Annotated in this window: 367 protein-coding genes, 6 tRNA genes, 27 pseudogenes and 2 other annotated features (1 of these 402 running past the window's edge); of the genes and pseudogenes, 144 read left to right on the top strand and 256 right to left on the bottom strand. The window is 64.0% G+C overall.

Going from position 1 to position 461,373, the window contains the following annotated elements:
• Positions 1-114: 114 nt before the first annotated feature.
• Positions 115-1,248, bottom strand: a complete 1,134-nt coding sequence (locus OKW28_RS25710) for a porin (RefSeq protein WP_429449936.1) — start codon at positions 1,246-1,248, stop codon at positions 115-117.
• Positions 1,249-1,604: 356 nt separating this feature from the next.
• Between OKW28_RS25710 and OKW28_RS25715 the strand changes: the two genes are divergently transcribed.
• The 5 genes from OKW28_RS25715 to OKW28_RS25735 all read left to right on the top strand — a co-directional run bounded on the left by OKW28_RS25715 (position 1,605) and on the right by OKW28_RS25735 (position 3,950).
• On the top strand, positions 1,605-2,000 hold the full coding sequence (locus OKW28_RS25715) for a potassium-transporting ATPase subunit C (protein ID WP_429449938.1): 396 nt from the start codon (positions 1,605-1,607) through the stop codon (positions 1,998-2,000).
• 21 nt (positions 2,001-2,021) lie between these two features.
• Positions 2,022-2,720 (top strand): response regulator, encoded by a 699-nt coding sequence (locus OKW28_RS25720; RefSeq protein WP_429449940.1) that lies wholly within the window; start codon positions 2,022-2,024, stop codon positions 2,718-2,720.
• On the top strand, positions 2,717-3,052 hold the full coding sequence (locus OKW28_RS25725; protein WP_429449942.1) for a hypothetical protein: 336 nt from the start codon (positions 2,717-2,719) through the stop codon (positions 3,050-3,052). Before OKW28_RS25720 ends, OKW28_RS25725 begins: the two co-directional genes overlap by 4 nt.
• Before the next feature lie 5 nt (positions 3,053-3,057).
• Positions 3,058-3,402, top strand: a complete 345-nt coding sequence (locus tag OKW28_RS25730; protein ID WP_429454456.1) for a hypothetical protein — start codon at positions 3,058-3,060, stop codon at positions 3,400-3,402.
• A 140-nt stretch (positions 3,403-3,542) separates the two neighbouring features.
• Positions 3,543-3,950, top strand: coding sequence for a universal stress protein (locus OKW28_RS25735; protein ID WP_429449944.1), 408 nt, complete (start codon positions 3,543-3,545; stop codon positions 3,948-3,950).
• 1 nt (position 3,951) lies between these two features.
• Here the strand turns inward: OKW28_RS25735 and OKW28_RS25740 are convergent, their stop codons facing one another.
• The 3 genes from OKW28_RS25740 to OKW28_RS25750 all read right to left on the bottom strand — a co-directional run bounded on the left by OKW28_RS25740 (position 3,952) and on the right by OKW28_RS25750 (position 7,918).
• Positions 3,952-5,925: an APC family permease gene (locus OKW28_RS25740; protein WP_429449946.1), complete on the bottom strand. Its 1,974-nt coding sequence runs from the start codon at positions 5,923-5,925 to the stop codon at positions 3,952-3,954.
• Positions 5,922-6,299, bottom strand: coding sequence for a response regulator (locus OKW28_RS25745; RefSeq protein ID WP_429449948.1), 378 nt, complete (start codon positions 6,297-6,299; stop codon positions 5,922-5,924). Before OKW28_RS25745 ends, OKW28_RS25740 begins: the two co-directional genes overlap by 4 nt.
• 1,103 nt (positions 6,300-7,402) lie before the next feature.
• A complete protein-coding gene (locus OKW28_RS25750; protein ID WP_429449951.1) occupies positions 7,403-7,918 on the bottom strand; it encodes a hypothetical protein in 516 nt (171 codons plus the stop codon).
• Between the two features lie 620 nt (positions 7,919-8,538).
• Here OKW28_RS25750 and OKW28_RS25755 point away from each other — a divergent pair.
• The gene (locus OKW28_RS25755; protein WP_429449953.1) at positions 8,539-9,264 is read left to right on the top strand and encodes a response regulator; all 726 of its coding nucleotides are present in this window, start codon (positions 8,539-8,541) and stop codon (positions 9,262-9,264) included.
• Between the two features lie 361 nt (positions 9,265-9,625).
• Here the strand turns inward: OKW28_RS25755 and OKW28_RS25760 are convergent, their stop codons facing one another.
• From OKW28_RS25760 to OKW28_RS25785, 6 genes are all read right to left on the bottom strand, one after another.
• Positions 9,626-9,832: a DUF6494 family protein gene (locus OKW28_RS25760; protein WP_116120373.1), complete on the bottom strand. Its 207-nt coding sequence runs from the start codon at positions 9,830-9,832 to the stop codon at positions 9,626-9,628.
• Positions 9,833-10,034: 202 nt separating this feature from the next.
• A complete protein-coding gene (locus OKW28_RS25765; RefSeq protein ID WP_429449956.1) occupies positions 10,035-10,268 on the bottom strand; it encodes a hypothetical protein in 234 nt (77 codons plus the stop codon).
• A 587-nt stretch (positions 10,269-10,855) separates the two neighbouring features.
• Entirely contained in the window at positions 10,856-11,584 is a 729-nt protein-coding gene (locus OKW28_RS25770; RefSeq protein WP_429449958.1) for a PAS domain-containing protein, read from the bottom strand.
• 760 nt (positions 11,585-12,344) lie between these two features.
• Positions 12,345-12,779 carry a phosphate-starvation-inducible protein PsiE gene (locus tag OKW28_RS25775; RefSeq protein WP_429449960.1) on the bottom strand — a complete coding sequence of 145 codons (435 nt, stop codon included), beginning with the start codon at positions 12,777-12,779 and terminating at the stop codon, positions 12,345-12,347.
• 710 nt (positions 12,780-13,489) lie between these two features.
• Complete coding sequence (locus tag OKW28_RS25780; RefSeq protein ID WP_429443705.1) at positions 13,490-14,869, bottom strand: IS4 family transposase; 1,380 nt, start codon at positions 14,867-14,869, stop codon at positions 13,490-13,492.
• A gap of 139 nt (positions 14,870-15,008) precedes the next feature.
• Positions 15,009-16,246 (bottom strand): IS3 family transposase gene (locus OKW28_RS25785; protein WP_429449962.1). Its coding sequence is split into 2 segments (ribosomal slippage): positions 15,009-15,943 and positions 15,943-16,246, totalling 1,239 coding nucleotides; the frame shifts between segments, so codons are not numbered across the junction.
• Positions 15,840-15,956, bottom strand: a sequence feature (AL1L pseudoknot). It overlaps the preceding gene by 117 nt.
• Before the next feature lie 150 nt (positions 16,247-16,396).
• On the opposite strand from OKW28_RS25785, the gene OKW28_RS25790 reads away from it, so the two are divergent.
• Positions 16,397-17,776, top strand: coding sequence for an IS4 family transposase (locus OKW28_RS25790; RefSeq protein ID WP_429443705.1), 1,380 nt, complete (start codon positions 16,397-16,399; stop codon positions 17,774-17,776).
• A gap of 104 nt (positions 17,777-17,880) precedes the next feature.
• On the opposite strand, the gene OKW28_RS25795 is transcribed toward OKW28_RS25790, so the two are convergent.
• Positions 17,881-19,347, bottom strand: a complete 1,467-nt coding sequence (locus OKW28_RS25795) for a hypothetical protein (protein ID WP_429449964.1) — start codon at positions 19,345-19,347, stop codon at positions 17,881-17,883.
• 932 nt (positions 19,348-20,279) lie between these two features.
• Positions 20,280-21,455: pseudogene (locus OKW28_RS25800) on the bottom strand (IS3 family transposase).
• Between the two features lie 294 nt (positions 21,456-21,749).
• On the opposite strand from OKW28_RS25800, the gene OKW28_RS25805 reads away from it, so the two are divergent.
• A complete protein-coding gene (locus OKW28_RS25805) occupies positions 21,750-22,385 on the top strand; it encodes a GNAT family N-acetyltransferase (protein WP_429449967.1) in 636 nt (211 codons plus the stop codon).
• A 289-nt stretch (positions 22,386-22,674) separates the two neighbouring features.
• A complete protein-coding gene (locus OKW28_RS25810) occupies positions 22,675-23,223 on the top strand; it encodes a transglycosylase SLT domain-containing protein (RefSeq protein WP_429449969.1) in 549 nt (182 codons plus the stop codon).
• Positions 23,224-23,425: 202 nt separating this feature from the next.
• On the opposite strand, the gene OKW28_RS25815 is transcribed toward OKW28_RS25810, so the two are convergent.
• The 4 genes from OKW28_RS25815 to OKW28_RS25830 form a co-directional block, all read right to left on the bottom strand.
• On the bottom strand, positions 23,426-24,454 hold the full coding sequence (locus tag OKW28_RS25815; protein WP_429449971.1) for an alpha/beta hydrolase: 1,029 nt from the start codon (positions 24,452-24,454) through the stop codon (positions 23,426-23,428).
• A 50-nt stretch (positions 24,455-24,504) separates the two neighbouring features.
• Positions 24,505-24,930 (bottom strand): organic hydroperoxide resistance protein, encoded by a 426-nt coding sequence (locus OKW28_RS25820; RefSeq protein ID WP_429449973.1) that lies wholly within the window; start codon positions 24,928-24,930, stop codon positions 24,505-24,507.
• A gap of 292 nt (positions 24,931-25,222) precedes the next feature.
• Positions 25,223-25,798, bottom strand: coding sequence for a TetR/AcrR family transcriptional regulator (locus tag OKW28_RS25825; RefSeq protein WP_429449975.1), 576 nt, complete (start codon positions 25,796-25,798; stop codon positions 25,223-25,225).
• A 157-nt stretch (positions 25,799-25,955) separates the two neighbouring features.
• Positions 25,956-27,176: a class I SAM-dependent methyltransferase gene (locus OKW28_RS25830; protein WP_429449977.1), complete on the bottom strand. Its 1,221-nt coding sequence runs from the start codon at positions 27,174-27,176 to the stop codon at positions 25,956-25,958.
• Between the two features lie 474 nt (positions 27,177-27,650).
• Here OKW28_RS25830 and OKW28_RS25835 point away from each other — a divergent pair, with 474 nt between their 5' ends.
• Positions 27,651-28,841 carry a D-alanyl-D-alanine carboxypeptidase family protein gene (locus OKW28_RS25835; protein ID WP_429449979.1) on the top strand — a complete coding sequence of 397 codons (1,191 nt, stop codon included), beginning with the start codon at positions 27,651-27,653 and terminating at the stop codon, positions 28,839-28,841.
• Positions 28,842-28,942: 101 nt separating this feature from the next.
• Here OKW28_RS25835 and moaD read toward each other — a convergent pair whose 3' ends face one another.
• From moaD to OKW28_RS25870, 7 genes and pseudogenes are all read right to left on the bottom strand, one after another.
• Complete coding sequence (gene moaD / locus OKW28_RS25840) at positions 28,943-29,200, bottom strand: molybdopterin converting factor subunit 1 (protein ID WP_429449981.1); 258 nt, start codon at positions 29,198-29,200, stop codon at positions 28,943-28,945.
• A 35-nt stretch (positions 29,201-29,235) separates the two neighbouring features.
• Positions 29,236-29,795: pseudogene (locus OKW28_RS25845) on the bottom strand (molybdenum cofactor biosynthesis protein MoaE).
• A 49-nt stretch (positions 29,796-29,844) separates the two neighbouring features.
• Positions 29,845-30,980, bottom strand: a pseudogene (moaA, locus tag OKW28_RS25850) (GTP 3',8-cyclase MoaA); the annotation flags it as partial.
• A 6-nt stretch (positions 30,981-30,986) separates the two neighbouring features.
• Positions 30,987-31,412, bottom strand: a complete 426-nt coding sequence (locus OKW28_RS25855) for a molybdopterin-binding protein (protein WP_429449983.1) — start codon at positions 31,410-31,412, stop codon at positions 30,987-30,989.
• A 43-nt stretch (positions 31,413-31,455) separates the two neighbouring features.
• Positions 31,456-32,442, bottom strand: coding sequence for a cytochrome d ubiquinol oxidase subunit II (gene cydB, locus OKW28_RS25860; RefSeq protein ID WP_429449985.1), 987 nt, complete (start codon positions 32,440-32,442; stop codon positions 31,456-31,458).
• A gap of 45 nt (positions 32,443-32,487) precedes the next feature.
• On the bottom strand, positions 32,488-33,882 hold the full coding sequence (locus OKW28_RS25865) for a cytochrome ubiquinol oxidase subunit I (RefSeq protein ID WP_429449986.1): 1,395 nt from the start codon (positions 33,880-33,882) through the stop codon (positions 32,488-32,490).
• Between the two features lie 59 nt (positions 33,883-33,941).
• Positions 33,942-36,269, bottom strand: a complete 2,328-nt coding sequence (locus tag OKW28_RS25870) for an FdhF/YdeP family oxidoreductase (RefSeq protein ID WP_429449988.1) — start codon at positions 36,267-36,269, stop codon at positions 33,942-33,944.
• A gap of 196 nt (positions 36,270-36,465) precedes the next feature.
• On the opposite strand from OKW28_RS25870, the gene OKW28_RS25875 reads away from it, so the two are divergent.
• Entirely contained in the window at positions 36,466-37,890 is a 1,425-nt protein-coding gene (locus OKW28_RS25875; protein WP_429449989.1) for a PLP-dependent aminotransferase family protein, read from the top strand.
• Between the two features lie 196 nt (positions 37,891-38,086).
• Here OKW28_RS25875 and OKW28_RS25880 read toward each other — a convergent pair whose 3' ends face one another.
• The 9 genes from OKW28_RS25880 to OKW28_RS25920 all read right to left on the bottom strand — a co-directional run bounded on the left by OKW28_RS25880 (position 38,087) and on the right by OKW28_RS25920 (position 48,633).
• The gene (locus OKW28_RS25880; protein ID WP_429449991.1) at positions 38,087-39,007 is read right to left on the bottom strand and encodes a bestrophin family protein; all 921 of its coding nucleotides are present in this window, start codon (positions 39,005-39,007) and stop codon (positions 38,087-38,089) included.
• A 284-nt stretch (positions 39,008-39,291) separates the two neighbouring features.
• A complete protein-coding gene (locus OKW28_RS25885) occupies positions 39,292-40,227 on the bottom strand; it encodes a sterol desaturase family protein (RefSeq protein WP_429449993.1) in 936 nt (311 codons plus the stop codon).
• 38 nt (positions 40,228-40,265) lie between these two features.
• On the bottom strand, positions 40,266-41,282 hold the full coding sequence (locus OKW28_RS25890; protein WP_429449995.1) for a YncE family protein: 1,017 nt from the start codon (positions 41,280-41,282) through the stop codon (positions 40,266-40,268).
• A 189-nt stretch (positions 41,283-41,471) separates the two neighbouring features.
• The gene (locus tag OKW28_RS25895; RefSeq protein WP_429454458.1) at positions 41,472-42,416 is read right to left on the bottom strand and encodes an NAD(P)-dependent oxidoreductase; all 945 of its coding nucleotides are present in this window, start codon (positions 42,414-42,416) and stop codon (positions 41,472-41,474) included.
• A 165-nt stretch (positions 42,417-42,581) separates the two neighbouring features.
• The gene (gene tnpC, locus OKW28_RS25900) at positions 42,582-44,135 is read right to left on the bottom strand and encodes an IS66 family transposase (protein ID WP_429444456.1); all 1,554 of its coding nucleotides are present in this window, start codon (positions 44,133-44,135) and stop codon (positions 42,582-42,584) included.
• 30 nt (positions 44,136-44,165) lie between these two features.
• Positions 44,166-44,510, bottom strand: coding sequence for an IS66 family insertion sequence element accessory protein TnpB (gene tnpB / locus OKW28_RS25905; RefSeq protein WP_429444458.1), 345 nt, complete (start codon positions 44,508-44,510; stop codon positions 44,166-44,168).
• Entirely contained in the window at positions 44,507-44,914 is a 408-nt protein-coding gene (gene tnpA, locus OKW28_RS25910; RefSeq protein WP_429444462.1) for an IS66-like element accessory protein TnpA, read from the bottom strand. Before tnpA ends, tnpB begins: the two co-directional genes overlap by 4 nt.
• Positions 44,915-45,483: 569 nt before the next feature.
• Positions 45,484-46,410, bottom strand: a complete 927-nt coding sequence (locus OKW28_RS25915) for a LysR substrate-binding domain-containing protein (protein ID WP_429449997.1) — start codon at positions 46,408-46,410, stop codon at positions 45,484-45,486.
• A gap of 264 nt (positions 46,411-46,674) precedes the next feature.
• Entirely contained in the window at positions 46,675-48,633 is a 1,959-nt protein-coding gene (locus OKW28_RS25920) for an FUSC family protein (RefSeq protein WP_429449999.1), read from the bottom strand.
• A 471-nt stretch (positions 48,634-49,104) separates the two neighbouring features.
• Here OKW28_RS25920 and OKW28_RS25925 point away from each other — a divergent pair, with 471 nt between their 5' ends.
• Entirely contained in the window at positions 49,105-50,049 is a 945-nt protein-coding gene (locus tag OKW28_RS25925; protein ID WP_429450001.1) for a cupin, read from the top strand.
• A 401-nt stretch (positions 50,050-50,450) separates the two neighbouring features.
• On the opposite strand, the gene OKW28_RS25930 is transcribed toward OKW28_RS25925, so the two are convergent.
• The 4 genes from OKW28_RS25930 to OKW28_RS25945 form a co-directional block, all read right to left on the bottom strand.
• Complete coding sequence (locus OKW28_RS25930; protein WP_429450005.1) at positions 50,451-52,097, bottom strand: peptidoglycan D,D-transpeptidase FtsI family protein; 1,647 nt, start codon at positions 52,095-52,097, stop codon at positions 50,451-50,453.
• A 297-nt stretch (positions 52,098-52,394) separates the two neighbouring features.
• Positions 52,395-53,114: a YoaK family protein gene (locus OKW28_RS25935; RefSeq protein ID WP_429450007.1), complete on the bottom strand. Its 720-nt coding sequence runs from the start codon at positions 53,112-53,114 to the stop codon at positions 52,395-52,397.
• 485 nt (positions 53,115-53,599) lie between these two features.
• Positions 53,600-54,334 (bottom strand): FadR/GntR family transcriptional regulator, encoded by a 735-nt coding sequence (locus OKW28_RS25940; RefSeq protein WP_429450009.1) that lies wholly within the window; start codon positions 54,332-54,334, stop codon positions 53,600-53,602.
• A 91-nt stretch (positions 54,335-54,425) separates the two neighbouring features.
• Complete coding sequence (locus OKW28_RS25945; protein WP_429450011.1) at positions 54,426-55,004, bottom strand: winged helix-turn-helix transcriptional regulator; 579 nt, start codon at positions 55,002-55,004, stop codon at positions 54,426-54,428.
• Positions 55,005-55,407: 403 nt separating this feature from the next.
• Between OKW28_RS25945 and OKW28_RS25950 the strand changes: the two are divergent.
• The 10 genes and pseudogenes from OKW28_RS25950 to pyk form a co-directional block, all read left to right on the top strand.
• A pseudogene (locus OKW28_RS25950) lies at positions 55,408-55,896 on the top strand (FAD-binding protein); the annotation flags it as partial.
• 53 nt (positions 55,897-55,949) lie between these two features.
• A pseudogene (locus OKW28_RS25955) lies at positions 55,950-57,088 on the top strand (IS3 family transposase); the annotation flags it as partial.
• A 181-nt stretch (positions 57,089-57,269) separates the two neighbouring features.
• Positions 57,270-58,283, top strand: a pseudogene (locus OKW28_RS25960) (FAD-linked oxidase C-terminal domain-containing protein); the annotation flags it as partial.
• Positions 58,283-59,347 (top strand): glycolate oxidase subunit GlcE, encoded by a 1,065-nt coding sequence (gene glcE, locus OKW28_RS25965; protein WP_429450013.1) that lies wholly within the window; start codon positions 58,283-58,285, stop codon positions 59,345-59,347. The pseudogene OKW28_RS25960 and the gene glcE, both read left to right, overlap by 1 nt.
• A 22-nt stretch (positions 59,348-59,369) precedes the next feature.
• Entirely contained in the window at positions 59,370-60,620 is a 1,251-nt protein-coding gene (gene glcF / locus OKW28_RS25970) for a glycolate oxidase subunit GlcF (RefSeq protein ID WP_429450014.1), read from the top strand.
• 295 nt (positions 60,621-60,915) lie between these two features.
• Positions 60,916-62,556, top strand: coding sequence for an L-lactate permease (locus OKW28_RS25975; RefSeq protein WP_429450015.1), 1,641 nt, complete (start codon positions 60,916-60,918; stop codon positions 62,554-62,556).
• A gap of 400 nt (positions 62,557-62,956) precedes the next feature.
• Positions 62,957-64,732: a glyoxylate carboligase gene (gene gcl / locus OKW28_RS25980; RefSeq protein ID WP_429450016.1), complete on the top strand. Its 1,776-nt coding sequence runs from the start codon at positions 62,957-62,959 to the stop codon at positions 64,730-64,732.
• 81 nt (positions 64,733-64,813) lie between these two features.
• Complete coding sequence (hyi, locus tag OKW28_RS25985; RefSeq protein WP_429450017.1) at positions 64,814-65,605, top strand: hydroxypyruvate isomerase; 792 nt, start codon at positions 64,814-64,816, stop codon at positions 65,603-65,605.
• Positions 65,606-65,618: 13 nt separating this feature from the next.
• On the top strand, positions 65,619-66,911 hold the full coding sequence (locus OKW28_RS25990) for a glycerate kinase type-2 family protein (RefSeq protein ID WP_429450018.1): 1,293 nt from the start codon (positions 65,619-65,621) through the stop codon (positions 66,909-66,911).
• A gap of 1 nt (position 66,912) precedes the next feature.
• Entirely contained in the window at positions 66,913-68,337 is a 1,425-nt protein-coding gene (gene pyk / locus OKW28_RS25995) for a pyruvate kinase (protein WP_429450020.1), read from the top strand.
• A 143-nt stretch (positions 68,338-68,480) separates the two neighbouring features.
• On the opposite strand, the gene OKW28_RS26000 is transcribed toward pyk, so the two are convergent.
• The gene (locus tag OKW28_RS26000) at positions 68,481-69,458 is read right to left on the bottom strand and encodes an IS5 family transposase (RefSeq protein ID WP_429449359.1); all 978 of its coding nucleotides are present in this window, start codon (positions 69,456-69,458) and stop codon (positions 68,481-68,483) included.
• Positions 69,459-69,776: 318 nt separating this feature from the next.
• Here OKW28_RS26000 and OKW28_RS26005 point away from each other — a divergent pair, with 318 nt between their 5' ends.
• Together OKW28_RS26005 and OKW28_RS26010 are read left to right on the top strand one after the other, a co-directional pair.
• Positions 69,777-70,454 (top strand): heavy metal response regulator transcription factor, encoded by a 678-nt coding sequence (locus tag OKW28_RS26005; protein WP_429447499.1) that lies wholly within the window; start codon positions 69,777-69,779, stop codon positions 70,452-70,454.
• A complete protein-coding gene (locus tag OKW28_RS26010; RefSeq protein ID WP_429447500.1) occupies positions 70,454-71,926 on the top strand; it encodes a heavy metal sensor histidine kinase in 1,473 nt (490 codons plus the stop codon). The genes OKW28_RS26005 and OKW28_RS26010 overlap by 1 nt, the downstream gene beginning before the upstream one ends.
• 14 nt (positions 71,927-71,940) lie before the next feature.
• Here OKW28_RS26010 and OKW28_RS26015 read toward each other — a convergent pair whose 3' ends face one another.
• Genes OKW28_RS26015 through OKW28_RS26025 form a run of 3 tightly spaced genes read right to left on the bottom strand, consistent with a single transcriptional unit; the run spans position 71,941 to position 77,971 of the window.
• Positions 71,941-73,398 carry an efflux transporter outer membrane subunit gene (locus tag OKW28_RS26015; RefSeq protein WP_429447501.1) on the bottom strand — a complete coding sequence of 486 codons (1,458 nt, stop codon included), beginning with the start codon at positions 73,396-73,398 and terminating at the stop codon, positions 71,941-71,943.
• A 27-nt stretch (positions 73,399-73,425) separates the two neighbouring features.
• Positions 73,426-74,712 carry an efflux RND transporter periplasmic adaptor subunit gene (locus OKW28_RS26020; RefSeq protein WP_429450022.1) on the bottom strand — a complete coding sequence of 429 codons (1,287 nt, stop codon included), beginning with the start codon at positions 74,710-74,712 and terminating at the stop codon, positions 73,426-73,428.
• A 19-nt stretch (positions 74,713-74,731) separates the two neighbouring features.
• Entirely contained in the window at positions 74,732-77,971 is a 3,240-nt protein-coding gene (locus tag OKW28_RS26025; protein WP_429450024.1) for an efflux RND transporter permease subunit, read from the bottom strand.
• Between the two features lie 303 nt (positions 77,972-78,274).
• Between OKW28_RS26025 and OKW28_RS26030 the strand changes: the two genes are divergently transcribed.
• A complete protein-coding gene (locus tag OKW28_RS26030; protein WP_429454459.1) occupies positions 78,275-78,562 on the top strand; it encodes a DUF4148 domain-containing protein in 288 nt (95 codons plus the stop codon).
• Positions 78,563-78,642: 80 nt separating this feature from the next.
• Here the strand turns inward: OKW28_RS26030 and OKW28_RS26035 are convergent, their stop codons facing one another.
• From OKW28_RS26035 to OKW28_RS26050, 4 genes are all read right to left on the bottom strand, one after another.
• Positions 78,643-79,788 carry a porin gene (locus OKW28_RS26035; protein WP_429450026.1) on the bottom strand — a complete coding sequence of 382 codons (1,146 nt, stop codon included), beginning with the start codon at positions 79,786-79,788 and terminating at the stop codon, positions 78,643-78,645.
• 102 nt (positions 79,789-79,890) lie between these two features.
• The gene (locus OKW28_RS26040) at positions 79,891-80,874 is read right to left on the bottom strand and encodes a LysR family transcriptional regulator (protein ID WP_429450028.1); all 984 of its coding nucleotides are present in this window, start codon (positions 80,872-80,874) and stop codon (positions 79,891-79,893) included.
• A 388-nt stretch (positions 80,875-81,262) separates the two neighbouring features.
• Positions 81,263-81,544 (bottom strand): DUF4148 domain-containing protein, encoded by a 282-nt coding sequence (locus tag OKW28_RS26045; protein ID WP_429450030.1) that lies wholly within the window; start codon positions 81,542-81,544, stop codon positions 81,263-81,265.
• 632 nt (positions 81,545-82,176) lie between these two features.
• On the bottom strand, positions 82,177-85,233 hold the full coding sequence (locus OKW28_RS26050; RefSeq protein WP_429450032.1) for an ATP-binding protein: 3,057 nt from the start codon (positions 85,231-85,233) through the stop codon (positions 82,177-82,179).
• A gap of 619 nt (positions 85,234-85,852) precedes the next feature.
• Here OKW28_RS26050 and OKW28_RS26055 point away from each other — a divergent pair.
• Positions 85,853-86,464: pseudogene (locus tag OKW28_RS26055) on the top strand (ESPR-type extended signal peptide-containing protein); the annotation flags it as partial.
• Positions 86,465-90,037 (top strand): YadA family autotransporter adhesin, encoded by a 3,573-nt coding sequence (locus OKW28_RS26060; protein WP_429454461.1) that lies wholly within the window; start codon positions 86,465-86,467, stop codon positions 90,035-90,037.
• Positions 90,038-90,319: 282 nt separating this feature from the next.
• Here the strand turns inward: OKW28_RS26060 and OKW28_RS26065 are convergent, their stop codons facing one another.
• Together OKW28_RS26065 and OKW28_RS26070 are read right to left on the bottom strand one after the other, a co-directional pair.
• A complete protein-coding gene (locus tag OKW28_RS26065; RefSeq protein WP_429450034.1) occupies positions 90,320-91,039 on the bottom strand; it encodes a response regulator in 720 nt (239 codons plus the stop codon).
• 178 nt (positions 91,040-91,217) lie between these two features.
• Positions 91,218-91,737: pseudogene (locus OKW28_RS26070) on the bottom strand (sulfotransferase family protein); the annotation flags it as partial.
• A 359-nt stretch (positions 91,738-92,096) separates the two neighbouring features.
• Here OKW28_RS26070 and OKW28_RS26075 point away from each other — a divergent pair.
• Together OKW28_RS26075 and OKW28_RS26080 are read left to right on the top strand one after the other, a co-directional pair.
• The gene (locus OKW28_RS26075) at positions 92,097-92,789 is read left to right on the top strand and encodes an NnrU family protein (RefSeq protein ID WP_429450036.1); all 693 of its coding nucleotides are present in this window, start codon (positions 92,097-92,099) and stop codon (positions 92,787-92,789) included.
• A gap of 153 nt (positions 92,790-92,942) precedes the next feature.
• Positions 92,943-93,530, top strand: a pseudogene (locus OKW28_RS26080) (SDR family NAD(P)-dependent oxidoreductase); the annotation flags it as partial.
• Between the two features lie 46 nt (positions 93,531-93,576).
• Here OKW28_RS26080 and OKW28_RS26085 read toward each other — a convergent pair.
• The 3 genes and pseudogenes from OKW28_RS26085 to OKW28_RS26095 form a co-directional block, all read right to left on the bottom strand.
• Positions 93,577-94,167: pseudogene (locus tag OKW28_RS26085) on the bottom strand (amine dehydrogenase large subunit); the annotation flags it as partial.
• An 88-nt stretch (positions 94,168-94,255) separates the two neighbouring features.
• Positions 94,256-95,131, bottom strand: coding sequence for a helix-turn-helix domain-containing protein (locus OKW28_RS26090; protein ID WP_429450037.1), 876 nt, complete (start codon positions 95,129-95,131; stop codon positions 94,256-94,258).
• 37 nt (positions 95,132-95,168) lie between these two features.
• Complete coding sequence (locus OKW28_RS26095; RefSeq protein ID WP_429450038.1) at positions 95,169-95,726, bottom strand: carboxymuconolactone decarboxylase family protein; 558 nt, start codon at positions 95,724-95,726, stop codon at positions 95,169-95,171.
• Positions 95,727-95,932: 206 nt separating this feature from the next.
• Between OKW28_RS26095 and OKW28_RS26100 the strand changes: the two genes are divergently transcribed.
• Complete coding sequence (locus OKW28_RS26100) at positions 95,933-96,949, top strand: alcohol dehydrogenase (RefSeq protein ID WP_429450039.1); 1,017 nt, start codon at positions 95,933-95,935, stop codon at positions 96,947-96,949.
• A 235-nt stretch (positions 96,950-97,184) separates the two neighbouring features.
• Here OKW28_RS26100 and katG read toward each other — a convergent pair whose 3' ends face one another.
• Complete coding sequence (gene katG / locus OKW28_RS26105; protein ID WP_429450041.1) at positions 97,185-99,443, bottom strand: catalase/peroxidase HPI; 2,259 nt, start codon at positions 99,441-99,443, stop codon at positions 97,185-97,187.
• 545 nt (positions 99,444-99,988) lie between these two features.
• Here katG and OKW28_RS26110 point away from each other — a divergent pair.
• From OKW28_RS26110 to OKW28_RS26130, 5 genes are all read left to right on the top strand, one after another.
• The gene (locus tag OKW28_RS26110; protein ID WP_429450042.1) at positions 99,989-101,233 is read left to right on the top strand and encodes a tyrosine-type recombinase/integrase; all 1,245 of its coding nucleotides are present in this window, start codon (positions 99,989-99,991) and stop codon (positions 101,231-101,233) included.
• A 224-nt stretch (positions 101,234-101,457) separates the two neighbouring features.
• Positions 101,458-102,036, top strand: coding sequence for a hypothetical protein (locus OKW28_RS26115; protein ID WP_429450043.1), 579 nt, complete (start codon positions 101,458-101,460; stop codon positions 102,034-102,036).
• 333 nt (positions 102,037-102,369) lie between these two features.
• Complete coding sequence (locus tag OKW28_RS26120) at positions 102,370-102,933, top strand: DUF2760 domain-containing protein (RefSeq protein ID WP_429450044.1); 564 nt, start codon at positions 102,370-102,372, stop codon at positions 102,931-102,933.
• Complete coding sequence (locus tag OKW28_RS26125) at positions 102,930-104,777, top strand: Hsp70 family protein (protein ID WP_429450045.1); 1,848 nt, start codon at positions 102,930-102,932, stop codon at positions 104,775-104,777. Before OKW28_RS26120 ends, OKW28_RS26125 begins: the two co-directional genes overlap by 4 nt.
• A gap of 5 nt (positions 104,778-104,782) precedes the next feature.
• Complete coding sequence (locus OKW28_RS26130; protein ID WP_429450047.1) at positions 104,783-107,650, top strand: Hsp70 family protein; 2,868 nt, start codon at positions 104,783-104,785, stop codon at positions 107,648-107,650.
• Between the two features lie 109 nt (positions 107,651-107,759).
• On the opposite strand, the gene OKW28_RS26135 is transcribed toward OKW28_RS26130, so the two are convergent.
• The 6 genes from OKW28_RS26135 to argG form a co-directional block, all read right to left on the bottom strand.
• Positions 107,760-109,886 carry a D-(-)-3-hydroxybutyrate oligomer hydrolase gene (locus OKW28_RS26135; protein ID WP_429450049.1) on the bottom strand — a complete coding sequence of 709 codons (2,127 nt, stop codon included), beginning with the start codon at positions 109,884-109,886 and terminating at the stop codon, positions 107,760-107,762.
• 197 nt (positions 109,887-110,083) lie between these two features.
• The gene (locus OKW28_RS26140; RefSeq protein ID WP_429450051.1) at positions 110,084-111,910 is read right to left on the bottom strand and encodes an FAD-binding protein; all 1,827 of its coding nucleotides are present in this window, start codon (positions 111,908-111,910) and stop codon (positions 110,084-110,086) included.
• 75 nt (positions 111,911-111,985) lie between these two features.
• On the bottom strand, positions 111,986-112,504 hold the full coding sequence (locus OKW28_RS26145) for a RidA family protein (RefSeq protein WP_429450052.1): 519 nt from the start codon (positions 112,502-112,504) through the stop codon (positions 111,986-111,988).
• Between the two features lie 116 nt (positions 112,505-112,620).
• Positions 112,621-114,156 (bottom strand): transglycosylase SLT domain-containing protein, encoded by a 1,536-nt coding sequence (locus OKW28_RS26150; protein ID WP_429450054.1) that lies wholly within the window; start codon positions 114,154-114,156, stop codon positions 112,621-112,623.
• Between the two features lie 157 nt (positions 114,157-114,313).
• Positions 114,314-115,345: a diguanylate cyclase gene (locus OKW28_RS26155; RefSeq protein WP_429450056.1), complete on the bottom strand. Its 1,032-nt coding sequence runs from the start codon at positions 115,343-115,345 to the stop codon at positions 114,314-114,316.
• A 179-nt stretch (positions 115,346-115,524) separates the two neighbouring features.
• Positions 115,525-116,859, bottom strand: coding sequence for an argininosuccinate synthase (gene argG, locus OKW28_RS26160; protein ID WP_429450058.1), 1,335 nt, complete (start codon positions 116,857-116,859; stop codon positions 115,525-115,527).
• Between the two features lie 301 nt (positions 116,860-117,160).
• On the opposite strand from argG, the gene OKW28_RS26165 reads away from it, so the two are divergent.
• Both OKW28_RS26165 and OKW28_RS26170 read left to right on the top strand, forming a co-directional pair.
• Positions 117,161-118,378, top strand: a complete 1,218-nt coding sequence (locus OKW28_RS26165) for an amidohydrolase family protein (RefSeq protein ID WP_429450060.1) — start codon at positions 117,161-117,163, stop codon at positions 118,376-118,378.
• Positions 118,379-118,423: 45 nt separating this feature from the next.
• The gene (locus OKW28_RS26170; RefSeq protein WP_429450062.1) at positions 118,424-119,353 is read left to right on the top strand and encodes a LysR substrate-binding domain-containing protein; all 930 of its coding nucleotides are present in this window, start codon (positions 118,424-118,426) and stop codon (positions 119,351-119,353) included.
• A gap of 4 nt (positions 119,354-119,357) precedes the next feature.
• On the opposite strand, the gene phnX is transcribed toward OKW28_RS26170, so the two are convergent.
• Positions 119,358-120,161, bottom strand: coding sequence for a phosphonoacetaldehyde hydrolase (phnX, locus tag OKW28_RS26175; RefSeq protein ID WP_429450064.1), 804 nt, complete (start codon positions 120,159-120,161; stop codon positions 119,358-119,360).
• A 48-nt stretch (positions 120,162-120,209) separates the two neighbouring features.
• Positions 120,210-121,460 (bottom strand): 2-aminoethylphosphonate--pyruvate transaminase, encoded by a 1,251-nt coding sequence (locus OKW28_RS26180; protein WP_429450066.1) that lies wholly within the window; start codon positions 121,458-121,460, stop codon positions 120,210-120,212.
• Between the two features lie 118 nt (positions 121,461-121,578).
• On the opposite strand from OKW28_RS26180, the gene OKW28_RS26185 reads away from it, so the two are divergent.
• A complete protein-coding gene (locus tag OKW28_RS26185; protein ID WP_429450069.1) occupies positions 121,579-122,478 on the top strand; it encodes a LysR substrate-binding domain-containing protein in 900 nt (299 codons plus the stop codon).
• 115 nt (positions 122,479-122,593) lie between these two features.
• On the opposite strand, the gene OKW28_RS26190 is transcribed toward OKW28_RS26185, so the two are convergent.
• Complete coding sequence (locus OKW28_RS26190) at positions 122,594-123,340, bottom strand: glucose 1-dehydrogenase (RefSeq protein ID WP_429450071.1); 747 nt, start codon at positions 123,338-123,340, stop codon at positions 122,594-122,596.
• A gap of 653 nt (positions 123,341-123,993) precedes the next feature.
• Here OKW28_RS26190 and OKW28_RS26195 point away from each other — a divergent pair.
• Together OKW28_RS26195 and OKW28_RS26200 are read left to right on the top strand one after the other, a co-directional pair.
• On the top strand, positions 123,994-124,155 hold the full coding sequence (locus tag OKW28_RS26195; protein WP_429450073.1) for a hypothetical protein: 162 nt from the start codon (positions 123,994-123,996) through the stop codon (positions 124,153-124,155).
• A 132-nt stretch (positions 124,156-124,287) separates the two neighbouring features.
• A complete protein-coding gene (locus OKW28_RS26200) occupies positions 124,288-125,175 on the top strand; it encodes a LysR family transcriptional regulator (protein ID WP_429293116.1) in 888 nt (295 codons plus the stop codon).
• A gap of 43 nt (positions 125,176-125,218) precedes the next feature.
• Here the strand turns inward: OKW28_RS26200 and OKW28_RS26205 are convergent, their stop codons facing one another.
• From OKW28_RS26205 to OKW28_RS26215, 3 genes are all read right to left on the bottom strand, one after another.
• Positions 125,219-125,590, bottom strand: a complete 372-nt coding sequence (locus tag OKW28_RS26205) for a copper resistance CopC family protein (protein ID WP_429450076.1) — start codon at positions 125,588-125,590, stop codon at positions 125,219-125,221.
• A 19-nt stretch (positions 125,591-125,609) separates the two neighbouring features.
• The gene (locus tag OKW28_RS26210) at positions 125,610-126,542 is read right to left on the bottom strand and encodes a hypothetical protein (protein WP_429450078.1); all 933 of its coding nucleotides are present in this window, start codon (positions 126,540-126,542) and stop codon (positions 125,610-125,612) included.
• A gap of 109 nt (positions 126,543-126,651) precedes the next feature.
• Positions 126,652-127,122, bottom strand: coding sequence for a DUF2946 domain-containing protein (locus OKW28_RS26215; protein WP_429450080.1), 471 nt, complete (start codon positions 127,120-127,122; stop codon positions 126,652-126,654).
• A gap of 209 nt (positions 127,123-127,331) precedes the next feature.
• On the opposite strand from OKW28_RS26215, the gene OKW28_RS26220 reads away from it, so the two are divergent.
• Positions 127,332-128,681 carry a TAXI family TRAP transporter solute-binding subunit gene (locus OKW28_RS26220; RefSeq protein WP_429450082.1) on the top strand — a complete coding sequence of 450 codons (1,350 nt, stop codon included), beginning with the start codon at positions 127,332-127,334 and terminating at the stop codon, positions 128,679-128,681.
• A gap of 27 nt (positions 128,682-128,708) precedes the next feature.
• Here the strand turns inward: OKW28_RS26220 and OKW28_RS26225 are convergent, their stop codons facing one another.
• The 3 genes from OKW28_RS26225 to OKW28_RS26235 all read right to left on the bottom strand — a co-directional run bounded on the left by OKW28_RS26225 (position 128,709) and on the right by OKW28_RS26235 (position 131,725).
• Positions 128,709-129,611 carry a ProQ/FinO family protein gene (locus OKW28_RS26225; protein ID WP_429450084.1) on the bottom strand — a complete coding sequence of 301 codons (903 nt, stop codon included), beginning with the start codon at positions 129,609-129,611 and terminating at the stop codon, positions 128,709-128,711.
• Between the two features lie 90 nt (positions 129,612-129,701).
• Positions 129,702-131,066: an ATP-binding protein gene (locus OKW28_RS26230; RefSeq protein WP_429450085.1), complete on the bottom strand. Its 1,365-nt coding sequence runs from the start codon at positions 131,064-131,066 to the stop codon at positions 129,702-129,704.
• Positions 131,063-131,725, bottom strand: coding sequence for a response regulator (locus tag OKW28_RS26235; RefSeq protein WP_429450087.1), 663 nt, complete (start codon positions 131,723-131,725; stop codon positions 131,063-131,065). The genes OKW28_RS26230 and OKW28_RS26235 overlap by 4 nt, the downstream gene beginning before the upstream one ends.
• A gap of 221 nt (positions 131,726-131,946) precedes the next feature.
• Here OKW28_RS26235 and OKW28_RS26240 point away from each other — a divergent pair, with 221 nt between their 5' ends.
• Genes OKW28_RS26240 through OKW28_RS26250 form a run of 3 tightly spaced genes read left to right on the top strand, consistent with a single transcriptional unit; the run spans position 131,947 to position 137,529 of the window.
• Positions 131,947-133,359 (top strand): TolC family protein, encoded by a 1,413-nt coding sequence (locus OKW28_RS26240; RefSeq protein ID WP_429450089.1) that lies wholly within the window; start codon positions 131,947-131,949, stop codon positions 133,357-133,359.
• Positions 133,349-134,473 (top strand): efflux RND transporter periplasmic adaptor subunit, encoded by a 1,125-nt coding sequence (locus OKW28_RS26245; RefSeq protein ID WP_429450091.1) that lies wholly within the window; start codon positions 133,349-133,351, stop codon positions 134,471-134,473. Before OKW28_RS26240 ends, OKW28_RS26245 begins: the two co-directional genes overlap by 11 nt.
• Complete coding sequence (locus OKW28_RS26250) at positions 134,470-137,529, top strand: efflux RND transporter permease subunit (protein WP_429450093.1); 3,060 nt, start codon at positions 134,470-134,472, stop codon at positions 137,527-137,529. The genes OKW28_RS26245 and OKW28_RS26250 overlap by 4 nt, the downstream gene beginning before the upstream one ends.
• A 38-nt stretch (positions 137,530-137,567) precedes the next feature.
• On the opposite strand, the gene hpnK is transcribed toward OKW28_RS26250, so the two are convergent.
• Genes hpnK through OKW28_RS26265 form a run of 3 tightly spaced genes read right to left on the bottom strand, consistent with a single transcriptional unit; the run spans position 137,568 to position 140,033 of the window.
• Positions 137,568-138,398: a hopanoid biosynthesis-associated protein HpnK gene (hpnK, locus tag OKW28_RS26255; RefSeq protein ID WP_429450095.1), complete on the bottom strand. Its 831-nt coding sequence runs from the start codon at positions 138,396-138,398 to the stop codon at positions 137,568-137,570.
• On the bottom strand, positions 138,398-139,663 hold the full coding sequence (gene hpnI, locus OKW28_RS26260) for a bacteriohopanetetrol glucosamine biosynthesis glycosyltransferase HpnI (protein WP_429450097.1): 1,266 nt from the start codon (positions 139,661-139,663) through the stop codon (positions 138,398-138,400). The genes hpnK and hpnI (OKW28_RS26260) overlap by 1 nt, the downstream gene beginning before the upstream one ends.
• A gap of 19 nt (positions 139,664-139,682) precedes the next feature.
• Positions 139,683-140,033: a hypothetical protein gene (locus tag OKW28_RS26265; RefSeq protein WP_184043340.1), complete on the bottom strand. Its 351-nt coding sequence runs from the start codon at positions 140,031-140,033 to the stop codon at positions 139,683-139,685.
• A gap of 378 nt (positions 140,034-140,411) precedes the next feature.
• Here OKW28_RS26265 and OKW28_RS26270 point away from each other — a divergent pair, with 378 nt between their 5' ends.
• Both OKW28_RS26270 and OKW28_RS26275 read left to right on the top strand, forming a co-directional pair.
• On the top strand, positions 140,412-141,071 hold the full coding sequence (locus OKW28_RS26270; protein ID WP_090805227.1) for a response regulator: 660 nt from the start codon (positions 140,412-140,414) through the stop codon (positions 141,069-141,071).
• Entirely contained in the window at positions 141,068-142,471 is a 1,404-nt protein-coding gene (locus OKW28_RS26275; RefSeq protein ID WP_429450099.1) for an ATP-binding protein, read from the top strand. Before OKW28_RS26270 ends, OKW28_RS26275 begins: the two co-directional genes overlap by 4 nt.
• Positions 142,472-142,488: 17 nt before the next feature.
• Here OKW28_RS26275 and OKW28_RS26280 read toward each other — a convergent pair whose 3' ends face one another.
• The 6 genes from OKW28_RS26280 to OKW28_RS26305 form a co-directional block, all read right to left on the bottom strand.
• Positions 142,489-143,550, bottom strand: a complete 1,062-nt coding sequence (locus OKW28_RS26280; RefSeq protein WP_429450101.1) for a lysylphosphatidylglycerol synthase domain-containing protein — start codon at positions 143,548-143,550, stop codon at positions 142,489-142,491.
• Entirely contained in the window at positions 143,547-143,705 is a 159-nt protein-coding gene (locus OKW28_RS26285; protein ID WP_429450103.1) for a hypothetical protein, read from the bottom strand. The genes OKW28_RS26280 and OKW28_RS26285 overlap by 4 nt, the downstream gene beginning before the upstream one ends.
• Positions 143,706-143,731: 26 nt before the next feature.
• A complete protein-coding gene (hpnI, locus tag OKW28_RS26290) occupies positions 143,732-144,892 on the bottom strand; it encodes a bacteriohopanetetrol glucosamine biosynthesis glycosyltransferase HpnI (RefSeq protein WP_090805232.1) in 1,161 nt (386 codons plus the stop codon).
• On the bottom strand, positions 144,889-146,310 hold the full coding sequence (gene hpnJ, locus OKW28_RS26295; protein WP_018417789.1) for a hopanoid biosynthesis associated radical SAM protein HpnJ: 1,422 nt from the start codon (positions 146,308-146,310) through the stop codon (positions 144,889-144,891). Before hpnJ ends, hpnI (OKW28_RS26290) begins: the two co-directional genes overlap by 4 nt.
• A gap of 380 nt (positions 146,311-146,690) precedes the next feature.
• A complete protein-coding gene (locus OKW28_RS26300) occupies positions 146,691-147,101 on the bottom strand; it encodes a hypothetical protein (RefSeq protein WP_429450105.1) in 411 nt (136 codons plus the stop codon).
• A 36-nt stretch (positions 147,102-147,137) separates the two neighbouring features.
• Complete coding sequence (locus tag OKW28_RS26305; RefSeq protein WP_007181784.1) at positions 147,138-147,341, bottom strand: cold-shock protein; 204 nt, start codon at positions 147,339-147,341, stop codon at positions 147,138-147,140.
• Positions 147,342-147,634: 293 nt separating this feature from the next.
• Between OKW28_RS26305 and OKW28_RS26310 the strand changes: the two genes are divergently transcribed.
• Positions 147,635-149,080 (top strand): NAD-dependent succinate-semialdehyde dehydrogenase, encoded by a 1,446-nt coding sequence (locus OKW28_RS26310; RefSeq protein ID WP_429450106.1) that lies wholly within the window; start codon positions 147,635-147,637, stop codon positions 149,078-149,080.
• Between the two features lie 121 nt (positions 149,081-149,201).
• The gene (locus OKW28_RS26315; protein ID WP_429450108.1) at positions 149,202-149,822 is read left to right on the top strand and encodes a GNAT family N-acetyltransferase; all 621 of its coding nucleotides are present in this window, start codon (positions 149,202-149,204) and stop codon (positions 149,820-149,822) included.
• Positions 149,823-149,853: 31 nt separating this feature from the next.
• Here the strand turns inward: OKW28_RS26315 and kdgT are convergent, their stop codons facing one another.
• Positions 149,854-150,876: a 2-keto-3-deoxygluconate transporter gene (gene kdgT / locus OKW28_RS26320; RefSeq protein WP_429450110.1), complete on the bottom strand. Its 1,023-nt coding sequence runs from the start codon at positions 150,874-150,876 to the stop codon at positions 149,854-149,856.
• 289 nt (positions 150,877-151,165) lie between these two features.
• On the opposite strand from kdgT, the gene kduI reads away from it, so the two are divergent.
• The 5 genes from kduI to OKW28_RS26345 all read left to right on the top strand — a co-directional run bounded on the left by kduI (position 151,166) and on the right by OKW28_RS26345 (position 155,275).
• Entirely contained in the window at positions 151,166-152,002 is an 837-nt protein-coding gene (kduI, locus tag OKW28_RS26325; protein ID WP_429450112.1) for a 5-dehydro-4-deoxy-D-glucuronate isomerase, read from the top strand.
• 6 nt (positions 152,003-152,008) lie between these two features.
• Entirely contained in the window at positions 152,009-152,779 is a 771-nt protein-coding gene (gene kduD / locus OKW28_RS26330) for a 2-dehydro-3-deoxy-D-gluconate 5-dehydrogenase KduD (protein ID WP_429450114.1), read from the top strand.
• Between the two features lie 99 nt (positions 152,780-152,878).
• The gene (kdgR, locus tag OKW28_RS26335) at positions 152,879-153,841 is read left to right on the top strand and encodes a DNA-binding transcriptional regulator KdgR (protein ID WP_429450116.1); all 963 of its coding nucleotides are present in this window, start codon (positions 152,879-152,881) and stop codon (positions 153,839-153,841) included.
• A 693-nt stretch (positions 153,842-154,534) separates the two neighbouring features.
• On the top strand, positions 154,535-154,951 hold the full coding sequence (locus OKW28_RS26340) for a PXPV repeat protein (protein WP_429450118.1): 417 nt from the start codon (positions 154,535-154,537) through the stop codon (positions 154,949-154,951).
• Between the two features lie 75 nt (positions 154,952-155,026).
• Positions 155,027-155,275 (top strand): hypothetical protein, encoded by a 249-nt coding sequence (locus OKW28_RS26345; RefSeq protein ID WP_026225344.1) that lies wholly within the window; start codon positions 155,027-155,029, stop codon positions 155,273-155,275.
• Between the two features lie 46 nt (positions 155,276-155,321).
• Here the strand turns inward: OKW28_RS26345 and OKW28_RS26350 are convergent, their stop codons facing one another.
• The 4 genes from OKW28_RS26350 to OKW28_RS26365 form a co-directional block, all read right to left on the bottom strand.
• Entirely contained in the window at positions 155,322-156,704 is a 1,383-nt protein-coding gene (locus OKW28_RS26350) for an MFS transporter (RefSeq protein WP_429450120.1), read from the bottom strand.
• A 171-nt stretch (positions 156,705-156,875) separates the two neighbouring features.
• Positions 156,876-157,214, bottom strand: a complete 339-nt coding sequence (locus OKW28_RS26355; RefSeq protein ID WP_429450122.1) for an NIPSNAP family protein — start codon at positions 157,212-157,214, stop codon at positions 156,876-156,878.
• Positions 157,211-158,989, bottom strand: a complete 1,779-nt coding sequence (locus OKW28_RS26360) for an FAD-dependent oxidoreductase (RefSeq protein ID WP_429450123.1) — start codon at positions 158,987-158,989, stop codon at positions 157,211-157,213. Before OKW28_RS26360 ends, OKW28_RS26355 begins: the two co-directional genes overlap by 4 nt.
• A 10-nt stretch (positions 158,990-158,999) precedes the next feature.
• Positions 159,000-159,899, bottom strand: a complete 900-nt coding sequence (locus tag OKW28_RS26365; protein ID WP_429450124.1) for an SDR family NAD(P)-dependent oxidoreductase — start codon at positions 159,897-159,899, stop codon at positions 159,000-159,002.
• Between the two features lie 179 nt (positions 159,900-160,078).
• Between OKW28_RS26365 and OKW28_RS26370 the strand changes: the two genes are divergently transcribed.
• The gene (locus OKW28_RS26370; protein WP_429450126.1) at positions 160,079-160,969 is read left to right on the top strand and encodes a helix-turn-helix domain-containing protein; all 891 of its coding nucleotides are present in this window, start codon (positions 160,079-160,081) and stop codon (positions 160,967-160,969) included.
• Positions 160,970-161,004: 35 nt separating this feature from the next.
• Here OKW28_RS26370 and OKW28_RS26375 read toward each other — a convergent pair whose 3' ends face one another.
• Positions 161,005-162,195, bottom strand: coding sequence for a 4-hydroxybenzoate 3-monooxygenase (locus OKW28_RS26375; protein ID WP_429450128.1), 1,191 nt, complete (start codon positions 162,193-162,195; stop codon positions 161,005-161,007).
• A 238-nt stretch (positions 162,196-162,433) separates the two neighbouring features.
• Positions 162,434-164,020: a threonine ammonia-lyase, biosynthetic gene (gene ilvA / locus OKW28_RS26380; protein ID WP_429450130.1), complete on the bottom strand. Its 1,587-nt coding sequence runs from the start codon at positions 164,018-164,020 to the stop codon at positions 162,434-162,436.
• Between the two features lie 101 nt (positions 164,021-164,121).
• Here ilvA and OKW28_RS26385 point away from each other — a divergent pair, with 101 nt between their 5' ends.
• On the top strand, positions 164,122-164,403 hold the full coding sequence (locus OKW28_RS26385; RefSeq protein ID WP_184022741.1) for a hypothetical protein: 282 nt from the start codon (positions 164,122-164,124) through the stop codon (positions 164,401-164,403).
• On the opposite strand, the gene OKW28_RS26390 is transcribed toward OKW28_RS26385, so the two are convergent.
• The 3 genes from OKW28_RS26390 to OKW28_RS26400 form a co-directional block, all read right to left on the bottom strand.
• Positions 164,375-165,640 (bottom strand): virulence factor family protein, encoded by a 1,266-nt coding sequence (locus tag OKW28_RS26390; RefSeq protein ID WP_429450131.1) that lies wholly within the window; start codon positions 165,638-165,640, stop codon positions 164,375-164,377. The two genes, OKW28_RS26385 and OKW28_RS26390, sit on opposite strands and share 29 nt — an antisense overlap.
• The gene (gene mprF, locus OKW28_RS26395; protein ID WP_429450133.1) at positions 165,637-168,228 is read right to left on the bottom strand and encodes a bifunctional lysylphosphatidylglycerol flippase/synthetase MprF; all 2,592 of its coding nucleotides are present in this window, start codon (positions 168,226-168,228) and stop codon (positions 165,637-165,639) included. Before mprF ends, OKW28_RS26390 begins: the two co-directional genes overlap by 4 nt.
• A 447-nt stretch (positions 168,229-168,675) precedes the next feature.
• Positions 168,676-168,819 (bottom strand): hypothetical protein, encoded by a 144-nt coding sequence (locus OKW28_RS26400; RefSeq protein WP_018417771.1) that lies wholly within the window; start codon positions 168,817-168,819, stop codon positions 168,676-168,678.
• Between the two features lie 230 nt (positions 168,820-169,049).
• Here OKW28_RS26400 and OKW28_RS26405 point away from each other — a divergent pair, with 230 nt between their 5' ends.
• A complete protein-coding gene (locus OKW28_RS26405; protein ID WP_429450135.1) occupies positions 169,050-170,453 on the top strand; it encodes an MFS transporter in 1,404 nt (467 codons plus the stop codon).
• A gap of 52 nt (positions 170,454-170,505) precedes the next feature.
• On the opposite strand, the gene OKW28_RS26410 is transcribed toward OKW28_RS26405, so the two are convergent.
• The 6 genes from OKW28_RS26410 to OKW28_RS26435 form a co-directional block, all read right to left on the bottom strand.
• Positions 170,506-171,000, bottom strand: coding sequence for a DUF421 domain-containing protein (locus tag OKW28_RS26410; protein WP_429450137.1), 495 nt, complete (start codon positions 170,998-171,000; stop codon positions 170,506-170,508).
• A gap of 89 nt (positions 171,001-171,089) precedes the next feature.
• On the bottom strand, positions 171,090-171,755 hold the full coding sequence (locus OKW28_RS26415) for a glycosyltransferase (protein ID WP_429293145.1): 666 nt from the start codon (positions 171,753-171,755) through the stop codon (positions 171,090-171,092).
• Complete coding sequence (locus tag OKW28_RS26420; protein ID WP_429450138.1) at positions 171,752-172,357, bottom strand: SAM-dependent methyltransferase; 606 nt, start codon at positions 172,355-172,357, stop codon at positions 171,752-171,754. The genes OKW28_RS26415 and OKW28_RS26420 overlap by 4 nt, the downstream gene beginning before the upstream one ends.
• 33 nt (positions 172,358-172,390) lie before the next feature.
• Positions 172,391-173,587 (bottom strand): acyl-CoA dehydrogenase, encoded by a 1,197-nt coding sequence (locus OKW28_RS26425; protein WP_429450140.1) that lies wholly within the window; start codon positions 173,585-173,587, stop codon positions 172,391-172,393.
• 117 nt (positions 173,588-173,704) lie between these two features.
• Complete coding sequence (locus OKW28_RS26430; protein WP_429450142.1) at positions 173,705-175,678, bottom strand: hybrid sensor histidine kinase/response regulator; 1,974 nt, start codon at positions 175,676-175,678, stop codon at positions 173,705-173,707.
• A gap of 499 nt (positions 175,679-176,177) precedes the next feature.
• Positions 176,178-177,236: an NAD(P)/FAD-dependent oxidoreductase gene (locus OKW28_RS26435; RefSeq protein WP_429450143.1), complete on the bottom strand. Its 1,059-nt coding sequence runs from the start codon at positions 177,234-177,236 to the stop codon at positions 176,178-176,180.
• A gap of 242 nt (positions 177,237-177,478) precedes the next feature.
• Here OKW28_RS26435 and OKW28_RS26440 point away from each other — a divergent pair, with 242 nt between their 5' ends.
• The gene (locus OKW28_RS26440) at positions 177,479-177,916 is read left to right on the top strand and encodes a carboxymuconolactone decarboxylase family protein (RefSeq protein ID WP_184022732.1); all 438 of its coding nucleotides are present in this window, start codon (positions 177,479-177,481) and stop codon (positions 177,914-177,916) included.
• A gap of 41 nt (positions 177,917-177,957) precedes the next feature.
• On the opposite strand, the gene OKW28_RS26445 is transcribed toward OKW28_RS26440, so the two are convergent.
• Entirely contained in the window at positions 177,958-178,818 is an 861-nt protein-coding gene (locus OKW28_RS26445) for a LysR family transcriptional regulator (protein WP_429450144.1), read from the bottom strand.
• A 151-nt stretch (positions 178,819-178,969) separates the two neighbouring features.
• Between OKW28_RS26445 and OKW28_RS26450 the strand changes: the two genes are divergently transcribed.
• The 5 genes and pseudogenes from OKW28_RS26450 to OKW28_RS26470 all read left to right on the top strand — a co-directional run bounded on the left by OKW28_RS26450 (position 178,970) and on the right by OKW28_RS26470 (position 183,412).
• On the top strand, positions 178,970-180,367 hold the full coding sequence (locus OKW28_RS26450; protein ID WP_429454463.1) for a DHA2 family efflux MFS transporter permease subunit: 1,398 nt from the start codon (positions 178,970-178,972) through the stop codon (positions 180,365-180,367).
• Between the two features lie 94 nt (positions 180,368-180,461).
• Positions 180,462-181,390, top strand: a pseudogene (locus tag OKW28_RS26455) (LysR family transcriptional regulator).
• Positions 181,391-181,467: 77 nt separating this feature from the next.
• Complete coding sequence (locus OKW28_RS26460; RefSeq protein ID WP_429450146.1) at positions 181,468-181,695, top strand: hypothetical protein; 228 nt, start codon at positions 181,468-181,470, stop codon at positions 181,693-181,695.
• Between the two features lie 225 nt (positions 181,696-181,920).
• The gene (locus OKW28_RS26465; RefSeq protein WP_429450148.1) at positions 181,921-183,036 is read left to right on the top strand and encodes a glycosyltransferase family 2 protein; all 1,116 of its coding nucleotides are present in this window, start codon (positions 181,921-181,923) and stop codon (positions 183,034-183,036) included.
• A gap of 154 nt (positions 183,037-183,190) precedes the next feature.
• Positions 183,191-183,412, top strand: coding sequence for a hypothetical protein (locus OKW28_RS26470; RefSeq protein WP_429450150.1), 222 nt, complete (start codon positions 183,191-183,193; stop codon positions 183,410-183,412).
• 135 nt (positions 183,413-183,547) lie between these two features.
• On the opposite strand, the gene OKW28_RS26475 is transcribed toward OKW28_RS26470, so the two are convergent.
• From OKW28_RS26475 to OKW28_RS26535, 13 genes are all read right to left on the bottom strand, one after another.
• On the bottom strand, positions 183,548-184,855 hold the full coding sequence (locus OKW28_RS26475) for an MFS family transporter (protein WP_187619489.1): 1,308 nt from the start codon (positions 184,853-184,855) through the stop codon (positions 183,548-183,550).
• A 256-nt stretch (positions 184,856-185,111) separates the two neighbouring features.
• Positions 185,112-186,689 carry a SpoVR family protein gene (locus OKW28_RS26480; RefSeq protein ID WP_429450151.1) on the bottom strand — a complete coding sequence of 526 codons (1,578 nt, stop codon included), beginning with the start codon at positions 186,687-186,689 and terminating at the stop codon, positions 185,112-185,114.
• A 178-nt stretch (positions 186,690-186,867) separates the two neighbouring features.
• Positions 186,868-188,139 carry a YeaH/YhbH family protein gene (locus tag OKW28_RS26485; RefSeq protein WP_429450153.1) on the bottom strand — a complete coding sequence of 424 codons (1,272 nt, stop codon included), beginning with the start codon at positions 188,137-188,139 and terminating at the stop codon, positions 186,868-186,870.
• A gap of 162 nt (positions 188,140-188,301) precedes the next feature.
• Positions 188,302-190,224, bottom strand: coding sequence for a PrkA family serine protein kinase (locus OKW28_RS26490; protein ID WP_429450155.1), 1,923 nt, complete (start codon positions 190,222-190,224; stop codon positions 188,302-188,304).
• Between the two features lie 584 nt (positions 190,225-190,808).
• Entirely contained in the window at positions 190,809-191,570 is a 762-nt protein-coding gene (locus OKW28_RS26495) for a 2-keto-4-pentenoate hydratase (RefSeq protein ID WP_090805819.1), read from the bottom strand.
• A gap of 362 nt (positions 191,571-191,932) precedes the next feature.
• Positions 191,933-193,723, bottom strand: coding sequence for a methyl-accepting chemotaxis protein (locus tag OKW28_RS26500; RefSeq protein ID WP_429450157.1), 1,791 nt, complete (start codon positions 193,721-193,723; stop codon positions 191,933-191,935).
• Between the two features lie 359 nt (positions 193,724-194,082).
• Positions 194,083-195,012, bottom strand: coding sequence for a ribokinase (rbsK, locus tag OKW28_RS26505; protein WP_429450159.1), 930 nt, complete (start codon positions 195,010-195,012; stop codon positions 194,083-194,085).
• Between the two features lie 86 nt (positions 195,013-195,098).
• Positions 195,099-196,142: a LacI family DNA-binding transcriptional regulator gene (locus OKW28_RS26510; protein WP_429450161.1), complete on the bottom strand. Its 1,044-nt coding sequence runs from the start codon at positions 196,140-196,142 to the stop codon at positions 195,099-195,101.
• A 145-nt stretch (positions 196,143-196,287) separates the two neighbouring features.
• On the bottom strand, positions 196,288-197,391 hold the full coding sequence (locus tag OKW28_RS26515) for an ABC transporter permease (RefSeq protein WP_429450162.1): 1,104 nt from the start codon (positions 197,389-197,391) through the stop codon (positions 196,288-196,290).
• The gene (locus tag OKW28_RS26520; protein WP_429450164.1) at positions 197,391-198,983 is read right to left on the bottom strand and encodes a sugar ABC transporter ATP-binding protein; all 1,593 of its coding nucleotides are present in this window, start codon (positions 198,981-198,983) and stop codon (positions 197,391-197,393) included. Before OKW28_RS26520 ends, OKW28_RS26515 begins: the two co-directional genes overlap by 1 nt.
• 355 nt (positions 198,984-199,338) lie before the next feature.
• Positions 199,339-200,313: a sugar ABC transporter substrate-binding protein gene (locus OKW28_RS26525; protein ID WP_429450165.1), complete on the bottom strand. Its 975-nt coding sequence runs from the start codon at positions 200,311-200,313 to the stop codon at positions 199,339-199,341.
• A gap of 315 nt (positions 200,314-200,628) precedes the next feature.
• Positions 200,629-201,606, bottom strand: a complete 978-nt coding sequence (gene corA, locus OKW28_RS26530; protein WP_429450167.1) for a magnesium/cobalt transporter CorA — start codon at positions 201,604-201,606, stop codon at positions 200,629-200,631.
• A gap of 178 nt (positions 201,607-201,784) precedes the next feature.
• Complete coding sequence (locus tag OKW28_RS26535; protein ID WP_429450169.1) at positions 201,785-202,225, bottom strand: hypothetical protein; 441 nt, start codon at positions 202,223-202,225, stop codon at positions 201,785-201,787.
• A gap of 339 nt (positions 202,226-202,564) precedes the next feature.
• Here OKW28_RS26535 and cydX point away from each other — a divergent pair, with 339 nt between their 5' ends.
• A complete protein-coding gene (cydX, locus tag OKW28_RS26540) occupies positions 202,565-202,711 on the top strand; it encodes a cytochrome bd-I oxidase subunit CydX (RefSeq protein ID WP_429450171.1) in 147 nt (48 codons plus the stop codon).
• Positions 202,708-203,289: an AAA family ATPase gene (locus tag OKW28_RS26545; RefSeq protein WP_187610530.1), complete on the top strand. Its 582-nt coding sequence runs from the start codon at positions 202,708-202,710 to the stop codon at positions 203,287-203,289. Before cydX ends, OKW28_RS26545 begins: the two co-directional genes overlap by 4 nt.
• Before the next feature lie 116 nt (positions 203,290-203,405).
• Here OKW28_RS26545 and OKW28_RS26550 read toward each other — a convergent pair whose 3' ends face one another.
• Both OKW28_RS26550 and OKW28_RS26555 read right to left on the bottom strand, forming a co-directional pair.
• Positions 203,406-204,503, bottom strand: a complete 1,098-nt coding sequence (locus OKW28_RS26550; protein ID WP_090805828.1) for a saccharopine dehydrogenase family protein — start codon at positions 204,501-204,503, stop codon at positions 203,406-203,408.
• Positions 204,504-204,760: 257 nt separating this feature from the next.
• Positions 204,761-205,219, bottom strand: coding sequence for an Lrp/AsnC family transcriptional regulator (locus tag OKW28_RS26555; protein ID WP_008922942.1), 459 nt, complete (start codon positions 205,217-205,219; stop codon positions 204,761-204,763).
• A gap of 339 nt (positions 205,220-205,558) precedes the next feature.
• On the opposite strand from OKW28_RS26555, the gene OKW28_RS26560 reads away from it, so the two are divergent.
• Positions 205,559-206,077, top strand: a complete 519-nt coding sequence (locus OKW28_RS26560; protein WP_184003867.1) for a Spy/CpxP family protein refolding chaperone — start codon at positions 205,559-205,561, stop codon at positions 206,075-206,077.
• Positions 206,078-206,342: 265 nt separating this feature from the next.
• On the top strand, positions 206,343-206,780 hold the full coding sequence (locus OKW28_RS26565; RefSeq protein WP_429450174.1) for a PGDYG domain-containing protein: 438 nt from the start codon (positions 206,343-206,345) through the stop codon (positions 206,778-206,780).
• A gap of 40 nt (positions 206,781-206,820) precedes the next feature.
• Here the strand turns inward: OKW28_RS26565 and OKW28_RS26570 are convergent, their stop codons facing one another.
• From OKW28_RS26570 to OKW28_RS26605, 8 genes and pseudogenes are all read right to left on the bottom strand, one after another.
• Complete coding sequence (locus tag OKW28_RS26570; RefSeq protein WP_429355671.1) at positions 206,821-207,186, bottom strand: DUF3022 domain-containing protein; 366 nt, start codon at positions 207,184-207,186, stop codon at positions 206,821-206,823.
• Between the two features lie 96 nt (positions 207,187-207,282).
• On the bottom strand, positions 207,283-208,182 hold the full coding sequence (locus OKW28_RS26575; protein ID WP_429450175.1) for a YhfC family intramembrane metalloprotease: 900 nt from the start codon (positions 208,180-208,182) through the stop codon (positions 207,283-207,285).
• An 83-nt stretch (positions 208,183-208,265) separates the two neighbouring features.
• Positions 208,266-209,360, bottom strand: coding sequence for a LacI family DNA-binding transcriptional regulator (locus OKW28_RS26580; RefSeq protein WP_429450177.1), 1,095 nt, complete (start codon positions 209,358-209,360; stop codon positions 208,266-208,268).
• Positions 209,361-209,414: 54 nt separating this feature from the next.
• A complete protein-coding gene (locus OKW28_RS26585) occupies positions 209,415-210,380 on the bottom strand; it encodes a 2-hydroxyacid dehydrogenase (protein ID WP_429450179.1) in 966 nt (321 codons plus the stop codon).
• Positions 210,380-211,670 (bottom strand): annotated as a pseudogene (locus tag OKW28_RS26590) (MFS transporter). Before OKW28_RS26590 ends, OKW28_RS26585 begins: the two are co-directional and overlap by 1 nt.
• Before the next feature lie 123 nt (positions 211,671-211,793).
• Positions 211,794-212,777, bottom strand: coding sequence for a sugar kinase (locus OKW28_RS26595; protein ID WP_429450181.1), 984 nt, complete (start codon positions 212,775-212,777; stop codon positions 211,794-211,796).
• Positions 212,778-212,920: 143 nt separating this feature from the next.
• A complete protein-coding gene (locus tag OKW28_RS26600; RefSeq protein WP_429450183.1) occupies positions 212,921-213,715 on the bottom strand; it encodes a sugar phosphate isomerase/epimerase family protein in 795 nt (264 codons plus the stop codon).
• A 235-nt stretch (positions 213,716-213,950) separates the two neighbouring features.
• Positions 213,951-214,844, bottom strand: coding sequence for a LysR family transcriptional regulator (locus tag OKW28_RS26605; RefSeq protein WP_429450185.1), 894 nt, complete (start codon positions 214,842-214,844; stop codon positions 213,951-213,953).
• Positions 214,845-214,976: 132 nt separating this feature from the next.
• Between OKW28_RS26605 and OKW28_RS26610 the strand changes: the two genes are divergently transcribed.
• The 6 genes from OKW28_RS26610 to OKW28_RS26635 all read left to right on the top strand — a co-directional run bounded on the left by OKW28_RS26610 (position 214,977) and on the right by OKW28_RS26635 (position 221,219).
• A complete protein-coding gene (locus OKW28_RS26610) occupies positions 214,977-216,056 on the top strand; it encodes a YeiH family protein (protein WP_429450187.1) in 1,080 nt (359 codons plus the stop codon).
• Positions 216,057-216,258: 202 nt separating this feature from the next.
• Positions 216,259-216,996, top strand: a complete 738-nt coding sequence (locus OKW28_RS26615; protein WP_429450189.1) for a glutathione S-transferase — start codon at positions 216,259-216,261, stop codon at positions 216,994-216,996.
• 112 nt (positions 216,997-217,108) lie between these two features.
• The gene (locus OKW28_RS26620; protein WP_429450191.1) at positions 217,109-218,842 is read left to right on the top strand and encodes a ClcB-like voltage-gated chloride channel protein; all 1,734 of its coding nucleotides are present in this window, start codon (positions 217,109-217,111) and stop codon (positions 218,840-218,842) included.
• Positions 218,843-218,983: 141 nt separating this feature from the next.
• On the top strand, positions 218,984-220,321 hold the full coding sequence (locus OKW28_RS26625) for a C45 family autoproteolytic acyltransferase/hydolase (protein ID WP_429450193.1): 1,338 nt from the start codon (positions 218,984-218,986) through the stop codon (positions 220,319-220,321).
• A gap of 216 nt (positions 220,322-220,537) precedes the next feature.
• Entirely contained in the window at positions 220,538-220,792 is a 255-nt protein-coding gene (locus OKW28_RS26630; protein WP_184003891.1) for a hypothetical protein, read from the top strand.
• A gap of 196 nt (positions 220,793-220,988) precedes the next feature.
• The gene (locus OKW28_RS26635; protein WP_184022698.1) at positions 220,989-221,219 is read left to right on the top strand and encodes a DUF2795 domain-containing protein; all 231 of its coding nucleotides are present in this window, start codon (positions 220,989-220,991) and stop codon (positions 221,217-221,219) included.
• Positions 221,220-221,250: 31 nt separating this feature from the next.
• Here OKW28_RS26635 and OKW28_RS26640 read toward each other — a convergent pair whose 3' ends face one another.
• Positions 221,251-222,315 (bottom strand): LysR family transcriptional regulator, encoded by a 1,065-nt coding sequence (locus OKW28_RS26640; RefSeq protein WP_429450195.1) that lies wholly within the window; start codon positions 222,313-222,315, stop codon positions 221,251-221,253.
• Positions 222,316-222,583: 268 nt separating this feature from the next.
• Here OKW28_RS26640 and OKW28_RS26645 point away from each other — a divergent pair, with 268 nt between their 5' ends.
• Complete coding sequence (locus OKW28_RS26645) at positions 222,584-222,796, top strand: hypothetical protein (protein WP_018417722.1); 213 nt, start codon at positions 222,584-222,586, stop codon at positions 222,794-222,796.
• Positions 222,797-222,881: 85 nt separating this feature from the next.
• On the opposite strand, the gene OKW28_RS26650 is transcribed toward OKW28_RS26645, so the two are convergent.
• Entirely contained in the window at positions 222,882-223,499 is a 618-nt protein-coding gene (locus OKW28_RS26650) for a TetR/AcrR family transcriptional regulator (RefSeq protein ID WP_429450197.1), read from the bottom strand.
• Positions 223,500-223,717: 218 nt separating this feature from the next.
• On the opposite strand from OKW28_RS26650, the gene OKW28_RS26655 reads away from it, so the two are divergent.
• The 5 genes from OKW28_RS26655 to OKW28_RS26675 all read left to right on the top strand — a co-directional run bounded on the left by OKW28_RS26655 (position 223,718) and on the right by OKW28_RS26675 (position 231,010).
• Entirely contained in the window at positions 223,718-224,866 is a 1,149-nt protein-coding gene (locus OKW28_RS26655; RefSeq protein ID WP_429450198.1) for an efflux RND transporter periplasmic adaptor subunit, read from the top strand.
• On the top strand, positions 224,863-227,991 hold the full coding sequence (locus OKW28_RS26660; protein ID WP_429450200.1) for an efflux RND transporter permease subunit: 3,129 nt from the start codon (positions 224,863-224,865) through the stop codon (positions 227,989-227,991). The genes OKW28_RS26655 and OKW28_RS26660 overlap by 4 nt, the downstream gene beginning before the upstream one ends.
• A 14-nt stretch (positions 227,992-228,005) precedes the next feature.
• Positions 228,006-229,571 (top strand): efflux transporter outer membrane subunit, encoded by a 1,566-nt coding sequence (locus tag OKW28_RS26665; protein ID WP_429450202.1) that lies wholly within the window; start codon positions 228,006-228,008, stop codon positions 229,569-229,571.
• 437 nt (positions 229,572-230,008) lie between these two features.
• Entirely contained in the window at positions 230,009-230,635 is a 627-nt protein-coding gene (locus OKW28_RS26670) for a hypothetical protein (RefSeq protein WP_429450204.1), read from the top strand.
• Positions 230,636-230,650: 15 nt separating this feature from the next.
• On the top strand, positions 230,651-231,010 hold the full coding sequence (locus OKW28_RS26675) for a hypothetical protein (RefSeq protein WP_429450206.1): 360 nt from the start codon (positions 230,651-230,653) through the stop codon (positions 231,008-231,010).
• An 81-nt stretch (positions 231,011-231,091) separates the two neighbouring features.
• Here the strand turns inward: OKW28_RS26675 and OKW28_RS26680 are convergent, their stop codons facing one another.
• Complete coding sequence (locus OKW28_RS26680) at positions 231,092-233,593, bottom strand: penicillin-binding protein 1A (RefSeq protein ID WP_429450208.1); 2,502 nt, start codon at positions 233,591-233,593, stop codon at positions 231,092-231,094.
• A gap of 555 nt (positions 233,594-234,148) precedes the next feature.
• On the opposite strand from OKW28_RS26680, the gene OKW28_RS26685 reads away from it, so the two are divergent.
• The 3 genes from OKW28_RS26685 (at position 234,149) to OKW28_RS26695 (ending at position 237,301) form a co-directional block, all read left to right on the top strand.
• Positions 234,149-234,814: a hypothetical protein gene (locus tag OKW28_RS26685; protein WP_429450210.1), complete on the top strand. Its 666-nt coding sequence runs from the start codon at positions 234,149-234,151 to the stop codon at positions 234,812-234,814.
• Between the two features lie 460 nt (positions 234,815-235,274).
• Entirely contained in the window at positions 235,275-235,955 is a 681-nt protein-coding gene (locus OKW28_RS26690; protein ID WP_429450212.1) for a PspA/IM30 family protein, read from the top strand.
• Positions 235,956-236,116: 161 nt separating this feature from the next.
• Positions 236,117-237,301 carry a tetratricopeptide repeat protein gene (locus OKW28_RS26695; protein WP_429450214.1) on the top strand — a complete coding sequence of 395 codons (1,185 nt, stop codon included), beginning with the start codon at positions 236,117-236,119 and terminating at the stop codon, positions 237,299-237,301.
• Between the two features lie 93 nt (positions 237,302-237,394).
• On the opposite strand, the gene OKW28_RS26700 is transcribed toward OKW28_RS26695, so the two are convergent.
• Complete coding sequence (locus OKW28_RS26700; RefSeq protein WP_429450216.1) at positions 237,395-238,063, bottom strand: TetR family transcriptional regulator; 669 nt, start codon at positions 238,061-238,063, stop codon at positions 237,395-237,397.
• A gap of 212 nt (positions 238,064-238,275) precedes the next feature.
• Between OKW28_RS26700 and OKW28_RS26705 the strand changes: the two genes are divergently transcribed.
• Positions 238,276-239,766 (top strand): flavin-containing monooxygenase, encoded by a 1,491-nt coding sequence (locus OKW28_RS26705; protein WP_429450218.1) that lies wholly within the window; start codon positions 238,276-238,278, stop codon positions 239,764-239,766.
• A 204-nt stretch (positions 239,767-239,970) separates the two neighbouring features.
• Here the strand turns inward: OKW28_RS26705 and OKW28_RS26710 are convergent, their stop codons facing one another.
• From OKW28_RS26710 to OKW28_RS26725, 4 genes are all read right to left on the bottom strand, one after another.
• Positions 239,971-240,789, bottom strand: a complete 819-nt coding sequence (locus tag OKW28_RS26710; RefSeq protein WP_018417711.1) for an ABC transporter permease subunit — start codon at positions 240,787-240,789, stop codon at positions 239,971-239,973.
• Positions 240,786-241,718 (bottom strand): ABC transporter permease subunit, encoded by a 933-nt coding sequence (locus OKW28_RS26715; RefSeq protein WP_429450220.1) that lies wholly within the window; start codon positions 241,716-241,718, stop codon positions 240,786-240,788. The genes OKW28_RS26710 and OKW28_RS26715 overlap by 4 nt, the downstream gene beginning before the upstream one ends.
• Positions 241,715-242,884, bottom strand: coding sequence for an ABC transporter ATP-binding protein (locus OKW28_RS26720; protein ID WP_429450222.1), 1,170 nt, complete (start codon positions 242,882-242,884; stop codon positions 241,715-241,717). The genes OKW28_RS26715 and OKW28_RS26720 overlap by 4 nt, the downstream gene beginning before the upstream one ends.
• A 90-nt stretch (positions 242,885-242,974) precedes the next feature.
• Positions 242,975-244,075 carry a polyamine ABC transporter substrate-binding protein gene (locus OKW28_RS26725; protein ID WP_429450224.1) on the bottom strand — a complete coding sequence of 367 codons (1,101 nt, stop codon included), beginning with the start codon at positions 244,073-244,075 and terminating at the stop codon, positions 242,975-242,977.
• 533 nt (positions 244,076-244,608) lie between these two features.
• Between OKW28_RS26725 and OKW28_RS26730 the strand changes: the two genes are divergently transcribed.
• Both OKW28_RS26730 and OKW28_RS26735 read left to right on the top strand, forming a co-directional pair.
• Positions 244,609-245,910, top strand: coding sequence for an Nramp family divalent metal transporter (locus tag OKW28_RS26730; protein ID WP_429450225.1), 1,302 nt, complete (start codon positions 244,609-244,611; stop codon positions 245,908-245,910).
• 123 nt (positions 245,911-246,033) lie between these two features.
• The gene (locus OKW28_RS26735) at positions 246,034-246,237 is read left to right on the top strand and encodes a DUF1289 domain-containing protein (RefSeq protein WP_429450227.1); all 204 of its coding nucleotides are present in this window, start codon (positions 246,034-246,036) and stop codon (positions 246,235-246,237) included.
• 108 nt (positions 246,238-246,345) lie between these two features.
• On the opposite strand, the gene OKW28_RS26740 is transcribed toward OKW28_RS26735, so the two are convergent.
• Positions 246,346-247,938: an ABC-F family ATPase gene (locus tag OKW28_RS26740; RefSeq protein WP_035470072.1), complete on the bottom strand. Its 1,593-nt coding sequence runs from the start codon at positions 247,936-247,938 to the stop codon at positions 246,346-246,348.
• Positions 247,939-247,999: 61 nt separating this feature from the next.
• Positions 248,000-248,747, bottom strand: a pseudogene (locus OKW28_RS26745) (NAD(P)-dependent oxidoreductase).
• Positions 248,748-249,044: 297 nt separating this feature from the next.
• On the opposite strand from OKW28_RS26745, the gene OKW28_RS26750 reads away from it, so the two are divergent.
• Positions 249,045-249,254 (top strand): dodecin, encoded by a 210-nt coding sequence (locus OKW28_RS26750; protein WP_429450229.1) that lies wholly within the window; start codon positions 249,045-249,047, stop codon positions 249,252-249,254.
• 109 nt (positions 249,255-249,363) lie between these two features.
• On the opposite strand, the gene OKW28_RS26755 is transcribed toward OKW28_RS26750, so the two are convergent.
• The 4 genes from OKW28_RS26755 to OKW28_RS26770 form a co-directional block, all read right to left on the bottom strand.
• Positions 249,364-250,458, bottom strand: a complete 1,095-nt coding sequence (locus OKW28_RS26755; protein WP_184003916.1) for a BMP family ABC transporter substrate-binding protein — start codon at positions 250,456-250,458, stop codon at positions 249,364-249,366.
• A gap of 63 nt (positions 250,459-250,521) precedes the next feature.
• Positions 250,522-251,451: an ABC transporter permease gene (locus OKW28_RS26760; protein ID WP_090800507.1), complete on the bottom strand. Its 930-nt coding sequence runs from the start codon at positions 251,449-251,451 to the stop codon at positions 250,522-250,524.
• Between the two features lie 39 nt (positions 251,452-251,490).
• Positions 251,491-252,597, bottom strand: a complete 1,107-nt coding sequence (locus tag OKW28_RS26765; RefSeq protein ID WP_429454465.1) for an ABC transporter permease — start codon at positions 252,595-252,597, stop codon at positions 251,491-251,493.
• A gap of 93 nt (positions 252,598-252,690) precedes the next feature.
• Positions 252,691-254,289, bottom strand: coding sequence for an ABC transporter ATP-binding protein (locus tag OKW28_RS26770; protein ID WP_429450231.1), 1,599 nt, complete (start codon positions 254,287-254,289; stop codon positions 252,691-252,693).
• A 281-nt stretch (positions 254,290-254,570) separates the two neighbouring features.
• Here OKW28_RS26770 and OKW28_RS26775 point away from each other — a divergent pair, with 281 nt between their 5' ends.
• A complete protein-coding gene (locus OKW28_RS26775) occupies positions 254,571-255,503 on the top strand; it encodes a LysR substrate-binding domain-containing protein (RefSeq protein ID WP_429450233.1) in 933 nt (310 codons plus the stop codon).
• Positions 255,504-255,598: 95 nt separating this feature from the next.
• On the opposite strand, the pseudogene OKW28_RS26780 reads toward OKW28_RS26775, so the two are convergent.
• Positions 255,599-257,078: pseudogene (locus tag OKW28_RS26780) on the bottom strand (8-oxoguanine deaminase).
• Between the two features lie 456 nt (positions 257,079-257,534).
• Between OKW28_RS26780 and uraH the strand changes: the two are divergent.
• From uraH to OKW28_RS26800, 4 genes are all read left to right on the top strand, one after another.
• A complete protein-coding gene (gene uraH, locus OKW28_RS26785) occupies positions 257,535-257,888 on the top strand; it encodes a hydroxyisourate hydrolase (RefSeq protein ID WP_429450235.1) in 354 nt (117 codons plus the stop codon).
• 169 nt (positions 257,889-258,057) lie between these two features.
• Positions 258,058-259,251 carry a urate hydroxylase PuuD gene (locus OKW28_RS26790; RefSeq protein WP_429450237.1) on the top strand — a complete coding sequence of 398 codons (1,194 nt, stop codon included), beginning with the start codon at positions 258,058-258,060 and terminating at the stop codon, positions 259,249-259,251.
• Between the two features lie 270 nt (positions 259,252-259,521).
• Positions 259,522-259,788 (top strand): helix-turn-helix domain-containing protein, encoded by a 267-nt coding sequence (locus tag OKW28_RS26795; protein WP_090800516.1) that lies wholly within the window; start codon positions 259,522-259,524, stop codon positions 259,786-259,788.
• Positions 259,785-261,131: a type II toxin-antitoxin system HipA family toxin gene (locus OKW28_RS26800; protein WP_429450239.1), complete on the top strand. Its 1,347-nt coding sequence runs from the start codon at positions 259,785-259,787 to the stop codon at positions 261,129-261,131. The genes OKW28_RS26795 and OKW28_RS26800 overlap by 4 nt, the downstream gene beginning before the upstream one ends.
• A gap of 95 nt (positions 261,132-261,226) precedes the next feature.
• Here the strand turns inward: OKW28_RS26800 and OKW28_RS26805 are convergent, their stop codons facing one another.
• The 12 genes and pseudogenes from OKW28_RS26805 to OKW28_RS26860 all read right to left on the bottom strand — a co-directional run bounded on the left by OKW28_RS26805 (position 261,227) and on the right by OKW28_RS26860 (position 272,148).
• Entirely contained in the window at positions 261,227-261,739 is a 513-nt protein-coding gene (locus tag OKW28_RS26805) for an ureidoglycolate lyase (protein WP_429450241.1), read from the bottom strand.
• Positions 261,736-262,676 (bottom strand): annotated as a pseudogene (gene alc / locus OKW28_RS26810) (allantoicase). Before alc ends, OKW28_RS26805 begins: the two are co-directional and overlap by 4 nt.
• A gap of 139 nt (positions 262,677-262,815) precedes the next feature.
• Positions 262,816-263,337 carry a 2-oxo-4-hydroxy-4-carboxy-5-ureidoimidazoline decarboxylase gene (gene uraD / locus OKW28_RS26815; RefSeq protein WP_429450243.1) on the bottom strand — a complete coding sequence of 174 codons (522 nt, stop codon included), beginning with the start codon at positions 263,335-263,337 and terminating at the stop codon, positions 262,816-262,818.
• Positions 263,334-264,284, bottom strand: a complete 951-nt coding sequence (gene puuE, locus OKW28_RS26820) for an allantoinase PuuE (protein ID WP_429450245.1) — start codon at positions 264,282-264,284, stop codon at positions 263,334-263,336. Before puuE ends, uraD begins: the two co-directional genes overlap by 4 nt.
• 194 nt (positions 264,285-264,478) lie before the next feature.
• On the bottom strand, positions 264,479-265,261 hold the full coding sequence (locus OKW28_RS26825) for an aspartate/glutamate racemase family protein (RefSeq protein ID WP_187618415.1): 783 nt from the start codon (positions 265,259-265,261) through the stop codon (positions 264,479-264,481).
• Positions 265,262-265,309: 48 nt separating this feature from the next.
• The gene (locus tag OKW28_RS26830) at positions 265,310-266,791 is read right to left on the bottom strand and encodes an NCS1 family nucleobase:cation symporter-1 (RefSeq protein ID WP_429450246.1); all 1,482 of its coding nucleotides are present in this window, start codon (positions 266,789-266,791) and stop codon (positions 265,310-265,312) included.
• Positions 266,792-267,158: 367 nt separating this feature from the next.
• Positions 267,159-267,872 (bottom strand): GntR family transcriptional regulator, encoded by a 714-nt coding sequence (locus OKW28_RS26835; RefSeq protein ID WP_184049203.1) that lies wholly within the window; start codon positions 267,870-267,872, stop codon positions 267,159-267,161.
• A 318-nt stretch (positions 267,873-268,190) separates the two neighbouring features.
• Positions 268,191-269,117: a muramoyltetrapeptide carboxypeptidase gene (ldcA, locus tag OKW28_RS26840; RefSeq protein ID WP_429450248.1), complete on the bottom strand. Its 927-nt coding sequence runs from the start codon at positions 269,115-269,117 to the stop codon at positions 268,191-268,193.
• Positions 269,118-269,143: 26 nt separating this feature from the next.
• Positions 269,144-269,872, bottom strand: a complete 729-nt coding sequence (tadA, locus tag OKW28_RS26845) for a tRNA adenosine(34) deaminase TadA (RefSeq protein ID WP_429450250.1) — start codon at positions 269,870-269,872, stop codon at positions 269,144-269,146.
• The gene (locus OKW28_RS26850) at positions 269,869-270,267 is read right to left on the bottom strand and encodes a DnaJ family domain-containing protein (protein WP_429450252.1); all 399 of its coding nucleotides are present in this window, start codon (positions 270,265-270,267) and stop codon (positions 269,869-269,871) included. Before OKW28_RS26850 ends, tadA begins: the two co-directional genes overlap by 4 nt.
• A gap of 507 nt (positions 270,268-270,774) precedes the next feature.
• A complete protein-coding gene (locus tag OKW28_RS26855; RefSeq protein WP_429450254.1) occupies positions 270,775-271,374 on the bottom strand; it encodes a 2'-5' RNA ligase family protein in 600 nt (199 codons plus the stop codon).
• A 120-nt stretch (positions 271,375-271,494) separates the two neighbouring features.
• Complete coding sequence (locus tag OKW28_RS26860) at positions 271,495-272,148, bottom strand: LysR substrate-binding domain-containing protein (protein WP_429450256.1); 654 nt, start codon at positions 272,146-272,148, stop codon at positions 271,495-271,497.
• A 9-nt stretch (positions 272,149-272,157) separates the two neighbouring features.
• Between OKW28_RS26860 and OKW28_RS26865 the strand changes: the two are divergent.
• The 5 genes and pseudogenes from OKW28_RS26865 to OKW28_RS26885 all read left to right on the top strand — a co-directional run.
• A pseudogene (locus OKW28_RS26865) lies at positions 272,158-272,448 on the top strand (IS30 family transposase); the annotation flags it as partial.
• Between the two features lie 535 nt (positions 272,449-272,983).
• On the top strand, positions 272,984-273,409 hold the full coding sequence (locus OKW28_RS26870; RefSeq protein WP_429450257.1) for a PRC-barrel domain-containing protein: 426 nt from the start codon (positions 272,984-272,986) through the stop codon (positions 273,407-273,409).
• A gap of 311 nt (positions 273,410-273,720) precedes the next feature.
• On the top strand, positions 273,721-274,566 hold the full coding sequence (locus tag OKW28_RS26875) for a hypothetical protein (RefSeq protein WP_429450258.1): 846 nt from the start codon (positions 273,721-273,723) through the stop codon (positions 274,564-274,566).
• A 611-nt stretch (positions 274,567-275,177) separates the two neighbouring features.
• Complete coding sequence (locus OKW28_RS26880) at positions 275,178-275,333, top strand: hypothetical protein (RefSeq protein WP_429450260.1); 156 nt, start codon at positions 275,178-275,180, stop codon at positions 275,331-275,333.
• Between the two features lie 70 nt (positions 275,334-275,403).
• Positions 275,404-276,447: pseudogene (locus OKW28_RS26885) on the top strand (IS256 family transposase); the annotation flags it as partial.
• Positions 276,448-276,475: 28 nt separating this feature from the next.
• Here the strand turns inward: OKW28_RS26885 and OKW28_RS26890 are convergent.
• Positions 276,476-276,985, bottom strand: a pseudogene (locus tag OKW28_RS26890) (transposase); the annotation flags it as partial.
• A gap of 169 nt (positions 276,986-277,154) precedes the next feature.
• Here OKW28_RS26890 and OKW28_RS26895 point away from each other — a divergent pair.
• Positions 277,155-278,534 carry an IS4 family transposase gene (locus OKW28_RS26895; RefSeq protein ID WP_429443705.1) on the top strand — a complete coding sequence of 460 codons (1,380 nt, stop codon included), beginning with the start codon at positions 277,155-277,157 and terminating at the stop codon, positions 278,532-278,534.
• Positions 278,535-278,593: 59 nt separating this feature from the next.
• On the opposite strand, the pseudogene OKW28_RS26900 reads toward OKW28_RS26895, so the two are convergent.
• Positions 278,594-278,752 (bottom strand): annotated as a pseudogene (locus tag OKW28_RS26900) (IS3 family transposase); the annotation flags it as partial.
• Between the two features lie 66 nt (positions 278,753-278,818).
• Between OKW28_RS26900 and OKW28_RS26905 the strand changes: the two are divergent.
• Positions 278,819-280,069, top strand: coding sequence for an IS256 family transposase (locus OKW28_RS26905; RefSeq protein ID WP_184073972.1), 1,251 nt, complete (start codon positions 278,819-278,821; stop codon positions 280,067-280,069).
• Positions 280,070-280,087: 18 nt separating this feature from the next.
• Here the strand turns inward: OKW28_RS26905 and OKW28_RS26910 are convergent.
• The 3 genes and pseudogenes from OKW28_RS26910 to OKW28_RS26920 form a co-directional block, all read right to left on the bottom strand.
• Positions 280,088-281,190 (bottom strand): annotated as a pseudogene (locus tag OKW28_RS26910) (IS3 family transposase); the annotation flags it as partial.
• Positions 280,784-280,900: a sequence feature (AL1L pseudoknot), on the bottom strand. It overlaps the preceding pseudogene by 117 nt.
• Positions 281,191-281,272: 82 nt before the next feature.
• On the bottom strand, positions 281,273-282,430 hold the full coding sequence (locus OKW28_RS26915) for a C1 family peptidase (protein ID WP_429450262.1): 1,158 nt from the start codon (positions 282,428-282,430) through the stop codon (positions 281,273-281,275).
• Positions 282,431-282,907: 477 nt separating this feature from the next.
• Positions 282,908-283,069: pseudogene (locus OKW28_RS26920) on the bottom strand (IS6 family transposase); the annotation flags it as partial.
• Between the two features lie 629 nt (positions 283,070-283,698).
• Between OKW28_RS26920 and OKW28_RS26925 the strand changes: the two are divergent.
• Positions 283,699-285,015: pseudogene (locus OKW28_RS26925) on the top strand (chromosome partitioning protein ParB); the annotation flags it as partial.
• 137 nt (positions 285,016-285,152) lie between these two features.
• On the opposite strand, the pseudogene OKW28_RS26930 reads toward OKW28_RS26925, so the two are convergent.
• The 4 genes and pseudogenes from OKW28_RS26930 to guaB form a co-directional block, all read right to left on the bottom strand.
• Positions 285,153-286,446 (bottom strand): annotated as a pseudogene (locus OKW28_RS26930) (tyrosine-type recombinase/integrase).
• Between the two features lie 222 nt (positions 286,447-286,668).
• The gene (gene guaA, locus OKW28_RS26935; protein ID WP_429450264.1) at positions 286,669-288,252 is read right to left on the bottom strand and encodes a glutamine-hydrolyzing GMP synthase; all 1,584 of its coding nucleotides are present in this window, start codon (positions 288,250-288,252) and stop codon (positions 286,669-286,671) included.
• 215 nt (positions 288,253-288,467) lie between these two features.
• Positions 288,468-289,211: a hypothetical protein gene (locus OKW28_RS26940; protein WP_429450266.1), complete on the bottom strand. Its 744-nt coding sequence runs from the start codon at positions 289,209-289,211 to the stop codon at positions 288,468-288,470.
• Between the two features lie 6 nt (positions 289,212-289,217).
• Positions 289,218-290,678, bottom strand: a complete 1,461-nt coding sequence (gene guaB / locus OKW28_RS26945) for an IMP dehydrogenase (RefSeq protein ID WP_429450268.1) — start codon at positions 290,676-290,678, stop codon at positions 289,218-289,220.
• Positions 290,679-290,995: 317 nt separating this feature from the next.
• On the opposite strand from guaB, the gene OKW28_RS26950 reads away from it, so the two are divergent.
• Positions 290,996-291,982 (top strand): DMT family transporter, encoded by a 987-nt coding sequence (locus tag OKW28_RS26950; RefSeq protein WP_429450270.1) that lies wholly within the window; start codon positions 290,996-290,998, stop codon positions 291,980-291,982.
• Positions 291,983-292,052: 70 nt separating this feature from the next.
• On the opposite strand, the gene OKW28_RS26955 is transcribed toward OKW28_RS26950, so the two are convergent.
• Together OKW28_RS26955 and OKW28_RS26960 are read right to left on the bottom strand one after the other, a co-directional pair.
• A complete protein-coding gene (locus OKW28_RS26955) occupies positions 292,053-292,385 on the bottom strand; it encodes an RnfH family protein (RefSeq protein WP_429450271.1) in 333 nt (110 codons plus the stop codon).
• On the bottom strand, positions 292,382-292,819 hold the full coding sequence (locus OKW28_RS26960) for a type II toxin-antitoxin system RatA family toxin (RefSeq protein WP_018417666.1): 438 nt from the start codon (positions 292,817-292,819) through the stop codon (positions 292,382-292,384). The genes OKW28_RS26955 and OKW28_RS26960 overlap by 4 nt, the downstream gene beginning before the upstream one ends.
• Positions 292,820-292,919: 100 nt before the next feature.
• On the opposite strand from OKW28_RS26960, the gene smpB reads away from it, so the two are divergent.
• Complete coding sequence (gene smpB / locus OKW28_RS26965) at positions 292,920-293,366, top strand: SsrA-binding protein SmpB (protein ID WP_013089686.1); 447 nt, start codon at positions 292,920-292,922, stop codon at positions 293,364-293,366.
• Positions 293,367-293,466: 100 nt separating this feature from the next.
• Here the strand turns inward: smpB and OKW28_RS26970 are convergent, their stop codons facing one another.
• The 3 genes from OKW28_RS26970 to ppsA all read right to left on the bottom strand — a co-directional run bounded on the left by OKW28_RS26970 (position 293,467) and on the right by ppsA (position 297,478).
• A complete protein-coding gene (locus OKW28_RS26970; RefSeq protein ID WP_184022647.1) occupies positions 293,467-294,414 on the bottom strand; it encodes an SPFH domain-containing protein in 948 nt (315 codons plus the stop codon).
• A gap of 87 nt (positions 294,415-294,501) precedes the next feature.
• The gene (locus tag OKW28_RS26975; protein WP_429450273.1) at positions 294,502-294,957 is read right to left on the bottom strand and encodes an NfeD family protein; all 456 of its coding nucleotides are present in this window, start codon (positions 294,955-294,957) and stop codon (positions 294,502-294,504) included.
• A 118-nt stretch (positions 294,958-295,075) separates the two neighbouring features.
• The gene (gene ppsA / locus OKW28_RS26980; RefSeq protein ID WP_429450275.1) at positions 295,076-297,478 is read right to left on the bottom strand and encodes a phosphoenolpyruvate synthase; all 2,403 of its coding nucleotides are present in this window, start codon (positions 297,476-297,478) and stop codon (positions 295,076-295,078) included.
• A 515-nt stretch (positions 297,479-297,993) separates the two neighbouring features.
• On the opposite strand from ppsA, the gene ppsR reads away from it, so the two are divergent.
• Complete coding sequence (gene ppsR / locus OKW28_RS26985; RefSeq protein WP_013089690.1) at positions 297,994-298,809, top strand: posphoenolpyruvate synthetase regulatory kinase/phosphorylase PpsR; 816 nt, start codon at positions 297,994-297,996, stop codon at positions 298,807-298,809.
• A 52-nt stretch (positions 298,810-298,861) separates the two neighbouring features.
• On the opposite strand, the gene OKW28_RS26990 is transcribed toward ppsR, so the two are convergent.
• The 16 genes and pseudogenes from OKW28_RS26990 to rpsB all read right to left on the bottom strand — a co-directional run bounded on the left by OKW28_RS26990 (position 298,862) and on the right by rpsB (position 315,121).
• Positions 298,862-299,656 carry a TrmH family RNA methyltransferase gene (locus OKW28_RS26990; RefSeq protein ID WP_429450277.1) on the bottom strand — a complete coding sequence of 265 codons (795 nt, stop codon included), beginning with the start codon at positions 299,654-299,656 and terminating at the stop codon, positions 298,862-298,864.
• Between the two features lie 94 nt (positions 299,657-299,750).
• Positions 299,751-300,500 carry a ribonuclease HII gene (gene rnhB / locus OKW28_RS26995; RefSeq protein WP_429450278.1) on the bottom strand — a complete coding sequence of 250 codons (750 nt, stop codon included), beginning with the start codon at positions 300,498-300,500 and terminating at the stop codon, positions 299,751-299,753.
• Entirely contained in the window at positions 300,497-301,666 is a 1,170-nt protein-coding gene (gene lpxB, locus OKW28_RS27000) for a lipid-A-disaccharide synthase (protein WP_429450280.1), read from the bottom strand. Before lpxB ends, rnhB begins: the two co-directional genes overlap by 4 nt.
• Positions 301,667-301,669: 3 nt before the next feature.
• Positions 301,670-302,458: an acyl-ACP--UDP-N-acetylglucosamine O-acyltransferase gene (lpxA, locus tag OKW28_RS27005; RefSeq protein WP_184056892.1), complete on the bottom strand. Its 789-nt coding sequence runs from the start codon at positions 302,456-302,458 to the stop codon at positions 301,670-301,672.
• Between the two features lie 102 nt (positions 302,459-302,560).
• Positions 302,561-303,025, bottom strand: coding sequence for a 3-hydroxyacyl-ACP dehydratase FabZ (fabZ, locus tag OKW28_RS27010; RefSeq protein ID WP_006048683.1), 465 nt, complete (start codon positions 303,023-303,025; stop codon positions 302,561-302,563).
• 185 nt (positions 303,026-303,210) lie between these two features.
• The gene (gene lpxD / locus OKW28_RS27015; RefSeq protein WP_429450281.1) at positions 303,211-304,323 is read right to left on the bottom strand and encodes a UDP-3-O-(3-hydroxymyristoyl)glucosamine N-acyltransferase; all 1,113 of its coding nucleotides are present in this window, start codon (positions 304,321-304,323) and stop codon (positions 303,211-303,213) included.
• A gap of 95 nt (positions 304,324-304,418) precedes the next feature.
• Positions 304,419-304,940, bottom strand: coding sequence for an OmpH family outer membrane protein (locus OKW28_RS27020; protein WP_026225318.1), 522 nt, complete (start codon positions 304,938-304,940; stop codon positions 304,419-304,421).
• An 89-nt stretch (positions 304,941-305,029) separates the two neighbouring features.
• Positions 305,030-307,334 (bottom strand): annotated as a pseudogene (gene bamA / locus OKW28_RS27025) (outer membrane protein assembly factor BamA).
• A gap of 67 nt (positions 307,335-307,401) precedes the next feature.
• On the bottom strand, positions 307,402-308,796 hold the full coding sequence (gene rseP, locus OKW28_RS27030) for an RIP metalloprotease RseP (RefSeq protein ID WP_429450282.1): 1,395 nt from the start codon (positions 308,794-308,796) through the stop codon (positions 307,402-307,404).
• A 7-nt stretch (positions 308,797-308,803) separates the two neighbouring features.
• Positions 308,804-310,009: a 1-deoxy-D-xylulose-5-phosphate reductoisomerase gene (locus OKW28_RS27035; protein WP_429450284.1), complete on the bottom strand. Its 1,206-nt coding sequence runs from the start codon at positions 310,007-310,009 to the stop codon at positions 308,804-308,806.
• Positions 310,010-310,019: 10 nt separating this feature from the next.
• Complete coding sequence (locus OKW28_RS27040) at positions 310,020-310,841, bottom strand: phosphatidate cytidylyltransferase (protein WP_429450286.1); 822 nt, start codon at positions 310,839-310,841, stop codon at positions 310,020-310,022.
• A complete protein-coding gene (uppS, locus tag OKW28_RS27045) occupies positions 310,835-311,614 on the bottom strand; it encodes a polyprenyl diphosphate synthase (RefSeq protein WP_184022637.1) in 780 nt (259 codons plus the stop codon). The genes OKW28_RS27040 and uppS overlap by 7 nt, the downstream gene beginning before the upstream one ends.
• A gap of 62 nt (positions 311,615-311,676) precedes the next feature.
• Positions 311,677-312,237 carry a ribosome recycling factor gene (frr, locus tag OKW28_RS27050; RefSeq protein WP_233801920.1) on the bottom strand — a complete coding sequence of 187 codons (561 nt, stop codon included), beginning with the start codon at positions 312,235-312,237 and terminating at the stop codon, positions 311,677-311,679.
• 97 nt (positions 312,238-312,334) lie between these two features.
• Positions 312,335-313,048: a UMP kinase gene (gene pyrH, locus OKW28_RS27055; protein WP_090800588.1), complete on the bottom strand. Its 714-nt coding sequence runs from the start codon at positions 313,046-313,048 to the stop codon at positions 312,335-312,337.
• Positions 313,049-313,270: 222 nt separating this feature from the next.
• Entirely contained in the window at positions 313,271-314,152 is an 882-nt protein-coding gene (gene tsf / locus OKW28_RS27060) for a translation elongation factor Ts (protein WP_429450288.1), read from the bottom strand.
• A 216-nt stretch (positions 314,153-314,368) separates the two neighbouring features.
• Positions 314,369-315,121, bottom strand: coding sequence for a 30S ribosomal protein S2 (rpsB, locus tag OKW28_RS27065; RefSeq protein ID WP_013089705.1), 753 nt, complete (start codon positions 315,119-315,121; stop codon positions 314,369-314,371).
• Between the two features lie 551 nt (positions 315,122-315,672).
• Between rpsB and map the strand changes: the two genes are divergently transcribed.
• From map to OKW28_RS27080, 3 genes are read left to right on the top strand one after another with little or no spacing between them, the layout of a single operon-like run.
• On the top strand, positions 315,673-316,482 hold the full coding sequence (gene map / locus OKW28_RS27070) for a type I methionyl aminopeptidase (RefSeq protein ID WP_429450290.1): 810 nt from the start codon (positions 315,673-315,675) through the stop codon (positions 316,480-316,482).
• Between the two features lie 29 nt (positions 316,483-316,511).
• Entirely contained in the window at positions 316,512-319,091 is a 2,580-nt protein-coding gene (locus OKW28_RS27075) for a [protein-PII] uridylyltransferase (protein ID WP_429450292.1), read from the top strand.
• Positions 319,092-319,097: 6 nt separating this feature from the next.
• Positions 319,098-321,242, top strand: a complete 2,145-nt coding sequence (locus tag OKW28_RS27080; RefSeq protein WP_429450294.1) for a pseudouridine synthase — start codon at positions 319,098-319,100, stop codon at positions 321,240-321,242.
• A 96-nt stretch (positions 321,243-321,338) separates the two neighbouring features.
• Here OKW28_RS27080 and def read toward each other — a convergent pair whose 3' ends face one another.
• From def to OKW28_RS27105, 5 genes are all read right to left on the bottom strand, one after another.
• Complete coding sequence (gene def, locus OKW28_RS27085) at positions 321,339-321,872, bottom strand: peptide deformylase (RefSeq protein ID WP_184066191.1); 534 nt, start codon at positions 321,870-321,872, stop codon at positions 321,339-321,341.
• Positions 321,872-323,935 (bottom strand): NAD-dependent DNA ligase LigA, encoded by a 2,064-nt coding sequence (gene ligA, locus OKW28_RS27090; RefSeq protein WP_429450296.1) that lies wholly within the window; start codon positions 323,933-323,935, stop codon positions 321,872-321,874. The genes def and ligA overlap by 1 nt, the downstream gene beginning before the upstream one ends.
• 166 nt (positions 323,936-324,101) lie before the next feature.
• A complete protein-coding gene (locus OKW28_RS27095) occupies positions 324,102-325,391 on the bottom strand; it encodes a cell division protein ZipA C-terminal FtsZ-binding domain-containing protein (protein WP_429450298.1) in 1,290 nt (429 codons plus the stop codon).
• 113 nt (positions 325,392-325,504) lie between these two features.
• Positions 325,505-329,023: a chromosome segregation protein SMC gene (gene smc / locus OKW28_RS27100; protein ID WP_429450300.1), complete on the bottom strand. Its 3,519-nt coding sequence runs from the start codon at positions 329,021-329,023 to the stop codon at positions 325,505-325,507.
• A 184-nt stretch (positions 329,024-329,207) separates the two neighbouring features.
• A complete protein-coding gene (locus tag OKW28_RS27105) occupies positions 329,208-330,281 on the bottom strand; it encodes a DMT family transporter (protein ID WP_429450301.1) in 1,074 nt (357 codons plus the stop codon).
• Positions 330,282-330,585: 304 nt separating this feature from the next.
• Between OKW28_RS27105 and dapC the strand changes: the two genes are divergently transcribed.
• From dapC to cls, 6 genes are all read left to right on the top strand, one after another.
• A complete protein-coding gene (gene dapC, locus OKW28_RS27110; RefSeq protein WP_429450302.1) occupies positions 330,586-331,806 on the top strand; it encodes a succinyldiaminopimelate transaminase in 1,221 nt (406 codons plus the stop codon).
• Positions 331,807-331,879: 73 nt separating this feature from the next.
• The gene (gene dapD, locus OKW28_RS27115; protein WP_429450304.1) at positions 331,880-332,707 is read left to right on the top strand and encodes a 2,3,4,5-tetrahydropyridine-2,6-dicarboxylate N-succinyltransferase; all 828 of its coding nucleotides are present in this window, start codon (positions 331,880-331,882) and stop codon (positions 332,705-332,707) included.
• The gene (locus tag OKW28_RS27120) at positions 332,707-333,072 is read left to right on the top strand and encodes an ArsC family reductase (protein ID WP_429450307.1); all 366 of its coding nucleotides are present in this window, start codon (positions 332,707-332,709) and stop codon (positions 333,070-333,072) included. The genes dapD and OKW28_RS27120 overlap by 1 nt, the downstream gene beginning before the upstream one ends.
• 142 nt (positions 333,073-333,214) lie before the next feature.
• Complete coding sequence (gene dapE / locus OKW28_RS27125) at positions 333,215-334,354, top strand: succinyl-diaminopimelate desuccinylase (protein ID WP_429450308.1); 1,140 nt, start codon at positions 333,215-333,217, stop codon at positions 334,352-334,354.
• Positions 334,355-334,368: 14 nt separating this feature from the next.
• Positions 334,369-335,253: a 50S ribosomal protein L3 N(5)-glutamine methyltransferase gene (prmB, locus tag OKW28_RS27130; RefSeq protein ID WP_429450309.1), complete on the top strand. Its 885-nt coding sequence runs from the start codon at positions 334,369-334,371 to the stop codon at positions 335,251-335,253.
• Between the two features lie 201 nt (positions 335,254-335,454).
• Complete coding sequence (cls, locus tag OKW28_RS27135) at positions 335,455-336,942, top strand: cardiolipin synthase (protein ID WP_429450311.1); 1,488 nt, start codon at positions 335,455-335,457, stop codon at positions 336,940-336,942.
• 10 nt (positions 336,943-336,952) lie between these two features.
• Here cls and OKW28_RS27140 read toward each other — a convergent pair whose 3' ends face one another.
• Positions 336,953-337,432 (bottom strand): glutathione peroxidase, encoded by a 480-nt coding sequence (locus tag OKW28_RS27140; protein ID WP_429450313.1) that lies wholly within the window; start codon positions 337,430-337,432, stop codon positions 336,953-336,955.
• A 166-nt stretch (positions 337,433-337,598) separates the two neighbouring features.
• Here OKW28_RS27140 and OKW28_RS27145 point away from each other — a divergent pair, with 166 nt between their 5' ends.
• Together OKW28_RS27145 and OKW28_RS27150 are read left to right on the top strand one after the other, a co-directional pair.
• On the top strand, positions 337,599-339,554 hold the full coding sequence (locus tag OKW28_RS27145; RefSeq protein WP_429450314.1) for an ATP-binding cassette domain-containing protein: 1,956 nt from the start codon (positions 337,599-337,601) through the stop codon (positions 339,552-339,554).
• 108 nt (positions 339,555-339,662) lie between these two features.
• Entirely contained in the window at positions 339,663-340,718 is a 1,056-nt protein-coding gene (locus OKW28_RS27150; protein ID WP_429450316.1) for a CaiB/BaiF CoA transferase family protein, read from the top strand.
• Between the two features lie 70 nt (positions 340,719-340,788).
• Here OKW28_RS27150 and OKW28_RS27155 read toward each other — a convergent pair.
• The 3 genes and pseudogenes from OKW28_RS27155 to alr form a co-directional block, all read right to left on the bottom strand.
• Positions 340,789-341,068, bottom strand: a pseudogene (locus OKW28_RS27155) (DUF2866 domain-containing protein).
• A 153-nt stretch (positions 341,069-341,221) separates the two neighbouring features.
• Complete coding sequence (gene radA / locus OKW28_RS27160; protein WP_184056927.1) at positions 341,222-342,598, bottom strand: DNA repair protein RadA; 1,377 nt, start codon at positions 342,596-342,598, stop codon at positions 341,222-341,224.
• A 3-nt stretch (positions 342,599-342,601) separates the two neighbouring features.
• On the bottom strand, positions 342,602-343,672 hold the full coding sequence (alr, locus tag OKW28_RS27165; protein ID WP_429450317.1) for an alanine racemase: 1,071 nt from the start codon (positions 343,670-343,672) through the stop codon (positions 342,602-342,604).
• Between the two features lie 218 nt (positions 343,673-343,890).
• Here alr and lplT (OKW28_RS27170) point away from each other — a divergent pair, with 218 nt between their 5' ends.
• The gene (gene lplT, locus OKW28_RS27170; protein ID WP_429450319.1) at positions 343,891-345,198 is read left to right on the top strand and encodes a lysophospholipid transporter LplT; all 1,308 of its coding nucleotides are present in this window, start codon (positions 343,891-343,893) and stop codon (positions 345,196-345,198) included.
• A gap of 60 nt (positions 345,199-345,258) precedes the next feature.
• A complete protein-coding gene (thiD, locus tag OKW28_RS27175; RefSeq protein WP_184056933.1) occupies positions 345,259-346,065 on the top strand; it encodes a bifunctional hydroxymethylpyrimidine kinase/phosphomethylpyrimidine kinase in 807 nt (268 codons plus the stop codon).
• 6 nt (positions 346,066-346,071) lie between these two features.
• On the opposite strand, the gene OKW28_RS27180 is transcribed toward thiD, so the two are convergent.
• From OKW28_RS27180 to tsaB, 4 genes are read right to left on the bottom strand one after another with little or no spacing between them, the layout of a single operon-like run.
• The gene (locus OKW28_RS27180; protein WP_429454467.1) at positions 346,072-347,097 is read right to left on the bottom strand and encodes a DUF1853 family protein; all 1,026 of its coding nucleotides are present in this window, start codon (positions 347,095-347,097) and stop codon (positions 346,072-346,074) included.
• 2 nt (positions 347,098-347,099) lie between these two features.
• Positions 347,100-348,083 (bottom strand): uracil-DNA glycosylase, encoded by a 984-nt coding sequence (locus OKW28_RS27185; RefSeq protein WP_429450321.1) that lies wholly within the window; start codon positions 348,081-348,083, stop codon positions 347,100-347,102.
• On the bottom strand, positions 348,070-348,564 hold the full coding sequence (rimI, locus tag OKW28_RS27190) for a ribosomal protein S18-alanine N-acetyltransferase (protein ID WP_018417621.1): 495 nt from the start codon (positions 348,562-348,564) through the stop codon (positions 348,070-348,072). The genes OKW28_RS27185 and rimI overlap by 14 nt, the downstream gene beginning before the upstream one ends.
• Complete coding sequence (gene tsaB / locus OKW28_RS27195; RefSeq protein ID WP_429450323.1) at positions 348,561-349,397, bottom strand: tRNA (adenosine(37)-N6)-threonylcarbamoyltransferase complex dimerization subunit type 1 TsaB; 837 nt, start codon at positions 349,395-349,397, stop codon at positions 348,561-348,563. Before tsaB ends, rimI begins: the two co-directional genes overlap by 4 nt.
• A gap of 167 nt (positions 349,398-349,564) precedes the next feature.
• Here tsaB and OKW28_RS27200 point away from each other — a divergent pair, with 167 nt between their 5' ends.
• Positions 349,565-349,834, top strand: coding sequence for an acyl-CoA-binding protein (locus tag OKW28_RS27200; RefSeq protein WP_429450324.1), 270 nt, complete (start codon positions 349,565-349,567; stop codon positions 349,832-349,834).
• A 167-nt stretch (positions 349,835-350,001) separates the two neighbouring features.
• Here the strand turns inward: OKW28_RS27200 and OKW28_RS27205 are convergent, their stop codons facing one another.
• A complete protein-coding gene (locus tag OKW28_RS27205) occupies positions 350,002-350,325 on the bottom strand; it encodes a hypothetical protein (protein WP_184049052.1) in 324 nt (107 codons plus the stop codon).
• Between the two features lie 8 nt (positions 350,326-350,333).
• Here OKW28_RS27205 and OKW28_RS27210 point away from each other — a divergent pair, with 8 nt between their 5' ends.
• Both OKW28_RS27210 and aceA read left to right on the top strand, forming a co-directional pair.
• Positions 350,334-351,929 (top strand): DEAD/DEAH box helicase, encoded by a 1,596-nt coding sequence (locus OKW28_RS27210; protein ID WP_429450325.1) that lies wholly within the window; start codon positions 350,334-350,336, stop codon positions 351,927-351,929.
• Positions 351,930-352,330: 401 nt separating this feature from the next.
• Complete coding sequence (gene aceA, locus OKW28_RS27215; RefSeq protein ID WP_187615533.1) at positions 352,331-353,635, top strand: isocitrate lyase; 1,305 nt, start codon at positions 352,331-352,333, stop codon at positions 353,633-353,635.
• A 270-nt stretch (positions 353,636-353,905) separates the two neighbouring features.
• On the opposite strand, the gene OKW28_RS27220 is transcribed toward aceA, so the two are convergent.
• Both OKW28_RS27220 and OKW28_RS27225 read right to left on the bottom strand, forming a co-directional pair.
• Complete coding sequence (locus OKW28_RS27220; protein WP_090800630.1) at positions 353,906-354,340, bottom strand: universal stress protein; 435 nt, start codon at positions 354,338-354,340, stop codon at positions 353,906-353,908.
• Between the two features lie 127 nt (positions 354,341-354,467).
• On the bottom strand, positions 354,468-355,370 hold the full coding sequence (locus OKW28_RS27225) for a LysR family transcriptional regulator (RefSeq protein ID WP_184004033.1): 903 nt from the start codon (positions 355,368-355,370) through the stop codon (positions 354,468-354,470).
• A gap of 151 nt (positions 355,371-355,521) precedes the next feature.
• On the opposite strand from OKW28_RS27225, the gene OKW28_RS27230 reads away from it, so the two are divergent.
• Positions 355,522-356,328 (top strand): haloacid dehalogenase type II, encoded by an 807-nt coding sequence (locus OKW28_RS27230; protein WP_429450326.1) that lies wholly within the window; start codon positions 355,522-355,524, stop codon positions 356,326-356,328.
• An 81-nt stretch (positions 356,329-356,409) separates the two neighbouring features.
• On the top strand, positions 356,410-358,002 hold the full coding sequence (gene aceB, locus OKW28_RS27235) for a malate synthase A (protein ID WP_429450328.1): 1,593 nt from the start codon (positions 356,410-356,412) through the stop codon (positions 358,000-358,002).
• A 128-nt stretch (positions 358,003-358,130) separates the two neighbouring features.
• Here the strand turns inward: aceB and OKW28_RS27240 are convergent, their stop codons facing one another.
• Positions 358,131-358,532 (bottom strand): gamma-glutamylcyclotransferase family protein, encoded by a 402-nt coding sequence (locus tag OKW28_RS27240; RefSeq protein ID WP_184066255.1) that lies wholly within the window; start codon positions 358,530-358,532, stop codon positions 358,131-358,133.
• 182 nt (positions 358,533-358,714) lie between these two features.
• Between OKW28_RS27240 and OKW28_RS27245 the strand changes: the two genes are divergently transcribed.
• Positions 358,715-359,614 carry an AraC family transcriptional regulator gene (locus OKW28_RS27245; RefSeq protein ID WP_429450331.1) on the top strand — a complete coding sequence of 300 codons (900 nt, stop codon included), beginning with the start codon at positions 358,715-358,717 and terminating at the stop codon, positions 359,612-359,614.
• A 47-nt stretch (positions 359,615-359,661) separates the two neighbouring features.
• Here OKW28_RS27245 and OKW28_RS27250 read toward each other — a convergent pair whose 3' ends face one another.
• The 8 genes and pseudogenes from OKW28_RS27250 to gltX form a co-directional block, all read right to left on the bottom strand.
• The gene (locus OKW28_RS27250; RefSeq protein ID WP_018417609.1) at positions 359,662-360,126 is read right to left on the bottom strand and encodes a GNAT family N-acetyltransferase; all 465 of its coding nucleotides are present in this window, start codon (positions 360,124-360,126) and stop codon (positions 359,662-359,664) included.
• A 122-nt stretch (positions 360,127-360,248) separates the two neighbouring features.
• Positions 360,249-361,036, bottom strand: a pseudogene (locus OKW28_RS27255) (reverse transcriptase domain-containing protein); the annotation flags it as partial.
• A gap of 443 nt (positions 361,037-361,479) precedes the next feature.
• Positions 361,480-361,556, bottom strand: a tRNA-Asp gene (locus OKW28_RS27260).
• 80 nt (positions 361,557-361,636) lie between these two features.
• Positions 361,637-361,712 (bottom strand) — tRNA-Glu (locus OKW28_RS27265).
• 61 nt (positions 361,713-361,773) lie between these two features.
• A tRNA-Asp gene (locus tag OKW28_RS27270) sits at positions 361,774-361,850 on the bottom strand.
• 90 nt (positions 361,851-361,940) lie between these two features.
• Positions 361,941-362,016: transfer RNA gene (locus OKW28_RS27275), tRNA-Glu, on the bottom strand.
• 187 nt (positions 362,017-362,203) lie between these two features.
• Positions 362,204-362,279 (bottom strand) — tRNA-Ala (locus OKW28_RS27280).
• A gap of 120 nt (positions 362,280-362,399) precedes the next feature.
• Positions 362,400-363,809, bottom strand: coding sequence for a glutamate--tRNA ligase (gltX, locus tag OKW28_RS27285; RefSeq protein WP_429450332.1), 1,410 nt, complete (start codon positions 363,807-363,809; stop codon positions 362,400-362,402).
• Positions 363,810-364,296: 487 nt separating this feature from the next.
• On the opposite strand from gltX, the gene OKW28_RS27290 reads away from it, so the two are divergent.
• Positions 364,297-365,244: a patatin-like phospholipase family protein gene (locus OKW28_RS27290; RefSeq protein ID WP_429450333.1), complete on the top strand. Its 948-nt coding sequence runs from the start codon at positions 364,297-364,299 to the stop codon at positions 365,242-365,244.
• A 113-nt stretch (positions 365,245-365,357) separates the two neighbouring features.
• Here OKW28_RS27290 and OKW28_RS27295 read toward each other — a convergent pair whose 3' ends face one another.
• The 6 genes from OKW28_RS27295 to OKW28_RS27320 form a co-directional block, all read right to left on the bottom strand.
• Entirely contained in the window at positions 365,358-366,023 is a 666-nt protein-coding gene (locus OKW28_RS27295) for a C40 family peptidase (protein WP_429450334.1), read from the bottom strand.
• A 135-nt stretch (positions 366,024-366,158) separates the two neighbouring features.
• A complete protein-coding gene (locus OKW28_RS27300; RefSeq protein ID WP_429450336.1) occupies positions 366,159-367,790 on the bottom strand; it encodes an ABC transporter ATP-binding protein in 1,632 nt (543 codons plus the stop codon).
• Complete coding sequence (locus OKW28_RS27305) at positions 367,787-368,893, bottom strand: ABC transporter permease (protein WP_429450337.1); 1,107 nt, start codon at positions 368,891-368,893, stop codon at positions 367,787-367,789. Before OKW28_RS27305 ends, OKW28_RS27300 begins: the two co-directional genes overlap by 4 nt.
• Positions 368,893-369,930, bottom strand: coding sequence for a microcin C ABC transporter permease YejB (locus tag OKW28_RS27310; protein WP_429450338.1), 1,038 nt, complete (start codon positions 369,928-369,930; stop codon positions 368,893-368,895). The genes OKW28_RS27305 and OKW28_RS27310 overlap by 1 nt, the downstream gene beginning before the upstream one ends.
• 49 nt (positions 369,931-369,979) lie before the next feature.
• Positions 369,980-371,896: an extracellular solute-binding protein gene (locus tag OKW28_RS27315; protein WP_429450339.1), complete on the bottom strand. Its 1,917-nt coding sequence runs from the start codon at positions 371,894-371,896 to the stop codon at positions 369,980-369,982.
• A 192-nt stretch (positions 371,897-372,088) separates the two neighbouring features.
• Positions 372,089-372,436 (bottom strand): hypothetical protein, encoded by a 348-nt coding sequence (locus OKW28_RS27320; protein WP_429450341.1) that lies wholly within the window; start codon positions 372,434-372,436, stop codon positions 372,089-372,091.
• A 465-nt stretch (positions 372,437-372,901) separates the two neighbouring features.
• Between OKW28_RS27320 and OKW28_RS27325 the strand changes: the two genes are divergently transcribed.
• The 3 genes from OKW28_RS27325 (at position 372,902) to OKW28_RS27335 (ending at position 377,895) form a co-directional block, all read left to right on the top strand.
• Positions 372,902-374,188, top strand: coding sequence for an MFS transporter (locus tag OKW28_RS27325; RefSeq protein ID WP_429450343.1), 1,287 nt, complete (start codon positions 372,902-372,904; stop codon positions 374,186-374,188).
• A 19-nt stretch (positions 374,189-374,207) separates the two neighbouring features.
• Positions 374,208-376,643, top strand: coding sequence for a TIM-barrel domain-containing protein (locus tag OKW28_RS27330; protein ID WP_429450344.1), 2,436 nt, complete (start codon positions 374,208-374,210; stop codon positions 376,641-376,643).
• Positions 376,644-376,704: 61 nt separating this feature from the next.
• The gene (locus OKW28_RS27335; protein WP_429450345.1) at positions 376,705-377,895 is read left to right on the top strand and encodes a porin; all 1,191 of its coding nucleotides are present in this window, start codon (positions 376,705-376,707) and stop codon (positions 377,893-377,895) included.
• A 275-nt stretch (positions 377,896-378,170) separates the two neighbouring features.
• On the opposite strand, the gene OKW28_RS27340 is transcribed toward OKW28_RS27335, so the two are convergent.
• From OKW28_RS27340 to cysS, 6 genes are all read right to left on the bottom strand, one after another.
• A tRNA-Ser gene (locus OKW28_RS27340) sits at positions 378,171-378,264 on the bottom strand.
• A gap of 182 nt (positions 378,265-378,446) precedes the next feature.
• Positions 378,447-379,697 carry an aspartate kinase gene (locus OKW28_RS27345; protein WP_090800687.1) on the bottom strand — a complete coding sequence of 417 codons (1,251 nt, stop codon included), beginning with the start codon at positions 379,695-379,697 and terminating at the stop codon, positions 378,447-378,449.
• A 415-nt stretch (positions 379,698-380,112) separates the two neighbouring features.
• Entirely contained in the window at positions 380,113-381,588 is a 1,476-nt protein-coding gene (tilS, locus tag OKW28_RS27350; RefSeq protein ID WP_429450346.1) for a tRNA lysidine(34) synthetase TilS, read from the bottom strand.
• 53 nt (positions 381,589-381,641) lie between these two features.
• A complete protein-coding gene (locus tag OKW28_RS27355) occupies positions 381,642-382,613 on the bottom strand; it encodes an acetyl-CoA carboxylase carboxyltransferase subunit alpha (protein ID WP_013089750.1) in 972 nt (323 codons plus the stop codon).
• Positions 382,614-382,741: 128 nt separating this feature from the next.
• The gene (locus OKW28_RS27360; protein ID WP_429450347.1) at positions 382,742-383,851 is read right to left on the bottom strand and encodes a DNA-3-methyladenine glycosylase family protein; all 1,110 of its coding nucleotides are present in this window, start codon (positions 383,849-383,851) and stop codon (positions 382,742-382,744) included.
• Between the two features lie 47 nt (positions 383,852-383,898).
• On the bottom strand, positions 383,899-385,296 hold the full coding sequence (cysS, locus tag OKW28_RS27365) for a cysteine--tRNA ligase (protein ID WP_429450348.1): 1,398 nt from the start codon (positions 385,294-385,296) through the stop codon (positions 383,899-383,901).
• A gap of 250 nt (positions 385,297-385,546) precedes the next feature.
• On the opposite strand from cysS, the gene OKW28_RS27370 reads away from it, so the two are divergent.
• The 4 genes from OKW28_RS27370 (at position 385,547) to OKW28_RS27385 (ending at position 388,452) form a co-directional block, all read left to right on the top strand.
• Positions 385,547-386,338: a tetratricopeptide repeat protein gene (locus OKW28_RS27370; RefSeq protein ID WP_184057269.1), complete on the top strand. Its 792-nt coding sequence runs from the start codon at positions 385,547-385,549 to the stop codon at positions 386,336-386,338.
• 50 nt (positions 386,339-386,388) lie between these two features.
• A complete protein-coding gene (locus OKW28_RS27375; protein WP_090800696.1) occupies positions 386,389-386,970 on the top strand; it encodes a peptidylprolyl isomerase in 582 nt (193 codons plus the stop codon).
• A 126-nt stretch (positions 386,971-387,096) separates the two neighbouring features.
• On the top strand, positions 387,097-387,591 hold the full coding sequence (locus tag OKW28_RS27380) for a peptidylprolyl isomerase (protein WP_090800697.1): 495 nt from the start codon (positions 387,097-387,099) through the stop codon (positions 387,589-387,591).
• Between the two features lie 63 nt (positions 387,592-387,654).
• Positions 387,655-388,452, top strand: a complete 798-nt coding sequence (locus OKW28_RS27385) for a UDP-2,3-diacylglucosamine diphosphatase (protein ID WP_429450349.1) — start codon at positions 387,655-387,657, stop codon at positions 388,450-388,452.
• 45 nt (positions 388,453-388,497) lie between these two features.
• Here OKW28_RS27385 and cysE read toward each other — a convergent pair whose 3' ends face one another.
• Complete coding sequence (gene cysE / locus OKW28_RS27390; RefSeq protein WP_429450350.1) at positions 388,498-389,334, bottom strand: serine O-acetyltransferase; 837 nt, start codon at positions 389,332-389,334, stop codon at positions 388,498-388,500.
• 257 nt (positions 389,335-389,591) lie between these two features.
• The gene (locus tag OKW28_RS27395; protein WP_429450351.1) at positions 389,592-390,422 is read right to left on the bottom strand and encodes an RNA methyltransferase; all 831 of its coding nucleotides are present in this window, start codon (positions 390,420-390,422) and stop codon (positions 389,592-389,594) included.
• A gap of 407 nt (positions 390,423-390,829) precedes the next feature.
• Between OKW28_RS27395 and OKW28_RS27400 the strand changes: the two genes are divergently transcribed.
• The 4 genes from OKW28_RS27400 to OKW28_RS27415 all read left to right on the top strand — a co-directional run bounded on the left by OKW28_RS27400 (position 390,830) and on the right by OKW28_RS27415 (position 397,456).
• Positions 390,830-391,633: an inositol monophosphatase family protein gene (locus tag OKW28_RS27400; RefSeq protein WP_429450353.1), complete on the top strand. Its 804-nt coding sequence runs from the start codon at positions 390,830-390,832 to the stop codon at positions 391,631-391,633.
• A gap of 214 nt (positions 391,634-391,847) precedes the next feature.
• Positions 391,848-393,146: a lysophospholipid transporter LplT gene (lplT, locus tag OKW28_RS27405; protein ID WP_429450354.1), complete on the top strand. Its 1,299-nt coding sequence runs from the start codon at positions 391,848-391,850 to the stop codon at positions 393,144-393,146.
• 208 nt (positions 393,147-393,354) lie between these two features.
• A complete protein-coding gene (mutS, locus tag OKW28_RS27410; RefSeq protein ID WP_429450355.1) occupies positions 393,355-396,042 on the top strand; it encodes a DNA mismatch repair protein MutS in 2,688 nt (895 codons plus the stop codon).
• Complete coding sequence (locus OKW28_RS27415) at positions 396,008-397,456, top strand: hypothetical protein (protein ID WP_429450356.1); 1,449 nt, start codon at positions 396,008-396,010, stop codon at positions 397,454-397,456. Before mutS ends, OKW28_RS27415 begins: the two co-directional genes overlap by 35 nt.
• On the opposite strand, the gene OKW28_RS27420 is transcribed toward OKW28_RS27415, so the two are convergent.
• On the bottom strand, positions 397,436-397,978 hold the full coding sequence (locus OKW28_RS27420; RefSeq protein WP_184048969.1) for an FKBP-type peptidyl-prolyl cis-trans isomerase: 543 nt from the start codon (positions 397,976-397,978) through the stop codon (positions 397,436-397,438). The two genes, OKW28_RS27415 and OKW28_RS27420, sit on opposite strands and share 21 nt — an antisense overlap.
• A gap of 32 nt (positions 397,979-398,010) precedes the next feature.
• On the opposite strand from OKW28_RS27420, the gene OKW28_RS27425 reads away from it, so the two are divergent.
• Together OKW28_RS27425 and OKW28_RS27430 are read left to right on the top strand one after the other, a co-directional pair.
• Positions 398,011-399,264: a JmjC domain-containing protein gene (locus OKW28_RS27425; protein ID WP_429450357.1), complete on the top strand. Its 1,254-nt coding sequence runs from the start codon at positions 398,011-398,013 to the stop codon at positions 399,262-399,264.
• 231 nt (positions 399,265-399,495) lie between these two features.
• Positions 399,496-399,747, top strand: a complete 252-nt coding sequence (locus OKW28_RS27430) for a hypothetical protein (protein ID WP_429450358.1) — start codon at positions 399,496-399,498, stop codon at positions 399,745-399,747.
• Positions 399,748-399,939: 192 nt separating this feature from the next.
• Here OKW28_RS27430 and OKW28_RS27435 read toward each other — a convergent pair whose 3' ends face one another.
• The 3 genes from OKW28_RS27435 to OKW28_RS27445 form a co-directional block, all read right to left on the bottom strand.
• Entirely contained in the window at positions 399,940-402,204 is a 2,265-nt protein-coding gene (locus OKW28_RS27435; RefSeq protein WP_429450360.1) for an ATP-dependent DNA helicase, read from the bottom strand.
• A 63-nt stretch (positions 402,205-402,267) separates the two neighbouring features.
• Positions 402,268-402,486: a DUF465 domain-containing protein gene (locus OKW28_RS27440; RefSeq protein WP_013089766.1), complete on the bottom strand. Its 219-nt coding sequence runs from the start codon at positions 402,484-402,486 to the stop codon at positions 402,268-402,270.
• A gap of 148 nt (positions 402,487-402,634) precedes the next feature.
• Entirely contained in the window at positions 402,635-403,627 is a 993-nt protein-coding gene (locus OKW28_RS27445) for a hypothetical protein (RefSeq protein WP_429454469.1), read from the bottom strand.
• Between the two features lie 274 nt (positions 403,628-403,901).
• Here OKW28_RS27445 and OKW28_RS27450 point away from each other — a divergent pair, with 274 nt between their 5' ends.
• A complete protein-coding gene (locus OKW28_RS27450) occupies positions 403,902-406,256 on the top strand; it encodes a Tex family protein (protein ID WP_429450361.1) in 2,355 nt (784 codons plus the stop codon).
• Positions 406,257-406,405: 149 nt separating this feature from the next.
• Here the strand turns inward: OKW28_RS27450 and OKW28_RS27455 are convergent, their stop codons facing one another.
• From OKW28_RS27455 to ndk, 17 genes and pseudogenes are all read right to left on the bottom strand, one after another.
• The gene (locus tag OKW28_RS27455; RefSeq protein WP_429450362.1) at positions 406,406-408,292 is read right to left on the bottom strand and encodes a potassium transporter Kup; all 1,887 of its coding nucleotides are present in this window, start codon (positions 408,290-408,292) and stop codon (positions 406,406-406,408) included.
• A 262-nt stretch (positions 408,293-408,554) separates the two neighbouring features.
• Positions 408,555-409,127 (bottom strand): phosphoribosyltransferase, encoded by a 573-nt coding sequence (locus OKW28_RS27460; RefSeq protein ID WP_429450363.1) that lies wholly within the window; start codon positions 409,125-409,127, stop codon positions 408,555-408,557.
• Between the two features lie 18 nt (positions 409,128-409,145).
• A complete protein-coding gene (locus OKW28_RS27465; RefSeq protein ID WP_429450364.1) occupies positions 409,146-410,492 on the bottom strand; it encodes an adenylosuccinate synthase in 1,347 nt (448 codons plus the stop codon).
• 221 nt (positions 410,493-410,713) lie between these two features.
• Positions 410,714-411,865 carry an ATP phosphoribosyltransferase regulatory subunit gene (locus tag OKW28_RS27470; RefSeq protein WP_429450365.1) on the bottom strand — a complete coding sequence of 384 codons (1,152 nt, stop codon included), beginning with the start codon at positions 411,863-411,865 and terminating at the stop codon, positions 410,714-410,716.
• Between the two features lie 217 nt (positions 411,866-412,082).
• A complete protein-coding gene (locus tag OKW28_RS27475) occupies positions 412,083-412,274 on the bottom strand; it encodes a DUF2065 domain-containing protein (protein ID WP_013089773.1) in 192 nt (63 codons plus the stop codon).
• Between the two features lie 43 nt (positions 412,275-412,317).
• Positions 412,318-413,224: pseudogene (gene hflC / locus OKW28_RS27480) on the bottom strand (protease modulator HflC).
• Between the two features lie 15 nt (positions 413,225-413,239).
• Positions 413,240-414,634 (bottom strand): FtsH protease activity modulator HflK, encoded by a 1,395-nt coding sequence (hflK, locus tag OKW28_RS27485; RefSeq protein WP_429450366.1) that lies wholly within the window; start codon positions 414,632-414,634, stop codon positions 413,240-413,242.
• A gap of 49 nt (positions 414,635-414,683) precedes the next feature.
• Positions 414,684-415,898, bottom strand: a complete 1,215-nt coding sequence (gene hflX, locus OKW28_RS27490) for a GTPase HflX (protein ID WP_429450367.1) — start codon at positions 415,896-415,898, stop codon at positions 414,684-414,686.
• Between the two features lie 30 nt (positions 415,899-415,928).
• Complete coding sequence (hfq, locus tag OKW28_RS27495) at positions 415,929-416,165, bottom strand: RNA chaperone Hfq (RefSeq protein ID WP_006051315.1); 237 nt, start codon at positions 416,163-416,165, stop codon at positions 415,929-415,931.
• Between the two features lie 175 nt (positions 416,166-416,340).
• Positions 416,341-417,678, bottom strand: coding sequence for a ribosome biogenesis GTPase Der (gene der, locus OKW28_RS27500; RefSeq protein ID WP_429450368.1), 1,338 nt, complete (start codon positions 417,676-417,678; stop codon positions 416,341-416,343).
• A 471-nt stretch (positions 417,679-418,149) separates the two neighbouring features.
• On the bottom strand, positions 418,150-419,295 hold the full coding sequence (gene bamB, locus OKW28_RS27505; RefSeq protein ID WP_429450369.1) for an outer membrane protein assembly factor BamB: 1,146 nt from the start codon (positions 419,293-419,295) through the stop codon (positions 418,150-418,152).
• A 79-nt stretch (positions 419,296-419,374) separates the two neighbouring features.
• A complete protein-coding gene (locus tag OKW28_RS27510; RefSeq protein WP_429450370.1) occupies positions 419,375-420,004 on the bottom strand; it encodes a YfgM family protein in 630 nt (209 codons plus the stop codon).
• Between the two features lie 66 nt (positions 420,005-420,070).
• Positions 420,071-421,411 (bottom strand): histidine--tRNA ligase, encoded by a 1,341-nt coding sequence (gene hisS / locus OKW28_RS27515; protein ID WP_429450371.1) that lies wholly within the window; start codon positions 421,409-421,411, stop codon positions 420,071-420,073.
• Between the two features lie 21 nt (positions 421,412-421,432).
• The gene (gene ispG, locus OKW28_RS27520; protein WP_184057297.1) at positions 421,433-422,749 is read right to left on the bottom strand and encodes a flavodoxin-dependent (E)-4-hydroxy-3-methylbut-2-enyl-diphosphate synthase; all 1,317 of its coding nucleotides are present in this window, start codon (positions 422,747-422,749) and stop codon (positions 421,433-421,435) included.
• A gap of 85 nt (positions 422,750-422,834) precedes the next feature.
• The gene (locus OKW28_RS27525) at positions 422,835-423,974 is read right to left on the bottom strand and encodes a helix-turn-helix domain-containing protein (RefSeq protein ID WP_429450373.1); all 1,140 of its coding nucleotides are present in this window, start codon (positions 423,972-423,974) and stop codon (positions 422,835-422,837) included.
• 212 nt (positions 423,975-424,186) lie between these two features.
• Positions 424,187-425,338: a 23S rRNA (adenine(2503)-C(2))-methyltransferase RlmN gene (gene rlmN, locus OKW28_RS27530; RefSeq protein ID WP_429450374.1), complete on the bottom strand. Its 1,152-nt coding sequence runs from the start codon at positions 425,336-425,338 to the stop codon at positions 424,187-424,189.
• 210 nt (positions 425,339-425,548) lie between these two features.
• Positions 425,549-425,974, bottom strand: a complete 426-nt coding sequence (gene ndk / locus OKW28_RS27535) for a nucleoside-diphosphate kinase (protein WP_429450375.1) — start codon at positions 425,972-425,974, stop codon at positions 425,549-425,551.
• Between the two features lie 268 nt (positions 425,975-426,242).
• On the opposite strand from ndk, the gene OKW28_RS27540 reads away from it, so the two are divergent.
• Positions 426,243-426,941 (top strand): Bax inhibitor-1/YccA family protein, encoded by a 699-nt coding sequence (locus OKW28_RS27540; RefSeq protein ID WP_018417558.1) that lies wholly within the window; start codon positions 426,243-426,245, stop codon positions 426,939-426,941.
• A gap of 145 nt (positions 426,942-427,086) precedes the next feature.
• Here OKW28_RS27540 and OKW28_RS27545 read toward each other — a convergent pair whose 3' ends face one another.
• The 10 genes from OKW28_RS27545 to OKW28_RS27590 all read right to left on the bottom strand — a co-directional run bounded on the left by OKW28_RS27545 (position 427,087) and on the right by OKW28_RS27590 (position 436,268).
• Positions 427,087-427,860, bottom strand: a complete 774-nt coding sequence (locus OKW28_RS27545) for an MBL fold metallo-hydrolase (protein ID WP_429450376.1) — start codon at positions 427,858-427,860, stop codon at positions 427,087-427,089.
• A 7-nt stretch (positions 427,861-427,867) separates the two neighbouring features.
• On the bottom strand, positions 427,868-429,007 hold the full coding sequence (gene bamC / locus OKW28_RS27550; protein ID WP_429450377.1) for an outer membrane protein assembly factor BamC: 1,140 nt from the start codon (positions 429,005-429,007) through the stop codon (positions 427,868-427,870).
• Positions 429,008-429,130: 123 nt separating this feature from the next.
• Positions 429,131-430,048 (bottom strand): 4-hydroxy-tetrahydrodipicolinate synthase, encoded by a 918-nt coding sequence (dapA, locus tag OKW28_RS27555; RefSeq protein ID WP_429450378.1) that lies wholly within the window; start codon positions 430,046-430,048, stop codon positions 429,131-429,133.
• 43 nt (positions 430,049-430,091) lie between these two features.
• The gene (locus tag OKW28_RS27560; protein WP_429450379.1) at positions 430,092-430,694 is read right to left on the bottom strand and encodes a methyltransferase domain-containing protein; all 603 of its coding nucleotides are present in this window, start codon (positions 430,692-430,694) and stop codon (positions 430,092-430,094) included.
• A 28-nt stretch (positions 430,695-430,722) separates the two neighbouring features.
• Positions 430,723-431,925 (bottom strand): tryptophan--tRNA ligase, encoded by a 1,203-nt coding sequence (locus OKW28_RS27565; protein WP_429450380.1) that lies wholly within the window; start codon positions 431,923-431,925, stop codon positions 430,723-430,725.
• A 6-nt stretch (positions 431,926-431,931) separates the two neighbouring features.
• Positions 431,932-432,594 carry a site-2 protease family protein gene (locus tag OKW28_RS27570; protein ID WP_429450381.1) on the bottom strand — a complete coding sequence of 221 codons (663 nt, stop codon included), beginning with the start codon at positions 432,592-432,594 and terminating at the stop codon, positions 431,932-431,934.
• Between the two features lie 56 nt (positions 432,595-432,650).
• Positions 432,651-433,286: an L-threonylcarbamoyladenylate synthase gene (locus OKW28_RS27575; protein ID WP_429450382.1), complete on the bottom strand. Its 636-nt coding sequence runs from the start codon at positions 433,284-433,286 to the stop codon at positions 432,651-432,653.
• Positions 433,287-433,399: 113 nt separating this feature from the next.
• The gene (locus OKW28_RS27580) at positions 433,400-434,230 is read right to left on the bottom strand and encodes a 3',5'-nucleoside bisphosphate phosphatase (RefSeq protein WP_429450383.1); all 831 of its coding nucleotides are present in this window, start codon (positions 434,228-434,230) and stop codon (positions 433,400-433,402) included.
• Between the two features lie 178 nt (positions 434,231-434,408).
• The gene (locus tag OKW28_RS27585) at positions 434,409-435,293 is read right to left on the bottom strand and encodes an alpha/beta fold hydrolase (RefSeq protein ID WP_429450384.1); all 885 of its coding nucleotides are present in this window, start codon (positions 435,291-435,293) and stop codon (positions 434,409-434,411) included.
• A gap of 69 nt (positions 435,294-435,362) precedes the next feature.
• The gene (locus OKW28_RS27590) at positions 435,363-436,268 is read right to left on the bottom strand and encodes a ferritin-like domain-containing protein (protein ID WP_429454471.1); all 906 of its coding nucleotides are present in this window, start codon (positions 436,266-436,268) and stop codon (positions 435,363-435,365) included.
• Positions 436,269-436,547: 279 nt separating this feature from the next.
• Here OKW28_RS27590 and OKW28_RS27595 point away from each other — a divergent pair, with 279 nt between their 5' ends.
• From OKW28_RS27595 to OKW28_RS27605, 3 genes are all read left to right on the top strand, one after another.
• The gene (locus OKW28_RS27595; protein WP_429450386.1) at positions 436,548-437,072 is read left to right on the top strand and encodes a gamma carbonic anhydrase family protein; all 525 of its coding nucleotides are present in this window, start codon (positions 436,548-436,550) and stop codon (positions 437,070-437,072) included.
• Positions 437,073-437,135: 63 nt separating this feature from the next.
• Entirely contained in the window at positions 437,136-438,086 is a 951-nt protein-coding gene (gene hslO, locus OKW28_RS27600) for an Hsp33 family molecular chaperone HslO (RefSeq protein WP_429450388.1), read from the top strand.
• Between the two features lie 198 nt (positions 438,087-438,284).
• Positions 438,285-438,647 carry a hypothetical protein gene (locus OKW28_RS27605; RefSeq protein ID WP_429450389.1) on the top strand — a complete coding sequence of 121 codons (363 nt, stop codon included), beginning with the start codon at positions 438,285-438,287 and terminating at the stop codon, positions 438,645-438,647.
• 95 nt (positions 438,648-438,742) lie between these two features.
• Here OKW28_RS27605 and ftsB read toward each other — a convergent pair whose 3' ends face one another.
• The 9 genes from ftsB to OKW28_RS27650 all read right to left on the bottom strand — a co-directional run bounded on the left by ftsB (position 438,743) and on the right by OKW28_RS27650 (position 449,956).
• Positions 438,743-439,180: a cell division protein FtsB gene (gene ftsB / locus OKW28_RS27610; RefSeq protein WP_090800763.1), complete on the bottom strand. Its 438-nt coding sequence runs from the start codon at positions 439,178-439,180 to the stop codon at positions 438,743-438,745.
• Between the two features lie 114 nt (positions 439,181-439,294).
• Positions 439,295-440,578 carry a phosphopyruvate hydratase gene (gene eno / locus OKW28_RS27615; RefSeq protein WP_429450391.1) on the bottom strand — a complete coding sequence of 428 codons (1,284 nt, stop codon included), beginning with the start codon at positions 440,576-440,578 and terminating at the stop codon, positions 439,295-439,297.
• 215 nt (positions 440,579-440,793) lie between these two features.
• Positions 440,794-441,648, bottom strand: coding sequence for a 3-deoxy-8-phosphooctulonate synthase (gene kdsA / locus OKW28_RS27620; protein ID WP_429450393.1), 855 nt, complete (start codon positions 441,646-441,648; stop codon positions 440,794-440,796).
• Positions 441,645-443,306, bottom strand: coding sequence for a CTP synthase (locus OKW28_RS27625; protein WP_184022401.1), 1,662 nt, complete (start codon positions 443,304-443,306; stop codon positions 441,645-441,647). Before OKW28_RS27625 ends, kdsA begins: the two co-directional genes overlap by 4 nt.
• A gap of 143 nt (positions 443,307-443,449) precedes the next feature.
• Positions 443,450-444,253, bottom strand: coding sequence for an alpha/beta fold hydrolase (locus OKW28_RS27630; RefSeq protein ID WP_429450394.1), 804 nt, complete (start codon positions 444,251-444,253; stop codon positions 443,450-443,452).
• A gap of 116 nt (positions 444,254-444,369) precedes the next feature.
• Complete coding sequence (locus tag OKW28_RS27635) at positions 444,370-447,006, bottom strand: DNA internalization-related competence protein ComEC/Rec2 (protein ID WP_429450395.1); 2,637 nt, start codon at positions 447,004-447,006, stop codon at positions 444,370-444,372.
• 115 nt (positions 447,007-447,121) lie between these two features.
• Positions 447,122-447,910, bottom strand: a complete 789-nt coding sequence (locus OKW28_RS27640; protein ID WP_429450396.1) for a TatD family hydrolase — start codon at positions 447,908-447,910, stop codon at positions 447,122-447,124.
• A 44-nt stretch (positions 447,911-447,954) separates the two neighbouring features.
• The gene (gene lolD / locus OKW28_RS27645) at positions 447,955-448,671 is read right to left on the bottom strand and encodes a lipoprotein-releasing ABC transporter ATP-binding protein LolD (protein WP_429450397.1); all 717 of its coding nucleotides are present in this window, start codon (positions 448,669-448,671) and stop codon (positions 447,955-447,957) included.
• Positions 448,672-448,702: 31 nt separating this feature from the next.
• Complete coding sequence (locus OKW28_RS27650) at positions 448,703-449,956, bottom strand: lipoprotein-releasing ABC transporter permease subunit (protein ID WP_429450398.1); 1,254 nt, start codon at positions 449,954-449,956, stop codon at positions 448,703-448,705.
• Between the two features lie 306 nt (positions 449,957-450,262).
• Between OKW28_RS27650 and OKW28_RS27655 the strand changes: the two genes are divergently transcribed.
• From OKW28_RS27655 to OKW28_RS27675, 5 genes are all read left to right on the top strand, one after another.
• Positions 450,263-451,372: a regulator gene (locus OKW28_RS27655; RefSeq protein ID WP_429450400.1), complete on the top strand. Its 1,110-nt coding sequence runs from the start codon at positions 450,263-450,265 to the stop codon at positions 451,370-451,372.
• Between the two features lie 16 nt (positions 451,373-451,388).
• Positions 451,389-453,095, top strand: coding sequence for a single-stranded-DNA-specific exonuclease RecJ (gene recJ, locus OKW28_RS27660; RefSeq protein WP_429450401.1), 1,707 nt, complete (start codon positions 451,389-451,391; stop codon positions 453,093-453,095).
• A 110-nt stretch (positions 453,096-453,205) separates the two neighbouring features.
• Positions 453,206-454,310, top strand: a protein-coding gene (gene prfB / locus OKW28_RS27665; RefSeq protein ID WP_113061858.1) for a peptide chain release factor 2 whose coding sequence is annotated in 2 segments (ribosomal slippage) — positions 453,206-453,286 and positions 453,288-454,310 — 1,104 coding nt in all. Because the reading frame shifts where the segments join, the coding sequence is not laid out codon by codon here.
• Between the two features lie 178 nt (positions 454,311-454,488).
• Positions 454,489-456,015 (top strand): lysine--tRNA ligase, encoded by a 1,527-nt coding sequence (lysS, locus tag OKW28_RS27670; protein ID WP_429450403.1) that lies wholly within the window; start codon positions 454,489-454,491, stop codon positions 456,013-456,015.
• 345 nt (positions 456,016-456,360) lie between these two features.
• Positions 456,361-457,059, top strand: a complete 699-nt coding sequence (locus tag OKW28_RS27675; protein WP_429450405.1) for a glycine zipper 2TM domain-containing protein — start codon at positions 456,361-456,363, stop codon at positions 457,057-457,059.
• Positions 457,060-457,156: 97 nt separating this feature from the next.
• Here OKW28_RS27675 and iscX read toward each other — a convergent pair whose 3' ends face one another.
• The 6 genes from iscX to iscU form a co-directional block, all read right to left on the bottom strand.
• The gene (gene iscX / locus OKW28_RS27680; RefSeq protein WP_027198111.1) at positions 457,157-457,354 is read right to left on the bottom strand and encodes a Fe-S cluster assembly protein IscX; all 198 of its coding nucleotides are present in this window, start codon (positions 457,352-457,354) and stop codon (positions 457,157-457,159) included.
• Between the two features lie 15 nt (positions 457,355-457,369).
• The gene (fdx, locus tag OKW28_RS27685) at positions 457,370-457,711 is read right to left on the bottom strand and encodes an ISC system 2Fe-2S type ferredoxin (protein ID WP_429450407.1); all 342 of its coding nucleotides are present in this window, start codon (positions 457,709-457,711) and stop codon (positions 457,370-457,372) included.
• A 186-nt stretch (positions 457,712-457,897) separates the two neighbouring features.
• Positions 457,898-459,769, bottom strand: a complete 1,872-nt coding sequence (gene hscA / locus OKW28_RS27690; protein WP_429450408.1) for a Fe-S protein assembly chaperone HscA — start codon at positions 459,767-459,769, stop codon at positions 457,898-457,900.
• A 152-nt stretch (positions 459,770-459,921) separates the two neighbouring features.
• Positions 459,922-460,449 (bottom strand): Fe-S protein assembly co-chaperone HscB, encoded by a 528-nt coding sequence (gene hscB / locus OKW28_RS27695; RefSeq protein WP_429450409.1) that lies wholly within the window; start codon positions 460,447-460,449, stop codon positions 459,922-459,924.
• Positions 460,450-460,586: 137 nt separating this feature from the next.
• On the bottom strand, positions 460,587-460,910 hold the full coding sequence (gene iscA / locus OKW28_RS27700; protein WP_184022376.1) for an iron-sulfur cluster assembly protein IscA: 324 nt from the start codon (positions 460,908-460,910) through the stop codon (positions 460,587-460,589).
• Between the two features lie 78 nt (positions 460,911-460,988).
• A protein-coding gene (gene iscU, locus OKW28_RS27705) for a Fe-S cluster assembly scaffold IscU (protein WP_429450411.1) crosses the window boundary here: on the bottom strand, positions 460,989-461,373 show its 3' portion. It continues 29 nt past the right edge of the window; the window shows 385 of its 414 coding nt (coding positions 30-414); the start codon falls outside the window, past its right edge — the gene reads right to left on this strand; its stop codon occupies positions 460,989-460,991.

The raw sequence follows: 461,373 nt of genomic DNA on the forward strand, positions 1-461,373 counted from the left end.
AAAAGCAAGGGCTTAAGCTCGGCCTCATCACTTGGCGAAGTTCAAATCGCTGACACGTCGCCGATTTACCCGCTTGTTCAGCTTTGCCCTAATCCTAACTAAACGCTGCGCCGACTAGAAGCGCGTCCGAATGCCCACAGTCGCGGCAACCTGATTGCCTGTCGAAGCCTGCGACAAGCCATTAATAAATGCACCCTCGAACGCAGAGCCGGCAGCCCCGTATGCGTGTTGGTAGACACCCTCGACGTAGACATCGGTGCGCTTGCTGAACGAGTAATCTGCCATCAGGGTCACTTGATGCCACTTCGGGTCCGCCGAACCGGTGGCGCCAGCAAAGGCGCCTTGAGTGAAGGTGTACGCGCCGGCGAGCGAGATCGCAGGGGTCACCGTATAGTGCACGTTAACTTCGTAGTTATCAAAGTGCAGGGTGTCGAATGATTGCAGGATCACTGAGTTCGCACCGGGTTGCGTATTGTCGAACAAGGTGTGCGTCCACAGCAGGCCGACCATCGCCGGTCCGATCGTGTAATTGCCGCCGACACCCATCACGCGCTGCCGCGCTGCGGGGAAGTTTACGAAGTCGTTGTTCGACACTGCCCCGGTACCGCTAGATGCACCGTTATTAAGCTGGAGGTAAGCAGCCGCCAGATTGATCGGACCGTTGTTGTACGTCACGCCAAAGCTATAGGCGCGATTGTTCGAAAAGCCGCCAGCCGCATTGCTCAAGCCGTACAGTGCCTCGGCCTGCAACCCTTGATACGTCGGGCTCACGTACTTGACCGAGTTGTTGATATAGAACGAATCGTCCACGTTGTCGTTATCGAACGGATGCGCTGCCAGGTTGTTTCCGTCCCCGTTGTTCGCCAGTGCGATCGGTCCGAGATTATCGACCACGGCGTCGTACTGCCGGCCGAGCGTCAGCGTTCCATAGTTGTCGCTCTGCACACCGACATAAGCCTGACGGCCGAACATTGTGCCCGAGTAGGTGGTCTTGCCGTTTTGAATGTTGAACCCGTTTTCGAGACGGAAGATTGCATGCAGACCGCCGCCGAGGTCTTCGCTGCCCCTCAGGCCCCATACTTCGTTCGACAGCATGCTGCTTTGTTCCTGCCATGCGCTGCTGCCACCTTGGTTATTCGTATAGACGATACCTGTATCGATCAATCCATATAGGGTGACGCTGCTTTGCGCATGGGCCGCGACGGCGCAGACAGACAAAGCTGCTGCCACGATGGTATTCTTTTTCACTTACATATACTCCATGAAATGCCCAACAAAGAGTCGGGAGGTGTGAGCACGATCTCGAAAAAATGCATGTTCAACGAAGGGCCTCTCGTAGTGGTGATGCGGGCCATCCATTGAATGGGGTTCGCTTCCGTACCGTCAGCCTGGCGATTTTATGGGGACTGCCATCGCGGTTCATCAAAAGAGTTGCTCCCTTTTCGCAAAGATTTTATAAACGATGATCGAAGGGAGCCGCTACACGAGCGGTTTCGTTCACCGGACCGCGGTGCTCGACGGTTCGTCCGTCGTCGTTCGTCGCCTTGGACGAACGGTAGAACGCGTGCTGTACAGACTCGCCGGGGGTGGACCCCGCCGCTGAAATGTCGTGGAAGCACTATGCGCTAGCGGTGCTGGTGTTCAACACACTCGGCGTGCTCGTGATGTATGCGTTCCTGCGGTTGCAGCAATGGCTGCCCGCAAACCCGCAAGGCTTCGGCCCCGTGACCCCCGAGGCTGCCTTCAACACGGCAATCAGCTTCGCGACCAACGCGAACTGGCAGGACTCGTCCGGCAGCGGGCTCGACCCCGAGATCAGCCCGGCGGCCTCCGCCTATCAGGCGGCACGTGTGGCGAAAGCCCGTGGCCTGCCGCTCGATCAGGTGACCGACCTTGTTGCCCGGAACACGTCGGGGCGGCAGTTCGGCATCTTCGGCGAGCCGCGCGGGAATGTGCTGAAGCTCAACCTCGCGCTGGAGGACCTCAAGCCGATGTATTAATCCTGGCTTGTCGTCGCCGTTATGAGCGATCCCACCGTTACCGTTGTTGTAATCGACGCTGACAAGTACATACGCCGTTTCATTCGTTCGCGCCTCGAAGCAGACGGCATGAGCGTATTCGAAGCGCACACCGGCGCGCAAGGCCTCGCGCAGGCGGCCACGCGGCTCGCGGATCTTGTCATCGTCGACCTCAGCTTGCCGGACATGGGCGGCACCGAGGTAATCCGTGAGTTGCGCGGCTGGTCTGCGATGCCGGTGATTGTCCTGTCGGCACGAAGCCGTGAGGAAGACAACGTCGCCGCGCTCGACGCCGGCGCCGACGACTACCTCGCCAAGCCGTTCGGGTTGCCCGAACCCGGCGCGCGGATTCGTGCGTATTTGCGCCGGCAGGCCGCTTGCGGGCGGGTCGGCGCGCCGCAGGTGCGATTCGGCCTCGTGACGGTCGATCTCGGCGAGCGGACGGTGGTGCGAGGCAGCCGCATCGTTCATCTCAGTCCCACTGAATACCGTCTTCTTTCCGCACTGCTGCGGCATCCGGGGCGGGTATTGACACATGAGCAACTGCTCGGCGAAGTGTGGGGACCGTTGCGCACCGATAACCACCACTACCTGCGGATCTACATGGGGACCTGCGTCACAAGCTCGAAAGCGATCCGGCGCGTCCCCGAGCACATCATCACGGAGTCGGGCGTGGGGTATCGGCTCGTCGGTGTGCAATGAGTTTCACACGATTTTTACGCGGCCTCCGGCAATCGTTTTGCGGTCTTTACGGCGACATCCGTATCGTTTGTGGCTGGCGTTTCGCCGCAAAAAATATGGGATTTGCTGGAGGTTGCATGGCATTCAAACAAACGAAGGGAAACGTCACCGTCGAGGCTTGTGTGTTCCCCGCTCCGGGCCAGATGTTCGAAGGCGCACTGCGCGTCACCACCGCCTGGCGCCACAAGCAGATTCATCAGGTCATCGGGCGTGGCTGTGGCCGGCCGATGGGCAGTTACGCGCAAGCATTGGCGCTGGCAGAAGCCGAAGCTCGCCGCATGCTCGGGATTTGAATGCCATGACACCTTCAAGACCAGCCATGATGTTCAGAGGGATGTGCAAGGTCGTTGCCATTGCCTTCGTCACCAACCAGGTGCTCACGACGATTTTTACGTACGTGGCGCAGGAGCTCGATACGGCGCTGCCTCATGAAACGATCTGGCTTTTCAGCTGCGTGACATGTGGACTGCTGACGCTCTGGCTGCAGTCAGATGCGCGGCGGGCGTTCGGCTTCGCGCGTGAGAAGGGCTTCGTCAAAAAGGGCGATGACGGCAAGCAGGATCTACAGATCGCGGAAGACTGTCCGAAACGGTGGCTTGTGATTTTGCATATCGAACTGAACCCTGCGGCAATGCAGGCGTAAGTGACTATCCGCGGCCTGGGCGGCAAATGTCCGGTGGCCGGCAAAAACTGTCCGATACTTTTACGCGACGTTAACGCGGCTTCAGATAAGCTCGAAGCACAAGGTTGCCAGGTAGCGGCCAGGAGTTCCCGATGATACGAATGCTGATCCCCGTCCTCGGCAAGAGCGGTGTGGCCGAGGCCGCACGTTTCGCGACATTTATGTTTCTGGAGCGTTGCGTCACCGAGGTCGAATTGCTGGAAGTCCTCGAACCCGTCGACCAGGGGCGCGCGGCAGCCTTCCACACCCGAAGCTCACTGGTGCGCCGGGAAGAGCAGGCAACGCTGAAGGCGATGCTCGACGCGCGCACGATTCTCGAGGAAGCCGGCGTGCCGTACCACTGGACACGGGTATTCGGCCACCACACGAAAGCGATCGCCGACTACGCAACCACGACCCGGCCCGACGTCATGGTGATCGACGCCAGCCACATGGGCTTCTTCCGACGCCTGGCCATGCTCGCGGCGTTGTTGACGCGGACGGTCACACCGGTGACGATGGTTCATTGAATCATCCGACGTTCATCGGCAGCAGCACCATCTGTTTGCCCTGCTGGTGCAGGCGCGTCTGAATCTCGACCGGTGTGTGATTGTGCAGCCACGCCGTCAGGACATTCACCCGTTTGAAAATCAGCTTGCTCGCGAAGCAGACGCTGTTCGGGAATTGCTCCATCGAGGCTTCTGCCAGTTTGAGGAACTCTTCGACAGGGTCGGTGCCGAACGCGATCCGGTATTCGGCGGCGATGCCATGCCGGCGACAGTGCGCAACGTAATACTCGAGAGACGCCGTAATCGTTTGCCGCAAACGCTCCAGGTGCTCGGAGCCTTCATAGCTTTGCGCGTCCACTTCGCCGACCGCGAGAAAGATCACATTCCTGAAGTGTTCCGGAAATAGCCGGTTCACCCATAGCAGCGCGTGCATGCTGGCACCGCGATGCTTGCCGACGAGCAGGATGGCGGTTGGCTGGGAAGCATCTGGCCTGAGTGACGCGGCCGCGTCGCCCGGATCGGGCGCAGCGCCGGTGAAGAGGGCGTCCTCCCTGGCAATCAGTGCGCGGGTTTCGCCGTAGTGCCGCTTGATGACAATGCATAGCGCGACCACCGCGCCGGTCACCAGTACCGTCAGCCAGCCGCCCGCCGTAAACTTCTCGATCAGCGTAATGACCAGCACGGTGCTGGTGACCGATAGCCCTAGCGCGGATAGCGCGAAGTGCTTCAGCCAGTTTTCCCCGTCACGCCGATGGCGCCACCAGTAAATGCACAAGCCCAGCAGGGAAAGGCTGAAGGTCAGGAAAACGTTGATGCTGTACAGCACTACCAGGATAGAAACGTCACCGCGCGTCCAGAGCAGGATCGCGAGGCTGGCGATACCCATCACGACGATGCCGTTCTGTCTGACAAGCCGGGTGGACAGGTCACGGAAATGGCGCGGCACCCATGAGTCGGACGCCATGTTCGACAGCACGGCAGGCCCGTCGAGGAAGCCGGTTTGCGCGCCGACCAGCAGCAGCCCTGCCTCGAAGGCCAGCACCGCGGCGAGTAGCGCATGCCGTGCAAACGCGGAGCCGAGCCCGAGATGCTCGATGACGCTGCCGAACACCACCGCATTGAGCGTCCGGCCTTCCACCGCCTGAGCATGCCACAACATGTACAGCAGGATGATGCCGCCTGCCGTGAAGGCCAGCGAGGTGGACATATAGAACATCGTCGTCTTGCCGTTCGGCACGCGCGGCTCGGCCAGCATGTTGACGTTGTTCGAGACGGCTTCGAGGCCCGTGTACGTACCGCCGCCGAGTGAGAACGCACGCATCAGCAGGGCCACCACCACCAGCGGGCCCACTACACGCGACATGCTGCGCGCTTCGCCGATGGCGCCCGGAACGACGTCGGCCAAATGATCGCCATGCACCGCTACGCCGTAAACGATGAGGCCAAGATGCAGCACGACAAAGCCGAGGAAGATCGGCAGCAGCACCAAGATCGATTCGCGCATCCCGCGGAAGTTGAGGCCCGTCATCAGGACGATCAGCGTGAGTTCGGTCGTGAGCTTGAAAGCCTGCGCGCCCACCGGCAGCAAGCTGAAAAACGCGTCGACGCCGCTCGCCAGCGACGTCGCAATGGTCAGCACATAGTCGACCAGCAGCGCGGCGCCGGAAACCAGGCCAGGGTGTGGGCCCAGCAAGGCGGTCGCCACCCGATAGCCGCCGCCCCCCGTTGGAAACAGCTGGATGACCTGGTTGTACCCGAGCGCAATGATGAAGACCGTCGCGGCGGTGGCCAGCGCGAGGAACAATGCAAGTGAGGTGTGCTGGCCCAGCGCCAGAAAAGCTTCTTCCGGCCCGTAGCATGACGATGAAAGGCCGTCGGCACCGAGCCCTACCCAAGCGAGAAGTGGCGTGACCGCGATGGCGTCGCGGGTCCGGGAATCGAGCGGGTCCAGCGGCTTGCCAACTATCCGACGCCAGATGTTGTCGAAGGTGTTCACGTCTCCGCCAGTAGGCGGTCCGAGTCCACACACAACCGACGTGCCGTATCCACAAAGACGTCCACCTGGCAGGGCTTTCGGAGAAAAACGGACCAGCTGATTTTGCTTGCCGCAGGTTGTTCGATAGAACTATGAATAATAATCGGCATACCTGCCAGCCGGCGTCGGCCCCTTATCTCGCGACACAGCTCGCCCCCATTCATCCGTGGCATCGTCCAGTCCGTGATAACGAGGGTGGGTAGTTGATGTTCGAGGCGTTCAAGCGCCCGTTTACCGTTCTCCGCGCAAAGCACGTGGAAGCCTTCCAGCTCAAGTATCAGTTGCCAGGCGGACCTGATATCCGGCTCATCATCGACCAACAATATTGAAAACATCACGTGGGCTCTCTGTAGGCCATTGAGGTGTGGAACGACTGCGCGAACTCAGGTGATATCTCGCCCACCTTAGTTCCCACCAAGTCGTTTCTCGGGAACTAAACACTCCTGCGCAAACTGAACAAGACGAACACCTGGACATCAGAGAGGCCGACTTAACGTCGAGTGCTATCGGTGAATTGCGGGACGTTGGGTGGAAACGTATGGACTACTATTGGATGCAAACTCTGCAAAAGTCGACGGTTCTCCGGTAGACGTTCCGGTTAAGCCATGGGACGAAGGTGTATTCGTCGTAAGCGTTCGCGCCAACGTAGATCCAGTTGTGCAAATGGTTGGACATGAAAGTCACCTCGAAATGAAGATTGGGGAGAAAGCGTTGCCGGCGCGTCAGTCGCGTGGCGGCAGTACGGCTGCTTCAAAAACGTGACATTGGTGCCGCTTGTCACGACCATTCCTGCGAGACGAGTAAAACGCACAAGCGAGAAAACAATGTTTTCGTTATGCAGTCGATGAACGAGACGGCTGGCACCAGGAGCGAGTCTGTGAGCTCAAGCGGGATGGCCGGACCGACTGCAAGCACGCTCATCGCGCACAGAAAACAAAAAACGGGCCGCGCGAACGGGGCGTCGCCTACGAGCGCAAGTCAAGACACGACCACGATCAGTCTTGTGCCTACCGTCGCGGCGAGTGCCGCGTCGCTGTCGGTTAATGCGAAGTCCAAAGATATCTTGATCAGTTCCCACCCGCAGACAGCAAGCGCCGGAAAACGCCCTGCGCTGCGTGAGCCTGGGAAGGAAGAACGTATGAGCGCAACATGCACACGTAGGACTTCAGCGACCCTTCCTGCTTGAACAGAAGAACAGCAGTCTCCGTCGCAACATGGCAAAGACAGGCTGCCTGAGATCCAGCACGACGATCTCCGAGCCACGTGCGGCTAGTCAGATCAGGCAGTCAGACGTAAACAGATAAACGGTTACTGGATGCAGACTCGACTCAGGTCGACCGTTCTCCGGTAAACGTTCCGGTTAAGCCAAGGGACAAACGTATATTCGTCGTATGCGTTTGCGCCGATGTAGATCCAGTGGTGCAAGGAGTTGGCCATGTCAGTCACCTTGGCTTGAAGTCTGGCGAAAACTGTTGTCTGCGCTTGCGATGCGCGGCGACAGCACGGGTAATGGGGACGCGTTCTTCCCGGCGCGGTGGCTGCGGCCATGGCTTCTCTCTGCGGAGATAAAGGCGCAGGTGAGAAAGAGCGCTTTGGTTGCGCAGTCGATGAAAGAGACCGCCGGTTGGAGCAGCGAGTCGTTGAACTGGAGGGCAACGGTCGGTGCGACCGCCAGTATGCTCATCGCGCAGAGAAAGCAGAAAAAGGGACGTGCAATTCGTGCTTCGAGCACGACCGCGAGCCCGGACACAATCACGATCAACCGTGTGCCTATCGTCGTGGCCAGCGCGGTGTCGCCGTCTGTCATTGCGAAGTCCAGAGCTGTCTCGATCTGTGCCCACCAGCAGACGACGAGCGCTGCAGTGATGACCGCGAGCCCGGGCGGCGCGCTGCTGCCGCTCGCGTTCGGGTCCGCATGCGGAACAAAGCGATGACCTGTTTGTTTGCTGATCATGGTTCAACCTTTGCACGGGCAGGCTGAGACGAGAATGCGTCTTTGCAAGCATTTACGAATTACTTGCTGTCGACGAGTGAACAGCTTGCAACGCATTGGTTCCGATAGTCGCGACAGGGGACCCGTCATAACTTCGAAGTAGTCACGCTTTCAAGCCGCACCGCCTATGGTTGCCAAGATAGGACGAAGATTGGTATCGAATCCATTCTGCGAGCGTTTCGACTTCTGCCAACCGTTGTATTCCGCAGCTATACGCCGGTATCGCCCTAGCCACCGTCGGGCTGGAGCAGAGGTGCCGCAGGCGCAGGTTTCTTTCCTAGTCGCTACCGACGCAAGGTGGCGTCATGCGGGCCGATGGCATTTCCACGACATGACTGCATGTTGATCAGCAACGGTGGGGTCTTGGGATTGAGGACAACGCTGCGGCCCCGGCATGGGGCGGCTACAACCTCGAACGGACATAGGCGGCGTTTTAAGGATAGCGCGCACGCCACGCCGCAATGCCGTGCCGAGCTTCGGGCTATTCATTCCGGAAGGGATAGCAGAACATACGCCGGTATAATGGACAGGTCGATGCTCGATGGTCTAGTTTGGACAGGGTAAGCTAAGGCAGACAACTCATGCCCTCAAGAAGTCCATCGAGCCAACAGCTGCCGACTCCCGTCATTGGGACGGTCTGGATCATCGACGACGATGAATCGTCGCGCCTCGCAATCGAAAGTCTTGTGCAGTCGATTGGCTATTCGACGCAGGTTTTTTCACTGGCGGCCGACTACCTGGCCGCCCGCACCTCTCATCTGCGCACCGAGAATGGAGTTCTGATTTCCGACATCCGCATACCCGGGATGTCAGGCCTGGAGTTGCTCGACCGTCTTGTCGTGCTGGGCGCGGCGCCGCCGACAATCTTCGTGAGCGCGGCTGTCGCGCTCCTCGACAAACCGGTGGACGCGGTAGCCTTGAAGAGGGAGCTCGCAATGAATGTCCGTCGTTTCCGTAACGGATGGCCGATGATCGCAATGTTGATACTGGCGTTGCTGATCTTCTTCGCCGATACCGTTGGCGACGTGGAAATAGCCTGGCAGCGCGCGACAAGTGGAATGCGCACCCGCGACGCATCACTGGGTATAGTGCAGGTCACACCGATGTTCGAGGAGCCGTCGCATGGTCGTGAATGCCTGTGCAAGTCGAATGGTCGTGAATGGAAAGGTCGTAGCGAACGCGAGGCAAGGTATGCGAGAATCTCGTTTGCTGGCCAGCAGCATCGAACGCGTTCCGGTTCTCCCCCAATGGGAAGCGATGAGCACATGATGACCTGTGCGGTTGACGTTCGTGTGCGTGAGCAGTGATTGCGTGAAAGTCCACGTGCATTGAATGGAACTGGGGTAAAGCCAAAATATATTTCTTGTTCCGCCACATTCCTCTGTATTCCGATCTATTCCATCCACACCGACAACTCCACGCAATGGGTGTTGACGGCACGTGAACACCTGCGCAAGATGCAATGAAGGTAGTGTGTCGCCGGGTAAAGCCGACGTTCGAATGCCCGAACGAGAGCATGGTCGAAGGGGCAGTAGATGGCCCGGTGCCTGCCATTGGCGACAGCGATCCGTCGCGGTTGACGTCGCCGAAGGCACCTTGGTCGAAAAACCGTCGCGAACCGGTGCCGATAGTCGTCGCGGCTGCCGTGCAGAAAACGTCATCTCGCACTTACTGGAGCGTGATTTCGCCATCAAACTCCACTTTCAGCTTGAGCCCTGCAACTTCCAGCGTTACTTTTGCGGGAAACGATTCCGTACCTGCGATGGTGCCGTCAGCAAGGGCCTTGGCGACCGCGTGCTCGATCTCGCGCTGCGAATTGACGCCAACCATTTTTAAGAACTTGCGTATGCTGAGGTTGAAGACTTCTTCATTCATTGACAGCTCCCATTTTCCGATGAAGGAGAGATTCCCGGCAGTGAAGTTAAGCCCAGCCGGCGGGCATCGACATGCTATTGAGAGCAACTGCCCCCGATGACAATGGCGACGATCTTGGCGCCGCCGAGGGTGGTGAGTTCGACTTCCGCATTCACTGCGCCATCGGCGAGGGACGTGATCTTGCCGCCACGTTACGCGGCTGCTACGCGGCCTGAGCTAGTTCAAAAGGTGAGCGCGGCAGGGATTCGCCATCCACGAATGCAGTGGCACTGCGCACGGCAAACGCGAAAGCGCATTCTTGACTCGCGAACTCTCCGAGATTCCCGAGTGAAGTAGCTTCACCGTCTTCCGCTAAGATCGATGCACGCGCTACAAAGGCTTTGCCATGCTTCGTGACGCAGGGCTGAATTGCTGCGCCGTGGTGATATAGAACCATGGCAACTCCTCTCATTGATGTTCGCGGAATCGGCGATGGCAGTTTAACGTCCCATCTTCGTCAAGGGAAAAACGTTACCTTTCCTCGCAGGACGCATAAATAATACATAAAGGCAAATTGGTTTGGCGGGGAGTCATTTTTAGCCCCGTTTGTGAAAGGGGTTCTGATGGCCAGCCGATTACCACGTGCCCCGCTGACCCTTCCCTACGGGTGGGTGGTTCCGCGTCGCGGCATGCCGGAGCCTTTGGCCCGAAGTGAACGTCATGCGCCACATCAGCTCTCATTTGGCAACGTCAAGAAGTCACGGGTTACGCATGCAACGCCTTGGCACGCAACACGTCATCATGATCCAGGGTCGACGCGCCCGGAACGTACCCTCGGGACTCGTTCGATCGAATCGTTCAACGCGATGATCGACAGTTACACCTGCAAGGAACTCAGCCGGTCGACACCACAGATGGGAGGTAACGAAGGGGGTGCAATGAGTGAATCGTTGATGGGAACTTTGATCGGCTCATTGGTGCTAGTAATTGCGGCGATTTCCATGGTAAGCCACTATCGTCGCGAACATCGTCGCGCTCAGTCCCTCAGGAATATTGACCACCACCAGTGATGCGGTTGGCAACGGCAATCCCGGCAATGAAGGTGTCGCGGACGACGAAGTGGAGGCTGTAAGCACATTCAACGAGCGGATCTGGCAGTGATGCTAACCCGCGTTTGGTTCCTCGCGGCGGGCCAGCCACTGGCTCACGGAAAGTCATATCAGTCCTTCGGTCCAACTCGGCCAGTCGCTGGTTGGCATCGCGTAGCGCTTCCTCGGCCCGTTTCTGGTCGTCGATATCGGTACAGGTCCCAAACCACTTGACGACCTGGCCGGAGGCATCGCGCAGAGGCAGCGCGCGGCCAAGAACCCAGTGGTAACTGCCGTCCGCACGCCGGAGGCGGTATTCGATCTCGTACGCCTCGCCTGTCTCGGTTGCCTGCTTCCAGCGCTCCCAGGCGCGCTGGCGGTCGTCGGGATGGAAGGCATGGTTCCAGCCGTGGCCGTAGCTCTCCTCCAAGGTCAGACCCGTGTAAGCGCACCATTTTTGATCGAAGTACACATGCCAGCCGTCGGGCCGCGTGGGCCAGAGGAGTTGGGGCAATGCCTCGGTCAGATCGCGATACTGTTGCTCGCTATCCTGCAAGGCCCGCACTGCCTCGTCGCGGGCGCAAATTGCCTCCGTGGCGGTCTTGCGAGCTTCCGCGCTCTCGCCGGACTTTGCCGCACTCCGCTTCGATTCGTTCCAGGCTCGCCAAGAGAGTGGCTTGTTCATGGTGCTGCGGTCCACCTCCTATCATTCGGCGGCCCTCCTTGCTTGATGCTTCGTTCTCCGCCTTAACTGGGCAGGTGCGCTCGAAAAGCAATCTACGAGACGGCAACTCCAGCAACGCTTACAGCAGCATGCATCTGGTCAGGATACACGTCGACCACTGCGGCGCAATAGGATCTCGGCCAGGGTTGGGGCCAGGCGCGCCACCGACGCGGCTCAGCGAAAAAGATACGCTCATGAAGTGAACGGAGAGGGTCACGATCAAAAGCGCCTGTCTGGAGCTACCTTCCGCCGCTACCTTCCGCCGAACGGTCGACCTTGGCCAACGCTGCGCGACCGTACGCAATGACCGAGAGCGTATCGGCAGCCGCGGAGGCACGGATGACCGTTGCGCCGCGAAAGCTGCCGTCTACATGATGAGGCGTCCAACGGCAGAAGTGGGTCTGCGACTTCAGCCGATCGCGTATCCATCCCAAAGTCGAAATTCATAAGCGTTCTTCGAAAACTGCGCGTCCAAAATGAAATGCCAGTCGCACCAACGACGGACTGGCTTTCTTCGCGCTCAAGTATCGGGCGTACTTCGCCCGCTCGATCCATATAACCGCGACGCCACTCCCGCGTCAGTCCCTCGCGCAGAGTAAGCGCAAAGTGGCCCTCTCTCCGGCACCCTTCACACCGCGACGCACCCGCGGGCGCGGACATGCATACCTCTGTGAAAACGACGCGGAGTTGTCCCGCGACTACCGACATCTCCAGTGCCCGCTTAACGCGCCTCCTCGTCAGGCCGTTCGTTGGTATCGCTTGGATACTTGGACTGTCCATAACGAATCAAGAGCACACCTAGAGCTATCAGCAAGATGGCGCCGGCCGAGGCGACAAGATGCAGCTCCGTATTCGCGCCAGCGCGCAGGATAACGTCGCGCGCGATCGAGACCATCGCTATGTAGAGCGGAAAACGCACCGGCAATTGCCCAGCCTTCAGGTATTGCCCGACCATGGCGAACACTTCGAGGTATAGAAACATGAGCAGCAGATCGGTCAGTGTAACGTCGCCGGAGTCCGCCATGTTCCAGATTAGGTGCCCCATCGCCAGGGCGGTCCCGATGCCGATGACCAGCAAGCCGACCAGTTCGGCCATCTCTATCACTTGCTCGAGCCGCCTCTTGATGCTGTGGTGCAGAGCGCCTTCATACTTCATGCACATTGCTCCTCGTGGGGTTGGAATGGTATTGCAACGTAGCGGCTCGTCGGCACCAGTGCACCGAGTGCTTGCCACGCCTGCAGCGGACGCAGTGTGACCGCGCAGGGCGTGCCGTTGAGAAAGAGGGATAGTGACCAGTGCCGATGGACGCAGCACAGATTGCGGGCTTCACGCGGATCAAACGGGCAGCGCCCATTTGCAGCTGTCTCCCGCTCTTTGGGAAACGACACCCGAGGCGAGGCTATGTAACGTAGCATATTGGCGTGGCGCACAGCTGCGTCACAGAGTCGCCACAGGTTTGGCATAGTAAATGGGGCAGAACCTGAGTAGGCCAACGCCCTTGCATGCGTCCGTCCCGCAGCGATTTCAGGCGACTCGCGCCGCGACGCGCCGCCGATGCAATCGCGGATTACGCAAACAGGTATGTCGCGCGACGCGGCATCGGATAACTATCCGCGAGATGGCTGCTCCAAGATCGGGGACTGAGTTTGACGAGCACGCCGGCTATGCGCTGAAATCGCGGTGACCTGACCAATTCCAAGCAACGTATCCGCTCAGGGTCAAGGACGGTCCGTCGCGATAGGCGGCGTTTAGCCCGTTTACTGGAGGTGTCTGTGGGACCGAGGTCGGCCACCAACGGACCTTCGCCCACGCTTTGAACCGCCCCGGGTTTCCCCTCAGGATTACCCACAAGTAATGTGATGGTGCTATTCGTTTTGCCTGAATATTCGGTACATCATCGTGATTTCGTGCAGGACAAGAAATCCACGCCAGATGACGGTAGGACCAGGTGGACGATCATGCTTTCGAGCGAGATATCCGCCGAGTCTGGCGATCCACAAGATGACCTGCGCGAGTGACGGCGGTTTATCAGGTATTTCGGTACTGCCATGCGTACGACAGTAGAGGGCTCGCCACTCGATTGGCTGCAGCAATACTTCGCATGGCAGGTTGCCATCAAGCCTGGCAAGCAACATGGAGTACAGGATCCTCCAGCTTACGACGGCGAACAATGCGGTGGCGCGGACGAATCGATCGAGATTGCCAAATTGGCGGGCTTCAATGCGACAGCCACTTTTAAGCACACGATGCCACGATTCAATCGTCCATCGGCGCGCATACCATGCAAGACGCTCGAGGGCCTCTGCGTGTGTTTGCGTAGGCACCGAAGTCAGTAGAAGCCATTCCAATGGCTCTGCTCCTTCGTCCAAGTTCGTTTCCTGTGCATGAATTGCAAACACTTCAATTTCGGGAAGCTTCTCGCGACGACGATTTTGCGGCGGACGAAGGCGTACGGGCATGCAGCGCACAACCAGCCGTGCGGTGCGTGCCTGGCGGTTTTCGCGTGCAGGCACCTGCAGTTGCGCCTCTCCAAGCACTGGCGAGGCCAGCACGGTTTCCCACAAATATCGATCGGGGTGAGCAACGCGTCGGTTCCACGACGCGCGCACCAACCAGTCGACACCGGCAGGCCGCTGCGCCAGGAACACGTCATAGACATCGCCTTCACGGTCGCTCACGCCGATGACATGCGTGCACGGACAGTGCGTCTTGAGTACGCCCAGTTGCTCGATGCCTTCGAGCCATTTCGCGCTCTCTTTCTGTTGTACGGTTCGTTGCCCACGCAGATGTTTCTTGCCCAACTCCTCGTGCCTGCGTATCCAGGTCTTCATCCCGATCACCCCGAGTGGCAGCCCCTCTGGCGTGAGCGCAAGCAGACTGTGTATCAGGAAACCACGCACATGTGGATCGGAGCCATATCCCAGACCTTCGGTTGCCCGCAGATGAGACAAATTGAACTCGGTGGTGTCCTGAACAGCAAGGACGACTGGCACCTGTTGCATACGACACAGCGTTTGACCGATGTGCCCACCCAGCACGCCATCGACATCCACGTGCGGGTTGTCGAAAAAACGATATGCCGCCTTCAGCTCCGAACCATTGAACGACTGCGGAAAAGAGCAATGTGGGCCCAACGAAAGCTTGCGTGCCAGCGTCACGAGCCGTCTGGTCAGGCGAGCGTCGCCGAGCTCGGCGGCGCCAAACTCTTCATTTGCCCAATCATCAAGGTCAGATGTGTCCGACAATGCCCGACATCACAGATCACGAACCGGATCAAAGTTAACATCGGTCGTCACCGTTTACAAGCCATCGCCCTTCAATCGCACAGTCGCGAGCGACTTATGGGTAATCCTGAGGGGTTTCCCGGAGGCTGTTTTGCTTGAGTCACGCCGCGATGGCGGACCCAGCGAGTTTTGAATAATAAGCGGCTTCTGCCTCAGCAGGTGGAATGTTGCCGATGGGGCCGAAGAGCCGACGATTGTTGAACCAGTCGACCCATTCGAGCGTCGCAATTTCAACGGCCTGCGGATTGCGCCATGGTCCGAGGCGATGGATCACCTCTGCCTTGTACAAGCCGTTGATCGTTTCCGCCAGTGCGTTATCGTAGGAGTCGCCCACGCTGCCCACTGACGGCTCAATGCCAGCCTCGACCAGCCGATCCGTATAGCGGATCGATACGTATTGCACGCCGCGGTCGCTGTGATGTATCAACCCGTCCTGCTGCGCCGGCTGTCGCTCGTACAAGGCCTGCTCCAGTGCGTCCAGAACGAAGTCCGTGCGCGCCGAGCTCGACACACGCCAGCCGACAATGCGTCGGGCGAACACGTCAATGATGAACGCGACATAGACGAAGCCCTGCCAGCTCGATACATAGGTAAAATCTGACACCCACAGCGCATTGGGCCGTTCGGCCGTGAATTGCCGGTTCACGAGATCCTTCGGGCACGGCGTCGAACCATCGCTCACTGTCGTGCGTACCGTCTTGCCCCGTACCACACCGCGCAGGCCCATCTGCTTCATCAGCCGCTCGACCGTGCAGCGCGCCGCGACAATGCCTTCCCGCTTCAATTGCGTCCAGACCTTGTCTGCGCCATACACCTGGAAATTTTCTTCCCACACGCGCCGGATCTCATCCTTGAGCATCCTGTCGCGCTGGGCCCGCGGCGGCACCAGGCCTGGATTGACGCGGCGGGCCACATGCGTGTAGTACGTCGACGGGGCAATTGGCAGCACCCTGCAGATCGGCTCGACCCCGTAGACGTGCCGGTGATCATCGATGAACGTGATCATCACTTCGGTCGGCGGTCGAGCTCCGCCTGTGCGAAATATGCTGACGCCTTGCGCAGGATTTCATTAACCTGGCGCAGCTCACGGTTCTCCCGCTCCAGTTCCTTGAGCCGATCCTGCTCCTGCGTGCTTGTGCCCGGGCGCAAACCCCGATCCCGCTCTTCCTTGCGCACCCAGCTACGCAGCGTTTCACCCGAGCAGCCAAATTTCGCTGCGATCGACGCGATCACTTTCCATTGCGATTCGCGGTCGCCCTGGTGTTCCAGCACCATTCGCACAGCCCGCTCACGAACTTCCGGCGAGTACCTTGGGGACTTCTTCTTGATGTTTTCCATAGCTCCATTTTCTCAAGAAGTGGGGCCTCCGGAAATCCCCTCAGGATTACCCATAAGTCGCTCGCGACTGTGCGATTGAAGGGCGATGGCTTGTAAACGGTGACGACCGATGTTAACTTTGATCCGGTTCGTGATCTGTGATGTCGGGCATTGTCGGACACATCTGACCTTGATGATTGGGCAAATGAAGAGTTTGGCGCCGCCGAGCTCGGCGACGCTCGCCTGACCAGACGGCTCGTGACGCTGGCACGCAAGCTTTCGTTGGGCCCACATTGCTCTTTTCCGCAGTCGTTCAATGGTTCGGAGCTGAAGGCGGCATATCGTTTTTTCGACAACCCGCACGTGGATGTCGATGGCGTGCTGGGTGGGCACATCGGTCAAACGCTGTGTCGTATGCAACAGGTGCCAGTCGTCCTTGCTGTTCAGGACACCACCGAGTTCAATTTGTCTCATCTGCGGGCAACCGAAGGTCTGGGATATGGCTCCGATCCACATGTGCGTGGTTTCCTGATACACAGTCTGCTTGCGCTCACGCCAGAGGGGCTGCCACTCGGGGTGATCGGGATGAAGACCTGGATACGCAGGCACGAGGAGTTGGGCAAGAAACATCTGCGTGGGCAACGAACCGTACAACAGAAAGAGAGCGCGAAATGGCTCGAAGGCATCGAGCAACTGGGCGTACTCAAGACGCACTGTCCGTGCACGCATGTCATCGGCGTGAGCGACCGTGAAGGCGATGTCTATGACGTGTTCCTGGCGCAGCGGCCTGCCGGTGTCGACTGGTTGGTGCGCGCGTCGTGGAACCGACGCGTTGCTCACCCCGATCGATATTTGTGGGAAACCGTGCTGGCCTCGCCAGTGCTTGGAGAGGCGCAACTGCAGGTGCCTGCACGCGAAAACCGCCAGGCACGCACCGCACGGCTGGTTGTGCGCTGCATGCCCGTACGCCTTCGTCCGCCGCAAAATCGTCGTCGCGAGAAGCTTCCCGAAATTGAAGTGTTTGCAATTCATGCACAGGAAACGAACTTGGACGAAGGAGCAGAGCCATTGGAATGGCTTCTACTGACTTCGGTGCCTACGCAAACACACGCAGAGGCCCTCGAGCGTCTTGCATGGTATGCGCGCCGATGGACGATTGAATCGTGGCATCGTGTGCTTAAAAGTGGCTGTCGCATTGAAGCCCGCCAATTTGGCAATCTCGATCGATTCGTCCGCGCCACCGCATTGTTCGCCGTCGTAAGCTGGAGGATCCTGTACTCCATGTTGCTTGCCAGGCTTGATGGCAACCTGCCATGCGAAGTATTGCTGCAGCCAATCGAGTGGCGAGCCCTCTACTGTCGTACGCATGGCAGTACCGAAATACCTGATAAACCGCCGTCACTCGCGCAGGTCATCTTGTGGATCGCCAGACTCGGCGGATATCTCGCTCGAAAGCATGATCGTCCACCTGGTCCTACCGTCATCTGGCGTGGATTTCTTGTCCTGCACGAAATCACGATGATGTACCGAATATTCAGGCAAAACGAATAGCACCATCACATTACTTGTGGGTAATCCTGAGGGAAATCCCGGGCCGGTTCAGTTTGAACGCCTCTTGCAACTCAGCAGACAGCCCGCCAGGTCGACGAGTTGCGTCAACGGTCGTCGCTATCGCGACCCGCAGACGCCGGCCGAGGCGGGTTGACGGTCATGGCGTCACCAGTCAGTACCCAGGCCCGCTGGCTGGGTGCGAACCGCGGTGCCAGCAAACCGTCATTGATTTCGCGCGTCACGGCAAAGCGACGGAACGAAGTCGCCGGTAAGAACAGGCGGGAATTGTCCGGGAACCCATCGCTGGCAGTATCCACGTCTCCCTCGCGTGCCGATATGACGCCGTCGCCATTGGTATCGACCCGTCTGACTTCGGCCACATAGGCGTCGTACAAGCGCTGCGGGAATGGCGTGCCCGGCTCGAACGATGCCACTCGCACATAGGTGTCCAGGTAAATTTCGTGGGCCAGCCCGCTCGGGATGAAGCGCTGACGGTATTCCCGCTGGTTATCGACGTCCGCGTCGAATCGGTCGGGGTCGCGCGGACCCGCACCACCCAGCGGAGCCGCATTGTTCGGATCGTCACCATAGTCGATCGGACTGTTCTTCACGCCTGCCGGTCCAGAGCCCGGAATCAGTGACGAGAGCGCGCCAAGTTTGCCCGCCTCAAAGGTACCGGGGATACCGCCGGTAAAAGGCAACTCGTAGAGTGGATGGATCCAGTTGGTCGTGTAATTGAATTCCCAGTAGCCGTGACAATCAGACTGCTGCATGCAGTTAATCGCCCCCATGCTTAGCTGGATCGGCACGATATTGGTCTGGCGGTCGGGGAAGTGATCAGAAGCGTCGGGGAAATGCGGTGCCCTGCCATCCATTGTGAATAGCCGGCCTGGCACGTTGTTGTGTGTGCCCATCGCATGCAAGGCGGCCGCGTCCGCGGTTGTCATGGTGCCGAACTCGGCGTGCCCGTCGGGTCGGGGTGGTGCGATATCCGGCACGTGCAAATCGTGGATCATCCAGCCCTCGTACCAACCGCTTTCGTTGTTAATCACAAACAGATATGAGAGGTCGGTAAATACATCGATAAAGGCGCGAACGTTGTTCGGATCAGTGGGCAGCCCAGGCTTCGGTTCGACCACAACGCGCACGGCACCGATGGTTGGCAAGCCGCAGTCGGCGCCACTTGCCGTCAGCATCGCCTTGTCGTTGATGCCGGGGAATCGTGCCGTGAACGGATTGGGTTCGAATCCTACTGTGGACAGCAGGTAATACTGGAACAACTGGCTCGGTTTGTCGGCCTCGGCATAGGCCTGAATCGGCAAATAGGTATGGGGCCGCTCGGCTATCCTTTGGAGGAGATCCTGCAGCGGATCCGGCAGGTGCGCGATGTCGCCGCGCTGACGCACCAGCGCGCCGTCAGCGGCACCGTTCGGATTCGGATGGCAAGGTGGTGGCGGCTGTTCCGCGCATGCCTGGCCTGCGGCCAACGCGCTGATGAAGGCGGCAGCGGACAGACTGGCAGCTCGAGAAGCCAGTGGTCTGAAGCTGCGGGGCTTGAATAGCGATTTCATGATTGCTCCTGAGGTTGACCCGCTTCGACGGACGGATCTGCAGTTAGGTATTGATGTGTGGCTTAACCTCCTTTGAAAGTTGAGTCGCGGGTTGTCCATGGCCGGGCAGCGGGTCGCCTGTCTCGACCATGACGCTGCCTCGCGGTGGGCAACCCGCGAGGCGATGTGACTGGGTGAAATCGGCAAATCGGATGCCGCGAGAGAAGTGTCGAGTAAACGGGTTGGAGGAAGAGATATTCCGGGCGCAGCTAAAGAATGCAGCGGCAGTCATGCCTGTCGGATCCATTGCGCGTACTAGCCGCAACATCCGGCTGTATTCGCGCACTACCTTAAGGCAGGCTGAAGGAGTCGCCCTTCGTCGTTGCCGCAGCAGCAAAGTTGCGTCAAGTTGCAGGCGTAACGGCATCGCCGTCGTTTGATCGCGCCACGCCGCCCTCGGAAGGCGGATGTCGTCCAATAGCGCATTTGCGCGCGCGGTGAAATCCGGACTTGCTTGTCCCGCGATTCATTTTCGTCGCACCGCCAGAGCGGACGCTCAACATGGGTTGTTACGGCCGTGCAACCAATGACCGCGATGGCCGTTCATGTCGCTCAGCGCGGGATGTCGGATGATCGCTGTTCCAGAGTAAGCTGCCGTTGAGGTGACGGAGCTTCGACCGGTTGAATCCGCCGTCGGGTGCCGCCGATCGCCGTCCTTTCCACTCCGCCGTAAAATAGCTTCGCATGTGACAGCGGAGAGTACAAGGCGCTATGAAAATCCGTACGCGGTTCGTCACCGCAATATTGGCGGTGCTCGTCGCCATCGCGGTGCTCTTTATCCCGTTGCCGCAGCGAATCGGGTTCGACACGCGCATCGTTTCGCTTGCGTCGATACAACGCCCTCCCACGGTCGTGTTCGATGAGGTCGGTCGGAATCCGTGGACGCCAACGGGTTAAGCAGCGATTTTACTCAAATGGAATCGCTGCGTGAAAGCGGCCGGCGACAGATAGTCCAGGCGTTCCTGTGTTCGCTGCCGGTTGTAAAAAATTTCGATGTATTCCGTGATTTCTTTGCGGGCCTGGTCGCGGGTCGAAAACTTGCGATGATAGACGAGTTCATCTTTCAATGAGCCCCAGAACGATTCAATGGGTGCGCTATCAAAACAATTTCCACGTCTACTCATTGATGCCTGCATGCCGAACTGTTTGAGGAGCTTCTGATAGGCGTGGGCGCAGTACTGGGCTGCCGCGATCCGTGTGCTGTATCAGACCGGCCGGTGGTCGGTGCGACGCGACAGCACGAAACAGCGCCTGCATTACCAGCTGTTTTGTCATGCGCTCGCTCATAGCATAGCCGACGATCTCTCCGCTATACAGATCCTTGAGGCCGGCCAGATACAGCCATCCCTCATCGGTCGCGATGTAGGTAATGTCACCGCACCAGGCTTGATTCGGAGCGCTTGCACTGAAGTCCTGGTCCAGAATATTGGGTGCGACTGGTAGGTCGTGCATCGAATTGGTCGTCGCTTTGAACTTGCGCTTTTGTTTGCAACGCAGACCAAGCTTTGCCCGCAATCGCTTGATGCGGTGAACGCCAATCTGGACGCCGTGGTTCGCCAGGTCCTTCTGTAGCCGTTCCGGGCCAAAGGTTTCTCGAGTACGCTCGTGAGCCGCACGCACCTGCGCTTCGAGCCGAGGCTCTTGCTGATCGTGCAACGACAGCGGCCGTTTGCGCCAGGCGTAGTAGCCACTGGTGGACACGCCAAGGAATCGACACATCGGCGGCACGGGGTACTGCTGTCGCATCTGCTCAATTACGCCGTACTTCATCGCGACTCCTTCGCGAAGTACGTTGCAAACTTTTTTAACAGATCGCGCTCCATCTTCACTTCTGCCAACTCTCGCCTGACCCGGCCCAGCTCCGCCTCGATCTCTGTCTGTGGTTTCTGAGTTTGCCCGACGTTCTCCAGCTTGCCGTCCTTTGCGGCACGAACCCAGTTCGCCAACGTCTTCATCGAAATCGACAATCGACGCGCCGCTTCGGACACGCTGACGCCGTCAGTCATTGCTAGCTTTACTGCTTCTTCACGAAATTCCTTCGTGTACACGGCTTTGGGGATTCGTTTCATCTATGCCTCCATTCCTTAATTTTACGGAATGTTGGCGTCCATTTTTTCAGCCTACCTCACCCAGATCGACGCTGCCGAACGCAGACCGACGACGCCGGCAAACATCCACCCAACCGGCCTGCACGCAATCACAAGCAAATGTAGGGCAGTTCTGGCCGGATGGCCAGCGGATCATGGGCGAGCGAAAGACGGATTTGACCGCTGTAAGCGGCGCTTTTTACAGCATTTTTTCTTGCGAGGCATACGCAGCAATACCTACACTTGGGGCTAGCTTGATGAGAGTCGGAGGGGGTCATGGTGAAGCACGGCGCAGCAGCGAAGAAATCGGTGGATGTCACTTATGTTGGTCGCGGCATGGGACGCATCGTTCTGCGTCGCTTCGATCCAGAGCGTGATTCATTTGATGAGTTAACCGCAATGTTGCATCGTGCTTTCGCCCGACTCGGTGCAATGGGGCTCAATTGCACCTGTACAGACCAACCGGTTTCGGTCACCAAGGCACGCGCGACACGCGGCGATTGCTATGTCGTGGTGTGTGACGGACGTCTGATCGGCACTGTGACGCTCCATGCGCCGGATCGCTATTCGCCGTGCGAACTGTATCGGAACGCAGACATCGCCAGCATGCGACAGTTCGGCGTCGATCCGGCGTGGCAGACGCGGGGTATCGGGACGCTGCTGCTGGCCTTTGCAGATCATTGGGCGGCGACGCGGGGTTATGCGGAACTGGCGCTAGACACGCCACAGCCCGCTACGCATCTGCTTGCGTTTTACCGCAGCCACGGCTTCCGTATCGCGGACTTCATGAGGTTCGACGGCAAACGCTACGACAGCGCAATCCTACGCAAGCCCGCGATTGCCGCACGCACCCTTGCGACCTGGTCGCGCCGGCTCGAACTGCCGCGCTATGCCGTAGCCTGTGTAGCATGACCCTGCGGAAGAACCTGACCCGATCGCTGAGCAGTTGATCACAACGGCGATGCATGAGAGGTGGCGCCCACTAGCGGCGTTGGCCAGAAGTGCGCCTTTCCAGACGGCTGCAACACGAAACATCAAAGTTGTGTAAAGGCGCGGTCATGGTGCGTCGGATTGATACAGCGTTTACGTTGCATGCTCGCCTCTTGTTTCTTTCGATACGGCGACCGACATAGACTTTGAACCAGTTGAACGACGATGAAGCGAGATGCGCCGGAGCGAAACGACAACGTTAAGGTTGACAGTGACTACAGTGATAGCGTGCATTGCGGTCGCGCTTTCGCCGGGCAATTCCGCACACGCGGCCGACGCATCGCCGGCTTCCGGTCCATTGGCTGCCGTCAGTGGCACGGCCGGCTCAGATCCGACTCCTTCATGGGCCGACATTGCATCGATGCTGCGCAGCCGGTTCCACGTTACGCGTAACGACTCGGATCAGATTGCTCAAGCCGTTCTGAGCGCAGCTAGCCGTTATGCGATTGCGCCCGTTCTCCTGCTCGCCATCATTGCGACAGAATCGGGATTCGACCGTCACGCGATCAGCGCGGCTGGTGCGAAAGGCCTCATGCAGGTTCTGCCGACCGCCCATCCGCAGGTGGTCGCGCTGAACAAGGACTTGTCCGACCCCGCCGAGAACGTGCGCGTCGGCTCTTCGATCCTTCGTGGTTATCTCGACGCGACGCAAGGCGATCTGAATCTGGCATTAATGCGCTACAGCGGTGGCAGCAAGGGCTACGCGCGTCGCGTCGCGCTCAGTATGCGGCAGTTCGCGATCGGTCTGCGCAGGGGGTGAGCCCCTTTCCCGCGCTGCTCGACCTGCATTTACACGATTTCCAGGCGGGGCGCCGGATTGTCTCCCTAGGCGTCAGAATGATCTGACACATGCGTAACGCGGCTTCGTTGTTCGCAGACCGTGGGCCGTAGCCGGTGGGTTGTCGTGCCAACCGCTGCGCGGTGGCACTTCGCTACCGCACCGCGATCGGGGTTATGTGCAATTACTGCAATCGCGTCTTCAACTCGTTCGCGAGCTGGCGAATCGCGGCTTTTGTCTCCGCATCTTCGGCGAGCGCGTTCAGCAAACCGAAGTCGTGGATGGTGCCGTCATAACGGGTCGTCGCGGCTTCGTTACCCGCTGCGTCGAGCTTGCGGCCGTAGGCTTCACCCTCGTCGCTCAGCACGTCGAACTGCGCAACCTGAATCAGCGCAGGCGGCAGGCCCTTCAACTGATCCACCGAGGCACGCAACGGCGACGCGTAGATCTCGTTACGCTGGGCCTGATCCGTCGTGTAGGCATCCCAGAACCATTTCATCATGGGGCGCGTCAGGAAGTGGCCCTCCGCATAGGCGTTGTAGGATCCATCATTGAAATTGTTATCCGTCACCGGCCACATCAAGCCCTGGAAGCGGATCGCCGGGCCCTGCTTGTTCTTCGCCATCAGGCTGACGACCGCGGCCATGTTGCCGCCCACGCTGTTGCCGACCACCGCGAGGCGGCTACCATCCACGCCGATTTCTCCGCCATGGGCGGCAACCCACTTCGTGGCGGCATAGGCCTGATTGATCGCGACCGGGTAATGCGCCTCCGGCGACGGCGTGTAGTTCACAAACACCGCCACTGCGCCGGATTGCACAACGAGGTCGCGCACCAGACGCTCGTGCGTCTGGAAATCGCCGAGAATCCAGCCGCCGCCGTGGAAGAACATGAACACCGGCAGGGTGCCCGTCGCCCCTTTAGGACGGACGACGGTCAACGGCACGGTGATGCCGTCCTGCTCGATGGTCTTGCTGGATACGTCGATTCCGGACAGATCGACCTTCACGCCGTTCTGCGCGTCGACCAGCACCTGACGCGCCTTCGCTGGCGGCAGTGTGTTGAGGGCGGGTCCCGTGCCGCTGTTCAGCGCCTGAAGGAACTGGCTTGTTACGTGGTCGGGCGTAGCGGGCGCAGCGGAGTTCGCCGCGACTGCACACGTAGTGCTGGCAGCAAGGGTGACGGCAACCAGCAGGGGCTTGAATGATTTCATGGCGGATGCTTTCTTAAGATCGGGTTAGAGGATGGTCGTAACGAATTGGATCAAACGAGGGTGAGCGTGACGTCGATGTTGCCGCGCGTAGCGTTGGAGTACGGGCAGACGATATGAGCATTCTCGACCAGGACCTGCGCCGCTGCGCGCTCCATGCCGGGCAGCGCGATCTTCAGTTCGACCTCGATGCCGAAGCCGTTCGGGAGGGCGCCGATGCCGACGCTGCCGTCAATCGAGACATCTGCCGGGATGGCGATCTTGTCGCGGGCAGCGACGAACTTCATCGCGCCGAGAAAGCACGCGCTGTAGCCGGCGGCGAACAGCTGTTCGGGATTGGCGCCTTCACCGCCTGCCCCGCCCAGTTCCCTCGGGGTGGTGAGCCTGAAGTCGAGCTTGCCTTCAGGGACGACGGCACGGCCGTCGCGACCGCCTGTGGCGTGGGCGTGAGCGCGATAGAGAACCTTTTCGAGTGACATGGTCAAGTCCCAATACAAAGATGTGGTAGAGGAAATAGTTGACTGTGGGCGTTACGCGCGGCCGCCATCGGTCAATGCGCGGGCGGCGATCACGCCGGATGGTACAAAAACGCCAATGAGTTTCATGTTCATGGTCGTTGATTCGCCGACATGCATCTACCACTAGATAGATAAATAGGCGAGGAGAGATATGATGTCCTCGCTTTCCGTCTAACCTAGTCTATCTATGCAAAGATAGATAGACGGCCAATTAAAGAGGTGAATCACCACCTCACCATACAGCTTTACTGCACTACCGCTTTACCGCACTTACTTTCAAGGTAGCCTCGATATCTTCGAGCCGGGCCCTCGTCTTAAACAACCGGCTTGCCAGTACACTGCCCTGATAAGCCGCGAAGAGGGCGCGCGCGGCACTTTCCGGTTTGCCGTTGACCGTCAGCGTACGCTCCTGCGCACCTTGCGCGAGCACTTTCGCCAGCCAGCTTTCGTTGGCCTTGAAAAAAGCCTGTATCGCATGCCGGATGTTGTCCGGCAGCGATTCGATGTCGGCCGCGAGCATGCCGCACAGACAAATCTGATTGCCGTCCCCCAGGGTCCTGCCAAACAACTTCGTGTACTTGCTGAGCTTCGCATCGGCCGGCAACGCAGCGTCGATTGCCTTGACGGTATTGAGTACTTCGCTGCTGTACTCATTGACCGCTTCAAGTACCAAATCGTCCTTCGACGGGAAGTAGTAGTGGATACTCGACGTCTTCACACCGACCAGTTCCGACAGGTCGCGGTAGCTAAAGCCGTTGTAACCGCGGAGCATAATCAGTGTGATCGCGTGGTCGAGAATCTGCTCGCGTACTGTTGATGTCGTGTCCATAGGCTTAACTTTATCTACTGATAGGTAGTTAGTCAAGTGGGATTTCCGACTGTGTTGTTTTCAGAGCTCGATGGGTCGGAAAGGCCACGTGCCCGCGCCTTGCGATCTCTTGCATGCTGACACCGCGCCGCCGCGTGTATCAATCCGGGCCAATGCGCTAGCGCGGCAGCGTCTGCTCGTACATGTATCGGCGCGACCACGGCAGCGTCGCCGCGCTGCGCCCGGCCTTGCGGCAGACGATCTGGTAGATCGAGACGTCGTCGTGCTCAAACGCGTAGGCGCAACCCGCCAGATAGACGCGCCAGATGCGGAACTTCACTTCATCGACGAGCTTTCTGGCCTGCTCGGCTTGCGCCTCGAAGTTCCCGCTCCAGGTGTTGAGCGTGCGGGCATAGTGTCGCCTCAGGTTCTCGATGTCGACCGCCTCCAGTCCGCCGCTCTGCAGCGCCTCGAGCGCGACACTGATGTTCGGTAGTTCGCCGTCCGGAAACATGTATCGGTCGATGAACCCGCTACCGCCGAGGCTGGTCTCGCGACTGTCCGCGCCGGTGGAGGTTATCCCATGGTTCATCGCGATGCCGTCGTCGGTGAGCAACGCGCGGATCCGAGAGAAATAGTCAGGCAGATTCCTGCAGCCGACGTGCTCGAACATGCCGACACTCGTGATGCGGTCGAACTGGCCTTCGACGTCGCGATAGTCCTGCAGGCGGATCTCGATGCGATCCTCGAGTCCGGCTGCTTTCACGCGCGCAGCGGCGAGATCGAACTGGCTCTGCGAAAGCGTGATACCTACACAGCGCGCGCCGAACTTCTGGGCCGCGCGCAGCACGAGCGCGCCCCAGCCGCAGCCGATGTCGAGCAGGCGCTGTCCGGGTTGCAACTGGATCTTGGTGAGGATGTGGTCGATCTTCTTGAGTTGGGCGGCGGCGAGGTCTTCGTCGCCGTTCTCGAAGTACGCGCACGAGTAGACCATGTTTTCGTCGAGCCACAGTTGGTAGAACTCGTTCGAGACATCGTAGTGATATTGGATTGCCCGCTTGTCGGACCGCCTCGTGTGACTCATGGCGCGCATGGCGCGCACAGCAGAGAGGGTGTTCGTCACAGTGCTACGGGCGAGCGCATAGCCGATGTCGATGATGTCCGTGAGTTTGCCTTCGATATCGATCTTGCCGTTCACGTAGGCCTCGCCGAGATTGTCGAGACTCGGATCGAGGAGCAACGGCAACGCGGATGCGCTCCTGACGTTCAGCGTGACATGAGGCTCGGCGAACGTCCCAAAATCGAAGTGCTCACCATTCCACAGCACAAGGCGCGCTGGAAGGTTTGACGTCGACCGTATTTCCTCCGACCAGTGGGCCAGTTTTTTTCCCCAAAGCATCAAAAATTCTCCTTTTTCCGTTGTAGCGATTTCTGCCTGGCTGCCGATCGGACACCGGGCGTGAAGAGGCGAGTCCGCGGGTGCCGCATGCGAGCCGGGCGCCGCCTGCCCATGCGACGCGAGCAGTCTGGACACTCGGCGCCCCGATCCGCTGCCCGTCCGATCGGCGGAGATCGAGGGAGCAGAAGCCGGCCCGTGTAGTCTAGGACGCGTGGTTTGGGGACCGCTATACCGGTTGCGCAAAGCAGATTTTCGAAGATGGTGAATTGTCGAGAGGCGGCGTCTGTGCGTCATGGCGGTGCCCAGCGCGCAAAACAGTATTCTGGAAAAGGGACTTCCGGGGCGCACGGGCTGCCCTTTACCGTACTTGTCCCGCAATCGGCCGGATGAAGAGGGATGCGCACCGCGCGGTTGCGTGCGCGCGTTGCTACTGCCTTAGCATATTCCAGCAACACTGAACGTCACAAGGAGCGTATGAGTCTGTGCAAGTCCCTCCGTGAGAGATATGTCCTCCTCGCGTCGCTTTGCTCGATCGCGCTGTTTTCGAATAGCGCACCGGCCCAGACCGCACCGCCCGCGGTCAAGGCGCGCGCCTGGGTCTTAATGGACTCGTCGAGCAATCAGATCCTCGCCTCGCAGGACGCCGAGGCGCGCATGGAGCCTGCGTCGCTCACGAAAATCATGACGGCGTATCTGGTCTTTCAGGCGCTGCAGGACAATAAAATCCGCATGGACGAAACGGTGTTGCCCAGCGATGCCGTTCGTTCCGTCGGCAAGGACGAATCGAGGATGTTCATCGAGGCGAGCAGGCCGGTGTCCGTTCACGATCTGCTCTACGGGTTGATTGTAGAGTCCGGCAACGATGCCGCGATTGCACTGGCGGAAATCGTGGGCGGCACGCAATCGCATTTCGTCGACATGATGAATGCCCAGGCCCAGGCGCTAGGGATGAGCCACACGCACTTTGCGGATGTCAACGGCATGCCTGAACCGAATCACTACACGACGGCAGGCGATCTGGCGATTCTCGCGATGCGCCTGATTCACGATTTTCCGCAGAACTATCCAATTTTTTCGGTCAGGACGTTCAGCTACGACAACATCCGACAGCTAAACCGTAATCGCTTGCTCTGGCTCGATCCGACTGTCGACGGTCTCAAGACCGGACATACCGATGCCGCCGGGTATTGCCTGATCGCCAGCGCCCTGCGGCCCGTACCTGGCGCCCCCGGTATGACGCGGCGTGTCATCAGTGTCGTGATGGGCGACCCGACAGCATCCGACCGTGTGCGCGACAGCCTGAAAATGCTCGACTTCGCCTACGATGCGTTCGAGGAAGTCGCGTTCTACAAGGCCGGTCAGGCGGTCGAGACGTCCCGCCTCTACGAGGGCACGTCGTTGAGCGTCAGGGTGGGCGTGGTGAAGGACCTGATGCTGACTGTGCCCGCCGGTCAGGATCGCGGCGTCAAGCCGAAGGTCTCAATCGTGTCACCGCTCGTCGCGCCGCTCGCCGTGGACCAGAAGGTGGGGAACGTCGAACTCGTCTCAACGGACGGCCGGGTTCTCGCACAGGCGCCGCTTGTCGCGCTCGACGCAGTTCCACAGGCCGGACTCCTTGCGCGAGCGTGGGACTTCATGCTGCTGCACCTCAATCGGCCCGGCTGACGGGATCGGGGCCCGGCTCGCGGCGTCCTGCGCCAGCATGCCAAGCGACGGCGTCCGTGCGCGGACGCCCGCCGGCGCGCGGCCTGCGTTGTCCGTCCTCGTCAGCCGCCGGTGACAGGCGGGAAAAACGCGACTTCGCTGTCCTGACGCACGACGAACGTGCCAGCGACCAACTCGTGGTTGACCGCGGTACGCACCGGGCGGCCCTCGCTCAGGGCGTCGGCTATCCGTGCGTTGCGCGAGGCGAGTCTCGCCCGGAGTGCGTCCACCGTCAGATGCGGCGCATCGATATCGACGATTTCGTGCTGGATGCCAATTCGTTCGCGAATGCTCGCGAAATACTTGATGGTGAGTTTCATCGTTGCATTCCTGTTGCGTGGGCGGTGGGGCAACGCTAAGTCAGCCCCCTCCGCATCATGGCCTGCTCGTCGCGCGTTCTGGCTTCGACCCACTCGGCAGAGCCGTCGCGGCGAACCTCTTTCTTCCAGAACGGCGTATGTACATTCAGAAAGTCCATCACGAACTCGCGCGCCTTCAACGCGGCCGCGCGATTCGGCGCGGCCACGACCACAACCACGACCACGACGGCATGACCGAGCGCGACGCGGCCGATCCGGTGAACGACCTTCACCGCATCCACCTTCCAGCGTGCAACGGCCTCTTCGACAATGCTCCATAGCGGCTGTTCCGTCATGCCGGGATAGCGTTCAAGCTCGAGTGCGACGACGTCGTCGAACTCGCCGCTGTTGCGCACGAGCCCGATGAAGCTGACCACCGCGCCCACGTTCGCGTTGCGCATATCGGCGCGAAGTTGGCCTGAACGTCGATCGGCTGGTGCTCTACCCGCACTCCGCACCCCGCGGCGATGCCCGCGCGCGGCGTCACGTCTTCGCCATGTTCGCGGGGCGCCGCGACATCGTGCAGGGCAGCCGGGGCGCGCGTGGGATGCGTCATGAAGTCTTCTTCTCCAGGGACGTTTTGTGAGGCGCGCTGCTGGCGGTCTGCCGCCGACCAGCGACATGCGGACCGTGGGCAAGACCTGCCCGAATCCGGCTTGCGCCGGATCGCGCACGGCTCCGGGTAACCGGTCGTCTCGCGCGCCAGCGCGCACGCACGGCCGCGGCCAGTTGCACTACCGGCACGGCGTCGCCGAGCCACGGCTTGAGGTGGGCCCCTGCGTAGCGAAGAGGGAGGGGTAGAGGTGGCCGTCGGCGGACACCCGTGCGCGCGAGCACGCACCCGCAGAACGGCTGCGAGATGCTCGCGATGAACCTGACTTCGCGGCGACCGTGCGTGTGCCGGTAGTTGACGGCAGTGGCCGCTTCCTGCCCGTCCTCGAGCGGGACGAGCGGGAATTCGGATTCAACGACGGCCCGGATTTCGCGTGCCGTGAGCACCGTCTCGTTCGACCAGGCGCTCGCGCCACCGACGTCCATGTATTCGATTAAGCGCACAGCGACATCCCTATTCCTGAAGGCGCACGCGCGGCAGAATCTCGCTGTCGTTGACGCCGCGCTCGATTACTGCATTCACCTTGACCGGGGCGAGTCCGACCGCGCAGGCAGGCCTGCTCGATGCCGTCGAGAATGCGCGACACGGATAGCGCGACGTCGCTCATGCGGCGGAACAAGGCGTCATCGACGGCGTCGAGGTTCACCGTGACGCGGCCGAGGCCTGCATCGCGAAGGGCGCGCGCCCGGGCCGCGACCAACGAGCCGTTCGTCGTCATCGCGATGCCCGTCGGCTTGCCGCTGACTGTCGTAAGACGTGCGAGCTGTTCAATGAGCGATTCGAGTCCGCGCCGCAGGAGCGGTTCGCCGCCGGTGATGCAAATCTTTTCGACGCCGAGCGACGAGAATGCTCCCGCGACTTTCTCCATCTGATCGAACGACAGACGCTCGGACGCGCGCAGGGACGGGTAATCGGCATCGAAGACGTCGCGCGGCATGCAGTAGGCGCAGCGAAAGTTGCACTGGTCGATGACGGAAAGACGCACACTGCGCAACGGGCGCGCAAGCGTGTCGAGAACGGCGTCGTGGCCGGTCTGCTCTGGGGTACGGCGGCGTCGGCGATGGGGGACTCGGCGATGGCGTTCACGATCTCTTCGAGAGTCCGTAGCTGGCGACAAGGGTAGGGCATCGGGCTTCACTGCACTGGCCTCCAAAGCCGGACGATGCCCGCGAACAAGTTGCGCTTAGGATAGTGCGCCAGCCTTCCGCCCCGAATGCACAGTCCGCGTCTGATTAAAGCAGTACGTTGCGCGAGCGCGGCCGGCTTGCCGGGCTTCATGCGCATGCCGCACAGAACGAAGGAAGCTCCGAGCGACGTCAACGCGCTGCGGGCCATGTCGCGCTCGCCGACTGACGCGCCGCCCGTCATCACGATCAGGTCGGACTGCGCACGAAATGCGCGTAGGGTCGCGTGGATTGCACGAGCGCGAGCCTCCTCGCGGCCGTGGTACGAGGTGCGCTGGTGGCTTCGTCGAGCGCTTCTGCGGACACTGGCGTGCCGAAGGGTCGCTTGCCGGTGACGCTTCGCCCGCGGCGACACTAAGAAAAATGCCTTGCGCACGGTGTCCGCGCGCAAGGCGGTGTTGACGGAGCGCGGTGGCCGCCTAGTGCTTCACCAGCATCACCTTGCCGCGGAACAGATAGTATTGGTAGAGATTGTAGCCGACCATGATCGGGAAGACGGTGCCGATGCCGAAGAGCATGAAAGTGAGCGTCGCGCTATCCGAGGCGGCGGCGGCAACGGTCAGCTGGCCCGGCACGATGTACGGGAACAGGCTGATGGCGAGCCCCGCGAACGAGATCACGAAGAGCAGCGTCGCCCCCACGAACGGGCCGTGTTCGCCACGCATGTGGATCGCGTAAAGCACATACAGGAACGCCAGCGCAGCGAGCACCGCAAGCGCGATCAGTAGATGGAAGACGCCCTGTTCCTGCCAGCGCGTCACGCCGACCGGGCTCAGCTTCAGCGTCGCGAACGAAACCACGAGGGCGGCGGCCACGGTCGTGAAGACGGAAACGATGGCGTAGCGGCGCGCCGAGCTCTCGAGTCCGCCCGTGGTCTTCTTCACGAGCCAGGTCGCGCCGAGCAGGCAATAGCCGGATACGACGCCGATCGCCGTGACCGCCACGAAGCCGAGGCTCGAGGCGCCCGGCACGAAGCCGGTAAGAATCCTGCCGAGCACGATGCCCTGCGAGACCGCGGCGAGCAGGCTGCCGATGCCGAAAACGCGGTCCCACACGGTCTTGCTCGAGTGGGCCGCGTGACGGAACTCGATGGCCGCGCCACGCATGACGAAGCTCGCGATCAGCACCATCACGGGGACGTAGAGATCAGAGAGGATCATCGCATAGGCTGCCGGAAAGGCGCCAAAGAGGGCGCCGCCGAGCACGACGAGCCAGGTTTCGTTGGCGTCCCAGACGTGGCCGATGGACTGGACCATGAGGTCGCGGTCGCTCTGGCGGCGCTGCAGCAGCGTAAGCACGCCCACGCCGAGGTCAAAGCCGTCCGTGACGACGTAGAGCACGAGCATCAGGCCGATGAGCCCGAACCATGCGTGATTCAATAGGTCCTGGGTTGATGCGGGGGTCATGATGACTTCCTGTAAGGTGAAAGCGAATTGGGGAGACGGCGCAGATCAATAGTCGACGGCGTGCGCAACGGCCTGGCGTGCGGGCCCGGCCGGCGGCATCAGGTCGAGATCGGGACCTTGACGCAGCCAGCGCCGGGCGAACACGAAGAACGACACGATCAGGATGACGAACAAGGCGCAGAACATGATCATGCTGCCCAAAACGGTGCCGGCCGGAATGGCGGAGGCGGCATGCTCGGTGCGCAGCAGACCGTAGACGAGCCACGGCTGGCGGCCCACCTCGCGCACGATCCAGCCGCATTCGACGGCAATGTATGGCAGCGGGATCGCCAGCACCCAGGCGAGCAGCAGCTTGCGCTGCGCAAGCAGCTTGTCGAGGTGGCGGCCCGACTTGCGCAATGCGTAGAGGGTCCAGAACGCGAGCACCATGAACAGGAAGCCGATCCCTGCCATGACGCGAAACGCGTAGTAAAGCAGCGGGATCATCGGCGGCTGATTCTGGACGGGAATGTCTTTCAGACCCGTGACCTGACCGTGCAGGCTGTGCGTGCCGAGAACGCTCAGCAGGCCGGGCACTTCAAGCGACCAGTCGTTGCGTTGTTTGGCGGCATCCGGCCACGCAAGGAGCGACCAGCTAGCACCGGTGCCGGGTGCGTTCGTTTCCCAGTGGCCCTCGATCGCGGCGCCCTTGGCCGGCTGCGTTTTGAAGACGTCGACGCCACTCGAATCGCCGAGCCAGATCTGCACGGGCGCGACGAATACCAACAGCAGGAGGGCCAGCTTGAACGAGCGGACAAAGAACGCCGGATCGCGACGCTTGATCAGGTAGTATGCCGAGATGCCGGCGATCACGACGAGGCCCGTTTCGAGTGCGGCGAACCACATGTGCGACGCGCCCCAAGGCATGTCCGGACTGAAGATCGCCTTGAGGTAGTCGGTGACGACGAGCTTGCCGTCCACCACGGTCACGCCGCTCGGCGTTTGCAGCCACGAGTTCGCGACCATGATCCAGAAAGCGGAGAGGGACGAGCCGAACGCGACCATCGCGGTGGCGAACAGGTGCACGCCTTTGGGCACGCGACCCCATCCGAGCATCATGATGCCGACGAAGCCCGCCTCCAGCATGAACGCCATGGCCCCCTCGAAGCCGAGGATATTGCCGAAGAACTGGCCGGTGTATTGGGAGAACGGTCCCCAGTTCGTGCCGAACTCCAATTCCAGGGGAATGCCGCTCACGACGCCGACGGCGAAGTTCAGCAGCAGCAGCTTGCTCCAGAACCGCGCGTGGCGGTACCAGACGACGTCGCTCGTCTTGACCCAAAGGATTTCGACGACGAGCAGAAAGGCGGACAGGCTGATCGTGAGGATCGGCCAGAGTATGTGGAAGATCGCGGTCAAGGCGAACTGACCGCGGGCCAGATTCAGGGCTTCGATAGACATGGTGATTACCAGGTGATTAGAGAACAGGGAAGCGCGCGACTCGACGCGACAGTGGGCAATCAGAACGCAGGCAGCACGGGCGGCTCGGATGAACGGTGCAGCAACACGGGAATCGACTTCGAGGTCGGGGTGTTGCAGACGTCGCCCACGCTCGACAGCGGAACGAGCGGATTCGTCTCCGGGTAGTACGCCCCGATGCAGCCGCGCGGAATGTCGTATTCGACGAGGCGGAAGTAGTCCGCACGGCGTTCGATGCCGTCATCCCAGACCGTGGTCATGTCGACCCAGTCGCCGTTCCTGAAACCGAGCAAGGCTACGTCGGTCGGGTTGATGAAAACGACGCGTCGCTGGCCGAAGACGCCGCGATAGCGATCGTCGAGCGCGTAGACCGTCGTGTTGTACTGGTCGTGAGAGCGCGTGGTCATCAGCGTCATCAGGCGTTCGCCGTGAATTGCCTTCGCACGGGCGATCGGCGTGTCCTGCTGCACGGCGTGCACGACGAAGTTCGCTTTGCCGGTCGAGGTCTTCCAGTCGCGCTCGCGCGAGGCGACGCGCAGATGGAAGCCGCCCGGGTGCTGGATGCGCTCGTTGTACCGGTCGAAGCCCTCGATGGCCTGCTCGATGGCGTCGCGGAGCTTCGCGTAGTCGCGGGCATACGCGAGCCAGTCCACCTTCTCGTCGCCGAGCGTGGCGTGCGCGATATTCGCGACGATTGCCGTCTCGGACATCAGGTTCGGCGAGGCGGGCTTGTTCATGCCATACGATATGTGCACCATGCTCATCGAGTCTTCGACCGTGACGCCCTGAGCGATGCCGCTTTGCACGTCGATCTCGGTGCGGCCGAGCGTCGGCAGGATCAGCGCATTGGCACCGTGCACAAGATGGCTGCGGTTGAGCTTGGTCGTGATGTGGACCGTGAGGTCGCAGGAACGCAGGCCGTCGAAGGTGCGACGCGTGTCCGGGGTCGCCATGGCGAAGTTGCCGCCCAGCCCCATGAACACCTTCACTTTGCCTTCGATCATGTGCTCGACCGTCTCGACGACGTCGAGACCATGCTCGCGCGGTGGATCGAAGTCGAACACCTTGCCCAGCCGGTCAAGGAAGGCCTGCGTGGGCTTGTCCTCGATGCCCACGGTCCGGTTGCCCTGCACGTTCGAGTGGCCGCGCACGGGACACAGGCCGGCGCCCTCACGGCCGATATTGCCGCGCATCATCAGCAGATTCGAGAGCATGTGCACGGTCTGCACCGAATGCTTGTGCTGCGTAATGCCCATGCCCCAGGTGGCGATCACACGCTTGCCGTTGGCATAGATGCGCGCGAGACCTTCGACGTCTTCGCGGGCGACGCCGGACTGCGCTTCGAGAAGCGGCCAGCTCTCGTTGCGCAGGTCGTCGGCGAACGCGCCGAAGCCGAGGGTGTGCTGGTTGATGAAGTCGAGATCGAGCACGCGTTCCGTGCGGTTTTCAAGCGCCTCGTCGTCGAGCTCGATGAGATGCTTGGCCACGCCCTTGATGAGCGCGAAGTCTCCGCCCAGTTTCGGCTGAATGAACGTCGAGGCGATCTTCGTGCTGCTGAAGGTCAGCATTTCGACCGGGTGCTGGGGGCTCGCGAAGCGTTCGAGACCGCGTTCGCGCAGCGGATTCACCGACACAATCGTGGCGCCGCGGCGCGACGCTTCACGCAGTTCGCCCAGCATGCGCGGATGGTTCGTGGCCGGGTTTTGCCCGAAGACGATAATGGTGTCCGCCAGTTCGAAGTCGTCGAGCGTGACCGTGCCCTTGCCTACACCCACCGTCGTCGGCAGACCGCGGCTGGTTGCTTCGTGGCACATATTCGAGCAGTCGGGGAAGTTGTTCGTGCCGTACATGCGCACGAACAGCTGGTAGAGGAACGCGGCCTCGTTGCTCGCGCGTCCCGACGTGTAGAACGCGGCTTCGTCCGGCGAATCCAGCTGGTTGAGATGCCTTGCAATGAGCGCGAAGGCGTCGTCCCAGGCTATGGGCCGGTAGCGGTCCGTGCGGGCGTCGTACACCATCGGGTCGGTGAGCCGGCCGTGCTGCTCGAGTTCGTAATCGGTTTGCTTCATGAGCGATTCGACCGTGTTCGCCTCGAAAGACGCCGGTGTGACGCGCTTGGTCGTGGCTTCGGCCGCGACGGCCTTCACGCCGTTCTCGCAGAATTCGAATGTCGACGCGTGCTGGCGATCGGGCCACGCGCAGCCGGGGCAATCGAAGCCGTCCGGCTGGTTCTGCTTGAACAGGGTACGATAGTTGCTGCCGGCAACGCGCTCCTTGATCAGATTGATGGCGACGTACTTCAGTGCGCCCCAGCCGGCGGCGGGGTGGTGATACGCCTCGATTTTGCCTTTTTGCTTTGCCTTGTCCATGCCCTTGGCTCCGTTGACTTCGCGCGGGCCCCGGTCTTTTTTCGACAGAGCCGCATACTGCGATTGATTGGCGTAAGCGTAAAAGCAAAGGCCGCGTTCACGAGTGCACAGAATCCCCCGACTTGCTAAAGTACAGTTCGCCGAGTGGCAGCACAGTCGAAGCGCTGTGCTGCGTGCGGCGTTCAGGGGAAGGACTGTGAACCTTTATGAAAGGCTCGCCGACGACATCGAAAATCTGATTCGTAAAGGCGTGTATCGGCCCGGCGACCGGGTGCCATCCGTTCGACAGGCGAGCCAGCAGCACCGCATCAGCATCACGACGGTGATTCGCGCGTATCTGTTGCTGGAAAGCCGGGGAATGCTGGAAAGCCGCCCCCAGTCAGGCTACTTTGTGAGCCTGCGCGCGCAAGAAGGCGACCGCTCCGCGCACGGGTTGTGCCCGACACGACCGATTGCCGTGTCTGCTTCCGTCGACGTGGGCCGGCTCGTGCTCTCGACGCTGCGCTCGATCAGTGTCGACCGCGCCGTGCCGCTCGGCTCGCCCTATCCCGATCCCGAGCTCTTTCCGTTCGAGAAGCTCAATCGCTATGCGTGGGCGGTCGGCCGCAACAAGGCGCTGTGGGGAGTGACGAACGGCTTGCCGCCCGGCAGCCCCGACCTCCTGCGGCAAATTGCCCGGCGCTACCTCGAGAACGGCATGACCGTCGATCCGAACGAGATCATCGTGACGGTAGGCGCAACGGAGGCCATCAATCTGTGCCTGCAGGCCGTCGCCAAGGCGGGCGACGTCGTTGCGGTCGAATCACCGACCTTCTACGCGATGCTCCACGCCATCGAGCGTTCGGGCATGAAGGCGATCGAGGTGGCGACGCACCCGGAGTACGGCATCGACATCGACGAGCTCGCGCGCATCATCGACTCGCAGCCGATTGCCGCCTGCATGGTGATGCCGAACTTCCAGAATCCGCTCGGTTTTCAGATGCCGGACGAGCGCAAGCGCGCGCTCGTGGAACTGCTTGCCGGCGCGGACGTTCCGATCATCGAAAACGGCGTCTGCAACGAGCTGTACTTCGGCAAATCGCATCCGAGCACGCTGAAGTCGTTTGACAAAAAAGGAATGGTGCTGCACTGCGCGTCATTTTCGAAGAGTCTCACGGCGGCTTACCGCATCGGCTGGGCGCTGCCCGGGCGCTATCGCGACCAGGTAGAGAAGCTGAAATTCCTGAACACGCTGACTACCCCGGTCATTCCACAACTGGCAATTGCGGAATATCTCGAGCGCGACGGCTATGAGCACCACTTGCGGCGCGTGCGCAGGAACTACGCGCAACAGGCCAGTCTGATGAGAGCGATGGTCACGCGCTTCTTTCCTGTCGGCACGCGCATATCGAGCCCGGCGGGAGGCTACGTGTTGTGGGTCGAGCTGCCTTCGAAGGTCGACTCGATGATGCTCTACAAGCTTTTGCTCGAAAAGCGCATTACGATCGGCCCCGGCTACATGTTCTCGGTATCGGACAGCTACCGGAATTTCATCCGCCTCAACTACAGCAGCCCCTGGTCGACCGAAATCGAGCAGGCTGTCATCACGGTCGGCAAGCTGGCGACGGCGTGCGCGCGCTGAGGCAGGCTGCCAGGCACGCTAAGGCCTCTGAAAGCGGCCGGTCTCGTCGGCTTTATCATCGCACCGGAGAAAAGGGGAGCGGGTTCGCCACACCGACCGAGCGGACATGGCCCATCGTTCGAAGCACACCACGGCGCGTGGCACGCTGGTTTCGCCATCAAAGGGCTAGACATGAGATGTTCTCCGCATCTGGACGTTAGCTAAGCTCGTAGCACGGGCCGGGCTGGATCGCGGGCGGCACTTCCTCGTCGCTCAGTTCGAGCACGGCGCGTTCGATGTTGCGCGTCATGGCATCGAGTGCCAGGCTGTTCGGCGCGAGGCCGAAGGGCTCCGCGATTTCGCTCGCGATGGCTTCCAGCGCGAGCAAGGTGTAGGACACGAATACGCAGATGAGCGGCGTGGCAAAGCCAATTGAGTCGATGAGACCGAAGGGGAGCAGGGCGCAGTACGCGTAGACGGTTCGATGGAGCAGAACGCCGTAGGCGAAGGGAATCGGCGTCGCGTGGATCCGCTCGCATCCGCCGACGGCCGCGCCGAGTTCGTCGAGCGGCCTGTCGAGCATCCAGAGGTGCATGTCGGCCAGCACGCCCGCGCGATTGAGCGCGGCGAGACGCTTACGCGCTTCGTCGAGCAGCAGCATTGGCGTGAAGAGGCGGCCGCGAAGCTCCGAGGCCTGTGCGGTGCCGAGCAGCTTCGCAAGGTCGGCTGACGGGTCCGAGTGACGGAGTTGATGCTTGAGCGCATAGGCGAATGCGATCAAGAGGCGAACGAAAGCGGCGTTGTCGAACAGGGCGCTGTCGCCGGGCACGTAGCGGCGGACCTGCGAGGTGAGCGTACGCGCGGCGATGAGCAGGGTGCCCCAAAGGCGGCGTGCTTCCCAATAGCGCTCATAGCTGGCGCTGTTGCGAAACGCGAGGAAGATCGTCAACGCGACACCGCACAGCGTGAAGGGCGTCGTATTCAACGGAATCTTTTCGCCGAAGATGCGGCCGTGCGTGCACATGGCCAGCACGCTCACGAGCGTCATGAGCGCCAGTTGCGGAAGGATTGCCTTAAGGACAGATCCGTGCCACACAAAGAGCATGCGAAACCAGTTGGGCGCCGGGCGGACGATCATGACGGAGATAACGTATGGGCAGTCAAAAGGGGCGTTTCACTCTCTGTGAGAGGGTGAATCACGGTGCAGGACGTGTTTGCCTGCTGCTCGCGGGTGCATAGCAGGAGATTAAATGCGATCGACTGCAGGCTTGAGATACATTTTGGCGGCTTCGTCAGGGGTACAGTTCCGACAGTTGTATGTGCCTGCAGAGGCATCCTGGCAATCGTCAGCGGTTCTTCAGCCTGGCGCTATTGGTATCGTTTTTCCATGGCAACACCTTATACGAGTGAAGGTGTTGCACTTCAACTTTGAGAACGCGCAGCCTTTGCCGCTTGTCGCCATTCTTCAAGGAAAAACTGGAAGCCGCCCAGTTGCTGCGCGAGGTAGCCGCCCGTGGCCATCGATTCCGGTGCGCGACGATCTCCGGTAGGCGGGTACTCGTCAGAAAAATTGGCTGTACGAAACACGATGTCCCAGATCGGAAACACAGCGCCGTAATTGCAGGAGTTTCGCCCCGCCGCCCGCAGGCCGTGATGCAGCCTGTGAAAGCGCGGCGAGACAATCAACCGGTCGCCGAGCCAGCCGAACGAAAGCTTGATATTCGCATGGCTCAGGCTTTCGATGAAGCGCATGATCAGGAACAGCAGCGGAAATTGCAGCGGGGGAATGCCGATCGCGAGACCAACGGCGCCGAACCAGACGCCGGCGACCAGTTCATCGAGCACATGGTTGCGGTCATCCGACCAGAAACTCATCTGCCGCTGCGCATGGTGCAATGCATGAAGTGCGTACGCGCTGCGAGATGAATGCGACAGGCGGTGACGCCAATAGTCGGTACAGTCGAGTATCAACGCATACGCAATGAAGGTGATGACCGGATGCCCGAGAAGCGGTGGTATAAGCCTCTCGAGCGTCGGCGGTATGTAGCCGTGCGCGATCACAAAACCGTACACCCATACCTGTACCTGATAAAACAGCAGGAAACTAAAGACAGGCAATACGCCGACCCGGTTTAAAATCGTATAGAACGCGTCGATCACCACGGCTTTCCGGTTTTCCCAGCGCTCGATCGGAAAGAACACTTCGAGCGGCCAGCACACTGCGTACGTGACGATCACCGCGAATAGGCCGTAGACGCCGACAAGCGCCCAGTCGAACGACAACTCCTCCCAGTCCATCCAGCCGAAGTGATACAGCACCGGCAGAATGAGATGCGTGTCGATTTCACCGGCCAGCATACTGAACCACCTGTCGAGAAATACAAGCATGATGCGCCCTACAGGTTTTCAGCTGTAACGAAACCAGGCCGGGTCATTTGAGTGCTGAGAAAGATGCCGTGCGGCGAGCGCCCCACGTCGATGGTTTCGTAGTTGCCACTGGCCGGATCGAGCACGGCGACCTGTTCACGGAAACGCAGCGTCACCCATAGCTTGCCGTCGGGTGCAACGCTGATATCGTCTGGCCCCCCAGCGTGAAGCGGATACGTGCGAAGCAGCTCAAGCGTGGCGGAGTCGAGCGCTGCCAGCGAGCCTCCGACACGGTTCGTGACGTAAAGCGTCCTGCGGTCCGGCGTGAGGAAGACATTGTGTGGACCGACACCGGTCTTGACCCGCCGCAGCACGTTACCCGTTACTGGGTCGACCTCCGCCACATGGTCGCTGCCCATCACGCAGACCAGCACCTTGCCGTTGTGCCAAAGCACGCCGGCGGGCGTTGAGCCGAGTTCCGACTTCCAGCGGATCGTCATATTCGTCAGGTCGAACGACACGAGCGTGCCAGACTCCTGCATCGAATTGAAGCTCCACCGCGAGTCCGGCGAGAAGCCCAGATGGCTTGGCATCTCGCCGGGCGAGAAGCGCTTGACCAGCGTCAGGTCATCGGACCGGTACACGTCGACGTAGTTGATCCGCAGTGCGTTGATGACGAGGTAACGTTGATCGGGTGTAAAGCCGAGCTGATAGGGATCGGCAATGACTTTGTGGCCAAGCGACGTGCCGTTGCGCGGGTCGACTATGAACAGCGCATTGCCGCTGGCGTCGGCGATATAGAGCTTGCTTCTATCCGGTGAAAGGGCCCAGTGGCTGGGCTCACGCATTGTCGGCAAGGTTCGGACAACTTTGCGCGACGCCATGTCGATCACCGAGACGCTGGCTTCGCCGGAGTTCATCACAATCGCGATAGAAGGGGAGGCCGCATTGGCGAGGCTCGAGCGAAGGGCGAGAAATGGCGACAGGCCGAGACCCAGCGGAACGGCGAAGCCACCGCCAAGCAGCGCGCGACGTGAAAGCTTCATGGAATAGGGCATTTCGGAATTAGATTGCGCAATGATGCTCAAAGCTCAACGAGTGCAAGGCCTTCCTTGCCGACTCCACAGAGGGGGAAAAAGCCAATCTCCAGGAATATCTGCCAGCCGCGTGCTGGGCGCTATTCCGAGTTCGGGCGAACCCGCCGCTTCGTCGAGCCCGACACTTAGCGATGCCGGTCAAATGCCTGCGCTAAATTCGGCGAGCTTGCCGAGCGCTGACCAGTCGAGATCTTCCCAACCGCGAGCGACAGCAGCTACCAGACGGTCACGAACGACGCTTGCAACTGGCATCGGCACTGAAAGCTGTTCCGCTTCCGCCAAAGCGAGACGCAGATCTTTGACCGCCAGCGGCAAAGTCATACCGGGCGGCGAATATCGTTGTTCGACGATCTTTCTTCCGTATGCCTTATGCACTTTTCCATCAAAGAGGGACTCCGTGAAGACGGAGAACGCGACCTTGGGGTCAACGCCTGCCTTATGCAGAAAGGCCAGCACTTCACCCATACTCTGCAACGTGGCCGCCGTCAGCGCATTGCCGGCGAGCTTGAACGTATTGGCTAACTCAGGGTTTTGCCCAACATTGAAAATGCGTTGACCTAGCCGATCAAGTAAAGGAAGCGATCGCTCCACATGCTCATCGGGGCCCGCAGCGAGAATGTACAGCTTCCGGGCGGCAGCGAGGTCTGGGTTCCCAAGGACGGGGGCTGCAACGTAGCCTTGCCCCAGACGGGAGTGCCGCTCCGACGCCCGGTGTGACGCGTCAGGGCTTATCGTGCTCATTGAAATGTGGATGGCATGCGTATCGAGCACATTGGCCAATGATATCGAGACCGAGTCGGTCGCTTCATCGTCAGGCACCATGCTAATGACGATTTCGCAGTGGGCGAGATCAATCCACTTCATTGCTGCCTTGGCCCCCGCTGCCTCTAGAGCGGCTACGTTTTTCCCACACTTGCTGAAGATGACCGTTTCATAGCCGTCGTCCAGCAGATTTCGGGCGAATGCAGATCCCATGCGCCCGAGACCTACGACGCCGACACGGGTTGGCTGTGGCGCTGTACCTGGCTGGCTGGTACTGCGGTCTAAAGCGCTTGCGTCTGAATTTCGTGTGGAGGTCGTCATCTTTTTCAATGAAGGTGTATCACCGGACACCGTTGCACGCGCGTAACTCGCCCGGTCTGTAAGCGCCTCGCGTCGGCCGTTCGTGATGTGTCGCGCGCATGTGGCACGCTATCGGTAACGCGTTGATCGATACCTCGCGGATACCGGCAGGAGACGTTGCGGCGATCAGGTTGTCGCTGACGGCGGAGTGGATTGCGTGGGCAACTTGCCGACCATGTTCCAGGGCAGCAGTTCGTCGATGCGACTGATTTTGTGGTCCGCGATGTGAGTCAGGATGTATTCCAGATATGCACGGGGGTTGATGTCATTCAGTTTGCACGAGCCGATCAGACCGTACATGGCAGCGGCCCGTTCGCCTCCACTGTCGGAGCCTGCAAACAGGAAGTTTTTCCTCCCCAGACTTACACAGCGCAGAGCGTTTTCGGCGAGAGCGTTGCTGATCTCAATACGACCGTCTTCGCAGTACAGAACGAGTGCGTTCCATTGATTGAGCGAGTAGCGTATCGCCTTGGCCAACTCGGATTTTGCCGACAGGGTCGCGATCTTGTCCGTCATCCACGCCTTGATGGTCGCGAGCACCGCGAGGCTTCTCTCCTGCCGTACGCGCAATCGTTCGGCGGCGGGCTCGCCCCGGATATCAGCCTCAATGTCGTAGAGTTCGCCGATCAGCTCGAGTACGTGCCTTGTCGACTCAGTCGGCGTGCGGACATGAACGTCGTATATGTACCGTCTCGCGTGATCCCAGCAAGCCGCCTCACGAATCTTGCCGCCTGCATACAGCTCGTCGAAACCACCGTAGGCGTCGGCCTGCAGGACGCCCTTGAATCCGGCCAGATGAGTCTGCGGATGTATCCCCTTTCGGTCGGGCGAGTAGGCAAACCAGACTGCGGCCGGGTCCGTCGAGCCCGAACGGCTGTCGTCGCGAACGTACACCCACAGGCGACCCGTGCGCGTCTTTTTGTTGCCCGGTGCAAGCACCGGGATCGGCGTGTCGTCCGCGTGCAGCTTGAACGTTGCCATCGTGTAGACGCGCAGCGCTTCGGTCAACGGCTCGCACAAAGCCTCGCACTGGCCGACCCAGCGCCCCATGCTGGCGGGGTCGAGCTTAACGCCGTCACGCGCGGCAATTGCCGACTGCCGGTACAGCGGTTGATGATCAGCGAACTTCGAAACGAGGATGTCAGCAAGCAGGCCCGGATGCGCGATGCTGCGCTCAATTGGCAAGCCCGGCATCGGCGGCTGCGAGATGTGATTGCAGCAGGTGCAGACCGCCTTGCGGCGGATCGTGCGAATCACCTTGAACATGGCGGCGACACGGGCAAGCTGCTCGGACACGTCCTCGCCGAGTGGCCGCATGGTGTTGCCGCAGTTCGGGCAGCTCGGATCGGGTTCGAGCACGCGCTCTTCACGCGGCAGATGGGGCGGCAACGCCTCCTTCGAGGCTGCTGCGCCGGCGGGCACACTTGTGCCCGATGTGCGGTCGCGGCGAACATCCGCGACACCGCGCCCACCGCTCAGCTCATCCAGTTCCGTTTCGAGCCGCTCGATCTGCCGGTCCAGCTGCTCGGACTTGCGGCCAAACTGCACCCGTTTGAGTTTGTCGATCTGGGCCTTGAGCTGTTCGATCTCGATATCGCGCTCGGCAAGCTGGGCACGAGCCTCCAGCAGCAAGGCCTTAAGCGCATCGACGTCATCCGGAAGACGGGCATCATCGGTCATGCGCCGGAGTTTACGCGTGCCCCGAAGCGTTTACAACACCGATAGCGCCGCGGTTCGACGCGGCTGCCGCCAGTCAATGCCCTCGAGTAGCATCGAGAGTTGTGCCTGTGTCAGATGGACCTTACCGCCGTCGGCCTGCGGCCAGACAAACCGCCCTCGCTCAAGCCGCTTCGCCAGGAGCCATAGCCCGTCCTCCGTGGCCCACAGGATTTTGATGAGGTCACCGCGCCTGCCCCGGAAGATGAAGACGTTCCCGTCGAACGGATTCTCCTCCAGTGCAGTTTGCACCTTCGCCGCCAGGCCCTGAAATCCGGAACGCATGTCGGTGACGCCAGCCGCAATCCAGATGCGGGTGCCCGCCGGCAGCCCGATCATCGGGACAGTTCTCGTACCAGTAACCGCAGCATATCAGGCGACACGTTGCCGCGGATGCGCAGGCGTGCACGGTCAAATTCGATCTCGCAGACGTTCTCCGACACAGCCTCGCGCATGGACATCGATGTCTCGGTTTCGGCGACAACGCTCACCGGAAGAAACGGTGCAACGTCAACCTCTGACTGCTGTTGCACATGCGCCGGATGTGGTGCTCCGAATACGCCTTGAAGATATTGGCGACGCCATCTGAACAGCAGGTTGGTGTTAATGTCGTTGCGACGCGCGACCAGCGATACGGAAGCTCCCGGTTCGAAGGTCTGTTCGACCAGCTGTCGCTTGAATTCGCGCGGAAAGTTCGGGCGCCTACCGGGCGCTTCGTTCTTGCCATCTACTATGTCGGCCACTTTGGTTCCCGCCAAAAAATTTGGTGGGAACCAAATTACCTCCATTTATGGCTGCTTAGAGAACGGCCGAGATGAGGCGCTTACCCCGGTCTCGGGGAGCGTGCGAAACAGCGGTGCTGCGTAGTCACGTGCAGAATAGCTGTCGCATGCATGGTGCGGAAGGACCTAATGGGGAACTCTGCTTTGCGCACAGGGGTATGCCGCAATGGCGTCTGCGCATCTGGCGATGCGTGCGCCGGGCATCGGGTGTCGCGTTTGTCCGGGCCCCAATGTGCTTGCAATGGATCGTTGGGGCGCCGCGGCGAAGAACTGCGCCCGTTTGCGGGGCAGTAACGGCTGTTTTGCCGGTGTTTTAGCGTTACCGTCCTTGCCATGGATGCCTCGCGCGCCGGTGCGACCCGCCGTGTCGGCATCTACAGCAGACGCGACTGTGACCGCTCGAAGTGGTCTGCACAGCGCGCCATTCGCTTTTGATGATAGGGCCGCCAGAATTCGCGGCGGTCATGCTGCTCGCGGAGATTGACCCGGGGCGGAGCCTGTCAACGCGCATGGGTCACGGCCGAGGCCGTTCAGCTTTCCCAGTAGCCTTCCTGACCGAATATCGCTGCGTAGAAGTCGAGAAACGCCCGTACCTTTGATGACACAGTCTTCTTGGGGGGATAGACGGCCCATACCGCAGGCCCCGCGCGCGTAGGCTGGGCTTCCCACTCAGGAAGGATCTGCACCAGCTTGCCTTTCCGGAAAGCGGGGCCGATGGCCCAGGTGGGTAGCAGGGCTATGCCGCGGCCGGCAATGGCGAGATCCAGTACCGCTTCGGTATCGTTGACACGCAAGCGGCTCTGGAGTCGCACAGATTCTTCTCGAGGGACCGTGCGATGCGTGCGGTTGACGAAAAACCATGTGTCGTCTGGCGCAAGCGGCATGCGTAGCGTCGTGTGGCTTGCAAGTTCCTCTGGAGACGCTGGGGTGCCGTGCTGTGCCAGATAGGCGGGGCTCGAACATACAATCCTTCGATGTACTGCCAGTTGCCGCGCCATCAATTGCGAATCCGGGAGAACACCAATTCTGATCGCGAGGTCGATGCCCGAATCAATGATGTTCAGGACGTCGTCGGTGACGACCGCATCGATATCGATTTTGGGGTAGCGATCCATGAAATCCGGCAGATGGCGTATCACATGTCTGCGCCCAAATGATGTCGGCATCGTAACGCGCAGGAGCCCGCGCGGGGACGTGTTGAGTGATGCTGTGATTTCGCGTGCTTCGTCCAGGCTCTTGATGACGATGAGCGCGTGTTCCCTGAAGACCCGTCCCCCTTCGGTGGTCACCAGGCCTCGCGTCGATCGATTGAAAAGCGCGATTCCCAGATCCCGTTCCAGTTCGTTGATATAGCGCGAAACGGTAGACGTCTTAATCCCAACTTTATCTGCCGCCTTGCTGAAACTTCCGAGCTCCGCCGCATGAAGAAAAGCGCGTATTGCAGAGAAGTAGTCCATGGTCCGCTTCCGGGATAGCTAGTCGAGGTTGTTGCCCAATACCTGCCGCACTCTCGAGTCACGCATGCAGCTCGGGCAATCGCCTGGGGGCTGAATATTCTACTGTACTGGGCGTGAGCTGATGGTACGAATGGCGACGCGCTCCGAACACATGGACGCGGGTTGCTGTTTTGGGCTCCACGCAAGGTTTGGTCGCGAGCTGCAATGGGAATGACAGGGCCTCGCACCCTTGTCGGCAAGGCAACCGAAGGGCTGGTGTATCCGCTAGGTTACCGGCTCGCCTTCGCGCTCTTTCACGACGATGGTGCGCCGCAGCGTCCACAGTTCCATTAACTGGCGCAGCAATTCATACTCGATGGGACGCAGCCGAATGTCACGTGGAATACTTGGTGGCGCGTCGGTGCTCGTGTGTGCCTGTGCGTGGATCTTGTCGATAGCGGTGCAGAGAAAATCACGGAACGGCGCACTTCCTCCCGCCGGAATTGGCGAGTCCCGGACAACGGCTGCCGTTCCCAGAATCCGCCGCAGCAGCGAGAGCGTCGCAACGGTCTTGCGTCGCTGAGGCGTGCGGCTTGGCCAACTGCGTCGATAAATCTCCTCGGCGTGTGTGCTTGCGAGGCCCGCGGCGCGCCGCAGTGCCTCGATCTCACCGTCGCATCGATGCGAAATTCCTGCCGCAGCGGCCAGATACGCGAGGTTGGTTTCGACCGCGCGCTCAACGGCGTCGCCGAGACTTTCGCCGCCTTTCGCTGACCAGACGATCCAGGTAGCGAGCACTGCGGCCAGACAGCCGAGCAGGTTGTTTCCGAGTCGGTCGAGTGCGTACATGAACTCGTTCGCCGGCTTGGCGAAATCGGCGACCAGCACGAACGATGGGGTAAGGAACACGACATACAAGCTATAGCTGACGCGCCGTAGTCCCATCGTAAGGCACACCAGCGGGAAGACGACCAACGAGATCGCAAGCGGGCTGTGGATAATAAGCCCGATCACCGCGGCGAGCGCGGCGCCAGCCGCACTTCCGGCCGCGCGTTCCAGGCTTCTGGACAGTGTCGTGCCGCTAGCGGGTTGCAGCACGAACAGTGTCGCCATGGTTGCCCAATAACCAAACGGAATGTGAAAGCTTCGCACGACGACGAACGCGGACGTCGTCGCCAGGCAAAGCCGCGCTGCGTGGCGCAGGCCGGGGGAACCAGGCCGCAGGTTCGCCCGCAGCGTTTTGAGCGCGTTGCGCGTGGTGCCGAGCGTGGCGCGCCACCAGTCCTGTTCCGTTGCTGCGGGCGGATAGCGCTGCGCGTTGACTGACAAAAGGCGGATGGAGAGCGAATGATCCATGGCCTGTTCGAGTCGCCGGGCGATTGTCGGCAGGCGCGCCCGCAGTTGATACGGGAACGGCGAAAGCGGCTTTTCAAGGACCAACGCGATGCGGGCAAGCACTTCTGCGAGCAGGCCGAGGCAGCGTGCGAGCCGTACTGCGCGGTCTTGCCCAGGCCGGCACGGAGCGTTTCCGGGAATCAACGCATTGTCGGCCGCCGTTGAGACGACGATCAGGCTGACTAGGATCTGGTCGGCGTCGTCGAGGGCGAGTTGCAGATCGCCGAACAACTGGCGTCCTTCTACGCGCGACTGGGGCAAACTGATCAGCGCTTTGCGTGCGGCTTCCAGCGACTGCCGGACCATTGCGCGAAATTCGGTCGCGTGCCGCGTCCAATCGGCGCGTGTGGCGGCGGGATCAGTGGCCAGCGAGGCAATATCGCGTGCCGAATCGGACAGATGCTGATACACGAGCCGGACGGCATAACGGCTTGGTCCGAACGGGTGAATGCGCCAGATGCTAAAGCTGAGGACGGTCGCCACGAGGCAACCGCTCAGGTAGATACCGAGTAGCGGGGCACCGCCGCTGATGCTGTGCATCGGACTATCCACCATGACGATGCAGGTGGTCGCCGTCACGAGCGCGAGCTGATAGGCGGCGGGCGACCAGATGGAGGCAAGCCCGGCGCAGAACGAGACGGCTAGCACCGCGGCGCAGGCCGCGAATGCGCCCGCGCCTGAGGCAAGCGCTGTCAGGCCGCCACACACGGTGGAGAGCACGGCGAATCCCATCATCGACGCGAAACGGCGGCGCGACGAACCAGCCGCATCGGCGAGGCACGTCCAGAACGCGCCGATCGCGGCCCAGGAGAAAAGAGGGTTATGCAAAATCTGTCCGACGAGCAGCATCGCGGTCGACGCGCTAGCTGCCCGGAGGCCCTCGGACAGGCTTGCTTCCTCGATGGCGAAAGAAACCATCCACGCGGGGCGCTGACGCGCGAGATTGCGAAAGAAGGCCTGGTTTCGATGCGGCAGGCGACGAAAGATAGAAAGGATCACGCGACGCTCCTCTTCACTGATGGCGACGCACACACGTCATGGCTAAGACCAGGCGAGCGTACCAGATGCCGCGGGTGTCAGGCCTAACGGAACGACAACGGCTACGTGTTCTCGGCCAACTGATGAGCGTTTATCGCGAGGTTTCAATTTTGCGGGAAGAACAGGGCCGAAGTTATCCCTTCTTTGCAAAGGTGATTTTTGGTGCGCGCGATTCTAGCCACGAGAATTTGCTCCTATAGTGACATCAACCTTTTGCGCAACGCCCTATCTCACGCGCATAAGTGTGCTGTTCTTCACTAGTCCACTTTCTGGAGGTGTTCCATGCTGGACAAAACCCTCGCTTCAACGCTTGAGCTCGATGATGAAGTGACTCAAGGCGCTCAATACTTCGAATACACTTCGTCGGCCAATCCGATCGGCGCGAAGCTGATTTCGCGAGTTCCGTATCGTTCTTTCCTGACCTCGCTTTACGACAGCGGTCCGACGCGTGTAGTGCCGCTTGACCTGTCTGCTGAACTGCGTTGCGAGGGCCCCGCTACCGGTCCTGGGCTGATCGCCAACTTCGTGCGTATTCTCGCAGGCGAGAAGGTTTCATTGAACCCGAACGCGACTTCGCAGGTTTTTTACGTTCTGGAAGGCTCGGGCGCCGTAGTACAGCCAAAGACTTCATTCCAGTTCGCCAAGGGGGATTTTTTTGCGCTTCCCGGTGGCGCAGAAGCAGTGCTGACGGCTGACTCGACCGCGCGGCTCTACTACGTCAACGATGCGCCGTTGCTCGCCTATCTGGGTGCGGACGTCGGGCAAGCGCGCTTTTCGCCGACGCTTTACCCCGCAGTCCGCGCCGAACAGGAACTACTGAAGGTCGCTGGAGCACCGGGCGCCGGTCAGCGCAGTCGCGTCAGCATTCTGCTTGGCAACGCGAAATTTCCGCAGACTCGCACGGTGACCCACACCATGTGGGCAATGTTTGGCGTTATTGCGCCGAACACGGTGCAAAAGCCACACCGCCACCAGTCGATCGCGCTCGACTTCATTTCGGAGTGCAAGCCCGGTTGCTATACGCTTGTCGGAACGGAACTGGATGAGCAGGGCAACATCGTCAACCCGGAGCGCGTCGACTGGGAACCAGGTATGGCTTTCGTCACGCCGCCGGGCTACTGGCACTCACACTTCAATGAGTCCGGGGAAAACGGCTACGTGATCCCAATCCAGGACGCGGGTCTTCAGACGTATCTGCGTTCGCTGGATATCCAGTTCGCACATTGAGTGGGCACCGGGTGCCTTGCTCCGGGTTGCGTGTGCGCGTCTTGACGGAACAAGGCGGTCAGCGTTTCATCGCAACAGACGCAGCGCACGCGGTCTCTGGATTCGAGGTGTCGCGGCACGCGATGTGCCGTTGGCAGAACTTGCTCACCGCAAAGCATCCGGAACAACCGACGACACGAGGGGGCTAACCAGCCCAAAGTCTGGCGGAGACCAAAAGTCTCCGCCTTTTTGCTGCCCCCGGGTTTCGTCGAGTAATCGCAAGGGCGTCCTTATGCCGTGAAGCCGGCCCCTCGTAATTCAAGATTCCACGGGTGAACTGGTCCATATCGTATGACCGTGGGATCCTCCGGCAACCGGCAGCTAAGCACCATCGTCGTACGCGAGCTTTTTCTCACGCCACGCTAGTTCAACAACGGCTCTGGATGGGCCGCTTCGGTCACGGGCTCGTCCGGCTGGACGTTGAGCACGCGCATCGCTGCCTGCGCAATCTCGGCGAATACAGGTCCTGAAACGTCACCGCCATAGTGCTTCGCGCCTTTGGGCTTGTCGATCGAAACAGCAATCACGAGCTTCGGGTTTCTGATCGGAATAACCCCCACGAACGATGCGCGGTAGGCGTTCCTCTCATATCCGTGGCGGGTGGCGGTATAGGCCGTTCCTGTCTTTCCCCCGACGCTGTATCCAGGGACTTCGGCCTGAAGAGCAGTACCGCCTTTCGCCACCACACTCTCCAGCATTACCCTGACTTCATCCGTTGTGTGCTCTGTGAAAATCTGCGTACCTTTGATGGACGCTTCGTCCGTCTTGTACAGCGAAAGCGGCACGAGCCTGCCGTTGTTCGCGAAGACCGTGTAGGCGTGCGCGAGCTGGATTAGCGATACGGACACGCCGTATCCGTAGGACATCGTCGCCTGCTCGATGCGATGCCACTTTCGCCACGGGCTCACGATGCCGACACCAGCGCCGGGGAAACCGAGGTCTGGAGCGTGCCCGAATCCGAGGGCAGTGTACATCTTCCACATTTCCTCGGGCTTCATCGTTAGGGCTATTTTCGTTGCGCCGATATTGCTTGACTTCTGGATCACCCCAGCAACAGTCAAAGTGCCGAAATTTGCGTCGTCCGTGATGGTGGCTCCGTCCAAGGAGAACGTTCGGTTCGTCTCCACGAGCGAATCAGGCGAAACCCGGCGCAGGTCGAGAGCTAGTGAGACCGTAAACGGTTTCAATATCGAACCCGGTTCGAATACGTCCGTCACCACACGGTTACGCAACGCAGGCCCTTGTAGCAAGGAACGATCGTTCGGGTCGTAGCTCGGATAATTTGCGAGAGCCAGAATCTCGCCGGTATGGCCATCGACGACAACTGCGGAGCCGGCCTGCGCGTTGCTACTGATGACGGCTGAGCGCAGCGCGTTGAAGGCGCTGTACTGGATACTGCCGTTGAGGGCAAGCTGGACGTCGACGCCAGGACGTGCAGCATTCACGTTCCCCAGATCTTCGACGACGCGTCCCACTCTATCGCGAATGACCAACTTGGTGCCGTCCACGGCTCCAAGCTTCGCGTCTTGGGCAAGCTCTACGCCGTCTTCGCCCTCACCCGTGATGCGGGTAAAGCCGACCAGTTGTGCGGTAACTTCCTCTTCAGGGTATAGACGCTTGTACTCCGTAGTCTGGTAGATTCCCGGGATGCCCAGAGACTTGATTTTGTCAGCCTCGCCAAGGGGTACCTGATGCTTCAGGTAGACGAATGTTTTGTCCCTGTCGAATTGTGCGGTGATCTGCTGCGCAGGCATGTCGAGTAGCCGCGACAGCATCGCAAGTTTGCCGGGTTCAAGGTCTTCGGGAATTTCCTTAGGATCGACCCAGATGGACTTCACGAGAACATTTGTAGCCAGCACCATCCCGTTCCTGTCTATTATCTTTCCGCGTTCAGCGCCAACGTCGATGATGTTTTCAACTCGCGAGGCGCCTTCCTTTTCATAGAACTTGCGATCGATAACCTGAATCCAGAAGGCACGGGCCGCGCAGGACCCAAACGCGATCGACATGAAAATCATCACTAGCGTCGACCGTCCGCGGGAAACGTTTGCCTTCACGAGTGGCGTTTGATTGAAAGTGACGTTTCGCGGCATCTAATAGCTAGTGAGTGTGATTTCCGAAGCGATCGACGATCCGCCGACACACCGGGAATTTCTTTGCTTGTGCTGTCGAAAGACGGGTTCGGCAAAGAAGGGAGCGGGTGTGCGGAGTCAGAAGAATAGAAAGTCCGGAACCTACGGGGTTGGACGCGACAATACGTTGCTCGAATTGGGCATGTGGTTGACGCTGCCACAGGCATTGCAAAACTACGCTGATACCTGCGGGCTGCGCGAAACGACGAGCGGCGGGATCGAGAGAAAAACGATCCCGAGCGCGGATATAAGTAGGTTCATTTTTCCGGCCACGCTATAGGAGATCACACCTGCGATGCCACCCACGCAAAATGCTGCCATCGTCAGCGCTTTGGCTTTCAGTTCGTGGAAGTGCTCAACCCGATCAGGCAGCTTATTCCTCTGAAGTGCATGAGCGAAGATAAGACCGAGTTTCACTCCGATATCGGTCGATGTGCCCGAAAAATGAGTAGTGCGCACCCGGAAATTGGAAACGACGGCGGCGGTTGCGTTCTGGCAACCCATGAGAAAACTCAGTCCGAAAACGAGCACCAGGCCGCTTGCAGTGTGAACCTTCACGTCTATAACTGCGAGAACCACAAGCGACACGGCTTCCGCCATGAAGATGATCGCGCACGCGTGCGCCCGGTTACCTGCACCGCGAAACTCGAGAAGAAGCGCAGAAAGCATCGCTCCCACAATGAAGAGCACGATGATCACGAGGAGTGAGAGCCCCGAACGCGGGTCGCCTGTGGCGATCCTGTCTGCCAATGACGTCACATTGCCAGTCATGTTGCCCGAGAAAATACCCGCGACACAAAAGCCCGTCGCATTGAGAAAGCCGGCGACTGCCGCGAGCGACCAGGCCAAACGCAGTTCGTGACGTGACGACAGGACGGTCTGGTCTAGAGGCATTTGCTGGAGATCCCTATTTCTGGCGTGGTGACGCATCGATCCGCGATGCTCGAAAGAGACCAGGTGTTTTCCGCCTTGGCTTGTGTTGATGTGCGTCAAGCATGACAGCGGACACGCAAAGGATACCGATGTGACTCACGTCACAAGAAGCTCTCTGCCGGGAAATCAGATTTGCGGGAAAGGGCTTACCTCGACGGCCCGCCTGTAGAAGTGCATGCAGGTCATTAGGCCATCAAACATGGCGGCGTGGGTTTTGTGACATGGCGCTTGGGGAGGCAGAACACGTTGCCGCTTCCATGCCCGTCGCCAGCGTCGTATGTGATAGGCGAGTTGCTGCAGTCGCATGTGGTTGGGAGGATCTCGACTGAACAGCGTTGGTACACTCGCCGAATTTGGCGCAGGTACTTAAGCTTTAGCATCCTTGCGAATTCTTCAGCGGATGCTTTTCGGCGGTCCTCGGGCCAGTGAGTCGGAAGACGCTCTTCCTAGCGGGAAGCGTTTTCCCGGATAAAGCCAAGATGGGTGACTAGCGCGTTGCGTGCGGCAATTGGGTCGTGACGCTCAATAGCATCGTAGATATGCCGATGCTGTTCCATCAGATGCGACAAGTCTGCGTCTCTTTTCTCGAATGTTGAGTAGGTTTCTTCAATCGATTTCTGTACGAGGTTGTACAGACCATGCATCACATGAACGAGGACGATGTTGTGAGTAGCCTCGGCAATTCGCAAATGGAAAGCGGCATCAAGCAGCGGCAGCGATGTTTGCCCAGCGTGCACGGCGTATGGGTTCTGCCTGGTAAACGCCGATTCGAGGGCGTTCAAGGCATCTTTGACCTGCCGGATATCGGATTTCGTCGCGCGTGTGGCTGCCAACTCGACTGTCACGGCTTCCAGTCCTTCACGCATTTCCAGAATATCTCCCGCCGCCTTGCGGTGGCGCGCTATCAAGTGCGCCAACGGGTCCGCGATGAGGGGCGAACTGGAGTTTGCGACGACATATCCGCCTCCCGTCCTGGATTGAATCAGTTTGCTACCTTCCAGTCGGAGCAATGCTTCTCGTAACGACGGGCGAGATACGTTCAAACGTTGCGCCAGGTCGCGCTCCGATGGTAGCGATTCTCCCGCTCGCAGTGTCCCGTCAACAATCAGTTGTTCGAGTTGATCGCAGACGGCGTCGGACAGGCGGAATCGGGGTGGTGGGGTGATTGGGGAAAAAGACATCTACGCCGGCTCCTTCGCGTCTCTAGATTTTTTGGTTCAACTTCCCGCCTGATTCATGCGGGAAGTTCTGGTCGTGAATGCGATCAACGCTTCAACTTTCGCCTGGTTTCATCGGATAACTGAACGTTGCTCTCGCTGCTACAAACGCCGACTCCCGGGCCGCAATCCAGCGACAAACCGGAACGATTTCACCGAGCAAATCGCGGCCGAGCTTGGTTGCTTCATATTCGACGCGTGGAGGAATCTGCGCGAATACAGTGCGCGTGACCAGTCCTTCCCTCTCTAACGTTCGTAAGGTTTGGGACAACATCTTTTGGCTTATACCGTCGACCTGCTCGAGAACCCTCGAGAATCGTAGTGGTTGGTCTGTTTCGGCGACTACCTGAAGTACTTTCAGTGGCCACTTCGAGGTAACGCGTTCAAGGACATCGCGCGCAAACGTGTCCCGCTCTGAAGTGGTCCCGGTATACGAGGTCTTCGGATGACGGTTCGGTTCAGTAACCATAAGGGTAGTATGGTCCAGTAAGGAGGTTTGATCACTCCGGGAACTGTAAAGGCAGTGTGGTCGTTCGTCAATGCTCCGGGTGCCGGACCAATCGATCCGTCGGGGGCCGCTACGGGCGATCGACGGGCGGGGGGACTTGGTTGGGGCGGTAAGGAAATCAAGCATTAGGTCCTAACGTCGGCCTCCGAGTCATCTCGAATTTTGATGGTCAAGTTCCTGGTTGTTTCCACGTAGTCATCCGTTGTGGCGGGCACCTGACTCGCAATTCGCCGTCTAGGGCGCTGGTTTCATTTCTGGCGCGACGTGCCGTTTTTAGGGTTTCCACGCGTTTCCACGGTCGGTGCACGCGACTACGATTCGTCTGGTCGGGTGGTCGACCAGTCGGCCAACAGACCAAAACAGAACCATAGGGTCGGAGCTCTGCGTGCGCTATGCGAGGGCTGCGATGTGAAGGAGACGAAATGTCACAGAAATTCCATCATCCGCTCGTCAGGCCGATTGAGCCTCCCGTCCACGCGCCGAGTACTTGCGCCACCTGTTGTCAAGCAATGACGGCGGGGTATGGGCAATGAGCTACCTCTACGACGAAGTGATCGACGGTGTTCTTCCGTCGCACGACAGGGACACGCTCGTAAGGGAGATCCGGACCCTGCTGCCGGACATGGAATTGCTGGACTCCAAAGAAAGCATGCGGCCCTTTGAATGCGACGGGCTTTCAGCGTATCGATGCGCGCCAATGCTTGTTGCTCTGCCCGACAAGATTGAGCAGGTCGAGCAATTGTTGAAGTACGCTGCCCGGCGCCGGATACCGATAGTTGCCCGGGGAGCAGGCACGGGACTTTCGGGAGGTGCGATGCCTCTTGAGAAAGGGATATTGCTCGTGATGGCCCGCTTCAACAAGATCATCGAATTCGACGTAGATGCTTGTACGGCGCGGGTGCAGCCGGGCGTCCGCAATCTCGCAATTTCACAAGCAGCGGCGCCGTACGGCCTTTACTATGCCCCTGACCCGTCGTCCCAGATCGCATGTTCGATTGGCGGCAATGTGGCCGAGAACTGAAGTTGACCCGCGAAAACGGACACCTATGCTTTTGATCAGGAGGTGTCGAAATGGGCAGGCATCGTACCCCATACCCTGTGGAATTCCGGGCTCACATGGTCGAGCTGGTTAAGGCCGGAAGAACGCCTGAGGATCTGGCGCGCGAGTTCGAGCCGACCGAACAGACGATCAACAACTGGGTCGCGCAGGCCGATCGCGATGCGGGTGTGCGTCACGACGGGCTGACCACGGCCGAGCGGCAGGAACTCACACGGTTGCGTCGCGAGAACCGGCAACTGAAGATGGAAAGGGACATTCTCTCGCAGGCCGCGGCCTGGTTCGCGAGGGAGACGGGAGCCGTTCCGCCGAAGGGCGGTACGGATTCATGAGAGCGAACCGGGCCAGGTGGCCCATTGCCACGATGGCACGGCTGCTCAGGGTCTCCGCGAGCGGCTACTACGCATGGCTGGTGCGTGAGCCATCGAAACGCTCGTGTAGCGATGCGCAACTGCTCGAGCGCATCCGCACGCTGCATGCGAATTCACGCGGCACATATGGGGCGCCACGTATCCATGCGCAGCTCGCGTGGGAAGGCGTGCATGTGGGATGCAAGCGGGTCGCACGTCTGATGCACCTGGCCGGCCTGCATGGTGCGAGCCGGCGGCGCTGGCCACACACCACGCGGCAACGCGCGGGGGCTCGGCGCGCTCCGGATCTGGTGCGTCGGCACTTCTGCGCGGAGGCGACAAACATGCTGTGGGTGGCGGACGCCACCTACATCCCGACTGGCGAGGGGTTTCTGTATCTGGCCGTAGTCCTCGACGTGTTCAGTCGCCGAATTGTAGGCTGGGCGATGTCAAGCCATCTGTACACCGAACTGATGCTGCGCGCACTCGATATGGCGTTGCTGCAGCGACGCCACGAGGGCGTAATTCTACATTCGGACCAGGGATGCCAATACACCTCTATTGCATTCGGACGGCGCTGCCGCGAAGCCGGTGTGCAACCGTCGATGGGGACGGCCGGCGACGCGTACGACAACGCGATGTGCGAATCGTTCTTCGGCACGCTTGAAGCGGAGCTACTCTCGCGAGAACTCTTTGCGACTCGTGAACAGGCCCGGCAACGCATCTTCTGGTTCCTGGAGGGCTGGTACAACGTACGCCGCTTACACAGCGGCATTGGCTATCGTTCGCCGCTTGAATTCGAAAACCTCAACGTTAAAAGGCAAACCGTATCGCCTTGCGGGTTGTCCACCGGCGGGCAGCGTCATGGTCGTGAGAGGCGACCCGCCGCCCGCCCGTGGACAACCCGCGACTCAACACTCAACGGAGGTTAGATCGCATCAAATCGCAGGCTGCAAATCCGTCCGTCGAACCGGGTCAACCTCAAACGCTGGCGGCGTGCACTGTCTCAAATACGGTCTGACCGTTCACAACATCCTGAAAGTTGAGATTTTGACTATTGAGGGTGAGCGTCTGACGTTGGGTTCCGCGGCCCTGGATAGCGCTGGATTTGATCTGTTGGCGCTCTTTACTGGCTCGGAAGGGATGCTCGGAATCGTGACCGAAGTTACGGTCAAGCTGCTTCCGAAGCCGCAAAGCGCGAAGGTGTTGCTCGCCAGTTTTGACGATGTCGAACGCGCCGGTGCCGCAGTGGCAAAGATTATCGGCGATGGAATTATTCCCGGGGGTCTTGAAATGATGGACAACCTCGCCATCCGGGCTGCCGAGGACTTTATCCGTGCTGGTTACCCGGTCGAGGCTGAAGCAGTCCTTCTATGCGAACTCGACGGATCTGAGTCGGACGTCGAGGAGGACGTGGAGCGCGTCGATGCGATCTTGCGTATGGCGGGCGCAACCGATGTGCGTCACGCGAAGGACGAAGCCGAGCGTCAGAAATTCTGGGCAGGACGAAAGAATGCGTTTCCCGCTGTCGGTCGAATCTCTTCAGATTATTACTGTATGGATGGCACGATTCCACGCCGGCAGTTGCCTCACGTTCTAAAAGGAATTGCTGACTTGTCCATCGAATATGGATTGCGCGTTGCGAACGTATTTCACGCGGGCGACGGCAATATGCATCCGCTCATTCTTTTTGACGCAAACGTCCCGGGCGAGATGGATAGAGCGGAAGCGATCGGTGCACGAATCCTTGAACTGTGCGTGAAAGTGGGCGGCAGCATTACGGGTGAGCACGGCGTAGGTCGCGAGAAGATCAATCAGATGTGCGCGCAATTCAACAGCGACGAATTGCTCGTATTCCACGCGGTGAAGGCGGCGTTTGACCCGAACGGCTTGCTGAACCCTGGCAAAAACATACCCACGCTGCACCGTTGTGCCGAGTTTGGATCAATGCACGTGCATCACGGACAACTTCCTTTCCCTGAACTGGAGCGCTTCTGATGCGCCGCGATATGAACCCCGACAACAGCGCGCAACTCATTGAGCAAGTGATGCAGGCCATCAGCACGCGGACACCACTTCGAATCCGCGGCGGTGACAGCAAATTGGCGTTGGGACGTGTAGTCGATGCAGAACCTCTCGATACACGCAAGCACAGAGACATCATCAGCTACGATCCGACCGAACTGGTGGTTACCGCTCGGGCTGGCACTCCTGTCGCTGAACTAAATGCCGTGCTGGATGCTGCCGGTCAAATGCTTCCATGCGAGCCGCCAGCGTTCGGGGGAGCTGCGACGGTTGGTGGGATGGTGGCGAGTGGTTTGTCTGGCCCGCGCCGTCCGTGGGCCGGGTCGGTGCGCGATTTCGTCTTGGGCTGTCGCGCGATCACTGGCAACGGCAAGCACCTGCGTTTTGGTGGCGAAGTGATGAAGAACGTCGCGGGCTATGACGTTTCACGTTTGCTCACGGGAAGCTACGGCTGCCTCGGGTTGATCACGGAAGTTTCGCTGAAAGTCCTGCCGAAGCCGCGCGCGACAGTTCATCTGGAACTTGAGACCGACGTCGCGAATGCACTGTCCAGGCTTGCCGAGTGGCGACGTTCGGGGCTGCCCATCGCCGGCGCGTGCTACACGTCGAACATGCTTCACCTTCGTATCGAAGGGGGCAATGGCTCCGTTCGTGCGGCACGCGAGCTCATTGGCGGTGAGGAGGCTGACGACACCTTCTGGACAGCGTTGCGCGAATTTCGTCTTCCATTCTTTGACGGGCGGGATCCGTTGTGGAGAATCTCGCTGCCTCCGACCGCTCCCGTTATCGATTTGCCGGGCGATACCTTACTGGATTGGGGGGGCGCTCAACGCTGGCTTACCACTTCAGCGCCAGCAGATGAACTGCGTCAGATCGCCCAAAGCCATGGTGGACATGCGACTGCCTTCCGTTCGCATGAGACAAATGAGCCGTTTCACCCGCTACCTGCGCCCCTGCTGCGGTACCACCGTCAGTTGAAGCAACGGCTGGATCCCCACGGGATCTTTAATCCGGGCCGCATCTACGCGGAAATCTGAGCGACTGCCAGCGAGTAATCCGATGCAAACGAATTTCAGCGAAGAAGCAAAGAAGCTCGAGCGCGCAGATGAAGCGGCGAGCATTCTCCGTTCTTGCGTACATTGCGGGTTCTGCAACGCAACCTGCCCGACCTATCAGTTGCTTGGTAACGAACTCGACGGTCCGCGCGGGCGCATATATTTGATCAAACAGGTACTCGAGGGGGAGCCTGTCACTGCACAAACGCAGCTTCATCTCGACCGATGCCTCAGTTGCCGAAACTGCGAAACCACGTGTCCGTCGGGAGTGCAGTACCACAAGCTTCTTGATATCGGCCGTGCGGAGGTCGAGCGTCGCGTTGCGCGGCCGACAACCGAAAGGTTGCTTCGCGCTGCTTTGCGCCATGTAGTACCTCGCGCAAGAGTGTTTGCTACTGCGCTCAAGGCGGGGCGGGCAATGCATCCGCTGTTGCCAGCTTCAGTGAAGCAGAAAATTCCGCCTCGCCATGTCGCAGCGAAACTTCGGCCACCAACTCAGCATCAGCGTCGTATGTTGATGCTCGAAGGCTGCGTTCAACCCTCGCTGTCGCCGAACACGAACGCAGCGGCTGCACGTGTGCTGGACAGACTTGGTATTAGCGTTTCCCCTGCTAAGGACGCTGGTTGCTGCGGCGCAACCGATTATCACCTCGGGGCTCACGCAGCTGGGCTTGAGCGTGCAAAACGGAATATCGATGCGTGGTGGCCCGCAATCGAAGCGGGCGCCGAAGCAATTGTAATATCGGCGAGTGGATGCGGTGCCTTCGTCAAAGAGTACGGTGAATTGCTGCAGCGCGATCCAGCGTACGCTCACAAGGCGGAGCGCGTCAGCGCGCTTGCCCGTGATCTTGCTCAAATTCTTGCGGCAGAGCCGTTGAACAAGTTAAGAGGTGGGGCAACCCAGCGCGTCGCGTTTCACTGCCCGTGTACCTTGCAGCACGCGCAGAAGCTGGGGGGGGCCGTTGAACATATTCTTCAGCAACTGGGCTTCGATCTCACAGCAGTCCCAGACGCTCACCTGTGCTGCGGCTCGGCCGGTACATATTCGATTACTCAGCCCGTATTGGCAGCCAAGCTTCGCGAGAACAAGCTCAACGCACTCGAGAGTGGTAAGCCGGATACGATCGTCACCGCCAACATCGGTTGCCAGACGCATCTGAGCGGTGCAAGCCGGACTCCAGTTCGCCACTGGATCGAACTCGTTGAGGAGTCGCTCCCGGAACGCGCGGGAGGGCGCATCGGACACGGAGTTTGAGCCGAAATTGCAATTGGCGTCGCAGTGTCAAAGGCGGGCGCCAACGCTCTTCAAGACTGCTCCACGCGCACACGGGCGAACCTCTGCGCCAGTATTCCGCTTGACATGTCCTCCGGATCTGAATTCAGACGGGGGAAGATACGCGATGCACGGCCTGAAAGAAGGTGTCGTTACCCATGCGATCGAGGTGGCTTCGTGTGTCGCGTCCACGTACTCCATGCGACGGCACTTTTCCGCCGTCGAACTGGTTCGCAAATGAATAGTTGTCCGAAAATGATCGGGAACAGGAGACAGAATGAATCCGGCCATTCCGTTGTCAGCAGGTGCGATTTATACGCAGCCGCTTACCCCCGTGAGCAACTCACTGCTTCTTTCGTTCGTGGTAGCTGCAATACCGATTGTCGTTGCACTTGTAATGCTTGGCATTCTGCGTCGCCCTGCGTGGCAGGCTTCCCTCGCGGGCCTGATCACTGGACTAGTTATCGCCGTAGCAATTTGGGGCATGCCTGCCGGTCTTGCTTTCAACTCGGTTGCTGCCGGCATGGCTCTCGCGCTGCTCCCGGTTATGTGGATCGTGTTCACCGCTCTACTGCTTTACAACATTGCGGTTAAGTCCGGGCGTTTTGACCAGTTTCGTCAGTGGATGCTAGATCACTTACCTGACGACAGACGCCTTGTCCTGCTTGTAGTCGCATTTTCATTCGGCTGTTTGCTTGAGGGTATTTCAGGATTCGGTACTCCGGTCGCGATTACCAGCGCGCTGCTCGTCGGACTCGGCTTTCCAACGCTTGAGGCTCTTACTTTCGCCCTGATATTCAATACGGCTCCGGTGGCATTTGGTGCGCTTGGGGTACCGATCACGGTGCTCGGCGCGGTGACATCGCTTCCCTCGGACACGCTTGCTGCCATGGTCGGTCGACAACTGCCGTTCTTCGCATTCCTCCTGCCGTTCTATGTCGTTGCAATGTATGGTGGAATCCGTTCAATCGGAAAGTTGTGGCCAGCCCTTGTCGTATCGGGTGGAAGTTTTGCTTTCACGCAATTCATAACCTCGAATTATTTGGGCTATCAACTCACCGACGTGCTCGCCTCGCTAACCTCGTTAATCGTGACGATCGCGTTTCTCAAGGTTTGGAAGCCAGAGCCGGACCCCGCGTTTGCAGTGATCCGGTCTGGGGAAATCGCGACCGGCAGCAAGCGAATCGGCTACGGTGGCTGGATGCCTTGGATCGTCGTCTCTGTAGTGGTCATCGTCTGGGTTCATGCGCAGATCGCTACAATCGGCGACCTCAAAGTTCAGTGGCCGGGCTTGCACAACGCCGTCTTTGTCACGCTTTATAACAAGCCTTACGCGGCGGTCTGGGATTTCCAGCCGATGGGTACCGGGACAGCCATTCTTCTGGCGGCAATCATCACTACCCTTTGGACTCGAACTGGTGTGGGTGACTTTTTCGGTTGCGTAGTCAAAACGTGGCGACAGACGCGGATTGCCATAGCAACCGTAATGATGATTGTAGGGCTGGCGTATCTGCTTAACTATTCGGGGATGAGCTACACGTTAGGCTTGGGCGTGGCGTCAACGGGGACATTTTTTCCCTTGGTATCAGCATCGCTCGGCTGGATAGCGGTGTTTCTCTCCGGAAGCGATACGTCGGGCAACGCGCTGTTTGGCAACTTGCAGGTCGTGGCAGCCCGACAATTGGGGCTTGATCCAGTCTTGATGGCGGCAACCAATTCGTCCGGCGGGGTGATGGGGAAGATGATTTCTCCGCAAAACATCGCGACTGGCGTTTCAACGACGGAATTGAAAGGGAAGGAAGGCATCGTTTTCGCACGGACCTTCTGGCATAGCGTATTTCTGACGTTCCTTCTTGGACTGCTCGTGATTCTGCAACAGCATGTGCTGTCGTGGATGATCCCGACTTTGCATCATTAACCTGATACCGCCCCGCCAGACGGCTTTCCGCCCGCCGCAGGAGTGGCTCGTTTGCGATGCGGCTGACCTGCGATGGGTACCGAACGGCATTGCCATACTTCGGGTATGCCGTTCTCTTCCTTTGCATCCGCTATCAAGCCAAAGGTTGGCGATTGTCAGGCCGGACGTCCGACTCTCGTAGCCACTGAGTCGTGAGCAATCGTAGACAGCCACTCCGAAACGTTTAAGCGCCATCGTCCGCTGAGGCGGCGTCTTCCTTGAATGCGCCACTAATCGTCGATCTATTCAATACATTTGATATCGACTTAGGTGATTCTTTCTGGTCTTATGCAAACTAAAACGCAGTAATAAAGTATCGATGAAGTGTAGTTCGTCCACGAAATAACTGAAGGATACGATCATGGCAAGGATGAGAGCCGTCGACGCCGCCGTTCTGGTGCTCGAAAAAGAAGGCATCGATACCGCGTTCGGCGTGCCGGGCGCCGCGATCAACCCGTTCTACTCGGCGATGCGCAAAGCCGGCGGCATCAGCCACGTGCTCGCGCGCCATGTGGAGGGCGCATCGCACATGGCCGAGGGCTACACGCGTGCGCAGCCGGGCAACATCGGCGTGTGCATCGGCACCTCGGGCCCCGCGGGCACCGACATGATCACCGGTTTGTACTCCGCGCAGGCCGACTCGATTCCTATTCTGGCTATCACAGGCCAGGCGCCGCGCGCGCGTCTGTACAAGGAAGACTTCCAGGCCGTCGATATCGAATCGATCGCCAAGCCCGTCACCAAGTGGGCCGTGACCGTGCGCGAGCCGGCGCTGGTGCCGCGCGTGTTCCAGCAGGCGTTCCATCTGATGCGCTCGGGCCGCCCGGGCCCGGTGCTGGTCGATCTGCCGATCGACGTGCAGCTCGCCGAAATCGAATTCGACATCGACACGTACGAGCCGCTGCCGGTCTACAAGCCGAAGGCGACCCGCAAGCAGATCGAAGCCGCGCTCACGCTGCTCAACGATGCGGACAAGCCGCTGATCGTGTCGGGCGGCGGCGTGCTGAACGCCGTGGCCGAAGACCTGCTCGTGAAGTTCGCCGAAACGCTCGGCGTGCCGGTGATCCCGACGCTGATGTCGTGGGGCGCGATTCCCGACGACCATCCGCTGATGGCCGGCATGGTCGGTCTGCAAACCTCGCACCGCTACGGCAACGCGACGATGCTCGCGTCCGACTTCGTGCTCGGCATCGGCAACCGCTGGGCCAACCGTCACACCGGCAGCGTCGATGTCTATACGAAGGGCCGCAAGTTCGTGCACGTCGATATCGAACCGACGCAGATCGGCCGCGTGTTCGGCCCGGATCTCGGCATCGTGTCGGACGCGAAGGCCGCGCTCGAACTGTTCGTCGAAGTCGCCAGCGAATGGAAGGCCGCGGGCAAGCTGAAGGATCGCGCCGCGTGGGTTGCCGATTGCCAGCAACGCAAGCGCACGATGCTGCGCAAGACGCACTTCGACAACGTGCCGATGAAGCCTCAGCGCGTCTACGAAGAGATGAACCAGGTGTTCGGCCGCGACACGTGCTACGTGAGCACGATCGGCCTGTCGCAGATCGCAGCCGCGCAATTCCTCCACGTGTACAAGGCGCGCAACTGGATCAACTGCGGTCAGGCCGGCCCGCTCGGCTGGACGATTCCGGCGGCGCTCGGCGTGCGCGCGGCCGACCCGCAACGGCCGATCGTCGCGCTGTCGGGCGACTACGACTTCCAGTTCATGATCGAGGAGCTCGCGGCCGGCGCGCAATTCAAGCTGCCGTACGTGCATGTCGTCGTGAACAACTCGTACCTCGGGCTGATTCGCCAGGCGCAGCGCGCGTTCGAGATGGACTACTGCGTGCAGCTCGGCTTCGAGAACATCAACTCGCCGGAGACGAACGGCTATGGCGTCGATCACGTCGCCGTCGCCGAAGGTCTCGGCTGCAAGGCGCTTCGCGTGTTCAAGCCCGAAGAGCTGAAGCCGGCGCTGCAAAAAGCGCAGTCGATGCTCGCCGAGTTCAACGTGCCGGTGATCGTCGAAGTGATTCTCGAGCGTGTGACCAATATCTCGATGGGCACCGAAATCGACGCGATCAACGAGTTTGAAGAGCTCGCCGTGACACGTGCCGATGCGCCGAGCGCCGTCAGCCTGTTGGATTGAGTTCGACGGGGCATCAGCCGGGCGAACCTTCCGTTCGCCCGGGATCCGCTATACAACTGACCGACCAGAGAGAAAGGGACCATGCCGAAATTTGCAGCCAACCTGACCATGCTGTTCAACGAAGTCCCGTTCCTCGAGCGCTTCGCCGCGGCGGCAAATGTGGGCTTCAATGCGGTGGAGTTTCTCTTTCCGTACCCGTACAAGATTGCCGAACTGAGCGACCGTTTGCAGCAGAACCGCCTCAAGCTTGTGCTGCATAACCTGCCCGCCGGCGACTGGGATGCCGGAGAACGCGGCATCGCGTCACTGCCGGATCGCGTGAGCGAGTTCCAGGATGGCGTCGGCCGCGCGATCGAATACGCGAAAGCGCTGAAGGTGCCGCAACTGAACTGTCTGGTCGGCATTCGGAAGGGCGTGGATGCGGACAAGGCGCGTTCGACGATTGTTGACAACCTGCGCTTCGCCGCCACGGCGCTGAAACGGGAGGGCATCAAGCTGCTCGTCGAGCCGTGCAACTCGTATGACATTCCAGGCTTCGCGTTGAACCGTTCGTCGGAAGCGTTGGACGTCATCCGCGCCACCGGCTCGGACAATCTGTTCCTGCAGTACGACATCTATCACATGCAGAGGACGGAAGGCGAGCTAGCGGCGACCATCAGGAAGAACCTGCCGTTGATCGCGCATATCCAACTCGCCGACAACCCGGGCCGCAACGAGCCCGGCACCGGCGAAATCAACTACCCGTTCCTGTTCGAATTCCTCGATTCGCTTGGCTATGGCGGCTACATTGGCTGCGAATACAAGCCGCACACGACGACTGCAGAAGGCCTGGGCTGGCTGAAAAGCATCGACCGATCGTCCTATGCCAAATGAGCCTCATACTGCAATGAAAAACGAGCCACGCGAGTTGCTTAACAAAATGTTTTCGGCTGCTGTGGAAGCTGCTCAGCCGTCGCGATGCATAGCGCCGTTTCTGCCACCGCCACCAATCGGCAGGACGATTGTGATTGGCGCGGGAAAGGCATCAGCTTCGATGGCCAGTGCGCTCGAGAAGATTTGGCCTGGTGAACTGACGGGCATGGTGGTAACGCGATATGGGTACGCGGTCCAATGCGGCCGGATCGAGATAGTCGAAGCAGCGCATCCAGTTCCCGATATTAACGGCTTGCGCGGAACCCGGACCATCCTCGACCTGGTAAGCGGCCTGACCGAAGACGATCTCGTAATTTGCCTTATGTCTGGAGGCGCGTCATCGCTGCTGTCTTTGCCGCTTGATCCATTAACCTTGGAAGAAAAAAAGGATATCAACCGTGCGTTGCTTAATTCGGGCGCAGCGATTAGCGAAATCAACTGCGTTCGTCGCCACCTCTCGTCTGTAAAGGGAGGGCGTCTTGCTGCCGCATGTCATCCGGCGCAACTATTGACGCTGTTGATCTCGGATGTGCCCGGTGACTCGCCGGTCGATATTGGATCCGGCCCAACTGTTGCTGACCCATCGACCTGCGCGGACGCGTTGAGCATTATCCGACGCTACGGCATTGCGATGCCACTGGCCGCCATGCAAATCCTGGAGAGCGGGGCGGGAGAATCGATAAAGCCGGGTAACCCCTCTTTGACGAGTTCTGCTTATCAGATAATCACCGCCCCACAGATTGCGCTTGAGGCTGCGGCGGAAGTTGCGAAGGCTGAAGGGATTCCTTGCTACATATTGAGCGACCGGATAGAAGGTGAGGCACGAGATGTCGGGAAGGTCATCGCGGGAATTGCTCTCCAGGTCGCCCGACGTAATCAGCCCTTTAAGGCGCCATGTATTTTGCTCTCCGGCGGCGAGACCACTGTGTCGGTGAAGGGCGACGGGCGTGGTGGACGAAATGTCGAATTCCTCTTGTCGCTTGCCATTGCCCTGGAAGGGGAAGATGGGGTGCATGCAATCGCCTGTGATACCGACGGTGTTGACGGTCGGGACGAGATAGCAGGGGCCTTTATCTCACCCAATACGTTAGACCGTGCCTGGAAGAGTGGGATGAACCCACAGGCGAGTCTTGATAACAACGACGGCCACACCTTTTTCGGAGGGCTTGGGGATTCGGTCATTTGTGGGCCGACGCTGACGAATGTGAATGACTTTCGCGCTGTTCTAGTACTTCCGAAAAGCGCTGACCATCAGCAGGAGAATTGAAATGAAGCGGTCTCGCAATGCAAAAATCGTCGCGACTCTTGGTCCGGCTAGCTCAGAAAGTGGAATGATCCAACGGCTATTCGATGCTGGCGTTGACGTATTCAGGCTGAATTTCAGCCACGGGAGCCACGAAGACCACTTGCAACGGCTTTCCGCCATCAGAAACCTCGAAAAGGAATCCGGCCGGCCGATCGGCGTCCTCCTGGATTTGCAGGGACCGAAGCTTCGGCTTGGAACATTTCAGGCCGGAGCGGTGGAGCTTTCGGTCGGCCAAAAGTTTCGGCTCGACCTGGATCCGACACCGGGCGATAGCGAACGCGCGCCTTTGCCGCACCCTGAAATTTTTGCCGCAATCGAAGCAGGCTCAGAGTTGTTGCTCGATGACGGCAAGGTGAAGCTGCGTGTAGAAGCGAAAGGTAGTGACTTCGCCGAAACCTCCGTCATCGTCGCAGGTCGGATCTCGGACAGGAAGGGTGTCAACGTTCCAGGCGCGATGCTGCCTATATCGCCGCTTACCCGCAAGGATCGTGAGGACCTTTCGTTCGGGCTCGAGAACGGGGTCGACTGGGTTGCACTCTCATTCGTGCAGCGCCCGGAAGACATTGACGAAGCCCGTGCCATCATCGGCGATCGGGCGTGGATCATGGCGAAGCTTGAGAAGCCGCTTGCGATTGACCATCTCGACGAAATCATTGAGCGTTGCGATGGGATTATGGTGGCACGGGGAGACCTTGGGGTCGAATTGCCTGCGGAACAGATCCCCGAATTGCAGCGGCGAATCGTCCGAAGCTGTCGGGAAGCCGGAAAGCCCGTCATCGTCGCAACGCAGATGCTCGAATCGATGACAAATTCGCCGGTTCCAACGCGAGCGGAAACCTCCGACGTGGCGGGCGCTATTTACATAGGTGCGGACGCTGTCATGCTTTCTGCAGAATCGGCTAGTGGAAGATTTCCGTTGGACGCGGTGTCTGTCATGAATCGGATCATTGAACGGGTGGAACGCGATCCCGAATATCGAACCGGAATCGATGCGTCACATACCAAGGCGCAGTCAACAACGGCAGACGCAATTTGTTGCGCCTTACGGCAAGTCGTTCGGATAATCGCGCCCGCAGTTACCGTGACGTACACATCGTCGGGATTCACGAGCCTTCGCGCGGCTAGAGAGCGGGTATCCACAGCGATTATAGCGATGACACCTTCGGTGTTGATCGCTCGCAGACTCGCCCTTGTTTGGGGTGTCCACGCGTTGCCGTTTAGAAACGCACACGACGTCGGCGAGATGATCGAACTCGCTTGCGAAGCGGCAGCGAGCGAAGGCTTTGCGCGTCAAGGTGATTCGGTGGTGATTGCAGCGGGATTGCCATTTGGGGAATCAGGGACGACCAATCTCCTGCAAATTGCTAAGCTCGATGCAATGGCGTGAGCGTTAAGGCAAAGCTGAACAAGCGGGTAAATCGGCGACGTGTCAGCGATTTGAACTTCGCCAAGTGATGAGGCCGAGCTTAAGCCCTTGCTTTTCGGCCCTCGCAGGCCTGTTGGGCGGGCACTTTGCCCGCCTTTCGCCCACTATGGGCGTACCGGTGCCATCAGTTTCTTGCGCGACAGGTAGACGTTCGCCAGTGCGAGCGCGACGAACGCCCGGTTGGCGTTCTTTGCCAGCCCTCGATAGCGCACCTTGGTAAATCCCCACAGGCGCTTCACAACCGCGAAGACGTGTTCGACTCGCGCCCGGATCTTCGACTTGTTGCGGTTCTTGCCGCGCTGCACCTCGTCGACTTCGCCGCCCGCACGGCGCGTGCGCTGATTGGTATAGTCGCGCGCCCTGGGCGCCTTGCTGTGGATCAGTGCCTTCTGGCTCGCATAGGCGCTGTCGCCGTAGACGCGCCGCTCCTGCCCGTGCAGCAATTGCGGCAGTGGATGCTTGTCATGCACATTGGCGGGCGTGAGCACCGCGCTGTGCGCCAGGCCGCTCTGGCTGTCCACACCGATGTGCAGCTTGGCGCCGAAATACCATTGGCGACCCTTGCGGGTCTGATGCATCTCGGGGTCGCGCGCCTTCTGCTCATTCTTCGTCGAGCTCGGCGCGCCGATGATCGTCGCGTCCACGATGGTGCCGCTTTTGAGCTTCATGCCGCTGGCCTGAAGGACCCGGCCGACTTCGGCAAACAATTGCTCGCCCAGTTTGTGCGTCTCCAGCAGGCGCCGGAATTTGAGCAGCGTCGTCGCATCGGGCACACCTTCGCAACCCAGGTCAATTCCGGCAAAGCGACGCAGGCTGGCGCTGTCGTAGAGGGCCTCTTCGCAAGCGAAGTCGGCCAGATTGAACCAGTGCTGCACGAAGTGGATCCGCAGCATGCGCTCCAGACCAATTGGCGGGCGGCCATTGCCGCGCTTCGGATAATGCGGCTCGATCACCGCGCACAACTGCGACCATGGCACGATCGCATTCATCGTGTCGAGAAACTCGTCGCGCCGCGTGCGTTTGCGGTGGGTCTCGAAACCCGCACCTTGATCGGCTGCCATCGCCAGCGTCTGCTGTTTCATCCTGTTCTGCCTTCCTCGTTTAATCCGATCTCTATAACGCTTGACGTGCCAGATTGGTGGACTTAATCAGTGTTGCCTTAAGTTGGGTAACGGGTCTATTTTAGTAGCGCACGCTTAAAAGTAATGTAGTCAGCCCGTTACCCTTGGCGGTTTCAATTAGGCATTCGCAGCGTCAACCGGTCAGCAAACTGCGGATGTCCATGTTCAACGGGACAGCAGGCATGGCCGGTGGCCGTGCGAACGCATATTACCGGATCGTAATCACCCGCCCGGGTGCTTGACGGTATCATTTGATGGTCAACGCAAGCGGAGCAACCGATGCGAATCCTGGTGATCGAGGACGAGCCAAAAACAGCGGCCTATCTGAAGAAAGGTCTGGAGGAATCCGGCTACGCGGTCGACGTCGCGAACGATGGCCCGCAAGGGCTGATCCTCGCGCAGGAAGAAGAATACGACGTGATCGTGCTCGACGTGATGCTGCCCGGCATGGACGGCTGGACCGTCGTCAGGACGTTGCGCAGCACGCGCGCCACGCCGGTGCTGTTCCTCACCGCGCGCGACGAGATCGACGACCGCGTGCGCGGCCTGGAGCTCGGCGCGGACGATTACCTCGTCAAACCTTTTGCGTTCGTCGAACTGCTGGCGCGCGTGCGGACGCTGGCGCGCCGCGGGCCGCCGCGCGAAAGCGAACTGATCAAGGTGGGCGACCTGGAGATGGATGTGTACCGCCGCCGCGTCAAGCGGGGCGGCACGCGCATCGATCTCACGCCACGTGAATTCTCGCTGCTGCAACTGCTCGCGCGCCGTCAGGGAGAAGTGCTGAGCCGCACGCAGATCGCGTCGTACGTGTGGGACATGAATTTCGACAGCGACACCAATGTGGTCGAGGTGGCGATTCGCCGGCTGCGCACCAAGATCGACGACAACTTTCCCATCAAGCTGATTCACACGGTGCGCGGCGTCGGCTATGTGCTCGAACTGAAGGACACTGCCTGATGCGCGTGCGCTCGCTTGCCGCGACGCTCGCGCTTGCCTTCGGCGCCACGACGCTGGCGGTTTTCGTGCTGGTCGGCAGCTTTCTGTATCTCGCGCTCGAAAAGCAGATCAAGGCGCAGGACAATCTCGACATCGTGCTTGCCGCGCGCCACGCACGGCGGCTTGCCGAGGAACTGGAGACGTCGAAGGGCATTCGCGAGCACAGCGACCGTTTGATCAGCATCGTGCTCGGTAACCAGGCCATGTCGATGGAAGTGTTCGATCCCGATGGCAACCGGGCAGTCGAACACAACGTCGCCGGGACTTTTGCCGTGCCCAATGTGGCGAGCGGCGCGGCGAGCGGCGCGGCGACGCTCGCCGCATTGCCGCCGCTCGCGCGCGTTGCGGCTTCGGCGCGTATCACCGAGGCCGATATCGGCGAGTGGACCGGCCGCAACGGCGCGCCGATTCGCGGCATTCTCACCGACGCGCGTCTACGCGACGGCGAAACGGCGAGCGTGCTGGTGGCGCGCAACATGAGCGACCGCTGGCTGCTGCTGGACCGTTACCGCGACAGGCTTCACCTGGCGGGCGTAGCCGGCGTGATGCTGGCGATGCTGCTCGGTTATCTGCTGATCCGCGCCGTGCTGCGGCCGTTGCGCGATATCGCGGCTAGCGCGAGCCTGGTCACGGTGAATCGCCTCAATACGCGGATCGCGGTGGCGCGTGTGCCGAGCGAACTCGAGACGCTGGTGGCGTCGCTGAACGCCATGCTCGAGCGCGTCGACCACGGGTTTCAGCGTCTGTCGCGTTTCACCGCCGACCTCGCGCACGACATGCGCACGCCGCTCAGCAACATGCGCGGCGCCGCCGAAGTGGCGCTCGCCCGGCCGCGTTCCGTCGATGAATACGAGTCGCTGCTCGCCTCGAATCTGGAAGAGTGCGACCGGCTGTCGAGAATGATCGAGAACGTGCTGTTTCTGGCGCGCGCGGAACATCCGCAGTTCGTCAGGCACATGCGTGAGTTCGATGCGGCGCGAGAGTTGAGCCATATCGCCGAGTACTTCGAAGGGATTGCCGAAGAGGCGCTCGTGCGTGTGCGTGTCAGCGGCACGGCGAGCTTGACGGCGGATCTCGAACTGTTTCGCCGCGCGGTGAGCAATCTGCTGGCCAATGCCATTCGTTATACGCCGCAAGGCGGCGAGATCGTGCTGGACGCGAGCGCATCGGCCGACGCGGTGCGCGTGACCGTGTCGAATGAAGGGCAGCCTATTGCCGCCGAACATCTCGATCGGATTTTCGACCGCTTCTATCGCATCGATCCGTCACGCAGTTCGCTGCCGTCATCGGGCTGGTCGCGAGGCTCGACGGGATCGACGGGGCTCGGGCTTGCGATCGTGCGCACGATCATGGAGTTGCACGGCGGCTCGGTGCATGCGCAGAGCGATGCACGGAGTACGCGCTTTGTGCTGAGGTTCCCGCGCGCCAGGTGAAGGCGTACAACCGGTTACACAGACCCCGCCGCGCTCTTGCTTTCGCCACCCCACGTCCCACCCAGCGCTTTCAGCAACAACACACTCGATTCCAACTGCCGCGCGGCAATCTGATCCGCGATTCGCTGGTTCGTCAGCGCAATCGTCTGCGCGGTCACCACGTCGAGGTAGCTGACCGCGCCCGCCTTGAAGCGGTTCGTCGTGAGCCGCAAGGAGAGATCCGCGGCCGTGGTGGCGCGCTGCTGACTGGCGGCTTCGTCGGCGAGGGAATGCAAGGCGGACAGGTTGTCCTCGACCTGCTGGAATGCCACCAGCACCGACTGACGATAGTCCGCGACCGCGCCGTCGTATTGCGCCGTGGCGCCCTGCAACCCGGCTTCGCGCCTGCCGCCGTCGAACAGCGTGCCGGCCAGTTGCGAACCGAGCGACCAGAACAGACTCGGCGCGCTCAGCCACGGCGCGAAAAACGTGCTTTCGAGGCCGGCGCTCGCGGACAGCACCAGATCCGGAAAAAACGCCGCGTGCGCCACGCCGATCTGTGCATTCGCGGACGCCACGCGCCGTTCGGCGGCGGCGATATCCGGGCGCCGCTCCAGCAGTTGCGACGGCAAGCCGACCGGAATCGCGGGCGGTGTGACAGCCGAGCCGTTCGGTGGCAGCGTGAAGCTCGAAGCCGGCTCGCCGGTCAGCGTGGCAATCGCGTGCTGCAGTTGTGCGCGCGTCACGTCGATGTCGGTGTCCTGCGTGCGCGTCGCTTCGAGTTGCGTCGTGGCCTGGGCGACCGCGGACGCATCGATCGCACCGTTTTTCAGTTGCTGCTGCAGCAGTTTCAACGCGGCCGCGTAGGCGCTCACGCTGTCGTCGAGCAGCTTCTTCTGCGTGTCGAGCGAGCGCAGGGAGAAATAGTCGGCGGCGAGATCCGCGCTCATCGACAGGCGCACGCCTTCGAGGTCGGCTGCGCTCGCCTGGGCGTCGGCCTGCGCGCCGTTCACGCTATCGCGCACGCGTCCGAACAGATCCGGCTCCCAGCTCGCCGACACGCCCGCCGAATAGTCCGGCACGGTCTTGCCCGCGAGCGATTTGCCTTCGACATTCTGTGAGGTCCGCGAGCGATCCTGCGCGACCCCAGCGGTAATCGTCGGGAAAAAGCCGGCGCGCTGATAGTCCACCATCGACCGCGCTTGCTGGACCTGCGCGACCGCCTTGCGCACGGTCTGGTTCGACACGTCGATACGCGCTTCGAGTTGATTCAGCACCGGATCGTTGAAGATCGTCCACCATGGGCCGCGCGGCGTGGCGTCAGCCGGTGCGGCCTGCGCCCAGCCGGGTGCGGTGCCCGCATAGTGCGCGGGAATCTCGGCGCTCGGGCGCTGATAGGAGGGCAAGGTCGAGCACGCGCTGAGCAGCGCGCCGATCATCGTGGCCACCAGCGTTCGGCGCAGCACCGGCCGTGAAAGAGACAGGGAAACCATCGGTGAATCCTTTCTGTGACAATGCGCCTAGCCAGGCATGGCCGGCGCGATCTGCACGATCTGGCCGGTGTTCAGCGAATCGCCGGGGTTGTCGATCACGCGGTCGGTGGCGGCGAGGCCTGTCGTGATTTCCACGTGCGTGCCGAAATCGCGGCCGATATGCACGGTCTTGAGCAGCGCCCGGCCGTTGCTATCGACCACGGCGACCGTCACGCCGTCCGGCCGGAACAGCAAGGCGCTGACCGGCAGGTCGAGCGCCGGCGTGGTCGATCGCAACTGCAGATGCACCTGCGTGTAAGCGCCGGGCATCAGCGCGCCATCCTTGTTATCGACGTCGATCTCGACGCGCAGCGTGCGGCTCGACGGATCGATCGAATCGGTGCTGCGCGCCACCTTCGCGGCGATACGACGGCCCGGATACTGCTGGGCGGTGAGATACACGCCGGTCGCCGGCGTGACGTAGGGCGCGTCGTTCTGCGGCACATCGACGAAGACGCGCAGCACGCCGGTCTGCTGGATGTGGAACAGCTCGCCCGACATGCCCGCGGCGCCCGGCGTGCCGCCCGCCGTGACCAGTGCGCCGACGTCGACGTTGCGCGCAGTGATCACGCCGTCGAACGGCGCGGTGATCTTCTCGTATGAGACAAGCTCGGCCAGATGCGCGACGTTCGCCTGCGTCGACGCGAGCATCGCGCGGCGCGCTTCCATGTCGCTGACCTTGGTGTCGACTTCCTGCTGCGCGACCGATTGTGTCTTCAGCATCTCCTGCCAGCGCTGCGCGGTGGTCTTCGCGTAGTCGAAATTGGCCTGCGCGGTGGCTTCGTCGGCACGGGCCTGGCGCAGTTGCGCGTCGAGATCGGGGGCTTCGATGGTCGCGAGCGTCTGACCGCTTTTCACCTGTGTACCGATGTCGGTGTTCCAGTGCGCGAGGTAGCCGCTCGTGCGCGCGTAGATCGATGCTTCCGCGAACGGCGTAACCGCGCCGGGCAGCAGCAGTTCGTGGACGGCCGGCGCGGCGCGCGGCGCGACGACCGACACGCTGAGCATGCTTTGCGCCTGCGTCTGTTGCGTCAGCGCGGCACTGGCGTGCAGACGCGGCACGACGCCGACGATCAGCAACGCCGCGGCAAGTCCGGTCAACGCAAGCGGCCAGAGGCGGCGGCGCGCGTTCATGCTGGCGGCCGCTGCCGGCGTGGCGCCGGCCTGCCGGGTTTCCCTGGCGCTATGCAAACGCGCGGTGTCGGCGGTCTCGGCGGTCCCGGCGGACGCTTTGGACCGCTCGCCAAGCTCGGGCGGAAGGGATGAATCGTTCATGGGCAAGGTCTCGTCGGAATCAATGAGTGCGGGCGGGAACGCCGGATTCTTGCGTGTCGGTGCGTGCCGCGCGGCGCTTGTCGAGCCATGCATGCACCATCCCGTAGACGACCGGGACGAACAGCAAGGTCGACACCGTGCCGAGCGCGAGGCCGCCGATCACGGCGCGTCCGAGCGGCGCGTTCTGTTCGCCGCCATCGCCGAGGCCGAGCGCCATCGGCAGCATCCCGATCAGCATGGCGAGCGCGGTCATCAGCACTGGACGGAAGCGGCTGAAACCGGCTTCGAGCGCGGCCCGCAGCGGCGGCTTGCCGCCGTGGTGAAATTCGCGCGCGGTGTTGATCACGAGAATGCTGTTGGCCGTGGCGATGCCGATGCACAGAATCGTCCCGGTGAGTGCCGGCACGCTCAGGCGAGTGCCGGTGCTGAACAGCATCCATGCGATGCCCGCGAGCGAGCCCGGCAAGCCGCTGATGATGATGAACGGGTCGAGCCACGACTGGAAATTGACGACCATCAGCAGGTAGACCAGGGCGATCGCAAACACGAGGCCACTCGCAAGACCGCTAAACGAGTCGTGCATTGCCTGCACCTGGCCGCGCATGACGATCGACGCGCCAGGCGGCAATTGCGGCCGGATCTGATCGACGAGCCGGGTCACGTCTGCTGCTACGCCGCCGAGGTCGCGTCCTTGCGCCGACGCGAAAATATCGAGCACCGGCTGCACGTTGTAGTGCGAGACGACGGCTTGCTGGGTGACGCGTGTCAGTGTGCTCAACGCGCCGAGCAGGTTTTGCGGCGCCGGACCGCCCGTGTTTGCGGCCGTGGTCATCACGCCGGACCCGGTGCCTCCGGTTTGCGCGACCGGAATATTGGCGAGTGCCTGCAACGAGTTGATGTCGTACTGCGGCATCATCGCCATCAGTGGATAGCTCACGCCGTTGTGCGGATCGAGCCAGAAATTCGGGGTGGTCTGCGAACTGCCGGACAGCGCGATCAGCAGGTTCTGCGACACGTCGCGTTGCAGCAGGCCGGCCTGAATCGCCCGCGTGCGGTCCACATTGACGTTGATCGCGGGGGCATCGCCGGGCTGCTGGATACGCGCATCGACGAGACCGCGCACGCCGCGCAGTTGCGCGAGCAGGCGGTTCGCCACGGCGCGGTTGGCGTCGAGCTTGTTGCCGACGATCTGGATATCGATCGGCGCGGGCAGCCCGAAGTTGAGAATCTGGCTGACGATGTCGGCGGGCAGAAAGGCGAACGTGACGCCGGGGAAATCCCTGGCGAGCGTCGTGCGCAGTCTCGCCACATATTGAGCGGTCGGTTTGTGCTTCGCCGCGAGGGTGATCATCACGTCGGCGTCTTCCGGGCCGATCGGGTCCGATGAGTCGTAGGTCAGATTGATCCCGCTCACCGGCACGCCGATATTGTCGAGCATCGCCGAGAGTTCCTGCTTCGGAATCATGCTGCGCACACGGGCTTCGACTTCGTCGGTGAGGCGCGCGGTGTCTTCGATACGCGTGCCGGTCGGCGCACGCAGATGCAGGCGGATCTCGCCAGTATCGACGGCGGGGAAGAAGTCGCGGCCCGCAAACGGCACCAGTGCGAGCGAGCCGATGCAAAACAGCAGGAAGATCGCGATGAACCGCCGCGGACTCGCTATCGCCGCGCCGAGCACGCCGCGATAGCGTTCGCGCAGCCGCTCGAAGCGATGTTCGAAGGCGGCCTGAAAGCGGATCAGGCGCGCAATCGGTCCATTGCCCGCCACCAGCGCGTTGCTGCGTGCGCGCATCAGGTACATCGCGAGCGTCGGCACCAGGGTGCGCGAGAAAAAGTACGACGCGATCATGGCGAACACCACCGCCTCGGCGAGCGGCACGAACAGATAGCGCGCCACGCCTGAGAGCAGAAACATCGGCACGAACACGATGCAGATCGACAGCGTCGATACGAACGTCGGCACGGCGATTTCGCCGGAACCGTTCAGGATCGCGTCGTGCAGCGGCTCGCCGTTCTCCAGATGATGCGTGATGTTTTCGATGGCGACCGTGGCGTCGTCGACGAGAATCCCGACGGCGAGCGCGAGGCCGCCAAGCGTCATGATGTTGATGGTCTGGCCAAGCGCGGACAGCGCGATCAGCGAGGTCAGCACCGCGAGCGGAATCGACACCGCGATGATCAGCGTGGCGCGCCAGCTGCCGAGAAAGAGCAGGATCATCAAGGCGGTGAGGGCGGCGGCGATCAGCGCTTCGCGCGCCACGCCCACGACGGCCGACTTCACGAACACCGATTGATCCGACAGTGCGGTGACGTGCAGCGCGCTCGGCAAGCCGGCCACGATATGCGGCAGCATCGCCTTGACCTGCTGGATGATGGTGAGCGTCGACGCGCTGCCGGACTTTTCGATGGTAAGAAGCGCGGCGCGTTTGCCGTCGCTGCGCACGATGTTGGTTTGCGGCGCGTAGCCATCGCGCACATGGGCGACGTCGCGCACATACACCACGCCGCCCGCCACTGTCTTGATGGGCAGATCGTTGAGCGCGGCTACGGTGTCCGTGCTGCCGTTCATCTGCACGTTGTATTCCTTCGTGCCGATCTTCGCGGTGCCGCCCGGCAGGATCAGGTTCTGCGCGTTGACGGCATTGACCACGTCGAGCGGCGCGAGGCCTTTGGCTTGCAATGCGCGCGGGTCGATATCGACCATGATCTGCCGGACCTTGCCGCCGAACGGCAGCGGCACCGACGCGCCTTGCACCGTCGCCAGTTGCGTGCGGATCTGGCTGTTGCCGAGGTCGTAGAGCTGCTGTTCGGAGAGCGTGTCGCTGGAGAGGCCGAGTTGCAGGATCGGCACCGTCGAGGCGTTATAGGTAATGATGTTGGGCGGCAGCGTGCCGGGCGGCAGCACGCGCAGGATCGATGCGGAGTTCGACGCTGCCTCGGCGATCGCGCGATTGATGTCCGCGCCCGGATGGAAGAAGATCTTCACCACCGAGACGCCGTTCAGCGATTGCGACTCGATATGCTCGATGTCGTCGACGTCCGAGCTCAGCGCGCGCTCGTAATTCGACGTGATGCGATTGGCCATGTCCTGGGCGGAAAAGCCGTTGTACGTCCAGACGATGCTGACCACCGGGATATCGATGTTCGGGAAGATATCGGTCGGCGTGCGCAGTATCGCAAGCGGGCCGACGATAAGGATCAGCACGGCGAGGACCACGAATGTGTACGGGCGGCGCAGGGCAAGCCTCACAATCCACATGACGAATTCCTGATAAATAGCAAATAGAGTTGCCCCACCCAAGGCTCGCGCAGTAAAACTGCTGCTTGAATTCAGGCCTAGTCTGGAGTATGTGTGGGCCGTGCTTACCGGTTCCGGTCAGCCACAATACAAGTCTGTCATCTGCCGGATAACCGGACGCGCTTCGGGAATGCAATCGACAGCCGCCGCACGCAGATAGCAAATCCGTAGTCGCGTGGTCAGAGAAAGGCCAGGTCGTGCGATCGGAATGGAAAGCATGGCTATGTCCACAATTCCAAACCTGATAGGAGAAGCACGATCAAGCTGCTTTCAAGCGTTGCAGTCGCACCCGCCGCAGTCAGCCTTACTTTTGGCTCGAGCGCTTCCGCCCAAACCGCCATTCCGGGAATGACGCGCGCCGAAGTACGCCAGCAACTGGTGCAGACACAGGCCGATGGGCTCTTGCCGGTACCGGAGAACAACTATCCGTTGCCAGCCACGAGAATTGGCCGCAACAAGGAGCTTTACGCAATCGGGTACCAGAACGACCCGGTTAGCGCGACGGCGTTCGCCTCTACGAGCCCGACGGATTGGGGCGTCACGTGTGACTGATGCAAAGGGAAGACCAACGCGCGCCCACGTATGGACTCTCGATGCGTGGGCGCGGGATGGCGCGATGAAGCGCGAACCGGTTAGAACTGGTGGCGAATGGCTACGCGCGTGATGACCTGATTTGCTGTCGTCGAAGGCGAATCTGCACCCGTGATAAACGCCGTGTTGAGCGGCGCCGCTGACGCACTGCCGCCCGCCAGGTGCTGATACATACCCTGCACGTACACGTCAGTACGCGGCGACAGGTTGTAGTCCGCCATCAGTCCAACCTGATGCCACGTCGGCTTCGAATCGCCGGCGGCGCTATTGAAGTGACCGATCGTGTAGTTATACATCGCTCCGACGAACGCATTCTTCAGGAACTGATACTTCGCGTTCAATTCAAAGTTGTCGAACTTCAGGCTGCTTGCCGTATTCGCGAAGTTGCCGACATAGACGGAGCCCGTCGCGTTATTAAGTGCCGTGTGGCTATATACGAAGCCGAGTATCGCAGAGCCGATCGTGTAGTTAATCCCGGCGCCCCACACCTGTTGGCGACTCGCGAAAAAATTCGTGTCGTCGGCTGCAAGCGACCCACCGGAGTTTCCGCCCGGGTTGTTGATCTGCATGTACGCCGCTGCGACTGAAACGTTGGCAGCGACGAATTGGGCGCCGAGACTATACGACCGGTTGTCAGCAAAGCCACCCGCCTGATTGCTAAAACCGTACAGACCGCCAAAAGAAAAGCCGCCGTAGACGTTACTGGTGTACTTCACGCTGTTGTTCAGTCGGAACGAATTGTCCGTGTTGTCGTTGTCGTACGGATGCGACAACAGATAGCCGCCCCAATTGCCGTTCGCCGTAAGCGGGGCGAGATAGTCGACGACTGAATCATACTGACGGCCCATTGTCAGGGTCCCGAGCTTCGTGTTGCTCAAACCGATGTACGCCTGCCGGCCGAACATGCGCGAACTCTGTCCAAGTGCGCCGGAGTTGACGTCGAAGCCATTTTCCAGCTGAAAGAGGGCCTTCGTGCCACCGCCCAGATCTTCGCTGCCTTTCACGCCCCATCGGCTGCCTTGTGCAAAGCCGCTTTCCATCTGCACAGCCGAACCTTGCTTGGTATTGTTCGTATAGTTCAGACCTTCGTCGATCAGGCCATACAGCGTGACGCTGCTTTGCGCCAGCGCGGCCATCGGGACGATCGTGCAACCGATCGCTGCGCCCGTAATGAGGAGTCGCTTCATGAGTGTAGATTCCTAAGGTTTGCTTGAGTACCTCGCCATGGTCTAGCTCGCGCGCCGGTGCGCGGAGCCGGGATCTGACGAAAGGTATTTGCACTTTAGGACCTACAAAATACCCGTCCACTGCAGTTCAGTATTGCTGAAATGGTGTTGTGCTGCTCCCACGGGAACGACAGTTTCGCGCTTGTCTTCAGGTGGATTCTGGCGATAACGTTCTACCACGAAATCGACAAAACTGCGGAGCGCCACCGCCATGTACGGTTGTCCGGAATAGAGCACCCACACTGTCCGCGCGTCGCCGCACAATTCGATGTTTTCGAACACTGGCTTTAATGAGCCGTCTGCCAGCTCACCTTGAATGAGCGAGCGCGAAAGCCGGGCGATGCCGAGGCCCGCCTGGACTGCGCGCTTTATGAGCAGTGGGTTTTGCATGCTCAGAATCGGCCGTACCACTACGCGCTGCGTGCCATGCTTGTCACGAAACTCCCAGTAACGACTCGGCGCGTCCGACGCGACCAGCACATCATGCGACGACAGCTCCTCGGGGGTGCGTGGCGGCCGCCGACGTGCGAAGTACACGGGGCTCCCGACAATTACGTCCCGCGTCTGTGCGAGCGGCCGGCAAACCAGCGACGAATCACGCAGGTAACGCTCGGCGCTGAAGCATACATCGAAGTCTGCCACCGTGACATCGGCCATGTTATCGAATACGGTCAGATGGAACTGCGTACGCTGCTCTTGCACCCGGTACGCCGCTAGTACTTCGGGCAGATCGGTCGAAGCATATAAAGAAGATGCCGCAATACGCAAAGATCCGGCGGGTTGGCCGGCAGCAGCTGCCATGCATTCGTCCATCGCCGCGAGCTGCCTGAGCAGTTCACCACAATGCTCCCGATACAACTGGCCGGCAGGCGTCAGCGACACCCGGCGAGTGGTCCGGTTGACAAGGCGCACGCTGAGATGTTGCTCGAGTACCGCCACGCTGCGAGTGACGACCGAATTCGAGATACCAAGCTGCTTCGCCGCCTCGGCGAAGTTCAGGCAGTCGGCAACCTTGGCGAAAATGCGAACGGAGGCTAATTGATTCATGGAATCGTTTCGCAGCGGTCGGGGGATTTTAGGCTAGCTCGCTCGCGAGCCGTTGGGTAGGAAAGAACAGATTGCCTGCGCATGAACGATGCGCCTCGCTTCACGGCGCGGCCCATTGACCTTACGCTACGTCACACGCATTTCTCCGCCGACAGACCGCGCGGTCTTCCGAAATCGCCGGCTTTGCCGATCCATGTGCGTCCGAGGCGGGCATTGCATGTTTCTTTGTATTCCTTACCCGAATCCTTCTTCACGAGGTCCATCACGTGCGTAGGCGACTTCAACGGGCGCAAGAAGAAAAGCGGAAAGGATTGCTATGTTCAATAAAGTCATCTTCGACTCCACGTTTGACATTCGCGCGCAGACGCAGACATTCCTGGCAGGCTTGTCACTGCACCGTTTCACTGGAAGATTGCGTTGGCGCCGCTGAAACAGGAGATACTTCTTCACCTTTGTGAGTGATCGCATACAGTGCCTTATTGCGTTCAATCGCAGCTTCGCTTGGCGGGTAGTCGTACTTCGGCGTAGGCACCAGACCATCCCGTTGCGCCTCGATGAGTTCCGCGCGAACGTCCGCCCGGGTCTTGCCAGTGGGCTGCGTCTGCGCCAAGGCACTCATCGCGATCGAACACGCAAGGGCGCCAATCGCTATATGTGTTGTCTTTTTCACAGTTTCCTCCGAAGTCTCTAAGAGTTTGCCAATCGGCCCGTTGATCGGATCCCATCAGGGCATGCCCGACGCAGTGCACCGATGAGCCCATTGTCGTCAATTGACGTTGCTCCCAGACTGACAGCCTGATTACGATTTTGATATCTTCTTCCGGTCTTTGGCGATATTGCGGCGTGGGATGATAGCTGCGGCCTCTGCCGCAACAAGGCGTTGAGGTAGGGGGCTGAGCAAGGTCCGCGCTTATGCACTGCAGAGGACACTGCTCAGATTCGGAAGTAACACCGAGGCTTTCAGATGTTTTTCGGTGGGAAAGACTGACGCTTTTAGATGACATTGGGTGGATCTACTGATTCGAGAGCCACGCAAATTTGGCAAAAACATTGGATACCGAAATATCCCGCCTTAACCCGGGATTTGCGTCAGTTTGCAGACGCCTTTAGGTGGAATCACTTATGGATATGTTGATAATACAACGTAAAACGCACCATATACTACACAATTCAATCCTGAACACGACATTAGTACTATAATGTCGTGTTCAGGATTGGCGTGCGGATTATTCAATCGTTAGGTCATTCACAAGCGTCTGTTCGTGACCGGACGCCTGCTGATTCAGCGCTGCAGAAAAAAACTCACGCCTCTGGCTGCGCGCTTATCACGCGCCGCGCGAGCGTCGAATAAGCGAGTGGTTCGAAACGATCGAGCCCATCCTTGACGGCAGGAATGTCGTTATTTCTGGCTTGCTGCTCCATCTGTGCACACGCATTCGCCACCGCGGTCTCCTGAATCATCGCGAAGGAGCCGCGTAGCGAATGAAGATGGGCCAGCACCGTTTTTATATCGACCCGTTCAATGGCGACATACAGCGCCTCGAGCGATTCCTTCAGTGCCTGGCTCATCGCAGCATGGATGGGCTCGGGCAATGGCCCATGCGAAATGTCGAGCCTGGCTGCGGTGTCACTTGCGGGGCGTTTGCCGGCCTCCTTGACCAGCCGCCTCACCGTCGCATCCATGGTGCCAAGCAGGACGGGTTTCAGCAGGACCTCGTCGATTCCGGCCTTCTTGCATCGCGAACGCTCTTCCGCACCCACTTGCGCAGTAATAGCGATGATCGGCACCGTCGCGCTTTGGTCGCGCAGACACCGCGCGAGCGCGTACCCGTCCATCCCTGGCATATTGATGTCGGTCATCACAAGATCATAGTGGCGCTCATTGAAGCGCCGCACTGCCGCCCCGCCACTATCGACGATATCGGCCTCGTATCCCAGCGTAGCAAGTTGCGCGGCGATCAATTCCCGATTTGCAAGCTGATCGTCGACCACAAGAATGTGAATGGCGCGTGTGTCGATCCCGGTGGACTCCCATTTGGCTTTGCTATCGTCTGGGGCGACGACCGGTGTGTCAGTACTCACCGGAATGGGTAACGTCACGACAAAGGTACTGCCGTCATTCAACTCACTCTTCACCTGGATCGTGCCATGCATCAATTCGGTCAGGCGCAGACAGAGGGCAAGTCCGAGTCCTGTTCCGCCATAGCGCCTGGCAATCGACGAATCGGCCTGGGTAAATGCATGAAATAGCGTCTCCTGCTGCTGGGGCGTCATGCCGATGCCGGTGTCGCTCACGCCAATCACGATGGGCGAATCGTCGGCCGTGTCGTCCTTGCGGTAAACCTCGAGCAGTACGTCGCCAGTAGCAGTGAATTTGATCGCATTACTGACCAGATTGACCGCGATCTGCCGGATTCTCGTTGGGTCACCCAGATAGCGCGGCGCGAGCGCATCGTCGATCACGCAGTCGAATTCGAGTCCCTTCGCATGCGCGACGGGTTCGAACATCGCACCCACTTGTCGAATGACATCACCGAGATCGAAACTGATCGACTCGAGCGTCATCTGGCCAGACTCGACCTTCGAAAAATCGAGAATGTCGTTGATGATCCCTAGCAGCGCAGTGGACGACGACGTGATGACCCCTACTCTCTCCTCCTGCGACGGTGACAACGGCGAGCGTCCGAGCAACTCGAGGTTGCCGAGAATGGCATTGAGCGGCGTACGTATTTCGTGGCTCATTATCGCGAGGAACGCAGATTTCGCCTCGTTGGCGGCGTCTGCTGCCGCACGCGCCTCGTCCAGCTTGCGCTCCGTGTTCTTCAGAGTCGTAATGTCGGAAAAACTGCAAAGCAGCACCTCTTTCCCACGATACCTGGTACGCACCATACTCACTAGCAGATCGTCCACGCGGCCGTCGGCAAGTCTGAGCGGCATCTCCAGATCGGACTGCCACGCGGGCGCGTCGGGGCTGCGGTCATAGAGACCGAGCAGGCGGGTGTGCAAGCCTGGTTCATCCGGATGCGTGTTCGCTTCGTAGGTACGCATCAGGTTGCTCTGCAACAGAATATCGCCCTGCTCGAAAGACAGCAGGGCGAATCCCGACGGTGCTGCAGCAACCATCGTGCGGTTCAGGGCTTCACTTTCGAATATTCGCTGCGAACGTTCGTAGTCGGGTTTGAACAGCTTGTGATCGAGCATCAACAGAAGCACCCACATGAAAGCCACGACCAGCAGCATCGCGGCAACGTAAACGGCGAGGCGTGCACCTATGTCACGCAAAATGGTGCGCCACGTGAATGCGTGAACGAGCGTCCAGCCGGAGTCCGTTACCTCCGCACTGGCCATGAACAATCCATTCCGGGAGCGATGGACTCCTCCGGCGGGTTGCATCCCTTGCGTACGGGAATTGAGAATCCGTTGTGTCAGCGCGGCGCCGGTACCCGGCTTGGCTGTGCTGAGGATCACATTGCCGGCGGAATCGAGCAGCAGCGATTGTTCATCGTAGCGCTTCTCCCCGGTAAGCATTTCGATCAGGGGGGCCACGTAGATCTTGCGGACAGCCACGAGGAATATCTTGCCGTCGCTAAAGGCCGGCATGACCAGCCGGATGGCGGGCTGTTCGCTAAAGGGATCGGTGGCTGGCGGAAACCATGTTGCACTCCTGTCCTCACCTAACCGCTTGACCACAGTTGGGTCGGTCAGGTCGCCGATATCCGGTGCAATGCGATCGAGAAGCTCGTGGACGTCTTGCGCGCCGCTCTGCTTGAGCAGATCGCCGGATGCCGGAGCAGGAACAATGCCGAGGAACCGCCGGTCAGGCGAATAGAAATAGCCTGACACGGCACTGGTCTGCACCTTGGCCCAAGGTCCGAGACGATAGTCAAAATCAACACCGAGCGCCAGATACGGCGCGAACTCCGATGCGTGCTGCGACGGACCCACATCGCCGAGCATCATCACCGGGTCGAAATTCCTGTGCCTCTGCAGAACGACTCGTCCATGCTGCGCGGCAAACTCGTCGATGAGGGTCGCGGGTGGAGGAGCCCGCGTGCCCCACGTCGACTCTTCATGCAGGATGGCGGCTCTCAGCGTTCTTTCCCGCTCCAGAAACTCCAGTTGCAGGCGAGTCTGCCGTAGAGCGAAATCGGTATAGCGATCGTCGATGTAGTCCGTGACCGCCGATTTCAGCACGACGCCGGTCAACAGCACCAGCACAAACGAGACAGCGACCCCTGCCCCCATGACGAGCGTCCGCTGATAGCGATTCAGTCTGCTCGGCTCATCAACGCGCGAATCGCCGGTGGGCGGATGAACCACGCGTTCATGCCCGCTGGAATCTATGCTCTTTGACGGCATGGCGGACCTGGATCAGGGACGCAAGGGATGGTTTCAGCATCATACGGCGATTCCGACCGGTTGCGTGTCTGGCGTCGATCGAGCCGCCTGCGGCGGGCAGTCTTTGCGGCTTGCGCCTGCCCTCGGATCGACTACTGGTGGTTGCCTGTTCGGCGATGCACGACTCAATCCCCTTCAGCGCGCAGTTGCACTCGTCGGCGCAAGCATGGGCGACGGACGTCGCTGGAGTGCCGCCGATACTCGATGAAACACAAAGGGCGCCTCTTTCTACTACCTGTCGCGCGGTCAAGATTTCTGACGTTGCCACGCCGTCCGCAATAACCGGCGGCACCGCCATCTCAAGCGCTGCAGCGCTCAAACACCGGCCAGCTCCGATTCGGACACGACCTATTTTCGCCCCATCTCAAAAATATAGACTGAACCCAGTTAGAGAGATTCAGCACAGGCCAGTCCCCGAGTGGCGCAGCAGAATCTGGCCGGTTCTTACGGCGGCCATGAGCTTGCGGGAACGTTATGCCTCCTTTTTGCAGCTGATATTGAACGGCAAAAAACGGCAACGGCAATTTGGCATTAGTTCGCATAACTCAATTCCTTTTCAAACTTTAAACGGAATCATGTAATGAACAAGTCCTATCGCACTATCTGGAATGAAGCCCTTGGGTCGTGGGTGGCAGCCTCCGAGAATGCTGTTGCGGGCGGCAAGCGTAACAAGGCAAAGGTTTGTGCAGTTGTAGCGACTGCGGTTGTGGCCGTAGCCTCGTGGGCGCCGGCAGCGCACGCACAGTACAACGCGGGCGGAGGTGTCGCCAAGGGATTACATTCGATTGCAATTGGCTCAGGGGCAAAGACTGATGGTACGAATGTCAACAGCATAGCTATGGGGTATAACGCTTTCGCAACTTCTGGTACGTCGGCAGGTGCATATAGTGCTACGGCTATCGGCACGAATGCGAACGCAGTCGGCGATGGTGCTGCGGCACTCGGTGATAACGCCAGGGCCATTGCGGACAAGGCGACTGCAATTGGTCGCGATGCAATCGCCAACGCGGTACAGTCAAGCGCAATCGGCGCAGGCGCCGCGGCGAGTGGGGAGGGCTCCACAGCAGTCGGCGCAGAATCCAATGCAAGCGGGGACGGGGCGACAGCACTCGGCCTTCAGGCGAGCGCATCGGCTAGGAACTCAGTCGCTTTGGGGTTTGGCGCACTTAGCACAGGCGACGCTGGCATTGCAATTGGTCAGCTAGCTACTTCGGAAGGGACTGCCTCCATGGCGATGGGTGCATACGCCAATTCGACAGGGAACTACTCAGTTGCGATGGGTCTGCTCGCTGATTCGGCAGGGGATAACTCAGTGGCACTGGGTCATGGCGCCTCTGCATCGGCGGCTAACTCGGTGGCCCTGGGTTCGGGTTCGACCACGACGGCCGACCTTAGCGCAGCAGCTTACAACCCGGGTACGACTGCACTGTCGGGCACGGCCAGCGGCGAAGTGTCGATGGGTTCGTCGGGCAGTGAACGTCGCGTGACGAACGTGGCGGCGGGTTCGGCTGCAACGGATGCAGTGAATGTTAGCCAGTTGCAATCGGAAGCGGCAAAGTCGAACAGCATTGGCGCCAGTGCGGCAGCAGCGCTCGGCGGTGATGCTGTCTATAACTCGACGACCGGCGCGATCAGCGCGCCGAGCTACAGTGTGGGTGGCACCACGGTCAGCAATATCGGTGATGCAATTACCAACATCGACAGCCGTACTACGCTGAACACGACGAACATCGCGACCAACACGACGGCGATCACCAGCATCGACGGCCGCGTGACCAACGTGGAAGGCTCGGTCACGAACCTGACGCAGCAACTGGACGGCGGCAGCGTCGGCCTGGTGCAGCAGGACGCGGCCAGCAAGGCCATCACGGTGGCCAGGGACCTGGACGGCACGACGGTGGACTTCGGTGGCACCGATGGCGTTCGCTCGCTGAGCGGCGTGAAGGCCGGTGCGCTGAGCGACACCAGCACCGAAGCGGTGAACGGTTCGCAGCTGCACGCGACCAACCAGAACGTGACGACCAACACGGCCAGCATTGCGGCCAACACGACGAACGTTGCGGCCAACACGACGGCGATCACCAGCATCGACGGCCGCGTGACCAACGTGGAAGGCTCGGTCACGAACCTGACGCAGCAACTGGACGGCGGCAGCGTCGGCCTGGTGCAGCAGGACGCGGCCAGCAAGGCCATCACGGTGGCCAGGGACCTGGACGGCACGACGGTGGACTTCGGTGGCACCGATGGCGTTCGCTCGCTGAGCGGCGTGAAGGCCGGTGTGCTGAGCGATACCAGCACCGAAGCGGTGAATGGTTCGCAGCTGCACGCGACCAACCAGAACGTGACGACCAACACGGCCAGCATTGCGGCCAACACGACGAACGTTGCGGCCAACACGACGGCGATCACCAGCATCGACGGCCGCGTGACCAACGTGGAAGGCTCGGTCACGAACCTGACGCAGCAACTGGACGGCGGCAGCGTCGGCCTGGTGCAGCAGGACGCGACCAGCAAGGCCATCACGGTGGCCAGGGACCTGGACGGCACAACGGTGGACTTCACCGGCGCGAATGGCGTGCGCACGCTGGGCGGCGTGAAGGCCGGTGCGCTGAGCGACACCAGCACCGAAGTGGTGAACGGTTCGCAGCTCTACGCGACCAACCAGGCAATCGCGAACGCGAGTCGCTACTTCAAGGCGGGCGGCCTGGAGGATGGCACGGACGATGCGATCGCGGCAGCCAAGTCGGTTGCGGTCGGTGCGGGCGCATCCGCCAATGTGGGCAGCGCAGCAACCGCTAGCTGGAATAATCCTCTTGTCTCGGGCAACGGCTCCAACACGGATATCAATGGTGTTGCTATCGGAGCTAACGCTCGTGCTTCGCTGGGCGGTATTGCACTTGGCGACACGGCCGTAAGCGATAGTTATTCTGGTGTAGCGCTGGGCGCATACACCGTAGCTGGCTCGCATGGAACCGCGGTCGGCGCAGGCGCGATGGCCCAGGGTACGGATAGTTCTGCGCTGGGGTACAACGCCCTTGCCACGGGAGGAAGTGCAGCGGCAATGGGTAACTTTTCGACTGCCTCGGGCGACAAATCCGCGGCACTTGGCGCGAAGGCGAATGCACAGGCGGCGAATTCGGTGGCGCTGGGTGCAGATTCGATCGCAGACCGCGACGATGCGGTGTCGGTTGGCAACGCGACGCTCAAACGCCAGATCACGAATGTGGCGGCCGGTACGCTGTCGGCTAGCAGCACGGACGCGATGAACGGCAGCCAGCTGTACGGCACGGCATCGAGCGTGGCCCAGGCACTGGGTGGCGGTTCGACCGTGAACGCGGACGGCACGATCAGCGCACCGAGCTACGCCGTGGGCGGCACGACGGTGCATAGCATCAGCGATGCTGTTACCAACATCGACGGCCGTACGACGCAGAACGCGAGTGACATCGCGCAGAACACCGCGAATATCACGAACGTGCAGAACCAACTGGCTGATGGCTCGGTGGGTCTGGTGCAGCAGGACGCGACCACCCGTGACATTACGGTTGCCAAGGACACCGACGGTACGGTGGTGAACATGGCGGGCACGGCGGGCGACCGCACAGTGACAGGCGTGGCCGCAGGCGCGGTGAACGCGTCGAGCGTGGATGCGGTGAACGGCAGCCAGCTGTATGGCACGGCGTCGAGCATGGCCCAGGCACTGGGTGGCGGCTCGACCGTGAACGCGGACGGCACGATCAGCGCACCGAGCTACAGCGTGGGCGGTACGACCCTGCATAGCGTAGGCGATGCCGTCACCAACCTGGATGACCGGGTCACGCAGAACACCACGGACATCACGAAGCTGCAGACCCAGGTGGGCGATGTCGGAACGCAACTGTCGGGCGCGGTGCAGTACGACCGTAACGTTGACGGTTCGGTGAACTTCGGTTCCGTGACGCTGGGTGGAGGCCTGGGCGCGGGTCCGGTGGTCCTGACCAATGTGGCCAACGGCACGAGCCAGTACGACGCGGTGAACTTCGGCCAGCTGTCGGCGTTGCAGGACCAGGTGACGGATCTCAACGGCCAGGTGAAGGATCTCGGTTCCCAGGTGTCGAACATCCAGCCGGTCACCCCGGATGTTTCGTCGTCGGACCGCAACAATGACGCAGTGGCTAACGCGGCGATGCCGGGTACCGGTGCGGGCAGCACGGTGGTCGGGGCAAACGCCAGCGCCGCAGCGGAGAACGCGGTGGCAGTGGGCACCAATGCGGCGGCGACCGGCGTCGACTCGACAGCGATCGGCACGGGCTCGCAGGCTGGCAATGCGAACTCGGTGGCGTTGGGTCAGGGCTCGGTGACGGACCGCGATAACTCGGTGTCGGTGGGTTCAGCGGGTCACGAACGCCAGATCACCAACGTCGCAGCGGGTACCGCAGACACGGATGCAGTCAATGTCGGTCAGATGAACAGCTCGGTCGCACAAGGCGTTCAGCAGGCCAACAACTACACCGATCAGCGTATCAACGCGACCAACCAGGCAGTCAACAATCTCGCCAGGAACGCCTACTCGGGAATCGCCGCCGCTACCGCGCTGACGATGATTCCAGAAGTCGATCAAGGCAAGAAACTGTCGTTCGGTATCGCGGCAGCGACTTACAACGGTTATCAGGCGATCGCACTGGGCGGTACTGCTCGTATCAAGGACAACATCAAAGTGAAAGCGGGTGTTGGGATGTCCGCGGGTGGCACGACTGCCGGGATTGGTGCCTCGTATCAGTGGTAAGCGGTTGGCGGGAAAGGGTGCGTGTGCCCTCTCCCGATTTTTCACGATCCCCAGACTTCTTTCGTGGGAACAAAGTGGCAGTTGAACTGCCCTTCTAGAACCTGCCTTGCCCACTTGCCGCACCCAAGGATAGAGTTGCAGTGAACGGGACTCTAGCAGTTAAGTCATTTCGGACAACCTGACGTCGGTTGCCAAGCGGTAACTCGCTTCAATTCCCCCCGCACAAAGAAGGTTGACGGTTTTTCGAGCAGCGCGATGAAAGCGCAGGGTCGCTTCCTGTGTTCATTCTGTGGAAGGAGGACTGTCCGGTGTTTTCTGCGCCGAAGTCACCATTCCATTATCCAACGCATATCGGAACAGATCGACTTCTCGCTCAATGCCGAGCTTTTCCATCGCTTTCATTTTCTGAGTACTGATGGTTTTCTTGCTGCGACTCAGCCGTTCGGCAATTTCGTTTACCGTCAGGCCCGATGCGAAAAGGCGCACAACTTCGGATTCGCGCTGACTCAGGACGTCCGAGGAGCCCCTGCCCCGGCGGTTCCAGTCAATCGACTGGACGATCTCGTTGATGGTCGGCGAATAATATTTGCCGCCATGATGGACGGCATGAACGGCGGGGATAAGGTGGGTGGCAGCGTCGGACTTGCTCACGATGCACATTACACCTTGCGTCACGAGCGCACGTATTACTGCCGGGTTGTCCAGCATCGTCAGCACAACGATCTTGATGTCAGGATACCGGCGCTTTATAAACGAAAACAGAGCAATTCCATCACCGTATTCGCCCGCAGGCATCGCGTAATCGGATACGACAACGTCACATTGCGCGTTCGTGAGAAGCGCGATCAGTTCAGTCGAGTTGCTGGCTTTCCCTACCAGTCGGATCGTGCTCACCTCTGCAAACTCGTGTTCGATACCGATCAGCATCATGGGGTGGTCATCAGCCAGTATGACCCGAATTTCGGAGGCGACCATATTGTCAATGTCATTGAAATAGGACATCACTATGATAGTCACCGTGAGCTATATGCGCTCGGCGGGTTTACCTTCACATAATGCGATCTCGCGCTTCGTTTCAGCGCAATACATGAGGCGTTTAACTCATCGCGTCGACGGATTGGCAGCCAGGTAAGTCGGGATGAACCTCCCCGAAACATCGAATGCGCTACGCGCAACCCTCTTAACCCGTTCTGTCCAGCGCCTCCAGCAATGGACCAAGATAAGCCTCATACGGCTTCCAGCGACCTGTCGAGCTTCCTATAGATCGGCTGACGCACCTGATTAAGACTGGCGGTGCGCACGACGCGACGGTTTTCATGGAAGCGCAGACAAGCGTCATCCCAGGGCAGGTCGAGAAAATTCACCAGACGTCGCGCCTCGCCTTCGAGGTCATCGACGACCGCTTCGTAATCGACCTCGATGAAGCGCCCGGCCGGTAGCGCGCTGCGCCAATGTGCCATGAGCCGCTCGTAGTAACGGGAATACTCGCCGAGTTCGGTCAGCTCGTAAGCGAACGGCTGATCGCCCGCAAACAGTTTCGTGTAGCAGGAAAGACAGGTGTCGACCGGGTTGCGCCGCGCGTGAATGATGCGCGCGCCCGGCAGGACCAGCGGAATCAGCCCGGCACGCAGGAAATTGGCCGGCATCTTGTCGACGAGACGCGAACGGCCCTGTGCAAGCGCCTCGACGCGCTCGAGATAGCACCAGCTGCGTTCCCGGAACATTGATTCAGTCGCAATCGTTTGGCGTCTCTAATACTCGGGGGCGTTGACGCTATGCAGACTACGAGCCTCGCCTCTCGACGTATGCGATTGTTCTGGTTGGCAAGACGGTTGTTCACTTCGACGCGCCGGGGATGGTTGGCGGCCCATTGCCCCGCTTGCGCAGTCGATGCGATGCCGAGTGTCCCGGCCATTGCGACGACGACACTGCCAATCAAGGTTTTGCGACGCGCGGCAATCGAAATCGCGAAGCGATCGCTGCATTCGTTGTGGCGCGCGAAGTAGTATTCTCGCAATGCACGCGGTCGACCGATCATCTGACTTGAGGAGCCGGGCCAATGGAAAGCATCGACATACTTGTCGTGGCGGCATTCGCTTTTGTCGCCAGCCACTTTCTCCTGTCCCATCCGCTGCGGGCGGGTATGGTCCGGGCAATCGGCGAACGGGGCGCCATGGGCGTCTATTCGCTGATTGCGATACTGACGTTCGGCTGGATGGTCATGGCTTACGACAGGACGCCCGTCTCCGATCCGCTATGGCCGGCAGGCGACGCGCTGTGGGCAGTTGTGACCATGCTCATGCTGATCGCGTCGATCCTTCTGATGGGCTCCCTGATCCGCAACCCGGCGTTGCCCACCGGCGGCCGACCCACCGCGTTTCCCGACGCGGCGCGCGGCGTGTACGCAGTGACCCGTCACCCAATGATGTGGTCGTTCGCGCTCTGGGGACTGTGCCATATCGCCGTGTTCCCGGTCACCCGGAACATCGTGCTTGCCGGGGCGATCATCATCCTCGCGCTGGTCGGTGCCGCGCTACAGGACCGCAAGAAACGGCGGCTGCAACCCGATCTGTGGCCCGCATGGGAATCGAAGACGAGCTATCTGCCGTTCGCGGCGATCGCCGCCGGCCGCGCGCGGCTGGGCGGGTTCGGCATGCACGCGCTGGTGGGCGGCGTCGTTTTCTGGCTCGTCGCGACCTGGGCGCATATCCCGCTCTCCGGTTGGCCCGCGGGCATCTGGCGCTGGCTCTAGCCGGCAGATTCCACGAGATCTGTTCTCGTGGCGCAAGACTCTTTGTCCACGGTGTGTGTTCGAATTCGCGGCGGATGCGCCTACAGTGCCCTCCATCGGGTCCATCGATTCGAACGGCCAGCAGGCCAGATCAATCACACTGTGAGACAAACCATGAGCACTTCCAAAGTCGTCATCGTCACTGGCGCATCGCAAGGCATCGGCGCTGAAACCGTCAAAGCCTTCCGCGCGCAGGGTCATCGCGTCGTCGCCACGGCTCGTTCCATCGCACCGGCCGTCGAGGCCGACTATGTCGCTGTGGCCGGCGACATCGGCAACGCCGCTACCGCCCGCCGCGTCGTCGACGCTGCCATCGAGCACTTCGGACGCGTCGATACGCTCGTCAACAACGCGGGCATCTTCATCGCGAAGCCGTTCACGCAGTATACCGCCGAAGACTACGCGGCAATCCTGAGCGTCAACCTGAACGGCTTCTTTTACATTACCCAGTACGCGATCGACGCGATGCAGAAGCACGGCAGCGGTCACGTGGTCAGCATTACCACGACGCTCGCCGAAAAGGCGAACAGCAAGGTTCCGTCGGTGCTCGCGTCGTTGACGAAGGGCGGCCTGAATGCCGCGACGCGTTCGCTCGCCATCGAATACGCGCGCGCCGGTATCCGCGCCAACGCGGTGTCGCCCGGCATCATCAAGTCGCCGATGCATCCCGCCGAATCACACGCGACGCTCGCCGGGATGCATCTTTGGCGACATCGATGAATGCGTCGGATAACTTACGGCTTTTCTACTTGCCGTTCGCGCCGAGCACGACGGTCAACGCCTTGCCGCTTTCGCACAGCGACGTGAAGCGGTCGTTACCCGACGGATAGGCGAGCACGCAGCCGTCCGTGTCGATTTCGGCCGTGACCTGATGCGTGGCCGTGTTGACCTCGGTGACCGCTGTCGCGGGCGTGATGTTCGACACGTAGAGCCACCTGCCCTCTTTGGACATCGAAGTGTTGTACGGCGACGGCACGCTTTGCGCGTGCTTCGGCGGAATCGCGACTTCGCCGGTGATCTGCAGTGTCGTGTTGTCGGTCGTTTCGACGTCGTCGGTACGCCCGCCGTACGAGCCGCGCGCGAAGTAAGTCGTCGCGACGTAGCTCGTCTTGTGGTCGGGGCTGATCGCGAGACCCGGCGCGAAGCCGGCATCGATCTGGCCGAGCAGGCGGTTGCTATCGGCGTCAATCACGTACGTGCGCGCGTCCGTCATCGAACGGAAGTTCACGTCCATGACGTACACCTGATGCGGGCTTTACGCCGGCATCTTCGCGATCGTCAGGTCTTCTGCTTGTTCGACTGCGAGTACCTGAGTCGATATCGCGACGCTGCTCGCCATCAGCAGCGCCCATCTCCGTTTTCTTTGCAAGGCGAATCACCGCGAAGTGATGCCGCGGCAGCTCGCCGTTGAAACGCGGGTCGGCGCATCACGGCATACGGTTTGCCGATATTGGAGGTTGCGGGGACGCATGCGCCGCGAGCAGCTGCTGATGGCGTGCTTCGGTGGCGTCGTCGGCGGGGAACATGCATTCGATGCGCAACTCCTGCGCGGCCACGTTTTGCGGTGTGCCCACGGTCGTGACCATCGAGAAATAGCGCAGCACCACGCCCTCGCTGATGAAGCCGAGCGGAACCATCGGCAGCGTCGCGGGTGTCGTGGACGAGCCATGATGCGTCTTCCAGTCGCGCGGCACGTCGGGATACGCAAGCAGTTCATCGAGTAGACGCTTCGTGTTGGCGCCGATTACATGACCGACCGACTCGCGATACACGCGTTGCAACAGACTTCGCGCGACCTCCTCCCACTCGGCGACGAACGGACGCATGCCATGTGGATCGAAGATCAGATGCAGCATGTTGCGCGGGCCTTCGCGCGCGGTCATGTCGATGAAGCAGTTGAAGAAGCGCGGGGCCGCGTCGTTGGTCATCAGCACGTTCCAGTCGCGGTCCATCACGAGCGCCGGAAACGGCTCATGCTGACGCACGACCCGTTCGAGCGCGCGAACCACGCCGTGCATTTCCTGCGCATTCCACGGTGCTTCCGAATAGATCGGTGCATAACCCGCCGCAAGCAGCAGCGCATTGCGCTCGCGCAGCGGCACGTCGAGGGTCTGCGCAAGCGTCAGCAGCGTGTCGCGGCCCGGCACGCTGCGCCCGCTTTCGATGAAGCTGATCTGCCGCTGCGAGATGCCGGCCTCGAGCGACAGATCGAGCTGACTCACGCCACGCACGTCACGCCAATAGCGCAACAGACTGCCGAGATCGCCAGGCTGCACTTTCGGATCGTGACTCGTGACGTTCATGGTGTTGCCCTCCTGTTGATGCCTGAACGGGATCGCTTCAGCGCGCGGGCGCGTGCCACGCGAATTCGGCGAACTGCGTTTCGAGCGGCGGCTCGGTCACGCTGCCGGTGTAGTTCGTGATCGTCGACGCGGCGACCACCGCAACCACCTCGAGAATCTGCTCCGCGCTGAAACCTGCCGCGAGAAAGCGTTGCCGGTCCTCATCGGCGAGGCGGCCGCGTTTTTCGATCAGCGTGCGCGCGAGCGTCGACAGCGCCGCGAGCCTCGTGTCGTCGGGCACGCCGCCGTGGCGGATCGCCTCGACATCGGCGCGACGCAGGCCCGCGTTCATGCCGAGCGCGCTATGAAACGCAACCGCCCATTCGCTCGCGTTCGTCACCGCGTTGGTGAGCAGCAGCGTCTGGATCTCCGGTTCCGTCAGACTGCTCGCATGCACGCGCTCGAACAGGCCGATGAAGCCGTTGATCAGCACCGGCGAAGCCGCCATCTTGGCCGCGATGTTCGGAATCAGGCCGAACGCCTGCTGCAGTTTGCGGAGCACGGGTTTCGATTGCTCGGGAGCGGACTCGATCGTGTGAACGGGATAGCTGGACATGGTATCTCCTTGACGTGTGCGCCATCGGAGCGACGGCGCGGTAGTCGAAGAGTAGAGGCAGCCGCGCGGCTCGCCAATTACATCGGATGTCATCGCCATCAACCATGCGGCGGCGGCTTCTTTCTGGCGAGCCGCCTGGACGCGGACTATCATTTTGGAGTTTGTTCCCCTCTTGTCCCGTTCGTCACTGGAAAGGAGAGAACATCATGCCCAAGATGAAAGCAGTCGAAGTGAAGCAGGCCGGCGGCCCGCTCGAACTGGTCGAACGCGAAGTGCCCGAGGCGGGCGCGGGCCATGTGCGTATCAGGATTCAGGCTTGCGGCATCTGCCATAGCGATGCGATGACCAAGGAAGGCCTGTGGCCGGGCCTGGCCTATCCGCGTGTGCCCGGTCACGAGATCGCGGGCGTGATCGACTCTGTCGGTGCGGGTGTCGAGGGCTGGCAGGTCGGGCAGCGTGTCGGGGTCGGCTGGCACGGCGGGCATTGCGGCAAATGCGAACACTGCCGCCAGGGCGACTTCGTGCTGTGCAAGTTCGCCCTCATCCCCGGCATCAGCTACGACGGCGGCTACGCCGAATACATGGTGGCCCCGGTCGAAGCCCTGGCGCGCATTCCCGACGATCTGTCCGACGTCGATGCCGCGCCGCTGCTCTGCGCGGGCATCACGACGTTCAACGCGATACGCAATAGCGGCGCGCGCGCCGGTGACGTGGTCGCGATTCTCGGGATCGGCGGTCTCGGTCATCTCGGCGTGCAGTTCGCGCGCAAGATGGGCTTTCGCACGGTGGCGATCGCGCGCGGTCAGGACAAGGCCCCGCTCGCGCAGCAACTGGGCGCGCATCACTACATCGACAGCAAAACGGAAAACGTCGCCGAGAAGCTGCAGGCACTGGGCGGCGCGAAGCTGATACTCGCCACGGTGACGAGCGGCAAGGCGATGACCGCGACGCTCGGCGGTCTCGGCCTGAACGGCAAGCTCGTGATGGTCGGCGTGTCCGAAGAGCCGGTCGAAGTGCCGATCGTGCAGTTCATCATGGGACGCAACTCGGTGCAAGGCTGGCCCTCCGGCACCTCGGCCGATTCGCAGGACACGCTCGCGTTCAGCGCGCTCACCGGTGTCAAGCCGATGATCGAAGAGTATCCGCTCGCCGAGGCAGCGCAGGCCTTCGACCGGATGATGAGCGGTCACGCGCGTTTCAGGGTGGTGTTGAAGATGGTCTGAGTGGTTGCCTCCGGCGGAGGCAATGGAGATTGTATGACCATACTGGTTACGGGCAGCACGGGTGTCATCGGCACCCGGTGCTCGAACATCTGAAAGGCGGCGGCGCGGAAGCAGTGACGAGGCGAAGAAAAAGCGCGCCTGCCGGCATCCCGGCAAGCGCGCTCGATGACTTCGCAAATCCACCTTCAAAAACTGCGTCGACGTGGCAAAGAACCACTCGCCAGCACTGGCTGGATCAAGCCAGATCGAAACGATCCAGATTCATCACCTTGACCCACGCGGCAACGAAGTCGCGCACGAATTTCTCCTTGCCGTCCTCGCTCGCGTAGACCTCGCTCAAGGCGCGCAGCACCGAGTTCGAGCCGAACACCAGATCGACGCGCGTACCGGTCCACTTGACCTCGCCGCTCTTCGTGTCGGCACCTTCGAACGTTTCCGCGGCCTCCGACACCGGCGTCCATTCCGTACCCATGTCGAGCAGGTTACGGAAGAAGTCGTTGGACAGCGTTTCCGGCTTGCTCGTCAGCACACCATCGCTGCCGGCGCCCACCTTCAGCACGCGCAGGCCGCCGATCAGCACCGTCATCTCGGGCGCCGCCAACGTCAGCTGTTGCGCCTTGTCGATCAGCAGCTTCTCCGCCGCCACCGGAAACTTGCCGCCCAGATAGTTGCGGAAGCCGTCGTGGACCGGCTCCAGCACCGCGATCGCTTCGACGTCGGTCTGCTCCTGCGACGCATCCATGCGACCCGGCGAGAACGGCACCGTCACCTGCTGCCCGGCGTTCTTCGCGGCCTGCTCGATACCGGCGCCACCCGCCAGCACGATCAGGTCGGCAAGCGAAATCTTCTTGCCGCCGGACTGCGCACCGTTGAACTCGCTCTGGATGCCTTCGAGCACCTTCAGCACCTTCGCGAGCTCAGCGGGCTGGTTGATGGCCCAGTCCTTCTGCGGTGCGAGCCGGATGCGCGCGCCGTTGGCGCCGCCGCGCTTGTCCGAGCCGCGGAACGTCGAGGCCGAGGCCCACGCGGTCGTGACCAGCTGCGACACCGACAGCCCCGACGCGAGGATCTTCTGTTTCAGCGCCGCGACGTCCTTGTCGTCGACGAGCGGGTGATCGACGGCCGGAATCGGGTCCTGCCACAGCAGTTGCTCCGACGGCACTTCCGGGCCAAGATAGCGGGCGCGCGGACCCATGTCGCGGTGCGTCAGCTTGAACCACGCGCGCGCGAACGCGTCGGCGAACTCGTCGGGGTTGGCCATGAAGCGCCGCGAGATCTTTTCGTAGATCGGGTCGAGGCGGAGCGACAGGTCGGTCGTCAGCATCGTCGGCAGCACTTTCTTCGACGGGTCGTGCGCGTGCGGATACGTGGCCTGCGCGTCCTTCGCGACCCACTGGTTCGCACCCGCCGGGCTCTTCGTCAGCTCCCACTCGTGGCCGAACAGGCTCTGGAAGTAGCTCATGTCCCACTGCGTCGGCGTCGCGGTCCACGTGACTTCGATTCCGCTCGAGATCGTATCGCCGCCCTTGCCGGTGCCGAAGCTGCTGCGCCAGCCGAGCCCCTGGTTCTCGAGGCCAGCACTTTCCGGTACAGGGCCGACGCTATCGGCAGGACCCGCGCCGTGCGTCTTGCCGAACGTGTGGCCTCCGGCGATCAGCGCGACCGTTTCCTCGTCGTTCATCGCCATGCGGCCGAACGTTTCGCGGATGTCGACTGCCGCGGCGAGCGGATCGGGATTGCCGTCCGGGCCTTCCGGATTCACGTAGATCAGGCCCATCTGCACCGCGCCGAGCGGGTTTTCGAGGTTGCGTCCGGGCGGATCGGTGCGGCTCTTCTCAGTGCCGTGCAATTCCTCGTCGGCGACGATCACGCCTTCGTCGCTTTCCCTGCCGGCCGCGCCCTTGCCGTAGCGCACGTCGCCGCCGAGCCAGGTCTTTTCATTGCCCCAGTAGACGTCCTGATCCGGTTCCCACGTGTCCTCGCGGCCGCCGCCGAAACCAAAAGTCTTGAAGCCCATCGTTTCGAGCGCGACATTGCCGCTCAGGATCATCAGGTCGGCCCACGAAATTTTCTGGCCGTACTTCTGCTTGATCGGCCACAGCAGTCGGCGCGCCTTGTCGAGGCTCACGTTGTCCGGCCAGCTGTTGAGCGGCGCGAAACGTTGCTGGCCGCGCCCTGCGCCGCCGCGGCCGTCGCCGATGCGGTACGTGCCGGCGCTATGCCATGCCATACGGATCAACAGCGGACCGTAGTGGCCGAAGTCCGCGGGCCACCAGGGCTGCGAATCGGTCATCAGCGCGGCGAGGTCTTTCTTGACCGCGGTGTAGTCGAGGCTCTTGAACGCCTCGGCATAGTTGAAGTCTTTGTCTAGCGGATTGGAGCGGTTCGAATGCTGGTTGAGCAGGTCGAGGCGCAATTGCTTCGGCCACCAGTCTCGATTGGTCGTCCCGCCGCCGGCGGTATGGATGAACGGGCACTTTGCTTCGTTTGACATGCGTTCTCTCCTTTGGAGGATGTCTCCGTTGTCGATCGGAGTCGGTGCCTCGGCACTTTCTCCAATCCCATGCAAGGTACTTGTTATGCGTTTGTCATCGTGTCAGGCTTGCGTGGCAATTTGACGATCCGAAAACCCGACGGTCAGCCGAATGACTCGGCAGTGCACTCATGAAATCCAGGGTCGAGTGAAACGTAGCCGTTTCTGTAACGGATGACTCCGGTCGGCGCGCCACTCCTATTCGAATATAGGCGAGGACAAAGTTCAATAGAATTCGAATACGGCAATGCTGGTAATAGACGGCGACTATAGCGGGCGGAAAACGAGCGGCGCCCTGCATCACTGTATGCCGATCGATCGTCACCGCGTCGAAGCTTGAGCGCACCTGGCTGTTTTGCGCCAGGCGCAGCCGACTGTGTGATAGGGTTTCGCGTTTCGTCCGCAACAGAGTGGGCACTGCTTTCTTTTCAGGCGAGCGCTTCTGACAGCACCTGAGCGGAGCAGAATGACGCCAACCGGCGTGCGCCCGAGGAGTGTCCCGAACCGTGTCCAAAGCCGTGCCGAAAGCTGCCCCGAACGCTGAGCTCGCCACCGTCCAGCCCGTCGAATCGCTCGTCGTGCCGGAACTGCTCGATGGCCGCGACGGCACCAATCGCGGCGCGGCGGAAAACTCGCAGCTATCGGCGCGCAACGACCTCGACGCCGTGCGCGCCTGGCTGTCCAATTACGCGGACACCAAGACCACCTTCGACAACTACCGCAAGGAAGCGGAGCGGCTGCTGCTGTGGGCCGTCGTGCAGCTCGGCAAGCCGCTGTCGTCGCTCACTCACGAGGATCTGCTGCTGTTCAAGGCGTTCATCGCCGATCCGCAGCCGGCCACGCGCTGGGTGTCGGCGAACGGCGGCAAGTACGCGCGCGGCGACGCGCGCTGGCGGCCGTTCAACGGGCCGCTGTCGCCGGCCAGCCAGCGCCAGGCGCTGATCATCCTGAACGCGATGTTCACGTGGCTCGTCAATGCCGGCTATCTGCGCGGCAATCCGATGGCGCTCCTGCGACAACGCGCGAAGCGCTCGGCGCCGCGCGTGACGCGCTATCTGTCGACGTCGCTGTGGGACGAAGTGAAGCTGTTCGTCGAGCAGCTGCCGCAAGATACCGATGCGCAACGCGCCTACTACGCGCGTTGCCGCTGGCTGACCACGCTGTTCTATTTGCAGGGCATGCGCATTTCCGAGGTGGCTGGCGGGCAGATGGGCCAGTTCTTCAGAAGGCTCGGCGCCGATGGTCAGGACCAGTGGTGGCTCGAGACGCTCGGCAAGGGCGACAAGGAGCGGATCGTGCCGGTGTCGGCCGAACTGGTTCAGGAGCTGCGCGGCTACCGCACGGTCAATGGCCTCGCCGCCCTGCCGACCCGCGCCGAGGAAACGCCGCTCGTGCTGCCGTTCAAGGGCCGCAACCGCTGCCTGTCGCGCTCGGCGATTCACGACGCGATCAAGGGCATCTTCGCGGGCGCGGCCATGTGGCTGCGTGCGCGCGGTCCCGAATTCACCGATCGCGCCGACGAGCTCGAGCGCGCGTCGGCGCACTGGCTGCGGCATACGGCCGGTTCGCACCAGGCGGACGGCGGCGTCGATCTGCGCACGATCCGCGACAACCTCGGCCACGTTTCGCTGAATACGACCAGTCTTTACCTCCACACCGAGGACGACGCGCGGCATACCGAGACCGTTAATCGACACCGGATGAACTGGGACGACGCGAAGTCTAAAGACGGCAATGCGGGCGGCAATTAAGCGCGGATCGGGCGTGTGAAACACGCCGGAATTTTTGCGTTATTTCTTTCTATTTCCGAGTTGGATCAATTCATCAGGCGATGCGCGCCGGGCATGCGTTTGCGCCTGCGCGCGCCAGCGCGTTTACCCGCTCATTTCCCTGGTCGTCGATCCATATCTCAAGAATGCAAAACGCCGACCGTTAAACGGGCGTCGCTCGATAAATAACTAATACAAACCGGGGAATGAACTTGAAAACCATCACAAACGCGCTGTTGGCGTCGGCTGCGTGCGCTACCTTTCTCGCAGGCTGCGTGACCAGTGGGCAAGGCCGGCTCGTCAGCGCCCCGAACCGGGTCAACGAAGTGACCGTGACCGCGTATCAGCCGTTGCCGACCGATGTGTACGTCGCCAATGTGGTCGATCGCGATGTGGTGATCGTCGGCGGCGATACGTATATCTGGGTCGTCGGCCGGGACGGCGTCCGGCATCGCCAATTCTATTCTCATGGTGATCATCGCGCCGAGGTTTTCCATCGCCGTGAGGAACTGCATCGCGTGATGGCGAGCCATGACGGTCATCTGCCGGAGCATCCGGGCGGCGCGCATCCGCCGCTCGGGCACCCGGGCGGCCCGGCGCCGGCGATGGCCGCGCACGAACAGCCGCCGCGAGCCGACAGGCACGCCGCCGGACCGGTCAGGTCTGCACCCGCGACGGTCCCGCACGGACAACCGCGCCGCGTCGTCATGCACGCCGCCGGGCCGGTCAGGCCCGCGCCCGCACCATCGGCAAAGCGGGTGTCGAAGGATCCGAAGAAGTCGTAACGTCGCTGATAGGCGCGCTGCCAAAGCGCCTTCCTGCATCGCCCGCTTCCCCCAACTCCCCGCCAATCCCACCCCATTGCCCGCTAGAATTGCCGGCTTTGCCCGCGTCGGGCGCGCCGCAAGGCAAAATACGGGTTTTGCGCGCGCCGCACGCGCGGCCGACCCGGTCGCGAAGCGTCCCAAACCGTTTTCGGGCCCGGCGGTTGCATCGTTGCCCCGGGCCGCGCGCCGACCCGCAACATCACAGCCCCGCCCGGCCCGTCAGCTTCGCTGCCCGGCGCACGCGGCGCGGCGAGGACCGCTCGTCCCCAACAGAGCAGATCAGGAGCCTTTATGAGCGATTCGAAACCATCCTTCCTCGGCCGCATTTCGCTGGCCGTCGGCACGTTTTTCAGCATTCTCGGCAATGGCGACTTCGCCGCCGACGTCCTGCGCCTGCGCAACGGCGAAAAGATCGGCGCGGCCCCCGCCGCCGCCCCGCAACCGAAGCCGCAACCCGCGCCGGTGCTGAAGGAGGCCTCCCCCGACGCCGCGCTGCAACTGCTCGGCCTGCTGCAACGCGACGCGCGCTTCATCGATTTCGTCGAGGAAGACATCAAGGCCTATAGCGACGCCGACATCGGCGCGGCCGCGCGCCTCGTGCACGAAGGCTGCCGCGCGACGCTGCGCGAGCACTTCACGATCCGCCCGGTGCGCGACGAAGCCGAAGGTAGCCGCGTGACGCTGCCCGCGGGCTTCGACGCGAGCTCGGTCCGTTTGACCGGCAACGTGGTCGGCAGTGCGCCGTTCAACGGCAGCATCAGCCATCGCGGCTGGCGCGTCGAGGATGTGCGTCTGCCGAAGCTGGCGGACGGTCATAACGCAAAAGTCATCGCACCGGCGGAGGTGGAGCTATGAGCGACGCACGCTATTCGATCGGCATCGATCTCGGCACCACGCACTGCGCGTTGTCCTACGTGGACACGCACGCGAGCGACGGCGAGAAAACCACCCAGGACGTGCTGTCGATCGCCCAGCTCACGGGCCCCGGCGCAATCGATAATCTGCCGCTGCTGCCCTCGTTCCTGTACCTGCCGCATCCCGACGAACTGGCCTCCGGCGACCTCTACCTGCCGTGGACCGGCCAGCGCGAATTCGCGGTCGGCGAATTCGCGCGCAGCCGCGGCGCCGGCACGCCGATCCGGCTCGTGTCGAGCGCGAAAAGCTGGCTGTGCCATCCGGGCGTCGACCGGCGCGCGGGCATTCTGCCGAACGACGCGCCGCCCGAAGTCGCGCGTGTGTCGCCGCTCGAAAGCTCGGTGCGCTACCTGACGCACCTGCGCGAGGCGTGGGACCACGTGTATCCGGACGCGCCGTTCGGCGAGCAGGACGTCACCGTGACGATCCCCGCGTCGTTCGACCCCGCGGCGCGCGAGCTGACGGCGGAGGCCGCCGAGGCCGCCGGCTTCACCCGCATGACGCTGCTCGAAGAGCCGCAGGCGGCGCTCTATAGCTGGATCCAGAAGAGCGGCGGACAGTGGCGCAAGCAGGTCGAGGTCGGCGACATCATCCTCGTCGTCGACGTCGGCGGCGGCACGACCGACCTGTCGCTGATCGCGGTGATCGAGCGCGACGGCAATCTCGAACTGCATCGCGTCGCGGTCGGCGATCACATCCTGCTCGGCGGCGACAACATGGACCTCGCGCTCGCGCACGTGGTCGCGCGCAAGCTCGCCGCGCAGGGTACCCAGGCCGACGCGTGGCAACTGCGCGCGCTCACCTACGCGTGCCGCGCGGCGAAGGAAACGCTGCTCAGCGACCCCGCCACCGACACCGTGCCGCTCGTCGTGCCGAGCCGCGGCTCGAAGCTGATCGGCGGCTCGATCCGCACCGAGCTGACGCGCGCCGAACTGACGCAGACGATCCTCGACGGCTTCTTCCCGCAGATCGACAGCGCCGCGCGTCCGGTGAGCCGTGCTCGGGTCGGTCTGACGCAGCTCGGCCTGCCGTATGCGCAGGACGCGGGCATCACGCGGCATCTGGCGGCGTTCCTCGGGCGTCAGGTCGGCGCGCTGGCGGAACTCGAAGGGCTGCGCGAGCATGTCGCGCCCAACGCGACTTTCCTGCATCCGACCGCGGTGCTGTTCAACGGCGGCGTGTTCAAGTCGACGCTGCTCGTCGAACGGATCATGGGCACGCTGAACGGCTGGCTCGCGGCCGAAGGCGCGGCGCCCGCCCGTCTGCTCGAAGGCGCGGACCTCGATCTGGCGGTCGCGCGCGGCGCGGCCTACTACGGCTACGTGCGGCGCGGCCGCGGCGTGCGGATTCGCGGCGGCACCGCGCGCGCGTACTACATCGCGATCGAATCGGCGATGCCGGCCGTGCCCGGGCTCGAGCCGCCGGTGCAGGCGCTGTGCGTCGCGCCGTTCGGCATGGAAGAAGGCACCGACGCCGAACTGCCCGCGCAGGAGTTCGGGCTGGTCGTCGGCGAGCCCGTGCATTTCCGCTTCTTCGGCTCGTCGGTGCGTCGTCAGGATCAGGTCGGCACGCTGCTCGATTACTGGGGCCCCGAGGAGTTGCAGGAACTCGAGGAAATCCAGGCGACGCTGCCGGCGGCCGGCCGCACCGCCGGCGAAGTCGTGCCGGTGAAGCTGCACGCGCGCGTGACCGAGGCGGGCACGCTCGAACTCGAAGCGATCCCGCGCGGCTCCGATGAGCGCTGGAAAGTCGAATTCGACGTGCGCGGCAACGCGAATGCGTGATTGACATGAAGCGGTACAGCGTCGGCATCGATCTGGGCACCAGCAACACGGTGCTCGCGTACGCGCAAGCCGGATCGCAGCAGATTCGTGTGTTCGAGATCGAGCAACTCGTGAGCCCCGGCGAAGTCGCCGCGCGGCCGCTGTTGCCGTCGGTGCGCTATCAGGCGGCCGACGGCGAACTGAGCGCGGCCGATCTGCAGTTGCCCTGGTCCGGTGCGCGTGCGGCGTCGGGCCACGGCAAGGACGCGACGCAGCCGGTCGTGGTCGGCCGGCTCGCGCGGCTGCTCGGCGCGCAGGTGCCGGGGCGGCTCGTCGCGAGCGCGAAAAGCTGGCTGTCGCACGCGTCGGTCGATCGCGTCGCGCCGATCCTGCCGTGGGGCGCGCCCGACGACGTCCGCAAGATTTCGCCGCTCGACGCGAGCGCGAGCTACCTCGCGCACGTGCGCGCCGCATGGAACCAGCACTTTCCGAAGGCGCCGCTCGAACAGCAGGACGTCGTGCTGACGGTGCCCGCATCGTTCGACGAAGGCGCGCGCGCGTTGACCGTCGAAGCGGCGCGGCTCGCCGGGCTGCCGTCGCTGCGGCTGCTCGAAGAGCCGCAGGCCGCGTTCTACGACTGGCTGTTCCGGCATCGCGACACGCTTGCCGACGAGTTGGCGGACACCCGGCTCGTGCTGATCTGCGACGTCGGCGGCGGCACCACCGATCTGACGCTGATCGAAGTCGGCCTGTCCGACGACGGCGAGCCGCGCCTGACGCGCGTTGGTGTCGGCAATCATCTGATGCTCGGCGGCGACAACATGGACCTCGCGCTCGCGCATCTGGTCGAGGCGCGGCTGTTGGGTGGTGCCGGCGGCGGTGCGCAGGCGCCGCAACGGCTATCGGCGGCGAGCCTGTCGCAGCTGGTCGAGCGATGCCGCGTCGCGAAGGAGCAATTGCTCGGCGCGCAGGCGCCCGAGTCGGCGCCGGTCACCTTGCTCGGCGCGGGCTCCAAGCTGATCGGCGGCGCGCGCACGACGCAGATCACGCGCGACGAGGTCGAGAAGATCATCGTCGATGGTTTCTTGCCGCGGGTGGCCGCCGATGAGCGTCCGGGCCGGCCGCGCGGCGCGATCGTCGAATTCGGCCTGCCGTACGCGACCGATGCGGCGGTCACGCGGCATATCGCGGCATTTCTCGAACGTTTCGCCGCGCAGTCGCGCAAGGCCCTGGGCGCGGATTCCAGCACGCCGGACGCATCCGGCACAGCCGCCCTGCCCGTTCCCGACACGCTGCTGCTCAACGGCGGCGTGTTCCGCGCCGACGCGCTGTCGCGGCGTCTGGCCGACACGCTCGGCGGGTGGCGCGGCGCGCCGCTCAACGTGCTGCACAACGACAACCCGGACGTCGCGGTCGCGCGCGGTGCGGTCGCCTATACGCTCGCGCGCGCGGGCTTCGCGCCGAAAATCGGCGGCGGTTCGCCGCGCAGCTATTTTCTGGTGCTCGACGAAACGCCGGCCGGCAAAGACGACGCCGAGCCGGACGCGGCGCCGGCGCAACGCGGCATCTGCCTGCTGCCGCGCGGCACCGAGGAAGGTCACGAGATTCTGATCGCGGACCGCACGTTCGCGCTGCGGCTCGGGCATCCGGTGCGCTTTCACCTGGTGTCGTCGAGCGCGGACACCGCGTATCAGCCCGGCGAACTGGTCGACCTCGCGGGCGGCGACTTCGTGCGTCTGCCGCCGATCGCGACGATCATCCAGCCACGTGACGGCCATCGCGCTCGCGAAACCGCCGTGCGCATCGCGACGTCGCTGACCGAGGTCGGCACGCTCGACGTCCATTGCATCGAGCTCGACGAGCCATCGCAACGCTGGCTGCTCGAATTCCAGCTGCGCCACGCCGACGCGCAAGTGGATCTATCCGCCGAGGGCGCACCGCAACGCCACCCGGCGCTCGATCGCGCGATCGAACTGATCGACCGTTGCTTCGGCGCCCGCGCGCAAAACGTCGACCCGAAGGAGATCAAACGACTGCGCGCGCAGCTCGAACATCTGCTCGGCCCGCGCGACAGCTGGAACAGCGCGTCGCTGCGCGAACTGTTCGGCGCGCTGTGGGAGCGCGCGCGCCGCCGCCGCCGCTCGGCCGATCACGAACGGCTGTGGCTGAATCTGGCCGGCTATTGCGTGCGGCCCGGCTTCGGTTATCCGCTCGACGAATGGCGCGTCGAGCAACTGTGGACGCTGTTCGACGATGGCATCCAGTACGTGACCGACAGCCAGGTATGGTCGGAATGGTGGACGCTGTGGCGCCGCGCGGCCGGTGGCCTCGGCGAAGATGCGCAGCTGCGCGTGCTCGACGCGATGGACTATCTGCAGAAGGCCGCGCAATCGCGTCACAAGCTGCCGTTCGATGTCGCGAAGACCGGCTTCGCCGATATGGTGCGCCTGTCCGCATCGCTCGAACGGATTCCGGCCGAACGCAAGATCGAACTCGGCGAGGCGGTGCTCGCTCGCCTGAAAAAGCCAGCGGAAAACCATCAAAGCTGGTGGGCGGTCGGACGGATCGGCGCGCGCCAGCCGTTTTACGGCAGCGCGCATAGCGTCGTGCCGCCCGAGGTCGCCGCGCAATGGCTCGATGCGATCCTCGCGCTCGACTGGAAGAAGGTCGACCCCGCCGCCTTCGCGGCCGTCCAGATCGCCCGCATGACCGGCGACCGCTCGCGCGATCTGCCCGACGCGCTGCGCGCGAGCGTCGTGCGACGCCTCGAAGCGGCGAGCGCGCCGCGCGCCTGGGTCACGATGGTCAGCGAAGTCGTCGCGCTCGATAACGCAGACGAAGGTCGCGTGTTCGGCGAATCGCTGCCGGTCGGGTTGAAGCTGATCGGCGGCTAAAGCGTTTTGCGCGGCGCGAAGCTCAGCACCGCTCGTGCGGCGTCCAGATGCACAGCAACGCGCACACAGGCGGATACCTGTGTGCGCGCATTGCTTCGGCACGCGCCGCTCAATTCGGCACGTTCACGGCTCCATTCGTTGCGGAAATCGCATTGACACCCGGGGTCGCCGCGATCGCCGGCAGGTTGGCCGTGGTCAGCGCCGGTGCGGCTCCGGGCACGCCGCCGCGCGGTATCGTGTGGATCACCTGCGACGGCGGCAACGGCGTGCCGTTCTTCAGATGAGCCCACATCAGGTTGAGCGCCTGAAGATTGTAGTAGTGCAACGGCACGAAACGCGTATCGAAACCGGCGACGCCGAGGAACGCGTCAAAGTGCTGACCGTTCGTGACTTCGTACAGCGCCAGCTTGCTCGCGCTGCCCTCGGCCACCTGGTTCAATCCGAGGTACGGCCGCGACGCGTGATTGATCGGCACCAGCGCATCCGCGCGTCCTTGCACGATGATGGTCGGCGTGCCATGCAGATTCGCATTCACGCGAACTGCATCGACGCTGGCATTCAACGAACCGCTTGTCCACCGCGCGCGCAGGCATGCGGCGCCCGCGTAGCTCGCATCGGCGGTCGCGAGCCGATGATCGACCGCGCCGGAGGCGCCCGCGTTGTAGACGAGGTTGATGCCATTGGTCGGCGGCACGCCGTTGCCGTTGCCGAACACCGTCAGCATCGGCGACACCGCCGGCGTCACGCCGGCTGCGCCAGCCGCGCTGGTGGTGCCGAAGCTGAAGTCGCACAGGTTGTCGGCGACACTTGCGCGCGCATACGCATTCGCATAGGTCACGGCGACGGCCGGCACCGCCTGCGAGTCCCACATCGGCGCTTGCAGCAGGTCCGAGTCGGTCTGATAGCCGTTCTGATGCAGCAGCGCGAGCGCATTGGTGGCCTGCGTGACCGTATCCGTTCCCGCGATCACGCCGGCCGCCGCGAGCGACGCGCAACGCGCGGTGCGCAGCGCGGTGGTGGTCGCGCTCGGCAGCGCGGTCAGATACGGTGCGCCGGTCGCGGCGGGCGCGAGCGCGGCGCACGGCTGCAGCAGGTTCGCGAGCGTCATGTAATCGGCGAGCGGTTTGCCGAACGCGCCGACCGGCACGCCGCCCTGCGCGACCGATACCTGCGGTGCAAGCCGCAGATTGATCTGCGGCTCGCCGACCACCACTGCCGTGATGAGACCCGACGTGTCCTGCTCGGCCGCCGCGAGCGACGCGCCGCCGCCGTTGCTGACCGACGCGGCGATCGTCGTGATGCTGCCGCTCGCATAGCGCACCGTGCGCGTCGAGCCATTCAACGCGCCGTACGAATCGTTGAGCGCCCAATACGCAAACTGGATCGCCTGCAACGTGTTCTTGCCCCAGTCCTGCTCGGGGTTCTGTTGCGAGTGCGCATGCTTGAACGCATAGCGGTTCGGGAACTGCGCATTGAACGCCGCCAGCGTGCTGCTGCCGAGCTTCGCTGTGAAGAGGCTCGCCGTGCCCGCGGCGGTCGCATCCTGCAACGTGCCGTCGATCAGCGTCACGCGATTCGTCGACAGTTCGTGCGCGCCGTTGCCGCTGCCCTTGTCGGTGTAGGCCACCGCGCAGCCGCGCTTCAGGCCCCACTCGCCGGCCGCCGAAATCGCGCCGTACACGCCGCGCGAACCGGACGACGTCGCGGTGACGATGCACGGTTGGTCCGGATTGAAGCTCGCGGGAATCTGCACGAGCAGGCTAACGTTCTGCGCGCCGCTGCCGTCATCGGCATAGGCGAGGTATTCCTTGCCCGCGATCTTGCCTTCGCCGAGCGTGTCGTTGCCGTTCAGGTCGACGTTGGGCCCCCAGAAGCGTCCATACCCGCCGTTCGCCGTCATGTCGACGAGCGCCCGATAGTTCGACCAGATCGCGAGACGCCGCAATTCGGCGGCCGTAGGTTGCGCCGCATTCGCGATGGTGGGCGCCTTCGCCGATGCGAGGCCGGTCTTGCCGAGGCCCGCGGTCAGCAGATCGTCACTGTTGCCGTCATAAGATTTCGTCGTCACCGCGCTTTTGATGAAGCCAGGCAGCACGTTGCTCGGCGCCGGCGGTTGCAGCCCGTCGTTGCCGCTGCCACAGCCCGCCAGCACGATTGCGGACGCCATCACGGTCGCCGCGGTACCGAGCCTCCAAGGGTTGCGCATGGCCGCCGGGATTTTTTTCGCTGTTGTCATCGTTTCTGTCTCCGTCATTTATACGACGTTGTATTGGCAGCGGTACCCAACTGGTTGCCGACCCCGCTCCATCTGGTTCGTTAGAACGAGATGCTTCGGATACCGATGCATCGCTAGCGTGCATTGACCTCTCTCTGGAGTCAATACACGGTCATACCCATAACGAGCATCAGGATTCGGGCGAAACAGCCGGCCGGCTAGTCGGAATCGGCCATGCCGGTGAACCCGTCGTCGCTCCAGTCTTCGGAGCCGACACCGTGGCGAACGAAGAAAACTCCGTGCCGGTCGTAACGCTGCTTGATCGACCGCAAACGTGCATAGTTGGCCCCCCAATACGCCGCTTGCCAGTCCTTCTGGAAATAGCTGCTCTCGGCGACGTATGCGCCACCGGCCGTTGCGATTTTCCCGAGTTCGTTGATGGCCAATCCGATGAGCTTCGCATCTCGCTGTGCCTTCGAAACATCGGGTTGATGACCTGTCAGTCCGTCGAATGCCGGTGGCCCCTCGCTCGCGACGATCGCCAATGCGAACGACTCCGCCACGACTGGATTGACTGGGGTTTGCAGGCCGGCGGCAATGACATCGGCAGGGGCGCCGGCGAGCCCTTTCTGAAAATGAAGTTCGACAAGCCAGTAGCGCGTAGCGCCCATCAGCGCGTCGACGAGTTCGGGTTGGCGCTCGCGCGCCAGCATTGCTGCAGGCAACCACAGCGAGTCGAAGCCGTGGATCACATGACCGGCCTCGGCGAGATTCGACGCCCAGAAGAAATTGGCATCTGGCGCGCCGGGTCGGTCATCGAAGACGACCAACCCGGGCACGAACCGCGCGAGCGCCGTGCCGTCCCAGCGCAACCGCCCCGGACCGGCGACGATCGAGGGCGCGGCCATCATGGTCAGGTCGTCCTGCACTCCAATCCAGTCCCAGAACGGCTTCCAGAGCGTTGCGACCTCTTCCTTGCCGAGTCCCTGAAAGCTCATGTCGATGCGCAGGCGCTTGCCGGGCAGCAGCGTAGCGAGTTCACCCCAGTGGCGATTGCATAGGCTGTCGGCGTAAAAAGCGACGAAGCGGCCCAGCAAGCGTTTGTAGGCGACATCCGAGCGGGCCACGACTGCGCAGGATACGAGGCCAAACACGGCCGGCAGTTCGTGCGTGCGCAAAGTCAGGCGGCTGACGACGCCGAAGGTACCGCCACCCCCACCTTTCAAGGCCCAGAAGAGATCCGGTTCTCTTCGGGCGTTGACAACCCTGACCACACCGTCCGCCGTAACGACCTCCGCTTCGAGCAGTGAAGCGGATGCAATGCCGAACTGTTTGGAGTGCGTTCCAAAACCTCCGCCTTGAATCAGTCCCGCGACTCCCACTGTTCCACAACCGCCGCCCTGTACATACCGACCCACGCCTCCGGTAACGGCTTCATAGGTATGCATCCAGATCGCGCCTGCCCCGACGCTTACCGCGGGTCCGGGTGGAATGACCCCGTCACATCCGCTCGGAACGAAAGCATCGTGATTCCTGATTTCGTTCATGGCGCGCGTCCATATCATCAGGGAACCCGGCGCGTTCGAGGTGCCGAGATAGGAATGGCCCCCGCCGCGCACGACGACGCGAAGATTGCGTTCACGCGCGAAGTTGACGGCCGCCGCCACATGTTCGACCCGTCTCGCGGCGACCACGTAGGCACTGGGTTCGGCTTTCCACGCGCCGACCCACTCGCAGGTTTGTGTCAGAACGGGACTGTCGCCGATGAAGTACGGATTTTTGAGTTCACGGAAGAGTGCAAGGCATTCGGCGTTCTCGGGAGATTCACGACAGAGGTCGAGTGGTGACTCCGGTCGGATCAGGTAGCCATCCACCTGCTGTTTCAGTCGCGCCCAGTCCGAAGGCGTGGGCCATCCCGGTTCGCCCGGTCGTACGCGTCGCGGGGTCTGCGCAGCGCGAGCGTCATCGAGCCGAAGCAACGGCCAGATAGAGGCGAACAGCGGGACAGCCGCAAGCCACCTGATCAGATCACGGCGCTTCGCCATGGCGCTCCTCCACGCTGAAACGTGATCGTTTCCATTTCCCAGACGATCGCTCGCGACAGCGGTGGCGGCCCGAGCTCACGCCTCGCTCGATGCAAGCGCTCGAGCGTCTCGTGGAAAAAGTTCGACTTCAGCCTCGATCTCCACGGGAATGTTGAAGGGAAGCTCGGCCAGTCCCACCGCGCTGCGAGCGTGAACGCCGCGCTCCTCGCCAAAGACAGCGAGTATCAGTTCCGAAAAGCCGTTGATCACCGCGGGCTGTCGGTTGAACCCGGGTGCCGAGTTGACCATGCCGAACACCCTCGTCCAACAGGCGATGCGCTCCAGACTTCCGATCTCGCGCTTGAGGCTGCCCAGAATAGCGAGCGCGGTGAGACGAGCCGCCACGAAGGCCTGCTCCTGCGAGACCTGACTGCCCACCTTGCCAAGTGGCTCGGCCAGCGAGCCGTCCGCGTTGGTCGGCCCATGGCCCGAGATGCAAGCCCTGTGGCCGACTACCCGCACCCATGGGAACGGAAGCGTCAGGCCGGGAGGAAGCCGCAACGGTTCCAGCAAGACGTAGCCAAGTGCGTGCAAGCGATCTTCAACGGTCGACATATTCAGACTCCACGTGAAGGCCCCACGGCGTTTATTCGCGTGCGCCTCGAAAATCGCGCAGCGGCGTGGCTGCGGCACGTCGCTGCGGTGACAGCGCTTTCAGATGCCCGCTTCCCTCACGCTCCGCCCTGCTTGCGCATCTGCCCGATAGCGCGAGCGCGTCCGGCCTCGGCCTCCCGGACGAGCCGGTACGCAACGTAATATTTAAAGACGTTGCGCACGTACGTCGTTGGTTCGATACCGATTTTCTCGGCGACTACGATTTCGACATTGTTGAACCACTTGTTAGGATCGAGACCGCGCGCCGCCGCTTCCTTGCGCATTCTGGCGATCTTTGCGGGTCCTGCGTTGTAGCTTGCGAATGCGAACAGCGAGCGGTCCCTTTCCGAGAAGTGAGCATCGGGAAAGTAACGGGCCATCAGCACATCGAGATATTTCGCTCCCGCATGTATGTTGGACTTCGCCACCCTGATGTCGCCAACCGCAAGTTCCTTCCCCGTGGCTGGCATCAACTGCATGATCCCGATTGCGCCAAAGTGACTGCGGGCGCTCTGGTTCAGCTGGGATTCCTGATAGCCTTGAGCCGCAAGCAAAAGCGGATCGAAGCGGTACTGCGCACCGTATTTTTCGAAAAGACCGACCGTCTGCCCGAACCGCTTCAGCTCCGCTGACTCCGTATTGTTGGAGATCTGCTTGATGCGCTTCATTTCCTGCTGCAGACGGACTTCCGCGACACTCTGCTTCTTCACGTAATTCAGGTAGAAGTCGTTGATCGCGTCCCGCAGTTTGGGGCTCTTGAGGCGCACCGCCCAGCCGATGTAGCCTTCGTCGCGCACCGAAATATCGTTATGCACGACGATTCCAGCCAGTACCGGCGCCCATACCTTTGCCTTCCAGTCGTCCACGACGAGGATCTGGAGCAGCCCGACATTGAGCATCTCCATTGCGTCCTCGTCCTCGAGCGCGTCGGGCAGCGGCACGAGTTTCACCGGAGCTTTGCCTTCCTTGCCAAAACGCGCGTTCAACAAGTTCAGGCTCTCGTAATAGCTGCTGCTGGGCCGCACATGGACCGTCTTACCGCTGAGATCGTCGAGCTTCGCGAGGGCCGGCGACTTCGGCCCGGTCACGACCACTTCGCGTACTGCTGTCCGGTCACGCGGCGCCACGAAGTCGACCTGCTTCAGGCGGACCTCCGTGACCGTCAGATTGCCCGCGGCGATGTCGCCCCGGCCCGCTACCAGCCCCGGGAGCAACTGGTCGCGAGTCATCGGAATGATGACCAGGGTGAGCGGACGCTTGCCGAGCGTCGCCCGGTACTTCTTGTTCACATAACGCTCGAAGTCCCGCATGAGACCGGCGGTCAGCCCACGTTCGTGACCATGCTCATTCAGATAGAGCGTTCGACTGTAGGGAACCAGCACCCGGATCAGACGCCGGTCGAGCATGGCGTCGAAATCGCCCGTGAACGGTTGATTGCCGAGATCGATCCGGCGCGCTGCGGGAGCCGACGCCGCGGCGGTTGGGGATGCCGGGAGGGCCGACGAGGCGGCCGGCTGCGCGGCGACACTTTGGGCGGCGACGCACGCCGCGGGGCCGACGATCATGCCTGAGCAGAACGCCGCGATGTACAGCAACGTTTGAATGATGCGCATCGTAAAACACCCTGCTGTCGCACCCGGCGACTGCGTCGACGTTCACTACGCGCGTCCATATTGCCACGATGGCAACGGCTGAAAATGGGACGATGGTCCTATAAGCAATGCGCCATGACTGAAGATAGAGCCGTACCGACGCAATCGCCAACGCCCGCTACGCCATCGTCACGCGATTTCGTCCTTTATGCTTCGAGCGATACAACGCACGGTCAGCGCTCGCGAAACCGTCGCGATGCGCGGGGCGCGACAGGTCGCTGATACGCGTGAGCGACGCGCCAATGCTGACCGTCACCACCCCAAGCGGCGACGCGCGATGCTCGATCGCGAGGTCCGCCACGCGCTGGCGCAGCGTTTCGAGCGTGTCTTCGAGCATCGATGGTTGCGCTTCGAGCACCAGCATTCCGAACTCCTCGCCGCCCATGCGCCCGACCACGATGCGCTCGCTGTCGGCGGCGGCCTGCATCACGGAGGCAACCAGACTCAGACAGTGATCGCCGGCCTGATGACCGTAGGTGTCGTTGTACTGCTTGAACCAGTCGACGTCGACGACCACCGAGCCCATCACGTCGCCGTCGCGCGCCTCCTTCCAGCGGCGCGCGATGGTTTCGAGCAGAAAGCGCCGGTTGTACAACTGGGTGAGCGGATCGATCGCGGTGGCCGTGCGCATCTTCAGATCGTTTTCGATCATCGCGCGCAGGTGGTAAAACACGCCGCGCCGGCCCGCGTCGAGCCGGCCCGGCGCCGGGTCCATCGCGCACAGCGCGCCGACGATCTCGCCGTTCGGCGCGCGCAGCGCGATCGCCGCGTAAAAGCGCACGAACGGATGACGCTTGACGAGCATGCACTCGCCGAAGCGGCTGTCGTTGTGCGCATCCTCGATCACGAACAGGTCGGCATCGCGCACCGCGTAGTCGGCGAGCGAGCGCGCACGCGTGACGAGCGGCATCGCCATGCCGACCTCGGCGCGATAGTGCTGATACTCCTCGTCGAGCAGCACGATCGCGGTAATTGCCGCGCCGGTCACGCTCTTCAGAATCTCCGCCGCATGCGTGAAGCACTCGCGCATCACCTGGTCGTCGTGCAACAGCCACTCGATGACCGAAGACTCGACCTCGGGTTCGCCGGCGGCGGTCGAGTCGACTGGCATCCGGCTGGCGAGGCGGTCGTTACTGTAAGCGAGTTGCACGGAAGGGTTCCAGAATGGGCTTAGCTTATGTCAACGGCATAGGCACCCGAAACTTGAGCACAGAATGTGGGATCGCGCCCATGCGCCGGAGCGCATCCGGGAGCCCCAAAGAAAATGGGCCGGCTCTCGCGAGCCGGCCCATCGATCGATGCGACGTTCAGGTAATCAGACGCGCCGCTTTACTCCTTGTCGCCCTTCACCTGCGGCAGCGCCGACGTCTCGTTCGACGACAGCAGGCCCACCTGCGAGTAGATGCGCAGCTTGTCGCGCGTGTCGGTGATGTCGAGGTTGCGCATCGTCAGCTGGCCGATGCGGTCGCGCGGCGAGAACGTCGATGCGACCTTTTCCATCGACAGACGCTCGGGCTGATATGTGAGGTTCGGCGACTTCGTGCTGAGGATCGAGTAGTCGTTGCCGCGACGCAGCTCGACGGTCACTTCGCCGGTGATCGCGCGCGCGACCCAGCGCTGTGCGGTTTCGCGCAGCATGATCGCCTGCGGATCGAACCAGCGGCCCTGATACAGCAGACGGCCGAGGCGGCGGCCGTTCTCGCGGAACTGCTCGATCGTGTCTTCGTTGTGGATGCCGGTGACGAGACGCTCGTAAGCGATGTTGAGTAGCGCGAGGCCCGGGGCTTCATAGATGCCGCGGCTCTTCGCCTCGATGATGCGGTTCTCGATCTGGTCGCTCATGCCGAGACCGTGACGGCCGCCGATCCGGTTCGCTTCGAGCAGCAGCTCGACCGCGTTCGGGAACGTCTGGCCGTTCAGCGCGACCGGCTGGCCTTCCTCGAAGCGGACCGTCACTTCTTCCTTCGCGATCTGCACGTCGTCGCGCCAGAACGCGACGCCCATGATCGGGTTCACGATCTTGATGCCGGACTCGAGGCTTTCGAGATCCTTCGCTTCGTGCGTCGCGCCGAGCAGGTTCGAGTCGGTCGAATACGCCTTTTCGGCCGACATCTTGTAGTCGAAGCCCGACTGGCGCATGAATTCCGACATTTCAGAACGACCGCCCAGTTCGTCGATGAACAGCTGGTCGAGCCACGGCTTGTAGATCTTCAGGTCCGGGTTCACGAGCAGACCGTAGCGGTAGAAACGCTCGATGTCGTTACCCTTGTACGTGCTGCCGTCGCCCCAGATGTTGACGCCGTCATCCTTCATCGCGGCGACCAGCATCGTGCCGGTCACGGCGCGGCCGATCGGCGTTGTGTTGAAATAGGTGACGCCCGCCGTCGAGATATGAAACGCGCCGCACTGCAGCGCCGCGATGCCTTCCGCGACCAGCTGCGCCCGGCAGTCGATCAGGCGCGCGCCTTCGGCGCCATATTGCGTGGCGCGACGCGGGATCGAATCGTAATCGTCTTCGTCGGGCTGACCGAGGTTGGCCGTGTAGGCGTACGGCACGGCGCCCTTCTTGCGCATCCAGTGCAGCGCGGCGCTAGTGTCGAGGCCGCCGGAAAACGCGATACCGACCTTCTGGCCGATCGGAAGACTTTCAAGGATTGTACTCATAAGCAGTAGCGTTAAACTCGACGTACGGGGAGATTTTGGGGGTAACAGCTGAGTATCGGGCAAGCCTGGCGATCAGGCAAGTTACGCGGGAGTATACCGTGAACCGCCGTCCGGCCTTGGATTTTGCCGGTCGGCGCGGCCTCGCGCTGCAATCTCGCCGCGCCGAATTTCCGGATTAATTCACGCTGTATTTGCCGTAACGGGGGCGGATTTATTATCGTCTAAGGGTAGCATCGCGGGTTGCGTCAACGCACCGGCCGTTCACTCCGTTCGTCCCGTTCATTCCCCTTGCCCGCCGCCCATGACCACGACCACCCCGCGCCCCACGACGAACGCCTCGCTGGTCACCCACGTGCGGCTCGCCGACGGCACGCGCGCCGAGGTGTCGATCGTCGATGGCCGGATCGCCGCGCTCGGCGCCGCTCTGCCGCGCGAGCCCGGTGTGCCGGTCGAGGACGGCGGCGACGCGCTGCTGCTGCCCGGTTTCGTCGAAGGGCATACGCATCTGGACAAGACCAACTGGGGCTTGCGCTGGTATCGCAACGAAGTCGGGCCGAAGCTGACCGATCGCATCGAAAACGAGCGCCGCTGGCGCGCCGAAAGCGGCCACGACGCGGGCGCGCAATCGCTCGCGCTCGCGCGCGCGTTTCTGGCGGCCGGCACGACGCGCGTGCGCACGCACGTCGATATCGACACCGACGCGGGCCTGCGCCATCTCGACGGCGTGCTGGCCACGCGCGACACCCTGCGCGACGTGCTCGATCTGCAGATCGTCGCGTTTCCGCAATCGGGGCTGCTCGGCCGGCCCGGCACCGACGCGCTGCTCGATCGGGCGCTGGCCGCGGGCGCCGACGTGCTCGGCGCGCTCGATCCCGCGCTGATCGACGGCGATCCGGTGAAGTCGCTCGATCTGACGTTCGCGCTCGCCGAGCGTCATCGCAAGCCGCTCGACATTCATCTGCACGAACCCGGCGAGATCGGCGCGTTCACGCTCGGTCTGCTGCTCGATCGCGTCGCCGCGCACGGCATGCAGGGGCAGGTGGTGGTCAGTCACGCGTTCTGTCTCGGCGCGCTGCCCGAGCGCGAACGCGATGCGCTGCTCGCGCGTATCGCCGAGCTGCGCGTCGCGCTGTTGACGAGCGCGCCGCCGTCGGTGCCAGTGCCGCCGCTCACGGCTTGCCTCGCGCACGGCGTCACGCTGTTCGGCGGCAACGACGGGATTCGCGATACGTGGACGCCATACGGCTCGCCCGACATGCTGGAACGGGCGATGCTGATCGCGATGCGATACGGCCTGCGCCGCGACGACGATCTCGCGCTCGCGTTCGATTGCGTCAGCGGCACCGCCGCGCGCGCATGCGGATTCGAAGGCTATGGTTTGCAGCCGGGCGCACGCGCCGATCTCGTGCTGGTCGACGCCGACACGCTCGCGCATGCGCTCGTCGCGCGGCCGGCGCGCAAGCTGGTCATTGCGAACGGCCGCGTCGCCGCGCGCGACGGCGCGCTGGTCGCGCGGTAGTTCAGCCACGCCGTCCGCGACAACAAAGACGTTTTTTGGACTCGAATGATCAATCTTTTTCAGGCCATGCAGGCCTTCGTCAAGGTGGCCGATGTCGGCAGCTTCGCGCAGGCCGCCGGGCAACTGAACGTGTCGACGTCGGTCGTCACGCGTCATGTGTCGAGCCTCGAACAGCATCTCGGCATTCGCCTGTTTCAGCGCACCACGCGCAAGGTCGTGCTGACCGAGGCCGGCGCGCAATACGCGGACGGTTGCCGCGTGCTGCTCGCCGAACTGGAGGAAGTGGAGTCGCGCGCGACCACGGCCTCGCGCGACGTGACCGGCGACCTGCGCATCGTCGCGCTCGGCAGTTTTTCGCTGTTTCGGCTAACGCCGCTGTTCGCCGAATATCAGGCGCGCTTTCCGCAAGTCAACCTGCGCGTCACGCTGACGGAAAAACGGGTCGATCTGCTCGAAGGCGGCTTCGACGTCGGCATCGTGACCGAGCATATGATCCGCTCGGAGTCGCTGGTGGCGCGGCGTCTGATCAACTCGCACGCGGTGCCGGTGGCAGCGGGCGCGTATCTCGCGCAGGCCGGTCATCCGCAAACGCCGGCCGAACTGGACGGGCATCGGCTGATTGCCGCGCCGTTCGACACGACCGGCCCGATGTGGATCTTCCGCAAGGGTGACGGCGATGCCGAAAGCGCGAGCGAGGACGGCGACGACAGCGGCGAGAGCATCGCCATCGATGCATCGTTCACGGTCAACAGCATGATCATGCAGAAGCAGGCCGCGCTGGGCGCGATGGGCATCGCGCTGCTGCCGCTCGAAATGGTCGAGGACGAGTTGCGCGCCGGCACGCTGGTGCGCGTGCTCGACGGCTATGCGGTGCTCAATGGCGACGTGGCCGTGTCGCTGGTGTATCCGAGCCGCGAGTTCGTGCCGCGCAAGGTGCGCGAGTTCATCGATCTCGCGGTCGGTTTCTTCAAGTGACGCTTCAAGGCCGTTCGCCGCGCGCGAGCCGTGCGTCGATGTCGTACACGACCGGCATCAGATCCGCGACGCTGTCGATCACGTAATGCGCGCCCGCCGCCTTCAGCCTGGCCGTCGCGGCGTTGCGGCGCGCGGCGAATTCGTCGGCCGGCAACGCCTTCACCTCGGCCTCGCTCATGCCGAACGCGTTGCCGCTCACCGCGACGCCGACCGCCCACGTGCCGCCGTTGATGCCTTCCTCGATGCCGACCTCGGTGTCGTCGACCTTGATCGCCTCTTTCGCGCGCCACACGCCGAGCTGCGGCAGCGTCCGGTAGATCATGTACGGTGACGGCCGCCCTTCCGGCGTATCGCCGGTGCACACGATGCTGTCCGGCGCAAAGCCCTGCGCGGCCGCGCCCGGTACGATTTCGTCGATGATCTCGCGGGTATAGCCGGTCGTCGTGCCGATGCGGATATCGTTCTGACGCAAGGCGCTCGCGACTTCGGCGACGCCCGGGATCACCGCGCTGTAGCTCGCCGCGACCGCGATGTTCTTCGGCACGAACACGTCGTACACGGCGTCGATATCGGCGTCGGTCGGCGTATGGCCGTGGCGCTCGGCCCAAGCCTGCGCGACGCGCGGCAGTGCCATCAGCGCCGCGATATGCGGCCGCTTGGCCATGCCCATCGGGCCGCGCGCTTCGTCGATCGTGATCGGCACGCCGAACTGCTCGAAGGTCTCGACGAAGGCCGCCATCGGCGCGCGTGAACCGTAGTCGACCACCGTGCCGGCCCAATCGAAAATCACTGCCTTCACGTGTTTCATCTGCTTGAATCCCCAGGAATCCGAATGTATCGGGTTTGCTGTCGCGGCTCAGGCCGCCTGCGCGAGCGCCTTGCGTTCGTCGAGCGCGGCGGGCGGCGGCCCCGCGTGCGTGACGCCCATCGTGCGCAACGCTTGCGCGCAGGCATCGACCACGCGTCGCATCACCTGCTCGTCGACCTGACCGATGCAGCCGATGCGGAAACTGTCGACCACCGTCAGCTTGCCCGGATAGATGATGAAGCCCTGCTCCTTCATCAGTTCATAGAAGCGCGCGAACTCGAACGACGGATGCGCCGGCGAAAAAAACGTCACGATGATCGGCGAGCGCCAGCGCCCGTTGAGCAGCGGCTCGAAGCCAAGCTCGCGCATGCCGGCCACCAGCACGTCGCGATTGTTGGCGTAGCGCGCGAGCCGCGCGGGCTGCCCACCTTCGAGCTGGTGCAGACGCAGCGCCTCGAGGAACGCGGCCACCGTATGCGTGGGCGGCGTGAAGCGCCACTGGCCCGTGCGATTCATCACGTCCCATTGATCGTAGAGATCGAGCGCGAGCGAATGGCTGCGGCCTTTCGCCTCGCGCAGGGCGCTCTTGCGCGCGATCACGAAGCCGAAACCCGGCACGCCCTCGATGCACTTGTTCGCCGACGACACGAACGCCTCGCACGCGATCTGCCGCACGTCGAGCGGCACCGCGCCGAAGGCGCTCATCGAATCGATCAGCAGTTTGCGGCCCTGCCTGGCGACCGCGGCTGCAATCTCATCGAGCGGATTGAGAATGCCCGAGCTCGTTTCGCAATGGATCGCGACCACGTGCGTGATCGATGGATCGGCGGCAAGCATGCGCTCGACTTCGAGGCCGCGCGGCGGCAGGTAGTCGCCCTTGTCGAGCAGTGTGCAGGCGCGGCCGAGATAGCCAAGCGTGGTCGCCGCGCGCTTGCCGTACGCGCCGTTCGCGAGCACGAGCGCGTGGCCGTCGCGCGGAATCAGGCTGCCGAGCATCGCTTCGACGCAGTAGCTGCCGCTGCCCTGCAGCGGCACGCAGTCGTAGTCGCCCGCGGTGTCGCCGGCGATCGCCAGCACGCTCGCGCGCAACTCGGCGGTCATCGCGCGGAAGTCGCCGTCCCACGAGCCCCAGTCGCGCAGCATCGCCTGTTTCGTCGATAGTGCCGTGGTCAGCGGGCCCGGCGTCAGCAGATAAGGCTCGCCGCCAGCCGGCGCGGCGCAGGGTGTGGTGCAACGGGTCGATGTTGCCGCGGCTGCCACGGCCAATGTCGCCGCCGAACCGCCAATCGCGCTTTCCATGTCCGCAACTCCGCTATCGCTATGTCGATAGCTCACACGATACAGAAGCGTTGTCCATCGGTAAAATCGATATAATCGATGACGGTATCGCAAAAACTTATCTGCTGGCGAGGCACACGTGCAATACGCGCAATTGCGGGCGTTCCATGCGGTCGCGGAACATGGCGGCTTTTCGAAAGCGGCGCAGGCGTTGTCGCTGACACAGCCGGCGGTGTCGGATCACGTGCGGCGGCTCGAACAGGATTACGGCGTCAAGCTGTTCGAGCGCGGGCCGCGCGGCGTGGAGACGACTGAACTCGGGCTGCGCCTGTTCAGCGTGACACGGCATATGCTCAGTTGCGAGCGGGACGCGCGCCAACTGCTCGAATCGGCGGGCGGGCTGGAGTCGGGTTCGCTATCGCTCGCGGCCGATGCGCCCGATCTCGCCGTCGCGCTGATCGGCGCGTTTCGCCAGCGGCACCCGGGCATCGTCGTCACGCTGTCGATCGCCAATGCGGCAGAGTGCATGCAGCGCGTGCTGTCGAGCGCGGTCGACGCGGCGATCACGGCCGCGCCGCAGGTGCATAGCCGCTTGCAGTCGCGCGTGTTGCGGCGCGATCCGCTGGTCGCGATGGTGCCGGCGAGCTACCCGGCCTCGAAGAAGCGCCGGCTGAGTTACGCGGAGCTCGTCGAACAGCCGATGATCTTCCGCGAGCCGCAATCGGTCACCCAACAACTGCTCGAAATCGAGCTCGTGCGCGAGTCGTTGCAAGTCGAGCCGGTCATGTACGTGGATGGCCGCGAGGCGCTGGAGGAAGCGGTCGCGCAGGGAATCGGCGTCGGCGTCATTGCGCGCGCAGAGTTCAACGAGTCGCGGCGGATCCGGATGGTGTCGCTGCTCGATTGCCGCGTGCAGATGATCGAATCGCTGACGCGGCTCGCCGAGCGGCCGGGTTCGAATCTGCTCGACGCGTTTTTTGCGGTGGAGTTGCCGGGAGCCGAAACAGAGGTCTCGGGGGCCGATGTTCAACGCGCGTAGCTCGCGCGCCGTCGCTGCAAGGAGCGGCGTGGCCTTCATGCTGCCGGCCCCGCCGCCCGCGATCGCGCTCGAATTGTTCCGCGGGTTGCCACCAGCGTTGGCAACCCCTTCAGACTTAACGCGAGCCGCCGCTCGCGATCAGGCTCTCGCCCGTCAACCAGCGCGCGTCATCCGACGCGAGGAACGCGACGACATCCGCGATATCGTCGGGTTGGCCGATACGGCCGAGCGGCGTCGTGCTGACCACCCACGTTTCGAAGTCCGAGCCGATCACGCCGGCGCTGTGGGTGCCCTCGGTCTCGACCATGCCCGGATTCACCGAATTCACGCGGATCTTGCGCGGTCCGAGTTCCTTCGCGAGCACGCCGGTGATCGCATCGACCGCGCCCTTGGTCGCCGTGTAGACCACGGTGGTCGGCGGCGTGATGCGGCTCGCGACCGAGCTCACGTTGACGATGCTGCCGCCTTCGCCCAGATGCCTGGCCGCCGCCTGCGTCACGAGCAGCAGCCCGAGCACGTTGACATCGAAGTGCTTATGGAAGTGCGCTTCGGTGATCTCTTCGAGCGCCGCGAATTCATAGACACCCGAGTTGTTGACGAGAACGTCGAGCCGCCCGTACGTTTCGATCGCCGTATCGATAATGCCGTTCGCGTCCGCGGCCTTCGACACGTCACCGCCAACCGCGACCGCCTTGCCGCCCGCCGCCGTGATATCGGCGACCACCTTGTCGGCGCCCGCGCGGCTCGACGCATAGTTCACCACGACCGACGCGCCTTGCGCCGCCAATGCCTTCGCAATCGCCGCTCCGATGCCTTTCGATGCACCCGTTACAACCGCTACCTTGCCTGTGAGCTTGCTCATCATCGTGTCCTTTCAATGGTTCGCGCCGGCATGCCTCGCGAGGAGTCGCGGGGTCCACGCCAATAAAAGCCGGAAATGCAGTGGCGCTGTCACTGGTCGTTAATTTAGGCATGGCGCGAGGCCGGATAAAGCGGCTCGAGACGAATTGATACGCCGCTTCCGACGAACAATCGATTCGCATCAGACCTCGATGGCCAGGTTTACGCGTGGTTGACGACGATTGATGCTGTTTGGCTTGCGCCGCGGCGTCGGCGTCGGCGTCGCGCAAGCGCGCGCTGACCGACCGCAAGAGCGGCACGCAGCAGCAGAGACGTGCATCCGCACAAGACTCCTACGGGCAGACGCCACGATCAGGCGCTACACACTCAAAGCGCTTTTATTCACCGCGCTTTGGTTCGCTGCTGAGCAGCAGCGCGATGTGCGCGGCCACGCTCGCGAGCACCGCGAGCGCGCCGAGCGTATCGAGAATAATGGGCCACACGATCTCCCTCCTCCGCGATCCGCTGCTCCCAACGTCTTTTAAACGAATGCGCGCGCCACCGATTGAACGTCGGGGCCGAGCAGACAGATAAAGAACCAGCCACGAAAGCTCGCCGCACTGATACGCCCGCGCACGCGCTGACCGAGCTACCGCAACGGGCGTGCCGAGTACGATGCCCGCCAGCATCGGCCATAAGCGTTCGACGAGCGCGCGCACGCCCGATCCCGCAAACAGCTGCCACAGGTTGGTGACGGACGACGGCAACAGCATGCGCGAGCTGAATGCGCTGCCGCGCGCGGAAAAGGCGCTCGTGCGTCATCTGGCCGGTATTTAGCGGCGCTGTTGCTATCATTCGTTGCCCTCGCGCAGCGCCGCGGCGGCAGAGCCGTACCGCAACCGGCAGCGCCCAAGGCGCAGCAGACCAACGCAACACCAATCGCCGACGCATCACACCTCAGAGGCATGCATGGAATTTCGCCAACTTCGCTACTTCATCGCGGTCGCCGAGGAAATGAACATCACGCGGGCGGCCAATCGTCTGCATATGACACAGCCGCCGCTGTCGCGACAGATCCAGCAGATCGAGGAAAGTGTCGGCCTGCCGCTGTTCGAGCGCGGCTCGCGGCCGTTGCGGCTCACCGAAGCCGGCCGCATTTTCTACACGCAGGCGAAACGTCTGATCGATGAAGCCGACGAGCTCGCGCCGCTCACGCGCCGGCTCGCGCAACTCGCGGAACGCATCGTGATCGGTTTCGTACCGTCGACGCTGTATGGCGCGCTGCCCGCGGTGATCCGCTCGTTTCGCGAGGCCGCGCCGCACATCGAACTGTCGCTGATCGAGATGTTCACGATCGAGCAGTTGGCCGCGCTCAAAGGTGGCCGGATCGACGTCGGCTTCGGCAGGCTGCGCTTCGACGATGCGCAACTCGCGCGCGAAGTGCTGGTCGAGGAACGGATGATCGCCGCATTGCCGCAGGACCATCCCCTCGCGCGGCAAAAGAAGCCGCTGACGCTCGCCGCGCTCGCCGAGGAAACGCTGATCGTCTATCCGAGCACGCCGCGGCCGAGCTATGCGGACCAGCAGATCTCGGCAATGCACGATCAGGCGCTGGAGCCGAAAGCGATCCATGAAGTGCGGGAGTTGCAGACCGCGCTGGGGCTGGTCGCCGCGCAGGTCGGCGTGTGTCTCGTGCCGGAGAGCGTCGAGGGCTTGCGCGCGCATGGCGTCGCGTACCGGCCGATTCCGTCGGCAAGCGCCGCGTCGCCGATCATCATGAGCCGGCGCCTGCAGGACGAATCGCCGGCGACGATGCTGATGTGCTCGCTCGCGCGGCAGTTGTTCAAGCGCGTTTGAGCGCCGCGTGCGTGAGCACGGCGACGCGGCGCATCATACCGCGCTACTTCACATCGAACCCATAATCCCCATGCGTTCGATGTCCGTCCGACGCCACCGCGACCCAATGCACGGTGTAGCGCCCGGCCGCGAGCGCCGGCAGCGGCACCGTCATCACCGCGGGCTGCTGCACATCGACCGAGGACTTCTGCGTGCTGACCTGCTTGCCGCTCGCATCGGTGACGGTGAGCGAGCTGAACGCCGGTTCGAGCGGCCCGTCGAAGGTCACCTTGACCTGCGCGGGCGCGGCCACCGATGCGCCCGCGCCCGGCTCCTGCTTCTGCGGAAACACATGCGCGAACGCCGCGCTCACGAGCGTCACGCCGGCGATCAGTGCCGCCGCGCGCATCGCGTGATGTTTGAAGCTGTTGTTCATCGTCTTTCTCCTGTGCTACTTACGGGAACAGCGGCTTGCCGAGCGTGGTCGGCGCAATGTCGTCGAAGAACAGGTGCGCCTGCACCAGAATGCCGACGTGCGAGCCGCTCGCGCGGTTGATCGGAATCTGCGCCTCGACGCCGAACTGTCCATAGCGATTGATCCAGATAAAGCCCGGATTGACCGTGCCGGTCGTCTGACCCTGGCTGCGCGACAGCGGAATCTCGACGAGCGGAATCAGGTTCGCGAACGGCTGTGGCAAACCCGCGTCGTGCACATGCTGCTGCAGATACGGCAGGCTGTACTGCACGGTGAAGCCGTAGTTGAACGCGTTCGGCTGGCCCGCGCCGGTGGTGAGCGCGGAGGCCGCCTCGGCCGTGACCGCGACCGGGCGCAGATACGCGAGCGAAGCGGGCAGATCGCCCATGCCCTTGCCGATGTAGATGGTCGGCGAGATCGTCGAGAAGTTGTCGGCGATCGCGCGGCTGCCGGTGCCGCCTAGCTCCGCAGCGACGCCGATCGACGTCATCAGCTCGTGCGGCTCGTTCACGTACAGCAGGTACTTGAGGCCGACGCCGAAGTTGTTGAAGCCGGCCGCCCGCGGGTTGTTCTGCATCACGTACCCGCCGTCGATCGACACCGCCAGACGCGGCGTGATCAGCTTGTCGTACTCGAAGCTGAACGTGTTGATGCTCTGGTCGCCGTCGTCGCCGGGCACGCGCTGATGGCCGTACTCGAAGTTGGCTTCGTCGCCGACGCCGGGGTCGTCGACGGCGAGCGTCGAGGGGAACACGCGGTCGCCCGCGATCGCGTGCGCGTGCGCGATGGACGGCGCGGCGATGAGGCCTACGACGCCGCACGCGGCGTAAGCGGTGTAGGCGACATAGGTGGCGGCCGCGACGAGCGGCGCCGCGCGCGGCGGACGGCCGCCGCGCATTGCTGGTGTGTGCATCGGGTGCATCCTGTCTGATCGGTTGAGACGAGGCCGGCGCGCGTCGTCGAACGGACGCGCGCGAGCGGGCGCGATGCGGGTTCGCGCATCGCGTCGTAACGAAGTCGGATCAGCAGGCGGAAGGTGGGGCGCGTGGCTGCGCGAAGCTCAGCGGTTCGACGCGGCGCACGCTGTCGAAGCGCGCCGCGGCCGTATGCTGGCGCGCACGGACCGCGGCGACGAACAGCATGCCGACGCTCGGCATCACTGGCAGATGCGCGAGCAGGCTGCAATAGCCGCAGGCATCGCCGGACATCTGGGCGTGCTTTGCGCCGGCATGGCTGGCAGGCGTAGCGGAATCATCGGAGTCGTCAGGCCGGTTGGCGGTGGCCTGGGTGGTGTCGGGCGTGTCGTCCTGCATCCGCATGCCTGGCATCGACGCCGTGTCGTCCATCGACGTCATCTGGCAATGCCCGCCCATCATCGCGTCGGCGCGATCGTGAGCGGCGAGCGTTTGCGAGATGGTCGGCGCGAGCGTCGTCAGCAGGATCGCGAGCAATCCCAGCCAACTGCCGATCTTCCGATGCCAACGATTCATCATGCGTTCAGCGCCACGCCGCGAGTTTTTGCAGTCCACTACTGCCAGACCGCGATTTGCGGCAAATTATGCCATGTACGTCGTTATTCTTCGGCTGTGGGTGGCAGGCTTCGTCGACCGCCGCGCGCCCGGTCAATAAAGCGAACCGTCGACGGCAAAGCCGCCCCGCACAGGCGACAATGCCTTCACCTGGCTTCCCGCACGGAGTCTTCATGAAAGCGCAGCGTCCGCGGCCTCCGCACTTTCCCGCCGAACCTACGCGCGCCGAATGGCGCGAGCACCTGCTGCCCTACTTCATCACGGCGCTGTTGATCGCGTTCGCGATCGTGCTGATCGTCTGGATCGCCAATCCGGCGCCGCCGCGCACGATCACGATCAGCGCCGGCCCGCGCGACAGCTCGTTCGTCGTCACCGCGAACCAGTACCGCAAGATCCTCGCGCGCAACGGCATCCGCCTGAACGTGCTCGAATCCGAAGGTTCCGTGCAGAACCTGCAGCGGCTGCTGGATCCGAAGCAGCACGTCGATATCGCTCTCGTGCAGGGCGGGGTGGCCGAAGGGCTCGATACTTCGTCGCTGGTGTCGCTCGGCAGCGTGTTCTATGTGCCGATCGTCGTGTTCTATCGCGGCGCGGCGCTCACCCAACTGGCGCAGCTCGAAGGCAAGCGGATCGCAGTCGGCCGCGAAGGCAGCGGCACGCGGCTGCTCGCGCTGCAACTGCTCGCGGCGAACGGCATCGAGCCCGGCGGCGCCACGACGCTAGTGCCGAGCGACGGCCTGCAGGCCGCCACGCAGCTGGTTGCAGGCGAGGTCGACGCGGCGATTCTGAGCGGCGATTCCGCCACGCGCGGCCTGATGCTGCGGCTGTTGCGCGTACCCGGCATCTCGGTGATGAATTTCGACGAAGCGAGCGCCTATACACGCGTCTTTCCGTTTCTCGACCAGATCGACTTGCCGCCCGGCGTGCTCGATCTGAAGCGGCGCATTCCGCCCGAGACCGTTCACCTGATTAGTCCGACGGTCGAACTCGTCGCGCGCAGCACGCTGCATCCGGCGATTTCGGACCTATTGATCGAGGCGGCGCAGGAAGTGCACGGCGCCGCGGGCCTGTTGCAGCGCGCCGGCCAGTTCCCGACCCCGGTCGAGCACGAATATCCGATCAGCGAAGACGCGCAGCGCTATTACCGGACCGGCAAGGGCTTTTTATATCGGACGCTGCCTTTCTGGCTCGCGAGCATCGGCGATCGTACGCTCGTCCTGCTGTTGCCGATCGCCGTGCTGCTGTTGCCCGCCATGCGCGTGATTCCGGCGCTGTACCGGTGGCGGGTGCGCTCGCGCATCTATCGTTATTACGGTTCGCTGATCGCGATCGAGCGGCACGCGCTCGCCGGCGCAACCGACGAGGAGCGCACGCAGCTACTGGGGCAACTGGATGAGATCGAGGCGGCGCTGAGCCACCTGCGCATGCCGCTTGCGTATGCGGATGCGTTTTACGTGCTGCGCGAGCATGTGGGATTCGTGCGCAGCCGGTTGACGGCTGCGCCGCCCGTCATGGCCTCGTGATCGAGGCCATGACGGGCTGTGCCAAGGTTAGGCTTGGGAGGGGGGCGAGGCGGGAGCGGTGGCTTGCGGTTCGTGTTGCGCGCTGGTCTGCGCCTGGGTGTCCGCGCTCCCGGCGACATCCGCCGCTACGGCTTCCGGCGACGCAGCAGCGACATCCGCCTGGCGGGCCGCTTGTTCCGCGACTGCCGCTACCGCTGCTTCGGCATGTGACGCTTCAGCGGCCGCGCCCTCGGCCGGCGTACCTGCATCGGTCGGCGCATTCGCGCTTGCCGTCGCGGTGGCGGCCTTCTGCGCGCCCTTCGCCGCGCGATGCGCAAGCAGGCGCTGAGCACCCGCCGCTTCCTGCGCCGTAACCTTGCCGGCTTCGACGCCCGCCAGGTCGACGCGCGCCGCGCCTTCGACGAGGCTCTTCCAGTAGCGCCCGCCACGGCACCATGTTTTGATCGCGTCGCGCAGTTCGGCTTCGCTCAGCGACAGCTCCTTCGCATGCCCGACGAGGTCTTCGAAAATGCCGATCTTCAGCGGCAGCTTCGGGGCCGGATTCTTCGGGAAAGCAACCGGAAAACGTTTTTGCAGACGACCGATCGAGCGCACCACCGGGTCCACCGGCTTGGCGTCCACCGCCGGCTTGACGGGCGCGGCGTGGCGCGCCGGCTGCGGGCGGCCGGCTCGCGGGCCCGGCTTGCCGTCCGGGCGAGCGCCGGCCTTTGCGGCCGGCTTCGCGCCGGGCCGGCCACCGGGCTTCGTGCCCGGATTGGCGCCACGCTCGGCATGTGAACCAGGATGTGCCGCTGAATTTGAAGCGGGCTTGCCAGCGGACTTCGAAGCGGGGCGCGCGGCCGATTTGCGATCGGGCTTGCCGGCGGACTCTGCGGCGGCGCGCGCCGCGGCCAGTTGCTTCTTCAGTTCAGCGAGTTGTTCGAAACCCATAGTGCACAACCAATCTGTCGATCTGTAAAAATGAGATTGTAGCAGCGTGCGCCCACGTGCTTGTGACAACCCGAGCCGCAGTGACGATCGTCAATTCGCGGCCGTGACGGGCGCGTGGGCGGCGGGCGCGCGCAGCCCCGTGACCGACACCCGCAAACCGGGCCCCCCGACATTGTTGCTCAGCGACAGGCCGAGTTGATGCCTCTCGGCGATCCGCGCGACGATCGCGAGACCGAGCCCGCTGCCCTCGCCCTTCGACTCCTCGCCGCGATAGAAAGGGTCGAACACGCGTTCGAGTTCCGCCTCCGGAATTCCCGAGCCGCTGTCGACGACCTCGAAGCCCACGCGCTCGCCCGTGCGTCGCAGCACCACGTCGACACGGCCGCCCGGCGGCGTATGACGGATTGCGTTATTGATCAGGTTCCCTAACAACACACTGATACTGTGCGGCTCCGCGAGCACCGTATAGGCGTCGTTCGGTGTGCGCGCGTGTTCGCATTCGAGGCCGAGATCGATCTCGCGCAACTCCGCGAGCACGGAACAATCGCTGACCGCCTGCTCGCCGATGCGGCGCAGGCTGACCGGCACCGTCGACGTGACCGGCTGCGCGTCTTCGCGCGCGAGCGTCAGCAGTTGCTGCACGAGGTGGATGATCCGGTTCACCCGATTTTCGACGCGCTCGAGCGTCTGCCCCTCGCCCCTCAGCGATCCATCGCGCGACGCCGCCTGCAGTTGCAGCTTCAGCGCCGCGAGCGGCGAGCGCAACTCGTGCGCGGCATCGGCGATGAACGTGCGCTGCGCCTGCGACGCCGTATGCAACCGTTGCAGCAGATCGTTCAGCGCTTCGACGAGCGGCCGGATTTCGACCGGCAGGTTGCCGTCGAGCCGCAGCGGTTCGAGCGAATCGATCGAACGCGTCGCGAGCGCGCGCGACAGCCCGCCGATCGGCGCGAGCCCGCGCGCGACCACCAGCAGCACCAGCGCGATCGTCACCGGCAGCAGCACGCCGAGCGGCCACAGCGTGTGCAGCGCGAGATGCAACGCGAGTTCTTCGCGCACCGAGACCGGTTGCGCGACCTGCACATAGCGGTCTGTCTGCGCGACGCCGAAGATGCGCCAGTGGTGTTCGCCGCGCGGCACTGTGTGAAAGCCCGGCGGCAGACGCTCGAACACCGGCGCCCGCGCGGAGTGATAGACGAGCGTACCGCTGCGGTCCCAGATTTCGATGACGATGCGGTCGTCGGCGAGATCGCCGAGGTCGGGGTCGCGACGCTCGCGGCTGCCCACGCCGCTCAGCGCCGACGGCAGCGACAGCGCGACGGTGCGCAGTTCGTAGTCGAAGAGTTCGCTCGCCTCGCGCCGCGCGGTATGGAAGATCGCGAAAGCCGCGACCATCGACGCCGCCGCCATGCCGAAGATCAGCCAGCCGAGCAGCCAGCGGCGAATCGACGTCATCCGCACCTCTTCAGGCGGTAGCCGACCCCGCGCACGGTCACGACCTGGTCCGCGCCGATCTTGCGCCGCAGACTGTGCACATGCACTTCGATCGTATTGCTGCCGACTTCCTCGCCCCAGCCGTACAGCTTTTCTTCGAGCTCGGCCTTCGTGAACACGCGGGTCGGCTCCTCGATTAGCGCCTGCAGCAACGCGAATTCGCGTGGCACCAGCGGCAGCGGCACGCCGTCCCTGGTGACTTCATGCGCGGCGGGGTCGAGCGTCAGTTCGCCGTGGCTGTAGACTGGCTGCTTCTGCCCGGTGCGTCGGCGCAGCAGCGCGCGAATGCGCGCGGCCAGTTCGTCGAGATCGAACGGCTTGATCAGGTAGTCGTCGGCGCCGGCGTCGAGACCGCGGATGCGCTCGTCGACCGCGTCGCGCGCGGTCAGGATGATCACGGGCGCCGCGCCGCCGTTGCGGCGATACGCGTTCAGCACGTCGATGCCGTCTTTTTTCGGCAGGCCGAGGTCGAGCAGCACGAGGTCGTACACGCCGTTATCGAGCGACAGTTCCGCCGCGCGACCGTCCTCGGCCCAGTCGATCGCATAGCCGGCGCGGCGCATCGCGCCCAGCACCGATTCTGCGATCATGTCGTCGTCTTCGACCAGTAGCAGGCGCATGGCCTCTCCTCTCCTTCGTGCGGTTTTGGCCGCCGCATTATCGGCCGCGGCAGCTTAACGAACCCTTACGAGGTACTGATGACGCGTCGATTTCGCACGGCGCGGGTCGCGCGATTTGACGTTAAGCCTGTCTTAAGCGCGCGCTGCGGACAATCAGCCCTCTCTGCGAGGCCTCGTTCGCGAGTCGCTCGCCCCTTCCGATGATTCGCAGGAGCCGGATTTTGCCTGATTTCCATCCCGTCGCGGCGCTGCGTCGGCGCGCACTGATGCCGTTGTGCGTGCTGCTGATGAGCGGCTGCGCGACCTATCACCGCGAGCCGCTCGCGCCGCAGGACACCTCGACGTCCGCGCGATCGCTCGAACGGATCCGCATCGATCCCGCTAGCATGCCGCTGCCCGAACTGGCCGCGCATCGTTTCGATCCCGCCGACGGGCTCGACATCGATGAAGTCGCGATGCTCGCGGTCGCCAACAACCCCGATCTGAAGCTGGCCCGCGACGATCTCGGCATTGCCGGCGCGCAGGCATATTCGGCGGGTCTGCTGCCCGACCCGCAACTGAGCGTGTCGAGCGATTATCCGGGGGCGGCCGGCACCACGCGCGCGTTCAATTATGGCCTCAGCATCGACGTGATGGCGATCGTGCTGCGCAGCGCGAATAAACAGTCCGCCGACGCGACGCTCGCGAAGACCGATCTCGGCCTGCTGTGGCAGGAATGGCAGGTCGTCGCGCAAGCGCGGCAACTGTTCGTGAAGCGCTGCTTCCAGCAGCGCACGCTGCCGCTGTTGCAACAGCAGCGCGAGCTCGCGCGCACGCGCTACGAGCGCATGGCCGCGGCGCGCGCCGCTGGCAATCTGACCGACGATACGCTCACCGCCGCGCTGCTCGCCTACGGCGACGCACGCAAGCAATACACCGATGCCGAGCGCGCGGCCGCGCAAACCCATCACGATCTGAATGCGTTGCTGGGCCTCGCGCCCGACGTGCAATTGCAATTGCAATCGGGCAGCGACGATGACGTCGCGCCGCTCCCCGACGCCACACTCGACTCAGCGCTCGCCGAGCTCGCCCGCCGCCGCCCCGACCTGATCGCGCTGCAGGCAGGCTACGAAGCGCAGGAGCAGAAATATCGCGCGGCGATTCTGAGCCAGTTCCCGAGTCTGTCGGTCGGCTTCGTGCGGGCGCGCGACACGTCGAACATCTACACGAGCGGCTTTCAGGTCAACCTGAGTCTGCCGATCTTCAACCGCAACCAGGGCAATGTCGCGATCGAAAAAGCGACCCGCCAGCGGCTTCGCGACGAGTACCAGACCCGCCTGAACCAGGCGTATGCGGACGTCGCCCGGCTGCGCGAAGACAGCGCGATTCTCGCGCGCCAATTGCAGCAGACCGAAGCCGCGCTGCCCGGCGTCGAGCGCGCCGCGCGCGAAGCCGCGGCGGCCTACGCCGAACACAACCTCGTGCTCGGCGCATACACCGATGCGCAAAGCGCCGCGCTCGCGAAACGCATCGACGTCGCGACGCTGCGCGAAGCGCTCGCCGAACAACGCATCGGCTTGCAGGCGCTGCTCGGCAGCGCGATTCCCGATGCTTTCTCTTCCGCTCAGACTTTCATCGACACTCATGCGAAATAGCCTATTCTCGTCGCGGCATCCGTGGCCGCGCGTTGCGGCCGTCGCCGCGCCGCTCGTTTGCGCGATCCTGCTGTATGCATCGGTCCATCCGGTTCGTGCGGACGACAACGCCGCCAGCGAAGCTCAACCGTCGGTCGCGGTACAGACCGTGCGCGTGCAGCGCGCCGCAATTGCGCAGCCGGTGCGCGGCTTCGGGATCGTCGCGGCCACCGCGTCGAACCTGACGACGATCAACCTGCCCTACGTGTCGCGTATCGTGCAGATGCGCGTGCAGGCGGGCGAGACCGTCAAGCGCGGTACGCCACTCTTCGTCGTGCAGGCCGATCCTGCCGCCGCGCTTGCCGCAACCCAGGCGAGAAGCGCGCTGACGCTCGCGCAAGGCGAACTCGTGCGTACCCGGTCGCTGTACGACAAGGGGCTCGCGACGCAATCGCAGCTCGCCAGCGCGAGCAAGGCCGTCGACGATGCGCGCGAAGCGCTCGCCGCGCAGAATCAGACCGGCATCACGAGTGGCAACAAGGTCGTGACCGCGCCGTTCGACGGCGTGGTGCTGCAGCTATCGGCGGCACAAGGCGACCAGGTGCAGGCCGGCGCGGCGATTCTGCAACTCGCGAGTGGCGCGAGCCGCGACGCGCGCGCAAACGTGACGCTCGGCGTCGAGCCCACCGACGCCGCAACGATCCATCCCGGCGACATCGTCACGCTGCACGGCCTGTCCACGGCACTCGCACAGACGTCGATCGAAGGCCGCGTGGTGCTCGTCGGAGCCGCGATCGATCCGCAATCGCAACTGGTCAACATCGGCGCGACGGTACCGCTCGCGCAGACGCCGTTCATCCCCGGCACGCGCGTTTCTGGCGACATCGCGACCCGCACCGGCACGCACTGGATCGTGCCGCGCGCGGCCGTGCTGCAGGATGGCCAACACGCGTACGTGTTCCAGATCACGCCGCAAAACAAGGCGCGCCGCATCGCGGTGAGCATCGCGGTCGAAAACGGCGAGCGCTACGGCGTCGACGGTCCGCTCGACCCCATGCTCGGCGTCGTGAGCAGCGGCAACTACGAGCTGAAAGACGGCATGGCGGTACGCGCCGGCGGGGATGGCGCGCGATGAACTTCGGTCAATGGATGCAGACGCATCGCCGCTCGCTGCTGTTCGTCATCGCCTTGCTCGCGATAGCCGGCGCGCTGAGCGCATTCCGTCTGCCGATCTCGCTGTTTCCGAACGTCGCGTTTCCGCGCGCGGTCGTGTCGCTCGACGCGGGCGACCGCCCCGCCGAGCAGATGACGACGCTCGTCACAATGCCGGTCGAGGAAGCGCTGCGCCGCGTGCCGAACGTGCGCGACGTCGATTCGAGGACGAGCCGCGGCGCCGCGGAGATCTCGCTGAACTTCGACTGGGGCACCGACATGGCGCAGGCGACGTTGCAGGCGCAGTCGGCGATCGGCGAAATTCTCGCGACGCTGCCGCCCGGCACGACGATGCGGGTGCGGCGCATGGACCCGACCGTGTTTCCGGTGCTCGCGTACAGCCTCACGTCGACGCGGCAGTCGCTATCGGCGCTGCACGATCTCGCGCAGTTCCAGATGCGGCCGCTGCTGTCGTCGGTGGAAGGCGTCGCGCGCGTCGAGGTGACCGGCGGCGCGCAGGACGAGTTCGAAGTCGCGGTCGATCCCGCCCGACTCGCCGCGTACAAGCTGTCGCTCGCCGACGTATCGAAGGCGATCGGCGCGAGCAACGTGCTGATGGCGAACGGCCGCATCGAGGATCACGACAAGCTGTACCTCGTCGTCACGAACTCGACGATCACGCAGCTCGACGAATTGCGCAACGTCGTCGTGTCCGCCAACGGCAATGCGAACGGCGCGCAGATCCGTCTGGGCGACGTCGCGGTGGTGAGCCAGGGCGTGGTGCCGCAATGGATGCGCGTCACCGCCGATGGCCAGGACGCGGTGCTACTGAACGTGTACCAGCAGCCCGGCGCCAACAGTGTCGCGATGGCGCGCGCGATCCGCGCGAAGATCGCGGCATTCGAGCCGCAGATGCCCGCGGGCGTGCATCTGTCGAACTGGTACGACCAGAGCGAACTCGTGATCGCGTCTGCCACCAGCGTGCGCGACGCGATCATGATCGGCATCGTGCTCGCGGCGTTGACGCTGTTCTTCTTCCTGCGCAACTGGAAGATCACCGCGATCGCGGTCGCGCTGGTGCCGGTCGTGATGGCCGCGACGATCCTGCTGCTCGACGTGTTCGGCATGGGCTTCAACATCATGACGCTGGGCGGTATGGCGGCCGCGGTCGGCCTCGTCATCGACGACGCGATCGTGATGATCGAGCACATCGTGCGGCGCATGCGCGAAGCCGGCGCGCGCGCGTTCCACGGCCGCGTGATGGCCGCGGCGCTCGAATTCACGCGGCCGCTCGCGGGTTCGTCAGCGGCGACACTGATCATCTTCGTGCCGCTCGCGTTTCTGTCGGGCGTGACGGGGGCCTTTTTCAAGGCGCTGTCGCTGACGATGGCGAGCGCGCTGTTCATTTCGTTCCTCGTCACATGGCTCGCGGTGCCGATCCTGTGCGACCACTGGCTGAAGCCCAAAGACGCCGAGGAGCACCAGGAAACACGTTTCGCCACGTGGCTGAACCGGCGCTATGCGCTGACGGTCGGGCGCGTGATCGCGCGGCCGCCGCTCGTGCTGCTCGGCGTCGTGCCGTTGATCGTCATCGCGGCGTTCGCGTTCACGCGCGTCGGCAGCGGCTTCATGCCCAGCATGGACGAAGGCGGCTTCGTGCTCGACTATCACACGCAGCCGGGCACCTCGATCACCGAAACGGACCGGCTGATGAAGCAGATCGAGCAGATCGTGCGCGCGAATCCGAACGTCGCGACCTATTCTCGCCGCACCGGCGCGGGTCTCGGCGGCGATCTGAACGAGCCGAACAAGGGCGACTTCTTCGTGCGGCTGAAGTCCGGCAAACGCGAGCCGATCGACGCCGTGATGGAAGAAATCCGCTCGCAAATCGACACGCAGGTGCCGGGCGTCAGCATCGAGCTCGCGCAGCTGATGGAAGACCTGATCGGCGATCTGACCGCGGTGCCGCAACCGGTGCAGATCAAGATCTTCTCCGACGACCCGCACACGCTCGACACGACCGCGCGCAAGGTGGCCGCGCGCATCGGCCAGATTCAGGGCATCGTCGACGTGAACGACGGCATCAATCCCGCCGGCGACGCGATCGAACTGCACATCCTGCCCGCCGCAGCCGCGGCCGAAGGCATGGACCCGCAAGCGATCGCGCAGGCTGTCACCGACATGCTCGAAGGCAATGTCGCGACGCAGTTCCAGAGCGGCCCGAAAACGGTCGGCGTGCGCGTGCGCGTGAACGGCGCGCGCCAGATGACCGATACGCAACTGGGTCAGCTACAGATACGCGCGCCGGACGGACATCTGTTCGCGCTGAAGCGCGTCGCCGATCGCGTGAGCGTCACCGGTCAGCCCGAGATCAGCCGCTCGAATCTGAAGCGGATGGTCGCGGTCACCGCGCGCATCGTCGGGCGCGATCTCGGCTCGACGATCGCCGACGTGCAGAAGGCGCTCGGCGATGCGAACCTGCTGCCGTCGGGCGTCTATTACGAGCTCGGCGGTCTGTACCAGCAACAGCAGATCGCCTTCAAGGGTCTGTTGACCGTGTTCGGCGCCGCGATCGCACTCGTGTTCGGCCTCCTGCTGTTCCTGTACGAGCGCCTGCGCGTCGCGCTCGCGGTGCTGGTGATGCCGCTGCTCGCGGCCGGCGCGGTGTTCATCGGCCTTTGGATCACCGGCATCGAGTTGAACATCTCCGCGATGATGGGCATGACGATGATCATCGGCATCGTGACCGAGGTCGCGATCTTTTATGTGTCGGAATTGCAGGCGCTGGTGCGCGACGACGAGATGCCCTTCGACGACGCGTTGCAGGCCGCCGGCCGCAACCGTCTGCGGCCGATCGCGATGACGACGATCGCCGCGATCCTCGCGCTGTTGCCGCTCGCGTTCGCGCTGGGGCAAGGCTCGGCGATGCAGCAACCGCTCGCGATTGCGATCATTTCGGGACTGATCGTGCAGTTGCCGCTCGTGCTGTTGCTGCTACCGGCGTTGCTGAAGCTGTTGATGAAAAAGCAGCCGGTGTGAGCGTGGCCAAAGTTTTCCGCGTTTCGCGAAGCATGGCGCTACGCAAGCACATCCGCGAACCCGCCGAGCCGCCCCCCAAGCGCGCGGATCGCGGCGGCCACCCGTGGCGACAGCAGCGCCTGCAACTCGTCGGCATGCCGGTAGTCGTGCATGCCGTCGCTCAGCGCGTCGCCGGCCAGCGCCGGATGACAGTAGATTTCGCCGACACCATGCGGCAGATTCGCGAGCGCGGCGAGCCAGGTCGCCTCATCCATGCGCCCGCTCGCCGCGATGCCGACCACGTAATCGTTGTGCGCGATCCCCGCGCGCTCGAGCCGCGTCTTCACGTGCGCGATCCACGGCCGCAGCCACAGCGGCGCGTTCGCTTCGAACGGCAAACGCATCGCCTTCATGCCGTAGTCGCGGCCGATGTCGAGGATCAGGCCAAGCACGGTCGGATGCAGATGAAAATGCTTGTGTGTATTCACGTGGTCGAGCGTAAGGCCGGTCGCGGCGAAGGCTTCGAATTGCGCGCGAATTTCGTGCGCGAGCTGCCGGCGCACGTGCGGCAGAAAAAAGAAGCGCACACCGTCACGCACCATGTTGCTGCCGAAGCGGCCATTCTCGTCGAGCAGCGCGGCGACCTGCTCGCGCGGCGCCAGCGCGGCGCCGTCGGCCAGCACCAGATGCAGGCCCACGCGCAGTTCCGGCAGCATACGCGCGCGCGCGACCGCGTCTTTGGCGGCCGGCGCGCCGACCATCAGACTCGCGGCGCGCAACACACCGTTGCGATGCGCGCGCTCGACCGCGATATTGACGCGCTGATGCAGACCGAAATCGTCGGCGGTGGTGATCAGTCCGCGCGACTGGGCGGGTTTTGCGCTCTCCATCACGTGAGACTGTCCAGCCGGCCGCTGCGCTCGGCGGACGGCGTGCCGAGCTGCATGCGCTCGCCGCGCCAAACGACGTGCGAACCGAACGCGCTGACGAGCCACTGGAGCGCGAGCAGCGTATCGCGCAACGGCACCAGCGGCAGATCGCGCCAGAACGTGCGCGCGCGGCGTGCCGCGCGAAGGTGCAGCAGCAGGCGCGCGCCAACGCAGACCGCGGTGGCCGTCGCGCTCGCGACCATCGCCGCGAAAGGCGCGTGAGCACACGTCGCGAGCGACACGGTCAGCCCCGCGCTCGTCAACAGCCACGGCGTGGGGAACGTGATCAGCAGCGACACGAAGCCCGGCGGATTGACCGAGCGGATCGTGCGCAGCCACCGCGTTTCGCGCTGCCACAGCGCCGCGAAGGTCGGCTCGATCACGTCGGTCGCGACCATCACGCGCGACAGCACCGTTTGCAGACCGAGCGCGCGCACGTGCTCGGCGAGCCAGTAGTCGTCGGCGAGGCAGTTTTTCAGCGCTTCGAAGCCGCCGATGCGCTCCAGCGTCGCGCGCCGCAACGCGAGCGTCGCGCCGAAGCCGAAGCGGCGCGAGCCCATCGCATGGGCGACCCGCACCGAGGGCGCGAACCACTCGTTGATGAACAGCGCACCGACACGCGGCCAGAAGCCGCCGACGCCGCGCGCGACGTACAGGCACGTGACCACGCCGACGTTCGGGTCCGCGAGCGGCGCGGCGACGCTGTCGAGATAGTCCGAGTCGACCGCGATGTCGCTGTCGGCGATCACGATCACGTCGTGGCGCGCGCGTGCCGCCATGTTGATCAGGTTGCTGACTTTCAGATTGCTGCCGTGTACGCGCGTGTCGATTGCAAGCTCGATGTCGCACTTCGGATAGGCGGCCTGCAAACGGCGTACCACCGCGATGGCGGGATCGTGCGGCGACGACACACCCAACACCAGCTGAAAATGCTGATGTCGCTGTTCGCAGAAGGTTCGCAGATTTTCGTAGAGACGCGGCTCGGCGCCGCATAGCGGCTTCAGCACGCTGACACCGACCTGCGCGAACGGCCCGGTTGGACAATCGAGCGAATCCATCAGCGAACGGCTGAGCGCGCGATTGACGGCCCTGCCCCCATGATGGTTCGATTTATGTCGGGCGGTGAAAAACGGCATGGCGAGCGCGGCGGCTACCGTGTAGATCGAAGCGCTAACGCAGGCGGCTAACAGAAGCCATTGACATGCAATCAACGCGTGCGCCGCCATTGTGTGTCGTCCGTGTCCGTCAGTGCTCGGCCAGCACGAAAGGTTGCCCCGTTAGTCGCAGATGAAGCACGACGAGCCACCGGCGCGGACAATTCGCTGCGATCACGGCGGGCCATGCGCCGCGAGCAGCGCGAGTCGCGCAGTCGCGCCGCACCGCGACCTCGAAGGCGACCTCGGCAAATTCGCGCGCGATCACCACGCCGCCGATGATCAGCGCGAGCGCGAACAGCCTGAACGATGCCGAAGCGAAAAAAGCGTCAGAGACCGGCAGTACCGGCAACGCCATGCACAGCAGCGCTTCCGTGCCTGCGGCCGTCAGAGACGCGACTAGCAGATGGGCTCGTAGCATGTCGATGGTGACTCGCTTCATAACGTGCCTCGTGCGCGGCCTTGCGGCCTGACCGGATGCTGGCAATGGGCGGGACTCGTCGAGATCGTCCGTTGACGCCATCGACCAGCATAAAGAATGCCTCGCGGTCGCTCCATCGAAGTCCTTACGATCAGGTTGCGATGGTCTGACGACAACGTGGTCTCACACATGCATTACGATCTGCGACGACCATTTTATAGCGCGTCGATGGTATCGATTCAAGCTGAAGGAAACCTTAAGCACACGCATGGCATGAAGCGGCTAACGAACGGCGTGGTTACACTTCGGAACGCGGCAGATTGTTCGTCTGCATCAATACCGCTTGCATCAAAATGCTCGACGTTATGCAATAAAGCCCCAGAATGGAATATTTGCCTCATGCGCTTACTCCTCGTAGAAGACGACGAACTCATCGGCTGCGGTGTCGAGGCGGGCCTTCGTCAGGCCGGCTTCACCGTCGACTGGGCACGCGACGGCCACAAGGCCGGCCTCGCGCTCGACACGACTCAATATGCCCTGGTGGTACTCGACCTCGGCCTGCCGCGCGTGAGCGGCACGGAACTGCTCAAACGCGTGCGCGACGCCGGCAATGACGTGCCGGTGCTGGTGCTGACCGCAAAAGGCACGGTCGTCGATCGCGTCGGCGGACTCGAAGCGGGCGCCGACGACTATCTCGGCAAGCCGTTCGATCTCACCGAACTGGTGGCGCGGTGCCGCGCGCTGTTGCGCCGCGCACAAGGTCGCAGTATCGATCTGATTCGTTACCAGAATCTGACAGTGAATCCGGCCGCGCAAACGGTGCAGATCGACGAGGCGCGCGTGCCGCTCACGTCGCGCGAATGGGCGATCCTCCTGCAACTGCTGACCAATCTCGGCATTCCTCAGTCGCGCTCGCGGCTCGAAGAAAGCCTGTACGGCTGGCAGGAAGAAATCGAAAGCAATGCGATCGAGGTGCACGTGTCGAACCTGCGCAAGAAGCTCGGCGCAAGCCTGATCAAGACCGTGCGCAACATCGGCTATGTGATGGAGAAAGAATGATCGGTCCGTCGATTCGACGGCGCCTCGTGCTGCTCGTGCTCGCCAGCATCGCGATCGTATGGGGCGGTGCGCTCGTGTCGAGCTACCGGCAGGCGAGCCACGAAGTCGCCGCGTGGGAACGAGCGCGTCTCGCCGAACTCGCGCAGATGCTCGCGCTGCTCGATTCGACCAATCTGATGACGCTCGCCAATGCGCGCATCGACGTGCGCGAAGAAGAGAGAGGCGGTGAGGCCGGCGCGAGCGATCTCGACGACGACGACACGCTGCCGCGCGACGCCCTCTTCCAGGTGCGCGCGGCCAACGGCGCCATTCTGGCGGGCAGCCCGCAACTGCATGCGCTCGCCGCGTGGGATTTGCCGTTGCCGCCCGCGAGCGGCGCGCAGGACGTCACGCTGGGCGGTCGGCTCTATCACTCGTTCACGTTGCGCGAAACGGCGCTCGGTCACTGCGTGCGTGTGTTCGAACTGGCCAACACCCGCAGCGACCTGGTGAGCGGTGTCGCGAGCCGCATCGCGCGGCCCACGCTGATCGCGCTGCCAGTGCTCGCGGTGCTCGTGTGGCTCAGCATCGGCTGGAGTCTCGCGCCGCTGAAGGTGTTGTCGGCCGCGATCCGTTCGCGCGACATCAACCGCATGGAACCGGTCGGCATCGGCCGCACGCCGCTCGAGGTGCGCCCGCTCGTCGACGCGATCAACCAGATGCTGGCGCGTCTGCACCATGCGCGCGAGCTCGAGCGCGCCTTCACCGCCGATGCCGCGCACGAACTGAAGACGCCGCTCGCCGCGATCAAGGTACAGGCGCAGGTCGCGCTCGCCGAGCCCGACATCGCGCTGCAGCGGCTCGCGATGGAGCGCGTCGTGCAAGGCGTCGATCGCAGCGCGCGGCTCGCCGAGCAACTGCTGCTGCTCGCGCGGCTCGACGTGCAGGAGAAGCTGCCCACCGAGCCGCTGAGGCCGGCGGCGATCGCGAAAGATACGCTGCTCGCGAACAGGCGCAATGCGCAACAGAAGCACATCAATGTGATGCTGGTCGGCGACATGCTCGCCGAGATCGACGCGGAGCCCGTGCTGATCGGCATCCTGCTCGACAATCTGCTCGATAACGCGATCAAGTACGGACGCTCGGGCGGCAATGTCGAAGTGGCGGTGCGCCGTGCCGACGAGCAGGTGCAGCTGATCGTGCGCGACGACGGCCCCGGCGTCGCGCCGGACGATCTCGCGCGGCTCACGAACCGCTTTTTCCGCGCTACCGGCAATCAGGCGACCGGCAGCGGGCTCGGTTTGTCGATCGTTGCGCGGATCGCCGAGCATTTCGGCGCGAGTCTGCAGCTAGGCGCCGGGATCGGGGACCAGGGGCTTGCGGTGCGGGTGTCGTTTCCGGCCTATCGCGCGACGCGCTGAAGGCGCGCGCCAATCGTTCAGCGCCGCTCGCCGCCCCGGTTCGCGTCAGCGACGCCCGAACGCTGCTTGGCCAGTTCGGCGCGCACGCCGTGCGGCGCGGCATGCGGCCGCGCGCTGCCGGACGCCTCGAACAGCTGCCACGCGATCAGGCCCGGCACGAATATCAGCAGATCGCGAATTCGCCGCGCGGCCGCGAGCGCGAGACTGGTGGCGGGGTCGAGTCCCAGTGCGCCGCCAATCAGTACGAAAGCGCCCTCCTGCACGCCGAGACCGCCCGGCACGAAAAACGCGGCGCTGCTGACCGCCTGGATCAGCGATTCGATCACGATCGCCTCGACGAGCGTCACGCGTGCGCCGAGGAAATACAGCGCGAGCCAGATTTCGAGCGAGGTGAGCACGCATTGCAGCGGCTGCCAGAAGAACAGATAGCGCAGCACGACCGCGCGGCGGCGCCAGATCACCTTGATCGACTGATCGATCTGCGCGGACTGGCCGACCAGCGCGGTTAGCTTGCCGCTCGTCACGCGGTTCGCCACGCGCGTGATTCGCTCGAACGGATTGGCATGCTGGACGAGCCCGAACAGCAACAGCACCGGCGTCAACGCGACCACGCCCCACGCGAGCTGCCCGGCGAGCCGCAGCGCGCCCGATTGCGCATTGGCGAACAGAAAACCAATCCCGACCATCGTGAACATCAGCTGGCTGATCACGGTCAGCTGCATGTCGACGATGGTGCTGGCCACCGCTGTCGACGGCCTGACGCCCCAGCGCTTGAACATACGGAACGACACGAGTTCGCCGCCGATCCGCGCGACCGGCAGCATGCAGTTGACCGATTCGCGCACCCACACCAGATGAAGCATCCTGCCGAAGCTGGGGCGGTTCGCGCCGCGAATCAGCGAGCGCCAGTCGCACGCGTTGGCGATCATTGGCAGCACATGCGCGAGCGCGGCCACCACGAGGCCCGCGCCAGCCGCGCGCAACGCGCTGAGCACCGCGCGCGGATCTTCGCGCCAGACGAGCCACAAAGAGATCAGCAAACCCGCGAGCGCAGCCGCGCGGCCCAGATGCTTCATCATGCGGGCACCTCGCACACGACCTCGATATACGTCGTGCGCCGCACGCCGCCTGCCACGGCATGCGTTGCCGTGCGCGCCGCCGCCGGTGTCGCCGGGGCGCTGCCGTGCGTCTCCAGGGCGCTCCCGTTTCGCCCGCTCGAAACTTCTTCGTTCATTGCCAGCCCAATCTGCCGTTCGTTCGTCATTCGTCCTGCGCCGCCGACAGCAGCCCATCGCCGTCGACCTTGAAGCTGAAGCCCCGCCAGATCACCCGCGACGAGCGGAAGCTCGCGACGAAAATCGCAAACGATACAATATCCCATAACGGCAGAAGCCACAGATCGCGGCAGCGTTGACGCAACGCCCGATCCGCGCGCCACTTCAACGCGAGACGCGCGACCACCGTCACTGCCGCGAGCAGCCACGCCCACGGCGCGCCGCCCGAGCACGCGAGCGCGAGCAGCGCGAACGGCAACGGATGCACGAGCGCCGTGCCGAAGTGTCCGAGCGGATCGATGCGGCGAATCGTGCGGCTCCAGCGCAGTTCGTGCGTCACGAGTTGCGCGGCGCTCGCTTCGACACACGCATGCGCGATTGCGAACGGCGGAATCGTGACCTGCTCGCCGGCCGCGCGCACCGCCGCGCCGATCTCGTAGTCCTCGGCCAGATGCTGCACGAACGGCTTGAAACCGCCGATCCGCTCGTAGGTGTCGCGCCGCATCGCGATGGTCTGGCCGAAGCACGGCCGCGCGAGCCCGAGCGCGAGTCCGGTGACGACGCCCGGCAGGAACTGGTAATTGGTTGCGATCGCCGACAGCCGCGGCCAGAAACCCGGATCGGGCTGGCCGCGATATGCGCAGGTGACAAGCCCGACGCCCGGCTGCTGCAATTCGCCGATCACGTTGCGCAGATAGTCCGGGCCGACGCACACGTCGCTGTCGGCGAACACGAGCACGTCGTGGCGCGCCTGCGGCACCATGTTGAGGATATTGCTGATCTTGCGGTTCGGGCCATACAGACGCGCGTCGGCGACGACGGTGATGTCCGCCTGAGGATGGAGACGCCGCAGTTCGTTGACGGTTTGCAGCGCGGGGTCGGCGCAGTCATGCACGCCGAACAGGAATTGCACGGGCCCAGGATAATTTTGCGCGCAGAAGCTCGACAGATTGTCGAGCAACGCCCACTCGTTGCCATGCAACGGTTTGATAACCGTAATGGGTGGAAAGCTGGAGGGTTCGGCTACATCCCTCGCGAAGAAGCGCCCGATCAGCGCGCTCGCGAGCACGGTGTAGCCGATGCCGACAACGGTCGCCGCCGCGCACGCGTACGCGAGCGTGACGGCGGCGAGGTGTGCGGCGCTCACGCCTCGTGCGCGCGCAGGAAGCGGAAAAATTCGACGCCTTCGCGCAGGCGCCGTTTCATCATGTCCCAGCTCGTCAGCATTTCGCGCAGGATCTCCCAGATCTTCGACGGCCGGAAATAAAAGCGTTTATAGAAGTTTTCGAGCTGATGGTACATCTCGTCTCGCGACAGATGCGGGTAGCCGATCGCCGCCAGCTGCACGCCTTCCTTGCTGACGAGATTGATCACCTTGTTCTCCGCGAGCCAGCCGTTCTCGACCGCCTGGTTATAGAGCGTAGTGCCCGGGTACGGCGCGGCGAGCGACACCTGGATCGTCAGCGGATTGATCTCTTTCGCGTACTCGATGGTCTTCTGGATCGTCTCCGGCGTCTCGCCCGGCAAGCCGAGAATGAAGGTGCCGTGCACCTTGATGCCCAGCGTCCGGCAGTCCTGGGCGAAGCGCCGCGCGATGTCGGTACGCAAGCCCTTCTTGACGTTCAGCAGGATCTGGTCGTCGCCGGATTCGTAGCCGACCAGCAGCAGGCGCAGGCCGTTGTCCTTCATGATCTTCAACGTCGAGTAAGGCACGTTGGCCTTCGCGTTGCACGACCACGTGACCCCCAGCTTGCCCATGCCTCGCGCAATTTCTTCGGCGCGCGGCTTGAAGTCGGTGAACGTGTCGTCGTCGAACATGATCTCCTTGACTTCGGGCATGTTGTCGCGAATCCACTTGACTTCCTCGAGCACGTTCTCGACCGAACGCACCCGATAGCGATGACCGCCGACCGTTTGCGGCCACAGGCAGAACGTGCACTTCGAGCGGCAGCCGCGACCGGTGTAGAGCGACACGTACGGATGCTTCAGGTAGCCGTTGAAGTAATTCTTGATGGTCAGATCGCGCTTGTAGATCGGCGCGACGAACGGCAGCTCGTCCATGTTCTCGAGGATCGGGCGCGATTCGTTGTGCTCGATCGAGCCGTCGGGGGTGCGATAGCTCAAGCCGAGGATCTGCGCGAACGGCTTGCCTTCGGCGATTTCCTTGCAGGTGAAATCGAATTCCTCGCGACACACGAAGTCGATGGCCTCGGTCGCGGTCAGCGAATTATGCGGATCGACCGCGACCTTCGCGCCGACCATGCCGATCAGCAGCGACGGCTTGCGCTTCCTGAGGTCCTGGGCGAACAACGCGTCGGTCGGGAAGGATGGTGTGCTGGTGTGGATCACCACCAGCTCGTATTGCGAGGCGATGTCGAGGGCGGCGTCGACGGACAGGCCGTCTGCCGTGGCGTCGAGCACGCGGCTGTCGGGAACCAGTGCCGCGGGTTGGGCGAGCCACGTCGGATACCAGAACGAGCGAACTTCACGCTTGGCCTGGTAGCGCGAACCCGCGCCACCATCGAAGCCGTCGTACGACGGCGCCTGCAAGAACAGAGTTTTCATGGATGCTCCAGCAAGCCTATATAGGCGCTTTGGGTTTTCAGTCGGGAATCTATTCTGTTCCATTGCCCGAATGCAGGTCGAGAAAGCCTGTGCTCGACATGCACGTAGCGGCGGCCGCGGTCCGGAAAGGCCACGGGCAGTGGCGCAAATAGTACGGAGCAAAGCTGAAGGAAACCTGAAGAATAATACTGCGTTCAGACCGCGCGCGGCATGCTCCGATGGGCGATTTGTGCAATCGACGCGCTCGTGCAATCGTGTCGTATCGATGTCGTATCGGTGTGGTAAATGGATAGGTTGTCGCGTGGCGTGCGGGCGAGCCCCGCCGGCGCCGCCGATTCACGCCACGTTCACGGGCCCGAACGCTCGGCCCGACGCGTCGCTCATCGCGCGATATGCCTCGCCCATTCGAGCCAGCCGAGATTGAGGGCCGCGTTTACCACTACGCCGAGCGCCGACGCGAGCGCGGCGATCATGGTCCAGAAGGCCGAGCGCCGCGCCGCGCGCGCCGACGTGTGGGCGGCGGCCGCAGCGTCGCGCGACGCGCTCGCCGCCGCCTGCGCGATATGCGACGACGCCTCCATGCGCGCGAGCGACCTCAGCGCGAAACCGCGCTCGTCGTCGTGCGTGGCGGCGGCCGCCTCATGCGCCGCGTCGTCGCGCTGCGCCTGCTCGAACAGATAGCGATGACAGAACGGCGTCAGCGGTTCGTCGGGATAGCGCGCGGCGAAGTTTTTCGCATAGACGGCGCCGCCATTGCGCTCGATCTCCGCGTAGGCGGCGTCCTTATCCATGGTTGGCTCGCATGCGGATGAGCCGCCCTGCCGGCGTCACACGGGCTTGATGTCGGCGGCCTGTTTGCCTTTCGGCCCCTGCTTGATTTCGAAGCTGACTTTCTGGTTTTCCTGCAACGACTTGAAACCTTCGGATCGAATCTCCGAAAAATGGGCGAACAGATCTTCGCCGCCGTCATCGGGAGTGATGAAGCCGAAGCCCTTTGCGTCGTTGAACCATTTCACTGTTCCGGTTGGCATGGCGATGTCCTCGTGATGCGCTGTAGTAGCGGTTGAATGGATGAAGCGCTGCGTCCTGCAAGCGTTTCGTGCAGCGCTGACGCGGCGCCCCGGCACGACCCGCAAAATCGCTCCGGTGCCAAGCCTCAGCAAGCCGCATGCCGCGACCGGGCGCCTGCGGGCCGCGCCCGGTGCGATTGCCCGCAATCAGATAAGATAAATAGTATCCGCAATTCATTCATGGCCGCGCAGGAGTGTCGCCTCGTACCGCACGTCCGCGCGGCCAGTTGCTTTCCCACTCACAGGAACCCAGCATGGCCATCTCGAGCTATACCGATACCCGTCTTCTGATCAACGGCGAATGGTGCGACGCCGCCAGCGGCAAGACCCTCGACGTGATCAACCCCGCGACCGGCCAGGCCATCGGCAAGGTCGCGCATGCCGGCATCGCCGATCTGGACCGCGCGCTCGAAGCCGCGCAGCGCGGCTTCGAAGCCTGGCGCAAGGTGCCGGCCAACGAGCGCGCAACCGTCATGCGCCGTGCCGCCGCCCTCGTGCGTGAGCGCGCCGCGGACATCGGCCGCCTGATGACGCAGGAACAGGGCAAGCCGTTCGCCGAGGCGCGCGGCGAAGTGCTGGCGGCCGCGGACATCATCGAATGGTTCGCGGACGAAGGCCGCCGCGTGTATGGCCGCATCGTGCCGTCGCGCAACCTTGCCGCGCAGTCGCAGGTGCTGAAGGAGCCGATCGGCCCGGTCGCGGCGTTCACGCCGTGGAACTTCCCGGTCAACCAGGTCGTGCGCAAGCTGTCGGCGGCGCTCGCCTGCGGCTGCTCGTTCCTCGTCAAGGCGCCGGAAGAAACCCCGGCGTCGCCGGCGGCGCTGCTGCAAGCCTTCGTCGAGGCCGGCGTGCCGGCCGGCACGGTCGGCCTCGTGTTCGGCGATCCGGCTGAAATCTCGAGCTACCTGATCCCGCATCCGGTGATCCGCAAGGTCACGTTCACGGGCTCGACGCCGGTCGGCAAGCAGCTCGCGGCGCTGGCCGGCTCGCACATGAAGCGCGCGACGATGGAGCTCGGCGGCCACGCGCCGGTGATCGTCGCGGAAGACGCCGACGTCGCGCTCGCAGTCAAGGCAGCCGGCGCCGCGAAGTTCCGCAACGCGGGCCAGGTCTGCATCTCGCCGACGCGTTTTCTCGTGCACAACAGCATCCGCGAGGAGTTCGCCGCGGCGCTCGTCAAGCACGCTGAAAGCCTGAAGCTCGGCGACGGTCTCGCCGAAGGCACGACGCTCGGGCCGCTCGCCAACGCGCGCCGGCTGACGGCGATGGCCAAGGTCGTCGACGACGCCCGCAAGACCGGCGCGAAGGTCGCGACGGGCGGCGAGCGCGTCGGTACCGAAGGCAACTTCTTCGCGGCCACCGTGCTGACCGACGTGCCGCTCGAAGCCGACGTGTTCAACAACGAGCCGTTCGGCCCGGTCGCCGCGATTCGCGGCTTCGACAAGCTCGAAGAAGCGATCGCCGAAGCGAACCGCCTGCCGTTCGGCCTCGCCGGCTACGCGTACACGAAGTCGTTCGCCAACGTGCACCTGCTGTCGCAGCGCATGGAAGTCGGCATGCTGTGGATCAACCAGCCTGCCACGCCGACGCCGGAAATGCCGTTCGGCGGCGTCAAGGATTCCGGCTACGGCTCGGAAGGCGGCCCGGAGGCGATGGAAGCCTACCTCGTGACCAAGGCGGTCACGGTGATGTCGGTTTAATCACGCCAATCACGCGCTTCGGGAACGGCGCCGCGGTTTTGCCGCTCGCATCGTTCCCGAGCGCGGCTCAACCGATCTGCCAGGTCCACGAGTCTTCCGCTCGCGGACCTTTTTTATTGCCATGAACGATATTTCCGCCGAATCGATGCAGCCCACGCTGAGCGGCTCGTTGGTCGAGCTGCGGCCGCTGCGCGAGGAGCACGCGCAGGCCCTCGTCGACGCCGCCGCTGACGGGCAACTGTGGGACATGAAGCTGACTGTCGTGCCGGGCCCGGCGACGATCGACGCCTATCTCGCCACCGCGCTCGCCGGCCGTGCGGCCGGCAAGGTGATGCCGTTCGTGATCGTGCGGCGCGACGAGGATGACGAGAATGGCCGTGCTGGCCGGATCGTCGGCAGTACGCGGTTCTGGAAGGTCGATCGCGCGAACCGCAAGCTCGAAATCGGCCATACGTGGCTCGCCGCCTCGGCGCAGCGCTCGGTCGTGAACACCGAGGCGAAATATCTGCTGCTGTGCCACGCGTTCGACGTGATGCGCTGCGTGCGCGTGCAGTTCACGACCGACGAGCTCAACGACAAATCGCGCGCGGCGATCCTGCGCATCGGCGCGCAACAGGAAGGCATCGTGCGGCACGAGCGGATCATGCCCGATGGGCGCAAGCGCAATTCGGTGCGCTTTAGCATCATCGACGACGAATGGCCGGCGGTGAAAGCGATGCTCGAAGCGAAGCTGGCGCGCTGAGCGGCGCGCCGGCTTCCTGCTACCGACTCATTCAAACATGCGCATCGCGCTGCTCATTGAGCGGCGCCGCCTGCGTCGCGGTGGCGAACTCCTCGCGCAGCGCGTCGCGCGCATGATGCCGGCGCACCCACAGCGCCGTGAGGATCGGCACCAGAATCGCGGTCACGAGGCAAGCGGTGGCGACCATCGCGGTCGCGGCCGGCACCAGCGGTTTGAAGCTCGGAATCATGTCGGCGATGATCGCCGGATTCGCGACCGCGGCCCCTGCCGTCGACGACGCCGCCAGCCCCGCCGCGCCATTGCCGCCGGCAATCCAGCGATCTGCGAGAAGCAGCGGCACGCCAGTCACGACGATCACGCCAAGCCCCAGCACGATGCCCGGCAGGCCGCTCGTGACGATCACGTTCAGATCGATGCCGTTGCCGAGCGCAAAGCCGAAAAACGGAATCAGCGGATGCACGCAGCGGCCGAACAGCTCGCGCAGCTCGCTATCGAAGTTGCCGAGCGCAAACCCGATCAGGAACGGCAGCACCGCGCCGACGAACAGGCGCGGCTCGAAGAACGCGACCCCCGTCGCACCCAGAATGATCATGCTGATCAGCGGCCCCGATTCGACCGACATCAGCACGAACGCGCCCGCCTCTTCCTTCGTGCCGTACTGTTGCATCACGGCCGCGTACAGCCCGCCGTTGGTCATGTCCATCGACGTGGTGATCGCGAGCATCGACAGTCCCGCGAACAGCCCGGTCTTGATGCCATCGATCGGAATGAAGCGCGCCGCGATCAGCGTGACGATCCACGCGACCAGCATCTTGGTGGCAAGCAGCGTGCCCGACTTGCGCAGCACGGTGCCGGTCGCGCGCAGGTCGATCGTCGCGCCCATGCAGAAGAACCATACCGCGAGGATCGGCACGGTGCCGGTGATCAGGCCGTTGGTGAACGAGCCGAAGTATTTGCCCGCGCCCGGCGCGAACGTATGCACACAGGCGCCGAGCAGCAGCGGCACCAGCATCAGACCGCCAGGAATGCGGTCGATGGCCTTCTTGATCTTCATGCCTCCTCCATGGACGGTGGCGTCCCGTTGACGGGCCAATGACCCGCGTTGGTGTCCCGTTCTACGCCGGGCTCTCCCTGTCCGGCGCAATATAGCATCATGAAAGGAACGCCGTTCCGTTTTCTTTCTTAAACCTGACTATCGTTTACCCGGTCGTTCGCGCTATGCGTTGCCAGCCGCGATCACCCGTCACAATATTTTCGGACCAGTGTTCCGAAATCAAGACTCTGCGTTACAGTCTCGGGCACAAGGCGGCGCCGCGCCCCGCATACCGACAGGAGAACGATCAATGGACGTGAGACAGGCCATCAACAGCGAATACGCGAAGACGCTCGACACCACCGGGCTGCGTCGCGAGTTTCTGGTGGAGCAGATCTTCGAGCGCGATGCGTTGAAGCTCGCGTATAGCCATATCGACCGGATCATCGTCGGTGGCGTGTGGCCGGTCGAGCGCGCGGTCGAAGTGCCGGGCTCGCTCGGCAAGGCGATCGGCGTCGACTATCTGCTCGAGCGGCGTGAACTCGGCGCGATCAACATCGGCGGCGACGGCTGGGTCGACGTCGACGGCACGCGCCACACGGTGCGCCGCGAAGAGGCGATCTATATCGGCAAGGGCGCGCAAGCGGTCGCGTTCGGCAGCGCCGACGCCACCCAGCCGGCGAAGTTCTATCTGAACTGCGCGCCCGCGCACACCAGCTATCCGACCCGCACGATCTCGCTCGACCAGGCCTCGCCCGAAATCCTCGGCGATCCGGCCACGAGCAACCGCCGCACCATCTACAAGTTCATCGTGCCCGACGTGCTGCCGACCTGCCAGCTGTCGATGGGCATGACGAAGCTCGAACCGGGCAGCCTGTGGAACACGATGCCCTGCCACACGCACGAGCGCCGCATGGAAGTGTATTTCTACTTCAACGTCGCCGACGACGCCGCCGTCTTCCACATGATGGGCGAGCCGCACGAAACCCGGCACATCGTCGTGCGCAACGAGCAGGCGGTGATCTCGCCGAGCTGGTCGATCCATTCGGGCGTCGGCACGCGCGCATACACATTCATCTGGGGCATGGTCGGCGAGAACCAGGTGTTCGGTGACATGGACCATCTCGCGGTCCGCGAGCTGCGCTGAGCGAACATGAGTCCGAACACAGTGAACACTTTCGATCTGACCGGCAAGGTCGCCATCGTGACCGGCAGCAACACCGGCCTCGGCGCCGGCATGGCCGTCGCGCTCGCCGCGGCCGGCTGCGACATCGTCGGTGTCAGTCGCGCGGACGCGGGCACGACTGCCGCGCGCGTCGAGGCGCTCGGGCGCCGCTTCGTCGACGTGCGCGCCGATCTCGCGTCGACCGTTTCGGTCGACGACATCGTGCGCGCCGCGGTCGAAGCGTTCGGCCGCATCGACGTGCTCGTCAATAACGCAGGCATCATCCGTCGCGAAGACGCGCTCGAGTTTGGCGAAGACGACTGGGACGCGGTCATGGACGTGAATCTCAAGAGCCTGTTCTTCCTGTCGCAGGCCGCGGCGCGTCAGTTCGTGCGCCAGCAAAGCGGCGGCAAGATCATCAACGTCGCGTCGATGTTGTCGTTCCAGGGCGGCATCCGCGTCGCGTCGTACACCGCGTCGAAAAGTGGCGTGCTCGGTCTGACGCGACTGCTCGCGAACGAATGGGCCGCGCGACGCATCAACGTGAACGCGATCGCGCCCGGCTATATGGCGACCGCGAACACCGCGGCGTTGCGCGACGACGCGCAGCGCAACGAGCAGATACTCGGCCGCATTCCGGCCGGCCGCTGGGGCGTGCCCGACGATCTCGCGGGGCCGGTGGTTTTTCTCGCCTCGTCGGCGTCGGACTACGTGCATGGGCATACACTGGCGGTGGATGGCGGCTGGCTCGCGCGCTAGGGACGGCACAAGCTCGCCACGAGTGCGCGCGACGCGCTATGCTCTCGCGCCGGTGAACATCGGCTCGATGCGGCAGCGGCGAGTTGGCACAGACAGGGAATGACGGACATGGCGGCAACGGGAACACACAGGAATACTGCGAGGAATACTGCGAGGAATACTGCGAGGAACACTGCGCGCGACAAGACGCTCGACAAGGCGCTCGATAAGACCCGCGGCAAAGCCCGCAAGGAACCCGCCGGCGCAGCGTCGCTCGATGCGGACAGCGGTGAGCGCGGCGAATCGGCGTCGTCGATCGGGCGCGTGTTCGCGATTCTCGGCGCGATCGGCGACACCGGACAGATCGGCATCAGCGAGCTGTCGCAGCGGCTCGGCATGTCGAAGACGACCGTGCATCGTGTGATCCAAACACTGAAGGCGCTCGGCTATGTGACCCAGGAAGTCGAAACCGAGCGCTATCGGCTGACGATCCGTCTGTTCGAGCTCGGCGCGAAAGCGCTCGAAAGCGTCGATCTGGTGCGCGAGGCCGACATCGAGATGCGCCGCATCGGCCAGATGACGCGCGAAGCGGTACACCTGGGCGCGTTCGACGACGACGCGATCATCTACATCCACAAGATCGACGCCGACTACGGGCTGCGCATGCAGTCGCGGATCGGCCGACGCAATCCGCTGCATAGCACGGCGATCGGCAAGGTGCTGCTCGCATGGATGGACCCGGCCGACGCGCGTGACGTGCTCTCGCACATCGAATTTCGCAAGTCGACGCAAAAGACCTTGACCTGCGCCGAAGCGGTGTTGAGCATCCTGCCGCGCGTACGCGAGCAGGGCTACGGCGAGGACAACGAGGAGCAGGAAGAAGGCCTGCAATGCATCGCGGTGCCCGTGTTCGACCGCTTCGGCCGTGTGATCGCCGGTCTGTCGATTTCGTTTCCGACGATGCGCTGCGGTGCCGACACGAAGCAGCATTACGTCGCGTTGCTCAAAGAGGCCGGTCTCGCGATTTCGACGCGGCTCGGCTATCGCGAAGCGACCGCCCCGGAGCCCGCGGCCGCGCAGTAGGTTGCGCGCGCGCGATGCGTTTTTGCCGATCCCACCGAAGCTTAAGGCAAGCTGATGACGCTACAGGTGTAGCGTCGTTCCATCACGCTCGCCCGAGCGCACTACCGAACTTCTTACCCAGTCTGCAACCGAATGTATCTGCGCCGCATACATAAGCCAAAATTTGATGCGCTTCTTTTTTCAGCAACCGAGGCGCCGAACCTTCGCTTCGAATCCATACTTCGTCTGCCTTTGAATGCGGTTTTTTTCATAGACCCTTCAAGGGTTTGACCGCGCGCTTGACAGTCGCCCGGCACTTCGACCCGTAACCCACGGCGCCTTCCCTCCTCGTTCATCGCACTCGCATCGACGTTTCGGCGCGAGCTCGGATCGACACGTCCTGTTACACACAAACACACCGGTAATCGCGCCGCTCAGTAGAGTTCGGTTCAAACGAAAGCGGATCAGATGAAATGCTTCGCACGACAGGCACTCGCATCACAGATTTCAGGGAGCAACATCATGAAAAAAATCCTCGCATTGGTCATTCTTGCCGCCACGCTCGGTGGCGCGTTGAGCGGCTGCATCGTCGTCCCTGGCGATCACCCGCATCATGACCACTACTACGAACGTTATTGATCGGGCCATCACGCGCAGTAGGTGCGCGTCCGGCTCGCCACTCCATCACAGACATCCACACAACAGAGAACAATCATGAGTCTTTCACGCAACCGCTGGGTATCGTTGACCGTCGTCGCGGGTCTCGCGATCGGCGCATCGACGGCCGCTTTCGCGCACGTCGATGTCGGCGTGAATATCGGCGTGCCGGGCATTGCGGTCGCGCCCGCCGTGGTCGAGGCTCCGCCGCCCGTCTACGTGCAGCCCGCGCCCGTCTATGTGCAGCCCGCGCCCGTCTATGCGCCTGCGCCGCCTCCCGCGGTCATAGTCGCTCCGGGCTGGTACGGCGAACGCTACTACGATGGTCATCGCTATTGGGAGCGTCGCCAGTGGGAGCGGCGCGAGTGGGAACATCGCCACGACGAATGGCGCGATGCACGCGGCCCGCACGGCGACTGGCACGACAACGGCTGGCACGGTCATGGTCATGACGATCGCGAGCATGACCATTGATAGACGGCAGGTGGCGTCCATCGCGCCACCGTGTCGCGCTTGCATTCGCGCCACCCCTTTGACAGGAGCGACGACGTGCTACGCAATGATCCGAGACGAGTAACCGCGCAGGTCGACGGCGCGCACATTTGCGCCGAATACAGCGAGCTGACCGGCCAGCTGTGCCTGCGCCAGGACGGCACGCTGGTGCGCGAATGGTTTCCACCGCATTCGTGGATGGCGATCGCGTCGGTGGCCGGCGCGCGCCACTGGGGCACGCGGCCAACCGACGACGAATTGCTCGCGCTGCTGCACAACGAAATGGCGTTGCTGCGCGCGTCCTGAGTCGTCGCGCGTCTTTCGAGACGTAGCGGCACGCCCGACGCCGCGCTCATTCGATCGCTATGGCGCCGACGTTTTCATCGACCGATGCGTGATCGAGCGGCTCGCGCCGCATCATCAATACCACCCCGCCCGCCGCGATCACGGCCGGCACCGCGAGGAGGCTGAACACGGCGCCGAACTGCCAGCCGAGCTCCATCAACGCCGCACCGACGAGCGCGCCCGTCACGCCGCCGACACGGCCGATTCCCAGCATCCACGCCACGCCCGTCGCGCGCGCCCGGGTCGGATAGAAGCTTGCCGCGAGCGCCGACATCGACGTGACCGCGCTGGTCGCGACCGTGCCGGTCAGGAAGATCAGCGTCCCGAGCCAGACCTGATGGCCGACGCCCCGCCCGACCAGCAACACGAGCGCGCCGACGAGGACATAGGTGAACGCGATCACGCGATGCCCGGCGAAGCGATCCATCACCCAGCCGACGCACAGATTGCCGAGGATGCCCCCGAGCGGAAACAGCGACGTCATCAACGCGGCCTTTTCACCGGAGAAGCCGGTGTCCTTGAACAGCGTCGGCAGCCAGTTGGTCAGCAGATAGTAAATCAGTAGCCCCATGAAATAGGCGAGCCACAGCATCAGCGTGCCGAAGCGGTAGCGCGTCGACAGGATGATCGCGAGCGCCCATTGCGAACGCGCGTCGCCGGTATTGCGGCGCACGTCGACCGCAAAAAAACGGCATCCGTCGAAGCGGTCGTGGGGCGCGATGCGTTGCAGGATTCGCGCGATCCGTTGATCGGCGCGCTTACGCACCGCGAGAAATTGCGCCGATTCCGGCAGAAACAGTATCAGCATCACGCTCAGAACGAGCGGACCGGCGCCGCCGGCGACCAGCACGCTCGGCCAGCCGAAATGCGGAATCAACCATGCGGATGCGAGACCGCCGATCGCGAGACCGCCGGAAAAGCCGCAGAACATCGCATTGACGGCGACCGCGCGAATCCGCGCGGGTGCGTACTCGGACATCAGCGTGACCGCGTTGGGCATCGCCGCGCCGAGACCGAGACCGGTGAAAAAGCGCAGCAAGGTCAGCGATTCGATCGAGCTCGCGCGGGCCGCCGCGAGACTCCACAGCCCGAAGAAGAACACCGACAGCACTAGCACCGTCTTGCGTCCGATGCGGTCCGCGCAGGGGCCGGCCGCGAGCGCGCCGATGCCGAGTCCCACCAGCGCCGCGCTCATCACCGGGCCGAGCGCGCTGCGCGCGATGCCCCACTGCTGCACGAGCGACGGCGCGATGAAGCCGACCGCGGCGGTGTCGAAACCGTCGGCGGCGACGACCAGAAAGCACAGCACCAGAATCGTCCATTGAAACGGCGAAAAGCGCTGTCCGTCGACAAAGGCCTGCACGTCTACACTGCGTTCGGAACGGCTCATGTGCGTGCTCCTTTCAGCTGGTTCATTGCGATGTCTCCTTGAGATGAAGCGGTGTTTTCTTATTGTTCGAATTGCTGTTCAACACGCGGTCGCCGCGACGGTGGTCGCGACCGTGCTTGCGAGCGTCGCGCTGTCCGTTCGTTCATGCCTGTCTCCTCCTCGAACGGGCGGCTAGCGCAGCATCGTCAGCGTCCTGAAGTCGACTCGCCTGATGATGCGGCTCTCCTGCGCGACGATCAGATGCGCGGACGCCTGCAGATAAGCGGGCCACTCCGGATCGGCGTCGCGCGCGGTGCGGCGCTGGTCGTAGTCGCCGATGCTCTCGTAGCCCCACAGATGCACGACCTGGTTCAGCGCGCCGATATCGCTCATGTAAAAGCCGACTGGCGCGCCCAGATACTTGAGCTGAATCGGCATCGCGAGCCGGTCGAAAACGTCGATGAACTCCGCCATGCCGCGCGGACGGATCGTGTAGATGCGATGATCGACGAAAAGTTTGCCCTGGCTCATGTGCCGGTCCTCAATACGGTTTCGGCTGCGCGGGGGTCCGCGTTGCTTGCGCTCTTCGCGCTTTTCACACTCGCGCCCGCGAGATGACGGCCAGTGATATAGCCGAACGTCATGATCGGCCCGAGCGTGATACCCGCGCCCGGATAGTTGCCGCCCATCACGCTCGCGCGATCGTTGCCGACCGCGTACAGGCCGGCGATCGGTGCGCCTTTCACGTCGAGCACTTCGCCGGTCACGTTCGTCGAGATGCCGTCGAAGGTGCCGAGATCGCCCATCACGACCTTCAGCGCGTAGTACGGACCGTCGCCGATCGGCGCGACGCACGGGTTCGGCTGGTGCTCGGGGTCCCCCAGATAGCGATTGAACGACGTCGTGCCGCGGCCGAATTCGCGATCTTCGCCACGCGCCGCGTCGGCGTTGTAGCGCTTCACGGTCGCCTCGAGCGCCGTGCCGGCGAGACCCGCGTTGCGCGCGAGTTCCGCGAGCGTGCGGCCCTTGCTCAGATAGCCGTTGCGCAGCAGCGGGCCGAGCGGCACGGGCGCCGGCTTCGCATAACCGAGCCCGTATTTGCGGATCGTCGCGTGATCGCAGATCAGCCACATCGCGGTTTCGCGTTCGTTTGCGCAGGCCTCGATCATCGCGGCACCCACGTCGTGATACGAATTCGCTTCGTTGGTGAAGCGCTTGCCCGCGCGCGTCACGCCGATCACGCCAGGCTTGTAGCGATCCACCAGATGCGGAAACACACCGACGCTGCCGTCGCTCATCGGCACGCGCGACACCGGCATCCATGCGGCGGGCTGCGGATAACGGATCGTCACCTGCGCACCGAGACGTTCGGCCATGCCGATGCCGTCGCCCGTATTGCCGCGCGGCACCGGTGACAGGTGTTCGCCGCCGCGCCGCAGATGCGGATACGCGCGGGCGATCCGTGCGACGTCACGCGAGAAGCCGCCGCACGCGAGCACGACGCCGCGTCGCGCGACGATGCGCATCTCGCCTTGCGGTCCGGCGACGAGCGCGCCGGTCACGCTGCCGTTCGCCACGGTCAGCTCGCGAGCGGCCGTGTTCGTATGGATCGGAATGCCGAGATCGAGCGCGGACTTCCCGAGCCGCGCGGCGAGCGCGTTACCGCTCGTGATCTGCACGCCGCGCCGGTACAGCGCGAGATCCTTCAGATAGCTCGCGAGGCGCTTCGCGACGTAAAGCGCGGAGGTGAGCGAACGCGTCGCATTGAAGAAGTGCTTCAGGTCCGCGTTCGACGAGTTGAACATCATGCCGATGAACGTGATCGTCTTCAGCGGCGGGCGCAATCGCGAGATGTCCTGGCCCAGCGCACGCGCATCGAACGGCGCGGCGACGACCGAGCGGCCAATGTCGACACCGCCGCCCACGTTCGGGTGATAGTCGGGATACAGCGTCGGCACGAATTTGACGGTGGTTTCGCGCTCGAAGAAGTCGAGCATCTCAGGGCCCGTGTCGAGAAACGCGTCGACGGCGGCGGCATCGAAGCACGCGCCGGTTTCGCTGCGCATATAGGTCAGCGCCGCTTCGCGCGTATCGCTGACGCCGTTGCTCTTTGCGTGACGGTTGCCCGGAATCCACAGCACCCCGCCTGAAAACGCGGTCGTGCCGCCGAAGAACGGCTCCTTCTCGATCACGACGACATCGAGACCGTGTTTGCGCGCGGTGATCGCGGTCGACAGCCCTCCCGCACCCGAACCGATCACGAGCACGTCGCACGTGAGTGTCGCGCCGCGTGTTGCGTTGGTCATGATGGTCTCCTTACGCGCGGACCTGGCGGTCGGCCTGGGTGGCTTGCGCGGCCTGGTTGGCTTGCGCGGCCTGATTGGCTTCGAAGCCGGGACGCGGCACGAGGTCCATCAGCATGCTTTCGAAGCCACCATCGACGACGACTTCGGCACCGTTCACATAGGCCGCGCGTTCGCTCGCGAGAAACGCGACGACATCGGCGATATCGTTCGGCTCGCCGATCCGGCGGCTCGCCGTCATCGCGCTGCGCCGGCGTTCGATATCGCCGTGCTCGTAGAACGCCGCCGACAGCGGCGTGCGGATCATGCCCGGGCACACGGTATTGCTGCGAATGCCGCGTGGTCCCCACTCCGCCGCGATCTGCTTCGACAGCATCGTGACACCGGCCTTGCCCGCGCTGTAAGCGCCGCTATAGGTCTGCGGATGATGCGCGGCCACCGACGCGACATGCACGATTGCGCCAGCGCCGCGCTTCAGCATGCGTTGACCGAATTGCTGCGAGCACAGCATGTAGCCGGTCAGATTCACGCGCAGCATCGCATTCCATGCATCGAGTCCAATCTCTTCGATGCCCCCCGGGCGCAACAGGCCCGCGTTGTTCACGAGCACATCGGCGACGCCGAGGCGCGCTTCGACCTCCGACACCGCGCCGCGCACGCTATCGATGTCGCCGATATCGCAGGCGAGCGCCAGCGCTTCGACACCGCTCGCGTTCAGCGCTTGCGCGACGTCACGGCACTTTTGCTCATCGCGATCGAGCAGCGCCGCGCGTGCGCCAGCGTCGCCCAACACCTGAGCAATCGCGCTGCCGATGCCGCCCGCCGCGCCGCTCACGACGCAGACGCGGCCTTCGAGCCCGAGCCAGTGTCGCGCATTGGCGGGTGTGTCGCGCCGATCTTCCCGTTGATTCATTTGCTTAGTCCTCCCGATCTCCATGTTCACGATCGCGGCGAGCTTAGGTTGGCCGGCTTCACCAGACTGCGTCATTCGACCGCGTCTTCGATGGAAAAAAGTATAGCCACGCGATTCCGGACGAAATTGGACAAAGGCAGCACATCGCAGGACAATTCGAACATTGGAGACAAAACCGCATGAGGAATATCCCTAACTACGATCTGTACGGAGAGTCCGCGCGGCCGCCGTGGTACGACGCGTTCAATTTCGAATGGATCGTCGAGCGCAGTCGTCCGAACGACTGGCATATCGCCGCGCACCGGCACGATGCATTGCTGCAGATTCTCTATATCCGCAGCGGTTCGGGCCACGTGCTGATCGAAAGCGAAAAGCTCACGATCGAAGCGCCATGCCTGATCCTGATTCCAGCGCAAACGGTGCACGGTTTCGTGTTTTCGCCGGAGATCGACGGGCTCGTGATTACGGCCGCGCAGCGCGCGCTGGAGTCGATTTCGAAAGCGGTGTCGCCGGGCCTCGTGCCGGTGCTGCAACGGCCCGCGCTGATTCCCGTGCGGCCCTCGGTCGGCGAGCGCACGTTGATGCCCTTGTTCGGTTTGCTGGAGCAGGAATTTCGCGGCAGCGCGCGCGGCCATATCGCCGCGGGCATGTCGCTGATGATTGCACTTTTTGTGCAGGTCGCCCGGCTGACCGATGCCGCCTCGAGCGCGGGCGCGACCGTCAATGACCGGCGCGCCGCGCAGATCAAACGGCTACGCGAACTGATCGCCACGCATGTGCGCGAGCATCTGCCAATCGATTTTTATGCGGAAAAATTGGGGGTGACCGCGGCGCAACTGGGGCGCATCTGTCGTGATGAGCTTGGCCATTCGCCGCTGTCGCTCGTCAACGATCAGTTGATACGCGAGGCGCAGCGCGATCTGGTCTACTCGGGTTCGAGCATCAAACAGATCGCGCATGCGCTCGGTTTCGAAGATGCGGCCTATTTCAGCCGCTATTTCCGCAAGCGGACCGGCGTCACGCCCAAGGAGTTTCAGGCGGCCGCGCATCGGGATCTGTCGATCAATTAGCGATCCCGATGATCGCGCGGTGCTTGCAGTAGCGCTTATAGCTGCGCCTGCATCTGCGCGCCGGCGACGCCGACGTAGTTCTCCGCCAGTACTGTCGCGGCCGTGCGCGACGTCGTCACGTACTCGAGCTCGGCGACCTGCAGTTGCTGCTCGAACGCCGAAGCGCCTTCGATACGATGCAGCATGCTGGTCATCCAGTACGAGAAGTGCTCGGCGCGCCAGATGCGCTTGAGCGCGGTTTCGCTGTAACGGTCGAGCAGATCGGCGCGGTTTTCCTTGTAGAACGCGTCGAGCGCCTTGCTGAGCACGTTCACGTCGGCGACCGCGAGGTTCATGCCCTTCGCGCCAGTCGGCGGCACGATATGCGCGGCGTCGCCAGCGAGGAAAAGGCGGCCGTATTGCATCGTCGTCGACACGAAGCTGCGCATGCCGACGATGTTCTTCTGAAAGATCTTGCCGTCGATGATCTTGTGGCCTTCGTCCGAATCGGCGCGCGCATGCAGTTCGCCCCAGATGCGATCGTCGGACCAGTTGTCGACCGAGTCCTTAGGATCGCACTGGAAATACATGCGCTGCACGTTCGGCGAGCGCGTGCTGATCAGCGCGAAGCCGCGCTCGTGGCGCGCGTAGATCAGCTCGTCCGACGACGGCGGGCCTTCGCACAGAATGCCGAACCAGCCAAACGGATAGACGCGTTCGAAATCCTTGCGCAGCGTCTGCGGGATCGCCTGGCGCGACACGCCTTGCGAGCCGTCGCAGCCGATCACGAAGTCGCATTGCAGTTCGTGCTCCGCGCCTTCGTGGCGATAGCGGATCGACGGCTTATCGGTATCGATGCCGTGCACCGACGTCTCCGATACGCCGAAACGCAGTTCGGCGCCCGCGGCGACGCGCGCCGCGACTAGATCCTTGATAACTTCGTGCTGGGCATAAACCGTGATCGCATGACCGGTGAGGCCGGTCAGATCGATGCGGCGACGCTTGCCTTCGAACGCGAGTTCGAAACCGTGATGCAGCGCGCCTTCGGCTTTCATGCGTTCGCCGAGACCGGTTTGCGTCAGCAGGTCCATCGTGCCCTGCTCGAGCACGCCGGCGCGAATAGTCGATTCGATCTGATCGCGCGTGCGCGTTTCGAGCACGACCGAGTCGATACCGCGCAAATGAAGCAGATGGGAAAGAAGCAGGCCAGCGGGCCCTGCACCGATGATGCCGACTTGGGTGCGCATGTATGTCTCCTGAATGCGGTGATGAAATTTGCGCTCAGTGTGACCATCGCGACGCCTATCCCGCAATGCGATATGGCGGATAGGCCGTATCGCGTTGCGCGATAGAAGGTGTAAGGCGGGAGCCAGCGCCGCGCGGCTGTTTCGGCCGAAAACGCAAGACTGGCGGGGTTTTCCGGCGATTTGGACGACACGCGGCTCGTGCTGCGGCATGGCGTGCCCTCAGGTAAACCCCAATCCGCTAAACGAGCTTCAACTCGCCAAGAAACAGTCGATAGACGGGATTTTTACTCTCTTCCCAGCACGGATAGCCGAGCGTTTCGATGAAGCGCTCGAACGCCGCGTGGTCGCTTCCGGGCACCTGAATGCCGACCAGAATCGAGCTGTAGTCCGCCCCCTGGTTGCGGTAGTGGAACAGGCTGATGTTCCAGTTCGGCGCCATCGACGACAGGAATTTCATCAGCGCGCCCGGACGTTCCGGAAACTCGAAGCGAAACAGTCGTTCGTCGCGCGCGAGCGGCGAGCGGCCGCCGACCATGTAGCGGATGTGCTGCTTCGACAGTTCGTCGAAGGTCAGGTCGACGGTGGCAAAACCGTGCGCTTCGAAGGCGCCGGCGATCTGCGCCGATTCGCTGCGATTGCGGATCTGCACGCCGACGAAAATATGCGCCGAGTCCGCGTCGGCGATCCGGTAGTTGAACTCGGTGACGCTGCGCGTGCCGAGCAGTTCGCAGAAGCGCTTGAAGCTGCCGCGCTCTTCGGGGATCGTCACCGCGAAGACCGCTTCGCGCGCTTCGCCCACTTCCGCGCGTTCGGCGACGAAGCGCATGCGGTCGAAGTTCATGTTCGCGCCCGACGTGATCGCGATCAGCGTCTGGTTCTCGATGCCTTCCCGTTCGGCATACTGCTTGGCGCCGGCCACCGCGAGCGAGCCCGCCGGTTCGAGCACGCTGCGCGTGTCCTGGAACACGTCCTTGATCGCGGCGCACAGCGCATCGGTGTTCACGAGCAGCACTTCGTCGAGATATTCGCGGCACAGACGGAAGGTTTCTTCGCCGACGAGCTTCACCGCGGTGCCGTCGGAGAACAGGCCCACTTCGTTCAGCGTCACGCGCTCGCCCGCCTTCAACGACGCGGCCATCGCGCATGAATCGTCGGTCTGCACGCCGATCACCTTGATCTCGGGGCGCACCGATTTCACGTATGCGGCGACACCGGCCGCGAGACCGCCGCCGCCGATCGGCACGAAGATCGCGTGAATCGGCCCCTGGTGCTGGCTGAGGATTTCCATCGCGACGGTGCCCTGGCCGGCGATCACGTAGGGGTCATCAAACGGATGCACGAAGGTCAGGCCGCGCTCTTCCTGCAGCTTGACCGCGTGACCATAGGCGTCGCTATACGACTCACCGAACTGCACGATCTCGACGGTCGGCCCGCCATGCGTGCGGATCGCGTCGACCTTGAGCTGCGGCGTCGTCACCGGCACGACGATGATCGCCTTCACGCCCATGCGTGCCGCCGATAACGCCACGCCCTGCGCATGATTGCCCGCCGACGCGGTGATCACGCCGCGACTGAGCGCCTCGGCCGGAATATGCGCCATCTTGTTGTATGCGCCGCGCAGCTTGAACGAGAACACCGGCTGGTTGTCCTCGCGCTTCAGATAGACCGGGTTGCACAGCCGCGCCGACAGGTTCGGCGCGCGTTCGAGTTCGGTCTCGCGCGCCACGTCGTAGACGCGCGCGGTCAGGGTCTTTTTCAGGTAGTCGTAAGACGGCGCGACGCGCCCGGCCGCTGCGGCGGCCTGTTCGAGTTCGTTTAACAGCACGGCAAGCTCCTGGGTAGCAACATTCGATGCAACAACGCATCAACGGCGATCGACATCGAACGATAGCAATCGCGGCATGTTCGCCAGGAGGCAGGCAGAGAATGAACCTGAAAGCGGACATAAAAAAACCCGCCTCGTTTGGCGGGTTATGTGTGACTGCAAGTCGACGCGCGCTAACCCACCATTCGATGAATGATGCTAATAATCAGCGCAATACGGATGTCGAGGCAGTTCATGTCGGCGATCTTCGTCGACTCGGCAAGCTTTGTCAATCTCCGCGCAGTGCGGCAGTGCCACACAAGAAAAACGGGGCGCACCGGCAAGCGCGCCCCGCTGAGACGACCAACACCGACATCAATCGCGCACGCCGCTCTGCTTTTTGAATGCCGCGAGAATGCGTTGCTCGAGCGCGTTGTAATCGCGGCCAAAGTGATGATCGCCGCTCGTGCGGATGACTTCGACGCCGGTCTTGTCGAGCGCCGGACACAGCGTGTCGGTCTCGCTCTCGCCATAGAAGCATTGAACGATCGACGGCGGCACATGCGTCAACTCGGGGCGCACGTTCAGCGCCTTGTCGCTCGCGGGCATGCCGAGCCAGCCGCCGACGCGGACCTGGAAATCGGCGTCGGGCGCGAAGCCGAGCAGCGTAATCAGCGACACCTTATCGCGCTGCGCCTGCGGCAGACGGTTATACGCGAACGGCATCACGTCGGCGCCGAACGAATAGCCGATCAGCGCGATATGCTGCGCGTGCCAGCGCTCGCCATAGGTTTGCATCACCCGCGCGAGATCGCGGCTCGTTTGCGCGGGCGGCTTCTCGCTCCAGAAATAACGCAGGCTGTCCCAGCCGACCACCGACACGCCATCTTTCTGCAGTGCCTGCGCGATGGTCTTGTCGAGATCGCGCCAGCCGCCATCGCCGGAAATCACGATCGCCATCAAGCCGTTCGGATGCGCGGCCGGCAATTCGATCAGCGGCAGGTCGGACACGTCGTCGGCGCTGATCGAGACCGGCTGCAGATGCGGCGTTAGCAATGCAACGAGACGCGCGCGATCGGCATTTCCCGTGCTCGCCTTTTCGACGAAGCCCGGCACCTTGTCGCGAATCACGGTCGGGTCCGGCGGACACGGCTCGAAGCGCGCGTCGAGCGTGTGATCGGCGTCGACCGACACCGCGCCCGCGATCGTATTGGACGGCGCCTGCTCGAGCACGTGCATCGCGAGCGTCGCGCCCTGCCCCGCACCCGCGACGATCGGCGCGAAGTAGCGGCTCGACTGCGATTGCCGTTCGAGCTGATGGCTCAGCGCCTCGGCATCGCCCACCAGCTGATGACAGGTTTCCTTTTTCGCGGCGAGGTTGGCCGCGTAGTGCGCGGTATCGACGCCGACCGTCATCGCGCCCGCTTTCGCGAGCGCATCGGCGCTCTGCTGATCGGCTGCGCTCCAGCCGCTTGCCTGGGAATACAGCACGACGAAGCCGCGCAGCGGCCCCTCGGGCTGCGTCACGCGCACGTCGCCATAGCGGCCGCCGGGCACGGTGGTGGTGGCCGCGTGCGCGAGCGCGCCGCAACTCAGAACGCTCGCCGCGACGGCGAGCAGGAACAACGGATGCAATGTCATGAACGCCGGCCTCCCGCCAGCAGCGACAGGTCCGCGAGCGTGAAGAACACGCCCGAACCGGATGCCGCGAGATAACGCGGCTCCCAGCGCGGCTGGAACTTGCTCTTGAAAGCACGCAGTCCGCGGAAGTTGTAGAAGCGGCCGCCGAAGCGCCACACGATGCCGGCCAGCCGATGCCAGCGCGACGCGAGCGGCGTCGGCTGCACGCCGGAGAGCGGCGCAATGCCGAGACTGAGCGAGCGGAAGCCCGCCTGTTTCAGATGCAGCGCGAGCTGCGTGAACAGATATTCCATCGCATACGGCGACGCGCTTTCGACGTGACGCATCACGCCGACGGTCGCCTCGGTATTCATATCGGTTGTCATGAAGGTCACGAATGCGACCGGCTCGCCGTTCTGGCGCACCAGCATCACCGACTGCGCGGCCAGGTATTCGTCATGGAAAGCCGCGACCGAGAAGCTCTTCTCGCGCGCGTCGCGGCTGTCGAGCCAACCGTCGGAAATGCCGCGCAGTGTTTCGAGCGAGGCCGGCACATGGGCCTGATCGATCACTTCGACGCTAAAGCCGTCGCGCTCGCCGCGCTTGAGCGCATAGCGCAGATGCGCGCGATGAGAGCCCTTCAGATCGAAGTCGTCGAGCACGACGTGCGCTTCCTCGCCGAGCTTCATCAGCGTGAGGCCAGCGTCGAGATACAGCGGCAGCGCATTCGCGCGCACCTGGTAGAACGCGGCGCGACCGCCATGTGCATGCGCGAGCGCGACGAACTTGCTGATGAGACCCGCCCACTCTTCGCGCGGCCCCACCGGATCGTGCAACGCGGCCCACGTGCGGCCGTTTTTCGCGTACATCAGGAACGCCTCGCGCGACTCCGAAAACAGGAAGCTCTTGTCGCCCATCAACGCGAGACCGGCATCGCTGCGTTCCTGCGCGCGCACGATGCGCGCGGCGTCGTGCAGATCTTCGGGCGCCGGCTTCACGAAGCGGCCCGGCGCCGGACGCAGCAATTGCCAGAACGAGAAGGTCGCGGCGAACACGCTCGCGGCGAGCGTCGCGCGCAGCGCTCGCGGCGCGCGCTCGTCGAACGCGAATTGCCACCATAGATCGCCCGTGTACGGCACGTCACGGAAAGCGAACAGCATGACCCACGTCGCGAGCATCAGCACCATCGCGACCGATACGAGCCAGCCGGCCGTGAAACGCTCCGCGAACAGCGACGAATGACGGTTGAAGCGCTTGCGCGTCGCGAGCAGCAGCACGATCAGCATGCCGAGCACACCGGCTTCGACGAACGCGAGACCCTTGGTCAGCGACAGCGCGAGGCTCAGCAACGCGAGCGCGAGCGTCATCCACCATGCCGCATCGAGCCGCCGCAGCAGGCCGCGCGCGACGAACAGCAACAGCACGCCGAGCACGCTGCATAGCATCTGCGAGCTTTCGAGCACCCACAGCGGCACCAGGTCGCGCAGCATATGAATGCGTTGCCAGAACGCCGGCGTCGCGCTCGAAATGACCAGCATGCCGCCGACCACGAACGTGACGAGGCTCAGAAACAGCGGCGCGAGTTCCGACACGCGCTCCGCCTGCAACATCGACAGACGATTCTTCAGCGCGCGCCCCTCGAAGCCCGCGAGCAGCGCCGCGGAGACGATCAGCGGCACGCCGAAATAGATCGCGCGATACGCGAGCAGCGCGGCGACCATCTGATGCATCGGCACGCTGCCGCTCAGCGTGAACACCATCGCCGCTTCGAACACGCCGACGCCGCCGGGCGTATGGCCAATCAGGCCGAGCAGCATCGCGGCCGCGTAGACGGTGATGAAGCCGACGAAGCTCACGTTCGCATGCGGCAGCAATGCCCACAACGCGAGGCCCGCGGCGACCACGTCGAGCACCGCCAGCGCAACCTGCGCGAGCAGATCGCGGCGCGCGGGAATATCGAACGAGAGCCACTGCCAGCGCGTGCGGATCGGCCGGGTTTGCCGACGGCACGCGGCCGCGGCGAGCGCCAGCGCGAGCAGCAGCGCAGCGCCGCTCCAGCGCAGCGCGACTGGCGACAGATGCAGCATCGGCGCGAGCTGGCCCGCCATGCAGACCATGCCCAGCGCGGTCATCAAGACGAGGGCGAGCGCGAGCGACACGCTCGTAAACACCGTCATGCGGCCGATCTGCGCGGGCGTGATGTTCGCGACGCCGTACACGCGCGCGCGCACCGCTCCGCCCGTCAGCGCGCCGAAACCGGTCGCATTGCCGAGCGCCGAACCGGCCGTCGCGCCGACCCACAGCGCCGCGCGCGGCACGCTCGCGCCGAGATAGCGCAGGCCAACCGCGTCGCGCCCGACCAACGCGACGTAGCTGAGCGCGGTCGCGCCGAGCGCGCCGATCCACTCGCGCGCCGACAACTGGCGCAGTTCGCGGATCACCGAACGGTAATTCACTGCCTCGGACAGATGCTGCAGCACGACCAGCAGCAACCCGCAAATGACGAGCGCGAGCACGGGCGACAGAAGGCCCCGGCTGCCAAGCGCTTTCGATGCACGGCCGAGCAGCGCCGGGAGGCGCTCGAAGCTGTGTTGAAGTCGGTGGAACATGGTCAATGCGGGCCTTGCGAGGAGCGGTCGCGGCGACGGGTCGTCACGCGCGGTATCGCCTGTGGCGGCGATTACAAAGTGATAACGGCAAAACGTGCAAAAGGTTGACAGCATTAGCAATTTTGCCGTCAGTTCACTTGCGCGTCGCGCGTCAAAAGCGCGCGATTGTAAGGCTTCCTCGCGTGATGCGAAGCATCGGGCCGGCGCAACCGCGGCATCAAGATCACGGCTGGGCGTGCCGTAATCAGGAGCGGAAGCACGATATCAGGAAGGGAAATGGCGATGGCAGCCCGGAATTGGCTGACGGCGGGCGTCTATCTGGTGGGACTGTGGAGCCGACTCGCTGAACGCGCTCCGCTTGACGGGGCCAGAAAGCACAATGCCCGCTACTCGAGCGGGCATTGACACGACAGTCGGGCTTGCAGGGCCCGCGCGGGAAACTCGCGCTTAGTTCGGGCGCCGGTACGCTTCGGCGATCACTGCGCAGTTTTGCAGATGCAGGTTCAGCGCATGCAGCGCCAGCGCGCGCAGCTTGCCGAAGAACGTGTTGGCAGCGGGGGTGGAACGGACGACATTCGATGCGGTGTTCATGGCGGCTCCTTATTAGGGGTTTATACCTAAGTAATAACCCGATTATAGCGACTTCGTGCCGCAGCGCAACAGAAACAATATTTTTTGGCGACTCGCGACGCCAACGTAGCGCACCGGATACCGAAAATTCGTAAAGGGGCCGCATCGAGCGTGCAGGTATTAACAACCCGCACCGTACAGGTGCAATAATGCCCCCTTTGCCTGCGACGCTTCGCCGCAGGCTCGCCGATATGACCGTCACCCAGACCCAAAAAGCTCTGATTGCGCCTCTTATCGTCGCGTGCGCGATGTTCATGGAAAGCGTCGACGCCAACGTGATCGTCACCGCGCTGCCGGCCATGGCACGCGATTTCGGGCGCGATCCGGTCACGCTGAAGATCGCAGTGACAAGCTACGTGCTCGGGCTCGGCGTGTTCATCCCGGTATGCGGCTGGCTCGCCGACAAGTTCGGCGCGCGCACGGTATTCCGCACCGCGATCGGCGTCTTCGTGACGGGTTCGCTGTTATGCGCCGCGTCGAACTCGCTTGCCACTTTCACGGTTGCGCGTTTCATCCAGGGCGTCGGCGGCGCGATGATGGTGCCCGTCGGACGGATCATCATCTTTCGCGTGGTGGAGAAAGCCGATTTCATCCGCGCGATGAATTACCTGAGCGTGCCCGCAATGCTCGGCCCCGCCGCCGGTCCGCTGCTCGGCGGCTTCATCACCACTTATCTGCACTGGCGGCTGATCTTCTTCATCAACGTGCCGATCGGCATTCTCGGCATCTATCTGACCAATCGCTATATCGCCAATACGCGCGAGCCCGACCCCGGCCCGCTCGACTGGATCGGCTTCCTGCTGTCGGCGGCGGGCGCGGTGCTGCTGTTGCTCGGCTTGTCGCTGGTCGGCGGCGAACTGATTTCGAATACGGACGCATTCGGTATGTGCGCGCTCGGCGCGGTGCTGCTCGCGATCTACGTCGCGTATGCGCAGCGCGTCGCACTGCCGCTTCTGGATTTGCGTTTTTTCAAGGTGCCGACTTTCCAGGCGAGCGTGCTCGGCGGCTCGCTATTTCGCATCGGTCTCGGCGCGTTGCCGTTCCTGCTGCCGCTGCTGCTGCAGGAAGGCCACGGCATGAGCGCGTTCCAATCGGGGCTGATCACCTGCGCGTCCGCGTTCGGCGGCATGTTCATGCGCACGATCGCCTCCACGGTGCTGCGCCGCTTCGGCTTTCGCCAGGTGCTCGTGTTCAACGCCGCGCTATCGGGCATTTCGATCGCCGCGTGCGGGCTGTTTTTCCCGCACACGCCGACGTGGATCATCTGGATCGTCGTGTTGCTCGGCGGCTTCTTCCCCGCGTTGCAGTTCACGAGCCTCAATTCGCTGACCTACGCGGAGATCGCGAGCCGCGACGTCGGCCGTGCGACGAGCCTCGGCAGCGTCGTGCAGCAGATGTCGCTCGGCCTCGGCGTGACGGTCGGCGGCATCGTGCTGCAGATTTCGCGCGCGCTGCATGGGCATCCGAGCATCACCTGGTCGGATTTCTGGCCCGCGTTTCTCGTGGTCGGGCTATGCTCGTTCGCGTCGATTCCGGTCACGCTGCGCCTGCCGCGCGGCGCGGGCGCGGAGATTTCGCGAGGCGGGCGCGGCTAAGCCGGCTGCCGTGTCCCCGCGCGAGCGCCCCGCTCTTCACGGGTTCGGGCGCTCACGCGCGCTTGCGAATCACGCTCACTTCGCCATTGCGTTCGAGAATCGCGGCGGCCACGTCGTCCATCGAGAGCGAGCCGGTTTTCTGCCGCACGCTTTCCTCGATGTCGGTGCGCGTGACGAGCGCCGCGTGCATTTCGTTCGCGTGGAACTTGCCGTCGCTGAACACCTCGCGCTCAGCGCCGCCCACCAGCAGCTCGAAGCGGCGCGAGCGTATGAACGCCCACGCGAGCACCCGGTGACACACGACGATCGCGAACGACGCGACCACGGTCGCGATAAACGGCGACGCACCGACGATCGCGCGGCTCAGCGTCGCGCCGAGCAGAATCACGACGACCGAATCGAACGGCGAGCGCTGCCCGAATGAACGGCGCCCCGATACACGGATCAGCGCGAGCGCGATCACGAATACGACGATCGAGCGCATACCCATCTGCAACGGATCGAGCTCCCTGCCTTGGCCGAATAGAACGAAAAACGCGTCCATCATGTTCGTCCTCCCCGCGGCGGATTGCCGTGCGAATGTTCTGGTGTCCGGATAGTTGCGAGTGAGACGAGCCCGCGACGCATCGCCGTCGCTCAGGCCAGCGCGCCATCCGTCGCCCATGAGATGAGCGTATCGCCGAAACCGCCGCGCACGCGGGCCACGGTGCGCGCGCTCGTGGTCACGCGCGGCGCGGCGCTCCACGCGATGCGCGCGCCAGTCGCGATCAGGCGATCGACGAGCGCGGCATCCTCGCTGCACTTGAGCGGCGGAAAGCCGCCCGCGCGCCGATAGGCGTCCGCGGAAACGCCGAGATTCGCGCCGTGCACATGACGATGTCCGTCGGCGTCGACATACGTCTTGCGAAAATATTCGCGCACGCTGTGCGGATGCGCGCTCCAGTCGTCGACGGCGATCGAGCCGCACACCGCATCGGCGCCGAGCGCCAGTTGCGCGGCCAGCCAACCGGGCGACACGCGGCTGTCGGCATCGGTAAACGCCAGCCAGCGCGCGCCGTGCGCGAGCAGCAGCGACGCGCCGAGCGCTCGCGCGATCCCGACGTTGCGCGCCTTCAGCGTCAGCGTCTGCACGCCGTAAGCGCGCGCGATCGCTCCGCTGAAATCGCTGCACGCGTCGAGCGCGACGACGATCCGCACCTCCTCGCCGGCGAGCGCTTCGTGTCGCGACGCTTCGAGCAAGGCCGCGAGGCACCGTGCGAGCAACGTCTCTTCGTTATGCGCCGGAACGATCACGCCGATCATAGAAGCCCCTCGCGCTGCGCGACCGAACGTGCGTCGCGCGACCACACGTCGATCAGCAAGTCGGCTTCGTCGTGATGCGCGAGACGCGCGAGACCGCAGCGCGCATCGAATAGCGCGTGCGCATGGTCGGCGGATTCGCGCGCTTCGGCGAACGGCCGGCGCCAATGACAGGCGAGCAGCGTGCCGTCCGGCGTCAGCGACCCGGCGATGCGCGCGGCCAGCGTTTCGAGCTCGGCCGCGTCGAGGTAGTACGCGAACTCGCTGATCACGATCAGATCGAACGGCCCGTGCTCCGTCGGCCAGTCGCGCGGCACCCTGCGCTGCTCGATCCGCACGTTCGATGCGCCCGCCACGCGTTCACACGCAAGCTCGACGGCGCGCGCGTGCAGATCGGCGGCGAGCAGCGCGTCGCAGCGCGTCGCGAGCCCGGCCGTCAACTCGCCGTTCGCGCAGCCCGGCTCGAACGCGTTGCGATAGCGCGCCCGCGGCAGCAGCGCGAGCGTCAGCGAACGCTTGCGGCGTTCGTACCAGCCTTCGCGCAAACGCCACGGATCGTCGCTGTGTCGGTAGAGTTCATCGAAGTACAGCACCGTCGAGCTCATCTCAGCGATCCTCCCAAGGCTGGGGAAAAAAAGTCATAGCGTCCACGGCGCGAGTGTTTGCGAAGACGCCTGATGCGATGCCGGCGCGTCAGTCGTGTCACCGGCCTCGACGAGCCGTTCGCCGAGCGCTGCGAGGTCGCGTTCCGCGTGGCTCTGCCGCAGAAACACCGGCAGGTCGGCAAGCGTCCGCGCGAAGCGCGCGTCGCGGCACAACGGGCCCGCGCCGAGCGCGCGTGTCGCGTGCTCGATCACGGCGCTCGCGGCCTGCTCGACGGCCAGACGCGCGCGCAACACGCGCGTCGCTGCATCGGCCGACGGCTGCGCGTCGATCCACGCGGCGGTTTCGCGCAGCAGCGCGGCGGCCGACTGCAAGGCGACATCGGTGGCACCGAGATGAGCCAGCCGATGCGCGTCCGCGTGCCGGGCGCACGCGTCGCGCAGCGTGCGCGCGATTTGCGCGGCCGCGCCGTACCAGCACGCGGCGATACCGGCGCCGCCATGCCAGAAGCCCGCGCGGCGCAGATACGCATGCGGCGCGCCGACGAGCGTCGCCACGGTTTCTTTGAACGTGACATCCGCGCTCGCGGTCGCCTGCATGCCGACGGCCTGCCACTTCGATGTATCGATCGAGATCGAGCTCCGGTCCAGCGCGAGCGCCGCGAGCACGGGCTCGTCGTCGCGCCATGCGGTCACGAGCGCATGGGTGAGCACCTGCGCACCGGAGCACCAGGCTTTGGTGCCGGACAGGCGCACCTGCGCGCCCTCGCCGGCAACGCTCTGGATTCCTTCGTCGATGGCGCGCACCCGCGCGTGCGGCGCCTCGGCGGCCCACACGCCCCAGCGGCTTGCCGCGGGCGGCAGCGGACCATTGAGTTCGGCGAGAATCGCAAGCGCATCGGTATGGCCTTCGAACAGTTTGACGAGGCCGAGGTCGCATGCGGCGACGGCGGCCAGCGCGCGCCAGCGCACCAGCGTCTCCCCATGCCCCGGCCATGGCAAGGTCGGCGCGCGATCGTAGCCGCGCTCGATCAGATCAGCGAGCAGTGCTCCGAGGGCAGCGGGATCGTTCACATCGAAACGCGCGTCGCGCAGAAAATCGTCGAGCGAGATAGCGGGCTTGCCGGGCTGCGGCGCGCGGGCGCTCGCGCGTAGTGCGCGGCCACCGTGTTGATTTGAGACCTGCCTTGACTGGGCCTTGAAGCTGGCCGCGTGGTCGCGCATGTCGAGCATCGTGCCTCCCTGCACCGGTTCGATCCACGACCCGCCGAGCGGCGGACCGGAACGTATGCATAGTGGCAGCAAACACCGTGCCCCGGCTGGCGAGACAGCCGCGCAGCGAAAAAGCGGCTACGTCCCGCCGCTTCCGCTCAGACGTCCATCCGCCTTCGCGAGCAACGCGTCGAGGACCGCCATCTCGACCGGCTTCACGAGGTGCGCATGGAAACCCGCGTTGCGAGTTCGATCGAGATCGCTCGCATGGCCGAAACCCGTCATCGCCGCGTACATCGTGCGCGACATCTCGGGCAGCGCGCGCATCGCCGCGAGCGTCGCATAGCCATCCATCTTCGGCATCGCGAGGTCGATCAGCGCGAGATGCGGCGAGAAGCGCGGCGCGAACTGCAGCGCCTGCTCGCCCTCGTAGGCGATACGCACCTCGTGGCCCTTCAGTTCGAGCAGCATCGCGAGGCTGTCGGCCGAATCGCGATTGTCGTCGACGAGGAGAATGCGCAGCGGCTGCACGTGGGGCTCGGCATCGATCGTGCCGCTCTCCGCGGTGTCGGACTGCGCGGAGGCGAGCGGCAGACTCAGCGTGAACGTGCTGCCGAGTCCCAGTCCTTCGCTGCTCCCGACGATGCTGCCACCATGCATTTCGACGAGCGACTTGCACAGCGTCAGGCCGATCCCAAGGCCGCCCTCGCCGAAACTTTGCCCTTCCTTCTCCTGCGCGAACAGTTCGAAGATCTTGTCGAGCGAGCGCACCGGAATGCCGCAGCCGGGGTCGCGCACTTCGAGCACCGCCATACGAAAGTCGACACGTCCCTGCATCTCGATCGCGCTGCCGTTCGGCGAAAACTTCGACGCGTTGTGCAGCAGGTTTTGCAGGACCTGCACGAGCCTCGTCATGTCGCCGCGAATCATCACGGGGGCGTCGGGTACATGCGCGACCACGCGCTGCTCGCGCGAGTCGGTGAACGGCCGCGCCGCTTCGATCGCGCGCGCGACGAGCTCGGCGAGATCGACGCGCGCAATACGCAGTTCGACCTTGTCGGACATGATGCGGCCGATATCGAGCAGATCGTCGACGAGTCGCGTCAGGTGCGTGACCTGGCGATCGATCAGATCGCGCGCCCGCGCGACCACCGGGCTCAGATCGGTTTCCATCTGCATCGTGCCGACCGCGTTGCGCACCGGCGCGAGCGGATTGCGCAGTTCGTGCGCGAGCGTCGCGAGAAATTCGCGCATGCGCTCCCCGGAGCGCTCCAGTTCCTCGCGCCGGCGCCGCTCGGTCAAATCGCGCGTGACCTTGGCGAAGCCGCGCAAGCGTCGCGATTCGTCATAGACGGCCGTGATGATCACGTTGGCCCAGAACGTCGAACCGTCCTTGCGCATGCGCCAGCCTTCGTCTTCGACGGCGCCGATCTGGCGCGCGATCGCCAGCTCGCGCGCGGGCTTGCCGGCCGCGGCCTCCTCGGGCACATAGAACTGCGAGAAGTGCCGGCCGACGATTTCGTCGTGCGTATAGCCCTTGATGCGCGCGGCGCCCGAATTCCAGCTGACGACGAAGCCTTGCGGATCGAGCATGAAGATCGCGTAGTCCTTCACGCTATCGACGAGCAGACGGAAGCGCTCCTCGCTCTGGCGCAGCGCTTCGAGGTATTCGCGCTGCGCGGTCAGGTCGCGCGTGATTTTCGCGAAGCCCGTGACCTCGCCCTTCTCGTTGCGTATCGCGGTGATCACGACGTTCGCCCAGAACATCGTGCCGTCCTTGCGCACGCGCCAGCCTTCATCTTCGAAACGGCCGGTCAGCGCCGCCTGTTCCAGCTCGTAGGTCGGCCAGCCGCGCGCAACGGCTTCCTCGGTATAGAAGCGCGAGAAATGCTGGCCGACGATCTCGCTCTGCGCATAGCCCTTCAACTTCTGCGCGCCGGCATTCCAGCTGACGATGTTGCCTTTCGCATCGAGCAGAAAGATCGCGTAGTCCGAAATCGCCTGCACGAGCGACAAATAATCGACGCCGACGGGCGCTGACGGCGCGGCCTTGGCCTGCACTCGAGCGCGCTCGGCGTGGTCGTGGGAAGTAGAAGCATCGAGCTGGGTCATGGCGGACACGTCATTGGAATTTTCGTTTTAAGCAAACCTCGCGCCTGGCCGGCGGCGAAGCCGTCGCGCAAGCGGTTGCGCGGTCCACGGAGGGGCCGGGATGCGTCGCCAAGGGCGCTCGCGCGCCGGCTGATAAGGCGCCAAGCTTATAACGGCGAGCCTCGCGATAGCTAGCGGGTCATGACGGAAAACGTCGCCGCGCCGCGGTTTTGGCTTTCCGTTTTGGCCTTCGTTGGCAAAAACAGGCGTGTCAATTGAAAAAGGTATTCACGACGCGGCGGGCTGCGCGATTGGCCACCATGAGGCTAGCAAGAAAGACAAGGCCGCGAGCGCCGCGGCCGCTGCGAGTCGACCCGCTGGAAAATACTGCCTGCCGCGAGGAACACGAGCAGATAACGGCGGCCCGACCGTCGCGTGATGCCAACGGCCGGCCCGGCTCGACATCGTTGAGAATCGGCACGCGTCGCGAATCGAAACTGCTGCTGCGCGGGCGCGCCCGTCAAGCCGCCGCGCCGATCTTTTCCGCGAGCTTCGCGTCGTAGCTCGAATGAACATGCACGCGTTTCTTGTCGGGATACGCGTAAGCGTACGCCTTGCGCAGCGCGAGCGACGCCTCGTGAAAGCCCGACAGGATCAGCTTCTGCTTGTTCGGATAGTTCGCGATGTCGCCGACGGCGAAAATGCCCGGCCGCGAGCTTTCGTAGTTCGAAGTATCAACGTCGACGCGCCCGCCATGAATCGTCAGTCCCCATTGCGCGATCGGTCCGAGATCGGCGACGAGTCCATACAGCGCGATCAGATGTTCGGCTTCGAGCTGTGTCTCGCCGTCGATCTGCCGCAGCGTGAGCGAACGCAGCGCGCCGTCTTTCACATCGAGCGCCGCGATCCCGCCGACGACGAAGTCCATTTCGCCAGCGTCGACCGCGCGCCGCATCAGCTCGACGCTCGAATCGGCCGCGCTGAAGCCGGCGCGCCGATGCACGAGGGTCACGCGCCGCGCGACCTTGCGTAGTGCCAGCGCCCAGTCGAGCGCCGAATCGCCACCGCCCGCGACGACCACGATTTTGTCGGCGAAATCGGCGAGGCGCGGCACGCTGTAGTGCACGTGGCGCTTTTCCAGCGACTCGGCCTCGGGGAGCGTGAGCTTTTGCGGGACGAACGCGCCGTTACCGGCGGCGAGCAGGATCGCCGCGACATCGAACACGAGGCCGCGCTGCGTGCGCACGGTCCAGCGTCCGTCGTCGCGCTGCTCGACCGTGTCGACGCGCTGTTCCAGATGAATCGGCACATCGAACGGCTTGCACTGCGCGACCAGTCGCTCGACCAGTTCGCGCGCGGTGCACGACGGAATCGCGGGGATATCGTAGATCGGCTTGTCGGGATACAGCTCGATGCATTGGCCGCCGACCCGTCCGAGTATGTCGACGATCTGACAGGTGAGGCCGATCACGCCGGCCTCGAATGCCGCGAACAGAGCCACGGGACCGGCGCCGACGATCAGGACATCGGTGCGGATCGGCGAGGTGGGCACAGCGGACGGATCGGTGGCAACGGTCATGGGGCAGGTCTCCGGATCACGGTGAAAGGCGCAATGGAAGCGTCGATGACCCACCATACCGAATCGGCCCGCACGCGGCAACGATGCCATCGTCGACGATAAGGGTGCTAGGCGTGCCCGTTCAACGCCCGAAAGTGGCTACCTGAAAATATCTGGAATCGGCCATTCTTATGATCCAAACGACGGACTAAGCTAACCCCAGTCCGATGCATCGCATCGTCAAACCCGCCCAGGAGCCCATCATGGAACAACGCCTCGACTTCTACAAAGCCAATCCCGCCGCGATCAAATCGCTGCTCGGCGTCGAAGAGCGCATCGGCAAATCGTCGCTCGAAAAATCGCTGACCGAACTGGTGCGGTTGCGCGCGTCGCAGATCAACGGCTGCGCGTATTGCGTCGATATGCATACGGCGGACGCGCGCAAGGGCGGCGAAACCGAGCGGCGTCTCGCGACCGTCGTCGTGTGGCGCGAAACGCCGTTCTTCACGGACCGCGAACGCGCGGCGCTCGAGTGGACCGAAGCGCTCACGCTGGTGTCGCACGATCATGTGCCCGACGCGGTATGGCAAGCGGTGCGGCCGCATTTCAGCGACGAGGAACTGGTCGACCTGACGCTGCTCGTCTCGGCGATCAATGCATGGAACCGCTTCGCGATCTCGTTCCGGAAGATGCCGGCCTGAGCGGCGGTATGACGGCAGCATGAGGCGACGCACTGCCCGCCTCACTCCCCGATCCACGACCCGCGCAGGTCGCTGTCATGCAGCAACTGCAGCAGCGTGCCCGCCGGGCGACTCAAGCGCTTCGCGGCCAGCGCGATGAATTCCACCGACGGCAGCGTCGGCAGTCCGGCCGCATTCAACGGCGGCGCGAGGCCGCGCGCGGCCAGATACTGCGGCCGCACGGTGATGCCGAGTCCGCCGCGCGCGGCCGCGATACAGCCGGAATGACTGCTGCTCGTGCAAACGATCTGCCAGCTCGCGCCGGCTTCGGCGAGCGCATCGAGCACGACCGCGCGCGTCACGCTCGGCTCGGCGACCAGAATCAGCGGCAGCGGCTGACTCAGATCGACGAGCGTGCCGGTCCGCGCGAGCCATTCGAGGCGCCCGGTGAAGAGCGGCACGCCGCGCCGGTCACCGAGCCGGCGCTTGCCGACCAGCAGATCGATCGCGCCCGCGTCGAGCAACTCGTAGAGCCTGCCCGTCATGCCGATCGTGATTTCCAGTTCGACGTCGGGATGTGCGTTGCGAAACGCCGCGAGCACGGTGGGGAGCGGGCCGAGCGCGATGTCGTCCGACGAGCCGAGCCGCACGCGCCCCTTCAGACGCGGCGCGCGAAACTGCGATTCCGCGCGCGACAGCGCCTGCAGGATCACGCTCGCATGCGCGAGCATCGCTTCGCCGTCGGGTGTCATCGCGAGCGAATGGGTGTCGCGCACGAACAGGCGCCGGCCCACGCTCTGTTCGAGGCGCCGGATATGTTCGCTGACGCTCGACTGCGTCAGGTCGAGCCGCCGCCCCGCTTCGGTGAAACTATGGCAAGCCGCGACGGTCGAGAAGGTCTTGAGCCAGACTGGATTGAGCATGCGTGATTGTGGCGCTGCTTATCGGCATTGTCGATAACAGTCAGCGAGCTTAGTGGGGTTCCCGATTGACGAGGATGTCAATAAGATGACGGAATTCCGCCTGGCCCCGCTCTGGCGGCGCTTTGCCGCCGCCGCGCCCGCTGTCGAAAACATGACCAAGGATTCCTCTCAAACCGCCCTACTATGGATCGTCGCCGCCGGCTTCTTCATGCAGTCGCTGGACACGACGATCGTCAACACCGCGCTGCCGTCGATCGCGAACAGCCTGCGCGTCGCGCCGCTCGCGATGCAACCGGTCGTCGTCGCCTACACGCTGACGATGGCGATGCTGACGCCCGCCTCCGGCTGGCTTGCCGACCGCTTCGGCACCCGCCGCGTCTATTTCGCCGCCATTCTCGTGTTCGTGCTCGGCTCGATCTGCTGCTCGAGCGCGCACACGCTCGGCCAGCTCGTGATGGCGCGCGTGCTGCAAGGCCTCGGCGGCTCGATGCTGCTGCCGATCGGACGCCTCGCGGTGCTGCGCAGCGTGTCGGGCGAGCAATACGTGTCGGCGCTCGCGTTCATATCGATCGCGGGGCAGCTCGGCCCGATCGCCGGGCCAACGCTCGGCGGCTGGTTCGTGCAGGCGATCACGTGGCACTGGATCTTTCTGATCAACGTGCCGATCGGCGCGCTCGGTCTGTACGCGGTGCACCGCTTTCTGCCGTCGCATGACGAGGCGCAGGCGCCGCCGTTCGATGTGATCGGCTGTGCCCTGCTGTCGTCGTGCATGATCGCGTTTTCGCTCGCGATCGACGCGCCGGTCTCCTCGCATCGAGCGGCGTGGTCGGCGGGGCTGTTCGCGTTGGCCGTCGCCAGCGCGCTCGCCTACATTCCGTACGCCAGAAACCGCCGCGATCCGCTGTTCAAGCTGTCGCTGTTCGGCGAGCCGAACTTCAGCGTCGGCCTGATCGGCAACCTCGTATGCCGGGTCGGTTCGAGCGCGGTGCCGTTCCTCGTGCCGCTGCTGCTGCAATTGCAGCTCGGCTACTCGCCGCTGCACTCGGGTCTGATGATGCTGCCCGCTGCACTCGCCGGCACGCTCGCGAAACGCTGGATCGCGCCGCTCGTGCGCCGCTACGGCTACGACACGTTCCTGCTCGTCAACACGATCATCGTCGGCTCGGCGATCGTCGCGTTCTCGCTGATTTCGCGCGGCACACCGCTCGTGATCGAAATCGCGATCCTCGCGGTGTTCGGCGCGGCCAACTCGATGCAGTTCGCGGCGATGAACAGTGTCACGCTGAAGGACCTGTCGCACGAAGACGCCGGCATGGGCAATAGCCTGTTCTCGATGGTGCAGATGCTTGCGATCGGGCTTGGCGTGTCGATCGGCGGCGGGCTCGTCAATCTGTTCGCGGCGCAATGGTCGGCGGCGCTCGGCTTCCGGCTCGCATTCGTGTGCGTCGGCGCGATCACGCTCGTGTCCGCGTGGATCTTCCGCCACCTCGACGACCCATCGGGCACGCGCGTGATTCGCGGCCAGGCTGCGCCGAGCGCGGGGCGTTGAGACGCGACGCGTTTCAGCGCGTGCCAGCGCATGCATTCGAAAGGTCTTCGCGTTAGCATGTCGGGCATCCATGGCTACCAGGCAGGGAGCCCCGATGCCATTCGATGAGCGCGTGCTGAACGGCATGGGCGTCCTGACTGCGATCGTCGATTGCGGCAGTTTCGCGGCCGCCGGTGAAGCGCTCGACATGTCGCAATCGGGCGTAAGCCGCTCGGTCGCCCGGCTCGAAGCACGCCTTGGCATTCGTCTGTTCGACCGCACCACGCGCTCGGTCACGCTGACCGACGAAGGCCGGCGTTTCTACGAGCAGATCGTGCCGCTGCTCGGCGGACTCGAGGAAGCGGCCGCCTCCGCCGCGCAGGGCGCGACCGCGGTGCGGGGGCGTCTGCGCGTCAACATGGACCCGTTCTTTTCGCGGCTCGTGCTCGGGCCGCGCCTCGGCGGCTTCATCGACAAACATCCGGACCTGCAGCTCGAACTCGTCACGCGCGACCAGTTGGCGACATGGTCGGGGACGGCTTCGATGTCGCGATCCGCTTCGGCGACCCGCCGGTGTCGACGCTCGTCGCCCGCAAGCTGCTCGATACGCGCATCCTGACCGTCGCGGCGCCGTCGTATCTGAAGAAGCATGGCAAGCCGGCGAATCCGGGCGAGCTCGAAGACGGCCGGCATATCTGCATCAAGTTTCGCGATCCGCTCACCGGTTATCCGTTCAGCTGGGAATTCCATCGCGGCCGCAAGCAGCTCGCGCTGACGCCGCAGGGGCGGCTGACCGTCAACGACGTCGGCACGCTGCATAGCGTATGCGTCGCGGGCCAGGGCATCGCGCAGATTCTCGCGCTCGGCGCGGAGTCGCTGCTTGCGAGCGGCAAGCTGATCGAGCTCTTTCCGGATTGGGGCGACGAGGTGTACCCGCTGTATGCGCTGTATCCGTCACGGCACCATCCGCCGGCCAAGGTGCGCGTGTTTCTCGACTTCATCATGTCGCTGACGGGCGGCAGGCCGCGCCACGCGGTTGCCTGAGCGCGGAACGTCTGTTTGCTCCCGCCCGGGTCCGCGTCTTGCTGCCGGAGGCTTGTCTTCCCTCCAGGAGAGCAGCGATGAGCAAAACGACGGAAAAATCCCAAGGCGACGCAAAAAGCGCGGCCGACAACGAATCGAAAAGCGAGGCCAGCGCCCAGACCGAGGATTTCGCGCATCCGCACCACGCCGTGCATAGCGACAACGCGAAGAGCAAGATGCCCGAGCGCCACGACGAAGGTCACAAGCAGTCCCCGGCGGACCGTCCGGGCAAAAAGCCCGGCGAGGGCGAACCGTCAGTCGGTTGAAAAAATAGAACCCTATATCAGAGCGGCCCTGGCTGCGTCGTGCACCCGGGCCGCATCACTTTTCCCTTCCAGTACCTTTCTGTAAGCAAACATTTCTTCCTCATTTTTACCGAATATTTTTTTGACGCCTTGGACTATTTTGCTGCTTGCAGCAAGGTGTGCGCCTGCGAACCGGCTGCCGCTTCCGCCGGTTTTTGCCGCTTCCGATCGATAAAAGGCGTCATCATGTCCAACGCGTCAAGTTCTCCCCTCGCCCGTGCGGCGGTCGCCCATGTGTCCATCTGCGTGCCCACCTGCAATCGTCCCGACCTGCTGATCGAATGCGTCGACTCGTGCCTCGCGCAAAGCTATCCGCATGTCGAAATCGTGATTGGCGACGATTCGACGGACGCGCGCTCGCGGCAACTGATCTTGCAGCGTTACCGCGACGAGCCGCGCGTACGCTACGAGAAGCACGAGCCGCCGCTTGGTCAGGCGCGCAATGTGTCGAGCCTGTTCGAGCGGGCGCGCGGCGACAAGATCCTGCTGATCCACGACGACGATCTGCTGACGAGCGACGCCGTCGACAAACTCGTGTCGTTATGGCAGCGCTATCCGCGGCTCGATGCGGCATTCGGTGCGCAATACGAAGCGGATCACGACGGCGCGATCGATCTCGCCGCGAGCGCGCGCCTGAACGAGGCGTTCCGGCGCACTGAGGCCCGCGAGGGTCTCCAGCCGCTCGCGGGCCGCACCGGCCTGATCCAGATGTTTCCGAACAACGGCTGGATGGCCGACGCGCGGCTCGTCAAGCGGGTCGGCTACGACGCGCGGTATGGCGTCTGCTGCGACTACGTGTTCGGCACCGAGCTATGCCTGGCCGCGCGCGAGGTGTTTTATCTGCACGACTATGTGTCGGTGTATCGGAAGACCGCGACGTCGGTCTCGCACAGCACGCGCGGCACGAGCATGGCCGCAACGTTGAGCGCCTATGCGTTCGTGAAGTCGCTGCGTCTGCCGGCGCCGCTCGAACCGTCGCGGCGGCAGGCGCTGCGGCGGCTCGTACCGATCGCGGTGTCGATTCACGCGAGAAACGGCGAGGCGCGCGCGGGCTGGCGGATCGCGAGCGCGCATCTGTTCGCCTACAACTACGGCTTTAGCGCGCGGCTTTGCTACCATCTGCTGATGCTGGCGCGCGCGGCCTGGCGTGGCCGTCTGCCGATGCCGCGCGCGGCGGCCGAGGCTGTCGCCGGCGTAGCGGCGACGCCTTCGATGGCGACGGTCGCGGCCGTTGGCGGGGCCACGGTGAATGAGGCCGCGAGGGTCGATGAGTTCGTCGACAACGGGCCGAAGCCGATATGAGCTGCGACAGGCGCGTCGCGACCGGCGCGAGCGGGTGCAAGGCGATTTTCTGCCAGGCATTCCCTGCTTGGCAAACGCGTATTCGTTACCTGGTCCCGCCCGCGCCGCTGATTACGATGAGCACGAGCCGTCTTCGCAGCAGAGGTGTTTCGCCATGTCAGACAATACGTGGTTCAAGCCGCGCGTGATCGAACCGGTCGTCGATGATCAACCCGAAGGACTAGGCCTCGCGGTCGAGTTATGGTTCGCGCAACCGATCGACGGCATCGCCGGCCGCGCGGTGCAGATTCATCTGCGCAGCGGCGCGAGGATGGAACAGGCCGAGAGCTTGTGCGACCTGCTGCATGCGTGGGGGACATGGATCGTCGTCAGTTGAGCGAAGCGCGCTGATCCTCGCTTGCGGATTGACGCGCAAACGTCGATGCCATGAAAAACAGCGGCCCGGTTGCCCTGGACCGCCGCCTGAACGCTGCCACCGCGGCACGACGTTTCGCCGTGTCCGACTAGCGGTTCACGGCTCGTGCCGCAGATACCCTTCCGACGACGGATCGCGCATGCGCAGCGACACGATACCCGCGAGTGCACACAGCGCCGTCACGTACCAGAAGAACATCGTCTCGACACCGGCCGACTTCAGCCACAGCGCGACATATTCGGCCGAGCCGCCGAAGATCGCATTGGCGACCGCATACGACAGCCCTACGCCAAGCGCACGCACTTGCGGTGGAAACATTTCCGCCTTGATCAGGCCGCTGATCGACGTATAGAAGCTGACGATCGCGAGCGCCACCACGACCAACGCGAAGGCCGCATACGGGCTCGTCACGTCTTTCAGCGCATGCAGCAGCGGCACCGTGCCGAGCGTCGCGAACAGGCCGAAACACAGCATCGAACGGCGCCGCCCGATGCGGTCCGACAACGCGCCGAACGCCGGCTGCATCAACATGTAGACGAACAACGCGGCGGTCATCACCGAGCTCGCGGTCTTCGCGTGCATGCCGGCCGTGTTGACCAGGTACTTTTGCATGTAGGTGGTGAACGTATAGAAGATCAGCGAGCCGCCGGCCGTGAAGCCGAGCACCGTCATGAACGCGGTCTTGTGCTCCCACAGCCCGCGCAGCGTGCCCGCTTCCTTGCGCTGGCGCATCGCCGCGGTGGTGGTTTCATCAAGGGATTTACGCAGATAGAGCGCGATCAACGCGGCGATGGCGCCAATCACAAACGGCACACGCCAGCCCCACGCCTTCAGCTCTTCGGTCGTCAGCGTCTGTTGCAGGGTCACGAGCACGAGCAGCGCGCACAGTTGGCCGCCGATCAGCGTCACATACTGGAACGACGCGAAAAAGCCACGCCGGCCCTTCAACGCGACTTCGCTCATATAGGTCGCGCTGGTGCCGTATTCGCCGCCCACCGACAGCCCCTGCAACAGCCGCGCGAGCAGCAGCAACGCCGGCGCGAGCGCGCCGATCTGCGCGTAGGTGGGCAGCATCGCGATCACCAGCGAGCCGCCGCACATCATGAATACCGACACCATCATCGCGGTGCGGCGACCACGTTTGTCGGCGAGCCGTCCGAAGAACCAGCCGCCAATCGGCCGCATCAGGAAGCCCGCGGCGAACACGCCGGCCGTGTTCAGCAACTGCGTGGTCGTGTTGCCGCTCGGGAAGAACGACGGCGCGAAGTAAAGTGCCGTGAACGAATACACATAGAAGTCGAACCACTCGACGAGATTGCCCGATGAAGCGCCGACGATTGCAAAAATGCGGCGCCGCGTGTCGTGCGCCGAGGCCACGACGTATTGTTCGGTTTGGTCGTTCATGCTGGTGTCTTTCCTTATTTAAACGAGGAGGACGGTCGTGGCGCCGCCTTGATGTCGCGCGCCCAGCCAGAGCGACCGTCGCGGGTGCGCGAATTTTACATAAATGAAAGCACAGGAAGGTTTTTTGTCAGCGTGGCCTGATGAAAGCCCTGGGTCGGCCGGATTTGCGCACCAACAGAACGAAGCCCCTGCCAGTTGGGGACTGGCAGGGGCTTGACGGGCGACACGGACCGCTCAGGCGGGAGTCAGGCGGCGCTCAGATTCTCACGGACGGCGGCATATACCGGCAGTCGTAGCGTTTTCTGACGGTACCGTTTTCGTCGACGCTCTCGAGGTACACGTCGAACTGCCACAAGCGCGCCATGTGCTTGAGCACCTCCTCGCTATCCGACGACAGGTGCCGGTTGTCGCTCATGAAATGCCGCAACGTCAGGCTGCGATCGCCGCGTGTGTTGACGGCCCACACCTGAATGTTCGGCTCGCGGTGATGCATGTCGTACTGCCGCGACAACGCCTGGCGCACGTACTGGTAGCCGCTATCGTCGTGAATCGCCGACACTTCGAGCGCGTCTCGCATGTCGTCGTCGAGCACCGAGAACAGGCGCATTTCGCGGATCAGATGCGGCGACAGATACTGCGCGATGAAGCTCTCGTCCTTGAAGTTGCGCATCGCATAGTGCATCGCGGGCAGCCACGGACTGCCGGCCAGATTCGGAAACCACTTGCGGTCTTCGTCGGTCGGCGCTTCGCAGATGCGCCGGATATCGCTCATCATCGAAAAGCCCAGCGCATACGGATTGATGCCGCTGTAATACGGCTTCGTGACCGGCGGCTGATAGACGACGTTGCTGTGTGAATGGAGAAACTCCATCATGAAGCCGTCTTCGAGCTTGCCCTGGTTGTACATCGTATTGAGCAGCGTGTAGTGCCAGAACGTCGCCCAGCCTTCGTTCATCACCTGCGTCTGCCGCTGCGGATAGAAGTACTGACCGATCTTGCGCACGATGCGGATCACCTCGCGCTCCCACGCTTCGAGCAGCGGCGCGTTTTTCTCCGCGAAATACAGCAGGTTTTCCTGCGGCTCGGGCGGATAGCGCCCCTCGACCTCTTCGGGCAGCGGCGTATGGCGCGTGGGCAACGTGCGCCACAACTCGTTGACTTGCGACTGCAGATACGCCTCACGTTCGCGACGCGCGGCGAACTCCTTCTGGAGCGACAGCTTCTGCGGCCGCTTGTAGCGGTCCACGCCGTAATTCATCAGCGCGTGGCACGAGTCGAGCAATTCCTCGACGCGATCGAGCCCATAGCGCTGCTCGCATTCCGCGATGTAGTTTTTCGCGTAGACGAGGTAGTCGATGATTGCGTGCGCGTCCGTCCATAAGCGGAACAGATAGTTGCCCTTGAAGAACGAGTTGTGGCCGTAGGCCGCATGCGCGATGACGAGCGCCTGCATCGTCATCGTGTTCTCTTCCATCAGATAGGCGATGCAGGGGTTCGAATTGATGACGATTTCGTACGCGAGCCCCATCTGGCCGCGGCGATAGCTTTTTTCGGTAGCAAGGAAATGTTTGCCGAACGACCAGTGACGGTAGTTCACCGGCATGCCGACGGACGCATAGGCATCCATCATCTGTTCGGCGCTGATGAGTTCGAGCTGGATCGGATATACGTCAAGCTCGTATTGCTCCGCAACACGGGCAATATGCGAGTCGTACTCTTCGATCAATTCGAAGGTCCAGTCGGACGGGCACGGCAGAGGCCGTCTATCGGCTACGTTCATACGGACTTCCCTTTGCCCTCGTTGGGCGTTCCGGCGTGTCCGGTGCTGCAGCATCGCGGACTGCTCCGGCGCGAGCGGCCCCGTGCTGGCCGTTCACGCCTCGGCATGCCCCGACTGTCGCTGCGGCACGCCTTTGTTGCGCTGCGGCGCGGTCATACGGCGGGTCACCCCTTGTCGTACGAATCGCCGCGCGCTTCGTCGTTCAGGCGCTTCGTGCGCCACCAGTATCCCATCAGGAAGTCGCCGCCTGCTTCTCGAACAGCTCGCGAAACACCGGATAAATATCGGCCGCGGTTTCGACCTTCTTCATCGCCATGTGCGGTTGCGACAGCGCCAGTTGCGCGTATTCGAGCCACAGATTCTGCTCTTCGGGCGTCACCTGAATATACGCAAAATACCGCACCTTCTCCAGGATGTCATCCGAGAGTATTTTGCGGCACTTCGGCGAGTCGTCGGTCCAGTTGTCGCCGTCGGACGCCTGGGCGCCGTAAATGTTCCATTCAGTCGGCGAGTAGCGCTCGTCCATCACCTTGCGCATCAGTTCGAGCGCGCTCGACACCACGGTGCCGCCGCTTTCTGTCGAGTGGAAGAACGTGTCTTCGTCGACTTCCTCGGCGCGCGTGTGGTGGCGAATGAACACGACTTCGATGCGCTCGTAGTTACGCTTCAGGAACAGGTACAGCAGGATGAAGAAGCGCTTCGCGAGATCCTTGCGCTGCTCGTCCATCGAACCGGACACGTCCATCAGACAGAACATCACCGCCTGGCTCGACGGCGTAGGCTGCTTCACGCGATTCACGTAACGCAGATCGAACGGATCGATGAACGGAATCCGCCAGATGCGTCCTTTCAGATGGTGGATTTCGTCTTCGAGCAGCTTGATCTCTTCGCGGCGATCGGCGGGATCGGCTCTCAACTCTTCGAGCTGCCGCTCCATTTCGTGCAGCTGGTTGACGAGCGGCGCGCCGAGCGCGATGCGCCGGCCGAGCGCGCTGCGCAACGAGCGCACCACGTCGATATTGTTTGGCGTGCCCTCCGCGGCCCAGCCCGCGCGGACGCTTTTCCACGTCGGCACGGCCATCAGATGGGTCTTGACGAGACGCGGCAGTTCGAGGTCGTCGAAGAAATACTGCATGAACTCTTCGCGGCTCAGCTCGAACACGAAGTCGTCCTGACCCTCGCCCTCGTTGCTGGCCTGACTGCCTCCGCCGCCGCCACCGCCGCCTTGCGGGCGCTGGATCTTGTCGCCACGGATGTAGTCCGAGTTGCCGGGATGCACCATCTCGCGCCGGCCGCCCGCTCCATGACGGAACGACGGCTCCGCGATGTCCTTGCGCGGAATGGTGATGCTCTGGGTGTTCTGGATGTCCTTGATGCTGCGATCGCGCACCGCCTCCGAAACGGCACGACGAATATAGTTTTTGACGCGGCGCAAAAAGCGCTCACGGTTCGCAATACTCTTGTTCTTGCCTGCCAACCTGCGGTCGATGATTTGATGAAGCACGCCCGGTCTCCCGTCCATGCAACCGCGATTCCCTGCGGCCGCACTAATATTTCGGGTGCGCGAGACGCCCGCCGCGCAGTGCAATGCTATGCGGCTTGCGCCTCGCCGGTTGCCCGTACGGTCGAACCGTACGGGCGGCACACCATGAGTATCATGCGCGCATCATGACGACTTGCGCACGCGCAGATACCAGTCGCACAGCAAGCGCACCTGCTTCGGCGTATAGCCCTTCGCCACCATGCGATTGACGAAGTCTTCATGCTTGCGCTGCTCTTCGGCCGAGCCTTTCGCGTTGAACGAGATCACCGGCAACAGCTCTTCCGTGTTCGAGAACATCTTCTTTTCGATCACGACGCGCAGCTTCTCGTAGCTGATCCACGCGGGGTTCTTGCCCGCATTCGCAGCCCGCGCACGCAGCACGAAATTCACGATCTCGTTGCGGAAGTCCTTCGGATTGCTGATGCCCGCGGGCTTCTCGATCTTCTCCAGCTCGGCGTTCAACGCGGCACGGTCGAAGCTCTCGCCGGTGTCGTGGTCGCGGAACTCCTGATCCTGGATCCAGAAGTCCGCATACGTGACATAGCGGTCGAAGATGTTCTGACCGTACTCGGAGTACGACTCCAGGTACGCGGTCTGAATCTCCTTGCCGATGAACTCCGCATAGCGCGACGCGAGCACGTCCTTGATGAAGGACAGATACTTCTGCTCGGTTTCCGGCGGGAACTGCTCGCGTTCGATCTGCTGTTCGAGCACGTACATCAGATGCACCGGGTTGGCCGCGACCTCGGTCGAGTCGAAGTTGAACACGCGCGACAGAATCTTGAACGCGAAGCGGGTCGATACGCCGGTCATGCCTTCGTCGACGCCCGCGAAGTCGCGATACTCCTGATACGACTTCGCCTTCGGGTCCGTGTCCTTCAGATTCTCGCCGTCGTAGACCTGCATCTTCGAGAACAGGCTCGAGTTCTCCGGCTCGTGCAAACGCGTGAGCACGGACAACTGCCCCATCATCTTCAGCGTGCCCGGCGCGCAGACCGCGTTGGCGAGCGACGAGTTGCGCAGCAGCTTCTCGTAAATCTTGACCTCTTCGCTATAGCGCAGGCAGTACGGCACCTTGACGACGAAGATCCGGTCGAGCAGTGCCTCGTTGTTACGGTTGTTGCGGAATGCCTTCCATTCCGATTCGTTCGAGTGAGCGAGGATGATGCCGTCGAACGGAATCGCGCCGAAGCCTTCCGTGCCCTTGAAGTTGCCTTCCTGGGTCGCGGTGAGCAGCGGGTGCAACACCTTGATCGGCGCCTTGAACATTTCGACGAACTCGAGCAGGCCCTGATTCGCGAGGCACAGGCCGCCCGAGTAGCTGTACGCGTCGGCATCGTCCTGCGCGTACTGTTCGAGCTTGCGGATGTCGACCTTGCCGACCAGCGACGAAATGTCCTGATTGTTCTCGTCGCCCGGTTCGGTCTTCGAGATAGCGATCTGGCGAAGGATCGACGGATAGCGGCGCACCACGCGGAACTTGCGGACGTCGCCGTTGTACTCGTGCAGGCGCTTGACCGCCCACGGACTCAGAATGCCTCGCAGGTAGCGACGAGGAATGCCATATTGCTCTTCGAGGATCGGACCGTCTTCCTCGTAGTCGAACAGACCGAGCGGCGATTCGTTGACGGGCGAGCCCTTGATCGCATAGAACGGCACGCGTTCCATCAATTGCTTCAGACGTTCCGCGATCGACGACTTGCCGCCGCCGACCGGTCCTAACAGATACAGGATCTGCTTCTTTTCTTCGAGCCCCTGGGCCGAATGCCGGAAGTAGGCGACCACCTGCTCGATCACCTCTTCCATTCCGTAGAATTCACGGAATGCGGGGTATACCTTGATGACCTTGTTCGCGAAGATACGCGATAAACGCGGATCGTTGCGAGTGTCGATCTGTTCCGGTTCTCCGATTGCCGTCAACATGCGTTCGCCCGCAGTGGCGTACGCGGCGGGATTGTCTTTGCAGAGCGCGAGATACTCCTCGAGCGAGAGTTCGTCCTCCCGTGTTTTCTCGAAGCGGGTCGCGAAACTGCTGTAGATATCCATGCTACCTCCTCGCCGAAGTCTGGGGCGATGTCGTGCGCGGCGCGCTATTCGGAAACGACATCGCTCGAATTCATCCTAAACCCTTTTAAATTTTTTTTCACGGACTACGTTGCGAAAATCGCGCCGCAACCGCCACGCTACAATCCTCACCTGGAAACAAAGATTCGACCACCTACAATTTTTTTTGCTCACGCAGCAACCAATCACATCATCTGCTGCACCGCTGTATCGCTACTTTCTTCAGCACCGCATCGCTAGTCAGTGCTCCTGCACGACTTCGCCGGACCGCTGCATCGCGTCATGTCACCGCGTTGCTATTGCACATCCCGTACCCGCACCGTCGACCCTCCACCAAAATGCGGCTGTCTGCGCACGCACACTTCGTCACGAAAAGCATGCACGTGATGAGCACGCGGCGCTCTCATAGGGTGTGGCAGCGGCAAAGTTGCAACAAATGCATTCGAACAGGTTAACGATTCAAAGACTGCCACCGTTTCAAATTCGCCAAAATAAAAACGGCTGCACGCGGGCAGCCGTTTGGAATCAAGCGTTGTAATTTGCGGTTACAAGCGCCGCAGCATCGATCAGGTCAGTTCAATTTCCACTTCACCCAATCCGTCGATATGACCACGCACGATGCCGGGTTCGTCGATCTTGTGCGCGCCGACGTATGAACCGGTGGTCAAGGTCCAGTTGCGCTCGATCGTGATGCCCATCGCCGCGCAATGGTTGACGAACCACACGAGCAGCTCGCGCGGATCGCCTGCCGGATTGCCGGTCACTTCCGGTATCAGCGAGCGGCCGTTGAAACTCAGCTCCAGTTCCGGCGACACGAAGTCGAAGCCGCGCGCGAGGCTCGCATAGACGGCCGGATGGCCGGTGATCAGCGCGCCGTTGTTCTGCGCGTCGGCCAACTGCGCGAGCGGCGCGACGTTCGGCCATTCGGCGAAGCGGCTGTCGACGATCTCGATGGCCGGCAGCACGGCGCCGACCTTCGACAGTACCTCGTCGCGCGCATACGCCTGAGCGCGCGGCTCGATCGTCACGTCGAAGCGGAACGCGATCTCGAGCTCCACCAGCACGCGAAAGAATCCGTCATGCGCGAGCCTCGCTGGCGACGGCATCACCAGCGAGGCCGGAATCGGTGCGCCCGACGCGGCGCCGCCCGGCGACTTCGCGCCGATCTTCCACGCGCCGGTCGACTCGCCGAGGCCCACGATCACCGCCTGCTGGATCGCGTAGGCGGTGGCCGCGTCGGGCGGCAGGCTGTCGGGTGCGGGCGCGTCGATCGGCCGGCGCTGCCGGCGTGCCTCGACGAGGCGTTGCGCAAGATCGTATCGCGTCATGTCGGTTCTTTGTGGCTGGCGCATGGCAGGGTTCGCAGGACGTGGCAATATGTGGGAGCCACCTGTTGGAGGTGCGGGCAGCCGCGCACCGCGCAAACGGATCGGGGCCGTGCCCGTCAATGTACCGGATCGCGACACGCGCCGGTGAAAGGTGGCGGCGCGCAAACGTTAATTCTTGCCGGAGCTGAAAAAAACCGCGCATGGGGCGTCCAGGCGCGGCTGTTCGCGAAGCGATCGTCGCGAGTGCGACGCGGATGCCGGACAGCTAGCGAACGGGAACGGTTGTTGCGCCGAACGGCGCGTCTCGACTCACCTGACGCACGACAGCGCCGCTGCCCATGTACACCTGAATCCGAGCCAGCTCAGAAGGTCTCCCAATCCTGATCGCTGCCGGCCGTCGCCGCGGACCTGGCCGGCGCGCGCGTGGACGTGGACGCGGCCGCTACCTGCGGCGTGACAGCGGCCGCGGCCGGAATCGATGACTTCGCCGGCAACGCCGCCTGCGCGGTAGCCGGCGTGAGCTTGCGTGCGCGTGTTGCGACCGGGCTCGTGGACACCGGGCGCTTCGGCGCAGCAAGCGCCGACGCCGCTTCGTGACCGCCACGGCCGCTGTCATCGACCTGGAACACCGCGACCGCGCTGCGCAGCCGCGCCGCCTGCTCCTCGAGCGACGACGCGGCGGCGGCCGCTTCTTCGACTAGCGCCGCATTCTGCTGCGTGACCTCGTCCATCTGCGTGACCGCGCGCGCGACCTGGTCGATGCCGCCGCTCTGCTCCTCCGACGCCGCCGCGATCTCGCCCATGATGTCGGTCACGCGCTGCACCGCGCCGATGATTTCGCTCATCGTGCGGCCGGCCTCGTCGACGAGCGCCGAGCCCGACTGCACGCGCTCGACCGACGTATCGATCAGCTCCTTGATCTCCTTGGCCGCCGCCGACGAACGCTGCGCGAGGCTGCGCACTTCGCCCGCGACGACCGCGAAGCCGCGCCCCTCCTCGCCGGCGCGCGCCGCCTCGACGGCTGCGTTCAACGCGAGGATGTTGGTCTGGAAGGCAATGCCTTCGATGATCGAGATGATGTCGGCGATCTTCGCCGAGCTCTGGTTGATGTCGCCCATCGTGCCGACCACCTGGCCGACCACCGCGCTACCCTTGTTGGCGATCTCGGACGCGTTGGCCGCGAGCGCGCTCGCCTGGCGCGCGTTGTCGGCATTCTGCCGCACCGTGCCGGTCAGCTGCTCCATGCTCGAGGCGGTTTCCTGCAGCGCCGACGCCTGCTCCTCGGTCCGCGACGACAGGTCAATGTTGCCCGCCGCGATCTGGCGCGTCGCGGTCGCGATCGACTCGCTACCGCCGCGCACGCTGCGCACCGTTTCGGTGAGACTGCGCTGCATTCTGGCGATTCCTTCGAGCAGTTGCCCCATTTCGTCGCGCGATGTCGCGATCACCGGACGACGCAGATCGCCGGCCGCGATCGCATCGAAGTGGCCGAGCGCTTCCTCGAGCGGACGCGCGATCGAGCGGCTCAGCGTCAGATACGACAGCGCCGCCGCCAGCACGCCGATCACCAGCGCGCCGATGCTGACCACGCGGAACGTCTGGAAACTGCTCTGCGCGGAGTCGAAGCCCTGCCTGGCCGAATCGAACTGGTATTTGCGCAGCGCGTCGTCGGCGCCGACGAGGTCGTTGAAGACGACCTGCAGATTCTTCGCGTCCTCGACCAGCTTGCCCTGATCGTTCGCCGTGATCGCCGCCGCGAATGTTTCGAGTTGCTGATGCAGCGCGTTGCGCTTCGCGGCGACGTCCTGCGCAAGCCGGTCTTCGTCCGCGTTGCGTGGCAGATCGAGATATTTTTTCCACCACATGTCGGATGTGCCCCCGAGCATGCGCCCGCGCTCGATGGTGGTGGCCGCTTCCGGTGTGCCGACCAGGAACGCGGCGCGGTCGAGCGCGAGTCGTTCGCGAGCCGCGTAGATTTCCGCGTTGCCGATGTTCACCGCACTCGGCATCGCGTTGGTGAACGTGTCCTCATAGGCGTCGTTCGAACGGCTCATGCCGAACACACCGAAAACGCCGATCGCAACCAGCAACGCGGCGAGGAACGCCATCGTGAGGCCAATTCGCGCCTTGATCGTGATGCCTTTATTCAACATGCTTGGTCCTGTGTGCTGTACTCAGTGAGCGGCTGCTGCCTACGCAGCGTGGGGGCGGCGTGTGTTAGGTCCGGCGCTTTTTTTGAAAGAGCGCTCTAATTTCCGTTTACGGCAGCGCACTCATAGACTTGAAGCATTTAAAAGGTATGAACAAAGACGTTGTTGGACGTTGAAAGCAAGTTGACTGGAAACGAGTGTGTTCGCGGCCCGCAGGGGAAACGCGGCGATATTCGTCAAAGCACGATTTTTGACGTCTTGGCGGCGGGAATGGGTGGAGATGCGGGCCGTTCGGAGTCGCCCGAAGCGGTGGCAGGACAGTTCGATCAGGCAACGTGCGCGGTGCCAATGCCGCCGCGGCATCAGTCCAATGCGTCGACCTCGGAGCGCGTCGGAATCGATGGCTGCGCGCCCGCGCGCGTCACCGATAGCGCGGCGGCGCGCTGCGCGAAGCGGATTGCCGCATCGACGCTCGCGCCCTGCGCGAGCTGCGCCGCGAAGCCGCCGATGAAGGTGTCGCCGGCCGCGGTCGTGTCGACCGCCTCGACGCGCGGCGCGTCGTACAACGTCGCGCCCGCGCCTTCGAGCGACGCGTGCACGCCGCGCGCACCGAGCGTGACCAGCACGTTGCGCGCGCCGGCCGCGCGCAATGCGGCAGCGGCCCGTGCGGCGTCCTCGGGCGAGTCGACGGGGAGACCGCTCAGCGCGGCGGCTTCGAGTTCGTTCGGAATCAGGTAGTCGATCAGCGGCAGCCAGTCGGCCGGCAACGGGCCGGTGGCGGGCGCCGGATTCAGGATCACGATCTTACCGAGCCGCCGCGCCGCCGCCAGCGCGGCGCGCACCGATTCGGGCGGGGTTTCGAGCTGACAGATCACGACGGCGGCGGCGGCGAGCGTCGCTTCGTGTCGCGCGATGGTGGCCGGCGTGACCTCGCCGTTGCTGCCCGCGACGATCACGATCGCGTTCTGGCTCGCATCGTCGACGACGATCAGCGCAACACCGCTCGGCTCCCTGCCGGTTTCGAGCGCGGCGCAGTCGATGCGCTCCGCTTCGAGGCCCGCGCGCAGCTGCGCGCCATTCGCATCGGCACCGACGCAGCCGAGCATCGACACCTGCGCGCCGAGCCGCGCGGCCGCGACCGCCTGGTTGCCGCCCTTGCCGCCCGCGACCTGCGCGAAGCCGCGGCCGGCCAGCGTCTCGCCCGGTTGGGGCAGGCGTGGCGAACGCACCACGAGGTCCATGTTCAGACTACCGACCACCGTGACGCGTGCGCGCGTTGGGTTGCTTGCCACTCGAGTGTCCTCCGTTGCGCGACGGGTCGCGTCGCTATTGCGAGCGCGTCCTTCGAGCGCCCCTAATGCGTCCTTGAACCGGCGCATCAGGCCGCCAGATCCCGCCGTTCCTCGCCCGCCCATGTCGCGGTGGACTCCCGCACGATCAGCCGCGGCGACACCACGCGGCGGCGCGCAGGCGCCCGCGCGGTGCTGTTCGACGACGCCTCGGCGATCCGGTCGATCAGCGTCTGCGCGGCCGTGTCGCCAAGCGCGCGCACCGACTGTCCGACCGTCGACAGCGACGGGAACGTGAAGCGGCCCAGCTCGATATCGTCGAAACCGATGATCGAGCAATCGCGCGGCACGCTGATATTGCGCTCCGCCGCCGCGCGCAACGCGCCGATGCCCATCATGTCGTTGCCCGCGAAAATCGCCGACGGCCTGACCGTATCGAACAGCTGCGCGGCAGCGCGATGTCCGCCCGTCCCCGAAAAATCGCTTTCGACGATCGCATCGGCCGGAATCTCGATGCCACGCTCGGCCATCGCGCGAATGAAGCCGTGCACCCGCATCGCGCTGACCGCGGTCCGCACCGGCCCCGTGATGCAACCGATCCGCACATGCCCGAGCTCGAGCAGATGACGGGTGGCCAGATACGCGCCCTTCTCGTGATCGATCTGCACGAGGTCCGCGCTGACTCCCTCGATGTTGCGGTCCACCACCACGAGCGGCTCGCGCGCGTCGGCGAGCGCCTGCGCGAGCACGGCGTCGTCGCCGGCCGACGCGACGATCAACCCGTCGATGCGTTTTTCCTGCAGCACGCGCAGATAGTTGCGCTGCTTCGCGGGGTCATCGTCGGAGTTGCAGAAGAATACGCAGTAGCCATTGCGCGCGCAGCCGTCCTCGATGCCGCGCGCGAGCTCCGCGAAATACGGGTTCGTGCTGTTCGGCACCACCAGTCCGATCGTCGCGGTCGAGCGCGCCTTCAGCGAGCGCGCGACCGCCGACGGCACATAGTGCAGTTGACGGATCGCGTGCTCGACTTTCGCGCGCACATCGGCCGACACCGGCCGCGAGTTGTTCACGACGTGCGATACCGTCGTGAACGACACGCCCGCCACCGCCGCTACATCCTTGATCGTCGTCATAACCTGTTGCTCTCCTGTCGAACGGAGTTAGCGCTTTAGCGCTTACTCCGGTCCCATGCGGTTTCATCGCGGTCGAACGGAGTTAGCGCTTTAGCGCTTACTCCGGTCCCATGCACTCATTCATCGGTACGCGGCGGCGCACACCTCAGGCGCGTTTGCGACGGCTGCGGTACGTATCGAGCACCACCGCCACCACGATCACCGCGCCGGTGATCATGCGCTTGGTCGGCTCGTTCGCGCCGATCTGCGCGAGGCCCGCCGCCAGCACCGAAATGATCAGCACGCCAAAGAACGTGCTGATAACCGAACCGCGCCCGCCCATCAGACTCGTGCCGCCGATCACGACCGCCGCGATCACCTGCAGCTCCAGGCCGACACCCGCATTCGGATCGGCCGCCTCGAGCCGCGAGATCTGGAACAGCGCCGCGAGTCCGGACAGCGCGCCCATCAGCGCGAACACGATCACCTTGTACGGCCGCGGATTGACGCCCGCGAGCCGCACCGCTTCCTCGTTGGTGCCGATCCCGACCAGATAGCGCCCGAACACCGTGCGCGTCAGCACCAGCTGCGCGATCACCATCACCGCGACCGCGATCAGAAAGGCCGGCGAGATGCCAAGCGCGATCGGGTTCGACAGAAAATCGAACGCATCGCCGATATACGCGGTGCGCGAATTGGTCATCTGATACGCCATGCCGCGCGCCGCCTCGAGCACGCCGAGCGACACGATGAACGACGGAATTCGCCAGCCCACCGTCACCGCGCCGGTCACGGTGCCGGTCAGCGCCGCGACCGCGACCCCGAGCAGCGCGCCGGCAGCTGGCCCCCAGCCCCACTTCAGCGTCACCACGCTGACCACCGACGCCCCGAGCGCGAGCACCGAGCCCACCGACAGATCGATCCCCGCGATGATCAGCACGAAGGTCATGCCGACCGACATCACGACGAGATCCGGAATCTGGTTCGCGATCGTGCTGAACGTGTCGTAGGTCAGAAAGTGCGAACTCAGCAGCGAGAACAGCACGATCATCGCGAGCAGCGCTCCGGCGAGGCCCAGGTAGTTCGAAAAGCCGAGCCGCGTGCCGGCCGGCTTGCCGCTCGCGAGCGGCGCCGACGGATCGGCGGGCGGCGTCACGGCGGGCGCGTCCGGCGCACCGCCTTGCTTGCCGTCCTGCTGGCCGTCCAACTGGCCGTCCAACTGGCCGTCCTGTTTGACACCCGCCGCCTCGCGCCACGATTGATCGGTCATCACAGACTCCCTGCTTCGTTGACGCCGTGCGTGTGCAGCAGCGCGTCACGGCCGCGGTAGCCGGCGAACGCAGCCGCGAGCAGCGCATCCTGGCTCCAGCTCGCGCGCTCGAACACGCCTGTCATGCTGCCCGCCGACATCACGCCGATCCGGTCGCAGATCAGCATCAGTTCGCGCAGATCGCTCGACACCACGACGAGCGCGCGGCCGGCGCGAGCGAGCGCGCCCATCAGGCCGTAAATATCGAACTTCGCGCCGACGTCGATGCCGCGCGTCGGTTCGTCGAACAACAGCACGCGGCAGTCGCGCGCGAGCCAGCGGCCGATCACGACCTTCTGCTGGTTGCCGCCCGACAGCTCGCCGACGATCTGCGCGGGCCCCGAGCTGCGAATCCGCATCGCGGCGATCTGCTTGTGCGCCAGCGCGTTCTCGCGCTTCGCGTCGACGAGGCCGCGCCGCGCGACGCTGCCGAGATTGCCGAGCGACAGGTTGGCCGCGATCGGTTGCGGCAGCAGCAGGCCTTCGCCCTTGCGGTCTTCGGTGATCAGCGCGATACCCGCGCGTACCGCGTCCGCCGGCGAGTCGATTCGCACCGGCGTAGGCGGCGCGCCCGGCGTCGCGGCGAGCGACACGCTGCCGCCGTCCTTGCGGTCGGCGCCGTAGATGAGCCGCATCAGCTCGGTGCGGCCCGCGCCGATCAGTCCGCTCACACCGAAAATCTCGCCCGCGCGCACCTCGAACGACACGTCGCGCACGACCTTGCCGCGCGCGAGCCGCTCCACTTTCAGGAGCGGCGCGCCGATGTTGCGCGCGCCGAGATCGATACGCTCGCCGAGCTCGCGGCCGACCATCCACGTGACGATCTGCTCGCTCGTCAGGTTCGCCATCGCGTCGACATACACGAGGCGGCCGTCGCGCAGCACCGCGACCCGTTCGGCGACCCGCGCCAGCTCTTCGAGCCGGTGCGAGATATAGACGAGCGCGACGCCGCGAGCCTTGAGCCGCCCGATCTGCTCGAACAGCAGATCGACCTCGCGCGCGGTCAGCATCGCGGTGGGCTCGTCGAGGATCAGCACGCGGCAGTCGTCGATCAGGTTGCGGGCGATCTCGACCATCTGCTGATGACCGATGCCCAGTTCGCCGACCAGCGTGTCGGGATCGATCGCGTCGAGCCCGACCTGCGCCATCGCCTCGCGCGCGTTCTCGCGCAGCTTGCCGCGATCGATCCAGCCGAAGCTGAACGCGCCCGCACGCGGCAGCCGGTTCAGGAACAGGTTCTCGGCGACCGACAGCGTAGGCAGCAGATTCAACTCCTGCATGACCATGCGCACGCCGAGCGCCTCGGCCTCGGTGCGGCTCGCGGGCACGTACGGCGCGTCGGCAAGCCGCATCGTGCCCGCGCTCGCTTCGACCAGCCCGCCGATGATCTTCGACAGCGTGCTCTTGCCCGCGCCGTTCTCGCCGGTCAACGCCAATACCTCGCCCGCTCGCAGCGACAGCGATACGTCGGCGAGCACCGGTTCGGCATAGGTCTTGCCGATGCCGCTGACGCTCAGTACGACAGGCAAGGCGTCGTGGTCGGTCGAATCCATCGCGCTCCTGGTTGCATGGCGCTTCTGGCGCCCTCGTGGCGCCCCGGCGGTCCGCTGCGCTTGCCGCACAGCACACCGCGCCCGGCTGCCACGAGTCATGGCGGCCCACTGCGCGGGAATGCACAGGCGCTCATGGCCGCGCTCCCTCTCGCCACGCGAGCCGCCGCCATGACGCTTATCTCTGGGATTAACGGCGGTGCGGCGGGATTCTTGAGCGTTCGTTGAATAAAAGCGGATCGCTGGGTGGTGGTTTGCCTCTAAAACATGCTATCCGCATAATTCGTGGCGATTTTTACGGCTTCCCGTGCGCTTTTCCGGCTCGCCCGGCTCGTGCTTCACGCCGGGCGCGGCGCGCTTACTTCAGGGTGTCCTTCGTCACCAGATCGACCGGCGTTTCGACGACGCCCGATAGCTGCGACTGCTTCTTGTTTTCGCTCAGCGCCTTCAACGCGGTATCGATGCCGAACACGGCCTGCTTCGCCGCGTACTGGTCGGCGGTGGCGAGCACGCGGCCATCCTTCAGCATCGGATGGATCGCGTTGATGTTGTCGTAGCCGACCACCAGCACCTTGCCCTGCTTGCCGGCCGCGCGCACGGCCGACACCGCGCCGATCGCCATGTTGTCGTTGCCGGCGAGCAGCGCCTTCAGGTTCGGATACTCGTTGAGCATGGCCGATGCGACCGCGTTGCCCTTGTCGATTTCCCACTCGCCCGACTGCACCGACACGATCTTCGCGCCGACGGCCTGCATCGCGTCCTTGAAGCCCGCGGTACGCTGCTGCGCGTTGGTGGTGGTCGACACGCCTTCGAGGATGCCGACCTCGTCGCCGGCCTTCAGGCGCTTCGCGAGGTAGTCACCGACGAGCCGCGCGCCCTTGCGATTGTCGGGGCCGACGAACGGCACGTTCAGGTCTTTCGACTTCAGCACGTCCTGATCGAGCCGGTTGTCGATGTTGACGACGATGATGCCCGCGTCGGCCGCCTTCTTGACGACCGGCACGAGCGCCTTCGAATCGGCCGGCGCGAGCACGATCGCGTCGACCTTCGACACGATCATCTGCTCGACGATGCGGATCTGGTTAGCGGTGTCGGTTTCGTCCTTGATGCCGTTGGTGATCAGGTCGAACTTGCCGGGGTTCTGCTTCTGATAGTCTTTCGCTCCGGTCTCCATGGTCAGGAAGAACTCGTTGGCGAGCGACTTCATTACGAGCGCGACCTTCGGCTTATGAGCCGGGGCGTTCTGCGCGTGGGCGGCGGAAAAAGGCAGGACGGCGGAGGCGGTGGCGAGAACTGCGGCGGCAAGAATGCGACGACGGGTTCGATGGCTCATGCGTATCTCCAGAGTTGTCAGGCTCGCGGGCGAGCCGTATTTTTTGTGATGCGCAAACGTTTGCGAGGCCTATTCTCAGCGCACGCCTTTCGGAATGTCAACGATTCGCAGTGTTGCAACGCACCTGCGCGCAACATCTGCGGCGCCGCAATGCGCTCGATCGATCCGGGCAGCGTGTGGCAAGGGTCCCTCGCTCAGTCCGTGCAGTCGATGACGCCTGTGCGTCGCGTGCGGCGCGACACACAGGCCGCTTATGCTGGCCTGGTATCGCGCGCGCCGCAAGTGAAACCCCGAGGAAATTGAAAGGTGCGCCAGCTACAACCAGCCGGCCTTGCGAAAACGCCGGTACAGCACGAAGTCGATCGCCAGCATCACCACCAGAACGACCGGATAGCCGAACTTGAAATGCAGCTCGGGAATGCGCTCGAAGTTCATCCCGTAGATGCCGGCGATCATGGTCGGCACCGCGAACAGCGCGGCGAACGAGCCGAGCCGCTTGGTGATTTCGCTCTCGGCGAGCGAGATCATGCCGAGGTTCACCTGCACCGCCGTGACGACGATTTCGCGGCGCCCCTCGATGGTTCTGACGATCCGGTCGAGGTGATCGTAGACGTCGCGGAAGTACGCCTGCATGCCTGCGCAAACACTCGGAATGCGGCCGCCCGTCAGTTTGCCGACCGCTTCCTGCAGCGGCACGATATGGTGCTGCAGGATCACGAGCCGGCGCTTCATCGTGTACAGGTCCTGCACGATCGCGCGCGAGGCGGCCGAATCGTTCTTCTCGAAGATGCGGTCCTCGAGCGTTTCGAGCTCGGTGCTCATCGCCTCGACGATCGGGAAATAGCGGTCGACCACGTCGTCGATCAGCGCGTACAGCACGAACGCCGAGCCCTCCTTCAACAGATGCGGCTCGTGCTCGCAGCGCGCGCGCACGCTCTTGAAGCCGGTGCGCGTGCCGCGCCGCACCGACAGCACATAGTTGCTGCCGACGAACACGTCGACTTCGCCGATCACCAGCTCGCCTGTCTCATCCATCTCGACCGTGTGCATCACGGTGAAGACCGAATCGCCGTACTCCTCGATTTTCGGGCGCTGATGACCGTGTTGCGCGTCTTCGATCGCGAGCTCGTGCAGATTGAATTCGTCTTTCATGGCCGCGAGTTCCTCGGGCTCCGGGTCTTTCAGCGCGACCCAGACGAAGCACTCGGGCCGCGCGACGTAGTCGCTGATGCTGTCGATATCGATGTCGGCGAGTTTCCGGCCGTCCTGATAGGCGGCGCAATTGATCAGCATGTTCGGATTACCTTGCATACAAAGCAGACCTCGCCACCCTCTCACGTAAGCATCGCGTAAGACGGTCGACGGGTCTGCATGAACGGACAAGCACGCTTCCAGGCCGCTTGCATCAGCCGCCATGTTAAGGCGCGATACCTAAGCCGCGCGTATCCAATTGTTAATGCTCGACCGCACGCTACTGCGCGACCCGCTGCAGGCCGATGCGGTGATCGTCGTTGAACGTGACCGAGGCGCGGTTCGTGTAGCGCGGGTCGGCCGTCACGACGAAGTTCAGCTCGATGACCGGATCGAACTGCGTCGATACGCCGATCCGATGCGCGCCGGGCGGCAGATAGAACACCACGTGCTCGCCGTTCATCAGGTCGGTCACGCGCTCGCCGTCGATATAGACGAGCGCATTGCGGAACCGCACGATCACGTCGCGCGAACGCTCGCGCCGCACGTCCACCGCGACGAGGCCGGAGCCCGGCGCCGTATAGCCCTGTCTGACGATGCGCTCGGCAGGCACCGGTTTGAACGGTACCGGCTCGGCCGGCGTCGACGCGCAGCCGGCCAGCGTGAGCACGCTGAGCGCGACGCATGCGGCCAACGCGGCGCAGCGTGCGGACCCGGCCATCCGTGCGGCTCGGCAGCGGCAAGACAGGCGCATCGGCATGCTGGTTCTCCCCTGTGCTCCCGATTGCGGCCCGAGTTTCCGACTACGCGGGGTGGGTCGTCGCTCCGTGTCCGCCGGTTCGGCGGACACGGTACGCTCGTACGCATGACCGTTTCGCATCATAGCAACGCGCGGACATTCCGCCAGCCACGGTGCACGGAGCTCGGGCGCCGCGCCTCTTGCATGGCGCGGCGTTCTTCTTCATGATCGGTGCAGGCGGCCGCGCTCGCGGCTGGCCATCGTCGGTTGCCGGCATGCCTGTCGATCCGCGTCGCCGGACGCACGATCAAGGAGACTGCGATGTGGTATTTCACCTGGATTCTCGGCGTGGGTGTGGCGCTCGGCTTCGGCATCATCAACGTGATGTGGCTCGAGACCAACGGCACGTTCGCGCGCGACCCGCGCCCCGAAGCCGCCGCCGCGCCGCGTGAGGACAGGCCTGCGTGACTTCTCTGGTTTTCTTTTGCGGTCATGCGGGCACGGGCAAGACGACGCTGGCGAAAAAACTGCTCGGCCCGCTGATGAAAGTGAGCGGCACCCCCTTCTGCCTGCTCGACAAGGACACGCTGTACGGCGGCTATAGCGCGGCCGCGATGGCGATGCTGACCGGCAATCCGAACGATCGCGACAGCCCTCTTTTCCTGCAGCATCTGCGCGACCCCGAGTATCGCGGCCTCATCGATACGGCGCGTGACAATCTCGAACTCGGCATCAGCGCGTTGGTCGTCGGCCCGCTGTCTCGCGAGGTGCGCGAGCGGCGGCTGTTCGATCATGCGTGGCTCGGCGTCGCGCCGGACGTGAGGTTGCGTGTCGTGTGGGTGCGGACCTCGGAGGACGTGGCGCGGCAGCGGATCGTCGCGCGCGCGAATCCCAACGATGCGTACAAGCTCGCGCACTGGGACGACTACCGGCGGCGGCGCTTCGAGCCGAGCGGCGCGAGTCGCGAGGGTCTGCTGATGTTCGACAATACCGCGCCCAGTTCGGCGGACCATGAAGCGCTCGTCGCGCAAATCGTGGCTGGATGACGGCCCTCCCTTCTGTCTGGCGAGTGCCGCGCTGGCCCGATGATGGCTGAAAAACGGAAAATCCCCGTACGTCGGCGACGTACGGGGATTTTCATTCGACGCGAGCCCGGCCGGCCTCAAACCGTCGCCATCGCCTCCAGCGACTGCCCTTCGTACAACTTGCCGAAGCGGTTCGCCAGAAAATCGCCGAGCGACACCTGCTCCTGGCGCACGAAGCCCTTTTGCGGCAGCTTGCGCTCGCGGAACAGATCGAGCACCGCGCACATCGCGCCGGCGGTCGTGATCTGAATCGCGCTCATCGGCACCCCGCAGACGGTCTTCGCGAAGATCTTGCGCGTGAACACCTCCTGCACGAGCTGACCGTCGCGCATGCCGCTCACGGTGATGAACACCAGCACGACATCTTGCGCGGTCGACGGCACCGAGCGGCGCATGATGGTCTTTAGCGTATCGCGGTCGCTCGACAAACGCAGGTCTTCGAGCAGGAACTGCATCAGGTTCCGATGACCCGGATAGCGCACCGACTTGTAGTCGAGCGATTCGACGCGGCCCGCCAGCGTTTCGCACAGCGTGCCCAGCCCGCCCGACGTGTTGAACGCTTCGTACTCGGTGCCGTCGAGCGAGAAATGCTCGAGGCCTTCGAGCGGCTGCACCCATTGCGTGCGGCCATCGCGGATGGCCTCACACGGCTGGCAGTACTCGTTGATCAGGCCGTCGACGCTCCACGTCAGGTTGTACTTCAGCGCATTGGTCGGAAACTCGGGCAGCGCGCCGACGCGCATCTTCACGTCGCGGATTTCCGTGAAGCGATTCGCGAGCTCGTGCGCGGCAATGCCGATGAAGCCCGGCGCGAGACCGCACTGCGGCATGAATGCGTGATCGGCATCTTCGGCGATCGCGCGGATCGCGTGCGTCGCGCGTACGTCCTCGGTCAGGTCGAAATAATGGACATCCGCGCCCTTCGCGGCCGATGCGACGTTGACCGCGAGGTAGTACGGCAGCGCGTTGATCAGCACGTCGAAGCCCTGGATCGCGGCGCGCAGCACGGCGGCGTCGGCGGAATCGATGCGGCGGGTGGGAATGCCCTGGGCGGCGAGCTTGTCGAGCGCGTGCTGATCGCGGTCGAACGCGACGACTTCGTAGTCGCCCGTCTCGCGCAGCATATGGGCAATGGTGTGACCGATCAGACCTGCGCCAACGATAGCTACTTTCATCTGCTTCTCCTTGTTATCCATGTGCTGTCTGCGAGCTTGGGAAGTGCACCGCGTGTTGCGCGCGGCGCCTGCGGGCCGAACCCTTGAATGACAGTGTAGGAAGAAGCAAAAACAGTTCATACGCGCAAAATGCTGCGGTATGACCATCAGGTTCGACGTTCTGACGAACCGGTTAAACGATTTGTCGAAACAGCGTAAAAATGGCGTCAACGATGAACTCTCGCAGCGCTCGCGAAGAGGTTACGCCGCGCGCCGACTCACACCGTGCCGCGGTCGATCTTGCGCGCGAGAATGATCGACGTCGTGGTCCGCTCGACGCCTTCTAGCCCGCCGATCTGATCGAGCAGATCGTTGAGCCGCTCCGGCGAATCGGCGCGCAGCCATGCCACGTAGTCGAACTCGCCGCTGACCGCGCACAGCAGCTGCACTTCGGGCATTTTGCCGAGGCGTTTCTGCACGGCCGGCCCGTGCTTCGGCGCGATGATGATGCCGACATACGCGACGATGCTCGAATCGAGCACGTCCTGGCCAAGCCTCACGCTGTAGCCGGCGATCACGTTGCTGCGCTCGAGCCGCGCAATGCGCGCGATCACAGTTGTGCGCGCGACGCCGAGCTGCCGCGCAAGATTCGCGACGCTCTCGCGCGCGTTGGCTTGCAGCAGTGCAACGAGGTTGCGGTCGAGGTCGTCGAGCTGGTCGAGGCGCGGAGGTCTCATCGAAGGGGAAGGAAGTTGGTGTGGAATGTCGCGGATTATCGCGCGTCTGCACGCAGCGGCGCCATGTCACGCGGTACGGTCACAGATGCACGGCACACTGTGGGGCGGCCCAGGCGCAGTATGTCGGCGCGATTGCCGCTCAGGCGCGAGCCGTTTCGCGTTCGTTTCGGTTGTAAGCGTTTGTCGCACACGCACCGTATTGTAGGGTTAACGTGTTACTAATAGCGGCGACGGGCGAATGCGGCAGCCGCTTGCGGTGCGGCGCCATTCGCCGCTGGCGCGGGGCAAGACGCTCGCCGTGCGCCGTGTCTCAATAACGAACAGACATCAGGAGTTTCGATGAAAAAAGCACTGGTTATGCTGGCTACGGCCGTTTCGATGGGCGGCGCGTTCGCCCAAACCGCCGCGCCGGCCGCAGCGCCGGACACCACGGCCTCGGCTTCCGCGGCCAAGGCCGGCCACGAACGCAACGTCGAAGACCGCATCGCTTATCTGCACTCGCAACTGAAGATCACGCCCGCGCAGGAAACGCAATGGAAGGCGTTCGCCGACGTCATGCGCAGCAACGGCGAAACGATGGGCCAGTTGTTCGAGCAGCGCAAGGCGGCCACCAACGTGAGCGCGCTCGACGACATGAAACAGTACGCAACGATCGCGCAGGCGCATGCGGACGGCATGAAGAAGCTCGTCGATGCGTTCGATCCGCTGTATAGCAGCCTGTCGCCGGAGCAGAAGAAGCTCGCCGACGCGACGTTCCACCAGGGCGGCCCCGAGGGTCATCATCGCGGCCACCATGGCAAGGGCAAGGGCGGCAAGCCCGCGGCCGAAGCCGCGAGCGACGCGACCGTCAAGCCGTAATGAAAGAGCGCCCCCAGCGGGGGTTGCCCCGTTGCGGGCGCGGGTCCGTTCGGACGCGGTTGATTTCGGCAATTCCGCCGGCGCCCGAACAGCGGCTTTCTCACCACGCCTCAGCCTTTCGCCTTCCCCCGCCCGGCTCATGCATCTGGCATTATTCGGGGGCGCGCTGTCTGGGCCGGCTACCCGTCCCAGCGACTCGACGCACGATCGCCGCAAAGCGGCAAGTCTCGCCGCAACGCTCACCCCCTAATCTTCCACCCGCTTCATGACCGAACTCAGCAATCTCGATTTGCGTAACGATCCGCACGCCCAACGCGTCGTCAAGGACGAAACGGTAAGCGTCGAATTCGCCGCCTCCGAAGGCCAGTTGATGAGCCTCGAAGGCCCGAACCGCTATGTGCGCGGCGATGCGCTGATCACCGGCTCGACCGGCGAGCGCTGGGTCGTGTCGCGCGAGCGCTTCGATGCGAAGTACCTGCCCGCCGATGCCGCGCTCGCGCACGGCGAAGCCGGCGCCTACCGCAACCGCCCGGCGGTCGTACTCGCCCGCCGGATGGACGAGTCCTTCTCGCTCGCACGCTCCGCGAGCGGCGGCGACGTGCTGCACGGCGCGGCCGGCGACTGGGTCATGCAGTACGCGCCCGGCGACTATGGCGTCGTGCAGGCCGCGCGTTTCGCGAAGGTCTATCGGCTCGCGGATTGAATCCGCTTCGCCCGCGTTTCATTCGCGCTTCATTCGTGCTTCACGCGAACTCTTCGCCGAGATCGACCGTGACTTCGCGCGGGACCGCCTCGCCGTTCGCGTACATTTCTTCGAGCGAGCCCAGGCTCGCTTCGACGTACGCGCGCAATACCGCAAAGCTGCGGCCACGCAACCGCGCCGGCATCGCGCGATAACGCGCGAGCGCCGCCGGCGCGATCGCGACCGTCATCGCGATACGGCGCGCGGTGGAACCGAAGCGCATTGCTACCCAGTGAACCGTCAGTGTGGGCGTGCCATCGTCGGCGGCACGCTCGATGAACTGCGTCTGCTCGGGAAACAGATCGCTGATGACGCGCGCGAGCTCGTCGAACTCCGGATGCGCGCAGTCGTATTGGTAAGCTTCCATGAAGGCTGCCGGGAAATGAAGATCCTGAAACGTAGGCGCATTTTAGAGAAACGCCGAAGGGATAGCGAGGCGCCTGCTGTCCAGCGGCTCATCCGCTCACGTCGCCGCCGGCCGCCGGTAAATCCGTATTAGCAGTCCCGCGACGAACACCGCCGCCACCACATAGATCGTATCGGCCGCCGCGAGCGGCAGCAGCCGCGCCTGCGTCATTGCCGCTGGCACGTCGATCAGCGCGTGCACTCCGATCGCGAGCGGCAGGATGCCGCGCGAGCCGGCCCGCACGCCGCGCCACATCAGCACCGACAGGCCGATCTGGAACACCAGCGCCGCGACGCGTTCGAGCGCGAAAATGCCGGCCAGTTGCGGCGTCAGGCTCGCGAGAATCAGATGCACGCGCATCACCGCTTCGGCCGGCAGATTGCCGAGGTAATCGCCGAGCTGGCCACGGTTTTCGAGGACCGCGAACACGAGCCACTGGAACTGCACGAACACGCCGACCATCCATGCTTCCGCGCCGCCGTGGCCGAGGCCGTAGCTGAGCGCGGCGCCATCGTCGGCGCGCAATGCGGCGGTGCGCGTGTCGGCGGTCGTGCCGGCGGCGGGGCTCGCGCCCGCGCTTGCATCGACGCCGGCGGGCGCGTCGACGTTCGCCTTCTTGCGCACGGCCGGCCGCGCCGCCGCGCGCTTCATGAGCAGCCGCATGCCGAAGAACCGCCCCACTTCCTCGCAAACGCCCGCGGCCAGCGCACCATAGACGACGAACGCGAGCGGCTGCGAAAGGAACGCCGCGGTCGTTTCGTTGCCGCGCAACAGATAGTCGTGCAGCGCACGCTCGATGACCATCGCGAACAGCGCGAACACCGCGACGCCGGCGATCGCGTCGCGCGGCCGAAGCGCGAACGGACGGCGCAATTGTCGGTAAATCAGAAACGGTAAAGCGGCGATGACGAGCGTGGCGAGCGCGAGGCTCGCGAGGGTAAGCGGTGGCACGACCATGAGTATCCTTGCGGGGTTCCTTGCAATCCCCGGCGCGCAACCGCTGCGCGCCGCAGCCCGCATCATCGCAGATTGGCCGGAAATCAGCGTGCGGTCGACGCACGCACGATCAGCTCGCCGGGCAGCAGGCAGTCGCGCGCGCCCGTCTGCGCGCCTTCGATGCGCTCGTGCAGGAATTCGACCGCGCGATAACCGATGTCGTAGGTCGGCTGGCGGATCGTCGTGATGCCGGCGAGCTCGGCCCAATCCGGATCGTCGATGGAAAGCAGCGCGACGCGGCTCTGCCAGTGCGCGCCGTAACGCGCGTTCAGATGCAGCGCGAGACGCAACGCGACCGGTGCGTTGGCCGCGAACAGCGCGACGCGTGGGGAGGCGCCGGCGGGCTCGGCACCGGCCCCGCCCAGCGAGTCGATCGCGCGATCCAGCTCCGCGAGACCGCGCTCGAGCGCAGTTGCATCGGCGAGATCGAGCACCAGCGTACGACCGCGCGCGCGGCCATCGTCGCGCATCGTCCGATCGAATGCTTCGACGCGCAACTGCCGCGAGCTGACCTGCTCGAACGGCTGCACGACGAACCAGATGTGCTCGAAGCCCCGTTCGAGCAGATGCCGCGTACCGAGCGCGGCGGCCGCGCCATTGTCGAGACCGACCATGTCGGCGACCAGCCCTTCCACGCGTCGGTCGACCAGTACCGCCGGAATCCCGCCGTCGCCGACCGGCCGCAAAGTCTCCTCGCGCACGCCTAGCGCGTTGACGATCACACCTTCCACGCGATACGTGGTCAGCAGTTGCAGATAACGCCGCTCCATCTCGACTTCGTTCGCCGCGTGGCAAATCAGCGGCATCAAGCCGAGCGCGTGGCACGCGGCCTCGACGCCTTGCAGCACTTCGACGGAGTACGGATTGGTCAGGTCGGCGACCAGCATGCCGATCAGCCGGTTGCGGCCGCGCTTCAGGCCGCGCGCCATCTGGTTCGGCTGATAGTCGAGCCGCGCGATCGCGGCTTCGATGCGCGCGCGCAGCTCGGGCGACAGCGCGCTGAACTCGCCGTTCAGATAGCGTGAGATGCTGGTCTTGCCGGTGCCGGCTTCACGCGCGACATCGGTGATCGTCGCGCGGCGCGTGGGCGCGCTCGGGGGACCAGGCGGCATGCTGGCCGGGGGCGGGGTCGTGCTCATTCGCTCATCGCTCGTGTCGGTCCGAGGGCGGGAGCTTGCGCGCCGCCCTGCGAATCACTTCGCCAGGACGTCACGGTTGACGATGTTGGTCGTCAATGTGCCGTCGAGCGCGGCGACCAGGTTCTCGGCCGCGTTGAGCGCCATCGCATGACGGGTCTCGTGCGTCGCCGAGCCGATATGCGGCAGCGCGACCACGTTCGGCATGGCGAGCAACGGCGAGTCGGCAGGCAACGGTTCGGTGTCGAACACGTCGAGGCCCGCGCCGTGAATCGTGCCGTTGCGCAGCGCCTCGATCAGCGCCGGTTCGTCGACGGTCGCGCCGCGTGAAGCGTTGATCAGGATCGCGCTCTTCTTCATCGCGCGCAGTTCGGCGGCGCCGATCAGATGCCGCGTCTCTCGCGTGAGCGGCACCTGCAGACAGACGAAATCGGACTGCGCAAGCAATTCAGCGAGCTCGACGCGCCGCGCGCCATACGCGCGTTCCACTTGCCGGTTCGCGCTGCGGTTCGTATACAGCACCTTCATGTTGAAGCCGAGCGCCGCGCGTCGCGCGACCGCGCCGCCGATGCGTCCAAGCCCGACGATGCCGATCGTCTTGCCCTGCACGTCGAGCCCGAACTGCGCGGGCCCGATGCTCGTGCGCCACTGCCCCGCCTTGACCCAGTCGGCCAGCTCGACGACGCGCCGCGCGGACGCGAGGATCAGCGAGAACACGGTATCGGCGGTCGATTCGGTCAGCACGTCCGGCGTGTGCGCGAGCACGATGCCGCGGCGCGTGAGGTCGTCGACGTCGAACTGGTCGTAGCCGACCGAGATCGTCGACAGCGCCTTCAGCCGGCTCGCGCCTTCGAGCATCGCCGGCGTGATCTGCACGCTCGCGCCGATGCCGCCGTCGGCATCGCGCAGCGCGGCGACTAACGCATCATGCTGTGACGGATCGACCTGCACGACCTGCGCATGCTGTTGCAGATAGGCGAGCACATCCTCGGGCAGCGACTTCCAGGCGACGATCTTGTTCATCAGCTAATTTTCCTTGCGACGGTGGGACGAGCGGGGCCACGTTGTTCGGCGGCGGCCGGCTTGACGGCGAGTGTCAGGATCACCGCGGCGACGAGCGCCACGCTCATGAATGCATACGATGCCGCGGGCGAACCGGTCGCGCCGTTCAGATAGCCGACCACGTACGAGCCGACGAACGAACCGAGCGCGCCCATGCTGTTGATCAGCGCCATCGCGCCGCCCGCGACGTTCTTCGGCAGCAGTTCCGGTACGATCGCGAAGAACGGTCCATACGGCGCGTACATCGCGGCGCCCGCGATCACGAGCAGCGCATACGAGACCCAGAAATGCGCGGAGCCGAGCCCGTACGACGCCGCGAACGCAATCGCACCGATCAGCAGGAACGGCCACACGAACACCTTGCGGCGGTTGAGTTTATCCGATGCCCACGAAGCTGCAAGCATCGCGATCGTCGCGGCCAGATACGGCAGCGCCGACAGCCAGCCGGTCTCCACCATGCCGAACGACGAGCCGTTCTTCAGGATCGACGGCAGCCACAGCACGAAGCCGTACACGCCGATGCTCCAGCAGAAATACTGCGCGCACAGCTTGATGACCGCGGGCGTGCGAAACGCCTCGCTGTAGTTGCGCACCGGCTTGATCGCGGCCTGCTCCGCGCGCAGCGTCTGCGCGAGCGCGTCCTTTTCCTGCTGCGTGAGCCACGACACCTGCTCGGGCTTGTCCTTGACGAGGAACCACCAGCAGATCGCCCAGATGATCGCGGGCGCGCCCTCGGCGATGAACATCTGCCGCCAGCCGAACGAATGCACGAGATAGCCCGACACGACCGACATCCACAGCACCGTGACCGGATTGCCGAGGATCAGGAACGTGTTCGCGCGCGAGCGCTCGCTCTTCGTGAACCAGTTGCTGATGAAGATCAGCATCGCCGGCATCACCGCGGCTTCGACGACGCCGAGCAGGAAGCGGATCGCCATCAGCGACGGAATGTTGCTGACCATGCCGGTCAACGCCGCGCAGCCGCCCCACAGAACGAGGCTCCGAGAACACGAGTTTCTTCACGCTGCGGCGCTCGGCATAGATCGCACCCGGAATCTGGAAGAAGAAATAGCCGAGGAAGAACAGCGCGCCGATCAGCGACGCGAGCCCCTTGCTGACGCCGAGATCCTGGTTGATGCCGGCCGCTGACGCGAAGCCGAAATTCGCGCGATCCAGATACGCGAGGCTGTAGGTGATGAACACGATCGGCATGATCGTCCACCAGCGGCGAATCGCAAGCGATGAGGTCATGGAAGTCTCCTTGGACGGCGTCGTCCCGAATCAATGATGAAAGAATCTGGGCGCGCTGTGGGCGCTCTTGTTGTCGTCGATGCTGGTTGTGGATGCAGCGCTATCGATGCGGTCCGATCCGCGTCAGGCCGCGCTTGCGATGCCCGGTACCTCGGCCAGCTCCAGCGCGTCGAGTTCGGCGCGGTTCGGCAAACCTTCCGAATCGCCGATCACCTGGATCGCGAGCGCGCCGATCCGGTTGCCACGCGCGACCGCCTGCGCGAGCGTGCGGCCTTCGAGCAGCGCGCTGATCACGCCGACTGCGAAACCATCGCCTGCGCCGACCGTATCGACGACGTTCACGATCGGCCGGCCGGCGATCGTCGCGGCATCGGTCGCGGTGCGGTAATACGCGCCCTGCGCGCCGAGCTTGACGATCACGCCGCGCGCGCCGCGCTCGAGATAGAACTTCGCGATGTCCTCCGCCTGCGTGTGGCCGGTCAGAATCTCACCCTCGCCGATGCCGGGCAGCACCCAGTCGGCGAGCGCGGCGAGCGCGTTCAAGCCTTCGACCATCGCCGCGCGCGAGGGCCATAGCGTCGGACGCAGGTTCGGGTCGAACGAGATCGTCCTGCCGGCAGCGCGCATTTCGCGGGCCAGGTGGAATGCGAGTTCGCGCGAGCTTGCCGAGATCGCCGGGGCGACGCCGGTCAGATGCAGATGACGCGCGGGCAGCACGTAATCGGCGACGTAGTCGTCGAGCGACAGATGGCTCGCCGCCGAGCCCTTGCGGAAGTATTCGACCGCCGGGTCGCTGCCGTCGTCGCTCTTCGACTTCAGCTGGAAGCCGGTCGGATGGCGCGCGTCGGTGCTCACGCATTGCTGGTCGATGCCCTCTTTCGTCAGCGTGTCGCGCACGTACCGGCCGAACGAATCGTCGCCGACGCGGCTCATCCAGCCCACCCTGAAGCCGAGTCGGGACAAGCCGATCGCGACGTTCAGATCCGCGCCGGCGATGCGCTTCGTGAAGTGCCCGACGCCCGCGAGCGGGCCGGCTTCGGCGGCGACGAACATCGCCATCGCTTCGCCGTAGGTGATCACGTCGAGGGCGGGGTAAGGGTGGGTCATGCTGGGCTCCTGGTGGTGCTGCTGATGCGGTGATTCGTGTTGCGTGGCATGCGTTGTTTGCTGCCTGGGTTGCTGCCTGAGTTGCTGCCTCGTCTGCTCCCTACGGCTTCGACCGAGGCGCTTCGTGATGCCGCGTCGCGCGTCTACACGCGCGCAAGCCAGCTCACATAACGCGCGGCATCCGCGTCGATTCGGCTCGGATCGAACGGAAACTCGATGCCGCGCGGCACATCGCGCGGCAGCCGGTCGAGGAGCGCGCGCAATGGCGCGTCATCCTCGGCCGGCGCGCTCGCAAAGCGCCGCGCGCCCTCGCCCGTGGTGGTCTTGCAATGGATGTACTCGACGTACGGCGCGAGCTGCGGCGCGATGGGTAGCGGCGCAACGTCGAGCCACGCCCAGTTGCCGGTATCGAAGGTCATGCCTAGCACGCCCGCGTGGCCTTCACGCGCGAGCGCATCGAACAGCCCGACGAACTGCGCGGGCGAGCCGCCCTGCGCCAGTTGCCCGTTTTCGACGACGAGCCGTGGCTGCACACCGCCCGTGGTGCCCGAGCCGCTCGCGACGTGCGCGACGATGGCCGCGCCGTGAGCCTCGCCCGCGAAGCCGCCGAGTTGCAGCTTGACGAAGCGCGCGCCGAGCGCGGCCGCCTGATCGAGCGCGACACGCAGTGCGTCGGTATCGAGCTGGCCGTCCGCCGCGTACAACGATGCCGGCGTCGAGAACACCGACCACAGCCCGAGATCGACCAACGCCGCGCCGAGCGCGCGCAGCCGTTGCGGGTCCGCGTCCGCGTCGCTCGCGAACAGCTCCCGGCGCACTTCGAAACCCGCCGCGCCGGCGCGCTTTGCCGCCTGCGCCCATTTCAGATGGCCGTCGGCGCGCACGGCGTTCACACCGAACGCGCTGGCGACGACCACGATCTCCACTGCATCAGCCATATCCAACTCACATAATTCTGAAGCGAAACCGCTTTTGGAACCGGTTCCAACCGAACGTAGAAAAAAAGCGCCGGGGCGCTGCGATGTGCGAATGGTGCTCGGGACAGCCATCGCGCACCATAGAGGAAATCCCCAGGCGCGGCCGGCATACGGCGAGCGTAAAGCGAAGCGCGCCAGCCACGGCAGCGCCCCGCGCGGTTCGGATTCGCGATCCCATACGCTGCCAGCGCGGAAGTCAGCCGCCCTCGTCCGCGACGCACATCGCCAGAAACTGCTCGACCACCCGCGATGGCGTGCTCGCATGCGGCACCAGAATTGACAGCCGCCGCGTCAGCGGCTGCGGGCTCAGCGACATGAGCCGCAGCGCGCCGTTCTCATGCCGCATCGACATCGCCGACACGAAGCCGACACCCATCCCCGCCCGTACCGCCTCCTTCACCCCTTCGACCCCTGCGATTTCGAGCGCCACGCGCATCGGCACGCCTGCGCGTGCGAACTCGCGCTCGACCGTCTGCCGCACGCCCGAGCCTTCCTCGCGCAGCACCAGCGGATACGCGCCGAACGCCGCGAGCTCGATGCGCCCGCCGTTGTCCGCCTGCGCGAGCGGATGCGAGCGCGGCATGATCGCGACGATCTCGTCCTCGCGCCACGCATGGACGACCGTGTCCGGCGGCAGATCGGCGCCGGCGGGACCCTCGATCATCGCGATGTCGACCGAGCCGAGCGCGCCGACGATCTCGGCCGTGTTGCCGTTGGCGGTATGCACGGTCACGTGCGGATAGCGGCGATGGAATTCGGCGATCAGGTACGGCAGCAGGTAACTCGCCGGCGTCGTGCTCGCGCCGATCCGCAAGGTGCCCTGTTCGAGACCGCGCAGCGCGTCGCGATAGGCATGCGCCTGCCGCCAGGTGTCGCGCAGCCGCGCCGCATAGGCGGCGAGCTGCTCGCCGGCTGGCGTCAGGCGCACCCCGCGGCCATCGCGCTGATACAGCGGCTCGCCGAACTCGTCCTGCAATTGCCTCAGCTGGCCGGACACCGCCGGCTGCGACAGATGCAGCGCCACTGCCGCCCGGCTGATGTTGCGATGCTCAGCGACGGCGGCGAACGTTATAAGTTGATCTGGGGTCATCTCGATGAAATATCCGTTGAGCCGATACTTCACATTCTAAATCACGATTTTTCATATCGATATATCTAATTTAGGATTAGCCCCATTGCTGCCCATGCAGTCCCACGCAAGTCCGTTACGAAGCCACCGATCATGTCCACACCCACCGCCCCGCTCGCCGCCGCCTCCCCCGTGCTGTCCACCCGCGGCCAGCTCAACGGCGTACTGTTCGTCGCGCTGTTCGCCGCCGCGGTCACGCGCATCGCGGCGATTCCGGCGATTGCCGGCCTTGGCCTGAGTCCGCTGATCGTCGGCATCGTCGCGGGTGCGATCTACGGCAACGCGCTGCGCGACAACATGCCGGCCAGTTGGGCGGCCGGCGTTAATTTCTCGGCGCGCAAGCTGCTGCGCATCGCGGTCGCGTTCTTCGGCTTGCGCGTGAGCCTGCAGGAAATCGCCCAGGTGGGCCTGCCGGGTCTCGCGGAGTCGGTGCTGATCGTCGTCAGCACGCTCGTGATCGGCACCTGGGCTGGCATGAAAATCATGAAGCTCGATCGCGACACCGCGCTCCTGACGGCGGCCGGCAGCGCGATCTGCGGCGCGGCCGCGGTGCTCGCGTTCGAATCGACGCTGCAATCGAAGCCGCACAAGAGCGCGATGGCGGTCGGCAGCGTCGTGCTGTTCGGCACGCTGTCGATGTTCCTGTACCCGGTGCTGTTCAACGCAGGCTGGCTGCATCTCGACACGGTCGGCGCCGGCCTGTTCTTCGGCGGCACGATCCACGAGGTCGCGCAGGTGGTCGGCGCGGCGAGCAACGTGAGCCCCGAAGCGACGCACATCGCGACGATCGTCAAGATGACCCGCGTGATGCTGCTCGTGCCGGTATTGCTGGTGGTCGGCCTGTGGGTGAACCGCGCGACGCGCGGCGCGAAGAATGACGGCACGGACGGCGCCGCCCCGCGCAAGCTGGCGATCCCCTGGTTCGCACTCGGCTTCCTCGCCTGCGTGGCGATCAATTCGCTGCATGTGCTGCCGGAAAGCGCCACCTCGACGCTGAACCTGTTCGACACCTTCGCGCTGACGATGGCGATGACCGCACTCGGGATGGAAACGCGCTTCTCGCAGATTCGCGAAGCGGGTCCGCGCGCGCTGACCACCGGCCTGATTCTGTATGTATGGCTGATCGCCGGCGGACTCGGCATCACATGGACCGTCCAGCACCTGTTCCACTGAGCCGTCGCCGGCTCTCCCGCCTTCCCCGACACCCCGCCGCGCGCGGGGTTTTGCGCTTTCTGGCGCACCATCCCGGCCGATCACACGGCATACTCGTTGCTGCGAACTTTGCTCCCCCAACCCGCTCGTGCGCGACGTCCGATGGCAGCGGTGAAACCGCCTTCCCGCGACGCGTCCGGGCGACCGGAATGAGGATCGATCGATGAGCCTGGAACTGTACTACTGGGATGGCCTGCAAGGCCGCGGCGAATTCGTGCGGCTCGCGCTGGAGGAAGCCGGCGTCGACTATGTCGAAGTCGCGCGCGGCAAGCCTTTGAAGGGCCTTGGCACCGAGGCGATGATGGCGTTGATGCAAAGCCCCGACGAGCCGTATCCGCCGTTCGCGCCACCGTTTCTGAAAGACGGCGATCTGGTGATCGCGCAGACCGCCAACATCCTGTTCTATCTCGGCCCGCGCCTGAATCTCGCGCCGGAGGTGGACAGCCTGCGTTACGTCGCGAACGGCCTGCAGCTGACGATCGCCGACGTCGTCACCGAAGCGCACGACACCCACCATCCGCTCGCGAGCGGCCTCTACTACGAGGAGCAGAAAGACGCGGCGAAGGTGCGCGCGAACGATTTCATCGACCATCGGATTCCGAAGTTCATGTCGTACTTCGAGCGCGTGCTCGCGCAGAATCCGGCCGGCAACAGCTTCATGGTCGGTGACACCCTGACCTATGTGGACCTGTCGATGTTCCAGCTGATCGACGGTCTGCTGTACGCGTTTCCGCGCGCGCTGAAGCGCTTCGGCGAGCACTATCCGCGGCTCGCCGCGCTGCACGACGCCGTGATCGCAAGACCGAACATCGCCGCGTATCTGGACTCGGACCGGCGCATCGGCCATAACGAAAGCTGCATCTTCCGGCACTATCCTGAACTCGACAAGGCGGCGACTTGAACCGCGCCGCCCGCCCCCGCCCGCTCGCCGCCGCGCGCCCGCCATTCGAGGCGGGCGCGCTGCTGTTGTGCTGCGGTTTTTTCAACCTTCCTTCACGCCCCGTACCGACGACGTGCTTTCATTCCTGCTGAAGCTGCGCACCCGCGCCCAACGCCTGTTCCGCCTCTCAGAAGCCCACACGATGCTGGTCTGGTCGGTCGTGGTCGGCATTGCCGGCGCGTTCGCGACCGTCGCGTTTCGCTGGTGCATCGAACTGCTGCAACTGGCGATGACCGGCCGCTCCGGCAGCTTCGTCGAAACGGCGCGCAGCCTGCCGTGGACCATGCGCATCTGGGTGCCGGCCGCGGGCGGTCTCGTCGCCGGCGTGTTTCTGCTGATCGCGCAGCGTTACGCCGACAGGAACACACACAGCGACTACATGGAAGCGGTCGCGATCGGCGACGGCGCCGTGCCGGTGCGGCTGAGTCTGTGGCGCAGCGTGTCGTCGCTGTTCACGATCGCGAGCGGCGGCTCGATCGGTCGTGAAGGTCCGATGGTACAGCTCGCGGCGCTCGCCTCGTCGCTGATCGGCCGCTGGGTCCACTTCGATCCGCCGCGGCTGCGCCTGCTCGTCGCGTGCGGCGCGGCGGCCGGTATCACGTCCGCGTACAGCGCGCCGATCGCGGGCGCGTTTTTCGTCACCGAGATCGTGCTCGGCTCGATCGCGATGGAAAGCTTCGGTCCGGTACTGGTCGCGGCGGTCGTCGCGAACATCACGATGCGCGAGTTCGCCGGCTACAAGCCGCCCTACGAGATGCCGGAGTTTCCGACCGTGACCGGTCCCGAGGTGCTGCTGTTCGTCGCGCTTGGCGCGCTGTGCGGCGCGGCCGCGCCGCAGTTTCTGCGGCTGCTCGACGCATCGAAGGCGGCCTTTCGCAAGCTGCCGGTGGCGTTGCCGGTGCGGCTCGCACTCGGCGGTCTCGTGGTCGGCATCATTTCGGTCGCGGAGCCCGAGGTGTGGGGCAACGGCTACAGCGTCGTGAACTCGATCCTGCATTCGCCGTGGACATGGTCCGCGCTCCTGCTCGTGCTCGTCTGCAAGCTCGCGGCGACCGCGGCGACGGCCGGCTCCGGCGCGGTGGGCGGCGTGTTCACGCCGACGCTGTTCGTCGGCGCGGCGGTCGGCTCGCTGTTCGGCCAGGGCATGCACGCGTTGTGGCCGCATGCGACGTCGGCCGCTTACGCCTATGCGATGGTCGGCATGGGCGCATTCCTCGCGGGCGCGACTCAGGCGCCGCTGATGGCGATCCTGATGATCTTCGAGATGACGTTGAGCTATCAGGTCGTGCTGCCGCTGATGCTGTCGTGCGTGGTCGCGTATTTCATTGCTCGCGCGATCGGCAAGACCTCGATGTACGAGATCACGCTGCGCCGCAATCGCGAGGAGCAGGAGCGCTCGCGATTGCGCGCGACGCAGATGCGCGAGCTGATCCGCCCCGCGCAGACCGTCGTGCCGCCGAACGCGACCGTGCACGACATGACGCGCGTGTTCCTCGAGTATCCGGTCAAGTATCTGTACGTCGCGAACGACTCGGGCGCGTTTCTCGGCGTGGTCGCGCTGAAGGACATCACGTCCGATCTGCTCGAGCGGCGCGACACGTCGATGAAAACCGCCGCCGATTATCTGCAGCCGCATTTCGACGTGCTGACGCCGGACATGTCGCTCGCCATCGCGTTACAGCACTTCATGGCGTTTCAGGGCGAGCGGCTGCCGGTGATCGAGAGCACCGCGCATCCGAAGCTCGCCGGCGTCGTCTACAAGACCTCGCTGCTCGATGCGTACTTCCGCATGAATCCGTCGCGCTAGAGCTTTCGAAGGCTTCGCGGGGCGCGATGCAAAGCGCCGCGGATTCTCTACAATGGACAGACCGCCGGCCCTTCACGCGGCCGGCACGCGTGAGCCCAGCTTGGGCGCAGCGACAGCGCCCGCCGTATCGTCGGAGCGAAGATGAGCGAACCGTCCCCCGAGGCCGTACGCCGCGATCAGGCCGGCTGGATTTTCGTGCATATCGAAGGCGAGCCGTACGATCGCGGCGAGCAGCACGGCCAGTTGCTCGCCGACGAAATCAGAAACGCGATCCGCACCGCGCGCTATCTCGCCAAATGGGACACCGGCGAGGAATTCGACACCTTCGTCAATGCCGCGACGAGCCAGTTCGCGAGCAAGCTCGACACCGAATTCGCCGATGAAATCCATGGCATCGCCGACGGCGCGAAGCTGCCGTTCGCCGAAGTGCTCGCATGGAACGGCTACATGGATCTGCTACAAAGCTGGTGGCCGACGCACGCTGCGCAGGCGCAGCCGCATCTGGGCGCGAAACTGTGGCGCGGCCGGCGCGGTCACCACTGCAGCGCGTTCATCGCGACCGGCAACGCGACGCGCGGCGGCCGCATCGTGATGGCGCACAACTCGTGGGACCGCTACGCGGCCGGCGACGCGTTCAACGTCGTGTTCGACATCGTGCCCGACCGCGGCAACCGCATCCTGATGCAGGGCCTGCCGGGCTGCATCTCGAGCCTGACCGATTTCTGGGTCACGGCGGCCGGCCTGATGATCACCGAAACGACGATCTCGAACTTCGCGGGCTACAACGCGGCCGGTGCGCCCGAGTTCTATCGCTCGCGGCGCGCGTCGCAATATGCGAACAGCATCAAGGAATGGTGCGACATGTTCTCGCTCGCGAACAACGGCGGCTACGCGAACAGTTGGCTGCTCGGCGACACGAAGACCGGCGAGATCGCGCGTTACGAACTCGGGCTGCACTATGCGGGCTTCGAGACCACCAAAGACGGTTTCTACAGCGGCTACAACACCGCGACGGATCTGAAAATCCGCAACCAGGAATGCATCGGCGAAGGTGAGGACTATACCGATGTGCGCAAGAACGGCGCGCGGCGACTGCGTTTCATGCAGCTCGAGGAACTGCATCGAGGCAGCATCGACGTCGAGCTCGCGAAGCAGATGATCGCCGATCATCACGATGTCTATCTCGATCGCAACGACAACCCGTGCTCGCGTACGATCTGCGGGCATCTGGAGCTCGATGACGCGCGCTTCGGCGGCACCGATCACGGGCCGTTCAATCCGTGGGGCGCGAACGACGGCAAGGTGGTCGACAGCGAAATGGCCCGCGAGATGGCCTTCACCGCGCGCTGGGGGCATCCGTGCGGCCGGCCGTTCGACGCGCAGGCGTTCATGAAGCGGCATCCGCAGTGGAACTGGCTGAACGGCTATATGCGCGACCGGCCGTCGTGGCCGTGGACGCGCTTCGATGTGCTGCGCTAGCGCATGGCGGACGCGCGCGCCTGTTCGTGCGATGATGGAATTTGCAGTACGGTTTTGTCGCAAATGTGCGCGCGTTGCAGTATTTGCCATCTAAGATGGTAAGGAGCCTGGGCCGCGCAGCGCCATGCCGTCCTCGGCTTGCACCGTCCTCTCGACGCGGGACGGCACAGGGTTTGCTCGATTGTCAGCGCCGCATGAGCTTTAGGAGGTCGGGCGATGAAAACCTCGACACTGTTAATCATGGTGACGCTGTCAGCCTCGTGTTTTGCCGCGCCGGTTCATACCGCGTCGGACAGCACGGATTCCATCACGCTTGCGCAACGCGCGAACGCCGCGCCGGTCGCGCCTCCGGCCCCAGACGTGTCGAGCACCGACGCCAGCCGTCCGCAGCACTGGGAGCATATTGCGCTGCCGAAGTCCCGACATCTGGAACGCAGCCTGACCGGGCAGAACGAGCATCTGACCACGTGAGGGCCGCCACAACGGCGGCGGCGGCGGCGGCGCGGCTACGACGGCGCGCCTGCCCGGTTTGCGCCGGCTGTCATGACGACGGGGTGGCGATGCGCGCGGGATTGCAACAGACTGCGAGAAATTCATCGCGGCGAGGGCCGGCTTTTCGTGGCAGCAATAACGACGTGACTAACTTAAGCTCACCAGGAGCATGCGCATGACGGCCTCGGACATCCCCGGCGAATCGATCGATCTGCAGATCGCCGATTTTCTCAGCGAAGTCGAATTCCCGACCAACAAGGACGCACTCGTCGACGCCGCGCGCGAAGCCGGCGCGAGCAACGAGGTGTTGGCGATGCTCGATGGTATGCCGGAGCAGGATTATGTCGACATCGAGTCGGTCACGCGCCTGATCGGCGGCAACTATGGCCCGGGCTTAGGGATCTGAACCCGGATTCAGCCTCGCCTCACCTCACACGTCAGAACTGCGACGACGCCGCGATCCGCGCGCGCGCCACCCGCGTCACACGGCGCGTCGTGCGGCTGTTTCCGAGCGCGTCGTCGGCGATCTCGCGCGCCATCGGAGCGTCGGACCCGCTCACCCCGGCCACCACCCGCACCGGCGCCACGCTACGGGAATCCCGCGCCTGCGCGCTTTCCGGCTGGAAATGCTCGACCAGATGGTCGATGAACGTCCGCACCTTCGCCGGCAGATGCAGCCGGCTCGGATACGCAATCGTGATTTCGATGGGCGGCAGACTGTACGCGTCGAGCAGACGCACGAGCCGCCCCGCCGTCAGATCACGGCCGATCAGGTAGCTCGGCAGGATCGCCACGCCCATGCCGAGCAGCGCGAACTGCCGCAGCATCTCGGCGTTGTTCGCCGCGATTGCGTTGGTCGGCCGCACCCGCACTTCGCCGTCCGGCCCATTGAACAACCGCTCCTCGCCGCCCTGCTCGGCCGGCCTGCTCAGGCACGAATGCCTGAGCAGATCCTCGGGGCGCTTCGGCGTGCCGTGTTGCGCCAGATACTCGGGCGTCGCGCAAACCGTCATGTAGCCGGTCGTCAACCGCCGCGTGACGATGCTCGCGCTGCGCATGTGCCGCGCAGCCAGGATGCCGACGTCGAAGCCCTCTTCGACCAGATCGACGTGGCGGTCGGCGAGCGTGACGTCGGGCACGACGTCGGGATAGCGCGCCGCGTACGACTGCACGACCGGCGCGAGACTGTGCAACCCGAACACGACCGGCGCGACAATGCGCAGCGTGCCGACCGGCTCGTGATTGCGCGCCACCACCATCTGCTCGACGCTCTCGAGATCGGCGAGGATGTGGCGTACGCACTCCAGATAGGTCGCGCCGGATTCGGTCAGCGAAAGACGGCGGGTGGTGCGGTTCAGCAGTCGCGTGCCGAGCCGCGCTTCGAGATCCGCGACGTGCCGCGTGACGACCGCGGTGGACAGATCCAGCGCGCCCGACGCGCCGACGAAACTGCCGAGGTCCGCAACCTTGACGAACACGCGCATCGACTGCAGTTGATTCATGGGACGACTCCTGCCTCGGTAAAGCCGGGCCGGCGCAACCGTTGCCGCCTGTGTCGACCCGCGCCGCATGGGCGCGCGCGGGTCCGCCCAACGCAACCGATTCTAGCTATAGGACATGTCCCAACCCTGACCCAGACATGACATTCCGGTCAGATTCGGCGCGGCGTGTCCATCGCGCCACTATTACGGCGTCTATCGTGGATTTTAGCTAGGTATAAACCCTAGTCTACTGGTAAGATAGCGCCCAGAAAGTTACCGCTACATCGCCATGCCACATCGTTTTCGTCTGCTGGAAAAGATCGCGTTTTCGCTGGTTTGCTGGTCGGCCGCCGCGAGCTCGGCCTATATCGGTTACGAGCGCTGCCCCGATATCAAGGTTGCCCTGCACGCCGGGGAAAAATTCCTCGACGCCAGCGGCCAATACGCGTTCGCGTGCGCGGCGCCCGCCGCCGAGGCCTGCGCGCGACTGCCGGTCGAATGATTTTTCCGCCTTGAACCGTATCTGATGCGCGATCCCTCCGGGTCGCGCATTCGCGCATCCGCGCCTCCAGGCTGAACGTCTACCGTTACGCATCGCGCCCGAACACCACGCGCGAGAAAAACCCCGCCAGCACCGTTTCGGCCATCTCCGCCGGCACATTCTGCGGATCGACGGTGTAGAAGAACTGCACGCCGTCGCACAGACCCATCAGGCCGATCGCGAGCGGCTCGGGCGGCATCGACATCGGCGTGCCCACGCGCTCCGAGAACTCGCGCACATAGGCGCTCAACTGCTCGATCTTCTCGTGCATGAACGCGTTGAAGCGCAGCCGGAAACGGCCGTCGCGCACCGCCAGTAGCTTCGCCTCCACCCACAACAGAAAACACTTGTTCTCGCGATGCAGCGAGCTGTAGTAGCGCAGCACGCGCGCCTCCATCTGCTCGCGCGACGCCGCGCTTTCGAAGATCGCATGCAGGCCCGCCTGCATCGCTTCGTGATCGCGCCGCAATAGCTCCAGAAACAGCTCGGTCTTGCTGCGGAAGTTCGAATAGAACGCCCCGCGCGTATAGCCGGCCGCCGCCGCGATGTCCTCGACACTCGCCGCGACGAAGCCCTTCTTCATGAAAGTTGCCTGCGCGGCATCGAGCAGCCGCTCCCGCGTCTGGTCCTTGCTCTGCTCTCTTGTCAGTCTTTGACGTTTCATGGCCGCAAGCCTAGCACCCAAAAGAATTCAAATCCATCTAGACATTCAGATACATGACTGTATTAGAATGCATTTCGTCATTCAAAGCCATCCCTGTATGCCATTAGCATGACGCGGCATGTGGGTCTTCGCTGGCGGGCCGCGCGGCTTGCCGTGTTCGTTCGCTGTCTCCAGTTGGGGTAATTGTGAAGCGTCCCGGTTCTCCCGCATCGTCAGCGATGCGCCAGCAGTCTCCCCCATCCTCTCACCGCGGTTTCTCCAGGCAGACCTGCGCGCTGGCGCTGGCAGGCGTGCTCGCGCTCGCGGCCTGCTCGAAGAAGGAAGCCGCGACGCCCGCGCCGCGCCCGGTGGTCGCGCTCGCCGTGCATGCGGACGGCCACGCGCTGCAGGCGGCGTCGCTGCCCGGCGAAGTGCAGGCGCGCTATTCGACGCCGCTGTCGTTCCGCGTCGCCGGCAAGATCATCGAGCGGCGGGTACGGCTCGGCGACAGGGTGAGAAGCGGCGAAGTCGTCGCGCTGCTCGACCCGGCCGATGCGCAGAAAAACGCCGCGAGCACGCAAGCGCAGCTCGACGCCGCGCAGCACAACCTCGTCTATGCTCAGCAGCAGCTCGAACGCGACAGGGCGCAGACCAAAGAGAACCTGATCGCGCCCGCGCAGCTCGAACAGACCACCAACGCCTACGCGTCCGCGCTCGCGCAGCGCGATCAGGCGCAGCAGCAGGCGGCGCTCGCGAAGAACCAGTTGCAGTACACGACGCTCGTCGCCGGTCATGCGGGCGTCATCACGGCTGAACAGGCGGACACGGGCCAGAACGTGTCGGCGGGTCAGGCCGTCTACAACCTGGCGTGGAGCGGCGACGTCGACGTGCTGTGCGACGTGCCCGAAAGCGCGCTCGCCGCATTCGCGGTCGGCCAGAACGCGAGCGTCACGCTCGCCGCGCTGCCGGGCCGCAAGCTCGGCGCACGCGTGCGCGAGCTGTCGCCGGCCGCCGATCCGCAAAGCCGCACCTGGCGCGCGCGTCTGACCCTGCTCGATGCCGGCGCCGACGTGCGCCTCGGCATGACCGCCGACGTCACGCCGGCCGTGCCGCTCGCCGCGGCCGCCGCGCAGCACGGCGTGTTCACGCTGCCGGTCACCGCGCTGTTTCACGAGGGGCGCGAACCGGCCGTGTGGGTCGTGCGCGCCGCGGACAACACGGTCGAGCTGCGTCGCGTGACCGTCACGCGCTACTACGAGCGCACATTCGTCGTCAGCGACGGCCTGAAAGATGGCGAAAGCGTCGTGCTGCAAGGCGTGCACACCGTGAGCGCCGGCCAGAAAGTCCGCGCGATCGCGCCGCTGCATCCCGAGGACTTCGCTTCATGAGCACGTCGCACGAAGAAGGACGCTTCAATTTGTCCGCGTGGGCGCTGCGTCATCAGGCGCTGGTCGTATTCCTGATCGCGCTCGCCACCGCGTTCGGCATCCTCGCCTACACGCGGCTCGCGCAGTCGGAAGACCCGCCCTTCACGTTCCGCGTGATGGTGATCCGCACGTACTGGCCGGGTGCCACCGGGCGCCAGGTGCAGGAGCAGTTGACCGATCGCATCGGCCGCAAGCTGCAGGAAACGCCGCACATCGATTTCGTGCGCAGCTACTCGCGTCCCGGCGAATCGCTGATCTTCTTCACGATGAAGGACTCGGCGCCGGTGAGCCAGGTGCCCGAGACGTGGTACCAGGTGCGCAAGAAAGTCGGCGACATCGCGACGAGCTTGCCGCCGGGCATCCAGGGCCCGTTCTTCAACGATGAATTCGGCGACGTCTACACCAACATCTACACGCTCGAAGGCGACGGCTTTTCCGCCGCGCAACTGCACGATTACGCGGACCAGCTACGCTCGGTGCTGCTGCGCGTGCCGGGCGTCGGCAAGGTCGACTATTTCGGCGACCCCGATCAGCACATCTACATCGAGATCGCGAACACGCAGTTGACGCGTCTCGGCATCTCGCCACAACAGCTTGGGCAGGCGATCAACGCGCAGAACACGATCGCTCCCGCGGGTACGCTGACCACCACGGACGACCGCGTGTTCGTGCGCCCGAGCGGCCAGTTTAACGACGTGGGCGCGCTCGCCGACACGCTGATCCGCATCAACAACCGCACGTTCCGTCTCGGCGACATCGCGACGATCAAGCGCGGCTACGACGACCCGGTCGTCACGCAGATGCGCTTCGGCGGCAAACCCGTGCTCGGTATCGGCGTGACGATGCAGCCGGGCGGCGACGTGATCCGCCTCGGCCGCGCGCTCGATCAGCAAATGACCCAACTGCGCGCCGCGCTGCCCGCCGGATTGAATCTCGTCGAAGTATCGAGCATGCCGCACGCGGTCGCGCGCTCGGTCAACGACTTCCTCGAAGCGGTCGCCGAAGCGGTCGGGATCGTGTTGATCGTGAGCCTCGTGTCGCTCGGCGTGCGCACCGGCATGGTGGTCGTGATCTCGATTCCGGTGGTGCTCGCGGTCACCGCGCTGTGCATGTACCTGTTCGATATCGGCCTGCACAAGGTATCGCTCGGCACACTCGTGCTCGCGCTCGGCCTGCTCGTCGACGATGCGATCATCGCGGTCGAAATGATGTCGGTGAAGCTCGAGCAAGGCTGGAACCGCACGCGCGCCGCGGCCTTCGCGTACACCAGCACCGCGTTTCCGATGCTGACCGGCACGCTCGTCACCGTATCCGGCTTCCTGCCGATCGCGCTCGCGAAGTCGAGCACCGGCGAGTACACGCGCTCGATCTTCGAGGTGTCGGCGATCGCGCTGATCGCGTCGTGGCTCGCGGCGGTCGTGCTGATTCCGCTGCTCGGCTATCACATGCTGCCCGAGCGCAAGCGCCATGCGCACGAGCCTGACGATCACGAACATGACATCTACGACACGCGCTTCTACACGCGCTTGCGCGGCTGGATCGGCTGGTGCATCGAGCGGCGCTTCGTCGTGCTCGCGATCACCGTGCTGCTGTTCGTGCTCGCGATGGCCGGCTTCTCGCTCGTGCCGCAGCAGTTCTTCCCGAGCTCGGACCGGCCGGAGTTGCTGGTCGATGTGCGGCTGCCCGAAGGCGCGTCGTTCGATGCAACGCTGCGCCAGGCGCAGCGCCTCGAACAGGTTCTCAAAGGGCGGCCTGAAATCGATCACTCAGTCAGCTTCGTCGGCACCGGCGCGCCGCGCTTCTATCTGCCGCTCGATCAGCAATTGCAGCAGCCGAACTTCGCACAGTTCGTGATCACCGCGAAGTCGGTCAAGGATCGCGAGAAGCTCGCGCAGTGGCTCGAACCGGAGTTGCTCAACAACTTCCCGGCGATCCGCACGCGCCTGTCGCGCCTCGAGAACGGGCCGCCGGTCGGCTATCCGGTGCAGTTCCGCGTGAGCGGCGACGACATCGCGACCGTGCGCTCGATCGCCGAACGCGTCGCCGCGACGATGCGCGCCAATCGCGGCACGCGCAACGTGCAGTTCGACTGGGACGAACCCGCCGAGCGCTCGGTGCGCTTCGAGATCGACCAGAAACGCGCGCGCGAGCTCGGCGTGACGTCCGAAGACATCGCCAGCTTTCTCGCGATGACGATGTCCGGCTACACGGTCACGCAGTATCGGGAGCGCGACAAGCTGATCAGCGTCGATCTGCGCGCGCCGCGCGCCGAACGCGTCGACCCGTCGCAGCTGACCGCGCTCGCGATGTCGACGCCGAACGGGCCGGTGCCGCTCGGCACGCTCGGACATCTGCGCAACGACCTCGAATACGGCGTGATCTGGGAACGCGACCGTCAGCCGACCATCACCGTGCAGTCGGACGTGTCGGCCGGCGCGCAAGGCATCGACGTCACGCACGCGGTGGACCGCGCGCTCGCGCCGATCCGCGCGACGCTGCCGGTCGGCTACCGGATCGAGATCGGCGGCTCCGTCGAGGAAAGCGCCAAGGGTCAAACCTCGATCAACGCGCAGATTCCGATCATGGTGATCGCGGTGCTCATGCTGCTGATGATCCAGCTGCAAAGCTTCGCGCGCGTGCTGATGGTCGTCCTGACCGCGCCGCTCGGCCTGATCGGCGTCGTGCTCACCTTGCTGCTGTTCGGCCAGCCGTTCGGCTTCGTCGCGATGCTCGGCGTGATCGCGATGTTCGGCATCATCATGCGCAACTCGGTGATTCTCGTCGATCAGATCGAGCAGGACATTGGGTCGGGGCACAAGCGTTTCGATGCGATCGTCGGCGCGACCGTGCGGCGGTTCCGGCCGATCACGCTGACCGCCGCGGCCGCCGTGCTCGCGCTGATCCCGCTGCTGCGCTCCAACTTCTTCGGGCCGATGGCGACCGCGCTGATGGGCGGCATCACGAGCGCGACGATCCTCACGCTGTTCTATCTGCCCGCGTTGTACGCCGCGTCGTTCCGCGTACGCGCCGACGAGCGCGAGCCGCAGACGCCGTCCGGTGCTGGCGCCACGCACACGGGTAACTGAGCATGAGCACGAGCATGACTATTCCGGCCCTCTCCCGCCACCGCCGCGCGCGCTTCGACGCGCTGGCCCGTACCACGCTTGCCACCAGCATCGCCAGCATCACCTGCATGCTCGGCGCCTGCTCGTTCGGACCTAACGGCGACGCGCCCGCGATGCCGCAGCCCGCGCACTACGGTGCCGAGCCGCTACCGACGCAAACCGTGCCCGCGCAGGGCGTCACGCAGCAGTTCGTGACCGGCGCACAGCCGGTGCCCGAATGGTGGAAGCTGTACCGCTCGGATGCGCTGAACGCGCTCGTCGACGAAGGCCTGCGCAATAGTCCGACGCTCGACGCGACCGACCGCAGTCTCGCCGCCGCGCGCGAACAATTGCGCGCGCAGGTCGGCAGCTCGCTGCTGCCGACCATCGACGCCGGCGGCCAGGCCACCCGCAATCGCGCGCTCGCGATCCCCGAGATCGGACCGAACACGTTTCTGTACAACGTGTTCGTCGGCCAGTTGCAGGCGCACTACACGTTCGATCTGTTCGGCGCCGCGCGTCTCGCGAACACGGCGCTCGCCGCGCGCGTGAACGTGCAGGTCTACCAGCTCGAGGCGGCGCGGCGCGCGCTCGCCGCGAACATCGTGACCGCGACGATCACGAGCGCCGCGCTGCATGCTCAGATCGACACGACCGAGCGGCTCGTGGTCCTCGCCAATGATCAGGCGCGCGATACCGAACGGCGCTTCGCGCTCGGCGCGGTATCGCATGCCGATCTGCTGAACGCGCAGCAGAGCGCGGCGAGCGTGTCGGCAAGTCTGCCGGCGCTGAAGCAGCAGTGGCTCACCACACGTCACGCGCTCGCGGTGCTGCTCGGCCGCACGCCCGATGCCGCGCCGGACGACATCGATCTCGCGCAGTTGCATGTGCCGGAGCAGGTGCCGGTGGTCGTGCCGTCCGAGCTGCTGCGCACGCGGCCTGACATCGAGGCCGCCGACGCCGCGCTGAAGGCCGCCGCGACCGATGTCGGCGTCGCCACCGCGCAGATGTTCCCGAGTCTGTCGCTGTCGGCATCGATGGGACAAGGCGGGTTTAGCTGGCCGGTCGCGATGTCCGGTGCGGGGGCGATCTGGAGCATCGGCGCGTCGCTGTCGCAACCGCTGTTTCATGGCGGCGCGCTGCTCGCGCAGCGCCGCGCGGCACAGCACACGTACGAAGCGAGCGTGTCGCAGTACAAACAGACCGTGCTGGCCGCGTTTCAGAACGTCGCCGACACGCTCGCCTCACTCGAGCACGACGCGCAGTCGCTTGACGCCGCGAACGTCGCCGCGCGTTCTGCACAGGGCGTGTTCAACGAGACCTCGGCGCGCTATCGGCTCGGCGCGCTGCCCGTCGCCGCGACGCGTTCGAGCGAGCAGCAATGGCGCAACGCGCAGCTCGACGAGATCCGCTATATGAGCGCGCGGCTGACGGATACGGCCGCGCTGTTTCAGGCGATGGGGAATCCGCCGGTTGATCAGGCCGGCGCATCATCGGCTGCGGCGACTTCGGCTTCTGCGCCTGCATCGGTTGGGACGACGAACACGGCGACATCCAACTAAATCCCGGATTCCGTACGGAACGCGGCGCACTTATCCCCAGTTCGTGTTGATGAGCCTGTTGAAAACTGTCTGAACAACGGGCTAAGGCATTGAACCTAATACGATTTGTTTGTACGGTGCGAAACGAATCAGAAGCAAGTCACAGGACACGTGCTCTGCAGCGCCTCAACGGTGTTTATCGATCACTGAATCGTGCTATCAGATCGATGCATGCTTGAGGCGCGAAAGGACTTGCCCGCTCTTGCGCGCTTTTGAACTCGGGCAAGACGAGCAAGCGCCTCAGATAGAGACAATGCGACCGTTGCGCTTCGAGAGGCAAATGATCGGTCTCTGATCGAATGACGACGAAGACATCAAAGTCCGGATCGCGATCGGCGATCCCGTCTTACTGATTCTTAAGAGCGAGTAGCTGCGCCGCCCCTTCAAGAAAGGATAGATTGCCGTCCAACCTTGCCTGTGCCGCTGCCACTAAACGGCGACGCTCAAAGGTTTCACTTGGTGGCCTCAAATCTGAAGTGCAACGCAACGGTTTGGTGATTGAAATGCGCAGGCGTCTAAGTCCATTCGGGCGCTTTTACTCTGAGGCGCTCAAACCATCCAAAAATTTGCCAACCCTGGACATCCTGCTTCGAAAAAAAGGCAATATAGAAGCGGTTCTGTTGAGCGTCGGCAAAATGCGGTCTGTCGTTAACCGTATCGCATTTATAGGCCGGATGGCCGGGTCTGCCGGCATCGTGATTGAGATTGTTGCCGTCGGCGTAGTCATCGAGAAAGCGCCGCAGAAGGATAAAGCGCGAGTAGCGACTGAGGAATTTGCGGGAGCCATCGGTGGATTGGCAGCGGGCACGGGAGGCATGTGGGCAGGTGCGGCGGCTGGCGCGGCATGGGCTGGCACATGGGCCGCGCCATCGTTGATGATTCCCGTCGTAGGAGAGTTGGCGGAAGGCGGGGCAATTGTGCTGGGGGGTATTGCCGGTGGAATGATGGCGAGCTGGCTCGGCCACAATGTCGGCAAGGAGGCCGCAGAGAATATCTGGCGCCTCGCCCCAATCAAATGGAAATAGAGCTACGACATGATAATGAGCCGGATCAACTCCTGGCTGCTAGGACGTCTGCCGTCACGCAGATTCTCCTTCGCTCTATCCCTGAGCGATAAGGGTCTCGTCGTGACAAATCAGCAAGGCGAGCAACACATTGCCTGGGGAGATATTTGCGAAATCGTCGCTACGCGGTCAGAACAATGGCTTGGAAATTCGATCGTATTGCTCGTCCGGCTAGACGATGGCCGTACCATGACCGTGCCGGAAGGCGATTCAGCCTGGCATGATCTGACCATGAAGTTATCGGAGCATCTTGCCGGTGCGAAACGCCACGAGGAGTGGGCACTTCAGTCCGCTTTTTCCGACGATGTGCCTCGCGTCGAGGTGTTTCGCCGCTGACATGACGGTATGCGGCGAGAGCGGGCCGGTGCCCGTATCGCTTAAGAATCCGTGGCCCCCGCGCACCCGCCATCCGAGACATCAAGGCTTGTTCGACTCGAACAGATCCATAATCTGCTTCTTCTCGGTCGTCGACACGCTCGGCGGCGGCACCACCGGCGGCGTCATGCCCGCCGGGCCGACACCGCCCACCGCATCGGTCGCGCCGGCCATCGGATTGCCCGAATCGAGACCGATGCTCGCGACGAAGCCTTGCCCCGGCAACTTGTCGGTAAAGAACAGCTCGCCGTTCATCACCGTCACACCGTCGGGTTGCTGCGGCTCGGCCTGTGGCACACCGCGCAGCGCGCGCTGCATGTACTCGACCCAGATCGGCAGCGCGAGCTGCGCGCCGAATTCGCGGCTGCCGAGACTCTTCGGCTGGTCGTAGCCCATCCACGCGACCGCCACCAGCGACTGCTGATAGCCGGCGAACCAGCCGTCCTTCGCGTCGTTGGTCGTACCGGTCTTGCCCTGCAGGTCCGAGCGCTTCAACACGTTGGTGCCCGCGCCCGTACCCGCGGTCGCGACCGAGTGCAACAGGCTGTTCATGATGTATGCGTTACGCGGCTCAAGCGTGCGCGGCGCGTCGTGCCCAGCGACGAGCGGCTGCGCGCGCGAGATCGCCACGCCACGCGCGTCGGTCACTTCGTTGATCAGATACGGATTGATCCGGTAGCCGCCGTTCGCGAACACCGAGTACGCGCCCGCCGATTGCAGCGGCGTGACGAGGCCCGCGCCGAGCGCCATCGGCAGATACGGCGGGGTCTTGTCGGCGTCGAAGCCGAAGCGCTGCGTGACGAAGTCCTGCGCGTACCTGGTGCCGATGAACGACAGGATGCGGATCGACACGAGGTTCTTCGACTTCTGCAGCGCGAGGCGCATCGACATCGGACCGTCAGGCTGGTCGTCGTCCTTCGGCTCCCACGCGTCGCCGCCCGGCGTGCTCGGCGGGAAGTACAGCGGCGCGTCGTTGATGATCGTCGCCGGTGCGAGCCCCTTGTCGAGCGCCGCCGAATAGATGAACGGCTTGAAGCTCGAACCCGGCTGCCGCCACGCTTGCGTTACATGGTTGAACTTGTTCTTGTTGAAGTCGAAACCACCGATCAGCGCGCGGATCGCGCCGTCCTGCGGCGTCAGCGACACGAGCGCGCCCTCGACCTGCGGCAACTGCGTGATCTGCCAGTTGCCCTTGTCGTCGGCGACGAGGCGCACGATCGAACCCGGCTTGATGCGCGGCGTCGCGTTTGCGCGCGGGCTCAGCGCCGCGGCGACGAAGCGCAGGCCGTCGCCCGACACCGTCACCTGGGTGCCGTCGACCAGTTGCGCGACCACCTGCTTCGCGCTCGCGTCCGTCACCACGCCGGCGATGATCTCGCCGTTGTCCGGGTGATCGGTCAGCGCGTCGTCGATTGTCTGGTCGCGGTCGTCGCCCGCCTCGGGCAACTGCACGAAGCCTTCCGGTCCGCGATAGCCGTGGCGCCGCTCGTAGTCCATCACGCCCTTGCGCACCGCGCGATACGCGGCGTCCTGATCGGCGGAATCGATCGTGGTGGTCACGTTCAGGCCGCGCCTATAGGTTTCGTCCTTGTACTGCGCGTACATCATCTGCCGCACCATTTCGGCGACGTACTCGGCGTGCACGCTGTACTCGTTGCCCGAATTCTTCGTGTGAATCTCTTCCTTCACGGCCTGGTCGTACTGCTGCTGCGTGATGTAGTTCAGCTCGAGCATGCGTCGCAGGATGTACTCCTGACGGATCTTCGCGCGCTTCGGATTGACGACCGGGTTGTACGCGGACGGCGCCTTCGGCAGGCCCGCGAGCATCGCGGCCTGGGCCAGCGTGAGGTCCTTCAGGTCCTTGCCGAAGTACACGCGCGCGGCCGCGGCGAAGCCGTACGCGCGCTCGCCCAGATAGATCTGGTTCATGTACAGCTCGAGGATCTGGTCTTTCGTCAGCGCGCGCTCGATCTTGTACGCGAGCAGCATCTCGTAGATCTTGCGCGTGTACGTCTTCTCGCTGGAGAGGAAGAAGTTGCGCGCGACCTGCATCGTGATCGTGCTCGCGCCCTGCGACGCGCCACCATGCGCAAGGTCGGCGAAACCGGCGCGCAGGATGCCGACGAAGTCGACGCCGCCGTGTTCGTAAAAGCGGTAGTCCTCGATCGCGAGCACCGCTTTTTTCATCTGGTCGGGGATGTCCTGGAAGCGCACCAGGCTGCGCCGCTCCTCGCCGAATTCGCCGATCAGCACGTGATCGGCGGTGTAGACGCGCAGCGGAACTTTCGGGCGATAGTCGGTCAGCGCGTCGAGCGACGGCAATTGCGGCCCCATCACGACGAGCGCATAACCGACGATCAGCGCCCCGACCACGGCGACGGTCGCGATCAGGCCGAAGAACCACAGCACGAGCGACGCGCCGATCGAACGACGGCCGCGCTCGGGCTCGCGCGAGGCGGCATTGCGTCCAGGGGTGCGTTGGTGGGAGTCCCGGTCTTCACCGGCCGGAGAGTTCGAGGAATGCGGTCGTTTGATGATTGGCATGACTGGAATAATGGGCCCGCAACTGCGCGCCTGTCTGCACGCGCTCGCGGCGCGCGCATGGGTCGTGTTCGACATCCTGGCCGGGACGTACGCCGCCCTGCGGACCTCGCCCCCGGCCGGCCGCACGGCACGCCTCGGACCATGTCCGGCGCAACGTAACAGCGCATTTTAAAGAAATCGGCAGCGGTCCAAGGCAGTTTTTTTGTAAGAATTCCCTTCGCCGGCCGCCTTTTTCTGGTAAGGGTCTGTAATTTCGCGCAGCGCGCATTGCAGCGTGCGATGCGCTGCTTATGCGGGGTTATCAACATTTTCTGTTGAAAGGGCTGTGGACAAACCGGCCGCAAACACTACAACTCATTGATGTCACGGGATTTTCGCACCGCGCTTGTTCCGTGGCGGCGCAACTCGTCATATGATGAACCCCGCGCGCGTCCCTCGATGCGCGCGACGGGGACCCCAACGGCGGGATCCAACGGCAGTTCCGATGACGGGTTCCGACACCGTATCCGGAGGCACGCGCCGATCCGCCCATGCTAACAAGACTGCGAGTCGATCATGTCCAAGCCCAGTGAGCGCATCGTCGTATTCGTCACGACCGCGCAGAAACGTGCGATCACCGCGACTGCCGAGGATCTGGGCATCAGCGTGAGTGAACTGATGCGGCGCGCGGTGCTGAGCTTCGGCGCGACCAGCGAACAGGTCAAGGCCGCGAGCATCGTCGACCGGCTGCGCGCGCCGCGCGCGCCCGATCCGCTGAATGCGGCGCTGCAGCGCGTCGCGCGCGGTACGCGCTATGCGCGCGCCGCGCTGCCGGTAGCGCTGCAAGCGGATGAGAAAGACGCTGCGGCTCCGGCGGCTGCTGGCGCGGCCGATGCCGTGGATTCGCCCTCGATGCAGCAAGCCGGACGCCCCGCTCTCGCGACCGACGCTGTGGATGCCCCCGCCCCGCTGCTTCCCGCGGGCGTCGCCGCCGCGCTCGCCGCCGGGCAGGACGAACAGGCCGCGGCCACCGCCGAAGCCGTCGCGCGTCTGACGGCAGCACGAGCCGCCGAAAACGCGGAAAACGCCGAAACGGACGCAATCGACAACGCCGCGTCGAAACGGCTGCCCGGCAGGTCGGCGCGTCTGCGCAACTCACTCAAGCGCCGCCCCAACGACCAGGACTCCGACGACGACGAACCGCACAGCGACCCGAGCGCCGAAGGCGGCCGTTTCGCGTGACGGAAAGCGTGACCGAAAATTACTGCGCACCGAGCCGCAATCACTGCATCCGAGCGATGCAGGCGAGCGTACGCAGCGAGTCCCCGTTGCATATCGTTACATCAGTGACACCTGCGTGAAACACCGCTCGGTAACGCCCGCCCACACCCGCAAACAGCGGCTTTTCGCGCATCGTTCGAGTCTTCGGCTAGCCGCATCGTTTAAGCCATCTTTAAGACAGCTGATGGTGTAATATCCGCCGTCAAGTCCATGCCCATCGCGGCTTTCCATCATCCAGGCAATCCTCAACCGGCATTGCGCCTCAACAAAAACGGACCGCGCTATTGCAATTGGCAAGTGCGCCCCGAACTCCGGTCCGAACGTTGCGCAGCATGGCGCACGGCGGCGTAAAGTAGCAGTAGTTCAAGGCAGTCAGGCGCGCACGCATCGTCGGCGCCGCTCACATTCTCTGGAGGTTTTCATGTCGCTTTTTGACAGCATTTCGCGCACGCTCAAAGGTCTTTTGAACGATGCGGCCGATTCGGTGCAGGATCCGTCGCGCGACTCGCGCCAGATCGTGCGCGAACTCGACGACAGCATCGGCAAGGCCGAAAACTCGCTGATCGAGATTCAGGCGCAGGTCGCCACCCAGCAAAGCAAGCGCGATGTTGCCGCGGACAAGGCGAAGAAGTATGAAGACGGTGCTCGCCGTGCGCTGCAGTCCGGCGACGAAGCGCTCGCGCGTGAAGCGCTCAGCGCGCAGGCCACGGCCGAAGCCGAACGCGATGCGCTGACCAAAGAACTGACTTCGCTGGAGCCGTCGGTCGCGCAACTGAAGAGCCAGATCGAGGACATGCGCACGCGCCGCAACGACCTGAACGCGCGCTCGAACATCCTGCAAGCCAAGCAGCAGATCGCGCAGGCGAAAGATACCGCGGCCACCGCACTCGGCGGCATCGGCGGCACGAACCTGTCCGAGGATTTCCAGAAGCTCGAAGATAAAGTCGCGCTGTCGAACGCGCGTTCCGACGCACGTCTGAACTCCGCCGACGAGAAAAGCGGCAAGGCGCTCGACGACAAGCTCGCGGATCTGAACCGCGGCCCGTCCGTCGACGACCGGCTCGAAGCGCTGAAGAAGCAGCTCAATACGCCGGCGCAGTAAATGCTCGATGCGTGTACTTGCTCGCAGCAAGTACACGCAGCAATGACAGCAGTAGCAGTACATGCCGGTGCGCTCGCTTCTGAACGCACCGGCATACCGGCCGCCACAGGCAGCCACCGCAATCGACTGATGGAGACGGGCGCGCCCCGCCCGGTCCGCAAATGAAAAAACTTTTCGCAACCGCCTTCGCTTCGCTGCTGCTCGTGTCGGCCGCGGCGTTCGCGGTGCCGACCGCCCAGCAAATCGAATCGGCGATGTCGCAGGGCAACTGGCAGCAGGCCGACGCCGGCCTCACCGAAGTGTTGCAAGCGCATCCGAACAACGCACACGCGCACTATCTGTACGCCCAGGTGCTCGATCGCGAAGGCCGTTCCGCCGAGGCGCTCGCGCAGGTCCAACAGGCAAAGACGCTCGATCCGCAGATCCGCTTCACCGACCCGGGCCGCTTCGCGCAAACCGAAGCGCGCCTGCGCCGCGACGCGGAACGCGCGGGCGGCAACGTCACCCGTCACGCCGCGAATCCGTTCGCGCAGCAGAATGCGCCTGCTGTGCAGCAACAGTCGGCGATGATGTCGCAAGCGCAACAACGGCATGGTCCGGGGGTGGGTATGTGGATCGGTATCATTGTTCTGATCGCGGTGATCGCGCTCGTGCTGCGCTGGACCTTGCGCCGCGCGCGCAGCCAGGAAGACACGCGCGCCGACGAGGATCGCCGCGCGCAATTGAAGCGCGCCACCGACATGCTCAACACGGTGCGTTCGATCAAGCTCGACGTGAAGCTGTCCACCGCGCCGGGTCACGAGTTGCTCGAGAAAGACGTCGAAGCGACCGAAGAACAGTTGCGCGGCGCCGTCGAAACGCTGTCGAACGGCAAGAATCCGCTGCCGCCCTATGCACTCGACGAGTTCGAGCAGCGCATCGCGAGCCTGCGTGCGCGCGCCGACGGCCGGCCCGATCCGACCGCCGCGTCCGTGGGCAGCGCTCAGCAATCGACGTACGCGCAGGAAGCCGAGCGCTTCGGCAACCCGCAACCGCCTTATCCGCAACAGGGTCCCTATCAGCAGCAGCCGCAGGTCATCGTGCAGCAAGGCGGTGGCATGGGTGGCGGCATGGGCGGCCTGCTGACCGGCGTGCTGCTTGGCGAGGCGCTCAGTCATGGGCGTGACCGCGTAGTCGAGCGCGACGTGATCGTCGACCCCGACGAACTGCGCCGGCGCGGCAACGACGGCGGAAACGGCGGCGGCCTCGACTTCGGTCAGGGTTCGAACGACTGGAACGATGACGGCAGCGGCGGCGGCATCGACATGGGCAGCAACGACGATTCCGGCGGTTGGACCGATACCTGATCGAACCCGATCGATCCGCGTCGAATGAAAAGACAGGCTCCTTCGCGGAGCCTGTTTTTTGCCTGCCGGTTTTGTGTACCGCCTTCGTTCGAGTCAGGCCCGCGCCGACTCCGCCTGGCTACCCTCGTGCTGCGCGAGCACGACCGCCCCCGCAAACAGCCGCACGACGAAACGTTCCGAGTAATCGATCAATGCGTCGCGGCGCGCGGCGTTCGCATCGATGTATTCAGCGGATAGATGAAACAGTTGCAGCACGATCTGCGTGCAGACTTCGTCGACGGTCTCGCGCGCGAGTCGCGGCATCAATTCGAGCTGCACGACGTCGTCCGCCATCTCCGCCGACACCTCGTGCAGGTTCGCGCGTACCGCTTCGCGCAAAGCCGGCGACGTGCCGTGGTATTCGGCCAGCGCGCTCAGGAACGCCTCGCGGTTCGCGAGCGCGAACGCGAAAAACGCGACGCACGCGCGCCGCGGCACGCTGTGCGGTTCGTCGTGCGCGGCGAGCCAGCGCTCGCGCCGCAGCATCGGCCGAAGCCGTCGGCTCACCGAGGCGACGGCTTCGTGCGCGAGCTCGTCGAGCGCGCTGAAATGGCGGTAGAACGTGTTCGGATTGAGCCCCGCCTCGCGTGCGAGCTCGCGCAAGCCGAGGCTCGCGAAACTGCGGCCGCCGGCGGTCAATCGCAGCGCGGCCTCGATCAGCTTGCGCTTGCCGGGCGGCAACTCCGGGCCGGCGACGGACGCTGCTTCGGGGACGGTCGTCATCGTGCGTTCAATCGTCGCGCGGTATGCGCGTTTAATAGCTGCACTCTAAACGATCTTGACGCGATGTGTACAGTTGTCTACCCTGCGCGTTAAGCCGTGTGTAGACAGCTGTAGACGCGCGATTTCGCCCCTGCCCGTCGCGCCGCGCGAGTCCAGCGCGCCGTAGCCGCTATCGTTTCACCCGCCGCTTTCGCCCCGTGCCGGAGACCGCTGTGACGCCTGTCCCTTCCGCTTCATCCACCGCGCTGCGGATTGCTATCGTCGGCAGTGGCTTTGCCGGCATCGGCATGGCCATCCGTCTGCAGCAAATGGGCATCACGTCGTTTACGGTCTATGAGGCCGCGAGCGGTATCGGCGGCACGTGGCGTGACAATACCTACCCCGGCGCGGCCTGCGATGTCCCCTCGCATCTCTATTCGTTCTCGTTCGAGGCGAATCCGGCGTGGTCGCGCTCGTTCAGCAGCCAGGCCGAAATTCTCGCGTATCTGCAGCACTGCGCGCGCAGGTACGGCGTCGATCGCTACGTGCGTTGCAATGCGAAAGTGAGCGCCGCGCGCTTCGACGAAGCGCGGCAGATCTGGCTCGTCGAGCTCGACACGAACGGCGCGCGCGAAATCGTCGAGGCCGACGTGCTGATCGCCGCGAACGGTCCGCTGTCGCGTCCGGCGCTGCCGCACATCGCCGGCATCGAACGTTTCGAGGGCAAGCTGTTCCATTCGGCGCGCTGGGATCACGCCTATCCGCTCGACGGCAAACGCGTCGCGGTAATCGGCACCGGCGCGAGCGCGATCCAGTTCGTGCCGAAAATCCAGCCGCGTGTCGCGCATCTGGCTCTGTTCCAGCGCACCGCGCCGTGGGTGATGCCGAAGCGCGACAAGCCGATCGGCCTGCGCGCGCAATGGCTGTTCCGTACGCTGCCGTTCACGCAGCGCTTCGTTCGCAGCGCGATCTATTGGCAGCTCGAGTCGCGCGGGATCGCGTTCGTCGTCAATCCGAAGCTGATGAAGATGCCGATGAAGTTCGGTCTCAGCTATCTGCAGCGACGCGTCAAGGACCCGGCGCTGCGCGGGAAGCTCACGCCGAACTACCGGCTCGGCTGCAAGCGCGTGCTGCTGTCGAGCGACTATTACCCGGCCGTCTGTCAGCCGAACGTCGACGTCGTGACGAGCGGTATCCGCGAGATCGTCGCGGATGGCATCGTGACCGACGACGGTCTGCACCACCACGCGGACGCGATCATCTGCGGCACCGGCTTCCAGGTCAACGACGTGCCCGCGCCGTTCGAAGTGACCGGTCTCGACGGCACCGACCTCAGCACGCTATGGCTGCGCGATGGCCCCGAGGCCTATCTCGGCACGAGCATCGCGAACTTCCCGAACTTCTTCATGATCGTCGGCCCGAACACGGGGCTCGGCCATAACTCGATGATCTACATGATCGAGTCGCAACTGCGGTATATCGGCGATTGCCTGCGCGTGCTGCGCAAACAGAATGCGCGCACGATGACCTTGCGCGCCGACGTGCAGCGCGATTTCAACGCGCGTTTGCAACAGGAGATGCGGCACGCGGTGTGGACGAGCGGCTGCCACAGCTGGTATCAAACGCAGAGCGGCAAAGTCACCGCGATCTGGCCCGGCTTCACGTTCAGCTTTCGCAAGCGTACGCGCCGCGTGCGGCCGCAGGATTACTGCTTCGCGCGTTGAGTCCGCACAATGGCAATCCGGCGCCGCGGGCATGGGCCGGCGCATTCGTTACCCGCCACCGCTCAGCAACTGCAACAGCTCCCACAGAAACTTCACGATGATCACGATCAGTTCCCACAGCCGATAGAGCGGCTGCCAGTCCAGCACGCGCAGAAGGGACTCGATCATCGCTATCGTCAGAAGAAGTGAGGGCCGCGATTTCTCTCAAACCGCCATCATGACCCGCTTGCGCTCCGCGCGCTGCATGAAGAAGTTCGCCGCGACGACGCCGACCGTGACGACCGCGATGAACAGCGTCGCGAGCGCATTCATTTCCGGGTTCAGACCAAGTCGCACGCGCGAGAACACGACGAGCGGCAAGGTCGTCGAACCGGGACCCGACAGGAACGCGGACAGCACCACGTCGTCGATAGACAGCGTGAACGACAGCAGCCAGCCCGACACCAGCGCCTGTGAGATCAGCGGCAGCGTGACGAAGAAGAACACGCGCAGCGGTGTCGCGCCGAGGTCGAGCGCGGCTTCCTCGAGCGACGGATGCAGTTCGCGCACGCGCGATTGCACGATGATCGCGACGTACGAAATACACAGCATCACGTGACCGATCCAGATCGTGAAGATGCCGCGTTCGGCCGGCCAGCCGATCCAGCGCGCCATTTCGATGAACAGCAGCAACAGCGAGATGCCCTGAATCACTTCGGGGATCACCAGCGGCGCGTTGATCATGCCGGTGTACAGCGTGAAGCCGCGAAAGCGCCCCATGCGCGCGAGCACGAAGCCGGCCCACGTACCGATGATCACCGACGCGAACGCCGTCAGCAGGCCGATACGCAGCGACAGCCACGCCGACGTGATCAGCTCGCCGTCCTGCAACAGCGCCGCGTACCAGCGCGTCGAGAAGCGCGTCCACACCGTCACCAGTTGCGATTCGTTGAACGAATACACGACGAGGCTGACGATCGGGATATACAGAAACAGAAAGCCGATGCCCAGAGCGATCAACTGCAGCATGCGATTCGGCTTCATTGGCGGCCCTCCTCCAATGCCTTCGCCTGGGCATGCTGGAACAGCGCCATCGGCACCAGCAGCAGCAATACCATCGCGCATGTGACGGCGGACGCCATCGGCCAGTCGGCGTTGTCGAAGAACTCATTCCACATCACGCGGCCGATCATCAGCGTGTTCGCGCCGCCGAGCAACTCGGGAATCACGTACTCGCCGACCGCCGGAATGAACACCAGCAGACAGCCCGCGATGATGCCGTTCTTCGACAGCGGCAGCGTGATCTGCCAGAACGCCTTCCACGGCTTCGCGCCGAGGTCGTAGGCGGCTTCCAGCAAGGTCAGGTCCATTTTCACGAGATGCGCGTACAGCGGCATCACGAGAAACGGCAGGTACGAATAGACCATGCCGATATAGACCGCCGTGTTCGTGTGATACAGCTCGATCGGCGAATGGATCAGACCGAGCGACATCAGGAAGTTATTCAGCAGCCCGTTGTTCTTCAGAATGCCGATCCATGCGTACACGCGGATCAGGAACGAGGTCCAGAATGGCAGCATCACGGCCATCATCAGCAGATTGCGGGTGGCCGGATTGGAGCGCGCGATGTAGTACGCCATCGGATAGCCGATCAGCAGACACAGCACGGTCGAAATCGCCGCGACCACGACCGAATTCACATAGGTCGCGAAGTACAGGCTGTCGGTCAACAGAAACGCGTAGTGCGACAGATCGAGCGTGATGTGCAGCGCGCCTTCCGCGAAGGTGACGAGCTGCGTGTACGGCGGAATGCCGAGCTGCGAATCGGCGAAGCTGATCTTCACGACCAGCAGGAACGGCACGAGGAAAAACAGCAGCAGCCAGATGAACGGCCCCGCCACCACCGCGGTGCGTCCCCTGAATTTCAGACGCCGCGCGGGCCACGCGAAAAACGACGAAAGCGCCTCTTTCATGACGTCAGCACCACGCCGGCCGATGCGCTCCAGCGCACGTAGACTTCGTCGCCCCAGGTCGGCGGATCGATTTCGGTGAGCGCCAGGCTCGTCACGTTCGCGATCACGGTCTTGCCGCCGTCGAGCTTCACGTGATACAGCGAATAGCCGCCCATGTACGCAATATTCGTGACGACGCCCCTGCCCCAGTTGTAGGCGCCCTCCGGCGGCTTACGCGTGAGGGCGATGCGTTCGGGCCGCACCGAGATCGTCACCGGCATGCCTAGCGGACCGGTGATGCCGTGATTGACGTGCAAATGGCACGTCAGATCCGGCGTTTCGATGAACACGTGATCGGGTTCGTCCTCGACCGTATGGCCTTCGAACAGATTGGTCGAGCCGATGAATTCCGCCGAGAAACGGCTGTTCGGATACTCGTAGACTTCATGCGGCGTGCCGAGCTGCACGATCTGGCCTTCGCTCATCACGGCGAGGCGGTTGGCCATCGTCATCGCTTCCTCCTGATCGTGCGTGACCATCATGCAGGTGACGCCGACCTGGTCGAGAATGTTGACGAGCTCGATCTGCGTGCGCTGGCGGATCTGCTTGTCGAGCGCCGACATCGGCTCGTCGAGTAGCAGCAGCTTCGGCCGCTTGACGAGCGAGCGCGCGAGCGCAACGCGCTGTTGCTGGCCGCCCGATAGCTGATGCGGCTTGCGCTTCGCGAAGCGGCCCATCTGCACGAGTTCGAGCGCGTTGTGTACGCGGTCTTTCAGCTCGGCCTTCGGCACGCCTTCCTGCTTCAGACCGAACGCCACGTTCGCCTCGACCGTCATGTGCGGAAAGAGCGCGTACGACTGGAACATCATGTTGACCGGCCGGCGATACGGCGGCAGTTGCGCGAGATCTTCTCCATCGATCAGGATCTTGCCCGACGTCACGGTTTCGAGCCCGGCCATCATGCGCAGGAGGGTCGACTTGCCGCAGCCCGAGCTGCCGAGCAGCGCGAACAGCTCGCCCTTCTTCACCGTCAGATTGACCCCTTTGACCGCGACGGTTTCGCCGAACTTCTTCACGACATCGACGATCTGGATGAACTGCTCCGTTGCGTCGCCCGTAACGGCTTTCGAGCCTGTCGACGGCACGGCCGCCGTCCCGGCCAGCGCGCCCGGCTGGTCACTACTCATCATAATGCTGCTTCACTCCGGCGTTTGACGAACAAAGCCCCCGGTGAACACCGAGGGCTTCATAGGCTGCTTATCTGTTTGTTGCCGCGCCTAGCGGCCGGACTTGAACTCGGTCCATAGCCGCGTTTGCAGCCGCTGGATTTCCTGCGGCAGCGGTTTCAACAGGAACAGCGTCTTGATGGTTTCCGGCGACGGGTACACGGCCGGATCGTTCGCGACGTCCTTGTCCACGTACTTGCGCGCTTCCATATTGACGCTCGGGTAGTACACGGCGTTGGTGATCGCAGCGTGCACCTGCGGCGTCTCGATGTAGTTGATCCACTCGAGCGCGGCTTCCTTGTGCTTCGCGTCCTTCGGAATCGCCATCACGTCGAACCACACCGGCGCGCCGCCCTTCGGCACGAAGTACTCGATCTTGTACGGCTTCTTCGCCTCGATCGCGCGATGCTTGGCGATCACGACGTCGCCCGACCAGCCATACGCGAAGCAGATGTCGCCGCCGACGAGGTCGTTGATGTAGCCCGACGAGTTGAACTGCGTGATGTACGGGCGGATTTTCTTCAGCATCGCGAGCGCGGCGCGGTAGTCGGCCGGGTTCGTGCTCATCGGGTCCTTGCCCATGTAGTGCAGCGCGGCTGCGAACATCTGGTCCGGCGCGTCGAGCACCGACACGCCGCAGGCCTTGAGCTTCGAGATGTTTTCCGGCTTGAACAGGATGTCCCAGCTATCGAGCGGCGCGTCCTTGCCGAGGATCTGCTGGACCTTCGTCACGTTGTAGCCGAGGCCGGTCGTGCCGTACGCCCAGGGCACCACGTACTTGTTGCCCGGATCGGCGCCGGCGACGAGCGCCATCAGCGACGGGTCGAGGTACTTCAGGTTCGGCAGCTTCGATTTGTCGAGCGGCTCGAAGATGCCCGCGGCGATCTGCTTGCCCGCGTAGTTGCTGGTCGGCACGACGATGTCGTAGCCCGAATTGCCGGTGAGCAGCTTCGCCTGCAGCGTGTCGTCGCTGTCGTAGTTGTCGTACTTGACCTGGACGCCGGTCTGTTTGGTGAAGTTCGGGATCGTGTCCTTCGCGATGTAGTCGGACCAGTTATACACGTTGAGCTGCGTATCCTTCGCAGCGGCCGTCAACCACGGCGCCGCGCACAAGATCAGCGCCGCCATATGCCCCATTATCCGCTTGTTCATCCCGTTCTCCGATCCTCTCGTCACTCAAGCCGCGCCGTCACCCGCACGGTCCCCTGAAAACCCCGAAAACTACCACCAATTATTGCCCGCACAAAAAAAAACCCGGAGCTGTCGCGCAAACGGTACAGGCTCTGGCCGCACCCTTGCAAAATGGGCGCAATTTTAACGGGTTATCGGCGCCTGTCTACCGAAAAATACGCGGGCGTCGGTCGCGCTTTATCCGCGCTGGGCACCGGCTGCGGGGTTTCGTCGAGTCGCTGTCATCTGGTTGTCAGGTCGGCGTTGGCTCGCACCTGGGTGGCGCGCCGCCCTGGCCCGCGCGAGTGCCGGACGGTGCTCGCCGGTTCAGAGCCGCGTCGGCGACCGGCGCACCTTTCATGCGCCGCGGCGCCGCCACGACGGCTCGAATGCTCCTATCATGATCTTTTGATGCGTATTGCGCGACGTCGTCGCGCGATGGCCGGCCAGCCGCTGCGCGCGTGCGATGGGCATGTGACTTGCGACAGGATGCGTTTCCCAGAAGCTCTGGCACGATGAACACCAATCCTTTCGCGATGCGTCCCAACCGGCGCCGACGCCTGCCGGTCGAGCCGACGCGTCCGGCGCACTGGTTCTCGTTCCTCGGCGCCGGCGCGCTGATCGCGGTCGGCTATATCGATCCCGGCAACTGGGCGACCGCGCTCGGCGCCGGCGCGGGCTACGGCTACCGCCTGCTCGGCATCGTGCTGCTGTCGAGCCTGATGGGGATGCTGATGCAATGGCTGTCGTCGCGCCTCGGCGTCGTGACCGGGCGCGACCTCGCGCAATTGTGCCGCGAGCGCAATGGCCGGCGCGCGACGCTGTTCCTGTGGCTGACGAGCGAGGTCGCGATCATCGCCTGCGATGTCGCCGAGGTGGTCGGCAGCGCGGTCGCGCTGCAACTGCTGCTCGGCGTGTCGCTGACGGCCGGCGTGCTGATGTCGGCGGTCTGCACCTTCGCGCTGCTCGCGCTCCAGCAGAAAGGCGGCCGCAGGCTGGAGGCGGTGATCGCCGCGCTGATCGGCTTCGTCGGCCTGTGCTTCGTCGTGCAGCTCGCGCTCGCGCGACCCGACTGGCGCGCGGCGCTCGCCGGCACCGCGCCGAGCCTGGAGCTGATCAGGAGCGCGGGCATGCTGTGGCTAGCGGCCGGCATCGTCGGCGCGACGGTCATGCCGCACAACCTGTATCTGCATTCGGCGCTGGTCAAGCATCACGCGCCCGACAGCAGCGACGCGCAGATCAAGGCCGCGCTGCACGTCGTCAATCTCGATACCTTTGGGTCGCTTGCGTTCGCGTTCGTGATCAACGCGGCGCTGCTGATCGTCGCGGCCGCCGTGTTCTATGCCAGCGGCCATCGCGACGTGACCGATCTGGCCGATGCGCATCGGCTGATCGCGCCGCTCGTCGGCAGCCGCTGGGCCGGCATCCTGTTCGCGACGGCGCTGCTCGCGTGCGGACTCAGCGCGACCGTCACCGGCACGCTGGCCGGTCAGACGGTGATGGAGGGCTTCCTGCGGCTGCGGTTACCGCGCTGGAAACGCGCGCTGCTCACGCGTGCGCTCGCGATCGGGCCGGCCCTGCTCGCGGTGGGCGTGTTCGGCCAGCATGGCTCGAATCAGTTGCTGGTCGCGAGCCAGGTCGTGCTGAGCTTGCAATTGCCGCTCGCGGTCGTGCCGCTGATCCGCTGCGCGTCCGATGCGGCGCTGATGCGCGGCTGGCGCGTGCACGGCGTGCCGCTCGTGCTGTCGTGGCTGTCGGCGGCGTTCATCATTGCGCTCAATGGCGCGCTGATGTGGCAACTGGCGACTTCGGCGTGATCGCAGACGCAAAGGTCAGCGCAATTGACATGAAGTTCGCACGACGCTGAGCGGCGCATGCAAGGCGCACGGCGCGCATCGGTTAACATAGCGGGACTTCGCCTCCCCGCCTCAAGGTTTCCGATGACTTCGAATCTCCACGATCTTCCCGACAGCCCGTGCATCGGCGTCTGCTCCACGCTCTTCGACGAGGTCTGTAAGGGCTGCGGCCGCACCGCCAGCGAGGTGTCGAACTGGGTGTTTCTGAGCGACGAGGAAAAGCGCGCGATCTGGGCCCGGATCGAACGGGAAGGCACGGCGATGCGGTTTCAGAACGACAAGGTGTGAGCGTGTTCGTTGCGCGCATCGCACGTTGACGCGACCATAAAAAAAAGCCCGCTTCGACGAAGCGGGCTTTTTGCTGCGACGCGATTCGATCAGCGTGAATCGAAACGCTTATTGAACACCCTGACTCGTCAGGAAGTCCTCGTAGTTGCCACCGAAGTCGTTCAGCGTGCCATTGGTCTTCACTTCGATGATCCGGTTCGCGAGGCCGCTCACGAACTCGCGGTCGTGGGAGACGAAAATCAGCGTGCCGTCGAACTTGTCGAGCGCGATCTGCAGCGACTCGATCGACTCCATATCCATGTGGTTGGTCGGCTCGTCCATCAGCAGCACGTTGTGGCGGCCCAGCATCAGCTTGCCCCAGATCATGCGGCCCTTCTCGCCGCCCGACAGCACCTTGACCGACTTGCGAATGTCGTCCGCATTGAACAGCAGCCGGCCGAGCGTGCCGCGCACCATCTGCTCGTCGTCGCCTTCCTTGCGGTACTGGTCGATCCAGTCCATCAGCGTGACGTCGCTCGGAAACTCTTCGTACGTGTCCTGCGGCATGTAGCCGACGTTGGCGTTTTCCGCCCACTTCACCGTGCCGTGGTCGAGTTGCAGATTGCCGAGCAACGAGCGCAGCAGCGTGGTCTTGCCCGCGCCGTTCTCGCCGATGATCGCGATGCGCTCGCCCGGCTGCACGCTGATGCTGAAGTTATTGAAGATCGAGCGCTCGTATTTCTTGGAGATGCTGTCGGCGACCACCGCGATGTTGTGCAGCTTCTTCTCGAACTCGAAGCGGATGAACGGGTTCTGCCGCGACGACGGCTTGAATTCCTCGATCTTGATCTTGTCGATCATCTTCAGACGGCTGGTGGCCTGGCGCGCCTTCGACTTGTTCGCCGAGAAGCGGCGCACGAAGTCCTGCAGATCGGCCACGCGCTCCTTCGCCTTCGCGTTGGCGGCCTGCTGACGCTCGCGCGCCTGCGTGCTGGCGAGCATGTAGTCGTCGTAGTTGCCCGGATAGACCTTCAGCGTGCCGTAGTCCATGTCGGCCATGTGCGTGCAGACCTGGTTCAGGAAGTGCCGGTCGTGCGAGATGATGATCATCGTCGAGTTGTACTGGTTGAGAACATCTTCCAGCCAACGGATCGAGTTGATGTCGAGGTTGTTGGTCGGCTCATCCAGCAGCAGCACGTCCGGCTTCGAGAACAGCGCCTGCGCGAGCAGCACGCGCAGCTTCCAGCCAGGCGCCACGTTGCTCATCGGGCCGTTGTGGTCTTCGATCGCGATGCCGATGCCGAGCAGCAGTTCGCCCGCGCGCGCCTCGGCCGTGTAGCCGTCGTACTCGGCGAACTTCGCTTCGAGTTCGGCCGCGTGCATGTAGTCGTCGTCGGTCGCGTCGGGGTTCGCGTAGATCGCGTCGCGCTCGGTCATCGCGGCCCACATTTCGGCATGGCCCATCATCACGACGTCGAGCACGCGCACGTCTTCGTACGCGAACTGGTCCTGGCGCAGCTTGCCCAGACGCACGTTCGGCTCGAGCATCACGTTGCCCGAGCTGGGCTCGAGATCCGAACCGAGAATCTTCATGAAGGTGGATTTACCGCAGCCGTTCGCACCGATCAGGCCATAGCGATTCCCTCCCCCAAATTTGACCGAAATGTTCTCGAAGAGGGGCTTCGGCCCGAATTGCATGGTGATATTGGCAGTAGACAGCACAGCGCGTCCCTTTGAATGTGATATCGGCGAAAAACCTGACATTTTAGCAGGTTTGGAGATTTCAACCCGACAGTTGTTCCGGCGCGGCCCGCGTCACCCGCTCGAGCCCCATCGCGGCACCCAGTCGCAGCAATTGCTGGACCGTCGACGCGACCGGCATCGGCGTGCCGGTCTCAGGCGGTCGCCGCGACCGTATCGACGTCCTTCTGGAATGTGCGCAACGCGCCGATCGGCGCGAGCCCGCTTTGCGTCATGCGCGGTACGAAAGTCCGCAGCAACACCGAATCGGCCGAGCCGCCGGCGAGCGCCTCGGGCAGCCTCGCGGCGTCGATGCCGCTGCGCTGCGCGAGGCTCACCGCTTCGGTGATCGCGGCGACGGTCGCGGTGACGATCGCCTGATTGCAGAGCTTCGCGGTTTGCCCGGCGCCGACCTCGCCCATGTGCGTGACGCGGGCGGCATAGGCATCGAGCAAGGGGCGCACCGCTGCGAGATCGCTGGCGGCGCCGCCGGCCATGATCGCGAGCGTGCCCGCTGTGGCGCCGGCGACGCCGCCCGAAACCGGCGCGTCGATCCAGCCAATCGAAGCGCCATCCCGAGAGGTTCCCGTGCCCGCCGCGCCGGCCGCCGCGCCGCCCGCCTCGCCGAAATCCGTCACCCGCCGCGCCAGCGCGCGCGTCGCGGCCGGCGCAATGCTCGAATGATCGACGATCCAGCGCATGCGGCGCGGCGCCGCAGGGCCGCCATCGAGCAGCCCCGCCGGGCCGAACACAATCTGCTCGACCGCCGCCCGGATCATCGGCGCGCCCATCAGACCGGGGCCGCAAAAACCAGTTTCCACGTTCGAACCTCGTCGGCTATCAGATTGAATGGCTTATGTTGCGTACAGATGATAGCGACCGCGCCCCGCGCTGAAGTCGCGCGATACCGGGCATGCGATGTGCGGTATCGATGGTTCGAGCGGCGACGTCTGATCCGCCGCGCAGGCGATTGCGCTGGCGAGGACGCATATGTCCGTCGGACTGCGCGAACCGTTGCCTATACTTTTTTCCATGCACGTTTCCGAGCAGCGTTTTACTGACCAGCGGCGCACACCAAGGAGGAACTCATGTCAGAACACGTTTACAAGAAGATCGAACTGACCGGTTCGTCGAAGAAATCGATCGACGACGCGATCACCACCGCGATTGCCAAAGCGTCGGAAACGCTGCGCAATCTGCACTGGTTCGAGGTCACGGAAACGCGCGGCCAGATCGAGAACGGCCAGGTCGCGTACTGGCAGGTAACGCTGAAGGTCGGCCTGCGCATCGAGGACTGAGCGGCGACCGCACGACACGCTTGCCCGTTGCCACGCGCAAGCCGCAAACAGAAAAGCTGCGTCCAGGCTGGGCTGGACGCAGCTTTTTTTCAACAACGGACCGCCCGATTTACTTCGGCAGCGACCCGTCGACACCCTCCACGTACCAGTTCAGGCGCTGCAGTTCCGCATCGGTCAGCGTCTTGCCTTCAGGCACCTTCACCGTGCCCGACTGATCCTTGATCGGGCCCGTGAACACGTCGCGCTTGCCGCTCGCGAGTTCGTCGCGCTTCGCGGCAACCTGCTTCTGCCCATCGGCCGGAATCGCCGACGTGTTCAGGTCCTCGAGGTTGACAGCCTTCTGCGGAATGCCCCACCACACCGGATCGTTCTTCCACTTGCCGTCGAGCACCTGCTGGATCACCGCGCTGTAGTACACGCCCCAGTGCGCGACGACCGAGCCGAGATGCGCATCAGGACCGAACTTCTTCATGTCCGAATCCCAGCCGAACGCGTGCACGTGCTTCTCCGACGCGGTCGCGAGCGTCGCGCTCGAATCGGTGTTCTGCAGCAGCACGTCGGCGCCCTGGCCGATCAGCGTTTCGGCGGCCTGCTTTTCCTTGCCCGGATCGAACCAGCTGTTGATCCAGATCACCTTCGTATGCACCTTCGGATTCACCGAGCGCGCGCCGAGCGTGAACGCGTTGATGTTGCGCACCACTTCCGGAATCGGCACCGACGCGACGAAGCCGAGCGTGTTGCTCTTCGTCACGTAGCCCGCGGCGACGCCGGCCAGATACGCGCCCTGGTACATGCGCACGTCGTAGGTGCCGAAGTTCGGCGCCTTCTTGTAGCCGGTCGCGTGCAGGAAGATGGTGTCCGGGAAGTCCTTGGCGACCTTGAGCTGGAAGTCCTGGAAGCCGAAGCTCGTGCCGAAGATGATCTTGTTGCCCTTGTTCGCGAGATCGCGGAACACGCGCTCGGAGTCGGCCGATTCGGGCACGTTCTCGACGCGCGTGATCTTGATCCTGTTGCCGAACTTCGCTTCGGCTTCCCGCGAGCCCTGATCGTGCGCGAAGGTCCAGCCGGCATCGCCCGGATTGCCGAGATAGACGAACGCGACGCCCGGCACGTCAGCGGCCTGCGCGGTTTGCGCGAGCGGCGCCGCAAGCGCCAGCGACGCCGCACCCCAAGCGAAAGCGGTCAGCAGATTTCTTCTCTTCATGTTTTTTCCCCTGTCGTAATGAGCGAATAGTTTGAGCGGATCGATAAAGAACCTGTGTCGCCGTCAGCCCGCCGAGAAAAACGGCTTGCCGAGCGACGCGGGTGCATTCAGGCGAATCGTGTTCGGATTGCGCGAGATCAGCGCGAGCACGACGATCGTCGCGACGTACGGCAGCATCGCGAGGAACTGCGTCGGCACCGGCACACCGATCGCCTGCGCATAGAACTGCAGCCCCGTCACCGCGCCGAACAGCAGCGAGCCGATCAGCAGTCGCCCAGGGCGCCACGTCGCGAACACCACGAGCGCGAGCGCGATCCAGCCGCGGCCCGAGGTCAGGTTCTCCTGCCACAGGTGCAGATTGACGATCGAATAGTAGCCGCCCGCGAGCCCCGCCATGCCGCCGCCGAACGCGACCGCCCCATAGCGCACGCCGACCACCGGAAAGCCGACCGAATGCGCGACCTGCGGCGATTCGCCGACCGAGCGCAGCACGAGTCCCGCGCGCGTGCGATAGAGGAACCAGCCGATCGCGGCGAACATCAGGAACGCGAGGTAATCGAGCGGGGTGAGGGTAAACAGCGCCGGGCCGAGCACCGGGATGTTCGACAGGCCGGGGATCGTCCATGTATCGATCGTCGCGCGCACCGCCGCCGACGTGTACGGCTTGCCGACGTACGCGGACAGCCCGATGCCGAAGATCGTCAGCGACAGGCCGGTCGCGACCTGGTTGGCGAGCATCGTCAGCGTGAGGAACGCGAACAGCAGCGACATCGCGAGACCGGCGCCGATCGCGGCGAGCACGCCGAGCCACGGGCTGCCGGTGATCGACGTGACCGCGTAGCCGCTGACGGCGCCCATCAGCATCATCCCTTCCACACCAAGATTGAGTACGCCCGATTTTTCGGCGACGAGTTCGCCGGCGCCCGCGAACATCAACGGGATCGACGCGGTGATCGCGCTCGACGTGAGCGCGCTGGCTTGCTGGATATCCATATCGAGTCTGAAAGCGGATTAGCGAGCTTATTGGCAAACTTAACGAGCCACTGCTGCGGCCGAGCGGCGCCGCACGCGGTAGTTCACGAACAGGTCGGCGCCGAGCAGGCAGAACAGCAGCAGCCCCTGGAACACGCCCGAGAGCGCCTGCGGCAATTGCATCGAGGTCTGCACCGCTTCGCCGCCAAGATACAGCAACGCCATCAGCAGACTGGCGAGCACGATGCCGAGCGGATGCAGCCTGCCGACGAACACGACGATGATCGCGGTGAAGCCGTAGCCCGGCGACCACGTCGCCTGCAACTGGCCGATCGGACCGGCGATTTCGCCCATACCGGCGAGGCCCGCGAGGCCGCCGCTAATCAGCAGCGACGTCCAGATCGTCTTCTTGTCGGAGAAACCGGCGTAACGCGCGGCGAGCGGCGCAAGTCCGCCGACGTTCATCCGGTAGCCCGCGAAGCTCTTGCGCATGAACAGCCAGACGAGCGGAATCGCGATCAGCGTGAGGAACACGGACGCGTTCAGGCGCGTGCCACGCAGAAATTTCCAGTGCCAGTCGCCATACAGCGTCGGAAACAGCGCGTCGCCGCTGAACATCTCCGACAGCGGGAAGTTCATGCCCTGCGGATCGCGCCACGGGCCGCTCACGAGATAGATCAGCAGTTGCGTCGCGACGTACGTGAGCATCAGGCTCACGAGAATCTCGTTGGTATTGAAGCGGCTCTTCAGAAACGCGGGAATCGCGGCCCACGCCATGCCGCCGAGGATGCCGGCCGCCATCATGGTCGGCAGGATCCACCAGCCGCTCGCCTGATCGAAATAGATCGCGACGCCGCTCGCCGCGATGCCGCCGAGCAGCATCTGCCCTTCGGCGCCGATGTTCCACACGTTCGCGCGATAGCCGATCGCGAGACCGAGGCCGATCAGGCACAACGGCGACGCCTTCAGCAGCAGCTCCGACCAGCCGTTGGTGCTCGACAGCGGCTCGATGAAGAACCCGTGCATCGCCTGCAACGGGTCGCGGCCGACGAGGCCGAAGATCAGGAAGCCGATCGCGAGCGTCAGCAACGCGGCGATCAGCGGCACGGCGAGCTGCATCGTGCGCGACGGCGACGTGCGGGCTTCGAGTCGATAGGGAAGCATCATGGGTAGCGTGTATTTGTTCGGGTTCTGTTCTTCAGGGTCCGCATTCGCGTGCGTGGTTAGCGTCCTGGCGTGGCCGGCGGGCAACGCCTCGCCTCATGCATGCGCCGGCTGATCCGCCGCGGGCGCCGCACCCTCGCGGTCGCCGAACAGCCCCGCCATCCAGCGGCCGATTTCCTCGGCGTTGGTCGCACCGGTCGCGCGCACCGGCGAAAGCCGCCCGCCCGCGAGCACCGCGATGCGATCGCAGATATCGAACAGCTCTTCCAGTTCCTCCGAGATCACCAGAATCGCAACGCCGCGCGCCGACAGATCGAGCAGTTGCTGACGGATGAACGCCGACGCGCCGACATCGACGCCCCACGTCGGCTGCGCGACCACGAGCACCTTCGGCGCCTGCAAAATCTCGCGGCCCATGATGTATTTCTGCAGATTGCCGCCCGACAGACTTTGCGCGAGCGCGTCGGGGCCGCCGCAGCGCACGTCGAACGCGTCGATGCAGCGCTTCGCGAATGCGCGCATCACACCCGTTTTGATCCAGCCCGAGTTGACCATGCTCTGCCGATGCGCGGTGAGCAGCGCGTTGTCGGCGAGGCTCATCGCCGGCACCGCGCCGCGGCCGAGCCGCTCTTCGGGCACGAAGCCGAAGCCGAGCGCGCGCCGCGCGCCCGCGCCGAGGCGCGCGGCCGGTTTGCCGCAGATCGTGATCGCATCGGCCGGCAGGCTGCGTTTTTCAGCGCGCTTCTCGCCGGACAACGCCGCGAGCAGTTCCGCCTGCCCGTTGCCCGACACACCGGCAATGCCGAAGATCTCGCCCGCATGCACGCTGAACGACACGTCGCGCAACGAGGTGCCGAACGGATCGTCGCTCGCGACCGACAACTGCCTGACATCGAGCAGCACCGCGCCCGGCTTGTGCTCGCGCCGCGTGTAGTCCGGCAGCGAGTGGCCGACCATCAACTGCGCGAGCGATGCATGCGTCTCGTTCTTCGGCGTCACATGGCCGGTCACGCGACCGCCGCGCATCACCGTCGCGGTGTCGCACAACTCCTGGATTTCGTCGAGCTTGTGGCTGATGTAGAGGATGCTGCAGCCCTCGGCCGCGAGCCGGCGCAGCGTCGCGAAGAGCTTGCGGACCGCCTGCGGCGTCAGCACCGAGGTCGGTTCGTCCATGATCAACAGACGCGGACTCTGCAGCAGGCAGCGCACGATTTCGACACGCTGCCGCTCGCCGACGGTGAGGCTGTGGACATGCCGCTGCGGATCGATGTCGAGCCCGTAGTCGGCCGACACCTCGCGAATGCGTTTCGCCAACGTCTTCAGATCGAACGGTTCGTCGAGCGCGAGCGCGATGTTTTCGCCGACCGTCAGCGTCTCGAACAGCGAGAAGTGCTGGAACACCATGCCGACGCCGAGCTTGCGCGCAGCGGCCGGACTCGCGATGTCGACCGTCTCGCCTTCCCAACGGATCTCGCCGGCGTCGGGTCGCACCGCGCCGTAGATGATCTTCATCAGCGTGCTTTTGCCCGCGCCGTTCTCACCAAGCACCGCATGGATTTCGCCAGGCGCGACGACGAGCGTGACATCGTCGTTGGCGCGCACGGCCGGGTACTGCTTCGTGATGCCCGTCAGCGCGAGCCGAGGCACCGCCTGGCCGGTGAGTTGCGCGTCGTCGCTAAGTGGAGTGTCGCTCATGAGATTCCGTAGTGCGTTCGTGACGCTGCTTGCCGCCTGCTTGCCGCCTGCTTGCCGCCGGATTGCGGACTATCGGTCCTGCCCGCCGGCGGGCGATCCGTCACCACAACCGGATGACAATACCTAATTCGCCCCACTCAGTCGAGTTGACAAAATTTCCGCAAACCCCCGCCGCTACAAGCTCTGCGGGTATGTCGCCCTTGACGCCGTTTTTCGTCCATATTAAAACGCGTATACCCCCACGCTCGTTCGATCAGCCAGAACATATATTTGGAGAATCCATGAGCCAGCAACGCGAGGCGATCGACACGTACCTGCTGCGCGTGTTGCACACGCTACTGATGGAGCGCAGCGTCACCCGCGCCGCCGTCAAACTGAACCAGTCCCAACCCGCCATCAGCGCGGCGCTGCGCCGTCTGCGCGACATCACCGGCGACCCGCTGCTGGTGCGCGGCAAGTCCGGCATGGTGCCGACCGAGTACGGTCTGCGCCTGCTCGAACCGGTGCAGAACGCGCTGCGCGAAATCGAGCGCATCAAGTTCCAGCAGCACAACTTCGATCCGGCCACGTCGATCCGCTGCTACCGGATCGGCTGTCCCGACTATCTGAACGTACTGTTCGTGCCGACGGTCGTCGAACGTTTCCGCAAGGCCGCACCGAACGCGACGCTCGAATTCCATTCGCTCGGCCCCGCGTTCGACTACGAACTCGCGCTCGAGGACGGCAAGCTCGACATCGTGGTCGGCAACTGGCCGGAGCCGCCCGAGCAGTTGCATCTGTCGAACCTGTTCGTCGATCAGATCGTCTGCCTGATGAGCAACACGCATCCGTTCGCCAAACGCGGCGGGCTCACGCTCGACCAGTACCTGAACGCGCCACACCTCGCGCCGACGCCGTATTCGGTCGGCCAGCGCGGCGCGATCGACGTGCATCTCGCGCGCGAGCGGCTCAAGCGCCATGTGGTCGTCACGCTGCCCTACTTCAATCTGGCGCCGTACGTGCTGATCAAGTCCGACCTGATCTTCACGACGACGCGCCTCTTTGCCGACTACTACGCGAAGTTTCTGCCGCTGACCGTGATGCCCGCGCCGCTCGACTTCCCGCCGATGCAGTACTACCAGCTGTGGCACGAGCGCGTGCATTACTCCGACGAAGTGCGCTGGCTGCGCGGCGTGGTTGGCGAGGCGACCCGGACGTTGATCGACAAGCCCTGACGCCGCATGCGGCGCCGATCGCACTGGCGCCACCGCTCACGGATCAGCGACTCGCGGCTTGCGCGCGGCGCGAGCGCCGCCCCTTCCGCTCGAGCTCAAGCGGCCGCCTCGTAAAGCTGCTGCGCGAGCGCGTTATGCCGCTCGATCACCGGCCCGAGTTCGAGCGTCGCCAACTGCCCATTCTTCACCACCACCTTGCCGTCGATCACGCTATAGCTGACCTGCGACGGCGCGCAGAATACCAGAGCCGCCACCGGATCGTGCAGCGCGCCGGCAAAATGCGGCTCACGCAGATCGAACGCGACGAAATCCGCGGCCATGCCGGGCGCGAGCGCGCCGATGTCGTCGCGATTGAGCACGCGCGCACCACCCAGGGTCGCGATTTCGAGCGCCTCGCGTGCGGTCATCGCATCGGGCCCAAAACCGACGCGCTGCAGCAGCAGCGCCTGGCGCACTTCGGCGACCATCTGCGCACCGTCGTTCGACGCCGAGCCGTCGACGCCGAGCCCAACCGGCACGCCCGCGAGCCGCATGCGCTTGACCGGCGCGATGCCCGACGCGAGCCGCATGTTCGAGCACGGACAGTGCGCGACGCCGGTGCCGGTGCGCGCGAACAGCGCGATGCCCGCGTCGTCGAGTTGCACGCAGTGCGCATGCCATACGTCATGGCCGACCCAGCCGAGATCGTGCGCATACTCGGCCGGCGTCATGCCGAACTTCTCGCGGCTGTACGCGACGTCGTTGAGGTTCTCCGCCAGATGCGTATGCAGCGACACGCCGTACTGGCGCGCGAGCGCCGCCGATTCGCGCATCAGGTCGCGGCTCACCGAAAACGGCGAGCACGGCGCCACGACGACGCGCAGCATGGAGTAGCGCCCATCGTCGTGATATGTCTCGATCAGACGCTGCGTGTCCTTCATCGATGTCCGCTTCGCGCTCGACCACCGAATCGGGCGGCAGGCCGCCGTCCTTGCGTCCCACGCTCATGCTGCCGCGCGCCGCATGAAAGCGCATGCCGATTCGGCGCGCGGCCACGATGCTGTCGTCGAGACGGCTGCCGTTCGGATAGATATACAAATGGTCGCTCGACGTCGTGCAGCCCGACAGCAGCAGTTCGGCCATCGCGGTCAGCGTCGATACTTCGATCATGTCAGGCGTGAGGTTCGCCCACACCTTGTACAGGTTCGTGAGCCAGCCGAACAACTCGGCGTTCTGCGCGGCGGGAATCGCGCGCGTGAGGCTCTGGTACATGTGGTGATGCGTGTTGACGAGGCCCGGAATCACGAGATGGCCGTGCAGGTCGAGTACCTGGTCGGCCGATTGCGGCAGTTGCGCGGTCGGTCCGACCGCGACGATCCGGTTGTCCTCGATATACAGCCCGGCGTCGCGCAGTTCGCGCCGCTCGTCATCCATCGTGACCAGCACGTCCGCGTGCTTCACGAGCATCGTTTTACCGGGTTGTTTCAGTGCTTCATTCATCGTCATTCGTCTGTCCGCCTGATTGCCTGCATGCAAAGCCGTTCGAACGCGATGCGGCGGCACGCCACCGTGCCGTCGCGTTCCGTTGAACGCCATTGGCCCGGTTACCCAGCGTGAGTCGCCGTCTTCGGGGTTTTCCGTGCCAAAGGCCTGCCTTTGCACGGGTGTGTCGCGCCGCCACCTCGCGCGAACCGCATCGGGTTCGCGTGGGTCGCGCTGCACAGCGCTTACCTTCGGTAGCCAAAATCCCGCTGACAACCCGCGCGGTTGCGATACCCAACTTCACACCGCCAATATAGTGGTGCATTTTTGGCGCCGGTACGATCGGCCGATGAGCCGGCGCGGCTTTCGTCTGGCTGTCCATCATGCGCGAACTATTATCTTTCCTATCGCTCGCGCTCGGGACAGAGCATCCTTTCTACAATGGCTGCCACGGCGCTCGCTTCGATTCGCCGACGGGTATGTAGCCACTGACGTGGAGCCTCGATCCGCCGCAAACGTAATGGATCGGGCCGCCGCCGACACCTCGCATTCACACAAGGACAATTGCGAATGGGCAAGCTCACTACCCACGTGCTCGACACCGCGAACGGCCGTCCCGGCGCAGGCATCAAGGTCGAACTCTTCGCGCTCGCGGGCGACACGCGCCGCGCGCTCAAAACCACGGTCACCAATCACGACGGCCGCTGCGACGAGCCGCTGCTCGAAGGCGACGCGCTCGTCGTGGGCGAGTACGAACTCGTGTTCGGCGCGGGCAACTACTTCGCGTCGCTCGGCACGAAGGTACCGGAACCACGCTTCGTCGATCGCGTCGTGCTGCGCTTCGGCGTCGCCGATGCCGACGCGCACTATCACGTGCCGCTGCTGGTGTCGCCGTTTTCGTACAGCACGTATCGGGGCAGCTAGCCCTGCTGGATGCGAGCCGCGTCCGAACCGGCACGAATAGACCCGAACAGGCACGAGCGCCCCGCGATACCCATAACAACCGCGCTGCGTCTTCTATCCGCAGTCGGCGCGATGACCGACGACGTCGAACGTCATCGCGCGCGCAACGAATCAGAAGTGGAGGAGTTTCATGGAAGGCTTTATCACCGACTGGTTGAACCTCGCGATTCGCTGGTTCCACGTCGTCGCCGCCATTGCATGGATCGGCGAATCGTTCTATTTCGTCGCGCTCGACAACAGCCTGAAACCGCCGAGCGATCCGAACCAGCGCCGCCGCGGCGTGTTCGGCGAGCTGTGGCACGTGCATGGCGGCGGCTTCTACAACATGCAGAAGTACACGGTCGCGCCGCCCGAAATGCCCGACGACCTGCACTGGTCGAAATGGCCGTCGTACACGACGTGGCTGTCGGGCTTCGGTCTCTTTACCGTGCTGTATCTGTTCTCGCCGAGCACCTACCTGATCGACAGGAACGTGCTCGACATGGGGCCGGTGGTCGCCGTCGCCTCGGCGATCGGTTTCCTCGCGGCCGGCTGGATCGTCTACGACTCGCTGTGCCGCGTTCTCGGCACACGCGACAAACTTCTCGGCATCTGCGTCGGCGTTTATGTGCTGATCGCGGCGTATCTCGCCTGCCATATCTTCGCGGGCCGCGCAGCGTATCTGATCATGGGCGCGATGCTCGCGACGATCATGTCGGCCAACGTGTTCTTCGTGATCATTCCGGGCCAGCGCAAGATGGTCGACGCGATGCTGAAGGGCGACACGCCGAACCCGATCTACGGTAAGCGCGGCAAACAGCGCTCGGTGCACAACACGTATTTCACGCTGCCGGTCGTGTTCGCGATGCTGTCGAACCACTACGCGATGACCTACACGCATCCGTACAACTGGGCGGTGCTCGTCGTCATCATGCTGGCCGGCGCGCTGATCCGTCAGTTCTTCGTGATGCGCCATCGCGGCCAGGTGTTGTGGTATCTGCCGCTCGTCGGCGTCGCGCTGATGTGCACGGCACTCGCGTGGACCATGCCGCGTCCGGTGGTGCCGCAGGCGCAGGCCGCCAACGCGCCGACGCTGAAGGTCGCCGACATCGCGCCGGTGCTGCAGCAGCGCTGCGTGGCCTGCCACTCCGCGCATCCGACGATGATGGGCAGCGCGCCCGCCGGCGTGCTGATGGATACGCCCGACGAAATTTCGCAGAACGCGCAGCGCATTTACCAGCAGGCGGTCACGTTGAAGGCGATGCCGCTCGGCAACGTCACGCATATGACCGACGACGAGCGGATGAAGATCGCCGCGTGGTTCGAAGGCGGCGCGGCGAAGTAAGGACGTCTGTCCGGATCACGGAGCCGGTGCCGAGGCAGAGGCTGGGGTGCGAAGCGGGCTTGTCGCGAGAGCGGCAAGCCCGTTGTTGTTTGGGAAGGTGACGTGTGCGGTCAGCGAGATCGATAATCGGAGTTTGTCGCCCTTGGGCTACAAAAATCGGCAAAGATACATAAAATGTAGCCCTAGAGACACAAATACGAATAACCTTGTTGTGTCTCTTGGGCTACAATAAATGTCAAATACGTTGAATTTGACGCCCTGAGGCTACAAATGACCACCCTCGCCGATGTCTCGGACATGCTGAAAGCCGTGCGACGCGACAGCAAACTATCGCAGGAAGAACTTGGGCGCCGCGCGGGCGTGGCCCGCACGACCGTCGCGCGGATGGAAACGCTCGCCAGGAACGATATGAGCGTGTCCGTGCTCGTGCGCCTGCTCGAGGTTGCCGGTTACGACCTCAAGTTCGTCGCGCATGGACATGGCCGCACGCTGGAAGACATCCTCGCTGAACAGCGCAGCCCGGACGCGCAGCCATGAAGCTCGACGTTCAGGTGCTAGGCAAGAACGTTGCCACGCTGTTTCGCGAGCGCGACGACTATGTCCTCAAATATCACGGCGATGCGAGCGCGGCCGACTTCGTCAGCCTGACGATGCCGGTGCGCGAAGAGCCTTGGCGCTGGCCACGCGACCTGCATCCGTTTTTCCGGCAGAACCTGCCCGAAGGCTATCTGCTGAATCTGATCCGCGAGCAATTCGGGCCCTTGCTCGACGGAACCGATCTGTCACTGCTCGCCGTCGTGGGCTCGATGGGGATCGGCCGGGTCACCGTGACGCCCGAAGGCGTGGCGCCAGGCACCGAACTCCAGGCGCTCGACGTCCAGCACATCCTGCACGGCGACAACACCGCCGAACATTTCGCGCAACTCGTACGTGAATACGCGCGCGCGGCCATTTCGGGCGTCGTGCCGAAGTTCATCGCGCCGGAGGCGCAGTCTGCCGCATCGACACCGTTGCAGCTCGGTAAGCCGACGATTCGAACGAGCCGTCACATCGTCAAAGGTTCGGACGACAACACGCCCTTTCTCGGTTTCAACGAGTTCCATTCGATGCGGGTGCTGGAGCGGCTGGGAGTGGCGCCCGTTGCGCGCACGCGGATGTCGGACGATGGCAGGGCGCTCGTCGTCGAGCGCTTCGATGTCGACGCGCAGGGACTGCCGGCGTATGGCGTCGAAGACTTGTGCGGTCTGCTCGGCTTGCCGCCGCACGAAAAATACAATTCGACGAGCGAGAAAATGCTCAACGCGGCAAGAGCGTATCTGCTCGATCGCGACACCATGCGGATGCAACTCCAGCAGCTCGGCTGGCATTTGCTGACGAACTACGTCGTGCGCAATGCGGACTGCCACACCAAGAACGTCGCACTGTTCTATACCTCGATCGACGATGTCGCGTTCACGCCCGTCTACGATGTCGTGACGACCCAGGCTTATCCGCGCTTCGCAGCCAATCCGCCCGGGCTGCCTGTTGACGGCCGCAAAACCTGGGCAGCGGGTAAAACGCTGGAACGATTTTTCAACACGCGCATGGGCATCGCCCCGCGGCAATATGCGCAGATGGTTGAAGCGCTGTGCGACTCCGCTGTCGACGTCGGCCACGAGTTGATCGAAGCAGCGCGCAACGAACCGCAGTGGCGTGCGGTCGCCAAGCAGATGCTGCATGCATGGGACGACGGCATGACATCGCTGCGCTCGCCGAAGAAAAGCCTGCAATTCAGGGGGCTCAAGCCGGCCATCGAAGCAGCGGGATTTTCGGCGCCGGAGCCGCCCGAGCGGTCAAGGGAAGTCATTGGGCATTCGCCGCTGCTTGGCAGGCGCAAGTGATCGCCATCCATGCAAAAAAGCCCACGACGTAACGCACGTCGCGGGCCTGTTCTTCTAACCACAACGCTGCCGGCGACCCGGCAGCTGCATCGCCATCAAACCGCCACCGCGCTCAGCGCATCTTCCGTGAGCCACAGCGACTCCGCCAGATCCTGCTCGCTCAGATTGAGCCCCTCGCCGCCACGATCGACGACGATAAAGTCGCTCGTCTCGCCCAATGCGATCAGCGGATGGTGCCACACGCCTTTCGCGTAGTTGACGCCCTGCCAGCCAGTGGTGACGAACGCGCGGATCTTCTTCGTGTCGAGTTCGCCCGCGGGCGCGACGACGACCAGATACGGCTTGTCGTTGAGCGGCACGAACGCCTGGCTGCCAAGCGGATGACGCTCGAGCATCTTCACTTCGAACGGCAGCGTGCGCGGCTGGCCACGAAACAGATTGACCAGTGTGCGGCCGTGCTCGTCGGCCACGTCGACCTTCGCGAGGTCGTGATAGCGGATCGTCGTGCCGAGGTTGATCGGAATCTGCTTCGCGCCATCGAGTTCGATCACGTCGCCGAATGCGGTGAACGCCTCTTTCGTCAGCGGTTCGATGGCGAGCGTTTTCATTCGAGCGTACCCCACAGACGCAGACGCGACACGCCGCCGTCCGGATAGATGTTGAAGCGCACATGCGTAACGGGCCCGAGCGCCGCGATCTCGCTCTCGAAGAAATGCTGCTTGTCCATCTGCAATTTCTGTTCGCCGAGCAGCACCGGCCAGAACATCGCCTGCGTGACGAGCGAGCTGTCGGTCCCCCGCCCTTCACGTACGCGGCCTGGATCGAGCAGCGATCCGGATAATTGCCCTTGAAGTGCGCGGTGTCGACTTCGATCTTGCGGATCACGCCCGGCTGCGCGAGCGCGATGATCGCCCAGTCGTTGCCCGGCTCGCGACGACGACGCGTTTCCCAGCCGTCGCCCATATTCACGCCGCGACCCGGCATCAGCAGCGTCGAGGCCGCGCCGAAGTGCTGGTTGTTCGCGCCGACCAGATACGCGCCGTTTTCCATCGCCGCGAGATCGAACTGCTCGGTGCGGCTCGCGCCGGCCCAGTCGACCTGCGGCTGACCGTAAACACGCAGACGCGCGATGCCGCCGTCCGGATAGATGTTCACGCGCAGATGCGTGTACGCGCTCGCGTGGCCGACTTCGAGGTAGTGGTGGCTATTGCCCTGCAACGTGGTCGACGGCACGATCTCGGTCCATTGCGTCGCCTGATTCGGCTCGCCATCCACAACGCGCGCCGCTTCCACCGACGCCGCCGGCGGGAAGTTGCCGGTGAAGTGGCTCGTGTCGAGGTCGAGTCCCTTGATCACGCCGGGCCGCGCGAGCTTGACGATGCACCAGTCGTAGCCGGTCGTGCGCTTGCGGCGCGTTTCCCAGCCGTCCATCCACTTGCCGTTGTCGTCGTACTTGCCCGGAATGAAGACGGCCGGTTCCGGATTCAGCATGCGGTCCTTCGGCGCGAAGAATTCGTCGCTAGCCTCGAGCGCCTGCGCGCCCAGACGCGGGTCCGCCAGGTTCACGTAACGGCGCGTGAATTCCGGTGCGTTGGGGTCGAGAATCGGAAGTGCCATCTTTGTCGTCCTTGAGATCGATTGGTGCGGGAAAAACGTTACGGCTCGCTGCGTGACGCAGTGCGCGTCACACGCCGATCAGGTCGTCGAGCCGCAAACGTGCAATGCGATAGATCTGATCGAGGCTCGCGCGCAGTTCGTCGGCGCGGCTGTTGTTCACGCGCGATTCGAAGTCCGCGATGATGCCGTGGCGGTCGTAGCCGCGCACCGCGAGAATGAACGGAAAACCGAATTTCTCGCGATACGCGTGATTGAGCGCATGCAGCTTGTCGAACTCTTCCTGCGTGCATTGCGCGAGACCCGCGCCGCTTTGCTCGCGCGTCGACTCGGCGGTCAGCTCGCCGCGCACCGCGGCCTTCCCGGCCAGCTCCGGGTGCGCGTTGATCAGCGCGAGCTGCTTGTCCTCGCCAGACGTTTCGACGATCTGCGACATCCTGCGATGCAACTCGTCGATGCTCGCGAACGGCCGCTCCCGCGCCGCGATCTCCGCGACCCACGGCGAGTGCTCGAAGACGCCCGACAGTGCCGCGACGAACGCGTCGGTCGAGATCCTGTTGAGTTGGTCCAGGGTGTATTGCATCGCCTTCATGCCGCAGCCTCGCGGTTGTCTTGCTGGTAAGGATGAGTTTCGTGCCAGTGCCGCGCGATATCGACGCGCCGCGACACCCACACGCGATCGTGCTGTTCGATGTGGTCGAGAAAGCACTGCAGCGCCCGGAAACGCCCCGGCCGCCCGAGCAGCCGGCAGTGCATGCCGATCGACAGCATCTTCGGCACTTCGTCGCCCTCTTCGTACAGCACGTCGAATGCGTCGCGCAGGTAGGTGAAGAAGTGGTCCGCGGTGTTGAAGCCTTGCGGGGTGGCGAAGCGCATGTCGTTGGTGTCGAGCGTGTACGGCACGATCAGTTGCGGCACGGTCTTGCCGCCCGCCACCTCGACGTCCATCCAGAACGGCAGGTCGTCGCCGTAGTAATCGGAGTCGTACAGGAAGCCGCCATATTCGGCGACCAGCCGATGGGTGTTCGGACTGTCGCGGCCGGTGTACCAGCCGAGCGGCCGCACGCCGGTCACGCGCTCGATCGCCTCCATGCCGAGGCGCATGTGCTGCGCTTCCTGCTCCGGCGACATGTCCTGATAGTGAATCCAGCGATAGCCATGGCACGCGATCTCATGTCCGAGTTCGACGAACGCCCGCGCAACTTCCGGATGCCGTTCGATCGCCATGCCGACGCCGAACACCGTCAGCGGCAGATCGCGCCTTTCGAATTCGCGCAGGATGCGCCACACGCCCGCGCGCGAGCCGTATTCGTAGATCGACTCCATGCTCATGTGCCGCGCCGGATACGCCGCTGCGCCCACGATCTCCGACAGGAACTGCTCGGAACCGGGATCGCCGTGCAGCACGCAGTTTTCGCCGCCCTCTTCGTAATTGAGGACGAATTGCACCGCAACGCGCGCTCGCCCCGGCCAGTTCGGATGCACCGGGTGGCGGCCGTAGCCGATCAGATCGCGCGGGTAGTTCGGGTCGAGTGGCATGGTTTGACGGATGCGTAGTGACGGGACCAGGAATGCGCGTGAACGCGGTTCGAAACCCCTCGACAACGGTGCGGGGTTCACACGTGTAGCCACGCAACAGGCGGCTTCAGCGCCTACCGAAACCGCAGCGCCGAGTTGACCCAGTGTAGCGAAAACACCCCGGTGCGCCCATACAGCCGGGCAGATAGTGCGTGTTACAGCGAGTGTATGTGCGAGTCCGCCGACTCGGCGTTTACCCGCAGCGGACCGGGGCTGAACGACGCGAGCGCGCCGTCGTAGCGCTTCGCGAGCGGCCGCGCGTAGTCGCCGCGCTTGGCCGTCGCGAGACGCAGCGTCACCAGCGCCTCGGTCCATTTGACGGCCGCCGTCACGCCTTCGATCACCGGCGCGCCGAGCGCATCCTCGATCTCCGCGCACAGTTCGGCCATGCCCGCGCAGCCGAGCACGATCGCGTCCGAGCCGTCCTCGGCGAGCGCGCGCCGGCATTCGTCGAGGATGATGCGGCGCGCCGCCGAGCCCGGCTTGTCGAGATCGAGCACGGCGACGTCGGTCGCACGCACGTTGCGGCAGAACCGCTTCATGCCGTAGCGCTCGGCCAGATGCCAGGCCATGCCGCAGGTGCGCGCGAGCGTCGTCACGACCGAAAAGCCCGGCGCGAGCACGCTCGCCGCGTGCATCGCCGCCTCGGCGATCCCGATCACCGGGCCGCGCGCCAACTCGCGGGCCGCATAGAGACCGGGGTCGCCGAAGCACGCGATCACGTAGCCGTCGCAGCCGTCCAGTTCGCCGGCCGCGACTTCGGCGAGCAGACCGGGCGTGGCGAGCGCTTCGTCGTAATAGCCCTCGATCGACGGCGGCCCCATCGTCGGATTGACGGCGATCACTTCGGTGCCGGGCGCGGCGACGTCGCGCGCGCAGCGCCCCATCGCCTCGGTCATGCGGCGCGTCGTGTTCGGATTGATCAGTTTGATACGCATGGCGACTCCTGTTCGACTCGCTATTGCAGCGGCGAAAGCCCGCGAAACTCAGCGTGCGAGCATCCGGTAAAACAGCGCGCCGAGTCCCGCGCCGATGAACCACGAGAAATTCGCGAAGCCGTCGAGCCCCGGCACCATCACGCAGATCACCGCGATCAGCGCGGCCGGCAGCAACGCGGCCACCGCGCGATAGTTGACGCCGTTGCGATACCAGTACGAGCCGCTCGGCGCGACCGTGTACAGATCGTCGAGCACGATCTTCTGACGCTTCACGAGGTAGAAGTCGACGATCAGGACGCCGTACAAAGGTCCGATGAAGCTGCCGAGCACGTCGAGCGTGTAGTGGATCACGGCCGGATTGTTGAACAGGTTCCACGGCGTGATGAACACCGACGCCACCGCCGCGAGCATGCCGCCCGCGCGCCAGCTGATCAGACGCGGTGCAATGTTCGAGAAGTCGAAGGCCGGCGACACGAAGTTCGCGACGATGTTGATGCCGATCGTCGCGATCGTGAAGGTCAGCGCGCCGAGAATCACGGCCATCGGATAGTCGATGCGGCCCACCGTCTCGACCGGGTCCGTGATCAGTTCGCCGAACACCGGCAGCGTGGCCGCGGTCGTGATCACCGTGACGAGCGAGAACGCGAGGAAGTTGACCGGCAGGCCCCAGAAGTTGCCGCGCTTGACGCTGCGAAAGCTCCTGCCGTAGCGCGAGAAGTCACCGAAATTCAGCATCGGTCCGGAGAAGTACGACACCACCAGCGAGATCGCCGTGATCATCACCGGTACCACTTCCATGCCGTGATATTTGACGCCGCCGAGGTTGATGCCGATGTTGCGCCAACCCGCGCGATACACCATGTAGCCGGCGAGAATGAACATCACGACGTAGACGGCTGGCCCGGCGAAGTCGATGAACTTCTTGATGGTCTCCATGCCGTGCCAGAACACCAGCGCCTGCAGTACCCACAGCACCATGAAGCCCGCCCAGCCGAGCGTCGACAGACCGAGCAGGCCATGCCGATGCACATCCGCATACGGCAACAGTTGCGGCACGAACTTCAGCACGACGATCACGAGCGCGCTCGACGCGAGATAGGTCTGGATGCCGTACCACGCGACCGCGATCAGGCCGCGGATCACTGCGGGGACATTCGCGCCGAGCACGCCGAAGGTCGCGCGGCACGCGACCGGATACGGCACGCCGTTCAGCTGGCTCGGCTTCGCGATCAGGTTGCACAGCACGTTCACGAGCGTGATGCCGATCAGCAGCGACACCAGCACCTGCCAGCTCGTCAGGCCGAGCGCGAACAGACTCCCCGCGAATACATAGCCACCCACGCTATGCACGTCCGACATCCAGAACGCGAAGATGTTGTACGCGTTCCAGTTCTGCGCGCGCAGCGGCGCGAGGTCCTCGTTGTAGAGCCGCTCGCTGTAGCCGGCCGGCATCGACGGATCCGTTTGAGCCGTGCCGTCCGGATAGTTGGAGATGGGGTGACTGCCTGGCGCTGCACTGAACTGAGCCATGATTCCTCCTTTGGATAGGGACCGTCGAAAGAGCATCGACGGACATTGCATCGGCCATGCCAGTTGCTCGCTTCTCGTCCCGCGTGGGTCGAAGAAGTCGGCGTCGTGGTCCCGGACCGTGCCGCGCGTGTCTCCGTACTGACGTACTTGTGGTTGTCGCATCGCCAGCCGCCGCGGCTTTCCGGCGATGCGTCGCTACCCGACGTCCGTCGTCTCGCGACGGACGTGCGTGTTCAGGCCGGCGGCGCTCACGCGAGGCCGCCTGGCCGTGCATCTATCGGTTCAGTTCAATTCAGTGCGGCGCGCACCACGAACGGGCGCTCGCCTGCTGCTTGCCTCAGCCTGGGGTGGAGTCGGCTTCGGCTGTCTAGGTGGATGCTTCTTTCGACGCAAGCGCGCCGAATACTTCATGCAGATCCGCTGCCCCGCGCGCGGGGCGATCCAGCATCTTCAACTCGACGCTTTGCAGATGGCGCGACATCAGCGCGGCCGCCTGCTTCGCATCGCCGGCGTCGAGCGCGGCGAGAATCGCTTCGTGGTCCTCGAACGAGCACGGGCTGCGTCCGAGCGATTCGTACAGCGCGGAAATCAGCGTGGAACGCGCGACCAGCCCGTTCAGGCAATCGCACAACACTGAGTTGCCGGTCAGGTTCGCGAGCTCCGTATGAAACTCGCCCGACAAGCGGATCCATGCCGGAAAATCCCGCGTTTCGAATGCCTTGCGTTCCCGCCCGATCATGCCGCCGATGTTCTTCAGACGCCGCATGCCGTGTCCGCTACAGATCTTTTCGACGACGGCCAGCTCGATGATGCGGCGCATTTCGAACACCTCGTGCACCTCCTGCAACGACGGACTCGCGACGAACGCGCCACGATTCGGCTCGAGATCGACGAGGCGCTCACTCGCCAGCTGCGATAGCGCCTGGCGGATGGGGCCGCGCTTCACACCGAATACTTCGCATAGCTGAGCTTCGGTGAGCTTCGCGCCGGGTGCCAGCCGATGCTCGAGGATCGCCGCGCGGATGCGCTCGGCGATTGCTTCGGGCTTCGAACTGTTCGCGACGGATTCGGTGTCGGACATGATTGGCGTCTCGGTATGTTGGTCATCATAGGACGGACGCAAATATTGTCAACAATTTTTGCGTCTATTTTCGACAGTTTTCGTGCTACGCTGCGTCAGCGGAAGGCTGTGACCCAAGCTGCGCGGCTGTCTGGCGGGAATCTTACCTGGTTTTGATGATGCCAAGACGAGTATTGGCAACCAGTTTTTGTCAACAAAAACTGCAAACATTGGCGATGGGTGTGGGAGGTGGTGAGTGTGGAGATACTGACAGTTAGTTGCGTTACTGACGCAAAAAAAGCGGGCGATCCGCCCGCCTCCGCCCCGCCCACGACGGCTTCAGCCAATACTCGGATAGCCCGACGCCGTCAGCCTGAAGCCATGCGCATTAGCGACCAGATGCGCGTCCGCGCCGACCGGCAGCGTCACCATGTTATGAACGTGCCCGAACTGCAGCCCCGTCACGACAGGAATGCCGATCAGCGAGCGCACTTGCTCGACCATCGCGTGCAGGTCGTAGCCGTTGTCGTAGTCGTACGGCTTGCCGCCCGAGAAATCACCGAGCACGAGCGCCTTCTGTTGCGCGAGGATGCCGGACAGATGCAGTTGATAGATCATCCGCTCGATGCGGAACGGCTGCTCGTTGACGTCCTCGACGAACAGGATGCCGCCCTGCACCGGCGGCATGTACGGCGTGCCGACAAGCGACGCCACCACCGCCAGATTGCCGCCCCACAGCGTGCCCGTTACGTCGACGCTCTGCGCTTGCGGCGTGTCGCTCGCGACCGTGATGGTCGGCTGCGTCAACGCCGACCAGAAATGCCGCATCGTGAATTCGCTGACCTGCTCGGCGCCGAAATCACTCATCAGCATCGGGCCGCCGAAGGTCTTCAAGCCGGCGCGCGCGAGCAGCGCCAGTTGGATCGCGGTGAAGTCGCTGTGACCGACCAGCGCTATCGGCTGATCGGCGAGCCGCCGCTGCAGCCCCTCGTAGTCGAGACCGTGCAGAATCCGCATCGCGCCGTAGCCGCCGCGCACGGCCAACACGACATCGGGCAGCTCACGCGATGGATCGGCGAGCCGGTTCAGATCGGCCGCGCGCTCGCCGTCGGTGCCCGCGAAGCGCTGGTAGCGGCGCTTCGCGGCCTCCTCGCCGTCGACTCGATGCCCCTGCGCACGCAGCCGATGCAGCGCGCGATGCAGCACCTCCGGATCATGCGGATAGCCGGATGGCGCAATCAGTTCGATGGTGCGAGATGCGGTCATGGCGAGACCCGTTGGGCGTTGTTGTTTTAGAGCGGCGTGGTTGGGGGCGGTTCGCTGCTGGAGGGTGTGGCGGTGTCCACGGCCGCTTCAGCCGCTTCAGCCGTTTCGCCGCGCGCCGCCGCGCGGGCTGCGCGACTCGTCCGACGCCGCTCGGCAAAAAACGACCTGAGCGCGGCACCACATTCGGCTTCGAGGACGCCGCCGCTGACCGTCGTGTGATGGTTCAACCGAGGATTCGCGAACGCATCGACGACGCTGCCGCACGCGCCGGTTTTTGGATCGCGCGCGCCGAACACGACACGGGCGATGCGCGCGTGCATGATCGCGCCGGCGCACATCAGGCAAGGCTCGAGCGTCACATAGAGTTCGCAACCCGGCAGACGGTAGTTTTGGAGCGACTGCGCGGCTGCGCGCAGCGCGACCATTTCGGCGTGCGCGGACGGGTCATGCGCGCCGATCGGATGATTGAAGCCCGTGGCGATGACTTCGTCGCCGCGCACGAGCACCGCGCCGACCGGTACTTCGCCGGCTGCGCGCGCTTCTTCGGCGGCGGCCTGAGCGAGCGTCATGAAGCGCAGGTCGCGTTCGGAAATGATGGCAGCGTCGGAATTTCCGGGAGGGATGGTGGCAGCGGCCATCGGGTGATCAGCCGCCGGTGCGAAGACCGCGCCGATGCAAGCGCCAACGGATTTCTCACCGGCCTCGGCTTGCGCAGAAGAGCCGATCGAGGCGGCACACGGGAGCGGCTCGTTCACTGCGAACCCGCGGCGGCTACATCGACATTGCCCACGCGCTCAGAGAGACGCTCCGCGATGCGGCGGCAATATTCGCGCGGCAGGACCATCGGGCCGCCGCGCAGCGATTCGAGAGCCATATCGAGCGCGAGCATGCGCGCCTGAAGACGGCAACGGGTCGCCTGATCGCTCACGGCATTCAGCTCCGTTTGCAGATCGCGCAACGCGCGAAGCTGCTCGACGGCGGGCGGCACGAAGCCCGCATTTTTCAGAATCCGGTTGGCGACGCGCACCTCTTCCGGCACCAACGCATCGTCGTCGAGGGCTAGCGGCGCGCCCGCTCCCGGCAAGTCGTCGAACTCTCCGCGCGCGGCGGCGGCAATACGCTGTTCGACAAGCGCATCAAGCAATTTCATCTGCAATCCACAACGTTGCGGCCCGAGCATTCTATCAGGGAGCGCATGGGCGCTCCGTGCTCACTTGACGGCATAAAGGCGCCGATTTGCCGGCAACCCGGCATTTGACGGTGCTTCAGCGTGGACTTAGAGTAAGTCATCAAGTCGCACAATGCGCGCGGCGCTTAACCGTCGCGGCACGCAGAGGTTGTCTCTCGTCGAATTTGATGCCGCCATGCCATTCAAACCGATCGGCCGTCCCAGTGCTCTTCCCATCGCGGAACCGCGTCCGATCTGCGCCGCGCAGCCAGTGCGAGGGGGCCGGCAAGCGTCTCGGCGGATCGGCGTGCGTAGCGCGCTGGCGGCGATTACCGCGGCCGTGCTGCTTTCCGGCTGCGGCGTTTTTTGCGGTGGCGCCGCGGCGAGCGGCGGCGCCTATGCCGGGGGCTGCGGGACGAGCGTGCGGTTCTAGCCGGCGCCTCGCGAAACAGCCGCGAATTCCTTACCGAGGTGGCCTACGCCCCTCCCTCAGCTCGGCGCCACCAACGGCCAACGCGCGAGGACGATATGTCTGGTCCGTCCCAGCAGGCTGTGCATCAGCGCAAACTCGCGCACATTCCAGCACGCCGCCTCGGCCGTACGGCGCTCGATCCACTGCATCCCGTACGCCAGCGTCACGTGCGGCGTAAAACGTGCGTCGGGCTCGATGCCGTCGTCGCGCAAGCCCGCTTCGAGCGCATCGTGAAGCGCCTGCAGTCCGTCCACACCGTGCTCGCCCACCAGCACCGCCGGCCCGAGCCGCGGCCTTTTCGCGAAGCTGGCGACCGCGTCAAATTCGACCGTAAACGGCGCCATGCTGACCGCCGCGGCCGCCCGTTTCGCCGCCTCGACCACATCCGCCGGCAAGCCGCCCGCGAAATTGCCGAGATGCCTGAGCGTGACGTGCAAGCGGTTCGCCGCGAGCGGTTTGCCGCGCACGCCGCTGCGCCCGCGTGCCTCCACACAAAGCTGCTGCGCGAACTTCGCGATACCAGCCGCGGTATTGGCATCGGGATAGACCGCGAAAAAGAGCCCGTCGGTGGGCGGGGACGGCGCCTCGAGCCCGGGCAACCACAGTTGTTCAGGCATCGCGCCTCGTTCCTTCGCTGATTCTTTCCGTCGATCCGCACACCGCCGCACAAGCGGCCCATTGCAGTCATGATACTGTATATTCATACAGTACGACAGGCCGTGTGCAACTGCGACGCGCTACAGATCGGCCGGCTTGCCGATGCGTTTGTACCAAAGCTCGATAAACGACTCGGCCGCCGGCGACAGCGAATGCTCGGCGCGTCGGATCAGATTCACGTCGCGTGTGACGAGCGGCGCTTCGAGCCTGCGCGCGACCAGATCGCGATGTGGAAACGACCCGAGCAGAATGCCCGCAAAAATCGCGATGCCGAGACCGGCCTGCACCATCGAAAGCCCGGTCGTCATATAGGACACTTCGTACTCGACCGCCTTGCGCATGCCGAGCGTGAACAACGTTTCGTCGATCAACTCGCGGATGCCGCTCGTCGACTTGATGCCGATCCACGGATACTGCAGCGCATCCTTCCAGCTCACACGCCGCTTTTTCGCGAGTGCCGGATCCTTGCGGCAGACCGCGCACAAGTTGTCGCGCGCGAGGCATTGCAGCGTGATGCCCTCGGGGCGCTCGCTGATCGTGCCGATGCCGAACTCGACGTCGCCCGTCAGCGTCGACGCGGTCAGGCGATCGGGCGCGGCGTCGTCGACCGAGACCTCGATGTTCGGGTACAGCGCGCGATATTCGGCGAGCAGTTTCGGCACGATCGCCGCCGCGATCGACGGCGTTGCCGCGAAGCGCAGTCGACCGCGCTCACGCCCGGCCAGCTCCTTCACGCTCGACTGAAACCGCTTACGTGGGATCGGGGAACAGAGATGGCGGACCACAAACGGTTCACCATTGCCACCGACATTGCCGTGTATTTCTGCGATCCCAAACACCCCTGGCAACGCGGCTCGAATGAAAATACCAACGGCCTGTTAAGACAGTACTTTCCGAAAGGCATCGACCTGTCGGTCTACTCACAGGCCAAACTCAACGCCGTGGCACGACGGCTGAACGAGCGACCACGAAAGACCCTGGATTACGAGACACCGGCTGAACGATTCCATCGAACTATTGCATCGACCGGTTGAATCCGCCAACTTACGTCGGTCATACACGTAAGTTCGTCAGGCATGGTCTACAGGTAGCAGTTCATCGTCAATCGGACGGGGGACAGGTGCTCGATCCCATCACAGGCTGTCGGGGGCACATCGAATACTTGCCGGCGTTCCGAAACACGGGCTTCGTCCATTGGCAGCCAGTTGTGACAACGATCGCATTGCGCTAGCAATGGGTGGTACACGGTCTGGGGCGGCTGCTCGACTTGCTTAAGCGTCGTTGGTTCTGTCGCACGGTAGGCCGTCAAGGTTGCAAAAACGGGAACTATGAGTTGGCGCCACGGGGCTTGTAAGCCGACAGCAAGTGGATAAACTGGCGCCCAACGATCTGGCATACAGGCTCTCGGCCGCGCCGGGCCGGTGTTTCACTAACCTATGCGACTCCCGCCGTCCCAACCTTTAACTGGCATTGGGACATTGCCCGCGGTAGCGAAGGGACATTGGCCGGCGTCGCCCCCGGGGGCCGAAGAACGTGCCAGAAACCGAATCTAACCATGGAGTGAACGATATGGCTTTGCACAAGGCAGTATTGGTAGCAGTGGCACTTGCAGCATGTATCGATGCGCACGCACAGGTCGCCGGCACACAGACTCTGAGCGTCACTATCCAGCAGTCCCAGGCGCTTTTGCAGGGATGGAGCGTCAAGAAGAGCGTGCTGGGCAAATCGGTCTACAACGACCAGAACGAAAAAATCGGCGCGGTCAAAGATCTGATCGTGGCGCCGGACGGCTCCGTGTCGGCGGCCATCGTCGCTACAGGCGGCTTCCTCGGCGTCGCCACGCATGACGTAGCGGTGCCCATCGCCGCACTCGACGTGCGCGGCGGCAATCTATATCTGCCGGGCGCCACCAAGGACGCCCTGAAGGCAACGCCTGAGTTCCAGTACGCGAAGGTGCAATCGCCGCCTAAGCCGAAGAAGGTTCAGGCAGAGTGACCTGTTTTCAACAGTCCTAAGCTGAGGTCGTTGCGGCTGGCAAGGTCAGTCGGCAACGACCTATCGCCGGACTCGAGCTTCGCGCGCAACCGCTTGCCCCTTCATTCCCCCTTACGCTGCGCACTCAACACCTTGCCCCCGCGCTGCTCGGATGGGGGTATTGCAGAGTAGCCCCATCCGAACAAAGCCCCTTCAGACCGCCTTCCCATTTTTCCATTTCCAAGCCACTTCTGTAGTCAATATTGGCGACTGCTGATTAACACGGCCGCGCGTCTGGACGGGCCACCGCCTTTCATGGATCACCCAACACCATGCAAAAAGCCCTCGGACTTGCCGTTGCCACCCTGCTCGCCGTCGCCGCTATTGCGCTGTGGACCCTGCTCGCCCGGTTCGAACCATCCATCAAGTCCGCCATCGAGACGGAAGGCGCGCTTGCGACCCAGACGCAGGTGCTCGTGGGTAGCGTCGAATTCTCGCCCTTAACCGGCGTGGGCGCGCTTGATGGACTTACCGTGGGCAACCCCACTGGTTTCTCTTCGCCCTACGCCGTAGTGGTGGACCATATCGCCTTGCATGTGGAGAGCGGCTCACTTCTCGGCGGCGGCCCTGTCATTGTTGATTCCGCCACAGTCATCGCACCGCAGATTACTTACGAGGCGCAAAGTCCCACCGCCACCAGCAACCTGGAGACCATCAAGAACAAAGCCCAAGCCTATTCCGCCACCCCGGCCGCCATCCAGGCCGGCAGCAACGCGCGCAAGGTCATCATCCGCGACCTCACCGTCATGGGCGGCGCGCTCTCACTTGACATTCACCTGCCCGGAGGCCCGCTTACGGTACCGCTGCCTCCGCTGCATCTCGCCAATATCGGCGCGACCACAAACGGCGCCGCTCCGCCCGAGATCATCCGTGCCGTGTGCGAGGCGCTCGCGGACGAAGCGAAAAAGGCGGTCACCGAGGCCATCGCCCAGAAGCTCAAATCCGTTATCAGTATGCTAAAGCCGCCCGTAGGTGGGTTGCCAAAGCTTCCTTCCCCGCCGTCGCCTCCGTCCCCTCCGTCCCCTCCGTCCCCGCCGTCCCCTCCGTCCCTGTCGTCCCCGCCATCCCTGCCACCCCCCCCACCCGGCCTACCCTTGCCGCGCCCTCCTGGCTTTTAGGGGCTGACCGGGCCACTGCAATCCAGTCCCGATCAGAACCGTAGCAGTTACAACGGCTATGTTGGCACCCTGCTTACCGAAGTTTTCATCCGCAATGAAAAGGTGGTGAGTTACCGCGTCGCTGATCATTCGAGCCGTGCGTATGACGGCGTCGTACAGAGTGCGTGCGACTCGGTCAGCCCCAAATGAAGAGCGTGCGCGCCACGAGATCTATAGTTACCAGCGCCATTCGTACAGCCCGCAACCGCGAATGACTGTCCCACAGCCTGCGATCCCTTGCGGGCTTTTCTTGTGCGGGCAGCCCTCCGTCTCATCGTGGTCGGCTCACCCTTTCGCATAAGGCCGAGAAGCGGCGCCGATCTTCCCCAGACTGAGAGGCTGTTTTTTTGGGTGGTACCGACATTCGAATGTCTTCCTGCACCTAAGGTCGAATGGCGGGAGTTGGCCGATAGGACCTGTTCGACGAACGTTTTGCAGCGCCGACGTTGGGTTCCTCAACGAATTGGTAAGGACCTCCCCGATTGCAGGATCGACACCGTCTGGTGCCATCATGGCTGGTGTTACAACCTTCCGGGAAGGGGGAAGTCATCAACAGGATTACTCGAGTTGGCGTGGATCTGGCGAAGAACGTGATGCAGACTCATGCGGTCGATAGCGCCGAACGCATCGTAGTACGTAAAGCGATCCCGCGGGAGCGATTTGTGAGCTGGTTTGCCAATGAGCAAAAGTCGAAAGTGGTGTACGGGGGAGTTGAGGCGGAGGATTGAAGGCGGTGGAGGTTTCAGCTGAGAATCTGATTGTCGAAGTCGGAAACCAGCAAACATCAAACCATCCACCATGAGCAAGTTTACGGAAAAAGAAGTCGTTGGTCTATCGGAAGTCGGTCTTGGCCTGGACGATCTCGTGCGCCAGGGCGCGCGGCAGTGATCCAGCAAGCAATTGAAGCGGAGCTGTCGGCGCTGCTGGAGCGATTCGAGAACATCAAGACCTTGCACGGCCAGCGTGCCGTGGTGCGCAACGGCTATCTGCCGGAGCGCGAGGTGTTGACAGCGGCCGGTCCGATTCCGGTGAAGGTGCCGAAGGTTCGCGATCGCTCAGGCTCAGGCGTGAAGTTCAATTCATCGATCGTGCCGCCGTATGTGCGGAAATCGCCGCGCGTGAGTGCGGCGCTGCCGTGGCTGTATCTGAAAGGCATTTCGACCGGCGACATGAGCGAGGCGCTGAGTGTGCTGCTGGGCGAGGACGCCAAAGGCCTGTCGGCGAACGTGGTAAGTCGTCTGAAGGCGCAATGGGCCGATGAGCATTTCAACTGGAGCCGACGTGATCTGTCGAAGTCGCGCTACGTGTACTGGTGGGTCGATGGCATTCACACCGGGCTGCGCAGCGAGAACTCGGAGGGTCAATGCCTGCTGGTGATCATCGGCGTGAGGCCGGATGGGCGCAAGGAGCGTGTGGCGATCGGCGACGGGTATCGCGAGTCGAAGGCGTCGTGGCAGGAACTGCTGCTCGATCTGAAATCGCGTGGCCTGCAGGCCGGTCCGTTGCTCGCAGTCGGCGACGGCGCAATGGGTTTCTGGACCGCACTGGAGGAGGTGTTTCCCGCCACGCGCGGCCAGCGCTGCTGGTTCCACAAGATGGGCAACGTCCTGAACGCCCTGCCGAAGTCACAGCAAGGCAAAGCCAAAGCAGTTCTGCAGGCAATCTGGATGGCCGCCACGCGCACCGACGCGTACACCGCCGTTTGATCATTTCGTGGCGGTCTACGCGGCGAAATATCCGAAGGCAACAGAGACGTTGAAGAAGGACCGGGAGAGCCTGCTGGCGTTTTACGACTTCCCGGCCGAGCACTGGCAGCATTTGCGCACGACGGATGAAATTGACAAGCCTCAAGATCGATATTTTTTGAGCTTCATGACGTCTGCCTCGGCGGCCATTGCGTTGAGGCGGCCTTGTTGCCAGGCCGAGCCTGTTTCCAGCGGGAGAACAGCCGGTGATACGCCCGCTCGGCCTGCTCGGCCATCGCCCGTTCCTGGTCACGCACGCTCTTCAGATTGTAGGCTGCTGCACTGCCTTTCGGGCCGCCGCGGCGCGCAGGCATGCCGGCCCGCAGTTCGAGTGAGCGGTTCTTGCGCGTGGTGAGCGCCGGCCGGTCCCACGCGAAGGCCTCATTGCGTGTGAGGACGTACCACACCATAACGGCGATCTTGCGTGCTGTCGCGACAGCGGCAATCTGCTGGCCGCGCCGATCCCGGATGTGCAGGAAGAATGCGCGTAGCGGTCCGGCTGACTGCGCCGCCGACCATGCTGCTTCAACGAGCATCGCACGCGCATAGGAGCGTCCCCGCTTGCTGATACGGCCGTGCCTGGCGGGTTGCGCACCGGTCTGATAGACGCAGGGGTTGAGTCCGAAATAGCTGAGGATTCTCGAAACAGGGGCAAGGTCAAGCTGACCAATAGTGAACCGCCCCGGGTTTCCCCTCAGGATTACCCATAAGTCGCTCGCGACTGTGCGATTGAAGGGCGATGGCTTGTAAACGGTGACGACCGATGTTAACTTTGATCCGGTTCGTGATCTGTGATGTCGGGCATTGTCGGACACATCTGACCTTGATGATTGGGCAAATGAAGAGTTTGGCGCCGCCGAGCTCGGCGACGCTCGCCTGACCAGACGGCTCGTGACGCTGGCACGCAAGCTTTCGTTGGGCCCACATTGCTCTTTTCCGCAGTCGTTCAATGGTTCGGAGCTGAAGGCGGCATATCGTTTTTTCGACAACCCGCACGTGGATGTCGATGGCGTGCTGGGTGGGCACATCGGTCAAACGCTGTGTCGTATGCAACAGGTGCCAGTCGTCCTTGCTGTTCAGGACACCACCGAGTTCAATTTGTCTCATCTGCGGGCAACCGAAGGTCTGGGATATGGCTCCGATCCACATGTGCGTGGTTTCCTGATACACAGTCTGCTTGCGCTCACGCCAGAGGGGCTGCCACTCGGGGTGATCGGGATGAAGACCTGGATACGCAGGCACGAGGAGTTGGGCAAGAAACATCTGCGTGGGCAACGAACCGTACAACAGAAAGAGAGCGCGAAATGGCTCGAAGGCATCGAGCAACTGGGCGTACTCAAGACGCACTGTCCGTGCACGCATGTCATCGGCGTGAGCGACCGTGAAGGCGATGTCTATGACGTGTTCCTGGCGCAGCGGCCTGCCGGTGTCGACTGGTTGGTGCGCGCGTCGTGGAACCGACGCGTTGCTCACCCCGATCGATATTTGTGGGAAACCGTGCTGGCCTCGCCAGTGCTTGGAGAGGCGCAACTGCAGGTGCCTGCACGCGAAAACCGCCAGGCACGCACCGCACGGCTGGTTGTGCGCTGCATGCCCGTACGCCTTCGTCCGCCGCAAAATCGTCGTCGCGAGAAGCTTCCCGAAATTGAAGTGTTTGCAATTCATGCACAGGAAACGAACTTAGACGAAGGAGCAGAGCCATTGGAATGGCTTCTACTGACTTCGGTGCCTACGCAAACACACGCAGAGGCCCTCGAGCGTCTTGCATGGTATGCGCGCCGATGGACGATTGAATCGTGGCATCGTGTGCTTAAAAGTGGCTGTCGCATTGAAGCCCGCCAATTTGGCAATCTCGATCGATTCGTCCGCGCCACCGCATTGTTCGCCGTCGTAAGCTGGAGGATCCTGTACTCCATGTTGCTTGCCAGGCTTGATGGCAACCTGCCATGCGAAGTATTGCTGCAGCCAATCGAGTGGCGAGCCCTCTACTGTCGTACGCATGGCAGTACCGAAATACCTGATAAACCGCCGTCACTCGCGCAGGTCATCTTGTGGATCGCCAGACTCGGCGGATATCTCGCTCGAAAGCATGATCGTCCACCTGGTCCTACCGTCATCTGGCGTGGATTTCTTGTCCTGCACGAAATCACGATGATGTACCGAATATTCAGGCAAAACGAATAGCACCATCACATTACTTGTGGGTAATCCTGAGGGGTTTCCCGGAGGCTGTTTTGCTTGAGTCACGCCGCGATGGCGGACCCAGCGAGTTTTGAATAATAAGCGGCTTCTGCCTCAGCAGGTGGAATGTTGCCGATGGGGCCGAAGAGCCGACGATTGTTGAACCAGTCGACCCATTCGAGCGTCGCAATTTCAACGGCCTGCGGATTGCGCCACGGTCCGAGAGGGTGTAAAAATTTTTGTGTAAACGGTCATTTGGCAGGAAACTGTCAGCAACAGGAGCACAGATGACCGTAGCGAAACGCAACAAAAGAGAAAAACCCGATCCTGAACTCGTCAAGCTGGCAGACAGCCTGCTGGCGAACTACCAGAAGCCGGAAGATCTGATAGGCGAGAACGGGTTGCTCAAGCAGCTCACGAAGATGCTGGTGGAGCGAGCGCTTGAGACGGAGATGTCCGAGCACCTGGGCCATGGCAAGAGCGAAGCGGTGACTAATGCCACTGGCAACACCCGGAATGGGCATAGCGCCAAGACGCTGCAGGGGGAATTTGGCGAGTTGCCGCTCAACATCCCGCGCGACCGTCAGGGGGCGTTCGAGCCGAAGCTGGTGGAGCGCCATCAGACGCGCTGGACGGGCTTCGACGACAAGATCATTTCGCTGTATGCGCGTGGCCTGAGCGTGCGCGAGATCCAGGGGCACCTGGAAGAAATGTACGGCACGGAGGTCTCGCCCACGCTCATCTCGGCGGTCACCGACGCCGTCAGCGAGGAGGTGAAGGTCTGGCAAGGCCGTGCGCTCGATGCGCTTTACCCGATCGTCTATCTCGACTGCATCCACGTCAAGGTGCGCGACAGCGGCGCGGTGCGCACCAAGGCAGTGTACCTGGCCATCGGCGTGAACATGACCGGTCACAAGGAGGTTCTGGGACTGTGGATTGCCCAGACCGAGGGTGCCAAGTTCTGGTTGCAGGTGGTCACTGAGCTGAAGACGCGCGGCGTGCAGGACATTTTTATCGCCTGCGTCGACGGGCTCAAAGGTTTCCCTGAAGCCATTGAAGCGGTCTATCCGAAGGCGGCCGTGCAACTGTGCATCGTGCATATGGTGCGCAACAGCCTGAACTTCGTGCCGTGGAAAATACAGCAGGAAGTCGCCGCCGATCTGAAGACGATCTACACTTCATCGACCGTAGAGCTGGCCGAGCAGATGCTCGGCGTCTTCGAGGCCAGGTGGGACAAGGACTACCCTTCCATCGGGCAGAGCTGGCGGCGCAACTGGGCACGCGTGATTCCGTTCTTCGATTACCCGCCGGAAATCAGGAAGGTGATTTACACCACGAATGCCATAGAATCGATCAACATGAGTCTGCGCAAAGTAATCAAGACCCGCAGCTCGTTTCCGACCGATGAGGCCGTGACCAAGCTGTTTTACCTGGCGCTGAACAACATCAGCAAGAAGTGGACGATGCCTATCCGCGACTGGAAAGCGGCCCTGAACCGCTTCACAATCCAGTTCGAAGAGCGGCTAGTGCCGGGTTAAACCTCAACCCGTTTACACAAAATTCCGGACACCCCCTGGTCCGAGGCGATGGATCACCTCTGCCTTGTACAAGCCGTTGATCGTTTCCGCCAGTGCGTTATCGTAGGAGTCGCCCACGCTGCCCACTGACGGCTCAATGCCAGCCTCGACCAGCCGATCCGTATAGCGGATCGATACGTATTGCACGCCGCGGTCGCTGTGATGTATCAACCCGTCCTGCTGCGCCGGCTGTCGCTCGTACAAGGCCTGCTCCAGTGCGTCCAGAACGAAGTCCGTGCGCGCCGAGCTCGACACACGCCAGCCGACAATGCGTCGGGCGAACACGTCAATGATGAACGCGACATAGACGAAGCCCTGCCAGCTCGATACATAGGTAAAATCTGACACCCACAGCGCATTGGGCCGTTCGGCCGTGAATTGCCGGTTCACGAGATCCTTCGGGCACGGCGTCGAACCATCGCTCACTGTCGTGCGTACCGTCTTGCCCCGCACCACACCGCGCAGGCCCATCTGCTTCATCAGCCGCTCGACCGTGCAGCGCGCCGCGACAATGCCTTCCCGCTTCAATTGCGTCCAGACCTTGTCTGCGCCATACACCTGGAAATTTTCTTCCCACACGCGCCGGATCTCATCCTTGAGCATCCTGTCGCGCTGGGCCCGCGGCGGCACCAGGCCTGGATTGACGCGGCGGGCCACATGCGTGTAGTACGTCGACGGGGCAATTGGCAGCACCCTGCAGATCGGCTCGACCCCGTAGACGTGCCGGTGATCATCGATGAACGTGATCATCACTTCGGTCGGCGGTCGAGCTCCGCCTGTGCGAAATATGCTGACGCCTTGCGCAGGATTTCATTAACCTGGCGCAGCTCACGGTTCTCCCGCTCCAGTTCCTTGAGCCGATCCTGCTCCTGCGTGCTTGTGCCCGGGCGCAAACCCCGATCCCGCTCTTCCTTGCGCACCCAGCTACGCAGCGTTTCACCCGAGCAGCCAAATTTCGCTGCGATCGACGCGATCACTTTCCATTGCGATTCGCGGTCGCCCTGGTGTTCCAGCACCATTCGCACAGCCCGCTCACGAACTTCCGGCGAGTACCTTGGGGACTTCTTCTTGGTGTTTTCCATAGCTCCATTTTCTCAAGAAGTGGAGCCTCCGGAAATCCCGGGCCGGTTCAATAGTGTAAGTTGACAATACCGTTTCGCTCTACTAATCCGCGCTGTCGATCCGAACCAGCGCTTGTGCGTCCAGCAAGCTGTGTTGCAGCCATTCGTAAGTGACGTAGGCCAGCCCGCCGTCGCCCCAGCCCGATGACCAGGAGTTCTTAATGATGAAATATCCGCCGCCCGCTACCTGATCGCTGTCCTCGTAGCCGACGACTAGAATTTCGTGACCGCACAGGCTGGTCCCGCAGTTGTCCGCCTTGATGACCCACGACACGACGCCGCCCTTGTACGTCGCAACCTGGAAATCGAAGTTCGCGTTGATGGCCATGACCACAGGGTAGCCGCGATACAGCGCTTGCTTGATCCGGCCAATGGACGCATAGAGCTTGTGCGCCGTGGTCGTCCGAAATCCTGAGGAATTCGCTGCGGTAGAATCCTGCTGCCGGGTATCGCTGCCGCCACCCTGCGCCTCGGTAGCCGAGCAGGTGGCATTGGGATACTTGCGGTTGTAGTTGGTGCAATACTTGTCATCGCCATTGTATGGCCAGGATTTCTCCGGAACGAACTTGGTCTTGTTGTCGACGAATGCAGCGATGGTGTCGTACGGGTCGAGTCCGGCGTTGTTCCAGGTGTCGGTCAGTCGCTTTCCCTGGAAGTACGTGTTCTGTTCCGACAGTTTAGTACTGTTCTGCTGCCTCGAGAGCAGCAATTCCGTTGCGGCGTTCAGGGAGAACGCTACGCACGTGCCCCGTTCGCTCTGATCTTTGATATCGCTCTTCAGGGATTCGAGATTCGTGATAAGAGCACTGTGGCCCACCCCCAAGGAGTCCGAATCGGCCGTGTCACAACCTTCCAGGCCACTCGGGCAACTGTTCTTGCTCGCCTGGGTCAGCCGCACCTTGTAGTCGCCGAAGAGTTTGATCATCGAGTCGGAGACCCCGACGTTGGAAACAAGGTCCTTTCCCACGTCCTGGTAGCTGATCACCTGACGGGTGACGCTGGACAGGTCGGCCTCATAGCGGGTGTCGCTTCTCGCGTCACCGTAGCTCGGCGCGTAGAAGCCGGTATCTGAGGAACTGTTACTGTTACTGTTACTGTTACTGCTACTGCTACTGTTTCCACTGCTGCCATCGCCCCCGCCGCCCCCACAAGCTTGAAGCGAAAAGAGAATGGCGAGCAGGGTTACACGGGCAAGTTTCATGAGATTATCTCGTCTGCGCCGGTGCGACGGCGCTGCCGCGAACACAAACGACGCGATGTTTTGACGAACCCCGATATGGCTCAAAGCCACCTGCGCGGGTCAGACCGGGGACCAGTGCGGCGTAAAGCGCGACTGCATCGGGTATGGCCTTACATTACAGCCGCCACCGGAATTGGGCTATCACACGAAAGTCAGGAACGCCTGTACGGTGGGATATACCGGCACCGCGTTTAGCGTCGCGTGGATATACGGGCGTATACAGGTGCTTTCAGGATTCGGAACGAAAAGTCCGAATCCTGAAAGCACCCCAGATAGATGGAATGGTCGCCGAAAGCGATTAGCTTCCAAGAAGGTCGCCGCACTACGCGCACGGTCCGCCGGTGCCATGGCGATGGATCGCCAGGCACGCCACTGTCACCGTCCTTCACGGCACGGCGTGTCACTCCGGCATCGCCGGCGAATGGTGATTGAAGATCTTCCACTCGCCATCATCATCTCCTCGAGATTGCGCGAACTCAGCGAATAGTCCACGTACCATCGCACGCACAGCAAAATCACTTCAAGCGGGTAATGAAGGCCCTTCAGGATCTTGGCCAGGCCAGGGGCAAGTGTGGTTTGCGGCATCTTCGTCTTCTTCATCGGCCAGCTCAACATTTTGCTGCCGAATTTTAACCCGGCCCCTTACTGCAACAGAACCGTAGTTTCCCGTGTCGCAGCATAGATGATGGCTCGCCTGATGGTGACGGGTTGCTGATCAGTTCCATAGGGTCGCCTGTCGGTCCAACTTCGGACGTTGCGAAGTGGGACTCGAATGACGCTTATGGGTCGAAAGTGTGAGTTCGCTGATGTGGAAAGCTGCCGCTCGTCTGCTTCATGCCGACAACGTCGGCAGTCCGCCGTATTACTGACGTAGAACCCAGTCCGCTCCAATGTCGCCAATGGCCGAGAACTTGCCCGCGTCCTTATGCCGGCAAGGTCCCGATGCACTTCACAGTGAGAGGCCCGGGCCGCGGCCGTGGAACGGTAGGCTGCATGACTGCCATCAATCCGGGGACTCGGAGTGCAGCCTGGCCTGCCGCCGCGCACGGTCGTTAATCACCTGATGGCGCCAGTCGTCAGTCATCAACTCCAGCACAGCAGTCAATCCCGTCGCTTTCTGGCGAGGCGTGGCCGATGCGGCCGCGCCTGTCGGACCGCACCTGCATGCCCGATCAACCCGAGGCATGGCATGCACCCGACTCCCAGCTTCCCGCCCTTGACCCGCGACCGCGCTCTTTTGCGCTTCGCCGCTCACGGTCAAGCGGCGCATGAAGCTCGCCAACGTGTCGCCCAAATTGCTCGCACTGCTGCGCGACGATGCCATCACGCTCGACCAGCTTGCCGCGCTCGCTCTCGCCGACGACCACGAGACGCAGGAGCATATCTGGTTCGATGCGAACGAATGGCAGCGCCAGCCCAACTATCTGCGGCAGGCCATCACCCGCGCGGAAATCGACGCGAGCCGCAGCCGTCTCGTCCGCTTTGTCGGCCTTGACACCTACGAGGCTGCTGGCGGGTATGTGCGCCGCGACCTGTTCAGCGACGACCAGAACGCGGGATACATCGCGGACTCGGAACTGTTGCAGCGCCTCGTCGCACAGAAGCTCGACGACGCCGCCGAGGAAGTGCGCGCCGAAGGGTGGGGGCTGGACGGAAACGCGCGTCGAACGCGATTTTCTGGAACTGAACCGCCACGGCAGGCCGCGTCCGGTCCAGCGTCCGTAAACGGAGGACGAGCAGCGCGAATTGGTTTCGCGTACCGCGCAGCAGGACGAACTGGCCGAAAAGCTCGAGGCGTTGTCGGAGGACGACGAAAATGCCTACGAGGAAGCCGACTGTCTCATTGAGGAAATCGGGCGCGTCAATATGGCGATCATCGCGCTCGCAAGCCGCATCGTGGTTTGGGATACGGATCAGATAGCCGAGGCCGGTGCGTTCGTGATCGTCGGCCCGCAAGGCGAACTTCTCATCGAGCGCGGCCTCGTGAGGCGCGAGAACAGCGCCGCGCTCGATGCGGCAGGCGCGACCGTCCCCGGCACGCCGGAAGCCGAAGCGCAGGACGCAGCGGACACACCGACCCCGAAGGTCAAGCCTGTCCACAGCGCGAAACTCTGTCAGCGGCTCACCGCACACCGTACCGCCGCTGTCCACGCGGAACTGGTCGCACCGCCCGCCGTTGCGCTCGCTGCCATCCTCCGGCAACTGATCCCGCAGGCATTGCCCGAACACTACGGGCATACGTCCACGCGCGGATACCTGGCGCTTTCCGGCGAGAACAATCACGACAGCCTGCTACGTGCAGCAGACGACCTGCCCGCCAGCCCCGCGTGGAACGCCATCGAGACCTGCGCGCACGCTGGATTTCCGAGCTCCCCGCGAGACGCGCCGACCTGCTGCCGTGGCTGATGCAGCAGGACCCCGGCACGACCCTGCTCGACCTGCTCGCGTTCTGCACGGGCACGCTGCTCGACGGCATCGCTGGCGAGGAAAAGCCGCATGCGATCAATGCGCTGGCGGGCGCGCTGAACCTCGACATGACCCGGTATGTATGAACGCGTCCCAGTTGCGCAAGTGTTTCGTGTGTTCGAACATGGCAGGAAGGGCTTTGTTTATTGCCTCCCAGCGTCAAACATGGCAATCAGGGTGCAAACGGGCACATTCTTGAGCACATACAAGTTCGAGCTCAAGAGTTGCACTCACGAGTCTTGACTGGCTGTGCCGACGCCAGGACGCTCACCTTTGGATTCATAGCAATCCAGCCGTCCAGCATATCTGCCCACGCCTGGAGCATCTCCCTCCTCTGCTCTGCATACTCGGCCTTGTTGTAGACCGCGCGCACGCCACGTTGTTCGTGAGCGAGGCATTTCTCGATCCAGTCGGTGTTGAACCCTGCTTCGCGCAGCAGCGTGCTGGCCGTCCGACGCAGATCGTGCACCGTGAAAGGATCAAAATCTGCCCCGTCGTCGCGCATCAGCTTGACCGTGCTGTCAATAACGCGGTTAGCGTCGCTGCGCTTATTGGGGAGGCGGTCTCATAGCGGCCCGGATGCACGTACGAACTCGCTCCGAAGCACGTCTTGAATGCGACCAGGATGTCTAGGGCCTGGCTCAGATAGACATTGTGGGGGCGACCGGCCTTCATCCGCTCCTTCGGAATTGTCCAGACTGCGGCGTCGAAATCTACCTCGGTCCACATTGCCAAGATGAACTCGGACTTGCGCACCAGCGTGAGCAGCATGAACCTGATAGCGAGACGCAGCGTAGGCATCGTCGGCGTGCGTTCCAGTGCACTGAAAAACACATGAATTTCGGTCGGCGTCAGTGTCCGATCACGCGGCTTGAACGTAGCGATGGCAGACGGGCGGATGGCCTCCGCAGGATTGTCCACCTTTAGTCCTCGCGCCTGCACGAAACGGTAGACCTGCAGAACGATGTCGCGCGCCTGCACGGCAGGGGCCGCGGCGCCCCTCTCCCTGATCTTCTCGCAGCGCGCCATCAGTCGCGCGGGCGTGATCTCTTCCAACTTCAGCCGGCCAAATTCCGACACAAGATTACGCTCGTACACCGATTTGCGCATCGATCGTGTGGAATCGGCAAGAGCAGTCTCCGCAAAGTACTTCTCCGCCCATTTACCAAACGTCTGCGCCTCGGACGCCTCGATCCGTTTCTCGACTTTCGCCCGTGAAGGACTTTCTCCACGTTGGATTGCTCCGTAGGCCTGGTCGCGCAGAAGCCGGGCTTCCGGGAGGCTGATAGCCATTCCGAATCCGAGCTCGTCTGGCTTGCGTGGCTTCCGTGCAGAAAGTGATGGATCGTACCGACCGACAACCAGGGTTTCCCGGCGACCGTTCACCCGGTAGTCGTACCGGAAGCTCACCGCGCCTGACGGCGTCACTGCCGCATATAGACCCGCTGATCGGCCACCTTGTAGATCTTCTTGGCCGGCTTCAGCGCTCGCAACTGCATGTCTGTGAGCATAAGAACACCTCGAACGTATACCGTCAGCCAATACCGTCAGATCGATGTGACGGTATCGGACAAGGCCGTCCGAGGGAGAAATCTCGATACCGTCAGCGATACCGACATTTCCTCCGGGCACTGTCCGGATCACAGCGGATCACGACCGACAATAATCCGCTGTTTTTTAACGGAAAAACAGGAAAAACCGGACCTCCCGAAACGACTTGGGAGCAGTCTAAATCACTCCCACTCGATCGTCGCAGGCGGCTTCCCCGAGATGTCGTAGACGACCCGGTTGATCCCGCGCACTTCGTTGATGATCCGGTTCGACACATGCCCAAGCAGTTCATGCGGCAGATGCGCCCAATGCGCGGTCATGAAGTCGAGCGTCTGCACCGCGCGCAACGCGACGACGTACTCGTAGGTGCGCCCGTCGCCCATCACGCCGACGCTCTTGACCGGCAGGAACACCGCGAACGCCTGGCTCGTCAGGTCGTACCACGACTTGCCGGTTTCCTTGTCGATCGTGTTGCGCAGCGTCTCGATGAAAATCGCGTCCGCGCGGCGCAGCAGGTCCGCGAAATCGCGCTTCACTTCGCCGAGGATCCGCACGCCCAGACCCGGACCCGGGAACGGATGGCGATACACCATCGAGTGCGGCAGACCGAGCTTCACGCCAAGCTCGCGCACTTCGTCCTTGAACAGCTCGCGCAGCGGTTCGAGCAGCTTCAGGTTCAGCGTCTCCGGCAGACCTCCGACGTTGTGGTGGCTCTTGATGGTTTGCGCGGCCTTCTTGCCCTTGCCCGCCGATTCGATCACGTCCGGATAGATCGTGCCTTGTGCCAGCCACTTCGCGTCGGTCAGCTTGCCGGCTTCGGCCTGGAACACTTCGACGAACTCCGCGCCGATGATCTTGCGCTTCGCTTCAGGATCGGTCACGCCGGCGAGCTTACCGAGGAATGCTTCGCTCGCGTCGACGTGAATCACCTTCACGCCAAGGTGATCGGCGAACAGCGCCATCACCTGCTCGGCTTCGTTCAGGCGCAGCAGGCCATGGTCGACGAACACGCAGGTCAGTTGATCGCCGATCGCGCGGTGCAGCAGCGCCGCCGCCACCGACGAATCCACGCCGCCCGACAAGCCCAGAATGACGTGCTCGTTACCGACCTGCTCGCGAATCTTCGCGACGGCTTCGTCGATGTAGTGGCCCATTTCCCAATCGGCCTTCGCGCCGCAGATTTGCAGCACGAAGCGCTCGAGCATCGCGCGGCCCTGCACCGTGTGCGTGACTTCCGGATGCCATTGCAGGCCGTAGAAGCGGCGCTGTTCGTCGGCCATCGCGGCGATCGGGCACGATTCCGTCGATGCCATCAGCGCGAAACCCGGCGGCATCTCCAGCACCTTGTCGCCGTGGCTCATCCATACCTTCAGCATGCCGTGGCCTTCGGACGTGGTCAAGTCGCTGATGCCTTCGAGCAGGCTCGTATGGTTGCGCGCACGCACTTCGGCGTAGCCGAATTCGCGCAGATGACCGATGTCGACCTTGCCGCCGAGCTGCTGCGCCATCGCCTGCATGCCGTAGCAGATGCCGAGCACCGGCACGCCGAGTTCGAACACGGCTTGCGGCACGCGCGGCGTGTCTTCCTCGGTGACCGAGCTCGGGCCGCCCGACAGAATCACGCCCTTCGGCGCGAAGTCGCGGATGAACGACGCGTCGACGTCGTACGGATGGATTTCCGAATACACGTTGGCTTCGCGAACGCGACGTGCAATCAGTTGGGTGACTTGCGAACCGAAGTCGAGAATCAGGATCTTGTCATGCATGGCAGCGGACGGAATCAGAAGTGAGCGGATACGGAATGCCGCGCGCGAGGCGCGGCGTCGAATTCAAAGCGGTCCACGCGGCGACGGTCTTGGCGCGGCGCGGACAGCCAACATTACGATGAAGCACAAGGGCGCGGCCAACCACGGAACTCGCCGCCTGCGATGCGCGCGAACGAAATCCGGTAGCTTCGGCAAACGGCCTGGCGCGCGGCGCTTCAGCCATGAAACGGCGGGCGGGGTGCGCCGGGCACGTCGTTGCTGGTGTCGCGCGCTGCGCGTTCGGACTCGCTCAGGCCGGGCTCGCTTGCGGCCGGATGAAGCGGCGCGGTAGTGGCAACGGAAGCCGCGGCAGCCGGATTGGCCGGCCGCGTGACCGGCACGACGGGCTCTGGCACCGGCTCGGCGTGATAGACCGGAAAGCCCGCTGAGGCACGTGGCTCGCGCGCGTTGTCGCGTTCGGGTTCACGCTGCCGTGCGGCATCCTTTTCGGCTTCTTTCGCGGCACGCTTATCGGCACGACTGTCGGCCTTGCTCGACGAGGGCTTGATCACGATCCCCTTCTCGCGCCGCCGCACCGCACCCGACAGTCGCACGCCGCCGAGCCCGATCACCACCAGCACGACACCGGCCAGCACCGCCACCATCTGGCCGAAACCGGTCAGCGACGGCGTATGCAGCCCCAGCAGCCAGACCAGCATCAGCACGCCGATCAGCCAGTGCACATGACCGACGATCTTCGCGACCGTCGAGGTCAGCGCCCCGTCGAACGACGCATGCACCGCGAGCCACGCGAGCCCGATCAGCGCGACGCCGAACGCCTGGCCGACCAGCATCGGCTCCGTTGGCACCAGTTGCAACGCGTCGTACAGCGAGGTCCACGGCGTCAGCACGAACAGCAGGCCGAACGCCAGCAGCAACAACGCATCGAGGATCAGTACAACGCGCAGCAGTGGCTTCATGGGCGTTTAGTCCACGTGGTAGTTGGGCGCTTCCTTGGTGATTTGCACATCGTGCACATGCGACTCGCGCAGGCCCGCGCCGGTGATCTGCACGAACTCGGCCTTCTCGTTCATTTCGGCGATGGTGCGGCAGCCGCAGTAGCCCATGCTCGCGCGCACGCCGCCGATCAGTTGGAACAGGATCGCGTTGACCGAACCCTTGTACGCGACGCGACCTTCGATGCCTTCCGGCACCAGCTTGTCGATGTTGGCCGAGTTGTCCTGGAAGTAGCGGTCCGCCGCGCCGTCCTTCATGGCGCCGACCGAGCCCATGCCACGGTACGACTTGTACTGGCGGCCCTGGTACAGGAATACCTCGCCCGGCGACTCCTCGGTACCGGCGAACATGCTGCCCATCATGACCGCGCTGGCGCCCGCCGCGAGCGCCTTGCTGACGTCGCCCGAGAAGCGCACGCCGCCGTCGGCGATGACCGGCACACCGGTGCCGTTCAGCGCTTCGGACACGTTGGAGATAGCGGTGACCTGCGGCACGCCGACGCCTGCGACGATTCGCGTCGTGCAGATGGAGCCCGGGCCGATACCGACCTTGACGCCGTCCGCGCCGTATTCGACGAGCGCCTTGGCGGCCGCGGCGGTTGCGATGTTGCCGCCGATCACCTCGACGTGCGGGAAGTTCTGCTTGACCCACTTGACGCGCTCGAGCACGCCCTTGCTGTGGCCATGCGCGGTATCGACGACGATCACGTCGACGCCGGCCTGCACGAGCAGCTCGACGCGCTCTTCGTTGTCCGCGCCGACGCCGACCGCCGCGCCCGCGCGCAGCTTGCCGTGCTCGTCCTTGCATGCGTCCGGGTGCTCGGTCTGCTTGGTGATGTCCTTGACGGTCATCAGGCCGCGCAGTTCGAATGCGTCGTTGACGACCAGCACACGCTCGAGGCGGTGGCTGTGCATCAGCGCCTTCGCTTCGGCGAGCGGCGTGCCTTCCTTGACGGTGACGAGGCGCTCGCGCGGCGTCATGATGTTGCGCACCGGCTCGTCCAGACGCTCTTCGAAGCGCAGGTCGCGGTTGGTCACGATGCCGACGAGCTGCGAGCCCTCGACGACCGGGAAGCCCGAAATGCCATGCTGGCGCGACAGCGCGATCACGTCGCGCACTTTCATTTGCGGCGGCACAGTGATCGGATCGCGCACGACGCCCGACTCGAAACGCTTGACCTTCGCGACTTCACGCGCCTGCTCGGCCGGCGTCAGGTTCTTGTGGATGATGCCGACGCCGCCCATTTGCGCCATGGCGATTGCCAGACGTGCTTCGGTGACCGTGTCCATCGCGGCGGACACGAGCGGCATGTTGACGGAGATGTTGCGGGTCAGCCGGGTCTTGAGGCTGGTGTCGCGCGGCAGAACATCGGAGAAGGCCGGGACGAGGAGCACGTCATCGAATGTGAGTGCTGTTTGGATCAGACGCATGGCAAATCCTATAGGCGCAAAAGCGAATTATACGCGATACCACCCCGGTTTTCACTGCGCGAACAGCAGCTTAGCGAATTTCAGACGATTTTTTGCCGCTCCGGCATGCGTCGATTTCGCTTGCCTGTTCGCGTCGGGTTCGATCGGGTTTCGTTTGCGCGTTCGCAGGCAAAATCGGAGCAGAGCCGGCGGCATTTTCGCGGCACGTACCCTGTCGAGCGGCGGTCGAGCGGCCTGAATGCAGGATCGAACAAGACGCCCCGCTCGCAAAACCGCTATTCTGCCGGCCATTCCAGTTTATCCAGCAGAGGCAGTCGATGCAGCGCGGTGTCGTGTATGGGGTCATGGCCGGAGCCTTGTGGGGCATGGTGTTTCTGGTGCCGCGGGTGCTGCCCGACGTCTCCCCGCTCCTGCTCGTCGCCGGCCGCTACTCGATGTACGGCGTCGTGTCGCTCGCCGCGGCGCTACCGATCGCGCGTTCGCTCGCCAAACGGCTGAGCCGCGAGGATCTGATCGCGCTCGTCAAGTTCGCGCTGGCCGGCAATATCGTCTATTACCTGCTGCTGACGGCCGCCGTGCACCTGATCGGAATCGCGCCGGCCTCGCTGATCGTCGGCGTGCTGCCGGTCACGGTCACGCTGGTCGGCCGGCGCGATCATGGCGCGGTGCCGCTCGCGCGCCTCGCATGGCCGCTCGCGACCGTGGTGGCGGGCATCGTCTGCATCAATATCGACGTCTTTACGGTGGCGGGCGCGGCGCCGGTGAGCATCGCGACGCGCCTGCTCGGCGTGGCCTGCGCGGTGGGCGCGCTCATCTGCTGGACCTGGTTCGCGGTCGAGAACGCCCGTTACCTGCAGCGTCAGACGCATTTCAGCGGCAATGAGTGGTCGGTGCTGTGGGGCGTCGTGACTGGCGCGCTCGGCGGCGCGTTGTGGCTCGTGGTCGCGGTGCTGCTGTCGGGCGGCCCGCAGGGTGAGTTGGCCGACCCGCGCTGGCACACGTTCTGGCTGCTCAACCTCGCACTCGCGATCGGCGCGTCGTGGCTCGGCAACGGCCTGTGGAATGCAGCGGCAAAACGGCTGCCGCTAACGCTGTCCGGCCAGATGATCGTGTTCGAGACGCTGTTCGCGCTGCTTTACGCGTTCATTTACGACGAGCGCCTGCCACGCCCGCTCGAACTCGCGGCGATCCTGCTACTGGTGGCGGGGGTCTGGTGGTCGGTGCGCCGGCATTCGGACGACGATTCGTCGGGTGCGGCGCGCATCGAGGGCATGAACGATAAGGCGCAGACGGCGGCGCCTTGAGGTGATGTGACGCGATGATGCAAATCGGGTGGTGCGCGAAAAAGTCCGCCGCCCCCCCAACTAGCGCCGCCTAGCGCGAATCCTTGTTCAACCAACGCCGCCCCTCGATCGACCCCGCCTTGCGTGTCTTTTCGACGCGGCGTTGGCGCGACACCTTCGGGTCCACCAGCAACGGCCGGTAAATCTCGACGCGATCATGGTCCGCCAGCACTGTATCGAGCGGTTTGAGCTTGCCGAACACGCCCACCTTCTGCGTGTTCAGATCGATCGACGGAAAGCGCTGCAGAATCCCGCTTGCGCCGATCGCCTGTTGCAGCGTCGCGCCCGCGGGCAACTCGACCGCAATCAGCGTCTGCTCGGCAGCGAGCGCATAGCAGACCTCTACCGTTAGCCGCGCGCTCATGACTGACCATAGCGCTGGTTGGCGCGCTTCACGAAAGATTCGACGAAGGTATTGGCGATGTGATTGAACACCGGCCCGATGATCTTCTCGAGCAGTATGCTGGTGAACTCGTAGTGCAGCGCGAATTCGATCTTGCACGCATCGGCGCGCAGCGGCGTGAAGCGCCAGAAACCGGTGAACTTGCGAAACGGACCGTCGGCGAATTCCATGTCGATGCGGGTGGGGCGCTCCATCGAGTTACGCGTGGCGAAATGCTGCTTGATGCCCTTGAAGTTGATATCGATCCTCGCCTCCATGCTGGTGTCGTCCCGGTGACGAATTTCGATGCCCCCGCACCATGGCAGGAACTTGGGGTAATCGTCGACGTCGGTGACGAGGTCGAACATCTGCTCCGCCGAATGGCGAATCAAAACGGTTTTCTGGACATCTGCCATAAATTGAACAGCGCGTGGCAACGGTGGACGAGCGCCGCGGGCTTTCCTTGCCCCGCTTTGCTAAAATCGTGATTTTAAACGAGTTGGGCACTTTCCATTCATGAGCATCATTGACAACAGAAAAGCCTTCTACGACTACTCGGTCGAGGAACGCTATGAGGCAGGCCTCGTGCTCGAAGGATGGGAGGTCAAGGCGTTGCGCGCCGGGCGCGGCCAGATCAAGGAAGGCTACGTGGTGATCCGCAACGGCGAGCTGTTCCTGATCGGCACGCACATCAGCCCGCTGCCCGAAGCGTCGACGCACATCCATCCCGACCCGGTGCGCACGCGCAAGTTGCTGCTGCATAGCGAGGAGATCAGCAAGCTGATCGGCAAGGTCGAGCAGCGCGGCTACACGCTCGTGCCGCTGAATTTTCACTACAAGAACGGTCGCGTCAAATGCGAGATCGGTCTCGCGAAGGGCAAGAAGATGCACGACAAGCGCGAGACCGAGAAGAAGCGCGACTGGGAGCGCGAGAAGGCGCGCTTGATGCGCTCGCCGACCTGAACGCGATTCGTTTCCGGCTCATGCAAAAATGGCCCGCGCATCGATGTGCGGGCCATTTGCTTTTACGTCACGCACTCATTGCGCATGCATTGCCCGTTCGTCAGCGCAAGTCGCCGCGCGGCGGCTCCGCTGCCGCCTTGCTCCTGTTCACGATGGTCAGCGCCGACGCGATCATCGAACTCATGTTCGACATGTCGCCCGGCACGATCAGTGTCGTGCCCTGCCTGGCCAGGTTCGAGAACGCGTTCACGTACTGTTCGGCCACCTTCAGATTCACCGCGTCCATGCCGCCGTTCAGCTGGATCGCCGCCGCGATCTTCTGGATCGCCTGCGCGTTCGCCTCGGCCACCGCCAGAATCGCCGCGGCCTGCCCCTGCGCCTGATTGATCGCTGCCTGACGCTCGCCCTCGGACTTCTGGATCGCCGCCTCGCGGCCGCCCGACGCGATATTGATCTGCTCCTGCTTGCGCCCTTCCGATGCCGCGATCAGCGCGCGTTTCTCGCGCTCGGCGGTGATCTGCGCCTGCATCGCGTGAAGGATTTCCTTTGGCGGCGTCAGGTCCTTGATCTCGTAGCGCAGCACTTTTACGCCCCAGTTCGCGGCCGCCTCGTCCAGCGCGGACACGATGCTGTGATTGATGAAATCGCGCTCCTCGAAGGTCCGGTCGAGTTCCAGCTTGCCGATGACCGAGCGCAGCGTGGTCTGCGACAACTGCGTGATCGCGAACACGAAGTTGCTCGATCCGTACGATGCCTTCATCGGATCGGTGACCTGGAAATACAGCACACCGTCGACCTGCAGTTGCGTGTTGTCGCGCGTAATACAGACCTGGCTCGGCACTTCGAGAGGAATTTCCTTCAGCACGTGCTTGTACGCGACCCGGTCGACGAACGGGAACGCGAAGCTCAGACCCGGCGTCAGCGTCGCGTGATAACGGCCGAGGCGCTCGAGCACCCACGCATGCTGCTGCGGCACGATCTTGATGGTCTGCGACGCGAGCACGATCACGACGATCAGCAGCACTGCCCCGACGATGGTTGAATCCATATCGCTACCCTCCGATTCTGCTTCGAATAGTTGTGCGCAGGTTGGTCGGGCCTGCATTTTCAGCTTGGGCGGCCGGCGCTCAGATCGTCAGGACGCGCTCGCGCGCGCCTTCGGCTGCCGGCTCGCGACGACGACGAGGCAACTGCCCCTCAACTCCTTGATCTCGTAGACCTGCGCGTCTTCGGGTTCGCCCGCGGCCAGCTCGATGTCCCATGCCGCGCCACGATAGGTCGCGCGTGCTTTGCGCCCCTGCCAGGCCGGCACGTTCAGCGTCTGCCCGATATCCAGATTGACGTCCGGATTGCGCGACGCCTGCTCGCGCCTACGACGGCCGAAGCGCGAGCGTCTGAGCACCACGACCGCCGCGAGCGCAACCAGCGCCGCCATTACGAATTGCAGATCGGTCCCGGCGCCGGCAATGCGCGCAAGCGCGGCCGCAACGAAGCCGAACGCGATCATCAACAGATAGAAGGTGCCGCTCATCAGTTCCAGCACGACAAGCACACCCGCCCCGATCCACCAGAACAGTCCGCCAGGCGCCACGTCGACCTCCACAAAGCAAAACACCCCGGTTCTACCGGGGTGTTTATAGCACGAAGCGCACGTGCCTTTAACGCGTGCCGAATGCCGCCTGCGAAAGCGGCATTCGATACCTCGCGAGTTACTGCTTCGCCTTTGCCAACTGCTGCCACGTATCGATGATCGTGTCGGGGTTGAGCGAGATCGACTTGATGCCTTCGTCAGTCAGCCATTGCGCGAAGTCCGGATGATCCGACGGCCCCTGGCCGCAGATACCGACGTACTTGTCGAGACGCAGACAGGTTTCGATCGCGCGCTTGAGCAGGAACTTGACCGCTGGATCACGCTCGTCGAAATCGACCGCGAGCAGCTCCATGCCCGAGTCGCGGTCGAGGCCGAGCGTGAGCTGCGTCAGGTCGTTCGAGCCGATCGAGAATCCGTCGAAGTACTGCAGGAACTCTTCCGCGAGGATCGCGTTCGTCGGCACTTCGCACATCATGATCAGACGCAGGCCCTTCTCGCCGCGCTTCAGGCCGAACTTCGCGAGCAGCCCGACCACGCGCTCCGCCTGCTTCAGCGTACGCACGAACGGCACCATGATCTCGACGTTGTCGAGGCTCATCTCTTCACGCACCTTCTTCAGCGCGACGCATTCCATCTGGAACGCCTCGGCGAAGTCTTCCGCGATATAGCGCGACGCGCCGCGGAAACCCAGCATCGGGTTTTCCTCGTCCGGCTCATATCGCGAGCCGCCGATCAGCTTCTTGTACTCGTTCGACTTGAAGTCCGACAGACGCACGATGACGGGCTTCGGATAGAACGCCGCCGCGATCGTCGCGATGCCTTCGGTCAGCTTGTCGACGTAGAACGCGCGCGGCGACGCGTGACCGCGCGCGACGCTTTCGACCGCCTTCTTCAGGTCCTGATCGACGTTCGGGTACTCGAGGATCGCCTTCGGGTGCACGCCGATGTTGTTGTTGATGATGAACTCGAGCCGCGCGAGACCCACACCTGCGTTCGGCAGTTGCGAGAAGTCGAATGCGAGCTGCGGATTGCCGACGTTCATCATGATCTTCACCGGAATCGGCGGCAGTTCGCCGCGCTGCACTTCGGTGATTTCGGTTTCGAGCAGGCCGTCGTAGATCTTGCCTTCGTCGCCTTCCGCACATGACACAGTGACGAGCGCGCCGTCCTTCAGCACGTCGGTCGCGTCGCCGCAGCCGACCACGGCCGGCACGCCCAGCTCACGCGCGATGATCGCCGCATGGCAGGTGCGGCCGCCACGGTTCGTGACGATCGCCGACGCACGCTTCATGACCGGCTCCCAGTTCGGATCGGTCATGTCGGCGACAAGCACGTCACCCGGCTGCACACGGTCCATCTCCGACGGGTCGTGGATCACGCGTACCGGACCCGCGCCGATCTTCTGACCGATCGCGCGGCCCGTTGCCAGCACGTTCGACTGGCCCTTCAGCTTGAAGCGCTGCTCGGCCTTGCCGCCGCCCTGGCTCTTCACCGTTTCCGGACGCGCCTGCAGGATGAAAATCTTGCCGTCGCGGCCGTCCTTGCCCCACTCGATGTCCATCGGACGCTGGTAGTGCTTCTCGATGATCACCGCGTACTTCGCGAGCTCGATCACGTCTTCGTCGGTGATCGAGAAGCGGTTGCGCTGTTCGTGCGCGACGTCGACGGTCTTCACGCGGCCCGGCTCGCCCGGCTTCGTGAACTCCATCTTGATCAGCTTCGAGCCGATCGAGCGGCGGATGATCGGGTACTTGCCCTGCGCGAGCGTGGTCTTGAACACGTAAAACTCGTCCGGATTCACCGCGCCCTGCACGACGGTTTCGCCGAGGCCATAGCTCGACGTGATGAAGACGGCGTCCTTGAAGCCCGATTCGGTGTCCAGCGTGAACATCACGCCCGCGGCGCCGACGTCCGAACGCACCATGCGCTGCACGCCAGCCGACAACGCGACTTCAGCATGCGTGAAGCCCTTGTGGACGCGATAGGAGATGGCGCGGTCGTTATACAGCGACGCGAACACGTGCTTCATGCGATCGAGCACGTCGTCGATGCCGACCACGTTCAGGTAGCTTTCCTGCTGACCGGCGAACGATGCGTCCGGCAGGTCTTCCGCGGTCGCGGATGAACGCACGGCAAACGACAGCTCCTCGGGCGAGCTCTGTTGCAGCGTGTCGAACCCCGCGCGAATGTCAGCCTCGAGCTGCGGCTGCAGCGGCGCGTCGACGATCCATTGACGGATCTCCTTGCCCGCTTCGGCGAGCGCCTTCACGTCGTCGACGTCGAGCGTCTCGAGACGTTTGGCGATGCGCTCGGTCAGATCGTTGTGCTGCAGGAAGTCACGGAACGCGAGCGCGGTGGTCGCGAAGCCGGTCGGCACGCGCACGCCGGCTTCGGCGAGCTGGCTGATCATCTCGCCCAGCGACGCGTTCTTGCCGCCGACGATCTCCACGTCGGTCATCCGCAACTGCTCGAACGGAACTACATACGCCTTGTCCTTTGCGACGGTAACTGCGTTAGTCATACAAGCCCCTAAGTGTGAAAGAAATTCACGGCCGTGCAAGTGGGCTTGAACACGGGCAGCCCATTGGAAGCCTCGACCCCGTGTCTTGCACAACCTGTTAGATAAGCAATCGCCTGGACGGCGGAGATGCGTTGCATGGCGCGCCGGCCGTGGAGCACGAGGCGGACGCACCGAAGAACGCGGTTGAGCGGACTTACCGCTCGATCTGTTGCGTTCAACGCATATTGACATTAGATAACGTGACGTTGAACGATCGTTCGCGGCAAGTTAGCGGCCAATCGCCTGCAATTGCTTATCCAACAGGTTGCCGCTATTCTACCGTGCCGACTCCTGAAATGTGGCAGTCGGTCGAGAATTGCGCCTCGAATCGCGCGCCGACCGAGCCAGCGGGCTTTTGCGAGACCGCCCGCGCGGGGCACGAGCGTGGCGCGCCCGCCGCCGCGCGGTTTGATTCGAGCGCGTTGTCGCGCTCGCGCCTTCCGGCTCATTTGCCTTTCACGTTCACAGCTCCTCTGATGCCGCCCACCGTATTCATCGTCTCAGACGGTACCGGGATTACTGCCGAAACCTTCGCGCATTCGATCCTCTCCCAGTTCGACCAGAAATTCCGCCTGGTCCGCGTGCCATTCGTCGACTCGACCGAGAAGGCCTACGCAACGCTCGAAAAGATCAACGAAGCGGTCGTGCAGGACGGCCGTCGACCGATCGTGTTCACCACGCTCGTCGATAGCTCGTCGAATCAGATCGTCAAGGATTCGAACGCGCTCGTGCTCGACATGTTCCAGACCTTCGTCGAGCCGCTCGAGCAGGAACTGGAACTGAAGTCGAGCCACGCGATGGGCCGCGGCCACCAGAACGCGGACACCGAGGAGTACAAGAACCGGATCGAGGCGATCAATTTCTCGCTCGCGCACGACGACGGTCAATCGAACCGCAATCTCGCGGACGCCGACGTGATCCTCGTCGGCGTGTCGCGCAGCGGCAAGACGCCGACGAGCCTTTATCTGGCGATGCAGTACGGCGTGAAAGCGGCAAACTATCCGCTGATTCCCGAGGATTTCGAACGCGGCAAGCTGCCCACGCCTCTGCTCGAGCATCGGCAGAAGATGTTCGGATTGTCGATCGATCCGCAGCGCTTGTCGGAAATCCGCAACGAGCGGCGGCCGGGCAGCAAGTATGCGGCTCTGGAAAACTGCCGCTACGAGATCAACGAAGCGGAAGCGATGATGCGGCGCGAGGGTATCAAGTGGCTGTCGTCGACGCACAAGTCGATCGAGGAAATCGCGACGACGATCCTGCAGGAGATCAAGCTGGATCGGCCGTCGTATTGAGGGATGGCCGAGCAGGCGTTGCGTTGCCGGGCCAGAGCCCTCGCAACGCCACTTAAGTCCACTTTTTGCGCCCGCGCTGCTGCCGGCACTGCTCGAACACGCAGACCGCCGCGGCGGCCGCCACGTTCAGAGACTCCATACCGCCGGGCTGCGGAATCGTCACCCGCAACGACACGGCATCGCGCCACGCCTGCGACACGCCCGCCCCTTCGTTGCCGAACACCCACGCGAGCGGCCTGTTCAGGTCGCTGTCATAGATCGCTTCGGCACCGTGCGAATCGGTGATGACGATCGGTACCGCGAGACGTTCGATCAGCGCACGCGCTTCGACATCCTCATGAATCTGCAACAGGAAGTGCGCGCCCATCCCCGAGCGCAGCACCTTCGACGACCATGCGTATGCGGTGCCCGGCGCGCAGAACACGTGCTCGATATCCGCAGCCGCTGCGCTGCGCAGAATCGAGCCGACGTTGCCCGCGTCCTGCACGCCGTCGAGCACGAGACAGTTTTGCTCGACGCGCTCGGGCAGCGGTGCGTCGAGCTTCTCGACGAGCAGCAGAATCCCGACCCCATGCACGACATTCGACAATTGCCCGAACAATGCCTCCGGCAGCGTCACGAGCCGATGCTCGTCGATGCGTGACACGATCGCCTGCGCTTCGTCGTGACGCAACGCGCCGTCGGTGACGACGCATAGCTCCGGCTGACCTGCGACGTCGAGATACGTGCTCGCGAGATGGAAGCCCTCCAGCAGCGCATGGCCGCTGCGGCGCTGTTGATGTGTCGAGCCGGCCAGTGCCTTCAGGCGCTTGTAGAGTGGATTGTCCCGCGAGGTAATGGCTTTCACAGGCAGCGAAGGCGGTGAGAAATGGAAAAGGAATCAGTGGCGAATCAACGGCACGCAAGCGCGGAGCGCGCTCGAGCCGCGCTGACGGGGTCGGTCACGCGAGACCGGCTTCGCCGAACGCATCGCCGTCGAGCAGCAGCGCGTCGGCCACGATGACGGCGTCCGCCGCCGGCAACGGCACGCCAGTGCCGAACCGCAAATGCGCTTCGCGCACCGGCGCGAACGAGCGCCGATGATGCTCGCACGGCCCATGTTCGCGCAACGCCGCGAGATGCTGCGGCGTGCCATAGCCGGCATGCGCGTCGAAGCCGTACATGGGATACGCCTGGTGCAGTTCGACCAGCATGCGGTCGCGCGTGACCTTCGCGAGAATCGACGCCGCCGAGATGCTCTTCACGAGCGCGTCGCCGCCGATCACCGCCTCGCTACGGATGCTGAGCGTCGGGCAACGGTTGCCGTCGATCTTCACGAGCGTCGGCACGACCGACAGGCCCTCGACCGCGCGCTTCATCGCGAGCATGGTGGCGTGCAGGATGTTCAGCGAATCGATTTCCTCGACTGTCGCCGATGCGATGCAGTACGCGAGCGCGCGCTCGACGATCTTGTCGTACAGCGCTTCGCGCTTGAGTGCGCTCAGCGCCTTGGAATCGTCGAGGCCACGGATCATCGGTTTGGCGGGATCGAAAATCACCGCCGCCGCGACGACCGGACCGGCCAGCGGTCCGCGCCCTGCCTCGTCGACGCCGCAGACGATGTCGTCGTCGCTCTCGAAGTTCAGGCCGACTTGCGCCACTACCCGAACGGTGGCCGCGATCTTCCGGCGAGGCGCGCCCGCGGCGGTCATGGCCGCCCCGCCCGCTGCTCGACGACGCTCGCCACGACTTCGGCCGCGCGCTGCGCGGTGTTCTGCTTCAGCACGTGATGCATCTCCGTGAAGATTTCCCTCAGCGTGCGCCGGTTCGCGTCGTCGCGCAACTGTTTCAGCGTCGCCTCGGCGAGCGCCTGCGGCGTCGCGAAGTGCTGCAGGATCTCCGGCACCACGAAACGCCCGGCCAGGATGTTCGGCAGGCCGACGTACGGCAGATAGCCCTGGCGGCGCATGATCTGGCCGGTCAGCCAGGGCACCTTGTACGAAATCACCATCGGCTTTTTCAGCAGCGCGGCTTCGAGCGTGACGGTGCCGCTCTTCACGAGAATCGCGTCGGCGGCGGTCATCGCGAGTTGCGACTGGCCTTCGGTGATGGTCAGCGCGAGACCCGGATGCGCATCGACGAGCGGCTGCAGCAACGCGCGCAACGCGGGCGTCGCCGCCGGCATCACGAAGCGCACGCTGGGCTCCTGGTGCTGCATCATCTCCATCGCCGCGAAGAACGTCGGGCCGATCAGGTCGATCTCGGAGCGCCGGCTGCCCGGCAGCACCGCGATCACGGGCCCGCTTTCCGCGAGACCGAGCGCGCGGCGCGCACCGAGGGTGTCGGGTTCGAGCGGGATCTGATCGGCCAGCGGATGACCGACGTACGACGCCGCGACACCCGCCTTTTCGAGCAGCGCGGTTTCGAACGGGAACACGCACAGCATGTGGTCGACGGCCTTGGCAATCTTTTTGATGCGCCCGCCACGCCACGCCCAGATGGACGGGCAGACGAAGTGCACGGTCGGAATGCCGGCGTCGCGCAGTGCGTGCTCGAGCCCGAAATTGAAGTCGGGCGCGTCGACGCCGACGAACACGGACGGCGGTTCGGCGAGCAGCTGACGCTTGAGCTCGTTGCGGATACCGAGGATTTCAGGAATGTGCCGCAGTGCTTCGACATAGCCGCGCACCGTCAGCTTTTCCATCGGCCAGTGGGCGTCGAAACCCGCGGCGATCATGCGCGGACCGCCGATGCCGTAGTACTGCGTGGCGGCCGGCAACCGGCTGGCGAAGCCGTCGAGCAGCGACGCGGCGAGCAGGTCGCCGGACGGCTCGCCGGCCACCATCGCGACGCGCAGCGGACTGGGTTGCAACGTCATCGGTTAGCGGATGATGCCGCGCTGCGACGCTTCGACGAACGCGAGCAGCGTCTGCACCGGGGCGTCGCCGTCACCGCCGGCCGAACCGAGTTCCTTCAGTTGCACCTTCGCTTCTTCGAGCGACAGGCCGTTCTTGTACAGCACGCGATACGCGGTGCGCAGCACCGAGATCGCGTCGGCCGAGAAGCCGCGGCGGCGCAGCCCTTCGACGTTGATGCCGTGCGGCTCGGCCTTGTTGCCCGCGGCGATCACGTACGGCGGCACGTCCTGCACGAGCGCCGACGCGCCGCCGAGCATCGAATGCGCACCGATGCGCACGAACTGATGCACGCCCGACATGCCGCCGATGATCGCGTAGTCGCCGATCGTCACGTGACCGGCCATCTGCGCGTTGCTCGACAGGATCACGTTGTTGCCGACGTGGCAGTCGTGACCGATGTGCACGTAGGCCATGATCCAGTTGTCGTCGCCGAGCGTGGTGACGCCCGCGTCCTGCACCGTGCCGGTGTGGATCGTCGTGAACTCGCGGATCATGTTGCGGTTGCCGATCACGAGCCTGGTCGGCTCGTCCTGGTACTTCATGTCCTGCGGACGCCCGCCGACCGATGCGTAATGGCCGATGCGGTTGTCTTCGCCGAGCGTGGTATAGCCTTCGATCACGCTGTGCGAGCCGACCGTGCTGCGCGCACCGATCGTCACGTGTGCGCCGATCACCGCATAGGGCCCGACTTCGACGGATTCGTCCAGCTGCGCGCCCGCTTCGATGATCGCGGTGGGATGGATCCTGCTCATGCGTCCTCGCTTCTGATTCTGTTGCGTTGTGTGTGGATGGCCTTGCCGTCAGGGCCGCCGCGCGCGCGCCTTGCCGCGCCGCGACCTGCCCCGACGCGGGCTTTACGCGTCTTTGTCCGTGTGGCGCACCGCGCACATCAGATCGGCTTCCGCCGCGACGACGCCATCCACTTCGGCGCGCGCCTTGAACTTCCAGATGCCGCGCATGTGACGCTCGAACGTGCAGTTCAGGATCAGCTGATCGCCCGGTTCCACCACGCGCTTGAAGCGCGCGTTGTCGATGCCGACGAACAGGTACAGCGTGTTCGACGGATCGCTCGGTTCTTCCGAGAACGTCAGCAGCGCCGCGGTCTGCGCGAGGGCTTCGAGGATCAGCACGCCTGGCATCACCGGCCGCGTCGGGAAATGTCCCTGGAAATACGGCTCATTGATCGACACGTTCTTCAACGCTTTGATGCTCTTGTGCGGTTCGAGTTCGAGCACCCGGTCAACCAGCAGGATCGGATAACGATGCGGCAGCAGCGTGAGAATCTTATGAATGTCGAGATTGATTTTTTCGGTGCTCATGGTGTTTCTGCTCACGCATTGACTGCGCGATGATGACTGCGGATGCTGGTGCAGGTGGGTTGAAAACGCGCACGACCGGCGCCTCTGATGACCGGTGGCCGTGCCACCCGGTCACGGCCACCGGCTTTGCTTCATGATGCTCGACCACTATTTTACGCGGTGCCGATGGGTCGCCGGGATAACTGTCAGATCTTGTTGCCTGCGGGTGGACCTGCGGCGCCGTCAGTGGCATTGCCGGCTTTGTCGACGGTGGCGTTCTCCAGCGCTTTGATGCGATCGCGAAGCTTGTCGATATTGCGCAGCAGCGCGGCGCTTTTGTTCCAGTCCGCGTGGTTCACGGCCGGGAACGCGCTCGTGTACATGCCGGGCTTCAGCAGCGACTTCGACACGCCCGACTTTGCGGTGACGATCACGTAATCGGCGAGCGTCACGTGTCCGGCAATGCCGACCGCGCCGCCGATCATGCAATGACGGCCGATCGTCGTGCTGCCCGCGATGCCCGCGCAGCCCGCGATCACCGTGTAGGCGCCGACCTTGCAGTTGTGGCCGATCTGCACGAGGTTGTCGATCTTCACGCACTCCTCGATGATCGTGTCGGCCATCGCGCCGCGGTCGATCGTGGTGTTCGCGCCGATTTCGACGTCGTTCGCGATCGACACGCCGCCGACCTGGGGAATCTTCACCCAACTGCCGGTGCGCGCGTCGCCCTCGCCGACGAAGTCTGGTGCGAAGCCGAAGCCGTCCGAGCCGATCACCGCGCCCGCATGGACGATCACGCGCTCGCCGAGCTTGCAGCCGTGGTACACGGTCACGTTCGGATACAGATGTGAGTTCGCCCCGACGCGGGTGCCGCGGCCGATTACGACGTTGGCGTCGAGCCGCGCGTACTCGCCGATCACTGCGCCCGCTTCCACGGTGACACGCGGACCGATCACCGCGCTCGCGGCGACCTGGGCGGAAGGATCGATGGTTGCGCTCGGATGCACGCCGGGGACCGCCCTCGGCCCGGCCAGGTCGATGAAGGTTTGCGCGATGCGCGCAAAGTAAGCGTAGGGATTCGGCGTGACGATGAAGTTTCGACCTTCGCGCGAGGCGAGCTTCGCGAGGTCGCCGGCATTGATCAGCACTGCGCCGGCGCGGGTCGTTTCGACCTGCGACAGATACTTCGGATTGGCGAGGAACGCCAACTGGTCCGGGCCTGCCTGGTCGAGCGGCGCAAGACTGCTCACGCGCTGCGCCCCGTTACCGACTACTTCACCACCGAATCGCTGGACGATGTCCTCGAGCGCAAATGCCATGCCTATCCTGTCTCCAACCTGTTCAATCATTGCGAGGGCGCGCGCCGAGGCGTGCGGGGCGGCCGTGCGCCACCCTCAGTTGCCCTCAATTGCCCTTAGTTGCCCGATGCCGCCAGTGCCTTCAGCACCTGGTCGGTGATATCGATGCGCGGGCTCACGTACACCGCTTCCTGGACGATCAGATCGTAGTGCTGCGTTTCGGCGATCTGCTTGATGACCTTGTTCGCGCGATCGAGCACCGCCGCGAGTTCCTCGTTGCGGCGCTGGTTCAGGTCTTCGCGGAACTCACGCTGCTTGCGTTGGAAGTCCGAGTCGAGCTGCGACAGGTCGCGCTGCTTTTGCGCGCGATCGGTCGCCGACATTGTCGCGCCATTCTTGTCGAGTGCATCGGACATCGACTTGAGCTTTTGCGCCATGTCGGCGAGATCCTTGTCCCGCTTCGCGAATTCGGCCTCGAGCTTCAGCTGCGCGGCTTTCGCCGCCGCCGATTCGCGCAGGATGCGGTCGGAATTCACCGCGGCGATCCTCGCCTCCTGCGCGTGCGCCATGCCGACCCCGAGGGTCATTGCCAGCGCCAATGCGCACGCTACACGTTTCGAAAACATACCGGTTAGCAAAGTCATCCTCTCGATACTGTAGTTTGGCCGGGTCCGCCGCCGCAGCCGGCCGCCGGCAACGCCGGCCGCCGGGAACACCCGCCGCCCGATCAGAACGCCGTCCCGATCTGGAACTGGAACTTCTGGTACTGGTCGCCAGTGTGCTTCGTGAGCGGGAAGCCAAGGCTCAACTTGAGCGGGCCGATCGGCGAGATCCACGCGAGACCCACACCGTAGCCGTAACGCAGGCCATTTGCGCCGATGCTGTTACCTTCCGTTCCCCACACGTTACCGGCGTCGAGGAACGTGAACACACGCAGCGTGCGATCGTAGCCCGTGCCCGGCAGCGGGAACGTGAGCTCGATATTGCCGACGAGCAGCTTCGAGCCGCCGATCGGGTCGTTGGTCTTCGCGTCTCGCGGACCGAGCGAGCTCGGCTCGTAGCCGCGCACCGAACCGATACCGCCGGCGAAGTAGTTCTTGAAGATCGGATAAGGCTTGCCGCCGAGGCCGTTACCGTAGCCGCCCTGGAAGTTGAAGCCCAGCACGAAGCCACGCGCGAACGAGTAATAGTACTGCGCGTTGATGTCGGCCTTGTAGTACTGCGTGCCCCCGACCGGCGTGCCGTACTCGGCGTTCGCCTGCGTGAAGTAGCCGCGGCTCGGCACCAGCGCGCTGTCACGCGCGTCGCGCGACCAACCGACCGTCAGCGGTACGTTGTTCGACACGCGGCCGAACTGGTTCACGTAGTCGATATAGCTTTGCGGCGTATTTGAGTCGATGTCGAGCTGGTTCTGCTCGAAGCCGACGCCGAAAAACACCGTGTCGACTTCGGAGAACGGAATGCCGAACTTCAGGTCACCGCCGATCGTGACGATCTTGAAGCTCGAATCGGTCGAATAGTACAGCGGCTGGTACGTGCGGTAGTAGACGTCGGTGATCCGCTTGATGCCGTCCACCGTGAAGTACGGGTCGACCTGCGTGACCGTCAGCGTACGGTACGTCTTCGCGGTATTGATGTTCACCGAGAGGCTCGTGCCGGAGCCGAACACGTTGTCCTGCGAAATACCCGCCGACAGCACGACCTTGTCCGTCGATGAGAAGCCCGCGCCAAGCGTGATCGCGCCGGTCGGCTTTTCGGCGACCTTCACGTCGATGTCGACCTGGTCGGGCGTGCCTTCGACCGGCACCGTGGTCACGTCGACGTCGGTGAAGTAGCCGAGACGGTTGATACGGTCCTTCGACAGCGCGAGACGGTTCGAATCGAACCACGAGCTTTCTAGCTGGCGCATTTCGCGGCGCACCACTTCGTCGCGCGTGCGCGTGTTGCCGACCACGTTGATGCGGCGCACGTACACGCGGCGGCTCGGGTCGACCTGAAGCGTCAGGTCGACGGTGTGGTTGTTCTGATCAATCTGCGGCTGTGCATTGACGGTCGCGAACGCGTAGCCGTACTCGCCGAGCTTGTCGACGATCGCCTTCGTGGTGGCCTGCAGCTTTTCGGCCGCAGAAGCGGTCGCCCGGCTTGATCTTGATCAGCTTCTTCAGTTCCGCTTCGCGGTCGAGCAGATTGCCGGCGAGGCGGATGTTCGAAATCGTGTACGGCTGACCTTCATGCAGCGTGACCGTCAGGTACATGTCCTTCTTGTCCGGCGAAATCGACACCTGGGTCGATTCGATGCTGAACTCGAGATAGCCACGGTTCAGGTAGTACGAGCGGACGTTCTCGAGGTCGCCGGTGAGTTTGTCTTTCGCGTACAGGTCGTTCTTCGTGTACCACGAGAACCAGTTCGGCGTGGACAACTGCATTTCGTCGCGCAACGTGCCGGTGCTGAATGTCTTGTTGCCGATGAAGTTGATCTGACGGATCTTCGCGCTCGGACCTTCGGCCACCGAGAACAGGATGCCGACGCGGTTGCGGTCGATCGGCGTGATCGTCGTGGTGACTTCAGCCGCGTAAAAACCGCGCGTCAGATACTGGCGCTTCAGTTCCTGCTCGGCCTTGTCGACGAGGGCCTTGTCGTAGTAGCGGCCTTGCGACAGCCCGACCGCGCGCAGCGCCTTGATCAGGTTGTCCTTGTCGAACTCGTGGATACCGGCGAAGTCGATCGTGCCGATGGCCGGGCGCTCTTGCACCTGCACGACCACCACGTTGCCTTCGGTCGCGATCTTGACGTCGTTGAAGAAGCCCGTCGCGTACAGCGCGCGAATCGCTTCGGACGCCTTGTCGTCGGAAAAGGTATCGCCTTGCTTGATGGGCAGGTACGCGAACACCGTGCCCGGTTCGACGCGTTGCAATCCCTCAATGCGAATGTCTTGCACCACGAAGGGCGTCGTTGCGTGAGCAACCAGCCCATGCGCGGCGAACGCCGCGGCTACAACCGTCTTTGGACCAAAGCGATGAGGTTTGAACAACGTGCTTCCCCAGTATGTATAGCTGCATCAGGCCTGGCGGCCGCCCTCGTGAACGCCGCCGGACACTTTAAAAATGGATTAAACGAGCCAGATCGTTGAACAGCGCAATCGCCGACAACGCGACGATGCAGGCAAGCCCCGCCCTCTGAAAAACGAGTTGCCAGCGATCGGAGACAACTTTACCGGTCACAGCTTCAACCAAATAATATAACAGATGACCCCCATCCAATACCGGAATTGGTAGCAGGTTCAGCACGCCGAGGCTAATGCTGACAAGGGCCAGGAACGACAGAAACGCGGCAGGACCCAGACGTGCGCTCTTTCCCGCGTAGTCGGCAATCGTCACCGGACCGGACAGATTCTTCAGCGACGCCTCGCCGACGATCATCCGGCCGAACATCCTGACCGAGTACACCGCGAGATCCCAGGTACGGCGCGCGCCGAGGTGGAGGCTCTCGAGCGGCCCGTAGCGCACGTCGATCGACGGCACCTGGGTCGCCAGCTCCGCCCCGATGCGGCCGATCTGCTGCCCGCTCGCCGCATCGCGCTGCAGCTGCGGCACGATGGTGATTTCTTCGAACGCGCCCGCCGCATGACCGCCACGGCCGCCGCGCTCCACCCGCAGCGTGACCGGCACGCCGACGTGCGATTTTACAAAAGCGATGAAGGCCGAGGCATTATCGGTCGGCGTGCCGTTGATCGCGCGCAGCCGGTCGCCGGCGACGAGCCCCGCCTTTTGCGCGGCGCTGCCCGCCTGCACGCCCGCCACCGTCAGCTTGCCGCCGCCGGGCTCGAAGCCGAGGCGCGACATCAGATCGTCGTCGACGTCTTTCTCGTCGAGGCCGCGCAGGTCCATCGGAAAATCGGACGTGCCGTGCACGTCCTTTGCACTGAGCACGATGCGCTGCTGATCGAACGCGGCGCCGAGCAGCTTCCAGCGCAGATCCGACCACGACCGCACCGGCTCGGTCTCATCGCTATGGCCGGTGCGCACACCGACGATGGTCTCGCCGCCCTCGAAGCCCGCCAGCGCGGCCGGCGTGTTCGGCGCGGGTGTCGCGATCACGGCGGCCGGTTCGGTCACGCCAGTTGCGAACACGAGCGCGAACAGCACGATTGCGAGCAGGAAATTCGCGACCGGACCGGCCGCGACGATCGCGAAGCGCCTCCACACCGACTGGCGGTTGAACGCATGCGGCAGATCCGCTTCGGGAATCGAACCGGGGCCGGTCTCGCGCTCGTCGAGCATCTTCACATAGCCGCCGAGCGGCAGCGCGGCAATCGTCCACTCGGTGCCCGTCTTCGGACTGACCCACTGAACGAGCGGCTTACCGAAGCCGATCGAAAAGCGCAGCACCTTCACGCCGCACAGACGCGCGACGCTGTAGTGCCCGTACTCGTGGACTACCACGAGTACGCCAATCGCAACCGCGAAAGCGAGCAGTTCGATCAGCAGATTCATAAACGCCTCACTGGATGGCGCGTTCCGTGCGACGGGCGCCGTCAGGCAGACGCGCGATGAATTCGGTAGCAGCTCGGCGCGCGGCGGCGTCCGCTTCGATGACGTCGTCGAGCGCGTGCGCGCTGCGGTTCGGCAACGCGTTCAGCACCGAGTCGACCGCCTCGGCGATCGCCATGAAGCCGATGCGGCGCGCGAGAAATGCCTCCACCGCGATCTCGTTCGCGGCGTTCAACGCCGCGCTCGCGACGCCGCCTTCCGCAAGCGCCTTCATGGCGAGCGCGAGGCACGGGAAGCGCGCGTAGTCGGGTTTTTCGAACGACAGCGACGCGATCTCCGCGAGATCGAGCTGCGCGACCCCGGAATCGACGCGATCCGGAAACGCGAGCGCGTGCGCGATCGGCGTGCGCATGTCGGGGTTGCCGAGTTGCGCGAGCACCGAACCGTCCGCGTACGACACCAGCGAATGAATCACGCTCTGCGGATGGATCAGCACGTCGATGCGCTCGCCGGGCAGGCTGAACAGCCAGTGCGCCTCGATCACTTCGAGGCCCTTGTTCATCATCGTGGCCGAGTCGACCGAGATCTTGCGGCCCATCACCCAGTTCGGATGCTTGCAGGCTTCGTCAGGCGTCACGTCGACGAGCGTGGCCGGTTCGCGCGTGCGGAACGGGCCGCCCGATGCGGTCAGGATGATCTTTGAAACGCCGCCATGCAGCGACGCTTCACGCGGCAGGCATTGGAAAATCGCGTTATGTTCGCTGTCGACCGGCAGCAGCACCGCGCCGTGGTCGCGCACCGCGTCCATGAAGATCGCGCCGGACATCACCAGCGCTTCCTTGTTCGCGAGCAGGATTCGCTTGCCGGCGCGCGCCGCGGCAAGGCTCGGCGCGAGACCGGCCGCGCCGACGATCGCCGCGACCACCGTGTCGCAGCCCTCGCTCTTCGCGACGTCGACGAGCGCCTGCGGCCCGTACGTGACCTCGGTCTTGCTGCCCGCTTCGCGCAGCTTCGCGGCGACCTTCGCGGCCGTGTCAGCGTCGCCGACCACCGCTACTTCGGGCGCGAAGCGCAGGCATTGCCCGACGAGCTTGTCGCCGTTGCGATGCGCGCTCAGCGCGTAAATCGAAAAACGCTCGGGATGACGCGCGACCACGTCGAGCGTACTGTCTCCAATCGAGCCCGTGGAACCGAGCAATGTCAGACGTTTTTGCATATCTCTTTCTCTAGCCGAGCAGCAGCATGGCGAGCGGCAGCACCGGCATCAACGCGTCGATGCGATCGAGCACGCCGCCGTGCCCCGGCAACAGGCCGCTCGAGTCTTTGACGCCGGCCTGACGTTTCATCATCGATTCGAACAGGTCACCGACCACGCTGAAAACCACCAGCAGGGTCAGCGCGAGCACCGTGCGCAGCGCACCCAGTTGCGCCAGCAGCGCAGAATACAGGGTCGGCTCGAACGCGTGCAAAAAGATCGCCGCCGCCGCGACGATCATGACCAGCAGCCAGCCGCCGATCGCCCCCTCCAAGGTTTTACCCGGACTGATCGCTGGCGCCAGCTTGTGCTTGCCAAATGCCTTCCCGGAGAAGTATGCGCCGATATCGGCGAGCCATACCAATAGCAGCAGCGACAGCACGAACGGCACACCCTGCATGCGCGCGGCGACGAGAGCATGCCAGCACGCGATGAAACCGACGATTCCGGCAAGAAACAGAAACGCGCGCCACGCGCCCTGCGCGAGCACGGGCTTGCGCAGCAGCACGAATGGACCGGCGATCACCCAGAAAATCGCCGCCGCCTGGAAGAACGGCCGCGCAGGCTCGGTGCCGATGCCCACCCGCGTACTGGTGACGAGTCCGAGTGCCGCGACGAGCGCGTACAGCACCGGACCCGCGCCACCGAGCTTCAGCAGGCGCGCCCACTCCCACGCGGCGAACACGACGACGAAAGCGATCAGCGCGCCGAATGCGCCGACAGGCGCGAACAGCGTGACGGGCAGGAACACTGCCAGCAACACGATCGCCGTGATGACACGGGTCTTTAGCATGGAAGCGAATCGACGTTCTGCGATTGCGGCTCAAGCTGAGCACTGGTGCGGCCGAAGCGGCGTTCCCGCTCCGTGTACGAAGCGATGGCGTGACCGAGCGCGTCGGCGTCGAAATCCGGCCAGAACGTGTCGGTGAAATAGAACTCGGTGTAGGCAAGCTGCCACAGCAGGAAGTTGCTGACGCGGCGCTCGCCGCCGGTGCGGATGAACAGGTCCGGCTCGGGTGCGTAGGCCATCGACAGGTGCTCGGCGAACGCGTCCTCGTTGACCTCGACCGGCTTGCCCGCCGCCGCTTGCTCGACGAGCTTGCGGGTGGCCTGCATGATGTCCCAGCGCCCGCCGTAGTTCGCGGCGATGGTCAGCGTGAGACGGGTGTTGCGCGCGGTCTTGGTTTCCGCGCGCTTGATCAGATCGCGGATCTTGTCGTCGAAACGCTCGAGATCGCCGACCACGCGCAATCGGATACCGTTCGCGTGCAACTTGCCGATCTCGCGCTCGAGCGCGGTGACGAACAGGCGCATCAGGAACGATACCTCCTCGTTCGGACGGCGCCAGTTCTCCGAGCTGAACGCGAACAGCGTCAGATATTCGACGCCCCGCCGCGCGCACGCCTCGACGGCCGCCCGCACCGCGTCGACGCCGCGCGTATGGCCCGCCACGCGGGGCAGACGTCGCTGCGTGGCCCAACGGCCGTTGCCATCCATGATGATCGCGATATGTCGCGGCACCGCGGCGACTTCAGGCACGCGCACGGTTGAGCTGGTATAGGTCATGGCCGTCGGGACAGTAATGCCAGTAAAGAAGTGGAAATCAGAAGGTGCTGAGCCGAACGGCGTCAGACCGTCATGATCTCGGCTTCTTTCGTTGTGACGAGCTTGTCGATTTCGGCGACGAACTTGTCCGTCAGCTTCTGGACGTCGTCACCGGCACGACGCTCGTCGTCTTCCGAGATTTCCTTGTCCTTGACGAGTTTCTTCAGTTGCTCGTTGGCGTCGCGGCGCAGGTTGCGCACAGCCACCTTGGCCGTTTCGGCTTCGCTGCGAACGACCTTGGTCAGCTCGCGGCGACGCTCTTCGGTCAACGCTGGCATCGGTACGCGGATCACATCGCCATGCGTAGCTGGGTTCAGACCGAGATCCGACTCGCGGATCGCCTTTTCGACGACCTGGATCATCTTCTTTTCCCACGGCTGCACGCCGATCGTGCGCGCGTCGATCAGCGTCAGGTTCGCGACCTGCGAAATCGGCACCGGCGAACCATAGTAGTCGCACTGGATATGATCGAGCAGGCCCGTGTGCGCACGGCCCGTGCGGATCTTCGACAGGTCGTTCTTGAACGCGTCGATGGAGCGCTGCATCTTCTGTTCAGCGCCCTTCCTGATATCAGCCACAGACATTTTTAAACCTCCGAACCTTCAAAACGGTGCGAGCCGCCCGGCGCGCGCGATGCGGCGGCCCGGGCTCGCGTCAAAGCCCACGTAATGTAAACGAAGTTTACACGTGGACGAGGGTGCCCTCGTCCTCACCTAGCACGATGCGCTTGAGCGCACCGGGTTTGACGATCGAAAACACGCGGATCGGCAGCTTCTGGTCGCGGCACAGAGCGAAAGCCGTCGCGTCCATCACCTGCAGATTGCGGCCGATTGCCTCGTCGAAGCTGATCGTGCTATAGCGGGTCGCGCTCGAATCCTTCTTGGGATCGGCCGAATAGACGCCGTCCACCTTGGTCGCCTTCAGCACCACTTCCGCGCCGATTTCCGCGCCGCGCAATGCAGCGGCCGTGTCGGTCGTGAAGAACGGGTTGCCGGTGCCGGCCGCGAAGATCACGACCTTGCCTTCCTCGAGCTGGCGGATCGCGCGGGGCCGGATGTACGGCTCGACGACCTGGTCCATGCGCAGCGCCGATTGCACGCGCGCCTCGATGCCGGCGTGACGCATCGCGTCCTGCAGCGCCAGCGCGTTCATCATCGTGGCGAGCATACCCATGTAGTCGGCCGTTGCGCGGTCCATACCCGCCGCACCGCCCGCGACGCCGCGAAAAATATTGCCGCCGCCGATCACCACGGCCAGTTGCGTTCCGAGACGGACCACTTCGGCCACGTCCGCCACCATTCGTTCGATGGTTCCGCGATTGATGCCGAAGGCATCGTCGCCCATCAGAGCTTCACCGGAGAGTTTGAGCAGGACGCGTTTATAGGCAGTGGGCATAGGGGTATCCAGATCGCGCAGAACAGGGCAACAACAAGGGACTAATGTAGGGGTGAAATGCTGATTCGGGCAAGCACCGCCAAATTGGCGAACCCTGAGGTTCGCCAGCGGCGGCTGCGCGGCGAGGGTCAACTCGTGCGCGGCCTTGCGGCGCTGTCGACCGCGGCGAGGTCTTGCCTCGCCGCGGGTCCAAACGGTACGGCGGTGAAGCTTAGGTAACGCTTATTGTTGCTTTGCAGCAGCGACCTGGGCGGCCACTTCCGCTGCGAAGTCGTCCTGCTTCTTCTCGATGCCTTCGCCGACCACGAACAGCGCGAACTTCTGCACGCTCGAGTTGCCCGCTTTCAGCATCTGCTCGATCGTCTGCTTGTCGTTCTTCACGAACGTCTGGTTCAGCAGCGACACTTCCTTCAGGTACTTCTGCACGCTGCCGTCGACCATCTTCGCGACGATTTCAGCCGGCTTGCCAGATTCGGCGGCCTTCTGTTCAGCGATGCTGCGTTCCTTGGCGATCAGGTCCGCCGGCACGTCGTCCGACGACAGCGAAACCGGCTTCATCGCGGCGATGTGCATCGCCACGTCCTTGCCGACCTGTTCGTCCGCGCCGGTGTACTCGACCAGCACGCCGATGCGCGTGCCGTGCAGGTACGCCGCCAGCTTGTTCGCGGTGTCGAAGCGCACGAAACGGCGGATCGACAGGTTTTCGCCGATCTTGCCGACCAGCGCGAGGCGCGCTGCGTCGACGGTTTGGCCGTCGAGCGGCAGGGCTGACAGCGCCGCGACGTCAGCCGGGTTTTGCGTCGCGACGAGTTCGGCGATCTTCTTCGAGAACGCGAGGAAGTCGTCGTTCTTCGAGACGAAGTCGGTTTCGCAGTTCAGCTCGACGAGCGAACCAGCGTTGCCGTTGATGAACGATGCGACGACGCCTTCGGCCGTCACGCGCGATGCCGCCTTGCTCGCCTTGTTGCCGAGCTTCACGCGCAGCAGTTCTTCAGCGCGCGCCAGATCGCCGTCGGCTTCCGTCAGCGCCTTCTTGCATTCCATCATCGGCGCGTCGGTCTTCGCGCGCAGTTCTGCAACCATGCTTGCGGTAATTGCCGCCATCATTTGCTCCTTGAGTTCTGTCTGTCACACGCCGCCCGCATTTCGATGCCGGCGGCAGGAATTCGTTTCAGCGTTTTCGCGCATTTTGTGAGCGACGCGCCTCGCGTCGCCTCGAGCACTCTGCCAGATGCCCATTACAACAACTGTCATAGACGTCGCGACTTAAAAAAAGGGGGCCTGTAGAAAGCCCCCTTTTATGCCGGACACTGGGCAGCCTTACGCTTCCGGGTTGACCTCGACGAACTCGTCGCCGTCGCCGCCACGCGCAGCCTGGACCACTTCGTTGACCGCGTTGGCACGGCCTTCGAGGATCGCATCGGCCACGCCAGCCGCGTACAGGGCGACGGCCTTGCTGGCGTCGTCGTTACCCGGGATCACGTAGTCCACACCTTCCGGCGAGTGGTTCGTATCGACCACGGCGATGACCGGAATGCCGAGCTTGTTTGCTTCGGTCACGGCAATCTTGTGGTAGCCGACGTCAACCACGAAGATCGCGTCCGGAATGCCGCCCATGTCCTTCACGCCGCCGATCGACTTCTGCAGCTTGGCCATTTCACGTTCGAACAGAAGCGCTTCCTTCTTGCTCATGCGCTCGGTTTCACCGGCTTCCAGCGCCGCCTCCATGTCCTTCAGGCGCTTGATCGAAACCTTCAGCGTCTTGAAGTTGGTCAGCATGCCGCCGAGCCAGCGCGCGTTCACGAACGGCATACCAGCGCGCTGCGCTTCCTGGGCGATCGTGTCACGCGATTGACGCTTCGTACCGACGAACAGGATCGTGCCGCGGTTCGATGCCAGCTGACGCGCGTACTTCAGCGCGTCGTTGTACATCGGCAGCGTCTTTTCGAGGTTGATGATGTGAATCTTGTTGCGATGACCGAAAATGAAGGGGGCCATCTTCGGGTTCCAGAAGCGGGTCTGGTGACCGAAGTGGACACCTGCTTCCAGCATTTGACGCATCGTAACTGCCATGAAATTCTCCACGAGGGTTGGGTCTTAAACCGGCTGCCGTATCGGCCGCGCCCGCCTCTACCTTGGGAACGCGACGACACCCTGGGTGCGCCGGCTTGCGAATTGGTTGCCTGACACGACTTTCTCCAACTCACGACACCCAACAACCGGAGTGCCGCGAGAAGCCGCTCCGCCCAGCTGCCATGCGCGAATTTGCGGACTCGCGAATAAAAGCGGACTAGGACCGACTTAGCCGAACAGTATAGCACGCGACGACCGACTGACTCAACCGGCCCGACCACCGGCCGATGGTCCTACGCACGGGACCGCGCCGCCGGGACCGAAGCCCGGCCTGGCGTCCTTTGGGCCGCCAATTTGCCGATTCTGGCGCTTTTCGCCCTTGCCGCCCGATCCAGCGCAACGACCCGGCCCCCACTGCTGTAAAATGGCTCGATTCCGCCACGCGCGGGGGGCGTTAAGGATCGACCGGCATTCCGTGCCCGGCAGACGCCCCTCCGCCCGGCCACCGCAACACCCAGCAAGCCTTATCCAGCAAGGCTTCCGAGGAAACCATGGCTATCACCATCAAAAACGAAGACGATATCGCGAAGATGCGCGTCGCCTGCCGGCTCGCGAGCGAAGTGCTCGACTACATCACGCCGTTCGTCAAGGCCGGCGTCACCACTGGCGAGCTCGACCATCTTTGTCACGAATACATGCTGAAGGACCAGGGCACGGTCCCCGCGCCGCTGAATTACCAGCCGCCCGGCTACCCGCCCTACCCGAAAGCCACCTGCATTTCCGTCAACGACGTGATCTGCCACGGCATTCCGGGCGACAAGGCGCTCAAAACCGGCGACGCGCTGAACATCGACGTCACCGTGATCAAGGACGGCTATTTCGGCGACACGAGCCGCATGTTCATCGTCGGCGAAGGGTCGATCATGGCAAAGCGCCTCGTGCAAGCCACTTTCGAATGCATGTGGCTCGGCATCGACCAGGTGCGACCCGGCGCGCATCTCGGCGACATCGGCTATGCGATCCAGAAGCACGCCGAAGGCCTCGGCTACAGCGTGGTGCGCGAATATTGCGGACACGGCATCGGCACCGTATTCCACGAAGATCCGCAGATCCTGCACTACGGTCGCCCCGGCACCGGGTTCGAACTGCAGGCCGGTATGATCTTCACGATCGAGCCGATGATTAACGCCGGCCGCCGTGACATCCGCACGATGCCCGACCAGTGGACCGTCAAGACCAAGGACCGCAGCCTGTCCGCGCAGTGGGAGCACACGGTGCTCGTCACCGAGACCGGCTACGACGTGCTGACCGTGTCGGCCGGCACGCCCGCGCGTCCGCCCGTGGTCGCGGCCACGGCCTGACCGATTCCGACCACACCGCCTTCCTGCCAATGAGTAGCGTTCCAGCCGTCGCCCCCTCCCATGCCTCGTCGCTCAAGGCGGACTACAAAGTGGCCAAAGCCCAGTTGCTGGAACGCTTCCGATCGGCCACCAACGTCGACGCGTTGATGGCCGCCCTCGCGCGCGCCACGGACCATTCGCTGCGCGCCGCCTGGGACACCTGCGAGCTGCCCGACGACCTCGCGCTGGTCGCGGTTGGCGGCTATGGGCGCGGCGAACTCGCGCCGCACTCCGACATCGACATCCTGGTGCTGTTGCCCGACGCGCGGCTCGAGCATCTGGACGCGCGCGTCGAGCGCTTCATCAGTCTCGCGTGGGATCTCGGGCTGGAACTCGGCAGCAGCGTGCGCAGCGTGTCGCAATGCATCGAGGAAGCGGCCAACGACGTCACGGTGCGTACCTCGCTGCTGGAAGCGCGCCGCATCACCGGCAGCACCGCACTGTTCGACGATTTCGCTCGGCGCTACCGTGCGGCGCTCGACCCGAAGGCGTTCTTCCAGGCGAAGGTGCTCGAAATGCGCCAGCGTCACGCGAAGTTTCAGGACACGCCCTACGCGCTCGAGCCGAACATCAAGGAAAGCCCGGGCGGGCTGCGCGACCTGCAACTGATCCTGTGGATCACACAGGCGGCCGGCTTCGGCAGCAGCTGGCGCGAACTCGAAGCACGCGGACTCATCACCGAGCGCGAGGCGCGCGAGCTGCGCCACAACGAAGGCTTTCTGAAGTCGCTGCGTGCGCGGCTGCACGTGATCGCCGGGCGCCGCCAGGACATCCTGGTGTTCGACCTGCAGACGCCGGTCGCGGAAAGCTTCGGCCTCAAGCCGACCGCGACCAAGCGCGCGAGCGAGCAGCTGATGCGCCGCTACTACTGGGCCGCGAAAGCGGTCACGCAACTCGCGACGATCCTGATCCAGAACATCGAGGCGCAGCTGTTTCCGAGCACGAGCGGCATCACGCGCGTGCTGTCGGATCGCTTCGTCGAAAAGCAGGGCATGCTCGAAATCGCCTCCGACGACGTGTTCCAGCGCGAGCCGAATGCGATCCTCGAGGCGTTCCTGCTATACGAGCGCACCCCCGGCGTGAAGGGACTGTCGGCGCGCACGCTGCGCGCGATCTACAACGCCCGCGACGTGATGGACCAGCACTGGCGGCGCGATCCGGAAAATCGCCGGCTCTTCATGGAAATCCTGAAGCAGCCGGCCGGTATCACGCATGCGTTCCGGTTGATGAACCAGACGAGCGTGCTCGGGCGTTATCTGCTGAATTTCCGGCGCATCGTCGGGCAGATGCAGCACGACCTGTACCACGTGTTCACGGTCGATCAGCACATCCTGATGGTGCTGCGCAATCTGCGCCGCTTCGCGGTCGCCGAGCATGCGCACGAATACCCGTTCTGCAGCCAGTTGATCGTCAACTTCGACCGGCCGTGGGTGCTGTACGTGGCCGCGCTGTTTCATGACATCGCGAAGGGCCGCGGCGGCGATCATTCCACGCTGGGCATGGCCGACGCACGGCGCTTCTGCCGCCAGCACGGCATCGAAGGCGAGGATGGCGAGCTGGTCGTGTGGCTCGTGAAGCAGCATCTGACGATGAGCCAGGTCGCGCAGAAGCAGGACACGAGCGACCCTGAAGTGATCAAGCGCTTCGCCGAGCTGGTCGGCACCGAGCGCCGCCTGACCGCGCTCTATCTGCTGACCGTCGCCGACATCCGCGGCACCAGCCCGAAGGTCTGGAACACGTGGAAAGGCAAGCTGCTCGAAGACCTCTACCGCACCACGCTCGCCGTGCTTGGCGGTGCCCAGCCGGACGAGCATTCCGAGCTGAAGTCGCGCCAGGAAGAGGCGCTCGCGCTGCTGCGTCTCGAAACCGTGCCGGAAGGCGCGCAACGGGCGCTGTGGGACAGGCTGGACGTCGGCTATTTCCTGCGCCACGACGCGGCGGACATCGCGTGGCAGACGCGCGTGCTGTACCGCCACGTCGAAACGCCGACGCCGCTCGTACGCGCGCGGCCGTCGCCGATCGGCGAGGCACTGCAGGTGCTCGTCTACGTGAAGGACCAGCCCGATCTGTTCGCGGGCATCTGCGCGTATTTCGACCGCAACGGCCTGTCGGTGCTCGATGCGCGCGTCAGCACGACGCGCCATGGCTACGCGCTCGACAACTTCCTCGTCGCGCATACCGAAGAGGACGTGCACTATCGCGACATCGCCAATCTGGTCGAGCAGGAGCTGACCGCGCGCCTCGCGGGCCACGGCACCTTGCTGCCGGGACCGTCGAAGGGCCGGCTGTCACGGCTATCGCGCACCTTCCCCATTACGCCGCGCGTCGACCTGCGGGCCGATGAGCGCGGCCAATACTACATCCTGTCCGTGTCGGCGAACGACCGGCCGGGCCTTCTTTATTCGATCGCGCGCGTGCTGGCTGAGCACCGGGTCGGCGTCGCCTCGGCGCGGATCAATACGCTCGGCGAACGCGTCGAGGACGTGTTTCTGCTCGAAGGACACAGCCTGTCGGACAACCGCCTGCAAATTCAGGTCGAGACCGAACTACTGCGCGCGATCGCAGTGTGAGATTTCATGCGAATCAAATTAACAGCGAAGCATCCGCGGCCGGCGTCGTCCGAACGCGCCCCTGTCCGCCCCGGCAGCGCGTCGGCGCGTAAGCCGACCCGTCCAGCGCGGCCGAAGCCATTCGAGGCCGAGGCCGGCGCGAAGCGCGAAGGCGCGGCATCGACGGGTGGTGGCGCGAAGCGGCCGGTCGGTGCGAAGCCGGCGGGCGCCGGTGCACGCGCGCCGCGTGCCGAAGGGTCGGGCGTGCGCGAACGGGGCGCGGCTGCCGCGGGCGCACCGCGCCGCTTCGAAGGTGCGGCTCAGGGAGGCGAGCGCGGAGAACGCGCGCCGCGTCGTTTTGAGGGCGGCGCCGAGCGTGGCGAACGGGCGCCTCGGCGCGAATTCGGCGAACGGACTGAACGCGCGCCGCGTCGTTTCGAAGGCAGCGCTGAACGTGGCGAACGTGCGCCTCGACGCGAATTCGGCGAACGGACTGAACGCGCGCCGCGTCGTTTCGAAGGCAACGCTGAGCGTGGCGAACGTGCGCCTCGGCGCGAATTCGGCGAACGGACTGAACGCGCGCCGCGTCGTTTCGAAGGCAACGCTGAGCGTGGCGAACGTGCTCCTCGGCGCGAATTCGGCGAACGGACTGAACGCGCGCCGCGTCGTTTCGAAGGCAGCGCTGAGCGTGGCGAACGCGCTCCTCGGCGCGAATTCGGCGAACGGACTGAACGCGCGCCGCGTCGTTTCGAAGGCAACGCTGAGCGTGGCGAACGTGCCCCTCGGCGCGAATTCGGCGAGCGTGGCGAACGCGCACCCCGTCGTTTCGAAGGCAACGCTGAGCGTGGCGAACGCGCTCCTCGGCGCGAATTCGGCGAGCGTGGCGAACGCGCACCCCGTCGTTTCGAGGGCAATGCGGAGCGCGGCGAGCGCGCACCGCGCAGTTTTGGTGAGCGCGCACCGGGCCGCGACGCCGGCGAACGCCGTCCGTTCAGCGGTCCGCGTCCAGGCACAGGCAGGCCGTCGGAAGGCGGCGCGCGTGGCGATCGTCCGGTGCGCCGGGAGCGCGAGGCCGCCGACCGTCCGCGCTTCGGTAGCGATCGCGGTGAGCCGCAGGAGCGTCGCGGTGGCGATCGAGGCGCGCGCGGCGACAGCACCTCGCGCCGCTTCGAAAGCGAGCGTGGCGAGCGCAGCTTCGCGAAGCCGGCAAAAGGCGGCCACGGCGAACGCACCGAGCGTCGCGAGCGCCCTGCGCGCAGCTTCGACGACACGTTGCCGGCCCCGAAACGCCGCTTCGGCGACGACCGACCAACCCGCGCCGCCAAGCCGCGAGCCTCGGCATCAGCAACCGCCCGCCCCGTCGACACCACCATCGACACCCCGCACCCGCCCCGCCGCGATCGCGAAGACGCGCCGGGCATGCTGCGTCTGTCCAAGCTGATGTCCAAGCTCGGCCTGTGCTCGCGTCGCGAGGCCGACGAATGGATCGAGAAAGGCTGGGTCATGGTCGACGGCGAGCGCGTCGATACGCTCGGCACGAAGGTGTTCCCGGATCAGCGCATCGACATCGACCCGGCCGCCGAAGCCTTTCAGTCGAGCCAGGTGACCGTGATCGTTCACAAGCCGGTCGGGCTCGTGTCTGGCCAGGCGGAGGACGGCTATCAGCCGGCCATCACGCTCGTCACGCCGGAGAATCGCTGGGAAGGCGACCGTTCGGGGATCCCCTTCTCGGCGTCGCATCTGCGCCAGCTCGCGCCGGCCGGGCGTCTCGACATCGATTCGACGGGCCTGCTCGTGCTGACGCAGGACGGCCGCATCGCGAAGCAACTGATCGGCGGTCACTCGGACGTGGACAAGGAGTATCTGGTGCGCGTCGCCTACGGCGATCACACGGTCGACGTCGAAAGCCATTTCCCGGCCGAAAAACTCGCGCTGCTGCGCCACGGCCTGTCGCTCGACGACGTCGCGCTGAAGCCCGCGCAGGTCAGCTGGCAGAACGGCGAGCAGCTGCGTTTCGTGCTGCGCGAAGGCAAGAAGCGTCAGATTCGCCGCATGTGCGAACTGGTCGGTCTCGAGGTGGTGGGCCTGAAGCGCGTGCGCATGGGCCAGGTGATGCTCGGCGCGCTGCCGCCGGGACAGTGGCGCTATCTGTCGGAAGACGAGTCGTTCTGAGGTCCGTCCAATGCGCCTCCTTGCTGAGAGCGGGCGCATCGGCACAACAAAAAACCCACGCACTTTGGCGTGGGTTTTTTGTTGGCGGCAGCTGTGTCAGTCGTCGCTATTCGTATCGAGATCCGGGAACAGGACCTCCGTAAAGCCGAACTTCGAGAAATCGGTAATCCGCATCGGATACAGTTTGCCGATCAGATGATCGCATTCGTGCTGCACAACCCGTGCGTGAAAACCCTCGGCGACCCGGTCGATCGGATTGCCGAACTGATCGAAGCCGTGATAACGGATCATCGAAAACCGGCTCACCACGCCGCGCAGCCCCGGCACCGACAGGCAACCTTCCCAGCTTTCTTCCATGTCCTGCGAGACCGGCGTGACGGTCGGGTTGATCAGCACCGTTTCGGGCACCGGCGGCGCGTCCGGATAGCGCTCGTTCGAACCGAAGCCGAAGATCACCACCTGCAGATCGACGCCGATCTGCGGCGCGGCGAGACCCGCGCCGTTCGCCGCGTGCATGGTCTCGAACATGTCTTCCACGAGCCGGTGCAGCTCGGGCGTGTCGAAGTGAACGACCGGCTCGGCGATTCGCAGCAGGCGCGGATCGCCCATCTTCAGAATGTCGTGAATCATCAGTGCCCCTCCAGGAGCTTGCGCATACCATCTTCGTCGAGTACGGGGATGCCGAGTTCCTCGGCCTTCGAAAGTTTGCTGCCCGCGTCGGCCCCCGCCACCACGTAACTGGTTTTCTTCGATACCGACCCCGCCACCTTCGCGCCGGCCGCCTCGAGCATTTCCTTCGCGTCCTCGCGCGACAGGTTTGGCAGCGTACCGGTCAGCACGACCGTCTGCCCGGCCAGCACGCCCTGCGGCGCCTTCGGCGCTGGCGGCCCCTCGGGCCACGTGACCTTGCCCGGCGCGCGCAGCTGTTCGATCACCGTGCGGTTGTGGTCCTCGGCGAAGAACTGGTGGATCGATTCGGCGACGACCGGCCCCACGTCGTTGACTTCGAGCAGTTCCTCCAGCGACGCATCCATGATCGGATCGAGCGAGCCGAAGTGCTTCGCGAGATCCTTCGCGGTCGATTCGCCGACATGGCGAATCCCCAATGCGTAGATAAAGCGCGCGAGCGACGTGTGCCTGGCCTTGTCGAGCGAGTCGAGCAGGTTCTGCGCGGACTTTTCGGCGAAGCGGTCGAGTTCCGCGAGCGTCGTGAAGCCGAGATTAAACAGATCGGCCGGCGTGCGCACCAGGTTCTGTTCGACCAGTTGATCGATGATCTTCTCGCCGAGGCCGTCGATGTCGAGCGCGCGCCGCTGCGCGAAGTGCCACAACGCCTGCTTGCGCTGCGCCGGACAGAAGAGCCCGCCCGTGCAGCGCGCGATCGCCTCGTCGGGCAGCCGCTCGATCGCCGAACCGCACACCGGGCACTGCGTCGGCATCACGAACTCGCGCGCGTCGGCCGGACGACGCTCGAGCAGCGCGTTGACCACCTCCGGAATCACGTCGCCGGCGCGCCGCACGATCACTGTGTCGCCGATGCGGATGTCCTTGCGGCGCACTTCATCCTCGTTGTGCAAGGTCGCGTTCGTGACCGTCGCGCCGCCGACGAACACCGGTTCCAGCCGCGCGACCGGCGTGATCGCGCCGGTGCGGCCGACCTGCACGTCGATCGCGACCAGCTTCGTCAACGCTTCCTGCGCGGGGAATTTGTGCGCGAGCGCGAAGCGCGGCGCGCGCGACACGAAACCGAGCGCATCCTGCTCGTCGCGCCGGTTGACCTTGTAGACCACGCCGTCGATGTCGTAGGGGAGCCTGTCGCGCTTCTCGCCGACCGCGTGGAAGAAGCCGAGCAGGCCTTCGGCGCCCTGCACGACCGCGCGCTCGCCATTGACCGGCAAGCCCATCTCCTTGTACCAGTCGAGCAGTTCGCTATGGGTGGCCGGCATCTCGATGCCTTCGAGCACGCCGATGCCATACGCGAAAAACGACAACGGCCGCTGCGCGGTGATCTTCGAATCGAGCTGCCGCAAGCTGCCCGCCGCCGCGTTGCGCGGGTTCGCGAATTCGCGTTGTTCGGCGCTGCGCTGGCGTTCGTTCAGGCGCTCGAAATCGCGCTTGAACATCAGCACTTCGCCGCGCACGTCGAGCACGCGCGGCACGCGCTTACCCTTCAGCCTCAACGGAATCGAGCGGATCGTGCGGACGTTTTCGGTGACGTTCTCGCCGGTTGTGCCGTCACCGCGCGTGGAGGCCTGCACGAACACGCCGTCGACGTAGCGCAGCGAGATCGCGAGGCCGTCGAATTTCAGCTCGGCCGCGTAGTCGACGGGGACCGGCGGCTCGCTCGCGTTGTTGCCGAGCGCGTCGCCGATGCGCTTGTCGAACGCGACGATGTCTTCGTCGGCGAAACCGTTGTTCAACGACAGCATCGGCAGATCGTGCACGACCGGCTCGAAACCGCTCGCGGCCTCGCCGCCGACGCGCTGCGTTGGCGAATCCGGCACGATCAGATCGGGATGCTCGGCCTCGATGCGCTCCAGCTCCTTGAACAGCTTGTCGTACTCGGCGTCCGGCAGGTCCGGTTGATCGAGCACGTAATACGCGTAGTTCGCGCGTTCGAGTTCCGCGCGCAACCACACGGCCCGCTCGGCCGGAGCGCTGGTTGCGGAAGGAGGGACGGAGGATCGGGCCATGCTGTCGGAAGCTTCTCGAGAAGAAAGTCGGACATCGGATTATCGCAGGAAGCGTGCCCCTTTACATCGCTGATTCGGGGCGGGCCGCGCTGCGACGCAAGCCGGAAACGACGACGGCCGCACATCGTGCGGCCGTCGTCAAAACGCGTAGAACGCTGCAAAAGGCTTACTGGCTGAACAGGCGCCGCGTGGCCGGCGAACCCGCCGGAATACCCGCCTGTTCGAGCTTCGCGTACAGCGTCATCAACTGTTTTTCGATCGCGAGCAGCGCGCTTTCCGGCAGCGGCCGGCGACCGTCGTCGACCACGCGTCCGCCGATGCGCTCGGCCAGCGACTTCGCGTAATCGCACATCAGCCGGAACGGCAGGATGTCTTCGTCGGCGACCGGCACGTCGAGCACCAGCGTGATCATCTCGCCGCCTTTGTATGTGAGGTCGTCGCGCAGGAAGTTGGTGTCGCCGAACTGCAGCATGAACACCGGGCTTTGCCGCGAGTCGAGCTTGACGAAGCGCGTGCCGTCGCGCGACAGCAGCAGACCGTCCTGCGATGCGACCGCCTGTACGTAGTTGGCCGACCACGGCGCGCCGTCCGACAGCACGTTGATCGACAACTGCGCGTCGCACTGGGCGGCAAAGCCGTCGAGCTCGCGCGCCATCGCGACGGTTTCGAGCATGTCGGGGAATTCCGGCGCCGCGTCGAGCGCATCGGCGAACTGCTGTACGCCGGTCACGAACTCGGAAAATTCGAGCTCGTTCAGCGCGCCGCTACGGTTCGCGAGCTGCGCGGCCGCGCGCAGCTCTTCATAGCGCGTGCCGTTCTGCAGCAGCTGCCACGAGCCGCCGCCTTCGGGTTTGCCTTCGATGTGCACGGGCTTGCTGCCCGCCCGACGCAAGCGCTGCGCGAGCGGAAGCACCTTGTCGCCGGCCACGGGGCCGTTCAGCCGGATCGGCACGATACAGTCGATGCGTCGATCGACGATCGCGGGCGGCGTCGACGAAATCGTCGTGGCGGCCGGCAGGATCGGTTCGACCCGCTCGTGCCCGGCGGACGCGGGCTGGGCCGCGGGCGCGCCCGGCGCCGCCGCATGTTCGCCTTCGCCCATGGTATCGGCGTCCGCCGATGGATAACCGTTCGGCGACGTCATCTCGGCCTGGATATCGGCCGGTGTATCGAGCGGTGCGGCGCCCGCGCCGAACGTCGGCTCGACGCGCGCCGCGGTCGGGTCCGCGGCCGCCTCGGCGCTCACGCTCGGCTCGCGCCGCGTGGTCGGCCGGGCCGGCTCGATGAACGGGCTCTGCTCCTCATGCTCGTCCCGCGCAAAGCTCTCGGCGGTGTCGGCCGGCATCGGCCGCGGCATCTTGCGGCGGACCTTCGCGCCCTGCCACGCGTTGTACGCGACCACGCCCCCCACCACCACGGCACCCGCGCCGATCAAACCGAGTGTCAACTCGTCCATGCATGCTCCATCAGCAATTCTTCTATCCGCGCGAGCCTCTCGTCCGCTCCACGTACCGCGCGGCGCTCGATCAGGCCGCTGCGGTGGATGCGGATGCCCGCGAAGGCGTTAACTCAAACGATATTCTGGGCGAAACCCGCCGCCGTTTCCATGTCGACCGCGACGATCCGCGAGACGCCCTGCTCCTGCATCGTCACGCCGATCAGCTGCTGCGCCATCTCCATCGCGATCTTGTTGTGCGAGATGAACAGGAACTGGGTTTTGTCGGACATCGCCCGTACCAGATTCGCGAAACGCTCGGTGTTGGCGTCGTCGAGCGGCGCGTCCACTTCGTCGAGCAGACAGAACGGCGCCGGATTCAGCTGGAACATCGCGAACACGAGAGCGGTCGCGGTCAGCGCTTTCTCGCCGCCCGACAGCAGGTGAATCGTCGAATTCTTCTTGCCCGGCGGCTGAGCCATCACCTGCACGCCGGCGTCGAGGATTTCGTCGCCGGTCATGATCAGCTTCGCCTGGCCGCCGCCAAAGAGACGCGGGAACAGCTCGCCGAAATGACGGTTCACTTCGTCGAACGTGCTTTGCAGCAGCGTGCGCGTTTCGGCGTCGATCTTGCGGATCGCGTCTTCGAGCGTTTCGATCGCGCTCGTCAGGTCGGCCGACTGCGAATCGAGGAAGCTCTTACGCTCGGTCGCGGCCTTCAGCTCGTCGAGCGCGGCCATGTTGACCGGCCCGAGCGCGGTGATCGCGTTGTTGATGCGCGTGACTTCGCCCTGCAGGTACGACGGCTTCATGTCCGCCGTCAGCTTGGCTTGCAGTTCGGCTTCGTCGACACCGGCCGCGGCCAGCTGCTCGACGAACTGCTCGCCGCTGATGCGCGCGGCCTGCTCCTTCAACTGCAATTCATTGATGCGGTCACGCAGCGGCTGCAGGGCGCGCTCGGCGGCGAGGCGCGTTTCGTCGGCCGAGCGCAGCTTCGCGGTCAGGTCGTCGAGCTCGACGCGCGCGGCGCGCAGCGCCTCTTCTTTCACGGCGCGGATGTCGAGCGCGTCCTGCAGCCCGGTGTGCGCGGTCTGCTCGTTGATCGTTTCCAGTTCGGCGCGCGCGTCTTCGAGCGCGCCCGCGACGCGCTCGCTCTGCTCGTGCGCGACCTGGATGCTGCGCTTCAATTCGTCGATGCGGTTCGCCATGTTGCGCGCGGCGAAGCGCGCGTCGGTAGCGGCGCGGTCGAGGTCGCGTGCTTCGCCGCGGGCAGTCGTCAGTTCTTCGTCGAGTGCTTCGAACGCGAGCTGGTGGTCTTCGAAGCGCGCCTGCAGTTCGGCGAGCTCGCCGTCGTGACGCTCGAAGTTCGCTTCCGACTCGGCGCGCAGCGCCCGCTGCTCGTCAATCTGCGCGGCGATTTCTTCGAGTTCCTCGCGAATCTGCGTGCTGCGCTGCGTGTAGCGTTCGTGCGCCTGGGTGAGCCTCAGCACGTCCATCTGCAACGCGTGCACCCGCTGCGTCGCGCGTTCGGCCTGCTGGCGCAGCTCGGCAAGCGCCTGCGCGGCTTGCGTGTGCGCGGCTTCGGCGCGGATCGCGGCGGCCTTCGCCTCGTCGGCGAGCAATGCCTGTGCGCGCACCTGGCGGCCGAGGTTTTCGATTTCCTGCTGACGCGCGAGCATGCCGGCCTGCTCGGAATCGGCCGCATACAGCTGTACGCCGACGCGCGTGACCACGTGCCCCGCCTTGACGACGAACGCGCCGCCCTCGGGCAGCTGCGTGCGCATCGAAAGCGCCTGCTGCAGATCGTCGGCGACGAACGCGAGGCCCAGCCAGTCGGTCAGCACCGCGCGGATACCCGCGTCCTCGATGCGCACGAGCGACAGCAGCGAGCGCAGCGCGCCCGCCGCCGGGGCCGGCTGCCCAGCCGCGGGCGGCGCGTAGAACGCGAGCTTGGCCGGTGGCGCGTCGGTTGCGAACGCCTTGACCCAGTCGAGATTCGACACTTCGAGCGCGGCGAGGCGCTCGCGCAGCACCGCTTCGAGCGCGGTTTCCCAACCGGCCTCGACATGCAGTTTCTTCCACAGACGCGGCAGGCTGCCCAGCTCGTGCTTGTCGAGCCACGGCTGGATCTTGCCTTCGGTCTGCACGTTTTCCTGCAACTGCCTGAGCGCGGCGAGGCGCGCGTCGAGCTGATGGATCTGCGCGCTTTCGGCCTGCACGCGCTCCTGCGCGGCGCGGCGTTCACCGTCGAGCCGCGGCAGTGTTTCCTGCGCGTCGGCGAGGCGGCCCTGCGCGTCGTGAAGGACTTCCTCGTGCTCGGCGAGCTGCACGCGCAATTCCTCGAGCTGCGCCTCGTCGGGCGCGTCGAGGCCACCCTCTTCCGATTTCAGCCGCTCATGGCGCTGCTGCAGCTGCTGCAACTGCTGATCGGCATTGCGCTGATGCGCGGCTTCGAGCTTCAGCGCCTGCTCGGTCTGCGCGATGCCGCCGCGCTCGGTGTTCAGCTCCGCCTGGGCGTCGCGCCAGCGCGCTTCGAGGGCGGGTAGCGCATCGTGCTTCGCGGCGGCGTCCTCTTCGGCGAGCACGGCTTTTTCTTCAGCGACGGCCAGTTGCTCTTCAGCGACGGCGATATCGTCCTGCGCCTTGTCGGCCTGCGATTGCCACTGCTCGCGCTGCGCGGTCAGCGCGGCGATCTGCGCCTGCACGCGGTTGCGCGATTCGACGATGAAGCGGATCTCGGCTTCCAGCCGGCTCACTTCCGCGTTCGCCTCGTACAGCGCGCCCTGCGCGCCCTGCATCGCGTCGCTCGCCGAATAGTGCGCGACGCGCAGCGTTTCGAGTTCCGCCTCGACTTCGCGCAGCTTCGCGGTTTGCGCCTCGAGGTCGATCTGCGCCTGCTCGATCGCGCGTTGCTGGCGCTGCTGCTCGCCGGCCGCCTCGTTCTTGCGCAGCAACCACAGCAGACGCTGCTTTTCCTCGCCGTCGCTTTGCAGCTCGCGATAACGGGTCGCGACGACCGCCTGCCCCTCGAGCTTCTCGAGATTCGTGCCGAGCTCGCGGACGATGTCCTCGACGCGCGTCAGGTTCTCGCGCGTGTCGTGCAGACGGTTCTCGGTCTCGCGGCGGCGCTCCTTGTACTTCGACACGCCGGCGGCTTCTTCGAGGAACACGCGCAGCTCTTCGGGCTTCGCCTCGATCAGCCGCGCGATCATGCCCTGCCCGATGATCGCGTACGCACGCGGCCCGAGGCCGGTGCCGAGGAAGATGTCCTGGATGTCGCGGCGCCGCGCCGGCAGATTGTTGATGTAGTAGCTCGACGTGCCGTCGCGCGTCAGCACGCGCTTCACGGCGATCTCCGCATACTGGCCCCACTGGCCGGCGGCGCGGCCGTCCGCGTTGTCGAACACGAGTTCGACGCTCGCGCGGCTGCCGGGCTTGCGGGCGGTCGAGCCGTTGAAGATCACGTCCTGCATCGACTCGCCGCGCAATTCAGAGGCGCGCGATTCGCCGAGCACCCAGCGCACGGCGTCGATGATGTTGGATTTGCCGCACCCGTTCGGACCGACCACGCCAACCAACTGGCCTGGGACCTGGAAATGCGTGGGATCGACGAAGGATTTGAAACCAGCGAGTTTGATCGAGGTGAGCCGCACGGCGATTTCGCTGTTTGAAAAGAGAGAGTGATAGGTGGCTCGCGAGGTTGCGCCAGTCGTTCACCGCCGCAGCGGGACGGCCCCACGCAACCTCGCGAGCCTTCGCAATTTGGTTGCCGGCTGCATGCGCTCATGCATATCTGAGGCACACGCAGGTACGCTTGCGCCGGCTAATGAGGGGGAATCATACCATCGCGCGTGGACGATTCTTACCGCCCTTTCGGTGGCCGTCACTGTCGCCGTCAGGGCCGTGTTCGTCACCGCGTTGGTCACCGCGTTTGGCACCGCGTTTGGCACCGCATTGACCACCGCGTCCATCGTCGCCGCCGGGCCCGTCCGTGTCCCCGATGGCGGGATCGGGCGGCGCCAATTTCGTCCGATGCACCCAGCTCGACAAGGCCGACGCGAGCACGATGCACGCGCCGCCGGCCGATTCGCGCGGGCCCGGTACTTCGCCGGCGAACAGCCACGCCGACAGCGCCGTCACGACGAGTTCGAACAGCATGATGATCGACGCGCGATTGGCCGGCACGCGCGAGAGCCCGTATTGCACGAGCATGTTGTTCGACGCGAGCAGCAGACCGAGACCGAGCACCAGCAGCGCCGCCGTGCCCAGATGCGCGCCGACGGGCGGCGCAGGCATCGGCTCGAACAGCGACGCGAGCGCGCCGAACAGCGCCGCGCCGCCGAAGATCACCGCGGTGCGCATTTCGGGCTTCATGTCCGGCAGCACGCGGCTCGTCTTCAGGATCAGCACGTTGCTCATCGCGAAGCCCATGCCGCCGGCGAGCCCGGCCCATTCGGCGGGATTGCCGGGTACCGGAATGCCGAGACGCGGCGACCATAGCATCGTCATCGCGCCCGCGAGCGACAGCGCGGCCAGCGCCGCGCCCGACCACGAGAGCCGCTCGTGCAGGATGAAATGCGCGAACAGCGCGGTCCACGCGGGCGTCAGATAGAACAGCAGCAGCACGCGCATCACCTGACCGTGGATCGCGCCCCACACGAAGCCCAGATTCGTGACACCCGCGGCGAGCGCGAGCGCCGGCAGCAGCCAGTGCCACCGCACGGTCTTCAGCGCGCCATTCCGCACGAGCAGCACGAACAGGCAGCCGGTGCCGCTCGTGAGCGCGCTCGCGGCGGTGCCGGTCACCCCGAGCGCGGCCAGCATCCGCAGCGGATACCAGACCATCCCCCAGACCGACGCGCCCAGCATGATCGCGAGCGTCGGCCAGCCGTTGCGAAGCCAGTTGGTCATGGGGCGGGACTCCGACGGGGGTCGTGGGCGGGTCGTATGAGGATCCAGCCGGCCGTCTCCTGAACTGCTGCGTACATTGCTGCTCCTGCGTATTCTTTTACGCGAACCGTGGCGGATTTCGCGCCGTTCCCGCCGCGGCGCCCCGGTGCGCCGCCTCGCGGATTGCTCCCGCGCCGCGCGCCAGGCTCCCGCCTGGTCCGCGGGCGCGCCACGCTATAATCGTCCGTTCGCCGCCGCCCGCCGGCGCGCGTGCCCGGTTGTCCCGCCATTCGTCCGCGTCCATCCCGATCAGGCCATTTCGTCCGTGAATCCGCTACTCGACTCCCTTCAGCCCTATCCGTTCGAAAAGCTGCGCCTGCTTTTCAAGGACGTCACGCCGCCGGCCGGCCTTGCGCACATCAGCTTCGGCATCGGCGAGCCGAAACATCCAACCCCGCCGCTGATCCGCGACGCCGTCATCGATTCGCTCGGCGGCCTCGCCGCGTATCCGGCCACGCTCGGCTCGGCGCCGCTGCGCGAGTCGATCGCGAAATGGGTCGCGCAACGCTACAACCTGCCGCCGCTCGATCCGCTGACCGAGGTGCTGCCGGTGGCAGGCTCGCGCGAGGCGCTGTTCGCGCTCGCGCAGACGGTGCTCAATCCGCGCCGCGATGCTGACGGCGAGCCTGCGATCGTACTCTGTCCGAACCCGTTCTACCAAATCTACGAAGGCGCGGCGCTACTCGGCGGCGCGCAGCCGTACTTCGTCAACAGCGACCCGGCGCGCAACTTCGCGTGCGACTACTCGGCGGTGCCCGCCGACGTGTGGGCCCGCACGCAACTGCTGTACGTCTGCTCGCCGGGCAACCCGACCGGCGCCGTCCTCACGCTCGACGACTGGCGCGAGCTGTTCGCGCTATCGGACCGCTACGGCTTCGTGATCGCTTCGGACGAGTGCTACTCGGAAATCTATTTCGACGAGTCGAAGCCGCCGCTCGGCGGCCTCGAAGCCGCGCACAAGCTCGGACGCGGTTTCGAGCGCCTCGTGATGCTGTCGAGCCTGTCGAAGCGCTCGAACGTGCCGGGCATGCGCTCGGGCTTCGTCGCCGGCGACGCCGCGATTCTCAAGGCATTCCTGCTGTATCGCACGTACCACGGCACGGCGCTGTCGACCGTGTTCCAGAGCGCGAGCGTGGTCGCCTGGAGCGACGAGACGCACGTGCGCGAGAACCGCGCCAGGTACCTGCGGAAGTTCGCGACCGTCACGCCGATGCTCGCCGACGTGCTCGACGTGCGCCTGCCCGACGCCGCGTTCTACCTGTGGGCCAACGTCGAGCGCACCGGCCTCACGGACACCGAGTTCGCCCAGCGCCTCTACGCCGACTATAATGTGACGGTTCTGCCGGGCTCGTTCCTCGCGCGCGCCGCGCACGGCGTGAACCCCGGCCGCAATTTCGTGCGCCTCGCGCTCGTCGCCGACGTCGACGAATGCACGGCGGGCGCACAGCGGATCGTCGAATTCTGCCGCTCGCTCAGTGTCAACTGAGTGCAGCCTGAGCCTTGCTTGAGCTACACGGCATCCCCTTCTTCAGACTTCAACCCTTCAGATAATCACGCATATGTCGCAACAACTTCAGAGCATCATCGATACCGCCTGGGACAACCGCGCCGAACTGTCGCCGAAAGCCACGCCGGCAGAAGTGCGCGAAGCCGTCGCCCATGCGATCGAGCAACTCGATAAGGGCGCGCTGCGCGTCGCCGAAAAGAAGGACGGCGACTGGGTCGTCAACCAGTGGCTGAAGAAGGCCGTGCTGCTGTCGTTCCGTCTGGAAGACAACTCGCCGATGCCGGCCGGCGGCTACAGCCAGTTCTACGACAAGGTGCCGTCGAAGTTCGCGAACTACACCGCTGAAGACTTCGCCGCCGGCGGCTTCCGCGTGGTGCCGCCCGCGATCGCGCGCCGCGGCTCGTTCATCGCGAAGAACGTCGTGCTGATGCCGTCGTACACCAACATCGGCGCGTACGTCGACGAAGGCACGATGGTCGACACGTGGGCCACCGTCGGCTCGTGCGCGCAGATCGGCAAGAACGTGCACCTGTCGGGCGGCGTCGGCATCGGCGGCGTGCTGGAGCCGCTGCAGGCCAACCCGGTCATCATCGAAGACAACTGCTTCATCGGCGCGCGCTCAGAAGTCGTCGAAGGCGTGATCGTCGAGGAAAACTCGGTGATCTCGATGGGCGTGTACCTCGGCCAGAGCACCAAGATTTACGACCGCGAAACCGGCGAAGTCACGTACGGCCGCATTCCGGCGGGCTCGGTCGTGGTGGCGGGCAACCTGCCGTCGAAGGACGGCACGCACAGCCTGTACTGCGCGGTCATCGTCAAGAAGGTCGACGCGAAGACGCGCGCGAAGGTCGGCCTGAACGAGTTGCTGCGAGGCGATTGATGGCGCGCGGCACCAAAACCGTCGTCTACGGCATTCCGAACTGCGACACTGTGAAGAAGGCCCGTGTGTGGCTCGAAGAGCACGGCGTCGAGTTCGAGTTCCACGACTTCAAGATGGCCGGCGTGACCGAGCCGCTCGTGCAGGACTGGCTCACGGACGTCAAGCTCGACGCGCTGCTGAACCGCCGCGGCACGACGTGGCGCGCTCTGTCCGACGACATGAAGGCGGCCGCGGAAACGCAGCCGGGCGCGATCGCGCTGATGATCCACAAGCCGTCGGTGATCAAGCGGCCGGTGCTGGTCGTGAACGGGCGGGTGAAGTCGCTCGGCTTTTCGGCGGATGAGTACGCGGCGCTGTTTGTCTGAGCGCGGCGCTGAAGCGCCAGGCTCGAGCACGAGGTAGTCGAACGCGCGGCCTCGCGCCGCGCCATTCAAAGGCTGTTGCCGGCGGCGGTGCCCTCACCGCGAGCCGGCATTTTTTCATTTCAAAGTGGCTTGTACTGAATCCATGTCCGGCACCCTCGCCCTTACCGAACAACTGATCGCGCGCGCGTCCGTCACGCCCGACGATCAGCATTGCCAGCGTCTCCTGATCGAGCGCCTCGCCGCGCTCGGCTTCGAGCATGAGACGATCGAATCAAACGGCGTGACCAACCTTTGGGCCGTCAAACGCGGCGTCGACGGCACGCAAGGCAATCTGCTCGCGTTCGCCGGCCACACCGACGTGGTACCGACCGGCCCGCTCGAACAATGGCACTCGGCGCCGTTCGAGCCGACCCAGCGCGACGGCAAGCTGTACGGCCGCGGCGCGGCGGACATGAAGGCGTCGATCGCCGGCTTCGTCGTCGCGAGCGAGGAGTTCGTCGCCGCGCACCCCGAGCACCGCGGCTCGATCGCGTTCCTGATCACGAGCGACGAGGAAGGCCCCGCCACCGACGGCACCGTCAAGGTCGTCGAAGCATTGCAGCAGCGCGGCGAGCGCATGGACTACTGCATCGTCGGCGAGCCGACCTCGAGCGAGCGTTTCGGCGACATGGTCAAGAACGGCCGGCGCGGCTCGCTGTCGGGCAAGCTGATCGTCAAGGGCGTGCAGGGCCATATCGCCTACCCGCATCTGGCGAAGAATCCGGTGCACCTGCTGGCGCCAGCGCTCGCCGAACTCGTCGCCGAGCGCTGGGACGAAGGCAACGAATATTTCCCGCCGACCACCTGGCAGGTGTCGAACCTCCACAGCGGCGCCGGCGCGACCAACGTGATCCCCGGCCACGCGGACGTGATGTTCAACTTCCGCTTCTCGACCGCGAGCACCGTCGAAGGACTGCAAAAGCGGGTGCATGCGATTCTCGACAAACACGGCCTCGAATACGAACTGCAATGGACCGTGAGCGGCCTGCCATTTCTCACCCCGCGCGGCGAGCTGTCGAGCGCGCTCGCGCAAGCGATCAAGGACGAAACCGGCGTGGACACCGAACTGTCGACCACCGGCGGCACGTCGGACGGCCGCTTCATCGCGCGCATCTGCAAGCAGGTGATCGAGTTCGGTCCGCTGAACGCGAGCATCCACAAGATCGACGAACATATCGAAGTCGCCCATATCGAGCCGCTGAAGAACGTGTATCGCCGCGTGCTCGAACAACTGATCGCGTAACCTGGAACTTTGCGATGACGCTACCTTTTTGCACCGTCCGCGACCTGCTGCGTTATGCAGTGTCCCGTTTTAGCGAGGCCAAAGTGTCGTTCGGCCACGGCTCGGCCAATGCCTACGACGAAGCCGCCTATCTGATCCTGCACACGCTGCATTTGCCGCTCGACCTGCTCGAACCGTTTCTCGACGCACGCCTGACCACGGCCGAAATCGAGGCGGTGCTGAAAGTGATCGAGCGACGCGCCGCCGAACGCGTGCCGGCCGCGTACATCACGCAGGAAGCGTGGATGCACGGCTATCGCTTTTACGTCGACGAGCGCGTGATCGTGCCGCGCTCGTTCATCGGCGAACTGCTGCAGGACGGCCTGCAGCCGTACGTCGAGGACCCCGAGCAGGTCGGCGCGGTGCTCGAACTGTGCACCGGCTCCGGGTGCCTCGCGATCCTCGCCGCGCACGCGTTCCCGAACGCCGACGTCGACGCGGTCGATCTGTCCGCGCCCGCGCTCGAAGTCGCGACGCGCAATGTGCTGGACTACCACCTCGACGAGCGCATCGCGCTGTTCGAAGGCGATTTGTATGCGCCGCTCGCCCAGCGCCGCTACGATGTGATCATCAGCAATCCGCCGTACGTGAACGCCACGTCGATGCAGGAGCTGCCGGCCGAATACAAGCACGAGCCGGAGATGGCGCTCGCGGGTGGCGCCGACGGCATGGACATCGTGCGACGGATCATTGCGGACGCGCGCAACTGGCTGACCGAAGACGGCGTGCTCGTCATCGAGATCGGCAACGAACGCGAGCACGTCGAGGCCGCGTTCGGCGGTCTCGACCTCGTGTGGCTGTCGACCAGCGCCGGCGACGACAACGTGTTTCTGATCCAGGCCAGCGACTTGCCGGTCTGAGTCCGGCATGCTGACCGTTTGATCGTCGTTTCAAGCGCGTTTCTCAGGCAGGGTCACGAGCAATCGCCGCGATAGCGCGTGGCCTTGCCCGCAACCGCAGCCTGAGCCCGTTGCCCGACGCGTTCGCCGCAGACCACGGAGCGAGCCCGTGCCCGCCTCCGTTTCCTGAACCACGGCGCTTCGCCAACTGTTCGCGAGCTTATGTCATTCGACCTGCTTCACGTCGGCACGCTGGTTGTTGTTGCCCACATTCTCGGCATCATCGCGGCCGCTCACGCGATTCTCCATACCCGCACCTCGCAAGGGGCGATCGCGTGGGCTGTGTCGCTGGTCGCGATGCCTTATCTGACGCTGGTACCCTACCTGTTCCTTGGCCGCAGCAAGTTCGCCGGCTACGCGGACGCGCGCCGCGTCGAGAACGAGCTGCTGCGCACGCGCGCGCATCCGCTGGTGTGGGACACGCAGGCGTCGTCGGGCGGGGTGCCGACGCAGCAGCTCGGCTCGCGGCTCGTGCAGTCGCTGACGCGCCTCGGCGGCATGCCGTTCCTGCCCGGCAATACCGTGCGCACGCTGGTCAACGGCACGGCGACTTTCGAGGCGATCTTCGAGGCGATCGAGAACGCGCGCCGCTATGTGATCGTGCAATTCTTCATCGTGCGCGACGACGCGCTCGGCGACATGCTGAAGGACGCGCTGATCGCCAAAGCCAAACAGGGCGTGCGGGTCTACTTCCTGTATGACAGTATCGGCAGCTTCGATCTGCCGCACCGCTACGTCGCGGCGCTGCGCGCCGCCGGCATCGAGATGCAGCCGTTCGCCACGAACCGCCGCTTCGTCAACCGTCTGCAACTGAATTTCCGCAATCACCGCAAGATCGTGGCGGTCGACGGCGAGCGCGCGTTTGTCGGCGGTCATAACGTCGGGGTCGAATATCTGGGCGCGAAGCCGCCGCTGTCGCCGTGGCGCGATACGCACATCGAAGTGCGTGGTCCGGCGGTCGCAAGCATCCAGTTCGTCTTCATCGAGGACTGGTACTGGGCCACGCAGCAGTTGCCCGAGTTCGACGCGCCGGCCGCGGATTCCGTGACCCCATCCTTCGACCAGCCCGGCGACCACGGCGCCAACGAGCGCGCCGCGAACAACATGCACTGCCTCGTGCTGCCGAGCGGCCCGGCCGACAAGCAGGAGACCTGCTCGCTGTTTTTCGTTGAAGCAATCAACGCGGCACGTGAACGCATCTGGATCACGACGCCCTACCTCGTCCCCGACGAAGCCGTATTCGCTGCGTTGCGCCTCGCTGCGCTGCGCGGCGTCGACGTGCGCATCCTGATTCCGAGCCGGCGCGATCACCTCGTGGTGTTCGCGGCGTCGAAGCTCTATGCGTACGACTCGCTGCGCGCGGGCATTCGCATCTTCCGCTATCAGCCGGGCTTCCTGCATCAGAAGGTCGTGCTGATCGACAGCAGCGCGGCCGCGATCGGCAGCGCCAATCTCGACAACCGCTCGTTTCGCCTGAACTTCGAGATCATGGTGCTGACCGTCGACCGCGGCTTCGCGCTAGAAGTCGAGACGATGCTGCTCGACGACTTTGCCGAGTCGCGCGAAATCGACCGCGACGAGTACCGCAAGTCGAACGCGCTGCGACGCATGCTGATGCACGTCGCGCGGCTCTTTTCGCCGATCCTGTAGGCGTGCCCGCTTACAGCAGCGCTTCGATATCCCCGGTGATCGCCTCGGGCTTGGTCAGCGGCGCATAGCGCTTGACGACGTTGCCGTCGCGGCCGATCAGAAACTTCGTGAAATTCCACTTGATCGCCTCGAGACCGAGCAGTCCCGGCGCCTCGATCGTCAGATAGCGGAACAGCGGGTGCGCGTTCGGGCCGTTCACGTCGATCTTGTCGAACATCGGAAACGTCACGCCGTAGTTCTTCTCGCAGAAGCTGCCGATTTGCGCGGCGTCGCCCGGCTCCTGCTTGCCAAACTGGTTGCACGGAAAACCGAGCACCGCGAGCCCGCGCGCCGCGTACGCGTCATACAACTTCTGCAAGCCCGCGTATTGCGGCGTGAACCCGCATTCGCTCGCGGTATTGACGATCAGTATCACCTTGCCTTCGTACTTCGCGAGACTCGCTTCCGCGCCGCCGAGCGTGCGTGCCGAGAACGAATAAATCGATGTCATGTGCCCTCCTGTGAAAGCCGTCAGTCTATGCCAAAAGCGCTGCCGATACAGTTAGCCGGATGGCGGATGGCGGCCGCGCGTAAAGTGACAGCCGGGCCATCGGCGCCGCGCGCCCCGCAACGCGCCGGGCAGTCTAAAATAGCGGTTTTCTTCAGCCGGCCACGTCGTGATCCGCTTCAATCAGTTCAGCCTCGCACGCGGCACCAATCCGCTTTTCGACAACACCACGTTCACCTTGAACCCCGGTGAAAAAGCCGGCCTCGTCGGAGCGAACGGCGCGGGCAAGTCGACGCTGTTCGCCGTGCTGCTCGGCGAGCTGCATGCGGACGGCGGCGATTTCTCGATCCCGCCGACCTGGCGCATCGCGCACGTCGCGCAGGAAACGCCCGCCGTCGACAAAACCGCCCTCGCCTACACGCTAGACGGCGACGCCGAGCTGCGCGACATCGAAGCGCGCATCGCTTCGGCCTCCGCGGCGCACGACGGCGCGGCAGAAGCCGAAGCGCACGCCGCGTTCGCCGACGCCGACGGCTACACCGCGCCGGCTCGCGCCGAAGCGTTGCTGCTCGGCCTCGGCTTCACGCTCGACCAGACCCGCGAGCCGGTCAGCAGCTTCTCGGGCGGCTGGCGCATGCGCCTGAATCTGGCGCAGGCGCTGATGTGCCGCTCCGATCTGCTGCTGCTCGACGAACCGACCAACCACCTCGACCTCGACGCAATCGTCTGGCTGGAAGATTGGCTGAATCGCTATGCGGGCACGCTGATCGTGATCTCGCACGACCGCGAGTTTCTCGATTCCGTCTGCAACGTCACGCTGCATCTCGAGAACCAGCAGATCAAACGCTACGGCGGCAACTACTCGCAATTCGAAGCGCTGCGCGCGCAGCAGATCGCGCTGCAACAGAGCGCGTACGAAAAGCAGCAGCGCACGGTCGCGCATCTGCAGAGCTACATCAACCGCTTCAAGGCGCAGGCCACCAAGGCGCGTCAAGCGCAAAGCCGCGTGAAGGCGCTCGAGAAGATGGAGCTGATCGCGCCCGCGCACGTCGCGTCGCCGTTCACGTTCGAGTTCCGCACTCCCGACTCTGCGCCGAATCCGATGATGGTGATGGAAGACGTGCGCTGCGGCTACCATGCCGAAGACGGCAGCGAGATTCCGATCGTCGAGCGCGTGATGCTGTCGATCCAGAATGGTCAGCGCATCGGCCTGCTCGGCGCGAACGGCCAGGGCAAGTCGACGCTGATCAAGACGCTCGCGGGCACGCTCGAACCGTTGAGCGGCCACGTACGCGAAGGCAAGGGTCTGCGCATCGGCTACTTCGCGCAGCATCAGCTCGAAACGCTGCGTCCGGACGACACCCCGTTGCAGCACCTCGCGCGTCTCGCGCCCGACACGCGCGAGCAGGAGTTGCGCGACTTCCTCGGCAGCTTCAACTTTTCCGGCGACATGGCGACCGCGAAGATCGCGCCGTTCTCGGGCGGCGAGAAGGCACGCCTCGCGCTCGCGCTGATCATCTGGCAAAAGCCGAACCTGCTGCTGCTCGACGAGCCGACCAACCACCTCGACCTCGAAACGCGCCACGCGCTGACGATGGCGCTCGCGCAATTCGAAGGCACGCTGATCCTGGTCTCGCACGACCGGCATCTGCTGCGCGCGACGACCGATCAGTTCATGCTGGTCGCGAAGCATCGTCTGCAGGAATTCGACGGCGATCTCGACGACTACCGCGACTGGCTGCTGCAGCATGCGGCCGAGCAGCGCGCCGCGCTGAAGGCCAATGCTTCCGGTGCGTCGGACGCAGCGTCCAACGGCGCGGCAAGTGGCGACAGCAACGTCAATCGCAAGGAACAGCGCCGCCTCGAAGCGGAAACGCGGCAGAAGCTCGCGCATCTGAAGAAGCCGCTGCAAAGCCGCATCGCGAAGATCGAAAAGGAAATGGACGCACTCAACGCGGAGAAAGCGACGCTCGATACTTTCGTCGCCGATCCCGCGAGTTACGAACCGGAGCAGAAGAGCAAGCTGACGGAGGCGATCCGCCGTCAGGCAGACGTGAACGCGCGCCTCGACACGCTCGAAGCCGAATGGCTCGATACGCACGAGGAACTCGAACAGATCGGCTAGCGGCACCGCGCCGGCATCCACGGGAGCTTGGCTTTGTCATTTGCGAATTCAACGTCCGGGTTATCGGCCCCAGAATCCGTAGCTGCATCGGCAGCCGATGCGCCGCCGTTGCAAGGACTGCGCGTGCTCGACCTCACGCGTCTGCTGCCGGGTCCGGTGGCCGCGCTGCGCCTCGCCGAGCTCGGTGCCGATGTGCTGAAGATCGAGGCGCCCGGCGCGGGCGACCCGACTCGCACGATGATGCAGTCGTCGAGCGATCGTGTCGCGGGCCGACCCGGCGCGTTTTACCGGATGGTCAATCGCGGCAAGCGCGAGACGCGCCTCGACCTCAAGTCCGAAGCAGGACGCCAGGTGCTGCGCGCACTCGCGGCTGAAGCCGACGTGCTGATCGAGAGCTTCCGGCCCGGCGTGATGGAGCGGCTCGGCCTCGGCTACGCGACGCTCAGCGCAGCCAATCCGCGGCTCGTCTATTGCGCGATCAGCGGATATGGCGCGAGCGGTCCGTTCGCGGACCATGCCGGCCACGATCTGAATTACATCGGCTATGCAGGCGTGCTCGATCAACTGGCGAACCGCGACGGTGCGCCGATCCTGCCGAACTTCCAGATCGCCGATCTGCTCGGCGGTGCATTGAGCGCGGTCACGCAAATTCTCGCGGCGCTGTGGCATGTCGCGCGAGGCGGCGCGGGCCGCTTCGTCGATGTATCGATGACGCACACGAGCTATGCGCACAACTTCGTCGCGCAGGTGTCGCTCGTCAACGAAGGTGCGGCGCCCGCCGCGGGCAGTGGTCTATTGAACGGCGGTGTGCCCTGCTACAACCTCTACCGCACCAGCGATGAACGCTGGCTCGCGGTCGGCGCGCTCGAATTGAAGTTCTGGGAAACGCTGTGCATGGCGCTCGATCGGCCGGAATGGGCGACGCGTCACTGGAGCCTAGGTCAGGCGATCGGCGGTCCCGATGCCGTGGCACTCATTCAGGAAATCGCCAATCTGATTGCGACGCGCACGCTCGGCGAATGGGTGGAATCGCTGGAATCGCTCGATTGCTGCGTGTCGCCGGTGCTGACGCCCGCTGAAGCGGCCCAGCATCCGCTGTTCAATCCGCACGCGTATGCGGCGGTAGCCGCGAGCGCCGCCGACTCACACGACGACGGGGCCTAATGCGCGTGGCGCAGCCGCGACGCGGGCGCAATGAAGATCAAGGCCCGGTCAATCGAAAAACCCGCCGCCGTCAACGCCGCGTCGGCGTCTGCCTCGGCAGCGTTTGCCGCGGCGACTTTTCGTCGTCGTACAGCAGGTGCTTGCGGCCTTCCACATGGCGGCTGATCGTGGCACGCACTTCGGCGGCCGTTGCGTCTTCGGCCACCACCGCGCCGCGAGATCTGACCCGCGGTGTCGATCCACTCGACGATCCGGCAAGCGCCGCCCCACGGCTGATGAATCGGGGCGGAGACCCGGCAGCCGCGCACCTGGATGTTATGGTGGGCAGCGGTTTCACGAGACTGTTTCAAGGCGCGATCCTTTTTCGAGCATCAGACGGGATGCATATCGTTGCAGCTTAGAAAAAAGGTATGGCGACCAGGTTACAGCCAATATGAAGATATTTACCGGGCATTACAGGACCGCAAGCGTACAAAGTACTGGCGAGCCGTCCCGGCCCCCGCCTATTCGAGCGTGCGGACGCGGTCGATGGCCTGTTCGATCCGTTCGACCGCAACGACCTGTAAGCCTTCGATTGGCTGTTTCGGCGCATTGGCCTTCGGAATCACCGCCACCGAGAAGCCGAGCTTGGCTGCTTCCTTCAGGCGCTCCTGACCGCGCGGCGACGGCCGGATTTCGCCGGCGAGGCCCACTTCGCCGAATACGACGAGCCCCTTCGGCAGCGGCTTGTTGCGCATCGACGAATGGATCGCGAGCAATACCGCGAGGTCGGCGGCGGGCTCGGAGATCTTCACCCCGCCCACCGCGTTCAGGAACACGTCCTGATCGAAACAGGCGATGCCCGCGTGCCGATGCAGCACCGCGAGCAGCATCGCGAGCCGGTTCTGTTCGAGGCCGACCGCAAGGCGTCGCGGATTCGGCGCGTTGGCCGCATCGACGAGCGCCTGCACTTCGACGAGCAACGGCCGCGTGCCTTCCTGCGTGACGAGCACACATGAGCCCGGCACCGACTGCTCGTGCTGCGATAAAAACAATGCCGACGGATTCGCGACGCCGCGCAAACCACGCTCGGTCATCGCGAACACGCCGAGTTCGTTGACCGCGCCGAAACGGTTCTTGATCGCGCGCACGAGACGGTACGACGAGTGCGTATCCCCCTCGAAATACAGCACCGTATCGACGATATGTTCGAGCACGCGCGGACCTGCGAGCGCGCCCTCTTTCGTCACGTGCCCGACCATGATGATCGTCGTGCCCGACTGCTTGGCGATGCGCGTGAGTTGCGCCGCGCACTCGCGCACCTGCGCGACCGAGCCCGGCGCCGATGTCAAAGCATCCGAATAGACGGTCTGGATCGAATCGATCACGGCGACTTCAGGCCGTTGCTCCGTGATCGTCGCCTGAATTTTTTCGAGCTGGATTTCCGCGAGCAATTGCAACTCGCTTGCCTTCGAGCCGGGTTCGAGCAACGCCAGCCGTTGCGCGCGCAACGCGATCTGCGCGCCAGATTCTTCGCCGCTGATATAGAGCGCGCGTTTGTCCGCCGCGATTTCCGCGAGCGATTGCAACAACAGCGTCGATTTACCGATGCCCGGATCGCCGCCGATCAGCACCACGCCGCCCGGCACGAGGCCGCCGCCGAGCACGCGGTCGAATTCGCTGACGCCGGTGGAAAAGCGCGGCACGTCCGACGCGTCGATGTCGGCGAGACGCCGTACCGGCGTGCTCTTCGCGAGCGACTGGAAACGGTGACCGGACGGCGCCTCCGCGACCGATTCCACGAGCGTGTTCCACGTCTGGCAGGACGGGCATTGACCGGACCACTTCGGCGACTGTCCGCCGCATTCCCCGCAGATGTACAACGTCTTCGCTTTCGCCACGCGTTACTCCGCCCGAACCGGCACACGCGGCGCGACCGCGCACATCAGCTCGTAGCCGATCGTGCCGCAGGCCTGCGCGACGTCGTCGATGGGCAGCGCGGTGCCCCACAATTCCACGCGTGAGCCGACGTTGGCGGTCGGCACCGGGGTCAGGTCGACGGTCAGCATGTCCATCGACACACGTCCAACGATCCGTGTGCGCACGCCATCGACGATCACCGGCGTGCCTTCCGGCGCGACGCGCGGATAGCCGTCCGCGTAACCGCACGCGACCACGCCGATGCGCATCGGACCGCGCGCAGTGAACCTCGACCCATAGCCGACCGAGCTGCCTTCGCCGAGCGTCTGCACGGCGATCAGTTCCGACGCGAGCGTCATCGCGGGCTGCAGGCCCGTGCCGTCGATCGCGGCCGTCACGCCGGACGGCGACGCGCCGTACAGGATGATGCCCGGCCGCACCCAGTCGAAATGCGCTTCCGGATGCCACAGCGTCGCGGCCGAATTCGACAGACTGCGCGCACCGGCGATGCCCTGCGCGCCACGCTCGAACGCCTCCATCTGATGCGCGATGCCGCGCTCGGCATCGGCATCGGAAAAATGCGTCATCAACGTGATCTGGCCGACGCCCTGACAGGCGCGCGCACGTTCCCATGCGGCACGGAATTTTTCGACCGTGTAGCCGAGCCGGTTCATGCCGGTGTTCATCTTCAACTGAATATTGACCGGTTTCGACAGACGCGCCATTTCGAGCATGCGCAGCTGCTCGTCCGAATGCAGCGCCGTGGTCAAACTGTAGCGGTCGATTACGTCGATATCGGTCGGCCGAAAAAAGCCTTCCAGCAGAAGAATTGGGCCCGCCCAGCCCAATTCACGCAACTTCACCGCTTCTTCGAGGTCCAGCAACCCAAAGCCGTCCGTAGCGCGCAAACCGGGAAACGCGCGCGCGAGGCCATGCCCGTAGGCATTAGCCTTGACGACGGCCCAGATTTTCGATTTCGGCGCATAGCGCCGCGCGACAGCGAGGTTATTGGCGAGAGCAGCGGTATGAATCGTGGCGGAAAGGGGGCGCGGCATGGGATTTTTTCGTAAAGACACTTGCGAATCAGCGGCTTACAGGGCGTTTTCAGCGCTCGGCGGCCCGCTGGGCGGTGCGATCAAGGATTCTGCTAGTCCGAATCCAGCTATTTTCATGATATAAAGCCGTGCGCACAACCCATTTCGATCGGCATAAGCCCGGACGCATGACAAACGGCCGGGGCGGACAGACCGCAGCGAGGACAGCATCGCATCAGATGAAAAAAGGTTTTTACACCATCATGGCCGCGCAGTTTTTTTCGTCGCTGGCCGACAATGCGCTTCTGATCGCTGCTATCGCACTGCTGAAAGACCTTCACGCTCCGAACTGGATGACGCCGCTGCTCAAGCTGTTTTTTGTGCTGTCGTACGTCGTTCTTGCCGCCTTCGTGGGCGCATTCGCCGACTCCCGTCCGAAAGGACGCGTGATGTTCATCACCAATACGATCAAGGTGGTTGGCTGCATAACGATGCTGGTCGGAGCGCATCCGCTGATTGCGTACGGCATCGTCGGCTTCGGCGCGGCGGCCTACTCGCCCGCCAAATACGGCATTCTCACCGAACTGTTGCCGCCTGACCGGCTCGTTGCAGCGAACGGCTGGATCGAAGGCACCACGGTCGGTTCGATCATTCTCGGCACGGTGCTCGGCGGCGCGCTGATCAGCCCGCATATCGCCGCGCCGATTCTCAAATGGCACGTCCCCACCGTGAACACGCCCGCGGAAGCCGCGATGCTCGTGATCATGGCCATTTACGTGATCGCCGCGCTGTTCAATCTGCGCATTCCCGACACCGGCGCGCGCTATCCGCGACAGGAGCACGGGCCGATCCGCCTGATCACCGATTTCGCCGACTGCTTTCTCGTGCTGTGGCGTGACAAGCTCGGACAGATTTCACTCGCCGTGACGACGCTGTTCTGGGGTGCGGGCGCGACGCTGCAATTCATCGTGCTGAAGTGGGCCGAAGTGTCGCTGGGCATGTCTCTGTCCGAGGCGGCGATCCTGCAGGCGGTGGTCGCGGTTGGCGTCGCGTTCGGCGCGATTTTCGCGGCTTCGCGTGTGCCGTTGAAGAAGTCGCTGTCGGTATTGCCGGTCGGCATCATGATGGGTATCTCCGTGATGCTGATGGCGTTCTACACGCGCGATCTGTTTCCCCCGCACTGGGGCGTGTATTTTGGCCGCATGCACGTGCCGGGCTATCTGATTTTCGCGTATATCTTCCTGATGTTCGTGGGCGGCCTGTCGGGCTTTTTCGTCGTGCCGATGAATGCGCTGCTTCAGCATCGCGGGCACGTGCTGCTGTCGGCGGGTCATTCGATCGCCGTGCAGAACTTCAACGAGAATCTGTCCGTGCTCGTGATGCTGTGCCTGTACGCGGTGCTCGTGTGGCTCGACGTGCCGGTCACCATCGTGATCGTGCTGTTCGGCACCTTCGTCTGCCTGATGATGTGGCTCGTGATGCGACGCCATCAAGCGAACCAGCGCGCCTTCGATTCGGTCGCGCTGATCGGCGAAGCCAAGCACTGATCGGCTGCGCTGGGCCTGCCGCGGCACACACGAGCGCGCCCCCTTCTTCCTCGCTCGACCATGACTCAATCGATTCCTAATGTGCTGACGATCGCCGGTTCCGACTCCGGCGGCGGCGCCGGCATCCAGGCCGATCTGAAGGCCTTCTCCGCGCTCGGCGCCTATGGCGCGAGCGTGATCACCGCGCTGACCGCGCAGAACACGCGCGGCGTGACCGCGATTCACGCGCCGGACCCAGGCTTCGTCACCGCGCAGCTCGACGCGGTGTTCGACGACATCCGCATCGACGCGGTGAAGATCGGCATGCTCGCGAATGCGCCGATCGCGCGTGCGGTCGCCGACGCGCTGCGCCGTCATCAGCCCAAACACATCGTGCTCGATACGGTGATGATCTCGAAGAGCAATCACGCGCTATTACTACCCGATGCGGTCGCGGTGGTACGCGACGAACTGCTGCCGCTCGCCGATCTGCTGACGCCGAATCTGCCGGAAGCGGCCGCATTGCTGGGCATGCAACCCGCCGCCGACGAAGCCGGCATGGTCGAGCAAGGCGAAGCGTTGCGCGCGCTCGGCGCGCGCGCGGTGCTGATGAAGGGCGGCCATCTGAGCGCGACCGATAGCCCCGACTGGCTCGTGCAGGAAAGCGGCACGCTGCGTCTCGGCGGTCCACGCGTGCCGGTGAAGAACACGCACGGAACGGGCTGCACGTTGTCGTCGGCGATCGCGGCCTTGATTGCGCAGCGCGACGATCTCGCTAGCGCGGTCGCCGATGCGAAGGTTTATCTGACGGGTGCGTTGCAGGCGAGCGAGCGGCTCGACGTCGGCCACGGCGTGGGGCCGGTGCATCACTTTCATCGGTGGTGGTGAGCGACGTCATTGCTTCGCGTAACGCCGCGCGTGCTCGGGCCAGTCGTCGGGCACGATAAAACCGCGCGAGCGTTCAAGTACACGCCCCGTGTTGTCTTCGATGAATCCGGCGACCATCGTCGGGCCGTGTTGCGGTGAGATCTGCGCGGCGAGCGTGTTTGCGTCGACGTACCACGTGTCGTCCGCACCGGCTTGCGTTCGATATTGCGGCGCGAGCCATTCGAGCCGCGGCAACACTCGCCACCTGTGCGCATGCGCGCACGCGAAACCCGGCCAGTCGCGATGCGTGACCCACCAGCCGCGACCGTGCGTGGGATCGAGTTCGGCAGGATCGGCGGGCATCTCGCCATGCCGGTAAAACAGCCAGCCTTTGACGAACATCTGCGGCGTCCACGCGCCCGCATAGCCCGTCGAGGCAAATTCTTCGCGTGCGCTGAGCGGCAACTGATGATCGAGCAAATGCGCGAGCTTCAGATCGAGGCGGTCTTTCAGATTGGGGCCGACATAATCGGCGAGACGCGCCGCCTCTGCTCCATTCGCATCGCCCGCATGCAGATAGCACTTCACCGCGAGTTCCCAATGCAGTCGCGCGCCCTGGCGCGTGCGCACGAGGAAATCGCATTCACCGAGCGTGAGGCCCGCATGTCGTAGCGGCACACCCGCTGCGATCAGTTGCGTCGCCGGTCCATGACGAAGGTAAAAGCCCAGCAGGCGTTCGGCGTAGCGGCCAAGGCGCGTGATACGCGTTGCCGCGAGATCCTGACGCAGAAATGCCGGCGCGGCGTCGAGCGCGCGCAGCCAGTCGAGCGTGGCCTGCAATTCCTGCGGTGTGCCGAAAGGATCGGCGAGCGCGCCTGTGGGAAGCTGAGGGCGCAACAGATCGGGACTGAGCAGCAGCCACGCGAGATCGCGGACAGCGGGATCGCGCAGCGCATCGACAGAAGCATCGCCACGCAAACCCAGCAAGGTATCGAGAGGCGCCGCGCGGCTGACAGACGCGGCGGGCATGCGCGCCGCCGGTCCCTCGGGCATCGTCACTTTGATTCGTTCGACGGCACGCCGCCGTTCGCGAGCCATGTGGCACGCGCGAGGCACAGATCCGCCCAGGCCTTGGCCTTGTCGGGCAGGCTACGCAGCAGATAGGCCGGGTGATAGGTGACGATCACCGGTACGCCCTCGTACGTGTGCACGCGGCCGCGCAACGACGAAATGCTCGCGTCGGTCTTGAGCAGACTTTGCGCGGCGAAACGGCCGAGCGCGACGATCAGCTTCGGCTTCACGAGCGACACCTGACGCTGTAGATAAGGTTCACAACGCGCGACTTCGTCCGGCTGCGGATTGCGATTGCCAGGCGGCCGGCACTTGATCACGTTCGCGATATACACGTTGGTGCCGCGCGCGAGCGCGAGCGAGTGCAGCATGTTGTCGAGCAGCTTGCCGGCCTGGCCAACGAACGGTTCGCCTTGACGGTCCTCGTTCTCGCCGGGCGCTTCGCCGATCAGCATCCAGTCGGCCTCGTGATCGCCGACGCCGAACACCGTGTTCGTGCGCTTCTCGCACAGCCGGCACGCCTCGCATCCGGCGACGCGCTCGGCGAGCGCGTCCCAGTCGAGTGTGTGGGTAGACGGCAGCGCGGGCGCGTCGCGGCGCGCTTCGGCGGGCGCGGGGGCCGATGCGGCTGGATCGTCGAACCACGCGAAGTCGTCCTCGGAAGCGGCGTCGAAAGTCGGCGGGGCTGAAAAGTCAGTTTGCGATTCTGATGTTTCGCGCTGCGTTGCAGTTTCGTCGAAGCGCGGCGTGGATTCGCGCTGCACTTGCGACGGCTGCACCTCGGCGGACGCGCGCAGCGGTTCGCGCGAGGTCTGCGTCGCAGGCTCCGCGCGACGCAAGTCTTCTGCGTGTTCCCGCAGCGACTGCAGCGCATCACTCTGCCCGCCCTCCTCTCGCGCCGCGAGTCCGCGACGCACCCACAACGGCGCGAGTCCGAATTCTTCGAGCACCGATTCATGCAGCGCCATCTGCGCCCTCCGTGGCTAATGACAGACGCATCACGATCGCGTCCTCCCGGCCGCGATGCCGCGCCGGATAATAATTTTTGCGCCGGCCGATCGACGCGAAGCCGAAGCGCTCGTACAACCGGATCGCCCGATGATTCGACGGCCGCACTTCGAGCAGCAGCCCCTCGAGCCTCTCCGCGTGCGTGATGCGCACCGCCTCGCGCAGCAGCGCGAGGCCGGCGCCGGCGCCTTGTGCTTGCGGCGTGACGCACAGATTCAGCAGATGCATTTCATCGACGACTGGCATCAGCACGCAGTAGCCGATCAACGTCCCCGTCACGTGACGCAGACAGACGCCGAAATAGCCATTGCGCAGCGAGTCGCCGAAGTTGCCGCGGCTCCACGGAAACTCATACGCAAGTTTCTCGATCGCGGCGACTTCGTCCAGGTCGCTTTCGGTCATCGGCGACATGTAGCGGTCCGTGAGCAGCACGCCGCTCATGGGCGCGCCTCGTCGTGGGACGGTTCGCCGGAGCCGCCATCGGGTGCGTGCTGCGCGGACTGCTCGGCGCTATGAGCCGCTTTGGCTGATTTCGCCGCTTTGTCGGCCATGCGCTCTGCGGTCGTCTGCGCGACCTTGTCGCGCACGTACTCGGGTGCGGCCTGATCGGCGCGCACCGTGCGGCCCGCATGAAACGCGCGCAGCGCCGCGTACGCGAGCGGCAACGCATGGGGCAACGCTTCGCCATCGACGCTCCGCGCGGCCGCGACCGCCGGCAAGCGCTCGCCGAACGCGGCGGCCGCGTTGCCGGCGAGTGTGAACGGCACGTCGGGCAGCACGAGCCGCTCGGGTGCATCGAGCGTCGCCGTCTGCACGGTGCGCCATTCGTGTCGCGTGTCGTCCCACGCGTAGTCGGCCCAGTAGATTTCGTCCATGCGCGCGTCGAGCGCGGCGAGCACGCGCGTCGTCGACGGATCGCGCAGGCGGGCGCTCTCCGCGCACGCGAGCAGCGTGCCGATCGGTACGACCGGCAGGTTCAGGCCGAACGCGAGGCCTTGGGCGACGCCGGTCGCCGTACGCAGCCCGGTGAACGAACCCGGACCCGAGCCGAACGCGATCGCGTCGCAATCCGCCAGCGTGAGGCCGGCTTCGTCGAACAGTTCGCGGATCGCCGGCAGCAGGCGGGTACTGGACACCACGCCGGTTTGTTCGTGGCGAACCCAGACGCGCGGTTCGGCGCTGGGCTGACCGGCGGCATCGACGGACGCGGACACGAGCGCCGCCGAGCAGAACTCGGTCGATGTATCAAGGGCGAGGAGCACTGTTTGAGTCATGGACCGTATTGTAATCGGCGCGGTGCCCCTGAATCGTGGTTTGCGCGGCCGCGCCGCCCGGCTTCGCGGCCGTCATCGTTTGGAATAAGCCCTCGGTCCCGGGGCGGCGGGCAATTGATATGATTTTCGGCCGATCTCATCTATCCCGCCACGCGGGCCAAACGACCATGACCGACATCAATTCCCAGTTCGAGCAAGCCCAGCAAGACGTCAAGCAACTGCCCGAGCGTCCGGGCAACCTGACGCTGCTGCGTCTCTATGCGCTCTTCAAGCAGGCGAGCGAAGGCGACGTGCACGGCGACAAGCCGGGCTTCACCGACATCGTCGGCAAATACAAGTACGATGCATGGGCGGCGCTCAAGGGCACCACGCAGGACGCTGCGATGCAGCAATACGTCGAACTCGTCGAATCGCTGAAGAGCGGCACCGCGGCCTGAATTTCCGGCGCGCCAATCATCTGCCGAAATGGCCGTCTGGCAATGCTGCGGCATCGCGGCGATTTCGGACACGAAGCTCCGGGCCGCCGCCCTCACTCGCCTACTTCATTCCGGCACTTTTCTTCTGTCGGAATTGCCTGAATGGTGGCGCAGTGCAGCAAATGTCGCTATAATGCCGCCTGCGCTTCACTGCTTTGCCCGTTTTTTCCAGCGGTCCTCGCGGCGCAGCGTCCATAGCGTTTGCTCCAATCCAGTTTAGAACCTGTCCCCTTCTGCCTAGCCCGCTCCGGGCTCAAGTCCCAGGCTGGCGACTCGCCATGTTGGCACGTCGCATCCGATACAGCTTCTAACGAAAAACTCGCCTTCATTGTCGCGAGTTGCCCCCGTTTTTCGATTTGCTCGCTGCTGTTTTGCTCGCTGAATCCGACGACTTGGGTATGCCGATTGGCGTTGACGTTTTCATCCGATGAACCACCCAGGATCGTTTTCAAGGATTCACATGACTTTGAGCAACACCCCCAGCAGCCCGTTGAACACCATCGCCGACGAAGCACTCGGTCTTTCGCCCGCCGCTCCCGAAGCCGCCGCGCAGGCTGACGCCAAGCCGACCTTCGCGTCGCTCGGCCTGTCCGCGGACGTCGTTTCCGCGCTGACCGCCGCCGGCTACGAGCACCCGACACCGGTGCAGCAACGCGCGGTGCCAGCAGGTATCGCCGGCCGCGATCTGCTGGTTTCGAGCCCGACCGGCTCGGGCAAGACCGCCGCGTTCATGCTGCCCGCCATCGAGCGCTTCTCGCAGCTGCAAAAGACGCAGGCGAGCCAGCCGCGCGAACCGCGCCCGGTCGACGGTGGCCGCGGCCGTCGTCCGCAGCCGGTTGCGCGTCCTACCATGCTGGTGCTGACCCCGACCCGCGAACTGGCGATGCAGGTCACGACCGCCGCCGCGACGTATGGCAAGCACCTGAAGCGCCTGCGCACCGTCAGCATTCTCGGCGGCGTCGCTTATGGCCAGCAGCTGATGCTGCTCGCGAAGAACCCTGAAATCCTCGTCGCGACGCCGGGCCGTCTGATCGACCACCTCGAGCGCGGCCGCATCGATCTGTCGCAACTGCAGATCCTCGTGCTCGACGAAGCCGACCGCATGCTCGACATGGGCTTCATCGACGACATCGACACGATCGTCGCCGAAACGCCGGCTACGCGTCAGACCATGCTGTTCTCCGCCACGCTCGACGGCAAGATCGGCTCGCTGACCGGCCGTCTGTTGAAGGACCCGGAGCGGATCGAGATCGTCCAGCGCATGGAACAGCGCACCAACATCGCGCAAACCGTCCACTACGTCGATGACCGCGATCACAAGGACCGTCTGCTCGACCATCTGCTGCGTGACGACGGCCTCGACCAGGCGATCGTCTTCACGGCCACCAAGATGGACGCCGACCAGCTGGCGGGCCGTCTGGCCGACGCCGGCTTCGAATCGGCCGCGCTGCACGGCGACCTGCCGCAAGGCGCGCGTAACCGCACGATCCGCGCACTGCGCGAGCGCCGCGTGCGCGTGCTGGTTGCGACCGACGTCGCCGCTCGCGGTATCGACATCCCGGGCATCACGCACGTGTTCAACTACGACCTGCCGAAGTTCGCCGAAGACTACGTGCACCGCATCGGCCGTACCGGCCGTGCGGGTCGCTCGGGTATCGCCGTGAGCCTCGTGCATCACGCCGAACAGGGCGCATTGAAGCGCATCGAGCGCTTCGTGCGCACGCCGCTTCCGGTCAACGTCGTCGAAGGCTTCGAGCCGCGCAAGGCGCCGCCCTCGGGCAATGGCCGTCCTGGCTTCGGCGGCCGCGGCCGTCCCGGTGGTAACGGCCGTCGCTTCGGCAGCGGCTCGGGCAAGCCGGGCGGCTATGGCGGCTCGCGCAGCGGTAACGGTACTGGCAATGGCAATGGCAATGGCAATGGCAATGGCTGGGGTAACAAGTCGGCCGGCGGTTCGCGCGAAGGCTTCGGCGGTGGCTCGCGCGACGGCTACGGTTCGCGTGACGGCTACGGCGCGCGCCGCAACGACGGTCCCCGTTCGGCACGTCGCGGCAGCTAATAGCGACCCACCTGACCGACCGGATGGCTTCGCGCCGTCCGTGACACTGAAGAAAACCGGCGCTCGGGCGCCGGTTTTTTTTCGTCTGTCGACTGGCCGCCCCAAATTTCACGATGTAAAAAATTTTTTTGCGTCGTAAAAAATCATGCTGCAAAGCACAAGAAGGACTATTGCAACAGGGAAAATATCGTTTCTTATCGTGAAACGCAGGTATCAAGTCATTGATTTTATATAAAAATAAATATTGGGAAAACGCTTTGCGGCGTCTATTGCGCGTCCTTCGATTTGCCTAGACTCTTATATAAGACTTCACGAAACAGAACGCCTCTCCGGGCCCGACGCTTCGAGAAGACAGAGTCACCCATCCTCCATAACTGGCATCGAAGGAGCACATCATGACCATGACCCGCGAACAGCAAGTGCAACAACTCAAGCAGCAATGGGAAGCGGACCCGCGTTGGAAAGGTGTCAAACGCACCTACTCGGCCGAAGACGTGGTCCGTCTGCGCGGCTCGGTGCAGCCCGAGCACACGCTCGCGAAGCGCGGCGCGGAAAAGCTGTGGGCCGCCGTCAACAACGAGCCGTTCGTCAATTCGCTCGGCGCGCTGACCGGCAACCAGGCGATGCAACAGGTGAAGGCTGGTCTGAAGGCAATCTATCTGTCGGGCTGGCAGGTTGCGGGCGATGCCAACGTCGCCGGTGAAATGTACCCGGACCAGTCGCTGTATCCGGCCAACTCGGTGCCGCTCGTCGTCAAGCGCATCAACAACACGCTGACGCGCGCCGACCAGATCCAGTGGTCGGAAGGCAAGAACCCGGGCGATGAAGGCTACGTCGATTACTTCGCGCCGATCGTGGCCGACGCGGAAGCCGGTTTCGGCGGCGTGCTGAACGCGTTCGAACTGATGAAGGCGATGATCGAAGCGGGCGCGTCCGGCGTGCACTTCGAAGACCAGCTCGCATCGGTCAAGAAGTGCGGTCACATGGGTGGCAAGGTGCTCGTGCCGACCCGCGAAGCCGTCGCGAAGCTGACAGCCGCGCGTCTGGCTGCCGATGTGTCGGGCGTGCCGACCGTGCTGCTCGCCCGCACCGACGCGGAAGCCGCCGACCTCGTGACCTCGGACATCGACGACAACGACCGCCCGTTCCTGACCGGCGAGCGTACCGTCGAAGGCTTCTATCGCACGAAGCCCGGTCTCGAACAGGCAATCTCGCGCGGCCTCGCCTATGCGCCGTACGCAGACATGATCTGGTGCGAAACCGGCAAGCCGGACCTCGAGTTCGCCAAGAAATTCGCCGACGCGATCCACAAGGAGTACCCGGACCAACTGCTGTCGTACAACTGCTCGCCGTCGTTCAACTGGAAGAAGAACCTCGACGACGCGACGATCGCGAAGTTCCAGCGCGAACTCGGCGCGATGGGCTACAAGTTCCAGTTCATCACGCTGGCCGGCTTCCACGCGCTGAACTACTCGATGTTCAACCTCGCGTACGGCTATGCGCGCAACCAGATGACCGCGTTCGTCGAAATGCAGCAGGCGGAGTTCGCGGCGGCCGAAAAGGGCTTCACCGCGGTCAAGCATCAGCGCGAAGTCGGCACCGGCTACTTCGACGCGGTCACGCAGACGGTCGAGCGCGAAGCATCGACGACCGCGCTGCACGGTTCGACGGAAAACGAGCAGTTCTTCGACAAGAAGGTCGCCTGAGATCAACCAGTGGGGTTATGCAGTCCCGTGGCCTGAGCGCAGGAACGATCGGCAAACGTCGAGCGGCACCACCAGAGTGCCGCCGACGCAGGGAGGGCCGTGCCGTCCTGGATTGGCAGGAGCGTCAGCGCGAACGCCGACGGCCGGAGAGTCTCAAAGAAGCCAGCACGCGGCAAGCGTGCGGCGAACCTGAACGCGCCGGCAGCGCCGCCGGCGCGCTTTTTTTCGAAGGCGGTGCATGCCGGCACGCTGCCGGCAGTGCCAAGCGATTCAGCGATAGACGATCACAGGAATTTTCGTATGCGTGAGCACGCGCTGCGTTTCACTGCCGATCAGCAGGCTGCCGAGCCCGCGCCGCCCATGCGATGCCATGAAGATCACGTCGCAGCGCCCCTGCTCGGCCGCTTCGATGATGCCGAGATACGGCGCCGGATGCACGCTCGTGCGGCTCTCGACACTGACGCCGACGCGGTGCGCCGCATGCTCGACTTCGCGCAGATGCACGCGCGCCTCGCGCTCGCTGCGTTGCAGGAACTCGCCTGGCGGTTCGACCACGACATCGGAGAACGGCGAGTACGGATATTGGGGCAGACAGGCGTATGCGGTAACGCGGGCGCCCACGGCCTGCGCGAGGTCGATCGCGCCCGCTATCGCCTTGCGTGACAGATCTGAACCATCGGTCGGAACCAGGATGTGCCTGAACATGATCCCCTCCGTCGCCGGCTGCCCGCAGCACGGCGTCAGCGTCCACCAAAGCCCACGGTGCAGGCTGCTCGAAACGATTGTAATGCGTATGAATGCGGGTATCCGCGTCTGTCTGGAGATTGGCGCATCAGTCCCAGTAACCGGGTTCGCCGTACGTATGCTTGAGAAAGTCCAGAAACAGCCGCACCCGCAGCGGCAGATGACGGCGCTGCGGGAACACCGCGTGGATGCCGATCGGCGGCGCGGCGAATTCGTCGAGCACGCTGACGAGGCGGCCCGTCGCGATCTCCGCGCCGACCTCCCACCACGAGCGCCACGCGAGCCCGTGTCCGGCGAGACACCATTCGTGCAGCACCGCGCCGTCCGAGCACTCCATCGTGCCGGATACCTTGATCGACACGACCTTGCCGTCGTGCTGAAACATCCAGCCGCGCTGCTGGTTCGCGCTGGCGCCGAGCGCGAGGCAGTTGTGGCGCGCGAGATCGGCCAGGCTGTGCGGCGCGCCGCGCCGGCTCAGATACGCGGGCGACGCGACGCATACGCGGCGGTTCTCCGCGAGCTTCAGCGACACCAGCGACGAATCGGGCAACTCGCCGAGCCGCACCGCGCAATCAAAGCCTTCGTTGACGAGGTCGACGAGACGGTCGGACAGATCGAGCGTGATCGACACGTCCGGATGCGCGACCGTGAACGCGGGCACCAGTGGCGCCACGTGCCGGCGCCCGAAGCCGGCCGGCGCCGACAGCCGGAGATGGCCGCTCGCCTTCACGCCGCCCGCCGACACGCTCGCCTCGGCGTTCTGCATGTCGTGAAGAATGCGCTGGCAGTCTTCGAGAAAGGCCGAGCCTTCGAAGGTCAGCGTGATCTTGCGCGTCGTGCGCACGAGCAGCTTCACGCCGAGGCGCTCCTCCAGTGCGTCGATGCGCCGGCCGATGATCGCGGGCGCGACGCCCTCGGCGAGCGCCGCCGCGGACAGGCTCCCTTTGGCCGCGACAGTGGCGAAGGTCTCGATCTGCTTGAAACGGTCCATGAACGATACGCGCCGCGGCGAGGCGGAAAAGTGGGCAGTGCGCGTCAGATTAGATACGAAAAAGTAAAAGAACAAGTGATCTTTAGCCTATTTTTTAGCACCTAAGGTCACCAATACAATCGATCCCGACCTCTGACAGGAGCGCATGGCAATGTCGGCCACAACGACACCTTCCCCGCGAGCAGTGATTTTCGACGCCTACGGCACGTTGTTCGACGTGCATTCGGTGATCGCCGCCGCGGAGCAACTGTTCCCCAGCCACGGCGACGCGCTGTCGCAGCTGTGGCGCCAGAAGCAGATCGAATACACGCAATTGCGCACGCTCGCCGCGCGCAGCGACGCCCCCGGCGAACACTACCGCCCGTTCTGGGACATCACGCTCGACGCGCTGCGCTTCGCCGCGAAAAGACTGCAGCTCACGCTCGGCCGCGCGGCCGAAAAGCGGCTGATGGACGAATACGCGTGCCTGTCCGCATTTCCCGACGCGGTGCCCGTGCTGCGCGCGTTGCGCGAGGCCGCCGCCGCGCCACGCGTGGGGCTCGCGATTCTGTCAAACGGCAATCCGCAAATGCTCGACATCGCGGTCAAGAGCGCCGGCATGAACGCCCTCTTCGATCACGTGCTGTCGGTCGACGCCGTGCGCGCGTACAAACCCTCGCCTGCCGCGTATGCGCTCGGCCCCGACGCGTTCGGCGTGGCCGCGCGCGAGATCGTGTTCGTGTCGTCGAACGGCTGGGACGTCGCGGGCGCGACATGGTTCGGCTTCACGACGTTCTGGCTGAACCGGCAGAACCTGCCCGTCGAAGAGCTCGGCGTGACGCCGCATGGCACCGGTAGCGGCATGAACGATCTGCTGGACTTTCTGCGCACACTCGCGACGTCGTCACGCTCGAGCGGCGGCCGTCGAACGAAAGTTCCTGGCAGTGGCAGTCGCAAGCGCGCCGGCCCGCGCGTATGACGGCGCCCCTCGCATTCGGCAATCCACTTCCCCCCTTTTCAACCTTCGCATTTTTGCAATCTGACCGACCAAGGAGAAAACATGGCTAATTCGCTGTCGTTGCCGCAAGGCATGGAAATCACCGGCGACATCAAGCCCGGCTTTGACGCGATCCTCACCCGCGAAGCGCTGGAACTCGTCGCGGCCTTGCACCGTACGTTCGAGCCGCGCCGTCAGCAGTTGCTGCAGGCGCGCGTCGAGCGCGCGAAGCGGCTCGACGCGGGCGAGCGGCCCGACTTCCTCGCCGCCACCAAGAGCGTGCGCGAAGGCGACTGGAAGATCGCGCCGCTGCCGCAGGATCTGCAGTGCCGGCGCGTCGAGATCACCGGCCCCGTCGAGCGCAAGATGATCATCAACGCGCTCAATTCGGGCGCCGACTCCTACATGACCGACTTCGAGGATTCGAACGCGCCGAGCTGGGACAATCAGATCACCGGTCATATCAATCTGAAGGACGCGGTGCGCCGCACGATCTCGCTCGAACAGAACGGCAAGGCGTACCGGCTCAACGACAGGACCGCGACGCTGATCGTACGTCCGCGCGGCTGGCATCTCGACGAGAAGCACGTGAAGGTCGACGGCCAGCGCGTGTCGGGTGGCATCTTCGATTTCGCGCTGTACATGGTGCACAACGCGAAGGAGTTGATCGCGCGCGGCTCGGGCCCGTACTTCTATCTGCCGAAGATGGAGAGCCATCTCGAAGCGCGGCTGTGGAACGACATCTTCGTCGCCGCGCAGGAAGCGGTCGGCGTGCCGCGCGGCACGATTCGCGCGACGGTGCTGATCGAGACGATCGTCGCCGCGTTCGAAATGGACGAGATCCTGTACGAGCTGCGTGAACATAGCTCGGGCCTGAACGCGGGCCGCTGGGACTACATCTTCTCGGCGATCAAGAAGTTCAAGAGCGACCGAGACTTCTGCCTCGCCGATCGCTCGCAGATCACGATGACCTCGCCGTTCATGCGCGCGTACGCGTTGCTGCTGCTGAAGACCTGCCATCGCCGCAACGCGCCGGCGATCGGCGGCATGAGCGCGCTGATTCCGATCAAGAACGATGCGGCCGCGAACGACAAGGCGATGGCCGGCGTGCGTTCAGACAAGGCGCGCGACGCGGGCGACGGCTACGACGGCGGCTGGGTCGCGCACCCGGGCCTTGTGCCGGTCGCGATGGAAGAGTTCGTCAAGGTGCTCGGCGATCGGCCGAACCAGTTCGGCAAGCAGCGCGTCGACGTGCTCGTGACCGCGACCGACCTGCTCGACTTCCGCCCGGAAACGCCGATCACCGAAGCGGGCTTGCGCAACAACATCAACGTCGGCATTCACTACCTCGGTTCGTGGCTCGCGGGCAATGGCTGTGTGCCGATTCACAACCTGATGGAAGATGCGGCCACCGCCGAGATTTCGCGCTCGCAGGTCTGGCAGTGGATCCGCTCGCCGAAGGGCAAACTCGACGACGGTCGCAAGGTGACAGTCGAACTGGTGCGCGAGCTCGCGGCGCAGGAACTCGACAAGGTCAAACAGACGGTGGGCGGAGATACGAAGCCGTATGAGCGTGCCGCGCAGATCTTCGAGCAGATGTCGACCGCGGAGCAGTTCACCGATTTTCTGACGCTGCCGCTTTACGAAGAGATTTGATGGTGTTGATGATGCGGGCTCGAGCGCCTTGGGCCTGCTCGAGCCAGGTGATCCCCTCGGCTTGAACGACGGCACGCCGCGGACATACGTGGCGCGCCGTTTTTTTTTGCTCGCCTTCGTGGACCAGCTCAGCGCGTGCGCCGATGTTCGACCCAATCTCCTGAACGGATTTCGGGCAGCCCTTTTACGGCGCTTGGCGCGACCGGATAGAAGCGGCAATTCACGACGTTGCCGTCCACTTTGACCATCACCTCACGTGCCAGAAAACGATCCTCGACGCCCGGATACACGGCTTCGATTTCGTCGAGCACCGCGACGAGCGCATCGTCGATTTCATAGACGTCGCCGCGCACGTCGATGCCCGCTTCGTCGACGACGAGACCCGGATAGGCGCCAAAATCGAACAGATGGCCGCGCACGGTGGTACTGCCGAGCAGGCTCGGTGCGGGGATGTCGTTGCGCGCGGCGGCTTCGCTGATGTCGTTGGTTTCACCGGCACGCAGCGTGCCGTAGACAAAGACGGTCTGCATCGTCGTTGAGTCTCCATGGTCAGAGGTGATGTCGGTGGCTCGGCGGCCATCGGGACATTATGCAACGGCGGCCCGTCGGCAACAGAAACTGGGCACGGCCTACAATGCTTGATGCCCGCGGCGGTGAATGGCCTCGACCGCGCTTCGCCGTTGCCAGCTCCGTGATCCGAACCGACCTTGCCATGACCTCGTCCTCCGACTCAGACTTGTTGAGCCGCGTGCGTTTCGCCGACATACCGCCCGAGTTCGCGCCGAACGAGATGCATCCGATCCGCGTGCGCTCGCGGCCAATGCCGGCGGGCTGGCATATCGCGCGTCATACGCATGCCTGGGCGCAGGTCGCGTATGCGTCGCGCGGCGTGCTGCGGGTCGCAACGACAGGCACGACATGGATGGTGCCGCCATCGCGCGCAATCTGGTTGCCGCCGCATGTGACGCACGAAGTGGTCGCCGTCGAGGATGCGTTCCTGCGCACGCTGTACATCACCGAGAGTACGGTGCCGGCCGGGCTCGATACGCCGCGCGTCGTCGAAGTATCGAACCTGTTGCGCGAGGTGATTGCCGCGCTCGATACGCCTGGCCTGTCCGCCGCGCGCGAGCAGGTGCTCGGCGCGCTCGCGCTCGATGAACTGACGCGCTCCGAGCCGTTGCCGCTGTCCGTGCCGATGCCCAGCGAAAAGCGCCTGCGCGCGCTGTGCGAGGCCGTGATCGCCGACCCGATGCATGGCGAGTCGCTCGAGCAGTGGGCATCGACGGTGGGCGCGAGCACGCGCACGATCGCGCGGCTGTTCCGCCAGGAGCTGGGTGTGAGTTTTTCGCAGTGGCGTCAGCAGGCGATTCTCGCGCGCGCCATTCCATTGTTGAGCCAGGGACGGCCGCTGTCGCACGTCGCGCAGGAACTGGGCTATCAGAGCCAGAGCGCCTTCTCCGCGATGTTCCGGCGTGCGTTCGGCGCGAGTCCACGCGCGTTTATCGAGCGAGGCGCCGAGCATCGCGCGAGCAACGGCGAGCATGATGACGCGCAAGCGGATGATGAAACGGCACAGGATCAAGCCGGTTCGACGGACGTCGCCGAGCGGTGAATGGCGACAACTAGCGCTGCGCGTCGGCCATCAATGCGGGGCACGCCTCAAACCCGCCGCGCCAGATGACGGATTGCGCCTAGCTGCGCTAGCCGCGGCCCGGCGAGCTTATAGCCCTTGCGCTGATAGAGCCGCGCCGCCGGATTGTCGACGAATACGCGCAACTGCAACTCGCGCAGCCCGCGCTCGCGCGCCCATTGATGCGAGATGTCGAGCAGAAACGTACCGGCGCCAAGCCGACGATATCCTTCGGCGATCTGCACGTCGCGGATATGCAGCGAATCACCCTCCTCGGTGATACGCAGCACGCCCATCGGCACGCCATCCACTTCGAGAATGAAATTCTCCGATTCGCGCCAACTGCCGAGAAACAGATCGCTGCGCCACACCAGATGATGCCGGCGATAGTAGCCGCCCATGTTGTTGCGGGTCAGCGCCTCGGCAAACTCGAAATCGTCCATGCTGGCCGTGCGCAGATGAAACGGTGACGGAGCTTCGGTGGGATCGAACATGGCAGGACCGCGAGGATGAGTCGGATAAACGGTAAAACATGCCGCGCGCGCTGGCAATGGCTGTTTGTCCCGAGCCTTCCGGGAGGCGGCCGGCAACGGCAGTAGAAACGGACGGTTACGGTCCTATGTGCAGGCGCCATCACCCGCTCACCAGCACGACGGCTGCGGATATACACGTTCGCATCGTCGGCACAGCGCACGAAGCAGTGGCCGCGCCGTTCCAGTTCCTTGTCCACCACGTCGAGCTACACGTTGGCCAGCAACGGCGGATCAGCCGGATCACGCTGGCCTCGCCAATTCGTTTTCTGTAGACGGTCAATCAGGATGTCGTGGTTGACCCGGTCGAAGAACTTCTCGAGATCAGCGTCCACCACGATTCGCCGGCCCGACTTCACGTACGACTGCGCGGCAAGCACCGCGTCGTGCGCACGCCGTCCGGGCCGGAAGCCGTAGCTCTCCTCGTTGAAGGTCGGGTCCAAAACCGGCTGCAGCACCTGCCGCAGCGCCTGCTGGATCAGCCGGTCCGTTACCGTCGGGATGCCAGGCTCGCACTCACCTCCGTCCGGTTTCGGGATCGTCACCCGCCGTACCGGACTGGGCCGGTACGTCCCCTTCAGCAACTGTTCATGGATCGCGGGCCACGCTGTCACCAGAAGGCGCAACGTCTGGTCAATGTCCAGACCGTCCACGCCAGCGGCTCCCTTGCTGGCCCGTACCAGTTTGAACGCGTGCTTCAGGTTCTCTCTCGTCAACGCCGCTACCAGCAGCGATGACAGCGATGACCCTGTGTCCCCGGATTCATGGCGCGGGCAACAGGCTTCGTCGCTCACGGAAATAGGCAGCTTCACCGTGCGTGCCTCCGATCGCCCGCTTGCGCGGGCATCTGACGCAATTCCTGTCGCATCGACATGGCGCTGGACACTCCCTCCCGTTCGGCCCTTCATCACCAGCTTCAGTCTCACCGATCTGTCCTGCGACTACTACGGCCTCTGCTGACTTCTAGCTCCGGCTCGACGCCGTCGCCCTTTCAGGCATGAGGCGAAATCTCCCCAGGTAAGAGCGCACTCCTTCATCGCACAGCCGCCGCATTTACGCCGCTTCGCCTTGGTCACAAGAGCTTCGCGGTCTATTGCTCGCCCGCCGTGCCTGGCAACGCCTTCTATGCAGTTCTTGTTCATCGGCTCGCGATTTACGCTCCACGCTTCCTTCCCACATTCGGCCGCCCTCATGCAGTTGCGCTTCACTTCATTCGCTGTGACCAGCTTATGGCGGGACTTGCACTGGCAGGATTGCGCCCATGCTGGGCGCACAATAAAAAAAGCCCACGTCTTGCGAAGTGGGCTTTCTCAAATCTGGCGGAGCGGACGGGGCTCGAACCCGCGACCCCCGGCGTGACAGGCCGGTATTCTAACCAACTGAACTACCGCTCCAGATTCTGCATCGCAGCCTGCGAGCCATACTCTCAGCGTGCTCTACCGTTCAAACTTCCAACCGAACGACGCCGATGTTCTGGCGTCCCCTAGGGGATTCGAACCCCTGTACTCACCGTGAAAGGGTGATGTCCTAGGCCTCTAGACGAAGGGGACAACGTACTGCTTATACCTTTAATGAAAAAGCCCGTTCAAGTATGTATGAACGGGCTTTGTCTGGCGGAGTGGACGGGACTCGAACCCGCGACCCCCGGCGTGACAGGCCGGTATTCTAACCGACTGAACTACCACTCCAGTCTTTACACCCTGCTTGCGAGCGTCGGTTAATTCTCTGCAAGCTGCGCTGCTTTACTACTACTCGAATACTAAAGCGACGCTGATGTTTGGCGTCCCCTAGGGGATTCGAACCCCTGTACTCACCGTGAAAGGGTGATGTCCTAGGCCTCTAGACGAAGGGGACAAAATCTTTTCAGATCCGTCTCAATCCACTTTTGACTTGATCAACTCGCGCTAACTTTTCAGTTAATTCGCCAAGTTATTTTCTGGTCAACAGCGAAGACCGCTACTTTAACCACATTTCAGCAGTTTGTGAAGTCTTTTTTCTACAACCACCAGACTTCTTAACCACTTTAACCTCTCTGCTCTGTTGGTGGAGGTAAGCGGGATCGAACCGCTGACCTCTTGCATGCCATGCAAGCGCTCTCCCAGCTGAGCTATACCCCCGCGCACATCAGAGAAACGAGATTCTAGAGGGCGATCTGCGCTTTGTAAATACCCTTTGAGCAATTACATTCGAATTTTCTCCGGAGGCATGCGAAACCTCTGACGCACGCCGCCAACGGATTAGCCAAGCGCTTTTTCGATGCGGCTAACGACGACGTCGCGACCGAACAGCATCAGCACGCTATCGATCGACGGTGTATGCGTCGTACCCGCCACCAGCAGACGCACCGGCATCGCGAGCTGCGGCATCTTCAGCTTGTGCGTGCCGAGCGTCGCTTTCAGCGCGGCGGCGATCGCCTCCTTGGTCCATTCGACCGTATCCAATGCAGCGGCCAGATCAGCGAGCGCCGGACGAACCGCGTCGGTTACGTGCTGTGCAAGCGACTCAGCGTCGGGTGCCGGGGTGCGATAGAACATCGCGGCGTTCTGCGCGATCTCCTTCACGGTCGAAGCCCGATCCTTCATCAGGCCCACCACGCTCGTCAGATCCGGACCTTGGGTGAGTGTGGCTTCGTCGATGCCGAGCTCCGCGAAGAACGGTTTCGCCAGTTCGGCGAGGCGTGCGTTGTCGGCTTCCTTGATGTAGTGCGCGTTGAGCCAGTTCAGCTTGTCATGGTCGTACTGCGCCGGCGACTTGCCGAGGTGCTCGAGATCGAACCACTCGACGAACTGCTCGCGCGTGAAAATCTCCGCGTCACCATGCGACCAGCCGAGGCGCGCCAGATAGTTGACGACCGCTTCCGGCAGATACCCCGCATCGCGATAACCCATCACGCTCATTGCGCCGTGGCGCTTGCTCATCTTCTCGCCCTGCTCGTTCAGCACGGTCGGCAGGTGTGCATACACCGGCGGCTCGCCACCGAGCGCGCGCAGTATGTTGATCTGGCGCGGCGTGTTGTTGACGTGGTCGTCGCCACGAATCACGTGAGTGATGCGCATGTCGAGATCGTCGACGACGACGCAGAAGTTATACGTCGGCGTGCCGTCCGGACGCGCGATCACGAGGTCGTCGAGTTCTTCGTTCGAGATTTCGATGCGGCCTTTCACCGCGTCGTCCCACGCGACCACGCCGGTCAGCGGATTATGAAACCTTAGCACCGGCTTCACGCCCACGGGCGGCTCCGGCAGCACCTTGCCCGGCTCCGGGCGCCACGTGCCGTCGTAGCGCGGCTTTTCGCCTGCTTCGCGCTGGCGCTCGCGCAGCGCGTCGAGCTCTTCGGTCGACATGTAGCACGGATAGACGAGCCCCGCCTCCTGCATCTGCTTCAGCACTTCGCGGTACCGGTCCATGCGCTGCATCTGGTAGAACGGGCCTTCGTCGAAATCGAGGCCGAGCCACGCCATGCCTTCGAGAATCGCGTCGACGGATTCGGTCGTGGAGCGCTCGAGGTCGGTGTCCTCGACCCGCAGCACGAAGGTCCCTTTCATCTTGCGCGCGAACGCCCACGGATACAGCGCCGAGCGGATGTTGCCCAGGTGGATGAAGCCGGTGGGACTCGGTGCGAAACGGGTACGAACGGAGGTGGTCATTAGCGGTTACTCGGAAAACAGGCGCCGGCGCTCAGGCGAACATGACTGCGAAGCGCGGCAGCGAAGCGTGCCCATGCTGCGCGCGACGTCGCGCACGGCCACGAGGGAATAAGTACAAGAGCCGAATTATACCTTCCGCACGCGGGTTGCCGCCCTCGTCCGAACGACCTAAGGCGCGTGGATGAATGGCGTCCGGACATCTGCGTACGCACCTTCCCAGCGCTCGCCCAACCCATCTTGAAAAAGCGCCGTGTCAGTTCCGAATACTTCCTCTGCAACGTTTCATTACAGCGGACCGCGCGAGCCGATCGTTTGCATTAAGATGTGCGCGCGCTGCGATGCGGGCTTACCGCACATCGATCCGATACGGAGCGAACACCGCTGCAGCGTGCGCAATCGCCGTCGGCGATCCGCCCGGTCTGACCTCAGCCTGATCGCGGTACGCGCGACGCCGCTCGCGTCGCCCGCGCCGTTGCTGGAGAACTCGTTGAAACCCTCATCCCCGAACTTGAGCCGCCGCAGCTTTTCGCTGGCGGCCGCATCCGCGGTGCTTGCCGCCTGCACCACGACCGCCGGCAAACTCGATGGCGCGCCGATCATCGCGACGCCCGCCGTTCCCCCGCCGCCTGAAAAAGCGCAACAGAAGCCGGTTCGCGTCGCGCTCGCTCTCGGCGGCGGCGCCGCGCGTGGCTTTGCGCACATCGGCATCATCAAGGCTCTCGAGGCGCGCAATATCCAGATCGACCTGATTGCCGGCACGAGCGCCGGCTCCGTCGTCGGCGCGCTGTACGCGTCGGGCATGAACGGCTTCGCGCTGAACAAGCTCGCGCTGTCGATGGACGAAGCGTCGATCAGCGACTGGGCGATGCCGTTTCGTACGCGCGGCTTCCTGCAGGGCGTCGCGCTGCAGAACTACCTGAACACGACGCTGAACAACCGCCCGATCGAGAAGATGGCGAGGCCGCTTGGCGTGGTCGCGACCGATCTGCAAACCGGCCAGCCGATCCTGTTCCAGCGCGGCAACACCGGCATCGCGGTGCGCGCGTCGTGCAGCGTGCCGTCGATCTTCGAGCCGGTGAAGATCGGCGGTCACGAATACGTGGATGGTGGTCTCGTCAGCCCGGTACCGGCGTCGTTCGCGCGCAAGATGGGCGCGGATTTCGTGATCGCCGTCGATATCTCGCAGCGACCGGAGACCGGCGTCACGGCAAGCTCGTTCGACGTGCTGATGCAGACCTTCACGATCATGGGCCAGACGATCAAGGCCTACGAGCTCGACAAGTACGCCGACGTGGTGATCCGGCCGAATCTCGCGGCGATGAGCGGCAGCGATTTCTCACAGCGCAACGCCGCGATCCTCGCCGGCGAGGAAGCGGTCGCGAAGATGATGCCGGAGTTGCAGCGCAAGCTCGCCGCGCGGCGCATGGGAGCCTGAAAGCCCGGCGACGCACAGTCGCTGTGCGTCGCCATGGCAAAAATGCGCGCATCAAACGCAAAAAGCCTGCTTCGAACGAAGCAGGCTTTTTTATCGCCAGGCCTGGCGCCGAATCAGTTATTCCCGCCGATCGTCGCGGTCACGCGCTTGCGCAGATCGTCGGCCTGATACGAGGTCTCGATCCGACGCGCACCCGTAAAGCGTTTTTCCCAGTAGCCGTCATCCATGTCGTCGACGCGGATCGTGCTGCCGGTGGACGGCGAGTGCACGAACTTGTTGTCGCCGATATAGATGCCGACGTGCGAAAACGTGCGGCGCATCGTATTGAAGAACACCAGGTCCCCCGGTTTCAGGTCGCTTACCCGCACCTTCTCGCCCAGGCGGCTCATTTCCTCGGCACGGCGCGGCAGCGCGAGACCGAGCGTGTCCTGGAACACGTAGCGCACGAAACCGCTGCAATCGAGCCCGGAATCAGGCGTATTGCCGCCCCAACGGTAGCGAACGCCGATCATGTTCAACGCGCCGACCACCACGTCGCCCGCTTTGCCGGCCATTCCCGAAAGGAACGATTTGGCGCCGCCGCTTTCGCTGCCTGCGGCCTTGGTTTGGGGAGTGAGAAGGGAGAGAGGATCCGAGCCGTTGGCGGTCGAATATGAGGCATTCTGACTAAAACTGCTTACTTCGTCGGCGAACGCGCCGGGAGCTGCTGCCATCAAGACGCCAATGAACATCCCGGCGACGACGCGCGTGCAAGCCTGGGTGAAGTTTCTGTGCTGCATTGGTCGGTAGTTTTTGCCAAAAAATCAGGGGTCTAGAAAAAAAGTTTGCTCGATACTAGCCAGTAAGTATTTGCCTGTCAAAAGGAATAGGAAAAATCAATCGACAGGCGCACTCAATTGGGGAAAGGTGAAAAATCAACGATCAAGCGCCGCTTTCAGCAGCTTTCGCGTGTAAGGATGCGCGGGAGCAGCAAAAATCTTCTCGACTTCGCCGGTCTCGACGATCGATCCGTTTTGCATCACCACGACTCGATGCGCCATCGCCCCGATCACTTCCAGGTCGTGGCTGATGAACACGAAGCCGAGGTTGTATTTGTGCTGCAAACCGGTGAGCAGCTTGAGCACCTGCTGCTGGATCGATACGTCGAGCGCGCTGGTCGGTTCGTCGAGGATCAGCACGCGCGGCTCCAGTACCAGCGCGCGCGCGATCGCGATGCGCTGCCGCTGCCCGCCCGAAAATTCATGCGGATAGCGATACAGCGCGGTCCGGTCGATGCCGACTTCGCGCAGCACCGCGACGACCTTGTCGCGCCGCGCCTGCGGAGTCATCTGCGGCCGATGCAGCGCGAGCCCCTCACCGACGATCCGCTCGATCGTCTGCCGCGGCGAAAGCGAACTAAAAGGGTCTTGAAAGACGACCTGCATATTCGAGCGCAGCGCGGTCTTTTCGGCGCCGCGATAGCTCGCGAGCACCCTGCCCTGAAACTGGATCTCGCCATGCGCGGTGCGCTGCAGACCGAGCAGTGCCATCGCGAGCGTCGACTTGCCCGATCCCGATTCACCGACGATCCCGAGCGTCTCGCCCTGGCGCACCGACACGTTCGCCGCGTCGACCGCGCGAAACCGCCCCGCGCCGAACCAGCCACGCAGGCCAGGCAGCTTCGTTCTGAAGTCGACCGCCACGTCGCGCGCTTCGAGCAGCACCGGCGAGATCGGCAGCACCGGCACGACCTCGCGCTGCGGCCGGCTCGCGAGCAGCCGCCGGGTATACGGATGGCGCGGCGCCTCGAACACCTGCTCGACCGTGCCGGTTTCGACCAGCACGCCTCGCTCCATCACCGCGACGCGCTGCGCGAAGTGACGCACGAGGTTCAGGTCGTGCGTGATCAGCAGCACGGCCGTGCCGCGCTTTTGTGCTTCGTCGCGCTGCAGTTCCAGCAGAAGCTCGACGATTTGCGCGCGAATCGTCACGTCGAGCGCGGTGGTCGGCTCGTCGGCGAGCAACAGGCGCGGCCGGCAGGCGAGCGCCATCGCGATCATCGCGCGCTGCCGCTGCCCGCCCGACAGCTGATGCGGGTAGCTGTTGATGCGCTTCTCCGGCTCGGTGATGCCGGTGCGCGCGAGCAGCGCGACCGCCCGCCTGCACGCTTCGGTCGCGCTGACGCCGTCATGCACGACGATCGTTTCCGCAATCTGGTCGCCGATCGCATACAGCGGATTGAGCGCGGTCATCGGTTCCTGGAAGATCATCGCGATGTCCGAGCCGCGCAGGCCACGCATCGCACGCTCGCTCTTCGCGAGCAGATCTTTGCCATCGAAGCGGATCGCCCCGCTCACCTGCGCGTCGTTCAGCAGGCGCAGCACCGACAGCGCGGTCACGCTCTTGCCCGAGCCCGACTCGCCGACGAGCGCGACGCGTTCACCGCGCGCGATCGCGAGCGTGACGTCGTCGACGGCCACCGTGTCGCCGAACGCGACACGCAGATGGTCGAGTTCGAGCAGCGGCGTGTCCGTCGATTGCGGATCGATTTGCGGCAGCGCGCTCATTGACCACCTCCGGCGTGTATCGCATCGGAGATACGCGTGTCGAGCGCGTTGCGCAGCGCGTCGCCCATGAAGGTCAATAGCAGCAGCATCGCCACCAGCACGCCGAAGGTCGACACCGAGATCCACCACGCGTCGAGATTCGCCTTGCCCTGAGCGAGCAGTTCGCCCAAGCTCGGCGTCGGCGGCGGCACGCCGAGGCCGAGGAAGTCGAGACTCGTCAGCGCGAGAATCGCGCTGCTCATGCTGAACGGCAGGAACGTGATGACCGGCGTCAGACTGTTCGGCAACACGTGACGCCACATGATCTGCCAATGGGACAAGCCCATCGCGCGCGCGGCGCGCACATAGTCCTGCTGGCGATTGCGCAGGAACTCGGCGCGCACGTAGTCGGACAGGCCGATCCAGTTGAACAGCGACAGCAGCACGATCAAAAGAGCGAAGCTGCGCTCGAAGATCGATGAAAAGATGATCAGCAGATAGAGCTGCGGCATCGCGTTCCAGATCTCGATCAGACGCTGCCCGACGATATCCGTTCGCCCTCCGAAGTAACCTTGCACTGCCCCGGCGACGATGCCGACGATCGTGCTGATCACGGTCAGCACGAGGCCGAACACGACCGACACGCCGAAACCGTACAGCAGACGCGCGAACAGATCGCGGCCGCGGTCGTCGGTGCCGAGCCAGTTCTCGCGCGACGGTGGCGCCGGGTTGGGCGCCTTCGAAAAGTAATTGAGCGTGTCGTAGTAGTAATGATTGGGCGGATACAGCGCGAAGTTGCCCCGCGCATCGAAGCGGTGACGGATGTACGGATCAAGATAATCGGTCGGCGTGGGGAAGTCGCCACCGAAGGTGGTCTCGGCGTAGGTCTTGACGAGCGGGAAGTACAGATGGCCGTCGTAGCGCACGACGACCGGCTTGTCGTTCGACCACAGCGGCCCCACGAGGCTCGCCGCGAACGCGACGACGAAGATGATCAGGCTCCAGTAGCCGAGACGCTGCTGGCGAAAACGATGCCACACGCGACGCGCCGGCGACGGCGACATCAGTGCCCGCGCGGGTTCGGTGCGCGCCGCCGCGTCGGCGGAAAGGCGGGCTCGATTCATCAGCGCTCCAGTTGTTCGAATTGGATGCGGGGATCGACCCACACATAGCAAAGGTCGGAGATCAGCCGCGTGACGAGGCCGATCAGCGTGAACAGATACAACGTGCCGAGCACGACCGGATAGTCCCGCCGCATCACCGATTCATACGACAGCAACCCGAGCCCGTCGAGCGAGAACAGGGTTTCGATCAGCAGGCTGCCGGTGAAGAACGCGCCGATGAACGCGCCCGGGAAATTGACGATCAGCGGCAGCAGCGCATTGCGAAACACGTGCTTCCACAACACGCGCCGCTCGGACAAACCTTTGGCACGCGCGGTCAGCACGTACTGCTTGCGGATTTCGTCGAGGAACGCGTTTTTCGTCAGCATCGTGACGACCGCGAAGCTGCCCACCACCGACGCCGTGATCGGCAGCGTGATATGCCATAGATAGTCGAGGATCTTGCCGACGACGCTCAACTGGTCCCAGTTGTCGGAAGTGAGGTTGCGCAGCGGAAACAGCTGCAGGAACGTGCCACCGCCGAACAGCACGAGCAGCAGCACGCCGAGAACGAAGCCCGGAATCGCGTAGCCGACCAGCACGACGAGGCTCGTCGCGATATCGAAGTGCGAGCCGTTGCGCACCGCCTTCGCGATGCCGAGCGGCACCGATATCAGATAGGTGAGAAAGAACGTCCACAGGCCGATGCTGATCGACACCGGCAGCTTCGACACGATCAGCGACCACACGCTCTGATGACGGAAATAGCTCTGGCCGAGATCGAAGGTCGCGAAGCGCTTGAGCATCAGCACGTAGCGTTCGAGCGGCGGTTTGTCGAAGCCGTACAGCTGCTTCAGTTGCGCGATCTGTTGCGCATCGACGCCGCTATGCGAGCGCAGCCCGAACGGCGAGGCGCCCTCCGCGCCCTTGCGCAGTTCGTGCTGCATCTGCTCGACGGGGCCGCCCGGCACGAACTGGATCACGACGAAGGTCAGCGTCAGCACGCCGAGCAGCGTCGGGATCATCAGCAGCAGGCGTTTGAGGATGTAGTTCCACATAGGCGGTGTTCCAGTGCGAACGCGTTGGTGGGGGCGATGGATCTGCGGATCAGTCGGCGCTGCCCGTGGGCGTGCGCGCCCGCGGATCCTCGTACCACCACATCGTCGTGATCCAGCCCTCCGCGCCATAGTACAGCGGCAAAGTCTTCGGCCACGCGAGCCCGCGCTTGAACGCGACGCGATGCGTGCCGCTGTACCAGTGCGGCACCACATAGTAGCCATGCGTCAGCAGACGGTCGAGCGCGTGCGCGGCATCGGTCAGCTGCTCGCGCGTTTGCGCATGCACGAGCGCGTTCAACACCGCGTCGACGGCCGGCGACTTCAGGCCGATCGCGTTGTCCGAGCCGGGGGTATCGGCGGCCTTGCTGCCGAAGCGGGTGATCTGCTCGGAGCCCGGCACCTGCACGTCGGGCATGCGAATCGTCGTCACGTCGAAGTCGAATGCGTCGAGCCGCTTCTGATAGACCGCGAAGTCGGTGGTGCGGAAGTTCGCGGTAATGCCGAGCTTTTGCAGATTGCGCGTGAAGGTCGCGATGATCGGCTCCATCGACGAGGCCGAACCCGAGTCGTCGAGTATCTCGAACTGGAACGGCTCGCCCTTCGCGTTGCGCAGCGCGCCGTCATGATAGGTCCAGCCGGCCTGCTGCAGCAGATCGCGCGCCTGCAGCAGATTCGCGCGCAGCGAGCCGGGCGGATCGGTATCGGGCTGCTTCGGCGGCGGCCCGAATACCGCCGGGTCGAGTTGGGCGCGAAACGGCTCCAGCAGCGCGAGCTCGCCAGGCGAAGGCAGCCCCTTCGCCTGCCATTCGGTGTTGGCGAAATAGCTGTCGATGCGCGTGTACTGGCTGAAAAACAGCTGGCGGTTCAGCCACTGAAAGTCGAGCGCGAGATCGAGCGCCTTGCGCACCCGCACATCCTGGAACAGCGGCCGGCGCGTGTTCAGGAAAAAGCCCTGCATGCCGGTGCCGTTGTGCTGCGCAAACTCGCGCTTGATCAACTCGCCACTGTCGAACTTCTTGCCGACGTCGCGCCGCACCCAGTTGCGCGCGATGTATTCGACCAGCGCGTCGTACTCGCCAGCCTTGAACGCCTCGAGCCGCGCGGTGCTATCGGCATACAGCTTGTAGACGATGCGATCGAAGTTGTTCATGCCGACGCGCACCGGCAGATCGGCGCCCCAATAGTGCGGGTCGCGTTTGAACGTGATCGTGCGGCCGTTGTCGTAGCTGTCGATCAGATACGGCCCGCTGCCGATTGGCTTTTCGAATGCGATCTGGTCGAACGGAACGCGGCTGCCGTCGGGCTTCATCCCCCACTTGCGCGAGAACACCGGCATGCTGCCCGCGAGCAGCGGCAACTCGCGATTGCGCTCGCGAAACTCGAAGCGCACCGTGGCCGGATCGACGACGACCGCGCGCTTGATCTCGCTGAAAAGCGATGCGAACTGCGGCGCGGCCTGCGGGCTCTTCAGCGTGTCGAGAGAGAACTTGACGTCGTCGGCGGTCACAGGGTCGCCGTTCGAAAAGCGCGCGCGCGGGTTGATGTGGAACGTGACCGACAGACCGTCGGGCGCGACGACGATGTCGTCGGCGAGCAGCCCGTAGGCGGACGCGACTTCGTCGCTGCTGCCGATCGTCAGGCTCTCGAACATCAATTCGAGGCCGGGCGCCGCATTGCCACGCAGAGTGAACGGATTGAACTTGTCGAAGCTCGTTAGACGGCTCGGGTTCGCGAGCACGAGCGTGCCGCCTTTCGGCGCATCGGGATTGACGTAGTCGAAGTGCTTGAAGCCGGCCGGATATTTGGGCCCGCCGTATTGCGCGATCGCATGCGCGGCATGCGCGTGCGGCGCGACGAACAGACTCGTGCACAGCAACGCGACGGCGAGCGCGGCGCGCAAGGGTCCGTGGATCACACTGTGTCGAAGTCCCTCAGGCGTTTGAACCCGTCGCGAGCCAGTTGTCATGGAGTCGTGCTGGTAAGTGGGCAGTGGCGATGTGGGGGATTCTACCCAATTAGCTTGCGCGATCTGGCGGGCGACTGCGACGAAATGCGTCAGCGACGGATGTTTCAGCACAAAAAACAAAACCGCCCTCCAAGGGCGGTTCTGTCATCGCTGCGACCGGTTGGCGCGCTTCAGCGCTGACGCAGTGGCGACTCAGTGCCAGCCGCGATGTTGGTCGTAGTGGCCGCGCTCATAGCCGCCGTGGCCCGGCGGACGGTGGCGATACCAGTCGTCGCGCGCCCAGTAGCGACGGCCGTCCCAGTAACGGTCGCCATGCCAGCCGATCACGATTTGCGGACCGCCGTAGTACACGGGAGCCGGCTGATAGACGACGGGCGGAGGCGGAGGCGGCGGCGGTGCGTAGACCGGCGCCGGTGCGACGTAGACCGGCGCGGGAATGCCGATATTGACCCCGATGTTGAGCCCCGCGGCCATCGCGGCACCCGATGCAGCCAACGTCAACACGCCGAGCACAAGCGGAACAAGACGAGCGGACTTCATTGATCACCTTTGTAGGAACATGTTTTGTTGGCGGAAATATAACGCAAGGCAGCAACGCGCGTATTTCAACTTTGTAATTACTGATGCTGAAAATCGCCTCGCCGGGGCGGCGGCGTAATGTCTGGTTACACACGCCAGACGGCGGTGAAAAAGCACCCTCCGCGCGGGCGCCGGCTCGCGGTCTGGCTCACATCCCGAAAACGAACATTTTAAAGTTCGAAAGAACATATCTGCTCGATATTCTTCACCACAGTCATCCGATCACTGCTCGGAGACGAGGCAGAAAAAATATTAAATTATTCCGAAAATCAAGGAAAAATGTAGCGATAGCTATGGTTTCCCCGGATATCCAGGTCGTTTCCAAGTGGTAGGATGACTTCCATTGAAAACCAATAAATGTTCGAATTCGCGCATACCCGAGCACTGCGTCGGAAGCAACCGCTCAATGCGCCACGGAGACTGATTTTGAAAACGATCAAGGGATTGCGCTGGTGGATCATCGCCCTCGTGTGCGTTGGGACGATCGTCAACTATCTGTCGCGCAACGCGCTCGGCGTGATGGCGCCCGAACTGATGAAACTGCTGCACATGAACACGCGGCAGTACTCGTACGTGGTCGGCGCGTTCCAGGTCGGCTATACGGTGATGCAACCCGTCTGTGGCCTGATCATCGATCTGATCGGCCTACGCCTCGGCTTCGCGCTGTTCGCGTGCCTGTGGTCGCTGACCGGCGTGTTCCACGGTTTCGCGGGCAGCTGGTTTTCGCTCGCGGCGCTGCGCGGCTTCATGGGCCTGTCCGAAGCGGTCGCGATTCCGGCCGGCATGAAGGTCGTCGCCGAATGGTTTCCCGATCGCGAGAAATCCGTCGCGGTCGGCTATTTCAATGCGGGCACCTCGCTCGGCTCGCTGCTCGCGCCGCCGCTCGTCGTTTTCCTGTCGCTGCGCTACGGCTGGCAGAGCGCGTTCGCGGTGACTGGCGCGCTCGGCTTCGTGTGGGCCGCCGCATGGTTCGTGCTGTACCGCTCGCCCGGCGAGCACAAGCGCGTGAGCGATGCCGAGCGCGCCGCGATCGTCGAAGGCCAGGCACCGCCCACCGCGCGCCGCGCGAGCGTGCGTGAAGTGCTGCGCACGCGCCGCTTCTGGGCGATCGCGCAAGCGCGCTTTTTCGCCGAGCCCGCGTGGCAGACGTTCAGCTTCTGGATTCCGCTCTATCTCGCCACGCAGCGTCATATGGATCTGAAGCAGATCGCGATGTTCGCGTGGCTGCCGTTTCTAGCCGCGGACCTGGGCGGTCTGTTCGGTGGCTATCTGTCGCCATTCCTGATGAAGCATTTTCGCGTGCCGCTGATCTGGTCGCGCATCTCGGGCGTCGTGCTCGGCGCGCTGATGATGATCGGGCCGGCATCGATCGGTCTCGTCGCGTCGCCCTACCAGGCCATCGCCCTCTTCTGCGTCGGCGGCTTCGCGCATCAGATGATCTCGGCGCTCGTCAACACGCTCGCCGCCGACGTATTCGATCCGGGCGAAGTCGGCACCGTCGCCGGCTTCGCGGGCATGGCCGCGTGGATCGGTGGCCTTGGCTTCTCGCTGATGGTCGGCGCGCTCGCCGATTCGATCGGCTACACGCCGCTGTTCGGTGCGCTCGGCGCATTCGACATCATCGGCGCGACGCTGCTGATCATCCTGATGCGCGGTGTGCCGCGCCACGGCCGCGCGCGCCGCGCCGAACTGAGCGTCAACACTGCTGCCTGACCTTCCTCGAAGACTCATCATGCGTTCACAGATCAATCTCAAACATCCGCCGCGCTTCGCGCTCGTCCCCCACGCTGGCAACCCGGCGGCCAACCCGGTCGTGCTTAGCGCGCAGCCGAATTGCCGCATCGAGCTGTTCGTGCTCGCCGAGGACATCATCCGCGTGCTCGTACTGCCGGACGGCGAAACGCGCGGCCCGCGCACATGGGCGATCGCGCCCGGGATGGACGACGTGCCGCTCGAAGGCCGCGAGCGCCGCGACCTGAGCGGCTTCACGCCGCCGCCGTTCACGGTGAACGAAGCAGCCGGTCACATCGTGATCGAAACGGCGCGCGTGCGGGTGAGCGTGGCGCTCGAAGGCGGCGCCTGCGCCTGGAAAATCCTGCACGAAGGCAAGTGGCATCGCGTGATGAGCGATCGCAAGACCCAGGCGTACAACTTCGGCTGGTGGGACTCGCGCGTCTATCACTACGTCGAGCGGCGCCGCGACGAAATGTACGTGGGCCTCGGCGAGCGTGCCGGTTCGCTCGATCGCGCGCGGCAAAGCTACGAGATGCGCAACATCGACGCGATGGGCTACAGCGCGCGCACCACGGACCCGCTGTACAAGCACATCCCGTTCTACGTGACGTGGCAGCCGCAGACGTCGACGGGCTTCGGACTGTTCTACGACACGCTCGCCGATTGCCGCTTCGACATGGGCCGTGAACTCGACAACTATCATGGTCACTATCGGCACTTCATCGCCGAGCATGGCGATCTCGACTACTACTTCATCGCATCGCCCGGCTCGCCACTCAACGCGGTGCGCCGCTTCACGTGGCTCACCGGACGTCCCGCGTGGATGCCGAAGTGGGGTCTCGGCTACTCGGGCTCGACGATGAGCTATACCGACGCGCCGGACGCGCAACAGCAGATGGGCAAATTCATCGAGCGTTGCCGCGAACACGACGTGCTGTGCGATTCGTTCCATCTGTCGTCGGGCTATACGTCGATCGGGCCGAAGCGCTACGTGTTCAACTGGAATCACGACAAGTTTCCGGACATCGACGGCTTCGTGCGGAGCTATCTCGATCACGGCGTGCGTCTGTGCGCGAACATCAAGCCGTGTCTGCTGCAAGACCACCCAGCGTTCGACGACGTCGCCCACGCCGGCCTGTTGATCGAAGCGCCCGATGGCGATCCCGCATGGGTGCAGTTCTGGGATGAAGTCGGCGCGTACCTCGACTTCACGAATCCCGCGACGATCGACTGGTGGAAAGCTCGCGTGAAGGACGCACTGCTCAAATACGGCATCGCGGCCACCTGGAACGACAACAACGAGTTCGAGATCTGGTCGCCGCATGCGATCGCGCACGGCTTCGGCAAGCCGTATCCGGCACACCAGGCGAAGGTGCTGCAGACGCAACTGATGATGCGCGCGTCGCACGACGCGCAGCGCGAGCATGCGCCTGACAGGCGCCCGTTCCTCGTGTCGCGCTCGGGCGGCGTCGGCATGCATCGCTATGTACAGACGTGGTCGGGCGACAACTACACGTCGTGGGAAACGCTGCGCTTCAATCTGAAGATGGGTCTCGGGCTCGCGATGTCGGGCGTGTCGAATAGCGGTCACGACATCGGCGGCTTCTCGGGTCCAGCGCCGGAGCCGGAGCTGTTCGTGCGCTGGGTCGCGTTCGGCATCTTCCTGCCGCGCTTTTCGATTCACTCGTGGAACGACGACGGCACCGTCAACAAGCCGTGGATGCATCCCGAAGTCACGCGGCACGTGGCAGACCTGATCAAGCTGCGCTATCGCCTGATCCCTTATCTCTACGAGCTGCTGTGGCAATCGCATAGCGCGTACGAGCCGGTGCTGCGGCCGCTGTTCGCGGAGTTTCCGCACGATCCGCGCTGTCTCGTCGATGGCGACGACATGATGCTCGGCTCGTCGATGCTGGTCGCGCCAGTGGTCGATCCGGGCCAGAGCACGCGCGCCGTGTATCTACCGGCCGGTTCGCGCTGGGTGTCGTACTGGAGCGGCGAAACGTTCGACGGCGGCCAGACCGTCACGTTGCCCGCGCCGTTCGAGCGGCCGGTGTTCCTGCTGCGTGAAGGCAGCGTGATTCCGCTCAACATCGCCGCGCAGCATTTTGGCCGCCCCGCCGACGAACGCGCATTCCTCGCGGTGCCGTATGCCGACGCGGGCACCGCGCAAGGCGGCTCGATCGAGGACGACGGCGAGACCGAAGCCTGGCGCAACGGCGAGCAAGGCCGCTGGAACGTCACGCTGACGGGCGACGCAAACACTTTGCGGGTGACGCTCGAGCGTTCGCAATGGATGCCGCGCGTGCAGCCGCAAGTGCGCGTGTTCGTGCCGATGCGCGAAACACGCGCGGTCGTCTGCGCTAACGGCACGCTCGTCACCGATCACACCGCGGACGGCTGGCGCTGCCTGACGATTTCGGTGCCGCACTGAACAACACACCGCACCGGCCTGAGGGATCAGGCCGTCCCATCAGTCTGGAGACATCCCAATCATGAAAATAAACCAGCGCCAGCGCGCGCGCGCCCGCGCGTTCGTCCTCTGCTGCCTGCCGTTCGCGGGCACCGCGTTGTCCACCAGCGCATCGGCGCAAAGCAGCGTCACGCTGTATGGCGTCGTCGACAACGCGTTCGCCTATGCCAGCAACCAGAAGGGGCATTCGAATTTCTACATGAGCCAAGGCAACCTGCAGGCGAGCAAGTTCGGCTTCCTCGGCTCGGAAGATCTCGGCGGCGGCACGAAGGCGATCTTCCGGCTCGAGAGCGGCTTCAATTCGCTGACTGGCGCGCAAAGCACCGCGGGCTACCTGTTCAATCGCCAGGCCTATGTCGGCCTCGCGAACGACCGCTACGGCACGGTGACGCTCGGCCGCCAGTACACACCCTACTTCCAGATGGTCGGCGCGCTCGGACCGACCGGCGTGCTGACCGGCGCGACCGGGGCGCACCCCGGCGATCTCGACGCCCTCGACACGACGCTGCGCTTCAATAATTCGGTAACCTACCTATCGCCGACGATCGGTGGCCTGCAGGCAAGCGCGCAGTATGGTCTCGGCGGCGTGCCCGGCAGCGTCGCGAACGGCAGCCTGTTCAGCGCGGCGCTGCGTTATGACTTCCAGCCCGTGTCGCTCGCAGCCGGTTACGTGAAACTGAAGGACATTTCGACGAGCGCGGCGCTCGGCAGCTTCGCGATCAACTCGCCGGTCAACAACGGTTACGCCAGCGCGCGCAGCGCGCAGCTGTTCGCCGCGGCGGGTCGCTATACGTGGCACGATCTGATGGTGGGCCTCAACTACTCGAATGTGCAGTACGCGCCGGGCCACGGCTCGCTGTTCTTCGACAAGGCCGTGTTCAACACGTACGGTGCGATCGCGACGTACCGGATCACGCCGAGCGTGACGGTCGGCGGCGGCTATAGCTTCACCCAGGCAAGCAAGGCGAACGGCATCAGCGATCCGGCGCACTATCATCAGATCTCGCTCGAACAGACCTACAACCTGTCGACGCGCACCACGCTGTACGCGCTCGAGGCCTATCAGCATGCAGGCGGCAAGTCGCTGATCTCGTCGGGCAGCGGTGTGACCATCGCCGACGCGGTCGCGGTGGTCGGCGACTCGCAGAACACGACGCCGTCGTCGGGTCCGTCTCAGTTCGTCGGCATGGTGGGGTTGCGGCACGCGTTCTAAGCGAGGCGGTCTCGGTCAGCGGCACGACGGGATCAGTCATGCGGACTCCTTGCCTGCCGCGCTGGATCTGGCGCGGTTTTCTGCGGACCAGCGTGGCAGGCTAACGGCGCCATGCATTGATCAGCAGACCTGCCTATTCACGTAGGACGCGGTCACACGCTGGAGGGCGGGGAATGCCGCTGACATCGCTGAAGTATCGAGCGAGATCAAAATCAAGCCGCGCAAAAACAAAAACCCCGCAGAGCCTGGACTCTGCGGGGTTTCGCCGCCATTGCTGGCGGAGACGGAGGGATTCGAACCCTCGATCCAGGTTTTGGCCCAGATGCTCCCTTAGCAGGGGAGTGCCTTCGACCTCTCGGCCACGTCTCCCAAACTTTCTGTCGCACAGGGAGTCAGTGCGACGAAGCCAAAATAATAGCGGGCCGGGCCGATAAGGTCAATGTCTGACGAACATTATTTGTGCCAACGTGGCGTCTCATCACGCAATTCATTCACATGAACGCCACAAAACAAACGGGACGCTCTAGAGCGGCCCCGTTTTTTCCCGCCACTTATGCCTGATCGAGTTCGAAGGCCTTATGCAGCGCGCGTACCGCGAGCTCCATGTACTTTTCGTCGATCAACACCGAAATCTTGATTTCCGAGGTCGAGATCATCTGAATGTTGATGCCCTCTTCCGACAGCGTGCGGAACATCTTGCTGGCGATACCGACGTGCGAGCGCATCCCGACGCCGACCACCGACACCTTCGACACCTTCGGGTCGCCCAGCACCTGCTCGGCCTGGACGTGCGCCTTTACCGTGCCGGTGAGGATTTCCATTGCACGCGCATAGTCGCCGCGGCCAACCGTGAACGTGAATGCCGTCTTGCCCTCGACGCTCTGGTTCTGGATGATCATGTCGACATCGATATTCGCGTCCGCCACCGGGCCGAGAATCTGATACGCGATGCCCGGCTTGTCGGGCACGCCCATCACGGCGATACGAGCTTCGTCGCGCTGGAACGCGATACCCGAGATGACTGCTTTTTCCATGGTCTCGTCTTCTTCAAAAGTAATCAGGGTGCCCGACTTCATTTCTTCGTCGAGTGGCATCAGCGGATCGGTCAGGCTCGACAGCACGCGCGTTTTCACCTGATATTTGCCGGCGAATTCCACCGAGCGGATCTGCAGCACCTTCGAACCCAGGCTGGCCATTTCCAGCATTTCTTCGAACGTCACGCGGTCGAGCCGGCGCGCTTCTTCAACGACGCGCGGGTCAGTCGTGTACACACCGTCGACGTCCGTGTAGATCAGGCACTCGTCGGCCTTCAGCGCGGCCGCGACCGCGACTGCCGACGTGTCCGAGCCGCCGCGGCCGAGCGTCGTGATGTGGCCGTCCGGGTCAATGCCCTGGAAGCCGGTGATCACGACCACCTTGCCGGCTGCGAGGTCTTGCATGACGCGCTCGCCGTCGATGTCGCTGATGCGCGCTTTCGTAAACGCGCTATCGGTCTTGACCGGCACCTGCCAGCCTGCGTAGCTGACCGCTTCGACGCCGGCTTCCTGCAGCGCGATCGCGAGCAGACCCGAACTGACCTGCTCGCCGGTGGCGGCGATCATGTCGAGTTCACGCGGGCTCGGTTGAGTCGTGATTTCTTTCGCGAGGCCAAGCAGGCGATTGGTTTCGCCGGACATTGCCGACGGCACGACGACCATCTGATGGCCGGCCTTGTGCCATTTCGCGACGCGCCTGGCGACGTTCTTGATGCGCTCGACCGAGCCCATCGAGGTGCCGCCGTATTTATGTACGATGAGTGCCATTGTCGTTCTGAACTGGAAGAGAAACCGCGCTGGCGCGCTGGAGACGACCGCACGGAAAGCACAGGGGCGCAACGTCTCGTGAACGGCGGCAAAGTGTGTGGCGGCGTAGATGCAGCACGCGTGCAGCACGCGCGGATTTGCCCGGGATGAAATCGCAAATGGCTGATCGGAATTGAACGGCGACGACGGATCACGCACGCCTGCCGGCACTAACGACCGATAGCGACAAAAGCGACGGCGAAATCGGGTCGGGCAAACAAGCTAAAGTACCTGATAAGGCGCAAAAAGACAAGACGCAACGAGCGCTCAAATGCGTCGAATCAGGCCTGCAATGGCCTGTTTTATCGCTGATTTGCGCCCGGTTTCACGCTTTCGACATCTGCACGCACGGCTTGCGCGACTGTCCGACCGGCGCTCAGGCGATCAGCAGATCCTCGCGCCAGACGATTTTCACGCACGCTTCGCGCTCCGGAGATGCGTCGCGCACGGTCCCGCGATTCACGCCGATCAGCGGCACGAACAGCAGTTCATCGCCAACGTAAAGCAATGGCACGTCGCGCTTCCATGCGGGAATGCCGCGCTCCTGAAACAGGTTCTTCAGCGTGCGGCTCGGCGTGTTCGGCACACCGACGCGCATGCGTTCTCCGCCGCGGCGCGCCCGCACGCTTAGAGAGGTTCGTTGCAGGACGCTGACGGGAACCATGTCGCATGCTTCGTTACGTGGCGCTGCGTGCGTTGCGTCGGCTACGTCGGAAGCAGCGGCTGCATCCACCATCGCGAACACGAACGTGCCGCGCCATTGCGGCAAATGCCAGATCTCTTGCCCTTGCCACGCGAGTTCACTGATCTCGCGCTCGACGAGCGCGGTTTCGTCGGCGGGTTCGCTGCTATCGCCGGCTTCCCAGTAGACGAGACCGCGATAGCTGCGCAACGCATGCCCCGCATGATCGATGCGGAGCCGATGTCCGTCCTGCCCCGCAGCCACTTCGCGCAACTGCCGCAGTGCATCCGCGACACGCGCGCTCGATGCCGCGACGAAGCCGAGCGTACGCATCCAGTAGCGCAGCAGATTCAGCGCGCGATCGTCGTCGAGAGCGAGCAGCACGTCGTGCGCGAGGGCGCGTCCTTCATCGCGCGACGCGCTTTCCATGTCGGCGCGCGCGAGCGTGTCGAGCAATCGCTGCGCCGATGCCGAATGCGCGGCCGTGCGCGCGAGCGCATCGCGAAAGCCCGGGAAGTGCACCGCGAGCACCGGCATCACCTGATGACGCAAGGCGTTGCGCGCATAACGCGTGTCCGTGTTCGATTCGTCGTCGATCCAGCGCAGCTTGCGCGCGCTCGCATAGTGTTCGAGCTGCGCGCGCAGCAGATGCAAAAGCGGCCGCACACGTGTCGTCGACGCACCTGTCGGCAGCGTGCCGAGCGCCATCGCCGCGAGACCCGCGAGCCCCGCGCCGCGCAGCAGTTGCAGCAGCACGGTCTCGGCCTGATCGTCCGCATGCTGGGCGAGCCATAGCGTGCCAATGCCGTGCGTTGCGCACATCGCTTCGAGCGCGCGATAACGCGCGTCGCGTGCCGCGGCCTCGATGCTCAGGCCCGGCGCGCGCGAAACATCCACGCGTCGCGCGTCGAATTCGACGCCACGTTCGCGCGCGAAAGCCTCGCAGTGCGCGAGCCACGTATCGGCATGTGGACTCAATCCATGATGCACGTGCAGCGCGATACAGCGCGACGCACCCGCGACGCGCACCGCCGCATCGAGGAGCACGCTCGAATCGACGCCGCCGCTGAATGCGATCGCAATGCGCGCGTTCGAATCGAGCCCGGACAGCGCGGCGCCGAGCGCCTCGATCACGAGGCGCTCGGCGGATGAGTCGGCGGTGGTGGTCACGTCGTTAGCGCGGAAAGCGCCGGTGGACGAAAGAGACAGGCCAACGCGCGGGCTTATGCGCCCGGCGTCGTTTCCTTGAATTTGCCGTACGCCATCAGCCGTTCGAAACGGCGTTCGCGCAGGTCGTTGGTGCTCATACCCTGGAACTGGCGCAGCGAATCGGCGAGCGCACGGCGCAGCATCGCCGCCATGCCCTTCGGATCGCGATGCGCGCCGCCGAGCGGCTCGTTGACGATCTTGTCGATCAGACCGAGCGCCTTCAGACGATGCGCGGTCAGGCCGAGCGCCTCCGCTGCTTCCGGTGCCTTGGCGGCGCTTTTCCACAGGATCGATGCGCAGCCTTCCGGCGAGATCACCGAGTAGGTCGAGAACTGCAACATCAGCACGCTGTCGCCCACCGCGATAGCGAGTGCGCCGCCCGAGCCGCCCTCGCCGATGATCGTCGCGATCAGCGGCGTCTTCAGCTCGGCCATCACGTACAGGTTGCGGCCGATCGCTTCGGACTGGCCGCGCTCTTCCGCGCCGATGCCCGGGTACGCGCCGGGCGTGTCGATGAACGTGAAGATCGGCAGGCCGAACTTCTCGGCGAGACGCATCAGCCGCTCGGCCTTGCGATAGCCTTCCGGACGCGGCATGCCGAAGTTGCGCAGCGCGCGCTCCTTGGTGTCGCGGCCCTTCTGATGACCGATTACCATGCACGCCTGGCCGTTGAACCGCGCGAGACCACCGACGATCGAAAGATCGTCGGCGAAGCTGCGGTCGCCATGCAGTTCATGGAAATCGGTAAACAGCTCGCTCACGTAGTCGAACGTGTACGGACGCTGCGGATGACGGGCGATTTGCGAAACCTGCCACGGTGTGAGGTTCGCATACAGATCTTTGGTGAGCTGCTGGCTCTTCTTGGACAGCCGCTCGATCTCTTCCGAAATATCGACGGCCGAGTCGTCCTGCACGAAGCGCAATTCTTCGATCTTCGCTTCGAGTTCAGCGATCGGCTGTTCGAAATCCAGAAACGTGGTCTTCATTGGTTGTAATCCTTGGACTTACCGGGCAGCGCGTATTCTAACCGCGTGCGCCAATGTCAAAACCATTTCTCAACTATCGACATCATATACGCGATAGTCTTTGAAACGGCTTCGTTTCCGGTTCTTCTTTAGTAGTCGACCGGTAACGGATCGAGACTACGCCACATGTACCAGGTCGCCACGGTGCGCCACGGCTCCCAGTTCGCGGCAACCTCGCGCGCTTCGCTGCGCGTGACGGGTTCGCCGCTGAAATAGTTGACGCTGATCGCGCGGATCAGGCCGAGGTCGTCGAGCGGTAGCACGTCGGGACGCGACAGGTTGAAAATCAGGAACATCTCCGCGGTCCAGCGGCCGATGCCGCGAATCTGCGTGAGTTCGGCGATCACCGCCTCGTCGTCCATCGACGTCCACTTGCCGACGTGCAACGCGCCCGACACGAAATGCCTCGCGAGATCGAGCACGTACTCGGCCTTGCGTTTCGACAAACCGCACGCGGTCAGCTTCTCGAGACCGAGCTTGATGAACTGCTGCGGCACGAGCTTCGGACACGCGATTTCGACCCTCGTCCACACGGCCTGCGCCGAGGCGACCGAGATCTGCTGACCGACCACCGAGCGCGCAAGCGTGACGAAAGGATCGCCACGACTCAGCAAATGCACGGGGCCGAACTTCGGAATCAGCTTCTTCAAAATGCGATCGCGCTTGACGAGATCCGCGCACGCCTTGTCCCAATACGCGGGACGCGTGACTTCAGGCGCGAGACCGCCGATCTGCACCGGCACCGCGACTTCGTTCGCGAGCGATGCGACACCGGCCGCTTCGCCGCCCGCGCTGGCCGTGCTCGCCGAGGTGGCCGATACGCGCGTCTTGCGCACGACTTCGCCCGCGTTCGTGTCGCGCGCGAGTTCCTGCACGTCGCCGGCGAGCTCGGCCGCGAGTTTGGCCGGCAACGCACCGTTGCCCTTCGCACGCGACGCCGTTTTCGCGCGTTTCGCAGGCGCGTGGGCAGCTTCAGTGCCCGCGCCATTGAGCGAGCGTTTGGCCGCGCTCTTCTTTGCCGCGGCCGAGTCGGCTTTCGCCGCCGCCCCGCCCGCTTTCGAGGGCGCTTTGTCTACCGCGCCGCCGCCCGCACGAGTCGACTGAGCTGCGGCAGCCGACGCTGCGGCAGCCGATGCCGCGGCTGCCGCACTGGTTTGAGACGCCGCGCGTTTAGCCGGCGTCTTCGTGGCCGTTGCCATCCTGCCTCCTGCCTGGCGAGTCGTTCAGAGGGAAGTACGAGGTGCGCTCACACGCGCCGCCACTCGGTCAACCCGCCGGGTTTGTCTTCAAGGGCAACGCCGGCATCGAGCAATTCGGCCCGGATCCGGTCTGCTGCCGCATAGTCCTTTGCCTGCTTGGCGGCGATGCGCGCGGCGATCTTCGCTTCGATCGCGGCGGGCTCGAGCGCGCCTTCGGCTGCAGCACCCGCTGCCTGCTGCAGGTATGCACGCGGTTCGCGTCCGAGCAGCCCGAGCACCGCGCCAAGCGCGCGCAATTGACGGGCCAGCGCGGGGTCGCGCGTGCGGTTCACTTCGGTGGCCAGTTCGAACAGCACCGACACGGCCACCGGCGTGTTGAAGTCGTCGTTCATTGCCGCCTGGAAACGCTGCGCGTACGCTTCGTTCCAGTCGAGCACGGCGCTATCGGGCGTCACGTCTTTCAACGCCGTGTACAAACGCGCGAGTGCATTGCGCGCGTCGTCGATATGTACGTCGCTGTAGTTCAACGGCGAGCGGTAATGCGCCCGCGCGATGAAAAAACGCACCACCTCTGCATCGTACTGCGCGAGCACTTCGCGAATCGTAAAAAAATTGTTCAACGACTTCGACATCTTCTCATTGTCGATCTGTACGTAGCCGTTGTGCATCCAGTAATTGACGAATGTTTGTCCGGTCGCGGCCTCACTTTGCGCGATCTCGTTTTCGTGGTGCGGAAACTGCAGATCCTGGCCGCCACCGTGAATGTCGAACTGTTCACCGAGCAGCGTGCAGCCCATCGCCGAGCACTCGATGTGCCAGCCGGGACGACCGCGCCCGTACTTCGAATCCCAGCCGGTGTCGGCCGGTTCCTCGGGCTTCGCCTGCTTCCACAGCACGAAGTCGAGCGGGTCCTGTTTCGCGTCGTTGGCCGCGACGCGTTCGCCAGCGCGCAGGTCTTCGAGCGACTTGCCCGACAGCTTGCCGTAGCCAGCGAATTTGCGTACCGCGTAGTTGACGTCGCCGTCGCTCGCCTGGTAGGCGTAGCCGTTTTTCTCGAGCGTCTCGATCATGCCGAGCATCTGCGGAATGAAGTCGGTCGCGCGCGGCTCGATGTCCGGACGCTCGATGCCGAGCGCGTCCGCGTCTTCATGCAGCGCGGCGATGAAGCGATCGGTCAGCGATTTGATGGTTTCACCGTTCTCGACTGCGCGCCTGATGATCTTGTCGTCGATATCGGTAATGTTGCGCACGTAGGTCACGTTGTAGCCAAGCGCACGCAACCAGCGCTGCACGATGTCGAACACGACCATCACCCGCGCATGACCGACGTGACAATAGTCGTACACGGTCATCCCGCAGACGTACATCCGCACGACACCTTCGCGCAGCGGCACGAAAGTCTGTTTGTCACGCGCGAGCGTGTTGTAAATGCGCAGAGATTCCATAGAGAGCGGTGCGTGGGCCGAAAGAAGTCCGCATTGTGCTTCATGCGCGCCGCGACCCGCGAAACGAACAGGATAACGGGTGCATCGCATACAGCTGAAACCGGCGCACCTCGTGCGGCGATCAGGCTGCAGACGAGGCTGCGAACCGGGCGGAGACGGCCACGAGTGGCGAAAAGACAGTCGGCGGTTCGACGGAACGCGCAGACCTTTTGTTAGAATGGCTCGGAGTATAACATCCAGACCCGAGCCTATGAAACACTCCAGCGGCCGCGCGCACAGCGCTGCGACCCTCGCCGCGACTGCGTTTGGCAACGTTGTCGGTGGCGTTACTTTCGAAGCGGCGCGTGCCCTCGCGTGGCGCGTCACCGTCGTTGCCGCACTTGCCGCGGTGCCGGTCGCGAGCGCTTATGCGCAGAAGACCGCGGTGATGCCGCAAGGCCCCGCCGTGCGTGACAATACGCCGGAAATCGACGCGTCGATCGCGCAGAAAAACTGGCAAGCCGCGCTGACCCAACTCGATGCGCGCGTCGCCGCGAATCCGCGCGACGCACAAGCGAAGTTCAAACGCGCAAACGTGCTCGTGCATCTGAATCGCGACGACGAAGCGATCACAGCGTTCACCGAACTCACGCAGCTGTATCCCGAGTTGCCCGAGCCGTACAACAACCTCGCCACACTCTTCGCGAGACAAGGCCGTCTGACCGAAGCGCGCGCGGCGCTCGAGATGGCCACCCAGGTCAATCCGAACTACGGCCTCGCGTTCGAGAACCTCGGTGACCTCTATCTGCGCCTCGCCGATGCCGCGTACCGTCGCGCGGAGAGCCTCGGCAAGGCGAGCCCGAGGACCGCGCAGCGTCTCGCCGATATCCAGAAGGTCGTGTCGCCGGCAACGCCCGCTGCCGCGGCGTCGCAGCCTGCCGCCGAGCAGACGACCGTGCCCGCCGCGCACCCCACGTCGAACATCACGGACAGCCCGAGCTTCCAGTTCGGCGGCCCGAATGGCTCGCTCGCCATGCCGCCGTACATGGCGCCGTCGCGCTGAGCGCCGGGCTCGTTGCCTGCCGCAAGTTTTCTCCAACCCCGAGGACTTTCATGAAATGGTTGATGTTGGCGCTCGGCAGCGCCGCCCTGATCGCAAACGCACCCGCCTTTGCGCAGTCCGGTTCGCAGGCCGCTCATCCTTCCGTGCTGCTGAAGACGTCGGAGGGTGACATCCGCGTCGAGCTGTATCCCGAGAAAGCGCCAAAGACGGTCGCCAATTTCCTCGACTACGTGAAAGCCGGCCAATATAGCGGCACGATCTTCCATCGCGTGATCCCGGGCTTCATGATCCAGGGCGGCGGCTATACGCAGAGCTTCGTCGAGAAGCCGACGCGCGCGCCGATTCCGCTCGAGAGCCGCACCGGTCTGAAGAACACCGCTGGCACGATCGCGATGGCGCGCACCAGCGACCCGAATTCGGCCACCGCGCAGTTCTTCATCAACACGGTGGACAATGCCAATCTCGACTACCCGAATCCGGACGGCAACGGCTACGCGGTATTCGGCAAGGTCACGAGCGGCATGGACGTCGTGAAACGCATCGAAGCCACGCCCACCACCACGCGCGGCCCGATGAGCGATGTGCCGCAGAAGCCGATCGTGATCCAGTCGGCGACGGTGGTGAGCAAGTAAAAACGAACGGGCAAGCGAACCCGCGCGGCCGAAGCCCGGCCCCAACCAACGCCCCGGCGCGGCCGGTCGTCAGCGCATGACGACGCGACGCGCCTTTTATCCACCTGTTCATCAAAGGATTCCATCATGGTTGAACTGCATACGAACCACGGCCTCATCAAACTCGAGCTGAACGCCGAAAAGGCGCCGAAGTCGGTCGAGAACTTCCTGAACTACGTCAAGGCCGGCCACTACGACAACACGGTGTTTCACCGCGTGATCGACGGCTTCATGATCCAGGGCGGCGGCTTCGAACCCGGCATGAAGCAGAAGCCGACGGCCGAGCCGATCACCAACGAGGCGAACAACGGTCTGAAGAACGAGAACGGCTCGATCGCGATGGCGCGTACCAACGACCCTCATTCCGCGACCGCGCAATTCTTCATCAACGTGAACGACAACGACTTCCTGAACCACTCGTCGCCGACGCCGCAAGGCTGGGGCTATGCGGTGTTCGGCAAGGTCGTCGAAGGCATGGACGTGGTCGAGAAGATCAAGAAGGTCAAGACCGGTTCGAAGGGCTTCCATCAGGACGTGCCGGTCGATGACGTCGTGATCGAAAAAGCTGTCGTCGTCGGCTAAACCGTGAGTGAGTCGCACCTCATGCGGGTGTCGACTCGTTTGAACTGAAATCAGGCACCTTCAATGCTGCAAGAGACGCCGCTGCGAAGCGTCGCCGCGGGCGTGCCAGGCGAGGGCCAACGCCCGCACGCCGCGCGCCCTTTTTTCTTCCTCTCCGATCTGCATCTGAGCGAGGCGATTCCGCGCACGCTCGCCGCGTTCGAGCATTTCATCCGCGTGAGCGCGGAAGCGGCCGACTCGGTGTTCATCCTCGGCGATCTGTTCGAGTACTGGGTCGGCGACGACATGCTGAGCGAGCCGTTCGTCGCCCATATTGCGGCGCTGCTGCACACGCTGTCCGAGCGCGGCATCGCGCTTTACATCATGCACGGCAACCGCGACTTTCTGCTGGGCAAGCGCTTCATGAAAGCGGCCGGCGCGATCTGGCTGCCCGATCCGTTCGTGATTACCGCGTTCGGCACGCGCATTGCGCTCGCCCATGGCGATGGTCTGTGCACCGCGGATCGCGGCTATCAGTTGTTCAGGCGTTTCGCGCGCAATCGACTCGCGCAGATTCTGTTTCTCGCGTGGCCATTTCGTTGGCGTCGCAAGCTCGCCGAGAACATGCGCTCGAAGAGCGAGCATGGCCGCATGCGGCCGATGCCGATCAAGTATGACGTGACCCCGCAAGGTGTCGCCGCGCTGTTCAGGAAATCGAAGACCGCGACGATCATTCATGGGCATACCCATCTGCCCGCGCGGCATCGCGAGCCGGGCGGCACGCGCTGGGTTCTGCCCGACTGGGATCTCGATCACGGCGAGCGCCGGGGCGGCTATCTGAAGATCGATGCCGAGGGGATTCGAGCGCTGCCGCTGGATTGACCTCGTGGGTACGGCGTGCGCTTCGCGCTGCCGAGGCGCCGATACCTAGCGCTCCCCCGCCAGCCCCTCCACCTTCCCCGCGATCGCCGCCGATAGCCGCCGCAAATCGAGCAACGCTGCATCCGCGCCTTGCAGACCTTCGAGGCTCGTGCCGAGCCGCTCGAGCGCATCGACGATTTCATCGATACGTCGCGCCTGAGTAGCCGCATGGTCGATCAGACCGTGAATCGCGAGCGAAACCGGATCGTCCGCGTTGGGCGTGATGCCGTATGCGCAAAACGCGCTGATTTCGCTGCCGCGCTTCGCGTCACGCGCGGCGTTGTTCACATTCGGGTTCGCACCGTTCGCACCGTTCGCAGCCGCCGCGGCCGGCACGATGATCCGCGCCGGATTGCCGACCGCCGTGCCACGCGCGGGCACCGGCTTCGTCACGACCGCGTTCGATCCGATCTTCGCGTCCGCGCCGACGGTGAAGCCGCCGAGCACCTTCGCACCCGCACCGACGATCACACCACGCTCGAGCGTCGGATGCCGCTTCGCGCCGCGCGTGAGCGACGTGCCACCGAGCGTCACACCCTGGTAGATCGTGCAGTCGTCGCCGATCTGCGCGGTCTCGCCGATCACGACGCCCATGCCGTGATCGATGAACACGCGCCGCCCGACGGTCGCGCCCGGATGAATCTCGATGCCGGTCATGAAGCGCGCCATCTGGGACACGAAACGCGCGAGCCAGCGGCGCTTCGCGCGCCAGCACGCGTGAGCAATCCGATGCAGCACGAGCGCGTGCAGCCCCGGATAACACGTGAGCACTTCCCATGCGCTGCGGGCGGCGGGATCGCGCTCGCGGATGGTGGCGATATCTTCGCGAAGTCTCGTGAACATGGCAGCGACCGTATTGTTGGGAGGGAAAACCGTCTGCGTGAGCGAATCCGCGCGGTTTGCGCATGCGCGGGACTCTGCATTTCGCGCCATAGCGAACGGCATCGCTGCCGCTTAGCACGGCGGCAGCTTTGCTTCTAACGTTTCGTGGATTGTAGGGCGATTGCGCGAAACCTGCCGGAAGTCCCCGTCACCTGCAAGGTTGTCGTCAGACGAAGGCGGCGCATCAGGTGCGCCGTCACGGGCTGGTCAACGGACCGTCAGCCGGTCCGTCTGGTCTTGAGCAGGATGTGCTTGGCGATGCCGCGCACGATGTTGACCTCCTCGCGCTCGAGGCCCGAGCGCGCGAAGAGCCGCCGCAGCCGTGACATCAGCTTCTTCGGATTGGCCGGATCGAGAAACTCGAGCGCGACCAGTGCGCTTTCCAGATGCGCGAACATGCTCTCGATCTCGTCGCTGGCCGCCATCTGCGCGCGTGGAGCGGCGGATTCGGCCGACGCCGCGTGTGCTCCCGCGGTGGGTGCGCCGTCGCTCGCTTCGTCGGCGCCGAGGTACGCGGTGCGTAGTTCGTAGGAGAGCACCTGCACCGCCTGCGCGAGATTGAGCGAGCTATAGGCCGGATTGGCCGGAATATGCGCGATCGCGCTGCATCGCTCGACGTCCTCGTTCGACAAGCCCGTGCGCTCGTTGCCGAACACCAGCGCGATCTCGCCGTGCATCGCCTCTGCGTGCGCGGCGGCGGCAGCCGCGCGCGGCGTCCATTGCGGCGGACCGTATTCGCGCAGCCGCGCGGTCAGCGCAATCGACCAGTGCACGCCAGTCAGTGCATCGGCGAGCGACGGCACCACGTGCACGGAGGCGAGTACGTCATCGGCGCCGCTCGCCATCGCGATCGCTTCGGGGTCGTTCTGCACGTTCGGCACGCGCGGCGACACGAGCACGAGCCGCGAAAAGCCCATGGTTTTCAGCGCGCGCGCCGCGGCGCCGACATTGCCCGGATGGCTGGGCTCGACCAACACGAAACGCGTCGACGTGAAGCCGCCGCGCAAATCGGCCACGGCGGGGTCGGAGGAATGGTGGGTGTGATCCACGATGAAACTCGGCTGGCTAGGACTCAAGACGCGTATGGTAGCGCCAACGGGCACCTATGCCGAATCAGACGCACGCGCGAGCCACACGCGCGGACGAGGGCGCAGCATCTGACCGACACCGGCGGGCGCCTGTGCGGTACATCATCCGCACGTGAGCGAGCATGCGCGAGGGCGCCCGGACTCAGGTAAAATACCGCTTTTCGCGTCCGGCGCCGACGTTTGCTGAAGCTTCCGTCGAACCAGTCGCACTGTTCTTATTCAATTCGTCTCCGTCGACGGAATGCTCTCCGGTTTGATAGCCGGTCTGCCGTTCCGTGCTGTTTTTGCGTCGTTGCGGCGCCCGTCAGCGCAGTTTCGCGCTTATTTACCGGCCGGCAGCTGTGCTGCCCCGGCACAAGGATCAGTTTATGCATCCCATGCTCAATATCGCTGTGAAGGCCGCGCGCCGCGCAGCTCAGATCATCAGCCGCGCATCGCTCGATCTCGACCTGATTCAGGTCAGCAAAAAGCAGCACAACGATTTCGTCACGGAGGTCGACAAAGCGTCCGAAGCGGCGATCATCGAAACGCTGAAGACCGCCTATCCCGATCACGCCATCCTCGCCGAAGAGTCGGGCAAGTCGGACCACGATTCCGAATACCAGTGGATCATCGATCCGCTCGACGGCACCACCAACTTCATCCACGGCTTCCCTTACTACTGCGTGTCGATCGCGCTCGCGCACAAGGGCGTCGTCACGCAGGCCGTCGTCTACGATCCGACCCGCAACGATCTGTTCACCGCATCGCGCGGCCGTGGCGCGTTTCTCAACGATCGCCGCATCCGCGTCGCCAAGCGTGACCGCCTGGCCGACTGCCTGATCGGCACCGGCTTTCCGTTCCGCGCGCAGGACAGCCTCGAATCGTACGGCCGTCAGTTCGCCGAGATGACCGAAGCCTGCGCCGGCCTGCGCCGTCCGGGCGCCGCCGCGCTCGACCTGGCCAACGTCGCGGCCGGCCACATGGACGGCTTCTTCGAGCAGGGCCTGAACGCATGGGACGTCGCGGCGGGCAGCCTGCTGATCACCGAAGCCGGCGGCCTGGTCGGCAACTACACCGGTGATTCGGAGTTCCTGCACGTCGGCGAAGTCGTCGCGGGCAACCCGAAGGTCTACGCGCAGATGATTCCGATCCTGTCGCGCTTCAGCCGCACGCGTCAGCAGTCGGCATAAGGTGCGCCGCCGCGGCCGGTCCGCGGCAACGCATAACGGTTGCAGAGAAAAGCGGGCTTCGGCCGCCTTTCTGTTGGCGGCGCTCCAGTGTCCGGAGCGTCGTGCTAAAAAGCGGGAAGTTATTCGGGGCGGTACTCGGCCGGGACCGTTCCCTGCTCCATGCCGCTTTGACCCTGCCCGACTTTCGCCCCGGGCGCAGCCTCCAATCTGCCCTATGAAAAAAGGCTTCCATACGATCATCGCGGCACAGTTCATTTCGTCGCTGGCCGACAATGCGCTGTTGATCGCCGCCATCGCCCTGCTTTCCGTGATGCGCTCGGCCGCGTGGGTTACGCCGCTGCTGCAGATTTTTTTCACGATCTCGTACGTGCTGCTCGCGCCGTTCGTCGGCGCGTTCGCCGATTCGATGCAGAAGCGCCACGTGATGTTCATCTCCAACGCGCTGAAAGCGAGCGGCTGCCTGATGATGATTCTGGGCGTTCATCCGATGATCGCCTACGGCGTGGTCGGCTTCGGCGCGGCCGCGTATTCGCCCGCCAAGTACGGCATCCTCACCGAGCTGCTGCCCGCCGAAAAGCTCGTGCAGGCGAACGCGTGGCTCGAATCGGCGACGGTGCTGTCGACGATCGCCGGCACGATGCTCGGCGGTGGGCTGATCAGCACCGTCGTCGAGCATTTCGTCACGCGTGCTCATATGCCGCTGATCCGCTCGGCCGCCGATCTCGCGATGGGCGCGGTCATGCTCACCTACGCGATCGCCGCCGCGATCAACATCTTCATTCCGGACACTGGCGCGCGCTATCCGAACCGGCTGACCGAGCCAAAAAAGCTGGTCGGCGATTTCCATCACTGCTTCCGGGTGCTGTGGGCCGACAAGCTCGCGCAGATCGCGCTGTGGGTGACCACGCTGATGTGGGGCGCCGCCGTGACGATGCAGCTGCTGGTGCTCAAATGGGCGAACGTGAACCTCGGGCTGTCGTTGTCGAAGGCGGCGGTGATGCAAGGCGTGACCGGATTCGGCATCGCGATCGGCGCGGCGGGCGCGGCCGCGCTGATTCCATTGCGCCACTCGCTGAAGGTGTTGCCGGTCGGCGTGCTGACGGGCGCGGTGGCGATCGCGATGGCCTTCTACAACAAGGACCTGTTCCCGGCGGGGGCGGGCCTGCGCTTCGGCACGCACGTCGCGCCCTACTACATTCTGCTGGCCTATCCGCTGATGATCGTGCTCGGTGCGTTGTCGGGCTTTTTCATCGTGCCGATGAATGCGATCCTGCAGCATCGCGGCGCGACGCTGCTGTCGGCCGGTCACTCGATCGCCGTGCAGAATTTCAACCAGAACCTCGCGGTGCTGCTGATGCTCGGCGTGTACGCGCTGCTGCTCACGGCGAAGATGCCCGCGCAGTGGATCATCGTCGTGTTCGGCACCTTCATCACGCTGCTGATGTGGCTCGCGAAACGCCGCAGCGCGGCGAACGAACGCAGGGTGGACATGCGGGCGATGATCGAGGAATGAATGCATCACGGTGCTCCAGCAATGACAGCGCGAGGCTCGGCTCGACGGCCGTAACCCGCCGCGACGGCGTGCAACCCCCGCTTTGATCGAATAGGTCATGCTGACATTCAGCTCTTGTATTGGGCATCGTCCGTTCGGCCAGGGTCCGCTCGCCGCGCCGGCGGGTTAAACTCACGCCCTGAGCATCTACCGCAAGAAGACACGAAGGATGGGTATTCAAACCGCAGCGGCCAACGACGTCGCACAACACACGCCGATGATGCAGCAGTACCTGCGCATCAAGGCGGAGCATCCGGGCACGCTGGTGTTCTACCGGATGGGCGACTTCTACGAACTCTTTTTCGACGACGCGGAAAAAGCCGCGCGCCTGCTCGACCTGACGCTCACGCAGCGCGGCGCGTCGGCGGGCAATCCGATCAAGATGGCCGGCGTGCCGCATCACGCTGTCGAACAGTATCTGGCCAAGCTCGTGAAACTCGGCGAATCGGTCGCGATCTGCGAACAGATCGGCGACCCGGCCACCTCGAAAGGCCCGGTCGAGCGCAAGGTCATGCGCGTGGTTACGCCTGGCACGCTGACCGACGCCGCGCTGCTGTCCGACAAGAGCGACGTCTATCTGCTCGCGCTGGGCGTCGCGCACAATCGCCGCGGTGTCGCCACGAGCGTCGGTCTCGCATGGCTCAATCTCGCGAGCGGCGCGCTGCGCCTCGCCGAAGTCGCGCCCGATCAGGTCGCCGCCGCGCTGGAGCGCATCCGTCCCGCGGAAATTCTGGTCGCCGACGCCACCGCCGATTCGACTAGCTGGACACCGCCTGTCAACGCCAGCGCGCTCAAGCGTGTACCGGCCTGGCACTTCGATATCACCTCGGGCACGAAGCGCCTGTGCGACCAGCTCGAAGTCGCTAGCCTCGACGGCTTCGGCGCGCATTCGCTCGGCTGCGCGTGCGGCGCGGCCGGCGCGTTGCTGCTGTATGCGGCGTCCACGCAGGGCCAGCAACTGCGTCATGTGCGGAGCCTGAAGGTCGAATACGAATCCGAATACATCGGCCTCGATCCGGCCACGCGCCGCAACCTCGAACTCACGGAGACGCTGCGCGGCACCGAATCGCCGACGCTGTGCTCGCTGCTCGACACCTGCTGCACGACGATGGGCAGCCGCCTGCTGCGTCACTGGCTGCATCATCCGCCGCGCGATTCGGCGGTGGCTCAGGCGCGTCAGCAGGCGATCGGCGCGTTGCTCGACGCGCCGCCGGGCGCCGATCTCGATACATTGCGCGGCGCATTGCGGCAGATTTCGGACATCGAACGGATCACCGGCCGTCTCGCGCTGCTGTCGGCGCGGCCGCGCGATCTGTCGAGCCTGCGCGATACCTTCATCGCGCTACCTGCATTGCGCGCGCAGCTCGCGGCGGTGGCATCGAACGCGGATTCGCTCGCGCGCATCGACGCGGCGCTCGAACCGCCGCACGCGTGCGCCGATTTGCTGAAGCTCGCGGTCGCGCAAGAGCCGGCCGCGATGGTGCGCGACAGCGGCGTCATCGCGCGTGGTTATGACGCCGAGCTCGACGAACTACGCGATATTTCGGAGAACTGCGGACAGTTCCTGATCGATCTCGAAACACGCGAACGCGCGCGCACCGGCATCAGCAATCTGCGCGTCGAGTACAACAAGGTGCACGGCTTCTATATCGAAGTCACGCGCGGCCAAACCGACAAGGTGCCGGACGACTATCGCCGTCGGCAAACGCTGAAGAATGCCGAGCGCTATATCACGCCCGAGCTGAAGACCTTCGAGGACAAAGCGCTGTCCGCGCAGGAACGCGCGCTCGCGCGCGAACGCGCACTGTACGACGCGTTGTTGCAATCGTTGCTGCCGTTCATTCCCGACTGTCAGCGCGTGGCGCTCGCGCTCGCCGAACTCGATCTGCTGGCCGCGCTCGGCGAACGCGCTCGCGCGCTCGACTGGGTTGCGCCGACGTTCTCGGCGAACGCGGGTATCGACATCGAGCAGGGTCGTCATCCGGTGGTCGAGGCGCAGGTCGAGCAGTTCATCGCCAACGATTGCTCACTCGCGACCGAGCGCAAGCTGCTGTTGATCACCGGTCCCAACATGGGCGGTAAGTCGACTTTCATGCGCCAGACCGCGCTGATCGCGCTGCTCGCTTACGTGGGCAGCTATGTACCAGCGCGGCGCGCGGCCTTCGGACAGATCGACCGCATCTTCACGCGCATCGGTGCGGCCGACGACCTCGCCGGCGGCCGCTCGACCTTCATGGTGGAGATGACCGAAGCCGCCGCGATCCTCAACGACGCGACACCGCAAAGCCTCGTGCTGATGGACGAGATCGGCCGCGGCACGTCGACATTCGACGGCCTCGCGCTCGCGTGGGCGATCGCGCGCCACCTGCTCGCCCACAACGGCTGCTACACGCTGTTCGCGACGCACTATTTCGAGCTGACACAACTACCCGCGGAGTTTCCGCACGCGGCCAACGTGCATCTGTCGGCGGTCGAGCATGGGCACGGCATCGTGTTCCTGCACGCGGTCAACGAAGGGCCCGCCAATCAGAGCTACGGTCTGCAGGTCGCGCAACTCGCCGGCGTGCCGAACGCGGTGATCCGCGCGGCACGCAAGCATCTCGCGCATCTGGAGCAGCAATCGGCCGCGCAGCCCGCGCCGCAACTCGATCTGTTCGCGACGCAGCCTGCCATGCTCGCCGAAGACGCGGACGACGACCACGAGGCGGCGAGCGACGCAACGCCTGCGTCGCCCGCGATGCAGACACTCGTCGAGCGTCTGCGCGGCATCGATCCGAACGATCTGCGGCCGCGCGAAGCGCTCGATCTGCTGTACGAACTGCATGAACTGGCCGTCGCGCCGGATGCGGACCACTGACACGCCGGGACACCCGCCGCGCCCGCGCGGGCTTCGCGCGGCGCTGCGCCACGTGCTCGCACCGGCAGGCGGCATCGTCGTGCTCGTGGCAGTGTGCGCATGGACCGCGCCGGCGCACGCCGAGGCCTCGCGCTTCGCGTTCGCGGTGATTTCCGGCACGATGCACAGCCCCGCCGACGAAGCCGCCACGCAACGGCTGCTCGAGGCGATCAACCGCGAGCGCGACGTGCGCTTCATCGTCTATGACGGCAATCTGAAGGGGCCAAAGGAAGTTTGCCGCGACGCGCTGTTCGAGCGCCGCCACGCGCTGCTCGACAGTTCGCGCACTGCCCTCTTCTTTATTCCCGGCCAACATGACTGGGTCGATTGCGGCACGGCGGAAGCCGGCGGCTTCGATCCGGTCGAGCGGCTCGACCAGTTGCGGCAAACGCTGTTCGCCGATCCAACGTCGATGGGGCAGAACCCGATCGCGTTGACGCGCGAGAGCGAGGTGTCGCGCTTCCGCCCGTTCCGTGAAAACGTGCGCTGGGTGGTCAACGAAAAAACGAACGACAAAGCGAACACCAAAGCCGGCGACATCGTCTTCATCGGCCTGAACGCGCCGGGTCCGAACAACCACTACCTGAGCGCGGGCGGCCGCAACGGCGAGTTCGAAGATCGCGTGATCGCCAACGCATTCTGGCTCGAGCATGCGGCCGAATACGCGAAGCGCCGCGACGCGCGCGCGATCGTCGTGTTCATTCAGGGCGACTTCGACCCGGAGCGCTACGAGCGACCCGAACGGTTCGCCTGGCTGCACTTCGCACATAGCTCGCGCCGCGACGGCTTTCTAGAATTCAAGCGCAGTCTGCTCAAGCTCGCGCAGATTTTCCCCGGACCCGTGGTCGTCATTCATGCAGACGACGACCGGCCGGCCGGGGGTTTCGTCATCGATCAGCCGCTACGCAACGACAAGGGGATGGTCGTGACGAACCTCACGCGCATTGCGCTCGCGCCGCATGATCGTCTCAACCAATGGATTCAGATAGAAGCGGATTTCGGCAGGAAACCGCCGTTCAGAGTCGGCGTGCGCGACGTGCCGAAGCAGATGCCGCTGCCCACCACGCCGCCGGTCTTGCCGCCCCCATCGCCGCGCGACGAATCCGGCGCGTCGATGCCGGTTGCGCCGGAGATGCCGAATGTGGAAGGTTTCGGGCCGGCGTCGGAATTGCCGCCCGTATTGCAGACGCCTGGAGAGTCGCAGGAGCAGCAGCCGCGCATCCCATCCGACCAGGGCGGCGGCGACTATGGGCCCGCTATCTCGATGCCGCCGGGGTCGATACTGCCAGCCTCGCCTGCGTTGCCCGCATCGGTGCCGTCTGCCCCCGCGACGACACCGCGCATGCCCGCAAGCTCAGTGCAGGGTCGGTTTTGAGCTGTCTTCTTCGTCCTCGTCTTCATCGTCGTCGAGAACTTCGAGGCCGTCCGCGCCATGCGCGTGCTCGTGCTGGATTTCGTCTTCAGTAGCCGGACGCACGTCTTTGACGGTCAACGCGAAACGCAGCGCCATGCCGGCGAGCGGATGATTGCCATCGAGCACGACCTTGTCTTCCGCGACGTCGGTCACCACGTACACCAGCGCATCGATTTCCTCGTCGCCATCTTCCGGGGTGCCTTCGAACTGCATGCCGACTTCGAGCGGTTCAGGGAAGCGATCGCGCGGCTCGATCTTCACAAGGTCAGGATCGTATTCGCCGAACGCGTCTTGCGGCTCGAGCTGGATCTGGGTCTCGAAGCCAGCCTCGTGGCCGTCGAGCTCTTCCTCGATCTTGGGGAACGTGCCATCATAGCCGCCGTGAAGATAGACCATCGGCTCTTCGCTTTCCTCGATCAGATTGCCCTGCGCATCCGACAGTTTGTAGGCGACCGACACGACGGTGTTCTTTGCGATTTTCATTCGATTCTCCAGAATACAACTCACATTATACGATGCCCAGGCGGCCCACTCACCTCCCGGCCGATGCAGGTTCGGCAAGCAATTCGCCGTCTACCGCAAAGCCGGCCACGCGGCCCATTCTTCCGCCCTCGCCCCACGTTCCGACCGCGCTTCTCGGCCATCTGAGCCCGTCGCAATTCATGCGCCGCTACTGGCAGAAGAAGCCGCTGCTGATCCGTCAAGCGATTCCGGACATCGAAGCGCCGCTGTCGCGCGACGAGCTGTTCGAGCTGGCCGATCGGGACGACGTCGAAGCGCGCCTGATCACGCACTTCCGCAACAAATGGCAGCTGGAGCACGGCCCGTTCGCGCCCGACGAAATGCCGTCCGTCAAACAGCGCGCATGGACACTGCTCGTGCAGGGCGTGGACCTGCACGACGACCGCGCACGCGCGTTGCTCGACCGTTTCCGTTTCGTGCCGGACGCGCGTCTCGACGACCTGATGATTTCGTATGCGACCGATAGCGGCGGCGTCGGCCCGCACTTCGATTCCTACGATGTGTTTCTTTTGCAAGTAAAAGGCAAGCGCCGCTGGCGCATTAGCGCGCAGAAAGATCTGACGCTGCAGCCCGGCTTGCCGTTGAAGGTTTTACAGCACTTCGAGCACGAACAGGAGTGGGTACTCGAGCCCGGCGACATGCTGTACCTGCCGCCGCACATCGCGCACGACGGCATCGCCGAGGGCGAATGCATGACCTGCTCGATCGGTTTTCGCGCGCCCTCCGAAAGCGAGCTGACCGCGCAGTTCCTCTACCACCTGGCCGAGCGCGGAGAGGCCACGGGCAAGGCGGGCGCCCTTTATCGCGACCCACGGCAGGCCGCCGTCGAACAGCCGGCCGAGTTGCCCGCGGCGCTCGTCGAACGGGTGGGCGCGATGCTTGCTAAAGTGCGATGGAATGAGCAGGAGATTGCGTCGTTCCTTGGCACGTACCTCAGCGAACCCAAGCCGAGTGTCGTCTTCGATCCGCCGCAACGGCCGCTCAACGAAGCCCGTTTCATCGGCGCGGCGTCGAGATCCGGGCTACGGCTCGATCGCAAGACTAACCTGTTGTATGAACGACGTTTTTTCTTCGTAAATGGAGAAGAAATATCGTGGACCGGCGCGAAAAAATGGCTGTTTGAACTCGCAAATCTGCGGTGCATGAGTGCGAAACGCTTTGTAACACTATCGCACGATTCATCGGTGACAGCACTGCTACACGAGTGGTATTGTGCGGGCTGGATACAGGTGGGCGAGCTTGCGTAACTCTGCCCGCCTGTTATACCGTACAGTGAAATTTTGTATGAGAAAGACAACGTATTGACCCGCATTTATCGACTGTCAGTACGAAAGTGCATATAATTTCCGCCCAAGCCGTAGGGAAGATTCCAGCTCGTCAAAAGAGCATCTCCGCCAGCGGCCCAGGTCGGTGTTGGAGCACATTACCGGTTTTATTTTGCGCTGTTGCTTACCTTTAAACCATAAAAGGACGTGATCATGAAGAAATCCCTCCTCGTAGCATCCCTGTTGGCAGTTGTGGCACTCGCTGCATGCAACAAGAGCAACGATCAGGCTGCTGCACCGTCGGAGGCTGCGTCCGCACCGGCGGCAGCATCGCCTGCTGAAGCAGCATCGCCGGCAGTTGCAGCATCGCCGGCCGAAGCAGCATCGCCGGCCGAAGCAGCATCGCCGGCAGTTGCAGCATCGCCGGCTGAAGCAGCATCGCCGGCAGCAGGCGCAAGCCAGTAAGCCGCAACGGTTCGGCGCTGTAGGGGCGCTCCCGCTACAGCGCCTGCGCACGAAACGTTTGGAGGCTGGCCGGAAACGGCACGAGCCGCAAACGGGAAAAGAAAAACGCCACGGATTCACATCCGTGGCGTTTTGTCATTCAGGGCCGCTTTCCACTGCGGAGCTCGTCGCATGTGTGGAACACATCCCCGCCTATCGAACCGGCGCCGCTGGCCCAGCGCTCTCCTCAAAGAACTCACGCACCACGTCGATCTCGCGGGTGCGCTTGAACGGCGGCAGACCCTGCCAGATGCGGCGGCCATAAGGTTTATCGACGAGACGTGTATCGCAGATCATCAGCACGCCACGATCAGTCTCCGCGCGAATCAGCCGGCCGGCGCCCTGCTTCAGCGTGATGACGGCCTGCGGCAGCTGATGCACGGCGAACGGGCTCAAGCCCTTCTTCGTCAGTGCGTCGAGCCGCGCGGCCAGCACGGGATCGTCCGGCGGCGCAAACGGCAGCTTGTCGATCACGACCAGCGACAGCGCGTCGCCGCGCACGTCCACCCCTTCCCAGAAGCTCTGACTGCCGACCAGGATCGCATTGCCGTAGGCGCGAAAGCGGTCGAGCAGTTCGGTGCGGCTCGCATCGCCCTGCACGAGCAGCGGATAGTCCCAGCCGCGCGACTCAATCGCGTCGCGCAGCTTCGCCGAGATACGATCCACCGCGCGCAGTGTCGTGCACAGCATGAAGACGCCGCCGCCCGAGGCTTCGATCGCGGGCAATGCGGCATCGAACACGGCGTCGGTGAACATCGGCGATGACGGCTGTGGCAGATTGCGCGGTACGTACAGAAGCCCTTGCGATGGATAGTCGAATGGGCTCGGCAATGTCATCGAGCGCTTCGAGTTCAAGCCCATCTGCGCCGCATAGTGCGTGAAGTCGCCGCGCACCGACAGCGTCGCCGATGTGAAGATCCACGCGCGCGGTACGCCGGCGCGCTGCTTCGCGAAAATCGGCGCGACCGACAACGGCGTTTCGTGCAACTGCACCGTGTGCGAGAACACCTCGATCCAGCGCACCTTTTCATTCGGATCGGCGCGCTCCGCGCTGGCGTCACCCTCGCGGGTCGCAACCGCGTCGCGTTCGGCACTCGTGGGTGGCGTGGTCCAGCCGCTCAACACGTCCTGCAACTCGCGCGCGCGACGCAAACACGCGCCGAGCGATTCGGCTCGCTCGGCCTGGCCCGCCAACGCCGAGGCCAACGCGTCGAGTTCGGCCTCGAGCGTCTCGAGCGCGGCGAACAACGGGTGATCGTCGGGCAGTTGGCCGATCGACAGACGCACCGAGTCTTCCTTGAACGCGAGCCGCACGTCGCGGGCGGCGCGCTCGAGCGTCGCGCCGAGCTTGACCCAATCGATCGCATCGCGTGCGTGACCGAGGCCCTCGGCCACCGAATCGCGTGCGAGTTCGAGAAACTGTGCGGTCGATAGCGTCTCGCCGAAAAACAGCGTCGCGGTTTCGGGCAGCTGGTGCGCTTCGTCGAAGATGACCGTATTCGCAGTCGGCAGCAGCTCCGCCATGCCGGTATCGCGCAGCATGATGTCGGCGAAAAACAGATGGTGGTTGACCACCACGATATCGGCCTGCTGCGCTTCGCGGCGCGCCTGCATCACGAAGCAGTCCTTGTAGTGGGGACACTCCTGGCCGAGACAGTTGTCGCGCGTCGACGTGACCATCGACCACACCTGCGCCGTTTCCGGCACGCTCGCGAGTTCGGCCTTGTCGCCGGTGCGCGTGATCTTCGCGAAGCGCACGATGTCCTGCAGATACGAGGTCTCCTGGCGCGATGGCAGACGACCGTTGTCCGCGGTGCGTTGCAAGTAGTAATGGCACAGGTAGTTCGCGCGGCCCTTCAGCATCGCGACCGACACCGGCACCGCTAGCGCGTCGCGCACGGTCGGAATGTCGCGCTGGAACAGCTGATCCTGCAGATGCTTGGTGCCGGTCGAGACGATCACCTTGCCGCCCCACAGCATGGCCGGCACGAGGTACGCATAGGTCTTGCCGGTGCCGGTACCCGCCTCTACGATCAACGTATTCTCGCCACCGTCGACGCCATCGGCTTGCGCGTTGCTCGCGGTCGACTCAGAGACGGCTTCAGCGCCGGTCTGCTGCAGGCGCCGCGCCGGGCGCTTCTGCGTCTCGAACATCGCGGGCCCGGGCATCGCGCGGCCCGACGCCTCCATCGCCGCGGCAACCGCGCGCGCCATCTCGATCTGCGACGCACGCGGCCGATAACCGTCGATCTGCCGTGCGAGCAGACCGTTGTCGGCGAAGATGTCGTCGAGCTCGCTCGCGCGGCGCCGATTCAGCGACACACCTGGCACCGGTGCTGCCGCGCGCGGCGCGGGCGCGCCCGAAGCAGATGCGTTGTCCGGCGCGGCCCGGGATGAAGTGTCATGCGATGAATTCAAGGCAAGCGTTCCTGCTAAGTCCGGCTCGCGCGCTGCGCGCCCGGCGCCTGCCAGGCCGCGAACTCAGGCGCGCGCGTCCGGTTCGAGCTGCAATTGCAGCAAGATGATGGTGTCCTTGACTTTAAGTTTGCGCTTTTTCAGGCGCTGCAACTCGAAGTCGTCGATGCCGGGTTCATCCGACATCCGGTCGATCAACCGGTCGAGTCCACTATGCTCCGATTCCAGTTGCAGAATGCGGTCGCGAAGTGTGTTTGCGTCGATGACGTGATGACGATCGCGCATGCTCGCCTCCTCTGGTCGGCGGCACGAACCGCGTGCGCGCGGTCCGATGCCTGAGGTTGCTGTCCGCCTCAAAACGCATTACGGCGACTACGGCGGCCCTGGCCACGACCGCCAGGGCTTACTCTACGATACAGCCACTACAGCACGCTTACTGTTGCTCTTGTTGCTGCTTTTGCTGCTCTTCGAGCTGTTGCTGCTTCAGCTCGTCCTGACGCTTCTGCTCGGCCTTCCCGGCGGCCTGCTTTTGACGTGCTTCGACATCGAGCTTGTGCTGCGCGGCCTCGGCCTGCTTCCGCTCGAAAGTCTCCTGTTTCTGCTGGCGCTCCGCGGCCTTTTGCGCACCCTGCCGACGCGCTTCCTCGAGCTTGCGCTGGTAGTCGCTCTGCTTCTGGTCGTGGGCCTTCTGATTGGCCGCCGCCTGCGCAGGTGTGACACCACGCTGCGCCTGATCGAGCGCGTGCTGGCGCTGCTTCTCCTCGTAGGCCTGCGCGTTGGCTTCGTGCTGCGGTGCCGCGGCGTTGCGCTGCGCCTGATCGAGCGCGTGCTGACGTTGCTTCTCCGCGTAGGCCTGCGCATTGGCTTCGCGCTGCGGCGCCTCTGCGTTGTGCTGCGCCTGATCGAGCGCGTGCTGACGCTGCTTTTCCTGATACGCCTGCTCGTTGCGCGCGTCTTCGGCGGCACGTTGCGGCGCTTCCGCCTCGTTTTGCGCGCGCCGCAACGCGGTGCGTTCGTCGCGTTCACGGGCGCGCTGCGCACGCTGCTCGGCGTCGAGCGCGAGCTGTTCCTTGCGGATGTCCGCCTGCACGCTGCGCATCGCGTCGCGCGCGCGGTTCAGACAGTGATTGACGAAGAAGCGGCTGTAGCAGTTGTGTTGCGCGACAGCGAATTGATAGTTGTTGTCGTCGGTGCGCTGATTGAGCACCTGTTGCCGCTCGTCGAACGACTTGTCCAGCACGGCTACGTCACTTGCGCTTTGAGGGCCGTCGGCGGTTGCGGCGGCTTGCGGGCCCGAGGCCGCGACGGGCGCCGTACCTTGCGCCGGCGTCGCGCTTTGCGCCACGGCCGACACAGGCACGACGAGCGCTGCGGCGATCGCGCACGACGCGGCAGCCGTTAAAGCCGACCGACCGAACGAGCGCAAAGAAACCAGCGGCAATTGAGACGAACCCGGCAGTGGACCCGGCAGTGAACCTGACGCCAGCGAAGAGACCAGGCGGTTGAGGGACAGGGAGATTGGCAACGTCGTAGAGGGTCAACGGAACATGCCCGAAATTCTAACACCCCACGGTTGAGCCCTTTGGCATTTATGGCAAAATGCCCCGCTCTAGCAACCTGGTCGCGGCGCACGCCCGGCCTGTCCCGATTTGCCGCCCGCGCGCGGCCCATCACTGAGTCCGCAGGAACACCAAGACCTTATGACGGAAACCGTAGCACTCAAGATCGTCCAGCGCATCGCCACCGAACTGTCCGTCCAGCCGCGCCAGGTCGCGGCCGCGGTGGAACTTCTCGACGAAGGCGCGACCGTTCCGTTCATCGCCCGTTATCGCAAGGAAGTGACGGGCAATCTCGACGACACGCAACTGCGCAATCTCGAGGAACGCCTGCTCTATTTGCGCGAGCTGGAAGACCGGCGCGCGGCGATCATCGCGAGCATCGACGAACAGGGTAAGCTCACCGACGAGCTGCGCGGCGCGATCGAAGGCGCCGACAGCAAACAGGTGCTCGAAGACCTCTATCTGCCATACAAACCGAAGCGCCGCACGCGCGCGCAGATCGCGCGCGAAGCCGGCCTGCAGCCGCTCGCCGACGCGCTGCTCGGCAATCCGCTGCTCGATCCGCAAGCCGAAGCCGCGGCGTACGTGGACGCGGACAAAGGCATCGCCGATGTGAAGGCCGCGCTCGACGGCGCGCGCGACATCCTCTCCGAACAATTCGGCGAGACCGCCGAACTGCTCGGCAAGCTGCGCGACTATCTGTTCAACCAGGGCGTGGTGTCGTCGAAGGTCGTGGAAGGCAAGGAAACCGCGGAAGAGGAGAAATTCCGCGACTACTACGACTACGCCGAAACGATCCGCACAGTGCCGTCGCATCGCGCGCTCGCACTGTTCCGCGGCCGCAATGCCGGCGTGCTGATGATCAAGCTCGGCCTCGGCGAAGAGCTCGACGCGCAGGTGCCGCACCCGGGCGAAGCGCTGATCGCGCGGCACTTCGGCATCGCCAATCAGAACCGCCCCGCCGACAAGTGGCTCTCCGACGTGTGCCGCTGGTGCTGGCGCGTCAAGGTGCAGCCGCACCTCGAAAACGAGCTGCTGACCAATCTGCGCGACGAAGCCGAACACGAAGCGATCCGCGTGTTCGCGCGCAATCTGAAGGACCTGCTGCTTGCGGCGCCGGCTGGTCCGAAGGCCGTGATCGGTCTGGATCCGGGCTTGCGCACCGGCGTGAAGGTGGCGGTGGTCGACCGCACCGGCAAGGTGCTCGCGACCGACACGATCTACCCGCACGAGCCGCGCCGCGACTGGGACGGCTCGCTCGCGAAGCTCGCGCGAATCGCCGCGCAAACGCAGGCCGAGCTGATCAGCATCGGCAACGGCACCGCGTCGCGTGAGACGGACAAACTCGCGAGCGAGCTGATCGCGCGTCATCCGGAGCTGAAGCTGCAGAAGATCGTCGTGTCCGAAGCCGGCGCGTCGGTGTACTCGGCGTCCGAGCTTGCCGCGAAGGAATTCCCCGCCATGGACGTGTCGCTGCGCGGCGCCGTGTCGATCGCGCGACGTCTGCAGGACCCGCTCGCCGAGCTCGTGAAGATCGAGCCGAAGGCGATCGGCGTCGGCCAGTATCAGCACGACGTGAACCAGCGCGAACTCGCGCGCTCGCTCGACGCGGTCGTCGAAGACTGCGTGAATGCGGTCGGCGTCGATGCGAACACCGCGTCGGTCGCGCTGCTCGCGCGGGTGTCGGGTTTAAACGCAACGCTCGCGCGCAACATCGTCGACTATCGCGATGCGAACGGGCCGTTCCCGTCGCGCGAGCATCTACGCAAGGTCCCGCGTCTCGGCGACAAGACCTTCGAGCAGGCTGCCGGCTTCCTGCGCATCAATAACGGCGAGAATCCGCTCGACCGTTCGTCGGTGCACCCGGAAGCGTATCCGGTCGTTCAGCGCATCCTCGCGAAGATCAGTAAGCAGGTCGGCGAAGTGCTCGGCAATCGCGACGCGTTACGCGGACTGTCACCCACCGAATTCGTCGACGAGCGTTTCGGTCTTCCAACCGTGCGCGACATCCTGGTCGAACTCGAGAAGCCGGGCCGCGATCCGCGTCCCGAGTTCAAGACCGCGACGTTCCGCGAAGGTGTCGAGAAGGTCAGCGATCTGATCCCGGGCATGGTGCTCGAAGGCGTCGTGACGAACGTCGCGGCGTTCGGCGCGTTCATCGACGTCGGTGTGCATCAGGATGGCCTCGTGCACGTGTCGGCGATGTCGACGAAGTTCGTGAAGGACCCGCATGAGGTCGTGAAAGCCGGTCAGATCGTCAAGGTCAAGGTGCTCGAAGTCGACGTGAAGCGCCAGCGTATCGCACTGACGATGCGTCTCGACGACGAACCCGGTGCAGCGGCCGCGCGCAGCGGCGGCGGTGCGCAGCAGGATCGCGGTGGCTCGGGCGGCAGCTTCAATCGCGGCGGAGCGGGACGCGGTGCGCCGCAACGCTCGCGCGAACCGGAGCCGGGCGGCGCGATGGCGGCTGCGTTTGCGAAGCTCAAGCAGAAGTGAGCGTCACGGACCGGAGCACGTCGTCGCACGCGCTCCGGTCCGTGACATGACTGCGTCGCGCGCTCAACCGCTTGCACGCGCGCATGAACAAAAAGCCCACGCATTGCGTGGGCCTTTTGTTTGCGCTCCCGCACGTCACGCGCGAGCCGTCAAATCTCGATCTTCGTTCCCAGTTCCACGACCCGGTTAGCCGGGATGCTGAAGAAGTCGGTCGGCTTCGCGGCGTTCTGATGCATCCACGCGAACACACGCTCGCGCCATACCGACATGCCCGGCAATTGCGTCGGCACCACCGTTTCGCGCGCGAGAAAGAATGACGTGTCCATCAATTCGAAGGTCATGTCGTGCGTGCGGCCGACGTCGAGCAGCACCGCCTTCACGTCGGGCGTTTCGTTAAAGCCGTAGGCTGCCTTCACCAGCCACAGGCCACCATTCATGTCCTTCACGGTCACGCGATCGGCGTCCTTCACGTACGGAATGTCGCGCGTGACGAAGGTCAGAAAGATCGTGCGCTCGTGCAGCACCTTGTTGTGTTTCAGATTGTGCAGCAGGCTCACCGGCACCAGCGAATCGCTGCCGGTCAGATAGATCGCAGTGCCCGACACGCGATGCGGCGGATGCGCGAGCAAGCCTTGCAGGAACGGCATCAACGGAATACCGTCGGCGGCCGTGCGTTCCTTCACGATCATCCTGCCCTTGAACCACGTCATCAGCAGGAAGAACAGCAGGCCGCCGATGCACAGCGGCAACCAGCCGCCCTCTTCGACCTTCAGCAGGTTCGCGCCGAAAAAGCCCAGGTCGACCACCATGAACACGCCGATGATGAGCCCAACGAGCAGTCTGTTCCAGTTCCACACCTTCACCATCACGACGCAGGCAAGGATCGTCGTGATCACCATCGTTGCAGTCACCGCGATACCGTACGCGGCCGCCAGATTGTCCGAGCTCTTGAACGCGATCACGATGCACAGGATGATGAACAGCAGCATCCAGTTCACGACCGGCACATAGATCTGCCCGATCGCGAGTTCGGACGTGTGCAGGACCTTCATGCGTGGCACGTAGCCGAGCTGGATCGCCTGGCTCGTCAGCGAGTACGCGCCCGAAATCACCGCCTGCGACGCGATCACCGTCGCGATCGTCGACAGCACGACGAGCGGCAACAACGCCCAGTCCGGCGCGAGCAGGAAGAACGGATTTTCGATCGCCTTTGGGTCGTGCATCAGCAGCGCGCCCTGGCCGAAGTAGTTCAGCACGAGCGAAGGCATCACGAGCACGTACCACGCCATGCGGATCGGCTGCGCGCCGAAGTGGCCCATGTCCGCGTACAGCGCCTCCGCGCCGGTCAGCACCAGCACGACCGAGCCGAGCACCACGTAGGCCTGCAGCACGTGCGCGGCCATGAACGTGTACGCGTAGTACGGATTGAGCGCCTGGATCACATTCGGCGACTGCATGATGTGCCACAGGCCGAGCACGGCGAGCACGAGGAACCAAAGCGTCATGATCGGCCCGAACAGACGGCCGACCGTGGCCGTGCCGTGCCGCTGGATCCAGAACAGCACGATCAGGATCACGACGGTCAGCGGAATCACCAGATTCGCCAGATGCGGCGCGGCGATTTCGAGACCTTCGACCGCCGAGATCACCGAGATTGCCGGCGTGATCACCGCGTCGCCGTAAAACATGCAGGCGCCGAAGATGCCGAGCATCATCAGAAGGCCGGCCATTTTCGATTTCTGATCGACCGAGCGCATCGCCAGCGCCATGAGCGCGAGGACGCCGCCCTCGCCGTTGTTGTCGGCGCGCATCACGAACAGCACGTACTTGACGCCGACCACGATCACGATCGCCCAGAACAGCAGCGAAATAACGCCAAGGATCGACTGATCGGTCAACGGGATGCCGTGCGACGGACTGAAGGCTTCCTTCAGCGCGTACAACGGGCTCGTACCGATGTCGCCGAACACCACACCGATCGCGGCAATCGCAAGGGAAGGCAGTGGCTGTTTGTGTACGTGATTGTTATCTGTCATGGACGCGAGGAAATCCGTTCCCGGGCGGAAAAAACGACCGCTATTTTAAACTGCCCATCCGGTACCGCCCGGCTTGTTGTGGATACGCCACGTGGATGTCCGCGCAGTGTAGCACTGCGATATGGACGCGTCTGCCGCGGTGCGGACGTCCCGGCGCGGCGCGTGACGCATAAAAAAACGGAGCCCGACTGGGCTCCGTTTTGTGACACCGCGATGACGCGCGAGATCCGATGCGACAAAGCATGAGGCGCGCGGCTTCGCGTCAATTGCCCGACGCCTCATCGGCCTGGGCGATGCCGCGCTTGATCCACGCGCCGAGGTTATGCGGACGCACCGTGTCCCACTCCTCGAACGGCTGATGAATCCACGGGTTGGTCGGCAGATACTGCACGTGGTAATCAGGCTTCACCTTCGAGCAGCCCTTGTACCACAGCACGGCCGAGCGCACCGCGGTGATGGCCGGATAGCGTTCCTTCAGATGCTGCTGCACGCGCGCGAGCGTGACGCCCGAATCGACGAGGTCGTCGACGAGCAGCACGTTACCGTGCAGTTCGCCGCGCGTCATCGTGATGTATTGCGCGATGTCGAGTTCGCCCTGCTGCGTGCCCGCTGCCTCGCGATAAGAGCTCGTTGCCAGAATCGCCAACGGCAGATCGTAGATGCGCGACAGCTGGTCGCCGACGCGCAGACCGCCGCGTGCGAGGCACAGGATCTTGTCGAACTTCCAACCCGATTCGTGCACGGCAAGTGCGAGCACCTCGATCAGCCGGTGATATTCGTCCCAGCCGACCCACAGGTTCTTGTCGTCGTTGCGCGGATCTTTCATCGCGATCATGGGTACACCTTGCATCGCTTAGACCTTGAACGGATGACGCAGCAGAATCGTTTCGTCGCGGTCCGGACCGGTCGAGACCATGTCGATCGGAATGCCCGCGACTTCCTGCACACGCGACAGGTACGCACGCGCGTTGGCGGGCAGCTTGTCCCACTCCTTGATGCCGACCGTGCTTTCCTTCCATCCCGCAAAGGTTTCGTAGACCGGTACGCAGCGCGCGACTTCCGTCGCGCCGCGCGGCAGCAGATCGACGTTGTGGCCGTCGATCGTGTAGCCGACGCACAGCTTCACTTCGTCGAGACCGTCGAGCACGTCGAGCTTGGTCATGCACAGCCCCGTCACGCCGTTGATCTGGATCGAGCGACGCAGCGCGGAGACGTCGAGCCAGCCAGTGCGGCGCGGACGGCCGGTGACCGAGCCGAATTCCTTGCCGACGGTGGCGAGTTCGAGGCCGATCGGGTCCTGGCGCGAGGCATTGTCCGCATCGTACAGTTCGCTCGGGAACGGGCCCGAACCGACACGCGTGCAGTACGCCTTCGTGATGCCGAGGATGTAGTTGAGCTTCTGCGGACCGACGCCCGCGCCCGCCGTCGCGGCACCTGCGACGCAGTTGCTCGAGGTGACGAACGGATAGGTGCCATGGTCGATGTCGAGCAGCGTGCCCTGCGCGCCTTCGAACAGCAGATTGCCGCCGTTCGCGTTGACGTCGTAGAGACGGCGCGACACGTCGGTGACCATCGGCTTCAGACGGTCGGCGTAGCTCAGCATCGTGTCGAGCGTTTGCTGGAAGTCGACCGCGGCGGCGCCGAGGTACTGCGTGAGCACGAAGTTGTGATAGTCGAGGTTTTCGCGCAGACGCTCGGCGAAGGCTGGCGCGTCGAACAGGTCCTGCACGCGCAGGCCGCGGCGCGCGACCTTGTCTTCATAGGCCGGGCCGATGCCGCGGCCGGTCGTGCCGATCTTGCTCGCGCCGCGGCGCGCTTCGCGGCCCTGGTCGATCGCGATGTGATACGGCAGGATCAGCGTGGTGGCTTCGGAAATGAACAGGCGCTTCTGGACCTCGATGCCGGCGGCTTCGAGTTCGCCGATTTCCTTGAACAGCGCTTCCGGCGACAACACGACGCCATTGCCGATATAGCACGCGACGCCGGGATGCATGATGCCCGACGGAATCAGACGCAAGATGGTTTTCTTGCCGCCGATGATAAGCGTGTGACCGGCATTGTGACCGCCCTGGAAGCGAACGACGCCCTGAGCGTGGTCCGTCAGCCAGTCGACGATCTTGCCCTTGCCCTCATCACCCCATTGGGTACCCACGACGACGACGTTGCGCCCGGGGTTCACATTCACTGCGCTGGCAGACATGTTGTTTCGTAAGCTGGTTAAAAACGTATTTTACCTAGGTTCGCGGAAGCTTCCGGAATTTTTCCGTTTCCGCTCAATGGTATGCACGTTATGTTGAGTGTTGCGAGGGATGCGCGGCCGCGAAGATTCGCTCGACCGCGCGCGATTCGGGCGGTGGTTGCGCCGCCCCCTGGCGAGCGCCGGGGGACGGGTCCCCCGCAGCGTTGATCGAAATGCGCGACTCAAGCGCGCGGTTCGACCACCCAGGCGCCATTGCGCTCGACCAGCACCCGGTCGAACGCGAATTCATCGAGATCGTGCTTGTGGCCAGGCAGCGCCTGGATTACCACTTCACCGCCATCGCGCAATGCCGCGACCGCCACGCGCAACGCTTCGTCGTGCCGCCACGGCGCGAGGATCGCGCTGCTGCGCGCTTCGACCGGCGAGATCCGCGCGACTTCGCGCAGATCCAGCGAAAAGCCGGTTGCCGCGCGAGCGCGGCCATAGGCCTGACCGACGTGGTCGTAACGGCCGCCGCGCGCGACCGCGTTCGGCACGCCGTCCACGTAAGCGGAGAACATCACGCCGCTGTGGTACGCGTAGCCGCGCAGATCGGCGAGGTCGATCATCACTTCGGCGCCGTCGACCTGGCTCGCGAGGAACGCGAGGTCGTCGAGCGCGCGGGCGATCGCCGGTGAATTCGGCAGACGCGCGCGGGCCTCTTCGAGCACCGACGCGTCGCCGTACAGCGTCGGCAGCGCGCGCAGCGCATCGCGAATCACCGGCGAGAATTGCGCGGTCATCTCGACCAGGCGCGGCACGTCCTTGCCGGCCAGCGCGTCGTAGAGCGCCTGGCCCAGTTCCTCGGCGGCCGGCTCGGCTTCGATCAGCGCCGCCAGCACGCCCGCGTGACACAGGTCCAGACGCACCTTCGCGAGGCCGGCGAGACGCAGCGCGTCGAGCATCAGCTGCTGGATTTCGAGGTCCGCTTCGAGCCCTGCGTGGCCGTAGATTTCCGCACCGATCTGGATCTGCTCACGCGTCGCATGCAGGCCGCGCGGGCGCGTATGCGCGACGTTGCCCGCATAGCAAAGACGCGTGACGCCCTGGCGGTTCAGCAGATGCGCGTCGATGCGCGCGACCTGCGGCGTGATGTCGGCGCGCAGACCGAGCGTGCGGCCCGACAGCTGATCGACGAGCTTGAAGGTGCGCAGATTCAGATCGTGCCCACCGCCTGTCAGCAGCGACTCGATGTATTCGAGCAGCGGCGGCATCACCATCTCGTAGCCGTACGAGCGGAAACGGTCCAGCAAATGACGCCGCAATTCTTCGATCTTGCGGGCCTCCGACGGCAGCACGTCGGCGATATTCTCAGGAAGCAACCAGGTCGACATCGATACAGTCCTACGGCGTTGAACACGGCGTCTTGCAGCGCCGATGATGAGTGTGAATGACGTAGAGCGGCTTGATTCTGGCGGCTGACACAGACGCTCGGGCGGCGTTTCGCGGCACGCGCGCGACGCGCGGCGGCGTGACCGGTCAGTAGGCGTTTTGCTTGGGCCGGCAAAACACGCCGAAACACGCGGCGTTCGTCAGACAAGCAAGCCGGCTTCAGGTCGCGATGAACAGTAGAACCAGCCCGAGCAACATCACGATGAGCCCTCCGACACGAATCTGATGCGGCGGTCGTTCCGCTATTTTACGGAACGTGTCGCGCCAGGCGCTCGGAAAAACGAACGGAAACATCCCCTCGATAATCAGCATTAGCGCGATCGCGAGCAATAATGAACCAGCTATGTCCATGCGATTGAAGCAGCCGCGATGCGGGTGCCGCGGCCTTTGGTAATCAGCGTTTGCGCGCAGCAGGCGCGGAAGCGTCCGGGGCGACGCCGCCGGTCGGGCTACGCATGAAGCGGAAGAACTCGCTACTGGAGTCGACCACGATCAGGTCGCCGCGGCTTGAAGGTCTTCCGGTACGCCTGCATGCTTTGATAAAACTGGTAGAACTGCGGATCCTTGCCGAACGCTTCGGCAGCGATCTCCGCGGCCTTTGCATCGCCTTCGCCGCGAATGCCCTGCGCCTGCGCGAGGCCGTCGGCGAGCACCGCCTGCCGCTTCGCGAGCGCGTCCGCGCGGATCTGGTTCGCTTCGGCGGCGCCCTTCGCTCGCTCGTCCGCCGCGACCTGCTGGCGCGCGGCGATCATGCGCTTGAATACCGAGTCGGCCACCGCGGCCGGGAAATCGACGCGCGTGAGTTGCACATCCACGACCGATACGCCGAGCGATGCCGCGCCCTTGTCCATCGCACCGCGGGCCTCTTCGGCGACCGCCGGTTGTTTGGCGAGCGCGTCGGACAGCGTGAACTTGCCGAACGCGTCGCCGAGCGCGCCGCGCGACAGCAGCGCGAGCCGGTCGGGCAGACTCTGCGGATCACCCTTCGTTTCGGCGATCAGCTTCAGCGGATCGGTCACGCGGAACTTGATCACCGGGTTGACCAGCAGATCGGTTTTGTCGGACGTGACGTAATGATCTTCGTCGGGTGCGTCGAGCGACTGGATGCGATTGTCGACGAACGCGACCGTTTGCAGCGGCGGCGGCAGCTTCACGTGCAGCCCCGGGCCGAGCAGCGTGGGCGTCGCATCGCCGCGCGCGGACAACACAGCCATATGCCGTTGATCGACGACGAACACCATCGACGATGCCGCGAACAGCACGATGACGACCGCGACGACGAGCGCAATGATTCGGTTCATATTCTTGTGCGCTCCTTATTGAACGTCGTCTTCGCGCATGCGGTTGCGGAACGCTTCGCGCGAGCGCAGCGACGCGGCGCTCGGCCGGCTCGCTGGCGCAGGCGCGGAAGCGGCGGGTCCGGATGCGCCATCGGCGGCGGAGCCTGCCGCGGCACCGGTCTCAGCGGCCGACGCGGCCGACGGCGCGGCCGCACTCGCCGCTTGCGGCGCGCCCGCGACAGCAGGACCCGAAGCGGCGGCGCCCGCCGCCGCGGCCTGGCGTTCACGGTTCTGCTCGACGAGCCTGTCGAGCGGCAGATACAGCACGTTGTTGCCGTTCTTCGCGTCGACGAACACCTTGGTCGCGTTCGCGTAAATCTGCTGCATGGTTTCCATGTACAGGCGGAAGCGCACGACGGCCGGCGCCTTCGCGTATTGGGCGTAGACCTGGTTGAAGCGCTCGGCCTCGGCCTGCGCCTGCGCGACCGTGGTCTGGCTATAGGTTTTGGCTTCCTGGACCTGACGATCGACATCGGCCTGCGCGCGCGGCAGGAGATCGGCCGCATAAGCCTGCGCATCGCGTTTCGCGCGTTCGTTTTCGTCGTGCACCTTCGCAGCGTCGGCGAACGCTGGTTGCACCTGCTCGGGTACCTGCACGCTCTGGATCATCACGCCCGTGACTGCCAGACCGGACTGGTACTGATCGAGCGATTGCTGGATCGCCGCGATCAGCTGCTGGCGCAAAGTTTCGTGATCCTGATCGAGGAGATCGCTAGTGCTATGCGCGCCGACGATGCCGCGCACCGCCGCCTGCGCGGCATGCATCACGCTCTGATCGGGATCGACGCTGCGAAACAGAAAGTCGTTGGGCTTGCGCACCTGGTACTGCACGGCGAAGCGCACGTCGACGATGTCGCCGTCGTGCGTGAGCATTGACGCGTCCTTCACGTTCGCGAGACGAACCACATTGCTACGGCCGATCTCGACCTGGCGGATCTGCCCGACATTGACGAACTCGTGGGACTCGAACGGAAACGGCAGACGCCAGTGCACGCCCGGCGCCGCGGTATAGCGATACTTGCCGAACTGCAGCACGACGGCCGCCTGGCCATCCTGCACGACGAACACACCGCTGCCGAGATAGATCGCGATCAGCACGCCGATCACGATGCCGACGCCGATGCGCGCGCCACGGCCGTTGTCCGGACGGCCACCGCCGCCCCTGCGCCCGAAAATCCGGGACAGACGGCGATTGAAATCGCGCCACATTTCGTCGAGATCGGGCGGACCTTCACCGTCGCGTGCCGGTCGCTTCGGATCGTTCGGCCGTTGCCGGTCGCCGTTGCCGTCGCCCCGGCCCCAACGCGGATCGTTCAGTGAAAGCAAGGCGCGCATACGCAGCCAGATACTCCGCTCGTTGTAATCGTTCACCTGTGTTCGTTCACCAGAGTAGACAGCGGGTCAGTGCAATTGGAACGGGTCAGTGCCCGAGTTCTGGAACCTTGTGGTCGTCGCGCAGTTGCGTTGCGCGGTCATCTTGCGACGCATCGAGCGGCATGTCGGCAAGCGGTTCGGCTGTAGCGATTTCGGCGATGGCAGCGCGCAATGCATCCAGCCCCTGCCCGGTACGCGCGCTCAAAAAGACGCGCGAAATATTACCATACTCGTCCCGCTCGACCGCGTCGCCACGGGCTGCCAGCTCTGGCACCGCGTCGATCTTGTTGAACACGAGCACCTGACGGATCGTGTCCGCGCCGATCGCGCGCAACACCTCGTTGACCTGATCGATCTGGTCGAGCCGCACCGCGCTCGATGCATCGACGACATGCAGCAGCAGGTCCGCGTGAATGGTTTCCTCGAGCGTCGCGCGGAACGCGGCGACGAGCTGGTGCGGCAGCTCGCGGATGAAACCGACGGTATCGGACACCACCACCTGCCCCGCTTCGTCGCCCAGATACACGCGCCGCGAGGTGGTATCGAGCGTGGCGAACAACTGGTCGGCGGCATACGCCTGCGCCTTGGTCAGCGCGTTGAAGAGCGTCGATTTGCCGGCGTTCGTGTAGCCGACGAGCGACACCGACATCGTCTGGTTGCGATTCCGCGCCCGGCGTTGCGTGCCATGCTGGCGGCGCAGCTTGTCGAGGCGGATCTTGAGCGCCTTGATGCGCTCGCCGATCAGCCGGCGGTCGGTTTCGAGCTGCGTCTCGCCTGGACCGCGCAATCCGATACCGCCCTTCTGACGTTCGAGGTGGGTCCACGCGCGAATCAGCCGGGTCGACAGATATTGCAGCTGCGCGAGTTCAACCTGCAGCTTGCCTTCGTGGCTGCGCGCGCGCTGCGCGAAAATGTCGAGGATCAGACTGGTGCGATCGACCACGCGCCGATTAAGCGCCCGCTCCAGATTGCGCTGCTGCGCAGGCGCCAGAGCATGGTTGAAGATCACGAGTTCGATGTCGTTTGCTTCGCACGCAAGGCGCAATTCTTCGGCCTTGCCGCTGCCGACGAACATCTTCGCGTCGGGACTGGAACGGCGTCCGGTGAGGGTGACCAGGGGGTTCGCGCCCGCGCTTTGCGCGAGCAGGCTGAGTTCTTCGAGACTGGCTTCGAAATCGATCTTGCCGAAGTCGATGCCAACGAGCGCTGCATTGATCAAATTGGAGGGTATCAAAATGACGCGGCCGGGAGTGATCGCCAACGGGCGACAGTGTGCCGGCCGCGGCGAGGGTTAGGACTGTTCGGAATCCGGGTGGAAATTCACCGGACGGGCAGGCACGACCGTCGAAATGGCGTGCTTGTAGACCATCTGGGTGACCGTATTCCGGAGCAACACGACGTACTGGTCGAACGATTCGATGTTCCCTTGAAGCTTGATGCCGTTGACCAGGTAGATCGACACCGGCACATGCTCTTTACGCAGTGCGTTCAAAAACGGGTCTTGTAACAATTGCCCTTTGTTGCTCATAGCAAACTCCGTATTTTTTTGCAGGTTGACTGAATTGACGGCGAAGAAAAAGAGATCCGCCGCCAACCGCTACACTATAGCTGATTTTCATTTCGACGCGCGGGCCCGGGACCCCCGGCCAAACCCAGCATACACGCGGGTTTCAGCCCAGGTTTAAGACCAGCTTCAGCTTGCTTCAGCCTTTGTCCGCGTAAGGGTTCGTCGACGATCTGAACTCTATTCGCAATGGAGTCCCCGTCAGCTTGAAAGTTTCCCGGAAGCGATTTTCGAGGTACCGCTTATACGTGTCGGTGATCGCGTCGAGCGCATTGCCGTGAATCACGATAATCGGCGGATTCTGTCCGCCCTGGTGTGCGTATCGCAGCTTCGGACGCACTGGACCGCGACGGCGCGGCTGCTGGAACTCGACTGCCTCGATCAGCGCGCGCGTGAGCTTCGGCGTCGGCAGCTTCGTCATCGCGGCCGTGTACGCGTCGTCGACCGAACGCATCAGCGGCCCGATTCCGGTTTTTTCCGCGGCGGAAATGAAATGGAATTTGGCGAAGTCCAGAAATTTTAGTTTGCGTTCGAGGTCGGCTTTGGTGCGCTCGCGCACATGCGGATCGAGACCGTCCCATTTGTTCACGCCAACCACCAGCGCGCGGCCCTGCTCGACGACGAAGCCAGCGATGTGCGCATCCTGATCCGAGATGTCCTGACGCGCGTCGAGCAGCAGGATCACGACGTTCGCATCGGAGATCGACTGCAGGGTCTTCACGACCGAGAACTTTTCGATCGCCTCGAACACCTTGCCGCGGCGGCGCAGGCCGGCCGTGTCGATCAGCGTATACGGCGTGCCGTTGCGCTCGAAATCGACGTAGATCGAGTCGCGCGTAGTGCCGGGCATGTCGAACGCGATCACGCGCTCTTCGCCGACCAGCGCATTGATCAGCGTCGACTTACCAACGTTCGGCCGGCCGACGATGGCGATCTTCACGCCGCGCGCTTCCTTGTCTTCCTCGCTCTCTTCCGGCTGACCGGTATACGCGACTTCGAGCGCCTCGTTGATCATGTCGGTGACGCCGTCGCCGTGCGCGGCCGAAATCGCGCGCGGATCGCCGAGACCGAGTTCGTAGAAGTCGGCCGCGACGTTGGCGTACTTCATGCCCTCGGCCTTGTTCACGACGAGGAAGATCGGCCGGCCGACCTTGCGCAGATAGTCGGCGATCGACTTGTCCTGCGGCGCGAGACCGTTGCGCCCATCGACGATGAACACGACGACGTCCGACTCCTCGACCGCCTGGCGGGTCTGGCGCGCCATCTCGTGCAGGATGCCGTCTTTCGCGACCGGCTCGAAGCCGCCGGTGTCGACGACCAGATACGGCCGCTCGCCGGCACGTCCTTCGCCGTAATGGCGATCGCGCGTGAGACCGGGCAGGTCCGCAACCAGCGCGTCACGCGAACGCGTGAGGCGGTTGAACAGCGTGGATTTCCCCACATTGGGGCGCCCAACGAGGGCAATAACGGGTTTCATCTGATGTTGTTCACGGTGAAACGCGGGATCGCAACCGATCACGCGCGTAGCGACGCCAGGCGGCCGCCACGGGGTGGCGTTCTGACGAAATTATCACGAATTCAGTCTGCTTCGGATGCGCGATCGATATGCGCATCCAGGCGGACGGGCGTGGGCTGCACAGACGCCGCCGGGGGGCGCCTGCTTCAGACCGGGCTGCTCGACGGCTGACGCGCTCGTGTTCGAGGGCGTCTTTAATTTACAAGGCCGCCGACGAAGCGCACGCGCCGCCTTGCATGCCGGCGGCCGCAGCCTCGATCCGACTTGCCGGACCAACCCATCCGGCGATTTTTTCTATTGAGCCTGCCCGATCACGCGACGGGCAGCGCGGCAACCCGACGCAGGAGCCGCACGCCAAAGCCGGCGCAGACTTCAACTAAAAAGCGCGCGGCCGGCAAAGCCGGCCTGCGCGCCTGACATCATCTATAGTGATCAGCGCGGACGATAGCCGAACAGGCCGCCGTCGCGCGTCTGTACGACCAGCGTGTCGCCGGCCAGCACCGGCGCCGCGGTAATCGCGCTGCCGTCGGTCTTCACTCGTGCGACGAGCGTGCCGTCGACGGTCGACAGGAAATGCACGAAGCCCTTGTAGTCGCCGAACACGGCCGCGCGGCCGAGCAGCGTCGGCACGCTCAGGTCGCGGTTCTTCAGCGTGTCGTTCTTCCACAGCGCCGAGCCGTTGCTCACGTCGAATGCGGACACGACCGACCAGTCGTCGGCGGCGACCACGCTGCGCTCATCCTGCGCGAGGCCGCTCGTGCTCGAGAACGGCTTGCCCCACAGCGCGCGGCCCGAGTTGGCGTCGAAACAGCCAATCTGGCCCTGGAACGTCACCGCGCAGGTCTCCGAACCCACCAGCGTGGGCGGGCCGGTCACGTCGTTGATACGCTCGACCTCGGTCACGCCCTTCGGATACGATACCGGCGTCTGCCAGTAGGCGTCGCCCGTCTGCAAGTTGATCGCGGCGAACGAGCCGCCCGGGAAGCCGGCCAGCACGGCCGCGTCACCTGCGAACGTCATGCCCGACGACACGCGCAGGTTCAGCGGCACGGCGCGGTTGCGGAAGTTCCACTTCTGCTCGCCGGTTTGCGCGTTGAACGCGACGATCTGGCCGTCGATCGTGCGCACGATCACGAGGCCGTTGCCGACGAGCGGCGGCGTAATGATCTCGCCCGGCGCCTTCGCGGTCCACAGCTGCTTGCCGTCCGCGCCTAGCACGTACACGTCGCCCTTCAAGCCACCGACCGCGGTGAGCGTGCCATCGCTGCCGACGCCCGCCGACAGATCATCGTGCAACTTGACGCGCCACACGTCCTTGCCCGTTTGCGCGTCGATCTTGGCGACCGTACCATTCGTGCCGGCAGCGTACACGGCATTGCCGACCGCAACCGGCGAGAACAGGTAGCGGCCCGCCTTGCCGACGCTCGCCGACCAGGACTGCTGCACGTCGAGCACGGGTTTGAACTCGGTGAGCGGCGTCGGCACACGGCGCTCGTCTTTCGTGGATGAGCAAGCCGCCAGCGTGAGAACGGTCATCGCACAGATAACGGGCACGGCGTAACGTTTCAGCAGATTCATCGGTGGACGAAGCATTCAGGAAATTGGATTAAAGGAGACCGCCTTGCGGTCGTGGCTCGCGGCGCGCCGCGCGGGACGCTCAGCCGCCAAGCGCATCCAGCTTGAACTGGATCAGCTGGCGCGCCGAACTGTCGCTGTTCGACAGCGAGTCGAGCGCGAGCTTGTAGGCCGCGCGCGCGTCGTCGCGCTTGCCCTGGGCGGCGAGCAGGTCGCCGCGGCGGTCCGCCACGACGCCCTTGAAGGCATCGGATTGTGGCTCGGCCAGGAGCGCGAGGCCCTGGTCGTATGCCTTGTCGTCGAGCAGCAGCGATGCCATGCGCAGCTTCGCGATCTGCTTGAACTCGTCGTCCTTCGCGTGATCGATCGTCCATTGCAGCTGCGCTTTCGCGCCGGCTTCGTCGCCAGCGGCGTACAGCGCCTTGGCGGCGCCGAGCGCGGTCATCTGCGCGTAGGCAGTGCGGCCGAACTTGTCTTCCATGTCGGCGGCGACGCGCGCAATCTGCGCCTTATCGCCCGATGCCGTGGCTTGCTGAACCTGGTCATACAGCACGGCGGCTTCCGCGGCCTGACGACGCTGCCAGAAATTCCAACCGTTCCAGCTCGCGCCTGCCAGCAACACCACCAGCACGATCCACGTGGTCGCATTGCCCCACTGCTTCCACCATGCCTTCAGACTTTCAATCGATTCTTGTTCGTCGTGGTAACTCATTGCCCGGCGATTTCCTCATTCTTGCTACGTGTGCGTGTCGAGCCAGCCGGCCCAACGACATCGCGATCAGTCGTCGCCGTCTTCGGCGGATGCAACCATCGCATTGATTAGATATTCGGTCAAGTCTTCGGCGGGCACGTTCTGTTGCTCGTTCTTAACGCCGTGGGCTTGCGTATCGCGCAGCGGTTTCACGCCGACCGTCCCGTTGGCGATCTCATCTTCGCCGAGCACGACCGCGAACGCGGCGCCGCTCGCGTCGGCGCGCTTCATCTGCGACTTGAAGCTTGCCGACTGACCGTCCGCGCTGCAATGCAGGATCACGTCGAGACCGGTATCGCGCAGACGCTCGGCGATGATGAACGCCTGCTCGCGCGCGGTGTCGCCCTGATGGACCACGTACACGTCGCAACCTTCGTCTTCCGGCACAAGCTGTTCTTCCTTCAGCAACTCGAGAATCCGCTCGACGCCCATCGCCCAGCCGCACGCAGCCGTCGGCTTGCCGCCGAGCTGTTCGATCAGCGGATCGTAGCGGCCGCCCGCCGCGACCGTGCCTTGCGCGCCGAGTTTGTCGGTCACCCACTCGAACACGGTCAGATTGTAGTAATCGAGACCGCGCACGAGACGCGGATTGATCGTGAACGGAAGGTTGTTCGCCTTCAGCAGACGCTGCAGAGCTTCGAAGTGCGCGCGCGATTCTTCGCCAAGAAAATCGATCAGCTTCGGCGCGTTCCGCGCGACTTCCTGCAGCGCAGGATTCTTCGTATCGAGCACACGCAGCGGGTTCGTATAGAGACGGCGCTTCGCGTCTTCGTCGAGCACGTCCATGTGCTTTTCGAGATACGCGATCAGTTCGACACGATGCGCGGCGCGCTCTTCAGCGAGGCCCAACGAGTTGATTTCGAGCTTGATGCCAGTCAGACCGAGATCGTCCCACAGACGCTGGCACATCATGATGATTTCCGCGTCCGCATCCGGACCCGCGAAACCGAGCGCCTCGACACCGACCTGGTGGAACTGGCGATAACGGCCGCGCTGCGGACGCTCGTGACGGAACATCGGACCGATATACCACAGACGCTTCGGGCCATCGTACAGCATGTTGTGTTCGATCGACGCGCGCACCACGGCCGCCGTGTTTTCTGGGCGCATCGTCAGGTTTTCGCCGTTCAATGCGTCGGTGAAGCTGTACATCTCTTTTTCGACGATGTCGGTCACTTCGCCGATACCGCGTGTGAACAGCTGCGTATGCTCGACGATCGGCGTGCGGATATTCTGGTATCCGTACGAACGCAGCATCGACTTGACGGTGGTTTCGAAAAATTCCCAGAGCCCGGCTTCCTGCGGAAGGATGTCGTTCATGCCCTTCACGCCAGACAGCTTCTCGAGCTTTTTCTTCTGTTCAGTCATCTGTGTTTCGATAGCCGGTATTTAGTTGAGCGCGTCGGCGCGGCCATAGCGGCGCTCGACGTAGTCGCTCACGATTTGCTGGAATTCTTGCGCGATGTTCTCGCCGCGCAGCGTCTTCACTTTTTCGCCGTCGATGAACACCGGCGCGGCCGGATTCTCGCCCGAGCCCGGCAGGCTGATGCCGATATTCGCCTGCTTCGATTCGCCCGGACCATTGACGATACAGCCCATCACCGCGACGTGCATCTGCTCGACGCCGGGATACTGGTCGCGCCACACCGGCATCTGCTGACGCAGATAGGTCTGGATCTGCGACGCGAGTTCCTGGAACAGGGTGCTCGTGGTGCGGCCGCAGCCGGGGCACGCGATCACCATCGGCGTGAACGACCGGAGGCCCATGGTCTGCAGAATTTCCTGACCAACGATCACTTCGCCTGTGCGCGACGCGCCCGGTTCCGGCGTCAGCGAAATACGGATCGTATCGCCGATCCCCTGCTGCAGCAGAACCGACAGCGCCGCAGTCGACGCGACGATGCCCTTCGAGCCCATGCCCGCTTCGGTCAGGCCAAGATGCAGCGCGAAATCGCAACGGCGCGCGAGTTCGCGGTACACGGCAATCAGATCCTGCACGCCGCTGACCTTGCACGACAGGATGATCTGGTCGCGCCCGAGGCCGAGTTCGACCGCACGTTCCGCCGAGCCGATCGCCGACTGGATCAGCGCTTCGTACATCACGCTTTGCGCTTCCCACGGAGTGGCGCGCGAGCCGTTTTCGTCCATCATCTTCGCGAGCAGGTCCTGGTCGAGGCTGCCCCAGTTCACGCCGATGCGCACCGGCTTGTCGTATTTGACCGCCGTCTCGATCATCTGAGCGAACTGCGTGTCGCGCTTCGCGCCGTGCCCGACGTTGCCCGGATTGATCCGGTACTTCGACAGCGATTCCGCGCAGCCCGGATAGTCGCGCAGCAGCAGGTGGCCGTTGTAATGGAAGTCGCCGACGAGCGGCACCATCACGCCCATGCGGTCGAGTTGCTCGCGGATCGCCGGCACGGCCGCCGCCGCTTCCGGCGTATTCACGGTGATACGCACCAGTTCGGACCCGGCTTGCGCCAGTTCCTTGATCTGGATAGCGGTGCCGATCGCGTCGGCGGTGTCGGTGTTGGTCATCGACTGCACGCGCACCGGCGCATCGCCGCCGATGGTCACGAGCTGGCCGCCCCAGCGGACGTTGACCGCATGCGACTTGCGCCGCATCGCGGGGCCGCCGAACACCGGCTCGTCTGAAACGATCTTGCTACAGGATTGGGATTGAGCTTCGGTTTGCATCGAAAAACCCATTTACGCCGCACGCGCTATGCAAAAACGCAGCGCCTGAATTGAAAAAGCGCCGCGGACCGGTTGACCGCGGCGCGTACCGTATCTGTCAAGGCAGCGCAAAGCGCGCCACGTTGCCCTTGGCTGTCGCATATTTCGACGGATCAACCGGCTGGCCGTCGAGCGTCACCGACTCGAGACCCGCCTTGTTGCCGACCGTGACCTTGAATGGACCGACACCCGTCACTTCCTTCGGATCGCCGGCATGCACGAGGCCGGAGAACAGTTCCTTGCCGTTCTTGTCACGCACGCTGAACCAGCTGTCCCGCGTCACGCGCAGCGCGACGACCGCCTCGCCGAGCGCTGGCGTGACCGCCGGTGCCGACGCGTTCGCCACGACCGCCGGTGCATTTGCGCTCTCCATGGCGGCCTGTGCCTGAGCCTGCGAGCCGGCCTTCGGTGCCGCGGCCGTCGGTGCCGGCGTTGCCGCTGTATTCGCTGCCGGGGCCGAGCCCGGGGCGGTGCCAGTGGCAAGCGGAGCCGGCATCGGCGTTGCCGACGCAGACACCGCATTATCCGCGCTCGCCGCGTTGTCAGCCGTGGCCGCCGCGTCCGGCGCCGATGCCTCTTCCGCCGCCGTCGCCGGACCCTGAGCGACCGCGCCCGAAGCCGCCGTGTCGCTGCTAGTCGAACTAGTCGCGCTTGCCTTCAGGCGCGCGAGCCACGCGGACGAATCACCGCCGTTAGTGCGCCACATCCCGAGTGCGATGACCGCGACGACGATCGCCGCAATGCCCCACAGCCACGAACGGCTCTTATGCCCGCTGTCGCCGAGCGACAGGGAAACCTTGCCGCGCGGCAGATCCTTGCCCGATGACGCCGGCATCGACAGATTCGGCGCCGGCACGCCCTTCTCGCGACGCAGCGCCGCCGTAAAAGGCGCCGGATCGGCGCCCAGCATTTTCGCGTAGCTGCGCACGACGCCGAGTGCGAACGTCGTGTCCGGCAGATGGCTGACGTCGCCCGCCTCGAGCGCGCTCAGCTTGACGACCGACACCTTCAGCCGCGCCGACACGTCCTCGATAGTCCAGCCTTTCGACTCGCGCAACTGGGTCAAGCGCGCGCCAACCGCTGCCAACGAATCAAGGGCCGGCTGCACGACAGGCTGGACCACCGCCCTTGCAACGGGTGCCGGATGGCCATCGCTCGTGTCTGTCTCGTGTGGCTGCGGGTGCTGCGGCTCACTCATCCCAAATCCTTTCGCGTCGATTCTTTTAATCGTGCGACCGGACGGGCTCGAGCGTCACGTCCAAATCGCAGACCGTTTATAACAAAATGTGCGGCTTTGTGTACCGCTCCCGATCGATTCTGCAAACTTTCTTTTAATCGTCGGTGGCATGGGAGCATTTTTGCGCTCGCAGTGCTTTCCGCCGAACGCCGACGCCCTGCCGCCCCTCGCGATTACACGGCGCGAACCTCGATCACCTTCGCCGCCTTCCCGGTGCGCTCAGCAAGACGCGTGCGGTCTTTCACCGCGCCGGCCAGCTGACCGCAGGCAGCATCGATATCGTCGCCGCGGGTCTTGCGCACAGTGGTGACGACGCCAGCGTCCATCAACACGTGCGCAAACCGCTTGATCTGTTCCGGCTTCGAACGGATAAGGCCCGACTCGGGGAACGGATTGAACGGAATCAGATTGAACTTGCACGGCACGTTACGCGTGACTGCGAGCAACTCGCGCGCGTGCGCCTCGCTGTCGTTCACGCCATCGAGCATGCAGTATTCGAACGTAATGAAATCTCGCGGCGCGACTTTCAGATAGCGCTCGCACGCCGCCATCAGCTCGCGCAGCGGATACTTTTTGTTGAGCGGCACCAGCACGTCGCGCAGCGCGTCGTTCGAGGCATGCAGCGACACTGCGAGCGCCACCGGCAGATCCGCGCCGAGCCGGTCCATCATCGGTACGACGCCCGAAGTGGACAACGTGACGCGCCGGCGCGACAGCCCGTATGCATTGTCGTCGAGCATCAGGCGCATGGCCGACACGACCGCGTCGTAATTGAGCAGCGGCTCGCCCATCCCCATCATCACGACGTTCGTGACGACGCGCTCGCCCTTGCCGTCGCCCCCCATCGCGCGGCCGCCAGCATCACCACGCGACGCGCGCAGCGCAAACTCAGCCATGCGCAACTGGCCGATGATTTCGCCGGTGGTGAGATTGCGGGAGAACCCCTGCTTGCCGGTCGAGCAGAACCGGCAGTTGACCGCACACCCAGCCTGTGACGACACACACAGCGTGCCGCGCGTTTCTTCGGGGATGTAGACGGTTTCAACGGCGTTGCCGTTTCCGACGTCGATCAGCCACTTGCGTGTGCCGTCCGACGAAACGTGGTCGCTGACGACGCCCGGCATCGTGATCGCGGCGCGCCCTTTGAGCTTTTCGCGCAAGGACTTCGCGAGATCGGTCATGCCCTCGAAGTCGGCAGCGTTGTATTGATGAATCCAGCGCTGCAATTGCTTGGCGCGAAACGGTTTCTCGCCCAGGCTGTCGCAATAGGCGACGAGCCCTTGGGCGTCGAGGTCGAGAAGGTTGACGGAGGGACTGCTCGTCATATCGAATCCTGCCATTTCATTGCGAGACTACGTTCATGCAACAAGCTGCATGAACGCCGTGCCCATTCGCGCCCATTCCTGCTGCTTTCACCTTACTACTTTGCCGTGCAACGCGCGCGATTCATGCGATCAAACATTTCGGCTGCACGAAACGCGCCAGGTGGACACGGCTTGCGACTGAGGCCAGTGCCTGACCTCAGCGCGAGGCGCTCAACGCGAGTAGACGTTGACTTGGGGGAAGAAGAATGCGATTTCAATCGCGGCCGTTTCCAGTGCGTCCGAGCCGTGCACCGCGTTGGCGTCGATGCTGTCCGCGAAGTCGGCACGGATCGTGCCCTTTTCTGCCTTCTTCGGGTCAGTCGCACCCATCAGATCACGGTGTTTCAGGATCGCGTTTTCGCCTTCCAGCGCCTGCACGACCACCGGACCCGAGATCATGAATTCGACGAGGTCCTTGAAGAACGGACGTGCTGCGTGCACGGCGTAGAACTTCTCGGCGTCAGCACGCGACAGATGAACCATGCGCGATGCCACGATCTTCAGACCAGCGTTTTCAAAACGGGTATAGATCTGGCCGATCACGTTCTTGGCCACTGCGTCCGGCTTGATAATCGACAGGGTGCGCTCGATCGCCATAAAAACTCCAAAAAATTAAGAAGTTACAGATTCAAATGAATCCGCTATTGTAGCATGCTCCCGTGTATCATTGCGATTGAACCCTTACAGCATTGAAAGGATCAAAGCAAAGGGCGCGAAATACTGGTAGCGTAGGCCATGTGGGCGACTGGAGGTATTGAAACTCCGTGCTGCCGCGCTAATCTTACGGATGAACGGTGCGCCCGCCGGCGCTTCGCAAATTGCCGTATCACCATCACGAAACACGCTTCCGAGGTAAGGAGAGATCATGAACGAACATCCGTATATGTTTGGCCGCAACGGCGCGGTCAGCACGGTCGAAACACGCAACCGCGTGCTACGGAATACCTACTGGCTGCTCGCGCTGTCCATGATTCCGACCGTGCTCGGCGCGTGGGTCGGTCTTGCCACCGGCTTCTCACTGTTCGCCGCCACCAGCCCCGCCATGAGCATGCTGGCATTCTTCGCGATCGCCTTCGGTTTCATGTTCGCGATCCAGCGCACCAAAGACAGCGCCGTCGGCGTCTTCGTACTGCTCGGCTTCACGTTCTTCATGGGGCTGATGCTGTCGCGCATTCTCGCGTTCGTGCTCGGCTTCTCGAACGGCCCGTCGCTGATCATGCTCGCTTTTGGTGGCACCGGTGTGATCTTCGCGGCCATGGCGACCATCGCCACGGTCAGCAAACGCGACTTCTCGGGCCTCGGCAAGTGGCTCTTCATGGGCGTGATCGTGATCCTGCTGGCTTCGGTCGCGAACGTGTTCCTGCAACTGCCGGCGCTGATGCTGACGGTTTCAGTCATGGCAATCGTGATCTTTTCCGCCTACATCATGTTCGACGTGCAGCGCGTCGTGAACGGCGGCGAGACGAATTACATCACGGCGACGCTGGCGATCTACCTGGATCTGTACAACGTGTTCGTCAATCTGCTTGCGCTGCTCGGCATTTTCGGCGGCAACCGCAATTAAGTTTGCCCGGTCGTGCGGCGTGCCCCACGCCGCACTCGACGCTCAAATTAGAAGCCCATAACGATTGCTCGTTATGGGCTTTTTCATTACCTGACTACCCGCTGCACGGCGTGCAGCGCGACCGGACGCCAACCGGGCGCCACAGTCACACCGTCAACCACGCGAAACCTTCGCTCTGCGACGCAACCACCACCTCCGTGGGAGCCGCGTCAAGCACGCGCGCCAGCGCCGCCTGCGCAAGTTCCGGCAGATTGTTCTGCTGGCTCAGATGCGCTGCGACCAGATGCCGCAAGCGCGAGCGGTCGAGCGACGCCAGGATTTCAGCCGCCGCGTGATTGTTCAGATGCCCGTGATTGCCGCCGATACGCGCCTTCAGCGACGGCGGATAACGACTGCCCGCGAGCATCTGCACGTCATGATTGCATTCGAGCACGAGCGCGTCGCAGCCACTCAGCACCGCGCTGATATGCGGCGTGGATGTGCCCACGTCGGTGAGCACGCCAAGCCGGCTCGCGCCGTTCGAGAACACGTATTGGAGCGGTTCGCGGGCGTCGTGCGGAACGGTATAAGGGAGAACGCTGAGCTCTCCGATCGATACCGCCTCGTCGCCCCACAGCACCTGCAGGTCAACATCGGCTTCGTCGGCGCCCACCGCGCGCGCGGTGCCCCAGCTCATGTACAGCGGAATCGACCACTTGCGCGCCAGCGTCAATGCGCTACCGATGTGATCGCTATGTTCATGCGTAATCAGGATCGCGTCGAGGTGCTCGGCACTCGCGCCGAGCCGCGTCAGACGCCGCTCGACTTCGCGCGCGGAAAAACCGCAATCGAGCAGCACACGCGTGGTGACCGTACCGCTGCGCGCCTCCACCAGCAGCGCATTGCCTTCACTGCCGCTGCCGAGACTTGCGAAGCGCACGACCGCCTTAGTTCAGTTGCGCGTGCAGCAGCGACACGATGCGCTGCGCGTCCGACGACGTGTCGATCTGCCCATTCGCGTCGACGACCGCGACCTGCGTCACCGCGTCGCCCTTCGCGCGCACGTTGACGAGGAATTCCTGGCCCGGCTTACGCGTCGAATTGCCGCTGTAGAACAGTTTGCCGAACAGGCCTTCCTTCTTCAGTTCCTGCATCGAATCCGCGAAGCGCACGTAGTAGATGCCCTTCTCGCGATCGCGGTTGTCGACCGTAAAGTTGGTGCGATCGAGCGCGAGGCCCACACGCAGCCAGGCACGGTCGAACGACTCCTGCAGATCGAGCGTCGACGCACCCGCGTTCTGCTCGATCGTGGTCGGCGCGGCGGCGGTGCGCGCGTCGGTCAGCAGCTGCTTCGATTGTGCTTCAGTCAGGCCGAACTTCTGCATCAGCTTGGCGAGAAACAGCGCCTCGAGCGCCGGATCACGCGGACGCTCTTCCCAGCGCGAAGACGTCTTGTCCTGCCCGGTCATCACCTCTTCCATCGCGCTGTGCGTGATCGAGATATCGGTCGCGCTGTCCGGACCGCGCGATACCAGCGTGCGGAAACTGTCGCGGGTGCCCGACGAATAGGCGAAGTCGATGACCTTGCCGATCGTGCGGCGGAACCAGTCGTCCGGAATGTTCGCGCGGTTTTCCGCCCAGTCGGTCGTCATGATGCCGGTGGCCGGCGCATCGGTCTTCAGCACGAAGCCGTTTTCCTGCCAGAACTCCTGCAGCTGCGGCCAGAGCTGTTCCGGGGAACGGCCGTCTACCACCAGCCAGCGACGGTCGCCGTCGCGCTCGATATGCATGCCGAGCGGATCCTGCGCGTTCGGCTGACCTTCGGTCGCGTTGCCGGCAGCCGTGACAGCGCGCGTCGGCGTGCCACCAAGCGCCAGATTGGCCGGCGGTGCCACATAGCGCTGGTCGTTCGGCGACGTGCTCAGATCGCTCGGCACGGCGAGCGGCGGCGCGCTCGAGGTCGACTTGTAGTTGACGCGGTCGGAAGCGAACCAGTCGTTCAGCGTGTCACAGCCGGCGAGCGTCGACAGGGCAAGCGCCAGCGCCGCCATGCGGGTTGCGTGGAGGGAAAGTGCGGAACGTTTCATGAGGTCCTTCGTGATGCTGGAACGCGATGCCTCGTTCGATCTGCCGGGAACGTGGGCTGAAGCGACGTCGGTTAATGAAATGCCGGTGGCGGACTTGCGTGGGCGGCGGGACGGTCGGCCCGTTCAGCCGAGCAGGCCCGCTTCGCGCAGCGCGCCGCGCACCACTTCGTGGTATTGCGCGTCGAGCGGCGTGAGCGGCAGGCGGATGCCGCCCTGCACACGCCCCAGTTGCTGCAGCGCCCACTTCGCCGGAATCGGATTCGCTTCGGCAAACAGGTACTTGTGCAGTGACAGGAGTTTCAGATGAATGTGGCGCGCGGTCTTCACGTCCGCGGCGAGCGCGGCCTTGCACAGTTCGCTCATTGCGCGCGGCGCGACGTTCGCGGTGACCGAAATATTGCCGTGACCGCCGAGCAGCATCAGCGCGATCGCGGTGGGGTCGTCGCCGCTATAGATGCCGAAATGCGCCGGCGCCGACTTGATCAGATGCGCGGCGCGGTCGATGTTGCCCGTGGCCTCCTTCACGCCGACGATGCCCGGCACCTGCGCGCAGCGCAGGATGGTCTCGTTGCTCATGTCGGCGACGGTGCGGCCCGGCACGTTGTACAGAATCACTGGCAGATCGACGGTTTCGGCGATCTTCGCGAAATGGCGGTAGATGCCTTCCTGGGTCGGCTTGTTGTAGTACGGCACGACCTGCAGCGTGGCATCCGCGCCGACGTCCTTCGCGTGTTGCGTGAGTTCGATCGCCTCAACGGTGGAATTGGCACCCGCGCCCGCGATGACAGGAATGCGTCCAGCGGTGTGCTCGACCGCGGTCTTGACCATCAGCACGTGTTCTTCGACCGACAGCGTGGCCGACTCGCCGCTCGTGCCGACCACGACGAGCGCATTCGTGCCTTCCTCGACGTGCCAGTCGATCAGTTTGCGAAACGCCGGCAGATCGAGGCTGCCGTCTTCGAGCATCGGAGTGATGATGGCAGGAATGCTGCCGCGGATCTGAACGCCGTCCTGGTGACCGCTGTGGTTGCCGTTAGTCATGAAACGCCATGAATATGATCAGGTAAACCGCGATTGTAGCGGATTAGCCAGCCAACTCGTAACAAGGTGGCGCTGTTGCCCGTGCGGGATCATGCGCCCGGGCCGTTTCCCGAACCGCGCAGATGCGCTGAACGTAGGCCGGACGCGGCTCGGCGAGAAATCCGTCCTGAAATGCGATCACCCGCAGGTGGCCCCGCACGGTGTCGAGCAGTTCGCCAGGCGCGAGCAAAAAGGCCGGATTGGAGGGTTTGCCGACGCTTTCGTTTCCTTGCGCGAAGGTCTCGTAAACCAGTACGCCGCCGGGCGCGAGCGCGCGCAGCAACTGCGGAAAAAGCGGCCGGTGCAGGTAGTTGGTGACCACGACGGCGGCGAACACCGCATCGGCCGGTAGTGGCCACGTCGCGCCTTCGAGATCGGCCACGAGAGGTGTGACGAGCGGCGCGGCGCGCAGCAGGTCGAGAGCAGCCGCGTCGCGATCGATCGCGGTGACCGGATGGCCGAGCGACGCAAAAAAGCGCGCATGCCGCCCGGCCCCCGACGCGACGTCGAGCACCGAGCCGCCCGGCGCGATCAGGTGCGCCCAGTGACGCACCCAGCGCGACGGTTCACCGAGGCCATGCAAACCACTGGTAACGGGCGTGCTCATCGCTGCACCGCGGTGCGTCGGGTGCGCATCAGTTGTACAACAGCCCCATCGCCTCACGGACGTCGCGCATCGTTTCGGTCGCGAACCGGCGTGCCTTGTCGCAGCCATCGGCGACGATCGCGCGCAACAGCGACGGGTCGTCCATGTACTTCTGCGCGCGTTCGAGCATCGGCTGCTGCTCGCGCAGAATCCCTTCGACGACCGGCTGCTTGCAATCGAGGCAACCGATGCCTGCTGAGCGGCAGCCCTTCTGCACCCACTCGTGGGTCGCTTCGTCGGTATAGACCTGATGCAACTGCCACACCGGGCACTTGTCGGGATCCCCCGGATCGGTGCGGCGCACGCGCGCGGGGTCGGTCGGCATCGTGCGGACCTTCTTCGTGATGGTTTCCGCGTCTTCGCGCAGGCCGATCGTGTTGCCGTACGACTTCGACATCTTCTGGCCGTCGAGACCCGGCATGCGCGACGCCTCGGTCAGCATCGCCTGCGGCTCGACGAGGATGATCTTGCGCGAACCTTCGAGATAGCCGAACAGGCGCTCGCGATCGCTCATCGACAGGCTTTGCGATTCCTGCAGCATCGCCCGCGCGCGTTCGAGCGCTTCGTCGTCGCCTTCCTGCTGATACGCGTTGCGCAACTCGTGATACAGCTTCGACCGCTTGCCGCCGAGCTTCTTCGCGGCTTCGTTCGCCTTCTCATCGAAGCCCGGCTCACGGCCGTACAGGTAGTTGAAACGACGGGCGATTTCGCGCGTCATCTCGACGTGCGGCACCTGGTCTTCACCGACCGGCACGAGCGAGCCGCGATACAGCAGAATGTCCGCCGCCATCAGCACCGGATAGCCGAGGAAGCCGTAGGTGGACAGGTCCTTGTCCTTCAGCTTTTCCATCTGCTCCTTGTAGGTCGGCACGCGTTCGAGCCAGCCGAGCGGCGTGCTCATGCCGAGCAGCAGCGCCAGCTCGGCATGCTCGGGCACCTTGCTCTGGATGAACAGCGTCGCCTGCGCCGGATCGATGCCGGAAGCGAGCCAGTCGATCAGCACGTCCCACACGTTCTTTTCGATCACTTCGGGCGTTTCGTAGTGCGTCGTCAGTGCGTGCCAGTCGACCACGCAGAAGAAGCACGGGTATTCGGACTGCAGCCGCACCCAGTTTTTCAGCACACCGTGATAGTGGCCGAGGTGCAGCGACCCGGTGGGCCGCATGCCGGAGAAGATACGGTCTGGGAACATGGTTATTTAGAAAAGCGAAACAAGTGGAGTCAGAATTGCGGTGATCGCGCTATAGCCTAGCGTCACGAGTGGCCTCAACCAGAAACGCGTGAGCGTACCCGTCATCACCAGCGCCATCACGATGAAAAAGCCGTACGGCTCGAGCCGCGACAACGCGATCGATTGCTTCGGCGGCAACAGGGCCATCACCACGCGGCCGCCATCGAGCGGCGGCAGCGGAAACAGGTTCAGCACGCCGAGCACGAGATTGACGCCGACGCCCGCGCCCGCCATGCGCGTGAAAAACGGTTCGTTGACATTGAACACCGCGAGCGCAACGCCGAACACGCCCCAGAACAGCGCCTGGATGAAATTGCACACGGGCCCGGCCGCCGCGACCCATAGGCTGCCCCAGCGCGGGTTGCGCAGATTGCCGAACGCGACCGGCACCGGCTTCGCATAGCCGAACATGAACGCGCCGCTCGTCGCGAAGTACAGCAGCAGCGGAATGGCGATCGTGCCGAGCGGATCGATGTGCCGCATCGGGTTCAGCGACACGCGGCCGAGCACGTACGCGGTGTTGTCGCCGAGCCAGCGCGCGACGTAGCCGTGCGCAGCCTCGTGCAGCGTAATCGCGAAGATCACCGGCAGCGCGTACACCGCAATTGTCTGTATCAGGGAAGAATCCATAGCTCGCTATTGTAACAATGCGCTCGCGCGTGTCTGTCCGCTTTCGCTCACGACGCTCACGCCGTTTCCTCGAGACCGAACGGCTCGAGCGGGCCGCGCCCTGCCCGCACCAGCACCGGCTCCGAGCCGCTCAGATCGATTACGGTGGACGGCTCGCACACGCACGCGCCGCCGTCGATCACCAGATCGAGCTGCTTTTCGAGCCGCGCGCGGATTTCCTCGGGGTCGTTCAGCGGCTCGGTTTCGCCGGGCATGATCAGTGTCGAGCCGAGCAGCGGCTGGCCGAGCTCCTCGAGAATCGCGAGCGTGATCGCGTGATCCGGCACACGCAGGCCGATCGTCTTGCGCGACGGATGTGACACGCGCCGCGGCACTTCCTTGGTGGCCTGCAACACGAACACGTACGGACCCGGGGTCACCGACTTAAGCAGCCTGTACTGCCAGTTGTCCACCATAGCAAAATTGGCGAGCTCCGACAGATCACGCACGAGCAGCGACAGTAGTTGTTTTTCGTCGAGTCCGCGGATGCGCCGCAGGCGTTCGACCGCATCCTTGTCGTCGAGACGGCAGGCGAGCGCGTAGGTCGAATCGGTCGGCAAGGCGACCACGCCGCCGCCGTTGATGATCTGCACGGCCTGCTTGACGAGACGCGGTTGCGGATTGTCGGGGTGAAGCCGAAAGTATTGGGACATGGAGACTCACGATGGCGGCAGACGAACTGCGGCGGATGGGCTGCGGCGAGCAGAGCGCGTGCCCTATCCAGCCGGCCCGCGCGCGCGCCGTGCCGCTCCGGCACGGCGCGCGGTCACAGCCAGCGTTCCCAAACGGGCTTCAGATCGGCGGGTAGCGGCGGCAGTGCACCGAGTTCGATGCGGCCTTCCCCAGGCGCATGGAAGTCGGAACCACGCGAGGCCTCGAAGCCATAGCGACGCGCGACGTCCGCATATTCGCGGTACTGGTCGGGCGTGTGGCTGCCGGTCACGACCTCGATCGCCTCGCCGCCGAGGTCGATGAATTCGCCAAAGAACGCGTCGAATTCGAGTTGCGAATACGCGTAACGACCGGGATGCGCGACGATCGCGACGCCGCCCGCGGCCTGGATCCAGCCGAGTGCGTCGGCGAGCTTGGCCCAGCGGTGCGTGACGTAAGCCGGCTTGCCGTCGCCGAGATAGCGGTCGAACACTTCCTGGGTGTTTGCGCAGTGGCCGTGCTCGACCAGGAAGCGCGCGAAATGCGTGCGCGACATCATGTCGGGATTCGACACGTAATGCAGCGCGCCCTCGTATGCGTCTGGAATGCCGAGCGTGGCCAGTTGCTCGCCGATTGCTTCGGCGCGCGCGGCGCGGCCGTCGCGCGTGCGGGCGAGACCGTCGATCAGGATCTGGCTGCCCGGATCGATGCCGAGTCCGACGATGTGCACGGTGCGCCCCGCCCACGTGACCGAAATCTCGACGCCGCTCAGGTAATCCATGCCGAGAGCCTCGGCCGCGGTGCGCGCCTCGTGCTGGCCGCCCACTTCGTCGTGATCGGTGAGCGCCCACAGCGTCACGCCGTTAGCGTGCGCGCGGCGCGCGACGTCGGCCGGCGCGAACTGGCCGTCGGAAACGGTGGAGTGGCAGTGAAGATCGGCGTTCATCGTGGTCCTGGAAGGGTTCTGCGGTCATTTTACTGCAATGCAGTAAGGGGCCGCAGGGGTATCTCGCGACGCCAGTGCCGGTTGCCGGCGTGCCGCGAGGTCAAGACCAGTCAGCGGCGATCCCGCGACCTCCGGGCGACCCACGAGCGCCGTTTCAAACGTAGCTTCAGGCGCGGTGTCAGGCGCAGAACCCCTCGATCAACGCGGCGATCTGCTCCGGCTGGTCGTGATGCACCATGTGCCCCGCGCCGTCGATGATCTTCTCGCGCCAATCGGGAAACGCCTGGAAACGCGCCTTGAATTCGGCGACCGGAATGTCGCCGGCGATCTGCGCGAGCGTCGGCGAGCCGGCGGCCTCGACGTGCAGCACCTTCGCGCTGACCTTACGCCACACCGCCATCACCTCGTCGAGGCGATACAGCGTCGGGCCGCGGACCTTGTGCGCCGGATCGGCGAGCAGCATGAAGCGCCCTTCGCCATCCGGCTTCGACCAGTGCTGCGCGAGAAACTGCGCACGCCGCGGATCGAGGCGCGGATTGGTGTTGATCAGGCGAGCGGCGACCTCGTCGAGCGACGCGTAGCGCTTGAGCTGCGGTGGATCGCGCAATTCGTCGAGCCAATTGAGCAGGCGCTTCGGCGCCTGCGCCGGATGCGATGGCGCGAGCCCGAAGCCTTCCAGATCGACCACGCGCCGTACCCGCTGCGGCCGCACGCCCGCATACAGGCACACGACGTTCGCGCCCAAGCTGTGACCGACGAGGTTGACCTGGCCGTCGGGCGCGTAGTGGTCGATCAGCGCGTCGAGATCGCCGAGATAGTCCTGCACCCAGTAGCTGCCGCCGCCGCGCTCGGCGACCGGCCAGTCGGACAGACCGAAGCCGCGCATGTCGGGCGCGATCACCTGCCAGTCGCCACCGAGCGCATCGACGACGAACTGGAACGACGCGCCGACGTCCATCCAGCCGTGCAGGATGAACAGTATCCGCGCATCGGGATGGCCCCAGCGCCGCACGTGCAGCCGGACGCCGCGCGCGGCAGCGAACTCAGAGCGGGATGTATTCATGAACGGCGCACCCGTAAAAAAGAATGGTCGTTCGATTATAGGAACAGCGGCGCAAGAAGTGGTAACGGTTTATTGACGCGATGCTGGGTCGTCCGTTGCCAGCATGGCTTGCTGCGCATCCTGACTCGCGAGCGCGGCGAGTTCGGCATCGTCGAAACCAGCGTCGCGGCGCGCTTCGAAATTGAACGGGCCACGCAGTTTCGGCGCGTGATACTGGTCGGCGAGACGCGGATAGGTGTGGTGCGGATCGAGGCCGTCCGCGTCGCACAGGTGACGGAACCAGCGGTTGCCGATCAGCACGTGGCCGATTTCATCGCGCAGGATCACGTCGAGAATCGCCGCCGACGCGTGATCGCCGGCCTGCTGCAGACGCGCGCGGATCGGCGGCGACGCGTCGAGGCCGCGCGCTTCGAGCGTACGCGGCACGAGCGCCATGCGCGCGAGCACGTCGCCACGGGTGCGCTCGCACATGTCCCATAGGCCGCCGTGCGCCGGGAAGTCGCCGTACGCGTGGCCATATTCGGCGAGACGCGCGGCGAGCAGCGAGTAGTGATACGCCTCTTCGGCGGCGACTTTGAGCCAGTCGGTATAGAACCCGGCGGGCATGCCGGGGAAACGCCAGACGGCGTCGAGCGCCAGATTGATCGCATTGAACTCGATGTGCGCGAGCGCGTGGAGCAGCACCGCGCGGCCCTGCGGCGACTGCATGCTGCGTCGACCGAGTTGGCGCGGTTCGACCAGTTCGGGCCGTTCGGGGCGGCCCGGCAGGCCAGCGGGCTCGGCGAGATCGAGGCCGGAGTCACAGAGCGCGCGACCATCGAGTACCGCAGCGTACAGCTCGCGGGCCGCCGCGGCCTTCGCGGCCGGATCCCGCTCGCGCAACGCCGCGAGCGCGGCGCGGCGCGCGCACGGCGGCTCGTCGTGAGAATTCGATGCGGGAGAAGCGACAGAAACGGGCGAAGCGGCGGACGTCATGACAAACGGATCGGCGTTGGAAGCGGTAAAGACGGCGGACAGACGGCGGCTGAGCCGCGCGCGAGCGGCCAAGCGGCTCAAGCACACAACCGTTTACAATACCCGATTCGACCAACCGGCGTGCTTTCGGGCACGCCCGTCAGTTGGCGACGCAAGACCGCCAACCTCGCACCGCGCCGGCTGCGCGCCGCCCCGCCCATGCGTGGCAACCGAGCAGACCATCATCGTGCACAGGATCGGAGTCACCGAAGGCCCGGCTCTGACCAACAAGGAGACATTGTGACGATTTACAAGCTGGGCGAAGCCGCCCCGATCATCCATGAAAGCGTGTTCGTCGCGGATTCGGCGAACATCATCGGCAACGTAACGCTCGAGGAGAACGCGAGCGTGTGGTTCGGCGCGACACTGCGCGGCGACAACGAGCCGATCACGATCGGCGCCGGCAGCAACGTGCAGGAAAGCGCGGTGCTGCACACCGACCCCGGCTATCCGCTGACGGTCGAGTCGAACGTGACGATCGGCCATCAGGCGATGCTGCACGGCTGCACGATCAAGGAAGGCGCGTTGATCGGAATTCAGGCGGTGGTCTTGAATGGCGCGGTGATCGGCCGCAACTGTCTGGTCGGAGCGGGCGCCATCGTCACCGAGGGCAAGGTGTTTGCCGACAATACGCTGATCCTCGGCGCGCCCGCGAAGGCGGTGCGCGAACTGACGGAAGCGGATATCGCCAACATGCAGCGCGGCGCGGCAAGCTATGCCGGGCGCCGCGAGTATTTCAAGGCGCAGCTCGTACGCATCGGCTAGACGGCCGGCGCGCGGTGCGCAAAGGCGCGGCGTCATGCCGCGTCATTCCAGCGAGGAAAAGTTGTGAGCGACCAGTTGCAAAAATTCATGTTCAGCGCGGCGCCGGTGCGCGGCGAGATCGTTTCCCTGCGCAATACCTGGCAGGACGTGCTGACGCGCCGCGATTATCCGGCGCCCGTGCGAACGATTCTGGGCGAAATGATGGCCGCGTGCGCGCTGCTGTCGGCGAACCTGAAGTTCGACGGCACGCTCGTCATGCAGATTTTCGGCGATGGCCCGGTCAAGATGCTGGTCGTGCAGTGCAGCTCGAACCTGACGATGCGCGCCACCGCGAAGCTGTCCGGCGAAGCCCCCCATACGATCGACGACACGACCTCGCTCATCGATCTGGTGAACGCGAGCGGCCACGGCCGCTGCGTGATCACGCTCGACCCGACCGACAAGCGGCCCGGCCAGCAGCCGTACCAGAGTATCGTGCCGCTGTCAGGCGTGAACGGAGCGCTGAAGTCGATTGCCGAGGTGCTCGAGCACTATATGCATCACTCCGAGCAGCTCGACACGCGCATGTGGCTCGCGGCGAACACCGAGCGCGCGGTCGGCATGCTGCTGCAGAAACTGCCGGGCGACGGCGGCATCGTCCCACATCCGGGCGAGCTCGACGCGGATACGTGGGAACGCGTGTGCACGCTCGGCGGCACGCTGTCGCACGACGAGCTGCTGAAGGAAGAACCTGAGACGGTGTTCCGACGCCTGTTCTGGCAGGAAAACGTCCAGCATTTCGAGCCGGTTACCGCGCGCTTCGAATGCACGTGCTCGCGCGAAAAAGTCGGCGCGATGCTGAAGATGCTTGGCCGCGATGAAGTCGACAGCGTGATCGAGGAACGCGGCCACGTCGAGATTCACTGCGAGTTTTGTAATCAGCGCTACGAGTTCGACCCGGTCGACGTCGCGCAACTTTTCGTGGCCGGCGGACTCTCACAAGGTGTGACGCCGGCGGCCGCGCAGCGGCACTAGACCGCGCTTTCGCCGAAGCGGAGTACGTGCCCGTGAACTGATCGTGCTCTTCAACGCAAGTCCTGACCGCGCCGCCCCATGCCTCGTCACGGCTCGGGCGGCGCGTTGCTTTTGAGCGCGGCGTTGATAGTTTGGAAGGATGCGGCGCTGCACGTTGGAAGACGCTTGCTCGAGCCTCGGACCGATGGAGATTCGACCATGAAGCACACGCTTTCGTTGATCCTTGCCGTCCTCGCGGGCAGCGCGGTGCTGGCCGGCTGCTCGATTGATCCGCCTGGCCCAGCGCCGATTCTGAGTCGTCTGCCGCCCGATCAGGCCGAAGCCATCAGTCATACGCAGACGCTGACACCGGAGGAACGCGCGCGCTATGACGCGATCGAGCAACAGGTCATGTTCGAACAGAATCAGACGATGGCCGCGGACGCCGCCGCGCAAGCCTGGTCGCGCTATTACTCGCGTTCGCCGCCCGTGAGGTTTTCCGCGGGCTTCTCGAGCGGCGGCTGGGGACGTGGCTGGGGAACCGGGATTGGCGTCGGGTTCGGGCCGTATTGGGGCTGGTAGGGCGAACACGGCAGCATAAAAACAAAAAAGCGCGGTTCAAGATGAACCGCGCTTTTTTTGCGCCTTCCTGCGAGGCCGATGCGAAATATCGAACCTCAGTGCACCGGCTTCTTCTCCTTCGCAGCCGCTGCCTTCCCGCCATGCTTGCGATCCGGCTTCGCGCGCGACTCCGGATTCGGCACCACATGCAGCGGCGCGGCCGACACCTCACCGCGCGTCGAGGTGTTCGCCGACGGCGTATTCGCCAACGGCAACGGCTGGTTCGGCGACACGAACTGCACGAACACTTCGCCGTCCTTGACCATGCCCATTTCGTAGCGCGCCCGCTCTTCGACCGCGGCCGTGCCATTCTGCAGGTCCTGCACTTCGCCCTGGATGCGCTCGTTGCGCAGCTTCGCGTCGGCATTCTTCTGCAGTTGCTGCGCGAGTTGTCCCTGCAACTCATGCACGCGCAGCCAGCCGCCGTGCCCCCACCAGAGCGGGTACTGGATCAACGCCAGCAGAACGATCAGGACAGCAGTGACAAGCCGCATGAAGTAAGCACAATAAATACGCGCCGCCCTGCGCTATACGCAGGGCGGCGAGGTCAATCAAAAACGAAGGATAACCGGCTCATCGATCGGCGTGAACAATCTGGCGAAGACCGCTTAGCGCAGATTGTAGAAGGCCGACTTGCCCGGGTAGCTCGCGATATCGCCGAGATCTTCCTCGATACGCAGCAGCTGGTTGTACTTCGAGATGCGGTCGGAACGCGACAGCGAACCTGTCTTGATCTGGCCGGCGTTCAGACCGACGGCGATGTCCGCGATCGTCGAGTCTTCAGTTTCGCCCGAACGGTGCGAAATCACCGCCGTGTAGCCCGCGCGCTTGGCCATTTCAATCGCCGCGAAGGTTTCCGTCAGCGTTCCGATCTGGTTGATCTTGATCAGGATCGAGTTCGCGATGCCCTTCTCGATGCCTTCCTTCAGGATGCGCGTGTTCGTCACGAACAGATCGTCGCCGACCAGCTGGATCTTGTCGCCGAGCTTGTCGGTCAGCGTCTTCCAGCCTTCCCAGTCGCCTTCGTGCATGCCGTCTTCGATCGACACGATCGGGAACTTGTCGGCGAGGTTCGCGAGGTAGTCCGCAAATTCCGTCGACGACAGTTGCAGGCCTTCGCCCGCGAGCTGGTATTTGCCGTCGTGGTAGAACTCGCTGGCCGCGCAGTCGAGCGCGAGCAGTACGTCTTCACCGGCGCGATAGCCTGCTTTCTCGATGGCTTGCAAAATGGTGGACAGGCATTCCTCGTTGCTGCCGAAGTTCGGCGCGAAGCCGCCTTCGTCGCCGACTGCCGTGCTCATGCCGCGATCCGACAGGATCTTCTTCAGCGCGTGGAACACTTCGGCGCCGCAGCGCAGTGCTTCGCGGAAGCTCGGCTGGCTGACCGGCACGATCATGAATTCCTGGATGTCCAGGCTGTTGTTCGCGTGCGCGCCGCCGTTGACGATGTTCATCATCGGCACCGGCAGTTGCATGGCGCCCGAGCCGCCGAAGTAGCGGTACAGCGGCAGACCGGCCTCCTCAGCCGCGGCCTTCGCGACGGCCATCGACACGGCCAGCATCGCGTTCGCGCCGAGGCGCGACTTGTTGTCGGTGCCGTCGAGCTCGAGCAGCGTCTTGTCGAGGAACGCCTGCTCGGAAGCGTCGAGACCCATGATCGCTTCGGAGATTTCCGTGTTGATGTGCTCGACGGCCTTCAGCACACCCTTGCCGCCGTAGCGGCCGGCTTCGCCGTCGCGCAGTTCGATCGCTTCGCGCGAGCCGGTCGACGCGCCCGACGGCACGGCCGCGCGCCCCATCGTGCCCGACTCGAGCAGCACGTCGCATTCGACGGTGGGGTTGCCTCGCGAATCGAGAATCTCTCGACCGATGATGTCTACGATAGCACTCATGGTTTCCTCAAAGGATGACGTTGAATTCTTTACTGTGACCTTGCATCGCGCTGTCGAACCGGAGTTGGCGCTTTAGCGCCTACTCCGGTCCCATGCAAAGCACCTGTCGGTCTCCCCGACAGACAGCTCGCGCGCCGATACGTTCGACGACCGTTATGCGAAAACGCCGCGGGTCGATTATCGAGGGCAATCGTGACACGCGGCGCACACCTGAATCAGTTGAAATCGCTTTCGAGGAACGACCCGCGCTTGACGGCCCGGTCGAGCGTGACGAGCGTCTCGAGCAGGTCGGCCATGCGATTGAGCGGCACCGCGTTCGGCCCGTCCGACTTCGCTTGCGCCGGATTCGGGTGCGTTTCCATGAACAGACCAGCGACGCCGACCGCGACCGCGGCGCGCGCGAGCACCGGCACGAATTCGCGCTGGCCGCCCGAGCTCGTGCCCTGACCGCCCGGCAACTGCACCGAATGCGTCGCGTCGAACACGACCGGCGCGTTGGTCTCGCGCATGATCGCGAGCGAACGCATGTCCGACACAAGGTTGTTATAGCCGAACGACACGCCGCGCTCGCACGCCATGAAGCGGTCTTCGGACAGACCCGCTTCACGCGCGGCGTCGCGCGCCTTGTCGATCACGTTCTTCATGTCGTGCGGCGCGAGAAATTGGCCCTTCTTGATGTTGACCGGCTTGCCCGAGCGCGCGCACGCGTGGATGAAGTCGGTCTGACGACACAGGAACGCGGGCGTTTGCAGCACGTCGACGACCGACGCCACCTGCTCGATCTCGTGTTCGGCGTGCACGTCGGTCAGCACCGGCAGACCGAGCTGGCGCTTCACTTCCGACAGGATGCGCAGACCTTCGTCCATGCCCAGACCGCGAAACGACTTGCCGCTGCTGCGATTGGCCTTGTCGTACGACGATTTGTAGATGAACGCAATGTCCAGCTTCGCGCAGATTTCCTTCAGGCGGCCGGCCGTGTCGATCGTCATCTGTTCGGATTCGACGACACAGGTACCGGCGATCAGGAAAAACGGCTTGTCGAGCCCGACGTCGAAATCGCCCAGTTTCATGCTTTCTCCTCGACCCTCGACTGCTGATGCGCGAGCGCCGCTTCGACGAACGACTTGAACAGCGGATGACCGTCACGCGGCGTAGACGTGAATTCAGGGTGGAACTGGACGCCGACGAACCACGGGTGCATGCTGCGCGGCAGCTCCATCATTTCCGGCAAATCCTCGCTCGGGGTACGGGCGCTAATGATGAGGCCACCGCCTTCGAGCTGGGGCACGAAGCGGTTATTCACCTCATAACGGTGACGATGGCGTTCGTTCACATCGGTGCCGTAGATCTCTTCGGCGAGCGTGCCGGGCTTGATCGGACAGCGCTGCGAGCCGAGGCGCATCGTGCCGCCGAGATCCGACTCTTCGGTACGCTTCTCGACGCGGCCTTCGCGGTCGTACCATTCGGTGATCAGCGCGACCACGCGGTTCTTCGTTTCCTGATCGAATTCGGTGCTGTTCGCGTCCTTCAGGCCGACGACGTCGCGGGCGAATTCGATCACGGCGAGCTGCATGCCGAGGCAGATGCCGAGATACGGCACCTTCGCTTCGCGCGCATAACGGATCGCGGCGATCTTGCCTTCGGTGCCGCGACGGCCGAAGCCGCCCGGCACGAGCACCGCGTCGAGATGCTTGAGGCTCCCGACGCCTTGCGTTTCGATTTCTTCGGAGTCGATGTACTCGATGTTCACGCGCGTCGACGTATGCATCGACGCATGACGCAGCGCTTCGATCAGCGACTTGTACGACTCGGTCAGATCGACATACTTGCCGACCATGCCGATCGTCACTTCGTGCTTCGGGTTCTGCAGCTTCTCGACGAGGTCCGACCACATGGAGAGGTCCGCCGCCTTCGGCGTGAGCTTCAGCTCTTCGCAGATGATCGCGTCGAGACCCTGGTCGTGCAGCATCTGCGGAATCTTATAGATGCTGTCCGCGTCCCACACGGAAATCACCGCGTCTTCGGGCACGTTCGAGAACAGCGAGATCTTCGCGCGCTCGTCGTCCGGAATGCGGCGGTCGGCACGGCACAGCAGCACGTGCGGCGAAATGCCGATTTCGCGCAGCTTCTGCACGCTGTGCTGGGTGGGCTTGGTTTTGAGTTCGCCGGCCGTGGCGACCCAGGGCACCAGCGTCAGGTGCACGAAGCACGCGCTGTTGCGGCCGAGGCGCAGGCTCATCTGGCGCGCGGCTTCGAGGAACGGCAGCGATTCGATGTCACCCACCGTGCCACCCACTTCGACGATCGCGACATCCGGCTCGCCACACGTCGCAGACGCTGCGCCGCGCTCGACGAATGCCTGGATTTCGTTCGTGATGTGCGGGATGACCTGCACGGTCTTGCCGAGATAATCGCCGCGGCGTTCCTTGCGGATTACCGACTCGTAGATCTGGCCCGTGGTGAAGTTGTTGGCCTTGCGCATCTTCGTGCTGATGAAGCGCTCGTAGTGGCCGAGGTCGAGGTCGGTTTCCGCTCCGTCTTCGGTCACGAACACTTCGCCGTGCTGAAACGGGCTCATCGTGCCGGGGTCGACGTTGATGTAGGGATCGAGTTTGAGGAGGGTGACTTTAAGACCGCGCGATTCGAGGATCGCGGCGAGGGAAGCGGCGGCAATACCCTTGCCGAGGGAAGATACTACGCCGCCGGTGACGAAAACATATTTGGTCATCGCTGGATGCTCGCGGGAAAAACGGATTATACCGTAAAGGATGGTCCCGACCCAGCAAAAAACGGCCGACCCACGCGTGCCGAGGCCGCCTCGCGTGGCAGCCGGCGCAGCGGTTTGGGGCCCCGCTTCGTGCGCGCAGCACGTCAGGCGGTTCGCTCCAGCTCACGCAGCATGCGTTGCACCGCGCGCGCGGTTTCGATCGGCTTTTCCATCGGATACAGATGGCTGCCCTCGATCCACTCGATGTGCCCGCCGGTCGCGCGTCGCGTCGCGTCGAGCCCGGCCTGGCGGATTTCCTTCGAGCGTGTCCCGGCGATGAACCCGACCGGCACCGGCGCGCCGCGCGCGAGCCGCGCGCCGAGCGTATGCGGCAGCGTCCGGTAGATCTGGTATTCGGTGCGACGATCGAATGCGAGCACCCGGGTGCCGTCGGGCGAACTCTGCGGAATGCCGAAGTCGATGTAGTCGGACAGCATGCGCTCGTCCCAGCGCGCGAACGCGGGCTTCGAATGGAAGTGCCGCCATGCTTCGTCACGGCTCGTCCATTGCTTGCGCCGCTTGCGCGTCGCGGCGGCGGGCGACAGCCGCTCGTCGAGCCCGGTCCATTGCGACACGCGCAGCATGCTGCTGCGCCAGCCGGCGATAACCGGCGAGTCGAGCATCACGACGCCCCTCACCCACTGCGGCTTTTTCAGCGCCGCCATCAGCGACAGATAACCGCCGAGCGAATGCCCGACGAGCCACACCGGCTGCTCGTACTTGCGGACGATGTCGTCAAGCAGTTGCTCGACCAGATGGGGCCAGTCCTGCGTGACCGGAAAGCGCGGATCATGGCCGATCCGCTCGATCGAGCGCACGTCGTAGTCGTCGGAGAGCTCGGCGAAGATCGTCCGGTAAGTCGAGGCCGGAAAGCCGTTCGCATGCGAGAAATGGATGATGTTTTTCAACTGCGGCGATCTCCGTTGTGTTTTTTACGCGTGGGCGGTGCTTTGCCTGTGCCGCTGCTTATACCGCTGCTTGCGCCTGTTGTCTGCGCTGTTGCGCGCATCGGGCCGCGACGCGCTCAGGGCTCCATCCAGTAGCGGCGCTGCGTGTCCCGATAGCGCTCGAGCGTGAGCGCGGCGCCCTCCTCACCGCGCGCGCCCGGATCGACGTCGACCCTCACGGCGCCATCGCGATCGCTGCGCCCGAGTTCGATATGACGCGCCGCGTAGCGCGCGAACACGCCCGCGTTCGGATGATGAAAGCGATTCTCGTAGCCTACCTGAAATAACGCGATGGACGGATCGATAGAGTCGAGGAACGGCTCGGTCGACGACGTTTTGCTGCCATGATGCGGCACCATCAACACTTGCGCGCGCAGCATAGCGGGATCGCGCGCGAGCAGCGCGCGTTCGGTCGGTGCTTCGATGTCGGCGGTCAGCAGGGCCGTGAAACGCGGCGCGTTCGCACCGACGAACGCCGCCTGGCTTGCGTTGGTGGGCGGCAACGTGCTGACCCTCAACACGCAGCAATGCTCGTTCGCCTTGCCCGTGAGTGCCCCGACGTCAGGCCACAGCACGGCAAACTCAACACCATCCCACTGCCAGCGCTGCCCCGCCACGCACGGCAGCGTCTGCGTGCCATGCTGTTTTGCCTTCGGCCACAGCGGATTGTCCGGCTCCAGAGCAGCCACCAGCTGACGCACCTCGATCGCATCAAAAACGGCAGGGGCGCCGCCCGCATGATCCGAATCGGCGTGACTGATCATCAGCGTATCGAGCGTCGTCACGCCTTGCGCCCGCAGGAACGGCACCACCACGCGCTCGCCAGCGTGGCTCGATTCCGGACCGGGACCCGCATCGAACAGCAACGCGTGATGCGCGGTCTGCACGAGCACCGACGAGCCCTGCCCGACATCGAGCGCGGTCAGACGGAACGCGCCTGATGGCTCGGCGAGTGCGCCGCTTGCGCTGGGCATCAGCAGCGGCAGCCACGACAGCGGCGCCGCCCAGCGCAGTGGCCAGCCGCGCGGCGCGAGACACCACAGCACACCGAGCGCCGCCGCGGCCAGCGCCCACGCATGCGGCTGCGGCAGCCACCACAGCGTCCAGCGCGGTCCCGACGCCAGTTGCAGGCCGGCCGCGAGACCATCGAGCAGCGTGTGCGCGGCGCGCCACGCGAACGCATCGAGCGGCGCGGGCAATGCGACGCCCGCGAGCACCGTCGGCGTGACGAGCAGGCTCACCCAGGGAATCGCGAACGCGTTCGCGAGCGGACCGACGAGCGGAATTTGCGCGAACCAGTAGGCGGTCAGCGGCGCCAGCGCGACCGTCACCGCGAACTGCGCGTGAGCGGCGCTGCGCAACCGTTCGGCGAGCACGCGCAGACGCCGGATCGATACGGGACGCGCCGCGCTGCCCTCCTCGTCTTCATGATGACGGGACGCCGGTGGAACCCGCACGCGCGGCCGCCCCGACATCGCGAACAGGATCGCGCCGACTGCGCAAAACGACAGCCAGAATCCGGCCGACACGACCGCCCACGGATCGACCAGCAGCACGAGCCCGAGCGCCCACGCGAGCACCGTGGAGCGCGCTAGCTGCCGGCCGCCGACGAACGCCAGCGCGACGAGCGCGGCCATCCACAGCGCGCGTTGCGCTGGCACGTTGAAGCCCGCGAGCGCGGCATGCAGTGCGGCGAACATCGCACCCGCCGTCACGCCGACGAGCTGCGCGGGCAAGCGCAGCGGCCAGTTGCGGCCGAGCCACCCCGAACGTCGCCAGATTGCCGCCGCGAGCCAGCCGGTCAGCCCCGCGACCAAGCCGATATGCAAGCCCGAAATCGCCACCAGATGACTCGTGCCGGTGCCGCGCATCAATTGCCAGTCGGCGGGGCTCACTTCGTCCTGCGCGCCGATCGCGAGCGCGACGACGATGCCGCGATGCGGCGCATCGGCAAGCACCGTGTCGATACGCGCACGCAACCCGGCGCGCCAGCGGTCGACCAGCACGGCGAGCCCGCGCGCGTGACCGGTCAGGCGCCGCGCATGGTCCGGCACGCTCACGTAGCCGGTCGCGCGGACGTTGCGCGCGAGCAGACTTGCCTCTGCATCGCGCACGCCGAAATTCGCGTTGCCGTGCGGGCGCTTCAGGCGCACGGTCAGACGCCAGCGTTCGCCCGGTTCGAGCCGAGGCGCCGCGGCGTCGCGCGCGATCCAGGCTAGCTGGATCACGCGCGGAAAAGCGGCGAGCCGCGCACCGTTCGTATCGACGTCGAACAGGAAGCGCGCGCCTTTGTCGTCACGCGTCGGCAATCCCTTGATCGTGCCGACCACCTCGATATCGCGCCCTTCCCACTCGTGCGGCAGGCTCACCGCGAGCCGCGTTTGCGCGCGCACGGCCGCGTAGCCGAAGCCGACGCAGATCGCCGCGCACCACACCGCACCCCAACCGGCCACCCGCCGCATGCGAGCGTCGCGCCATACGCGGCTAGCGAGCCGGTGCGAGAAGCCCCGCTCGTGTTCGCGCTGGAGCGCCGCACCGGCCGCACCTGTCACACCCGCCGCAGCCGCTCCGCCGCCACGCAAACCCCACACCGCAACGCCGGCCGCCGTGCAGCCGAGCAGTATCAACGCGCACCATCCGCCTGTATCCGGCAACACGGCCTGTCGCTGCAGCCAGACCACCCCCAACGCAAATCCACACCAGACCGCCCGCATCCGCCCTCCGTATCCGCTGGCGCCGGGCCTCGTCACCGCGCCAGCGAACGGGCAGCAGCGAGCCCGCCGGGCGTGGGGATCGCCCGACGCGAACCCTTTCGATCAACGGAATCGATTATGCAGAGGAAAGCGCGAGTCGCGGCAGCGCGGCGAGCGCGTTAGCCGTTGTGCCAAGGGCGGCTGCGTCGGAAGTGACACCGCGCAATCGCGCGAGGCTCGCGCCGATCGCCGGAATCTGCTCGGGTGAATTGCGCTGCCTGTACATCCACGACGGCGCGATATCCGGCGCGTCGGTCTCGACGACCAGCGCATCGAACGGCAGCTGTTCGGCGAGTCGCCGGATCTGCCGGGCGCGCTCGAACGTCAGGTTGCCGCCGAACCCAAGATGCATGCCCTGATCGATGTATGCCTGCGCCTGCTGGAAACTGCCATTGAACGCGTGCGCGATGCCGCGATGAATCTGATGCCGGCGCAGCCCTTTGATCACCTGATCCTGCGATTTGCGCACATGGCAGATGACCGGCAAATCGAATTCGCGCGCGAGCTGCAACTGGCCGTTGTAGAAAAACTGCTGGCGCGCATCGTCGAGGCCGTCGACGAAATAGTCGAGCCCGATCTCGCCGATGCCGACGAAGCGCGGATCGTCGAGACTCGCCTCGATCTCCATGCGCAACAGGTCGAGGTCGGCATCGACGGCGTGCGGCGTGAACAGCGGATGAATGCCGAGCGCGTACGCGCCGCCGTCGATGCGATGCGCGAGCGCGCGCACCGCCGCGAAGTTCTGTCGCCCGATCGCCGGAATCACGATGCGCGACACCCCCGCATGGCGCGCGGACGCCGCAACCGCATCACGGTCGGCGTCGAACTCCGAAGCGTCGAGATGGCAGTGCGTGTCGATCCACATGGGTTATCTCGCTGGCAAGAGGACGGACCGAAGGCGGCCCGCACTCAGACCGGCACCGGCGGCTCTTCGTGCAGCACGCCGTCGCGCAACCGCATGATGCGATCACAGCGGCCCGCCAGCTCCGGGTCGTGCGTGACGATCACGAAGCTCGTCTCGAGCGTGCGCGACAGTTCGAGCATCAGGTTGAAGACCGTGTCGGCGGTGCCGCCGTCAAGGTTACCGGTCGGCTCGTCGGCGAGCACGCAGGCGGGCTTCGTGACGAGCGCACGCGCGATCGCGACACGCTGACGCTCGCCGCCCGACAGCTCGCCCGGCCGATGCTTCGCGCGATGCCCCATGCCGACGCGCTCCAGCACCGCCATGGCCTCGCGGCGCGCGACTTCGGTCGTCTCGCGACGAATCCGCAGCGGCATCGCGACGTTATCGAGCGCGGAAAACTCGGGCAACAGATGGTGAAACTGATACACGAAACCGAGCGCGCGATTGCGCAGGTCGTTGCGCTCGCGCTCGGAGAGCTTCGTGAACGGCTTGCCGAGCACCGACACGTGGCCCGCGCTCGGATCGTCGAGACCGCCGAGCACGTGCAGCAGCGTGCTCTTGCCGGAGCCCGACGCGCCGACGATCGCGAGCTTCTCGCCGCGCCGCACGGCGAGTTGCGCATTGTTGAGCACCTGCACGTTCAGGCCGCCCTGGACGAACGATTTGGAAATGCCGGTGGCTTCGAGCACGAACGGATGCGACGCGGAGTCCTGAGCGGTCATGGATGAATCGGTTGAGGGATGGACGAGGCGGTCATTCATAGCGCAGCGCCTCCGCCGGACGGACCTTCGCGCCGCGCCAGCTCGGATAGAGCGTCGCGAGCGCCGACAGCACGAACGCGATGATGCCGATGCGCGCGACGTCCGCCGGAACCAGCTCGGACGGCAGCTCGCTGATGAAGTACACCGACGGCGGCAGGAATTGCACGCCGAGCAGATGCTCGATCATCGGCACGAGCCACGGAATGCTCCACGCGATCAGGCAGCCGAGCGCGACGCCGGTCGCCGTGCCGATGAAGCCGATCGTCACGCCCTGCACGACGAAGATCTTCATGATCGAGCCGGGTTGCGCGCCGAGCGTGCGCAGGATCGCGATATCGGCCTGCTTGTTGGTCACCGTCATCACCAGCGACGACACCAGATTGAACGCGGCCACCGCAATGATCAGCGTCAGGATGATGAACATCATGCGCTTCTCGATCTGCACCGCCGAGAACCAGGTCTTGTTCTGCTGGGTCCAGTCGCGGATGTACAGATCGCCCGACAGCGTGCGCGCGAGCTGATGCGCGACTTCCGGCGCGCGCTGCATGTCCGTGAGGCGCAGCCGCACGCCGGTCGGCGCGGGCAGCCGGAACAGCGCCTGTGCGTCCTTGATGTTGATCAGCGCGAGCGTGCTGTCGTATTCGTAATGGCCCGACTCGAAGATGCCGACCACCGTGAACTGCTTCAGGCGCGGCAGCATGCCGGCCGGCGTGATCGTGCCTTCGGGCGCGACGAGCGTGATCTTGTCGTTCAGCTGCACCCCGAGATTGGCCGCGAGATCGGCGCCGAGCACGATGCCGAAGTCGCCCGGCACGAGGTCGGCCAGCTTGCCGCCCTTCATTTCCTTGCCGATATCGGACACTTCAGGCTCGAGCGTCGGCTCGATGCCACGCAACGCGACGCCGCTCACCGCGTCCTGACGCGTCAGCAGCGCCTGGGCCTCGACGTAGGGCGCCGCGCCGATCACCTGCCTGTTCTGTCGCGCCTCCTTCGCGGTCAGCTGCCAGTCGGGCATCGAACCGGTCGGCGAAAAGATCTCGACGTGCGCGAGCACCGACAGCATGCGGTCGCGCACCTCTTTCTGAAAGCCGTTCATCACCGACAACACGACGATCAGCGCCGCGACGCCAAGCGCGATGCCCGACATCGACACCAGCGCGATGAACGAAATGAAGCCGTTACCGGTCGTGCGTTTGCCGGCGCGTGTGTAGCGCCAGCCAATCTGCCATTCGTAGGGAAATTTCAAGCGAATCCTCTTGTGCGTTCTTCGACTGTATGTCGGGACCGGCGGACATCGAGCGTCCGCCGTGCGGCCCGAACGTCGTGATCGTTGGGCTCGCGGCGGCGCGGATCGTTCCTCGCTCGCCCGGCCGCGGTGCGGTTCTGCCGGCGCATAGAGGCGCGGCGCCGCGGTGCGCCACCCTGCCGGGTCCGGCGATCAAGCGCGAAGTTTGCCACACAATGCCGCCGGCTCGCGCAAAGGACGTGCCTTGGCGGCGCCATCGACAAACCGGCCGCGCTTCGTCGAAATACTCGCACCGTTTGCCCTACAATGCGCAGCATCATGCCTGCCGACCGCCTCCATCTTCTGCTGCCCTTCGCGCTGCCCGCCGCGGCCAACGCCTCCACCGCGCTTCACGACATCCAGTGTCCCGCTCTCGACCGGCTGATCGCGCGCGCGACGCTCATCGAGCGCGTGATCGGCGAGGATTTTCAGCGCACGCTGCCGCACGAGCGCTGGGTCGCGCGACAATTCGGCGCGCTGCCCGACGGCGCCTCGGCCGCCGCCGACGAAGCCCCGCTCGCGCCCTACATGCTGCGCGCCGACGGCGGCGAACCCGGCAGCGCGACGTGGGCCTGCGTGCAGCCGGTACACGTGCACATTGCGCACGACCACCTGGTGCTGATCGACCCGGCGTCGCTCAATCTGTCGGACGACGAAGCGAGCACGCTGCTCGCGCTTGCGCGTCCGCTGATCGAGGAACTCGGCGTGCGCATCGAGGCGCCCAAGCCAATCCGCTGGTATCTGTCGAGCGACGCTTTCGGTTCGCTCGCGGGCGCGTCGCCGTTGCGCGCGAGCGGCCGCAACATCGAGATCTGGTTGCCGCACGAAGCGCATTCCGGCGAACGCTCTCGCGCGTGGATGAAGCTGCAGAACGAAGTGCAGATGGCGTGGTTCGAGCATCCGGTCAACGAAGCGCGGGAGGCGCGCGGGCTGCCGGCCGTCAACTCGATCTGGTTTCACGCGCAAGGCGCCGCGCGGAGCGTGCGCAGTCCGTTCGCGCAGGTACTGTCCGATGCCGCCGCAACGCGCGGTCTCGCGCTCAGCGCGGGGGTCGCGACAGGCGCGCCGCCGGCGTCGTATCGCGAACTGGCCGCGGCGCTGCGCGGTACCACCTACGGCAGCGGCGCAACGCTCGTCGAACTCGACCCCTTCTCCGCGCCCTACATCGAACAGGACTGGGCGCGCTGGAACCAGGCATTCGCCGCGCTGCAGACCGACTGGTTCGCGCCCGCGCTCGCGGCACTGCAGTCGGGCGAACTCGCCGAGCTCGGCCTCACGCTGTGCGGCGACACCGGCTCGGTGACGCTGACGGTCACGCGCGGCGATCTGCACAAATTCTGGCGGCGGCGCGTGCTGGCCTCGCTTTTCATCGAATGATCCACGACCCTTCCGCATGACCCGAATCGTTACGCGCCCCTGCTCCCCCGTCGACGCCGAAGTGCTGACCCGCTGCGGCCTGCATCCGGTGCTCGCGCGCCTGTACGCATCGCGCGGCGTGTGCCTGCCCGAGGACGTCGAAACCGGCCTCGCGCGGCTCGTGCCGCCCGCCGAACTGAAGGGCTGCGACGCGGCCGCCGCGCTGCTCGCCGACGCGCTCCAGCAGCAGCGCCGCATGCTGGTCGTCGCCGACTACGACTGCGACGGCGCGACCGCCTGCGCGGTCGCGGTGCGCGGGCTGCGCATGTTCGGCGCGCGCATCGACTACCTGGTGCCGAACCGCATGGAGCACGGCTACGGGCTCACGCCGGACATCGTCGAGCTGGCGGCGCGTAGCGCGGCCGGCAAGCCCGATCTGCTGATCACCGTCGACAACGGCATCGCGAGCGTCGACGGCGTCGCGGCAGCCAACGCTCTCGGCATCGACGTGCTCGTCACAGACCACCATCTGCCCGGCGACGAACTACCCGTCGCGCGCGCAATCGTCAATCCGAACCAGCCCGGCTGCACGTTCCCGAGCAAGTGCCTCGCCGGCGTCGGCGTGATGTTCTACGTGCTGCTCGCGCTGCGCGCCGAACTGCGCCGCCGTGGGGCGTTCGGCGACGCGCTGCCCGAGCCGCGCCTCGACGGCCTGCTCGATCTGGTCGCACTCGGCACCGTCGCCGATGTCGTCAAACTCGACGGCAACAACCGCGTGCTGGTCGCGCAAGGTCTGCAGCGCATCCGCCGCGGCCGCATGCAGCCGGGCATCGCCGCGCTGTTTCGCGCCGCCGCGCGCGATGCGCGCAACGCCTCCGGCTTCGACCTCGGCTTCGCGCTGGGACCGCGCCTGAACGCGGCGGGTCGGCTGTCGGACATGTCGCTCGGCATCGAATGCCTGACCACCGACGACGTCGGCCGCGCCTGGGAACTCGCGCAGCAGCTCGACACGATGAACCGCGAGCGCCGTGAAATCGAGGCGGGCATGCAGCAGCAGGCGCTGGACGACCTGTCGACGGTCGATCCCGACGGCGCGACCACGATCACGTTGTTCAATCCGGGCTGGCATCAGGGCGTGATCGGCATCGTCGCGGGACGGCTGAAAGAGAAGTTCCACCGCCCGTCGTTCACGTTCGCGCCGGCCGACGATACCGGCATGCTCGTCAAGGGCTCGGGCCGCTCGATCGCGGGCTTCCACCTGCGCGACGCGCTCGATCTGATCTCGAAGCGCGAGCCGGACCTGATCGTCAAATTCGGCGGCCACGCGATGGCCGCGGGCCTGACGATCGCCGCCGCCGACGTGCCGCGCTTCACCGCCGCGTTCGAGGCGGTCGGCCGCGAGTGGCTGTCCGCGGAGGCGCTCGCGCGCACGATCGAAACCGACGGCGAGCTCGAAGACGCGTACTTCACGCCGCAATTCGTCGAAATGCTCGACGCGGCCGTCTGGGGCCAGGGTTTTCCGGCGCCGGTGTTCTCCGGCGAATTCGAGGTCGCCTCGCAGGCGTTGGTGAAGGACAAGCACCTGAAGCTGCAACTGCTGCGCGGCCGCCAGCGCTTCAACGCGATCTGGTTCAATCACACCGACACGCTGCCCGCGCGCACCACCGTCGCCTACCGGCTCGCGAGCGATACATGGAACGGCGTGTCGCGCGTGCAACTGATCGTCGAGCACGCGGTGAGCTGAAATCTTCCGCAAAATCAATCGCGAACACGCGCCAGATCGCCCGCGAGGCTCCGGCGCGGCGTGCCGATCGGCTATAATTTCTCCTTTTTACGAAGCTATACAAGATCGACATGGAAGCGGAACGTCTCAACGCGATCGAAGCCTCTCTGGCCGACCTGCGCAAGCGCGCGGACGACCTACGGGGGTATCTTTGACTACGACGACAAAGCACTGCGTCTAATCGAAGTCAACCGGGAACTCGAAGACCCGGACGTCTGGAACGACTCGAAGCACGCCCAGGCACTCGGTAAGGAAAAGAAGCTGCTCGACGACACGGTCGGCAAGCTCACGTCGATCACGAACGACGTGCGCGACGCGCAAGACCTGTTCGAGATGGCACGCGAAGAAGCCGACGACGACACGCTGCTCGCCTGCGAGGGTGACGCCCAGGCCATCGAGGCACGCGTGGCCGACATGGAATTCCGCCGGATGTTCGCTAATCCGGCCGATCCCAACAACGCCTTTCTCGACATCCAGGCCGGCGCCGGCGGCACCGAGGCGTGCGACTGGGCGTCGATGCTGCTGCGCCAGTATCTGCGTTATTGCGAGCGCAAGGGCTTCAAGACCGAAGTGCTCGAGCAGACCGAAGGCGACGTCGCCGGCATCAAGAACGCGACGATCAAGATCGAAGGCGAATACGCGTACGGCTTCCTGCGTACCGAAACCGGCGTGCACCGGCTCGTGCGCAAGTCGCCGTTCGACTCGTCGGGCGGTCGTCACACGTCGTTCTCGTCGGTGTTCGTGTACCCGGAAATCGACGACTCGATCGAAGTCGACATCAACCCGGCCGACCTGCGCATCGACACGTACCGTGCTTCGGGAGCGGGCGGTCAGCACATCAACAAGACCGACTCGGCGGTGCGTATCACGCACATGCCGTCGGGCATCGTCGTGCAGTGCCAGAACGACCGCTCGCAGCACCGCAACCGCGCCGAAGCAATGGCGATGCTGAAATCGCGCCTGTATGAAGCGGAAATCCGCAAGCGTCAGGCCGAGCAGGACAAGCTGGAAGCCGGCAAGACCGATGTGGGTTGGGGCCATCAGATCCGTTCGTACGTGCTCGACAACAGCCGCATCAAGGATCTGCGCACCAACGTCGAAATCAGCAATACGAAGAGCGTGCTCGACGGTGACCTCGATCCGTTCATCAGCGCGAGCCTGAAACAGGGCGTCTAAGCGCGCACGGCGCGGCCCCGTTCACCGATCGGGACCGCGCCTTCTTCGTTGCTGCTTTTGCGTTGCTTCCACGCCATTTATTCGCCGTTTTTCCAGTACCGCCTGAGGTTTTTACACTGACTGACTGGCTTCCCGCCAGCGGAGCACTCCGCGGCGGGCCACCGAATACCAAATCATCATGACCGAACCGACCCAGCCGACTGTCGTGCCCGAAGCGGACGACAACAAGATCATCGCCGAGCGCCGCGAAAAGCTGCGCGAAATGCGTGAGCGAGGCGTCGCCTATCCGAACGATTTCCGTCCCACGCACCACGCCGAAGATCTGCAGGCGCAGTACGAGCACGCCGACAAGGAAGCGCTCGAAGCGCATCCGCTCGAAGTCGCGATCGCTGGCCGCATGATGCTGAAACGCGTGATGGGCAAGGCAAGTTTCGCAACCGTGCGCGACGGCTCGGGTCAGATCCAGTTCTTCATCACACCGGCCGACGTCGGTCAGGAGACCTACGACGCGTTCAAGAAGTGGGACATGGGCGACATCGTCGCCGCGCGCGGCGTGCTGTTCCGCACCAACAAGGGCGAGCTATCGGTGCGCTGCACGGAGCTGCGTCTGCTGTCGAAGTCGCTGCGTCCGTTGCCGGACAAGTTCCACGGTCTCGCCGACCAGGAAATGAAGTACCGCCAGCGCTATGTCGATCTGATCGTCACGCCGGAAACGCGCCGCACGTTCGTCGCGCGCACGAAGGCGATTTCGTCGATCCGCAAGTACATGGCCGACGCGAACTTCATGGAAGTCGAAACACCGATGCTGCACCCGATTCCGGGCGGCGCGGCGGCCAAGCCGTTCTCGACGCACCACAATGCGCTCGACATGCAGATGTTCCTGCGCATCGCGCCGGAGCTGTACCTGAAGCGGCTGGTGGTGGGCGGCTTCGAGCGCGTGTTCGAGATCAATCGTAATTTCCGCAACGAGGGCGTATCCGTGCGCCACAACCCGGAATTCACGATGATCGAATTCTACGCGGCCTACACCGATTACAAGTGGCTGATGGACTTCACCGAGCAGCTGATTCGCCAGGCGGCGATCGATGCGCTCGGCACGGCCACCATCACATATCAGGGCCGCGAGCTCGATCTGTCGAAGCCGTTCCATCGGCTCACGATCACGCAGGCGATCCAGAAATACGCGCCGCAATACACGAACGAGCAGCTCGCCGACGGCACGTTCCTGCGCGCCGAGCTGAAGAAGTTCGGCGTCGATGCGTCGCAGCCGCAGTTCCTCAACGCGGGCGTCGGCTCGCTGCAACTGGCGCTGTTCGAAGAGACCGCCGAGTCGCAACTGTGGGAGCCGACCTACATCATCGACTACCCGATCGAGGTGTCGCCGCTCGCGCGTGCGTCGGACAAGGTGGAAGGCATCACCGAGCGTTTCGAGCTGTTCATCACCGGCCGCGAAATCGCCAACGGGTTCTCGGAGCTGAACGATCCGGAAGATCAGGCCGCGCGCTTCAAGAAGCAGGTCGACCAGAAAGACGCCGGCGACGAGGAAGCGATGTTCTACGACGCCGACTACATCCGCGCGCTCGAGTACGGCATGCCGCCGGCGGGCGGCTGCGGTATCGGCATCGACCGTCTGGTCATGATGCTGACCGATAGCCCGAGCATCCGCGACGTGATTCTGTTCCCGCATCTGCGTCGCGAGGATTGAGCGACGCTTGGCGCGAGCGCTCGTTGTGCTTCGCGCGCAATGCGATGGTTTGAAGAGCGCCCGGTTGATGCCGGGCGTTTTTTTATGCGCGCGTTTTCCCTCCGTGGGACCGTTTTCTGCTTCTGATCGTTTGTAACCAGCGGTAAAAGCTTCACGATCGCGCGCAAGTCGCCGTGGTCGCAACAATCTTAAAAGCTTGCTGAGACCAAGGCGCGCCACGTAGAGGCCAGCGATCCACACACCTGGCCGCCACCGGGCCGGTTACAAATAGAAACGCTGCCCGGATCGAATTGCCCGACACTCGGTCTCACAAGAAGTCGGCTCTGTCAGAAACGGAGGCCCTACATGGACACCACTACTCATCAACCCACGCAGCCACGTCGTCTTCATCCCTTGATCGCGGTGGCCGCCGGCGCGGTGCTCGTCGCGAGTCTCGTCGCTACCGCGGCGATCACCGGCGTGTTCCCGAAGGCGTCGGGTAACGGCGCACAGAACGATCGGACGCAGGCCGCGCAGGTCAGCACGCAAGCGCCGGGCGTCGTCGATTCGGCCGCGCCGGTCAAGCCATCTGCGCAACAGCGGCAGGATCAGGCTCAGCAAGCGGTGCCGGCCGCCCCTGCCGCCGCTCCGACCCAGCAGCAAGACGCGCAGCAACAGCAGGCACAGGCCGCGCCGCAATATGCGCAGCAGCCGGCGCCGCATGCCGCTTATTGCTCGACTTGCGGCACCGTCGTCGCGATCTCGGCGGTTCGGCATGAAGGACATGGCACCGGCATTGGCGCGGTCGGCGGTGCGGTGGCCGGGGGCGTCGTCGGGAATCAATTCGGCGCCGGCGGCGGGCGTACCGCGATGACGCTGCTCGGCGCGCTGGGCGGCGGGTTCGCCGGCAACTCGGTCGAAAAACATCTGCGCAGCACGACGTCGTATTCGGTGCGCGTGCACATGGAAGACGGCAAGACGCGCTACTTCACCTATAGCGAGGCGCCGCCGTTCCGCGACGGCGAGCGCGTGCGCGTTCAGAACGGCGGCCTCGTCGCCGACTGATCTCGGCGCCCAACGTTCGTCGACGCGCCATGAAAAAAGGCGATTCCATCGGAATCGCCTTTTCTTTGGAGTTCAATGCACCCGTTCGAACACGCGTTCAATAATCCGCGTCTTCGATCCATGCCGCCTGAATCGCTTCGAGAATCTTCTCGCTCGAACGGTTCGGATCGTCGTCGAAGCCTTCGAGCTCGGTCACCCAGCGGTGCAGGTCGGTGAAACGCACCTGCTGTGGATCGACGTCCTGATGCTTGTCCGTCAGAGCCATCGCGATGTCTTGCGTATCGGTCCACTTCATGGCGGCACCCTCCTGTTAGTGGTTTTCCTTCGCGTGATTGATCGAGTAACGCGGAATTTCGACGACCAGATCCTGCTCGTCCGGCATGACCGCCTGACACGACAGGCGCGAAGCCGGTTCCAGCCCCCATGCCTTGTCCAACAGATCGTCCTCGTCTTCCTCGGATGGCGTCAAGGCGGCGAAACCCTCACGCACGACTACGTGGCACGTCGTGCACGCGCACGACTTCTCGCATGCATGCTCGATTTCGATACCGTTATCGAGCAGGTTGTCGCAGATGCTCTTGCCGGGAACGGCGTCGATCACCGCGCCTTCCGGGCACAGTTCGACGTGAGGCAGCACAACGATTTGAGGCATACAGTTTCCGTTTGGGTCTGAGGCACGGCGGCTGCCAGCAATGCCGCGTGCAGGCTCCGTACCATTTTACTGGCGGCGCGCGGACTTTTTAAGTCCGCGCGACGCGATCGGTGGTTCGTGGGGGCGCAGTTCGTGCGTGGCCTGAGCGCGCGTCGCGTGCACGTTGCTGTCGCTACGCTCGCCCGTTCAGATCTCGTCGAGCTTGCGGCCCGACAGCGCGCGGCGAATTCCCTTGTTCATGCGGCGCGCGGCGAATTCGTCGGTGCCTTCGGCGAGCGCCTTCGTCGCGGCTTCGATCGCGCCGACGTCTTCGCCTGGCGCGACGTTGCGCAGCGCGGCGAGCAGCGCGTCGAGTTCGGCGCGTTCGCTGTCGTCGAGCAGCTCGGCGTCGGCGGCGAGCGCCGCGTCGGTCGCTTCGACGAGACGCTGCGCTTCGACCTGCGCCTCGCGCAATGCGCGCGCGCGCATGTCGATTTCAGCGGTCGAAAAGCTGTCTTCGAGCATGCGCGCGATGTCGTCGTCGGCGAGGCCATACGAAGGCTTCACGACGACCGATGCCTCCACGCCCGACGCCAGCTCGCGCGCAAACACCGACAGCAGGCCGTCGGCGTCGACCTGATAGGTCACGCGAATGCGCGCGGCGCCGGCGGCCATCGGCGGAATGCCGCGCAGTTCGAAGCGCGCGAGCGAACGGCAATCGCTGACGAGCTCGCGCTCGCCTTGGACGACGTGAATCGCCATCGCGGTCTGGCCGTCCTTGAAGGTCGTGAAATCCTGCGCGCGCGCGACTGGAATCGTCGAGTTGCGCGGAATGATCTTTTCGGTGAGGCCACCCATCGTCTCGACGCCGAGCGACAGCGGAATCACGTCGAGCAGTAGCCATTCGTCGCCTTCCGCCCCGCGGTTGCCGGCCAGCAGATCGGCCTGGATCGCGGCGCCGAGTGCGACGACCTGATCCGGATCGAGATTGACGAGCGGCGGCTGGCCGAAGAACGCCTCGACCGCGCGGCGGATCACCGGCATGCGCGTCGCGCCGCCGACCAGCACGACGCCCTTGATTTCCTTCGTGGTGACCTTCGCGTCGCGCAGCGCCTTTTTCGTCGGGCCCAGCGTGCGTTGCACCAGCGCGGCCGTGATGGTCTCGAAAGTGGCTTCGTCGATCGTCAGATCGAGCGCGGTGCCGTTGGCAAGCGTGAGCTTGAGGGTAGTTTGCGACGCGCTCGACAGCGCCTCCTTGGCCTCGCGCACGCTATCGAGCAGCAGGCGCACGTCGTGCGGCGCGAGCGTCTGCGACGCGATGCCGGCCTGTTCGAGCACATGGCGATATAGCGCATGGTCGAAGTCGTCGCCGCCGAGCGCGGAATCGCCGCCCGCCGCGAGCACTTCGAAAACGCCCTTGGTGAGCTTCAGGATCGACAGGTCGAAGGTGCCGCCGCCGAGGTCGTAGACCGCGTACAAACCTTCGGCGCCGTTGTCGAGACCGTAGGCGATCGCCGCGGCGGTCGGTTCGTTGAGCAGACGCAGCACGTTCAGCCCCGCGAGGCGCGCGGCGTCCTTGGTCGCCTGGCGCTGCGCTTCGTCGAAGTAAGCGGGCACCGTGATTACCGCGCCGACCAGTTCGTCGCCGAGCGTGTCTTCGGCGCGCTGGCGCAGCGTCGCGAGAATTTCAGCCGATACCTCGACCGGGCTCTTCACGCCGTCGACGGTGCGGATCTGCACCATGCCGGGAGCATCGACGAAATCGTACGGCGCGTTCTCGGCGCCCTCCACCTCGGCCTTGCCGCGACCCATGAAGCGCTTGACCGACACGATCGTATTGCGCGGGTCGCTCGCGGCCTCGGCCTTCGCCCGGCGGCCGATGCGACGGCCGCCCTGTTCCAGGTAACGCACCACCGACGGCAGCAGCACGTGCCCGTCTTCGTCGGGCAGCACATCGGGCACGCCGCTGCGCACAGCGGCGACGAGGGAGTTGGTGGTGCCGAGATCGATACCGACCGCCAGACGCCGCTGGTGAGGCGCCGGCGCCATGCCGGGTTCGGAGATTTGCAGTAAGGCCATCTAGATCTTCTCGGGGACGTTGTGCCCCGTCCTGAATGTTCGCGTTGCTGGGGTGATGCCGCGGCTCGCGGCCGCTCTGGTTTTTTGTTTGTCGCTTACTACTGTTGCTGCTTGCCCGCGCCCCGCTTTTGCGCGCGTCGCACGAAAGCGCGCTAGCCTTCGAGCCGCTCGATCTGGGCATCGATTTCCGACGCGACGCGCTCGATGAACATCAGCTGCCGCACCGCCTCGCCCGCCGCCTGATTCGCGCCGTGATCGAGCGATGCGCCGAGCTTGTCGAAGCGCCGACGCTCCTCGTCGCGCAACTCGATGAGCAGCGCGTCGAGCGCGTCGACGTTCTTCGCCGCGGCCGCGTCCTCGATGTTCTCGCGCCACTCCATCTGCTGCATCAGGAACGCGGGCTCCATCGCCGTGTTGTTCTCCGCGCCGACGTTGATGCCGCGCAACGACAGCAGATAGGTCGCGCGCTTGAGCGGATCGCGCAGCGTCTGATAGGCCTCGTTCGCGCGCGTCGCCCACTGCATCGCGATACGCCTTTGCGCATCGCCGGCCGCCGCGAAGCGATCCGGATGCACCTGCGCCTGCACGGTGCGGTACGCGTGATCGAGCGTGCTCGCGTCGAGCGCGAATTGCGCCGGCAGACCAAACAGATCGAAGTGGCTGTCGTTCAGCGAGGCCATCGGATTAAAGTCCGTTGATGAAAACTGGTATGGAGACGTTGGGCCTTGTCAGGCGTGACCGGTTCAGTGGAGCGCGGATCAAACTAAAAAGGCGGCCCGCGCCGCCTTTTATCCGCCGCACGCGGAAGGTAACGAATCTAGACGCGGAACGACTCGCCGCAGCCGCATTCGTCTTTCACGTTCGGGTTGTTGAACCTGAAGCCTTCGTTCAGCCCCTCGCGCGCGAAGTCGAGCTCCGTGCCGTCGATATACGCGAGACTCTTCGGGTCGACGACGACCTTCACGCCGCCCGTCTCGAACACCTGATCTTCCGGCGCGAGTTCGTCCACGTACTCAAGCTTGTAGGCGAGGCCCGAGCAACCGGTGGTGCGCACGCCGACGCGCAACCCGATGCCTTTACCGCGGCGGGTCAGATACCTCTGGACGTGCTGTGCTGCCTTTTCGGTCAACGTAATTGCCATAACGTTTCTCAGTTGCCAGAGTGCGCGGCGCGCGTGTTCGCGCCGCGCTCACCGGTTGCTTCTTTCTTACCCTGTTGCTCAGGCGGCCTTGCCGTCTTCGATAACCGCTGCTTCGCCGTGGCGCTGCTTGTAGTCGGCGACCGCTGCCTTGATCGCGTCTTCCGCGAGGATCGAGCAATGGATCTTCACCGGCGGCAGTGCCAGTTCTTCGGCGATCTGCGTGTTCTTGATCGACATCGCCTGGTCGAGCGTCTTGCCCTTCACCCATTCGGTGACGAGCGAGCTCGATGCGATGGCCGAGCCGCAGCCGTAGGTCTTGAACTTCGCGTCTTCGATGATGCCGTCCGCGCCGACGCGGATCTGCAGCTTCATCACGTCGCCGCAGGCCGGCGCGCCGACCATGCCGGTACCGACCGTGTCGTCGTCCTTCGCGAAGGAACCGACGTTGCGCGGGTTTTCGTAG

Origin of the sequence: Paraburkholderia sp. 40, from assembly GCF_050434105.1 — a bacterium.
Lineage (GTDB): Bacteria > Pseudomonadota > Gammaproteobacteria > Burkholderiales > Burkholderiaceae > Paraburkholderia > Paraburkholderia tuberum.

Coding starts and splice junctions, on each gene's coding strand:
- OKW28_RS27635 (WP_429450395.1), bottom strand. CDS start 447,006: ATGCGGGCGGTCTGGTGTGGATTTGCGTTGGGGGTGGTCTGGCTGCAG.
- OKW28_RS26010 (WP_429447500.1), top strand. CDS start 70,454: ATGCGCGTGCGCTCGCTTGCCGCGACGCTCGCGCTTGCCTTCGGCGCC.
- tnpC (WP_429444456.1), bottom strand. CDS start 44,135: ATGACCGATGATGCCCGTCTTCCGGATGACGTCGATGCGCTTAAGGCC.
- OKW28_RS27220 (WP_090800630.1), bottom strand. CDS start 354,340: ATGTTCAGGCACATCCTGGTTCCGACCGATGGTTCAGATCTGTCACGC.
- hscB (WP_429450409.1), bottom strand. CDS start 460,449: ATGGCCTCGCTGAACGACAGCCACTTCGATCTGTTTGGTCTGCCGGCG.
- OKW28_RS26490 (WP_429450155.1), bottom strand. CDS start 190,224: ATGGATATCTACAGCAGTTTCGCGACCCGCTTCGAGAAAACACGGGAG.
- OKW28_RS26830 (WP_429450246.1), bottom strand. CDS start 266,791: ATGGCTCAGTTCAGTGCAGCGCCAGGCAGTCACCCCATCTCCAACTAT.
- OKW28_RS26750 (WP_429450229.1), top strand. CDS start 249,045: ATGTCAGAACACGTTTACAAGAAGATCGAACTGACCGGTTCGTCGAAG.
- puuE (WP_429450245.1), bottom strand. CDS start 264,284: ATGCCACTCGACCCGAACTACCCGCGCGATCTGATCGGCTACGGCCGC.
- OKW28_RS26265 (WP_184043340.1), bottom strand. CDS start 140,033: ATGAAGCGAGTCACCATCGACATGCTACGAGCCCATCTGCTAGTCGCG.
- OKW28_RS27565 (WP_429450380.1), bottom strand. CDS start 431,925: ATGTTCCCAGACCGTATCTTCTCCGGCATGCGGCCCACCGGGTCGCTG.
- OKW28_RS27315 (WP_429450339.1), bottom strand. CDS start 371,896: ATGACAACTGGCTCGCGACGGGTTCAAACGCCTGAGGGACTTCGACAC.
- OKW28_RS26040 (WP_429450028.1), bottom strand. CDS start 80,874: ATGAATCAATTAGCCTCCGTTCGCATTTTCGCCAAGGTTGCCGACTGC.
- OKW28_RS25830 (WP_429449977.1), bottom strand. CDS start 27,176: ATGCTTTGGGGAAAAAAACTGGCCCACTGGTCGGAGGAAATACGGTCG.
- OKW28_RS27400 (WP_429450353.1), top strand. CDS start 390,830: ATGCATCCCATGCTCAATATCGCTGTGAAGGCCGCGCGCCGCGCAGCT.
- OKW28_RS26570 (WP_429355671.1), bottom strand. CDS start 207,186: ATGGAAGCTTACCAATACGACTGCGCGCATCCGGAGTTCGACGAGCTC.
- thiD (WP_184056933.1), top strand. CDS start 345,259: ATGACTCAATCGATTCCTAATGTGCTGACGATCGCCGGTTCCGACTCC.
- OKW28_RS26850 (WP_429450252.1), bottom strand. CDS start 270,267: ATGAAATTGCTTGATGCGCTTGTCGAACAGCGTATTGCCGCCGCCGCG.
- iscA (WP_184022376.1), bottom strand. CDS start 460,910: ATGGCAATTACGTTGACCGAAAAGGCAGCACAGCACGTCCAGAGGTAT.
- eno (WP_429450391.1), bottom strand. CDS start 440,578: ATGAGTGCTATCGTAGACATCATCGGTCGAGAGATTCTCGATTCGCGA.
- OKW28_RS25720 (WP_429449940.1), top strand. CDS start 2,022: ATGAGCGATCCCACCGTTACCGTTGTTGTAATCGACGCTGACAAGTAC.
- lpxA (WP_184056892.1), bottom strand. CDS start 302,458: ATGAGCAGGATCCATCCCACCGCGATCATCGAAGCGGGCGCGCAGCTG.
- OKW28_RS26610 (WP_429450187.1), top strand. CDS start 214,977: ATGTCCACACCCACCGCCCCGCTCGCCGCCGCCTCCCCCGTGCTGTCC.
- OKW28_RS27540 (WP_018417558.1), top strand. CDS start 426,243: ATGAACGAACATCCGTATATGTTTGGCCGCAACGGCGCGGTCAGCACG.
- ftsB (WP_090800763.1), bottom strand. CDS start 439,180: ATGCGGCTTGTCACTGCTGTCCTGATCGTTCTGCTGGCGTTGATCCAG.
- OKW28_RS26695 (WP_429450214.1), top strand. CDS start 236,117: ATGAAAAAACTTTTCGCAACCGCCTTCGCTTCGCTGCTGCTCGTGTCG.
- OKW28_RS26875 (WP_429450258.1), top strand. CDS start 273,721: ATGCAAAAAGCCCTCGGACTTGCCGTTGCCACCCTGCTCGCCGTCGCC.
- OKW28_RS26765 (WP_429454465.1), bottom strand. CDS start 252,597: ATGATGCTTCCCTATCGACTCGAAGCCCGCACGTCGCCGTCGCGCACG.
- OKW28_RS26650 (WP_429450197.1), bottom strand. CDS start 223,499: ATGAAACGTCAAAGACTGACAAGAGAGCAGAGCAAGGACCAGACGCGG.
- cydX (WP_429450171.1), top strand. CDS start 202,565: ATGTGGTATTTCACCTGGATTCTCGGCGTGGGTGTGGCGCTCGGCTTC.
- OKW28_RS26310 (WP_429450106.1), top strand. CDS start 147,635: ATGGCCATCTCGAGCTATACCGATACCCGTCTTCTGATCAACGGCGAA.
- uraH (WP_429450235.1), top strand. CDS start 257,535: ATGGGCAAGCTCACTACCCACGTGCTCGACACCGCGAACGGCCGTCCC.
- OKW28_RS27185 (WP_429450321.1), bottom strand. CDS start 348,083: ATGGCGCTGCATGAATCGGTGCTCGAAGAATTCGGACTCGCGCCGTTG.
- OKW28_RS26870 (WP_429450257.1), top strand. CDS start 272,984: ATGGCTTTGCACAAGGCAGTATTGGTAGCAGTGGCACTTGCAGCATGT.
- tnpB (WP_429444458.1), bottom strand. CDS start 44,510: ATGATCGGGCTGCCGGCGGGCACCCGCATCTGGATTGCGGCTGGCGTC.
- OKW28_RS27590 (WP_429454471.1), bottom strand. CDS start 436,268: ATGACGTCCGCCGCTTCGCCCGTTTCTGTCGCTTCTCCCGCATCGAAT.
- OKW28_RS25805 (WP_429449967.1), top strand. CDS start 21,750: ATGGTGAAGCACGGCGCAGCAGCGAAGAAATCGGTGGATGTCACTTAT.
- OKW28_RS26270 (WP_090805227.1), top strand. CDS start 140,412: ATGCGCTTACTCCTCGTAGAAGACGACGAACTCATCGGCTGCGGTGTC.
- OKW28_RS27465 (WP_429450364.1), bottom strand. CDS start 410,492: ATGTCTGCCAGCGCAGTGAATGTGAACCCCGGGCGCAACGTCGTCGTC.
- OKW28_RS26005 (WP_429447499.1), top strand. CDS start 69,777: ATGCGAATCCTGGTGATCGAGGACGAGCCAAAAACAGCGGCCTATCTG.
- cydB (WP_429449985.1), bottom strand. CDS start 32,442: ATGACCCCCGCATCAACCCAGGACCTATTGAATCACGCATGGTTCGGG.
- OKW28_RS26555 (WP_008922942.1), bottom strand. CDS start 205,219: ATGAGACCTCCGCGCCTCGACCAGCTCGACGACCTCGACCGCAACCTC.
- kdgT (WP_429450110.1), bottom strand. CDS start 150,876: ATGAAGATCAAGAAGGCCATCGACCGCATTCCTGGCGGTCTGATGCTG.
- OKW28_RS27510 (WP_429450370.1), bottom strand. CDS start 420,004: ATGAGTTACCACGACGAACAAGAATCGATTGAAAGTCTGAAGGCATGG.
- OKW28_RS26595 (WP_429450181.1), bottom strand. CDS start 212,777: ATGACCCACCCTTACCCCGCCCTCGACGTGATCACCTACGGCGAAGCG.
- OKW28_RS26525 (WP_429450165.1), bottom strand. CDS start 200,313: ATGAGCCATCGAACCCGTCGTCGCATTCTTGCCGCCGCAGTTCTCGCC.
- gltX (WP_429450332.1), bottom strand. CDS start 363,809: ATGACCACCTCCGTTCGTACCCGTTTCGCACCGAGTCCCACCGGCTTC.
- OKW28_RS26215 (WP_429450080.1), bottom strand. CDS start 127,122: ATGATGAATCGTTGGCATCGGAAGATCGGCAGTTGGCTGGGATTGCTC.
- OKW28_RS26230 (WP_429450085.1), bottom strand. CDS start 131,066: ATGACGTCGATTCGCCGCTGGCTGCTCGGCTGGCTGATCTTCGGCATG.
- OKW28_RS25880 (WP_429449991.1), bottom strand. CDS start 39,007: ATGATCGTCCGCCCGGCGCCCAACTGGTTTCGCATGCTCTTTGTGTGG.
- OKW28_RS25775 (WP_429449960.1), bottom strand. CDS start 12,779: ATGAAGTATGAAGGCGCTCTGCACCACAGCATCAAGAGGCGGCTCGAG.
- OKW28_RS26805 (WP_429450241.1), bottom strand. CDS start 261,739: ATGAAAACGCTCGCCATCGAACCGCTGACGAAAGAGGCGTTCACCGCA.
- OKW28_RS27035 (WP_429450284.1), bottom strand. CDS start 310,009: ATGCAAAAACGTCTGACATTGCTCGGTTCCACGGGCTCGATTGGAGAC.
- OKW28_RS26195 (WP_429450073.1), top strand. CDS start 123,994: ATGCCCGCCAGCATCGGCCATAAGCGTTCGACGAGCGCGCGCACGCCC.
- OKW28_RS26250 (WP_429450093.1), top strand. CDS start 134,470: ATGAACTTCGGTCAATGGATGCAGACGCATCGCCGCTCGCTGCTGTTC.
- OKW28_RS26685 (WP_429450210.1), top strand. CDS start 234,149: ATGTCCAAGCCCAGTGAGCGCATCGTCGTATTCGTCACGACCGCGCAG.
- OKW28_RS26645 (WP_018417722.1), top strand. CDS start 222,584: ATGCCACATCGTTTTCGTCTGCTGGAAAAGATCGCGTTTTCGCTGGTT.
- OKW28_RS26430 (WP_429450142.1), bottom strand. CDS start 175,678: ATGACCCAGCTCGATGCTTCTACTTCCCACGACCACGCCGAGCGCGCT.
- OKW28_RS26755 (WP_184003916.1), bottom strand. CDS start 250,458: ATGAAGAGAAGAAATCTGCTGACCGCTTTCGCTTGGGGTGCGGCGTCG.
- OKW28_RS26370 (WP_429450126.1), top strand. CDS start 160,079: ATGAGGAATATCCCTAACTACGATCTGTACGGAGAGTCCGCGCGGCCG.
- OKW28_RS26535 (WP_429450169.1), bottom strand. CDS start 202,225: ATGGCCGGGTCCGCACGCTGCGCCGCGTTGGCCGCATGCGTCGCGCTC.
- OKW28_RS25920 (WP_429449999.1), bottom strand. CDS start 48,633: ATGCTGCTCGTCGGACAGATTTTGCATAACCCTCTTTTCTCCTGGGCC.
- ppsA (WP_429450275.1), bottom strand. CDS start 297,478: ATGACTAACGCAGTTACCGTCGCAAAGGACAAGGCGTATGTAGTTCCG.
- OKW28_RS27455 (WP_429450362.1), bottom strand. CDS start 408,292: ATGACAGATAACAATCACGTACACAAACAGCCACTGCCTTCCCTTGCG.
- lpxB (WP_429450280.1), bottom strand. CDS start 301,666: ATGACGTTGCAACCCAGTCCGCTGCGCGTCGCGATGGTGGCCGGCGAG.
- OKW28_RS26550 (WP_090805828.1), bottom strand. CDS start 204,503: ATGAAAGTAGCTATCGTTGGCGCAGGTCTGATCGGTCACACCATTGCC.
- rnhB (WP_429450278.1), bottom strand. CDS start 300,500: ATGACCGCCGCGGGCGCGCCTCGCCGGAAGATCGCGGCCACCGTTCGG.
- glcF (WP_429450014.1), top strand. CDS start 59,370: ATGCAAACGAATTTCAGCGAAGAAGCAAAGAAGCTCGAGCGCGCAGAT.
- OKW28_RS25730 (WP_429454456.1), top strand. CDS start 3,058: ATGACACCTTCAAGACCAGCCATGATGTTCAGAGGGATGTGCAAGGTC.
- OKW28_RS26095 (WP_429450038.1), bottom strand. CDS start 95,726: ATGTCCAGCTATCCCGTTCACACGATCGAGTCCGCTCCCGAGCAATCG.
- OKW28_RS26460 (WP_429450146.1), top strand. CDS start 181,468: ATGAGCAAAACGACGGAAAAATCCCAAGGCGACGCAAAAAGCGCGGCC.
- OKW28_RS26235 (WP_429450087.1), bottom strand. CDS start 131,725: ATGCGCCTGCTACTGGTCGAAGACGACGACATGATCGCAGAATCGGTG.
- OKW28_RS27080 (WP_429450294.1), top strand. CDS start 319,098: ATGCGAATCAAATTAACAGCGAAGCATCCGCGGCCGGCGTCGTCCGAA.
- lysS (WP_429450403.1), top strand. CDS start 454,489: ATGACCGAACCGACCCAGCCGACTGTCGTGCCCGAAGCGGACGACAAC.
- OKW28_RS26520 (WP_429450164.1), bottom strand. CDS start 198,983: ATGGATTCGACCGACCACGACGCCTTGCCTGTCGTACTGAGCGTCAGC.
- OKW28_RS26795 (WP_090800516.1), top strand. CDS start 259,522: ATGACCACCCTCGCCGATGTCTCGGACATGCTGAAAGCCGTGCGACGC.
- OKW28_RS25865 (WP_429449986.1), bottom strand. CDS start 33,882: ATGTCTATCGAAGCCCTGAATCTGGCCCGCGGTCAGTTCGCCTTGACC.
- OKW28_RS27420 (WP_184048969.1), bottom strand. CDS start 397,978: ATGAAAATCGCAAAGAACACCGTCGTGTCGGTCGCCTACAAACTGTCG.
- OKW28_RS26220 (WP_429450082.1), top strand. CDS start 127,332: ATGAAAGCGCAGCGTCCGCGGCCTCCGCACTTTCCCGCCGAACCTACG.
- lpxD (WP_429450281.1), bottom strand. CDS start 304,323: ATGGCATTTGCGCTCGAGGACATCGTCCAGCGATTCGGTGGTGAAGTA.
- OKW28_RS26140 (WP_429450051.1), bottom strand. CDS start 111,910: ATGGCGAAGCGCCGTGATCTGATCAGGTGGCTTGCGGCTGTCCCGCTG.
- OKW28_RS26660 (WP_429450200.1), top strand. CDS start 224,863: ATGAGCACGTCGCACGAAGAAGGACGCTTCAATTTGTCCGCGTGGGCG.
- hscA (WP_429450408.1), bottom strand. CDS start 459,769: ATGGCCTTACTGCAAATCTCCGAACCCGGCATGGCGCCGGCGCCTCAC.
- OKW28_RS27415 (WP_429450356.1), top strand. CDS start 396,008: ATGAACTGGCCGTCGCGCCGGATGCGGACCACTGACACGCCGGGACAC.
- OKW28_RS25760 (WP_116120373.1), bottom strand. CDS start 9,832: ATGAATGAAGAAGTCTTCAACCTCAGCATACGCAAGTTCTTAAAAATG.
- OKW28_RS26970 (WP_184022647.1), bottom strand. CDS start 294,414: ATGGATTCAACCATCGTCGGGGCAGTGCTGCTGATCGTCGTGATCGTG.
- OKW28_RS26950 (WP_429450270.1), top strand. CDS start 290,996: ATGCAGCGCGGTGTCGTGTATGGGGTCATGGCCGGAGCCTTGTGGGGC.
- OKW28_RS26760 (WP_090800507.1), bottom strand. CDS start 251,451: ATGGATATCCAGCAAGCCAGCGCGCTCACGTCGAGCGCGATCACCGCG.
- OKW28_RS26440 (WP_184022732.1), top strand. CDS start 177,479: ATGGAACAACGCCTCGACTTCTACAAAGCCAATCCCGCCGCGATCAAA.
- OKW28_RS26355 (WP_429450122.1), bottom strand. CDS start 157,214: ATGAGCCAGGGCAAACTTTTCGTCGATCATCGCATCTACACGATCCGT.
- OKW28_RS26955 (WP_429450271.1), bottom strand. CDS start 292,385: ATGAGCGCGCGGCTAACGGTAGAGGTCTGCTATGCGCTCGCTGCCGAG.
- OKW28_RS26190 (WP_429450071.1), bottom strand. CDS start 123,340: ATGAGCAAGCTCACAGGCAAGGTAGCGGTTGTAACGGGTGCATCGAAA.
- OKW28_RS26940 (WP_429450266.1), bottom strand. CDS start 289,211: ATGAAGCCACTGCTGCGCGTTGTACTGATCCTCGATGCGTTGTTGCTG.
- corA (WP_429450167.1), bottom strand. CDS start 201,606: ATGCTGATCAATTGCGCCGCCTATCAGGACGGCCGGAAACTCGCCGAC.
- OKW28_RS26465 (WP_429450148.1), top strand. CDS start 181,921: ATGTCCAACGCGTCAAGTTCTCCCCTCGCCCGTGCGGCGGTCGCCCAT.
- pyk (WP_429450020.1), top strand. CDS start 66,913: ATGAAGCGGTCTCGCAATGCAAAAATCGTCGCGACTCTTGGTCCGGCT.
- ppsR (WP_013089690.1), top strand. CDS start 297,994: ATGCCGCCCACCGTATTCATCGTCTCAGACGGTACCGGGATTACTGCC.
- OKW28_RS25820 (WP_429449973.1), bottom strand. CDS start 24,930: ATGTCACTCGAAAAGGTTCTCTATCGCGCTCACGCCCACGCCACAGGC.
- OKW28_RS26375 (WP_429450128.1), bottom strand. CDS start 162,195: ATGCGCACCCAAGTCGGCATCATCGGTGCAGGGCCCGCTGGCCTGCTT.
- OKW28_RS26470 (WP_429450150.1), top strand. CDS start 183,191: ATGTCAGACAATACGTGGTTCAAGCCGCGCGTGATCGAACCGGTCGTC.
- OKW28_RS27335 (WP_429450345.1), top strand. CDS start 376,705: ATGAAAATAAACCAGCGCCAGCGCGCGCGCGCCCGCGCGTTCGTCCTC.
- OKW28_RS26405 (WP_429450135.1), top strand. CDS start 169,050: ATGACCGTCACCCAGACCCAAAAAGCTCTGATTGCGCCTCTTATCGTC.
- OKW28_RS26790 (WP_429450237.1), top strand. CDS start 258,058: ATGGAAGGCTTTATCACCGACTGGTTGAACCTCGCGATTCGCTGGTTC.
- katG (WP_429450041.1), bottom strand. CDS start 99,443: ATGTCAAACGAAGCAAAGTGCCCGTTCATCCATACCGCCGGCGGCGGG.
- OKW28_RS26800 (WP_429450239.1), top strand. CDS start 259,785: ATGAAGCTCGACGTTCAGGTGCTAGGCAAGAACGTTGCCACGCTGTTT.
- OKW28_RS26210 (WP_429450078.1), bottom strand. CDS start 126,542: ATGCACACACCAGCAATGCGCGGCGGCCGTCCGCCGCGCGCGGCGCCG.
- dapE (WP_429450308.1), top strand. CDS start 333,215: ATGTCCGGCACCCTCGCCCTTACCGAACAACTGATCGCGCGCGCGTCC.
- OKW28_RS25890 (WP_429449995.1), bottom strand. CDS start 41,282: ATGAAGCTTTCACGTCGCGCGCTGCTTGGCGGTGGCTTCGCCGTTCCG.
- OKW28_RS26390 (WP_429450131.1), bottom strand. CDS start 165,640: ATGACATTGCATCCGTTGTTCCTGCTCGCCGTCGCGGCGAGCGTTCTG.
- OKW28_RS27240 (WP_184066255.1), bottom strand. CDS start 358,532: ATGCAGACCGTCTTTGTCTACGGCACGCTGCGTGCCGGTGAAACCAAC.
- OKW28_RS25795 (WP_429449964.1), bottom strand. CDS start 19,347: ATGAAATCGCTATTCAAGCCCCGCAGCTTCAGACCACTGGCTTCTCGA.
- OKW28_RS26340 (WP_429450118.1), top strand. CDS start 154,535: ATGAGTCTTTCACGCAACCGCTGGGTATCGTTGACCGTCGTCGCGGGT.
- OKW28_RS27605 (WP_429450389.1), top strand. CDS start 438,285: ATGAAGCACACGCTTTCGTTGATCCTTGCCGTCCTCGCGGGCAGCGCG.
- OKW28_RS27640 (WP_429450396.1), bottom strand. CDS start 447,910: ATGTGGATCGACACGCACTGCCATCTCGACGCTTCGGAGTTCGACGCC.
- OKW28_RS26825 (WP_187618415.1), bottom strand. CDS start 265,261: ATGCGTATCAAACTGATCAATCCGAACACGACGCGCCGCATGACCGAG.
- tsf (WP_429450288.1), bottom strand. CDS start 314,152: ATGGCGGCAATTACCGCAAGCATGGTTGCAGAACTGCGCGCGAAGACC.
- bamC (WP_429450377.1), bottom strand. CDS start 429,007: ATGAAACGTTCCGCACTTTCCCTCCACGCAACCCGCATGGCGGCGCTG.
- OKW28_RS27675 (WP_429450405.1), top strand. CDS start 456,361: ATGGACACCACTACTCATCAACCCACGCAGCCACGTCGTCTTCATCCC.
- OKW28_RS26615 (WP_429450189.1), top strand. CDS start 216,259: ATGAGCCTGGAACTGTACTACTGGGATGGCCTGCAAGGCCGCGGCGAA.
- OKW28_RS26400 (WP_018417771.1), bottom strand. CDS start 168,819: ATGAACACCGCATCGAATGTCGTCCGTTCCACCCCCGCTGCCAACACG.
- pyrH (WP_090800588.1), bottom strand. CDS start 313,048: ATGCCCACTGCCTATAAACGCGTCCTGCTCAAACTCTCCGGTGAAGCT.
- hpnJ (WP_018417789.1), bottom strand. CDS start 146,310: ATGAAAACTCTGTTCTTGCAGGCGCCGTCGTACGACGGCTTCGATGGT.
- cysE (WP_429450350.1), bottom strand. CDS start 389,334: ATGTTCACGAGACTTCGCGAAGATATCGCCACCATCCGCGAGCGCGAT.
- OKW28_RS26285 (WP_429450103.1), bottom strand. CDS start 143,705: ATGAACGAAGAAGTTTCGAGCGGGCGAAACGGGAGCGCCCTGGAGACG.
- OKW28_RS26475 (WP_187619489.1), bottom strand. CDS start 184,855: ATGAACGACCAAACCGAACAATACGTCGTGGCCTCGGCGCACGACACG.
- OKW28_RS26605 (WP_429450185.1), bottom strand. CDS start 214,844: ATGACCCCAGATCAACTTATAACGTTCGCCGCCGTCGCTGAGCATCGC.
- OKW28_RS26075 (WP_429450036.1), top strand. CDS start 92,097: ATGGAAAGCATCGACATACTTGTCGTGGCGGCATTCGCTTTTGTCGCC.
- OKW28_RS26905 (WP_184073972.1), top strand. CDS start 278,819: ATGACCGTAGCGAAACGCAACAAAAGAGAAAAACCCGATCCTGAACTC.
- OKW28_RS26725 (WP_429450224.1), bottom strand. CDS start 244,075: ATGAACAAGCGGATAATGGGGCATATGGCGGCGCTGATCTTGTGCGCG.
- OKW28_RS25945 (WP_429450011.1), bottom strand. CDS start 55,004: ATGCTTGATTTCCTTACCGCCCCAACCAAGTCCCCCCGCCCGTCGATC.
- OKW28_RS27250 (WP_018417609.1), bottom strand. CDS start 360,126: ATGTTCGATCCCACCGAAGCTCCGTCACCGTTTCATCTGCGCACGGCC.
- uppS (WP_184022637.1), bottom strand. CDS start 311,614: ATGACCTATACCAGCTCAACCGTGCGCGTGCCTGAAGTCGCCGCGGTG.
- fabZ (WP_006048683.1), bottom strand. CDS start 303,025: ATGAGCACCGAAAAAATCAATCTCGACATTCATAAGATTCTCACGCTG.
- OKW28_RS26015 (WP_429447501.1), bottom strand. CDS start 73,398: ATGGTTTCCCTGTCTCTTTCACGGCCGGTGCTGCGCCGAACGCTGGTG.
- guaB (WP_429450268.1), bottom strand. CDS start 290,678: ATGCGTCTGATCCAAACAGCACTCACATTCGATGACGTGCTCCTCGTC.
- OKW28_RS25925 (WP_429450001.1), top strand. CDS start 49,105: ATGCTGGACAAAACCCTCGCTTCAACGCTTGAGCTCGATGATGAAGTG.
- OKW28_RS27345 (WP_090800687.1), bottom strand. CDS start 379,697: ATGGCACTCATCGTACATAAATACGGCGGCACCTCGATGGGCTCGGTC.
- OKW28_RS25755 (WP_429449953.1), top strand. CDS start 8,539: ATGCCCTCAAGAAGTCCATCGAGCCAACAGCTGCCGACTCCCGTCATT.
- OKW28_RS26625 (WP_429450193.1), top strand. CDS start 218,984: ATGAGCGAACCGTCCCCCGAGGCCGTACGCCGCGATCAGGCCGGCTGG.
- OKW28_RS26425 (WP_429450140.1), bottom strand. CDS start 173,587: ATGCTCGACATGCGCGACCACGCGGCCAGCTTCAAGGCCCAGTCAAGG.
- OKW28_RS26245 (WP_429450091.1), top strand. CDS start 133,349: ATGCGAAATAGCCTATTCTCGTCGCGGCATCCGTGGCCGCGCGTTGCG.
- OKW28_RS27525 (WP_429450373.1), bottom strand. CDS start 423,974: ATGAGTGAGCCGCAGCACCCGCAGCCACACGAGACAGACACGAGCGAT.
- kduI (WP_429450112.1), top strand. CDS start 151,166: ATGGACGTGAGACAGGCCATCAACAGCGAATACGCGAAGACGCTCGAC.
- OKW28_RS26350 (WP_429450120.1), bottom strand. CDS start 156,704: ATGAGCCGTTCCGAACGCAGTGTAGACGTGCAGGCCTTTGTCGACGGA.
- OKW28_RS26855 (WP_429450254.1), bottom strand. CDS start 271,374: ATGCCTGAACAACTGTGGTTGCCCGGGCTCGAGGCGCCGTCCCCGCCC.
- OKW28_RS25770 (WP_429449958.1), bottom strand. CDS start 11,584: ATGAACAAGCCACTCTCTTGGCGAGCCTGGAACGAATCGAAGCGGAGT.
- OKW28_RS26025 (WP_429450024.1), bottom strand. CDS start 77,971: ATGTGGATTGTGAGGCTTGCCCTGCGCCGCCCGTACACATTCGTGGTC.
- mprF (WP_429450133.1), bottom strand. CDS start 168,228: ATGTTCCACCGACTTCAACACAGCTTCGAGCGCCTCCCGGCGCTGCTC.
- OKW28_RS25885 (WP_429449993.1), bottom strand. CDS start 40,227: ATGCTGGCCGGTGAAATCGACACGCATCTCATTCTGCCGGTGCTGTAT.
- rlmN (WP_429450374.1), bottom strand. CDS start 425,338: ATGACGAGCAGTCCCTCCGTCAACCTTCTCGACCTCGACGCCCAAGGG.
- OKW28_RS26125 (WP_429450045.1), top strand. CDS start 102,930: ATGAGCGACGCACGCTATTCGATCGGCATCGATCTCGGCACCACGCAC.
- OKW28_RS26515 (WP_429450162.1), bottom strand. CDS start 197,391: ATGACCGATCAATCGTGGCGCGAGGCGGCGGGTGTCAAACAGGACGGC.
- OKW28_RS27575 (WP_429450382.1), bottom strand. CDS start 433,286: ATGTCCCAATACTTTCGGCTTCACCCCGACAATCCGCAACCGCGTCTC.
- OKW28_RS27570 (WP_429450381.1), bottom strand. CDS start 432,594: ATGGATTCTTCCCTGATACAGACAATTGCGGTGTACGCGCTGCCGGTG.
- kdgR (WP_429450116.1), top strand. CDS start 152,879: ATGACGGACATGGCGGCAACGGGAACACACAGGAATACTGCGAGGAAT.
- OKW28_RS26960 (WP_018417666.1), bottom strand. CDS start 292,819: ATGGCAGATGTCCAGAAAACCGTTTTGATTCGCCATTCGGCGGAGCAG.
- OKW28_RS25735 (WP_429449944.1), top strand. CDS start 3,543: ATGCTGATCCCCGTCCTCGGCAAGAGCGGTGTGGCCGAGGCCGCACGT.
- OKW28_RS25870 (WP_429449988.1), bottom strand. CDS start 36,269: ATGGACAAGGCAAAGCAAAAAGGCAAAATCGAGGCGTATCACCACCCC.
- OKW28_RS26385 (WP_184022741.1), top strand. CDS start 164,122: ATGAACCTGAAAGCGGACATAAAAAAACCCGCCTCGTTTGGCGGGTTA.
- OKW28_RS26575 (WP_429450175.1), bottom strand. CDS start 208,182: ATGGTCGTGCCACCGCTTACCCTCGCGAGCCTCGCGCTCGCCACGCTC.
- smpB (WP_013089686.1), top strand. CDS start 292,920: ATGAGCATCATTGACAACAGAAAAGCCTTCTACGACTACTCGGTCGAG.
- OKW28_RS26600 (WP_429450183.1), bottom strand. CDS start 213,715: ATGGCTGATGCAGTGGAGATCGTGGTCGTCGCCAGCGCGTTCGGTGTG.
- OKW28_RS26145 (WP_429450052.1), bottom strand. CDS start 112,504: ATGTCGACCGTTGAAGATCGCTTGCACGCACTTGGCTACGTCTTGCTG.
- OKW28_RS25745 (WP_429449948.1), bottom strand. CDS start 6,299: ATGTTTTCAATATTGTTGGTCGATGATGAGCCGGATATCAGGTCCGCC.
- OKW28_RS26275 (WP_429450099.1), top strand. CDS start 141,068: ATGATCGGTCCGTCGATTCGACGGCGCCTCGTGCTGCTCGTGCTCGCC.
- guaA (WP_429450264.1), bottom strand. CDS start 288,252: ATGCATGACAAGATCCTGATTCTCGACTTCGGTTCGCAAGTCACCCAA.
- OKW28_RS26165 (WP_429450060.1), top strand. CDS start 117,161: ATGACCACGACCACCCCGCGCCCCACGACGAACGCCTCGCTGGTCACC.
- OKW28_RS26565 (WP_429450174.1), top strand. CDS start 206,343: ATGACCGAACTCAGCAATCTCGATTTGCGTAACGATCCGCACGCCCAA.
- OKW28_RS27040 (WP_429450286.1), bottom strand. CDS start 310,841: ATGCTAAAGACCCGTGTCATCACGGCGATCGTGTTGCTGGCAGTGTTC.
- def (WP_184066191.1), bottom strand. CDS start 321,872: ATGATTCACGACATTCTGAAGATGGGCGATCCGCGCCTGCTGCGAATC.
- lplT (WP_429450354.1), top strand. CDS start 391,848: ATGAAAAAAGGCTTCCATACGATCATCGCGGCACAGTTCATTTCGTCG.
- OKW28_RS26655 (WP_429450198.1), top strand. CDS start 223,718: ATGCGCCAGCAGTCTCCCCCATCCTCTCACCGCGGTTTCTCCAGGCAG.
- OKW28_RS26090 (WP_429450037.1), bottom strand. CDS start 95,131: ATGAACGTCACGAGTCACGATCCGAAAGTGCAGCCTGGCGATCTCGGC.
- OKW28_RS26225 (WP_429450084.1), bottom strand. CDS start 129,611: ATGGGTTTCGAACAACTCGCTGAACTGAAGAAGCAACTGGCCGCGGCG.
- hyi (WP_429450017.1), top strand. CDS start 64,814: ATGCCGAAATTTGCAGCCAACCTGACCATGCTGTTCAACGAAGTCCCG.
- OKW28_RS27425 (WP_429450357.1), top strand. CDS start 398,011: ATGCCCAGGCGGCCCACTCACCTCCCGGCCGATGCAGGTTCGGCAAGC.
- OKW28_RS26360 (WP_429450123.1), bottom strand. CDS start 158,989: ATGACCAACGCAACACGCGGCGCGACACTCACGTGCGACGTGCTCGTG.
- OKW28_RS26500 (WP_429450157.1), bottom strand. CDS start 193,723: ATGTTGAATAAAGGCATCACGATCAAGGCGCGAATTGGCCTCACGATG.
- OKW28_RS27475 (WP_013089773.1), bottom strand. CDS start 412,274: ATGGACATAGCTGGTTCATTATTGCTCGCGATCGCGCTAATGCTGATT.
- OKW28_RS27310 (WP_429450338.1), bottom strand. CDS start 369,930: ATGTGGAACTACATCCTCAAACGCCTGCTGCTGATGATCCCGACGCTG.
- OKW28_RS27430 (WP_429450358.1), top strand. CDS start 399,496: ATGAAGAAATCCCTCCTCGTAGCATCCCTGTTGGCAGTTGTGGCACTC.
- rpsB (WP_013089705.1), bottom strand. CDS start 315,121: ATGGCAGTTACGATGCGTCAAATGCTGGAAGCAGGTGTCCACTTCGGT.
- OKW28_RS27120 (WP_429450307.1), top strand. CDS start 332,707: ATGGCGCGCGGCACCAAAACCGTCGTCTACGGCATTCCGAACTGCGAC.
- glcE (WP_429450013.1), top strand. CDS start 58,283: ATGCGCCGCGATATGAACCCCGACAACAGCGCGCAACTCATTGAGCAA.
- OKW28_RS26365 (WP_429450124.1), bottom strand. CDS start 159,899: ATGAATCAACGGGAAGATCGGCGCGACACACCCGCCAATGCGCGACAC.
- moaD (WP_429449981.1), bottom strand. CDS start 29,200: ATGAAACTCACCATCAAGTATTTCGCGAGCATTCGCGAACGAATTGGC.
- OKW28_RS26170 (WP_429450062.1), top strand. CDS start 118,424: ATGATCAATCTTTTTCAGGCCATGCAGGCCTTCGTCAAGGTGGCCGAT.
- OKW28_RS26420 (WP_429450138.1), bottom strand. CDS start 172,357: ATGAGCTCGACGGTGCTGTACTTCGATGAACTCTACCGACACAGCGAC.
- OKW28_RS27655 (WP_429450400.1), top strand. CDS start 450,263: ATGCGCAGCATCATGCCTGCCGACCGCCTCCATCTTCTGCTGCCCTTC.
- map (WP_429450290.1), top strand. CDS start 315,673: ATGGCTATCACCATCAAAAACGAAGACGATATCGCGAAGATGCGCGTC.
- tsaB (WP_429450323.1), bottom strand. CDS start 349,397: ATGACTCAAACAGTGCTCCTCGCCCTTGATACATCGACCGAGTTCTGC.
- hisS (WP_429450371.1), bottom strand. CDS start 421,411: ATGACTGAACAGAAGAAAAAGCTCGAGAAGCTGTCTGGCGTGAAGGGC.
- cls (WP_429450311.1), top strand. CDS start 335,455: ATGTCATTCGACCTGCTTCACGTCGGCACGCTGGTTGTTGTTGCCCAC.
- OKW28_RS27380 (WP_090800697.1), top strand. CDS start 387,097: ATGGTTGAACTGCATACGAACCACGGCCTCATCAAACTCGAGCTGAAC.
- OKW28_RS25915 (WP_429449997.1), bottom strand. CDS start 46,410: ATGGACTACTTCTCTGCAATACGCGCTTTTCTTCATGCGGCGGAGCTC.
- OKW28_RS26700 (WP_429450216.1), bottom strand. CDS start 238,063: ATGACGACCGTCCCCGAAGCAGCGTCCGTCGCCGGCCCGGAGTTGCCG.
- OKW28_RS26050 (WP_429450032.1), bottom strand. CDS start 85,233: ATGCCGTCAAAGAGCATAGATTCCAGCGGGCATGAACGCGTGGTTCAT.
- OKW28_RS27105 (WP_429450301.1), bottom strand. CDS start 330,281: ATGACCAACTGGCTTCGCAACGGCTGGCCGACGCTCGCGATCATGCTG.
- dapD (WP_429450304.1), top strand. CDS start 331,880: ATGTCGCAACAACTTCAGAGCATCATCGATACCGCCTGGGACAACCGC.
- OKW28_RS27095 (WP_429450298.1), bottom strand. CDS start 325,391: ATGGACGAGTTGACACTCGGTTTGATCGGCGCGGGTGCCGTGGTGGTG.
- OKW28_RS26305 (WP_007181784.1), bottom strand. CDS start 147,341: ATGCCAACCGGAACAGTGAAATGGTTCAACGACGCAAAGGGCTTCGGC.
- kduD (WP_429450114.1), top strand. CDS start 152,009: ATGAGTCCGAACACAGTGAACACTTTCGATCTGACCGGCAAGGTCGCC.
- OKW28_RS27375 (WP_090800696.1), top strand. CDS start 386,389: ATGAAATGGTTGATGTTGGCGCTCGGCAGCGCCGCCCTGATCGCAAAC.
- OKW28_RS27585 (WP_429450384.1), bottom strand. CDS start 435,293: ATGAATACATCCCGCTCTGAGTTCGCTGCCGCGCGCGGCGTCCGGCTG.
- OKW28_RS26915 (WP_429450262.1), bottom strand. CDS start 282,430: ATGAAACTTGCCCGTGTAACCCTGCTCGCCATTCTCTTTTCGCTTCAA.
- OKW28_RS26675 (WP_429450206.1), top strand. CDS start 230,651: ATGAGCCGGATCAACTCCTGGCTGCTAGGACGTCTGCCGTCACGCAGA.
- OKW28_RS26150 (WP_429450054.1), bottom strand. CDS start 114,156: ATGCGCATCATTCAAACGTTGCTGTACATCGCGGCGTTCTGCTCAGGC.
- OKW28_RS26180 (WP_429450066.1), bottom strand. CDS start 121,460: ATGGAAAGCGCGATTGGCGGTTCGGCGGCGACATTGGCCGTGGCAGCC.
- der (WP_429450368.1), bottom strand. CDS start 417,678: ATGAAACCCGTTATTGCCCTCGTTGGGCGCCCCAATGTGGGGAAATCC.
- cysS (WP_429450348.1), bottom strand. CDS start 385,296: ATGGAATCTCTGCGCATTTACAACACGCTCGCGCGTGACAAACAGACT.
- OKW28_RS26735 (WP_429450227.1), top strand. CDS start 246,034: ATGACTTCGAATCTCCACGATCTTCCCGACAGCCCGTGCATCGGCGTC.
- OKW28_RS26710 (WP_018417711.1), bottom strand. CDS start 240,789: ATGAAGCCGAATCGCATGCTGCAGTTGATCGCTCTGGGCATCGGCTTT.
- bamB (WP_429450369.1), bottom strand. CDS start 419,295: ATGAATCTGCTGAAACGTTACGCCGTGCCCGTTATCTGTGCGATGACC.
- OKW28_RS27460 (WP_429450363.1), bottom strand. CDS start 409,127: ATGATCGCGATGAAAGATCCGCGCAACGACGACAAGAACCTGTGGGTC.
- lolD (WP_429450397.1), bottom strand. CDS start 448,671: ATGACCGCTCAGGACTCCGCGTCGCATCCGTTCGTGCTCGAAGCCACC.
- OKW28_RS27625 (WP_184022401.1), bottom strand. CDS start 443,306: ATGACCAAATATGTTTTCGTCACCGGCGGCGTAGTATCTTCCCTCGGC.
- OKW28_RS26300 (WP_429450105.1), bottom strand. CDS start 147,101: ATGGATAAGGACGCCGCCTACGCGGAGATCGAGCGCAATGGCGGCGCC.
- OKW28_RS25940 (WP_429450009.1), bottom strand. CDS start 54,334: ATGTCTTTTTCCCCAATCACCCCACCACCCCGATTCCGCCTGTCCGAC.
- OKW28_RS25750 (WP_429449951.1), bottom strand. CDS start 7,918: ATGATCAGCAAACAAACAGGTCATCGCTTTGTTCCGCATGCGGACCCG.
- hpnK (WP_429450095.1), bottom strand. CDS start 138,398: ATGGAGAGCGCAAAACCCGCCCAGTCGCGCGGACTGATCACCACCGCC.
- OKW28_RS26770 (WP_429450231.1), bottom strand. CDS start 254,289: ATGAGCGACACTCCACTTAGCGACGACGCGCAACTCACCGGCCAGGCG.
- OKW28_RS26435 (WP_429450143.1), bottom strand. CDS start 177,236: ATGACCGTTGCCACCGATCCGTCCGCTGTGCCCACCTCGCCGATCCGC.
- OKW28_RS26715 (WP_429450220.1), bottom strand. CDS start 241,718: ATGAAAGAGGCGCTTTCGTCGTTTTTCGCGTGGCCCGCGCGGCGTCTG.
- ispG (WP_184057297.1), bottom strand. CDS start 422,749: ATGGGTTTTTCGATGCAAACCGAAGCTCAATCCCAATCCTGTAGCAAG.
- alr (WP_429450317.1), bottom strand. CDS start 343,672: ATGCCGCGCCCCCTTTCCGCCACGATTCATACCGCTGCTCTCGCCAAT.
- OKW28_RS27370 (WP_184057269.1), top strand. CDS start 385,547: ATGAAACACTCCAGCGGCCGCGCGCACAGCGCTGCGACCCTCGCCGCG.
- OKW28_RS27470 (WP_429450365.1), bottom strand. CDS start 411,865: ATGTCGACCTGGTTGCTTCCTGAGAATATCGCCGACGTGCTGCCGTCG.
- OKW28_RS25715 (WP_429449938.1), top strand. CDS start 1,605: ATGTCGTGGAAGCACTATGCGCTAGCGGTGCTGGTGTTCAACACACTC.
- OKW28_RS27330 (WP_429450344.1), top strand. CDS start 374,208: ATGCGTTCACAGATCAATCTCAAACATCCGCCGCGCTTCGCGCTCGTC.
- OKW28_RS25990 (WP_429450018.1), top strand. CDS start 65,619: ATGAAAAACGAGCCACGCGAGTTGCTTAACAAAATGTTTTCGGCTGCT.
- phnX (WP_429450064.1), bottom strand. CDS start 120,161: ATGAAACACGTGAAGGCAGTGATTTTCGATTGGGCCGGCACGGTGGTC.
- OKW28_RS26130 (WP_429450047.1), top strand. CDS start 104,783: ATGAAGCGGTACAGCGTCGGCATCGATCTGGGCACCAGCAACACGGTG.
- OKW28_RS27140 (WP_429450313.1), bottom strand. CDS start 337,432: ATGACATCGATTTATTCGTTCTCGGCACGCACGCTCGGCGGCGCGGAA.
- OKW28_RS25930 (WP_429450005.1), bottom strand. CDS start 52,097: ATGTCGATCGCGTTTGGGTCCTGCGCGGCCCGTGCCTTCTGGATTCAG.
- OKW28_RS26315 (WP_429450108.1), top strand. CDS start 149,202: ATGAACGATATTTCCGCCGAATCGATGCAGCCCACGCTGAGCGGCTCG.
- kdsA (WP_429450393.1), bottom strand. CDS start 441,648: ATGAAACTGGGCGATTTCGACGTCGGGCTCGACAAGCCGTTTTTCCTG.
- OKW28_RS26000 (WP_429449359.1), bottom strand. CDS start 69,458: ATGAAACAGCAGACGCTGGCGATGGCAGCCGATCAAGGTGCGGGTTTC.
- OKW28_RS27360 (WP_429450347.1), bottom strand. CDS start 383,851: ATGGCAACGGCCACGAAGACGCCGGCTAAACGCGCGGCGTCTCAAACC.
- OKW28_RS27560 (WP_429450379.1), bottom strand. CDS start 430,694: ATGAGCACGCCCGTTACCAGTGGTTTGCATGGCCTCGGTGAACCGTCG.
- OKW28_RS26720 (WP_429450222.1), bottom strand. CDS start 242,884: ATGAGTAGTGACCAGCCGGGCGCGCTGGCCGGGACGGCGGCCGTGCCG.
- OKW28_RS25835 (WP_429449979.1), top strand. CDS start 27,651: ATGAGTCTGTGCAAGTCCCTCCGTGAGAGATATGTCCTCCTCGCGTCG.
- mutS (WP_429450355.1), top strand. CDS start 393,355: ATGGGTATTCAAACCGCAGCGGCCAACGACGTCGCACAACACACGCCG.
- OKW28_RS26200 (WP_429293116.1), top strand. CDS start 124,288: ATGGAATTTCGCCAACTTCGCTACTTCATCGCGGTCGCCGAGGAAATG.
- lplT (WP_429450319.1), top strand. CDS start 343,891: ATGAAAAAAGGTTTTTACACCATCATGGCCGCGCAGTTTTTTTCGTCG.
- OKW28_RS26065 (WP_429450034.1), bottom strand. CDS start 91,039: ATGTCCTATTTCAATGACATTGACAATATGGTCGCCTCCGAAATTCGG.
- OKW28_RS25725 (WP_429449942.1), top strand. CDS start 2,717: ATGAGTTTCACACGATTTTTACGCGGCCTCCGGCAATCGTTTTGCGGT.
- OKW28_RS25765 (WP_429449956.1), bottom strand. CDS start 10,268: ATGGTTCTATATCACCACGGCGCAGCAATTCAGCCCTGCGTCACGAAG.
- OKW28_RS26135 (WP_429450049.1), bottom strand. CDS start 109,886: ATGACAACAGCGAAAAAAATCCCGGCGGCCATGCGCAACCCTTGGAGG.
- OKW28_RS26120 (WP_429450044.1), top strand. CDS start 102,370: ATGAGCGATTCGAAACCATCCTTCCTCGGCCGCATTTCGCTGGCCGTC.
- rseP (WP_429450282.1), bottom strand. CDS start 308,796: ATGAATCTGCTGATCGAACTGCTCGCTTTCGCGGTTGCGATTGGCGTA.
- OKW28_RS27180 (WP_429454467.1), bottom strand. CDS start 347,097: ATGCCCGAGGGACCGGCGGCGCGCATGCCCGCCGCGTCTGTCAGCCGC.
- rimI (WP_018417621.1), bottom strand. CDS start 348,564: ATGAGCGGCGTGCTGCTCACGGACCGCTACATGTCGCCGATGACCGAA.
- aceA (WP_187615533.1), top strand. CDS start 352,331: ATGACCCGCGAACAGCAAGTGCAACAACTCAAGCAGCAATGGGAAGCG.
- hpnI (WP_429450097.1), bottom strand. CDS start 139,663: ATGGCGGCGCACGCGTTGATTGCATGTCAATGGCTTCTGTTAGCCGCC.
- OKW28_RS26100 (WP_429450039.1), top strand. CDS start 95,933: ATGCCCAAGATGAAAGCAGTCGAAGTGAAGCAGGCCGGCGGCCCGCTC.
- OKW28_RS26410 (WP_429450137.1), bottom strand. CDS start 171,000: ATGATGGACGCGTTTTTCGTTCTATTCGGCCAAGGCAGGGAGCTCGAT.
- OKW28_RS26560 (WP_184003867.1), top strand. CDS start 205,559: ATGAAAAAAGCACTGGTTATGCTGGCTACGGCCGTTTCGATGGGCGGC.
- frr (WP_233801920.1), bottom strand. CDS start 312,237: ATGTCTGTGGCTGATATCAGGAAGGGCGCTGAACAGAAGATGCAGCGC.
- OKW28_RS25825 (WP_429449975.1), bottom strand. CDS start 25,798: ATGGACACGACATCAACAGTACGCGAGCAGATTCTCGACCACGCGATC.
- OKW28_RS26035 (WP_429450026.1), bottom strand. CDS start 79,788: ATGAAGCGACTCCTCATTACGGGCGCAGCGATCGGTTGCACGATCGTC.
- OKW28_RS27580 (WP_429450383.1), bottom strand. CDS start 434,230: ATGAACGCCGATCTTCACTGCCACTCCACCGTTTCCGACGGCCAGTTC.
- OKW28_RS26690 (WP_429450212.1), top strand. CDS start 235,275: ATGTCGCTTTTTGACAGCATTTCGCGCACGCTCAAAGGTCTTTTGAAC.
- OKW28_RS25895 (WP_429454458.1), bottom strand. CDS start 42,416: ATGACGACCTCCACACGAAATTCAGACGCAAGCGCTTTAGACCGCAGT.
- OKW28_RS26665 (WP_429450202.1), top strand. CDS start 228,006: ATGACTATTCCGGCCCTCTCCCGCCACCGCCGCGCGCGCTTCGACGCG.
- dapA (WP_429450378.1), bottom strand. CDS start 430,048: ATGACTAACGGCAACCACAGCGGTCACCAGGACGGCGTTCAGATCCGC.
- OKW28_RS27355 (WP_013089750.1), bottom strand. CDS start 382,613: ATGAAGACCACGTTTCTGGATTTCGAACAGCCGATCGCTGAACTCGAA.
- OKW28_RS26445 (WP_429450144.1), bottom strand. CDS start 178,818: ATGCTCAATCCAGTCTGGCTCAAGACCTTCTCGACCGTCGCGGCTTGC.
- OKW28_RS27245 (WP_429450331.1), top strand. CDS start 358,715: ATGACCTCGTCCTCCGACTCAGACTTGTTGAGCCGCGTGCGTTTCGCC.
- aceB (WP_429450328.1), top strand. CDS start 356,410: ATGGCTAATTCGCTGTCGTTGCCGCAAGGCATGGAAATCACCGGCGAC.
- OKW28_RS25975 (WP_429450015.1), top strand. CDS start 60,916: ATGAATCCGGCCATTCCGTTGTCAGCAGGTGCGATTTATACGCAGCCG.
- OKW28_RS27300 (WP_429450336.1), bottom strand. CDS start 367,790: ATGAGCGCGCTGCCGCAAATCGATCCGCAATCGACGGACACGCCGCTG.
- OKW28_RS27200 (WP_429450324.1), top strand. CDS start 349,565: ATGACCGACATCAATTCCCAGTTCGAGCAAGCCCAGCAAGACGTCAAG.
- OKW28_RS26020 (WP_429450022.1), bottom strand. CDS start 74,712: ATGAACGATTCATCCCTTCCGCCCGAGCTTGGCGAGCGGTCCAAAGCG.
- OKW28_RS27440 (WP_013089766.1), bottom strand. CDS start 402,486: ATGCGCGATCGTCATCACGTCATCGACGCAAACACACTTCGCGACCGC.
- OKW28_RS27295 (WP_429450334.1), bottom strand. CDS start 366,023: ATGCAGCACAGAAACTTCACCCAGGCTTGCACGCGCGTCGTCGCCGGG.
- OKW28_RS27305 (WP_429450337.1), bottom strand. CDS start 368,893: ATGAATCGAGCCCGCCTTTCCGCCGACGCGGCGGCGCGCACCGAACCC.
- OKW28_RS27320 (WP_429450341.1), bottom strand. CDS start 372,436: ATGAAGTCCGCTCGTCTTGTTCCGCTTGTGCTCGGCGTGTTGACGTTG.
- OKW28_RS27385 (WP_429450349.1), top strand. CDS start 387,655: ATGCTGCAAGAGACGCCGCTGCGAAGCGTCGCCGCGGGCGTGCCAGGC.
- OKW28_RS27075 (WP_429450292.1), top strand. CDS start 316,512: ATGAGTAGCGTTCCAGCCGTCGCCCCCTCCCATGCCTCGTCGCTCAAG.
- OKW28_RS26415 (WP_429293145.1), bottom strand. CDS start 171,755: ATGATCGGCGTGATCGTTCCGGCGCATAACGAAGAGACGTTGCTCGCA.
- ligA (WP_429450296.1), bottom strand. CDS start 323,935: ATGGCCCGATCCTCCGTCCCTCCTTCCGCAACCAGCGCTCCGGCCGAG.
- ndk (WP_429450375.1), bottom strand. CDS start 425,974: ATGGCGATCGAGCGCACCCTGTCGATTATCAAGCCGGACGCAGTGGCC.
- OKW28_RS26580 (WP_429450177.1), bottom strand. CDS start 209,360: ATGAGCACGACCCCGCCCCCGGCCAGCATGCCGCCTGGTCCCCCGAGC.
- OKW28_RS26450 (WP_429454463.1), top strand. CDS start 178,970: ATGACCAAGGATTCCTCTCAAACCGCCCTACTATGGATCGTCGCCGCC.
- OKW28_RS26835 (WP_184049203.1), bottom strand. CDS start 267,872: ATGTCCGACACCGAATCCGTCGCGAACAGTTCGAAGCCCGAAGCAATC.
- OKW28_RS27225 (WP_184004033.1), bottom strand. CDS start 355,370: ATGGACCGTTTCAAGCAGATCGAGACCTTCGCCACTGTCGCGGCCAAA.
- fdx (WP_429450407.1), bottom strand. CDS start 457,711: ATGCCTCAAATCGTTGTGCTGCCTCACGTCGAACTGTGCCCGGAAGGC.
- OKW28_RS27210 (WP_429450325.1), top strand. CDS start 350,334: ATGACTTTGAGCAACACCCCCAGCAGCCCGTTGAACACCATCGCCGAC.
- iscX (WP_027198111.1), bottom strand. CDS start 457,354: ATGAAGTGGACCGATACGCAAGACATCGCGATGGCTCTGACGGACAAG.
- prmB (WP_429450309.1), top strand. CDS start 334,369: ATGACGCTACCTTTTTGCACCGTCCGCGACCTGCTGCGTTATGCAGTG.
- hfq (WP_006051315.1), bottom strand. CDS start 416,165: ATGAGCAACAAAGGGCAATTGTTACAAGACCCGTTTTTGAACGCACTG.
- OKW28_RS26495 (WP_090805819.1), bottom strand. CDS start 191,570: ATGACGCGATACGATCTTGCGCAACGCCTCGTCGAGGCACGCCGGCAG.
- uraD (WP_429450243.1), bottom strand. CDS start 263,337: ATGAAGGCGATGCAATACACCCTGGACCAACTCAACAGGATCTCGACC.
- OKW28_RS26775 (WP_429450233.1), top strand. CDS start 254,571: ATGAGCCAGCAACGCGAGGCGATCGACACGTACCTGCTGCGCGTGTTG.
- OKW28_RS26480 (WP_429450151.1), bottom strand. CDS start 186,689: ATGCTGCAGCACCGGACACGCCGGAACGCCCAACGAGGGCAAAGGGAA.
- OKW28_RS27450 (WP_429450361.1), top strand. CDS start 403,902: ATGACGGAAACCGTAGCACTCAAGATCGTCCAGCGCATCGCCACCGAA.
- OKW28_RS26115 (WP_429450043.1), top strand. CDS start 101,458: ATGAACTTGAAAACCATCACAAACGCGCTGTTGGCGTCGGCTGCGTGC.
- ldcA (WP_429450248.1), bottom strand. CDS start 269,117: ATGACCGCATCTCGCACCATCGAACTGATTGCGCCATCCGGCTATCCG.
- OKW28_RS26730 (WP_429450225.1), top strand. CDS start 244,609: ATGAACACCAATCCTTTCGCGATGCGTCCCAACCGGCGCCGACGCCTG.
- OKW28_RS26640 (WP_429450195.1), bottom strand. CDS start 222,315: ATGAATCAACTGCAGTCGATGCGCGTGTTCGTCAAGGTTGCGGACCTC.
- OKW28_RS26585 (WP_429450179.1), bottom strand. CDS start 210,380: ATGAACAAGATCGTCGCCTGGAAGTCGCTGCCCGAGGATGTGCTCGCC.
- OKW28_RS26630 (WP_184003891.1), top strand. CDS start 220,538: ATGAAAACCTCGACACTGTTAATCATGGTGACGCTGTCAGCCTCGTGT.
- recJ (WP_429450401.1), top strand. CDS start 451,389: ATGACCCGAATCGTTACGCGCCCCTGCTCCCCCGTCGACGCCGAAGTG.
- OKW28_RS26280 (WP_429450101.1), bottom strand. CDS start 143,550: ATGATGAAGCATCTGGGCCGCGCGGCTGCGCTCGCGGGTTTGCTGATC.
- argG (WP_429450058.1), bottom strand. CDS start 116,859: ATGAGTACAATCCTTGAAAGTCTTCCGATCGGCCAGAAGGTCGGTATC.
- OKW28_RS25815 (WP_429449971.1), bottom strand. CDS start 24,454: ATGAAATCATTCAAGCCCCTGCTGGTTGCCGTCACCCTTGCTGCCAGC.
- OKW28_RS25935 (WP_429450007.1), bottom strand. CDS start 53,114: ATGCCTCTAGACCAGACCGTCCTGTCGTCACGTCACGAACTGCGTTTG.
- OKW28_RS26680 (WP_429450208.1), bottom strand. CDS start 233,593: ATGCCAATCATCAAACGACCGCATTCCTCGAACTCTCCGGCCGGTGAA.
- OKW28_RS27230 (WP_429450326.1), top strand. CDS start 355,522: ATGTCGGCCACAACGACACCTTCCCCGCGAGCAGTGATTTTCGACGCC.
- gcl (WP_429450016.1), top strand. CDS start 62,957: ATGGCAAGGATGAGAGCCGTCGACGCCGCCGTTCTGGTGCTCGAAAAA.
- OKW28_RS26635 (WP_184022698.1), top strand. CDS start 220,989: ATGACGGCCTCGGACATCCCCGGCGAATCGATCGATCTGCAGATCGCC.
- OKW28_RS26510 (WP_429450161.1), bottom strand. CDS start 196,142: ATGACGACGATCAAGGATGTAGCGGCGGTGGCGGGCGTGTCGTTCACG.
- OKW28_RS26205 (WP_429450076.1), bottom strand. CDS start 125,590: ATGAACAACAGCTTCAAACATCACGCGATGCGCGCGGCGGCACTGATC.